This window comes from Marinobacter sp. MDS2, from assembly GCF_030718085.1.
In the GTDB taxonomy this organism is placed as follows: Bacteria; Pseudomonadota; Gammaproteobacteria; order Pseudomonadales; family Oleiphilaceae; genus Marinobacter.
Genome location: NZ_JAVAJF010000001.1, coordinates 1,892,715 through 2,302,689 on the forward strand (window position 1 = coordinate 1,892,715; position 409,975 = coordinate 2,302,689).

At 56.0% G+C, this 409,975-nt stretch carries 377 protein-coding genes, 2 tRNA genes, 2 pseudogenes and 1 riboswitch (1 of these 382 running past the window's edge); of the genes and pseudogenes, 207 read left to right on the forward strand and 174 right to left on the reverse strand.

The window, feature by feature from the left end:
* The 3 genes from rsmB to def all read right to left on the reverse strand — a co-directional run.
* Positions 1 to 975, reverse strand: the 5' portion of a protein-coding gene (gene rsmB, locus Q9245_RS08885; RefSeq protein WP_305896788.1) for a 16S rRNA (cytosine(967)-C(5))-methyltransferase RsmB. It extends 327 nt beyond the left edge of the window; 975 of the gene's 1,302 nt are visible here — the first part of the coding sequence; it begins with the start codon at positions 973 to 975; its stop codon lies beyond the left edge, outside the window.
* Positions 976 to 977: 2 nt separating this feature from the next.
* Entirely contained in the window at positions 978 to 1,913 is a 936-nt protein-coding gene (fmt, locus tag Q9245_RS08890; protein ID WP_305896789.1) for a methionyl-tRNA formyltransferase, read from the reverse strand.
* Between the two features lie 96 nt (positions 1,914 to 2,009).
* On the reverse strand, positions 2,010 to 2,513 hold the full coding sequence (def, locus tag Q9245_RS08895; protein WP_199005523.1) for a peptide deformylase: 504 nt from the start codon (positions 2,511 to 2,513) through the stop codon (positions 2,010 to 2,012).
* 299 nt (positions 2,514 to 2,812) lie between these two features.
* Here def and Q9245_RS08900 point away from each other — a divergent pair, with 299 nt between their 5' ends.
* From Q9245_RS08900 to Q9245_RS08935, 8 genes are all read left to right on the forward strand, one after another.
* Positions 2,813 to 3,826 carry a LysM peptidoglycan-binding domain-containing protein gene (locus Q9245_RS08900; protein WP_305896790.1) on the forward strand — a complete coding sequence of 338 codons (1,014 nt, stop codon included), beginning with the start codon at positions 2,813 to 2,815 and terminating at the stop codon, positions 3,824 to 3,826.
* A 104-nt stretch (positions 3,827 to 3,930) separates the two neighbouring features.
* Positions 3,931 to 5,070: a DNA-processing protein DprA gene (dprA, locus tag Q9245_RS08905; protein WP_305896791.1), complete on the forward strand. Its 1,140-nt coding sequence runs from the start codon at positions 3,931 to 3,933 to the stop codon at positions 5,068 to 5,070.
* Positions 5,071 to 5,116: 46 nt separating this feature from the next.
* Positions 5,117 to 5,689, forward strand: coding sequence for an L-threonylcarbamoyladenylate synthase (locus tag Q9245_RS08910; protein WP_305896792.1), 573 nt, complete (start codon positions 5,117 to 5,119; stop codon positions 5,687 to 5,689).
* Between the two features lie 8 nt (positions 5,690 to 5,697).
* A complete protein-coding gene (gene hemF / locus Q9245_RS08915; protein ID WP_305896793.1) occupies positions 5,698 to 6,627 on the forward strand; it encodes an oxygen-dependent coproporphyrinogen oxidase in 930 nt (309 codons plus the stop codon).
* On the forward strand, positions 6,617 to 7,444 hold the full coding sequence (gene aroE / locus Q9245_RS08920) for a shikimate dehydrogenase (RefSeq protein WP_305896794.1): 828 nt from the start codon (positions 6,617 to 6,619) through the stop codon (positions 7,442 to 7,444). Before hemF ends, aroE begins: the two co-directional genes overlap by 11 nt.
* Positions 7,445 to 7,479: 35 nt before the next feature.
* Positions 7,480 to 8,253, forward strand: a complete 774-nt coding sequence (locus tag Q9245_RS08925) for a motility protein A (protein WP_305896795.1) — start codon at positions 7,480 to 7,482, stop codon at positions 8,251 to 8,253.
* Between the two features lie 3 nt (positions 8,254 to 8,256).
* Entirely contained in the window at positions 8,257 to 9,090 is an 834-nt protein-coding gene (locus Q9245_RS08930) for a flagellar motor protein MotB (protein ID WP_305896796.1), read from the forward strand.
* A gap of 117 nt (positions 9,091 to 9,207) precedes the next feature.
* On the forward strand, positions 9,208 to 9,519 hold the full coding sequence (locus Q9245_RS08935; RefSeq protein ID WP_114335083.1) for a PA4642 family protein: 312 nt from the start codon (positions 9,208 to 9,210) through the stop codon (positions 9,517 to 9,519).
* 13 nt (positions 9,520 to 9,532) lie between these two features.
* Here Q9245_RS08935 and Q9245_RS08940 read toward each other — a convergent pair whose 3' ends face one another.
* Positions 9,533 to 10,072: a gamma carbonic anhydrase family protein gene (locus Q9245_RS08940; protein ID WP_305896797.1), complete on the reverse strand. Its 540-nt coding sequence runs from the start codon at positions 10,070 to 10,072 to the stop codon at positions 9,533 to 9,535.
* A gap of 210 nt (positions 10,073 to 10,282) precedes the next feature.
* Between Q9245_RS08940 and prlC the strand changes: the two genes are divergently transcribed.
* Both prlC and Q9245_RS08950 read left to right on the forward strand, forming a co-directional pair.
* Positions 10,283 to 12,328 carry an oligopeptidase A gene (gene prlC, locus Q9245_RS08945; RefSeq protein WP_305896798.1) on the forward strand — a complete coding sequence of 682 codons (2,046 nt, stop codon included), beginning with the start codon at positions 10,283 to 10,285 and terminating at the stop codon, positions 12,326 to 12,328.
* Positions 12,329 to 12,383: 55 nt separating this feature from the next.
* Entirely contained in the window at positions 12,384 to 12,635 is a 252-nt protein-coding gene (locus Q9245_RS08950) for a YheV family putative zinc ribbon protein (protein ID WP_223134633.1), read from the forward strand.
* Positions 12,636 to 12,978: 343 nt separating this feature from the next.
* On the opposite strand, the gene Q9245_RS08955 is transcribed toward Q9245_RS08950, so the two are convergent.
* Together Q9245_RS08955 and Q9245_RS08960 are read right to left on the reverse strand one after the other, a co-directional pair.
* Complete coding sequence (locus Q9245_RS08955) at positions 12,979 to 14,301, reverse strand: Na+/H+ antiporter family protein (protein WP_305896799.1); 1,323 nt, start codon at positions 14,299 to 14,301, stop codon at positions 12,979 to 12,981.
* A gap of 111 nt (positions 14,302 to 14,412) precedes the next feature.
* Positions 14,413 to 14,646 (reverse strand): DUF1653 domain-containing protein, encoded by a 234-nt coding sequence (locus tag Q9245_RS08960; RefSeq protein ID WP_305896800.1) that lies wholly within the window; start codon positions 14,644 to 14,646, stop codon positions 14,413 to 14,415.
* Positions 14,647 to 14,749: 103 nt separating this feature from the next.
* Between Q9245_RS08960 and Q9245_RS08965 the strand changes: the two genes are divergently transcribed.
* Positions 14,750 to 16,519, forward strand: a complete 1,770-nt coding sequence (locus Q9245_RS08965; protein WP_305896801.1) for a diguanylate cyclase — start codon at positions 14,750 to 14,752, stop codon at positions 16,517 to 16,519.
* Positions 16,520 to 16,522: 3 nt separating this feature from the next.
* On the opposite strand, the gene Q9245_RS08970 is transcribed toward Q9245_RS08965, so the two are convergent.
* The 3 genes from Q9245_RS08970 to Q9245_RS08980 form a co-directional block, all read right to left on the reverse strand.
* Complete coding sequence (locus Q9245_RS08970; protein ID WP_305896802.1) at positions 16,523 to 16,909, reverse strand: DoxX family protein; 387 nt, start codon at positions 16,907 to 16,909, stop codon at positions 16,523 to 16,525.
* 123 nt (positions 16,910 to 17,032) lie between these two features.
* Positions 17,033 to 17,683 carry a hypothetical protein gene (locus tag Q9245_RS08975; RefSeq protein ID WP_305896803.1) on the reverse strand — a complete coding sequence of 217 codons (651 nt, stop codon included), beginning with the start codon at positions 17,681 to 17,683 and terminating at the stop codon, positions 17,033 to 17,035.
* A 195-nt stretch (positions 17,684 to 17,878) separates the two neighbouring features.
* Complete coding sequence (locus Q9245_RS08980) at positions 17,879 to 19,219, reverse strand: MATE family efflux transporter (protein WP_305896804.1); 1,341 nt, start codon at positions 19,217 to 19,219, stop codon at positions 17,879 to 17,881.
* A 191-nt stretch (positions 19,220 to 19,410) separates the two neighbouring features.
* Here Q9245_RS08980 and coxB point away from each other — a divergent pair, with 191 nt between their 5' ends.
* The 4 genes from coxB to Q9245_RS09000 are packed head-to-tail and all read left to right on the forward strand — an operon-like array spanning position 19,411 to position 23,685.
* Positions 19,411 to 20,535 carry a cytochrome c oxidase subunit II gene (coxB, locus tag Q9245_RS08985; RefSeq protein ID WP_305896805.1) on the forward strand — a complete coding sequence of 375 codons (1,125 nt, stop codon included), beginning with the start codon at positions 19,411 to 19,413 and terminating at the stop codon, positions 20,533 to 20,535.
* 57 nt (positions 20,536 to 20,592) lie between these two features.
* Positions 20,593 to 22,176, forward strand: coding sequence for a cytochrome c oxidase subunit I (gene ctaD, locus Q9245_RS08990; RefSeq protein ID WP_305896806.1), 1,584 nt, complete (start codon positions 20,593 to 20,595; stop codon positions 22,174 to 22,176).
* A 14-nt stretch (positions 22,177 to 22,190) separates the two neighbouring features.
* Entirely contained in the window at positions 22,191 to 22,781 is a 591-nt protein-coding gene (locus Q9245_RS08995; RefSeq protein WP_305896807.1) for a cytochrome c oxidase assembly protein, read from the forward strand.
* A gap of 16 nt (positions 22,782 to 22,797) precedes the next feature.
* On the forward strand, positions 22,798 to 23,685 hold the full coding sequence (locus Q9245_RS09000; RefSeq protein ID WP_305896808.1) for a cytochrome c oxidase subunit 3: 888 nt from the start codon (positions 22,798 to 22,800) through the stop codon (positions 23,683 to 23,685).
* Between the two features lie 13 nt (positions 23,686 to 23,698).
* On the opposite strand, the gene Q9245_RS09005 is transcribed toward Q9245_RS09000, so the two are convergent.
* The gene (locus tag Q9245_RS09005; protein WP_305896809.1) at positions 23,699 to 23,902 is read right to left on the reverse strand and encodes a twin transmembrane helix small protein; all 204 of its coding nucleotides are present in this window, start codon (positions 23,900 to 23,902) and stop codon (positions 23,699 to 23,701) included.
* Positions 23,903 to 23,999: 97 nt separating this feature from the next.
* On the opposite strand from Q9245_RS09005, the gene Q9245_RS09010 reads away from it, so the two are divergent.
* The 8 genes from Q9245_RS09010 to Q9245_RS09045 all read left to right on the forward strand — a co-directional run bounded on the left by Q9245_RS09010 (position 24,000) and on the right by Q9245_RS09045 (position 33,433).
* Positions 24,000 to 24,698 carry an SURF1 family protein gene (locus Q9245_RS09010; RefSeq protein ID WP_305896810.1) on the forward strand — a complete coding sequence of 233 codons (699 nt, stop codon included), beginning with the start codon at positions 24,000 to 24,002 and terminating at the stop codon, positions 24,696 to 24,698.
* A 35-nt stretch (positions 24,699 to 24,733) separates the two neighbouring features.
* Entirely contained in the window at positions 24,734 to 25,375 is a 642-nt protein-coding gene (locus Q9245_RS09015) for a hypothetical protein (protein ID WP_305896811.1), read from the forward strand.
* 16 nt (positions 25,376 to 25,391) lie between these two features.
* Entirely contained in the window at positions 25,392 to 26,489 is a 1,098-nt protein-coding gene (locus tag Q9245_RS09020) for a heme A synthase (protein WP_305896812.1), read from the forward strand.
* Positions 26,486 to 27,403 (forward strand): heme o synthase, encoded by a 918-nt coding sequence (gene cyoE, locus Q9245_RS09025; protein ID WP_305896813.1) that lies wholly within the window; start codon positions 26,486 to 26,488, stop codon positions 27,401 to 27,403. Before Q9245_RS09020 ends, cyoE begins: the two co-directional genes overlap by 4 nt.
* Positions 27,404 to 27,439: 36 nt before the next feature.
* Positions 27,440 to 28,105: an SCO family protein gene (locus tag Q9245_RS09030; RefSeq protein ID WP_305896814.1), complete on the forward strand. Its 666-nt coding sequence runs from the start codon at positions 27,440 to 27,442 to the stop codon at positions 28,103 to 28,105.
* A 90-nt stretch (positions 28,106 to 28,195) separates the two neighbouring features.
* Positions 28,196 to 29,395 carry a YbfB/YjiJ family MFS transporter gene (locus Q9245_RS09035; RefSeq protein WP_305896815.1) on the forward strand — a complete coding sequence of 400 codons (1,200 nt, stop codon included), beginning with the start codon at positions 28,196 to 28,198 and terminating at the stop codon, positions 29,393 to 29,395.
* Between the two features lie 197 nt (positions 29,396 to 29,592).
* Complete coding sequence (gene hrpB, locus Q9245_RS09040; RefSeq protein ID WP_305896816.1) at positions 29,593 to 32,067, forward strand: ATP-dependent helicase HrpB; 2,475 nt, start codon at positions 29,593 to 29,595, stop codon at positions 32,065 to 32,067.
* A gap of 190 nt (positions 32,068 to 32,257) precedes the next feature.
* The gene (locus Q9245_RS09045; protein ID WP_305896817.1) at positions 32,258 to 33,433 is read left to right on the forward strand and encodes a type III PLP-dependent enzyme; all 1,176 of its coding nucleotides are present in this window, start codon (positions 32,258 to 32,260) and stop codon (positions 33,431 to 33,433) included.
* A gap of 66 nt (positions 33,434 to 33,499) precedes the next feature.
* On the opposite strand, the gene Q9245_RS09050 is transcribed toward Q9245_RS09045, so the two are convergent.
* Genes Q9245_RS09050 through Q9245_RS09065 form a run of 4 tightly spaced genes read right to left on the reverse strand, consistent with a single transcriptional unit; the run spans position 33,500 to position 37,983 of the window.
* Positions 33,500 to 34,684, reverse strand: a complete 1,185-nt coding sequence (locus tag Q9245_RS09050; protein WP_305896818.1) for a CynX/NimT family MFS transporter — start codon at positions 34,682 to 34,684, stop codon at positions 33,500 to 33,502.
* 10 nt (positions 34,685 to 34,694) lie between these two features.
* The gene (locus Q9245_RS09055) at positions 34,695 to 35,090 is read right to left on the reverse strand and encodes an ectoine synthase (protein ID WP_114335060.1); all 396 of its coding nucleotides are present in this window, start codon (positions 35,088 to 35,090) and stop codon (positions 34,695 to 34,697) included.
* A 50-nt stretch (positions 35,091 to 35,140) separates the two neighbouring features.
* The gene (locus Q9245_RS09060) at positions 35,141 to 36,571 is read right to left on the reverse strand and encodes a DUF3482 domain-containing protein (RefSeq protein ID WP_305896819.1); all 1,431 of its coding nucleotides are present in this window, start codon (positions 36,569 to 36,571) and stop codon (positions 35,141 to 35,143) included.
* Entirely contained in the window at positions 36,568 to 37,983 is a 1,416-nt protein-coding gene (locus Q9245_RS09065) for a DUF2868 domain-containing protein (RefSeq protein ID WP_305896820.1), read from the reverse strand. The genes Q9245_RS09060 and Q9245_RS09065 overlap by 4 nt, the downstream gene beginning before the upstream one ends.
* An 83-nt stretch (positions 37,984 to 38,066) precedes the next feature.
* Between Q9245_RS09065 and Q9245_RS09070 the strand changes: the two genes are divergently transcribed.
* The 8 genes from Q9245_RS09070 to Q9245_RS09105 all read left to right on the forward strand — a co-directional run bounded on the left by Q9245_RS09070 (position 38,067) and on the right by Q9245_RS09105 (position 48,841).
* Positions 38,067 to 38,423 (forward strand): DUF6164 family protein, encoded by a 357-nt coding sequence (locus tag Q9245_RS09070; RefSeq protein ID WP_305896821.1) that lies wholly within the window; start codon positions 38,067 to 38,069, stop codon positions 38,421 to 38,423.
* Between the two features lie 19 nt (positions 38,424 to 38,442).
* Positions 38,443 to 39,861 carry a sigma-54-dependent Fis family transcriptional regulator gene (locus Q9245_RS09075; protein ID WP_305896822.1) on the forward strand — a complete coding sequence of 473 codons (1,419 nt, stop codon included), beginning with the start codon at positions 38,443 to 38,445 and terminating at the stop codon, positions 39,859 to 39,861.
* Positions 39,862 to 40,175: 314 nt separating this feature from the next.
* Entirely contained in the window at positions 40,176 to 41,261 is a 1,086-nt protein-coding gene (locus Q9245_RS09080) for a TRAP transporter substrate-binding protein (RefSeq protein WP_305896823.1), read from the forward strand.
* 80 nt (positions 41,262 to 41,341) lie between these two features.
* Positions 41,342 to 41,959: a TRAP transporter small permease subunit gene (locus Q9245_RS09085; RefSeq protein ID WP_305896824.1), complete on the forward strand. Its 618-nt coding sequence runs from the start codon at positions 41,342 to 41,344 to the stop codon at positions 41,957 to 41,959.
* Between the two features lie 16 nt (positions 41,960 to 41,975).
* Positions 41,976 to 43,346: a TRAP transporter large permease subunit gene (locus Q9245_RS09090; RefSeq protein WP_305896825.1), complete on the forward strand. Its 1,371-nt coding sequence runs from the start codon at positions 41,976 to 41,978 to the stop codon at positions 43,344 to 43,346.
* Between the two features lie 55 nt (positions 43,347 to 43,401).
* Entirely contained in the window at positions 43,402 to 44,184 is a 783-nt protein-coding gene (locus tag Q9245_RS09095; RefSeq protein ID WP_305896826.1) for a 3-hydroxybutyrate dehydrogenase, read from the forward strand.
* Between the two features lie 16 nt (positions 44,185 to 44,200).
* The gene (locus Q9245_RS09100; RefSeq protein ID WP_305896827.1) at positions 44,201 to 46,189 is read left to right on the forward strand and encodes an acetoacetate--CoA ligase; all 1,989 of its coding nucleotides are present in this window, start codon (positions 44,201 to 44,203) and stop codon (positions 46,187 to 46,189) included.
* A 408-nt stretch (positions 46,190 to 46,597) separates the two neighbouring features.
* On the forward strand, positions 46,598 to 48,841 hold the full coding sequence (locus Q9245_RS09105; RefSeq protein WP_305896828.1) for an NADP-dependent isocitrate dehydrogenase: 2,244 nt from the start codon (positions 46,598 to 46,600) through the stop codon (positions 48,839 to 48,841).
* A gap of 41 nt (positions 48,842 to 48,882) precedes the next feature.
* Here the strand turns inward: Q9245_RS09105 and ybaK are convergent, their stop codons facing one another.
* From ybaK to Q9245_RS09125, 4 genes are read right to left on the reverse strand one after another with little or no spacing between them, the layout of a single operon-like run.
* The gene (gene ybaK, locus Q9245_RS09110) at positions 48,883 to 49,353 is read right to left on the reverse strand and encodes a Cys-tRNA(Pro) deacylase (RefSeq protein ID WP_305896829.1); all 471 of its coding nucleotides are present in this window, start codon (positions 49,351 to 49,353) and stop codon (positions 48,883 to 48,885) included.
* A 57-nt stretch (positions 49,354 to 49,410) separates the two neighbouring features.
* Positions 49,411 to 50,715 (reverse strand): DSD1 family PLP-dependent enzyme, encoded by a 1,305-nt coding sequence (locus Q9245_RS09115; RefSeq protein ID WP_305896830.1) that lies wholly within the window; start codon positions 50,713 to 50,715, stop codon positions 49,411 to 49,413.
* Between the two features lie 6 nt (positions 50,716 to 50,721).
* A complete protein-coding gene (locus tag Q9245_RS09120; RefSeq protein WP_305896831.1) occupies positions 50,722 to 52,134 on the reverse strand; it encodes a D-arabinono-1,4-lactone oxidase in 1,413 nt (470 codons plus the stop codon).
* Positions 52,135 to 52,143: 9 nt separating this feature from the next.
* Positions 52,144 to 52,527: a cytochrome c5 family protein gene (locus Q9245_RS09125; RefSeq protein WP_305896832.1), complete on the reverse strand. Its 384-nt coding sequence runs from the start codon at positions 52,525 to 52,527 to the stop codon at positions 52,144 to 52,146.
* A 111-nt stretch (positions 52,528 to 52,638) separates the two neighbouring features.
* On the opposite strand from Q9245_RS09125, the gene Q9245_RS09130 reads away from it, so the two are divergent.
* From Q9245_RS09130 to Q9245_RS09140, 3 genes are all read left to right on the forward strand, one after another.
* Positions 52,639 to 53,886, forward strand: coding sequence for a sensor domain-containing diguanylate cyclase (locus Q9245_RS09130; protein ID WP_305896833.1), 1,248 nt, complete (start codon positions 52,639 to 52,641; stop codon positions 53,884 to 53,886).
* 72 nt (positions 53,887 to 53,958) lie between these two features.
* Positions 53,959 to 55,245: a serine hydrolase gene (locus Q9245_RS09135; RefSeq protein ID WP_305896834.1), complete on the forward strand. Its 1,287-nt coding sequence runs from the start codon at positions 53,959 to 53,961 to the stop codon at positions 55,243 to 55,245.
* 101 nt (positions 55,246 to 55,346) lie between these two features.
* Complete coding sequence (locus tag Q9245_RS09140) at positions 55,347 to 55,574, forward strand: hypothetical protein (protein ID WP_305896835.1); 228 nt, start codon at positions 55,347 to 55,349, stop codon at positions 55,572 to 55,574.
* 3 nt (positions 55,575 to 55,577) lie between these two features.
* On the opposite strand, the gene Q9245_RS09145 is transcribed toward Q9245_RS09140, so the two are convergent.
* Complete coding sequence (locus tag Q9245_RS09145) at positions 55,578 to 56,678, reverse strand: hypothetical protein (protein WP_305896836.1); 1,101 nt, start codon at positions 56,676 to 56,678, stop codon at positions 55,578 to 55,580.
* Between the two features lie 143 nt (positions 56,679 to 56,821).
* Here Q9245_RS09145 and Q9245_RS09150 point away from each other — a divergent pair, with 143 nt between their 5' ends.
* From Q9245_RS09150 to Q9245_RS09160, 3 genes are read left to right on the forward strand one after another with little or no spacing between them, the layout of a single operon-like run.
* Entirely contained in the window at positions 56,822 to 60,316 is a 3,495-nt protein-coding gene (locus Q9245_RS09150; protein WP_305897197.1) for a 7TM diverse intracellular signaling domain-containing protein, read from the forward strand.
* Complete coding sequence (locus Q9245_RS09155; RefSeq protein WP_305896837.1) at positions 60,313 to 60,870, forward strand: hypothetical protein; 558 nt, start codon at positions 60,313 to 60,315, stop codon at positions 60,868 to 60,870. Before Q9245_RS09150 ends, Q9245_RS09155 begins: the two co-directional genes overlap by 4 nt.
* Before the next feature lie 27 nt (positions 60,871 to 60,897).
* Positions 60,898 to 61,311: a response regulator gene (locus tag Q9245_RS09160; protein ID WP_305896838.1), complete on the forward strand. Its 414-nt coding sequence runs from the start codon at positions 60,898 to 60,900 to the stop codon at positions 61,309 to 61,311.
* Positions 61,312 to 61,339: 28 nt separating this feature from the next.
* Here Q9245_RS09160 and Q9245_RS09165 read toward each other — a convergent pair whose 3' ends face one another.
* The gene (locus Q9245_RS09165) at positions 61,340 to 61,612 is read right to left on the reverse strand and encodes a hypothetical protein (RefSeq protein WP_305896839.1); all 273 of its coding nucleotides are present in this window, start codon (positions 61,610 to 61,612) and stop codon (positions 61,340 to 61,342) included.
* A gap of 541 nt (positions 61,613 to 62,153) precedes the next feature.
* Here Q9245_RS09165 and Q9245_RS09170 point away from each other — a divergent pair.
* Positions 62,154 to 62,405: a hypothetical protein gene (locus Q9245_RS09170; protein WP_305896840.1), complete on the forward strand. Its 252-nt coding sequence runs from the start codon at positions 62,154 to 62,156 to the stop codon at positions 62,403 to 62,405.
* On the opposite strand, the gene Q9245_RS09175 is transcribed toward Q9245_RS09170, so the two are convergent.
* Positions 62,374 to 62,916 carry a hypothetical protein gene (locus Q9245_RS09175; RefSeq protein WP_305896841.1) on the reverse strand — a complete coding sequence of 181 codons (543 nt, stop codon included), beginning with the start codon at positions 62,914 to 62,916 and terminating at the stop codon, positions 62,374 to 62,376. The two genes, Q9245_RS09170 and Q9245_RS09175, sit on opposite strands and share 32 nt — an antisense overlap.
* Positions 62,917 to 63,034: 118 nt before the next feature.
* Between Q9245_RS09175 and queC the strand changes: the two genes are divergently transcribed.
* Positions 63,035 to 63,700: a 7-cyano-7-deazaguanine synthase QueC gene (queC, locus tag Q9245_RS09180; RefSeq protein ID WP_305896842.1), complete on the forward strand. Its 666-nt coding sequence runs from the start codon at positions 63,035 to 63,037 to the stop codon at positions 63,698 to 63,700.
* Positions 63,700 to 64,359, forward strand: coding sequence for a 7-carboxy-7-deazaguanine synthase (queE, locus tag Q9245_RS09185; protein ID WP_305896843.1), 660 nt, complete (start codon positions 63,700 to 63,702; stop codon positions 64,357 to 64,359). The genes queC and queE overlap by 1 nt, the downstream gene beginning before the upstream one ends.
* A 10-nt stretch (positions 64,360 to 64,369) precedes the next feature.
* On the opposite strand, the gene Q9245_RS09190 is transcribed toward queE, so the two are convergent.
* The 4 genes from Q9245_RS09190 to Q9245_RS09205 all read right to left on the reverse strand — a co-directional run bounded on the left by Q9245_RS09190 (position 64,370) and on the right by Q9245_RS09205 (position 69,215).
* Positions 64,370 to 65,377: an AraC family transcriptional regulator gene (locus tag Q9245_RS09190; RefSeq protein ID WP_305896844.1), complete on the reverse strand. Its 1,008-nt coding sequence runs from the start codon at positions 65,375 to 65,377 to the stop codon at positions 64,370 to 64,372.
* A gap of 164 nt (positions 65,378 to 65,541) precedes the next feature.
* Positions 65,542 to 66,438: an alpha/beta fold hydrolase gene (locus Q9245_RS09195; protein ID WP_305896845.1), complete on the reverse strand. Its 897-nt coding sequence runs from the start codon at positions 66,436 to 66,438 to the stop codon at positions 65,542 to 65,544.
* A gap of 113 nt (positions 66,439 to 66,551) precedes the next feature.
* Complete coding sequence (locus Q9245_RS09200) at positions 66,552 to 68,303, reverse strand: ExeM/NucH family extracellular endonuclease (RefSeq protein WP_305896846.1); 1,752 nt, start codon at positions 68,301 to 68,303, stop codon at positions 66,552 to 66,554.
* Positions 68,304 to 68,315: 12 nt separating this feature from the next.
* Complete coding sequence (locus Q9245_RS09205; RefSeq protein WP_305896847.1) at positions 68,316 to 69,215, reverse strand: YafY family protein; 900 nt, start codon at positions 69,213 to 69,215, stop codon at positions 68,316 to 68,318.
* Positions 69,216 to 69,457: 242 nt separating this feature from the next.
* On the opposite strand from Q9245_RS09205, the gene Q9245_RS09210 reads away from it, so the two are divergent.
* The 4 genes from Q9245_RS09210 (at position 69,458) to Q9245_RS09225 (ending at position 73,952) form a co-directional block, all read left to right on the forward strand.
* Positions 69,458 to 70,741: an MFS transporter gene (locus tag Q9245_RS09210; RefSeq protein ID WP_305896848.1), complete on the forward strand. Its 1,284-nt coding sequence runs from the start codon at positions 69,458 to 69,460 to the stop codon at positions 70,739 to 70,741.
* Between the two features lie 141 nt (positions 70,742 to 70,882).
* The gene (locus Q9245_RS09215; RefSeq protein ID WP_305896849.1) at positions 70,883 to 71,308 is read left to right on the forward strand and encodes a MarR family transcriptional regulator; all 426 of its coding nucleotides are present in this window, start codon (positions 70,883 to 70,885) and stop codon (positions 71,306 to 71,308) included.
* A gap of 3 nt (positions 71,309 to 71,311) precedes the next feature.
* Positions 71,312 to 72,703, forward strand: coding sequence for a DHA2 family efflux MFS transporter permease subunit (locus Q9245_RS09220; protein WP_305896850.1), 1,392 nt, complete (start codon positions 71,312 to 71,314; stop codon positions 72,701 to 72,703).
* Positions 72,704 to 72,893: 190 nt separating this feature from the next.
* Entirely contained in the window at positions 72,894 to 73,952 is a 1,059-nt protein-coding gene (locus tag Q9245_RS09225) for a L,D-transpeptidase family protein (RefSeq protein ID WP_305896851.1), read from the forward strand.
* 49 nt (positions 73,953 to 74,001) lie between these two features.
* Here the strand turns inward: Q9245_RS09225 and Q9245_RS09230 are convergent, their stop codons facing one another.
* The 4 genes from Q9245_RS09230 to Q9245_RS09245 form a co-directional block, all read right to left on the reverse strand.
* Complete coding sequence (locus Q9245_RS09230; RefSeq protein ID WP_199005464.1) at positions 74,002 to 74,283, reverse strand: Lpp/OprI family alanine-zipper lipoprotein; 282 nt, start codon at positions 74,281 to 74,283, stop codon at positions 74,002 to 74,004.
* Positions 74,284 to 74,497: 214 nt separating this feature from the next.
* Positions 74,498 to 75,046: a murein L,D-transpeptidase family protein gene (locus Q9245_RS09235; protein WP_305896852.1), complete on the reverse strand. Its 549-nt coding sequence runs from the start codon at positions 75,044 to 75,046 to the stop codon at positions 74,498 to 74,500.
* A gap of 123 nt (positions 75,047 to 75,169) precedes the next feature.
* The gene (locus Q9245_RS09240) at positions 75,170 to 76,882 is read right to left on the reverse strand and encodes a potassium/proton antiporter (protein ID WP_305896853.1); all 1,713 of its coding nucleotides are present in this window, start codon (positions 76,880 to 76,882) and stop codon (positions 75,170 to 75,172) included.
* Between the two features lie 106 nt (positions 76,883 to 76,988).
* Complete coding sequence (locus Q9245_RS09245; protein ID WP_305896854.1) at positions 76,989 to 78,299, reverse strand: NAD(P)/FAD-dependent oxidoreductase; 1,311 nt, start codon at positions 78,297 to 78,299, stop codon at positions 76,989 to 76,991.
* A 321-nt stretch (positions 78,300 to 78,620) separates the two neighbouring features.
* Between Q9245_RS09245 and Q9245_RS09250 the strand changes: the two genes are divergently transcribed.
* Together Q9245_RS09250 and Q9245_RS09255 are read left to right on the forward strand one after the other, a co-directional pair.
* Complete coding sequence (locus Q9245_RS09250; RefSeq protein WP_305896855.1) at positions 78,621 to 79,244, forward strand: YbhB/YbcL family Raf kinase inhibitor-like protein; 624 nt, start codon at positions 78,621 to 78,623, stop codon at positions 79,242 to 79,244.
* Between the two features lie 99 nt (positions 79,245 to 79,343).
* Positions 79,344 to 80,195 (forward strand): DUF547 domain-containing protein, encoded by an 852-nt coding sequence (locus Q9245_RS09255; RefSeq protein WP_305896856.1) that lies wholly within the window; start codon positions 79,344 to 79,346, stop codon positions 80,193 to 80,195.
* Here the strand turns inward: Q9245_RS09255 and Q9245_RS09260 are convergent.
* Positions 80,187 to 80,966 (reverse strand): YiiX/YebB-like N1pC/P60 family cysteine hydrolase, encoded by a 780-nt coding sequence (locus Q9245_RS09260; RefSeq protein ID WP_305896857.1) that lies wholly within the window; start codon positions 80,964 to 80,966, stop codon positions 80,187 to 80,189. The genes Q9245_RS09255 and Q9245_RS09260 overlap by 9 nt on opposite strands.
* A 482-nt stretch (positions 80,967 to 81,448) precedes the next feature.
* Between Q9245_RS09260 and Q9245_RS09265 the strand changes: the two genes are divergently transcribed.
* Both Q9245_RS09265 and Q9245_RS09270 read left to right on the forward strand, forming a co-directional pair.
* The gene (locus tag Q9245_RS09265) at positions 81,449 to 81,934 is read left to right on the forward strand and encodes a cytochrome c peroxidase (RefSeq protein WP_305896858.1); all 486 of its coding nucleotides are present in this window, start codon (positions 81,449 to 81,451) and stop codon (positions 81,932 to 81,934) included.
* Positions 81,935 to 82,001: 67 nt separating this feature from the next.
* Positions 82,002 to 82,754, forward strand: a complete 753-nt coding sequence (locus Q9245_RS09270; protein WP_305896859.1) for a hypothetical protein — start codon at positions 82,002 to 82,004, stop codon at positions 82,752 to 82,754.
* Here Q9245_RS09270 and Q9245_RS09275 read toward each other — a convergent pair.
* Both Q9245_RS09275 and Q9245_RS09280 read right to left on the reverse strand, forming a co-directional pair.
* Positions 82,712 to 82,957 carry a zf-HC2 domain-containing protein gene (locus tag Q9245_RS09275; protein ID WP_305896860.1) on the reverse strand — a complete coding sequence of 82 codons (246 nt, stop codon included), beginning with the start codon at positions 82,955 to 82,957 and terminating at the stop codon, positions 82,712 to 82,714. The two genes, Q9245_RS09270 and Q9245_RS09275, sit on opposite strands and share 43 nt — an antisense overlap.
* The gene (locus Q9245_RS09280) at positions 82,951 to 83,571 is read right to left on the reverse strand and encodes an RNA polymerase sigma factor (protein WP_305896861.1); all 621 of its coding nucleotides are present in this window, start codon (positions 83,569 to 83,571) and stop codon (positions 82,951 to 82,953) included. Before Q9245_RS09280 ends, Q9245_RS09275 begins: the two co-directional genes overlap by 7 nt.
* 187 nt (positions 83,572 to 83,758) lie before the next feature.
* Between Q9245_RS09280 and Q9245_RS09285 the strand changes: the two genes are divergently transcribed.
* From Q9245_RS09285 to Q9245_RS09310, 6 genes are all read left to right on the forward strand, one after another.
* Positions 83,759 to 85,915 carry an FAD-dependent oxidoreductase gene (locus Q9245_RS09285; protein ID WP_305896862.1) on the forward strand — a complete coding sequence of 719 codons (2,157 nt, stop codon included), beginning with the start codon at positions 83,759 to 83,761 and terminating at the stop codon, positions 85,913 to 85,915.
* 69 nt (positions 85,916 to 85,984) lie between these two features.
* The gene (locus Q9245_RS09290; protein WP_305896863.1) at positions 85,985 to 86,956 is read left to right on the forward strand and encodes a radical SAM protein; all 972 of its coding nucleotides are present in this window, start codon (positions 85,985 to 85,987) and stop codon (positions 86,954 to 86,956) included.
* Between the two features lie 269 nt (positions 86,957 to 87,225).
* The gene (locus tag Q9245_RS09295; protein ID WP_305896864.1) at positions 87,226 to 88,644 is read left to right on the forward strand and encodes a sodium:solute symporter; all 1,419 of its coding nucleotides are present in this window, start codon (positions 87,226 to 87,228) and stop codon (positions 88,642 to 88,644) included.
* A gap of 319 nt (positions 88,645 to 88,963) precedes the next feature.
* The gene (ectA, locus tag Q9245_RS09300; RefSeq protein ID WP_305896865.1) at positions 88,964 to 89,479 is read left to right on the forward strand and encodes a diaminobutyrate acetyltransferase; all 516 of its coding nucleotides are present in this window, start codon (positions 88,964 to 88,966) and stop codon (positions 89,477 to 89,479) included.
* Between the two features lie 175 nt (positions 89,480 to 89,654).
* Complete coding sequence (gene ectB, locus Q9245_RS09305) at positions 89,655 to 90,923, forward strand: diaminobutyrate--2-oxoglutarate transaminase (protein WP_305896866.1); 1,269 nt, start codon at positions 89,655 to 89,657, stop codon at positions 90,921 to 90,923.
* A gap of 49 nt (positions 90,924 to 90,972) precedes the next feature.
* Positions 90,973 to 92,427 carry an aspartate kinase gene (locus Q9245_RS09310; RefSeq protein ID WP_305896867.1) on the forward strand — a complete coding sequence of 485 codons (1,455 nt, stop codon included), beginning with the start codon at positions 90,973 to 90,975 and terminating at the stop codon, positions 92,425 to 92,427.
* Between the two features lie 152 nt (positions 92,428 to 92,579).
* Here Q9245_RS09310 and Q9245_RS09315 read toward each other — a convergent pair whose 3' ends face one another.
* Genes Q9245_RS09315 through pdxH form a run of 3 tightly spaced genes read right to left on the reverse strand, consistent with a single transcriptional unit; the run spans position 92,580 to position 94,538 of the window.
* A complete protein-coding gene (locus Q9245_RS09315) occupies positions 92,580 to 93,164 on the reverse strand; it encodes a DNA-3-methyladenine glycosylase I (protein WP_305896868.1) in 585 nt (194 codons plus the stop codon).
* Between the two features lie 8 nt (positions 93,165 to 93,172).
* Positions 93,173 to 93,934, reverse strand: coding sequence for a 4'-phosphopantetheinyl transferase superfamily protein (locus Q9245_RS09320; protein WP_305896869.1), 762 nt, complete (start codon positions 93,932 to 93,934; stop codon positions 93,173 to 93,175).
* The gene (gene pdxH / locus Q9245_RS09325; protein WP_305896870.1) at positions 93,903 to 94,538 is read right to left on the reverse strand and encodes a pyridoxamine 5'-phosphate oxidase; all 636 of its coding nucleotides are present in this window, start codon (positions 94,536 to 94,538) and stop codon (positions 93,903 to 93,905) included. Before pdxH ends, Q9245_RS09320 begins: the two co-directional genes overlap by 32 nt.
* Before the next feature lie 152 nt (positions 94,539 to 94,690).
* Between pdxH and Q9245_RS09330 the strand changes: the two genes are divergently transcribed.
* From Q9245_RS09330 to Q9245_RS09370, 9 genes and pseudogenes are all read left to right on the forward strand, one after another.
* Positions 94,691 to 97,501 (forward strand): DUF748 domain-containing protein, encoded by a 2,811-nt coding sequence (locus tag Q9245_RS09330; protein WP_305896871.1) that lies wholly within the window; start codon positions 94,691 to 94,693, stop codon positions 97,499 to 97,501.
* 24 nt (positions 97,502 to 97,525) lie between these two features.
* Positions 97,526 to 97,771, forward strand: a pseudogene (yfbR, locus tag Q9245_RS09335) (5'-deoxynucleotidase); the annotation flags it as partial.
* A gap of 88 nt (positions 97,772 to 97,859) precedes the next feature.
* Positions 97,860 to 98,459 (forward strand): 5'-deoxynucleotidase, encoded by a 600-nt coding sequence (gene yfbR, locus Q9245_RS09340; protein ID WP_305896872.1) that lies wholly within the window; start codon positions 97,860 to 97,862, stop codon positions 98,457 to 98,459.
* A gap of 10 nt (positions 98,460 to 98,469) precedes the next feature.
* Positions 98,470 to 100,302, forward strand: coding sequence for a hypothetical protein (locus Q9245_RS09345; protein ID WP_305896873.1), 1,833 nt, complete (start codon positions 98,470 to 98,472; stop codon positions 100,300 to 100,302).
* Positions 100,299 to 102,254 (forward strand): site-specific integrase, encoded by a 1,956-nt coding sequence (locus Q9245_RS09350; protein ID WP_305896874.1) that lies wholly within the window; start codon positions 100,299 to 100,301, stop codon positions 102,252 to 102,254. Before Q9245_RS09345 ends, Q9245_RS09350 begins: the two co-directional genes overlap by 4 nt.
* Positions 102,244 to 103,323, forward strand: a complete 1,080-nt coding sequence (locus Q9245_RS09355) for a TetR/AcrR family transcriptional regulator (RefSeq protein ID WP_305896875.1) — start codon at positions 102,244 to 102,246, stop codon at positions 103,321 to 103,323. The genes Q9245_RS09350 and Q9245_RS09355 overlap by 11 nt, the downstream gene beginning before the upstream one ends.
* Positions 103,324 to 103,776, forward strand: coding sequence for a VPA1267 family protein (locus Q9245_RS09360; RefSeq protein ID WP_305896876.1), 453 nt, complete (start codon positions 103,324 to 103,326; stop codon positions 103,774 to 103,776).
* Positions 103,773 to 105,971: an AAA family ATPase gene (locus Q9245_RS09365; RefSeq protein WP_305896877.1), complete on the forward strand. Its 2,199-nt coding sequence runs from the start codon at positions 103,773 to 103,775 to the stop codon at positions 105,969 to 105,971. The genes Q9245_RS09360 and Q9245_RS09365 overlap by 4 nt, the downstream gene beginning before the upstream one ends.
* A 2-nt stretch (positions 105,972 to 105,973) precedes the next feature.
* Positions 105,974 to 107,230 carry a hypothetical protein gene (locus Q9245_RS09370; protein WP_305896878.1) on the forward strand — a complete coding sequence of 419 codons (1,257 nt, stop codon included), beginning with the start codon at positions 105,974 to 105,976 and terminating at the stop codon, positions 107,228 to 107,230.
* Between the two features lie 91 nt (positions 107,231 to 107,321).
* On the opposite strand, the gene Q9245_RS09375 is transcribed toward Q9245_RS09370, so the two are convergent.
* From Q9245_RS09375 to Q9245_RS09400, 6 genes and pseudogenes are all read right to left on the reverse strand, one after another.
* The gene (locus Q9245_RS09375; protein WP_305896879.1) at positions 107,322 to 107,468 is read right to left on the reverse strand and encodes a hypothetical protein; all 147 of its coding nucleotides are present in this window, start codon (positions 107,466 to 107,468) and stop codon (positions 107,322 to 107,324) included.
* A gap of 523 nt (positions 107,469 to 107,991) precedes the next feature.
* On the reverse strand, positions 107,992 to 108,948 hold the full coding sequence (locus tag Q9245_RS09380) for a hypothetical protein (protein ID WP_305896880.1): 957 nt from the start codon (positions 108,946 to 108,948) through the stop codon (positions 107,992 to 107,994).
* 69 nt (positions 108,949 to 109,017) lie between these two features.
* Positions 109,018 to 110,556, reverse strand: a complete 1,539-nt coding sequence (locus Q9245_RS09385) for an MBOAT family protein (protein ID WP_305896881.1) — start codon at positions 110,554 to 110,556, stop codon at positions 109,018 to 109,020.
* Positions 110,557 to 110,941: 385 nt separating this feature from the next.
* Positions 110,942 to 111,751, reverse strand: a pseudogene (locus Q9245_RS09390) (IS5 family transposase).
* Between the two features lie 127 nt (positions 111,752 to 111,878).
* Complete coding sequence (locus Q9245_RS09395; protein WP_305896882.1) at positions 111,879 to 112,343, reverse strand: ATP-binding domain-containing protein; 465 nt, start codon at positions 112,341 to 112,343, stop codon at positions 111,879 to 111,881.
* A 364-nt stretch (positions 112,344 to 112,707) separates the two neighbouring features.
* Entirely contained in the window at positions 112,708 to 113,247 is a 540-nt protein-coding gene (locus tag Q9245_RS09400) for a hypothetical protein (RefSeq protein ID WP_305896883.1), read from the reverse strand.
* Positions 113,248 to 113,353: 106 nt separating this feature from the next.
* Here Q9245_RS09400 and Q9245_RS09405 point away from each other — a divergent pair, with 106 nt between their 5' ends.
* Both Q9245_RS09405 and yfbR (Q9245_RS09410) read left to right on the forward strand, forming a co-directional pair.
* The gene (locus Q9245_RS09405; RefSeq protein ID WP_305896884.1) at positions 113,354 to 113,602 is read left to right on the forward strand and encodes a helix-turn-helix domain-containing protein; all 249 of its coding nucleotides are present in this window, start codon (positions 113,354 to 113,356) and stop codon (positions 113,600 to 113,602) included.
* A 160-nt stretch (positions 113,603 to 113,762) separates the two neighbouring features.
* The gene (gene yfbR, locus Q9245_RS09410) at positions 113,763 to 114,254 is read left to right on the forward strand and encodes a 5'-deoxynucleotidase (protein ID WP_305896885.1); all 492 of its coding nucleotides are present in this window, start codon (positions 113,763 to 113,765) and stop codon (positions 114,252 to 114,254) included.
* Positions 114,255 to 114,271: 17 nt separating this feature from the next.
* On the opposite strand, the gene Q9245_RS09415 is transcribed toward yfbR (Q9245_RS09410), so the two are convergent.
* Entirely contained in the window at positions 114,272 to 115,291 is a 1,020-nt protein-coding gene (locus Q9245_RS09415; protein ID WP_305896886.1) for an SPFH domain-containing protein, read from the reverse strand.
* Positions 115,292 to 115,293: 2 nt separating this feature from the next.
* Complete coding sequence (locus Q9245_RS09420; protein WP_305896887.1) at positions 115,294 to 115,755, reverse strand: NfeD family protein; 462 nt, start codon at positions 115,753 to 115,755, stop codon at positions 115,294 to 115,296.
* A 232-nt stretch (positions 115,756 to 115,987) separates the two neighbouring features.
* Here Q9245_RS09420 and Q9245_RS09425 point away from each other — a divergent pair, with 232 nt between their 5' ends.
* From Q9245_RS09425 to Q9245_RS09435, 3 genes are read left to right on the forward strand one after another with little or no spacing between them, the layout of a single operon-like run.
* On the forward strand, positions 115,988 to 117,103 hold the full coding sequence (locus tag Q9245_RS09425) for a diguanylate cyclase (protein ID WP_305896888.1): 1,116 nt from the start codon (positions 115,988 to 115,990) through the stop codon (positions 117,101 to 117,103).
* 51 nt (positions 117,104 to 117,154) lie between these two features.
* Positions 117,155 to 117,931 (forward strand): class II glutamine amidotransferase, encoded by a 777-nt coding sequence (locus Q9245_RS09430; RefSeq protein WP_305896889.1) that lies wholly within the window; start codon positions 117,155 to 117,157, stop codon positions 117,929 to 117,931.
* 58 nt (positions 117,932 to 117,989) lie between these two features.
* Positions 117,990 to 118,397 carry a TM2 domain-containing protein gene (locus Q9245_RS09435; protein WP_305896890.1) on the forward strand — a complete coding sequence of 136 codons (408 nt, stop codon included), beginning with the start codon at positions 117,990 to 117,992 and terminating at the stop codon, positions 118,395 to 118,397.
* A gap of 21 nt (positions 118,398 to 118,418) precedes the next feature.
* Here Q9245_RS09435 and Q9245_RS09440 read toward each other — a convergent pair whose 3' ends face one another.
* From Q9245_RS09440 to Q9245_RS09455, 4 genes are all read right to left on the reverse strand, one after another.
* Positions 118,419 to 120,296, reverse strand: coding sequence for an MFS transporter (locus tag Q9245_RS09440; RefSeq protein WP_305896891.1), 1,878 nt, complete (start codon positions 120,294 to 120,296; stop codon positions 118,419 to 118,421).
* An 84-nt stretch (positions 120,297 to 120,380) separates the two neighbouring features.
* Entirely contained in the window at positions 120,381 to 120,755 is a 375-nt protein-coding gene (gene nirD, locus Q9245_RS09445; RefSeq protein WP_305896892.1) for a nitrite reductase small subunit NirD, read from the reverse strand.
* A gap of 163 nt (positions 120,756 to 120,918) precedes the next feature.
* Positions 120,919 to 123,432: a nitrite reductase large subunit NirB gene (nirB, locus tag Q9245_RS09450; protein WP_305896893.1), complete on the reverse strand. Its 2,514-nt coding sequence runs from the start codon at positions 123,430 to 123,432 to the stop codon at positions 120,919 to 120,921.
* Between the two features lie 26 nt (positions 123,433 to 123,458).
* Entirely contained in the window at positions 123,459 to 124,688 is a 1,230-nt protein-coding gene (locus Q9245_RS09455) for an NAD(P)/FAD-dependent oxidoreductase (protein WP_305896894.1), read from the reverse strand.
* Positions 124,689 to 125,026: 338 nt separating this feature from the next.
* On the opposite strand from Q9245_RS09455, the gene Q9245_RS09460 reads away from it, so the two are divergent.
* Positions 125,027 to 126,238 (forward strand): nitrate regulatory protein, encoded by a 1,212-nt coding sequence (locus Q9245_RS09460; protein ID WP_305896895.1) that lies wholly within the window; start codon positions 125,027 to 125,029, stop codon positions 126,236 to 126,238.
* Between the two features lie 43 nt (positions 126,239 to 126,281).
* On the opposite strand, the gene Q9245_RS09465 is transcribed toward Q9245_RS09460, so the two are convergent.
* The 3 genes from Q9245_RS09465 to Q9245_RS09475 all read right to left on the reverse strand — a co-directional run bounded on the left by Q9245_RS09465 (position 126,282) and on the right by Q9245_RS09475 (position 129,589).
* Complete coding sequence (locus tag Q9245_RS09465; protein WP_305896896.1) at positions 126,282 to 127,142, reverse strand: ABC transporter ATP-binding protein; 861 nt, start codon at positions 127,140 to 127,142, stop codon at positions 126,282 to 126,284.
* A gap of 70 nt (positions 127,143 to 127,212) precedes the next feature.
* Positions 127,213 to 128,211 carry an ABC transporter permease gene (locus Q9245_RS09470; RefSeq protein WP_305896897.1) on the reverse strand — a complete coding sequence of 333 codons (999 nt, stop codon included), beginning with the start codon at positions 128,209 to 128,211 and terminating at the stop codon, positions 127,213 to 127,215.
* A gap of 13 nt (positions 128,212 to 128,224) precedes the next feature.
* A complete protein-coding gene (locus Q9245_RS09475; RefSeq protein ID WP_305896898.1) occupies positions 128,225 to 129,589 on the reverse strand; it encodes a CmpA/NrtA family ABC transporter substrate-binding protein in 1,365 nt (454 codons plus the stop codon).
* 372 nt (positions 129,590 to 129,961) lie between these two features.
* Here Q9245_RS09475 and Q9245_RS09480 point away from each other — a divergent pair, with 372 nt between their 5' ends.
* Positions 129,962 to 132,661, forward strand: coding sequence for a nitrate reductase (locus Q9245_RS09480; RefSeq protein WP_305896899.1), 2,700 nt, complete (start codon positions 129,962 to 129,964; stop codon positions 132,659 to 132,661).
* On the opposite strand, the gene Q9245_RS09485 is transcribed toward Q9245_RS09480, so the two are convergent.
* From Q9245_RS09485 to Q9245_RS09515, 7 genes are all read right to left on the reverse strand, one after another.
* The gene (locus tag Q9245_RS09485; protein ID WP_305896900.1) at positions 132,653 to 133,351 is read right to left on the reverse strand and encodes a hypothetical protein; all 699 of its coding nucleotides are present in this window, start codon (positions 133,349 to 133,351) and stop codon (positions 132,653 to 132,655) included. The genes Q9245_RS09480 and Q9245_RS09485 overlap by 9 nt on opposite strands.
* Before the next feature lie 106 nt (positions 133,352 to 133,457).
* Positions 133,458 to 133,976 carry an Hcp family type VI secretion system effector gene (locus tag Q9245_RS09490; RefSeq protein WP_058342275.1) on the reverse strand — a complete coding sequence of 173 codons (519 nt, stop codon included), beginning with the start codon at positions 133,974 to 133,976 and terminating at the stop codon, positions 133,458 to 133,460.
* Between the two features lie 225 nt (positions 133,977 to 134,201).
* On the reverse strand, positions 134,202 to 134,960 hold the full coding sequence (locus Q9245_RS09495) for an energy transducer TonB (RefSeq protein WP_305896901.1): 759 nt from the start codon (positions 134,958 to 134,960) through the stop codon (positions 134,202 to 134,204).
* Positions 134,957 to 135,367: a biopolymer transporter ExbD gene (locus Q9245_RS09500; RefSeq protein ID WP_305896902.1), complete on the reverse strand. Its 411-nt coding sequence runs from the start codon at positions 135,365 to 135,367 to the stop codon at positions 134,957 to 134,959. Before Q9245_RS09500 ends, Q9245_RS09495 begins: the two co-directional genes overlap by 4 nt.
* Entirely contained in the window at positions 135,364 to 135,717 is a 354-nt protein-coding gene (locus Q9245_RS09505) for a biopolymer transporter ExbD (protein WP_305896903.1), read from the reverse strand. Before Q9245_RS09505 ends, Q9245_RS09500 begins: the two co-directional genes overlap by 4 nt.
* Before the next feature lie 19 nt (positions 135,718 to 135,736).
* Complete coding sequence (locus tag Q9245_RS09510; RefSeq protein WP_305896904.1) at positions 135,737 to 136,537, reverse strand: MotA/TolQ/ExbB proton channel family protein; 801 nt, start codon at positions 136,535 to 136,537, stop codon at positions 135,737 to 135,739.
* A gap of 95 nt (positions 136,538 to 136,632) precedes the next feature.
* Positions 136,633 to 137,385, reverse strand: coding sequence for a sulfite exporter TauE/SafE family protein (locus tag Q9245_RS09515; protein ID WP_305896905.1), 753 nt, complete (start codon positions 137,383 to 137,385; stop codon positions 136,633 to 136,635).
* 96 nt (positions 137,386 to 137,481) lie between these two features.
* Between Q9245_RS09515 and Q9245_RS09520 the strand changes: the two genes are divergently transcribed.
* The 5 genes from Q9245_RS09520 (at position 137,482) to Q9245_RS09540 (ending at position 142,380) form a co-directional block, all read left to right on the forward strand.
* Complete coding sequence (locus tag Q9245_RS09520; RefSeq protein WP_305896906.1) at positions 137,482 to 138,969, forward strand: amidase; 1,488 nt, start codon at positions 137,482 to 137,484, stop codon at positions 138,967 to 138,969.
* Between the two features lie 142 nt (positions 138,970 to 139,111).
* Positions 139,112 to 139,720 carry a hypothetical protein gene (locus tag Q9245_RS09525; RefSeq protein WP_305896907.1) on the forward strand — a complete coding sequence of 203 codons (609 nt, stop codon included), beginning with the start codon at positions 139,112 to 139,114 and terminating at the stop codon, positions 139,718 to 139,720.
* 154 nt (positions 139,721 to 139,874) lie between these two features.
* Positions 139,875 to 140,882 (forward strand): methionine ABC transporter ATP-binding protein, encoded by a 1,008-nt coding sequence (locus Q9245_RS09530; protein WP_305896908.1) that lies wholly within the window; start codon positions 139,875 to 139,877, stop codon positions 140,880 to 140,882.
* Positions 140,882 to 141,559 (forward strand): methionine ABC transporter permease, encoded by a 678-nt coding sequence (locus Q9245_RS09535; protein ID WP_199005419.1) that lies wholly within the window; start codon positions 140,882 to 140,884, stop codon positions 141,557 to 141,559. Before Q9245_RS09530 ends, Q9245_RS09535 begins: the two co-directional genes overlap by 1 nt.
* Positions 141,560 to 141,597: 38 nt before the next feature.
* Positions 141,598 to 142,380: a MetQ/NlpA family ABC transporter substrate-binding protein gene (locus tag Q9245_RS09540; protein WP_305896909.1), complete on the forward strand. Its 783-nt coding sequence runs from the start codon at positions 141,598 to 141,600 to the stop codon at positions 142,378 to 142,380.
* 80 nt (positions 142,381 to 142,460) lie between these two features.
* Here Q9245_RS09540 and Q9245_RS09545 read toward each other — a convergent pair whose 3' ends face one another.
* Together Q9245_RS09545 and Q9245_RS09550 are read right to left on the reverse strand one after the other, a co-directional pair.
* A complete protein-coding gene (locus Q9245_RS09545; protein ID WP_305896910.1) occupies positions 142,461 to 143,114 on the reverse strand; it encodes a peroxiredoxin in 654 nt (217 codons plus the stop codon).
* Between the two features lie 179 nt (positions 143,115 to 143,293).
* Positions 143,294 to 144,655, reverse strand: a complete 1,362-nt coding sequence (locus Q9245_RS09550; protein WP_305896911.1) for a sodium:alanine symporter family protein — start codon at positions 144,653 to 144,655, stop codon at positions 143,294 to 143,296.
* A 197-nt stretch (positions 144,656 to 144,852) separates the two neighbouring features.
* Here Q9245_RS09550 and Q9245_RS09555 point away from each other — a divergent pair, with 197 nt between their 5' ends.
* Entirely contained in the window at positions 144,853 to 145,284 is a 432-nt protein-coding gene (locus tag Q9245_RS09555; RefSeq protein WP_305896912.1) for a CBS domain-containing protein, read from the forward strand.
* 12 nt (positions 145,285 to 145,296) lie between these two features.
* Here the strand turns inward: Q9245_RS09555 and Q9245_RS09560 are convergent, their stop codons facing one another.
* On the reverse strand, positions 145,297 to 146,424 hold the full coding sequence (locus tag Q9245_RS09560; RefSeq protein ID WP_305896913.1) for an HD-GYP domain-containing protein: 1,128 nt from the start codon (positions 146,422 to 146,424) through the stop codon (positions 145,297 to 145,299).
* 213 nt (positions 146,425 to 146,637) lie between these two features.
* On the opposite strand from Q9245_RS09560, the gene Q9245_RS09565 reads away from it, so the two are divergent.
* Entirely contained in the window at positions 146,638 to 147,618 is a 981-nt protein-coding gene (locus Q9245_RS09565; RefSeq protein WP_305896914.1) for a GGDEF domain-containing protein, read from the forward strand.
* Between the two features lie 32 nt (positions 147,619 to 147,650).
* Here Q9245_RS09565 and Q9245_RS09570 read toward each other — a convergent pair whose 3' ends face one another.
* On the reverse strand, positions 147,651 to 149,048 hold the full coding sequence (locus tag Q9245_RS09570; RefSeq protein ID WP_305896915.1) for an MATE family efflux transporter: 1,398 nt from the start codon (positions 149,046 to 149,048) through the stop codon (positions 147,651 to 147,653).
* 170 nt (positions 149,049 to 149,218) lie between these two features.
* Between Q9245_RS09570 and Q9245_RS09575 the strand changes: the two genes are divergently transcribed.
* The 3 genes from Q9245_RS09575 to Q9245_RS09585 all read left to right on the forward strand — a co-directional run bounded on the left by Q9245_RS09575 (position 149,219) and on the right by Q9245_RS09585 (position 153,307).
* A complete protein-coding gene (locus Q9245_RS09575) occupies positions 149,219 to 150,091 on the forward strand; it encodes a carboxylate/amino acid/amine transporter (protein WP_305896916.1) in 873 nt (290 codons plus the stop codon).
* A gap of 87 nt (positions 150,092 to 150,178) precedes the next feature.
* The gene (locus Q9245_RS09580; RefSeq protein ID WP_305896917.1) at positions 150,179 to 151,753 is read left to right on the forward strand and encodes a PAS domain-containing methyl-accepting chemotaxis protein; all 1,575 of its coding nucleotides are present in this window, start codon (positions 150,179 to 150,181) and stop codon (positions 151,751 to 151,753) included.
* A 171-nt stretch (positions 151,754 to 151,924) separates the two neighbouring features.
* Positions 151,925 to 153,307 (forward strand): sodium-dependent transporter, encoded by a 1,383-nt coding sequence (locus tag Q9245_RS09585; RefSeq protein WP_305896918.1) that lies wholly within the window; start codon positions 151,925 to 151,927, stop codon positions 153,305 to 153,307.
* Between the two features lie 98 nt (positions 153,308 to 153,405).
* Here the strand turns inward: Q9245_RS09585 and Q9245_RS09590 are convergent, their stop codons facing one another.
* The 3 genes from Q9245_RS09590 to Q9245_RS09600 all read right to left on the reverse strand — a co-directional run bounded on the left by Q9245_RS09590 (position 153,406) and on the right by Q9245_RS09600 (position 156,637).
* The gene (locus Q9245_RS09590; RefSeq protein WP_305896919.1) at positions 153,406 to 153,984 is read right to left on the reverse strand and encodes a QsdR family transcriptional regulator; all 579 of its coding nucleotides are present in this window, start codon (positions 153,982 to 153,984) and stop codon (positions 153,406 to 153,408) included.
* A 63-nt stretch (positions 153,985 to 154,047) separates the two neighbouring features.
* The gene (locus tag Q9245_RS09595) at positions 154,048 to 154,770 is read right to left on the reverse strand and encodes a 3'-5' exonuclease (protein WP_305896920.1); all 723 of its coding nucleotides are present in this window, start codon (positions 154,768 to 154,770) and stop codon (positions 154,048 to 154,050) included.
* Positions 154,763 to 156,637, reverse strand: coding sequence for a putative nucleotidyltransferase substrate binding domain-containing protein (locus tag Q9245_RS09600; protein ID WP_305896921.1), 1,875 nt, complete (start codon positions 156,635 to 156,637; stop codon positions 154,763 to 154,765). Before Q9245_RS09600 ends, Q9245_RS09595 begins: the two co-directional genes overlap by 8 nt.
* 100 nt (positions 156,638 to 156,737) lie before the next feature.
* Between Q9245_RS09600 and cobU the strand changes: the two genes are divergently transcribed.
* Positions 156,738 to 157,262: a bifunctional adenosylcobinamide kinase/adenosylcobinamide-phosphate guanylyltransferase gene (gene cobU / locus Q9245_RS09605; RefSeq protein ID WP_305896922.1), complete on the forward strand. Its 525-nt coding sequence runs from the start codon at positions 156,738 to 156,740 to the stop codon at positions 157,260 to 157,262.
* On the opposite strand, the gene Q9245_RS09610 is transcribed toward cobU, so the two are convergent.
* Complete coding sequence (locus Q9245_RS09610; protein ID WP_305896923.1) at positions 157,259 to 157,855, reverse strand: histidine phosphatase family protein; 597 nt, start codon at positions 157,853 to 157,855, stop codon at positions 157,259 to 157,261. The two genes, cobU and Q9245_RS09610, sit on opposite strands and share 4 nt — an antisense overlap.
* A 6-nt stretch (positions 157,856 to 157,861) precedes the next feature.
* Complete coding sequence (cobT, locus tag Q9245_RS09615) at positions 157,862 to 158,920, reverse strand: nicotinate-nucleotide--dimethylbenzimidazole phosphoribosyltransferase (RefSeq protein WP_305896924.1); 1,059 nt, start codon at positions 158,918 to 158,920, stop codon at positions 157,862 to 157,864.
* Positions 158,921 to 159,045: 125 nt separating this feature from the next.
* On the opposite strand from cobT, the gene cbiB reads away from it, so the two are divergent.
* From cbiB to Q9245_RS09665, 10 genes are all read left to right on the forward strand, one after another.
* On the forward strand, positions 159,046 to 159,981 hold the full coding sequence (gene cbiB / locus Q9245_RS09620; RefSeq protein ID WP_305896925.1) for an adenosylcobinamide-phosphate synthase CbiB: 936 nt from the start codon (positions 159,046 to 159,048) through the stop codon (positions 159,979 to 159,981).
* Positions 159,978 to 161,024 carry a threonine-phosphate decarboxylase CobD gene (gene cobD / locus Q9245_RS09625; RefSeq protein ID WP_305896926.1) on the forward strand — a complete coding sequence of 349 codons (1,047 nt, stop codon included), beginning with the start codon at positions 159,978 to 159,980 and terminating at the stop codon, positions 161,022 to 161,024. The genes cbiB and cobD overlap by 4 nt, the downstream gene beginning before the upstream one ends.
* Before the next feature lie 47 nt (positions 161,025 to 161,071).
* Positions 161,072 to 161,276: riboswitch (cobalamin riboswitch) on the forward strand.
* A gap of 155 nt (positions 161,277 to 161,431) precedes the next feature.
* Positions 161,432 to 163,240: a TonB-dependent receptor domain-containing protein gene (locus Q9245_RS09630; RefSeq protein WP_305896927.1), complete on the forward strand. Its 1,809-nt coding sequence runs from the start codon at positions 161,432 to 161,434 to the stop codon at positions 163,238 to 163,240.
* A gap of 28 nt (positions 163,241 to 163,268) precedes the next feature.
* On the forward strand, positions 163,269 to 164,153 hold the full coding sequence (locus Q9245_RS09635) for a cobalamin-binding protein (RefSeq protein WP_305896928.1): 885 nt from the start codon (positions 163,269 to 163,271) through the stop codon (positions 164,151 to 164,153).
* Positions 164,154 to 164,192: 39 nt separating this feature from the next.
* The gene (locus Q9245_RS09640; RefSeq protein WP_305896929.1) at positions 164,193 to 165,152 is read left to right on the forward strand and encodes an iron ABC transporter permease; all 960 of its coding nucleotides are present in this window, start codon (positions 164,193 to 164,195) and stop codon (positions 165,150 to 165,152) included.
* Positions 165,152 to 165,916: an ABC transporter ATP-binding protein gene (locus Q9245_RS09645; RefSeq protein WP_305896930.1), complete on the forward strand. Its 765-nt coding sequence runs from the start codon at positions 165,152 to 165,154 to the stop codon at positions 165,914 to 165,916. Before Q9245_RS09640 ends, Q9245_RS09645 begins: the two co-directional genes overlap by 1 nt.
* A 29-nt stretch (positions 165,917 to 165,945) precedes the next feature.
* Positions 165,946 to 166,557 (forward strand): cob(I)yrinic acid a,c-diamide adenosyltransferase, encoded by a 612-nt coding sequence (gene cobO, locus Q9245_RS09650; RefSeq protein WP_305896931.1) that lies wholly within the window; start codon positions 165,946 to 165,948, stop codon positions 166,555 to 166,557.
* On the forward strand, positions 166,558 to 168,027 hold the full coding sequence (locus Q9245_RS09655) for a cobyric acid synthase (RefSeq protein WP_305896932.1): 1,470 nt from the start codon (positions 166,558 to 166,560) through the stop codon (positions 168,025 to 168,027).
* Complete coding sequence (gene bluB, locus Q9245_RS09660; protein ID WP_305896933.1) at positions 168,024 to 168,725, forward strand: 5,6-dimethylbenzimidazole synthase; 702 nt, start codon at positions 168,024 to 168,026, stop codon at positions 168,723 to 168,725. Before Q9245_RS09655 ends, bluB begins: the two co-directional genes overlap by 4 nt.
* Before the next feature lie 17 nt (positions 168,726 to 168,742).
* Entirely contained in the window at positions 168,743 to 169,411 is a 669-nt protein-coding gene (locus tag Q9245_RS09665; protein WP_305896934.1) for a DNA-3-methyladenine glycosylase I, read from the forward strand.
* A gap of 12 nt (positions 169,412 to 169,423) precedes the next feature.
* Here Q9245_RS09665 and cobS read toward each other — a convergent pair whose 3' ends face one another.
* Positions 169,424 to 170,185: an adenosylcobinamide-GDP ribazoletransferase gene (gene cobS / locus Q9245_RS09670; protein ID WP_305896935.1), complete on the reverse strand. Its 762-nt coding sequence runs from the start codon at positions 170,183 to 170,185 to the stop codon at positions 169,424 to 169,426.
* A 187-nt stretch (positions 170,186 to 170,372) separates the two neighbouring features.
* On the opposite strand from cobS, the gene Q9245_RS09675 reads away from it, so the two are divergent.
* Together Q9245_RS09675 and Q9245_RS09680 are read left to right on the forward strand one after the other, a co-directional pair.
* The gene (locus Q9245_RS09675; protein WP_305896936.1) at positions 170,373 to 171,239 is read left to right on the forward strand and encodes an MBL fold metallo-hydrolase; all 867 of its coding nucleotides are present in this window, start codon (positions 170,373 to 170,375) and stop codon (positions 171,237 to 171,239) included.
* A gap of 7 nt (positions 171,240 to 171,246) precedes the next feature.
* Positions 171,247 to 172,977 carry a SulP family inorganic anion transporter gene (locus tag Q9245_RS09680; protein WP_305896937.1) on the forward strand — a complete coding sequence of 577 codons (1,731 nt, stop codon included), beginning with the start codon at positions 171,247 to 171,249 and terminating at the stop codon, positions 172,975 to 172,977.
* A gap of 146 nt (positions 172,978 to 173,123) precedes the next feature.
* Here Q9245_RS09680 and Q9245_RS09685 read toward each other — a convergent pair whose 3' ends face one another.
* The 3 genes from Q9245_RS09685 to Q9245_RS09695 form a co-directional block, all read right to left on the reverse strand.
* On the reverse strand, positions 173,124 to 175,706 hold the full coding sequence (locus Q9245_RS09685; RefSeq protein WP_305896938.1) for a PEP/pyruvate-binding domain-containing protein: 2,583 nt from the start codon (positions 175,704 to 175,706) through the stop codon (positions 173,124 to 173,126).
* A gap of 7 nt (positions 175,707 to 175,713) precedes the next feature.
* A complete protein-coding gene (gene gdhA / locus Q9245_RS09690) occupies positions 175,714 to 177,063 on the reverse strand; it encodes an NADP-specific glutamate dehydrogenase (RefSeq protein ID WP_305896939.1) in 1,350 nt (449 codons plus the stop codon).
* 164 nt (positions 177,064 to 177,227) lie between these two features.
* Positions 177,228 to 177,611, reverse strand: a complete 384-nt coding sequence (locus Q9245_RS09695; RefSeq protein ID WP_305897198.1) for a potassium channel family protein — start codon at positions 177,609 to 177,611, stop codon at positions 177,228 to 177,230.
* Between the two features lie 259 nt (positions 177,612 to 177,870).
* On the opposite strand from Q9245_RS09695, the gene Q9245_RS09700 reads away from it, so the two are divergent.
* Positions 177,871 to 179,046 (forward strand): efflux RND transporter periplasmic adaptor subunit, encoded by a 1,176-nt coding sequence (locus tag Q9245_RS09700; protein ID WP_305896940.1) that lies wholly within the window; start codon positions 177,871 to 177,873, stop codon positions 179,044 to 179,046.
* Entirely contained in the window at positions 179,043 to 182,174 is a 3,132-nt protein-coding gene (locus Q9245_RS09705) for an efflux RND transporter permease subunit (protein ID WP_305896941.1), read from the forward strand. Before Q9245_RS09700 ends, Q9245_RS09705 begins: the two co-directional genes overlap by 4 nt.
* Here Q9245_RS09705 and Q9245_RS09710 read toward each other — a convergent pair.
* From Q9245_RS09710 to Q9245_RS09725, 4 genes are all read right to left on the reverse strand, one after another.
* Entirely contained in the window at positions 182,113 to 183,048 is a 936-nt protein-coding gene (locus Q9245_RS09710; RefSeq protein ID WP_305896942.1) for a MotB family protein, read from the reverse strand. The two genes, Q9245_RS09705 and Q9245_RS09710, sit on opposite strands and share 62 nt — an antisense overlap.
* Before the next feature lie 3 nt (positions 183,049 to 183,051).
* A complete protein-coding gene (locus tag Q9245_RS09715) occupies positions 183,052 to 183,828 on the reverse strand; it encodes a MotA/TolQ/ExbB proton channel family protein (RefSeq protein WP_305896943.1) in 777 nt (258 codons plus the stop codon).
* Positions 183,829 to 183,914: 86 nt separating this feature from the next.
* Positions 183,915 to 184,316, reverse strand: coding sequence for a YkvA family protein (locus Q9245_RS09720; RefSeq protein ID WP_305896944.1), 402 nt, complete (start codon positions 184,314 to 184,316; stop codon positions 183,915 to 183,917).
* Positions 184,317 to 184,335: 19 nt separating this feature from the next.
* Positions 184,336 to 185,979 carry an NAD(P)/FAD-dependent oxidoreductase gene (locus Q9245_RS09725; protein ID WP_305896945.1) on the reverse strand — a complete coding sequence of 548 codons (1,644 nt, stop codon included), beginning with the start codon at positions 185,977 to 185,979 and terminating at the stop codon, positions 184,336 to 184,338.
* A gap of 254 nt (positions 185,980 to 186,233) precedes the next feature.
* On the opposite strand from Q9245_RS09725, the gene Q9245_RS09730 reads away from it, so the two are divergent.
* On the forward strand, positions 186,234 to 186,920 hold the full coding sequence (locus Q9245_RS09730) for a cytochrome b/b6 domain-containing protein (RefSeq protein ID WP_305896946.1): 687 nt from the start codon (positions 186,234 to 186,236) through the stop codon (positions 186,918 to 186,920).
* Between the two features lie 10 nt (positions 186,921 to 186,930).
* Here the strand turns inward: Q9245_RS09730 and Q9245_RS09735 are convergent, their stop codons facing one another.
* Complete coding sequence (locus tag Q9245_RS09735) at positions 186,931 to 187,395, reverse strand: cytochrome c (protein ID WP_305896947.1); 465 nt, start codon at positions 187,393 to 187,395, stop codon at positions 186,931 to 186,933.
* 137 nt (positions 187,396 to 187,532) lie between these two features.
* Here Q9245_RS09735 and Q9245_RS09740 point away from each other — a divergent pair, with 137 nt between their 5' ends.
* A complete protein-coding gene (locus tag Q9245_RS09740) occupies positions 187,533 to 187,958 on the forward strand; it encodes a hotdog fold thioesterase (RefSeq protein ID WP_305896948.1) in 426 nt (141 codons plus the stop codon).
* 12 nt (positions 187,959 to 187,970) lie between these two features.
* Here the strand turns inward: Q9245_RS09740 and Q9245_RS09745 are convergent, their stop codons facing one another.
* Positions 187,971 to 188,927 (reverse strand): GGDEF domain-containing protein, encoded by a 957-nt coding sequence (locus Q9245_RS09745; RefSeq protein ID WP_305896949.1) that lies wholly within the window; start codon positions 188,925 to 188,927, stop codon positions 187,971 to 187,973.
* Positions 188,928 to 189,091: 164 nt separating this feature from the next.
* Between Q9245_RS09745 and Q9245_RS09750 the strand changes: the two genes are divergently transcribed.
* Complete coding sequence (locus Q9245_RS09750; protein ID WP_305896950.1) at positions 189,092 to 189,556, forward strand: YchJ family protein; 465 nt, start codon at positions 189,092 to 189,094, stop codon at positions 189,554 to 189,556.
* A 7-nt stretch (positions 189,557 to 189,563) separates the two neighbouring features.
* Positions 189,564 to 190,451: an EamA family transporter RarD gene (rarD, locus tag Q9245_RS09755; RefSeq protein ID WP_305896951.1), complete on the forward strand. Its 888-nt coding sequence runs from the start codon at positions 189,564 to 189,566 to the stop codon at positions 190,449 to 190,451.
* A 7-nt stretch (positions 190,452 to 190,458) separates the two neighbouring features.
* Here rarD and Q9245_RS09760 read toward each other — a convergent pair whose 3' ends face one another.
* Complete coding sequence (locus tag Q9245_RS09760) at positions 190,459 to 191,340, reverse strand: LysR family transcriptional regulator (RefSeq protein ID WP_305896952.1); 882 nt, start codon at positions 191,338 to 191,340, stop codon at positions 190,459 to 190,461.
* Between the two features lie 93 nt (positions 191,341 to 191,433).
* Between Q9245_RS09760 and Q9245_RS09765 the strand changes: the two genes are divergently transcribed.
* The 11 genes from Q9245_RS09765 to Q9245_RS09815 all read left to right on the forward strand — a co-directional run bounded on the left by Q9245_RS09765 (position 191,434) and on the right by Q9245_RS09815 (position 203,131).
* Positions 191,434 to 192,210, forward strand: a complete 777-nt coding sequence (locus Q9245_RS09765; RefSeq protein ID WP_305896953.1) for a cation diffusion facilitator family transporter — start codon at positions 191,434 to 191,436, stop codon at positions 192,208 to 192,210.
* A gap of 128 nt (positions 192,211 to 192,338) precedes the next feature.
* Entirely contained in the window at positions 192,339 to 194,018 is a 1,680-nt protein-coding gene (locus Q9245_RS09770) for a methyl-accepting chemotaxis protein (protein WP_305896954.1), read from the forward strand.
* Positions 194,019 to 194,131: 113 nt separating this feature from the next.
* Positions 194,132 to 195,202, forward strand: a complete 1,071-nt coding sequence (locus Q9245_RS09775; protein ID WP_305896955.1) for a TRAP transporter substrate-binding protein — start codon at positions 194,132 to 194,134, stop codon at positions 195,200 to 195,202.
* A 109-nt stretch (positions 195,203 to 195,311) separates the two neighbouring features.
* Positions 195,312 to 196,433, forward strand: a complete 1,122-nt coding sequence (gene potA, locus Q9245_RS09780) for a spermidine/putrescine ABC transporter ATP-binding protein PotA (RefSeq protein WP_305896956.1) — start codon at positions 195,312 to 195,314, stop codon at positions 196,431 to 196,433.
* Positions 196,426 to 197,283, forward strand: a complete 858-nt coding sequence (gene potB, locus Q9245_RS09785; protein WP_305896957.1) for a spermidine/putrescine ABC transporter permease PotB — start codon at positions 196,426 to 196,428, stop codon at positions 197,281 to 197,283. Before potA ends, potB begins: the two co-directional genes overlap by 8 nt.
* Positions 197,280 to 198,050: a spermidine/putrescine ABC transporter permease PotC gene (gene potC / locus Q9245_RS09790; RefSeq protein ID WP_305896958.1), complete on the forward strand. Its 771-nt coding sequence runs from the start codon at positions 197,280 to 197,282 to the stop codon at positions 198,048 to 198,050. Before potB ends, potC begins: the two co-directional genes overlap by 4 nt.
* Positions 198,047 to 199,087, forward strand: a complete 1,041-nt coding sequence (locus Q9245_RS09795; RefSeq protein WP_305896959.1) for an extracellular solute-binding protein — start codon at positions 198,047 to 198,049, stop codon at positions 199,085 to 199,087. Before potC ends, Q9245_RS09795 begins: the two co-directional genes overlap by 4 nt.
* A gap of 151 nt (positions 199,088 to 199,238) precedes the next feature.
* Positions 199,239 to 200,315: an extracellular solute-binding protein gene (locus Q9245_RS09800; protein ID WP_305896960.1), complete on the forward strand. Its 1,077-nt coding sequence runs from the start codon at positions 199,239 to 199,241 to the stop codon at positions 200,313 to 200,315.
* A gap of 5 nt (positions 200,316 to 200,320) precedes the next feature.
* Positions 200,321 to 201,415 carry an ABC transporter ATP-binding protein gene (locus Q9245_RS09805; RefSeq protein WP_305896961.1) on the forward strand — a complete coding sequence of 365 codons (1,095 nt, stop codon included), beginning with the start codon at positions 200,321 to 200,323 and terminating at the stop codon, positions 201,413 to 201,415.
* Entirely contained in the window at positions 201,412 to 202,272 is an 861-nt protein-coding gene (locus tag Q9245_RS09810) for an ABC transporter permease (protein WP_305896962.1), read from the forward strand. The genes Q9245_RS09805 and Q9245_RS09810 overlap by 4 nt, the downstream gene beginning before the upstream one ends.
* A 4-nt stretch (positions 202,273 to 202,276) precedes the next feature.
* A complete protein-coding gene (locus Q9245_RS09815) occupies positions 202,277 to 203,131 on the forward strand; it encodes an ABC transporter permease (protein WP_305896963.1) in 855 nt (284 codons plus the stop codon).
* A gap of 61 nt (positions 203,132 to 203,192) precedes the next feature.
* Here the strand turns inward: Q9245_RS09815 and Q9245_RS09820 are convergent, their stop codons facing one another.
* The 7 genes from Q9245_RS09820 to Q9245_RS09850 all read right to left on the reverse strand — a co-directional run bounded on the left by Q9245_RS09820 (position 203,193) and on the right by Q9245_RS09850 (position 209,960).
* Positions 203,193 to 204,605 (reverse strand): sodium:alanine symporter family protein, encoded by a 1,413-nt coding sequence (locus Q9245_RS09820; RefSeq protein WP_305896964.1) that lies wholly within the window; start codon positions 204,603 to 204,605, stop codon positions 203,193 to 203,195.
* 148 nt (positions 204,606 to 204,753) lie between these two features.
* The gene (locus Q9245_RS09825; RefSeq protein WP_305896965.1) at positions 204,754 to 205,197 is read right to left on the reverse strand and encodes a universal stress protein; all 444 of its coding nucleotides are present in this window, start codon (positions 205,195 to 205,197) and stop codon (positions 204,754 to 204,756) included.
* Between the two features lie 32 nt (positions 205,198 to 205,229).
* Entirely contained in the window at positions 205,230 to 206,516 is a 1,287-nt protein-coding gene (locus Q9245_RS09830; RefSeq protein WP_305896966.1) for a TRAP transporter large permease, read from the reverse strand.
* A gap of 38 nt (positions 206,517 to 206,554) precedes the next feature.
* The gene (locus tag Q9245_RS09835) at positions 206,555 to 207,151 is read right to left on the reverse strand and encodes a TRAP transporter small permease (RefSeq protein WP_305896967.1); all 597 of its coding nucleotides are present in this window, start codon (positions 207,149 to 207,151) and stop codon (positions 206,555 to 206,557) included.
* Between the two features lie 112 nt (positions 207,152 to 207,263).
* Positions 207,264 to 208,292 carry a TRAP transporter substrate-binding protein DctP gene (dctP, locus tag Q9245_RS09840; RefSeq protein WP_305896968.1) on the reverse strand — a complete coding sequence of 343 codons (1,029 nt, stop codon included), beginning with the start codon at positions 208,290 to 208,292 and terminating at the stop codon, positions 207,264 to 207,266.
* 140 nt (positions 208,293 to 208,432) lie between these two features.
* Complete coding sequence (locus Q9245_RS09845; protein WP_305896969.1) at positions 208,433 to 208,972, reverse strand: YqiA/YcfP family alpha/beta fold hydrolase; 540 nt, start codon at positions 208,970 to 208,972, stop codon at positions 208,433 to 208,435.
* Positions 208,962 to 209,960, reverse strand: a complete 999-nt coding sequence (locus Q9245_RS09850; RefSeq protein ID WP_305896970.1) for an LLM class flavin-dependent oxidoreductase — start codon at positions 209,958 to 209,960, stop codon at positions 208,962 to 208,964. Before Q9245_RS09850 ends, Q9245_RS09845 begins: the two co-directional genes overlap by 11 nt.
* A gap of 183 nt (positions 209,961 to 210,143) precedes the next feature.
* Between Q9245_RS09850 and Q9245_RS09855 the strand changes: the two genes are divergently transcribed.
* From Q9245_RS09855 to Q9245_RS09870, 4 genes are read left to right on the forward strand one after another with little or no spacing between them, the layout of a single operon-like run.
* Positions 210,144 to 211,316: a mechanosensitive ion channel family protein gene (locus Q9245_RS09855; RefSeq protein WP_305896971.1), complete on the forward strand. Its 1,173-nt coding sequence runs from the start codon at positions 210,144 to 210,146 to the stop codon at positions 211,314 to 211,316.
* Complete coding sequence (locus Q9245_RS09860) at positions 211,313 to 212,140, forward strand: (Fe-S)-binding protein (RefSeq protein WP_305896972.1); 828 nt, start codon at positions 211,313 to 211,315, stop codon at positions 212,138 to 212,140. Before Q9245_RS09855 ends, Q9245_RS09860 begins: the two co-directional genes overlap by 4 nt.
* Positions 212,137 to 213,594, forward strand: coding sequence for a LutB/LldF family L-lactate oxidation iron-sulfur protein (locus Q9245_RS09865; protein ID WP_305896973.1), 1,458 nt, complete (start codon positions 212,137 to 212,139; stop codon positions 213,592 to 213,594). Before Q9245_RS09860 ends, Q9245_RS09865 begins: the two co-directional genes overlap by 4 nt.
* On the forward strand, positions 213,591 to 214,262 hold the full coding sequence (locus Q9245_RS09870; RefSeq protein ID WP_305896974.1) for a lactate utilization protein C: 672 nt from the start codon (positions 213,591 to 213,593) through the stop codon (positions 214,260 to 214,262). Before Q9245_RS09865 ends, Q9245_RS09870 begins: the two co-directional genes overlap by 4 nt.
* 23 nt (positions 214,263 to 214,285) lie before the next feature.
* On the opposite strand, the gene nfsA is transcribed toward Q9245_RS09870, so the two are convergent.
* Positions 214,286 to 215,023: an oxygen-insensitive NADPH nitroreductase gene (nfsA, locus tag Q9245_RS09875; RefSeq protein ID WP_305896975.1), complete on the reverse strand. Its 738-nt coding sequence runs from the start codon at positions 215,021 to 215,023 to the stop codon at positions 214,286 to 214,288.
* A 113-nt stretch (positions 215,024 to 215,136) separates the two neighbouring features.
* On the opposite strand from nfsA, the gene Q9245_RS09880 reads away from it, so the two are divergent.
* Complete coding sequence (locus tag Q9245_RS09880; RefSeq protein ID WP_305896976.1) at positions 215,137 to 215,427, forward strand: YebG family protein; 291 nt, start codon at positions 215,137 to 215,139, stop codon at positions 215,425 to 215,427.
* A 29-nt stretch (positions 215,428 to 215,456) separates the two neighbouring features.
* On the opposite strand, the gene Q9245_RS09885 is transcribed toward Q9245_RS09880, so the two are convergent.
* On the reverse strand, positions 215,457 to 216,185 hold the full coding sequence (locus Q9245_RS09885; protein WP_305896977.1) for an RNA methyltransferase: 729 nt from the start codon (positions 216,183 to 216,185) through the stop codon (positions 215,457 to 215,459).
* A 148-nt stretch (positions 216,186 to 216,333) separates the two neighbouring features.
* Here Q9245_RS09885 and rlmE point away from each other — a divergent pair, with 148 nt between their 5' ends.
* Positions 216,334 to 216,957, forward strand: a complete 624-nt coding sequence (gene rlmE, locus Q9245_RS09890) for a 23S rRNA (uridine(2552)-2'-O)-methyltransferase RlmE (RefSeq protein WP_305896978.1) — start codon at positions 216,334 to 216,336, stop codon at positions 216,955 to 216,957.
* Between the two features lie 28 nt (positions 216,958 to 216,985).
* On the opposite strand, the gene Q9245_RS09895 is transcribed toward rlmE, so the two are convergent.
* On the reverse strand, positions 216,986 to 218,383 hold the full coding sequence (locus Q9245_RS09895) for a cytochrome P450 (RefSeq protein WP_305896979.1): 1,398 nt from the start codon (positions 218,381 to 218,383) through the stop codon (positions 216,986 to 216,988).
* 65 nt (positions 218,384 to 218,448) lie between these two features.
* Positions 218,449 to 218,769 carry a 2Fe-2S iron-sulfur cluster-binding protein gene (locus Q9245_RS09900; RefSeq protein ID WP_305896980.1) on the reverse strand — a complete coding sequence of 107 codons (321 nt, stop codon included), beginning with the start codon at positions 218,767 to 218,769 and terminating at the stop codon, positions 218,449 to 218,451.
* A 177-nt stretch (positions 218,770 to 218,946) separates the two neighbouring features.
* Between Q9245_RS09900 and Q9245_RS09905 the strand changes: the two genes are divergently transcribed.
* Positions 218,947 to 219,996, forward strand: coding sequence for an AraC family transcriptional regulator (locus Q9245_RS09905; protein ID WP_305896981.1), 1,050 nt, complete (start codon positions 218,947 to 218,949; stop codon positions 219,994 to 219,996).
* Here Q9245_RS09905 and Q9245_RS09910 read toward each other — a convergent pair.
* Positions 219,932 to 221,011 carry an AraC family transcriptional regulator gene (locus tag Q9245_RS09910; RefSeq protein ID WP_305896982.1) on the reverse strand — a complete coding sequence of 360 codons (1,080 nt, stop codon included), beginning with the start codon at positions 221,009 to 221,011 and terminating at the stop codon, positions 219,932 to 219,934. The two genes, Q9245_RS09905 and Q9245_RS09910, sit on opposite strands and share 65 nt — an antisense overlap.
* Positions 221,012 to 221,150: 139 nt before the next feature.
* Between Q9245_RS09910 and Q9245_RS09915 the strand changes: the two genes are divergently transcribed.
* Both Q9245_RS09915 and Q9245_RS09920 read left to right on the forward strand, forming a co-directional pair.
* Complete coding sequence (locus Q9245_RS09915) at positions 221,151 to 222,038, forward strand: fatty acid desaturase (RefSeq protein ID WP_305896983.1); 888 nt, start codon at positions 221,151 to 221,153, stop codon at positions 222,036 to 222,038.
* Positions 222,039 to 222,500: 462 nt separating this feature from the next.
* Positions 222,501 to 225,656: a PAS domain S-box protein gene (locus Q9245_RS09920; RefSeq protein WP_305896984.1), complete on the forward strand. Its 3,156-nt coding sequence runs from the start codon at positions 222,501 to 222,503 to the stop codon at positions 225,654 to 225,656.
* A gap of 24 nt (positions 225,657 to 225,680) precedes the next feature.
* On the opposite strand, the gene Q9245_RS09925 is transcribed toward Q9245_RS09920, so the two are convergent.
* Positions 225,681 to 225,757, reverse strand: a tRNA-Arg gene (locus Q9245_RS09925).
* Between the two features lie 91 nt (positions 225,758 to 225,848).
* On the reverse strand, positions 225,849 to 226,394 hold the full coding sequence (locus Q9245_RS09930) for a YaeQ family protein (protein ID WP_305896985.1): 546 nt from the start codon (positions 226,392 to 226,394) through the stop codon (positions 225,849 to 225,851).
* Between the two features lie 71 nt (positions 226,395 to 226,465).
* Between Q9245_RS09930 and Q9245_RS09935 the strand changes: the two genes are divergently transcribed.
* The 15 genes from Q9245_RS09935 (at position 226,466) to Q9245_RS10005 (ending at position 241,014) form a co-directional block, all read left to right on the forward strand.
* Complete coding sequence (locus Q9245_RS09935; RefSeq protein WP_305896986.1) at positions 226,466 to 226,831, forward strand: CidA/LrgA family protein; 366 nt, start codon at positions 226,466 to 226,468, stop codon at positions 226,829 to 226,831.
* A complete protein-coding gene (locus Q9245_RS09940) occupies positions 226,824 to 227,546 on the forward strand; it encodes an LrgB family protein (protein ID WP_305896987.1) in 723 nt (240 codons plus the stop codon). Before Q9245_RS09935 ends, Q9245_RS09940 begins: the two co-directional genes overlap by 8 nt.
* A 110-nt stretch (positions 227,547 to 227,656) precedes the next feature.
* The gene (locus tag Q9245_RS09945; protein WP_305896988.1) at positions 227,657 to 228,943 is read left to right on the forward strand and encodes an ATP-binding protein; all 1,287 of its coding nucleotides are present in this window, start codon (positions 227,657 to 227,659) and stop codon (positions 228,941 to 228,943) included.
* Entirely contained in the window at positions 228,940 to 229,383 is a 444-nt protein-coding gene (locus Q9245_RS09950) for a response regulator (protein ID WP_305896989.1), read from the forward strand. Before Q9245_RS09945 ends, Q9245_RS09950 begins: the two co-directional genes overlap by 4 nt.
* Positions 229,370 to 231,097: a GGDEF domain-containing response regulator gene (locus Q9245_RS09955; RefSeq protein ID WP_305896990.1), complete on the forward strand. Its 1,728-nt coding sequence runs from the start codon at positions 229,370 to 229,372 to the stop codon at positions 231,095 to 231,097. Before Q9245_RS09950 ends, Q9245_RS09955 begins: the two co-directional genes overlap by 14 nt.
* A 29-nt stretch (positions 231,098 to 231,126) precedes the next feature.
* On the forward strand, positions 231,127 to 231,558 hold the full coding sequence (locus tag Q9245_RS09960; RefSeq protein WP_305896991.1) for a hypothetical protein: 432 nt from the start codon (positions 231,127 to 231,129) through the stop codon (positions 231,556 to 231,558).
* 164 nt (positions 231,559 to 231,722) lie between these two features.
* Positions 231,723 to 233,285, forward strand: coding sequence for an ABC transporter substrate-binding protein (locus tag Q9245_RS09965; protein WP_305896992.1), 1,563 nt, complete (start codon positions 231,723 to 231,725; stop codon positions 233,283 to 233,285).
* Positions 233,286 to 233,365: 80 nt separating this feature from the next.
* Positions 233,366 to 234,415, forward strand: a complete 1,050-nt coding sequence (locus Q9245_RS09970; RefSeq protein ID WP_305896993.1) for an ABC transporter permease — start codon at positions 233,366 to 233,368, stop codon at positions 234,413 to 234,415.
* The gene (locus Q9245_RS09975) at positions 234,412 to 235,344 is read left to right on the forward strand and encodes an ABC transporter permease (RefSeq protein ID WP_305896994.1); all 933 of its coding nucleotides are present in this window, start codon (positions 234,412 to 234,414) and stop codon (positions 235,342 to 235,344) included. Before Q9245_RS09970 ends, Q9245_RS09975 begins: the two co-directional genes overlap by 4 nt.
* Positions 235,345 to 235,348: 4 nt before the next feature.
* Positions 235,349 to 236,347 (forward strand): ABC transporter ATP-binding protein, encoded by a 999-nt coding sequence (locus Q9245_RS09980; protein ID WP_305896995.1) that lies wholly within the window; start codon positions 235,349 to 235,351, stop codon positions 236,345 to 236,347.
* A complete protein-coding gene (locus tag Q9245_RS09985; RefSeq protein WP_305896996.1) occupies positions 236,344 to 237,354 on the forward strand; it encodes an ABC transporter ATP-binding protein in 1,011 nt (336 codons plus the stop codon). Before Q9245_RS09980 ends, Q9245_RS09985 begins: the two co-directional genes overlap by 4 nt.
* Before the next feature lie 71 nt (positions 237,355 to 237,425).
* Entirely contained in the window at positions 237,426 to 238,718 is a 1,293-nt protein-coding gene (gene pepQ / locus Q9245_RS09990) for a Xaa-Pro dipeptidase (RefSeq protein ID WP_305896997.1), read from the forward strand.
* Positions 238,719 to 238,817: 99 nt separating this feature from the next.
* Positions 238,818 to 239,024, forward strand: a complete 207-nt coding sequence (locus tag Q9245_RS09995; protein WP_305896998.1) for a bacterioferritin-associated ferredoxin — start codon at positions 238,818 to 238,820, stop codon at positions 239,022 to 239,024.
* A gap of 151 nt (positions 239,025 to 239,175) precedes the next feature.
* On the forward strand, positions 239,176 to 239,652 hold the full coding sequence (gene bfr, locus Q9245_RS10000; RefSeq protein ID WP_114334875.1) for a bacterioferritin: 477 nt from the start codon (positions 239,176 to 239,178) through the stop codon (positions 239,650 to 239,652).
* A 9-nt stretch (positions 239,653 to 239,661) separates the two neighbouring features.
* Positions 239,662 to 241,014, forward strand: a complete 1,353-nt coding sequence (locus Q9245_RS10005) for a phosphomannomutase (protein ID WP_305896999.1) — start codon at positions 239,662 to 239,664, stop codon at positions 241,012 to 241,014.
* A gap of 117 nt (positions 241,015 to 241,131) precedes the next feature.
* Here the strand turns inward: Q9245_RS10005 and Q9245_RS10010 are convergent, their stop codons facing one another.
* Together Q9245_RS10010 and Q9245_RS10015 are read right to left on the reverse strand one after the other, a co-directional pair.
* Positions 241,132 to 242,238, reverse strand: coding sequence for a phospholipase A (locus Q9245_RS10010; protein ID WP_305897000.1), 1,107 nt, complete (start codon positions 242,236 to 242,238; stop codon positions 241,132 to 241,134).
* Positions 242,239 to 242,249: 11 nt separating this feature from the next.
* Entirely contained in the window at positions 242,250 to 242,588 is a 339-nt protein-coding gene (locus tag Q9245_RS10015; RefSeq protein ID WP_305897001.1) for a hypothetical protein, read from the reverse strand.
* A gap of 206 nt (positions 242,589 to 242,794) precedes the next feature.
* Here Q9245_RS10015 and Q9245_RS10020 point away from each other — a divergent pair, with 206 nt between their 5' ends.
* Positions 242,795 to 243,202, forward strand: a complete 408-nt coding sequence (locus Q9245_RS10020; RefSeq protein WP_305897002.1) for a cytochrome c5 family protein — start codon at positions 242,795 to 242,797, stop codon at positions 243,200 to 243,202.
* Positions 243,203 to 243,252: 50 nt separating this feature from the next.
* Here Q9245_RS10020 and rep read toward each other — a convergent pair whose 3' ends face one another.
* A complete protein-coding gene (gene rep / locus Q9245_RS10025; protein WP_305897003.1) occupies positions 243,253 to 245,271 on the reverse strand; it encodes a DNA helicase Rep in 2,019 nt (672 codons plus the stop codon).
* Positions 245,272 to 245,415: 144 nt separating this feature from the next.
* Here rep and Q9245_RS10030 point away from each other — a divergent pair, with 144 nt between their 5' ends.
* The 4 genes from Q9245_RS10030 (at position 245,416) to rmf (ending at position 251,474) form a co-directional block, all read left to right on the forward strand.
* Positions 245,416 to 247,143, forward strand: a complete 1,728-nt coding sequence (locus Q9245_RS10030) for a bifunctional diguanylate cyclase/phosphodiesterase (protein ID WP_305897004.1) — start codon at positions 245,416 to 245,418, stop codon at positions 247,141 to 247,143.
* Positions 247,144 to 247,199: 56 nt separating this feature from the next.
* On the forward strand, positions 247,200 to 249,521 hold the full coding sequence (locus Q9245_RS10035; RefSeq protein ID WP_305897005.1) for a Tex family protein: 2,322 nt from the start codon (positions 247,200 to 247,202) through the stop codon (positions 249,519 to 249,521).
* A 64-nt stretch (positions 249,522 to 249,585) separates the two neighbouring features.
* Entirely contained in the window at positions 249,586 to 251,142 is a 1,557-nt protein-coding gene (gene gshA, locus Q9245_RS10040; RefSeq protein WP_305897006.1) for a glutamate--cysteine ligase, read from the forward strand.
* A 113-nt stretch (positions 251,143 to 251,255) separates the two neighbouring features.
* Entirely contained in the window at positions 251,256 to 251,474 is a 219-nt protein-coding gene (gene rmf / locus Q9245_RS10045; RefSeq protein WP_305897007.1) for a ribosome modulation factor, read from the forward strand.
* Between the two features lie 10 nt (positions 251,475 to 251,484).
* Here the strand turns inward: rmf and fliL are convergent, their stop codons facing one another.
* On the reverse strand, positions 251,485 to 251,946 hold the full coding sequence (fliL, locus tag Q9245_RS10050) for a flagellar basal body-associated protein FliL (protein WP_305897008.1): 462 nt from the start codon (positions 251,944 to 251,946) through the stop codon (positions 251,485 to 251,487).
* Between the two features lie 59 nt (positions 251,947 to 252,005).
* Here fliL and Q9245_RS10055 point away from each other — a divergent pair, with 59 nt between their 5' ends.
* Entirely contained in the window at positions 252,006 to 252,512 is a 507-nt protein-coding gene (locus Q9245_RS10055) for a disulfide bond formation protein B (protein WP_305897009.1), read from the forward strand.
* A gap of 109 nt (positions 252,513 to 252,621) precedes the next feature.
* Positions 252,622 to 253,101: a sigma D regulator gene (gene rsd, locus Q9245_RS10060; RefSeq protein WP_305897010.1), complete on the forward strand. Its 480-nt coding sequence runs from the start codon at positions 252,622 to 252,624 to the stop codon at positions 253,099 to 253,101.
* Positions 253,102 to 253,188: 87 nt separating this feature from the next.
* Here the strand turns inward: rsd and Q9245_RS10065 are convergent, their stop codons facing one another.
* The 3 genes from Q9245_RS10065 to Q9245_RS10075 form a co-directional block, all read right to left on the reverse strand.
* The gene (locus Q9245_RS10065; protein WP_305897011.1) at positions 253,189 to 253,893 is read right to left on the reverse strand and encodes an FKBP-type peptidyl-prolyl cis-trans isomerase; all 705 of its coding nucleotides are present in this window, start codon (positions 253,891 to 253,893) and stop codon (positions 253,189 to 253,191) included.
* A 123-nt stretch (positions 253,894 to 254,016) separates the two neighbouring features.
* Positions 254,017 to 254,403: a DUF4124 domain-containing protein gene (locus Q9245_RS10070; protein WP_305897012.1), complete on the reverse strand. Its 387-nt coding sequence runs from the start codon at positions 254,401 to 254,403 to the stop codon at positions 254,017 to 254,019.
* Positions 254,397 to 254,930: a TIGR02444 family protein gene (locus Q9245_RS10075; protein WP_305897199.1), complete on the reverse strand. Its 534-nt coding sequence runs from the start codon at positions 254,928 to 254,930 to the stop codon at positions 254,397 to 254,399. Before Q9245_RS10075 ends, Q9245_RS10070 begins: the two co-directional genes overlap by 7 nt.
* 51 nt (positions 254,931 to 254,981) lie before the next feature.
* Here Q9245_RS10075 and Q9245_RS10080 point away from each other — a divergent pair, with 51 nt between their 5' ends.
* Positions 254,982 to 256,937 carry an ATP-binding cassette domain-containing protein gene (locus Q9245_RS10080; RefSeq protein ID WP_305897013.1) on the forward strand — a complete coding sequence of 652 codons (1,956 nt, stop codon included), beginning with the start codon at positions 254,982 to 254,984 and terminating at the stop codon, positions 256,935 to 256,937.
* Here Q9245_RS10080 and ppx read toward each other — a convergent pair.
* Positions 256,918 to 258,450: an exopolyphosphatase gene (gene ppx, locus Q9245_RS10085; RefSeq protein WP_305897014.1), complete on the reverse strand. Its 1,533-nt coding sequence runs from the start codon at positions 258,448 to 258,450 to the stop codon at positions 256,918 to 256,920. The genes Q9245_RS10080 and ppx overlap by 20 nt on opposite strands.
* A 272-nt stretch (positions 258,451 to 258,722) precedes the next feature.
* Between ppx and trxA the strand changes: the two genes are divergently transcribed.
* Positions 258,723 to 259,049: a thioredoxin TrxA gene (gene trxA, locus Q9245_RS10090; protein WP_014420340.1), complete on the forward strand. Its 327-nt coding sequence runs from the start codon at positions 258,723 to 258,725 to the stop codon at positions 259,047 to 259,049.
* A gap of 65 nt (positions 259,050 to 259,114) precedes the next feature.
* Here the strand turns inward: trxA and Q9245_RS10095 are convergent, their stop codons facing one another.
* On the reverse strand, positions 259,115 to 259,999 hold the full coding sequence (locus tag Q9245_RS10095; RefSeq protein WP_305897015.1) for a helix-turn-helix transcriptional regulator: 885 nt from the start codon (positions 259,997 to 259,999) through the stop codon (positions 259,115 to 259,117).
* A gap of 115 nt (positions 260,000 to 260,114) precedes the next feature.
* Between Q9245_RS10095 and Q9245_RS10100 the strand changes: the two genes are divergently transcribed.
* The 7 genes from Q9245_RS10100 to Q9245_RS10130 all read left to right on the forward strand — a co-directional run bounded on the left by Q9245_RS10100 (position 260,115) and on the right by Q9245_RS10130 (position 265,672).
* Entirely contained in the window at positions 260,115 to 260,813 is a 699-nt protein-coding gene (locus Q9245_RS10100) for an ABC transporter permease (protein WP_305897016.1), read from the forward strand.
* Positions 260,810 to 261,559: an ATP-binding cassette domain-containing protein gene (locus Q9245_RS10105; RefSeq protein WP_305897017.1), complete on the forward strand. Its 750-nt coding sequence runs from the start codon at positions 260,810 to 260,812 to the stop codon at positions 261,557 to 261,559. Before Q9245_RS10100 ends, Q9245_RS10105 begins: the two co-directional genes overlap by 4 nt.
* 43 nt (positions 261,560 to 261,602) lie before the next feature.
* The gene (locus Q9245_RS10110; RefSeq protein ID WP_305897018.1) at positions 261,603 to 262,409 is read left to right on the forward strand and encodes a substrate-binding domain-containing protein; all 807 of its coding nucleotides are present in this window, start codon (positions 261,603 to 261,605) and stop codon (positions 262,407 to 262,409) included.
* A 65-nt stretch (positions 262,410 to 262,474) separates the two neighbouring features.
* The gene (gene fdhD / locus Q9245_RS10115) at positions 262,475 to 263,344 is read left to right on the forward strand and encodes a formate dehydrogenase accessory sulfurtransferase FdhD (RefSeq protein WP_305897019.1); all 870 of its coding nucleotides are present in this window, start codon (positions 262,475 to 262,477) and stop codon (positions 263,342 to 263,344) included.
* Entirely contained in the window at positions 263,337 to 263,924 is a 588-nt protein-coding gene (gene mobA / locus Q9245_RS10120) for a molybdenum cofactor guanylyltransferase MobA (protein ID WP_305897020.1), read from the forward strand. The genes fdhD and mobA overlap by 8 nt, the downstream gene beginning before the upstream one ends.
* Positions 263,900 to 264,406, forward strand: coding sequence for a molybdopterin-guanine dinucleotide biosynthesis protein B (gene mobB / locus Q9245_RS10125; protein WP_305897021.1), 507 nt, complete (start codon positions 263,900 to 263,902; stop codon positions 264,404 to 264,406). Before mobA ends, mobB begins: the two co-directional genes overlap by 25 nt.
* Before the next feature lie 18 nt (positions 264,407 to 264,424).
* Positions 264,425 to 265,672, forward strand: coding sequence for a molybdopterin-binding protein (locus Q9245_RS10130; RefSeq protein ID WP_305897022.1), 1,248 nt, complete (start codon positions 264,425 to 264,427; stop codon positions 265,670 to 265,672).
* On the opposite strand, the gene Q9245_RS10135 is transcribed toward Q9245_RS10130, so the two are convergent.
* Genes Q9245_RS10135 through Q9245_RS10150 form a run of 4 tightly spaced genes read right to left on the reverse strand, consistent with a single transcriptional unit; the run spans position 265,673 to position 269,691 of the window.
* On the reverse strand, positions 265,673 to 266,149 hold the full coding sequence (locus tag Q9245_RS10135) for a DUF6505 family protein (RefSeq protein WP_305897023.1): 477 nt from the start codon (positions 266,147 to 266,149) through the stop codon (positions 265,673 to 265,675).
* Positions 266,146 to 266,850: a biotin/lipoate--protein ligase family protein gene (locus Q9245_RS10140; RefSeq protein WP_305897024.1), complete on the reverse strand. Its 705-nt coding sequence runs from the start codon at positions 266,848 to 266,850 to the stop codon at positions 266,146 to 266,148. Before Q9245_RS10140 ends, Q9245_RS10135 begins: the two co-directional genes overlap by 4 nt.
* Positions 266,847 to 267,692, reverse strand: a complete 846-nt coding sequence (locus Q9245_RS10145) for an Mrp/NBP35 family ATP-binding protein (RefSeq protein WP_305897025.1) — start codon at positions 267,690 to 267,692, stop codon at positions 266,847 to 266,849. The genes Q9245_RS10140 and Q9245_RS10145 overlap by 4 nt, the downstream gene beginning before the upstream one ends.
* A gap of 19 nt (positions 267,693 to 267,711) precedes the next feature.
* Positions 267,712 to 269,691 carry a 4Fe-4S binding protein gene (locus Q9245_RS10150; RefSeq protein WP_305897026.1) on the reverse strand — a complete coding sequence of 660 codons (1,980 nt, stop codon included), beginning with the start codon at positions 269,689 to 269,691 and terminating at the stop codon, positions 267,712 to 267,714.
* Positions 269,692 to 269,832: 141 nt separating this feature from the next.
* Here Q9245_RS10150 and Q9245_RS10155 point away from each other — a divergent pair, with 141 nt between their 5' ends.
* From Q9245_RS10155 to Q9245_RS10195, 9 genes are all read left to right on the forward strand, one after another.
* Positions 269,833 to 270,411: a DUF3305 domain-containing protein gene (locus tag Q9245_RS10155; protein ID WP_305897027.1), complete on the forward strand. Its 579-nt coding sequence runs from the start codon at positions 269,833 to 269,835 to the stop codon at positions 270,409 to 270,411.
* Positions 270,411 to 271,010: a DUF3306 domain-containing protein gene (locus Q9245_RS10160; RefSeq protein ID WP_305897028.1), complete on the forward strand. Its 600-nt coding sequence runs from the start codon at positions 270,411 to 270,413 to the stop codon at positions 271,008 to 271,010. Before Q9245_RS10155 ends, Q9245_RS10160 begins: the two co-directional genes overlap by 1 nt.
* Positions 271,011 to 271,102: 92 nt before the next feature.
* Positions 271,103 to 271,714, forward strand: coding sequence for a molecular chaperone (locus Q9245_RS10165; RefSeq protein ID WP_305897029.1), 612 nt, complete (start codon positions 271,103 to 271,105; stop codon positions 271,712 to 271,714).
* A 40-nt stretch (positions 271,715 to 271,754) separates the two neighbouring features.
* Positions 271,755 to 271,946: a twin-arginine translocation signal domain-containing protein gene (locus tag Q9245_RS10170; RefSeq protein ID WP_133006670.1), complete on the forward strand. Its 192-nt coding sequence runs from the start codon at positions 271,755 to 271,757 to the stop codon at positions 271,944 to 271,946.
* Positions 271,947 to 272,032: 86 nt separating this feature from the next.
* Positions 272,033 to 274,918 (forward strand): molybdopterin-dependent oxidoreductase, encoded by a 2,886-nt coding sequence (locus tag Q9245_RS10175; RefSeq protein WP_305897030.1) that lies wholly within the window; start codon positions 272,033 to 272,035, stop codon positions 274,916 to 274,918.
* A 15-nt stretch (positions 274,919 to 274,933) separates the two neighbouring features.
* The gene (gene fdh3B / locus Q9245_RS10180) at positions 274,934 to 275,542 is read left to right on the forward strand and encodes a formate dehydrogenase FDH3 subunit beta (protein WP_305897031.1); all 609 of its coding nucleotides are present in this window, start codon (positions 274,934 to 274,936) and stop codon (positions 275,540 to 275,542) included.
* An 85-nt stretch (positions 275,543 to 275,627) separates the two neighbouring features.
* Positions 275,628 to 276,794 carry a formate dehydrogenase subunit gamma gene (locus tag Q9245_RS10185; RefSeq protein ID WP_305897032.1) on the forward strand — a complete coding sequence of 389 codons (1,167 nt, stop codon included), beginning with the start codon at positions 275,628 to 275,630 and terminating at the stop codon, positions 276,792 to 276,794.
* Positions 276,791 to 276,919: a hypothetical protein gene (locus Q9245_RS10190; RefSeq protein WP_305897205.1), complete on the forward strand. Its 129-nt coding sequence runs from the start codon at positions 276,791 to 276,793 to the stop codon at positions 276,917 to 276,919. Before Q9245_RS10185 ends, Q9245_RS10190 begins: the two co-directional genes overlap by 4 nt.
* Positions 276,912 to 277,151 (forward strand): sulfurtransferase TusA family protein, encoded by a 240-nt coding sequence (locus Q9245_RS10195; RefSeq protein ID WP_371824799.1) that lies wholly within the window; start codon positions 276,912 to 276,914, stop codon positions 277,149 to 277,151. The genes Q9245_RS10190 and Q9245_RS10195 overlap by 8 nt, the downstream gene beginning before the upstream one ends.
* Positions 277,152 to 277,165: 14 nt before the next feature.
* Here the strand turns inward: Q9245_RS10195 and Q9245_RS10200 are convergent, their stop codons facing one another.
* The 4 genes from Q9245_RS10200 to moaB are packed head-to-tail and all read right to left on the reverse strand — an operon-like array spanning position 277,166 to position 279,686.
* A complete protein-coding gene (locus Q9245_RS10200) occupies positions 277,166 to 277,615 on the reverse strand; it encodes a molybdenum cofactor biosynthesis protein MoaE (protein ID WP_305897034.1) in 450 nt (149 codons plus the stop codon).
* Position 277,616: 1 nt separating this feature from the next.
* The gene (gene moaD / locus Q9245_RS10205) at positions 277,617 to 277,877 is read right to left on the reverse strand and encodes a molybdopterin converting factor subunit 1 (protein WP_199005234.1); all 261 of its coding nucleotides are present in this window, start codon (positions 277,875 to 277,877) and stop codon (positions 277,617 to 277,619) included.
* 1 nt (position 277,878) lies between these two features.
* Entirely contained in the window at positions 277,879 to 279,090 is a 1,212-nt protein-coding gene (gene glp / locus Q9245_RS10210; protein WP_305897035.1) for a gephyrin-like molybdotransferase Glp, read from the reverse strand.
* A gap of 23 nt (positions 279,091 to 279,113) precedes the next feature.
* Positions 279,114 to 279,686, reverse strand: coding sequence for a molybdenum cofactor biosynthesis protein B (gene moaB, locus Q9245_RS10215; RefSeq protein WP_305897036.1), 573 nt, complete (start codon positions 279,684 to 279,686; stop codon positions 279,114 to 279,116).
* A 367-nt stretch (positions 279,687 to 280,053) separates the two neighbouring features.
* Between moaB and rho the strand changes: the two genes are divergently transcribed.
* The 3 genes from rho to Q9245_RS10230 all read left to right on the forward strand — a co-directional run bounded on the left by rho (position 280,054) and on the right by Q9245_RS10230 (position 284,023).
* Complete coding sequence (gene rho, locus Q9245_RS10220; protein WP_247064004.1) at positions 280,054 to 281,316, forward strand: transcription termination factor Rho; 1,263 nt, start codon at positions 280,054 to 280,056, stop codon at positions 281,314 to 281,316.
* Positions 281,317 to 281,529: 213 nt separating this feature from the next.
* The gene (gene ubiD, locus Q9245_RS10225) at positions 281,530 to 283,017 is read left to right on the forward strand and encodes a 4-hydroxy-3-polyprenylbenzoate decarboxylase (RefSeq protein WP_305897037.1); all 1,488 of its coding nucleotides are present in this window, start codon (positions 281,530 to 281,532) and stop codon (positions 283,015 to 283,017) included.
* 13 nt (positions 283,018 to 283,030) lie between these two features.
* Positions 283,031 to 284,023, forward strand: coding sequence for a 2Fe-2S iron-sulfur cluster-binding protein (locus tag Q9245_RS10230; RefSeq protein WP_305897038.1), 993 nt, complete (start codon positions 283,031 to 283,033; stop codon positions 284,021 to 284,023).
* A 4-nt stretch (positions 284,024 to 284,027) separates the two neighbouring features.
* On the opposite strand, the gene Q9245_RS10235 is transcribed toward Q9245_RS10230, so the two are convergent.
* From Q9245_RS10235 to Q9245_RS10260, 6 genes are all read right to left on the reverse strand, one after another.
* Positions 284,028 to 285,269, reverse strand: a complete 1,242-nt coding sequence (locus Q9245_RS10235) for a heme biosynthesis HemY N-terminal domain-containing protein (protein WP_305897039.1) — start codon at positions 285,267 to 285,269, stop codon at positions 284,028 to 284,030.
* Positions 285,266 to 286,354 carry a uroporphyrinogen-III C-methyltransferase gene (locus Q9245_RS10240; RefSeq protein ID WP_305897040.1) on the reverse strand — a complete coding sequence of 363 codons (1,089 nt, stop codon included), beginning with the start codon at positions 286,352 to 286,354 and terminating at the stop codon, positions 285,266 to 285,268. Before Q9245_RS10240 ends, Q9245_RS10235 begins: the two co-directional genes overlap by 4 nt.
* Positions 286,355 to 286,377: 23 nt before the next feature.
* Positions 286,378 to 287,181, reverse strand: coding sequence for a uroporphyrinogen-III synthase (locus tag Q9245_RS10245; protein WP_305897041.1), 804 nt, complete (start codon positions 287,179 to 287,181; stop codon positions 286,378 to 286,380).
* A complete protein-coding gene (gene hemC / locus Q9245_RS10250) occupies positions 287,162 to 288,103 on the reverse strand; it encodes a hydroxymethylbilane synthase (RefSeq protein WP_305897042.1) in 942 nt (313 codons plus the stop codon). The genes Q9245_RS10245 and hemC overlap by 20 nt, the downstream gene beginning before the upstream one ends.
* 108 nt (positions 288,104 to 288,211) lie before the next feature.
* On the reverse strand, positions 288,212 to 288,967 hold the full coding sequence (locus Q9245_RS10255; protein ID WP_305897043.1) for a LytTR family DNA-binding domain-containing protein: 756 nt from the start codon (positions 288,965 to 288,967) through the stop codon (positions 288,212 to 288,214).
* Positions 288,964 to 289,962 carry a sensor histidine kinase gene (locus tag Q9245_RS10260; RefSeq protein ID WP_305897200.1) on the reverse strand — a complete coding sequence of 333 codons (999 nt, stop codon included), beginning with the start codon at positions 289,960 to 289,962 and terminating at the stop codon, positions 288,964 to 288,966. Before Q9245_RS10260 ends, Q9245_RS10255 begins: the two co-directional genes overlap by 4 nt.
* 181 nt (positions 289,963 to 290,143) lie before the next feature.
* Here Q9245_RS10260 and argH point away from each other — a divergent pair, with 181 nt between their 5' ends.
* A complete protein-coding gene (argH, locus tag Q9245_RS10265) occupies positions 290,144 to 291,550 on the forward strand; it encodes an argininosuccinate lyase (protein WP_305897044.1) in 1,407 nt (468 codons plus the stop codon).
* A 50-nt stretch (positions 291,551 to 291,600) separates the two neighbouring features.
* Here the strand turns inward: argH and Q9245_RS10270 are convergent, their stop codons facing one another.
* On the reverse strand, positions 291,601 to 294,045 hold the full coding sequence (locus Q9245_RS10270; RefSeq protein WP_305897045.1) for an EAL domain-containing protein: 2,445 nt from the start codon (positions 294,043 to 294,045) through the stop codon (positions 291,601 to 291,603).
* A 218-nt stretch (positions 294,046 to 294,263) separates the two neighbouring features.
* On the opposite strand from Q9245_RS10270, the gene Q9245_RS10275 reads away from it, so the two are divergent.
* The 7 genes from Q9245_RS10275 (at position 294,264) to Q9245_RS10305 (ending at position 302,607) form a co-directional block, all read left to right on the forward strand.
* Positions 294,264 to 294,455: a lipoprotein gene (locus Q9245_RS10275; RefSeq protein WP_305897046.1), complete on the forward strand. Its 192-nt coding sequence runs from the start codon at positions 294,264 to 294,266 to the stop codon at positions 294,453 to 294,455.
* A 32-nt stretch (positions 294,456 to 294,487) separates the two neighbouring features.
* Positions 294,488 to 295,738, forward strand: a complete 1,251-nt coding sequence (gene lysA / locus Q9245_RS10280) for a diaminopimelate decarboxylase (RefSeq protein WP_305897047.1) — start codon at positions 294,488 to 294,490, stop codon at positions 295,736 to 295,738.
* 14 nt (positions 295,739 to 295,752) lie between these two features.
* Positions 295,753 to 296,667, forward strand: a complete 915-nt coding sequence (gene dapF, locus Q9245_RS10285; protein ID WP_305897048.1) for a diaminopimelate epimerase — start codon at positions 295,753 to 295,755, stop codon at positions 296,665 to 296,667.
* 17 nt (positions 296,668 to 296,684) lie between these two features.
* Positions 296,685 to 297,440 (forward strand): DUF484 family protein, encoded by a 756-nt coding sequence (locus Q9245_RS10290; RefSeq protein WP_305897049.1) that lies wholly within the window; start codon positions 296,685 to 296,687, stop codon positions 297,438 to 297,440.
* A gap of 23 nt (positions 297,441 to 297,463) precedes the next feature.
* A complete protein-coding gene (gene xerC, locus Q9245_RS10295; protein ID WP_305897201.1) occupies positions 297,464 to 298,405 on the forward strand; it encodes a tyrosine recombinase XerC in 942 nt (313 codons plus the stop codon).
* 14 nt (positions 298,406 to 298,419) lie between these two features.
* On the forward strand, positions 298,420 to 299,817 hold the full coding sequence (locus Q9245_RS10300) for a GGDEF domain-containing protein (RefSeq protein ID WP_305897050.1): 1,398 nt from the start codon (positions 298,420 to 298,422) through the stop codon (positions 299,815 to 299,817).
* A gap of 147 nt (positions 299,818 to 299,964) precedes the next feature.
* Positions 299,965 to 302,607 carry an ATP-binding protein gene (locus tag Q9245_RS10305; protein ID WP_305897051.1) on the forward strand — a complete coding sequence of 881 codons (2,643 nt, stop codon included), beginning with the start codon at positions 299,965 to 299,967 and terminating at the stop codon, positions 302,605 to 302,607.
* Positions 302,608 to 302,612: 5 nt separating this feature from the next.
* On the opposite strand, the gene Q9245_RS10310 is transcribed toward Q9245_RS10305, so the two are convergent.
* On the reverse strand, positions 302,613 to 302,978 hold the full coding sequence (locus Q9245_RS10310) for a hypothetical protein (protein WP_305897052.1): 366 nt from the start codon (positions 302,976 to 302,978) through the stop codon (positions 302,613 to 302,615).
* 242 nt (positions 302,979 to 303,220) lie between these two features.
* Here Q9245_RS10310 and Q9245_RS10315 point away from each other — a divergent pair, with 242 nt between their 5' ends.
* Together Q9245_RS10315 and Q9245_RS10320 are read left to right on the forward strand one after the other, a co-directional pair.
* Positions 303,221 to 303,808, forward strand: a complete 588-nt coding sequence (locus Q9245_RS10315; protein ID WP_305897053.1) for a hypothetical protein — start codon at positions 303,221 to 303,223, stop codon at positions 303,806 to 303,808.
* A 58-nt stretch (positions 303,809 to 303,866) separates the two neighbouring features.
* Positions 303,867 to 306,035, forward strand: coding sequence for a patatin-like phospholipase family protein (locus tag Q9245_RS10320; RefSeq protein WP_305897202.1), 2,169 nt, complete (start codon positions 303,867 to 303,869; stop codon positions 306,033 to 306,035).
* Here Q9245_RS10320 and Q9245_RS10325 read toward each other — a convergent pair.
* The 3 genes from Q9245_RS10325 to Q9245_RS10335 form a co-directional block, all read right to left on the reverse strand.
* Entirely contained in the window at positions 306,029 to 306,688 is a 660-nt protein-coding gene (locus Q9245_RS10325; protein WP_305897054.1) for a GntR family transcriptional regulator, read from the reverse strand. The genes Q9245_RS10320 and Q9245_RS10325 overlap by 7 nt on opposite strands.
* Positions 306,689 to 306,758: 70 nt before the next feature.
* A complete protein-coding gene (gene cls, locus Q9245_RS10330) occupies positions 306,759 to 308,195 on the reverse strand; it encodes a cardiolipin synthase (RefSeq protein WP_305897055.1) in 1,437 nt (478 codons plus the stop codon).
* Entirely contained in the window at positions 308,192 to 309,232 is a 1,041-nt protein-coding gene (locus Q9245_RS10335) for an AraC family transcriptional regulator (protein WP_305897056.1), read from the reverse strand. Before Q9245_RS10335 ends, cls begins: the two co-directional genes overlap by 4 nt.
* A gap of 388 nt (positions 309,233 to 309,620) precedes the next feature.
* On the opposite strand from Q9245_RS10335, the gene Q9245_RS10340 reads away from it, so the two are divergent.
* The 3 genes from Q9245_RS10340 to Q9245_RS10350 all read left to right on the forward strand — a co-directional run bounded on the left by Q9245_RS10340 (position 309,621) and on the right by Q9245_RS10350 (position 312,681).
* Entirely contained in the window at positions 309,621 to 310,412 is a 792-nt protein-coding gene (locus Q9245_RS10340; protein ID WP_305897057.1) for an alpha/beta fold hydrolase, read from the forward strand.
* Positions 310,413 to 310,519: 107 nt separating this feature from the next.
* Positions 310,520 to 311,608 carry an SMP-30/gluconolactonase/LRE family protein gene (locus Q9245_RS10345; protein ID WP_305897058.1) on the forward strand — a complete coding sequence of 363 codons (1,089 nt, stop codon included), beginning with the start codon at positions 310,520 to 310,522 and terminating at the stop codon, positions 311,606 to 311,608.
* 92 nt (positions 311,609 to 311,700) lie between these two features.
* Entirely contained in the window at positions 311,701 to 312,681 is a 981-nt protein-coding gene (locus Q9245_RS10350) for an NADP-dependent oxidoreductase (RefSeq protein WP_305897059.1), read from the forward strand.
* Between the two features lie 18 nt (positions 312,682 to 312,699).
* Here Q9245_RS10350 and Q9245_RS10355 read toward each other — a convergent pair whose 3' ends face one another.
* The 3 genes from Q9245_RS10355 to Q9245_RS10365 form a co-directional block, all read right to left on the reverse strand.
* A complete protein-coding gene (locus tag Q9245_RS10355) occupies positions 312,700 to 314,547 on the reverse strand; it encodes a sodium:proton antiporter (protein WP_305897060.1) in 1,848 nt (615 codons plus the stop codon).
* A gap of 21 nt (positions 314,548 to 314,568) precedes the next feature.
* The gene (gene tcdA, locus Q9245_RS10360) at positions 314,569 to 315,375 is read right to left on the reverse strand and encodes a tRNA cyclic N6-threonylcarbamoyladenosine(37) synthase TcdA (RefSeq protein WP_305897061.1); all 807 of its coding nucleotides are present in this window, start codon (positions 315,373 to 315,375) and stop codon (positions 314,569 to 314,571) included.
* Between the two features lie 152 nt (positions 315,376 to 315,527).
* Positions 315,528 to 317,522 carry a hypothetical protein gene (locus tag Q9245_RS10365; RefSeq protein ID WP_305897062.1) on the reverse strand — a complete coding sequence of 665 codons (1,995 nt, stop codon included), beginning with the start codon at positions 317,520 to 317,522 and terminating at the stop codon, positions 315,528 to 315,530.
* A 220-nt stretch (positions 317,523 to 317,742) separates the two neighbouring features.
* On the opposite strand from Q9245_RS10365, the gene Q9245_RS10370 reads away from it, so the two are divergent.
* Complete coding sequence (locus tag Q9245_RS10370; RefSeq protein ID WP_199005204.1) at positions 317,743 to 318,444, forward strand: LuxR C-terminal-related transcriptional regulator; 702 nt, start codon at positions 317,743 to 317,745, stop codon at positions 318,442 to 318,444.
* Between the two features lie 193 nt (positions 318,445 to 318,637).
* Here Q9245_RS10370 and Q9245_RS10375 read toward each other — a convergent pair whose 3' ends face one another.
* Positions 318,638 to 320,413 (reverse strand): acyl-CoA dehydrogenase C-terminal domain-containing protein, encoded by a 1,776-nt coding sequence (locus tag Q9245_RS10375; protein WP_305897063.1) that lies wholly within the window; start codon positions 320,411 to 320,413, stop codon positions 318,638 to 318,640.
* Positions 320,414 to 320,610: 197 nt separating this feature from the next.
* Here Q9245_RS10375 and Q9245_RS10380 point away from each other — a divergent pair, with 197 nt between their 5' ends.
* The gene (locus Q9245_RS10380; RefSeq protein WP_305897064.1) at positions 320,611 to 321,348 is read left to right on the forward strand and encodes an SDR family NAD(P)-dependent oxidoreductase; all 738 of its coding nucleotides are present in this window, start codon (positions 320,611 to 320,613) and stop codon (positions 321,346 to 321,348) included.
* A gap of 41 nt (positions 321,349 to 321,389) precedes the next feature.
* On the opposite strand, the gene Q9245_RS10385 is transcribed toward Q9245_RS10380, so the two are convergent.
* Together Q9245_RS10385 and Q9245_RS10390 are read right to left on the reverse strand one after the other, a co-directional pair.
* Entirely contained in the window at positions 321,390 to 322,028 is a 639-nt protein-coding gene (locus Q9245_RS10385) for a ChrR family anti-sigma-E factor (RefSeq protein ID WP_305897065.1), read from the reverse strand.
* Complete coding sequence (locus Q9245_RS10390) at positions 322,025 to 322,624, reverse strand: sigma-70 family RNA polymerase sigma factor (protein ID WP_305897066.1); 600 nt, start codon at positions 322,622 to 322,624, stop codon at positions 322,025 to 322,027. Before Q9245_RS10390 ends, Q9245_RS10385 begins: the two co-directional genes overlap by 4 nt.
* 253 nt (positions 322,625 to 322,877) lie before the next feature.
* On the opposite strand from Q9245_RS10390, the gene Q9245_RS10395 reads away from it, so the two are divergent.
* The gene (locus tag Q9245_RS10395) at positions 322,878 to 323,924 is read left to right on the forward strand and encodes an AraC family transcriptional regulator (RefSeq protein WP_305897067.1); all 1,047 of its coding nucleotides are present in this window, start codon (positions 322,878 to 322,880) and stop codon (positions 323,922 to 323,924) included.
* A 2-nt stretch (positions 323,925 to 323,926) separates the two neighbouring features.
* On the opposite strand, the gene speA is transcribed toward Q9245_RS10395, so the two are convergent.
* On the reverse strand, positions 323,927 to 325,837 hold the full coding sequence (speA, locus tag Q9245_RS10400) for a biosynthetic arginine decarboxylase (protein WP_305897068.1): 1,911 nt from the start codon (positions 325,835 to 325,837) through the stop codon (positions 323,927 to 323,929).
* A gap of 138 nt (positions 325,838 to 325,975) precedes the next feature.
* Here speA and speE point away from each other — a divergent pair, with 138 nt between their 5' ends.
* Positions 325,976 to 326,857 (forward strand): polyamine aminopropyltransferase, encoded by an 882-nt coding sequence (gene speE, locus Q9245_RS10405; protein ID WP_305897069.1) that lies wholly within the window; start codon positions 325,976 to 325,978, stop codon positions 326,855 to 326,857.
* Positions 326,858 to 326,930: 73 nt separating this feature from the next.
* Here the strand turns inward: speE and Q9245_RS10410 are convergent, their stop codons facing one another.
* Both Q9245_RS10410 and glnK read right to left on the reverse strand, forming a co-directional pair.
* Complete coding sequence (locus Q9245_RS10410; protein WP_305897070.1) at positions 326,931 to 328,202, reverse strand: ammonium transporter; 1,272 nt, start codon at positions 328,200 to 328,202, stop codon at positions 326,931 to 326,933.
* A 74-nt stretch (positions 328,203 to 328,276) separates the two neighbouring features.
* Positions 328,277 to 328,615, reverse strand: a complete 339-nt coding sequence (glnK, locus tag Q9245_RS10415) for a P-II family nitrogen regulator (protein WP_091997389.1) — start codon at positions 328,613 to 328,615, stop codon at positions 328,277 to 328,279.
* A gap of 369 nt (positions 328,616 to 328,984) precedes the next feature.
* Between glnK and Q9245_RS10420 the strand changes: the two genes are divergently transcribed.
* The 3 genes from Q9245_RS10420 (at position 328,985) to trmB (ending at position 331,630) form a co-directional block, all read left to right on the forward strand.
* Entirely contained in the window at positions 328,985 to 329,236 is a 252-nt protein-coding gene (locus Q9245_RS10420) for an accessory factor UbiK family protein (RefSeq protein WP_305897071.1), read from the forward strand.
* A 58-nt stretch (positions 329,237 to 329,294) separates the two neighbouring features.
* Positions 329,295 to 330,833, forward strand: a complete 1,539-nt coding sequence (locus Q9245_RS10425) for a YifB family Mg chelatase-like AAA ATPase (RefSeq protein ID WP_305897072.1) — start codon at positions 329,295 to 329,297, stop codon at positions 330,831 to 330,833.
* A 71-nt stretch (positions 330,834 to 330,904) separates the two neighbouring features.
* Complete coding sequence (gene trmB, locus Q9245_RS10430) at positions 330,905 to 331,630, forward strand: tRNA (guanosine(46)-N7)-methyltransferase TrmB (protein ID WP_305897073.1); 726 nt, start codon at positions 330,905 to 330,907, stop codon at positions 331,628 to 331,630.
* 21 nt (positions 331,631 to 331,651) lie between these two features.
* Here trmB and Q9245_RS10435 read toward each other — a convergent pair whose 3' ends face one another.
* The 10 genes from Q9245_RS10435 to Q9245_RS10480 all read right to left on the reverse strand — a co-directional run bounded on the left by Q9245_RS10435 (position 331,652) and on the right by Q9245_RS10480 (position 340,689).
* The gene (locus Q9245_RS10435; protein ID WP_305897074.1) at positions 331,652 to 332,194 is read right to left on the reverse strand and encodes a hypothetical protein; all 543 of its coding nucleotides are present in this window, start codon (positions 332,192 to 332,194) and stop codon (positions 331,652 to 331,654) included.
* Positions 332,194 to 333,342, reverse strand: coding sequence for a radical SAM family heme chaperone HemW (gene hemW, locus Q9245_RS10440; protein WP_305897075.1), 1,149 nt, complete (start codon positions 333,340 to 333,342; stop codon positions 332,194 to 332,196). Before hemW ends, Q9245_RS10435 begins: the two co-directional genes overlap by 1 nt.
* Before the next feature lie 2 nt (positions 333,343 to 333,344).
* Positions 333,345 to 333,944 (reverse strand): RdgB/HAM1 family non-canonical purine NTP pyrophosphatase, encoded by a 600-nt coding sequence (rdgB, locus tag Q9245_RS10445; protein ID WP_305897076.1) that lies wholly within the window; start codon positions 333,942 to 333,944, stop codon positions 333,345 to 333,347.
* 3 nt (positions 333,945 to 333,947) lie between these two features.
* Positions 333,948 to 334,397 (reverse strand): DUF4426 domain-containing protein, encoded by a 450-nt coding sequence (locus Q9245_RS10450; RefSeq protein ID WP_305897077.1) that lies wholly within the window; start codon positions 334,395 to 334,397, stop codon positions 333,948 to 333,950.
* Positions 334,397 to 334,999, reverse strand: coding sequence for a methionine biosynthesis protein MetW (gene metW, locus Q9245_RS10455; protein ID WP_305897078.1), 603 nt, complete (start codon positions 334,997 to 334,999; stop codon positions 334,397 to 334,399). Before metW ends, Q9245_RS10450 begins: the two co-directional genes overlap by 1 nt.
* On the reverse strand, positions 334,996 to 336,144 hold the full coding sequence (locus Q9245_RS10460) for a homoserine O-acetyltransferase (RefSeq protein WP_305897079.1): 1,149 nt from the start codon (positions 336,142 to 336,144) through the stop codon (positions 334,996 to 334,998). The genes metW and Q9245_RS10460 overlap by 4 nt, the downstream gene beginning before the upstream one ends.
* Before the next feature lie 139 nt (positions 336,145 to 336,283).
* Positions 336,284 to 338,248, reverse strand: coding sequence for a dynamin family protein (locus Q9245_RS10465; RefSeq protein WP_305897080.1), 1,965 nt, complete (start codon positions 338,246 to 338,248; stop codon positions 336,284 to 336,286).
* Positions 338,249 to 338,472: 224 nt separating this feature from the next.
* Positions 338,473 to 339,057, reverse strand: coding sequence for a YggT family protein (locus tag Q9245_RS10470; protein ID WP_305897081.1), 585 nt, complete (start codon positions 339,055 to 339,057; stop codon positions 338,473 to 338,475).
* A 21-nt stretch (positions 339,058 to 339,078) separates the two neighbouring features.
* Positions 339,079 to 339,912 carry a pyrroline-5-carboxylate reductase gene (gene proC / locus Q9245_RS10475; RefSeq protein ID WP_305897082.1) on the reverse strand — a complete coding sequence of 278 codons (834 nt, stop codon included), beginning with the start codon at positions 339,910 to 339,912 and terminating at the stop codon, positions 339,079 to 339,081.
* A 75-nt stretch (positions 339,913 to 339,987) separates the two neighbouring features.
* Entirely contained in the window at positions 339,988 to 340,689 is a 702-nt protein-coding gene (locus tag Q9245_RS10480) for a YggS family pyridoxal phosphate-dependent enzyme (protein WP_305897083.1), read from the reverse strand.
* Between the two features lie 52 nt (positions 340,690 to 340,741).
* Between Q9245_RS10480 and Q9245_RS10485 the strand changes: the two genes are divergently transcribed.
* The 3 genes from Q9245_RS10485 to Q9245_RS10495 all read left to right on the forward strand — a co-directional run bounded on the left by Q9245_RS10485 (position 340,742) and on the right by Q9245_RS10495 (position 344,506).
* Positions 340,742 to 341,776, forward strand: a complete 1,035-nt coding sequence (locus tag Q9245_RS10485) for a type IV pilus twitching motility protein PilT (protein ID WP_199005185.1) — start codon at positions 340,742 to 340,744, stop codon at positions 341,774 to 341,776.
* 37 nt (positions 341,777 to 341,813) lie between these two features.
* A complete protein-coding gene (locus Q9245_RS10490) occupies positions 341,814 to 342,935 on the forward strand; it encodes a PilT/PilU family type 4a pilus ATPase (protein ID WP_305897084.1) in 1,122 nt (373 codons plus the stop codon).
* Between the two features lie 146 nt (positions 342,936 to 343,081).
* On the forward strand, positions 343,082 to 344,506 hold the full coding sequence (locus Q9245_RS10495) for an OmpP1/FadL family transporter (RefSeq protein WP_305897085.1): 1,425 nt from the start codon (positions 343,082 to 343,084) through the stop codon (positions 344,504 to 344,506).
* Positions 344,507 to 344,570: 64 nt separating this feature from the next.
* Here the strand turns inward: Q9245_RS10495 and polA are convergent, their stop codons facing one another.
* Entirely contained in the window at positions 344,571 to 347,297 is a 2,727-nt protein-coding gene (gene polA / locus Q9245_RS10500) for a DNA polymerase I (RefSeq protein WP_305897086.1), read from the reverse strand.
* A 104-nt stretch (positions 347,298 to 347,401) separates the two neighbouring features.
* Between polA and Q9245_RS10505 the strand changes: the two genes are divergently transcribed.
* Positions 347,402 to 347,740 carry a DUF2782 domain-containing protein gene (locus tag Q9245_RS10505; RefSeq protein WP_305897203.1) on the forward strand — a complete coding sequence of 113 codons (339 nt, stop codon included), beginning with the start codon at positions 347,402 to 347,404 and terminating at the stop codon, positions 347,738 to 347,740.
* Positions 347,741 to 347,764: 24 nt separating this feature from the next.
* On the opposite strand, the gene Q9245_RS10510 is transcribed toward Q9245_RS10505, so the two are convergent.
* A complete protein-coding gene (locus Q9245_RS10510) occupies positions 347,765 to 348,223 on the reverse strand; it encodes a fibronectin type III domain-containing protein (protein WP_305897087.1) in 459 nt (152 codons plus the stop codon).
* 268 nt (positions 348,224 to 348,491) lie between these two features.
* Between Q9245_RS10510 and Q9245_RS10515 the strand changes: the two genes are divergently transcribed.
* Positions 348,492 to 348,893 (forward strand): hypothetical protein, encoded by a 402-nt coding sequence (locus Q9245_RS10515; RefSeq protein WP_305897088.1) that lies wholly within the window; start codon positions 348,492 to 348,494, stop codon positions 348,891 to 348,893.
* Positions 348,894 to 348,976: 83 nt separating this feature from the next.
* Here the strand turns inward: Q9245_RS10515 and Q9245_RS10520 are convergent, their stop codons facing one another.
* Positions 348,977 to 349,636 (reverse strand): DUF4124 domain-containing protein, encoded by a 660-nt coding sequence (locus tag Q9245_RS10520; RefSeq protein WP_305897089.1) that lies wholly within the window; start codon positions 349,634 to 349,636, stop codon positions 348,977 to 348,979.
* Between the two features lie 3 nt (positions 349,637 to 349,639).
* A complete protein-coding gene (gene pyrE / locus Q9245_RS10525; RefSeq protein ID WP_305897090.1) occupies positions 349,640 to 350,278 on the reverse strand; it encodes an orotate phosphoribosyltransferase in 639 nt (212 codons plus the stop codon).
* Between the two features lie 80 nt (positions 350,279 to 350,358).
* Here pyrE and Q9245_RS10530 point away from each other — a divergent pair, with 80 nt between their 5' ends.
* On the forward strand, positions 350,359 to 351,165 hold the full coding sequence (locus Q9245_RS10530) for an exodeoxyribonuclease III (RefSeq protein ID WP_305897091.1): 807 nt from the start codon (positions 350,359 to 350,361) through the stop codon (positions 351,163 to 351,165).
* A 147-nt stretch (positions 351,166 to 351,312) separates the two neighbouring features.
* Here the strand turns inward: Q9245_RS10530 and rph are convergent, their stop codons facing one another.
* Positions 351,313 to 352,029, reverse strand: a complete 717-nt coding sequence (gene rph, locus Q9245_RS10535; protein ID WP_247064565.1) for a ribonuclease PH — start codon at positions 352,027 to 352,029, stop codon at positions 351,313 to 351,315.
* A gap of 182 nt (positions 352,030 to 352,211) precedes the next feature.
* Between rph and Q9245_RS10540 the strand changes: the two genes are divergently transcribed.
* The 5 genes from Q9245_RS10540 to Q9245_RS10560 all read left to right on the forward strand — a co-directional run bounded on the left by Q9245_RS10540 (position 352,212) and on the right by Q9245_RS10560 (position 356,916).
* Positions 352,212 to 353,078, forward strand: coding sequence for a YicC/YloC family endoribonuclease (locus Q9245_RS10540; protein WP_305897092.1), 867 nt, complete (start codon positions 352,212 to 352,214; stop codon positions 353,076 to 353,078).
* Between the two features lie 101 nt (positions 353,079 to 353,179).
* Entirely contained in the window at positions 353,180 to 353,815 is a 636-nt protein-coding gene (gmk, locus tag Q9245_RS10545; RefSeq protein ID WP_305897093.1) for a guanylate kinase, read from the forward strand.
* Positions 353,816 to 353,921: 106 nt separating this feature from the next.
* On the forward strand, positions 353,922 to 354,134 hold the full coding sequence (rpoZ, locus tag Q9245_RS10550) for a DNA-directed RNA polymerase subunit omega (RefSeq protein ID WP_114334795.1): 213 nt from the start codon (positions 353,922 to 353,924) through the stop codon (positions 354,132 to 354,134).
* A gap of 174 nt (positions 354,135 to 354,308) precedes the next feature.
* Complete coding sequence (locus tag Q9245_RS10555; RefSeq protein ID WP_305897094.1) at positions 354,309 to 356,450, forward strand: bifunctional (p)ppGpp synthetase/guanosine-3',5'-bis(diphosphate) 3'-pyrophosphohydrolase; 2,142 nt, start codon at positions 354,309 to 354,311, stop codon at positions 356,448 to 356,450.
* 79 nt (positions 356,451 to 356,529) lie between these two features.
* Positions 356,530 to 356,916, forward strand: coding sequence for a RidA family protein (locus Q9245_RS10560; protein ID WP_305897095.1), 387 nt, complete (start codon positions 356,530 to 356,532; stop codon positions 356,914 to 356,916).
* Here the strand turns inward: Q9245_RS10560 and Q9245_RS10565 are convergent.
* Positions 356,909 to 357,781: an SDR family oxidoreductase gene (locus Q9245_RS10565; RefSeq protein ID WP_305897096.1), complete on the reverse strand. Its 873-nt coding sequence runs from the start codon at positions 357,779 to 357,781 to the stop codon at positions 356,909 to 356,911. The two genes, Q9245_RS10560 and Q9245_RS10565, sit on opposite strands and share 8 nt — an antisense overlap.
* 76 nt (positions 357,782 to 357,857) lie before the next feature.
* Here Q9245_RS10565 and Q9245_RS10570 point away from each other — a divergent pair, with 76 nt between their 5' ends.
* From Q9245_RS10570 to Q9245_RS10580, 3 genes are all read left to right on the forward strand, one after another.
* Positions 357,858 to 358,817: a hydrogen peroxide-inducible genes activator gene (locus tag Q9245_RS10570; protein WP_305897097.1), complete on the forward strand. Its 960-nt coding sequence runs from the start codon at positions 357,858 to 357,860 to the stop codon at positions 358,815 to 358,817.
* 8 nt (positions 358,818 to 358,825) lie between these two features.
* Positions 358,826 to 360,901, forward strand: a complete 2,076-nt coding sequence (gene recG / locus Q9245_RS10575) for an ATP-dependent DNA helicase RecG (protein WP_305897098.1) — start codon at positions 358,826 to 358,828, stop codon at positions 360,899 to 360,901.
* Between the two features lie 112 nt (positions 360,902 to 361,013).
* On the forward strand, positions 361,014 to 362,381 hold the full coding sequence (locus tag Q9245_RS10580) for an HDOD domain-containing protein (RefSeq protein ID WP_305897099.1): 1,368 nt from the start codon (positions 361,014 to 361,016) through the stop codon (positions 362,379 to 362,381).
* A 281-nt stretch (positions 362,382 to 362,662) separates the two neighbouring features.
* On the opposite strand, the gene Q9245_RS10585 is transcribed toward Q9245_RS10580, so the two are convergent.
* From Q9245_RS10585 to rpsU, 9 genes are all read right to left on the reverse strand, one after another.
* Positions 362,663 to 363,121 carry a DUF2489 domain-containing protein gene (locus Q9245_RS10585; RefSeq protein WP_305897100.1) on the reverse strand — a complete coding sequence of 153 codons (459 nt, stop codon included), beginning with the start codon at positions 363,119 to 363,121 and terminating at the stop codon, positions 362,663 to 362,665.
* A 163-nt stretch (positions 363,122 to 363,284) separates the two neighbouring features.
* Positions 363,285 to 366,635: an Ig-like domain-containing protein gene (locus Q9245_RS10590; protein WP_305897101.1), complete on the reverse strand. Its 3,351-nt coding sequence runs from the start codon at positions 366,633 to 366,635 to the stop codon at positions 363,285 to 363,287.
* A gap of 13 nt (positions 366,636 to 366,648) precedes the next feature.
* Positions 366,649 to 367,986, reverse strand: a complete 1,338-nt coding sequence (gene aupA / locus Q9245_RS10595; RefSeq protein ID WP_305897102.1) for an alkane uptake protein AupA — start codon at positions 367,984 to 367,986, stop codon at positions 366,649 to 366,651.
* Between the two features lie 272 nt (positions 367,987 to 368,258).
* The gene (locus Q9245_RS10600; protein ID WP_305897103.1) at positions 368,259 to 370,022 is read right to left on the reverse strand and encodes a hypothetical protein; all 1,764 of its coding nucleotides are present in this window, start codon (positions 370,020 to 370,022) and stop codon (positions 368,259 to 368,261) included.
* A 171-nt stretch (positions 370,023 to 370,193) separates the two neighbouring features.
* Positions 370,194 to 371,336: a helix-turn-helix transcriptional regulator gene (locus Q9245_RS10605; RefSeq protein WP_305897104.1), complete on the reverse strand. Its 1,143-nt coding sequence runs from the start codon at positions 371,334 to 371,336 to the stop codon at positions 370,194 to 370,196.
* 237 nt (positions 371,337 to 371,573) lie between these two features.
* Positions 371,574 to 371,650, reverse strand: a tRNA-Ile gene (locus Q9245_RS10610).
* A gap of 62 nt (positions 371,651 to 371,712) precedes the next feature.
* Positions 371,713 to 373,554, reverse strand: coding sequence for an RNA polymerase sigma factor RpoD (rpoD, locus tag Q9245_RS10615; protein WP_305897105.1), 1,842 nt, complete (start codon positions 373,552 to 373,554; stop codon positions 371,713 to 371,715).
* A gap of 118 nt (positions 373,555 to 373,672) precedes the next feature.
* On the reverse strand, positions 373,673 to 375,427 hold the full coding sequence (gene dnaG / locus Q9245_RS10620) for a DNA primase (RefSeq protein ID WP_305897106.1): 1,755 nt from the start codon (positions 375,425 to 375,427) through the stop codon (positions 373,673 to 373,675).
* A gap of 152 nt (positions 375,428 to 375,579) precedes the next feature.
* The gene (gene rpsU / locus Q9245_RS10625) at positions 375,580 to 375,795 is read right to left on the reverse strand and encodes a 30S ribosomal protein S21 (RefSeq protein WP_096278179.1); all 216 of its coding nucleotides are present in this window, start codon (positions 375,793 to 375,795) and stop codon (positions 375,580 to 375,582) included.
* Between the two features lie 234 nt (positions 375,796 to 376,029).
* Between rpsU and tsaD the strand changes: the two genes are divergently transcribed.
* The gene (gene tsaD / locus Q9245_RS10630) at positions 376,030 to 377,085 is read left to right on the forward strand and encodes a tRNA (adenosine(37)-N6)-threonylcarbamoyltransferase complex transferase subunit TsaD (RefSeq protein WP_305897107.1); all 1,056 of its coding nucleotides are present in this window, start codon (positions 376,030 to 376,032) and stop codon (positions 377,083 to 377,085) included.
* 5 nt (positions 377,086 to 377,090) lie between these two features.
* Here the strand turns inward: tsaD and plsY are convergent, their stop codons facing one another.
* A complete protein-coding gene (gene plsY, locus Q9245_RS10635) occupies positions 377,091 to 377,684 on the reverse strand; it encodes a glycerol-3-phosphate 1-O-acyltransferase PlsY (protein WP_305897108.1) in 594 nt (197 codons plus the stop codon).
* A gap of 145 nt (positions 377,685 to 377,829) precedes the next feature.
* Between plsY and folB the strand changes: the two genes are divergently transcribed.
* Together folB and folK (Q9245_RS10645) are read left to right on the forward strand one after the other, a co-directional pair.
* Positions 377,830 to 378,186, forward strand: coding sequence for a dihydroneopterin aldolase (gene folB / locus Q9245_RS10640; RefSeq protein ID WP_305897109.1), 357 nt, complete (start codon positions 377,830 to 377,832; stop codon positions 378,184 to 378,186).
* A complete protein-coding gene (gene folK / locus Q9245_RS10645) occupies positions 378,186 to 378,701 on the forward strand; it encodes a 2-amino-4-hydroxy-6-hydroxymethyldihydropteridine diphosphokinase (RefSeq protein WP_305897110.1) in 516 nt (171 codons plus the stop codon). Before folB ends, folK (Q9245_RS10645) begins: the two co-directional genes overlap by 1 nt.
* On the opposite strand, the gene pgi is transcribed toward folK (Q9245_RS10645), so the two are convergent.
* The 10 genes from pgi to dksA all read right to left on the reverse strand — a co-directional run bounded on the left by pgi (position 378,684) and on the right by dksA (position 390,704).
* Positions 378,684 to 380,345, reverse strand: a complete 1,662-nt coding sequence (gene pgi / locus Q9245_RS10650) for a glucose-6-phosphate isomerase (RefSeq protein WP_305897111.1) — start codon at positions 380,343 to 380,345, stop codon at positions 378,684 to 378,686. The two genes, folK (Q9245_RS10645) and pgi, sit on opposite strands and share 18 nt — an antisense overlap.
* A 54-nt stretch (positions 380,346 to 380,399) precedes the next feature.
* Positions 380,400 to 381,248 carry a pantoate--beta-alanine ligase gene (gene panC, locus Q9245_RS10655; RefSeq protein ID WP_305897112.1) on the reverse strand — a complete coding sequence of 283 codons (849 nt, stop codon included), beginning with the start codon at positions 381,246 to 381,248 and terminating at the stop codon, positions 380,400 to 380,402.
* On the reverse strand, positions 381,245 to 382,039 hold the full coding sequence (panB, locus tag Q9245_RS10660; RefSeq protein WP_305897113.1) for a 3-methyl-2-oxobutanoate hydroxymethyltransferase: 795 nt from the start codon (positions 382,037 to 382,039) through the stop codon (positions 381,245 to 381,247). Before panB ends, panC begins: the two co-directional genes overlap by 4 nt.
* Positions 382,040 to 382,163: 124 nt before the next feature.
* Positions 382,164 to 382,664: a 2-amino-4-hydroxy-6-hydroxymethyldihydropteridine diphosphokinase gene (gene folK / locus Q9245_RS10665; RefSeq protein ID WP_305897114.1), complete on the reverse strand. Its 501-nt coding sequence runs from the start codon at positions 382,662 to 382,664 to the stop codon at positions 382,164 to 382,166.
* Entirely contained in the window at positions 382,661 to 384,031 is a 1,371-nt protein-coding gene (gene pcnB / locus Q9245_RS10670; protein WP_305897115.1) for a polynucleotide adenylyltransferase PcnB, read from the reverse strand. Before pcnB ends, folK (Q9245_RS10665) begins: the two co-directional genes overlap by 4 nt.
* Positions 384,032 to 384,757: 726 nt before the next feature.
* Positions 384,758 to 386,152 carry a sigma-54 dependent transcriptional regulator gene (locus Q9245_RS10675; protein ID WP_305897116.1) on the reverse strand — a complete coding sequence of 465 codons (1,395 nt, stop codon included), beginning with the start codon at positions 386,150 to 386,152 and terminating at the stop codon, positions 384,758 to 384,760.
* Between the two features lie 7 nt (positions 386,153 to 386,159).
* The gene (locus tag Q9245_RS10680) at positions 386,160 to 389,120 is read right to left on the reverse strand and encodes an ATP-binding protein (protein ID WP_305897117.1); all 2,961 of its coding nucleotides are present in this window, start codon (positions 389,118 to 389,120) and stop codon (positions 386,160 to 386,162) included.
* Entirely contained in the window at positions 389,110 to 389,286 is a 177-nt protein-coding gene (locus Q9245_RS10685; protein ID WP_305897118.1) for a hypothetical protein, read from the reverse strand. Before Q9245_RS10685 ends, Q9245_RS10680 begins: the two co-directional genes overlap by 11 nt.
* Positions 389,287 to 389,290: 4 nt before the next feature.
* Positions 389,291 to 390,208: a tRNA glutamyl-Q(34) synthetase GluQRS gene (gene gluQRS / locus Q9245_RS10690; RefSeq protein ID WP_305897119.1), complete on the reverse strand. Its 918-nt coding sequence runs from the start codon at positions 390,206 to 390,208 to the stop codon at positions 389,291 to 389,293.
* A 52-nt stretch (positions 390,209 to 390,260) separates the two neighbouring features.
* A complete protein-coding gene (gene dksA, locus Q9245_RS10695; RefSeq protein WP_199005148.1) occupies positions 390,261 to 390,704 on the reverse strand; it encodes an RNA polymerase-binding protein DksA in 444 nt (147 codons plus the stop codon).
* A 166-nt stretch (positions 390,705 to 390,870) separates the two neighbouring features.
* Between dksA and sfsA the strand changes: the two genes are divergently transcribed.
* Positions 390,871 to 391,602: a DNA/RNA nuclease SfsA gene (gene sfsA / locus Q9245_RS10700; protein WP_305897120.1), complete on the forward strand. Its 732-nt coding sequence runs from the start codon at positions 390,871 to 390,873 to the stop codon at positions 391,600 to 391,602.
* Here the strand turns inward: sfsA and Q9245_RS10705 are convergent.
* Together Q9245_RS10705 and Q9245_RS10710 are read right to left on the reverse strand one after the other, a co-directional pair.
* Positions 391,586 to 391,957 carry a Rieske 2Fe-2S domain-containing protein gene (locus Q9245_RS10705; protein WP_305897121.1) on the reverse strand — a complete coding sequence of 124 codons (372 nt, stop codon included), beginning with the start codon at positions 391,955 to 391,957 and terminating at the stop codon, positions 391,586 to 391,588. The genes sfsA and Q9245_RS10705 overlap by 17 nt on opposite strands.
* A complete protein-coding gene (locus tag Q9245_RS10710) occupies positions 391,957 to 393,543 on the reverse strand; it encodes a bifunctional aminoglycoside phosphotransferase/ATP-binding protein (protein ID WP_305897122.1) in 1,587 nt (528 codons plus the stop codon). Before Q9245_RS10710 ends, Q9245_RS10705 begins: the two co-directional genes overlap by 1 nt.
* A 120-nt stretch (positions 393,544 to 393,663) precedes the next feature.
* Here Q9245_RS10710 and mrcB point away from each other — a divergent pair, with 120 nt between their 5' ends.
* Positions 393,664 to 395,973: a penicillin-binding protein 1B gene (mrcB, locus tag Q9245_RS10715; protein ID WP_305897123.1), complete on the forward strand. Its 2,310-nt coding sequence runs from the start codon at positions 393,664 to 393,666 to the stop codon at positions 395,971 to 395,973.
* Positions 395,970 to 396,554 (forward strand): tetratricopeptide repeat protein, encoded by a 585-nt coding sequence (locus Q9245_RS10720; RefSeq protein WP_305897124.1) that lies wholly within the window; start codon positions 395,970 to 395,972, stop codon positions 396,552 to 396,554. The genes mrcB and Q9245_RS10720 overlap by 4 nt, the downstream gene beginning before the upstream one ends.
* Before the next feature lie 53 nt (positions 396,555 to 396,607).
* Here the strand turns inward: Q9245_RS10720 and Q9245_RS10725 are convergent, their stop codons facing one another.
* The 6 genes from Q9245_RS10725 to Q9245_RS10750 form a co-directional block, all read right to left on the reverse strand.
* Positions 396,608 to 397,525 carry a DUF4382 domain-containing protein gene (locus Q9245_RS10725; RefSeq protein WP_305897125.1) on the reverse strand — a complete coding sequence of 306 codons (918 nt, stop codon included), beginning with the start codon at positions 397,523 to 397,525 and terminating at the stop codon, positions 396,608 to 396,610.
* A 220-nt stretch (positions 397,526 to 397,745) separates the two neighbouring features.
* On the reverse strand, positions 397,746 to 399,026 hold the full coding sequence (gene hemL, locus Q9245_RS10730) for a glutamate-1-semialdehyde 2,1-aminomutase (RefSeq protein WP_305897126.1): 1,281 nt from the start codon (positions 399,024 to 399,026) through the stop codon (positions 397,746 to 397,748).
* A gap of 12 nt (positions 399,027 to 399,038) precedes the next feature.
* On the reverse strand, positions 399,039 to 399,707 hold the full coding sequence (gene thiE / locus Q9245_RS10735) for a thiamine phosphate synthase (protein WP_305897127.1): 669 nt from the start codon (positions 399,705 to 399,707) through the stop codon (positions 399,039 to 399,041).
* On the reverse strand, positions 399,695 to 400,456 hold the full coding sequence (locus Q9245_RS10740) for a hydroxymethylpyrimidine/phosphomethylpyrimidine kinase (protein WP_305897128.1): 762 nt from the start codon (positions 400,454 to 400,456) through the stop codon (positions 399,695 to 399,697). Before Q9245_RS10740 ends, thiE begins: the two co-directional genes overlap by 13 nt.
* Positions 400,457 to 400,497: 41 nt before the next feature.
* On the reverse strand, positions 400,498 to 400,920 hold the full coding sequence (hemJ, locus tag Q9245_RS10745; RefSeq protein ID WP_305897129.1) for a protoporphyrinogen oxidase HemJ: 423 nt from the start codon (positions 400,918 to 400,920) through the stop codon (positions 400,498 to 400,500).
* A gap of 3 nt (positions 400,921 to 400,923) precedes the next feature.
* Complete coding sequence (locus Q9245_RS10750) at positions 400,924 to 402,699, reverse strand: chloride channel protein (protein WP_305897130.1); 1,776 nt, start codon at positions 402,697 to 402,699, stop codon at positions 400,924 to 400,926.
* Between the two features lie 143 nt (positions 402,700 to 402,842).
* Here Q9245_RS10750 and argC point away from each other — a divergent pair, with 143 nt between their 5' ends.
* From argC to erpA, 4 genes are all read left to right on the forward strand, one after another.
* Positions 402,843 to 403,880 carry an N-acetyl-gamma-glutamyl-phosphate reductase gene (gene argC / locus Q9245_RS10755; RefSeq protein WP_305897131.1) on the forward strand — a complete coding sequence of 346 codons (1,038 nt, stop codon included), beginning with the start codon at positions 402,843 to 402,845 and terminating at the stop codon, positions 403,878 to 403,880.
* A gap of 9 nt (positions 403,881 to 403,889) precedes the next feature.
* Positions 403,890 to 404,630 carry a DUF6776 family protein gene (locus tag Q9245_RS10760; RefSeq protein ID WP_305897132.1) on the forward strand — a complete coding sequence of 247 codons (741 nt, stop codon included), beginning with the start codon at positions 403,890 to 403,892 and terminating at the stop codon, positions 404,628 to 404,630.
* 1 nt (position 404,631) lies between these two features.
* Complete coding sequence (locus Q9245_RS10765) at positions 404,632 to 405,075, forward strand: polymer-forming cytoskeletal protein (RefSeq protein WP_305897133.1); 444 nt, start codon at positions 404,632 to 404,634, stop codon at positions 405,073 to 405,075.
* An 83-nt stretch (positions 405,076 to 405,158) separates the two neighbouring features.
* Positions 405,159 to 405,491 carry an iron-sulfur cluster insertion protein ErpA gene (gene erpA / locus Q9245_RS10770; protein ID WP_305897204.1) on the forward strand — a complete coding sequence of 111 codons (333 nt, stop codon included), beginning with the start codon at positions 405,159 to 405,161 and terminating at the stop codon, positions 405,489 to 405,491.
* Positions 405,492 to 405,494: 3 nt separating this feature from the next.
* Here the strand turns inward: erpA and Q9245_RS10775 are convergent, their stop codons facing one another.
* Both Q9245_RS10775 and Q9245_RS10780 read right to left on the reverse strand, forming a co-directional pair.
* Positions 405,495 to 406,595 carry an anhydro-N-acetylmuramic acid kinase gene (locus tag Q9245_RS10775; RefSeq protein ID WP_305897134.1) on the reverse strand — a complete coding sequence of 367 codons (1,101 nt, stop codon included), beginning with the start codon at positions 406,593 to 406,595 and terminating at the stop codon, positions 405,495 to 405,497.
* 2 nt (positions 406,596 to 406,597) lie between these two features.
* Positions 406,598 to 408,004, reverse strand: coding sequence for a peptidoglycan DD-metalloendopeptidase family protein (locus Q9245_RS10780; protein ID WP_305897135.1), 1,407 nt, complete (start codon positions 408,002 to 408,004; stop codon positions 406,598 to 406,600).
* A 311-nt stretch (positions 408,005 to 408,315) separates the two neighbouring features.
* Between Q9245_RS10780 and tyrS the strand changes: the two genes are divergently transcribed.
* A complete protein-coding gene (gene tyrS / locus Q9245_RS10785) occupies positions 408,316 to 409,518 on the forward strand; it encodes a tyrosine--tRNA ligase (protein WP_305897136.1) in 1,203 nt (400 codons plus the stop codon).
* Positions 409,519 to 409,975: the final 457 nt, after the last annotated feature.

A 409,975-nucleotide genomic window follows, 5' to 3' on the forward strand; every position in this document is an offset into this window, starting at 1 on the left:
GGCGCTGCAGGGCACGTCCAGCAGGATGCGGTCGAAGGCCTGGCCGTCCCACCACTGTTCGATGTCTGCGGCGTCGGCTTGTAACAGGCTGGCGGACAGATCCAGCCGGTCGAGGTTTTCCTGTACCCGTGGCAGGCGGTCGGCTGATTCGTCGATGGCGACTACTTCAGACAGCTCGGCGCAGTTTTCCAGAATGGCGCAGGTTTTGCCGCCGGGGGCGGCGCAGGCATCCAGTACACGTTGGCCGGGCTGCAGATCCATCAGGGTGGTGCACAGCTGGGCGGCTTCATCCTGAACACTCACCGCGCCGTCTTCAAACCAGGGCAAGTTATCCACAGGAACAGGGCGCTCCAGCTGAATACCAAGCGGGGCGAAGCGGGTGGCTTTGGCGCCAATGCCGGCATCGGTCAGTAACTTCAGGTACTCGTCGCGGCTAAAACGCAGGGCGTTAACGCGCAGGGTCATCGGTGCCTGGGTGTTGTTGGCATCGAGGATGGCTTGCCAGTGGTCGGGCCAGTTGTGGCGCAGTTTCTCCACCATCCAGACAGGGTGGCTGTAGCGGCTGCTGTCGTCGCCCGGCTCTGGCGCCCCTTCCCGCTCGGCCGCTCTTAATACGCCGTTGACCAGTCCGGTCAGGTGGGGCCGGTCCAATGCGCGGCAGGCTTCCACGGTTTCATTGAGCACCGCGTAGGTGGCCTGCTCACTGAAGCGAAGCTGGAACAGAGCAACCAACATCAGATGGTGAATCACCCGATCGGATTTGCGAATGGGTTTTTTCAGGCGTTGATTGAGTTCACCGTCCAGCCGGTGAAACCAGCGGCAGGTACCGTAGCAAATGGCCTGCAGCTGCGGCCGCTGCTCGGGAGGCAGTTGGCTCAGAGCGTAGGGCAAGCATTGCGACAGCGATTGGCCGTTTTCGACCGAAAGCAGCACGTCGGCGGCGACGGCGCGGAACGGCAAGGCGTCATATAACATGATCAGTTCAGCTCCTGTGCAGGCATCAGCACGGGTTTACCGCCGTTTATCAAATCGTTCACGCTCAGGGCACGGGTGCCGGGCAGTTGCACTTTGGTCACTCGCAGACTGCCGGTGCCGCAGGCAATGTCGATGCCTTCGCGCTCTCGGCGAAGCACCGTGCCAGGCGCCTTGTCGCTGCCCTGTTCCAGTGCCTGTGCCTGATGCAGGCGGATGCGCTGATCGCCCAGATCGGTGAAGGTGCCAGGCCAGGGGTTGAATGCGCGGATCAGTCGTTCGATGTCCGTGGCGCTGTTGTGCCAGTCAATGTGGCCTTCTTCTTTGGAAAGCTTGTGGGCGTAGCAGGCTTCGTTGTCGTTCTGGGGCTCGCCGCTCAGCGTGCCTTGACTCAGTTTTGCCAACGCCTCCACGACCGCTTCGCCGCCCATATCCGCTAGCCGGTCGTGCAGGCTGCCGCCGGTATCGTCCGGGTGAATCGGGGTGGCGGTTTTCAGCAGCATGTCGCCGGTATCCAGACCCACATCCATCTGCATGATGGTGATGCCGGTTTCGGCGTCACCGGCGGCAATGGCCCGTTGAATCGGGGCGGCACCGCGCCAACGAGGCAGCAGCGAAGCATGGATGTTCAGGCAGCCGTGGCTCGGTATTTCCAGAACCGTTTTTGGCAGAATCAGGCCGTAGGCCGCGACAATCATCACGTCCGGTTTCAGGGCGGCCAGCTCTTGTTGCGCCGTTTCGGGCTTCAGGCTCTCAGGCTGGAACACAGGGATGTTGGCATCCAGTGCCACTTGTTTTACCGGGCTCGGCATCAGTTTTCGGCCCCGGCCCGCGGGCCGGTCAGGTTGACTGTAAACGCCTACAACAGTGTGCCCCGCCGCAAGGATGGCTTTCAGGGCGATGGCAGCGAAATCCGGAGTTCCGGCAAAAACAATGCGCACGTTGGTGTTATCTCTGTGTCGTTGAATACGAAAAAACCGGGTCGTAACCCGGTCCTGAATTCGGTATGCAGTTGAGCGGCATGATCCGGCTCGGAATCAGGCGCTCTGCTTGTGGAGTTTTTCCAGCTTCTTGCGAATACGGTTGCGCTTGAGAGAGCTGAGGTAATCCACAAACAACTTGCCGTTCAGGTGATCCATCTCGTGCTGGATGCAAACCGCGAGAAGGCCGGTGGCTTCCAGTTCAAAGTCTTCACCGTTCCGGTCTTTAGCCGTAATCCGGACATGTTCGATGCGTTTTACATCTTCGTAAAAACCGGGCACCGACAAGCAGCCTTCCTGCATGGCTTCCAGATCGCCATCCAGTACTTCCACTTTCGGGTTGATGAACACCCGCGGCTCGCTCTTGTCTTCGGACAAATCCATAACGATGATCTGCTTGTGCACGTTCACCTGTGTCGCGGCCAGGCCAATGCCGGGCGCATCGTACATGGTCTCGAACATGTCGTCGATCAACGTTCGGATCTCGTCGGTTACCTCGTCTACCGGCTTGGCAATGGTGCGAAGGCGCGGATCGGGGTACTCAAGAATATCTAGAATCATAGTGCTCTGGCTTCTCTGAAATGCGACAGCGTACTGCGCAAATTTTCTTCACAAATCTATTATGAAGCATGTGTGATGAGGGTATTATCCGATAAATTACCGATTGAGTACAAACTGATCAGTTAATAGTAGGATTCTATCGATTATTCTGCAGAATTTACTGGAAGAACAAAAGATAACATCACAAATCCCTATACATCTTCTATAGTAACGGGAATAACAGTGTAACAAGCTGCGGGTGATCTGTGGTGACGTTACCGAACGCTAAGATTCAAGGCACGCGATCAAGGATACAGACGATGAGGAAATTGTTGTACGCTCTGGCGGCTACCATGCTGCTATTTACCTCTTGGGCCCAGGCACAACCCGAGTTCAAAGCTGATCATCCTGAGCGTTACACCGTCGTCAAAGGGGATACCCTTTGGGACATTTCAGGGCGTTTTTTGAACAACCCTTGGTACTGGCCGGAAATCTGGCACGTTAACCCACAGGTAGCCAACCCTCACCTGATATACCCGGGCGATCGTCTGGCGCTGGTTTACATTGATGGTAAGCCGCGCATCACCAAGGTTGCGTCCGGCGATGTGAAACTGTCTCCCCAGATCCGTTCCGAAGCCATTGATACGCCGATTCCCGCGATTCCACTGGATGCGATTGCCAGCTTCCTGACCGACACCCGCATCGTCAGCCCTGAAGAAATCAACGGTGCGCCTTATGTGCTGGAAGGCGAAGACGGCCGGATCATCACCGGTGCGGGTGACAAGATCTATGCCCGTGGTGAAAAGCCTGCAGATCGGGTGGGCGTGTTCCGCCGCAGCCAGGAATTTGTTGATCCGGATACCGGGGAGTTTCTGGGGCTGGAAGCGCGCAGCATCGCTCGAGGTAACGTGGCGGCCGAGAACGGCGACGTGTTGACCGTTAACCTGACCCGCTCCAGCGAAGAAGTGCGCATTGGCGACCGCTTGTTGGTGAGCGAAGATCGCCGTTTGACCACCAACTTTATGCCCAGCTCGCCTGATGAGGAGATCGAAGGCAAGATGATCTCGGTCGATGGCGGTGTGAACCAGATTGGTCAGTACAATGTGGTGGCCATTAACCGCGGCGCCCGTGAAGGCATGAAAGCCGGTAACGTGCTGGCGGTGATGAAAGCTGGCAACCGTGTTCGTGACCCGATCACCGGTGAGACCATTGAGCTGCCTTCCGAGCGGGCCGGTTTGCTGATGGTATTCCAGGTGTATGAAAAGATGAGCTACGGGTTGGTTCTTAAAGCAACCCGTTCGTTGTCGGTGGGTGACAAGGTCGTTAACCCCTGACACTTCCCTGCCCGCGTCGCCAAAGCAGGCGGCGCGTGGTGGTAGCAGTACCATTGAATGGCTGGGCTGGAGCGCCCGGCCATTATTGTTTTCAAGGATGAAAAATGTCGGAACAGGAATTTCTGCAGTCTGAGGCTGGCCGTTGGCTGGTGCTTTCGCTTCTTCCCCGGTTTGGTGTGCGCGCTCGTGAACGGGTGCAGTCTAACACCGACAGTCTGGTTGATACGCTTGATCTGAACGCCGCGACCCTCAAAGCGTTAGGCCTCGGAACAGAAGCCATTGAACTGGTTCATGCCTGGCAAGCGGGGGATGTCCATCACCCCAAAATCCAGCACGCGCTCTGGATTCATCAGGCGTGCCGGCAACATGGCATCGCGATGATTGGCCAGAGTCACCCCGATTTCCCGGAGGCGCTGCGGCAGATACACAGTGCGCCGCTGGTGCTTTACCTGTTAGGCGATAGTCGGTTGTTGTTGCAAGATCAGATTGGCGTAGTGGGCAGCCGCAACGCTACCCGGCAAGGCTTGGACCACGCCCGTCAATTCGCCGCGGAGCTGAGCAAGCGCGGTTTGCTGATCACCAGCGGCCTGGCGCTGGGGATCGACGGCGCGGCCCACGCCGGTGCGCTGGATGCGGGCCATCCGACCATTGCCGTGGTGGGGTGCGGGCTGGATCGGCTGTACCCCGCGCAGCATCGAAAACTGGCGCACCGTATTGTGGATAACGGTCTGATTGTGTCGGAATACCCGCCGGGTACTCAGGCCCGGGCCGCCTATTTCCCCCAGCGAAATCGCATCATCAGTGGCTTAAGCCGGGGTGTACTGGTGGTGGAGGCAAGTTTAAAAAGTGGGTCACTCATTACGGCGAGAACCGCTCTTGAACAGGGCCGCGAGGTATTCGCCATTCCCGGTTCAATCCACAGTTCGGTGGCCAAAGGTTGCCATCAGCTGATCAAGCAAGGCGCTCGACTGGTGGAAACCGCCGATGATGTGCTGGAAGAACTGGGCACCTGGTGGTCGATGCAAGAAGCAACCGCACCGGTGTCTGTCCCTACCGTTGCGAAACCCGATCTGGACAGTCGGGAAATCGCGGTATTCGAGGCTTTGGGGTATGATCCACAGTCTACCGATGCACTGAGTCTTGCTACCGGACTGCCGGCCGATCAGTTGATGCAGTCGCTCCTGCTTCTTGAGTTGGAGGGGTTGGCGTGTTCTGCCCCGGGCGGGTACTTGCGGCGAGGCTGACCGGTGCATTTCCATTGTTTGACCTAGCAGGTTGTACGATTTCGTTATGTCGCCAACGTCGTCCTTGAATGCCTGGCAACTGCACTGTGCCCGTCGCACCGTGTTGTCTGGCGGAGTAATTGCTTACCCCACCGAAGCGGTCTGGGGCTTGGGGTGTGATCCCTGGAATCTTCAGGCTGTTGAGCGCATCCTGGAGCTGAAACAGCGGCCGATGGAGAAAGGCATGATTCTGGTGGCATCGTCCATCGATCAGGTGCGATTTCTTCTGGACCCACTGCCCCGTGTGTTGCAATGGGAAGCCGAACAGCACTGGCCGGGGCCCATCACCTGCTTGATTCCGGATGTTCTTGAGCAAGTGCCGGAATGGGTGCGAGGCCAGCACAGCACCATCGCGGTGCGAGTGTCGGACCACCCCTTGGTACAGGATTTGTGTGAAGCGACCGGGATGCCATTGGTTTCAACCTCGTGCAACCCGGCCGGGCGCGCGCCTGCGCGCAACATCTGGCAAGTGCGACGTTATTTCGGAAAGGAACTCGATCGCGTGATACCGGGCGCACTCGGGGGCAACCGCAATCCCAGCCGTATTATCGATATCCTCACCGGAAAACAGTTTCGTTAGGAGCAAGCATGTCACAACAGCCGGATTCTCAGGTCGTCAAAGCGTATTTACTGGGCCTTCAGGATCGCATTTGCCAGCGATTGGAAGCGTTGGATGGTCAGGCTTCCTTCATCGAAGACAGTTGGGATCGGCCGGAAGGTGGCGGCGGAATCAGCCGGGTTATCTCGGACGGCAAGGTGTTCGAAAAAGGCGGGGTGAATTTTTCGCACGTGATGGGCGACACGATGCCGCCCTCGGCCACGGCCCACCGCCCCCATCTGGCTGGTGCACCCTGGCAAGCAATGGGTGTGTCTCTGGTGATGCACCCTGAAAACCCTTATGTACCGACTTCCCACGCCAACGTTCGATTTTTCATTGCGACCCCCAAAGACGGTGCGCCAGTGTACTGGTTCGGCGGTGGCTACGACCTGACTCCCTACTACGGTTTTGACGAAGACTGCGTGCACTGGCATCGCACCGCTCGCACTGCTTGTGAGCCGTTCGGTGAGAACGTTTACGACCGATTCAAGCATTGGTGCGACGAGTATTTCTACCTCAAGCACCGGGACGAACCTCGTGGTGTCGGCGGTCTGTTTTTCGACGACCACAACACCGGCGATTTCGAGCGGGACTTTGCCTTCATGCAATCTGTGGGCGACAGTTACATTGAGGCCTATGAGCCGATCGTGAAGCGCCGAATCGATCATCCCTGGGGGGAACGCGAGCGCGATTTCCAGCTCTATCGCCGCGGGCGCTATGTGGAATTCAACCTGGTGTATGACCGTGGCACGTTATTTGGCTTGCAGTCGGGTGGCCGGACAGAATCGATTCTGATGTCGCTGCCGCCGATGGTGCGCTGGGATTACAGCCGCCAACCGGAGCCTGGCAGCGAAGAGGCCCGGCTGACGGATTACTTCCTCACGGACCGAAACTGGTTGGAGGGTGTTGATGAACAATGAACTCTACGCGGTGGTCGGAAACCCGATCAACCACAGCAAGTCGCCGCGAATTCACAGCTTGTTTGCCCGGCAAACCGGTGAGCCGGTGGAGTACACCGCCATTCAGGCGCCGTTGGACGATTTCGCCGGAACCGTAAAACACTTCTTTGAAGGCGGTGGTAAGGGGCTAAACGTTACTGTGCCGTTTAAAGAGCAGGCATGGACCCTCGCCGAGCACCGAACTCCCCGAGCGGAGAAGGCTGGAGCAGCCAACACACTGTATCTGGATCAAGAAAATGACCTTGTGGCCGATAACACAGATGGTGTCGGCATTGTTCGCGATCTGCGTGACAACCAGAAGGTGGAACTCAAAGGTGCGCGAATTCTTGTGTTGGGTGCTGGTGGTGCGGTACGCGGCGTGCTTGGCCCGATATTGGCGGAACAGCCGGCGGCACTGACCCTCGCTAACCGAACCGTTGCCAAGGCAGAGGCGTTGGTCCGCTTGTTTTCCGATGAGGCGGCCGCTGTCGAGTTGTCTGCCTGTGGTTTCGAGCAGCCGACACAGCCGTTTGATGTCATTATCAACGGCACCAGCGCCAGTTTGCAGGGGGATTTGCCGCCGGTTTCTGGGCATGTGATCGGGTCCGATACGGTGGTGTACGACATGATGTACTCTCTGCAAACCACCACGTTCAATCAGTGGGCGCTGGATAACGGAGCCCGCCGGGTTTACGACGGGCTGGGCATGTTAATCGAGCAAGCGGCCGAAGCGTTTCAGGTGTGGCGGGGTATCCGCCCGGAAACCGCTCCGGTTGTGGACGAACTTAGAAACGACTGAGCCGGGTTGGATAATCCCGGCCATAAGGGAAGGTCATGGATATTCTGACGCTGGTCGGGCTGTTCGCCGGAGTTGTGATTGTGCTGCTTGCCATGTTGGCAAACGCATCGATCACAACCTTCCTGAACCTGCCCGGCCTGGCCATTGTGTTGGGCGGCACCTTCGCGGTTACGTTGATCAAATTCCGTTTGCCCACCGTTGCCAGTGCGTTCCGGCTGGCGGCGAAAACAGTATTCACTGATCGTCTCCCCCGCCCTTCCTCGTTAATTCTGGAAGTGGGGGAGCTGGGCCGTAAGGTACGAAAAGAGGGTATTCTGGGGCTCGAAGAGCACGAAGCCAGCGATGACTTCCTGAAAAAAGCCATCTCCCTGTGTGTTGATGGTCATCCACCGGATCTGGTGGAAGAAGCATTACTGCAGGAAAACCAGCAAATTGCCGAGCGCTATGAAGTGGCCGAGCGGGTATTCCGGGGGATTGGCGAATCCGCCCCGGCCATCGGCATGCTGGGTACCCTGATCGGTTTGGTGCAGATGCTGAATACTCTTGATGACCCTTCCACCATCGGGCCCGCCATGGCCATCGCTCTTCTGACCACTCTGTACGGGGCTTTTCTTGCCCAGTTGATTGCCCTGCCCCTGGCGGAAAAGTTGCAGCTGAAAGCCGAAGACGACGCCCGCAACCAATTGCTGATCATCACCTCCATCAAGAGCATTATGCGCGGTGAAAACCCAAGGGTGATGACCGAGTTTCTGTCTTCCTACCTGCCCCCCGAGCATCGGACCGGTCTTGCGCCTGAAAAGGAGGCATAAGGATTGTTGCTGCCCCGGCCTCGCAAACGGCAAAAAGCCAAAAACGGTGCGCCAGACTGGATCGTCACCTTTGCCGATCTGGCGACCCTGCTCCTGACCTTTTTTATTCTGCTGCTGTCGTTTGCCGAAATGGATGTGGAAAAGTATCGGGCCATGGCAAATTCCATGTCGGTGGCGTTTGGTTCCCAAAACGTTATTGGTGAAGGCATCGGGGGCTCGCCAATCACTTTGCTGGAGTCTGAAACGGTATCGCTGCCGGAACCATCGGAGACCTTGCAAGACCAGCCCGAATTCATTGACGAGCGAGCCGAGGAGCCGGAAATCCGCCAGATCCCGGGCGGGGTTCTGGATCTGACCTCAAGACTGGTGCGAGAGCTGGAACCGGAAGCCGCGGCCGGTAGTTTGCAAGTCAATTACGACGAAGATCAGGTGGTTATCCGCTTTGCCGAGGAAGCCACGTTTCGGTCTGGAGACGCGGCCATCAAGCCTGACATGATTCCCATTATTGAACGAGTTGTGACGGTATTAGCCGGCTGCGAGGGCGATGTGGTGGTGTCCGGACACTCGGATGACCGCCCTATTTCCAGCAGTAAATACCGTTCCAACTGGGATCTTTCTGCGGCCCGGGCGGTGTCGGTGGTGCATGAGCTGGTGATGAACCGGCAAATTCCAGCGGACCGGGTGATGGCCGCCGGGCGTGCTGAAACCCGCCCGTTGGCGGCCAACGACAGCCCGGAGAATCGAGCTTTGAACCGCCGTGTGGAGATCTCCATTCGGAATCCCGAATGCTATGCGCAGGAATCGACTGGAGACGTTTCTGTCGAAATACTACCCTGACCCGCATTGCCTTATGCTTGCAGCGTAGATCCTCATAGTACTTTCATATAACTGACACAGTTTCAAAACCTTATACTGTGCGGCCTAAACATTTTGAATCCAGTAGGAGTGATACCAATGAGCGGACCGGATAAACCGAAAGTCCTTGACGAAGTGTGGAGTGACGAGCGGGTAAAAAGCTTCCTGGACCTGGAGCCCTATGACAAGACGGTGCAAGCGGACCACTTTGTCCTGTTGCGTGCCTATGAAGCCATGCGCGCCGAGGATTTCGAGCGCTTTGTCGGATTCTTTGTCGCCGCTGGTCGTAACCTGGATGCCACCGACGAGCACGGCGAGACCATGCTGGACCGAATCTCCAAGCATGGCCGCAGCGGCGATTACGCCCGCGCACTGGAAAACGCAGGCGCCAAAGCGCCAGCCGGAAACTGAGTTCCGGCGGACGTTATTCTGAAGCTTCGAGGTATTCGTTCTTCAGCTTCACGTAGTTGGCAGCGGTGTACTTGAAGAAGGTTTTTTCTTTGTCGCTCAACGCTCGCGCTTGTTTACAGGGTGAGCCGACATAGAGATAACCGGATTCAAGCCGCTTGCCCGGCGGCACCAGTGTGCCGGCCCCGATGATCACTTCGTCTTCAACGACGGCTCCGTCCATGACGGTACAGCCCATGCCCACCAGCACCCGGCTACCAATGGTGCAGCCGTGTAGCAGCGCCTTGTGGCCCACAGTCACATCGTCACCGAGAATCAGCGGCCAGCCACCCGGATTAAAATCACTGGCGTGGGTGATGTGCAAAACCGACCCGTCCTGAATGCTGCAGCGGTCGCCAATGCGGATTTTGTGCATGTCACCGCGGATCACGGTCATCGGCCAAACGGAGCAATCTTCCCCCATTTCGACGTCGCCGATTACCACGGCACTCTCGTCTACCCAGGTACTTTCACCAAATTTTGGTGTGCTACCCTTGTGAGTTCGTACATTCGCCATTACATATACCTCTATAACGTTTCCCGGAGGTTGGGGGCGCGTGTGGGATAGGTCTTTCCAAAACTGTGCGGAGCCATGGATGGCGGAGCTCAAGCGTCACATGGACGTGCCGAAGGAGCGTGTTTTGGAAAGACCTATCCCACACGTGCCGTGCACCAAAGTGTGATATCGGGAAGCTACCCTAAACATGAACCGCTGAGAAGGGGACCTATGAATAACCCGCTACTGACTGACGATCTGCTGCCGAAGTTCGAGCACATTCGCACCGAGCACATGGAAACGGCGATTGACCAGATTCTCAGCAAGAATCGGATGAAGATCCAATCGCTGGCCGAACAGGAAGACCCGACTTGGGATACCCTGATGCAGCCCATGCAGTCGATGGAAAACGACTTGACCAATGCCTGGTCCGTGATCTCCCACCTGAACGGCGTGATGAACAACGACGACCTGCGTACGGTGTACAAGAACTGTCTGGAAAAGCTGACCGAATACAGCACCGAAATCAGCCAGAATGAAGCCCTATGCAATGCTTACAAGAAGCTGGCGGCACGGGACGATTTTAAAGATCTCAGTGAAGCCCAGCGCAAGTCCATCGAGAATACCCTGCGCGACTTCCATCTGGGCGGTGTCGATCTGCCGGAGGACAAGAAAAAACGTTACGCGGACTTGTCCCGGGAATTGGCTGAGCTGTCGAACAAATTCAGTGACAACGTATTGGACGCCACCCAGAATTGGTTCAAGCAGATTACCGATGTCAGCGAACTATCGGGTGTGCCGGAAACCGCCATCGACGGTGCCAAGCAGGCGGCCCGACAGAAAGAGCTGGATGGTTACGTGATCACGCTGGATTTCCCCAGTTTCTACCCGATCATGACATACTGTGATAACCGTGAACTGCGCCGGGAAGTATACGAAGCCTTTGTCACCCGCGCCTCGGACCAAGGCCCGGATGCGGGCACCTGGGACAACACCCCGGTGATGGCTGAAATTCTCAAGCGCCGTCATGCCTTGGCGCAGTTGCTGGGCTTTAACAACTACGCCGAGCGTTCATTGGCCACCAAAATGGCTCGCAGCGTAGACGAGGTGCTGGAATTCCTGAACCAGCTGGCGGAGAAGTCCAAGCCGCAAGCCGAGAAGGAATTTGCCGAGCTGAAGGCGTTTGCCAAAGACGAGCACGGTGTCGATGATCTGCAAGCCTGGGACGTCGGTTATTACAGCGAAAAGCTGCGCCAGAAACGTTACGACATTTCTCCTGAAACCCTGCGCCCCTGGTTCCCTGTGGATAAAGTGGTACCCGGTTTGTTCCGAGTGGCTGAGAAGCTGTTCGGTGTTCAGATTGAAGAAAAACCGGACGTTGAAACCTGGCACGAAGACGCCACGGCTTATTGCATCAGCCGTAACGGTGAGCCTATTGCCTGGTTCTATCTGGACCTGTTCGCCCGCCAAGGCAAACGCGGTGGCGCCTGGATGGCCGATTGCCGGGTACGCTGGCGCAACATGCGCGGCCAGCTGCAATTGCCGGTTGCCTTCCTGACCTGTAACTTCACCCCGCCAGTAGATGGCAAACCGTCTCTGCTGACCCATGATGAAGTGACCACCCTGTTCCACGAGTTCGGTCACGGCTTGCATCACATGCTGACGCAAGTTGAAGTTATGGATGTCTCCGGCATCAACGGCGTGGCTTGGGACGCGGTCGAACTGCCGTCCCAGTTCCTGGAAAACTGGTGCTGGAATCCGGAATCTCTAGCTCTGATTGCCAGCCACCACGAAACCGGAGAACCGCTGCCGGAAGATCTGTTGCAAAAGCTGCTGGCAGCGAAAAACTTCCAATCCGGCATGGGCATGGTGCGCCAGTTGGAGTTCTCGTTGTTCGATTTCCGCCTGCACGCGGAGTTCACCGACGAAGCTCCCACCAACCCGCTCGACATGCATCGGAAGGTACGTGAAGACATTGCCGTGGTTCAGGCGCCGGAGTTCAATCGTTTCCCGAACGGTTTCTCTCACATCTTCGCGGGTGGCTACGCAGCGGGCTACTACAGCTACAAATGGGCCGAGGTCTTGGCAGCGGATGCCTTCTCATTGTTCGAGGAAAAAGGCATCTTCGATCCGGAAACTGGCAAGGCGTTCTTGCAGAACATTCTGGAAAAAGGCGGCTCGCAGGAGCCCATGGAGTTGTTCAAAGCCTTCCGCGGCCGTGAGCCTCAGGTGGATGCGTTGTTGGAGCAATCTGGCATTACCGGCGAAGTAGCCTGATACAATGAAAGCTGGCCGTGCTGATGCGGCCAGCTGGTTAATCTGGAGTTGAGTTATGCCGAGTCCAAAACGTTTTATCGCCGGTGCGATTTGTCCGCGCTGTGCGGAGATGGACAAGATCACGATGTTCACGGACGACAAAGGCGATCAGGTGCGTGAGTGCGTGGCCTGTGGGTATACCGATGCCCTGTCTGAGGTTGAGCAGCCAGCGGCTCCTGAAATTGAAACCCGCGTGAACACTCGGGGCAATGAGGACGACCATACGGTTAAACAGGTGGTGTTTTTTAAGGCTGGTTCTGAGGACTGATTTGCTTGGGCGACTGGCTTTGTAGCCTGGTTGTTTGGGAGATGGTCGGGGTTCGGGAGAGGGGGCCAAAACGGAAAACGTGGTTTTCCTGATAGTTTTGGTCCCCTCTCCCGAACCCCTTTTTTGTGGCCTTTTTAAAATCGCTTGGGTGCTTGAAGCGTTTTCAGGAAAGCATCAAAAAGAGCTTTTTCGTTCTCTTTAGTCTTTACCCCAGAGATTTCTCCAAAGATTAACGTTCGGGGTTGGTGGGGGGTGTCAAAACTATCAGGGAAACCACGTTTTCCGTTTTGACACCCCCCACCAACCCCGAACCACCCCGCAGAAAAGCAGGCTACTTACAAAGTTAGAGAACCATAGCCGCCAACCAGCCAAAGCCAAGCAATGGCAGGTTGTAGTGCAGGAAGGTCGGAACAACCGTATCCCAAATGTGGTTGTGTTGACCGTCTACGTTCAGACCAGCCGTTGGCCCAAGGGTAGAATCGGAAGCCGGGGAACCGGCATCACCCAGAGCACCGGCGGTGCCTACCAAGGCAACGATGGCCAACGGGCTGAAGCCCATTTGCAGGGCCAGCGGAACATACAAAGCCGCAATAATGGGAATGGTGGAGAACGACGAGCCAATACCCATGGTAATCAGCAGGCCCACCACCAGCATCAGCAGGGCCGCGAGCGGTTTGTTCTCGCCAATGGCGGCAACCGAGCCTTCGACCAGATTGGCGATGTCACCGGTTTCGCGCATCACTTCCGCGAAACCGTTGGCGGCGATCATGATGAAACCGATCATCGCCAGCATCTTCATGCCTTCGGTGAACAAGTCATCCGCTTCCTGCCATTTAACAACACCCGACAGGTTGAACAGCACGAAACCTGCCAGCGCGCCCAGAATCATAGAGCCCAGCCACAGCTGCACCACGAAAGCCACTACGATGGCGATCAGTGCCATAACCAGGGTTTTCGGGCTGTATTTTACGTCCACCCGCTCGGTTTGGCTGATCAGTTTGAGGTCGTAGCCACGACCGCCGCGATAACTGAAGAACACTGCGATCAAAAGGCCCACCAGCATGCCCAGCGCAGGTAGCGCCATGGCGGACATGACATTCAATTCACTGGCATCGACACCGTTGTCTGCAACGTTAGCGAGCAGGATTTCATTCAGGTAAATGCCGCCGAAGCCCACAGGCAGGAACATATACGGCGTGATCAAACCGAAGGTCAGTGCACAGGCCACCAGGCGGCGGTCCATGTGGAGTTTGGCCATCACGTACAGCAACGGCGGGACAACCAGCGGGATAAAGGCGATGTGGATCGGCAGGATGTTCTGGGAAGACATCGCAACGGCAACCAGCAGGCCGATAATCATGAAGCGAATGCCGGTGGCTGCGCCCCCTTCGTCTTGTTTGCCCACCAGAGCGAGAGCTTTGTCGGCCAAGGCGTGGGCCAGACCGGATTTACCGATAGCGACAGCGAAGGCGCCCAAGGTGGCGTAGGACAAAGCGACAGTTGCCCCGCCGCCCAAACCGGCATTAAAGGCATCAATGGTGGACTCGAGGGACATCCCTGCGACAAGGCCACCAGATATGGCGCCGACAATCAGGGCAACAACAACGTGGATGCGGCACAAGCTCAGTACGAGCATGATCAGTACCGCGGCAACAACGGCATTCATGGCAAACTCCGGCTGAAAACTGAAGGTTAGCTGGCACCTTCAGGGCACCAGCGGTACGAAAAGTGGGCTAATGTGCAGGAAATGGCCGTGCCAGTCAAAGTGGTTATGTAATTAATCTTTCGCCTCTACCCGGGCAAACCGGGGTACTTCTTCTCCGGCCACCTGGACGGTTTCGCGGAACATGCTGAGCGGACGTACCCATAAACTGTGGTCTCCGTACAGGCAGCGGTAGACCACGAGCGACTCTTCGGTTTCGCTGTGCTTGGCTACGCCGATGACTTCGTAATCGCGCCCCTTATAGTGGCGGTATCGGCCTGGTGAAATTGTCTGCGAGGATCGGTTCATCAATGTTGCCCCGTGCGTAGTGAGCTATGCTCAAAGTGGTGCATAAAATTCAGCCAGTAGAACCCTAGTATCCAGTTGGCCGATGAGCAATGGTAGACGTGTTGTGAGAGCGATTCTATTTATTTTACTAGGCCTGATCAGCCCGGCGGTTTTTTCAGCGCCTGTAGCTTTTCAATGGCTAGAAGTGCCGTATGGCGAGCTGTCTCTCGACGATGTTCGATCCGCTCCTGCAAGTCAGTGGCAATCCGTATCGGAGGGCGAGACGTTGAACCGGGGCTTCAGCGACAACGACTTTTGGTTAAGAGTCTCTTTGCCTGTGGATAAGCGCAATCGACTGTTAACTATTGGCTATCCGTTACTGGATGAGGTGTCTGTTTACTGGATGGTTGGTGAGCAAGTCATCGAAACCCACCACACCGGCGATAAGCTTCCGTTCAATAGTCGCCCGATCAGCCATCGTAATTTTGTCTTTTTAGCCCCTACCTCTACTGATCCCTTAACCGCTTGGGTGCGTGTGCACACGGATGGTTCGGCTCAGATACCGGTCTCAGTAATGCCCTCTGGCGAGTTTTTGGCCAAGGAACAGGCGTCGTTTGGCTGGCAGGCCATGTTTGTCGGGGTCGTTTTGGCGCTGGCCCTGTACAACTTCTTTCTATTTACGATGGTGCGTGACACAACCTACCTGTGGTACGTGATGACCGTGCTTTCCACAAGTCTGGTTCAGCTGAACTTCAACGGGCTGTTGTTTCAGTGGCTGTGGCCAACCCTGCCGTGGCTGAACGAATTCGTAACCGCTCCGTTAGTGGGCGCCGCTTTAATTTTCGCGCTGACGTTCACGATCAAGTTTTTGTCTATAAAACAGTTCAGCCTGGCCAGCTATCGTCTGCTTTGGGTGCTTAGATTACTGTCGTTTTTAATACTTGGGTACAGCATTTTCGTGTCCTACCACTCCGGGATTGTTCTGGTGAGTGCGCTGGCCGCTATCGGTACACCGATGGTTTGGCTGATGGCGCTGAGGCTTTGGAGTAAAGGTCAGGCATTGGCAGGCTATTACGTGTTGGCCTGGACGCCTCTTCTGGTGGGGCATCTTGCGTTAGCCACCAGTAAATTGGGGTTGATGCCTCGAAGCTTGTTTACCGAGATGGCCCCGCAAGCCGGGGTGGCGATTGAGGCTGTGTTGTTGTCACTGGCTTTGGCTTACCGGATCAATAGAGAGCGTAAGAAACGCCAGGAAGCGCAGGATCATGCGTTGGTGGTTCAGCGCGAGGCCAACCTGACGTTGGAAACCCGGGTTCAGGAACGGACCGAAGAACTGCAAAATGCGAATCAATTGCTTAAGGCAGCGAGTTTGACGGATGGCCTGACCGGCGTCGCCAATCGCCGACGATTTGATGAAAAGCTGGGTGAGGAATGGCAGCGTGCCGTTCGGCACAAACAGGAACTTAGTTTGATCATGGTGGATATTGATCACTTCAAAAAGGTCAACGACACCTTGGGGCACTTGATTGGCGATGATTGTCTGGTGGCGGTGGCGAGTGTCATCGACAACGAAGTGCAGCGTTCAATTGATTTGCTTGCCCGCTTTGGTGGCGAGGAGTTTGTGGTGCTTCTGCCGACAACCGGTAGCGAAGGAGCCGGGGTGGTTGCCGAGCGTTTGAGGACAGCGGTTGAAGGCTCCCCGGTGAAGGTGAGTGATGGGGGTGCGCCGGTGAACCTGACCATCAGTCTGGGGGTTGCCACCCTTCTGGCCACACAAGGCGCTGATCCTCAAGAGCTGATACGGCGCGCGGATGAGGCGCTGTATCGGGCCAAAACCGGTGGCCGCAACCGGGTGGTTGTCTGGTGTGATAGCCAGCCAACCACCGTTAGTTGATCGTCAATTCTTGAGCTTGTAACGGCCCGGGCCGAGAAAGATAACCGCTAACGCAGAGAACAAGAAGAAACCTTGCAGCTCCAGTGACCAACCGCCGTTACTGCTGAGCGAGAGCAGCTGATGGCTGTGTACCAATGCAATGGCCACAACCATGTTGAAGACAACGATGAGCGCACCGATGCGGGTCTGGTAGCCCAGAATGATCATCAGGGGCGCAAGAATTTCGCCGATGTAAACGCCATAGGCAAGAATGGTTGGCAAATTGTGGCTGGCTAACTGGCCTTCGATAAAGCCGACGCCGTTGAGCAACTTAGACACCCCGTGGAACAGCAGAAGGCCGCCAAGCGTGAGTCGAATAATCAGTTTTCCCAGGTCTGCATTGTCCAACACGAGCGTGTATCTCCTTAATTATTTCAACCAGTAAGGTGCGTTTCGGCGTTCAGTTTAGCGGGTTGTCGGATAGCCGGAAAGGAACCGGGTGAATCTGGATTGGCTGGTGCATTGCCTGAACGGCTAAAGCAGTCCCGGCCGGAGTGAAAACTGAATGTGATTGCGATCCAGAAGATGCTCCCAAAACTGGCGCATCCAGTCCCAGGCCCGGTTGTTGACCTGATTTACGAAAGGTTCGAGATCAAGGCTGTAATAATCGGGCGTACCAGCGATCTGCAGTACCGTGATGGTAATGGCGTCATCCAGCTCATTGGCAAAGGGTTCGCCAATCAATTCATGAACCAGCAAGTTGGCTCGCGTGGCTTCCAGATCAATGAGTTCGCTGGCGCGGATGGAGCGGTTGTTGTCGTGCATCTCCTCCATCAGGCGGTGGCACATGTAGGCGCGGATGAGCAACCCGTCCAATCCGTCGTATTGAACCAGTAATACCGAAGGCTGGGTGAAGTATTGCGTAGCGCCGTCGATGAACGGTTTGAACAGTTCCCTGATCCCGGCTTCCTGAGCGCATGCGTCTACGCACTCGATCAGGCGCGGGGCCATTTCGATGTACTCGATGGCGAACTGGAACAGGCTGGTAGCAGGATTCGAACCTCCGACCACAATAGAAGCTGGCAAGCGGTTTACCGTTTCTTTCATCTGGCGCAGAAACGTGCCGGAGCGAGCCTCCTTACGTCGAGCATGATCAATAATCTCGAGAACTGCCTGTGGTGTCATTGCAGGAGATGCCGCTTTGTGTACGAGTTGAGGTCGCAAGGCCCCTCCTTGGTTCTACCAAGAGCAACCGGGAGCAGGTAACCGGGTGGTTTAGCCCCGATATGCCTGCCGTTTCTCGTTATTGTAGCCAAAATTCACGAGAGTGCTGCCGTCGAATGCTAAATAACGTTATCACCGGAGCTGCGTGAATTGGCCCTAGTGGGGCTGAAACCAGCGGTCGTGGCGCGTGTAGTGCCAGCATAGCCAACCCATACTGACGGCCCGCGCCAGCATCAGACTGATCAGGGACAACCACAGCCCGTGGTTGCCCAAGCCGGTTGTCAGCCACCACACCGGAAGAAACACTCCGATGGCCGAAAACAGCATGGTGTTTTGCATCTCCCGGGCGCGGGTAGCGCCGATGAAGACACCGTCCAGCAAGAACCCCCAGACCGCCGCGAAAGGCAGTAACCAGAGCCAGGGTAAATACTGCCAGGCGGTGAATTGCACCCCCTCGATGTCGGTCAGCAAGCTGATCAACCAGCGGCCGCCAAGCACGAAGGCGATGGTAAGCAGCAGGGCACCCCAGATGGACCAACGCAGGGCGCTACTGAATACGGTTTTGAACCGCGCCTTGTTGCCTTTGCCGATGGCTTCGCCGATCAATGCTTCGGCGGCATTGGCAAAACCATCCAGAGCGTTGGAGATCACCAGCAGAAAGGTGATCAAGACCGCATTTGCAGCAAGAATAATGTCCCCTTGCCGGGCTCCCTGAGCGGTAAAAAAGGCGAGCACCAGCAGCAGTGCGATGGTGCGCACCATGATGAAACGATTGACCTGAAGAATGCGCAGGTAATCGGACAGTTGCCCGAACAGCTCTTTGGTCAGCGTTTGCCCGTCGGGCATGCGTTTGAGCACGATGGCGAAGCCGATGGCGGTAGCGCCGTACTCGGCCAGAACGGTGGCCATGGCAACACCACGGCTGTTCCAGCCCAGCACGGTCACAAAGAAGATATCCAGAATAATATTGATGCCGTTGGCAATGATGAGCATCACCATCGGGCCACGGGGATACTGGGTGCCAATCAGCCAGCCCACCAACGTGTATTGGCAAAGAACAGCGGGCGCACTCCAGATTCGAATCGAGGCGTACTCAGCCGCCAGCTCGGCCACCGATGGGCTCGGGTTCATCAAATGCAAACCGAGCGCAATCAAAGGCTGATGAAACAGAATCAGCAGCAGGCCAATGCCCACCGCAAGCATCAGCGAGCGCAGCAACAGCGCGACCTGGGCAAAGGAATCCCGTTGCCCCCAAGCTTGGGCGGCCAGTCCGGTGGTGCCCATGCGCATAAAACCGAAGGTCCAGTACAAAATACTGAACAGGTTCGCCCCGACAGCAACCGCACCCAGATACTCGGGGTTATCCAAATGACCAAGCACCGCGGTATCCACCAGGCCCAAAAGCGGCACCGTGAGGTTCGTCAGCATCAACGGCCAGGCAAGCAGCCAGAGGCGCTGGTCTGTGGCGCTGAAAATCTTGTTATGCAATTTGCTCATTAAAACGGGCCGTTTATCTCATTTAGGTTTAACTGGATTTTTAGTGTTTTGCTAATCAGTGTCTACACTGAGCAGTGATGTATCCATAAGCAGGCTTTCACTCGCGGACGTTTTGGTGTTGCGAGCACCGGAACCGACCGCCGAGGGATGACGCAAAATCCGACAAGAATAACACTCTGTGGAGACACAGTATGCGCGTGCATGCCAAGCGGGCACTTGCCCTAGTCACTGGTCTGTTGCTACCGGGTATGGTCATGGCGGACTGGACCATGAACATGACGCCGGGTGTAACCGGTACCAGCAATCAGATATTCAGCCTTCACATGACCATCCTATGGATCTGCGTAGCCATCGGCGTGGTGGTGTTCGGGGTTATGTTCTGGTCTATCTTTGCCCACCGCAAATCCCAAGGCTATAAAGCGGCCAACTTCCATGAACACACATGGGTGGAAATACTTTGGACAGCCATTCCGTTTGCGATTCTGGTCGCCATGGCGGTGCCGGCCACGGCAACGCTCATCGAAATGTACGACACCACCGAATCCGAGGTCGATATCAAGATCACCGGGTATCAGTGGCGTTGGCAGTACGAGTATATCAATGATGACTTCGGTTATTTCTCCAGCTTGTCGACCCCTCGTGATCAGATCGAAAACCGTCAGACGAAGGGGGAGAACTATCTGCTGGAGGTGGACAAGCCGCTGGTGATACCGGTCGGTAAGAAGGTTCGTTTCCTGTTAACGGCGAACGACGTGATCCACTCCTGGTGGGTGCCGGCGTTTGGTGTGAAGAAAGATGCTATTCCGGGCTTTATCAATGAAACCTGGACCCGTGTGGACGAACCCGGAATTTACCGCGGGCAGTGCACCGAGCTGTGCGGCAAAGATCATGGCTTCATGCCCGTGGTCGTTGAAGCTGTACCCGAAGAGGAGTATGTGGCCTGGGTTGAGGAGCAAAAACAAGCTGCGGAAGCTGAACGGCAGCTTACTCAAAAAGACTGGACGCTGGATGAATTGATGGCTCGTGGCGAAAAAGCCTATGCCAGTGCCTGTGCAGCTTGCCACCAGCCGAACGGCGCAGGTATGCCGCCAGCGTTCCCCGCACTGAAAGGCAGCCCGGTCGTCACCAGCGACATGGCGGCACACATCGATATTGTGGTGAACGGGGTATCCGGCACCGCGATGCAGGCCTTTGGCGGGCAGTTGAGCGAAGTAGACCTGGCGGCGGTCATTACCTACGAGCGTAACGCGTGGGGTAACAACACCGGAGAGATGGTCACGCCGAAAGAGATCTTCGACTTCAAGAATAAAGAGTAGTTGACGCCAGATAACAACAATCACCAGCCATAAAAAACGGCGGTAACGGGGGTTTTCATGAGTGCGGTTGCAGATACCCACAACCAGGAACATCACCACGGCCCGGCCAAAGGCATCAGCCGTTGGTTGTTGACCACCAACCATAAAGATATCGGGTCTATGTACCTGATCTTCAGCTTCGCTATGTTCCTGCTCGGCGGCAGCATGGCGATGGTCATACGAGCGGAATTGTTCCAGCCGGGATTGCAGATTGTTCAGCCCGAGTTTTTTAACCAGATGACCACCATGCACGGGCTGATCATGGTGTTCGGCGCGGTTATGCCGGCGTTCGTCGGTTTGGCCAACTGGATGTTGCCACTGATGATCGGTGCGCCCGACATGGCGTTGCCACGGATGAATAACTGGAGTTTCTGGCTGCTGCCCTGTGCCTTCCTGATTCTGGTGTCCACACTGTTTATGGAAGGCGGCGCACCCAATTTCGGCTGGACCTTCTATGCGCCTTTGTCCACCACCTACGGCCCCCCGAGCACTACCTTCTTCATTTTTGCCATTCACATTATGGGTGTGTCATCCATCATGGGGGCCATCAACGTGATCGCCACCATCCTGAACTTGCGCGCGCCGGGCATGACTCTGATGAAAATGCCCTTGTTCGTCTGGACCTGGCTGATCACGGCATTTCTGTTGATTGCCGTAATGCCGGTACTGGCCGGTGCGGTCACCATGATGCTGATGGACATTAACTTCGGCACCAGCTTCTTCGATGCCTCCGGCGGCGGCGATCCGGTGTTGTTCCAGCACGTGTTCTGGTTCTTCGGGCATCCCGAGGTGTACATCATGATCTTGCCGGCGTTCGGAGCCGTTTCCCATATTGTGCCGGCTTTCTCTCGTAAACCACTATTTGGATATGCCTCCATGGTGTATGCCGTGGGTGCCATTGCAGTGCTCTCGTTTCTGGTTTGGGCCCACCACATGTTTACCGTTGGCATCCCGCTGGCGGGGCAACTGTTCTTTATGTACGCAACCTTGTTGATTGCGGTGCCCACCGGGGTGAAGGTGTTCAACTGGGTGACCACCATGTTCCGCGGTTCGTTAAGCTTTGAAGCCCCCATGCTGTTTGCAGTGGCTTTTATTATCCTGTTTACCATCGGCGGTTTTTCCGGCTTGATGCTGGCGATTGCACCGGCTGACTTCCAGTACCACGACACCTATTTCGTGGTGGCTCACTTCCACTATGTGCTGGTACCGGGCGCTATCTTCGGTATCTTCGCTTCCGCCTATTTCTGGTTGCCCAAATGGACCGGCAACATGTACGACGAAACGCTCGCCAAAACCCACTTCTGGCTGTCGTTTGTCGGCATGAATCTGGCGTTCTTCCCGATGCACTTCCTGGGTTTGGCGGGCATGCCACGGCGGATTCCGGATTACGCGCTGCAGTTCGCGGATTTCAATATGGTGTCCAGCGTCGGGGCCTTTATGTTCGGCGTGACGCAACTGTTGTTCCTGTTCATCGTGGTGAAGTGTGCCCGTGGCGGTGAGAAAGCACCGGCCAAACCGTGGGACGGTGCCGAAGGTTTGGAGTGGACTGTGCCCTCGCCTGCGCCTTATCACACGTTCACAACACCCCCTGAAGTGAAGTAACCGGGAGTTTTGTCATGGCTGATCAGCAGCAAGGCAAGCGCAGTAACAGCCGGGTCATTGCCTGGTGCATGGCCGGTGTGGTGGGCATGTTCGCGTTTGGGTTTGCCCTGGTTCCCTTGTACGACGTGTTCTGTGACATCACCGGAATAAACGGCAAAACCAGTGGCCGCTACGAAGCAGGCAGTAGTGAACAGGTGGATCAGAATCGGACAGTCACCGTTCAGTTTCTGGCCAGTAACGGCCCTGGTATGAGTTGGGAATTCCGGCCGGTGGTGCGCAGTGTGAAGGTGCATCCCGGAGAGCCGATGACGGTGAATTTCTTCGCGGCCAACCCTACCGAACGTGACATGGTCGGGCAGGCAGTGCCCAGCCTGTCGCCCTCGGAAGGCACCTTGTATTTCCACAAAACGGAGTGCTTCTGTTTTAACCAGCAGCCACTGCAAGCGGGGGAAAGCGTGGAGATGCCGCTGGTTTTCATCGTGGACCCGGAGCTGCCGGAACACATTACCAAACTGACGTTGTCTTACACCCTGTACGATCAGGGTAAGCCTGTGGAAGTTTCTGGCCCGGCAGCGGCAGACACAATAACCAACAATAACGGCTAAGCCATCGGAGAGAACTATGGCGGATCACCAGACCTACTACGTTCCCGAACAGAGTAAGTGGCCCATTGTCGCCACCGTTGGCCTTGGGGTTACCCTCTACGGTGCCGCATCCATCATGGTCAATGGCAATCAGGGTGAAAGCACCACCGGTTCTTGGGTGATGTTCTGGATTGGCGCACTGATTATGGCCTACATGCTGTTCGGTTGGTTCGGCAGTGTGATTCGGGAAAGCCGGGCCGGCTTGTACAGCGAACAGATGGACCGTTCGTTCCGCTGGGGCATGAGTTGGTTCATTTTTTCCGAGGTGATGTTCTTTGCCGCCTTTTTCGGGGCACTGTTCTACGTGCGGGTGTTTGTGGTGCCCTGGTTGGGCGGCGAGGGTGACAAAGGCAGTACCAACATGCTGTGGGAAGGTTTTCAGGCCAGTTGGCCACTGGTCAATAACCCCGATCCTCAGGCGTACCAAGGCCCCAAAGAGGTCGTTGGCCCTTGGGGCTTGCCACTGCTGAATACTATCTTGTTGGTGGCATCCTCCTTCACCGTCACCATTGCCCATCATGCGTTGAAAGCCAGCAATCGCGCCAAGGTGAAATTGTGGCTGGGGCTGACGCTGGTGCTGGCGGTCGTATTTTTGTTCGTTCAGGGTTATGAGTACGCCCACGCCTACAGCGACCTGGACCTGACTCTGCAGTCGGGCATCTACGGCAGCACCTTCTTCATGCTGACCGGGTTCCACGGCGCCCATGTGTTGCTGGGTACCATCATGCTGACCATTATGCTGATTCGGATTGCCAAAGGGCATTTCACCGCCGACAACCATTTTGGTTTTGAGGCGGCCGCCTGGTATTGGCATTTTGTGGATGTGGTTTGGTTAGGGTTGTTCGTATTTGTTTACGTACTTTGAGCGCCGGAGTTGATTACGGTGTCGGGTTGAGGGTAATCGATCCGGACCAGAGCGCGATCACCAGCAGGACGAGCAACATCACACTCAAGGCAACCCGAACCGCCAGGGAATTCACCACCCGCCGGGTTTTGCCGCCGTCGTGGATCAGGAAAAACAGACCGCTGAACAAGCTCACGATGACGGCGAACAGCAGTACGACGATGGCAATTTTAAGCATGGGGCATCCCGTTGTTATTGATTGTCTTGGCAGTGGCCGAAGTGATTCCGCTTCTTGCCTTCTCTTCACTATAGCAAAGCATGGGTAGGCCGTTTTGATGGATCGCCGATGGCATTTTGATTGGCGTCTGCTGATTTTTAGCGGCTTACTTTTGCCACTTCTTTTGAGCTTGGGCGTCTGGCAACTGGACCGCGCTGGTGAAAAGCAAACCCTGCTGCAAGCTTGGCAACAGCGAGCCAACGACACGCCTTGGGCAAGCGTGGTTACAGGCGATCTGCAGCCGGGGTTGCCGGTCTACCTCACGGGGTTTTACGACAAGCAAAGCTGGTTGTTGGATAACCGTACCCGGGATGGCGTACCCGGTTACGAGGTGCTGACTCTGTTCCGGCCCCTTGAAGGCCCCCCGGTAGTGGTTAATCGAGGTTGGATACAGGGCACTCGAACCCGGGATACCTTGCCGGCGATTGAAACCCCGAATGAACTCCTGACCTTGGAAGGCCGCTTGGCTGAGTATCCGGAACCGCCGGTTCTGGCCGAGGTAAAATCATCCGGGACCGGCTGGCCGCGACGAGTGCAAGCGTTGCCGAAAACCGATGTTGCCGAATTCGTGCGTGAGCCGGCGCCGATGACCGTTATGCTTTCGGACCCCAAACAGCCCGGAGCCTACCGGGCCGACCGGGTTCCGGATGTGATGGGGCCACAAACTCATTATGGATATGCCGTGCAATGGTTTGCGCTTGCGGCAGTGCTGACTATATTGACTGTAGTAGCGAGTTATAGGCGTAGCGAGACATAAAACAACAAAGAAAGACTGAAAGGCAGGAGCCGACAATGACAACGACAACGGCTGACTCCATGAGTGGTCGCGAAACCGCGAGCCCGGAACAGATTCGGCGTGGCCGGCGCACGGCGATCCTTCTGTTTGCCGTGGGCTTTGGGCCTATGGTGCTGGCGACCATCATGTTCTACACCGGTTGGCTGAACCCGGCAGGACACACCAATAATGGTGAACTTTTGCAGCCGGTTGTGCCGGTAAAGGCTTTGAATCTCGAAACCCGCACCGGTGAGCCGCTGGTTGATCGCTTCGGTGCGGATCAGGTCGATCCCCAATGGCTGATGCTGGTTGCAGCGGGCAATTGCACCGAAGAATGCGAGCAATTGTTGTACTTGGCGCGACAGGTCAATATCGCCCTCGGCAAAGAGGCTCCGCGAGTCAGCCGTGCTGCCTGGTTGGGTACAACGCCCGCAGCGTTGGATGTGCGCTGGGCTCAGGATTATCAGCGCATGGAACGGCTAACGTTAATGCCAGGCACAACACCGGCCTGGCCGGATGGCGTTAATCCTGACGCAGAGCCTCGTATCCTGCTGGTTGATCCGTTTGGCAATGTCATGATGCATTACGGCACCGAGCACACCGGCAAACAGATGCTCAAAGACATCAAGCAACTGCTGAAGCTATCGCAGATTGGCTAACCGGGAGGGCGATGCGGTGAACCAGACTTCAACAGACGTCTTGGCCCGAAAGCTGGCGATTTGGTCAACATTTGCCTGTGTATTGGCGGTAGTGGTTATCATGCTGGGTGCCTGGACGCGATTGGTTCATGCCGGCCTTGGCTGCCCGGATTGGCCCGGTTGTTATGGTTTTTTAACCGTGCCCCAAGGCGAAACCAACATCGCGATCGCGAATGCCCGCTTCCCTGATACCCCGGTAGATGTCGCTAAAGGTTGGCCAGAAATGATCCATCGATACGCCGCCGGTACCCTGGGGCTGGTGGTTTTCGGGTTGGCCATTGCTGCCATTCGCCATCGTCGTGAACACATACCATTGCGCTTGCCGTTGTTCATTGCGGGCTTCATCGTGTTGCAAGGCGCTTTTGGCATGTGGACGGTCACGCTGAAGCTATGGCCACAAGTGGTGGCCCTGCATCTGTTGGGTGGCTTTACCACGCTCAGCCTGCTGCTCCTGCTGACGTTAAGGCTACGCAAGTGTGCCGGTATTCAGACATTATCGGCAGGGCGGGTGGCGTCAAGCCTCAGCAAGATGCGCCCTTGGCTCTATGGCGGTTTGATATTGGTTGTCCTGCAAATCGGGCTTGGTGCCTGGACAGCCGCCAATTACGCGGCGGTCGCCTGTACGGATTTGCCAACTTGTCAGGGCCAGTGGTGGCCGGACGGGATGGATTTTCAGCACGGATTCGATATTGCGCAGCAGGTCGGGCCGAATTACCTGGGCGGGCAACTGACGGATGACGGTCGTGTTGCCATCCATGTTACCCATCGTCTGGGCGCTGTGGTTGTGCTGTTCTACCTCGGTCTGATGCTGCTACGGCTCTGGCGACAACGGAGTGGCAGTGGGCTGGACCACAGCATCTTGCTAGTGGCGTGCGTACTGGCGATGCAGTTCAGTCTGGGCCTGGCCAACGTCTGGTTTCATATTCCGCTCGGCATTGCCGTGGCTCATAACGCCATGGGCGCCGGGTTACTGCTGTCGATGATCAATCTGATTTGGCGGCATTCTCAACTACCGCACTCGAAAACAGCGACAGCATCCCACACAACAACCATAACTCGGGAGGTAACGGCATGAGCGAAAACGTGAAAGCACTGCCGGTGCAAGAATCGACAGGCTCAACAACACATATCTCATGGCGGGATTATCTGGAACTCACCAAGCCACGGGTGGTGGCGTTGATGATTCTGACCTCTTTGATCGGTATGTTGCTGGCAGCACCGGGGGTGCCGGGCTGGGGCGTACTGTTGTTCGGCAACCTCGGCATCGCTTTTCTGGCCGGTGCCGCGGCCGTGGTCAATCACGTAGTGGATCAGAAAATCGATACCGTAATGGCCCGAACCCGAAAGCGCCCGGTCGCGACCGGCCGCATAGCGCCCTTCGATGCCCTTCTGTTTGCCGTGGTGCTGGCCGCCGTCGGGATGATTGTGTTGATGTGGCAAGTGAATGAGCTTACGGCCTGGCTCACACTGGCGTCGTTGGTCGGCTATGCAGGCATTTATACCCTGTTCCTGAAGCGCGCAACGCCGCAGAACATAACCATCGGCGGCCTTGCCGGGGCGATGCCACCCCTGCTCGGTTGGACCGCGGTCACCGGTCAGGTGGAAGGCCATGCGCTGCTTTTGGTACTGATTATATTTGCCTGGACTCCACCCCACTTCTGGGCTCTGGCCATTCACCGTAAAGAAGAATATGCGAAAGCGGGCATCCCGATGTTGCCAGTCACCCATGGCAACAAATACACCGAACTGCACATCGTGCTGTATACCGTCATGCTGTTGGTGGTCAGCCTGCTGCCTTTTGCCACCGGCATGTCCGGAGGCATATATCTGGCGGGGGCTCTGGCCTTAGGTTTGCGGTTCCTGCAATATGCCATTCGCTTGCTGAAAGGCGATGACCGCCGGGTTGCCATGGATACCTTTAAATACTCCATCGTGTATCTGATGGCGCTGTTTGTGGTGCTGCTGGTGGATCACTTCGTTTTTTTCTGAACAGTGGGCATGACACTCATTTGACAGGGAGGCCCTATGGGGCGTTCGCTACGGATTACGCTGATTGCGTTGTTTTTGATCGTTGCACTGATTTTTGGCCTGACCTTGGGGCGGCAGGTGTTTCTGGCGAACAGTGAGCCCACGCCGGCGCCAGACCTGAGTGAATACAACACCTACGTTTACGAGCAACCCCGTGAGCTGGTGGAATTTACCCTGACGGATGAACAGGGGAATACCGTGACCCGGGAAGACTTGAAAGGCCGGTGGAGCTTTGTGTTTGTCGGTTACACCAACTGCCCGGATATCTGCCCTGCGGCCATGGCGAACCTGCGGCAAACCGACAAATTGTTGCCTGCGGAGCTGCCGCAGCCGGATTACCTGCTGGTGACCGCAGATCCGGAACACGACACCCCGGAAAAACTGAAAGCCTATACCGGCTTCTTTGGTGAACATTTTCACGGCCTGACCGGTGAACTGGATACGCTCAGGGCGCTGGCGAAAAGCCTGAGTGCGGTCTTCGTACACCGTGAAGTGGACGGTCAGCTGCTGGTGGACCACAGCGGTCATTTTGCGTTGTTAAATCCGGATGGCAAGCTTCAGGCTCTGATTCAGCCCCCGCACAACCCGCAAGAACTAGCGGAAGCGTTTGAACGAATCTACAGCTGGGCCAAGGAAAATCACCCCAGAGCAGCGGGCGCCTGATCCCGTGTGTCCAAGGTCTGACTGACAAACCCCATCGTCTGCCATACACTGCCCGGCTGTAACTTTTTAATGCTTAGCCGGGTAGTATCCATGACATCCTCAAGTGTTTCTCCCAAACAGCTGTTCACTGTCCTGTTGGCTGGTGGGCTCGTGTTGTTGGTGGTGCATACCTTGGGCCGGTTTATTTATACCCCGTTAATGCCCTACCTGGTGGCGGACGATCAGATAAACGCCTCCCAAGGTGCTGCCATCGCGACATGGAATTATCTGGGTTACCTGATGGGAGCCATGTTGGCGATACGCTGGCACCGGATCGACCAGATCCGCTTCCTGTTACCTTTGTTCATGCTGGTGCATGTCATCACGACCCTGATCATGACCCAAACCGATGATCTCACGCTGATGTCGGTGGTTCGCTGGCTCAATGGGGTGGCCAACGGCGTGATCTTCGTACAGGCCCCGGCCCTGATTCTGGAATGGTTGGTTCTACGAAACCGCGCGTCTCTGAGCGGGCTGGTGTATATCGGTGTGGGTACAGGGCTGCTGGTATCCAGCGGGTTGGTGACCGGCCCCGCCGATTTTCTTGACGGTGCGCAGCGCTGGTGGCCTGCCCTGTTGGTATCTATCCCGTTGGGCTGGTGGGGCGTTGTGCAACTGCGAAAGCTTGATGTGCCCGTTCGCGACCAAGACGATTCCGGCAAAGCCATCACCACCACGCCGTTGCTGGATCGCGCCAGTGTGCCGCTGTTCCTGAGTTACGCCGGCGCCGGTCTGGGATACATCCTGCCCATGACCTTTTTGCCGCTGCTGGCGAACCTTGAATTGCCGGCCGACCATTTCCTGCAAGACGGCACCTGGATGCTGGTGGCCATCGTGACCATTCCTTCGCCGTGGCTCTGGAACAAACTCGGTGCCGTTATGGGTGATCTCCGAGCGTTAAGACTGAATTTTATCATCCAGTTGGCGGGCGTACTGGCCGCAGTCGTATGGCCGGGCGCCGTTGGTTTGGTGTTGTGCGCGGTGCTGGTGGGTAGCACCTTTGTTGGGACGGTTCTGCTCACTCAAAGAACCGGCCGAGCGTTGCACCCGCACCAAGGGCCAAGGCTGTCGGCTGCGATGGTGGCGCTCTATGGTTTTACCCAAATGGTCGGCCCCTGGTTAACCAAGCAGTGGCTGGATGCCGGTGGCACGCTGTTGTCGGCATTCGGTATTGGTGTGGCGGCGCTGGCCTTTGGCTTGGTGTTCGCGTTCTTTGTGCCTCGTCCGGAGGTTTGGCATTCTCGGTCTTGAGTCTGGCGTAGCCAACTCAACCGTTGTTCAACCATGGTAATCTTTAAACATATCTCATCGTTCTGCAGGGTGTGGGAGGGGTTTTGAATTTTGGGTCGAACAAAGGTGTCTGAGCGAAGCGAGTTCTTTTTCGGCCCAAAATTCAAAACCCCTCCCGCACCACCCCCAAACAAAAAGGCTAAACCCAACAACGCCCCATGCTCCCAATAGAAACCATACTCCCAGAGCTAACCCAGTCCCTGACCCAAAGCACCACAGCGTTGCTACAAGCCCCCCCAGGAGCCGGTAAAACCACCCGAGTGCCCTTGGCTCTGTTGGATGCACCATGGCGGGATGACCGGAAAATCCTGATGCTGGAACCCCGGCGGTTGGCGGCCAGATCGGCGGCACGGTATATGGCGAAACAGTTGGGAGAAGCCCCGGGGCAAACGGTCGGCTACCGGACCCGGCTGGATACCAAGGTTTCTGCGAACACCAAGATTGAAGTGGTCACCGAAGGCATTCTGACGCGCCTGATTCAGAACGACCCCATGCTGGAAGACTACGCCGCTGTGTTGTTTGATGAATTTCATGAGCGTTCCCTGCAAGCCGATCTGGGCTTGGCATTGGTGCGGGAAACCCAGCAGGCGTTGCGGGAAGATCTGCGGATACTGGTGATGTCGGCGACTCTGGATACCGCGCCAATCGCCAAAGTGCTGGGCGATGTGCCGGTGATCAGCAGCGAAGGCCGGGCGTTTCCGGTGGAGGTGATGTACCGACCTCTGCCTCGCAATGGCCGGGTGGTGGATCAGGTGGTTGAAGTGGTGCAGGAAACCATGGCCGAGCAGACCGGTTCGGTGCTGGTGTTTTTGCCGGGGGCCGGGGAAATTCGGCGGGCTGCACAGCAATTGCAGGGGCAGTTACCCGCCAATGTTCTGCTTGCTCCGCTCTACGGCAATTTGAAATCCGAGGAACAGGACCGCGCCATATCGCCTGCCCCCGAGGGCTCGCGCAAGATTGTGTTGGCCACCGCCATTGCCGAAACCAGTCTGACCATTGAAGGCGTGCGGGTGGTGATCGATGCTGGCCAGCAGCGCCGGGCGGTTTTTAACCCGAACAGCGGTATGACGCGCTTAGTGACTGGCCGGGTCTCGAAAGCGTCAGCGGAACAACGTAAAGGCCGGGCCGGTCGTATCGAGCCCGGTGTGTGCTACCGGCTGTGGAGCGAATCCGAACAGTTCGGGCTGGCGGATTTTACCCCGCCAGAGATTCAAGAAGCCGATCTGGCCCCTTTGGTGTTGGAGTTGGCCCAATGGGGTGCCCGTTCGCCCGAGCAGGTGGCGTGGATCGACGCACCACCCGTCGCTCACTGGCAGCAGGCTGTGACTTTGTTGCAGTGGCTGGAATTGCTGGATGCCGATGGTGCCATTACGGACCACGGCAAGGCCGCGCGAGCGTTGGGTATGCACCCACGGTTGGCGCACATGGTGCTCAGGGGGCGCGATCTCGGGCTCGGGCAATTGGCGGCTGAATTGGCCGCGCTGCTGGAAGAGCGGGATTTGTTGGGCCCCGGTTCAGGGGCAGACCTGCATGAACGCATTCGGGTATTACACGGCGAAAGCGGTCATCGCGGGCTAGATGTGGCGCGGTTAAACGCGATCAAACAAGCCGTAAAACGCCTTTGTCGAGGAGAAAACACAACCGGATTGCCATCCGAAACTGATGTTGGCCGGGTGTTGGCTCAGGCCTACCCGGATCGCATTGCCCGCCGCCGGCCGGGCAGCACGCCCCGTTACCAGCTGAGCAACGGCAAAGGTGCGATATTACGGGAAGACGACGCCTTGGCGCGGCAAGAATGGCTGGTCGCTGCCGATCTGGACGGCAAAGCCCGGGAAGCCACCATATACCTGGCGGCACCGGTCGATCTTGCTGACCTGGAGCAGGATCTCGCGGCTCACATCGAGGATCGGGAAGAAGCCCTGTGGGATGATAAACGGGGCACCGTCGTGGCGCGACACGTGCGTAAACTGGGTTCTCTGGTGTTGGCTGAGAAGTCGCTGGCTCAGGTCGCGCCGGAGATGCTTCAGCAAGGGTTGTTGGACGCGGTGCGTCGTAAAGGCTTGGATAGCCTGCCCTGGACTCCGGCAGCGCGGCAATGGTGTGCGCGAGTGCGGTTGTTGGCAGAGGAGTATCCCGGTGAATGGCCAGAGGTCAGCGATGCTGCGTTGCTGGACACCGTGGAAATCTGGCTGGCCCCTTATCTATCAGGCATGAAACGCTGGTCCGATTTGTCCGGCCTCAATCTGGTTCAGGCGCTGAATACCCTGCTGGATTATCCGCAACAGCAGCGGTTGGAAGAACTTGCTCCGCGCGCACTGACCATTCCCACCGGCCAGAACGTGACCCTGGATTACAGCGCTGACAACGGTCCCGTGCTGGCGGCCAAACTGCAGGCGTTATTTGGCTGGACGGAAACCCCGAAAGTCGCCGGGGGGCGGGTGCCGGTGGTTATTCATCTGCTATCACCCGCCCAGAGGCCCTTGGCCGTTACCGCAGATCTGGCGAGTTTCTGGCGTAACGCCTACCCCGAGGTACGTAAGGATACTCGTGGGCGATACCCCAAGCATCCCTGGCCGGAAGACCCGCTGACCGCACAAGCGCAGCAAGGCACCAAGAAGCGCCCTGTCAGGTAAAACCTGGCCGCTTGCTTCGGTCAGGAAGCGCGTGCCGGAGTGTTGCTACGGGCAGGCAGAATGATCGGTATATCTGCGCATTTGTAGTGCTTCAGGAAAAGCCTGATGATCGCGACATCAAGGGGGTGCTGCAGCCGTGCTGCGGTGCCTTTTTTTATGTCTGCTTTCCCTATGGAGGGATGCACCACTGATGATCGACGCAGCCAACGCAACTATTGCGGATTACTACGACACCGACACCTTTCAGCGTATCAAAGCATTTTCAGACACCAAGGAAACGCCATTTGTGGTGATTGATACTGCCACTATTGATCGTCAGTACGACGAATTGGTGGAAGGTTTTCCTTATGCAAAGGTCTACTACGCCGTAAAAGCGAACCCGGCCCCGCAGATTTTGACGCTGTTGAAGGACAAGGGTGCCAACTTCGATATCGCATCGGTGTACGAGTTGGAAAAAGTCATGGCGTTGGGTGTCACCGGCGATCGCATCAGTTTTGGCAACACCATCAAGAAAGCCCGTGACGTGCGGACCTTCTATGAAAAAGGTGTGCGCATGTTTGCCACGGATTCCGAGGCGGATTTGCGCAACATCGCCAAAGCGGCGCCGGGCTCGAAGGTGTACGTGCGCATTCTGACGGAAGGCACGCTCACCGCAGACTGGCCGTTATCGCGCAAGTTTGGTTGCCAAACCGACATGGCCATGGATTTGTTGATCCTGGCTCGTGATCTGGGGTTGGTGCCTTACGGTGTGTCGTTCCATGTGGGCTCGCAACAGCGTGAAATCGGTGCCTGGGATGCCGCGTTGAGCAAAGTGAAAGTCATCTTTGAGCGCCTGAAGGAAGAAGACGGCATTGAGTTGAAGATGATCAACATGGGCGGTGGGTTTCCGGCCAACTACATCAGCCGGACCAACGAGCTGAGTGTCTATGCCCGGGAGATTGCCCGCTTCCTTGAGGAAGACTTCGGAGCGGAGCTGCCAGAAATCATCATTGAACCCGGCCGATCCCTGATCTCCAATGCCGGAGTGTTGGTGAGTGAAGTGGTGCTGATCTCCCGTAAATCACGTACCGCGTTGCACCGCTGGGTGTTTACCGATGTGGGTAAGTTTTCGGGTTTGATCGAAACGCTGGATGAAGCCATCAAGTTCCCGATCTGGACAGAGAAAGAGGGTGAGGGAGAAGACTGCGTGATCGCGGGGCCAACCTGTGACAGTGCCGACATCATGTACGAGCACCACAAGTACCCGTTGCCGTTAAACCTGGCCATCGGCGACCGGATGTATTGGTTGTCTACCGGCGCCTATACCACCACCTACAGTGCGGTAGAGTTCAACGGCTTCCCTCCGTTGAAAGATTACTACATCTAAACGGCGTGGATGTCTGGCCGGGGTTGGCTGTCAGAGCTGCCCCAGTCAAGCCAGGTTCGCCTGAGGTCAGGTGCGGTTCAGTTGTAACCGGAAGGCGATGGGCAATACCAATACGCCGTAGCCGAGAATCACCCACACCGCATGGCGGATATCGCCGGTCCAGTCTGCCAGTACCCCGCCCAGCATCGGCACGGAAAACGCCAGCGTGTAGCCGACCAGAAACGTGCCGGCAGAGAGCCGCCCGGTTTCTTCCGAGGACACCAGCAGGGGTGGTAAGGCCACCAGAAGAATCAGCAAGATACCCGCAAAAAAGCTCATGAAAGTGGCGCTGATGATCGACGCCCAGCCGGAAAGCAGAAGTGCACCGAGGGTGCCGCTGATGCTCAGAATGCCCATGATGATAATCAAGCTACGGAGCCCAACCCATCGTCGCGCCATCTTCAGCATCACCAGAGAGGCGAACACTTGTGCGAAGTTGTACCAGAACAGGGCATCCGGGAGCAGGTCGAAGTTGCCTTGCTGTTCCAGCAGGTTGCCCATATAAGCGTTCAGCCCGAAGAAAGACGAGCCGGACAGCCCTAGCAACAAACCCAAACGAAGCGTCAGCGGGTTTTTCCAATCCGGAAGCCAGGCAGTTTTGCGGACCGGTCGCGCCAGATCCCGCTTGGGAAGAAACAGCGCCGCGGCGACCAATAGCGCGGGTAGCGACCAGGCCAACAGTGTTGCGCGCCAGCTGTTTTCCAGCAAAGGCATCAGTACCGGCAGGGTAATACCGGCCCCGATAAACTCGCCCATCAGCATGCCATTCATATAAATAGCGGAACCGATGGCCAGATGATGCGGTTCAAGCCAACGGGGCAGCAGTGCCGGTAAGGCGGGCTGCATCATGGCGACGCCCAGTCCCATGATGGCACTGGCGATCATCAGCGTCAGGGTATCGGGCACTAAGCCCCGGCCCGCCGAGCCAATCACCATGATCAACATGGCCAGCGCCAGAGTGTTGCGCGGGCCTATGCGAGAAATGGCAAGCGACCCGGGCATAGCGCCAATGGCGAGCATCAGAATAGGTAGAGTCGTCAGTGCGCCGGTGAGCGCTTGAGTCAGGCCCAGTTCGTCACTGATGAACGGTGCCAGTGGCGGTGCCACCAACACAGGTATTCTTAGATAAACACCGGCTAACCAAAGCAACACCGCCACCGGCAGCAGCTTGGCTGGCGATGGCGATGTGTTCGCGGCGAAATTGCTTGCCACGGCGTGCGAATCAGTCTTCGCTGGTGTCGGGCAGGTAGGCACCGTCTTCGTCGTGAACTTCCTGACCGGTCACAGGCGGGTTGAAGGCGCAAATCAAGCGCATATCTTCAGTGCCGCCGCGCAGGGTGTGCTGGTCGTGCTGGTCGAGTGCGTACAAGGTGCCGTCGGTGATTTCGTGGGTTTCACCGGTGGCCTTGTCAGTAATGGTGCCATTACCGGCTACGCAGTAAACCGCTTCCAGGTGATGCTTGTACCACAGGTTCAATTCGGCACCGGCCGGAATGATGGTTTCGTGAAAAGAGAAACCCATGCCGTCTTTTTTCAGAAGCATGCGGCGGCTGGTCCAGCCCGGACCGGTTACTTCGCGCTCGGTACCAATAATGTCTTGCACTCGTACGATTTTCATTCACATTCCTCATTGTGTGATGGAATAGCCTTACAGTATAAACATGCCGGTCAGCCGCGATTCAACCGCCAGTTGTCATAGGCGGCCATGGCCTGACCAATCGCCTGAGCCAGATTTTGCTGTTGGCTGGGACTTAGCGGCCGCTGTTTTCGGCACCGGTCGAGTGCCCGTTGAATCTCGCGTTGGCTGGCTTTGTCGAGCTGTTCCAGCCAATGCTGATCGGCCGGCTCCAGTGCCAGCAAATCGCGCCCTGCGTGGTTTCGGTGGCTGATGTGCCACCAGTGATCGACGGCCCGGCCGAGAATGACGTAACCAAACTGGCTGTCCTGAACCGGGCCGAAGGTGGCGGATTGCAGCCCGTTTTGCAGAGGGCCGATATTAAGTGCCGGCAGCAGCAAGCGGTCGCCGTAGAAATAACTGCCCGCTGCGCCGATCAGCCCGCCCAAGAGCGCACCCGTGCCCAGTGACGAGCCAAAGGTCACCGCATCTATGCCCGCACCGCCCATCGCGCCGGCTCCGAATCCGGCCGTGGCCAGATATTTTTTGCTGACTGCCCAGTGTCGGCGGGTATCTTCCGAAAACAGGTCGTGCTGATTGGCCCATTCCAGTTCCGCTTCCTGACGGGTGATGCGCTGATGCTGATACAAATGCTCTATGTCGATGCGCAGCGACTGCTCGCGCCGGCGTTGGCGTTTGTACCAGCGCTCTCTCAGGGTGTCTGCGAGCGTGGCTTCGCTGGTGCTGGCCAGCTGGTCCAGCGTCAGAGTGCGTTTCTCCTGATAGCCCATCAAATCTTCCAGTGCCCGGGCGATCAGGCTCGCGGCCTGTTGCTGGCGTTGGCTGCGTTGCTCGGCCAGTCGCTGGGTGGCTTCCTCCAGAGGTTGTTCCCAGTCGGGCTCCAGTTGGCCGAAGGTTCGTAAAAGGCTGAGATGTTGCTCGAACGGGGCGCGAACCGCGTCGAACTTGCGTACAACCTGAAAGAATTGTCCAAGCGCTGCCTGCCATACATCGCTGTAGTCATCGGGGCCAATACTGTTGATCAAAGCCAGGCTCGGGCGACCGGTCCAGCGCAGGATGGTCATTTCAGCTTCGTGTTCGGCACTGTAAGGCACCGAACCATCAACCACGTAGATAATGCCGGCGCCTTCGATGATGGGGGTCAGCAACTCGCATTCATCCACGTAGCGTTCGTCGCCTTTATGTTGAAGCACAAAGGCACGTACGGTGTCAGGGTGGTCCGAGGCTGACAAGCTGTGGGCTTGCAGCCATTGCAGAACGCGCCTCGGGCGCTGGAAACCGGGGGTGTCGGTCAGGGTATAGAGCTGCCGGCCATCGACGGTGAGCGGGTAGCGCTGGCTGGCCCGGGTAGTGCCGGGTTCGAGTGCGATGGCGATGGCGTCGTTCTGGGACAGGGTCGCGACGACGCTGGATTTGCCTTTGTTTGGATGGCCAACAACCGCGAAGACGGGAGGGTGGGTCATAACGCTGAGGCTCCCGTGATCTGGTAGGGCGTATCCGGCGAGGGTGGCAACAGGGCAACGCTGGCAAAACTTTCGGGCAGTCTTTCGGTAAAGCGCAACCATGGCTGAATGAGTGCCTGCTTCGGCGACTGGTTGGCATCATTCGCCAAGGGCAGGATCATAACCCGGGTGCCGGTAGGCCACTGCTCGAACGCCTGCTCCAGAAAATCGTGTAACTCCCCGGTTGGCGGCTCCCAGCTGCGGGTAACCAGAATCACCGCCGGTGAGGTTTCTTGGTTGAGGTTCTTGGCCAAAGTTGCCAGTACCTGATCGTCTTCGGCCAGAGTGGCACGGCCGCCGGCTTTCAGTATCTGGCTGTCCTGCATGGTTAGCTGCTGGGGCAGCTCCGGCTCGCCGGCGCCGGCCCAGCATATCAGATAACGGGTGTCACACAGTTCGTTGGTGCTGGCTTGAGTGCGGACATCCGGCAGGTCGTCAGCGTCGTTGTGCTGGTTGCCGGTGTCGAGGGTCGGGGTTTCCATCCGGTACAGCAGCGCCTGCATACCCGGGTGGCTTTGCAGCAGCCGGCTCGCTTTTCGGGCCGTCAGCCAGTGACTGAGCGCCAAAAATACCATTCTTGGAAGCATTACCCAGGTCACCCAGAGCATGACCACAAACGGCCACCACTGGCCCCATTGCCCGGGTGCAGTGGTCTGGTTCATCGGGGCCGCCCGGAAGAAACGGGTTGCTTCAACAAGCTCGTGGGACGGTACCGCGGCTGGCCACAACAGCGCCCACGGCGCGGCAATGGACTGAATCAAACGGTGGTAGCCCCCGGCGGCGGCATTGAGGGTGGTGCTCCAGCCAAACGCCAAATCCTGAATAACGAGCAAAATCAGCAACGTGAGCAAACCAGTGAGTGCAAAAAAAACACCTCCGGTGTGCCCTGCACGAGCCATCAGCATCGGTTGCAGGGGCGTCAGTGCGCTTCCCGGAGGTGGCAGGTTGAGACGCTTGGACAGCCTGCGCCAGGGCTGCCAGCCCATGAGTGATTGCGCGGTGGTGGCCAGTGCAAACAATAATTGTAAGAGAACGAATGCCAGCAACACCGTGATATTAATGCGCTGGCCACCGTCGTAGAACAGCAAACCGGCCATGGTGAGCACGCCGAACAACGCACCGGCGGCGGCAAACCCGCTGTTGATGCGTCGCCACTGTCGCAATACTTTGTGCCCGGCTTGATCGTCGCTGCCGGGGCCACTGAGCCGCCGCATGTGCTCAAGCCAGCGCGCGGGGGTCGGGCTGACTCCCTGCTGTTCGCAATCGAGCGCAAAGCGGCGATCCCGGCGATGAAGAAACGCCGGGGATTGGTCCCTGTCCCGCTGGAAGCGGCTATCAACGTCCAGCAACAGACGGAGGGGGTTCTGGCTCATGCAGCGTCCTGATAAATTCGATCGGATTTGCTTTCCTGCTAGGATATAGCCAACGACGCTAACGAAGCCAGCCGGGAAACTGTATGCCCCACCACTTGATGAACCTTCGCAACGTACCGGATGACGAAGCTGACGAAATCCGTGCCTTGTTTGAAGAGCACGAAGTTCGCTACTACGAAACACCCCCGAGCCGATGGGGCATCAGTATGGGCGGCTTCTGGGTGCACGATGACGACGAAGCCGCTCGGGCAAGAGTTCTTCTGGATGACTACCAGGCCCGGCGCCTTGCCCGGCAGCGACAGGAATACCATGCCCGGTGTGAACGGGGGGAAACCGGCCTTTGGCATCAGTTCCGCTCCCGACCGGTCACTTTTCTTGCTGCCATCGTCGCGATTGCAGCCATCTTGAGTTTGACGTTGCTACCGTACATTCGTCTGTAGCAACGATGGCGAGCCCACCATGAAGCAGATCTTTCCTGATAAAAATAAAACCGGGTTGACCCGTGAGCTAATCGACGCAATGGCACCGATGTTCGAGCAGGCCAGCGCCGGTGCTATTGCCATTGACGTGGACAGCCGGATTACCTGGATTAACCAGTGTTATTCCGACTTGCTGCAGTTACCGTCCCCCTCCTCGGTCATCGGCAAGGAAATCTGGCGGGTGATTCCGCATACCCGGATGCCGGAAGTGGTTGCCACCGGGAAGCCGATGCTGCTCGACATCATGGAGCACAATGAACAGCAGCTGGTGGTTTCTCGCTTACCGTTTTATGACGACAACGGCAAAGTGGTTGGGGCGGTAGCGTTCGTGCTCTACGACGATGTTCAGCCGCTGACCCCGCTGGTTTCCAAGTTTCGGCGCTTGCATCAGGATTTGGCCGCTGCCCGGAAAGCACTGGCGAAAAAGACCCGGGGCACTCGTTACAGCTTGACCGATTTTGTCGGTGCCAGCCCGCAGGCATTGGAAGTTAAACGCCGCGCCCGACTGGCGTCCGGACGCGATGTGCCTGTCTTGCTGCTGGGAGAAACCGGCACTGGTAAAGAGGTGCTGGCACAGGCCATCCATGCTGCTTCGGAGCGCGCGGATAAGCCGTTTGTCGGGGTCAATCTGGCGGCGGTGCCGGAGAATCTGCTGGAGGCGGAATTCTTTGGTGTTGCCCCGGGGGCATACACCGGCGCCGATAAGCGTACGCGGGATGGAAAATTCCAGCTGGCCAATGGCGGCACCCTGTTTTTGGATGAAGTCGGTGACATGCCCTTGCCACTGCAAGCCAAGCTGTTACGCGTGTTGCAGGAAGGGGAAATCGAGCCGTTGGGGTCGAACAAGCTCAGCCCGGTGGATGTTCGGGTGATTGCGGCCACCAGCCGGAATCTTGACGAGATGATGGCCGAAGGCAGCTTCCGGTCCGATTTGTACTACCGGTTGAACGTGCTGGAAATCTGGATACCTCCTTTGCGGGAGCGGTTGGTGGATTTAGGCATCCTGTCCGAGGTGCTATTGGGTGAGATCTGCGAAAGCCAGGGCTTGCGCGGCGAAATCACCGATGCCGGTATCGCGGCGCTGAGCGCCTATCACTGGCCCGGTAACATTCGGGAGCTGCGGAATGTGCTTGAGCGGGCTTTGACCATGAGCGAAGAAGGTGAGCTTCTGGATGCAGATGCTATTCTGAAAGTGTTGCCTGGTGGCGACGCCGAGGCGGCACCCAGAACACCGTTTCGTCCGGTGCGGCCGTTGGCCCGGGTCTTAGCGGTGGCAGAAGCTCAAGCCATCGAAGAGGCGTTGGCGGCTTGCCGGGGTAATCGCACCCGGGCGGCCAAGTTGCTGGGCATTTCGCGCTCAGTATTGTACGAGAAAATGGCAAAACTGTCCGGAAACTAGGACACTTGTTCGGTTTTCCGGACGCATGTTTAAGACCTTTGGTCATTGTTGTCCGGATGTCCGGACATTGTGGGTGAGGGTTTTGTGGTTGATTTATTTATTTTTTCAATAATATCAGTCGGTTAATACGTTTGGCATAAGCGTTGCTGAGCTCTGAATGTAGTACGTCAGAACAACGCTCGAATAAAAACTGACGCAACACTGTTGGACCACATCACCGCGCCAGTTGGATTTCCAGCGTTGTCTGATTCTATAAAAAGCCTACCGGCGGAACGACCGGATGGCTGACGACAACAACAAGAAGGATCCAATACATGTCGATCAAGCAAAAGCTCTCTCGTCTTACCTATGGCATCACTGCCGCGGCAGTGATCAGTGGCGGCCTCGCCAGCAGTGATGTGCTCGCAGCCGAGAAAGTGCGCTGGCAAGTACCTCTGGCCTTCCCCTCGCATCTGATTGGCCTGACGACGCCGGTGAAGCATTTGAGTGAAAATCTCAAAGCGATTTCCGGAGGCGACATTCAGTTGCGTTACTACGAACCCGGGGAGCTGGTTCCACCGTTTGAAATCATGGATGCCGTGGGCAGTGGCAAATACCCGGCCGGTTACACCTGGGTCGGATACGATCAAGGCACCATTCCCTCTTTGCCGCTTTATTCCGGTGCCCCCTTCAATATGGAGCCACCTGCCTATCTGGCCTGGTATTACGAAGGTGATGGCCGTGAATTGCTGGAAGAAATCTACGCCGAGCGCAACATTCACCCCATGCTGTGTTCCATCATCGGCCCTGAGGGTGCGGGTTGGTTCGCGGAACCCATCAAAGGCGTGGAAGATTACGACGGTCTGAAAATTCGCTTTGCCGGCATCGGCGGCAAGGTACTGGAGAAACTCGGGGCCTCGGTGACCATGGTGCCGGGTGGCGAGATTTATCAGGCGCTTGAGCGCAAGACCATTGACGCTACCGAGTTCTCGCAGCCCGCGATCGACAAAATGCTGGGTCTTGATCAGATTATCAAGAACTACATCATGCCGGGTTGGCACCAGACATTGACCACGTCGCATTTGTTGGTGAACAAAGACACTTGGGAAGATCTGGAGCCGGAATCGCGCGCGTTGATTGAAATGGGCTGTGAGGCGGCCACGTTGAAAGGCTTTGCTCAAAGTGAGTGGGCGCAGCCTACCGCCTTGCGTGATTATGAAAACGAAGGCGTAACTGCTCAAACCCTGCCTGAGCCAGTGCTGCGTGAGCTGCAAAAGGTCACCAACGAAGTGCTGGACGAAATCGCGGCGAAAGACCCGATGTTCAAGCGGGTTCTGACCAGCCAGCGCAACTTCATGGAACACCACTCCATCTGGCATTCCAAGGGCTACCTGCCCCGGGATTTCTACCAGTACGACTGATCACTGGATGATGATCATGACAGGCGGCGGATTCACGCTGCCTGTCGCTCTCTCCTGCATCCGAAAGAATCGAGGTGAACGTGACTGATTCCAAGACACCGGTGGGAAGCCCAACCCTGTCCCACGAGAAAGGTGTACTGCCCGATAACGCTCTGTCATCCCGGCTCGACTGCCTGGTTGTCGCTGTGGGCCGCCTGAGTTCCTGGTTATGGATAGGCGTGCTTCTGGTGGTGCTGACCAATGTGTTCTCGCGCTATGTACTGGAGCAAGGATCCATCGCTCTGGAAGAGCTGTCCTGGCACCTGTTCGGGATCGCCACCATGCTCACGCTGGGCTACGCAGTGGTCCGGGATGATCATGTCCGGGTCGATGTATTGAAAGAAAAGTTTCCTTTGAAGGCTCAGGCCTGGATTGAACTGGTCGGCATCGTGCTTCTGGCCCTGCCGATTATTTATCTGATGATTGATGCGTTGGTGCCCTATGCCTGGAAGGCATGGATCTATCAGGAGCGCTCGCAGGCGCCCAGTGGTCTGCCGTACCGGTTTATTTTCAAGAGCATGCTGCCGTTTGGGTTGGTTCTGGTCATGCTGGCTTTGTTCTCCCGAGCGACCCGGTGCACCACCTTACTGTTTGGTTTTCCGCGAGCCGTAGCACCCACCCACGATGATCGCCGCTCAACCGGCCATCCGAATCCTTGAGAACGAGACAGACGCTATGGGTGTAGAAGCAATTCTAGTAATCGCCATGTTCGCCAGCTTCATGTTTTTGCTGTTGCTGGGTTTCCCGGTGGCCTGGTCGCTGGCCGGTGTTGGTTTGGTGTTCGGCATCGTCGGGCACGTGCTGGTGGAGTATTTTGACTCCCCGATCTGGTTTACCTGGCAAGGCACCATCGGTGTGCTGGACGCCAGAATCTACGGCATTGTCGCCAATGAGCTGATGGTGGCGCTGCCGATGTTTATCTTCATGGGCATTATGCTGGACCGCTCCGGCATCGCCGAGAAACTGATGCACAGCCTGGTGCGGGTATTAGGGCCCTTGCGCGGTGGCTATGCCGTCACGGTGGTTATCGTTGGTGTGTTGCTGGCGGCCTCCACCGGCATCGTCGGTGCATCGGTGGTGCTGCTGGGCATGTTGTCGCTGGGGCCGATGATGCAGGCCAAGTACAACAAATCGCTGGCCGTGGGCACCGCCTGCTCGGTGGGCACGCTTGGGATTCTGGTACCGCCCAGCATCATGCTGGTGCTGATGGCCGATCGGCTCGGCACGTCGGATGCGTCTGTCGGCAAGCTGTTCATGGGCGCACTGATTCCCGGCGTGATGCTTGGTGCCATGTACATTTTGTACATTCTGATTGCCTCCTTCATTAAAAAAGATCTGGCGCCTGCGCCGGAGAATCGTGAGCCGATGGATGCCAGGGCCATTCTTGGTGTGGTTCAGGCGGTATTGCCACCGATGGTGCTGATCATCGCGGTGCTCGGGTCCATTTTCTTTGGCATCGCGACCACCACCGAAGCCTCCGCCGTGGGTGCCGGGGGCGCGTTGTTGATGGCTTTTGTCAGCAAGCGCCTGAACATGGAAACCTTGAAAGAGTCGTTGTACCAGACCAGCCGCACGTCGGCGTTCATCTTCGGCATCTTCATTGGTGCCACGGTGTTCGCGTCGGTGCTGCGGGGCCTGGGTGGCGATGAGGTCATCGAAGGGGCCATTACCGGCCTGCCGTTTGGCACCATGGGTGTGTTGTTGACGGTGCTGCTGATCACCTTCCTGCTGGGCTTCTTCCTGGATTGGGTCGAGATCACCCTGATCGTGCTGCCGCTGGTGGCGCCGGTGCTGTTCAAGATGGGCGTTGAGCCGGTTTGGTTTGCGATCATGTTCGCCATCTGCCTGCAAACCTCGTTCCTGACCCCACCGGTTGGATTCTCGCTGTTTTACATCAAAGGCGTGTGTCCGCCCGAAATCACCACCCGAGACATCTATCTGGGCGTCTTGCCGTTTATCGCATTGCAAATACTGGCGTTGGCGCTGGTGTTCTGGTTTGAGCCGTTGGCGACCTGGTTGCCCAATGAAGTTTACGGCGGCTCTTGAGCCCACTTGCAAAGTTAACGACAGATCATAACGAAACAACAATAAGGGGACTGTGATGAAACGTCTTCAACAGCAAACAGCATTAGTAACCGGGGCTGGCCGTGGTATAGGCCGGGCCATTGCTGAACATTTCGCCCGAGAGGGCGCCTTCGTGGCCGTTGCCGATCTCACGCTGGAAAGTGTGGCAGATACCGTTGCCGCGATTGAAAAGGCGGGCGGTACGGCGATGGCCTTGGCCATGGACGTGACTGACGAGCAAGCGGTAGACCGGGGCGTCGCAGCGATTGTGGAAAAGTGGGGGCGGCTGGATATCGCCCTCGCCAATGCCGGCATTCAGCACATCGATCCGGTGCATAAACTGGCCTATGCCGATTGGAGTAAGGTGATGCATGTGCATCTGGACGGAGCCTTCCTGGTTACCCGGGCTGCACTCAAGCAGATGTATGATCAGAACAGTGGCACTATGCTGTATATGGGGTCGGTGCATTCGTTGGAAGCTTCCCCCTTAAAAGCACCTTACGTTGCGGCGAAGCACGGCATGCTCGGTTTATGCCGGGCCGTGGCGAAGGAAGGGGCGGAACACGGGGTACGCAGTAACATCATTTGCCCGGGTTTTGTGCGCACGCCGCTGGTGGATAAACAGATTCCCGAACAAGCCAAAGAGCTGGGTATCTCGGAACAAGATGTCATCAGCAAGGTCATGTTGAAGAACACCGTGGATGGCGAGTTCACAACGGTAGACGACGTATCGGAACTGGCGGTGCACCTGGCCGCCTTCCCTTCCAATGCTCTGACCGGACAGTCTATGGTGGTCAGCCACGGCTGGCACATGCAGTAATTATCTGGAGAGAAGGATGAGTACAACAGAACAATCAACGGTGGTATGGGCTCCGACAGAAACCACCCTGGCGCAATCCCGGATGGGCCAGTTTAAAAGCTGGCTTGAGCTAGACGGATTCGGCCCTTTCGCGGATTACCACGCCTTGCATCAGTGGTCGATCGACGAACTCGAAACCTTCTGGCAGAAGGTCTGGGACTACTGCGGGTTGGTCTGTGATACCCCGGCGACTCAAGTGCTGGGTAGCCGTAAGATGCCGGGTGCCGAATGGTTCCCGGGCATGAAACTGAACTTCGCCGCCAATTTGCTGCGCTGGGCGGAGAATGATCACGCAGACAAAGAAGCGGTGGTCGCCTACTGTGAAACCCGGCCGGTATTGCGTAAAAGCTACCGTGAACTGAAAACCGATACGGGTGCACTGGAAGCCTTCCTGCGCAGTAAAGGCATCCAAAAAGGAGATCGGGTTGCCGGAGTTGTGACCAATGGCTACGAAGCCCTGGTAGGCATGCTGGCAGCCACAAGCATGGGAGCGATCTGGAGTTCTGCATCACCGGATTTCGGCATCGGTGCTATCAACGATCGTTTCGGCCAGATCGAACCGGCCGCTCTGATCGTGGTCAATGGCTACGGCTATGGCGGCAAAACCTTCGCGCGCCAGCAAGACTTCTCCGACCTCATTGCCGGCTTGCCCTCGTTGAAAACGGTGCTCAGTGTTCAGCAGCTGCCTGATGAAGCGCCCGTTGAGGGCGACCGGGTCACTACCTGGGAGCAGGCTCTTGAAGCTGGTGCCGGGCAGGCACCATCGTACACCCCGGTGGATCCGGATCATCCTGTGTACATCCTGTATTCCTCCGGCACCACCGGAAAACCCAAGTGCATCGTGCACGGAACCGCTGGCCTGCTGATCAACCACGCCAAAGAACTGATGCTTCACGGCGACGTTGGTCCGGAAGATCGCTTCCTCTACTTCACCACTTGTGGCTGGATGATGTGGAACTGGCAGGCCTCGGCCCTCATGACCGGTGCTGCCGTGATCACCGTAGACGGCTCACCCGGCTACCCCAGCCTCGAATTCCTTTGGGAAACCGTGGCCAAAGAAAGCGTTACCCACTACGGCACCAGCGCGCGCTTCATCGCTGGCTGCCGAAAAGCCGAACTCCAACCCGCCAAAACCCACGATCAAAGCGCGCTCCGAGTGGTCTTCTCCACCGGCTCGCCTCTGCTTCCGGAAGACTACGACTGGATCTACAGCGACGGTGCGCCCAACGTCTTGCTCGGCTCCATCGCGGGCGGCACCGACATCTGCGGCTGCTTCGTCGGTGCAACGCCGCTGCTGCCGGTACGCCGTGGCGAAATCCAGTGCCGCTTCCTCGGTGTAGATGCCGTCGCCTATGACGACGAAGGCCAGCCGGTCAGCGACGGCCGCGGCGAACTCGTCTGCCGCCAACCACTGCCGTCCATGCCCGTCAGCTTCTGGCAAGACCCGAACAACGAACGCTACCAGGACGCCTACTTCAACACCTTCCCCGGCGTCTGGGCCCACGGCGACTTCATCGAATTCACCGAACACGGTGGCGCCATCATCTACGGCCGCTCCGATGCCACCCTCAACCCAGGCGGCGTACGAATCGGCACCGCCGAAATTTACCGCCAGGTTGAAACCGTTGCAGAAGTCAAAGACAGCCTGGTGGTTGGCCGCCAGATCGAAGGCGACGTAGAAGTCGTCCTGTTCGTCGTCCCGGCCGACGGACAGAGCGTCACCACCGACCTGATGAAAACCCTGAAAACCAAAATTCGCGAAGGCGCCAGCCCAAGACACGTGCCCAAACACATCGTGGAAGTACCCGACATCCCTTACACCCGTAGCGGAAAAAAAGTAGAACTTGCAGTGGCCCGTTTGATCAACGGTTCAAAGAAAGCCGATAACCGGGATGCTTTGGGTAACCCCGAGGCGTTGGATCAAATGCGTGAACGCCTGCTGGAAGTCGGCTTGCTGCCTGAATAAACGAAAATAAAGGTCGGTTATTTGAGCGGAAAACAGCTCGGAGTTTGATCAGCGGTGTGGGGTAAGGCTGCCCAAAACTGTGCGGAGCCAAGGATGGCGGAGCCCAAGCGTCACATGGACGTGCCGAAGGAGCGTGTTTTGGGCAGCCTTACCCCACACTGCGACCACTCCAATTCCAAGAAATGTTAGAAAGTTTCGTAAATTCCCGCCGTTTCATCATGTTGTAGTGAAAGATCAGGCATTGTTCGTACGTTCTTATACTAAGATCGTAATCCATCAGCCGCAAAAAATGCTATCTTAGTAGGTCTATCAAAAGTTCCGAATCAGTCATTGCCCCGGCCAGACGTTCACAAGACGACCGGCCTCGCCATGACCGTCCTGAACCCACCCTTTAGCCAGAGGACGAAAATGACCACATCCAAGTCCAAGATCATCTACACCCTGACCGACGAAGCCCCCGCGCTAGCCACCCGGTCACTGCTCCCCATACTGGAATCCTTCGCCAAGCCGGCGGGTATCGAATTTGAAACCAGCGACATTTCCCTGGCGGCGCGTATCCTGGCAGGCTTCCCAGACTACCTCGAAGAAAACCAGCGCGTCACCGATGACCTGGCCGAATTGGGCGAATACACCAAAGACCCCGACGCCAACATCATCAAGCTGCCGAACATCTCTGCCTCGATCCCGCAGTTGCGTGCAGCCATCAAAGAGCTGAACGAAAAAGGCTACAACGTCCCTGAGTACAAAGAGCACCCAGAGACCGACGAAGAAAAAGACATCCACGCCCGTTACTCCAAAGTACTGGGCAGCGCCGTAAACCCGGTTCTGCGTGAAGGTAACTCCGACCGTCGCGCCCCGGCCGCGGTTAAAGCCTTCGCACGTAAATACCCGCACACCATGGGCGAGTGGAGCCCGGCTTCGCGCACTCACGTAGCGCACATGCGTGGCGGCGATTTCTACTCCAGCGAGCAGTCCGTCACGCTGGATAAGGCGACCAACGCCCGCATCGTGTTCGAAAACAAAAAAGGCGAACAAACCGTACTGAAAGCTGACCTGCCGCTGCAGGAAGGCGAAGTTGTTGACGGCATGTTCATGAGCAAGAAAGCGCTCTGCCAATTTTTCGAAGATGCGATTGCCGATTGCGAAAAGACCGGCGTGATGTTCTCCCTGCACGTCAAAGCAACCATGATGAAAATCTCTCACCCGATCGTATTCGGTCACGCGGTGAAGATTTACTACAAAGAGTTGTTTGACCAGTACGGCGACCTGTTTAAAGAAATCGGTGTGAACCCGAACAACGGTCTGTCTTCCGTACTCGACAAGATCAAGCAGCTGCCAGAGTCCAAGCAGGAAGAAATCCAGGAAGCCCTGCACAAGACCTACGAGCACCGCCCGGAAATCGCCATGGTCGATTCGGTGAAAGGCATCACCAACCTGCACGTGCCCAGTGACGTGATCGTTGATGCTTCCATGCCGGCCATGATCCGTAACTCCGGTAAAATGTGGGCTCGTGACGGCAAGCTCAAGGACACCAAGGCAGTTATGCCGGAGTCCACGTACGCGACGATTTATCAGGAAACCATTAACTTCTGTAAAACTCACGGTGCCTTCGATCCCACCACCATGGGTACAGTACCGAACGTTGGCCTGATGGCGCAGAAAGCCGAAGAATACGGCTCGCACGACAAAACGTTTGAAATTGAAGAAGAGGGTATCGTTCGCATCGTTGCCGAAGACGGCACCGTACTGACCGAACACAACGTGGAAGAAGGCGATATCTGGCGTGCTTGCCAGACCAAAGACCTGCCGATTCGCGATTGGGTCAAGCTGGCCGTTAACCGTGCCCGCGCCACCGGTATGCCGGCGGTATTCTGGCTGGACGATGAACGTGCCCACGACGCCGAACTGATCAAGAAGGTCAACACCTACCTGAAAGATCACGACACCGAAGGTCTGCACATCCGTATCGAATCGCCTGTGCGCGCCATTCGCTGGACCATGGAGCGTCTGATTCGTGGTCTGGACACCATTTCTGTCACCGGTAACGTTCTGCGTGACTATCTGACCGACCTGTTCCCGATCCTGGAGCTGGGCACCAGTGCCAAGATGCTGTCCATCGTACCTCTGCTGAACGGTGGTGGTCTGTACGAAACCGGTGCGGGCGGTTCTGCGCCCAAGCACGTACAGCAGCTGGTACAGGAAAACCACCTGCGCTGGGACTCACTGGGTGAATTCCTGGCCACAGCCGTGTCTCTGGACGAGCTGGGCGAGAAGCACGACAACGCCCGCGCCCGACTGTTGGGTCAGACCATGGACAAAGCAACCGAACGCCTGCTGGAGAACAACCAGTCTCCGTCCCGCGTGACCGGCGAGCTGGACAACCGTGGTTCCCACTTCCATCTGGCCCGTTACTGGGCCGAGGAATTGTCCAAGCAGGACGACGACAAGGAGCTGAAAGAGTTCTTTGCCAAGTTGTCTGAGCAGCTGGAAGCCAACAAGGACAAGATTCTGGAAGAAATGACAGTCGTACAGGGTCATCCGGCCGACATCGGCGGATACTACTACGCACCGGCTGAAAAAGTGTCTGAAGTGATGCGCCCAAGCGCGACCTTCAACAAGATCCTGGAGGAAGCCGCTGCTTCCGTGAACTAAGGCTCGAACACAGGCCGGGGATAAAACCCCGGCCTGTTTTTTTAGTCTTGCTGCAAATCTGCGAAATCCGCACCGGTCAGCTTAGCCAAATCGGCCGGAGCCAACTCAATTTCCAAGCCCCGTTTACCCGCACTGACGAAGATGGTGTCGAACTGCTCGGCAGTGGCATCAATGAACGTCTTCAAACGTTTTTTCTGCCCTAGTGGGCTCACTCCACCCAGTACATAGCCTGTACTTCGTTGCACGAGCTGTTTATCCGCCATACCGGCTTTTTTCGCCTTCGCGGCTTTAGCGATCAGCTTTAGGCTAAGCATGCTGGTGACCGGCACTAAGCCAACCGCTAACTCTTTGCTGTCCAGCGCCACCACCAGTGTTTTAAAAACGCGGCTTGGGTCTACGCCCATTTTGTCCGCGGCTTCGTTGCCGTAGCTTTCGGCCGACGGATCGTGTGCATATTCGTGTACGGTGTAGCTGATTTTCGCTTTTTTAGCGGCGAGAATTCCGGGAGTCATGAGCAGTCCTGTTGCCTGAACGGTTTGCCGGAATTAAAGCACGGACCGTTGCCGAGTTCACCCCCGCTCAAACACCGGCCAGCTCTCGGTGATCTCGCCTTTGACCGGGTCGAAAATCGCCAGATTGCCGAATTCCAGCAACACAGCCTCGCTTTGGTGTGGCCGAAGGAATACCCGGTCACCCACCTCGAGCGGAACGCCTTCGGCTAGGTTCAGCATTTCCTGATTGGTCGAGCGGCCATAGAGACGGTTATTCACCAATCCCGGTGGAGATACCGGACTTGCCTTCCAGTAGCCGCCATAGATAAACGCGGTGCGGGCTTTGTTAGGGTTCCAGAGCGCTTGCAGCCGTGCCAGTCCCGGGGCTCCGGGGATGCGAGTGCGCTCCAAAAGCTTCAGTACCGGGGTCGCAATGAATGCGGCGCCTTGGTGGTCGGCCAGTGTTGGCACATCAAAATCGGTGGGCATTACCAGCGCCGAACCGGCTGCCAACTCATTGGCGGGGACCTGCCCGGCCCTGCCTTGATACAACGGATAGGTTGTGGAGCCACCGGTGTTCAGGGTCAGGTCTGAAACGCTGCGGCCCAGGGTGTGCTCGGCGGTGTCGACAAACTGCTGATAACGGGCCATGGCCTGGTCGAGCAGCCAGTCGGTTGGGCCCGGCGCTTTGACAATGTGGGGCTCGTACCCCATAAAACCGCTGAAGCTGAGCGAAGGGGACTGTTCGATGGTGGTGAGTGCCCGAGCCAGTGATTCCTGAGTGGTAAAACCGCCCCGGTGCAGACCGATATCGATTTCAAGATTCACCCGCATCGGCTGTTTCAGCTGTATCGCCAGTTGTTGGTACTCAGCCAGCCGCGCCTCTGAATCCACCAACCACTGCAGTTGCTGATCGGGCTTGAACCCGCTTTGGGTCGTTTCGAACTGTTTAAAGAAGCGCTCAGCACAGGCCACCGGAAGCGGTTTGCCCAACAGGACATCAGAATCGGGCAGAGTGCGCGCAACCTGATTGAGGCTTGGTTGATGAAACAACATCAGCTTACGGGTGCCGGCTGCCGCCATGATGTGCTGGAGCAAAGGTACGGATGGCAGGGACTTGGCGACGATCCGATAACTGAAATCCTCGCCAATGCGACGGTTCAAAACGGCGATGTTGTGATTCAAACGCTGGCGGTCGATCACCAGCGTCGGCGTTGCCAGGCCTTTTTCGCGCAGGGCCTTTTGCAGGGTTAGAAAGTAACGGGAGTGCCCGGTGGTTTGCGCTTCAGGCTTCAGTAAGCCGGCAACGCCCACCCCCGCCACCGCAACACCGGCCAGCAGCAGTTTGCGGCGTTGTTTGCGAAACGCTTCGCTGTGAGCCATGTTTGCCTACCCCGTACTCGTTGGTTGGTTGAACAGCCGAGCCAGGTAAGGGTTCAGGAAACGGCCGTTCGGGTCGAGTGCTTCCCTCACTTCGCTAAACGCCTGCCATTTCGGATAAAGGGCTTCGAAATCGGCCCCGGTGAGCGTGTTCAGCTTGCCCCAGTGGGGCCGGCCACCGTACCGCTTCAGAATCGGTTCCACGGCTTCAAACAACGGTGTGTGGCCTTCTTCGAAGAAACGATGAACTGCGATGGAAACCGAATCCCTCTGATAGAAAGGGCTGAGCCAGACATCGTCTGCTTTTACGAACCTTACCTCAATTGGGAAAAACACCTCGGGGAACAGGGTTTCGATGGTATCGATCACCTCACGCAGCGCCGCCTTCCAATTGTCTCTCGACAGGTGGTATTCCATTTCATTGAAACGCACATTGCGGGGGCTGGTGTAGTTCTGCCAGGACGGGGCCACCTTCACCTCGGTGCTGAGAGTGCGCATGTAACCGCCCAGAATCAGCCGGCGCAGACGGGGCGACCAAGACAGATAATCGCGGGCTTGTTGGAGGTCCCGGGCACCGTCGTTCTGATCGATGGCGTCGGTTTCAGAGACTGGCTCATCGGTGATGTCGTGGGTGCTGGTGAAGCCCATGCCCGAGAAAGGTATATAGAAAAATTCGTAGTTGCGGTGCGCTTTGACGCGAGCGTCGGCGTTATTGAGTATGTCTTCGAGCGGTAGCCATTCGGTGGTTTTCTTCAGTCGGTAGGGGCGCCGGTTTTGCAGCGTGACATCGGTTACGAAGCCCAAACTGCCCAGCCCGACACGCGCCGCCTGGAAAATGTCGGGGTTCTGGTCCCGGCTGCACTCCAGCACATCACCCTGCGCGGTGACCAGCGTCAGGCCTTCGATATAGCCCGACAAGCTCATCAGTTCGGCCCCGGTGCCATGGGTGGCTGTTGCCAGTAAGCCGCCGAGGGATTGCTGGTCAATGTCCGGCATGTTGAACAGCGCTTGGTTGATGGCTTCCAGCGGCTGGCCAAGTTGACCGAGCAGCGTGCCGGTGGCAATGCGGGCACGGCACTGCTCATCGTCGTGATCGAGGACTCCGTTCAATCGCGCCAGCGAGACCAACACATCGTTGGTCGGCACCAGCGGCGAGAACGAATGACCGGAGCCGACGGGGCGAATACTGGCATGTTGGTGTGCAGGGTCGGTCAGGATGTCCAGCAGTTCGTTAACGGAACGCGGGGCCAACCGGTACCTGGGGTTCGAACTTTGCGAGCCAGACCAGTTACGCCACGTCATTGGGCCTGCGGTGGTGGCCTGTTGCCCGGAAGACGTTTGGGCATGGCCGATCCCGGGCCATCCCGCCTGGCTGGCAATGGCGCTGCCTACCAGCAAAGTTAAAAAGTGCCGTCGCTGCATTGGGTACTCCTAGAGCTTTGCTGGTGTTGCCATGAAGGTGATCAACGCCTGAAATTCGGCGGCGTTGCAATCCATGCACAAGCCATAAGGAGGCATGCCGCCCATGCCGGAGACGACGTTATTCAGCAGTGTGTCCATGCCTTTTTCCATGCGGGTCTGCCAAGCGGTGTGGTCCCCGGTCAGTGGTGCATCGGAAGTACCGCTGCTATGACACGCCATGCAGGAACGCTGGTAGATCTCGGCGGTTTCGGGGTTGTTGGGGGTCGCTGAGCGGGCGTACTCGATGACCTCTTCCGAGGGGCCGGAAGCATTGGTGCATGCGGATGACAGGGTGATCGCCAGCAGTGCAAATAGGGCGTAGGGAACGGATTTCAGAGAAAAGTTAAAGTGCATGATGTTGGCTAAACGTAATTGAGTGTCACGTTTATTTTTGACTAAGTCGACTTTAAAAGCAAGCCACGCTCGACTCAGCCGTGCTCAGTGTCTATTTTTGAAGAAAAGGATATGAGTGTCAGACAAGGTGCTTCCATGAACCAGGGTACACCAAAGGGCGGCATTTTAAAGCTGCTGCAGGCAGACCGCGGCCCGCTGCGTCGTGCCCTATGGGCTGCCGGTGTGTATCTGGTGGTCGGCTTGGTCTGGATCGAATTCTCGGACCAGTTGGCGGAGGCTTGGTTTCGGGATGCCCGTGCTCTGTCCGAGGCCCAAACCTGGAAAGGGTTTCTATTCGTTGGTGTGACCGGCCTTACCTTGTTCATCGTGATGTTCCGTCAACTCCGCAAAGACCGGCTGCTGCTCTTGCTGCAGATGCGCCAGCGCAAGGTTATGCGCCAGCACGAGCGGCAGTTAACGGTGTTATTGAACAACCTGCCCGGTATGGCCTTTCGCTTCAGAAACGATTATCCCGGCAGTTTTATCTTTATCTCCGATGGCTGCGAAGAGTTGACCGGTTACAGTGCGGAAGAGCTGATGAAGAAAGGCTCCCTAAGCGAATCAGGCCTGATGGACGAAGGTCGTCGCCTGGCTGTCGCGCAAGAGGCCGAAGCTTCGATTCGGCAGCAAGGATTCTTTTCAGTCGAATTTCCGATCACCTGTAAAGATGGCCGGGAGATCTGGGTGTGGGCCAGAGGGTCGGGACTGACAGAAGATGACGGTTCTGAATTGTTTGAAGGGATTGTGCTGGACGTTTCCAAGCGGAAGGCGTTGGAGCAAGAGCTAGAGGAACTGGCTACGAAGGACTCGCTCACGGGGTTGCTGAATCGGCGGCAATTAAGCCGCGTTCTGGCTGAGGAGTTAGAGCGTGCGCAGCGTTACCATCGGTCTTTGGCGGTATTGTGGATCGATTTCGATCATTTCAAAAAGGTGAATGACAGTTATGGCCATGCCGCCGGTGATCTGGTGTTATCCACAGCCGGTTGGGTGCTGGGTAGCAGTGTTCGTGCGGTAGATTCCGTAGGGCGCTTCGGCGGCGAGGAGTTTGTGGTGGTGTTGCCGGAAATGGGGCAACCCGAAGCCTTGGAAACGGCTGAGCGATTACGGCAAGCAGTGCGCCACAAGCCGGTTATCCTGGCGACTGGTGAAAGCGTGTCTGTAACGGTGAGCATTGGCGTTGCGGTCTATCCGGTGCACGGTACCAGTGTCGATAAATTGTCCGCAGAGGCCGATAAGGCGATGTATCGGGCCAAAATGCAGGGTCGTGACTGTGTGGCCATAGCGCAGCCGGCGCAGCCTGTACATAATGAAGCGACATAAGATCGTACTTCAGGGGTAACCAGCTCCCGGAGGAAGCGAAAACCCGACACTCTGATAATTAAGGCGCTTGTTATGCATTCACTCGCTCGCCGTGCCCTGCACACCTGTGAGGTTCCCCAAGACCTCTCCCCGATTACCTTTCGCGACAGTGCGGGTGAGCACCCAGAGCGTGTGAATTTATCTCAAGGTGCGGTGGAGTCGATTTGGCAGAGTGTCGAGTCACTGTACCGTACCGGGGTGCATCCGGGTGTGCAGCTGTCATTGAGGTACCGTGGCGAGCAGGTGCTGCATCGATCGATCGGTCATGTTCACGGCAACGGGCCGAGTGATCACTCGAGCACGCCGAAAATTCCGATGACGACGGAAACTCCGATTTGCTATTTTTCAGCGTCCAAAGCCGTGACGGCGTTGTTAATCCACATGCTGGCCGAGCAAGGTCTGGTCAATCTTATGGACCCGGTGTCGTACTATTGCCCGGAGTTTGCCAAGAACGGAAAGCGCACGATCACCGTGCATCAGATCTTGTCTCACCGTGGCGGCATTCCTGCGATCGCCAAAGAGACCCCCATCGACGTGCTCTGGGATCGCGATGAGGTGTGGCGCTTGCTGTGTGAGGCTAAGCCGGTCGAGGTGGATGGCGCGAAAGTGGCTTATCATGCGATTACCGGTGGCTTTGTGCTGCAGCGTGTGCTGGAGAAGGTGACCGGCGACACCATCGAAAATTATCTGGACAAGTATCTGCGCAAGCCCATGGGGATGAAATGGTTCACCTATGGTGTCGCACCGGAGCATCTGCATGAGCTGGCGTCGAACTATGCCACGGGACCAACGCCTCGATTCCCTGTGTCGTGGGTGGTGAATCGGGCCCTTGGCGGTGATATTAAAACCGTCGAAGGGGTCACCAATGATCCGCGTTTCCAGGAGGCGGTTATCCCGGCGGGTAACCTGTGCGGTACTGCCGAGGAAATGAACCGGTTTTTCCAGATGATGCTGGATGGCGGGATCTGGCAAGGCAAGCGTATTTGTAGCGAGCAGACCGTTCGCCGAGCTATCCAGCAGTTCGGTTCCCTTCAGCTGGACCGGACCATGTTGGTACCGATGCGATTCAGCGCGGGCATGATGTTGGGGGGCAACCCGGTTGGCCTTTGGGGGCCGCAAAGCCGCCATGCATTTGGTCATATCGGGCTGATCAACAAAATGTGCTGGGCGGATTCGGCACGAGACATTTCGGTCAGCCTTCTCAACACCGGGTTCCCTATCGTGGGCCATCACATCCCGGCACTCGTCCGGTTTGTGTATACGGTAACCCAGCAATTCCCGATACTGCCGGAGAAGGAAAGAAGACTGACACCCGCATAAAGTGAAGCGTTTATCATTTTATTGTGCTTTGTCCGACAGTTTGGCAAAATGGCAATCAAGTTTAGGATCGCCAATAATCTCAATGGATGAGGTGCCGCTGTATGAACCGATCAAACATACCTGTTCCCGATGCCTCTCGCGTTGAGTTGGGGCATTACGACAGTGTCCGTTCGCATGTGCGTCAGCAAGTGTGCGATGAGGTCCGCAAGCTGGAACGCCGGATCCAAGCTCTGAGGCTGACGCAAGCCCCGCACGCCGAGATTATGATTTCAGCCTATGAACGAATGATCGAGCGCAAGCGAGGCTTTTTGCAGAACTGGGACATGTAATGTCTACTGCCGGTTAGCGGTAGGCACCGTATTCCAAACGACTTTTGCCCGATCTTCACTCTGGTTAACGCAGTAGTCCGGGTTGGCAACGGTTGGCACATCCTCTGAATGTTCATAGTCATCCGGATTCGCTTCCGGGTCTTTTATTCTGGCGGGCTCGTCATTCGAGGTGTAAATCTGCACCTGGCTTCTGGCGTAATTCAACTCGACTCGCTGGCAATCCGGGTTGTCGTTGTCCAGCATGACCCCGTGGCCGCTGTAATCGATGACTGGCTGCGGACTGTTTTTAATGAACAGCGTGTCTTTCTCTTCTTCTCCGATGAATTCCTGACGTAACTCGATACCACCGTGATTGCGACTGACGAAATCGGCGGTGGCCAGTTCCGGCTGGTTGTAACCGGTGGCCCTGAACTCCGGTGCGCCAAAGCGCGCTCCGGCAAGCAGGCTAAGCAATTCCGGCTGTTGATCTTGCTGAGCAGCATCGACGCTGCGAGCGATGTATTGGATGGTGCGGTAGACCTTTTCATCCAGGCTGCTTTCAGTTTCCGTTTTCGGCACATAGCGCCAGTCCAGCGTTTGGTAGCGCCACTCGCGGTGGTTGAGCGCGCGCTGGGCTTTGGTGGCCGCCTGGTCAGTGAAACGGATGCTGGCACCGGCGCTGCGTGAGTTGTAAGTGCCTGCGGTGCTTTGACCGATGCGCTCGCTGATGTACTGGCGCCCGTCGTCGAAGTTGCGCACGTTGCCCACACTGATGATCTGGTTCATCAAATCCAGGGGATTGCGTACCTTGGTGTAACTTGCACCATCCTCGGCGGGCGTGGCGCCAATGAAGATATCGATGTGGCGCCGGATGTTGTTGGCCGTTTCGCGATTTTGCTCGGTGCCGTCGGCTCCGGTGGGCTCTATACCCGGATAGTAATCGCTGAACAGCGTGTGCTTGAGGGTATCCGGTGCCAGAGGTGTGCCGGCCAGATCAAACGTTGAAAAGGTGAGATCGACATTGCTGGCGGGGTTCAGCGCCGACGAGCCTGAGTTGCCTGACTCGCAGCCCGAAAGCGTGGTGACCGCTATGGATAGCGTGGCATAGAGAAAAGCAGATCTCATTTCAGGTGACCTCAGGGTGCGAAAACCAATGCGAACAGCTAAAGTGATGACTGCTGACAATAAACCATAAAGCAGACAGCTGCCCGCTCGGAGATCACATTTTGCAGCAACGGTTTGGCGATACCCGGGTTCGGGTCTTCCTGATGTTTCTGTTTTTGGCTGTTTTTGCCTTTCCTTCCCTGTCTTTTGCGCAGGCAGGCTGCCGTAATGGCGTTCTGTCACTGGGTGATGGCACGGAAGCTATCCGCGATCTTAATGGCTGCCTGGCTTACCTTGAGGACCCGGAGCAAAGCCTGACATTTGATCAGGTGCTTGCTTTGCCCCCCGGACAATTCAACCGTCATGACGAAGGTGTATTGAATTTCGGCTACACCGAGTCCGCGTATTGGTTGAAGATGGAGATAAACACGCGGGATCTGTCAGGCCCCGTGGACTGGATTCTGGAATTGGCTTTGCCGCTGGTCGATGACGTACGCCTGTATTTTGTGCAGAAGGGGCGCGTTGTGCAGACCCGGCGTGCGGGCTATTACGATAACTGGGAAGAGCGGGATCTGGCGGTTCCGAACCCAACGTTCCGCCTGGTGTTTCAGCCTGACATTCCCACCACCCTTTTTTTGCGAGTAACCAATACCAATACCTTCCGGTTGCCGATCACGCTTTCACCTCGTGACAGTTATATCGCCAAGCTGTCGGTGGATGAAGCTGTTCGCGGAATCCTGTTGGGCGGCATTCTCGCGATCCTTGCATACAACCTGTTTGTTGCGGTCTCCGTGCGCGAACGCAGCAACATCTACTACCTGTTCTATCTGGTCTCGGCGGTGCTCTTTTCCACCACGGAGCAGGTTCACGGAATGCAGATATTTGACCGCAGACCGGCGCTGCTGAGTAAAGAGTATCTTCCTTTTCATGTGATACTCACCTGGTTTTTCGGGCTGTTGTTTGCCCGGTCGTTGCTGGAAACCCGGGAAAGGTCGCCCGGTCTGGACAGAGTGTTGGTGGTCGCTCTTTACGGCGTTGTGGCGACGTTTGTCATGGCGATGTTCATGCCCTATTCCGTGACCATGGAATGGATCGTAGTGGGCACCATTCTGGTGATCTGCACAGTGGTTGGGGTGAGTTTTCTGTCGTGGCGTTACTTTAACCCGGCTGCGCGAGCGCATTTTTTTGCTTGGGCGGCGGCTTCGGCAGGGTTTGGGCTTTATGGTCTGACGTTGATTGGTTTCTTCCCGCTGAACACGTTTACCAGCTTTTCACCTCAGATCGGACTGACCGCACAGGTTATCTTGTTATCGTTTGCGTTGGCTGATCGCATAAAACTGGTGCAAGGCGAAGCGTTGTCCTGGAGTCAGAAAGCGCTGGCCAATCTCCGGCGGTATCAATCTTTATTCGATAACGTCAATGAAGGCGTGTTCCAGATGTCCCCGAACCGCCGTTTCATTACCGCCAATCCTGCTATGGCGGAGCTATTGGGTTACCGCAGTAACCAAGAGCTGCTGCAGGCCAATCCGGACGTGCTGGAGGCGTGTATCGGCGATGAACAGCTGCGTCACCTGGTTGTGCAGCAACTGGAAAGCAAGGGCACCATCAAAGGCGTGGGCGCACGTTACGTGACTCGGACGGGCGAGGAACGGTGGGCAACCATCTCGTTGCACACTGTCTACGACGATGAAGGTGTACCGATGCATCTGGAGGGCACCTGTATTGACGCAACAGAGAGTCAGCAGCGGCTTCAGATCGAGCGAGAGAGAGAGCATGAGCGGCTCGAGAAAGAGTTGGCCCGTAATTCTGCACAGGCGAAAAGCCAGTTCCTGGCCAATATGAGCCATGAAATCCGAACGCCGCTCGCCGCTATTATCGGGTACGGGGAGACGCTGCTGGATGCCGATTTGAGTGACCGGCAAAAACGCAGCAGTGCTGAAACCGTGGTGCGAAGTGGCCGACATTTGCTCGAGTTGGTGAATGACATTCTGGACCACTCGAAAATTGATGCCAATAAGCTCGATGTTGATGTGGTACCGGTTAACCTACCCGAAATGCTTGAGGAAATACGGGCCTTTTTCGACTCGAAAGCGGTCGAGAAGGGCCTGGATTTCAATATCGTTTGCGAATACCCACTACCAGAAATCATCCATACCGACCCCACTCGCTTTCGACAAATAATTATAAATTTGTGCGGAAATGCCCTCAAATTCACCGAAAAAGGTTCGATTTCCCTGAGTGTCCGATGTGATCCCGGGCGCGAGATCCTGCTGGCCCGGGTGCTCGACACCGGTATCGGTATGAAGCCGGAGCAAATTGACCGGTTGTTCGATCCGTTCGCACAGGGCAGCAGCGCCATTTCTCGGCAGTATGGTGGTACCGGGCTGGGCCTGAGCATTTCACGCCGTTTGGCCGAGTTGCTGGGCGGCAGTATTCGGGCAACGAGTCGTTACGGAGAAGGCAGTGAGTTTGAGGTGACAATCAGTACCGGGTCGCTCGACAATGTGCGGTTTTTGGGAGATGCGTCGGAATTTATCGAGCGACGCAGATCCATGCCGATGGTGGAGGCGCCATCGCTGACCGGTCGTATCTTGTGTGCGGAAGACAACGAACTGAACCGGGGGTTGGTGTCTTTGCTGGTGGGCCGAACCGGGGCTGATCTGGTGCATGTAACGAATGGTGCCGAAGCGCTCGAGAAAGTCACCAAAGAAACGTTCGACCTGATACTGATGGACATTCAGATGCCAGTGATGAATGGCCGTGATGCGACTCTTGCGCTGCGTGAGGCGGGTATCAACACCCCCGTTATCGCGTTGACAGCGAATGTGATGACCGAGGATCTAGCCGAGTATCGCGCGGCCGGCTGCAACGGCCATTTGGCCAAACCGATCGACAAACAGCAATTTTACCAAACCCTTGCGCATTATCTGCAGCGCGGCCCGGCCTCGAACGACACTGCGGTAACCGAGTACCGGGGACGCGTGCTGGTCGCGGAAGAAAATGATAATAACCGCCGTATGGTCGAGAGAGCGCTGCGGCGCAGCGGTGTGGAGCCCGTGCTGGTTGACACCGCCGAGGAAGCCGTGCGCACCGCGCTTGCGGATTCCGTACACTTGGTGCTGATGGACGAGCACGTGGCGGGCATGGGCGGTATTGAGGCTACCCGGCTCCTGCGCCAAACCGGTTTCCGGCGACCGATCATTGCTTTTACCGATGGCACGCAATCGGAAAACGATGCGCTGGTGCACGCAGGTTGTGATGGGGTTCTGAACAAGCCCGTTGACGATATGCACCTGCAGACGTTGCTGGATCGGTACTTGGCCTTGGAATCGCCGGCTTCGGAGGATGAAGGCCTAGAGCATTTAGCGTCGCGCTTTCTGGCAGGTCTCGCAGAGCGGCGGCAGAGCATGAACGAGGCGCTGGTTGATAAGGACCTTGATCGCCTGCAATCCGAAAGCCACCAACTGAAAGGCACTGCGGGCGCCATGGGCTATCCGTTGTTGACAGAACAGGCCGCGGTATTGGAACAGCTCGCCAAAAGCGATGCGCCCGATTGGCAGCGCATTCGCGCGGGTCTCGAAAAACTTAATGACATGATAGCCCGGGCTTTGTCAGGCTCCACTCACGGCAACCGTAATGACACAGGAATGAACTCATGACCGATAACCGACACCGTCAGGAACAGCATTCGTTAAGTATGATGTATGGCACCTACGCCGATATTCTGTTCGTTCTGTTTCCGTTTCTGGTGATCGCCATGCAACGGCTTTGGGACGGAAATCTCTACGAAACCCTGATGCAGCCTGACCTGAGCATCGCCGCCGCTATTCTGGCCGGGCTGGCAATTGGGAAATTTGTCCTCGGGCTTGTCACGAATCAGGACCTGGGACGCTATAAAGAGCGTATAGTGTTCTTTATCGCTTTGACTTTGTTTTCGGTTATGGGGCCAGCGATCATATTATTGCTGAGCATGACAGCCAGTGCAGATGTACCGCGCTTTGTCGCTTTTGTGCAGCCGGTTCTCCTGATAGTAGCGATATCGCTCTACTCTACTGCCGTTAGCATCGCGAATGTCCTGGTTCATATGGGGCAGGCTGAGCCAATAGCAGACGATGCAGAGCGTCGTTATGCGGATGCCAATACTCAGCAGCGGGAAAGCTCGAGACAGCCGCCGCTGGACTTGCCGCGACGAACCGAGAGCGATGGCTATTGAGTGCGGAATAATGCAGGAGATGTTTGAATGAACGATCTTAGGGTTTTGGTGGTTGAAGACGACTCGCTAATGCGGGAGCGACTGGTCACCATGCTGCATAAAGCGGGTGCTACCGAGGTGATAGAGTGTGCCAATGCGGCCTCGGCCCGAGCAGCGTTTGATGCCAGCCAGTTTCACATTGTGTTGTTGGATCTGGGCTTACCGGATGGCAACGGCCATGAATTGATGACGGCGTTCAAAGCGGAGAGAAAGGAGCAGCACATTGTGTTGGTGACTGCAGACGACTCAATTGAGAGTATTCAGCGGGCCATCAGTGCGGGCGCAAACGGTTACGTTGTCAAACCGTACTCGCAGGAAAAGATACACGATGTGGTCAACAATTTTGCCATGGTGCATGGTGGCGATATGGCCGTTATTGAAGGGCTGAACCGGCGCCATTGACCGGTTCAGCCAATTGTTTGGCTTTGAATTACGCCACCTGGCGGGCAATCCACGAATTGTAGCGGGTTGCCAGTGCTCTGACGTAACGAGCCTCGGCGCCGTCGAGGTTGCTCAACACTCCGTTAAAAATCCAGCCTCGTTCGTACACACCCAGCACGCGCTGTTCATCGTCGAGATTGACGCGCTGATTCAGCTTTTTACAAATGGCATCGAGTAGCGGCAGCTTCTCTGGTCTTTTGACCGGGGCATTGCGGTTGCTGATTGGCTGGTTAGCGGCCCACCTCACTGATTGTCTTTTCATTGTCTTCTCCTTGCCTTTTGCTGCTGCAACAACAGAAAACCCCGGAGCCTGAAGCAACCGGGGTCTGGCAGAGAAGCTGCCCCGGTCGCTGCATTGGCTCCCGGGACTTGACCGAAAGCCGTTAGATGTCTTTCACCATGACACGCTGAGCCTGCCCTACCGGGCAACCTGCGACTGTGGAAATACTGTGTTGGAAACGCATGATGGTCATATCAGCTCTTTAAATTCGGTTCGGTTCTCAGTGTATAGCCAATTACAGCGTTTGCAATAGGCTGTGCTATTCGGCAAACGCGTACAGACAGGTATAGGTCACAGCCTTATTATTCGCAGCGTCACGTGTTTTTACGTTGTGTAATCCGCGACACCTGCCCAGGTGTCGATTGGATCTCTCCTTTCTGGCGCAGTCTTTATGGCTGCGCTTTTTTTTGCCTGAAAAACGTCATCTCGGTTAGTTCGTAGCCACTAGTTCGTACAGCTTAAATGTTCCAAATTGGCGATAATTTGCACACTAAAGATCGTCTAACTGTAACGAACGAAGAGGTTGAAACCTAAAAAAATGCCCGAAGACCGCGCACGCGCCGTTAAGAAATTTGTGTCTGATTTTATCGTGGAAATTGCATTGGTTGTTGCTGTTGCCGTTTACTTATTGATGGCTCAGGGGCAATCGGTTGGCGAAAACCTGACCTTTACCATGGTTGGCGCAGGCTTGATGGCCATCGCGACATTCTGGACTCTGCACACTGCGCGCAAAGGTCTGGAAGTTATCGCGCTTCGACTTCACTTGAGCAAATAATTCGCTGCCAAGTCCGGTGAAGGATCAAGGCATCGTTGGAAGCCCGGTGAACCGGTAAGCCCAGCTCCTCGATTACTTGCTGGCGCATGGCCGGCCATTGCTGGACTTGTTCGGGGTTAAGCAGCATGGAAACGGATTCCAGCTGGAAGGCGGGCGAAATGCCCGCCGCCCGAAATAGCCGATGCAGCCAGAAACTGTCGAAAGTCCAGGCATCGCAGAAAACCTGCTCCGGCAGTATCGCGTTGAGCCGTTCCGCGATGTGCAAGACGGGCTCGCCATGTTGTTCCAGCTCCTGTCGGCTGATGCCGTGAATCGCCTCGGCCCGGGACGACCAGTCGTGCCAGGATTTATGCGGATCTATCAGCCAGCTGTGCTGCGAGCCATCCGCCAGGCACACACCCACCTCGATTGGATAACCCGCGATCAGGTCCAGACTGGAGGCTTCGAAATCGATAAATGCCGGTTTCGTGGTAACGGTCATGAATAGGCGCTGATTGTTGTCGATTTTCATCTCAGTTTACTCCTGATCTTTCTCCCGTGCGAACCCAAGAGGCGCCAGCGCTGTTACAATGTATCCGCGCTATGTATAACCTCGATGACAATTCCTCATTTATCCCGGTGATCGCTCCATGACTGACACAGTTGTTGTTATTTATTCCGGAGGCATGGACTCCTTTACCCTGCTTCATCTTGCGCGCGCTCAAGGGCACAAGGTGCACGCCGTGTCGTTCAATTATGGTCAACGCCATGTGCGTGAGTTGGACGCTGCGCGGGCCGTGTGCGAAGCCGAGGGCATTTCCCATAAGGTGATCGACATTCGGGCCATGAGCGAGGTGATGTCAGGTTCGGCCTTGACCTCGGATGCAGAGGTGCCGGAAGGTCATTACGAAGAAGACAACATGAAAGCCACCGTCGTCCCCAATCGAAATATGATTCTGCTGTCGCTGGCGACCGGTTATGCGGTGACGGTGAATGCGCAAGCAGTTTGGTATGGCGCTCACGGAGGCGATCATGCCATCTATCCCGATTGCCGTCCCGAGTTTGTCGAGAAAATGGACGCCGTATGCCGGGTAGCCAACTACGAACCGGTTTCGGTAAAAGCGCCGTTTATGACGCTGGACAAAGGCGAGATTCTGGCCGAAGGCCTGAAACTGGGGCTTGACTACAGCCAGACCTGGACCTGTTATAACGGCCGCGAGAAGGCCTGCGGCCGCTGCGGTTCCTGTGTTGAACGGCTCGAAGCGTTCGCCGCCCACGGCATCGAAGATCCTATAGCTTATGAAGGTAGGACTTGATGTACCGGGTTAAAGAAGCGTTCTACACCTTGCAGGGCGAGGGGGCTCAGGCGGGGCGTGCCGCGGTGTTTTGCCGGTTCAGCAAGTGCAACTTGTGGAATGGCCGTGAGCGCGATCGTGCCAATGCGGTGTGTAATTTTTGCGATACGGATTTTGTCGGGACCGACGGCCAGAACGGTGGCGTGTTTAAAACGGCAGAAGCGCTGGCGGGCCATATTCAGTCTCTTTGGCCCGAAGGGTTGGGCAGACCTTACGTGGTGTGCACCGGCGGGGAGCCGTTATTGCAACTGGATGCCGCGTTGATTGCGGCCTTCCATGCCGCAGGGTTTGAAGTGGGCGTCGAAACCAACGGCACCCTTCCTGCCCCCGCAGGCATTGACTGGTTGTGTGTTAGCCCCAAGGCCGATGCCGAGGTGGTGATTACCGAGTGCAATGAACTGAAGCTGGTGTACCCACAACCGCTGGCCATGCCAGAGCGGTTTGTGGAGGCTATCCGGGCGGACCATTACTTTTTGTCGCCAATGGCTTCGCCTTCGATTCCCGAGCAGGCCGAGGATGCGGTCAAACAGAGCAATACCCGTAAAGCCACGGATTATTGCCTGGCCAATCCCCAGTGGCGTTTGACCTTGCAGATGCACAAGATCATCGGCATCGATTGATTGGCGTGGATCAGGCCTGCTTCGCCAGATTCGAGTTTGCGATTCGGTATTGGCTCGGGCTGTTACCGGTCCAACGTTTGAAGGCGCGGGTAAAATTCGCCGCATCAGCATAACCCAGAGCATCGGCAATCTGGGTCAGGTTCATGGTGGTGTTCTCCAGCAAGTCCTGCGCGCGTTCCAGGCGAACTTCATCCACCAGGTTCTGAAAGCTCGCCCCTTCTTCTTGAAGGCGCCGTTTCAGTGTGCGTTCCGAGACGAAAAGCGTGCTGGCGGCACGTGCCAGTTTAGGCGGGAACGGGTGGCTGGCTTCGATAACCCGGCGCACTTTGCTGGCCACTCCGGCAACTTCTTCGAGTTCCTGCAGAGCTTGCTCGCATTCCTCTCGTGACGTCTCAGCCAGATGCTGATTGCTGAACCGGGTTGGGTGGCCGAGATGGCTGGCGGGCACCACCAGCGCGTCTTCGGTCGCACCGAATTCAACGGGCACGCCGATCATGCGCCGAAACCTGTGGAAATGACTCGGTTCAGGGCCTCGTCGCACAATTCGCAGGCCCGGTAATGTGGTACCCAGAAGCTGTGCTCCCATTGAGACGCAACCGAACAAAACGGCATCCAGAATAAAACCGAGAATTGAGCCGAGCTGGGTTTCGCAATTGACCGCATACCAGACGCTGGACCCAGTCGTGTGCTTTTTAACTTTCAGGTGGGGTACCCGAAGCGTCAGATAACGCGTCATTAACTCAAGGGCTTCTTCAAGGGTGCGGCTGCTCATGATCGCGGTACCTAACGCGCCATGCAACGGCAACTCAAGCTCTCGCGCTAGCAATATGCCCAACCCTGGCTCGCCACTTTCAACGATGGCTCGAGTGACGAATTCTGCAGCCTGAGACTCGCTGACTCTGAGGTCGGTGGATTTCAGTCGCGTTGGGTCCAGCCCGACGCGCTGAATCAAGTCCCTTTCATCCACTCCAATAGTGTGGAGCAGCTCGGCCAGAGTGTGGAGATAGATGGCCGGCATGCCCAGATCCTGTGTGTTAGAAACTGAGACGCCCATGAGTTTCCTCGATAGTGGCAGTTATTGTTATGTGAGTGGCTGGGATTATGGCGCTTTAGTTGCCTTAGTCACATGACTTGGATGACGGGTCAATTAGCTGAAGAGGCCAATTCGGGACAATAACGGAACTAGTCGACCTGATTGTGGTGGCGTTCTACGAAGCCGGTCAGCACCGCTGCGGAGCGCTTCGGATTCTCGATCATGGGCAGATGTCCGACACCGCGAAACACGTGTATGTCGGCGTCAGGAGTAGTTTTTTTGAACCAGTCAACGCAGCGGGTCGGGGTGATCGTATCTCTATCGCCCCACTGTACCTGCAGAGGTAAGGCCTGCTTGCCAAGATATCGGGTGGGTGCCATCGGATCTGCAACCATGTCGTTAAAAATATGCTGCAATGAATGTCGCCGCTTCATCAGGTCGGGGCCTAACAAGCCGGTCATGGCGAGGCCGGGGATGCTGGGTTTGCCATTACCTACGCTGTTGAACATTCGATACACGCCGGTCCAGTCGCTCGGGATCAGCACTGAATCTGTGGTGGGGCGTACCGGCGCAAGGTGCTCCATTCCGGGAGACTCCGGAATGCCCGCGCTGTTGAGCAGAGTGACCGTTCGGGGCGGTGCTGCCAGTTGATGTGCCAGCAGTGCGGCAATCGCGCCACCCATGGAGCTCCCTGCAATGTGCAAATTGTTGCTGCTGTAGTCGGCCAGCCACTGACCAAGACGCTCGGCCTGGCTCTCGTAGCCGTAATTGGCCTCGGGGCGGTATTCGCTTTCGCCGAGGCCCGGTAGATCCGGGACCAACAAATGCCAGTGCGCAGGCAAAAGCTGCATCCAGAAGGCCCAGTTTTCTTTCATAGAGGCAAAGCCATGAAGCAGCACCAGTGTCGGTGTGCCCGGCCCGGCCTTGCCGCGCTCCAGATACACCATCCGATGACCGTCCACCGAGGTTTCCCGGCGTTTCGCTCGCAGCAGCCAACGCTGGCCGGTGCGTGCCAAAGGCCAAATGTCGGGAGTTGGAAGTTTCATGGCAAGCTCACCTGATCAAGATGTATTGAACGTCAGTTTAACGATTGGAGTGGTGGGGGCTATTGCTGCGACGCCTGGCGATGCGGGCGTCACAGCCACCCGGTAAACGAGCATCAGAGCCGAAAATCGGTGATCACCGGGTTGTGGTCGGAAGCCCGCCACGGGCCTTCACGGTCGGGCGCGCTCTGGTAGTCCAGCGCTCGGGGTTCATCTGCATTGATGTTCCAGATGTAGGCAGACACGACGTGGGCCATCAGGGCTTGATTGGCTAATGCATAGTCGAGCGAGCCCTTCTCGCCCCGATAGCGATAGCTGTGGTACCGGCAGTCGCCGGGCCGGCAAGGGTGTGCGTGATGCACCAGGCTGGTGAAGCCCGCTCTGCGAAAAGTATCGACCGGCGTTTCCTGGGCATAGCTGTTGAGATCGCCGGTGATGAGGGTTCCAGCCAGATTTTCGGTAGTGGATAAGTCGGCAAGCCAACGGGTGATGGCCTGTGCCTCATGGGTGCGGTAGGCGCTGAAGCAGCCTTGGCCGTCGCGCTGATCGGAATCCGGTCCGTGTGCGTTGCGGCAGGACTTGGATTTCAGGTGAGGCACCACCACCCGGAAGGATTTACCGCCCGCCATGGGGGTGAAGGTTTGTGCCAGCGGGGGGCGGCCACGATGTTGGTAAATGTCTTTGTTCAGGCGCAGCGCCCGACCTTCAGGCCGGACCCGATCGTTGCGGAACAGCAAAGCGGTGCGAATGGCATCGGTGCCGTCCCGGTCGGGCGTTTTGATGAAGCGCCAGGCCGGACCGAGCGCACGAGTGAGCTGGACCAAAGAGCTTTGTGGGCCATAGCCGTCGTTTTCCAGTTCCGTGACGGCCACAATATCGGGGGTGGCCAGTGAGATAGCTGTGGTCAGGCGGCGCAGTTGGTGGTTATGGGCGTTCGGGTTTTTGGCGCCTCTGGGGGTTGGAAAACCGCCATTCTCACCGTCGCCATTGAAGTAGTTTTGCAGATTCAGAGCCATGATCCGTACAACATCTACAGCCGTTTTCTGCGGAGCGTCGGGCCGAGGTGCAGGCCTGGAAAGTCCCGGCTTGCGGTCGGGTTGAACGCGCCACTGGCCAAAGCGGTAATCCAAGATGCCTATGAGCCCTGCGACCTGATCGCCGGCCCGTACGGTGTTGTTCTCGCCCAGCTCAAGCCATGGCACCGGAGTTGGGTTGAGGGTGCTCTTTCCGTCGTCCAGAAGAACGCGATGCTCAAGGTTCCGGAGCTTTTGCTGCACGGCATGAACGCCGGGTGTCAGATATTCGGTCGGCATGATCTGGTCTTCGCTGGCCAGCGTCAGTTCCCCATACCGTGCCAGATTGTGATGCTCGATGACGGTTAACGGAGTACCGAACGACACGCGCATGTTCTCGAGGCTTTCCGGAGGTTGTGGCCACGGCAGTGTAATATCAATGGGCTTGGGAACTGGCTCTCGGCCGCAAACCGTGAGCTGGCTGACGTTGACCAGTTCGGTCAGGTCATGGAATTCCTTGACGACGCCGGTCAGTCGAAGGCGCTGGCCGGGGCTGGTTTTGCGGCGGGTATAAACGAACAACGCTTCCGATGTGGTCGGATCGTTATCGGTTTCGGTATCCGCTTGCTGAAGGTAGAAACCGTTAAAACCGTCTCGGTGGCCCGAGGTGTAGGTTACGATACCTTCGATCGAGACGGTTTGACCGGCGAGCGGGGAATGGGAGCCGGACCCCTGGATCTGATGGATAGCCGTGGCGGGCGATCCGCACTTTTGTGCTGCGGGCGCTGTCGGGCTGGCCGTCCAAAAAAACAGCCCGACGACAGCGATGAAAACCGCGAGAAAAGGTCTGATCACAAGGCCCGACGGTTAAAGACCGGCCACCGCTTTAAGAGCCTGTTCCCGTTTGCTTCCAAAGCCGAGCTGGTCAGGGTTGATCAGCTCCAGTTGTTGCACCAGAGGATCCGGGTGGTCGCGGTCGAAGGTAATGCCGAGCTGAGACAGCACGTAGGGCGCCAGTGCGGCGCGGGTCTCGACCTTCAAGCTGCCATTTTTCATGCCGTAGTCTCGCGCTACGATTTGTTGCTGAGCGTCGGTCAGACGTTGATCGGGTGCGATATCGAGGGTGACCTGGCGCTGCCAGTCTTCATCCTGCAGGGCGGTAAAGCGGGCTTTCTGACGCAGTGCTTCCGGGGTGTCCTGAAAGCGGCTTAGTGCGAAGTCGCGGAACTCCCGATTGGAACTGCACCAGGCGCGAACATGCCAGTTGCTGCCCGCGCACACCAACGAGTGGGGCTCGAGTATGCTTTCAACGGCTTCGGGGCGGCTGAGAGAAACGTAGCTGGCCTTTAACTGGCGTTTGTAGCGGGTGGCGGCGACCACTGCGCGCATGGTTTTCGGCGCAACGTAACGGCCCGGCCCGGCAATCACCGTATTGCCCGGCATACCCAGTTCAAGTTCGGCCAGCGAATCATTGAGGTTTTGCTGCTGGCCAAGCAGATCCTGATATTCTGAGACTTTGCCATGGGTGACCACGGGTTTGAATTTGTCGGATGGCACGTAGCCTTTGAGATGACGATCGTAAACCAGGTTGCCCGGTGCCACCTCTCTCAGGTAGGTATTGATGTCCTTCGAAGCCTGTTGGCGACCAATGCCGAAACTGTGGCAGATATGGTTGGTGGTCAGGCGTCCTTCCCACAGTGCAACGGTTTCGATGAGTCGATAGCGAAGCAAGAGATCCCAACGAATGGGCCAATCCGTTTTCTTCATAACCAGGCGCTCACAATTTCAGTAAATAGCTTCTTATTTATCTTACCCGTTAAGGGTTTAGGGGTCTGTTACGGCCCATTAATGTAAAACAATGTCAAATCAGGCCCAGTGTAATACAAGTCTCGGCTTCTCCCTAGTTTCTGCCATCCCATAGCCTGATTAAATGCCGCTCAATCGCCCCGGAATAATACTGCTATTCTACTCCTGAGCATGCCCACCTTTTCGATGATGCGGAGTCTGTCATGACCCGAATGGTAGCTTCTCTGTCCGCATTGCTGTTGAGCATTGTGTTTCTGATCAGTGGCAACGCGTTTTTAATGACGCTGTTGGGTATACGTCTGAGTATCGAAGAGGTTTCGCCGGATGTCATCGGCTGGGTGCTGGTGTGCTATTCCGTGGGCTTTGTCGTGGGCACCCTGTACGTGCACAAGATTATTGGCCGTGTGGGTCATATCCGGGCCTTTGCGGTGTTCGCTGCCTTGGCGGCGGTTGCGGCATTGATGTATCCCATGGTGGTGTCTGCATTTTTCTGGGCGGCACTGCGTGTGCTTTCGGGCTTCAGTGTTGCCGGTGTGCTGGTGGTCATTGAAAGCTGGTTTTCCAGCCGGGCCACCAATACCAATCGCGGTTCGTTGTTTGCGGTATATCAGATCATTTTCTATCTGTCCGCCGCCGGCGGCCAGTTGGTGGTGAACGTGGGCAATCCGACCGATTTTCTGCCATTTACGCTGGCTGCAATTCTGCTCACCCTGGCGGTCATTCCATTGTCGATGACCCGAATGGAAGCGCCCACCATAGAGCACACCAACCGGATGTCGGTGTTCAAGCTAGCCCGGGAGTCGTTTTCGGGTGTCGCGGGGGCCTTGGTGAGCGGGGTGCTGATCGGCGGCTTTTACGCGTTGGGGCCGGTGTACGCGACATTGGTGGGGCTGGATGTCGGAAAGACCTCCACGTTTATGGCCTCGGCGATCGTCGCGGCCATGTTGTTGGCCTGGCCCATGGGGCGCATCTGCGATTTGTTCGATCGCCGGCGGGTTATGTTTTGGGTTTCGTTGCTGGCCGGTTCCGCAGCGATTGCTGTTGCGGTCACCGGCGCAGAGCGCTTATGGCTGCTGACCGTTCTGGTGGGCCTGTTTACCGGCTTGTCGGCCACTCTGTACCCCATTGCCGTAGCGATTACCAACGACCGGATGGACAGCAACCGTATCGTCGCGGCCAGCGCAACTCTCTTGCTCAGCTATGGTATTGGCAGCGTGGTGGGGCCGATTGTCATGGCCGAACTGGTTCACCTGTTGGGCCCTTCCGGGTTGTTTTACGGTAACGCGGGATTTTTACTCGTTCTGGCGGTAATCACCCGTTACCGGATCACGCAGACCGATGACGTTCCGGTGGCGGAGCAGGAGCACTTTGTACCCGCCATGCCGGAAGCTTCCGCGGTACTTTCGGAAATCGACCCGCGCAACGAGGAGTTCTGCGAGTCTCCGGAAGCCGAGGCGATGCAGGAAGAGATGCGCCGGGCCCATTAGGGTTTTGGTGCATTTTGGGTTTGATTTCGCATTTCAATCTTTCCTCGTCTCAACCAGTAGCTTACTATTGGTAGAATTAATGTACCGTTAGCGTCTTGTCCTATCTGTTGGCAGGCGCAAAGTCACTGAGGAGTTAACGTTGTGAGAGATCAATTCCCGTTTGCGGTTGCCCGTGTTACTCGCCGCTGGCGCAAAATGCTGGACGAACGACTGAAAGATCTGGGCGTGACACAGGCCCGCTGGAGCACCATGGTGTACCTTCAGCAAGGCGGCGAAGGCCTGACCCAGCGCGAATTAGCCAGTCTGATGGCGATTGAAAACCCGACTCTGGTTCGGCTGCTGGACAGTTTGGAACAGCAGGGCCTGATCGAGCGCCGTGCCTGCCCGAAAGATCGTCGCGCCCGCAGGTTGCACCTCACGGAAGACGGTTTGAACTTCATGGACGAGTTGTCCGGACGGGCAACAGAACTGCGTGAAGAAATGCTCGAAGGAATTTCCGATAAGGAAATCGAGAGCGCACTGGCCGTTTTCCATAAAATTATGGAAAACGCTGAAAAGCAGAAATAAGACTTGGCTGATAATACGGTTGCGGGGCTGGAAGCCCGCTACGGTGAGCGTTGGCGTTGGTTGGCTGTTGCCACCGTTGTGCTTGGCACGATGGCGACCGTGCTCAGCGCGACTGTTGTCAACGTCGCGCTGCACGACATTATGCTGGAGTTTGGGCTGCGCCAAGGCACCGTCCACTGGCTAGCGACCGGTTTCATTGCGGCAATGACCACCACCATGCTGGCGTCTGCCTGGTTGCTTGACCGTTTCGGCGTTCGTAAAACCCTTGCCACTGCCATGGCCCTGTTTGCGGTGATTTCCATTGCCGGTGGCTTTGCCCAAACGCCGGCCCAGTTGATTTCTGCGCGGGTGGGTCAGGGTGCCATGGCTGGGCTGATGCAGCCAATGGGCATGTACCTTGTCTTCAGAATATTTCCTGTTGATCGGCGTGGCCAGGCCATGGGGGTCTACGGCATGGGCGTCATTCTGGCGCCTGCCCTGGGGCCGGTACTTGGCGGTTTTCTTGTGGATCAGTTCAACTGGCGTTATGTCATGTACGCCCCTGCCCCGGTTACCTTGATTGGTGTCTTGATGGCCTGGCGGTTTCTGCCGGTTCCGGTGTCACGCCCTGCCCGCTACACCTTTGATTGGCCGGGTTTGGTGATGCTGGGTGCGATCGTCGGTTTGAGCCTGGATACCCTGACACGGTTGCAGGCGCTCGACGGCCATGAACTCCAGCTGATTTTGCAGGCTCTGCTGATCTCGCTGCTGCTGACAACCTTCATCAGGCGAGAGCGAACGATCAAACACCCGTTGGTGAATCTTGCGCTGTTACGCCAACCGGTGTTCCTGTACGCCACTATTGGCGCTATGGCCCTGGGGCTCGCGCTCTTTGGCTCTACTTACCTGATTCCCCTTTTTGTGCAGACCACGCTCGGGTTTTCGGCCACTGAAGCGGGGTTGCTGATGCTGCCGGCCGGTGTCGTTCTCGGCCTGATCTTCCCGCTCTCCGGCCGGCTGGCGGATAAGCAGAGTGCACGCAGTCTGGTGCTGTTTGGCATTGGAATGTTTGCGCTTTCGGCGGTGTTGTTTGCCTCGACAGGGCAGTTTGCCGGCTTTGGCTGGTTGGCGTTTTGGGCGGTACTTGGCCGAGTCGGAATAGGCTTTATGTTGCCGGCGCTCTCCATGGGTGCCTTGAATCCGTTGCCGCCGGAGCTTATGGGGGCAGGTTCCAGTAGCATCAACTTCGCCCGTCAGCTTGGCGGCGCGTTGGGGGTTAACGTGGTGGCCCTGACCATCGAGTTTGGTGATCACCAGAACGGCGTGCCTACGCTGCAGGCATTCGAATCTGCCTGGTGGCTGGTCGCGGTATTCGTCGCTCTGGCGGCCATACCGATATGGAAAATGCGCGTTTAGTCCGCGTTTCAGCGTTACGAAAAGGCAAGATACCCGCGATTGTTCACGGCCCCTTGGTGTTGGCGGCCAGCGATGCCGATATAATGGGTTGCTCTTGGAACACGAGAACGCGGCCCGGCGATCCAGAATGAACTCTGAAGCCGAGTGCCGGTCAGTCTTACCAACCGGCTTTGAACCGATGTGGAGTGTTATGCAGTTGAAATTTCTTTTTTCCCTGTTGCTGAGCCTGGCTCTGTGGGCACCCGCAGCGTATGCGGCTGAAGCGGGCGCGGCATCGCCTGCGGGCGCCAACAAAGTCGCCAGTGATGCCAAGCCCGATCGTTCACCCCGAGTACCGACCTTTTCCGTGAATGGCGATCTGGCCGGTGACCTTCAGGTGTTCACCACGGCTTACGAAGACACTTTTGCCGGTATCGGCAATGAGCTGGCTCTGGGGTATCTTGAGCTGGTGAAAGCGAATCCGGGCGTCGATCCATGGTTACCGGGTGAAGGTACCCAGATCACTTTGCCGAGAATGTATGTGCTGCCGGATTCCAATCGTAAGGGCATCGTAATCAATCTGGCGGAATACCGTCTCTACTACTTCACCGAGAACGGTGTGCAGGTGTATCCGGTGGGTGTGGGTACGGAGGATAATCCGTCTCCACTGACCAACGCCAAGGTTACCATGCCGCTGGAGTCGCCAGCCTGGTATCCCCCGGCAAGTATCCGGGCGGAGTATGAGGCGTCGGGAGATTACCTGCCGCGGATGATTCCACCGGGACCGGACAATCCCTTGGGCACACATGCCCTGATGCTCAGCGAAAAAGGTTACCTGATTCACGGCACCAACAAGCAGTTTGGTGTTGGAATGGCGGTCAGCCACGGCTGTTTCCGCATGTACAACGAAGACATTTCACGTTTCGCCTATCAGGTATCCAAGGGCACGCCCGTGCAGGTGATTCGTGAACCGGTGAAGGTTGGCGTCTCGGCGGGGGAAGTCTGGCTGGAAGTGCATCGTCCTCGTGAAGATTACACGGCGGAGGATCGTGAAGCGCTATGGCGGGAAACCATGGCCAAAGTTGAGGCATTCCAGAAACAGCATCCGGATACTCAGGTCAAACGAATGGCTATCGAGGTTGCGGTTGATCAGGCGGATGGCATTCCTCGAATGATCGGTGAGAAGCTGACGCAAGTGGCTGCCGATGAGAACTCGGAGAAAACGAAGCCCGAAGAGAAATCGGCATCCGGGCAAACCCTGTATTTCTGACACAAAAAAAGGCCGGTTTAACCGGCCTTTTTCATGCTAAACGTTAGCCTTACTTCTGGCTAGCACGCTGCAGCATGCGCTTGGCGCGCTCGTTCGCTTCGTTAGCGGACTTCTGAGCAGCACGGGCAGCAGCCAGAGCTTCTTCAGCAGTCTGCTGAGCGGTGCGAGCAGACTTGGAAGCGCTGTTCGCGGTGTTCAGAGCGTTGTTAGCAGTTTGCTCGGCGGAGCTTGCAGTTGCATTGGCTTCGTCGATAGCAGCTTGATCAGTTGTGGCACAACCTGCAGTCAGAGCAGTGGCCATTGCAAACCCAGCGATCGTCAGTTTACGCATGGTAAATCCCCTTATTGGTCGTTTTATTTCCTGAGACCCGGAAGTCAGTCGGACGACTTCCTGTCAGTCAAGCCAGTAGGCAATGACTACCGGAGTCGTTAAACAGTGTAAAACACTCTGGAAGAAAATGTTAACTGCGTATAGGGAAATTTCCATAGCTCATGACAACAACGTAATGCACTGATGTCATGGCGTTAATCATCGATTGCGGTGTTTAAGGCAAAATCCGGATCGGGGTGCCGTCGTCAACCAGCTCCCAGATTTCGTCAATTTCTTCATTGGTGACGGCAATGCAGCCGTTGGTCCAGTCCAGGCCGGTAAAGGCGAATGCCAGGTCGCCAGCGTCGTTGGGTAAGCCATGAATCATGATGCTCCCTCCAGGCTTCAGGCCCCAGGCTTCAGCCGCTTCCCGATCTTCCGGACTGGGATATGAGATGTGAATCGATTTGTAGAAATCGCTGTTGGCGTTGCGCCAATCAAGGAGATAGCTGCCTTCGGGGGTGCGTTCGTCGCCTTCGTAAAGCTTGTGGCCAACGGGGTTGTCACCCAGGGAGATCCGGTAACTCTTAACCTTTTCGGAACCGCTCAGCAGGAACAGGCGGCGCTCGCTTTTCTTGACCAGCACCTCGGTAATGTCGAACGAATGGGTGGCTTGGGGTTCCGGCATGATCATTCGTTCATCGGCCCGGGCCAGTAACTCGGTGGCTGCTACCAAGCCTGGCAGGAAAAGGAACAGAGCTGTCAGGAGGAATCGAAAAATCATAAAGCCGCACTATCGCCAGAACGTTAAATTTTGTACATGGAGTTTATAGCATAGGGTGCGGGGGTAGCGGTAAGAGGGTTTTGTTACATTTGTTGGCTTTACGTACCCCGGCACAGTTTCCGGTCAGGATTCCATTTTCAGGCCGACTTTGGTCACGCGATCGGCTTCAATCGCCCGCGCAACCAGCGACACCGGGCCAATGGTCACAATATCCCCGACCACAGGGTGCCCTTTGGTGCGAAGGGCAAAGCATTTGGCCAGCGTAAGCTCGGACGGCATTTCTTTGAGCTCGATACCATACACTTGTTCCACGTCGCCGAGTAAGGCGTCCCCGTTAAGCACGAAGTCTCCGAAGAAGGTTCGTTCTGCCAGGTGTTTGGGTGCTTCCCGGGTGCTTAACACTTTGCTGAGTTCGGTCACGCCAATGGGCGTGGCAAACAGAGCGAGCACATCACCGGCGCTGACTTCCAGGTCCGGACGAGGCTGCAGGCATTCCCTATCCCTGAAAATGCCGGCAACCGCGGTGTGTTCTGGTAGCCTCAAGAGGCTGATCTTCTTAGGTTTTTCCCAGCTTTTCCCGCGCAAAGGAAAGAGCATCAGTTCATGATCGCCGGTGGCGGGAACATCCAGCGGAAAACGACGGAATGGCGCTTCACTGGCCGGAACCTCAAGCTTCAATTTTCGGGCCAGCGGCGCCATGGTAGTGCCTTGTACCAACAGTGACACCAGCACAATGAAGAACGCGGCATGGAACACCAATTTGGCATCGGGCAAGTCGGCCAAGACCGGAAACAAGGCCAATACGATGGGCACCGCGCCGCGCAAACCGACCCAACTGATAAACCCGATCTCTCTGCGGTTGAAGCCAAACGGCCAAAGGGTGGCGACGACGGTAACCGGCCGGATCACGAAGATCAGAGCGAAGGCCAGAATCAAGCCGCTGCCCACCAGCGGCACCAGTTCGGAAGGTGTGACCAGCAGGCCGAGAATCAGGAACAGGCACAGTTGCGCAAGCCAGGCCAAGCCGTCATGAACCTGCAGGATCAATGGCATCATCTTGACCTGCTGGTTACCGAGCACGACGCCACAGAGGTAAATCGCCAAGAAGCCACTGCCACCCACAGCATTGGTGGCTGCGAACACTGCGAGCCCCGCCGCCGCCACCAGCAACGGATAAAGGGCCGGGGTCAGGTGAATCCGGTTTACCAAAGCGACGATGAGATACCCGCCCAGCAAGCCTGCCGGCGCGCCGATGCCGAATTGTTGCAGCAGCATCAGCAGCCCGGAAGCAAGGGCGCCGTCTTGATGTTCGCTGATCAGGGTGACCAGCATCAGGGTCAGGAAAATCGCCATCGGGTCGTTGCTGCCGGATTCGATCTCCAGAGTTGCACTGACCCGCTCGTTCAGGTGAAGGCCACGGCCTTGCAACAACGAAAAGACCGCGGCGGCGTCGGTTGAGGAGATGATCGCGCCAATCAGTAACGCCATCAACCAATGCAGGTCGAACACCCACCAGGCAACCACGGCTGCGCCCACTGCGGTCATGGCGACGCCCACCGTGGCCAGCAACAGCGCGGGTTTCAGTCCGACCCGGAAGGTTTCGGCCCGGGTGCGCATGCCGCCATCGAGCAGTATGACCGCCAGAGCCAGGCTGGCGATAATCACCGCAAGCTCCACATCGTCGAACTCAATACCGCCGGGGCCGTCCTCGCCCATCAGCATGCCGACACCCAGGAATACCAGCAGAACCGGCATGCCGACCCGGCTGGAAAGAGGGCTGAGAACGATGCTGAAAACCAGCATCAGGGCGCCGATGAGCGTGAACGTGGGATCCATGAGACTCCAGATCAGAAGATGTGCTCGAGCCTAGGCCCAAACAACGGATTGCTTAGACTCACATTATGCAGGCGGACTCAGCGCAATGGTAGCGCCCCCTCTGCACTCAGTGGAGCTTCAGCCTCGGGTGCATAGCGCGGCTGATTTTATCCATCAGCCAGATTACGCCGGTGCGCAGAAATCCGTGCAAAGCGACTTGATGCATCCGGTACAGGGAGACGTAGAACAGCCGTGCCACTTTGCCCTCGATGTACATGCTGCGACCAGACAGATTGCCCATCAGGTTGCCTACGGTGGTGTAGTGGCTGAAATTGATTAGTGAGCCATGATCTTTATAGACAAAAGGTACCGGGGCTTTGCCTTCCAGGCGGTTACATAAGGTTTTTGCGAGCGTATCGGCTTGTTGGTGAGCCGCCTGGGCTCTCGGGGGCACCGGCCGCTCAGAGTCGGGCTGGGGGCAGGCGGCACAGTCGCCGAACGCATAGATGTGGTCATCGTTGGTGGTTCTCAGGGTTTGCTCCACCACCAGCTGGTTGCCCCGGTTGGTTTCCAGGCCTCCCAGCTCGGCAAGAAACGCCGGGGCTTTGATGCCGGCAGCCCAGATGGTCATGTCGGACGGGATTTCCGAGCCGTCTTTCATCACCAGACTGTCGCTTCGTACTTCACTCACCGGTTGGCCGGTTAAAACCGTCACTTCCTGGCGCTCCAGCTCCTGCGTGGCCGCAGCGGACAAGCGGCCGGGCAAGGCTGGCAAAATCCGGTCGGCGGCTTCAATGACGCTAACCGAGACATCCGAGGCCTTGAGGTGGTTCATGCCGTACACCGGTAGCTCGCGGGATGCCAAGCGCAGTTCGGCGGCCAGCTCCACTCCGGTGGCACCGGCACCGATTATGCTAATGTTCAGGGCGTGAGGATTGCCCTGCAGCGCTTCGTGGTTCTTGCGAAGAAACGCATTCAATAGCAGGTTGTGGAAGCGTTGAGCCTGATGGAGACTGTCCAGGAACAAGCAGTGGTCTTGCGCGCCGGGTGTGCCGAAATCATTGGCGGTGCTGCCGACTGCGATCACCAGTGTGTCGTACTTGAGGCGCCGTTCAGGCACCACTTCGTTGCCTTCACCATCGTGAAAGGCAGCAATAACGATTTCTTTGTTGATGCGGTCAAGGCCGTTCATCCGGCCGAGTTGGAATTCGTAGTGGTGTTTGCGAGCGTGTGCCCGGTAATTGACTTCGTTAGTGCTGGCGTCCAGCGAACCAGAGGCGACTTCGTGCAGCAGGGGTTTCCAGACGTGTGTCAGGCCGTCATCAACCAGAGAAATGCGCGCTTTTTGCTTTTTACCGAGTTTGTTGCCCAGGCTGGTGACAAGTTCCAGACCCCCGGCGCCGCCGCCAACGACGACAATATGGTGCAGACTTTCCATAACAGTGAAACCTTAGAGAAGTGAAAGCCAAACACTCTTGGGCAGATCAAAAACGCTTGGCTATCGCCTCTGGTCCCGACCGGGCGGGCGTGTGTGCGGGCATCAATAGTAGCCGCAAAGTCACACCAAGGCAATTGGCTGTCCGTTCGCATTACATCTAAAGTATATATTTATCAGTGAGTTGTATTTGCCGGATTTAGTGACGATGTTTGTTAACCTGAGACGGCACACTGGGTACACAGGGAACAGCTGTGAACCCGTCCAGCTTGGGTATAAGCTAATCTAAGACAATGAAAGGAACGACTGACAGGAGATAAGACCGTGAAATTAGAGGTTGGTGGTGTTGAAGAAGGGCGCCCGGTACCAGAGAAGTTCGCGTTTGGTGTGTTCAATCCCGATAACCACATGAGTTTCGGGCCCAACCGCAATCCGGAAATGAGTTGGGAAGACGTGCCTGAAGGTACCCGAAGTTTTGTGGTGATGATGTTTGATCCCGACGTGCCCAGCGTTGCCGATGACGTGAATCAGGAAGGCAAGACCATACCCGCAGATCTGCCTCGCGTGGATTTCTTTCATTGGTTGCTGGTGGATGTACCGGCGACGACTCGTCGGATTCCGGAAGGAGAAGACAGCGACGGCGTCAGTCCGAAAGGTAAGCCGTTTGGTCCCGGCCCGGTCGGCGTGCGGGGTATCAACAACTATACCCAGTTTTTGGCAGGCAACCCTGACATGGCTGGCACCTACGCCGGATACGATGGCCCCTGCCCGCCCTGGAACGATGAAATCCTCCACCATTACCACTTTGAAGTGCATGCGCTCGATGTTGAAAGCCTGAATCTGTCCGGCGAATTTGACGGCACCGCGGTGCGTGAAGCCATGGCCGGTCATGTTTTGGCCAGCGCCCGGGTAACCGGCACCTACACCCTCAACCCCGAGCTGCGTTAAGCTCCGCCGCACCCTCTGTCGGGCGGAATGTCGGCAGAGGGTGTAACAATCTGGCCGGGTGCGCGTCTGATATCTGTGGCTACTATCCGGAGATGCTTTATGCCCGCAAAGAGTCCGTGTTCATCGTGGTTTGTCGCATTGCTGCTGTTCGCGGTGATGCCGGTGCAGGCCGCTGTGTCTGAAACCGTGTATGCCCCCTTCCAGGCCTTGCTCAACCAATACCTTATCGAACAAACGTTGCCCGGCAACGGCCTGGTGTCGGCTTTCGATTATTCCAGTGCGGCGGGGGATGCTCGCACTGATGATTTGCTGCGCAAACAGCGGCAGGCGTTGGCCGGCTTTGATCCGGCCCAGCTCAAAGACCGAGAGGAGTCCGTTGCCTTTTGGATCAACGCCTATAACTTTTTCATGATCGATAAACTCTTGTCTGACCGGCCTGCTGGTCAATTGGTGTCGTCGGTGTGGGATTACGGAGGGCGAATTAATCCTTTTGTCGATTCGGTGTTCGAGCGCGAAATGTTTAACGTGGGTGGCCGAAGCTTGAGTCTGGATGGTATCGAGAAAGGGATTTTGCTCAGTGATGATTACAAAGCCAAAGGCTGGAAGGACGCCCGGGTTCACTTCGCGGTGAATTGCGCATCCACCGGTTGCCCGCCGCTGCGCAAACAGGTTTACACGGCGCCCAACCTGGACTCTCTGTTGGCCGACAATACCCGCAGAGCGTTGAATACCCCGCGCCATCTGACGGTGAACTCCGGTGAGCTGTTCGTAACCGAGTTGTTCAACTGGTACGAAGACGATTTTGTGGAAGCGGAGGGCTCTATTCGAGCTTTTATTCTCAAATGGGCAGCACCTGCGCGAGCGCAAACAATCAGAGACGCTCGCGGCCTCAGGTTCAGCGACTATGAATGGCTACTCAACCGGCCGAAAAATTTTCCCGAACTACAATAAACCCGGCTCTGATTCGTCTTCGTCCCAGTCCAGAGTCCGGTAATCAAAGTCGGCCATCTCGATCGAGGGTTTGACGATGCGAAAGTACGGCGAGGCATCAAAGTCTCTCGGTGTGAACAGTGAGTGATGCTTGATCCGATAGCGTTCCCGGATGCAGGTGATGCAATCGGGGTCATCGGCGGGCAGTAATTCCACGATGGGCAGGATCGGGTATTTCAGGCGTTGGAACGCTTCCGCCAGAAATGTCGAGCAGATCGCCCGTGTCGGGTCGCCGCTGCCAAACGCCAGTAGTTTGTGCCGGTGGCGGCTGGGTACCGGAGGCGTAGGAAGCAGGTAACGGGCCAGATCGAACACGTTTCTCATGTCGTACTGATGGCCTATGCGGCTTCGGGCGTAGTCTGTCAGAGTGTGAATGTCGCTGTCAGAGAGCCCCACCGGGCGGCAAATGCGGGTGTGAGCGTGACGGTAGAACGACAGTGGCAACGGTCGGATGCCTTGTTCCAGATCGGCCTCGATCAGCGTGTTGGCCTGCCCGTCCTCAGAAGTGCCGAGCCCGGCATGGGGCCCGAGATACAGCGCCGCGTGGGACCAAGTGGATTGTGTCAGGTACTTGATGGCGACACTGATCCGGGTGTTGCCTTCCACCAACAACACGTCACCGGGCTGCAAAGTGCTTTTCAGGGCTTCCCAGGTTGAGGTCCGCACCGAGTGCTGAGAAACCGCTTTGGATAAATACGCTGCCAGGCGCCGCGTTAACCACGTCAGTAGCATAGAACCTCCCGATCACCGTACTTTGTTTATTAGTAGCACAGACATCGATGTAAAGCCTGTGTCACGGCCTTCAGCTCCATAGCGAGGTTAATCAAAACGTTTGTAACAACCGGGTGGTGTGGGTGTCTAAGCGTTGACCGCTTCTGTGAGCGGTGGCGGACTTTGAGGGTCCGCAAGATAACTCCTGAACGGAGATAAACGTCATGACAACAACACACGTTCCAACACACGCCATTCGCCACACCAGCCTGAATCGACGCACTGCCTGGTGGTCTGCAGCTTTAATGACGGCCATGCTGAGCTCCGGTGGCGGGCTCGCATTTGCGGCTTGCGGTCCTTGCTCCCCATGCAAAGGCAAATGCAAGGCAGGGCAGCATTGCAAGGCAGGCTGCAAAGCGGGGTGTAAACCCTGTGAAGCAAAGAACCCCTGCGCGGGTAAAAACCCGTGCGCCATGAAGCATCCTTGCGGCACGAAAAAGGGCATGAACGATCCCTGTGCCGGCAAAAACCCCTGCGCGATGAAAAACCCTTGTTCGATGAAGAAGAACTGCGCACCGAAAGGCTGCAACCCGTGCGCAGCCGCCGGAAAGTGCGGTGCCAAGCCGAACCCCTGTGCGGCCAAAAAGGTGACCCGGCCGGAAAACTATCAAGCCTACGAGGGTAATCCCAGTACCTTGGTGGCCTTGGGTGAGAAGTTGTTCAAGGATGCCTCGCTCAGCAGCAATGGACTGGCCTGCGCCAGCTGTCACAATGATGGTGCCGGCTACAACGCCACCTTCAGCGACGAATACCCGCATCCGGTTGCCATGGCGAAAAACATCTTCGGCATGGATCGGGTGCATTTGGACGAAATGGTACAGATCTGCATGGTGCAGCCAATGGCCGCAGAACCTTTGCCCTGGGATAGCCAGGAGCTGGCAGCGCTGACGGCTTATATGAGCAAGGTCCAGGCCGATCGGGCTAAATAGTTCACGAGGAAACGAGCGCTGTTGTCACTTGACTAAGGATGGGGGCAGCGCCTCGAGGAGGCAGCGGATGACCGAAGGTATCCGGATTCCTGAGCTGAGAACCCTGAGCGGCGGCCAGTTGCGCTCGAGTCTTGCTGCAGTCGATGAAATTCGCGAATGCTACCGCGTACTGAAAAAAGGCGGTTTGAACATTGTGGGTGAGGTGCTCCGCGATCAAGGCCCGTTCTATGAAATGGATCACTACCCGAAAGACGATGTATATGACCGAGAAACGGCCTCCCAGTACTACTACCATGCCCATCGGGAAGAGCATTCAGAGCATGGTCATTTCCACCTGTTTCTGCGTAACGGGGCACTACCGGACAGTGTGGAGCCTGTGTGCGGGCCTACGGGGGAGAACCGGGTAGCGCACCTGGTCGCTATTTCGATGGATGCCTGGGGTTACCCGACCGATGTGTTCGCGGTAAACCGCTGGGTTACCGATGAAAGCTGGCTGCCGGCAGAAGCGGTGATCGCCGCTCTGGATCAGTTCGCTATGGATCACGCTCACCCCAGCTGGCCAGTAAACCGGTGGCTCACAGCGATGGTGCGCTGTTTCAGACCGCAGATCGCGGCCTTGCTGAATCATCGTGATGCACTGGTTGCGGATAGGCCGGGGCAGTCACTGGAGCAGGTGCTGGAGGATCGTACTTTGGAAATTACGGGCAGTATCGCCATCGATGTCGAGAGTTGGGCCGCCCGACTGAAAGAAGAGCAATCAAGAAGGTCGGGAAACGATCAGCCTTTTTTGCGAGCTTTAAGTGCTTTAGCGACTCGTTGATCGATTTTGCGCATCAGGGCCTCATCCGGTACGGATGAAGAGTGGGCTTGCATGAGATCTGTGCTGACACGCAGGTTGCCGATAAAGGATCGGCAATGCCGACACATCATCAGGTGCATTTTTATGGCCAGGTTCTGCGGCGTGGCCAGCTCACCATCAATGTAATCGCTGGCGATTTCCGCCAGATCTTTGCACATCAGCATTCGCCGGACTCCTGAAAGGTTTCCACCATCAGAAAGATTTTCTGTCTTGCTCGGTGTAACAGTACTCGCAGGTTAGATGCACTGACGTCCAGAATGTTACAGACATCCTCAGACTTATGCTGGTGGGCTTCGTACAGCATCAAGGCCGAACGCTGGGTTTCCGGCAAGGCCGACAGGTGCTTGTCGAGGCAATCGCTCAGCGCACCGTTTTCCAGCAAGGTATCCGCGGATTCATCAAAACGCAGGCGAGGCGGTTGTTCCCATCGGCGTGAAGCATTGAATCGGTCGGCCAGTTCCGGGTCCAGCGCCTCCGTGAAGTCCGTGGTCACTTCCCGCTTGTTGGAGCGGAGCTTGTTTTTGCAGCGATTAGCCACGATTCGGTGCAGCCAGGTTTTTAAGCCGGACCGCCCTTCAAATTTGTGGATAGCGTCGATCACCGTGACCCAGCAGTCCTGAACAACTTCTTCTGCGCTTGAGGGGTCCAGATAGAAACGGGCAACGGCGAGCATGCCTGAAGAATAGTCGCGCACAGCTTTCTCATAGGCGGTGCAGTCGCCTTGTTGGAGGGCTTCAATTAAGGCGTGTTCGGAGTCTTTGTGCACCGCTGTGTCCATGAGATTGCGTCCCGGGGGATGTTCGGCCAGTTTACGGGTCTACTTAATAGTGTTTCGGAACGCAAAAAAGTTCCTGTAATGTGGAACGGCCGAAAAAAGAATAGGGTAGAAAGGGTGTAACATCCAGCGGTTGCGCGTGTCAGGTTGGGTAAAGCGCCATCCCCATACACCGTAAACAGGCATACTTATGAATCGACGTAAGCTTTTCCTCCTTTTGGTCATCGCCGCCATTGTGATGATTTTTATCAGCTTTGACCTGCACCGCTTGCTGACCCTGGAAAACCTGCAACAACACCGGGAGGCGATAGCCGGCTGGATTGACCAAAACCTGGTTGTGGCGGTCGTGGGCTATGCCGGTGTTTATGTGTTGGTGACGGCTTTGTCCTTACCCGGGGCGGCAATCATGACCCTCGCCGGCGGTGCGTTTTTTGGCAACCTCTACGGGTTGGCGGCCGTGTCGGTTGCATCAACGGTGGGTGCATCACTGGCGTTTTTGATCGCTCGCTTCCTGCTCCGGGATACTTTGCGCGGTCGCTATCGGCAGACTGTCGAGAAAATCGATCGAGGCATCGAAAAAGACGGAGCCTTTTATCTGGCCACTTTGCGTCTGGTGCCGGTGTTCCCGTTCTTTTTGATCAATCTGGCGATGGGTTTAACCGCCATGAAGCTGCGAACCTATGCGTGGGTGAGCTGGCTGGCGATGCTGCCGGGTACCTTTGTGTATGTGAATGCGGGAACCCAGGTCGGGCAGATCCAATCCACCAGCGATATCCTATCCGGCGAGCTGTTGCTGTCGTTTGCCCTGCTCGCCCTCTTCCCTTTGTTAGCCAAGTGCCTGGTAGCGTTCCTGCGCAGCCGTAAGGTCTATGCCGGGTGGCAAAAACCGGCACATTTCGACTACAACCTGCTGGTGATTGGCGGCGGCGCCGGAGGGCTGGTTTCGGCCTACATCGGTGCGGCGGTCAAGGCCAAAGTCGCGCTGATCGAAAAGCACAAGATGGGGGGCGATTGCCTGAATACCGGCTGCGTTCCCTCCAAAGCGTTGATTCGCAGCGCCAAAGCGGCCGATACGCTGCGCCATGCTGACCGTTATGGCTTGGAATCGGTGCCGGTACAGGCATCGTTTAAACGCATCATGAGCCGGGTTAAAAACATCATTGCGCAAGTTGAACCGCACGATTCGCCAGAGCGCTACCAGCAGCTCGGCGTGGACTGCATTGCCGGCGAAGCGAGTTTCGTGTCGCCGTGGGAGCTGGAAGTACGCCACAACGATGGTCGTACCGAGCGCCTGACCGCCCGCAGCATTATCGTCGCCACTGGCGGTAAACCTGCCTTGCCGCCAATCCCAGGGCTGGATGCCATGGCCCCGCTGACCTCGGACAACCTTTGGGACTTGCAGGAACAACCGCAACGATTGTTGGTGCTGGGCGGTGGCCCGATCGGTTCGGAGCTGGCCCATGCCTTTGCCCGGCTGGGCAGCCAAGTTGTGCAAGTCGAGCGCGGGGATCGTTTGCTGGCGCGAGAAGACGGCGATGTCTCTGCGGTGGTCAAGGCCCAGTTTGAAGCCGACGGCATCGATGTGCGCCTGCAACACGCGGCCGCCGAGTTTTGCGTCGAAGACGGAGAAAAGGTCGCCTACTGTGATCACAATGGCGAACGGGTGCGTATACCGTTCGATCAAGTGTTGGTGGCGCTGGGCCGCGCAGCCAACACGAGCGGCCTGAATCTGGAACGGATCGGAGTGGAAACCCTGCCCAATGGCACGGTACCGGTAGACGACGACATGAGCGTGCGCTTCCCCAATATCTATGCCTGCGGTGATGTGGCCGGCCCCTACCAGTTTACTCATGCCGCCGCCCACCAAGCGTGGTATGCCGCGGTGAACGGATTGTTCGGCCAGTTCAAGCGCTTCCGGGTGGATTATCGGGTGATGCCGTGGGTCACTTTTACTTCGCCGGAAGTGGCAAGAGTGGGGCTGAGCGAAGCCGAGGCCAAGGCCCAAGGTATCGATTATGAGGTCACTCGCTATGGCTTGGACGATCTGGACCGGGCTATTGCTGAAAGTGAAGCCCAAGGCTTTATCAAAGTGCTGACGGTGCCCGGAAAAGACAAGATTCTGGGGACGGTCGTGGTTGGCTCCCACGGCGCAGAGATTCTGGCGGAGTTCACGCTTGCCATGAAACACGGGTTGGGGCTGAACAAAATTCTGGGCACCATTCACCCCTACCCGACCTGGAACGAATCCGCCAAATACGCAGCCGGTGAGTGGAAGCGGGCCCATGCGCCAGACAGGGTTTTGGCGATGTTGTCTAGACTGCATGCATGGCGTTTGGGAAAACGTTGATGGTGCGTGTAACAAATCACGGCCGGCTGGGTCTGTGTTCAAGATAATTTATAAAAACGAGGAGCAACCATGCCCCTGACGGAACCTCAGGCACCTAAAGGTGAACGCATTCCTGCGGTGGAGGTGCTGGCGCCCAGAGCCAGAGACAGCTGGACCCATACCCGCAACGGCGACCCCCGCGGCTACATCGATGCCGACCGGCTGAAGGAGCTGTGGATTCATACCGGCACCGCGTGCAACCTGGCTTGCCCGTTCTGTCTGGAAGGTTCCCACCCGGGTGACGGGCGTATTCCGGGCATGAAGCTCAGTGATGTAAAACCGTTCATTCACGAGGCCATCGAGATGGGTGTGGAGCAGTTTTCGTTCACCGGCGGTGAGCCCTTCGTGATTCGGGACTTCGTCAACACCCTGAACTACGCCAGCCAGCATCGCCCCTGCTTCGTCCTGACCAACGCCACGGAGCCGCTGTTGAAGCGCAGGCATCAAGTGCTGCCTTTGCTAGATAACCCCTATCCGATTCATTTCCGCGTCAGTCTGGATTTCCCCGACCGCGCTCGGCACGACAAAGACCGCGGCGACGGCAGTTTCGAGCTGGCGTTGGAAGGCATTCGCTGGCTCATCGAGCAGGGTTTTAAAGTGTCCGTTGCTCGCCAGACCGATCCGGGCGAAGTGTCGGCAGAGGTGGAGTCGGCGTTCCGTGCCATCTTCCGAGAGCACGATATTCCGGAAGATCTCGCGTTTACCGCTTTTCCCGATTTAGGTGCCCCGGGCTCGGAAGACGGCAGCCCGGAAATCACCGAAGGTTGCATGGAGAAGTACCCGACGCAGGAATCCCGCGCCCACTTCATGTGCACCTACACTCGGATGCTAGTGAAAAAAGGCGATCAGGTGCGGGTGTATGCCTGCACTTTGGTGGATGACGATCCGCAATACGATCTGGGTGGCACGCTGGCAGAGAGCATGGACGAGCGCATCATGTTGCGGCACCACCGGTGTTTTTCCTGTTATCGGTTTGGGGCTAGTTGTTCGGCGCCTGTTTGAGTTTAGTTTGGGAGTGGTCGGCCTTTCGGGCTGGGGTGGCCCTCCAAAACGAAAATCGTGGATTTTCTAATAGTTTTTGAGGGCCACCCCAGCCCGAAAGGCCTATTGGACTTCCATATAGGTTCCTTGCAGACCGTGCCGAAGTACGGGGCATCAGTCGGGGGTAGGAGGTCAAAACCATCAGAAAATCCACGATTTTCGTTTTGCCCTCCTACCCCCGACTGATGCCCTTCTCCAAAACCAACAAGCCAAAAAGGGCGAACCAAACAATGAACGCGACTGAAGGCACCCTGTTCTGGGGATTTCTCGTGGTTTACGGCGTGGTGATGTATGCGCTGTCGCCAAAAAGCAAAAACGCCAATTCGTTCTACAAAGGCGCAGATGATCAGGGCAATCCCGTTGGTCAGTGGTCACTAACCGCCAGTATCTTCATCAGTTGGATCTTTGCAAAATCGGTAACCAACGCAGCCAATCTCGGTGCAAGTTATGGCGTGGTCGGTGGTCTGGCCTATGCCAGCTATTGGCTGTCGATCCCGGTGGCCGGTTATGTGATCTACCTGATTCGCACCCAAACCGGCGCACGCAGCCTGCAAGAGTTCCTGACCTCACGATTTGGCCGCTTGGCGAGTCTCGCCTTTGCTGCCGCCATTCTGATTCGGCTTTATAACGAAATCTGGAGTAATACCGCGGTTGTCGGAGGTTATTTCGGCTTGCCGGGTGACTGGGAGTATTACGCCGCAGCGATGCTTTTCACGTTCTTTACTCTGGCCTACAGCCTCAAAGGCGGGCTGCGCTCTTCGATTTTCACCGATGTGATTCAAACCTTTGTTTTTGTGTTTTTCGTCGGTGCTGTGTTGTTTTTGGTGCTACCAGAAAACAACACTCGGTCGTTGCTGACCAATGGCGAATTTCGGTTAGAAGCCGGTGTGGATTTATTGCTGGTGGCGTTGCTGCAAATGTTCAGCTACCCGTTCCACGATCCGGTGCTGACCGATAGAGGCTTCGTCAACAAAGAGAAAACGATGCTTAAAAGCTTTGTGGTGGCGGGCCTGCTCGGCTTCGTGGCGGTGTTTATCTTCAGCCTGGTGGGGGTTCATGCCCGGTTGCACGGAATTGATTCCATGGGCAACGCGCCTGCCGCGGTTGGTCAGTCTTTGGGGCTGGCGGCATTGTTCTTCATGAGTGTGATCATGATGACTTCGGCCGGTTCGACGTTGGATTCTACCTTCACATCCCTGGCGAAATCCCTTGCGGTTGATTTACCCCGCTTGATCAAACGGGCCGGTAACAAGCTGCCCAGCATCCGCGTTGGCGCTGTGGTAATGGTGGTCTTTGCGTTGCTGGGTAACGTGCCCATGTTTGCAGGCACGGACATTCTGAAAGCCACCACCATCTCCGGAACCATGGTGATGGGGCTGGCGCCTGTCTTTCTATTCTATGGCTTTACCCGCTGGTCGCCGTGGAGTTTCCATTTGAGTTTCTGGACCGGGCTTGGTTTGGGCGTGCTGTTGACCCTCGGCTTGATTCCCCAGAGTTGGGCGATTGGTGAAGGTAAATACGCTCTGTTGTTGGGCGTCAATGCGTGGGGCATTTTGATTTGCAGCGCAGGGTTCTTTTTGCCGCTTGTCGTGCGCCGGCTGGCCGGTTTTTGGCTGGCTGGGCGCAAGGACGGTTCTGGTGCCTGGTAGTAACAAGGGGGCCCATCAGAAGGCGTTCTGGCAATGATGTTTGGAGCCCTAAAGGTTTTGTTGGTGATTATTTTTTATTGGCGCGATTTTAGTGCTTGGTCTATGTTTGGTGTTAGAGGGGCGAAATTCGGCTGATTGCCTGCGCTGCAGTGCTTTTGGCGGTGTTTGGTTCGGGTTTTGACCCTTGTGATCGCACGGTAGGGCGCGATTAAAAACAGGATTTCAAGAGACAGCCTGTGGGTAAATTGGGGCTTTCTCTTGAAATATATTTCGTGCTCTATATAATTTATGCCTAAATTTTGACGTGAAACGACAAAACATGACCTCAGAAGGATCGAATACCACCGCCATTACCTTGCGTACACCGACCAAGGATGATGGCTTCAGGCTCCACCAGTTGGTGGCGGAATGTCCTCCGCTGGACCCCAACTCGATTTACTGCAACCTCCTGCAGTGCAGCCATTTTGCCGAAACCGGCGTGGCCGCGGAGAAAGACGGCGATTTGGTCGGCTTTATCTCCGGATACATCCCTCCCCAACAGCCCGAAACAGTATTTGTCTGGCAGGTGGCCGTGCACGAGAAAGGTCGTGGACAAGGCTTGGCCAAGCGGATGCTGAAAGAAATCGTGGGCCGTGACGCGTGTAAGGGCGTTACTCATATGGAAACCACGATTACGGAAGACAACGACGCTTCCTGGGCTTTGTTCCGCTCGTTCGCCCGTGACCTAGGTGCAGAGCTCACCTACCACGAGCACTTCGAGAAAGGCACCCATTTTGGTGGCAAGCACGATTCTGAGTTCTTGCTGCGCATCGGACCCTTTACGAAGCCTGTCTGAGAGCTCTGATTCACAGCTAGTGAATTATTGACCGCGATTTTATACAGCCCGGGCCGCCCGAGGTGGGCCTGTTATGTGGCTGAAATAAACGCCCGGTAGGTTTGTTGCGACCGACACGTTTTACCAGCAAACCGCCGAGCACAACCTCGAACCTACTATGCTAAGAGGCAAGACAATGGAAATTTTTAAGTCTACTGAATCCGAAGTACGTGTTTATTCCCGCGCCTTTCCGGTGGTTTTTAACCGCGCCAAGAACGCGCATTTGTACACCGAAGACGGCAAGCAGTACTTGGACTTTCTGGCCGGTGCCGGTTCACTGAACTATGGCCACAACAACGATACCCTCAAGAAAGCGCTGCTCGAGTACATCGAAGCAGACGGCGTGAGCCAGGGCCTGGACCTGTTCACCACTGCCAAGCAGGACTTCATGGAGTCCTACAAGAAGAACATCCTTCAGCCCCGTGGCTTGAACTACAAAATGCAGTTTACTGGCCCGACCGGTACCAACTGTGTAGAAGCTGCCATGAAGCTGGCGCGTAAGGTGAAAGGTCGTACCAACATTATCTCTTTCACCAACGGTTTCCACGGTGTGACCACCGGCGCTGTAGCGGCTACCGGTAACAAGCATCACCGTGGTGGTGTGGGCATGCCGCTGGGCAATGTTGATTTCATGTTCTATGACGGCTATCTGGGTGAAAATGTGGATTCCCTGGCTATCATGGACAAGGTGCTGTCAGACAGCTCTTCGGGCATCGAAACTCCGGCTGCGGTAATCGTGGAAGCGGTTCAGGGTGAAGGTGGTTTGAACGCCGCCCGTGCTGAGTGGTTGAAAGGTTTGTCAGAGCTGTGCGAGAAGCACGACATTCTGTTGATTCTGGACGATATCCAGGCAGGTAATGGCCGTACTGGCGAGTTCTTCAGCTTTGAATTTGCCGGCATCAAGCCGGACATCGTCACCGTTTCCAAGTCCCTGAGTGGCTACGGCCTGCCGATGGCGTTGGTACTGTTCAAGCCAGAGTTGGATATCTGGGAATCCGGTGAGCACAACGGTACCTTCCGTGGTAACAACATGGCCTTCGTTACCGCCCGCGCCGCCATTGATACTTACTGGAAAGACGATGCCTTTGCCGACTCGGTGAAAGCCAAGGCGAAAGTGCTGGGTGATGAGCTTCAGGCTATCTGTGACCGTTATCCCGGTGAGTTCAAGGTGAAAGGTCGCGGTCTGATGCGTGGTATTGAAGCTGCGAATGCCGATGTCACTGGCCCGATCACCCAGCTGGCGTTCGAGAAAGGTCTGATCATCGAAACCAGTGGTCCGAACGACGAAGTGATCAAGTGCCTGATGCCGCTGACCACCAGTGAAGACGATCTGCGCCGTGGTGCCCAGCTGCTGGGTGAAAGTGTCGATGAAATCATGCAGAAGGGAATCAGCGAGGCGTCTTAAGGCGCCCGCATCGAATTTCTCCTATTCTGTAGATGGCAGAGGCAAAATTATGACTACGGCACAGCATACCGTCGAGAAAATCGGCGGTACCTCCATGAGCAATTACGAGGCCGTGCGCGACAATATCATTATTGGTAATCGCGATGAGGCGGACCTCTACCAGCGGATCTTCGTGGTTTCAGCCTACGGTGGCGTCACTAACGAACTGCTGGAACACAAGAAAACCGGCGAGCCGGGCGTTTACGCCCTGTTTGCCGATGCAGAATCCGATTGGGCGTGGGGCGACGACCTGACCACCCTGATCAAGCTGCTGACCGACATCAACGGCGACCTGTTTGCCGACCCGATGCTGAAACAGCAGGCCGACCAGTTTATTACCGACCGCATTGAGGGGGTTCGGGGTTGCCTGATCGATCTTCAGCGGCTGTGTTCCTACGGTCAATTCCAACTGGAAGAACACCTGCTGACGGTACGGGAAATGCTGGCGGGTATCGGCGAGGCCCACAGTGCCTTCAACACCGCGTTGAAACTTCAACAAGAAGGCATCAACGCCCGCTTTGTGGATCTGACCGGCTGGCGTGACAGCGAGCTGCTTCCGCTCGATGAAAAGCTGCAACAGGCGTTCGATAATGTAGACCTGAGCCGCGAACTGCCGATCGTGACCGGTTACGCCCAGTGCAAAGAAGGCCTGATGCGTACCTTCGATCGTGGCTACAGCGAGATGACGTTCAGCCGCATTGCCGTCATGACCAACGCGTGCGAAGCGATCATCCACAAGGAGTACCACCTGAGCTCTGCGGACCCGAATATCGTCGGCGAAGACAAAGTGGTTCCGCTGGGTCGCACCAACTACGACGTAGCCGACCAGCTGGCGAACCTGGGTATGGAAGCGATCCACCCTCGTGCCGGTAAGGGCTTGCGCCAAAACGAGATCCCGCTGCGGGTGATGAACACGTTTGAGCCAGAGCACACCGGTACGCTGATCACCGGCGATTACGTCAGTGAAAAGCCGCAGGTTGAAATCATTGCCGGTGCCAAGGGTGTTTTTGCCATCGAAGTGTTCGATCAGGACATGCAAGGTGAGCCGGGCTCTGACCGTGCTTTGCTGGATATCCTGTCCCGCTACAAGGTGCGCTTTATCTCCAAAGACACCAACGCCAATACCATTACCCACTACGTGGATACCACGCTTAAGCATGTGAAGCGGGTGGTGAAAGCGATGGAAGAAGCCTTCCCGAATGCTGAGCTGAGCACCCGAAAGGTGGCTTTGGTTTCCGCCATTGGCAGTGATATGAAAGTGCCGGGAATTCTGGCGCGTTCAGTCAAGTCGCTGGCAGATAAAGGCATCAGCGTACTGGCGATTCACCAGTGCATGCGTCAGGTGGACATCCAGTTCGTGATCGACGAAGACCACTATGACTCTGCAATCTCGGCGTTGCACGGTGCGCTTATCGAGCCCCACAACCACGAGTACGCGATTGTTGCGGCGTCTGAGACGCCCTGAAAATTACCCGCAGACGAACACGGTCGCTTCGTCTGCGGGTAATGGAGGTTGTCTTGCCTCCCGATCGGACACCCGGTCGGCCGTTTAATAGATGGCCGGGTGTGTCCGATCACCTCTTCCCGAGGTTCCTTCTCTGTTTTTCTCTCCGAAACTTAAAGCCATAAGGCTTTGCATTCTTGATGCGCTTTGCAGCTAACCAGATGGTCATTGACCATGCCGGTGGCCTGCATGAAGGCGTAGACGATGGTCGGGCCTACAAAATTGAAACCGGCTTTTTTCAAGGCTTTTGACATAGCTTCCGATTCGGGCGTGGTAACCGGGACTTCTTCAATCGAGCGCCAGTGGTTTTGTATCGGGCGATGATTCACGAATTTCCAAAGGAATTTTGAAAACTCTACGCCCTGCTCTTGCAGTGCCAGGTAGGCGCGTGCGTTTCGAATGATGGATTGCACCTTCAGGCGGTTGCGGACGATACCAGGGTCATTCAGCAGTCGGGCTTGATCCTGTTCGGTGAACTGGGCGATCGTTTCCGGATCAAAGTTGGCGTAAGCCGCCCGGTAGGAGTCGTGTTTTCGTAAAATGGTTAACCAGCTGAGCCCGGCTTGCTGGCCGTCCAAGCATAACTTCTCAAACAAGGCCTGATCGTCATGCTCGGGTCTGCCCCAGACCGTATCGTGGTAATGCACGTAGAGCGGGTCTGTGCCGCACCATGGGCATCGCTGCTGAGTGTCCGGCATGGTTGCTCCTAGCGTTTGGCTCGAATCGTCCGATGGTAGAGTGGGTCCCAAATGGTGTCCAGAGGCTCTGCCGGTGCCAGGTTATAATCCTCCGGTGGTGGCTCCAGCAAGGTAACGGCCGGCCAGTTTGCTTCCCGGTCGGGGTCGTTGGTCTGATACACCAGTGTGGAAAGAAACCCTTCGACGTAACAGCAGCAGCTTTGCCATTGTCGATCGGGTTGGTCGCCATACAGCTCAAAGTCTTTTCGGACTTCCAGTGTTTGCAGGTTGCCGGCAATACCCCGGCGTGTGGCCTTTAGCCAAGCTTCTTTCAGCGTCCAGACCTTCAGGAAACTGTAGGGGTCGTTTGCCCGCAGCAACCACTCTTGCTCAACGGGCGAAAACCAACGTTTGGCAACGCCCTGCCAATTCGGCTTGCGCTGGCTGGGTTCCACATCGATGCCCAAAGGCGTTGAACCGATCGCAACGGCGTTGAGGCCCTGGCTGTGGCTGAGTGACAGGTGCCAGCCAGCCGGAAACCGTGAGGCTATGGGGCGGCCATTGACCGGTTGGCACTGGTCCGCGGGCTTGTTGCTGATTTTGCTCAAGCCTTGGCGAATCAACCAGCGGCTGGACAAATATTCACCGCGGCGTGGGCCATCCAGTGTTGCCAGGGTATTTCGCTCATACACCGTCAGCCAGTCTGGCAAAGCATCCGGTACGCGGGATATTTGATGGCACAGCCAGATTTGTGGTGTGTCAGGGTTGCAAGCGTTGGATTGTCCAGGCATCCGCTTCTCTTACGTATTCAAATCGGTCGTGAAGTCGGCTGGGTCGTCCTTGCCAGAATTCGATTCGCTCCGGAACCACTCGGTATCCACCCCAGAAATCAGGAAGAGGAATTTCGCCAGAGCTGAATTTGCGTTTCATTTCCGCCACTTTTTGCTCGAGCAAACCTCGTGAGGTAATCGCCTTGCTTTGTTCGGAAACCCAGGCGCCGATCTGGCTGCCCCGGGGTCTTGAGGTGAAGTACCTCAGTGATTCCGATTTGCTGACTTTCTCAACCGTGCCTTGAATCCGAACCTGACGGTTCAGGCCAATCCACGGGAACAGCAGCGCGGCGCGCGGGTTATCTTCGAGTTCCCGGGCTTTACGGCTGCTGTAATTGGTGTAAAAAACGAAGCCGCGTTCGTCGAAATACTTCAGAAGCACGGTTCGTATATCCGGCATCTGGTCGGCGCCGCTGGTGGCCAGGGACATGGCGTTAGGTTCCAGAATGCCAGCCCTGCGGCTGTCTTCAAACCAATTCTGGAATTGAACGATGGGGTCGTCATGCAGGTGTTCCAGGTCCAGGCCTTCACTTTCAAAGTCCCGACGCATATCGCCGATATCCATACAGCTTTCTCCGTTGGCGGTCACAGGAGTCGTAAGGTGTTGAGGATATCCGGTTCGGCGGCGGCTGTCAGGTTTGGCTGACAAGGCCGGGGTGTGAGCGCTATGCTTGGGAGACAATCATCGTGTGACCAGATCGGGTAAGGGAGTAATTTGTGGGCCAATCGTCGGCAGGAAGTCATAAGGTCAGAAACCTGTTGGTCGGGGTGTCTGTTTTGCTGGTGCTGTATGCGCTGGCAGGTTTCCTGATGCTGCCCTGGTGGCTTGAAAAAGAGCTTCCGAACCAATTGCAAGAGAGAATGGGGTGGCAGGCCCAGGTTTCGGATATCCGCTTCAACCCGTTTTTATTCAGCCTGGAGGCGGATGCGTTTTCGGCGCTGGATAACGACGACAGGCCGGTTGCCGCATTTGAGCAGTTGCGGGTCAATCTGGATGTGTTGCAGCTTGCCAGAGGGGTGGTCGGATTCGATGAAATACGCCTGACCAAACCCGATGTGCGATTGGATCTTCTGGAGGACTATTCCGTCAATTTTGCCCGGGACTGGAAGCGTGCGAATCCTGAGCTGGCAGAGGATACATCTGAGCCTGATGCGGCAGAAACCGACCCGCCAAAGCTCTACTTCGGGCACTTGGCCATTGAAGAAGGCCGCTTGTTGTTCCGGGATTTTACTCAGAACGACACCGTCGAATTGCAGATTGAACCGTTAGATCTCTCCGTTGACGATCTGGCTACCTGGTCGCGGGGTGAAGACGATAGCCGCTACTCCATTATTGCTGCCATTGGCGATCAAATCCTCGAATGGGAGGGCGAACTGAGCCTCAACCCGCTGTATTCCGAGGGGCATGTCCGGTTTTCCGACATCAATTATCAAACTTTGGCCAAGTATCTTACACCGCACCTGCCCTGGGCGTTAAAGGCGGGGCGGGTCACGGTTGAATCGGACTATTGGCTGTCGAACGAAGGTGGTTTTCAACTGGAAACCTCGAACGGCAAGTTAGAGCTCAAACAGCTGGCGTTGGCTCTGGCCGAGGATATTGAGGAGCCTGCGCTGAGCCTCGAAGCCTTGTCGGTAGACGGCATAGGCTTTGATCTGGCCGCGCAACGGGCGCGGGTCGGCATGGTGACGATCGAGCAGCCGTTCGTTTCAGCAACCCGGCGAGCTGATGGCCGTCTTGACTGGCAAGCCTCGTTGTCGTCCGACGAAGCAAAGTCGGAGGCGGATGGAACGCAAAACGCCGGGCAAGGGTTCCGATGGGAGGTGCAAGGCGTTGAGTTAACGAAAGGCCGTTTGTTTTGGCGAGACGAGGCTGCGGCACAGCCCGCGGAGCTGGAGTTGCTGGATCTCGCCGTCACCTTGGGCGAGCTTTCCCACAGAACAGATGAGCCCGCGGCCTACGAGCTATCCACCCGACTGGCCAGTGGTGGCCAAATTACCGCTAAGGGCCAACTTACTCCCACTCCGTTCAATTTTGAAGCGGCTTTGGCGGGGTCGGGTATTGCTTTGGTGGCCGTTGAGCCCTATATCCAGCTCGGAGCCAATGTTGCGGTATCCGATGGCCTGTTGAGCTTTGACGGCAATCTGGATCTGGATGGTCAGGACGCGCCGGTAACCGGTACCTTCAGCGGTTCGGCGCAGGTGACAGACTTTGACCTGCGCCTGCCCGATCAGGAGGGCGAGTTGGTAGCCTGGCAACTGCTGCGACTGGCGCCGGTGGAGTTCAACGTTAACCCGGCGCGGTTGGAGATAGGCACGGTGACGCTTGAGCAGCCGTCGCTTAATGTGGTTCGTGAGAAAGGTGGTGCCCACAATGTCGAGCGTATTGTTAAATCGGCCCCGGATGCGCAGACCCCCGAGCCTTCAGGCGATGGCGCAACCAGTGGTCAAGCCGGTGGCGAGCCCGAGTTTATTTTCCGGATTGGCGAGCTGCTCGTTGAGGGCGGGTCGGTGGGTTACACCGACCGAACGCTCAATCCCGTGTTTACCACCCGTTTCGAGGCGTTGTCCGGTTCTGTCAGCGGTATCAGCAATGTGCCGCCACAGCAGGGACTGGTGAATCTGAGGGGCGAGCTGGCGGGTGGTGCTCCGGTGACATTCAGAGGCACATTGGGGGCTCTCGGTACGGACGAAACCAGCGATTTAAAGCTCACCATGGACGGCTTGGCGTTGCCGGTGCTTTCACCCTATCTTGGCCGTTACCTGGGTTACACCGTGGATGCAGGAAAGCTGGACCTTGAACTGGATTACCAGATCACCGGCACGAACTTGAAAGCCTCGAACCATCTGGTTCTTGACCAGATGCGGCTGGGCCAATCGGTTGCCAGCAAAGAGGCCGTCAATGCGCCGGTAAAGCTGGGGCTGGCTTTACTGACGGATCAACAGGGCATTATCAAAGTGGATTTGCCCGTTGAGGGCGATATGACGAATCCGGATTTCCGCATTGGCCAGGTGGTGATGCGAACCTTTGTGAATCTGTTGGTCAAGGCGGCAGCGTCACCGTTCAGCATGTTGGGCTCGCTGGCGGATTTTGCCGGTTTCAGCAGTGAGGAGTTGGGCCGGGTCAGTTTTGTACCCGGAAAAATTGCGCTGGCAGATGGCGAAGCAGAAAAAATCGCCGCCTTGGCCAAGGCGCTGAACGACCGGCCGGATTTACTGCTCAGTATTCGCGGAGCGGCAACCCCGAAGGCAGACGGGCTGGAGTTGTTAAAAGAGCGTATGAGGGCAGCGGGTGAGGTCAGCGAACAAGCCTGGGCCCAAGCACAACGGGAATACCAGGCGGGTGAACGCCAACTGGCACCGGAAGCCTTGAGTCAACTGGCGGCCAAGCGGGGGCAAGCGATTCACCGGCTGTTGATAGAGACGCACGGGGTGTCCGGTGATCAGCTTTTTTCACTGGATACTCTGCAACAAACGGAGCTGGACGAGCAAGGCAACGTGATCGTGCCCTTCACGCTGGATGTGCGCTGATTGCGACCTGACAGGAAACCTGGAATGAGTCTGAACAAAACGGCGGTGAGCCATTTTTTTGCCTATGTGTCCCGGCTGCGCTGGATCAAACGCTGGGGCTTGATGCGTAATGCCATTGAAGAAAATGTGGCGACCCACTCGTGGGAAGTGGCCACCATTGCCCATGCGTTGGCGCTGATCCGAAACAGCAAATTTGATGGTCAGGTAAACGCTGATCGCGTTGCGACCGCCGCGCTCTATCACGATGCCACTGAAGTGATTACCGGTGATTAGATCTAAAAAAAATTTGTGTAACACTTGTATTTATTTCTAAATAGATCTATAGTGTAATAACTGTCGGATTCAAAGAGTTATGAACATGGTCAGACAAAGCGCCTTTCTTGCCTGGATTTTCAGAATGCCTCTGATCAAGCGCTGGGGCTTGATGCACTGCGTAAGGCCCGAGAACGTCGCAGAGCATAGTCATCAAGTTGCAGTCATCGCGCATTTGCTGTGCGTGATTAGAAACGAGCGATACGGCGGTAACCTAAATCCAGACAAGGCTGCAACTGTCGCGATCTTTCACGAGGTGTCTGAAACGAAGCTTCAGGATCAGAATCATGTTGTGAAGTACCACAATGCTGAATTCACGGAGCAGTATAAGAAGCTGGAATTGCTGGCTGAGCAGGAATGTATTGACTCGCTTCCTGCTGACTTACAAAAGCACTACAAGCAGCTCGTAATACAAGAAGAGGTTGATTCGGACTATAAGCAAATCGTAAAAGCTGCGGACATCATTTCGGCTTATTTAAAAGTGCTTGATGAGCAAAAGTTCGGGAACGTAGCGGAATTTGAGGGAGTCCGGAAGAGCACAGAAGCTCGGATTGATGCGATCAAGAAAAATTGTCCGGAAGTTCAAGATGTCTTGGATGTTTTTGTGAAGAGCTGCCTCCTTCCAGTTGACGATATATCAAACTAATGGAGGCATTATGAACTATTCGGAGTTCGCTACAGAGTTACGAGCAATCGCAAGGATCAAGCCAGACCGACACGCAGCGACAGCGCTCTTGGAGTTTTGTCAGGCAAAGTTTGGAGATGATCAAATCCCTGCCCAGCTCGGTCTGTGGGAATTTTCCGAATTTGTGGAGATGCTCAGTGCGTCAAAGACAGAAATGCAGGCATACAGTTTTAGTACGGCTTCGCGACGATTCTGTCGAATTATCGAAAGTGACGGAGTTAGGTTCAAGACATCTCCTCAAAACTGGAAGACTCCGCCAAAGCCTGATCGAGACAGCTTTGATTCACTCTCTCGCGAAGACTATGAGAAGCTCTGTGATTATCTCAGCATAGTCATTGATCGAATGAGAGACCGTATTCGACTCGTTACAGAGGCAGAGTCACATACTTTCAAGGGTGAGTTGACTGGAGAAGCTTTTGCGCGGCGTGAAAGGCCTTTTTCGAAGTATCAAGTTACCTTGGTTGATGCTGTATCAGTGCTGTTGGAAGCTTTTCCTGACTTTCCCATCGAGTGCGAAATGGAGGATCTGCTTGAACATGGAAAATACGGCATAAATAGCTCAAAAGTAGATTATGCTGGCATGAATAATGCTGTCAAAGTGTTGCGAAAGCGTTTCACAATGCAGCGAATGAAGTACTTTTTACCCGCCTTGTCTGATGGCCCTGATTTATCCTTTCAGGACGTCGCTGACATTTTGCTGCCATCTGAAGAAGAGGCAGCTGCGATTCGTAAAGCAATTTGCCTGGAAACCGGCTGGTCACCAGATCTCGTTGCCAATATCGATCCTCATGATTTTGCGTTTCAAGAGATTGATCCGACTAGTGACATCGTTTGCATAAAAACATTCAAAGAAAAAGGTACACAGCGTGGCGAGGCTTATACAGAAGCTAAGGTGATGGTCGCCTTGTCAAGCAAATCGAAGCCTGATAGTGCTTATAATTTGATCAAGCTCTGGTTGCAGCGAACCAAGATGCTTAGGAAGACTCAGCTCTTTCGGAAGCTGGTTGATGATCACGGCTTCGAACCCTTTTTCGTTGTCGCCTCGCAGATTACGAACTTGACAAAAAACAACGCTGGTCGTCTTCGGTTTTTGCACCCTAAAGCTGAAAAGGGCCGCAACAATACGGCTCTCAACCGGATCTATAAAAAAACTCTTGGCATAACGCTTGATGAAAGGCAGCTTCGCCCGACCCACTTGTATTTTCGCCTGAAAGATCACGGTGTCCCTTTCGCGCTCATGGTTACACTCTTTGGCCACTCCTACAGCTCCATTACAGATGAAGTCTATCGATCAGGTAAAGCATTTGAGCAGGATCGAAAAGATCGTTTGTCAGCTGCCCTTAACGAAATTGAGGAGTCAATTTCCGATGGAAGCTTTGCTGGTCAATTGATACCGCTAAGAGAACAAAAAACGATGGAGGACAAAGTCTTTACCGTATTCTCCGATCATTCGAATGAAAACCCCATAGCTGTTTGTTCAGACCCCTTCAATCCCTCTTGGCCAGGCCATGATCGTCGCGTTAGTTCCGGAAAACGTTGTAAAGCTTTCAGCAAATGTTTGCTCTGCTCGAAGAGCCGGGTTTTTAGCAACAACCTTCCGTTCGTCGTCGACCGGTATTTGTATCTCGAAAAACTGAGTCGGTCTCTGCGGGAAGATCAGTTTTCCATACATAATGACGAGTACCGTGCGGCTAAACATGTTGTCGAAATGTGGCCCTATCAAGAAGACGTTGAAGATGCAAAGGAACGAACTTTTCTAGAGGGACACATTCTGCCGCCAGTGTTGATGGGAGACGCCCTATGATCATCAAGAATCTCAATGAGGTACAGTCTCTCTATGAAACTGAAGTCGCACCTGGCGTGCGTTTTGGTGAACCCACTTGGCGCATCAATATTGGTCATTCAGAGCACGTTACTTTCAATTTTAGCTCTGTGCTGGACGCTCAGCATGCGCGTAGTTGTGACTATCCTGATCTTATCGATTTTATAAAAATTCTTACGGCTTATACTTTCCCTTCATCCCCGACGAATGAGATGCGGAGTTGGCGTTCATCGTTAGGAATGTTCGCTACGATCCGTCGTTTCGCACAAGATTTTCTGTTCGAAAAATTCTTCGTCGCAAAAAATACCATCAGCCTTATTGATCCCAGTCAGATACGTCAGTTTTTGAATCGGTCTGCTCAGCTCTATGAGCATTCGACGAAGCACCAAGCAATCATACTGTGTGTTCCAAGACTTCTTCGTATCTGGTGTTTCGCGTCTGAACTTGATGCTATGCCCGACTGGTGTCGTGCAAATTTCGTTCTATCCGAGGTTGTGTCCAAAGACGTGGAGGCGGCACAGAGAGCCTTGTGGGAGCGTCAGGAGGATGGTGAAGGCGGTTGGATGCCCCTTACAGCCCATCAGATAAAAATGTCTTACGACGCAGCCCATGACTATCTGTATATTTTTTCTGATGCCATATGTGAAGCGTCTCGATTGATCCTGACCCGACCGCGTTTTGAAGGTGGCCAGCTCATGCCAGTCAGAAAAGATGGCAAAACCAAAAAGCTGTTTAAACAACTTGAGGAATTTGAGGCACCGTTCTTCCCAAATACAGATAACCGTATCTTCGAGTTTATACCGAAGACAAAGTCCGTGAAGTCAAAAGGGTATACGTCCGGTTACCAAGACCGAACCACAATTGATATCGACTCGGTCCGTCCGGAAGTGATCAATCTCAAAAGGGCGTGCATCTTTGTCATTGGGTTGCTCACCGGAATGCGCCGAGCCGAAATAGCTCACTTGAAAACGGGTGCTTTATTCGTTCGTGATGGTGTCTATTACCTTACGATCACTCGTTTCAAGACCGCGTCTGACCCGAAAAAGGGTAAGCGAGACACTATTCCTGTTCCTCCGATTGTTGTCAAAGCAGTTGAGGTACTCGAAAAGCTCTTCGCTCATCAACGTCAAGCAATTGGATCTGATTTCCTACTTTTGTCCGACATCGTTACAAGTAAGCAGTTCGAGAAAATAAAGATATCAACGATCGGCAAAGACGTTCACGCATTTATACTTGAGTCATCGGGCGAGCCGGGACACGCACATCAACTGCGGAAGTCCATCGCTTGGCTGCTGATCTCGAAAGGCGAAGAAAACCTGGATTTAATACGCCAGTTGTTTGGGCATAAAAGCTACGGCATGACGCTGCGTTACGTTATGCGAAATGAACTTCTGAGTGGTTCAGTTATGGAGCTACTAGAAGAGAACTACACCGAAGACCTACAGAAAGCACTGACAAAAATTGCCAACGGAGAAGCTGTTGGTGAACTGGCTGACGCGCTTCGTAGGCGTTCTGCACAGCTATATCCGGGACAGATTCTTGTTTCAGAAGTCGAAGCTTTTGTGCGTGCAAACTTGGAAGCTGGTGTTCCGCTTTTTATCAGCCGAATCCCAATCGGAGGTTTTTGTATCAGTCAGTCAGATTTGAAGGAAAAAAAACCACCTTGCATTGAAGGCACGGACGATGAAAAGCCGAACCCGGAATTTTGCGACTATATAAATTGCCCACATGTGCTTCATACCGATGAGTCAACGAAGAATGTAGAGCGCCAGATCGTTTATTATGAAACGAAGAGATCTTATCTTCCGGAAGACGGCGATGATCGGATAGAACACTATTACGAGTCCAGGATTGAAGAGAATAAATTGCTTCTGGATCGTTTGAGGAAAGATAAACAACGCATTATCGCAAGGGAGGCGGCGAATGCGGATTGATCAAAAAGCCTTTGATAAAGCTGTCAGAGAGCTTGAGAAGAAAGGGGAGATAACAGTTTCTGACTTAGCGGCCAAACTTGGTGTCTCGCGTGGTTGGCTATATGACAATTTCCCCACCGTACGTGAATTGAATCAGCGCTTGACAGACGATGAAGTGATCGAAGTAATTGAGACTCTGCGCGCAGAGAAGCCTTCTGAGCAAATTACAATTGGAGAAATCTCAGCGCGGCTCGGAATCGTTCGTCAGACGTTTAGTCGACGATTTTCTCATCTTAAAAAGTACCTATCGCCAGATGCTGAAGTATTTTCTCCCTCCTCAGCGGAAGAGAGGTTGCTGGTTCAAGTTAAAGGGCTTGAAGAGAAAGTGAAGGCGTTGCAAGAAGAACATGCAGCTGCGTTGTCTAGAAAAGAGGATGAAATATTTTCCCTCTTTATGCGTCGAGATGCTGAAGATTTCGAGACGATGTCGATGCAATCAACAATCAAAAAGTTTCAAAATCAAGTCGAAGAACATGCTGAAGATGCGAAGAAAAAAACTAGAGAAGTCATAGATCTTCGATTGCAATTAGCAAAAGTTAAGAGTCAACAGCCGCAAGGCGGTTGTGAAATAATTAGTCACCTTAAACCGGATTACTCCGCCATTTCAGAAATAGAGAAGCCGTCACTCAAAGATATAAATAAATTTTTCAAAGCTGCTGAGAAAGAAAATTTTGAGCAAGCAGAAGAGATAATTGCTGATCTACGGCCTGACTATGTAGTTCTTTTTCAGCCGTTTTTTTCGTGTGACTATACTTCTATACCTGCACTTCCGAAAAGAGGAAAAGTAGTTCTCGTCGAGTCCAATGTGCCGCTTGCGGACGAACGACAACAGTTCTTATCAAATATTCGCTCAGAAAAAATCATTGGAGTATGTGCACAAACATCTTTAGCCAAGACAAAACTATTTGTTCGCGGTCTTAAAGTCCCGTTCGGCGACGAATTCGTTTCACGGTTGCATGCGAATTCCTTGGTGCCAGTTTTGAAAGATGGTTTTAGTGCAGTAATTGTGTTTGATCCTGGGGTGCTTTAGGTGTCGGAAAAGAAGAAAAATGGCCAGCAAATAGCGAAAGAGACGGTCGCCAGGTTTGATGCTTGGGTAAATCGAATGTCTAACGAAGACTTTTTGGCAATCGAATATCGGGGGAAAATAAAGCGCACAGAAATCATGAGAAACTGTGATTGTGGCCGCCCTGCCCTCACTCAAAACACGAAACTTGAAGCAAGAATTGAAAAAGTAGAAGAGCGTCTTAGGCGAGAGGGGGTCTATCCTCCGAAGCTACCAAGAAAATCTGAGAGTCACAAAGAAAAAAGCTCTGAATTCGGTCGGGATGCTTATAAAGAGATGGATCAAAAAGATCACTTGTCACAGTTGGAGCATGAAAATCTAAGTTTGAAAGCCAAAGTAGAATTTTTGGAAAGAGAGCTTTCTCGATATGAGGAATTGTCAGACTCGCTCTACGAGCTTGGAAATCTGACACGATGATTACGCCGCTCGAAGTTACAGTAAGAATCACGTCGGTCGGATTTCAGACTCGATATAAGTCATCAATGATTGGAGTAGAGGTTGATGACGACGGCTTGAGAAAAGGTGCTAAAAAGCACTTTCTTATTTCAGTTAATCGAAAGCTGCTTCCGTGCGAGCCAGCACAGGGGCAAGTTTGGAAAGTTCGGGGCCGTTCCAGTTCGAGAAAAGTCAACAAGCATGGTCGGGAAATTTTTGAGTCCAGGGTCTCTGCTGATTCAATGGAATTTGTCCTTCCATATGGAGGTGAAGCGTTTATTCGGTTTGTCGCAGACCAACGTGAATTTTCCGGGATTGGCGAAAGAAAAGCTCGAAAACTCTGGAACGAGTTTGGGCCGAAAATTTTCGGTGACATAAAAGACGGCAAACGGGAACGATTCAGAGGAATCCTCAGTGAAGCCTCAATTACCGCGCTTTTCAAAGGATTTGAGAGGTTTAAAGCGCTTGAGTACTCCGAATTTTTTGCAAGGCATGGTATTCCGCAAGGCGTCATGCAACGAATTTTCAGAAAACATGGGGGCAGTATTAAACAGCGAATCGAAGAGGATCCGTTTCGACTGCTGTCCTTCGGTCTGACGTGGTCTGCTGTAGACAATATTGCAAGGAAGAGTTTTGGCGTATCTGAGGACTCTAGTATCCGCTTGTCCGCCGCAATTGAAGCGTCTTTGTTAGAGGAGTCAGGGCGAACAGGTAACACAGTCATTTCACTTGGCGGTTTGCGGAAAGTCTTGAAGAAAAAGCTCAAAACGAACTCGCTGGTGACTCAAGCATTAGGCCAGACTCACTTCACGGGCTCCTTTGCGGTTTCTGACAAAGGTTATCATCCGGCTGGCAGCTTGATCATGGAAAGTGTCATTGCCAAAAGGCTCACCAAGAGGCTTTATGATACGCCAGCAGAGCCAGGTGAAAACCTTATTGCGACTGAGGCCTTCGAGAGTGCGTGCGAAGAGATGGGGATGGGAGTTGATTCAGGGAGAAGCGCCACGGAGCAGCAAGTTAACGCAGTAATTAGTTCTGATCTGTATTACGTGATGGCCATCTCGGGTGGGGCTGGTACTGGTAAAACAACAACGCTGGGACTGATCACAAGAACACTGGGTGCATCAGGTGTTGAAGTGCACTGCATTGCGCTCTCTGGCCGAGCTGCAAAGCGCATGGGTGAAGTCGCGGGTATCAAAGCAAAGACAATAGCTAAGTTTTTGAGATCGCCGCCGTTGCGACCGGAGAAGCGCTCCATCTTGGTCATCGATGAGGCGAGCATGCTCGATACGCCGACGATGTATAAGATCGTGACTCATGTCTCGTCAGATGTACGTCTTCTCTTTGTTGGCGACGTCGACCAACTGCCACCCATCGGCCCGGGTCATGTGTTGCGCGATATAATAGACAGTGGTGTCATCGAAACCATCCAGTTGGATGTCGTAAAGCGACAGAAGGGTGATTCCGCTATACCGAGTTACAGTCGTTCGATCCGCGATGGTGTTGTTCCCCAGGATCTTTCAATCGGTCAAGTTTTTTTCCACCCAGTTGATGATGCGGATCTCAACTCGACGTGCATCGAGTTGATGAGAGCAGACCCGGAATCAAGCATGATTGTTGGCGCGACATACGCCTCTGTCCATGGTGGTATTGATGGGCTGAATCTTCTCGCCCAAGAGACTTTAAATCCTGGTGCAAAAAAATGGGAGTTTGAAGTAGATGGAGTGCGTAAGCATCTGAAAATCTATGCTAATGATCCGGTGATTTTCACACGTAATGACAACGACTCGGACGTGCAGAATGGAACCCTCGGTCGACTTGTGTCTATCGAGCAGCAACCTGGAAGCTATGGTGTCGTTCAAATTGATGGGGGGGAGAGGTTATCAGTCACGCAGGCTCTCTTGGAGTGTGTTGAGCCTGCGTACGCAATCTCCGTGCACAAGGCCCAAGGTTCGCAGTTTAAGCGCGTTATTGTGCCGTTGTCTCCATCGAAGCTTGTTGACCGGAACTGGCTGTATACAGCAGTTACGAGGTCCGAGCAGGAATTGCACATCGTCGGGGCAGAGTCGCGATTTAGTCGAGCTGTAGAGTTTGACAGTGCCTCAAGCAAACGCCAGACCTATCTTAGAGAGCTTCTGATTAAAGAGGGAAAGCTAGATTTGGCCGGGGTGTCCTGAACATGAGTGTTGTCGAGAAACGAGTCGTCAATTATCGCTTCGATGAGCGCGAGTACACGCACTATGTGCTTTACCTTCAGCATAATGATAAAAAGATTCTGCTCTCTCCGATCAATCTTTATCTCAAGCACCATTCCTCGGGAAGTTTAAAAACCTCTGAAAAATACGCGGGAACGCTTGTTCGATTTTTAAACTTTCTTTTTGAGCGTCACAAAGATGATGGAGAAAATTTTTGGCGTTCAGTCACGGAGAAAGATCTACGGGAATGGCAGCAAGAGCAAGTAAGAGAGCGAGATAAAGCGAAAAAAAAGCGCCCCGGGGACAAAACCATTTCTGATAACGCCAACTTCATACACACTGTTTATGCTTGGCTAAAGCAAAAAAACTTTCCCATTTCGATGAAGTTCCAATCGAAAGACTGGAAGTTTGCATTCAAAGACGAAAGTCTCTTGAGGCACTTGCGTCCTCAGGTTTTGTCTAGGAGCACTGATCACGGGAGTATTTCTACTGGAGATCGACGCACTCAGGACGGTAACAAACACGACTTAGTGATTATGTCCCAAAGTGATCAAATTAGGTTAATGTCTGCTTACTCAGATCCCGTCTATGCGGTTTGCTTCCTGCTCTCTCTAGGAACAGGGCTCAGGGAAGAGGGAGTTTCCAAGATGCCTTATGCCGGTATTGGGGATAATATTCACATACGACCTTACCCAGAACTACTTTCTGAAATGAAAGGCAGCAAAACATTCAAGTATACCGTTGTTGAAAAAGGAAAAGAGCGGACACTGGAAGTGCAAATCGACGTTTGGAGAGCGGTCTGCGAAATCTATCTGCCCCTGTATTTTGAACGCAGAAAGCTGCTTAAAAAAAAGCATCCAGAAATTAACCCAGACAGCGTCTTTTTTATAAACCGGCTTGGCAACCCAGTCACACCGAAAAAGATCTCTACGATGACAAATGTCGCCAAAAGGAAGCTCGATAATTTTCCATGGACGTTTCATCATGCCCGCTCCTGGTACGCCACAAAGTACATGATCTCCCACTTAAGCAAAAATAAGATAGATAAGTCATTTTATGACGCATCAGTTGAGGACGGGCTCAGAAAGCAGATCGGTCATAAAGATATCCGGACAACTTATATGTATTACATACGAATGGCGTCACTCGTCCTAGCTAGCGCCAACCACAGAATCGGCCAACATACCTTTCGGGAGCTTCAAGATATATCTGAGTCTGCGATTCAGAGATTTGGTGGTTAAGCGGCTTACTCTATCACTCAGTCACTCATAAGATAAACTAAATTAATGTTTTTCGACTGTTGAGTGACTGACTGATCGCGTGAATGGCGGGTTATTGCTGGGGAGACGATTTGCCGCAAGGCTCGGATGCCGTGCAGAGAATCTCGATGGTAGTAGCCTGGGCGCTGGCCATGCCAAGCGAGCCGGTCGCAGGCATACCGGCAAGCAATAGTGTTTTGGTTATCGTTGAACGGTACATGTGACACTCCTTTGTTGCGGTTGCAACCTGATCCTTTCCGTTGAAGAGTCAGCAGGATGTGTGCCAGATTCCTCGTCACTTGTTTTTTGTGTGTTTTCGGAAGACCTGAAAGCAATGTGTAAAGTTTTTTTGACGGTGTGGTTGCGGCGGCTTCGAAAAGCAGCGGGAGAATAGAAAGAAATGGTGGGCCCAGCTGGACTCGAACCCTTATGTGGTATAAAAAAGGAAGAGATCGGCAACTGTCCGTCCGGTTTTTCTGAGGATAAATGAGCCTAAACAAGGGCTCAGAGGGCGCTTTACCTGATTCTATTAAGATTTTTTCAAATACTGCACCGATGTTGTATTTGAAGTGGTGTTAGGGTTGGCGGTAAACAACCCCTCCTCGCCGGGATGCGGTTTTCAGTTCCACTGAAACCCACGTTGCAGGCTATCTCGTACAGCATGGCATCAAGGAGGTTAAAGGGCTGTAGATCATACGAATCCTTTGCCCTCTGAGTAGTGATTACGACAAACTTTCTGAAGTTTATTTAGATTTACCAGAATCAATATATTCATATATTGCCTTGGACATGTGCTGGTAGCCAGAAACGCTGAGATGAGTATCATTGGGCAGATACAGATCAGTCAACTCTTCTGAGAGAGCCTCGAAAGCCAATTTCAAATTAATGGTTGGAGCTTTCGATTCTTCCATCTTTTTCCAGAAATTATTTTTTGGAAGCACGTCCGGTCTTAATAAAAAACGGCTATACACTGTCGATTTGTCTGGGGTAATTAAGAGAATTGGGGTGAGGCCAATATCTGAAACCTGTTCAGCGTAAAATTCAAAGGATTCAAACGCTAGGTCAATAGCAGTGTCCGTCCATGAAGACTTGTTGGCAATATCATCTTTATAGAATATTAGGTGATCGGACCTCTCACTGGAAAAGTGGGTTGCCCTGTCCAGCTTGGCAACATGCACATCGCCCTGACTCCAGAAGTCTCTACTTGTTATACTTTTTAACTGTTCATAAATGAACACTTTTCCTAGAAAAGAAAAGTCCGAGATATAGCCTTCGCTTGCTCTCTGTGGAGAAGTTTTCCCTTCCATAACTTTTCTCGGTGTGAGCGTGCGAGGATTCTGGCAGTCGTCTTCGCCTAGAGGGCGCAGTGCCTTCATTCTTGCCACTGCGTGCCGCTCCACGGATTGGATGATGATGGTGTTCAGCATTGGATACTCTGCAATGGCGGCTTTAATCGAACAATATGGGGACCTTAAGAAATTGTTCCAAGGTATAGTTACGCTGCCAAGTCCTGAAAGCTCTTTCAGGCTCGATTGCCAAACATTGCCCATGGAAAAGGAGTCACCAATAACCAATATTTCCGGATCAGTCATCGGGGTTTGAAAAACCTTTTGTACGGGTTGTGGGTCATTCCAGCCATAATAGTTCTCTGCGAGATAACCTAGTCGGGTTAGGTCACCACTCAGTGGCTGGTAATACATCGTTAGAGAACCAAAAAGTAAAAGTAGAGCCGTAGACGTTGAAAAAAAGTACTTGAGATAGGCCATAAGTTAGAAATTAAAGTAGAGGAAAGGGCTGACTGACGAGAGCTGGCCAATCGACCAGACAAAGATAACTGCCAACAATATTGCCATTGCACGTGATTGTCGCCATGCGAAACCCGTCGGTGTGAGACTTTTCAGATCGGAGCTAACAACTGGCCGAGTCCGATTCATAAACTGCGGAACATTGGGCAAAGCAAGCGCGATGAAGGACAAGATAGCGATCCACGTTATTCCAGCAATAGGCGATCCAAAAACATTATTCCTCCACATTCCAGCAGAAATTATGCCTTTTTCTGCAATGCCAGGCGCAATGGCCGTTATTCGAGAAAGTAGGGTATCAGGCAAAGCGATGCCATTTAACCCAAACATAGATTTGAGTATTCGGCCTGCGCTCCCAATGCTTTCAGCACGGAATGGTACCCAAGCAACGACTACTGCAAGCATCGTAAGAGCCCATGCTAGCACGTGTGTTAATGGTGAATACCTCCGAGCCGGAAAAGCCTTCCTGAAAAGGTGGTTAGCAATCAAATAAACCCCATGCAAACCACCCCATAAAAGAAATGTCCATCCTGCGCCGTGCCAAAGCCCTCCTAACAGCATAGTAATCATAAGGTTAGTTAGACGGCGAGACTCCCCTTTCCGATTTCCACCGAGAGGTATATACAGGTAATCACGCAAAAACGTCGACAAGGTGATGTGCCAACGCCGCCAGAAATCAATAATATTCGTGGACTTGTATGGTGAATTAAAATTTAGAGGGAGCCTGACGCCGAACATCCGCGCCAGTCCGATTGCCATGTCCGAATAGCCTGAGAAGTCAAAATAAAGCTGAAGCGTATAGGCGAGAGAGCCTCCCCAAGCTTCGAAGATAGTAAGCTCAACCCCTCTTTCTGCTGCACTAAAGACTGGCGTAGCATAGATAGCTACGCCATCAGCAAGGACCACCTTTTTGAATAAGCCGAGTGTGAAAATCGTGATGCCCACAGCCAAATGGCTAGCCCGGAGCCGGTATAAAGAATCATGGGAGAACTGCGGAAGCATCTGTTTGTGATGAACGATGGGGCCAGCAATCAACTGAGGGAAAAAGGTGACAAAGAGGGCATAGTGAAGAAATCGATATTCTTGGGTCTCACCGCGGTACGCATCTACAAGGTAGGCAATCTGTTGGAAGGTAAAAAACGATATAGCGAGTGGCAGAATAATTGATTCCAGAACAAAGTCCGTTCCAACAAGATTGTTGAGATTATCTACAAAAAAGTTGGCGTACTTAAAGTAGGCTAGCAGCCCAAGGTTGACTGCAATTCCCAGAGTAAGCGTAACCTTTTTAGGTCGAGAGTTAAGCGCGATTCCGACTCCATAGTTGAACAGCATCGAGCCCAAAATTAACCCAAGGTAGGCGGGGTTCCACCAGCCATAGAAGAACAGTGATGCACCTACAAGCCACGCGAGCGCGACGCGGTGCCTGCCACGCGATCCTATAAAATGAAACCCCAGTAGTGTTACCGGAAGAAATAAAAAGATGAAGATAAAACTATTGAAGAGCATTCTTTTTTTTCAGCCTTTGGATCCATTGCTAGCGTACTGCTACGGCTTTTCCGAAGCGGGCTAGTATACTAACTATATGGGTGGGCTGAAACTAACGTTTTGGGCCGCGTAACCCAATAAAATAGGCAACATGGTGAGCAGCAGCTTGGGTTGTAGAGCTGAGGCTCTCAATTTACTTCGTTCGCGGACGGTAAATCATAGCACATAGTAGACCATTTGAAGCAATATGCTTCGCTCTAGGGAAGATCTGAATAACCGCTGATTTTTGCTGATCTTGGTTTTAGCCGGCAAAAAACCGAAGATTCAGACGCTATTCTCCCGTTATTTGTGTGTTTTTTGTCTATTTTCCGCCATTTTGTCGGAAAGCAGAACAGGCGCACTAACCCTACGCCAGCAGGTATTTTTCACCAGTCAGCAGGTTGCTGAACGCGGCCCGAAAATGGAGCCAGTTGTTGTTCTTGGCAAGACCGCGATAGCGGACCTTGCTATAGCCGAACACCTGCTTGATGTACCGGAAAGGATGATCGACCTTGGCTCGAATGCTGGCTTTGATTTTATCGGCATCCTGTTTCTTCCGGGTGCCAGGGCGTTTGGCAATGAACCAGGAGGCGTCTTCGAGGTGCTTATGCTCATCCCGCTTTTGAATGCCCAGGTAACCGGCGTCGCCGAAGGCTCGTTGCTCTTCACCGTGCAGCAGCTTGTCGGTGAGTACGATGTCGTGAACGTTGGCAGCGGTGGTATCAATGCCATGAATCAGGCCCAGCGTGTCGTCGACACCAATGTGCCTCTTCATGCCGAATTGCCACTCGTTGCCTTTCCTGGTCTGGTGCATCTCCGGATCGCGCTTGCCAGCCTGGTTCTTTGTAGAGCTGGGAGCAGAGATAATGGTCGCATCTAGGATGCTGCCTTCGCGCAGCATCAGACCAGCGAAGTGCCGCATGGACTCGATCTCGTACAGAGCGTCTTCCATGGCCGGGTCGCTCAGGTTATAGAACAGCTGCATACAATGAACCCGCAGCATGGCAGGCAGCGGATAGGGAGGCCGTCCGTTCTGGCCCTTGGGGTGATAACGGGCCACCTTCTTTTCCAACTACTTCCAGGGAATCAGCTTGTCCATCCGTTCCAGAAAAATCTCGCGGCGGGTCTTACGCCTCTTGGTCTGGTACTCGGCTTCGGAGAAGGTGATTTGATCCATGGTGGCAACGAATCCTATGCGGTTGTCGATGGCCGTATTATCGCTGATTTTGAGACTTATTCAGAGTCTCCCTCGTCAGGCTTGTCTATGAAAGTACAACCAAAAGACCTACAAACACGCGATAGACTCACAGATTGAAGCCGACACAGAGAGTTTCACTTCGGTTGGGTTTGGCGACAGCCGCTCTAGCTATATCTTGATCCCCGACTATTAAACACAGCTTCTTAGACTTGGTGAGAGCTGTATAAATCATACTCCGTTCAATGAATTTACTTTGCACAATAGAGCAGATGATAGTCTCATTGTATTCGCTACCCTGCGATTTATGGACAGTGATGGCATAAGCTAGCTGAATTCCTAGTGTCCAAAGATCGGAGCAGTTGAATTCGTAAAGCCTTTCAGCAAAAGAAAATTTTGCTACTAGCTGGCCCTCCTCTTCTACCAAATCTTCCATGATGCCAGTGTTCCCGTTGTATAAATCATGCTCATAGCTGTTCTGAGTAACGATTACCGGATCTCCAACCTTTATCCAGTAAGCGCCCATTTTTATGCCCTGCCGATGAAAAGCTTCTTCGAAATCTTCTCCCTGCATATTCCGGCCCATCGTGACCGCTCATTCCGTTTTATCGTGACCGATTTCGGGCGTTTTTCCGGAATCGCCGGTCACGTTCCTCCGGAATCACTGCCAACACGCTGGAATTCTTTAACTTTATCCGGCATACCCGTTTCTTTTTCATCACGAGGACCTTCGTGACCTAATACAAGGGAAAGTAGATAAGATTTTAGAGCGATCACAGGCCTAGATCGCCACATTTAACGATGGACAATTAGAAAATGGTGATCGTGCGGCTCAGGCCAGTGTAAACATCCCTGTTTCAGTTGCACCGCTGATTAGAGTTTCCTTTATAACTGCTCTACGTTTGTCACCGAGCTGCAACAAACTGCAAAACAAACCATCATGCATCAACAAGTTCGTCCAGTAACGATCTGATTGCACCGATACGTCCAGATAGCTCCAAATATTTTGCATTGAGTGAAGCGGTTTTTTTCTCAAGAGCTGCGGCCAAAGGCGGCATTTCATCTGCTAGATCCTGAGTTTCCTTGATCGATCCCATAAGCATTTGAGTCGTTCGGCGATATACCTCAATTTTATACTTTAAGTCGTCGATTCGTTTCGTTTCCAAAGGTTCTTGTAGGGGGCGATGAAAAGGCTCTGGTACGATGCTGACTGGGCATTCTCCAAAGTGCTGGCTAATCTCATAAACCTTTCCCTCACAGCTATCTGAGCGCTCTAAGGTTCTCACCAATCCATAGCTTCGTAACTTTTCCATCTCCGTATATACGTACCACCAAAGGTCTTTTTTCGGGGGTCTTACATTTTCTGAAATGCTATTAGTGTATTGATTTCGAATCCGGATCAACTCGAATCGATTGCCAGCCGCTTCTGAGAGGATTTCGTGGAGGATCCTATCCATAGTTGGGGCGTTCTCGGACATATTCTTCCTCACCACTGACAATTTCGACATTGCTCAAATGGGTATTATATGCCGTGGTCTATTTAACTCAAGAGATTGATAGTTTGGGCCTCAGTCAGAGGCACCTATGGATACAGTTCGACTAGAGTTTGGTAAAAACCTCAGGAAAATCAGAAAGCTCAGAGGGTTTTCGCAGGAGCAACTCGCTTACACCGCTGGTATTGACCGAAGTTACATTGGGAAGGTCGAACGCGGACAGGTCAATCTCACCATCGAAAAGCTGTATATTTTGGCTGGCACTCTTGACTGCTCACCGAAAGATTTGGTTCCGGACTTGAGCAGGATGGGAACTGATGGCTCAAAACCAAGAACCTAGAGTGATCGTCTCCAAGCCCGACGTGTGTTACTAGGAATCTGCTCGTTGAGGTTGCTTTGGTAATATCTACTTCTCGGATTCAGATCTTGCTAGGGTGGCCCTCGACACTTGTAACGCGTATTTCTATATACGTTGTTGACAGGTGTAACATGGACGCTTTATGCGAACATTTCTGACAAATGTTCCAGTGTTTCGGTTAAAAGCATTCGAATCTCGGTCGGAGGCCTACTGTGGGGGGGGTTCGACAGATTGTTACTCAGTCACTCACTCAGGCAGTATTAGATATAAGGGCGATATGCCGACCCCGGTGAAGTACCACTCGAAAGTGATGCGGGAGGTGTTCGGCGACATTGAACACAAAGCCGAAGCCGAGTTATTGGCGTTGTTGCCCGGTGAGTTGCAGGATGCCTTTGCGCCCTACCTGCGCGAGTCCCAGTGGACTGAAGAAGAGCAAGAGTTGATCAAATCCGCCGACCGGTTGTCGGCGCTGTTGAAGTGTCGGGCTGAAATCCAGACCGGTAACAAAGAGTTCGAGCCGGCAGCCGAGCAGATACTCCGCCGCCTGCAAGAAGACGCGTCACCCGAGGTGAAGTACTTCCTTGAGGTATTCGCGCCCAGTTACGAGCGCCCGCTGGACCACCTGTTGGGTTAGCGAGCGCCGGGTTACGTTCAGTTGGTGCCGGCTGAGGCAACCATGCCGCTGCGCAAGCTATCACGCACGGCATCTTCGGGGCTGCCGGCCAACTCGCGGAACATGCCCATAGAGCCCAACAGTGCGGTCGATTCATAAGGCACGAATACGCGCTCGCCGTCTTGGGCCATGGTTGGCAAGGCTTTGATGTAGCTTTGGCCGAGCAGGTAGCCCACTACCGTGCGTTTGTTTTCCTCGTTCTCGCCGATGGCATTCAGCACCAAACGGATGGATTCCTGCTCACCTTGTGCGCGCAGGATGGCGGATTCCTTGTCACCTTGGGCGTTCAGGATCGCGGATTCACGCTGGCCCTGAGCCATGGCAATGGCTGCGGCTTTTTCGCCCTCGGCTTCCGTCACTGTGGCCCGACGCTTGCGTTCAGCGGCCATCTGCAGACGCATGGCCTCTTCTACTTCTTCCGGCATGCTGATGTCTTGCACTTCCACACGCGTGAGTTTCACGCCCCACTTCGATGCAGCTTCTTCCATTTCCGCCTGAATGGCGCTGTTCACTTCGCTGCGGGACTCAAACAGCTTATCCAGCTCCATTTTGCCGACCACGGAACGCAGCGTGGTTTTGGCCAGCACTTCCACCGCCTGGCTCATGTTGGCGACCTCGTATACGGCGCGGCGAGGATCGATGATCTGGTAGTAGAGCGCGCCGTTGATTTTCACGGTCACGTTGTCGGTGGTGACCACCGGCTGGCCGGGGAAATCCATTACGGTTTCGCGGCGGTCGATGCGAATTTCATCGCTGGTCACCGGATGGTATTCCTCGCCCATGCGCATGTAACGAATCATGCTGATCGGGCGGGGCTTTTCGATAAACGGGATGATGATGTTGATGCCGCTCTCGAGCACGCGGTTAAACGAGCCCAGCCGCTCGATCACCATGACTTCGGATTGGCGAATGATCACCAGACCCTTGGCTATAATAAAAATGCCAACAGCGACAATAATTAAGCTGATAACCAGCCCCGGAGTGATGAATGCTTCCATGTTTAACCTTCCTGTTTGGGTTGAGCCAGGTGCACGATGGCGGTGGTGCCATCAAATTTGTCGAAAACTACTACAGTGCCTTCCGGCAAGTCGGGGCTGTTTCCATCCGCGAACTTCAGACGGTAGAAGTCGCCGTTGATCTTGATACCGGTGGCGCCATCGAAATCGCGCAGCAGCGTTTGATAGGTTTTGCCGTGTTCTACACCGGTTCCGGTGGTGCCGTAGGCCACGCCTTTGGGCGAGAAGCGAGGGCGTATCCAGCGGATCGCCACAGGCACCAGAATGCCGGACATGACACCCATGGTGACCAGTTGCCACTCAAACGGTGCGCCCAGAAAAGACACCAGTGCCGTCAGCGCGGCCGCAATGCCCAGAGCCAACAGCAGCAGCACGCCGGAGGTGAGCTCGGCAAGGCAGAGAACCAAAGCCAGAATCAGCCATAAGTGGGTGAGACTCCATTCCATAATCAATTCCAAGCGAAGAGCATGAATTCAGAAGAGCCTTGATTGTAACCAAAGGATTTCCTGACGTCTCTGACAGCTTGCACACATTGAAGTTAGGTCGTTTAGCTAAAGTGACCTGCGCCGGTTCATACAAGTGAGCGGTTGCGAAACTGTTAGGGAAAACGGGGCGCCGTGTTTTATAGTCAAGTCATGGGCGATAATAATTAAAAGCCTGATTTAGGCCAGCATTAGTATGGATATGTTAAACCACCCCGATTTGGGCAAGGCGCTGACGCACAGTCGCTCAGGGCTGAGGGATGACCACCGCCGATCACTCGCCAGGTTTCTGTTCTGGGTGACCGGGTTGTCACTCATGGTATTTGCCACTCTCCAGCTGTTCAGTGGCTACCCATGGGTGTCGGCTGTCGAAGTTGTTTTTGGCACCTTGGCGTTTGTCGGTGTCGCCCGAATCAACCACACACCGCACTTTGAGCGCTGGGTTTACGGCTACCTGCTCACCCTGTTCTCGTTTTTCATTGTCATCATGTTATTGCCGGATGCCTCGATGGCGGCGTTCGTGTGGGTATTGATGATGCCCGTGCTTGCGTACCTGTTGCTGGGCAGGCGCGAAGGCATGATTTTGAGCGTGCCGTTCATGCTCCTGGGCTGCATCGTGTACTTCATTTTCCTCGGTGGCGTACCGGGGCTTAGCACCGCCGATTTCGTGATTGATTTTCTGAACATGGTGCTTTGTGGCAGCCTGATGCAGGTGTTCATGCACATGTATGAAATCCGGCGCGAGGAAGCCGAACAGCGTTTGATAGAGGTGGCTCAGACCGATGCCCTGACCGGGCTGGCGAATCGCGGTAATTTCCAGTCCACCCTGATCCGAACCATCGCCGAAAGCGAGCGCAGCAACGCGGCCTTTGCGCTCGTGATGATGGATATTGATCACTTTAAAGTCATCAACGACAGCCATGGCCATGAAGCCGGCGATTATGTGTTGCAGGAAATCGGTCAGTGCTTGCAGGAAAGGTTACGTGCTACCGACTTCGTGGGTCGCTTGGGGGGTGAAGAGTTCGGCCTGATCCTGAGGGATGTGCAGCCGGTAGCCGCTTATGAGCTGATTGAAGAACTCCGCCAGCGTATTGCCGCTCGAAAAATGCACCTCGGTGGTTCTGATTTTTCAGTCACCGCTACGTTTGGCATGGCGCAATGGCCAGAAGATGGCCGGCAAGCCGACATCCTGTTCTCGGTGGCCGATCAGCACCTCTATCGGGGAAAACGGGCGGGTCGGAATCAAGTTGCCACGTCCTTTGACCCATTGACCTCGCAATCGAACGACGCAGCGGCTGGAGGTGAGGGCTGAATACGGTATGCTTACGCCGACCGTTTATATTGCTCGAGGAATTACCGAACCATGTGTGAACTGCTGGCCATGAGCGCCAACACCCCGACAGACCTGTGTTTCAGTTTTACCGGTCTTACTCGGCGGGGGGGTGAAACCGGGCCTCACAAAGACGGTTGGGGCGTGGCCTTTTACGAAGGCAAAGGCATCCGCTGCTTCCACGACTCCGACGCCAGTGCCAGTTCGCGTCTTGCCGAAGTGGTACAAACTCATCCCATCAAGAGTGAAGTGGCCCTTTGCCACATTCGGCAAGCCAATGTGGGCGAGATTTGCCTCGCCAATACCCATCCGTTTATCCGCGAACTCTGGGGCCGTTACTGGGTATGCGCACACAATGGCCAGCTCACCGGTTTTCGTGCGCCGGAGGGCTTTTACGAGCCGGTCGGCAGCACCGACAGCGAAGCGCTGTTTTGCGACATGCTTAACCACCTGCGCAGCCACTGCCACCGGGATGACAGTCTGGAACAGATGGTTGAGCAGCTGGTCATATTGTCTTCACAATACGCCAGCCAAGGCGTGTTTAATCTGTTGCTGAGCAACGGCGACTGGCTGTTCACCTATTGCACCACTAAAATGGCCAGCATTACTCGCCGGGCGCCGTTCGGCCCCGCACGCCTGAAAGACACCGATGTAACCATCGACTTTGAAGCGGAAACCACCCCGAACGACGTGGTCAGCGTGATCGTCACCGAGCCGTTAACCACCGATGAAAAGTGGGACATCTACCAGCCCGGGGAGTGGCGTTTGTGGCGTCAGGGTGAGGTGGTCATGAGAGGTGGAGCAGACTAATTAGGGGTTGTTTGAGAGAACTCATCTGAAGCACATATCCGGGAGGATGCAGACAAACATGATAGAAACCGGCAATACCCACAGTAAGATTATTGGTTACCTGCTCTGGATATTCGGCTTTTTGGGTTCACACCGGTTTTATTACGGTAAGCCCATTACCGGCACTATCTGGTTTTTCACGCTGGGTTTGTTTTTTATTGGCTGGATTATCGATTTGTTCCTGATCCCTGCAATGGACCGGGAGGCCGACAGTCGATTCCAGCAAGGTCAAACCGATTACAACATTTGCTGGATACTGCTCACCTTTCTGGGCGTATTTGGCGTGCACCGCATGTACATGGGCAAGTGGATAACCGGCATTATCTACCTGTTTACCGGCGGGCTGTTCTTCATTGGTGTGCTGTACGATTTCTGGACTTTGAACAGCCAGATTTCCGAGCGCAACAGCGAAGTCCGTTTCGGTTAAAAACGCATTGAAGGCCGCGCCCTAGGGGTGCGGTCCCCGCAAGGATTTCACTCTATCTTCCAGAGCTTGAGCGTTGGCATCTTCCGGTTGCACGGGCTGGCCAGCAAGAAGATGAATGCGTGACCAGAAGCGTTTGGGTAAGTGCGTCAGTGCCGGCCCGCCGCAATGACTGAAAAAGCTGCCCCACAGCCCCCGAAGCGCAAGCGGCACCACCGGCACCGGCCGGCGCTGCAAGATCAGCTCAACGCCGGATTTGAACGCCGCGACTTCGCCGTCCGAGGTCAGCCGACCTTCTGGGAAAATACACACCACGTTACCGGCCGCCAGTTCCTCATCGATCCGTTCAAACGCCGCTTCGTAGATCTCTGGTACTTTCGCTTTCGGGCCGATGGGGATGGTTTTGGCCATCCGGAAGAAAGTGCCCAGCACCGGTGTCGAAAAAATGTGGTGATCCATCACGAAGCGAATCGGCCGTTTGACCGCCCCGGCGATTACCGGTGCGTCCATGTAGGACACGTGATTACACACCAACAGCACGGGCCCTTCTTCGGGAATGCGGTCCAGATCGTGATGTTTCACCCGGTAGATCGTGTGCGACATCATCCAGATCACGAAACGCAGCGCAAACTCCGGCACCTGTTGGTACACGAAGGCCGCGACAATAAGGTTCATGATCGACAGCACCAAGAAGAATTCCGGAATACTGAGCCCGATCACACCGAGCACCAGCATGCCTAACAGTGCGCTGGCCACCATAAACAAGGCGTTGAACACATTGAGCGCGGCAATCACTCGGGCCCGGGTTTCCGGTGGGGTTTCCTGCTGCACAAAGGCATACAGCGGCACGATAAACAGGCCGCCCGAGACACCGATACCCAGCAAATCCAGCGCGACCCGGCGGTAACTGCTGTCGGTAAAGATCATCCACCAGTCCGAAGGGACGGGCTGCGCCGGCATATTCAGGTAAAGGTCAATACCGAAGACGCTCAGCCCCAATGAGCCGATGGGGACAATGCCCAGCTCCACCTTGTGGCCGGACATGCGCTCACAAACCATGGAGCCCACCGCAATCCCGACCGTAAAAATGGCCAACAAGACCGTGACCACGGTTTCATCACCCAGCAGCTCATCCTTCGCAAAGCCGGGGAACTGAGTCAGGTAGGCCGCGCCTAGAAACCAGAACCAGGAAATCGCCACCACGCTCAACAGCACGTTGTGGTTCTCTTTGGCGATGGCCATCAGCTTCCAGGTTTCTTTCAATGGGCTGAAATTGATCTTCAGGTCTGGCGCAGCCGCTTCGGCCTTGGGAATTTTCAAGGCGGAAAACAGCCCCAAACCCGCCACCACCAACACCGCGATGGCGATCATCGGCCCCGGCAAGGGGGCTTTCATCATCACCCCGGCCACCAACGTGCCGAGCAGAATCGCGACGAACGTGCCCATCTCCACCAGCGCGTTACCACCGACCAATTCGGAGTTATCCAAAGCCTGCGGAAGAATCGCGTATTTAACCGGGCCAAAAAACGCCGACTGAACCCCCATCAGGAACAACAGCAGCAACAACATTTCATGCCAGCCGAACCACAGCCCGACCGCGGCCACCGCCATGATGGCAACCTCTGCGAACTTGACCCAGCGAATAATGCCCGACTTCTCGTAACGGTCGGCAATCTGGCCTGCGACGGCGGAGAACAGGAAAAAAGGCAGGATAAACAGCATGGCCGCCAGATTGACCACCACGCTGGAAGAAAGACCAAACAGGCCGCCGGCGTTGTAGGTCACCAGTAGCAAAAGCGCGTTCTTGAACAGATTGTCGTTAAACGCACCGGCAAACTGGGTAACAAAAAACGGTGCAAACCGCCGTTCCGACAACAAACGAAACTGGCTGTGATCTTCCATAACCTGGGGCACTCCGAATCCGCGGGGGTTTGCCGCAGACTATACGCGGCACCCCACCCGGTCAAGCGCCTTGAAATGCCCGCATCAGGCCGCCTGGAACTCTGCGCGACCGGCCGAAACAGGAAGCTCCAACAGAATTCGATCACCGTCCAGCAACACCGGGTAAGTCGTTAACTGCACGCTGTCGTCCTCGAGACAAACCCCGGTGCGCAAACTGAAATGCTGCTTATACAGCGGCGAAGCCACCACCGGCTCACCGTCCACATCTCCGGTAATCCCCCGCGCTAGCACGTTTGATCCACTGAACGGATCGGTATGGCAAACCGCAAACAGCGCGGGTAACCGATGCGGCAGATAAAACACCGCGACTGGCCCGGCCTGCGTCCAAACCGCAATGCCGGAATCCGGCACCAGGTCTTCCACCGTACAAACTACATCCCAACGGGTTTGAGCTTTCATAGATGTTCTCCAATTATGCTTTCTAGTATTTCACCAAGGCCTATGAGCCAGGTGGTGTGGGGATGCTTTTCTGCAGGAAAAAAGATGTCTGAGCGAAGCGAGTTATTTTTTCCGAAAGAAAAGTATCCCCATGCCGCCGGGCTCCGCCCCCCAAGCCAGAAGGCTACAAAGAGGCCAACTCCAAAACCGGCCGACGCTGCCCCCGCTCCGAAGTCCACTGCTGCACCGGATCCTTCCGCTCCGGCGCATTCACAAACTCCCGGAAACGCTTGCGCTTTTCCGGATCCTCAACCGCCGTCTTCCACTCACACTGATAGGTATCGACAATCTCTGCCATGTGCTGCTCCAGCTCCGCACCAATACCCAAACTGTCCTCCAGCACCACCTGCTTCAAATACTCCAAACCGCCCTCAAGGTTCTCCAGCCAGACACTGGTCCGTTGCAACCGATCCGCCGTGCGCACGTAAAACATCACAATCCGGTCAATAGCCTGAATCAGCGCCTCATCGGACAAGTCCGTTGCGAACAAATCCGCGTGCCGTGGCCGCATACCGCCATTGCCACACACGTAAAGGTTCCAGCCCTTCTCCGTGGCGATTACCCCGAAGTCTTTGCTTTGCGCCTCGGCACACTCCCGGGTACAGCCCGACACGCCCATCTTCACCTTGTGCGGGGCTCTCAGGCCCTTGTAGCGGCTCTCCAGCAGGATCGCCATGCCGACACTGTCCTGCACACCATAACGGCACCAGGTGCTGCCGACGCACGACTTCACCGTACGCAGCGACTTGCCATAGGCGTGGCCCGTCTCGAAGCCGGCCGCGATCAGCTTTTCCCAGATCTCCGGCAGCTCGCTCAGGGTGGCTCCGAACAGATCGACCCGCTGGCCACCGGTGATCTTGGTGTACAGGTTGTACTCTTTCGCCACTTCGCCCAGCACAATCAGCTTGTCTGGCGTGATCTCGCCTCCCGGAATGCGCGGCACGATCGAGTAAGTGCCGTTCTTCTGCATATTGGCCATGAAGGTATCGTTGGTGTCCTGCAATGGCACATGATCCGTGGCCAGAATGTGATCGTTCCAGCAACTGGCGAGAATAGAGCCCACCGTAGGCTTGCAGATGTCACAGCCCTGACCTTTGCCGTACTGATTCAGCAGGCCGCGGAAGGTGCGAATGCCGTTTACCTTTACCAGATGGAACAGCTCCTGACGGGTGTAAGGGAAGTGCTCGCACAAATCGGTGCAAACCTCCACGCCCCGCTTCTCGAGCTCGCTGTCCACCACCTTCTTCAGCAGCGCGGTACAGCCACCGCAGCCGGTGCTGGCTTTGGTCTCAGCTTTTACGCCACCCAGATCGGTACAGCCGGCATCCAGGGCGCCACAGATGTCGCCTTTGGTAACGTTATGGCAGGAACAGATTGAGGCGGTGTCAGGTAGCGCATCGGCACCCAGGGTGGGTGCGCCGCCTTCGCTTTCGGGCAGAATCAGCACTTCCGGGTTACTGGGAAGGTCCAGACCGTTGAGGGCGTATTGCAGCAAGGTGTCGTAGTGGCTGTTGTCGCCGACCAGAATGGCCCCCAAGAGCTTCTGGCCGTCGGAGCTGACCACCATGCGCCGGTAATGGCCGGTCTGCTCGTCGTGGAAGCGAATGTTGCGCGCTCCCGCGGTCTGGCCGTGAGCATCGCCAATGGAGCCGACATCGACACCCAGCAGTTTCAGTTTGGTGCTCATGTCGGCGCCGGTGAAGGCGGCCTCGGCGTCGTTGTTGAGGGCCGCAGCGAGGGTTCGGGCCATGGTATAGCCCGGCGCTACCAAACCAAAGATTCGGTTATTCCACAGCGCGCATTCGCCGATGGCGTGGATGTGGGCATCGGACGTGGTGCACTGGTTGTTGATGATAATGCCCCCGCGTTCGCCCACGTCCAAACCGCAGTCTCGGGCCAGGGTATCCTGAGGCCGGATACCAGCGGAGAATACGATCAGGTCGGTCTCGAGATGGCTGTCGTCAGAGAAATTCATGCGCAAGCGTGATTCTGTGCCGGGCACAATGGCGGTGGTGGCTTTTTCGGTATGTACCTGAACGCCCAGCTCTTCGATCTTATGCCGCAGCAAAGCGCCGCCTTGGTCATCCAATTGCACCGGCATCAGGCGCGGCGCAAATTCCACCACGCTGGCCTGCAATCCCAGACTTTTGAGGGCATTCGCAGCTTCCAGCCCGAGTAGACCACCGCCCACCACTACGCCAGTTTTGGCGGTGTTGGCGCTGGCGCGAATGGCGTCCAGGTCGTCCAGTGTCCGGTAAACAAAACAGCCGTTGTGATCATTGCCGGCAATCGGGGGGACAAAAGGATAGGAGCCGGTGGCGAGTACCAGCTGGTCATACTGATAGACGCCTTTTGGCGTGCTCACCACCTGATTGTAACGGTCAATGGCGATGACCTGCTCGTTCAGGTGCAGATCAATACCGTTAGCGTCGTACCAGTCCGCTGTACCCATGGCCAGGTCTGCGTGGCTGGAGCCTGCGAAGTATTCGGACAAGTGCACGCGGTCGTAAGCCAGTTGTTTTTCTTCGCCGAACACCAGGATCTGGTACGAATCAGCCGCAGGGGTCTGCACAAACTGCTCGAGAAAGTGATGGCCGACCATGCCATTGCCAATCACGATCAGGGTTTGTTTACTCATGGTGTCTTCCTCTCTCAAGGCAGCGCTCACGCTGCTGCTTCACAATAGGGTTTGCCGAAAGCGATGGTGTTCCGGTAGTCGGTAATGTCCTGCGCGCTGCGAATCAGGTCGGTGTACCAGGCGCCGTTGGCGGTGTCGCCGAGCAACATCGCGCCCACCAGACGATTGTGTTGAATCAACAACCGGCCATAGCGGTGCTTGGGCCTGTCGCGCCATTGAATGGTTTGGGTGTGCGGGCCGGGCTCTACCTGGCCACAGGAATAAATCGGAATGCCGCTGATCTTCAGGCGTGTGGGTATTTGCACCGGGGCAAAGCCCTGGACATCTGCCTGCCGGCACAGGTGTTCGGCGAGAGCTTGGGCCTGATGAAAGCCCGGCTCCACTAACCCGAAGGTTTCGTTGCCGAATTGGCTGCACTCGCCGAGCGCGTAGATGGATGGCTTGGATGTGCGCATCTGGTTGTCTATGCAGATGCCTCTGTCGCAGCGCAAGCCAGCTTCTGCGGCCAGTTGAGTATTCGGAGTAATGCCGGTGGCGATGACAACCAGGTCGGTGGCGAGCACGGTATCGTCGTGCAGTTGCACGGCCCGGATCTGGTTTTTTCCCAACAAGGCTTTGGGGGCGTAGCCCGTCAACACATTGAGGCCACGCTGTTCCAACAGGGCCTTGAGCATCTCGCCGGAGGTTGCGTCGAGTTGCCGGTTCAAAAGTCGGTTGCTGCGGTGCAGAACGGTGACAGCCATGCCTCGTGCACGCAGGCCTTCCGCCGCTTCCAGGCCCAGAAACCCCCCGCCGATCACGACGGCCCGTTGGTCGCTCCCGGCTTTGTCGATCATGGCCCGGGTATCGGCCAGGCTGCGAAACATCCGTACACCGTCCAGTTCTTCACCGGGGAGGCGAAGGCTGGACGGCGTTGAACCGGTAGCCAGTATCAGCTTGCTGTAGGTCTGAACTCGACCCCGGACGGTTACCACACGGTTGTGTTCAACATCGATACGGCTGACCGGTTCGTGGTTGTACACGTCAATCTGGTTTTGCGAGTACCAATCGTCCGGTTTGAGCGCAAGATCGGTCTCGGTGATCTCGTTAGCCAGCAGAGACGAGAGCTGAATGCGGTTGTAAGCAGATACTGGCTCGCCGTTAAAGACGACGATCTTGCTGAAGGGGTGTCCATTGGCGACCAGGTTCTCGATCAGGCGCTGGGCCACCATGCCGTGCCCGCAGATCACCAAAGGGGCGTTCGGGATTGCCGTCATAATGAACTCCTTTCCTGAGACCAAAAAAAACCGGGGCACCGAGCCCTCCTGAGAGAGCGCGGTGAACCGGCGCCAATGCCAACAACAATGATCTTATGGTTCAGCCGTCCGTGGCCGAATCGTCGTCCGTGATGTAATTCACCAATGCGATCTCTGTGCCAGTTTTCAAAAACTATAAATTTCAATGATTTGCCTGAATCGGTTCGGAGTTTCGTGGCTATGACTGCACTTTGATGGGGCGCTGTGCCCGAAGATGAAGCCAATGGGGCTGGCCTGTTAATTGCTCGGTTTGATTGTTGGGTGTGTAAATAAGCCAGGGCGATAACAGGAGTGATAACGTGAGCAAGACATCAGGTTCGGCCAGCCCACAAGCGGCCACCGCCGCTGACTTTCTGATTGCTTCGCGGCAATGCGAAGTTCGAAGTCTCGAGTACTTTTTGTTGATGGGACGGCTGGTCCAGAGCAGCGGGCACCTGATCCACGAGTTGCAGCGAGAACGCGGTGTCACCAGCCTTTTCCTCGGCTCGGAAGGTCGGCACTTCAGGGACGAGCGGGCGAATATCATGGTGCAGACGAATGAACGGGCAAGCCTGTTTGATCAGGCATTACAGGATATTCAACACGAACTGATCAGCCATCCGGTCAGCAGTCCGTTGCTCGGTCATATTGCCAGTGCGCTACATGGTTTGGGGCAGCTTGAGGGCATTCGCGATCGAGTCGAGGAACAGACGATTGCGGTGAACGACGCGGTGGATTGGTTCTGCGATACCATTCATCAGCTGATTACCGTGGTGTGCGAGGCCGCAGATACGGTTGTAGAACCCTCGATTGCCGGTCTGTTGGTTGCCTTGGTGCAAGTGATGACTGGAAAAGAGTATTGCGGGCAGGAGCGGGCGGCGGGCTCAACCGGATTTGCCCGCGGACGCTTTGATCGCGCACTGTCGCGGCGCATGATGCACCTTGTTGAGGCGCAGGATCGGTGCTTTGACGTGTTCGTTGCCCATGCCCCCGCGGACAGCCTCGCACTTTGGCAGCAGCTTCGCGGACACTCTCGGGAACCCGAAATAGAACGGATGCGCCAGATTGCTGTATCCATCGGCCCCTATAAACCGCTGGAACCGCAGTTGGCGAAGCAATGGTTTGCGCTCATGACGGAACGAATGGACGCTCTGAAACAAATCGAGGATTGTGTTGAAAGCGCCTTCCACCAGCGTTGCGTGGAGCGGTATAGCGAAGCCCGGCGTTCGTTAGCAGATCAGGCATCGTTATTGGCATCGCTGGAGCAAGGTGTGCAGACAAACCGGTCGATCCTGGAGTTGATTCAGGAACAGAACCGGAGATTGCAGCAGATGTCCGAAGAGCTGCAGAGCGCGAAAGAAGCACTGGAAGAAAGGCGGGTCCAGGAAAAAGCGGTGCTGATATTAATGCAGCACCGCAAGATTGGAGACGATGAAGCGCACCGGGTGTTGCGCAAGCTGGCGATGGATCAGGGCAAACGTCTGCCCGAGGTGGCTCGTGCGCTGATTGCCATGGCAGGCGTGCTGAATTGAGGGCAGCTGCCCGGGCTCTGCGGCTGCAAAACCCGGGAGAGGGTCATGCAGTGGCTTTCGCCGGAGTTGAATCGGCTGCCGCCGTCTGCTGGTTGTTCCGGCGGCTACTGATGGTTTCGAACTTCCGCTGTTTTTCGTATAGGAATGACAGCACTTCCTGACGGTAGTGAACATATTGTGGGTTATCCGCCAGAGCGACCCGGTCGCGAGGCCGTGGTAATTCGATGCGCAGATCCTCACCGACGGTAGCCGACGGCCCATTGGTCATCATGATGATCCGGTCCGACAGCAGCACCGCCTCGTCGACATCGTGGGTGATCATGATCACGGTGTTGTTTAGCTCCTGCTGAATGTCCATCAGCGAGTCCTGAAGGTGCGCTCGAGTCAGCGCATCCAGTGCCCCGAAAGGTTCGTCCATCAGCAGCACACTAGGCTTCATCGCCAGCGCCCGCGCAATGCCCACCCGCTGAGCCATGCCTCCGGAGATTTCGCCGGGGCGCTTGCCCGCCGCGTGGGCCATATTGACCAGCTCCAGATTATGCAGGATCCACTCTTTGCGTTCCTGTCGGCTCATCGCCTTTTTGAACACTTGCCGGACCGCCAGTTCGACATTTTCGTAAACGGTCAGCCACGGCATCAGAGCGTGGTTCTGGAACACCACGGCGCGCTCCGGGCCGGGGGAATTGACTTCATGCCCGTCCAGTACACAGCCACCTTTCGAGGCTTGCAGCAATCCGGCAACGATGTTCAGGACCGTGGATTTACCACAACCGGAATGCCCGATCAGGGACACGAACTCGCCCTTTTTTATTTTCAGGTTCACGTTATCCAGTGCGATGAACGGTCCTTTTGCGGTATCAAACGCCATTTCAACGCCGGTCAATTCAAGATGTAATTTAGCCATGGAGATCACCTATTTCGCTTACCGGGTGCCCTATCCGGCACCCTTCAGTGTCAGAGTCACAGTGTTGTGTTCAGCGCCCTTCGTTCCAGGCCACCTTTTGTTGAATCAATTGCATTATTCGATCGAGGATGAACCCGATAAACCCGATGGCAAGCACCGCCACCATAATCCGGCTGAGTGACTGGCTACTGCCATTCTGGAACTCGTCCCAGACAAACTTGCCGAGCCCGGGGCTCTGGGCCAGCATTTCGGCGGCGATCAGCACCATCCAGGCAATCCCGAGGGACACTCGAAGGCCGGTAAAAATCATCGGTATGGATGACGGCAGCACCACTTTGCGTACATGGCTCCAGAAGGACAGGTTGAGCACTCTGGATACGTTGAGCAGATCCGGGTTCACCGCCGCAACGCCGACACTGGTGTTGATCAGCGTGGGCCACAAACTGCACAGGGTGACGGTAATCATCGACGTCAGAAACGATTTCTCGAACATTGGGTCGTCGCTGACATAGGTAGCGGAAACCACCATGGTAACCAGTGGCAACCACGCAAGCGGCGACACCGGTTTGAAGACTTGAATCAGCGGGTTCACCGCCGCCTGAAAGTGCTGGTTCAGACCGAATAGAATACCTAACGGGACCGCAATCAGTGCGGCAACCACGAACCCGGACAGCACGGTGATCAGGCTGGTGCCGATCTGGTCCAGAAAGGTTGGCGCGCCCGGGTAGTCGCGAATGCGTACCTCGGCTTCCGGGTTGTCAGCCAGAATCCGCGCGTTGCGCTGTTCTTGCATGGTGACGAATCGGTCCGCTTTTGCTCTCTGGTCCGCGTGCTCTTGCCATAATTGACCGGCTTGCTCCCAGACCTGTACCGGCCCGGGGAAAGCACCCAGCGATGTGTTTACCTGAGGCGCGGCCAAATGCCAGAATCCCACGAACACCAGAATGCCGATGAAAGGAAGCAGCATTTTCCGGCCCGAAGCCGCCAGATTGGCGGGCGCCAGGTTTTCAACCAGCTGTTTGAGACTGAAGCCCATGGACTGACCGAGTTTTCCAGTTATCGAACTCATCTTGGTTCCCCCTTTAAGGCGTCTGGTCAGCTTTCAGACCGATCTCGAAACGATCGATGTAAGCGTTGGGTGTTTTCGGAGTGAATGGCACACCGTCAATTAACGTGCCCTGGAACGGACGCTCGAAGTTCTCGGTGGAAAAGTCCGGGAAGTCGCTGGCGGCCAACAGACCGTCGTCGATCAGTGACTGGGCGGCCTGTGCGTAGATGTCGCCCCGGTAGACTTGTGCGGCGGTTTCCATGTACCAGCTATCGGACTTGGGTTCGGGAATCTGGCCCCATCGACGCATTTGCGACAGGTACCAGATGGCATCGGACGGGTACGGGTAAGTGGCGTGATAGCGGAAGAATACATTGAAATCAGGCACCTCCCGGACATCCCCTTTCTCGTATTCAAAGGTTCCGGTCATGGAGTTGGCGATGACCTCCGGATCGGCACCGACGTAGCTTGATTGGGCAAGAATCTTGACCGCCTCGGCCCGGTTCGCGTTGTTGTTCTCGTCGAGCCAATGGGCAGCCCGGATCAAGGCGCGCAGCAAGCGGAGGTGCGTGTTCGGGTATTTTTGGGCCCACTCTTCGGTGACCCCGAACACCTTTTCCGGGTTGTTCGGCCAGATTTCGTAGTCGGTTATGACCGGCACGCCAATATCCTTGAACACGGCCTGCTGGTTCCAGGGCTCACCCACGCAATAGCCCTGAATAGTGCCGGCTTCCATGGTTGCGGGCATTTGTGGCGGGGGCGTTACCGACAGATGCACATCGGCCTGCAGGGTGCCGCTTGTATCCCCTCTCTGGGGTGCGTAATAGCCGGGGTTTAACCCGCCGGCGGCCAGCCAGTAGCGCAGTTCATAATTGTGGGTCGATACCGGGAAAACCATGCCCATCTTGAAACGCTCGCCTCGATCCCGGTACTGGTCGATGACGGGCTTGAGGGTTGCGGCACTGATGGGATGGGCCGGCTTGTCACCGTCTTTGGCAAGCTGAGGTTTAATGGTTTCCCAGACGTCTTTGGAGACGGTGATGCCATTGCCGTTCAGATCCATACTGAAAGCGGTAATGATGTTGGCCTGGGTGCCATAGCCGATGGACGCACCGAGAGGCTGGCCGGCGAGCATATGGGCGCCATCCAGCTCGGATGTAATCACCCGGTCCAGCAGGACTTTCCAGTTGGCCTGAGCCTCCAGTTCAACGAACAGCCCTTCATCAAGGAAATAGCCCTGCTCCCAGGCGATCGCCAGGGGCGCCATGTCGGTAAGTTTAATAAAGCCGAGTTTGAGGTCTGGCTTTTCTGCAGGGCCGATGTCGCCGTGCGCCAATGAAGCCAATCCCAGCAGCAGTGCCGTTATGCCTGACCGAAAGTGTTCAAGGGTTCTTGCCATGATGTAACTCGCTCTGATCTTCAGCAGTCTCTATAAGCGCAAAGGCGCCTACCCTCCGTCGCCGGAAAGCAGGCGCCTTTGCCTGAGAGAAATGCTGTCGTGTTTTGATGGTTCACAGAGTCTTCAGCATAAGCTGTGCCAGCTCCGGAAAACCCTTGGGATAACTGTGGTTGGGCGGGTGGGCAGAGGAATCAGCGGGCCCCGATGGTCACCTTGGCTTGGCGTGTTCTGGTGCACGAATGCACCTCGTGCACCAGTGTGACTCTTTTCCCGGGGCGGAAATGTGGATTGGTGCGGCCTATCGAGGCTGGCCCTTAAATTGCTTCATTTAGAACAAATGAACAGCTAATGAAGCGACAAAGAGGGTACTCCGTGAGTCGTCATCCGAATACGTCAATCCCCACTGCTACCACTTGCCCATACTGCGGCGTAGGCTGTGGCGTGCTGGCTCGAGCTGATGGTGTTGAAGGTGATCGCCAGCATCCGGCGAATCAAGGTCGTTTGTGTGTGAAAGGTTCGGCACTGCACGAAACGCTGGTGCCCAGTGGCGAGCGCACCTTTAGCCCCAGAGTGGACGGCAGGGACGCCAGTTGGGAGCAAGCTATTGGCCGCGTGGCATCAGCCATCACCGACGCGGTCAGGGAGCACGGCCCGGGATCTGTCGCTTTGTACTTGTCCGGTCAGCTCCTGACCGAGGACTACTATGTGGCCAATAAACTGGCGAAGGGGTTCATCGGCACGCCTCATGTGGATACCAATTCCCGGCTGTGCATGTCGTCTGCGGTGGCAGCCCACAAACGCGCCTTTGGCGAAGATTGCGTGCCGGGCTGTTATGAAGACCTGGAGCTGGCGGATTTGTTGGTATTAGCCGGCAGCAATGCCGCGTGGGCGCACCCGGTGCTGTATCAGCGCATGAAAGCTGCGCAGCGGGACGGCCGAATGGTGGTGGTCATCGACCCTCGGGAAACGGCAACCAGTGAACTCGCAGATTTGCACCTGAAGCTCCGGCCCGGCACCGACACCCTGTTGTTCAACGGCCTTCTGGTGTGGCTGCATGACCGTAAGGCGCTGGATGCCCACTATTTAAAACAGCACTGCACAGGGTTGGAGAGCGCCCTGAAAGCAGCAAGATTGTCAGCGCCCGACACCAAGGCGGTTGCTCACGGCTGTGATCTCGCCGTGGAGGATGTGGAAACCTTTTATCGATGGTTCGCGAAAACCGGGCGAACCGTGACGGCATTTTCGCAGGGCATTAACCAGTCGGTTGCCGGAACGGATAAAGGCAATGCCATCATCAACTGTCATCTGGCCACCGGCCGTGTTGGCAAACCCGGTGCCAGCCCTTTCTCGTTAACCGGCCAGCCTAACGCGATGGGAGGGCGCGAGGTGGGAGGACTGGCGAACACGTTGGCTGCACACATGGAATACGACACGCCAGGAGCGCGACAGCTCATGGCGGAGTTTTGGCAAACCGAACAGCTGGCGGGAGGGCCGGGACACAAAGCCGTGGATTTGTTCGAGGCGGTGCATCGGGGCGAAATCAAAGTGCTCTGGGTGATGGGCACCAATCCGGCCGTGAGCCTGCCTGACAACGCGCGTGTTCGTGAAGCCCTGGCTCGGTGCGACACCGTGATTGTGTCGGACTGCGTCAGTTCAACCGATACCACCGCCTTTGCCGACATCCTTTTGCCTGCTGCGGGCTGGGGCGAGAAAGATGGCACGGTGACCAACTCCGAGCGGCGCATCTCGCGGCAGCGGCGGTTTCTCCCCTTGCCTGCCGGCGTGAAGCCAGACTGGCAGATTATCAGTGAGGTCGGGCAGGCGCTCGGCCACACAGGGGCGTTTGCATACCGCAAACCCGCAGACATCTTCCGGGAGCATGCGGCCTTGTCGGGTTATGGCAACACCGGCACGCGGGTGTTCAATATCGCCGCGCTGGCACAGCTAACGGACGCGGATTATGAACAGATGAAACCGGTGCAGTGGCCGCTGACAATTGGCGAGTCTGGTGCTGTGCGGCAAACACACCGCTTGTTCAGTGCGGGCGGCTTCCCGACCCCGGACGGTCGCGCCCGGCTGATACCCGTAACCATGCAGGCTGCCGGTCAGCAACCCGGGCAACGTTATCCGTTGGTGGTGAATTCCGGTCGTATCCGCGATCAATGGCACACCATGACCCGTACCGGCTTGGCCTCGAAGCTGTTTGCCCATCGGGATGAGCCGTTTATCGAAGTCCATCCTGCGGACATGACGGATGCCAGACTGGTGGAAGGAGGGCTGGCCATGCTGACCGGGCCTTCGGGCCGGTTCGTCGGCCGGGTTCGGGGCACCACCAACCAACGCCAGGGCGAAGTCTTTGTTCCGATCCATTGGAACCGCCAGTTTGCTTCGTCGGCTTTGGCCTCAGACCTCATCGCTTCGACGGTGGATCCGATATCGGGGCAGCCTGAAAGTAAGCACGGGATAGCGGCCGTCACACCCCTGAAGGCGGAGTGGCAGGCGCGGCTCTTGTTACCGCAGCAACAGACTGTCTTACCCACGCCGATGGCCTCAAATTTTGATTACTGGAGTCGCCAGGTGTTGCCGAACAGCACCGGGTGGTGGCTGGCGGGCAGGCACCGGGCAGATTGGTCTGAATTGGGCTGGCAGTGCTTTGGCCGCGAGCCGGAGCTGCTCATGGAAGATGACGCAAGTGGAAGATTCCGAGCGGTTTGGCTCAAGGACGATCGGTTGGAAGCCGTGCTCATGGTGGAGTCGGAAGCCGGCTCGATGCCGGGCGTGGAATGGCTGGATCAATGCTTTGCCCAGACAGGGCCGGCGCTCGAACATCGGTGGTCGTTGCTCGCTGCGGGCAGTGCTGACATTGAACCGGCCGGTGCTCTGGTGTGCAGCTGTTTCCAGGTGGGTGAGAACGCCATAATGCGCGCCATCGAAGCCGGTTGTCACAGTGTCGAAGCGCTGGGTAAGACTTTGAAATGTGGTAGTAACTGTGGCTCTTGCCTGCCCGAAGTGCAGGCTCTGCTCGCTTCAGCGACCGAGCCGGAAGGGTTGCCAACAGACTTGTCAGCCTAGCGGGCTCAGGAGCGAGAAGGGTACACGGTACAGCAGGTTGTGAGGCTGATGGGCGACCTCAACCGTGCAGGTTTTTCGGTTGACCCGGAGTACTTTGCCCTGCTTTTGCTGGTGGCCAGTGCCGAAACAAACCTGATCCCCTGCTTGCCACCGATCAACCTGCAGCGGCTGACTGATCGTCTCAAACGCGGCGCGAGACAGCGTTAGTTCCGCCTCGGTCGCCCGCTCATCCAAATAGTGACGCGTCGCCTCGGCGGCACCGCTGGCGTGCAGCTGGTCCAACACTGCATAAAAGTGCCGGTTGTGAACCGAGCCATAGCGACGTTGCCCGGCGCTGTATTGCAGCAGGTGGGCAAATTCATGGCAACAGGTATGCGCCAGCAAGTTTAACTCACTGACCTTCCCGCCGAAATAACCACGTTCGCGAATTTCCCGGGACGACAGCCAGCCATGGGCGGTTTCCGGCTGGCGCTTGGCTGCAATCATGCGCACACCGTAATTGATCAGGTGCTGTTTGGTGCGTGGATCGTAGCGGTGATAAGTGGCCTGCCCCGAACCAACGCGGAGCACCAGCGCCGCCCGACTGTTGCTCTCACGCACCCAAGCCTGCGCCGGCTGCCAGAGGATGGTCCGGGTGGCCTGGCACATGAGGGTGCCGATATTTTGGCTTGTATGAAGAGAGCTGGACATGAAATCCCCAAGTGTCTGGGGGCATGTTAGACATGAAAACGTGAAGGCTCAATCAAAAACGGCCAGACCGAAGGCCAGCCGTTTTAATTTCATCGAACCTGAGGGATCAGGCTTCGATCGGCGAACGCCAGTCGTCAGCACCGGAAGTACCGGCAACAGCGTGTTCCCAGGTAACCTTGCGGTAGGACAGAGACACGGTGACCAGCTGCGTGAAGTCTGCGTTGGCCGCGTCCTGGCAGTGAGGCATGTTGCAGTCGATATCAATGATGGTGGCATCTTCGAGGATGGTGGAGAAGAAGTGCTCCTGCTTACCTTCCACGGAAGTGCGGTACCACTTCAGTTCAACCTTCGGCAGCATTTCGCCGGAGGCCAGAGCGTTGTACATCAGCGGAGTGGACTTGTTCAGAGCGGAGGTGAACTTGAACGGCTTGTGTACGCGCTGACCAGAAGGCTGACCAGACTGAGGATCCGTCGGAACGGTCACAACGTGGCTGAATTCCTGAACCAGCACTTCGTCTTCGTGACCTTCCACGTAGATGTTACCTACGGAGTCGGAAGTGAACGCACCCGCGGTGATGTTGCCCTGGGTTTTACCTTCAATACTGATATAACAAGGAGTTGGCATTGTCTGCTCCATGACGTGTGAATGAATAATGGTCCGATGGGTGATCCCTGGACGCGGTTATTCATAACAAGGACTGTGCCAGTTTTATAAATGTGTTTTAAAACAAGTAGTTGTTGTAAATCCGGGTAGTATTAAGTGTGGCGTGAGCAAACGATTGCTTGGCCATCGAGCGAGGTCTTGCTGGTCGGGCAAAAGATTGCCCGGCTGTGTTGGCGGCGCCTGGCGTTACCGGAGTTGGAATCGCACTGGTAGTGCGTACGTGAACGTTTCGCCGCGCATCTTTGCAGGAACTTCAGGCAAGGGAGCGGCCTCGGACAGCATTTGTAGTGCGGCGTCGTCGAGCAAGGTATGGCCGGAACTGTCGCGGAGGGAGTGATCAATGAGCGAGCCATCCCGGCGGAATTCGAACACCACAACCGGAGCGCCCTGCTGGCCGAGGCGGCGAGCCCTTCGGGGATAGTTGTAATAGCGGGCCAGGTGCCGGCTGAGTGTGTTCAGATAACTCTGGATTTCAGACGCACTGCCTGCGGTTTGAAGTGGCACGGAGGCTTGTTGCTGTTCGGCCTGGCCTTCTTCGCCGGAAGTTACCGAAGCCTCTGGGGTTGGTGCTTTCGCGGTTTCAGGTACAGAGGGTTCAATCGGGGCTGGCGCAGGCTCCGGGTCCGGCTCAACAATGGGCTCTGGCTCTGGCTCTGGCTCTGGCTCTGGCTCTGGCTCTGGCTCTGGCTCTGGCTCTGGCTCGGGTGTGGGATCTGGTTTAGTGACCGGCTCGGGGGCCGGAGACGATTCAGGCTGCGCAGCAGGCTCCGGAGTGTCGCGACCCGCCAGACTGATTTTAATGGCCGGTGCAGAATTGACCGCGCTGTCGCCGAGTGTAGGCAGTTTCAATGGCTTGCTGGGCGCTGCCAGCACCCAGGCGATCGCTGTGGTGCAGACGGCAATCACTAAAAACAGAAGCTTGATGCCTTTTGGCGTCGGGTTCATGCCCCTGGCTCCGTCAACAGCAACACCTCGGTGTAACCGCCGTCTTCCAGCCGCTGCAGCAGGTGCTCCAGATCGGCCATCGTGAGGCTCTGATCCGCGGCGAGTTTAAGGGGTTCCGAGGGGTTTGGTTCGGGCAGTGCCGACAACAACGATTGTTCCGTCACTGTGGTGCCGCGGACCTGCCATTGGCCATCGGCTTTCACAATCAGATCCGCCTCCGGGGCTTGCTCTTGCTCTGACTGAGCGCCTCCGGGCAATTCCGGAAGAGGTTGTTCGCTTAGTTGCCCTGCCACGATGAAGAACATCAGCAGCAGGAACACCAGATTGATCAGCGGTAACAGCGCGTCTTCAACCCGATCCAACAGCCCCTTGCCGGACGTGGACGGTGGTGGCACCAGCTCAGTCATGGCGTTTCACGCTTCCAGTGGGCGGTAATGTCCGCGCTGTCCAGGGCGCTCAGAGTGCGGGTGAAATCGGCCAGCGCGGAATCTGGCGTCGTGCTCAGGTTGGCTTCGCGGATGCCTGCCGCCTGCAATGCTGGCAGTAGTTCCGACAGTGAATACTGGCTTTCCTGCCACTGTACGGAACCACCGGCGGAGATTTGAAGCTCCGGCAAGGGCTTGCCTGCAACGTTCTGGCGGTCTTTGGTGCTGTTGGCCAATTCAAGATGATCCAGTGGCATCAGCCGGGTGGTCAGCATGAAGAACACCAGCAGAATAAACACCACATCAATCAGTGGCGTAATCCGGATTGGCATTGGGCGGCTAGGCCGTGGCTCAACCAGCTGCATGGGCAAGGCGCGGATTGCTGTCGAAATCGGTGGACGCGTGAGCCTGCTCTTTAAACGGTGCTTCGGTGGTTTTCGGCTCGGCCTTAGCCGGCTCAGGTGCTGTCGTGACCTCCTCAGCCGGTATGACGTTGAAAACACTCACCAGTGCACTGTTGATGGTTTTGTGAATTCGGCGCAGGCGAAACTCGATCCACGCCGCCAGGGCGGCGAACGGAATCGCAACCACCAGCCCGGCCGCCGTGGTGGCCAAGGCTTCGTAAATTCCGCCGCTCAGCTGGCTGGCGTTGGCCCGACCCTCGGTGGCGGCCATGGCGCTGAAGGCTTCCATCATTCCCATCACGGTGCCGAGCAGCCCCAATAAGGGCGCAAGGGCGGCGATCACTTCGATAATTTTGAGGGGGGCTTCAAAGGGCTCGAGCGCATTCTGAGCATCTCGCACTGCGGTTTCTCGCACGGCCGCGAGGTTGTTGCCGGACTGGCAGGCCGACATGGTGCCAACCAGAAGGTGCATCAGGGGGTTGGTGCGACCGAACAGGCCGGCATTGGATCGGGCGGCCTGAACCGGGGTGTCGGAGGGCGATTGTTGCCACTGTGCGATGAGTCGCTGTAAGGATTTATTCAAGCGGGGCGTATAGAAAGCGCCGTACAGCATGAGGTACAGGAAGGTTGCTGCACCAATAAAAGCAATAGCGATCAAAACGACCATCACCGGGCCGCCCATGCTGATTAAATCGGCGAGAGGGCCGTTCTCGGTAAGGGCAGAAATTGTGCCTTGGGATGAAAACATACTGGATGCCCGATCATTGGATAATAGATCGTAATGGTAATGATTATCAGTTGAATTGCAAGTTACGATTCAGTGCTGGGCGGAACCTTGTTTGATTATCCCGTAGCCGCCTGCCACAAGAGCCGCAGGGCCAGTAGCGTGAGCACCACGTTGAAGGCAGTGCTGAACCAGCGGTTGCTCATGGTCTTGAGAATGTGAAGGCCAATCCAGGTGCCTGCAAACCCGCATGCAATCATGGCCAGAATAAACAGCAGCCAGTCGGAAAACACAAAGCCCGCGACGCCGAAAATCAAAGCTTTCGGGGCGTGTTGCAGGGTCATGGCGGTGGCGAAAGTCGAGACGGTTTTGAAACGGTCCTCATGAATCTGCTTGATGAACGCTGCCACCAGCGGGCCGGTGGCGCCGACAAACAGGCTGATGAAGCTGGTTATGCCGGAAGCAATGAAAATACCGGCAGGCCCGAACGAGGTTTTCGGAAGCTTGGGTCCCCAGCACAGATACAACACAAACACGGCAATGGAGAGTTGCCAAAGCTGTGCGGGCATGTCGATCAGCAGCCAGGCACCAAGCACAGCACCCACCAGCACGCCCGGTGTGAATGCGGCGATCACGCGCCAGTCTATGTGGCGCCAGGTCAGTATTGCCCGGCCAGAGTTAGAGCCGAGTTGAATCATGCCGTGAACGGGAATAATGGCGAGTGCGGGCATCCACGACGCCATCAACACCAGCAGCAATACCCCGCCCCCGGCACCCAACATGGCCGTGAGCATCGAGGTCACAACAGAGGCTGATAAAAGGAACAGGGCAGCGCCAAGGCTGAGGGCTTCGGGAAGTAGGGGTAGGTCCATGGTACTCGCTCAGGTAATCACGTAAGCTCCGGAGTTTCCGGTTTATAAGACAAATGTCTATAGGTCTTTAGGTAGATAACAAAAACAGGGCAACCGATGAAACAGTCTGAATATCTGAGATATGACGCCACTGCGTTGGCGGATTTGATGCGCCGGGGCGAAGTGACATCGCAAGAAGTCGTGGAGGCGGCGATCGAGCGCGCCAACACAGTAAACGGAGAGCTGAACGCGATCTGCCAACCTCAGTTCAGTGAAGCCAAGATGCAATCCATCCCGGCTGACGGTCTGTTTTCAGGTGTCCCTTTGCTACTGAAAGATCTGGCTCAGGAACAGGCGGGTTACCCCTGTACCTACGGCAGCCGGGCGTATCGCGACCACGTACCGGCCCGTGATTCGGAATTTGTTCGCCGTGCCCGGAAGGCAGGCTTGTTGTTTCTTGGTCGCACGGCCACGCCTGAGTTTGGTCTGAAAGCCGTGACGGAATCGGAACTGTGGGGCCCCACTCGAAACCCGTGGGACCTCAGCCGAACGCCGGGCGGTTCCAGTGGCGGTTCAGGTGCAGCGGTGGCTGCCGGTATCGTGCCGATGGCAGGTGCTAACGACGGTGGTGGCTCGATTCGTATCCCGGCCGCGTACAACGGTTTGTTCGGTCTGAAGCCGTCGCGGGGACGAATTTCACCGGGGCCTAACGTGGGTGAGGCCTGGACAGGCGCCTCTGCCGATCATGTAGTGACCCGCACGGTGCGAGACAGTGCAGCCATGCTGGACGTGCTGGCGGGGCCGGCCAGCGGCGATCCGTTCAGAATTCCCGAACCGGAAACATCGTGGTTGGAGGCCATGCAGCAATCGCCGGGCAAACTGAAAATTGGCGTGTTTACGTCATCTCCTTACGAAACCGAGGTTGCTCCGGAATGTGTGGCGGCGGTCGAGGAAACCGCCCGAATGCTCGAGAACATGGGCCACGAGGTGGAATACGCTCGCCCCGAATTTGATGGCCTGGCACTCGCCCGCTGTTATCTCTCGTTGTACTTTGGCGAGGTGTCGGTAATGGCTCAACGAGCCAAAGAACAGTATGGCGCGACCGACAAAGACCTGGAGCTGGATACTCGCCTGCTGGCGATGCTGGGTAACACCATGCCCTTGCCTGACTATGTTGCGCGTCGTCAGCAGTGGAACGACTTTGCCCGTGCGCTGGGGGCGTATTTCGACCGTTTTGATTTGTATCTGTGCCCCACAGCGGGACAACTTCCGGCCAGAATAGGTGAGCTCGACACGCCGGCGCATCTGAAAGTCGCGGCCAAACTGATGTTGGCGCTGAAGGCCGGTAAGCTGGTGCACCGCAGCGGGCAGGTCGATCAGATTGCCATGGAGAGCCTGGCTCGCACCCCGTTCACCCAGTTGGCCAACCTCACTGGCACGCCGGCTATGTCAGTACCCATGCATTGGACCCAAAGTGGCCTGCCCGTCGGTGTCCAGTTTGGTGCCGCGCATGGTGGTGAGGCCCGATTGTTGCAACTCGCGGCCCAGTTAGAAGAAGTTAATCCGTGGTTTGAGAACTATGAGCGCCTGAACGACGTATTCTGAATAACCCTGCAGGATTTGGGCGCAGGGTTGAGATCTGCGCCCAAGCCCCCACGTTTATCTTTTCTACAGTGAACACGCTATGCTGTAAGTCAGGGGTCAGGTCCCCTGACCACTCTGATGGCATCGAGGAGGCAAGCATCTTATGAACCAATCGATGGCAATCGACGATCTGGTATCCGTAGCACAGGCGGAAGCCATGGGGGAGTTAGATGCCCCGATGATGGCGATCGTTCTGTCCAGTGACCAAAGCTATGACCTACCCATCCAATCTCTGGAGACCGATGCCGACAAGGCCCGTTGGGGTTTGATTCTGCGGGCTGCTCGTGAGCACGTCGAAGCGGATGCCGTGGCCGTTCTGTATCCCGCGTGGACTACCGTGCGACGCAAGCCGACCGCTGATCAAGCGCAGGAAGACGTCGCTGACGATGATGAGAACCCGGAAGACGATGCCGGCCCAATCGATACCCTGTTTGTGCAGCTGCACACCCGGGAGAGAATCTATTGGCGGGGCTTTGAGCAAATTCGTGATCCGAGACACCAGCGTATTATCGGTTTTCGACGGATCAAAGCGCTGTCCTCTGATTATGACCGGGACAGCGCTCCCAACATCGCAGCATGGTTGAACACCCTGTTTGAGCCCTTGCCCGACGAAGGTGAAGAAACCGATATTGATCGGGAGTTGGCAGACCTGCTGGAAGAGCCGGAAGTCAGTGCCGCCCTTTACCCAAGGCAGTTGCGCTCCTTGCACTGATCAGAGCGGGGTGCTTCCTGCTCTGCGTACGGGCAACTACCCACAAACGGCCCTTGGACAGTGGTTCGGGTTTGGCTGCCGAATACGTTATAATCGGCGGCTTTCACTCTGCCCCACGACGCTTTGACGAAAGCGCTTATCCAAGGCACTGACCATGATTGTATTTGACGAGGTAAGAAAGTCGTACCAGGTAGGTGGCCGGGACATTCCCGCGTTGCGCCCGACCAGTATGACCATCGAAACCGGTGAAGTTTTTGGCATTGTTGGCCATTCCGGCGCAGGCAAGTCCACACTGATTCGGTTGATTAACAAGCTCGAGCCGGTTTCCGGTGGCCGGATTCTGATCGAAGGCGAAGACATCACCGGCTATTCCTCAGCGGAGCTTCGCGCTTTTCGCCGCAAAGTGGGGATGATTTTTCAGCACTTTAACTTGCTGTCATCAAAGACGGTTGCCGATAACATCGCGTTTCCGATGAAGCTGGCGGGCATCTACAGCAAAACCGAGATCCGGGAGCGGGTGGAAGAGCTATTGGCCCGGGTGAGCCTGAGCGATCATGCCGATAAATACCCCTCGCAGTTGTCTGGCGGGCAGAAGCAGCGTGTAGGCATTGCCCGGGCGTTGGCCTGCCGACCGACGGTCTTGTTGTGTGACGAGGCTACCAGCGCTTTGGACCCCCAAACGACGCAGTCGGTTCTGAAGTTGCTGGCAGACATCAACAAAGAGCTGGGCCTGACCATTGTGCTGATTACCCACGAGATGGACGTGGTGCGCCGGGTTTGCGATCGCGTTGCGGTGATGGATGCGGGGCGCGTGGTGGAAATGGGGCCGGTCAGCGAAGTCTTCCTGCACCCTCAGCACCCCACCACCCGGGACTTCGTGCTGGAAAGCGAGAGCATCGACGGCGATGAGCTGCAGGAAAACCTGCAGAAGGCGGAAGGCCGGATTTTGCGCCTGACCTTCAAGGGCGAGTCTACCTACAAGCCTTTGTTGGGCAACGTGGCCAGACAGTCCGGTGTTGATTTCAGCATCTTGTCCGGTCGTATCGACCATATTAAAGACACGCCCTATGGCCAGCTGACCCTCTCACTGATCGGCGGCGATGTCGAGGTGGCACTGAAAGCCCTCGAAGCCGCAGATGTACATGTGGAGGTGGTGCGCTGATGGAAGCTTTAATGGAAAGCCTGATGGGCAACGTGGATTGGGCCGAGATTGGTATCGCCAGCTGGGACACGCTGGTAATGGTGGGTATGTCGCTGCTGTTCAGCGTGTTGATCGGGTTACCGATTGGTGTGCTGTTGTTCCTGTTCGGCAAGCGCCAGTTGCTGGAACAGCCGGTGGCCTATGCTGTGCTGTCGTTTGTGGTCAACGTACTGCGGTCGGTGCCGTTTATCATTCTATTGATCGTGATGATTCCGTTCACGGTGATGCTGATCGGCACCTCTCTGGGTGTGGCCGGTGCAATTCCACCGCTGGTGGCGGGTGGTGCGCCGTTCTTTGCCCGCTTGGTTGAAACGTCACTTCGGGAAGTAGACCGGGGCATTATCGAAGCCACACAGGCGATGGGCGCGAACATCCGACAGATCGTATTCGGCGCCTTGCTGCCGGAAGCACTTCCGGGCATCATCGCGGGTATTACCGTTACGGCGATCACATTGGTTTCTTATGCCGCTATGTCCGGTGTTATCGGCGGTGGCGGCTTGGGCGATCTGGCCATTCGATTCGGTTACCAGCGTTTCCAAACCGATGTGATGGTTATTACCGTCGCTCTGCTGGTGATTTTCGTGCAGTTGCTGCAAATGGCGGGTGATCGTCTGGTGCTGTATTTCAGTCGTAAGTAATCAAGAATAATGAGCTTTTAAAGCAGGAGTATGTGTAGATGAATCTGAAGAAAACACTGGTGGCTTTGGCCGCCGCTGCGACTTTTTCAACCGCGGTATCCGCAGAGTCACTGTCTGTAGCCGCCACTCCGGTACCTCACGCCGAGCTGCTGGAATTTGTGAAGCCAGCACTGGCGGAACAAGGCGTAGAGCTGGACGTGAAAGTGTTCACCGACTACGTTCAACCAAACATCCAGGTTGACCAAAAGCGGATGGATGCGAACTTTTTCCAGCACCAGCCGTACCTGGATGAATTCAATGATGGCCGTGGCACCAGCCTGGTCACCGTAACGGGCGTGCACGTTGAGCCGTTCGGTGCCTATTCCACCAAGATCGAGTCTCTGGACGATCTGGAAGAAGGTGCGGTTGTGGCTATTCCGAACGATCCCACCAACGGTGGCCGTGCCTTGTTGCTGCTTCAGAAAGCCGGTCTGATCACTCTGAAAGATGAAAGCAAGATCACTGCAACGCCGCGTGATATTGCCGACAACCCGAAAGATCTGGACTTCAAAGAGCTGGAAGCCGCCACTCTGCCGCGTATCCTGAATCAAGTTGACGTTGCCCTGATCAACACCAACTACGCGCTGGAAGCAGGTCTGAATCCGTCTGAAGACGCCCTGATTATTGAGGGTTCCGAGTCTCCGTACGTCAACATTCTGGTTGCGCGTCCGGACAACAAAGACAGCGAAGCCATGCAGAAGCTGGCCAACGCATTGAAATCCGATGCGGTTAAAGACTTCATCAAGGAAAAATACGAGGGCGCGGTTGTTCCGGCTTTCTAAGCACCGGCGATTGCTAACTTGTTGATACCAAAAAGGGCAGGTGCTTCACCTGCCCTTTTTGCGTTTATAACCGGTCGTGATTAATCACCACCCCAGTTGGTTTTGGGGTCTGGCGTCATCCGCAGGTAAGACTTAACAGCCTTATAGCCTTTCGGGAAACGCTCTTTGATTTCGTCTTCATCCTGAAGCGAGGGCACAATCACCACATCACCACCCTGCTCCCAGTTGCCCGGTGTCGCCACTTTGTGGTCGTCGGTCAGCTGCAGGGAATCGATCACTCGCAGAACTTCGTTGAAGTTGCGGCCGGTGGAGGCCGGGTAAGTGATGATCAGGCGAACTTTCTTGTTCGGGTCGATCACGAACAGGGAGCGAACCGTCAGGCTGCTGTCTGCGTTCGGGTGGATCATGTCGTACAGCTCGGAAACCTTGCGGTCCTGGTCTGCAATGATCGGGAAGTTCACCGTGCAGCCCTGGGTTTCGTTGATGTCTTTGATCCACTCATGGTGAGAGTCGACAGGGTCAACGCTCAGCGCGATGGCCTTCACGTTGCGCTCGGCGAACTTGTCTTTCAGCTTCGCGGTCAAACCCAGTTCGGTTGTGCACACCGGGGTGAAATCGGCAGGGTGCGAAAACAAAACGCCCCAGCTGTCTCCTAACCATTCGTGGAAGCGGATAGTGCCTTCACTGGATTCCTGTTCGAAATCCGGTGCGGTATCTCCTAGGCGTAAACTCATGCTCGTTCTCCTTTCACGCATTGTCGTCGATCTGTGGTTTTTGCCTGCGCGTTGGCGCAGCCAACTGGATAGTCCAGTGTATACAAGTAAACATGGAGCCGCAGGAAGCAAATGCAAGGGCGGCTTGATCTAACTCATTTGCAGCGCCCACTTCCGTGTGGGCGGGTGATTGGGTTGAATCAGTTAACGCCGGGGCTCATCTGCTTATCAAAATAGTCTTTGGTCAGCCGGAATACCACCGGGCTGAGCAGCAGCAGGGCAATCAGGTTGGGCAGGGCCATCATGGCGTTCAGCGTATCGGCCAGCAGCCAGATGAAGCCCAGGTTGACGGTTGCGCCCACCGGAATCGCAATGATCCAGACAATCCGGTAAGGCACAATCGCCTTCACACCGAACAGGAACTCGATGCTGCGCTCGCCATAGAAGGACCAGCCCAGAATGGTGGTAAAGGCAAAGATCGCCAATGCAATGGCCACCATGTAATTGCCCAGCCCCGGGAGGCCGGTTTCAAACGCCAGAGAGGTCAGGGCTGCGCCGGTTTCGCCGGATGTCCACACGCCGGACGTGATAATCACCAGGCCGGTAATGCTGCACACGATGATGGTATCGATGAAGGTGCCGAGCATGGCAACCATGCCTTGGCGAACCGGGTCTTTGGTTTGCGCAGCGGCGTGCGCGATGGGGGCCGACCCCAGGCCCGCTTCGTTGGAGAAAATACCGCGTGCAACACCAAAGCGGATAGCGGCCCATACGGCCGCACCGGCAAAGCCACCTTCTGCAGCCGCCGGGCTGAAGGCATAGCTGAATATCAGATTGAACGCTTCCGGGATTTCATGGGCGTTGATGGCGAGAACCACCAGGCCGATCATCACATAAGATACCGCCATAAACGGCACCAGGGCGCTGGCGACCTGACCGATACGTTTGATGCCGCCAATCAGAACCATACCCACCAGCACCATCAGCACCAAACCCGTGGCCCAGTGCGGGATGCTGAAGTTGGCTTCGAGAACATCCGCGACGGAATTGGCCTGCACGGTGTTGCCGATACCGAATGCGGCTATCGAGGCAAAAATGGCGAACAACACGCCCAGCCAGGCCCACTTCTTACCTAAACCGTTGCGGATGTAGTACATCGGACCACCCACGTGGGCGCCGCGCTCATCCACTTCACGGAACCGGACCGCAAGCACCGCCTCGGAATATTTGGTGGCCATGCCGACCAGTGCCGTCAACCACATCCAGAACAACGCGCCGGGGCCACCTAAAAACACCGCGGTGGCCACGCCAGCGATGTTGCCTGTGCCAACCGTTGCCGACAGCGCGGTCATCAGCGCCTGAAACGGTGGAATATCCCCTTCGTCGTCACCGCCCCGAGCCCGGCCATTCCACATCAACCGGAATCCGGCGCCGAGTTTCATGATGGGCATGAGTTTGAGGCCGAGGCTCAGGAACAAGCCGACACCCAAAATCATGACCAACATGGGCGGCCCCCAAACCAACCCGTTGATTTCACTGACAAATTTTGAAATTGCTTCCATGAGGACTCCCGGTGTTTGCAATGGTTTGTGAGGCGGTTTTGGTGCGTAAAGAGATAACTCTTTGAGTTTAGTTGATAATTTCCGCCTATGAAACGCTTGCCTGTGACAGTTTCCTATTTCGGCAAGGATTGCCTATGGTTAAAGAGAGGCCTGCCGGCCTGATACGAGGTTAATAACCACAATCAAGGGGGTTGCCGATGCATTCATTGAAGGTTTCTGAGGTTATGTGGAACCACATAGAACCGATTCGGTGCGGGGAACCGCTGACCCATGTGGTCAAAACTCTGCTGGACAATCACGTCACCGGGTTGCCGGTGGTGGATGCGCAGCGACGAGTGCTTGGGTTTGTGTCTGAGCAGGATTGTATCCATGCGCTGCTGGTCAGTAACTATCACAGCGAAGGTGAGCCCAACGTAGACGACGTGATGTTCCGCAATCCCGTGACGGTCAATCCGGATATGTCTGTGGTGGATCTGGCGCAGAATCTCGGCGCTGGCAAACCAAAAGTCTATCCGGTGGTCGAAGACGGCAAATTGGTCGGAGTGGTCACCCGCTCAGCCATATTGTCGCAACTGGCGAAAGCCGGGCAAACCATGGAGCGATCACGGTTTGTGAGCGCTGACGACTAGCGCCCCGCTGAGTTACAGATTTCGGAATCCCCAGATCAGGCTGAAATCCATGGAGGGCATTGCTTCTGCATCTTCGAGTCGGGTGATGGCGTATTCCGGTTCGTTTGTATTCCGCTCGAACGTTCCGGTGTAGCGGGTTCCTCTTGGGCTGATAATGGTACTGACTATGGCTCCCCGTTGGCCTTCGGGCCGCTTTTTTACCACCCCGATCTCATCGTTCGCCAAGCGAACCACCACGCCTGGGGGGTAGTCACCGAGAATTTCGAGCAAGGCTTTCGGGATGGCGGGTCGAAGCTGATCGTTTCCGAGAGTGCGCAACAGTTTTCGGGCCCCAACAATGTCCATCCTATCTCGGTAGGCTCGCTTTGTGATCATGGCGACGTATCGTTCTGCCAACGCCAAGATCTCCGCTTCCGGCAATATGTCTGAACCACTCAGGCCGAAAGGGTATCCCGAGCCATCGGCTTTTTCGTGATGCTGCATGATGCATTGCAGCATGCGAGAGTTTGATATGCCCGCAGCCTGGAGTGCCTCTACAGCCCGTTCAGGATGTTTGCGAATAACGGCGCGTTGCTCGGCGGTTAGCACATGTTTCGAGGCATTTAATTGGTCGATGACGGGAATAAGGGCGAGATTAGCGGTCAGCGCGGAGAGAACGAGCGATGTGGTGCGCTTGTGTTCCAGGTTAAATTGCCGGGCGATGAAATGGCTAAGAATGCCGTAGAACAAGGTTTGTTCGTAAATAGTAGGGTTGATGGAGTATAAGTGAACCAGCGCGAGAGTAGCATCAGGCGCCTGTTTGCAAACCCGCTCTAGCATGCGGGCCGATCCCAGTAAGCGCTTCTTTGCGCTAGGTGCTTGTGAGGTTATGGCAGACAGAGTTGCCTCAAGCGTGGCCAGCAGGTCGCCGTATTCGGCAAAGGGGTTACTAGCGTGCTGATCCGCAAGTTGCCCAAATTTGCGGGGCCGTGAAACAACGGGTTTGATCTGGCCGCGCTCATACACACGCTCGAGTTGGGCATCCGAGGGAATGATGTAGCCTTGGCGTAACAGTACAGCGCCACTCGTATCGAACACATCCCATGGCAGTGGTTTGCCAATCACCAGTGCGCCCGGCGCAATGCGTATAAAATCAGCCAAAACAACGCCCCTGATTATGCCGTCAAGCGATACATACCGGTATTATGATCGTATATACGTTGCTAATACAATGTAGTCAGGTTTGCCGGGTGCTTTCCCGCTAAATTGTGTCTTTCAATGCATATTTGTTAAGAATCGTAGCCGCTTGGCGACCGTCGCCCGAGCGTGCGCTAGGCTGAGGATTCTTCTCAATTTTTCTGGGCTCTCTGCGGCATGCTCTATCGCCTGAAGAATGATTTTCGGTTGTCCATCGTGACTCTGCTGTCTGGCAGCGCGATTCTTGGCATTACGCCGTTTGCGATCATGCGGTTTATTGATGGCAACCTGCTGGCAGGTTTCATTGACCTCGGCATTCTGGCGGCTCTTGCCGGCAGTCTGGTGTATGCCTGGGTTACCCAGGACACCTACCGTTCTGGCATTTTCCTGGCTATCTCCTGCTGCACCGGTGCAGTGGTGGTGAGCATGATGGTGGGCGAAGTCGGTGTTTTCTGGCTCTACCCCTGTTTGGTGACAACGTTCTTTCTGGCCCCCAGCCGAATTGCCGCTGCCCTGAACCTGGTATCGGTGCTTGTGATGGTGTCGGTGGAGAACGCGTTTACTTCTTCGGTGCAGATGTGGACCTTCATCGCCAGCACCTCCATCGTGAGCGCCTGTTCTTATGTGTTTGCCATGCGCAATAAAGAACAGAGGGACCGTCTTGAGCAATTGGCGACAATTGACCCGTTAACCGGCGTGAAAAACCGCCGTTCAATGGACCAGGAATTGGATTTGGCAGCGGCGAATGCAGAACGTACCGGGCTGCCCTATGCACTGGTGATCCTGGACATTGACCACTTCAAGGCAATCAACGATGAGTACGGCCACGGTGTCGGTGATAATGTTCTGTGCGATTTGGTCGGTCTGATTGCAGAAAACACCCGCCGAACCGACCAGCTGTTCCGGTATGGTGGGGAGGAGTTTGTGGTGCTGTTCCCGGGGGTGGATGGAACAAACCTGAAGACCGTGGTTGCCAACCTGCAGCAAGGCTTGCGAAAGTCGCTTAAAGGGCCGGGCGGTCCGGTGACTTCGTCTTTTGGTGTGGCCATGCTGCGTCACGGCGAGAGCGTGGCAAGCTGGTTAGCGAGAGCCGATCACGCGCTCTATCGGGCCAAGGAGTCCGGCCGCGACAGAGTCGTGTACGGCGATGACTTCTGAAGAAGCTGCAGCGCGTGACGTTGGCTTGTCGATTAGTCAGCGGGTTCCATTTTGGGTTGATAGCGGAACAAGCGCCAACCCAGGAATACGCTGGCGGATGTTAGACCAGCGGTAAGCCCCACCCAGAAGCCAGCTGCGCCAAGCGCAGGTGCGATCCAGTCGGTAAATGTCAGCACGTAGCCCAGTGGCAACCCCACCCCCCAAAACGAAAACAGCATGATGAGCATGGGCACCCGGGTGTCTTTGTAACCTCTCAGGGCGCTGATACAGGTCACCTGGATAACATCGGCGATCTGGAACATGGCGGCAAACGAGAGTAGCCGGATGGTAACCGCCTGTACCTCTGAGTCGTTGGTGTACAGCGCTGCAATGGCATCGGAGAAAACGAAAAGCAATGTCGCAAACACCAGAGCAACGGCGGAGGCCAGTAACAGAGAGCTGCGTGAGATCAGCCGGGCGCTGTCAGGTGCTCTGGCGCCAATCAGGAAACTCACCCTCAAAGTGAGGGCCATACCGATGCTCAGGGGCAGCATGAACAGCAAAGACACCACGTTCAGGGCGATTTGGTGGCCCGCAACGATTACCGGCCCCAACGCGGCCAAAAACAACGCGATCACGGAAAACATGCTGGCTTCGACGAAGATGGTAAAGCCGATTGGCACGCCAAGTTTTAGTATGTAGCAGATGCCCGCCATATTGGGCTTAACCCGCTCTGCGAGCAGGTGAAACTGCTTGAAGGTTTGGCTGCGATTCAGGTAGATCAGAAGTGCGATGGCCGCGATGCCGTTTGATAAGGATGTAGCCCAGCCACAACCCACCCCGCCCATCGCGGGTAGTCCAAGCTTGCCGTAGATGAAAATGTAATTAAGTGGAAGGTTGATCAGGGTGCTGAGCACCGAGAACATCATGATCACCCGGGTGTGGCCCAAACCGTCTGTGAGCCCGCGCAGCGCATTCATCAGCAGCATGGCTGGAATACCCCAGGCAAACGCATTCAAATAGCCTTGAGTGATGGCTGCGGTATTGGTGTCCATCTTGAGCAGGGCAAGTACCGGGTGCACGTTGGTGAGCAACAGCGCCATGATCACGGTGCCGCCCAGCGCAATGTAAATGCCCTGCCAGGTTGCCGGCATGATTTTACGGGTGGTGCGGGCGCCGTTGTAGCCGGAAATGATCGGCTGAAGGGCTCCAAGCAGGCCCATGAAAAACAGGAACAACGGCATCCAGAGGCTGCTCCCTATGCCAACGGCCGCCAAGTCTTCGGCACTGGCATGGCCTGCCATAACGGTGTCGATAACGCCGTTTGCCATTTGCGCCACTTGCGCGATCAGTATGGGCCCACCGAGCAGCGCCAGGGTTTTCCATTCGGCAAGCGTGCGGCTCACCAACGGCTGTCGGATTTCGGGTAACGGCTGGTGTGTCTCGTCCATGGTGCTTCGGGCTTGGCTTCAGGTGTGTGAGAACATGAGGTTTCAGTAGAAACAAACATCTTACTGCATTCCGCGAGGCGGCACTTATAGGGATTTGCACCGCTGGGGACGCTGCAGGACAGGGTTAAAACGAGTAAAGTACTGACCCGGAGCTGCTAAGGTATATCGATATGGTATTTTTGATTCTGGTGACGGTCCTGTGGGCTTTTTCCTTTAGTTTGATCGGCGAGTTTCTTGCCGGGCAAGTGGATAGCGATTTCGCGGTATTGAGCCGGGTATTGCTCGCCTCTTTGGTGTTTCTGCCGTTTACTCGTTGGCGGGGCGTGCCTGCTGGTATGAAATTGAGCATCATGGCTACTGGCATGCTGCAGTTCGGTATTACCTACGTGTGTCTTTACCGTTCTTTCGCCTACCTGTCGGTGCCTGAAGTCCTGCTGTTTACCATTTTCACGCCGTTGTACGTCACGCTGCTGGACGATGCGTTGTTCCGTCGATTCTCCCCCGTGGCGTTGTTGGCTGCCGTGGTTGCAACGTTGGGCGCCGGTATCATCCGTTACGATGGGTTGAGTGAAGACTTCCTTACCGGCTTCTTGTTGTTACAGATCGCCAACATGGCATTTGCGGCCGGCCAGGTTGGCTATAAACATGTGATGCGAAAATACCCGTTGAGTCTTCCCGGCTATCGCACCTTCGGTTACTTCTTCTTCGGCGCACTGGTGATTGCTTTGCCGTCGTTCCTGATTTTTGGCAACCCCGACAAATTGCCGGCGACGACCCTGCAATGGGGTATTCTCGCCTGGTTAGGACTGGCGGCATCCGGCCTTGGTTTGTATCTCTGGAATCGCGGCGCCTGTGACGTTGACGCGGGTACGCTGGCGGTGATGAATAACGCGCTGGTACCCGCCGGCCTACTGGTCAATTTGTTGATCTGGAACCGGGATGCAGACCTGGCCCGGTTAGCACTCGGTGGCGCCGTGATTGCGTTCTCGCTCTGGGTGAATGCACGGTTTCATCCGCGCGCACGAATGCAGTTGGCAAGCTAAGTTACGAAGAAGGAAGGCGTGCCATGCCGCAATTCAGCGCATGCTATGCTTTTAAACTATTCAATTCATCTCGGGGTGCCCCGTACTATGCGTAAGAATCTCCCGGTCACCGATAAAGAAATTGAGGTGGCCGCTGGCATGCGGCTGATCAGCGCGACCAATCTCAAGGGTGTCATCACCTACTGCAACGATGATTTTGAAACCATCAGCGGGTTCGCCCGCGATGAGCTGATTGGCCAGCCGCACAATGTAATTCGCCACCCGGATATGCCGGAAGCGACGTTTGCCAACATGTGGAGTTACCTGAAAGCGGGTAAAGCCTGGATGGGCGTGGTAAAGAATCGCACCAAGTGCGGTGGTTACTATTGGGTCAGTGCCTACGTTACCCCGATCTGGGAAGCGGGAGAAAAAGTCGGCTATGAATCGGTCCGAGTTGCGACCACTCGTGATCAGGTCGAGCGGACGAAAAAGCTGTATGCGCGGCTGTCAGTGGGCCAGGTACCATCGGCACGTATCAGCCGGATACTGTCTACTCTGCGCTCAGGTGCGCCGTTTATTGTATCGCTGGTGCTTACCTTGCTGGCGTTGCAACTGACCTCGCCGGTTTGGGCCGTCGTTGTGGCTACTCTGGGGCACGGCTTTGCTGCCTGGTTGATGTACGGATCGTTGACCAAACGCCTGAAAAATATTCTTGGGCTTCGGGACGATGCTTTTCAGGACCCCTTAATTGCTCAAACCTATTCGGATGAAAAAGGGTTGTTCTCAAAGCTGGCGCTGGTCATGGTGAGCGAAGAAGCGCGTTTGCGGACGGCGCTGGCCAGAATTGATGATCAGGCTGAGTATCTGAATGATCAGGCTCAGGCTACCCACTCCTTTATTACCGACGGTGCCGAAGCCATTGCCCGCCAACGCGCTGAAACCGATCAGACCGCATCCGCGATCAATGAAATGACGGCGTCCATTCAGGAAGTGGCGGCAGCCGTCACGGAGAATGCGCGGGAAGCCGAACAGGCACACCGTTTGGCCCACGACGGCAGTGCGCGCAGCACCGAAGCTTTGGCCGCCATCGAGCAGTTGGTGGACCGGGTCGGCAGCATTGGGGCGTCTGTGAGTCGCCTGGGCGAGTCCACCCATACCATCGGGGAAGCCGCGAATCTGATTTCCGACATTGCCGATCAAACCAATCTGTTGGCGCTGAATGCGGCCATTGAAGCGGCGCGAGCCGGAGAGCAAGGGCGTGGCTTTGCCGTGGTTGCGGATGAAGTGCGCTCTTTGGCCCAGCGCACGCGGGAGTCTACGGTGAAGATTCAGGAGGTCATCGAAAGCTTTCGGGCTCAGGTTGAAGAAACCAATGAAGCGGTTCGGGCCGGTGAGGCCATCGCAGGTGACGGCCTGAGTAAGGTTCAAGGGGCGGTTGGCGCGCTGAACGCAATCGTCAGTTCGGTTGACGCAATTTCAGACAGCTTCATCACCATGTCGGCGGCGTTCGAAGAGCAGAGTCAGGTTTCGGAAGAGATCAATCAGCAGATTGTCAACATTGCCGCGCTGGCGGATCAGAGTGACGAGCAAGCTGAAGCGGCCCGCAGCAGCAGTGACAAGCTCAGCACCATGGCCCATGGATTGAAAGACCTGGTTTCGCGTTTTATCCATAAAAACCGTTAAACATCTGGAGGTTGGAAGCAATATGCCCGAGCCTTCGGGGGTGCGCTGAAAAGACCGGCACTGGCATCATGTCGTCAGTGCTGGCAGAATCCTGCACCAACTGCGTCTGAGCGATACGCCGGCGCGCATAAATTGTAGTTTCCTCAGCCAAAAGCACAGGAAGAAAAACACATGACACAGTCTAACTCCGCAGCTGGTTCGCGCGGACTTTGGTCGTCAAGACTCGCGTTTATTCTGGCGGCGACCGGGTCAGCCGTCGGCCTGGGTAACGTTTGGAAGTTCCCGTATGTAACCGGTGAGAACGGTGGCGGTGCCTTTGTACTGGTATACCTGCTTTGTATTTTCATCATCGGTATCCCGATCATGATGGCGGAAGTGTTTATCGGTCGAAACGGCCGTCATAACCCGATCGCCAGCTTCCGTTTGGTCGCCGAGCGTAACCTGGCCTCTCCAGCCTGGCGCGTATCGGCGATTGTCGGCATGTTGGCCGCTTTTATCATCCTGTCGTTCTATTCGGTGATCGGCGGTTGGGCCGCATCTTATATTGGCCACTCGGCCATGGGCGATTTCACCGGCGGTACCGCGGATACCGTGGGTAAACTGTTCGGCGACCTGCTGGCCAGCCCGATTCAGCTGCTGGCCTGGCATACCCTGTTTATGGCTCTGGTGGTACTGGTGGTATCCCGTGGCTTGAAAGGTGGTCTGGAGCGTGCGGTCACCATTCTGATGCCGGCCTTGTTTGTCCTGCTGTTGGTGGTGGTTGGTTATGCGACCACAACCGGGCATTTCGGTGAGGCGGCCAGCTTCCTGTTTACACCGAATTTTGAGGCGCTGACGGTCAAAGGCGTACTGGTGGCACTGGGTCATGCCTTCTTCACGTTGAGTTTGGGTATGGCCATCATGATGGCTTATGGCTCGTATCTGAGCCGGGACGTGCCCATTGGTCGCACCGCCGTGAGTGTTGCGCTGATGGATACGGTTGTTGCCCTGCTGGCCGGCTTGGCCATCTTCCCGGTGGTATTTGCCAACGGCCTGGAAGCGGGTGCGGGCCCTGGCCTGATTTTCCAGACGTTGCCTTTGGCGTTCGGTAACATGCCGATGGGTAGCCTGTTTGGCACTCTGTTCTTTGTATTGCTGTTGTTTGCGGCCTGGACCTCCGGTATTTCCCTGCTGGAGCCCGTGGTCGAGTGGGTTGAGGAAAAGACCGAGATGGGCCGCACCGGTAGCGCGATTCTGGCCGGCGGCGCGTGTTGGGCGCTGGGCATTGTGTCGATTTTGTCCTTGAACGTTTGGTCAGATGTTACGCCGCTGGGCATGTTTGCCGCGTTCGAAGGCAAAACCATGTTTGACCTGCTGGACTACTTCACAGCGAACATCATGCTGCCGTTGTCTGGTTTGCTGACTGCCCTGTTTGTGGGCTGGTTTGTCGCCAAGGAAACCTTGCAGTCTGATTTGGTCATGGAAGGCGGTGCCTTTACGCTTTGGCACGTGCTGATTCGCTACGTCACCCCGGTGGCTGTTGTGATTGTGTTTGTATACAACCTGATTGGTTGATAAGCACAAGTCAGATAAAAGAAACCCCGGCGCTGTTCTCAGCGTCGGGTTTTTTTGTGTCTGCTCAGAAGAGGTTGTCGCTTCGAGCGTGCTGCGGACTAGACTTTCCCTCCGAGTAAAATCCGCACAGCCGTGCAGGCATCCTCGAGCTCATCTTCTCGGGGCTCCCGGCCACCGATGAGATCACTGTACAGGCAGGATTCCGCAATACGAACCATGAAGTAAGACAAGCTTTGAATATTCATGGGCGGGCTCAGGTGCCCGGCACGGATTTCATCTTTTAGTAAGCGGGTATTCACTTCGACGGTTCGGGCATGCAGCGTCGAGTGCGAAGAGGTGAGCATCTTCAGCGCGTATTCCGGGTCTTGATGCAGAAACTTTCGCAGCGGTGAAAAGTGCAAAATAGTGATGTTGATATGGCGGAACACACCAACCACGTAGTCCACACCGTGCCCCGGGGTTATTTCGCGGGCTTCTTTGTACAAGGGTTCGTAAAGCGACCATAAAATTTCACCGATCAGCAAATCGCGATTACCCACCCAGCGGAACAGGGTCGCCCGACCGATGCCCAAGTCGTCGGCAAGGGCGGCAAGGCTGATCTTTTCCCCTTTCAACCACATTCGGCGAGCCCGTTTGAAGGCATCGATGGGGGTTGTCTTGATGATTGATTCGGTCACTTTTAGCTCTTTGGTAAGTTTGACCTCATTCTAGCGGTTGCGGAGGGCTTGGGCTACGGTGGCCTATACCCATAGGTCGCCAATGGGTGTGTCCGGGCTGAAATGATGCGCAATTTGCGCTTGCAACAATTCGGCTGTTGCAATGGCATCGATCAGGGCATTGTGACCGGCGTAGTGGGGTAAGCCATACCGGGTTCGACTGTCAGGCAGCCGTATCGATGTCGGTTTCTTGCCCATGAGTTGCTGCCAGCGCGAGGGGCGTCGCCTCGGGTGTAAGTAGGCTTCGATGGCCATCGTATCGATGACTGGAAAGCGAAGCTGTTCGTTCAAGCGCCACTGCAGAGCCATGTTGAGAAAAGGGCGTTCGATGTTGCGGTAATGCACCACAGGAATGCGCCCGTTCAGATGCGCGAACAGGGGGCCAAGCACCTCTTCCAAATCGGGAGCGTCCTTGATTTCAGCATGGGTGATGCCGTGAATGGTGACTGATTCCTGATGCAGTGGCAGTTTGGGGCGCACGATCTGATGCCAGGCCTTACCGAGCTGAATGCCGGACAAGGTGAATGGCACCAAACCGATACTCACGATTGAGTGCTGAGTAACGTCTAATCCGGTGGTCTCGAAATCCAGCGCCAACAGCGGAACATCTTTAATTGGTGTTTCCGGACTGGGGCAACCGGCTTGGTAAAACGCACGGATCCGCGGATCGACGGCCTTGGCCGCTTGTGTACGATAGTTTTCCGGCCAGTTCTGTTTGCTGTTCCGGCTTTTGATGTTGCTAGGCATTCCTGACCGTCCCTGCGTTGTAGCGGAATCTCAGGAATCGCTGAGCGTTGCTGACAATCTGGAAGGCGTCTTTCAGGTGGCTGCGCTCAAACGGCGACAAGTCCTCGGGGCGCACGTTGTTGTCCGGCTCGCGGCCCTCCTCAATCGCAAGTGCCTGGTGGCGAACCCTGACAATGGATATAAACTCCAGAGCATCGCGCAGGTTACCCGCGTCGTCATCAACCAGCAGTTTGGTTTTGGCGATGTCTTTCAAACGTTCAAAGGAGTTTTGTGAACGGGAGCCACAGGCCAGTGCGTGCACGCGGATCAGATCGGACAAGGGGGCGGTGCCACGACGTTTCAGGTTGAAGGTTTTTTGGTGCTTGCCGTCTTCTTCCAGCACAAAGGTGCGGAAGAAGCCCAAGGGCGGTGTACGGTTCAACGCGTTGCGAGCCATCAGGGTCAGAAACCGCTGGCTGCTGGACGCTTTCTCGGCAACCAGGGTTTTCAGCTGTTCAGCAAAGTCTGTTTCTCCGTGGATGCCGTCCAGATCGAAGAAAATGTTGCTGTTGAGCAGGGTCTGGCCGTTGGGGTTTTCAATCCAGTCGGTGAAATATTTCTTCCAAATGTGCAGTGGCTGACGCCATTTGGGGTTGGTGGCCATGATGTCGCCGGTGCAATAGGCGTAGCCGCAATCAGCGAGCCCGTCTGAAACAAACTTGGCCATCGCCAGAAAGTACTCGTCGTGTTCTTCCGGGATGAAGCTGTCGTCCAGAATCAGAGCGTTATCCTGGTCGGTGACCACCAGCTGCTCGTCCCGGGCCATAGAGCCCAGTGCCATGAAACAGTAGGGAACGGGTGGTGGGCCGAGCTTTTCTTCCGCCAGTTCCAGCAGGCGCTGGCTGAAGCTCCGGCCAATGCCGGCCATGGCGCTGCCCACCATGTGTGAATTGGCGTCTTCATTGACCATGCGTACGAAACTGTCGCGCACGTCCACACTGATTTTTTTCAGGCCTTTAACATCCTGCTTGTGGAAGATGTTGCTGACCAGATAGATGCTGCTCTGGCTCTCGTATTTGATGATGTCCGACAGCGCGATGACCCCGCGCACTTCATTGCCGTCCATCACCGGAAGGTGATGCACGTTGTTGTGCAGCATCGTCAGCATGGCCTCGAAAATAAAGGCCCGGCTGCTGATGGTGATCAGACCTTCGGTCATGATTTCACTGACCGGGGTTTCAGAGGCCAGGGCATGGTTCACCGCCCGGGTGCGCAGATCGCGGTCGGTAATAATGCCCACCAGTTTTGGCGTGTCGCCGCTTTCATCCATTAGCGGCAGCGATGAGACACCGTTTTCGGTCATGATCCGGGCCGCTTCCTGCAAACGTACCGTCGTGGGCGCGCAAACCAGTGCCCGGGAAATCAGGCGGGTCACTCGGGCAGTCATTAACTGGTTCGATTTTTCCCTGCGCGAAACGGCTGAACGCAGGCGGCTGCGGTCTTCAATTTCAACGAAATCGGCGAAGTTGTCGTCATGCTCCCAAAGGTAATGAAAAACATGATCGGGGATTTTGTAGATCAGGCTGTCTTCAATGGCCTTGACCGGGAAGCGAACCTTTTTATTCATCATCAGGCCGAATTGGCCGAATATCTCGCCTTCACCCACCCGACTGTACAGTTCGCCCGAACGCCGATAGATCTCAACGGCGCCACTGCGAACGTAATGCAGGCTATCGGCCTGATGACCAAGCTCGACGATCTGGGTGCCGGCCCGAACGTAAACCACCTCGATGTTGGTGACGATTTTGTCCAGCAGTTCGTCGGACATTTCGTCAAAGGGCGCGTATTGGGTAATGTGATTTTGAATGTCCAGCAGTTCGGCCTGCATGCTTTCTCCAGCAAATACGAGTTCTGGCCAAACTATAGCAGTTGTGGTTTTTTTTGGTGTACCTTTGGGCCCTTTCTCACGGGCCTTCGGGAGGCTTGGTATGGCGATAAAGTTGTTGGTAACCGGCGGCATTCGCTCCGGCAAAACCGCGATGGCAGAACAACGCGCGCAGGCGGCGGAAGAGCCGGTGGTGTATGTGGCGACCGCCACGGCGGGCGATGAAGAAATGGCGCAGCGTATTCGCCGGCACCAACAGCAGCGCCCGGCTGACTGGGGCTTGAAGGAAGAGCCGTTGCGGTTGGCCAGCGTACTTGATGATTGGCAGGCCGAAACGGCTAACCCACCCCTGTTGCTCATCGATTGTATGAGCCTGTGGCTGAGCAATTTATTGTTTGCCGGTGACGAGGTGTTCGATCAGGAACGGGAGGCGTTTCTTCGTGCTATCGAGCGCTATCCCGGTTCGGTGGTGGTGGTCACCAACGAGGTGGGGTTGGGAACCATTGGCATGGACCCGCTCACCCGGCGCTTTGCGGATGAGCTGGGTTGGCTGAATCAGGCGCTCGCCCAGCGCTGTGATGAGGTGGTGATGTCGGTTGCGGGGTTGCCGCTGACCCTCAAAGGCTAAGGCTGATGGCTGATTACGCTGCGAAACACGCCAAACTCGGATTGATCAATCTGAATACGGCTGCGGCAGGCGTAAGGCACGGCAAAGCCGGTGAAGGATTTGTCCAGTGGTATGCCCAATACATCGGCCAGCACCATTCGGATAACACCGCCATGGCAAACCACCAGCACTTTTTGCCCCGCGAGCGTTTCTTGCCAGCGATTGATGCTGTGGATAACACGGTGGTAAAAGTCCGGGACCGGTTCGCCACCGGGTGGTATGCAGTTGATCGGGTCTTGCCAGAAGCGGCTCAGATGATCACCGTAATCTTGCTCGACCTGCTCTGCGGTCATTCCTTCCCATGCACCAAACCCGATTTCCCGAAGCTCATGCTCAATATGCAGTGGAAGATTTTTTTGATCGGACAGGGTTTCGGCGAACCGTTGGCAGCGCGCCATAGGGGAACTGACAATCGCGTCCCAGTGGTCGGTGCTGGCGATGGCGTCTCGCATTTGCTGCCAGCCCTGCTCGCTTAACGGGTCATCTTTGCTGCCCCGGAACATCGGGCCGCCTTCGGGTTCGCCGTGGCGGATCAGGTCGATTGTGGTGGTCATGGTGTTTTACTCTTCTGACTTTCCGCTGATATTGGCATCGGCAAAGCTTGCCATGTGATTGTGCAACGCGCAGGCGGAACGAAGCAGGGGTACCGCAACAGCCGCTCCGCTACCTTCGCCCAAACGCATGCCAAGATCCAGCAAGGGGGAAGCGCCCAAGGCTTCCAACACGGCGTTGTGCCCGGGTTCGGCGGAGCGGTGGGCGAACAACAGCCAGGCGCGCACGCCCGGTTGCTGATGAACCGCGATCAGCGCGGCGGCCGAGACGATGAACCCATCCACCAGCACCGGAATGCCTCGGGCTGCGCTGCCCATAATTGCACCGACCAAGCCCGCAAGTTCGAAGCCGCCTAACGATGCCAGCACCGTGAGTGGGTCTTTGCTGTCACCGTGGCGCGCCAAAGCGCGTTCAACCACGGCCTCTTTGCGGGACACCCCTTCGCTGTTTAAGCCGGTTCCCGGACCGACCAACTGCTGAGGATGGTGTCCCAGAAGAGCACAGGCGATAGCCGAAGCGCTGGTGGTGTTACCAATGCCCATATCGCCACCGATAAACAATCGACAGCCAGCTGTTTTTGCTCGTTCCGCGGCGTTGTCGCCGCTGGTGAGAGCCGCATCGACCTGCTCAAGTGTCATGGCGAAGGTCTGAGCCATATTCGCCGTGGCGGGAGCGATGATTTCGTTAATCACCCCAGGCAACGCCGGCACATCTGCAACGGTCCCCAGATTCACCACTTCAAGACTGGCGCCCAATTCTTTCGCCATGACGCTGATGGCAGCTCCGCCATGGGCGAAATTGGCAATCATTTGCGCGGTAACCGCCTGTGGAAAAGCGGACACCCCTTCGGCGCACACGCCGTGATCACCGGCAAAAATCACCATACGAACCGGGTCAACGGACGGCGTTGCGCTACCCGCAAGACCGGCGAGGGTAATGGCGACCTGTTCCAGCTTACCCAGCGACCCGGGCGGTTTAGTGAGTACTTGCTGACGAGCTTCGGCAAGCTCTAAATGCGCACTGGAGGGTGTGTGGGGCGGCTGAAGCCAGCTATTGGGCAGAGGCATGGAGTGTTCCTTGTGAACAGAAAGTGAGGATGGTCTATCTGTGGCCGAATGGTGTCAAGGTAAGGCTCGAGTCGGGTAGACTTGCCGGCATTCTTCATGAGGGTATGGTCTTGGATGCGTTATCTATGTCGGTAGCCGCGTGCTGTATGGCGGTCCTGCTGGATGTTTTGATTGGAGAACCGCGCCGTTGGCACCCGTTGGTGGGCTTTGGCCGAGTGGTTGTCTGGGTTGAGCGGTGCTTTAATCGTCGGCCGCAACAATCGAGCCGCAGTGTGATGATCGGTGGCATTGCCGCCGTATTGTTAATGATGCCCCTGATCGCCGTGGCAATGGTTTTACAGGAATTGTTGAGGGGCTGGGCGGCGTTATTGGTGCAGGCGGTTGTGCTGTGGCTGGCCATTGCGCTGCGGGGCCTGGCCGAGCATGGCAAGGCGGTATCGGACGCCTTGCTGCAAGGGCATGGTGAACAAGCGCGGGCCGCGGTGGGACGCATCGTGAGCCGTGATGCGGAATCGCTTTCTGACAGCGGGGTGGCCGCGGCCGCCGCCGAGTCCATGTTAGAAAACGGCGCGGATGCTGTGTTTGCCAGCTTGTTTTGGTTCCTGGTGGCGGGCTTGCCGGGTGTGGTTTTGCACCGGCTGGTGAACACGCTGGATGCCATGTGGGGCTATCGTAACGAGCGCTATCTTTATTTCGGGCGCTTTGCCGCCCGGCTGGATGACCTTATGAACTGGGTGCCTGCGCGGCTGACCGCGCTGACCTACGCGCTGGTGGGCAACACGCGGCTGGCGATGACGTGCTGGTTTCGTCAGGCCAAAACATGGGACAGCCCTAATGCCGGCCCGGTGATGGCGGCCGGAGCCGGAGCGCTGGGGGTTTCCCTCGGCGGCCCGGCACCTTATGCCAGTGGCGTTAAACAACGCCCCCGCCTGGGCAGCGGCCCTGAGGCAACCGCCCGGACAGTTGAAGGGGCGATCGGGCTGGTCCAGAGAGGTGTGGGGCTCTGGTTGAGTGTGCTCGCGCTGTTTGCCTTTGGTTTTTGGGCCGGAGGTGCTGTGTGATTCCGTTTCATTCACCGGAGAGCCCCGAGCACGGCGGCAGGCTGGAAGCCGCGGTGCGCAAATGGGGCATACCCCGAGACCAGTGGCTGGATCTTTCTACCGGTATAAACCCTGTTCCTTATCCGATTCCTGAAATTCCCATGGAGGTTTGGCAGCGCCTGCCCGAGCCGGATGATGGTCTGGAAGACATCATCCGTCATTGGGCCGGTGCACCGGCCGAGGCGGCCTGTCTGCCTGTGGCGGGTAGCCAGCAAGCCATCATGGCATTACCGGCCGTTCGCAAGCGCTTGCACGGGCTTGGCCGGGTGGCGGTGCCCATGCCGGGTTACCGGGAGCATGGCCATGCCTGGCAGCGGGCGGGTTTTGATGTGGTGGGTATTTCAGCGCAACAAGCGCTGGCGGATGATCTGAGCTGGCTGGATTCGGTGGATGTGGTGGTTTGGATTAACCCGAACAATCCGACCGGGCAGGTGTTATCGCCCGAGCGATTATTGGCATGGCGGCAACGGCTAGCGCGGCGCGGTGGCTGGTTGGTGGTGGATGAGGCGTTCATCGAAGGGCTTCCCGACCATACGCTCGACCCATGGGCGGGCGCAGCCAATCTCATCATACTGAGGTCGTTAGGCAAGTTTTTCGGTTTGGCCGGAATTCGCGCCGGCGCGGCGCTGTTAGAGCGTGAGCTGGCAAAACACGTCAACCACGAACTCGGGCCTTGGCCTATAAGCGGCCCTGCGCGATATCTGATGAAGCGGGTTTTGCAAGACGAGAACTGGCAAGCTGAAGCATTGATCAAGCAAAAAGAAGCATCTGTCAGATTGTTCGCTTTGCTTGAACAACACGGTCTGGGCCACCCTTCCGGTGCGTTGTTGTTTCAGACGGTAAGACACCCGCAGGCAGCGGGAATCGCAGACCGGCTCGCCCAGTGCGGAATTCTGGTGCGGTGCTTCGATACTCCCGAGGCTTTGCGCTTTGGTTTGCCCGCCGATGAGGCCAGCTGGCGGCGCCTGGCTGACGCTCTGTCGGGAATTCATATATGTCATTGACCACCCTCACCCCGGTTGGTAGTCTTGCCCGCGATTTCAGGTGCTCTGCATTTTCATTTCAGACTGGCGATAGTCGGATGAATCCATAGAGTGAAACGGGAAGCTGGTGAGAGTCCAGTACTGCCCCCGCAACGGTAATCAGGTTAATAGCAATCCGTTACGCCACTGTGTCATAGGCATGGGAAGGTGATTGCTCCGGAGCACAGTCTCCACCTGAAAGTCCGGAGACCGGCCTGAAAGACGGAGTTCCACAACTCCGTACACCAGACGTTGCGGAGGGCGACGGCGGTGGGTGATCCGGCTCATCAGAACTCCACGCCCTCCACCCCCGTCCGATCACCTTAATTGTCCTTCGCAGTAACCAAGACCGACCGCGCGGGTGCGTGCGGTGAACTGTGAGTGATGATATGACCCCTTCGAAGGCCATTCCGGCGTTACTTTTGTTGCCCCTGGCGTTTCCGGCCACTGCGGCTGACCGACAAACTGATAGCTCCACTCTTGAGCCGATCGTAGTCACAGCGACCCTCGGTCCGCTGACAGCGGGCGAAAGCCTGTCGTCAGTCACCGTGATCGATCAAGACGCTATTCGCCAGCAAAATCCGTCCGATTTTGCTGAACTTCTGCGTGGTCAGCCGGGCATTAACGTGACAGGCAATGGATCGTTCGGGAAAACCACGAGCGTGTACACACGTGGCACCGCGAATGATTCAACCCTGTTTTTAGTGGATGGCGTGCGTCTGCGTTCAGCCACCTCTGGCGGTCCCTCCTGGCAGTATTTCCCTGCCGAACTCGTTGAGCGTGTCGAAATTGTTCGTGGGGCAAAGAGTTCGCTTTACGGCTCCGACGCCGTAGGTGGCGTGATTCAGGCGTTTACGCTTGATCCGGAGGAGACACCGGCTGGATGGGTAGAGCTCGGTGCAGGCAACTTCAATACGCAAAAAGGAAGCGCCGGTGTGGCCGCTAGCGCAGGAAACACACGCTTTAGCTTAAGTGGCCTTCATAAGGAAACCGATGGTACGGCGGTGATCACGGATGGTGAAGATCGAGGTTTCCGAAACACCGCGGGAGTTGGGCGAATTGTCCACGAATTAGAATCTGGCGGCGAAGCCAGTCTGGTTGTAGTTCAGAGCGAAGGTAATACTGAGTACGAAGGTGGCAACATCGATTATATGCTCCGAACCATTGGCTTTGGGCTGGAAACTCCGGTGAGTGACCACTGGCGTCAGTCGTTGCAGTTTTCCGAGTCTCGTGACGAAACCGATAATGTGACACCTACCTTCAGCAGCACTTTTGACACACGATCCCGTGCAGCTCGCTGGGACAACACGTTTACTTGGAATGTTCACGAGTTGGTTGTTGGTACTGAATTGATGAATGATGAAGTGGGCGGCACGACAGATTATGCCGAGACTAGCCGATCTAATTTGGCACTTTATACGCAGCTGCGTTTGAATTTCGGGCCAACCGATCTGATGCTGAGCTTGCGAGGGGATGATAACGAGGCTTACGGCAAGAACGAGACCGGCAGTGTTGCCTTGGGGCACGCCTTCGATCGTTCTCACCGTGTCCGGGTGAGCTACGGTACCGCTTTCCGCGCCCCGACATTCAATGATTTGTATTTTCCGGGTGCCAACCCGGATCTTAAGGCAGAAGAATCAGCGACTTTCGAAGTTGGTTTCAGTGGACACTACCAGTATTGGTTCTGGGATACCGCATTGTTCCAGCTTGATGTAGACAATCTGATTGCATGGGCACCTACGCCCAGTGGTATGTGGACACCGATGAACGTCAACGAAGCCCGGATTCGTGGTGTGGAATTTGGTGCAGGCTTTGAGCGCGACGGATGGCGCGGTGATGCCGCTTTGACTTTGCTTGATCCTGAAAACCGGGAAACTGGCAACCGTCTTCAGCGTCGCAGTGGCAAAACCTTGCGACTCGACTTGAGCAAGGACATCGGAACCTGGAACTTTGGCGGAACGGTGGTTGCGGAAGGTTATCGGTACGACGATGCCAGTAATGATGATCGGTTGTCGGGTTTTGTCACGCTGGACTTGCGAGCCGGCTGGCGTTTTGCCAAGGACTGGTCAACGCGCCTAACAGTGGCTAACGTTCTGGATAAAGAATACAGCACTGCTCGATATTCCAGCTCACAAGATTTGGATTATATTGCTGCAGGCCGCACAGCCATGCTGACCGTCCGTTATGACATTCGATAAATAATCTGACAACGCCGGGGATATGCCAGTGATAAAGCTGAAAGCGATAGCCGTGATGTTGGGCTGGATGCTGCTGGCACTTCCGGGATTGGCTGCCCCAGTTTGCGTAACGGATGACCTGGGTGCAGAAGTTTGCCTGGATCAACCAGCAAAACGCATCGCCACCTTGTCACCCGGTGCCACCGAGTTGGTATTTGCTGCTGGAGCGGGCGATAAGGTGGTCGCTGTGGTGAACTACAGCGATTACCCCGAAGCAGCCCGCAAGTTACCCTTGGTAGGTAATCACACCCGAATAGATCTGGAAGCGTTGTTGGCGCATAAGCCTGATTTGGTGATTACGTGGCGCACCGGTAATCCCCCGGCGCAAATGGAGATGCTGAGAGCACTCGGTTTGCCCATGTTTGCCATTGAACCACGTACCTTTGAGGGCGTTTCGAAAGCCATTGAACAGCTTTCGATACTGGCGGGCACGGAACAGGAAGGCTTTGCGGAAGCAGAACGTTTCCGCAAAGGAATCGCCAAGATTGCTGATCAGTACAAGGACGCAGAGCCCATGCCGGTCTTCTATCAAGTCTGGCAGACGCCGCTGATGACCATCAACGATGATCATTTGATTGGAAAAGTGGTTCAGCTTTGCGGCGGGGTGAATGTATTCGGCGACATGCCGCGGCTGGTGCCTAGAATAAGCGCAGAAGTGGTGCTGGAGGCCGACCCCCATGCAATTATTACCGCAAGTGTTGAGGGTATCGAAGATAACCAACTCGATCACTGGAAGAGCTATTCTGGAATGAACGCCGTGGCAAAACACAATCTGTTCTTTGTGCCAGCATCTCCGATATCAAGGCCGACCCCGCGGCTTCTTGAAGCGAGTCGTGATATTTGCCAAAGACTGGATGTTGCCCGTGGACGCTAGTGACGCCGGTAAACACCCGAGTAAAGAGGTGCCGACCCCATGACCCGTTCCCTGCTGGTGCTCAGTACGATTGCGTTGACTGCCTTTATGTTGGCGCTGGCGGTAGGCAGCGTAACCATTGCACCGTCAGAGCTCTGGGCTGTCATTCAGGGCGGGGGCAGCAAGTTGCACCAGACTTTGCTGTTGGAGTTGCGCCTGCCGCGAACCCTTGCCGCATTTGCGACCGGTGGTCTACTGGCGGTTGCCGGAGCATTGATGCAGGTGTTGTTACGCAACCCGTTGGCTGACCCGTATGTGCTGGGGTTGTCCGGCGGTGCCGCGGTTGGCGCGTTGTTGGCGATGCTGACCGGAATGGGGGCTTTGCTGATCTCGGGCTCTGCCTTTGCCGGCGCCATGCTGGCAATGGTGTTGGTGTTCGGTCTTGCCCACGGCACCGGCAGTTGGACCGCCTCGCGCCTGCTGCTGACCGGTGTTGTAGTGGCCGCTGGTTGGGGAGCTGTGATCACCCTCATGCTGGCGATCACACCCTCTTATAAACTGCCAGGCATGCTGTACTGGCTGATGGGCGATGTTTCCTATGCTCGTACCCCTTGGCCTGCGTTAGTGGTTCTTGTGCTGGCGATTCTGGTGATTCTGCCGCTTGCCAGAAATCTGAACGTGTTGGCGCGTGGCCCGATGCAGGCAGCGGCATTAGGGGTATCGGTGCGTCCGCTTGAGTGGACTATCTATGTGCTCGCCAGCCTGCTGACCGCGACGGCGGTAACAACCGCAGGCAGTATCGGGTTTGTAGGCCTGATCGTACCGCATATGCTACGGCTGGTGTTGGGCAACGACCAGCGCATCATTTTGCCTGCCAGTGCCTTGGCGGGCGGCACTCTCCTTGTCTTGGCGGATACCCTCGCCCGCACCGTGATCGCGCCTGAGCAACTTCCTGTGGGCGTTATTACTGCGTTACTGGGCGTACCGACCTTCCTCTATCTACTGCACCGGAGCCGTTAATGAGCACGTTGCATACTCGCGATCTGATCATCAATGTGCCCGGTAGAGCAGACGGTTTTCCCCTTAATCTGAGTGTGGAACCCGGTCAGACGTGGGGGGTGTTGGGCCCTAACGGGGCCGGAAAAACCACTCTGCTGCATACCCTAGCGGGCCTATTGCCAGCACGCAGTGGCCGAGTTGTGTTGAACGACTCGCTGCTGATAGAGCTAAAACGCCGTGATATTGCTCGGCAGCTGGGACTGGTCTTTCAGGAGCGGCAAGACAGTTTCCCCGCAACGGTCATGGAAACTGCCTTGATTGGGCGTCACCCATGGTTGTCGCCTTGGGAGAGTGAACAAGCCGATGATCAGGCAAGAGCTCAACAGGCGCTGGCGGCGCTGGATGTCGATCAATTGTCGGATCGATTGCTCAGTACCTTGTCGGGCGGCGAGCGTCAGCGGGTTGCCATCGCAACACTGATGACCCAGAACCCGGATATCTGGTTGCTGGATGAGCCGACGAATCATCTTGACCTGCACCATCAGGTCAAGGTCATGAGTCTGCTCAGAGATCAGGCCGAGTTGGGTAAAGCCGTTTTCATGTGCCTGCACGACCTGAACCTGGCCGCGCGTTGGTGCAGTCATGTTCTGCTGCTGTACGCCAATGGTGACGCCTGTTGGGGCCCTGCGGAACAGATGTTGATACCAGAAGCGCTGGAGCGTTTGTACAACCAGCGCCTTGTTGCTCTGAAAGAAAATGGGCTGTCGGTATTTGTTCCAGCTTAATAAATTGACGTTGATGCGAGATGCCAATCATGAAAGAACGCGCTAAAGACCCCGAACGCCACGCCAAACGCATGGCCGCCAAACAAAAAATCATGCAGGAACGGATCGCCCGGGCTCAGAAAGAGCAAGGTGTGCTACTGGTGCTGACCGGCCCCGGTAAGGGCAAAAGCAGCTCCGGTTTCGGCATGGTGGCCCGTGCTCTGGGGCATGGCATGAAGGTGGGCATTGTCCAGTTCATCAAAGGCGCCTTCAGCACCGGAGAAGAAGCCTTCTTCCGGGACCTGCCAAATGTCACCTACCATGTGATGGGCCAAGGTTACACGTGGGATACCCAGAACCGGGAGCAGGATGTTAAGAGCGCCAACGAGGCTTGGGACATCACCGCGGCCATGCTGAAAGACGACAGCTACGACTTGATCTTGCTGGACGAGCTGAACATTGCTCTCAAATACGAATATATTGACCTCGACCGGGTACTGGACGACCTGCAGGCTCGCCCTGAAATGCAGCATGTGGTTGTAACCGGCCGCAGTGCGCCGCAAGAGCTGATTGATCTGGCCGATACCGTCACAGAAATGGGCGTGGTGAAGCACGCCTTCAAAGACCAGGGCATCAAAGCCCAGAAGGGTGTGGAACTGTAAATGCCCACGTTGATGGTTCAGGGCACCACGTCGGATGCGGGGAAGACCACCGTTGTGGCGGCCCTATGCCGATGGCTGGCCCGCCAGGGTGTGTCGGTTGCGCCGTTCAAACCCCAAAACATGGCCCTGAACAGTGCGGTGACGGTGGATGGCGGCGAGATTGGCCGCTCCACAGCTCTGCAGGCCTTAGCGTGCGGCCTTGAGCCTCACAGCGATATGAACCCGGTTCTGCTGAAGCCTCAAAGCGACTGCGGCGCCCAGGTGATCTTGAGAGGCCAAGTCCACGGTAATATGGATGCCTTGGACTATCACGCCTACAAGGCTGAGGCGATGGCATCGGTGATGGCCAGCTGGCGCGCGCTGAGCGAGCGCTACGACGTGATCATTGCCGAAGGTGCCGGCAGCCCGGCCGAGATCAACCTGCGAGCCAACGACATCGCCAATATGGGCTTTGCCGAAGCAGCGGATTGCCCCGTACTGTTGGTGGGCGATATCGACAAAGGCGGTGTCTTCGCGCAATTGGTCGGTACTTTGGAATTATTGTCTGAAACCGAGCGGGCGCGAACGGCGGGCTACATCATCAATCGCTTTCGGGGCGATATTGCGTTATTGGAGCCGGGGCTCGACTGGCTTGAAGCTCGCACGAGCAAACCAGTGTTTGGCGTACTGCCGTACCTTCACGGGCTGGTGGTGGATTCCGAAGACAGTGTCAGTATCGAAGGAAGTAGCGAAGCCGGCGCGTTGAACGTGGTGGTGCCGGTACTGCCCCGCATCAGCAACCACAACGACTTTGACCCCTTGCGGCTGCATCCAGGGGTAAACCTCACCTTTGTTGGTCCGGACCAACCCGTACCGCCTTTCGATCTGATCATCCTGCCGGGCAGCAAAAGCACCCGTCACGATTTGCAGTGGCTGAAACAGCAAGGCTGGCCTGAAGCTCTGCGCAAGCACCTGCGTTATGGCGGCAAGGTGTTGGGGATTTGTGGCGGCTTTCAGATGCTGGGGAAATGGGTTGAAGATCCGGGCGGCCTTGAAGGCGAAGTCGGCCGCACCGAAGGCTTGGGCCTGCTGGAAATGAACACGCGGATGGTAGCCGGTAAGCAGCTGAAGCAAGTCTCTGGCGCGCTGGCGCCCAGCGTGGCGGGCGCGGCTACAAATTTAACGATGCAGGGCTATGAAATGCACAACGGCGTAACTGAGGGCCCGGCCCTGACTCGCCCTTTTGCAGAGTTGAACGGTCAGCCCGATGGCGCGGTCAGTGATGATGGCCAAATCGCGGGTACATACGTGCATGGTTTGTTCGACGCGCCCGAAGCCTGCGATGCTATTCTGACGTGGGCGGGTTTGAATCAGGCTGCGGCACAAGCGGTGGATTACCAAAGCCACCGAATACAGCAGTTGGACCGCTTGGCGGATCACGTAGAAACCTGTTTGGATACCGATCGGCTAAGGAGCCTGTTGCAGCTATGAGCAATCACAACGACCCGTTCACTGAAGCCCAGCGAGAAGGGCTGTACCGGGCTATTTTTGAACGCCGCGACGTGCGCTCGCAGTTTCTTCCCGAGCCTATTCCGGACGATGTTTTAGCCCGAATCCTGAAAGCCGCCCATCACGCGCCGTCCGTAGGTTTTATGCAGCCGTGGGACTTCATCGTGATTGACAGTTTGCCGGTACGGGAGCAGGTGCTGGCCAGCTTCGATGAAGAGAACGCCAAGGCCGCTGATAACTACACCGGCGAGCGCAAGGAATCCTATCGCAGCTTGAAGCTTCAAGGCATTATCGAAAGCCCGATCAACCTGTGCATCACCTGCGACCGTTCCCGGGGTGGCCCGCATGTGTTGGGCCGAAACTCGATCATGGAAATGGACTTGTTCAGCACCTGTCTGGCGGTGCAAAACCTTTGGCTGTCAGCCCGGGCTGAAGGCATTGGTGTCGGTTGGGTCAGTATTTTGGATCAGGACCGGTTGTCGGATATTCTGCAGTTGCCCGATCAGGTTTACCCGTTGGCATACCTTTGTTTGGGTTATGTCAGCGAGTTTCTGGATCAACCAGAATTGCAGGCGAAAGGCTGGCGCTCTCGCCTGCCTCTGGAAGAGCTGGTGCACGGAAATGGTTGGGGGCAGCCGTTAGATCAGATTGGCCTGGCTGAGCAATTGAAAAAGAGTTGAGGTTTTTCGAGGTGGGCATGACATTTTCGGTTTTCTATGAGCAGGCCGCCGCTCGAAAAGGTGGCGAGGCTGCAATGAAGGCACTGCTGCCGCCGAAGCCAGAGCGTGAGCGGCTGAGAGAAATAGGCGACGACCGTTACCTTTCCGAAATCACCCGGTGCATTTTCAAGGCCGGGTTTGTCTGGCGCGTGATCGAGAACAAATGGCCGGATTTCGAGGCGGCCTTTGAAGGTTTCGTTCCGGCTTATTGGCAACAGGTGCCGGTAGAAGTGTTGGAGCAGCTGGCGGGTGATACGCGAGTTGTCCGAAACCTGCAGAAAATCCGCACGGTGCCCGAAAACGCCCGAATGATTATGGAGGTTGCTCAGGATCACGGAAGCTTTGGCCGCTTTCTGGCGGAATGGCCCAGTGAGGATCAGGTCGGCTTGTTGATGTACCTGAAGCGCAACGGCGCTCGACTGGGCGGCAATACCGCCCAGTATTTTCTGCGTCGGGTAGGCTGGGATGGATTCATCATGTCCCGTGACGTGGTGACCGCATTGACTCGGGCCGAAATTTTGGACGCGTCACCGAGCAGTAAGAAGGGGCTGACTCAGGCTCAAGAGGCGTTCAACGAATGGCATCAGGAAACGGGCCTGCCCATCAGTCATCTATCCCGTATTGTCTCGTTTACTGTGGATAACTAAGCCGGCCTTACCTCACAAAAACATCAATAACACCAGTTCGCTGAATACTACGCTTGCCCCCAGAGCATCGCCGGTATAGCCGCCTAGCTGGCCGCGCAGGTAGGCACCCCAGCAAAGGGCCACCAGCAGCACCGCCGGCAAGATGCCGATGATCAAAAGCGGGTGCCAGAATGACAGCGCAGCGCTGAGAATCAGCACAAAGGCCGCCGCGATGGCCAGTCGTGTATGAGAGAAACCATCCGCGACCGGTTTGGATTTGCTTTTATCCGGATCGGTGACATACGGCAGTGTCGCCATCAGCAACAAGGGCGTCAGTCGCGAAACGGCGGGCGCGACCAGCAGCGCGAGCCAGATATAACGCGCTTCTGCCAGCAAAGCCACCTTCAGCAGCAACGCCATGACCAACGCCACCGTGCCGTAGGTGCCAATCCGGCTGTCTTTCATGATCTCCAGTCGCTTCTTAACGGTATAGCCGCCGCCTAAAGCATCGACACTGTCGGCCAGACCGTCTTCGTGAAACGCCCCGGTGATAAATAAATGCCCGATGATCACCAGAATGATAGCCACCACCGGGCTGGTAACAAGGGAAAACAGCGAGAACGCAACCGCGTAGCTGGCGCCTAGCAGCAAACCGACGAGCGGAAAGTACAGGCTGCTCTGGTTCATCAAGCGCTGGGAATAGTCGATCTTGGCCAGCATCGGAATGCGGGTCAGAAAGCCAACAGCCAGCCAGAAGGCCTGCCATTCGTTGTTCGGGGAGGGTTTGGTCGCCATGATAACTCCGCTAAGTCGTAAGCCGGGCATTGTACCTTCTGGTGGGAGTGGATTCGCGCCGGATGCGTTTCGGCGGCGAGTTAATGTCCAATTGCTATGTTGGGTATTGATAAACACTACTTCACCGATTATGCCTTAATGGTATATGCTTATTCTAAATTTAATAATGAAGCCAGAGGGTCGTACTATGAGTCAGCCCATCGTCCAACACTTTTTCGATGAACCCACCAACACGTTCAGCTATGTGGTGCGGGATCCGGACAGTCAGGCCTGTGCCATCCTCGATTCGGTTCTGGACTTTGATTATGCCGCCGGGCGGACCGATGTTCGGTCAGCCGACGCCATTATTCAGTATGTACGCGATAACGATCTAACGGTTGAATGGGTGCTGGAAACCCACGTTCACGCCGATCATTTATCCGCCGCACCGTATCTGCACGAACAGCTGGGTGGAAAAACCGGCATTGGCGCCCGCATCACCGATGTGCAGGAAATCTTTGGTAAAGCCTTCAATGCAGGCACCGAATTCGCCCGGGACGGTAGCCAGTTTGATCGTCTATTCAAAGAAGGCGATACCTTCAGCATAGGCGGTTTGGAAGGTCGTGTACTCCACACGCCGGGGCACACACCAGCCTGCCTCACCTACGTTATTGGGGATGCAGCGTTCGTGGGCGACACCCTGTTCATGCCGGATTACGGTACAGCCCGCTGTGACTTCCCCGGCGGCGATGCCCGCACCTTGTTCCGGTCGATCCAGAAGGTGTTGGCGTTACCGGAGCAGACACGGATTTTCCTGTGCCACGATTACAAAGCACCGGGCCGGGAAGAGTTTCATTGTATGACCACCGTGGCGGAACAGCGTGCAGCCAACGTGCATGTGCACGAAGGCGTATCTGAAGACGAGTTTGTGAAGATGCGCACCGAGCGCGATGCCACCTTGGGGATGCCGCGTCTGATCTTGCCTTCGGTTCAGGTGAACATGCGGGCCGGTGAGATGCCTCCAGCGGAGGATAATGGGCAGGTCTATCTGAAAGTTCCGCTGAACCTGTTCTGAGTCGGGTATGAACCTCAAACGTTATTTGCCAATCCTGCAATGGGCTCCAGTGTACGGCCGTGGTGAGGCCACCAGCGACTTAATTGCGGCAGCGATTGTCACGGTGATGCTCATTCCCCAGTCGCTGGCCTATGCGCTGCTGGCGGGGCTGCCTGCGCAGGTTGGCTTATCCGCCAGCATTTTGCCGTTGGTGGCTTATGCGATCTTCGGCACCAGTCGCACCCTCTCGGTCGGGCCGGTGGCGGTGGTTTCGTTGATGACCGCTGCGGCTTTGGCGCCCTTGGCGGCACTGGGCTCTGCGGAATACATTGCCGGTGCCGTGTTGATTGCCATTATGTCTGGCCTGATGCTCACCGTGATGGGTGCTCTAAAACTAGGTTTTTTGGCGAATTTCCTGAGTCATCCTGTGATCTCCGGGTTTATTTCTGCCTCCGGTTTGGTGATTGCGGCCAGTCAGCTGAAACATATACTGGGTGTTCAGGCTTCGGGCCATAACCTGCTGGATATTGGCCGATCTCTGCTCAGTGCGTTCGGTGATATCAATGCGCCAACCCTGTTGGTGGGTGCCGGAACGCTGCTTTTCTTGTGCTGGGCGCGCCATGGCCTGAAGCCGCTGCTGGAAAAGCTGGGCCTGACATCACGCCTTGCTGACATTCTGACGAAAACGGCCCCTATCCTGGCCGTTCTGGTGACCACGTGGCTGGCCTGGCTGTTAAGACTGGACCAGCAAGGCGTGCGCTTGGTTGGCGATATTCCGTCTGGCCTGCCGTCGTTTACTCTGCCGAGCCTGGATCCTGCGCTCTGGTCCCAGCTGGCCGTCAGCGCCTTGTTGATCAGCGTTGTCGGGTTTGTTGAATCGGTTTCGGTGGGCCAGACGTTGGCGGCTAAGCGGCGCCAGCGAATCGATCCGGATCAGGAGTTGATCGGTTTAGGTGCGGCTAATCTCAGTGCCGGGTTTTCCGGAGGGATGCCAGTTACCGGTGGTTTTTCCCGCTCGGTGGTGAATTTCGATGCGGGGGCCGAAACGCCGGCGGCAGGAGCGTATGCGGCCGTGGGGATCGGGCTGGCGGCATTGTTTCTGACCCCCGCGATTGCCTGGCTGCCGCAGGCAACATTGGCAGCAACGATCATAGTGGCTGTGGTGACCTTGGTTGATTTGCCCGCCCTGCGCCGCACCTTCCGGTACTCGCGTACCGACTTTGGTGCCATGCTGGCGACCATCGTGCTGACCTTGGTGCACAGTGTTGAAGCCGGGATCATCGCGGGTGTGGGCTTGTCGATTGGTTTGTTCCTGTATAGAACCAGTCGCCCTCATTGCGCGGTGTTGGGCCGGGTACCGGGCACGGAACATTTCCGCAATGTGCTGCGGCACGATGTGGAAGTGTGCCCGAAAGTCACCTTTTTACGGGTAGACGAGAGCTTGTATTTCGCTAACGCCCGCTTTCTGGAAGAAACGGTGATCGAACTTGTGGCCCGGGAGCTGGAACTGAAAGATCTGGTGCTGGTATGCCCCGCGATTAACCTGATCGATGCGTCGGCGCTGGAGAGTCTGGAGGCCATGAACGAGCGTCTTTCAGATGCCGGCGTTCGGTTGCATCTGTCGGAAGTGAAGGGGCCGGTGATGGACCGCCTGAAAGGCACAGAACTGCTGGAACGGTTGGGGGGAAAGGTTTACCTGAGCACCTACGAAGCGTGGACAACGTTGACGGGGCATCGGGGGGACGCGCTGCCGGCCTGAGGTGGAATCAGCGCCAGCCGCATGCTCAGCAAATAGCGAGCCGCCTGACGAAAACCGGTTTGAGAGTGAGTGAACGATTCCATGGCCGCATTCTAGCAGCAAGCGATACCCGCGCCTCAGGGTAAGGTGCGACTTATTGTCTCGGATCAATCCGTGAAATAGCACACCAGCTGTTGGCTGAGGACATCTCCGGTCAGTTGCAGATGACCGGATGTCAGGGAGTGCACGTGAACGGCCGCCGCAACTGGATTATCGGGTTCAAGAGCGCTGTCAGCCTGATCGGGTGGCAAGCGGTCGGGGTGGTATTGGCAGTGCGGCATATCCGGGAACAAAGCGCCGTAGGCTATGCCGCTTTCAACCAGATCCTGAAAGAAATGAGAGCCGTAGGACAAATCGGGCACCATGTCGCCGGCGTTCTCCGATACTTCGATCAGTGCTGCGACGCCAGCTATATCCGAAAAACGCACCGGCACACCGAGTTCCGGGCTGCTGGTGCCCCAGCGACCGGGGCCGATCAGCATGGTCGGCTCAGAGGACAAACGCATGACCCGTCCAATCAGTCGGGCCACTTCATAGCGCTCGCTGGTGTTTAAATTTGCATAAACCGGCGCGTCTACACGGATGATTCGTGTGATGCCAAGGTTGATGTTGCCTCCCATAAAGTGGCCCCGAGTTTGGAACAGAAGCCGGGCTCGAGGCAAGGGATCAGGAATATGTACCGGCCCGGTTTCACCGATGGTGGCGAGTGGCCGACATTGCACCAGATTGAAAGACGTTTCGCCCTGATCATTCAGGTGCAGAGTGAACTCCACGTCTACCGGGTGACGGTATCCCGCTTCAAGGGTGGCCAACAGGCTCGACAGTTGGCGGATAAATTCGCTGCCTTTTACCAGCGGCCGGAACGTCAGGCGCCAGACCGGCCCTTTGAGGCCGATTTGTTCCGCTCGGATGGTGGCCGCCCGGTCCAGCTCGGCCAGATGCGACATGGGCAGTGTCTGAGTCGTACCGAGAAGCTGGCTCAACGGGCGGGTTTCAAGATTGCCGGTTTCCAGATCCAGTAAATCGACCAGGTGCTGCGAGTACCGGAAGCTTTCATCCTGGTCGCGAAAGGGTTGTCGCGTTGGGTAGTCCAGCGCCATGACGCAAGCATGGTCACCTTCGATACGGTCAACCGCCCGGGTGCCCAGCCCCATTACCAGCCGCACCATGCCGGCTTTCGGGTCCATCTTGCTGTCCCAGGCAAAGGTGTTGCGCGATACCCCTACTCCGGCGGCATCTGGCAGGTAATAGCGGTTATGGAACCGGCCGTTCACACGCTGGATCAGCAATGCCATGGGCTCTTCGCGTTGATCCAGCCCCCGCTGTTTCCGATACACCAGGGCGTCCTCGCTCATCGACGAGGCATAGACTTCCCGGATGGCGTTTTCCAGAGCGGCCAGGCGCTGCTCGGGCGAGCCTTGGTTCACCAGAAAAACACTGTCGTATTTGCCCGCAAAGGCGTTGCCGAAACCATCTTCCTGCAGGCTGGAGGAGCGCACCAGGATCGGGTATTGCCCGTAGTGGTCCAGCAAGCGTTCCAGCTCGACCCGGATCTCATCCGGAAACTGGCCGTTGAGGATACCTTGTTGCAAGGCCGGTGCTTCACTCAGGTAACCGCGCTCTGACCGTTGCCGCATAATAGTGGGCCACAGGCCGTTATGAACCAGAAACGCGTAGTAGGCATCGGTGCCCAGATAGCTGGAGTCGTGCGGTTCCAGCTGATCTTGCCATTGCTCAGGGTCGTCGTGCAGCAGGATGTTGCGGGCAATCAGCATGCCCGTGGCCTTGCCGCCAATATAGCCGCTGCCAATCAGCCGGCTGCGGATGCTGAGCAGGTCTTCCAATGACAGATAGCGCCGAGCCAGTTCCAGTATTTGCGGGTCCCGGCTCACCAGCACCTGAAGCACCTGTTCCTGCAAAGCGGCGATGGTATCCGGATCCTGTTCGGCCACGGCTCGGCTGGCGTCCTGAAACAGGCGGTCCCAGTAGTCCAGCAGCGGTTGATTGTGCAGGCTTTCCTGCTCAAGCGAAGCCTGAACCCGCGTTGCATCACTGCTGTAGGTAATGGGCTGGAACTGGCCGTTGTGCTCGCGATGCGGCAGAAACATGGTGGGCGATTGCCGCCGCCAGGCTTTGATCGGTTGCACCTGAACATCATCGCCATGGCGGTGTACGTCGAGCAGCACCTGGGTTGTCTTGCGGATGCGGTCCAGTGTCATGCGCGAGTGGCGGTCTGGATGCAGGGCAAACCAGGCGACGGTATCCAGTTCGAACAGGAACGGACAAATCACCCGGAAAAAATTGCCCACCATGGCATCGGTGGCCCAGGCATTAAGCAATTCGCTGAGGCTGTCACAGATGTAGAACGCGCCTCGGCCATGTTGTTCAATCAGCCGCCAAACCCGGCTGGTAAAGCTTTCAAAGCCGCCCAGAGCGTCTATTTCGATGGTGCGTACAGCGGGGTGGTTTTCGATGATCGGCGAGTGATTGCCGAAGCGCAGGTAGAGTATCTGTCGGCCTGTATCTGCAGCCGCGTCTACAAAGGGAAGGACGAAACGGCGATAGTCCTCGAGGTGGGAAACCCGCCAGACGACGTTATCGCCGATTCGAAGGTGATCCAGAACCTCGTCGAGCCCTGCCAGACCGGTGGATACCCGGTCCGGGGACTGACGAGACTCTTCGCCGTTCATAACAGGATCAGATAACGCCCATGGCGTCCATGGCCTTGGCTACACGCAGGAAGCCGTTGATGTTGGCGCCCATCACGTAGTTACCTTCGGAGCCGAACTCGGCTGCGGTCTCGTAACAGTTCTTGTGGATATCGATCATGATTTCCTCAAGACGTTTCTGGGTGTAGTTGAAGGTCCAGGAATCGCGGCTGGCGTTCTGCTGCATTTCCAGTGCCGAGGTTGCAACACCGCCGGCGTTGGCAGCTTTACCCGGGCCGTAAGCGATCTTGGCCTCTTGGAACAGCAGGATGCCTTCCGGTGTGGTTGGCATGTTGGCGCCTTCAGCCACAGCGATACAACCGTTTTCGACCAGAGTCTTGGCATCGTTACCGTTCAGCTCGTTCTGTGTGGCACAAGGCAGGGCCACGTCACAAGGTACGGTCCACAGGTTGCCATCTTCAACGTACTTGGCGTGCTTGTGGATTTCAGTGTAGGCGCTGATACGACGGCGCTCAACTTCCTTGATCTGCTTGAGTGCCTTCAGGTCAATGCCGTTTTCATCAACGATGATGCCCTGAGAGTCAGAGCAGGCGATGACCTTCGCGCCCAGTTCGTGGCATTTCTCGATGGCGTAGGTAGCTACGTTCCCCGAGCCGGAAACGACAACTGTTTTGCCGTCGAGCGAATCACCACGGGCTTTCAGCATTTCCTGAGTGAAGAAGACAGTGCCGTAACCGGTTGCTTCAGTACGGGCGCGGCTGCCGCCCCAGTCCAGACCTTTGCCGGTAAACACGCCAGACTCATAGCGGTTGGTGATGCGCTTGTACTGACCAAACATGTAACCGATTTCGCGACCACCTACGCCGATGTCGCCTGCGGGCACGTCGGTGTACTCGCCCAGATGGCGGTACAGCTCGGTCATCAGGCTCTGACAGAAACGCATGATTTCGTTGTCAGAACGGCCCTTTGGATCGAAGTCGCTGCCGCCTTTACCGCCGCCGATGGGCAGGCCAGTCAGAGCGTTTTTGAAAATCTGCTCGAAGCCCAGGAATTTGATGATGCCCAAGTAAACAGACGGGTGGAAACGCAAGCCGCCTTTATAGGGGCCCAGTGCGCTGTTGAACTCCACGCGGAAGGCGCGGTTGATGTGGATCTCACCTTGATCGTCCTGCCAGGGCACGCGGAAAATAATCTGGCGCTCAGGCTCGCAGATACGCTGGATAATCTTTTTGTCTGCAAACTCCGGGTACTTCACCAGAACCGGGCCGAGAGTTTCCAAAACCTCGTGGACCGCTTGGTGGAACTCCTTCTCGCCCGGGTTGCGATGAAGGACGTCCTGGTAGATCGGTACCAGCTTTTCGTCGAGTTTTGCTGTCATAGGAATAGCCCTCGGGATACGCGTATTGAAACCCGAAAGAAAATCGGGTGCCCAAAAAAAGGGCAGTGATTGCACCACAATCGTGCACCCTTTGGCAAGTCAGTCGGTCAATTATTGAAGTTTTCCTTATTAATAGGTGCCTAAGTGAGAGCGGCAGGCACGCGTCAGCCAGATGAACCGCCTTCCCAATAACGCTGCATCTTCATAAACAGGAACGAAGCGCTCCAGGTAATCAGCACCAACCCTGTGAGCCCTTCGATGCCGGTCAAAAAGCGCAGGGCGCCAACGGGCTCTATGTCGCCGTAACCAACCGTGGTGAAGGTGCTGAACGAAAAGTAGATGCAGTCCAGAAAACTGCCGTTAAAATTGCCTTGCAGTGAGCCCCAGGATTCGGCGTGGTGCATAAAGAAGTAAGCGGTAGCGAACACCCATACCTGGGCGGTGTGGGCGATCAGTATGCCCAGAACCGCGGTCACCAGACGCAAATTGTGGCGCGAGTGCATGATTTTCAGCAACGCGCTCAGGCGAACAAGCGCCTCGCGGTGCATCAGGACAACCAGCACTACAATGAAGGCATTAATAACGGTGGCGCTGGGAAGATTGGCATAATTTGCTGAGAACAAACGTATAGTACTCCTGACGGTGCTTTTTATAGCAATCCGGAGCAGCCGCTCAGAGGTATATAGTCATTCATTGCCCTGTTACGGCAGAACCTAATTCACCCGAGCCGGCTAAATCGCTATGTCCAAAAGAATTATACCTGTAATTATATTACTCGCCGGAGTTTTAGGGTTTCTCTATCTGAAAATGACTCGGCCGGAACCTGCCCCGGTTACGGCCGTTGAACGCAGCTGGCGGGTGCAGGTTCAAGTGGTTGAACCGGACGTGCATACACCCATGCTGCCGCTTTACGGCGAGGTGGTTGCGCCCGAGCAGGTGTCCGTGGTTGCTGCTATGGCCGGTCGGATTGCAGCGCGGCCTGTAGCCGAAGGGCAGAGAGTTGAGTCGGGAGCTTTGTTGGTGGCACTGGAAGATCGGGATGTTCAGCCGATACTGGTGCAAGCACGTGCTCAAGTAGCTGATCTTGAAGCGCAAATTCGATCAGAACAGGTGCGCCACCAAACTGATTTGGCGGCGCTCAAAAGCGAGAAAGCGATTTTGGCCAATGCCCGCCGGCAGAGGGAGCGAACACGGGCGCTGGTTGAACGCAAACTGGCCTCTCGGGAAAACCTGGAAGCAGCTACCGACTCCGCTGTGCGGGCCGAGCTGACCGTCAGTGTGCGCCAACGGGCCGTAGACGAACACCCGGCGCGCCTGCAAAGCCTGGAAGCCAAATTGGCCCAGGCGCAAGCAAATCTTGTGACCACTCAGCGGGATGCCGAGCGTGCCCGGGTTGTTGCCCCCTTTGACGGTGTGGTTACCGATGTGCAAGTTGCTGTGGGTGATCAGATATCCCGAAATCAGAAGCTGCTTTCGATATACGACGTTAACGGCCTGGAGCTTCGGGCCAGAGTACCGGACAGCTATCGGGCTGAATTGCTGTCCGCTTTGGCCGAAGGTAACGAGCTTTTTGCCTACAGCGAGCAACGGGATATTCGTTTCCGGCTCGAGCGCTTTGCCGGTACCAGCGACCCGGCCGGCACCGAGGCCATTCTCAAACTATCTGGAAGCTCGGCGGGCCTGCGACCCGGGGCGCTTCTGTCCGTTAGCCTGGAACGACCAGAGCGCAACCGAACGGTGGCGATACCGTTCAGCGCTCTGTATGGCGCTGACAGCGTCTATCTGATGACCGATGATAGCCGCATGAAACGGGTTGAGGTCGAGCGAATCGGCGAAGCCGTCAGCGCGAACGGTGAACGCCGGTTACTGGTGTCCGGTGATCAGCTGACCCGTGGCGCACAGCTGATCACCACGCATCTTCCCAATGCAGTGACCGGGCTCAAGGTTGAAGTGGCGGATGCCGCGGGAGCACCCACCCAGTGAAACGTAACAAAGGCGTGATTGGTTTTTTCGTCCACCACCGGGTGGCTGGCAACCTGGTGATGCTGGTGATGATTTTGGGGGGTGTACTGGCCCTGAGCCGTATGAACCTTCAGTTTTTCCCGACCTTCGCCTTGGATTACGTCAGTGTTCGCGTGGTTTGGAGTGGTGCCTCTGCTGAAGATGTAGAACGTGGAATAACAGACCCGTTGGAGCAAAGGCTGCGCAGCGTGGATGGTTTGAAGAGCATGACATCCACCTCGGCCCAAAGCATATCGTCGATCACCCTGGAATTTCACGAAGGCACCGATCCGATTCAGGCGGTGGATGATGTGCGCCAGCAGGTGGACGAGTTTAATAATCTGCCCGGTGATGCTGAGGAACCACGTATTACCCGCATCGAGCGCTATGAGCCGGTAGCCAGAGTGCTGATATATGGCGACGTGGACCGGAGTGAGCTGCGCCAGCTGGCCTACCGGTTCGAAGATGAACTGCTGACCCGAGGCATTGATCGGATCAGTATTCGCGGCTTACCCGAGCAACAGGTCAGTATCGAGGTGCCGGTAGAACGGTTGGAAACCATCGGGCTGACGCTGGAGCAAATAGCGAATCGGGTCGCCGCGCTGTCCCGGGATCTTCCCGCGGGCATGATGGCGCAGCAAGACGCCACCCGGGAATTGCGCTCGGTGGAACAACGCCGGAGCCCCCAGGATTTCGAGACCCTGCCAGTGCTGAGTAGTGACCGGGTGCGTCTGCAGCTGGGTGATATCGCCATTATTCGACAGGAAAATCGTGATAGCCAGAGGCTGATGGAGAACAAGGGCCAGCCTGCGGTAGAGCTGCAATTGCAGAGAGTGGAAAATGGTGACTCTTTGGCCGCGGCCGCAGCTCTGGAAGACTGGCTGACCGATACTCGCCCGGCGCTACCGCCCACGATTCAGCTGGAAGTCTACGACGAAACCTGGCAACTGCTGGAAGACCGGATTTCTCTGCTGGTGACCAACGCGCTAAGTGGTCTGATTGTGGTGATCACTCTGCTGTATCTGTTCTTGCCCGGCCGAGTGGCCGCCTGGGTGGCCATCGGCATCCCGACGGCTTTTCTGGCGGCGATGGCGGTGCTTTGGTTACTGGGTGGTTCGATTAACATGATCTCGCTGTTTGCCTTGATTATGGCTTTGGGTGTGATTGTCGATGACGCCATCGTGGTGGGCGAAGATGCCGATGCCCATGCCCGCATGGGGGAAGAATCTCTATACGCCGCCGAAGGCGCCGCCAAACGGATGGTCTGGCCCGTACTGGCGTCGTCGCTAACCACAGTGGCAGCGTTTATGCCGCTATTGGTCGTGGGTGGGATCATTGGCAACATTCTGGGGGATATCCCGCTGGTGATGATCTGCGTATTGGTGGCGTCGCTGCTGGAATGTTTTATTGTCCTGCCGTCTCACTTACGAAATGCTTTCAAGGTGAAGACGAAGCGCTCACGAACCGGCGGAATACAGTCGCCCAAGCGCAATCCGATCAGCCGTTTTCGAGATGGCTTTGAACAGAGATTCGATCGTTTTCGGGAGGGCCCATTCCGCCGACTGTCCCACCGCAGTTTGCGCTACCGGGGCGTCACGGTGACCGCGGCCTTGGCTCTGGCACTTGTAACGGTAGGTTTATTGGCTGGTGGGCGCTTGGGTTTCAATTTCTTTCCAACGCCCGAACCTTCAGTATTCTATGCGAATGCCAGCTTTGTAGCAGGGACCGACCAGCGCACGGTACAGGCGTTTATGCGAGAGATGCAGGAAACCCTCGCGGAAACTGAGGACGCTCTGGGTGGCGGCCTGATTCAGCACGCGGTCACCACCTACGGTGCCACGCTGGGTGCGGAAGGCAGTTCCCGCAGCGGCGACGAACTGGGCTCCATGCTGGTTGAGTTGGTGCCTTCTGATCGCCGATCGGTGCGTAACCCGGAGTTTATCCGGGAATGGCGCAGCCGAATGATTTTGCCGGCCGGTCTGGATGCGCTGAACATCAGTGAGCGTCAGGCTGGCCCGCCGGGTCGAGATGTGAATATTCGATTGACGGGCAATAATGCTAACGACCTTAAAAAGGCTGCCGATGAACTGGCTCAGGCACTCTCAACCTTGCCGGGTGTACTGGATGTCGAAGACGACATGCCGTGGGGACGCGAGCAGCTGATCTATCAGGTGAGCCCCTACGGCGAAGCGTTGGGCTTGACGACCGTTGATCTGGGGCGCCAGCTGCGTGCTGCGTTTGACGGACGGGTGGCCCAGATCTATCAGCAAGGGCGTGATGAAGTGGAAGTTCGGGTGCAGTTGCCGCGCGAGCAGCGCGAGCAATACGCCACCCTGGAGCGGATGACTGTTCGGATACCCGATGGCCGGTTTGTGCCGTTAGTGCAGGTGATGAATCTCGATCACCGGCAAGGGTTCCAGGCATTGCGGCACGCCGAGGGTAAACTGGCGGTGGAGGTTGCGTCGGCACTCAATACCCGGGTTGCAACCACGGATCAGGTCCTCGAAAGTCTGGAAGCGGAGGTTCTGCCCGAGATCGTCAGCCGCTATGGTGTGCGTTACAGTTTCGAGGGCCGATCGGCCGACCAGCGTGAAACCATGGACGATATGAAGACCGGCTTGGCGATCGGCCTGGGTTTGATGTACGTGGTGCTGGCGTGGGTGTTTGCGTCCTGGATGTTGCCTCTGATCGTGATGGCGATCATTCCGTTTGCCCTCATTGGCGGGTTGTTGGGGCACTGGCTGATGGGCTTGCAGCTCACAATCTTGTCGTTGTTCGGCCTGTTTGGCCTGTCCGGTATCGTGGTGAACAACGCAATTATTCTGGTGGCGTTTTACAACCAGCAGAGGCAGAAAGGGCTGGCCATTACCGACGCATTGAACGAAGCCGTTGTGCAGCGGGTCCGGGCGGTCTTGCTCACATCGCTCACCACCATCGGCGGGTTGACGCCCCTGTTGTTTGAAACGTCACTGCAGGCCCAGTTCCTGATTCCAATGGCCACGTCCATAGCCTTTGGCTTGGCCTTGTCTACGGTGCTGGTGTTGCTGGTTATTCCGGCCCTGTTGTCGTGGGTGGAACACTTCCGGGCGTGGCGGAGCGAACATCAATAACCGTTTCGCTTTGCTGAGCACTGCGTTCAAGCAATTCTCTCAGGCGCATACGCTCTTCTTCCTGCGGGGTGAGCATATCGACGATGATCTCGACCCGGCGGTTCTTGGCCCGGTTTTCTGAAGTATCGTTCTCAACCCGCGGTTCGGTGTCCGCGAGCCCTTTGACTGCCAACCGAGTGGGTTCAACAGCTCCGGTTGCCAGCAGTGCGTTGGCAACGGCTGCGGCGCGGGCCGCTGACAAATCCCAGTTGCTGTAAAAGCGTGAATTCCGAATCGGGATGTCGTCGGTGTGGCCCTCGACGGTAAGCTCGCCCGGGATATCCGCCAGTACCTCGGCCATTTCCAGCAACAGGGTTTCAAATTCCCAGGTCAGTTCTGCCGAACCCGAAGGGAAGGAGCCTTTCTCTTCTACCCGGATAACAATCCGGTGTTGGTCAAGGTCGGCTTCAATCGTAATTCGCCCGTCTTCAAGCGCTTCTGCCAGAACTTCCCGAATGCGCGCGGCGTCAGCTTCAAGCGCTTCTTTGGCCGCTTCCTCGCGGGCTTGTTCCGTCGGGCTCTTGAGTGTCTCCAGTTCGGGCTTTTGATCGGTGGTGGTTTGGCGGACTTCGTCTAATACCGTAGGTTCGGGGGGCGCTGGGGAAAACTTGTCGAAGATCGGGCTTGTGCCCTGGGGTATTTCCAGAACGGGCACTTCGCGCTGCACCCCGAACGCTTTCGAAAGCTCACCGGCAATCTGTTTGAACTTCATGGCGTCGATCTCGGAGAACGACAACAGAAGCACAAAGAAGCACATCAGCAGCGACATCAGGTCGGCGAAGGTGACCACCCACGCGGGGATGCCCGGTTTTTCCTCTTCTGGCAGCTCATCCATTGTTTAAATTCCGCTCGCCTCTGCCTCGGGCGCTTTGTCACGCTGATTCGGGGGCAGGTAGCTCGACAGCATCTGTTCGATAACGCGGGGGTTGGTGCCTTGTTGTATGGCCACCAGAGCGTCGGTATAGAGCATTTGCATGCGAGCCTCTTCGGTCATCCGCAGCGAGAGCTTGTCGGCAATGGGCGAGGCAATCATGGTGGCGATCATGGCACCGTAAAGCGTGGTTAGCAGTGCTACCGCCATGGCCGGCCCGATGGATTTCGGGTCTTCCATGTTGGACAGCATCTGTACCAGGCCGATTAGCGTTCCGATCATGCCCATCGCCGGGGCCACGTCGGCCAAAGCGGTGAAGACTTTGGAACCGGAGCGGTTGTAATCCAGGGTCATCAAACGCTCTTTGTCCAGCAGCTGTTTGATGGTTTCGTCGTTCTGACCATCGACCAGCATCTGGATGCCACTGGCGAGAAACGGGGAACTGACCTCTCGGCCCTCCAGGCCCAGCGGCCCCTCTTTACGGGCAATGCTGGCAATCTCGACCAGTTCTTCGATGCTGTCCTGAGTTTCCGGAAGTTTGAACTTGAATGCCCTAGCTGCGGCCTTGAATGCGCCGAGAAACTGGGGAATGCTGAATTTGGCCAATACCACCAGCAGACTGCCGCCCACCACAATCAGCAGAGACGCTGAATTGACAAAAACGTCTGGAGAAACGCCGAGAATCACGGCAGAAGCGATGAGTAAGATGGCGCCGACAAGGCCGATCAGAGTAGCGAAATCCACAAGCGCTCCGGAGGGTTTATTGGTTGCGAAAAGGACGAGGAGTGAGATTACCTTTAGTTAACAATTCGATCAATTTGCTTCGGTCTTTATTCTGGTTTTTCCGACAATTCTTTCCACGCTGCGTATTTGTGAAGATCGGATTCCACCAGCTTCAGGCAGAGAGCCACTACTCCCGCATCATCGAGCAACCCGAATCCGAAAATAAGATCCGGGATCAGATCCAGCGGATTCAACACATACAGCAAAGCACCTGCGACTGCGGCAATGGTTTTCCATGGCACGGTGCGATAGTGACCGTTCCAATAATCCCGAATCAGGGAAAACATCAGTTTGATGTCAGTGCCGAAGCGCTGGAGGCGACCGCTGTTTTTCACTTTCGCCTCGATCGCTTCCTGCCGTTGAAGCAGTGTTTCCAGATCGTCTTTGCGGACTTTACCCGCTTCTTCGTTCAGTTGTTTTTCTGCGGTTCTCGTGGAAAACACTGCCATGACTGCATGCCTTTAAGATTTAGCCTACAAATATGCGTTTTGCCAATCCGGCGCCTTTCAGGCCCTGAATGGAAAGTGTGGTAATTAACCCGCCAATCATCGCGCCCACAAGGCCGCAGGTCAAAATGTCCTGCCCGGTCAGGTACAGGCCGGGAATGTCGGTTTTGGGCCTCAGCCAGCGTTGTTCAAACCGTTCGGGGGTATGATCCAGGCCGTAAAGCTCGCCTTCTTCATAGCGGCAGAACCAGGCAGTTGATAGCGGGGTGGAGGTTTCCACGTAATCGATCTTGCCGCGTAGCTGGGGGAGCTTGTCGTAGACTTCTTCCAGCAGCCGGTCGGTAATCTCGGCTTTTAGCGCTTCGTATTCCTCCCCGCGTTTGCCCCAGGTAGTGCCCTGCCAGGATTCGAACATCTCCCAAGAGGTGGGTGCCACCACTTCGAGTGTTGAAGTGCCCGGCCAGCGATTTTGGTAATCCGGGTCTTTCGCCGCGGGAAACGACAGGTACACCACCGGAAAAGGCGCGTTGTGTGGGTCTTTCAGGAAATTATCCACACTGGCATCGTGGTCTGGCCCCGGATAAATCCAAAAGTTGGTACGAGGCAAACCGAGTTCTTCGGGTGTTCCTTTCAAACCAATGTACAGGCCGATGTGGGCCATGGACGGTTTAATGTTTTTGCGATCTTGTGGATAACCGACCTTTTCCGAGACTTCTTTCGGCAGCAGCCGCTCATAGGTGTTGATAACCCCGGCACCACTGATGATTTTCGGGGCGCGGATTTCTTCGCCATCGGCCATACGCACGCCTACCGCTTTGCCCTTCTCGATCAGAATGTCGGTGACATCGGCGTAGGTAAAGACTTCGCCGCCCGCGGCCTGAATGCCCGGAATGATGGTTTTGGCGATTTCGGAGGCACCGCCGACCGGGTAGTAGCCACCATGCAGGTAATGTTTGGCGATGATGGCGTGAATCATGAAGCTGGACTGCTTCGGGGTAACGCCACAGTCGCCCCATTGCCCGGTGATGGCAGCAATGAGCTCTTCGTTATCGGTCAAATCGCGCAGCACATCGTAGGTGTTGCGGTTGAAACAGTCTGGCAGAACCTTGTTCAGTCCTTTCGAAACCAGAGGACTGACCAGCGAGGGAGAGAGTTTGGACAGGGTGTACCACTGCATGCCACTGGTGACCTGATCGAGCAGCGCCACGTAACGGTCGATGGCTTCGCCCTCTTCCGGAAACGCGCTCAACAGGGAGTGGCGCAGGCCTTCTTTGCCGGCGCGCAGATTCACTACCTTGTCGCCGAGGAAAAAACGGTCGTAGTTTTCATCCATCGGGGCCCACTTGAGTTTGCTGTCGGTGATGTAGTCGAACAGGCGGCGGGCCAGTGTGGTACTGACCCCCATGTCTCCAATGTAATGCACTCCCACATCCCACTCATAGCCGTTACGGGCGTAGCTGTGAGTGTAACCGCCGGCGGTATAGTGTTGCTCCAGTACCAGCACTTTTTTACCCGCTCGGGACAGGCAGGCTGCGGCGGTGAGGCCGCCAATGCCGGAGCCAATGACGATGGCATCGTAGGGGCCTTTCAGGCGGTTGGCGCGGTATCGGGTGCCGATTCTGATGGTACTGGGTTTGAGTTTTTTCGGAGTTACTGCCTCTGCCACTGCGGTGTCCTCATGATCATGCGTCGGTGCGGTCTGCTGACGCGATGTCAGGCCAGCCGTTCCGGTATTGTTTTTAGAATGATCTTCAGCATCCTATGGTTCAATTGGCTTGTCCAGACCCGCAAGACCAACCTTTGAATATTAATTCAGTTTTGTTAACTGACGTTATCGGCCTTGAAGCATGAAGGTTTCGTACTCCGGAACTTACAACGCCCGATGCGGTCTTGTGGGAATCGTTAGGAAGAGAGACAGATATGACAACTATTCGGTTATGGGATTTGCCGACGCGACTGTTTCACTGGCTGCTGTTGCTGGCCGTAACGGGAGCGGTTATCACCATCAAAACCGGGATGCCTGAGTGGCATGGCCGCTTTGGTTTATTTGTGGTCGGTTTGTTGAGCTGGCGGATCGTTTGGGGATTTTTGGGCTCTACCTACGCGCGTTTCCGTTCGTTTGTGCGTGGGCCGTCGGTGGTTTTAAGTTACCTTCGGGGCCAATGGCAGGGGGTGGGCCACAATCCGCTGGGGGCCTTGTCGGTGCTGGCGTTGCTGGGTCTGTTCGGATTTCAGGTGGTAACGGGATTGTTTGCCAACGACGAGATTTCATTTCAGGGCCCTTTGTATCCGCTGGTTTCGTCAGCCTGGAGCGATACCCTGAGCAGCTGGCACCGGCAGAGCGAATGGTATCTTTACGGGTTGGTTGGTCTGCACGTTTTGGCGGTGATGTGGCATTCGAAAGTGAAGAAAGACAACCTGGTGCAGCCGATGATTACCGGTAAAAAACGGGTGGCACCGGGTGTCGCAAGCGATGCAAAAGGTGGCGGCGCCGTGGCTTTTGTGGTGTCTTTGGTGTTCGCTGGGACTGTTGTTCTAGGGGCCAGCGGCCGTTTGGTGTCACCGCCGCCGGCTCCCGAGCCTCCACCCCAGAATCTGGGGTGGTAAGGCATACCGTTTACTTGGCGCGGAAGTTGTCGTGGCAGGCTTTGCACGTCTTGCCGACGGCAGCAAACTGGCGTGCCAGCGCGGCCTTATCGCCCTCGGCGGCAACTGCTTGAAGCTTGTTGGCTTCACGGCCAAAGTTTATTCCCACTTCGCGGGCTTTTTCGGGCTGTTCGAAAAATTCGGGCTTCAGGCGGGTGTCGTCCGCTTTGTCCAGGGATGAACCCGGGCTAAACAACGCGCCCATGCCAGAGTTGGCAACCGCAGCAATGGCGTTCGCGGCGGCTTTCATCTGGTCGGCGTTATAGGCAACGTCGCCGTCGATAGCTTGTGCTTTGATTTTGCCCATGTTCCAGGCCATGAACTGGTAAGCGCCCTGGCGCGCGGTGATCTGGTCCTCGATGCTCATTTGGGCGGCCGCAGGCAGGGTGATCGACAGTGCCAAAGCAGCGGTGGCGATTAGGCGTATTTTTTTCATTCCAGGTCCCTCTCTTTCTTGATCTGGTGGTAAATGGTAAAAGCATTTATAAAGGCGTGGTTCTAAGCATGCTACCTGTATAGACTCACCCCATGACATGCGTATGCGTTTAAAGTTCAACCCGGAGACGTTTCACAATGGCAATTTGGACAGTAACCCCCAGTATTGAACAGATGACAGAAGCCAGCAAGAACACAGCGGTCGGTCATATGGGTATTGAATACCTCGAAATCGGTGACGATTATGTGAAAGGCCGCATGCCGGTGGATGAGCGCACCATCCAGCCATTTGGCATTTTGCACGGCGGCTCTTCGGTAGTGCTGGCGGAAACCCTCGGCAGTATGGCAGCCAACTGTGCGCTTAAAGACAAAGGGACTGTGGCGGTAGGGCTGGAGATCAACGCGAATCACATTCGCCCGGTCAGCAGTGGATGGATATACGGAACAGCCCGGGCCCAGCACATTGGCAGCGCGACCCAGGTTTGGGAAATCCGGCTGGAGAATGAACAGGGTAAGCTGACCTGTATTTCACGCTTGACCATGGCAATTACCAAGCGCCGGTAAACGGCGCCGAGGTCAATCAACGTAGAGCGAGATTCGGCCCCGGCCCTGTTCTTTTGATTGATAAAGAGCTTGGTCAGCCCGCTGCAGAAGCACTTCAAGGTTGGGGTCGTCGGGTCGGATGCTGGTGACGCCGAAGCTGGCGCTGAGCTTGATGGTATCGCCTTCATGCGGCACGCCCAAGGCACGGATGAGCGTTAGCAGTTGCTGCGCGATTTCACGGGCCTTGTCAGTGGATGTTTCGGGTAGTAACAGTACGAATTCTTCTCCACCCATCCGGGCAATAAGATCCGATTCGCGAAGCCGCGCTTGCATGACCTCCGATACGCGAACAAGCACCTCGTCGCCGGCTTGATGGCCGTAGGTGTCGTTAATGTTTTTGAAGAAATCCAGATCCACCATCACCATCGACAGCGTTGAGTGGTTGCGCAAAGCTTGATGCAGCATGTGATTGCCAAGCTGAAAGAAGGCCCGGCGGTTCGGCAGCCCGGTCAGTTCATCTTCCAGAGCGGCTGTCTGCGCTCGTTCGTGGGCTTTGTGTAAGGCCAGTTCGATTTTTTTCCGGTCGGTGATGTCGGTGGCGATTTCCAGTCGCACAAGTTTGCCGTTGGTCCAGGGAATGGCTTGGTCCCGGCATTGATACCAGCGTTGGTCAACTTGGTTCTGAAACTCCCAAACATGGGGAGGCCTGGCGGAACCGTCGGGCGACCGTAACAAATGATTCGTGCAGAAATCGCAAGGGCCTTCGCTGTCTTGCAGTACCTGCCAACATTTTCGGCCGGAGGTTTCGCCCCAGATCCGGCGGCCGTAGGCGTTCATGTAGAGCAGTTCGTAGGTTTCAAAGTCTGAGACGTAAACCAGGGCGTCGAGGTTATCCAGCACGGCTTGAAGGCCGCCTGCGGATATCATTGCGGCCGGGGAATCCGTGCTCGGCTCATCCGAGAGCTCGATAGACGGTATCTTGGAGGTCATGGTTAAAGGCGTCTTCGTTAAGTTCAGGTCCATTGATCGTTAAAGTATGACCTAATCAGCCGTCTTTTCCAGTATGTCGTGTTCAGATGCGGTCTGGCTGGAGCGCGCTTTTAATTAGAACATGGCCGGCCAGTCGGATCTCAAGCATACAGGAGTGTTTTTTTATGGATGCAACAAATTCATCTGTGCTTTGTCCCTGCGGCAGTGCCTTAGGCTACGCACGTTGCTGCCAGCCGTGGCATCTCGGCCAGCCCGCCTCAGCGCCGGAAGCGTTGATGCGTTCTCGCTATTCGGCGTTTGTCATGAAAAACGCCGAATACTTGCTGGCGACCTGGCACGCTGATACCCGTCCTTCGAAGCTGGATTTGGAAGATTCACCGGAATGGACCTCGCTTCAGGTTATTTCGGCCAGTGAAGAGGGACTGGCCGGAAAGGTGCACTTTCGCGCGTTCTATCGTGCAGGCGAGGGCTGGGGCTACTTAGAGGAGCACTCGGATTTTATCAAAGAGGGTGGCCGTTGGTACTACCTGAGCGGTGATACGAGTGAAGGCCAGCTCAAACCCGGCCGAAACGATGCCTGCCCTTGCGGCAGTGGCCGTAAATACAAAGTGTGTTGTCTGCGCAAGTGAGTGATTCATGAACAAGGCAGTTTCGGAAACCAGCAAAGGTGTGGCATACGGGTTAGCGGCTTACACCCTGTGGGGCAGTTTTCCCCTGTATTTTGCGCTCTTTGAGGGCATTCCCGCCTGGGAGGTGCTGATTCACCGGGTGGTTTGGTCCTGCGTATTTCTTGCGGTGGTTATTTCGCTGCTGAAACGTTGGTCCCCGGTTAAAACTGCATTGAAACGCCCAAAACGGCTGGGCTTTGTACTGGCGTGCGCTATTTTCATTGCCCTGAACTGGGGAATCTATATCTACGCGGTGGAAACGCGGCAAGTGATGCAGGCCAGTCTGGGATACTTCCTGACGCCGTTGGTCAATGTGGCGATGGGGCTGCTGGTGCTAGGCGAGCGCATCTCCCGGTTGCAAGTGGTCGCGGTGGTGTTGGCGGCGGTGGCTATTTTTTACCAGATTGTTTTGCTGGGTGTGTTGCCGTGGATCACTTTGGCATTGGCGTTCAGCTTTGGCACCTACGGGCTGATGCGTAAAAAGGTCGATCTGGATGGTTTGTCGGGCCTGTTTGTTGAAACGCTCCTGCTGTTGCCGCTCGGCCTGCTGGCGTTGGCGTGGTTGTCGGCTCAGGATTTGTCGCATCTGACGGAAAGTACCAGCAGTGCGTTGCTGCTGATGTCCAGCGGAATAGTAACGGCGATTCCGTTGTTGGCCTTTGCCGGTGCCGCCCGCCGGTTGCGGCTGTCTACGGTCGGGTTTCTCATGTACATCAACCCTACCCTGCAGTTTCTGATTGCCATGTATGTGTTCCACGAGCCTTTGGGTACCGAGAAGCTGATCAGTTTCGTGATGATCTGGGTGGCGTTGGCAATCTACTCCTGGTCTGCCTGGAGCGGCAGGGTCCGAGCATGACGCAGCCTTAAACCATGGTTTCCAGATAGGCCTCCAGTTCGTTTGCAAGCCAACCGACGACGGCACCCCCTTGGGCTTGCTCTGTTTCCAGTGCACTGAAAACCTTCCACCATCGCGCGCTCCGGTGGTTGATGGTTTTCAACTGTTCCTTTCTCAGTGCCTCTGCAATCAGCGGTAAGGGCAAATCCGCCCAGCCCGCGCCCTCGATCACCGCATCCCGAATCAGTTCGTATTGTGTAAAAGCGAGATAATTGGCGGTTTCGGGAGACTCCGCCACCAGCTGTGCGTCTTCCATGTAAGCCATGGTCACTTCCGTGTGGGCCACCAGCTGATCCTGGGTCACCCGTTTCAGCTGGCACAGCGGATGGCCCGGCGCGGCTACGGTGAGCATGCGCACGTCAGCCAGCTCTCGAAACCATTGATAGCCTTCGCTCAACAGTTCGGGCATCAACCCGTAGGCGACATCGACGGATTGGTTGCGAACCAGACGAGTGAGCTCACGGGGCGGTGCCAAGTACACCGACAAACTGGTTTGCGGAAACTTCTGCTTCAGGCGTTTGAGAAGATCCCGCCAGATCACTTCCGGAATCGCATCGTCGCGGGCGATTCGCAGCACCGACTCCGCACCGCTTAAATGGTGTTGGCAGCGTGACCGAATCTGGCCGGCTACCTGATCGAAGCGCCGACAATCGGTCACGATGGACTGCCCGATGGCCGTCAGGTGTAACTGGTTGCCGCTGCGTTCATACAGCTCAACCCCCAGCTCATCTTCCAGCGCTGCCAAAACCGTACTGACCGTAGTGCGGCTGCGATTCAGGTGTCGTGCGGCAGCCGCAATGCTGCCGTGATCGACCACCGACAGAAACGTTTTGATTTGTGATGCTTTCACGATGCCTTACTTCCGACGGTTTTTCCGTCGCTCAGTGACTCACGCCGACGAATAGATCCCACTAATATGGCCACTTATTCACAGGAGGTCAAAATGTTCACTTCTCTAGCGCGGGAAAATGTGGCGCTGAAATTGTCTGCGATCGGGGCCGGTTTGTTTGCGGTTGCCGGTATCGTGTGGGGCCTTTGGGTCGATTCTCTGGTTATTCTTTTCGATGGCGCCTATTCGTTGGTTAGCTTGGCGTTGTCGCTATTGTCCTTGTACGCCGCTCGTTTGATTCGCCGGCCGGCAACGAAAGACTATCCGTTCGGCATGGGTGCCGTAGAGCCTCTGGTGATTGCCGTTAAGGGCTTGGTGATTGGCTTGGTGTGTGTGATTTCGTTTGCCTCGGCGGTGGTTTCGGTGTTGCAGGGTGGCCGGCCGGTGGAAGCGGGTATGGCGCTGGTATTTGGTGCCATCAGTGTCGCCGGCTGTTTGGCGGTCTGGGCCTATCTGCGCTGGACCAGTCATCGTAACGGCTCGGGCCTTGTGTTGGCCGAACAAGATCAGTGGCTGATGGATACTGTATTGAGTGCGGCCGTGATGCTTGGTTTTGCTATTGCGTGGCTGATTGAGCGCAGTCAGTGGTCTGCGCTGTCGGTGTATGCGGATCCGGTGATGATGATGTTGATTTCGGGTTATTTCATGACGGTCCCGGTGAAAATGGTTCTGGGCGCCGTTCGGGAGTTGCTGTTAGCTGCCCCCGCGGCCGAAAGCATGGAGGAAATTCATGACACCCTGAAAGACCTAGGCGTGAATCCGGAGGCCGTGAAGGTGGCGAAGCTCGGGCCGACTCTGTTGTTAGAGGCGAAGTTGGTGCGTATGGGCTGAGCCGTGCGCTCCGGGGTGAAAAAATGGTGAGACCGCGCTTAAGTTGTGGTCGCGCTGGCCGATACCATTGACTATAAAAGTTGCTTTTAGGCCATCGCCAACACCAATAATAAACCGGAGTCACCCATATGCCCCTGATAAGCGCCCTGCGAATACGAACTCGACTGTTGATTGGTGTACTGGTACCGGTGCTTCTGACGGCGGGGGCTATTGCCTGGATTTCGGTCGCTGAAATCAAAGCCATTGGCCAGACAGAGCTGGATCGGCTTGAAGCAGAGTTGTTCGCAGCAAAGAAACAGGGGCTTCGGGATTTGGTCGAGGCCGTCAACGATGTTGTTGAAGAGGCGAAGAACAACCCTGACTTGTCGCCGGAAGAAGCCAAAAACGAGGCACGAAAGCGCATTCGAGCCATCTCTTTTGGTGATTCGAACTACGTGTTCGCGTATACCCGAGATGTTTTCAATCTGGCTTATGCACCGAACCCCGACAAAGAAGGCCCCACTAGCAACCCGAAGGTCCGGGGTCTGGTCGGTGACCTGTTCCAGGCGGCGACCAACGATGGCTTTCACCAGTATGAATGGCCGAATCCAGCGTCAAATGGTGCGATTGAGCCAAAACTGTCTTACACCACTTTGGTGCCCGGCTGGGACTGGATGATCGGGGCGGGTGTTTACACTGCGGATATTGAGAAAGTGCTGGCGGCGGCCAAACAAGATGTCGACGATACATTATCAGAGGACATGTTGTTTACATTGGTTGCGACCATCGTTGTGGTCATCGTCTCTCTGATTGTGGGTTTGTTGATTGGCCGCACCGTGACCGTGCCTTTGAAAAGGGTCAGCGACACGATGCAGGACATCGCCAATGGAGACGGTGATTTGCGCCAACGTCTGCCGGAAAATGGCACGGATGAGCTCGCGGAATTGGGGCAGCGCTTCAACCAGTTCGTGATGAAAATGCAAAACACGATCCGTGAAGTGGGCATCACCACCGATCAAGTGGCCTCCGCGGCAGAAGAGCTCAGCCGGGTGGCGAATGAAACCAGTCAGTCGGTGCAGGAGCAGGGTTCTGAAACCGATCAGATTGCCTCGGCGATTAATGAAATGGCTGCGACCATCCAGCAAATATCCGGCAACACCAACGAAGTTGAAAGTGCTGCGTCGGATGCGGACAGAATGGCCCGTGAAGGGGGTGAGACGATCGCCAGTGCTCAGGGCGCGGTTACCCAGCTGTCTGGTGAAATCGAAAGCACCGCTGCCAGCATTAATGCGCTGGCCGAGAAGTCTGGCGACATTCAGCAGGTGCTGGATGTGATTCATGCGGTAACAGAGCAGACCAACTTGTTGGCACTGAACGCTGCAATCGAAGCCGCCCGAGCGGGCGAGCACGGTCGTGGCTTCTCGGTGGTTGCCGATGAAGTGCGCCAGTTGGCGCGCCGGTCGGCGGAATCTGCCGATCAAATTGGCGAAATGATTGGTGGCTTCGTGGCGGAAACCAAAGCTTCGGTTGAACGGATGAATCATTCGCGGCGAAGCTCCGAAGAAACGGTTGAGCGGATTAACCACGCCACATCCGCCCTGAACACGATTGTCGGTTCGATCGCCCAGATTCATGATCAGGTGACCCAGATTGCCACTGCAGCAGAGCAGCAAAGCCAGGTTGCGGAAGAAGTGAATCAGAACGTGGTGCGCATTGTTGATGCGGCACAGCGAAGCGATACCGGCGTGACTCAGACCAACGAAGCCAGTCACGAATTGGCGCGCCTGGGTGAGAGCCTGCGCGAGCTGGTAGCCCAGTTTAAAGTGTAATGCCGGCAGCGGTCTTGCCCCTGGCAGCTGAAAGGGCGAGACTGTCCGTTTATTGTGGTTTAATAACAGGTTACTGCATGTGACCCAAAGCGATAATAACGGAACCCTTGACTATGTTTATGCGCAATACCTTTCTGGCAGCCCTCGCTGCGGTTGCTGTTCTCGCCAGCCCTTTTGCGGCAGCCGATAAAACTTACACCATTCGTCTGGCGGAAACCTGGGGGCCAAACTCCGGCTTGCTTGGCGATACGCCTCGTAATATGGCCGCCATGGCCGAGAAAATGTCCAATGGCCGACTGAAGTTTCGCATCGATTCTTCGAACAAGCACAAAGCGCCTTTTGGTATCTTCGATATGGTGCGTAACGGCCAGTACGATATGGGGCATACCGCCTCGTATTACTACAAAGGCACCATTCCGAACGCCATGTATTTCACCACCACACCGTTCGGCATGATTGCGCCGGAAATGTACGCCTGGTTTTACCATGACGACGGTATGGAACTGATGCAGAAGGTGTACGAGCCGTTCGGCTTGCTGTCCTTCCCGGGCGGCAACACCAGTAACCAGATGGGCGGCTGGTTTCGGAAAGAAATCAACTCACTGGACGACCTGAAAGGTCTGAAAATCCGGACGCCCGGGTTTGCCGGCGAGGTGATGTCCGAGCTGGGTGTCGCGGTTACCAACTTGCCTCCGGGAGAGCTGTATACCTCCCTTGAGCGCGGCACCATTGATGCGGTGGAATGGGTTGGCCCGGCACTGGACCTGAGAATGGGCTTCCACCAGATTGCCGACTACTACTACTCCGGCTGGCAGGAGCCGAATGCCGAAGTTCAGTTCCTGATCAATAAGAAAACCTGGAACAAACTGCCGGAAGACCTGCAGGAAGTATTGCGAGTGGCCATGCGTACCGCGGCCTACGACATGTATATTCAAAGCACCCATGAAAGTGGTGCTGCGTGGGCTAGCATGAAAGAAGAATACCCGAACGTGACCCATAAGGTGTTTCCGCCGGAGGTGATCGAGGCGCTTCGCGAGACCACCAACCGTTTGTTGAACGAGTTTGCAGCAAAAGACGAACTGGCAAACGAAATCATTACGTCCCAGCGCGAATACCTGAAGCAGGTTCGTCCCTGGACAAACATTTCGGACAAGGCGTATTTGAACAGCGTAGCTGACCAGTAAAACCGTCCTGAAAGGCGCAAGGGGCGCGGGGTTGTGGAATACCCTGACGCCCCTTTTTGTTGGCCGGGGTTTCTGGAAAAATACGCCGCTAACTTTTAGGCGGCGGCCGATGAAACAGACACTGCTTTCTTTGAGTAAGCTTTCCAAGCAATTTGATGACCGCAAGGTCTTGGATTCGCTGGATCTTGAGATCTTTGATGGTGAGTTCATTACCTTGCTTGGCCCTTCCGGCTGTGGCAAAACCACGCTTCTGCGCATGATGGCCGGGTTTGAGCACCCGGATGAAGGCACCATCACGCTCGGTGGTCAGGACCTGACCCATACCCCTCCAGAAGCCCGTCCTCTGAATACCGTGTTCCAGAATTACGCGCTGTTTCCACACATGTCGGTGTTCGACAATGTGGCGTACGGCCTGAAAATGGAAAAACGTCCGAAGCCGGAAATCCAGCAACGGGTAGAAGAAGCCTTGGCCATGGTGCAGCTGGAGGAGTTTGCCAAGCGCAAACCGCACCAGCTTTCCGGTGGCCAGCAGCAGCGGGTTGCGATTGCCCGAGCGGTGGTCAAGCGTCCGAAAATGTTGTTGTTGGACGAACCTTTGTCCGCGCTGGATTACAAGCTGCGCCGCACCATGCAGGTGGAGCTGAAACGTTTGCAACGCGAGCTGGGCATTACGTTCGTATTCGTGACCCACGATCAGGAAGAAGCCTTGTCGATGTCTGACCGCATTGTGGTGCTGAAAGACGGTCTGATTCAGCAGTTGGGCACCCCGCGTGAAGTTTACGAACGCCCGGCAAATCTGTTTACGGCGCGTTTTGTGGGTGAAACCAACTTCTTCCCGGGCCGGGTGGATGCCCTCAACGAAGACGGCACCGTGATTGTGGATGTGTTCGGATTGAAACGACGATTCCGGAAGCCGGATTTTGCCGTGACCGAAGACCAGCCCTTGCATGTACTGCTGCGCCCGGAAGATATTCGCGTGCTGGCACCCGACGATCAGGATGGTGTGGCAGGCAAGGTTGTGGAACGTAACTACAAAGGCAGCACACTGGATTCAGTGATCCATCTGGCCGACGGCACCGAGGTGCTGGCATCGGAATTCTTCGACGAAGACGACCCGACGTTCGACTACCGTTTGGGCGAGCCGGTCCGGGTCAGCTGGGTGGACGGCTGGGAGTGGTTGCTGCCAGAGGAACCGGCGCTTGTCACCGAGGAAGACACCGTTGATGGCTAACACATTGCAGCAACCATTCAGAACCGCCGTGCTGGTGCTGGTATGGGGTTGGTTGCTGTTCCTGGTGTTCACCCCCAATTTGTTGGTGGTTGGGGCCAGCGTAATGACTCGGGATCCGGGTAATTTTATTGCCTTCCCGATCAACCTGGACGCTTACCGCCAATTGTTGAACCCGCTGTATCTGGATGTGTTTTTGCACTCCCTGTACATGGCGGCCATGACCACATTGATCTGTTTGCTGATTGGCTACCCGTTCGCCTGGTCGTTGTCCAAGGTGGCCCGCAAGCATCGGTTACTGCTGATATTTCTATTGATTGTTCCGTTCTGGACCAACTCTTTGGTGCGTACCTACGCCCTGAAGTTGATTCTGGCGACCAACGGATTGCTGAATAACGGTCTGATGGTGATGGGTATTATCGATGAGCCCATGCAGATGTTGTACACCGAGGGCGCAGTCATCATTGGCTTGGTGTACTTGTTGTTGCCGTTCATGATTTTGCCGTTATACACGGTGTTTGAGGATCTGCGCGAAGACTTCCTGCGGGCTTCTCACGACTTGGGTGCGGGCCGTTGGTCGACGTTCATCCATGTCATTGTACCTTTGACTCTGCCGGGCGTTTTGGCCGGCGTCATGTTGGTGTTGCTGCCGGCTATGGGCTTGTTCTTCGTGCCAGACGTGTTGGGTGGCTCGCGCAACTTGCTGGTGGGCAACGTGATCAAAAACCAGTTTCTGGATGCCCGAAACTGGCCCTTTGGTGCCGCGGCTAGCATTATGTTGACCTTAGCCATGGCATTTTTAATGTTTGCCCACCGGTTAAGTAAACGGCGAATCGGGGAGGACGGTGTATGAGCCGCTGGCTGCCCCGGACTTACCTGACCCTGATCTATGTGCTGCTGTATGTACCCATCGCCGTGCTGGTGGTGTTTTCGTTCAACGATTCCCGCACCGGCTACGAATGGGGAGGCCTCAGCTTTCGCTGGTATGAAGCGTTGTTCAACAACCGGGCCATGGTTCAAGCCATGTGGAATTCCCTGTGGCTGGCGCTGTCGGCGGCGACGGTTTCGACCTTGATCGGCGCGCTTACTGCACTGGCCTTGCACCGCTATCGGTTTCGGGGCAAGCAGGTGCTGAACGGCATGTTGTTTATCGTGATGATGTCGCCGGAAATCGTGCTGGCGATCTCGCTGTTGGGGTTGTTCCTGATGGTGGGGCTGCAGTTGGGTTACGTGTCCTTGCTGCTGGCCCACGTTACCTTTTGTCTGCCGTTTGTGGTCATTACCGTGATGGCGCGTTTGAGTGGTTTCGACGAGCGCCTGCCCGAGGCAGCTCGGGACTTAGGCGCCAGTGACTTTACCATGACTCGCACGGTGCTGATTCCGGTGATCATGCCGGCGCTGCTGGCGGGCTGGCTGCTCGGCTTTACCTTATCGCTGGACGATGTGGTGGTGAGCACCTTTGTCAGTGGCCCGAGTTATGAAATTTTGCCGTTGCGCATCTACTCTATGGTGCGAGTGGGCCTGAAACCGGAAGTAAATGCCCTCGGTACCTTGTTGCTGGTGTTTTCACTGGTGATGCTGATGTTATCCCAATGGATCCTGTTAAGGAGTAAACGATGAAGAAACTGGCACTGGCCACGATGCTGGCGGTTGGTTTGACCGGCTGCAGCAGTTCTGAAGAAACCCAAGTGTTGAATCTGTACAACTGGTCGGAATACATGCCGCAGGAAGTGCTGGATCGTTTCACCGAGGAAACCGGCATTCAGGTGGTGTACACCACCTATGACAGCAATGAAGCCATGTACGCGCGCCTGAAACTCCTCGACGACAGCGCCGCCTATGACTTGGCGGTGCCATCGACTTACTACGTCAGCAAAATGCGCCAGGAAGACCTTTTGATGCCTATCGATCGTAGCAAGATCGAAGGGTTCGATAATCTGTCTCCGGAATTGGTCAATCTGGATATCGATCCGGAAAACGAATACAGCGTACCGTTTTTGTGGGGCACCACCGGCCTTGGCGTAGACACCGCAGACGTTGAAGGCGAAGTGACCGCCTGGGCGGATCTGTGGGATGAGCGCTTCGAAGGCCGCATTGTGCTGACCAACGACATGCGTGAAGTGTTCCATGTTGCCTTGCGAGTGCTGGGCTATCCCGGCAACAGCACAGACCCTGAACAGATCGAGGAAGCCTACGAGAAGCTGACCGAGCTGATGCCGTCGGTTCGTACCTTCAACTCCGACGCCCCGCGCATGCCGTTTCTGGAAGGCGAAACCGACATCGGGATGATCTGGAACGGCGAAGCCGTCATGGGGCGTGACGCCTTGCCAAGCCTGGAATACGTGTATCCGGCCGAGGGCATCATCGCCTGGTTGGACAGTTTCGTGATTCCCAAGAACGCCAAGAATCCGGAAGCGGCGCACAAGTTCATCAGCTTTGTGCTGACGCCGGAAATCTCCGCGCTGATCAGTGAAGACATCGGTTATGCCACCCCGAATCTGGCGGCCCGTGATTTGCTGGATGAGTCGGTTGCCAACGATCGCGCCAGCTATCCGACCGCTGAAGACATGATCAACGCCGAGTTCCAGACCGATATCGGCGACGAAGCGTTGCAGGTTTATGCGAAGTACTGGGAAAAGCTGAAGTCTGGTCTTTAAGGCGATTTAGCGTACCGGATTGAAAAAGGGAGGCCTCGGCCTCCCTTTTTCTTGGGCAGCTTTCACATAACCGCAATATATGGTCTATAACTTCCTGATAACAAGAAGTTAGCGACGTGTCTCGCTACTAAAATTAGAGGAAGGGATGATCATGAACGCACACAAAACACGGAACGCGGCACTGCTGTGTACCTCGCTGTTGGCCGCATCGGCATCCAGCTCGTTGTTAGCGGAAGAGCTTCGGCTGATCACTTGGGGTGGCTACGCTCCAGACGAGGTTGTGGCGCAGTTTGAAGAAGAAACCGGCATCGATGTAAAGATTACCTTGTCGAACAACGAAGACATGATTTCCAAGCTACGAGCCACCGGCGGGGCCGGTTTTGATCTGGCTCAGCCAAGCCAAGACCGGATCGTGGGCGTTCAGCGTCAGTTCAATGTCTACAAACCCATCGATTACAGCCGGATCAATACCGACCAACTGCAGCCGTCCATGATCAAGGCCACTCAGGAAGCCACCGCGTTGAATGGCAAGTCCTACGGTGTGCCGGCCGTGTGGGGCACCAGCGGTTTGATTGTGCACAGCTCTGTGGCCGATACCGTCAAGGATTACACCGACCTGTGTGATCCCGCTGTGGCGGGCAAGGTGAGCTACCGGCTCAAGCGCCCAACCCTGATGGGCTTCGCCTTTGCTATGGGGATGGACCCGTTTGCGGCCTACAACGACCGTGACGAATACGCGTCGATTATGGCAAAAGTGGAAGACAAACTGATCGATTGCAAAGCCAACGTGAAGACCTACTGGACCGGCGGTGATCAGTTGTTGTCGTTGCTGCGCACGGAGGAAGTCATTGCCGCTATGGCCTGGGATGCCGGGGGCTGGAAACTGAATGCCGAGAACCCGGAGATTCAATTCGTTGCGCCGGAGTCTGGTGCTTTGGGCTGGATAGATACCTTTGCGATTCCACGTCGCAGCGAAAATGAAGAGGCGGCCTACAAGTGGATCAACTTCGTGATGCAGCCGGACATTGCCGCGAAGATTACCAACGCTTCGGGCAACTTCACGGCCTCTAAGGGCGCAGACGAATTTGTGAAGGCAGATCTGCGCGATGCTTATCGAGCCAGTTTTGATGAGCAGGCCATCACCAACATCAAATGGTACCCACCGGTGCCGCCAGGGCTGGAAGCCACCGAAGGGCAGGTGCTGGACCGTGTGCAAGCGGCGAACTGATCAGTATGGCAACACAATCCGATCTTTCCTGCGACGGGCTGGTGCGGCGCTTCGGCGCCCATGCCGCGGTCAATGACATTTCACTGGACGTGCCGGCGGGCACGTTCTTCTCCATTCTAGGGCCGTCCGGTTGTGGCAAGACGACGCTGTTGCGCCTGCTGGCGGGCTTCGATAAGCCGAACGAGGGTGATATCTATATCCGTGGGGAGCGGATGAACGATGTACCGCCCAATCGCCGGCCGGTGAATATGGTGTTTCAGCATTTGGCGTTGTTTCCCACCATGTCGGTGGGCGACAACATCGGCTACGGTTTGAAGCGGCGCAAGGTGGCCGCGGCCGAACGCCGGAAGCTCACGGCTGAGGTGCTGGAGCAGGTTGGGCTGCCCGGGCTGGAAAACCGCAATCCGATGGAGTTGTCCGGTGGCCAGCGCCAGCGGGTCGCGCTGGCTCGATGTTTGGTACTGAAGCCTACCCTGCTATTGCTGGATGAGCCGCTAGGCGCGCTCGATCTTAAGCTGCGCGAGCAAATGAAGCTGGAGCTCAAGCATCTGCAGAAACAGTTTGGCACAACCTTTGTGTACATCACCCACGATCAGTCGGAAGCCATGGTAATGTCCGATCAGGTGGCAGTGATGAGAGAGGGCCGCTTTGATCAGGTCGCGCCGCCGGAAGAGCTCTATCGGGAACCGGCAACCCCGTTCGTTGCTGGGTTTGTGGGCGATAACAATCGGCTGGCGGGAGAAGTCGTCTCAATGGCTGACAATCTGGCGAACATCCGGCTGGATAGTGGTGAAATTGTGCGTGGCCGCCTGGCCTCGAGCAAGTTGCAGCCAGGTTCACGGGCGGAGCTGTACGTGCGCCCCGAGTCTTTGGTGTTTGCCGGATCTGAACCGAATAACGATTATTCGGTGATGCAAGCCAGCGTGCAAACAACCTTGTTCGACGGCGCGAACAGTCGGGTCGAAGCTGTAAACGGCAGTAGCCCGATATACGCCCGCTTGCCCCAGGACGGTTCCGCGCCGGCCTTGACCTCAGGCAGTTCGATCAAACTGGCCTGGAATCCAGAATTGGCCCGGGTGTTCGGGGCAGATCGGTCATGAAATCGTCAGCGAGTCGCCTCTCACTCTGGTTGCTGTTAACCCCCTTCCTGTTGTGGATTGTGTTGTTGGTGTTGGTGCCGCACATACAGATGCTTCGCGTGTCGTTTCAGGTGCGCGAAAGCTGGGATACGCTGGCGTGGGGGCTGGAGCAGTACCAGAATTTCTTCACGGAATCCTATTATTGGCGAACCTTCGTTCGCACCGGTGTAATGTCGCTGTTCACCACGTTTCTAACGCTGCTGGTGGCTTTCCCCATCGCTTGGTACATCGCCAAAATGGCTCGCGGCCGTAGCAAACGCCTACTGTTTCTGGCTTGCCTGATTCCCTTCTGGGCCAGTGAGTTAGTACGTACTTACGGCTGGATGATTCTGCTGCGTGAAAGTGGTTTGTTCAGCTCGTGGCTGCAAGCGCTAGGTTGGGCCGATGGCCCGGTGGAAATGCTCTATAACGATGTCGCGGTGATTGTCGGACTGGTCTACAACGGTTTGCTGTTTATGGTGGTGCCTCTGGTGACCACCTTGGACGGTATGGACGAGAATCTGGTGGAAGCTGGCTATGATCTAGGCGGCGGCCACGCCACGGTACTACGGGAGGTTGTGGTGCCTTGGGCTATGCCCGGAATTGTTTCAGGGTGCACCGTGGTGTTCATGTTAACCCTTGGCAGCTATCTGACTCCGGTTTTGATGGGCGGTAAAGACAGTGCCTGGTTCACCGAACAGATCTTCACCCAGTTTATTACCCGCTTTAATTGGGAGCAGGGAGCCGCCCTTGGCGTTCTGTTGCTGGTGTTGTCATCGGTGATGGTATGGCTGGGGCTGAAGCTGTCTGGCCAGTCTCTGCGCAAGGTGATGGGGTGACTTTATGATTCGTTCGGTACCTCGTTCCCGCGTGTTTAATGGATTGTATCTGGCCTATCTGGTGGCTTTTTTCGTGTATTTGGCGTTGCCGTTGCTCGTAACGGCTGCCTTTGCGTTCAACGATTCCTCGTTTCCCTCCTTGCCTTGGCAAGGGTTTACGCTGGATTGGTATCTGGCGGATGGCAGCGAAGGGCGAACCGGCCTGTTCCATGATGATGGCTTGCTGAATGCATTGTGGGTCAGTACCAAAATCGCTTTCTGGGTCACGCTGGGCAGTGTTGCGTTGGGCTGCGTGAATGCCGTGTTGTTTGAGCGCTTGCAGTTTCGTGGCAAGGAATTTTTGTATTTACTGATGCTGTTGCCGCTGGTGATTCCCGGGGTGATTCTCGGGGTGTCCATCCTGGTGTTCTACAGCGGTACCGCGAACGAAGTGTCCCGGTTGTGGGGTATCGAACTGGATATCTTTCGGCCGGGCATGACGCTGGTGGTGATGGGGCAAGTGACCTTTATCACGACTTTGGCCACATTGGTGATTGGCGCACGGCTGCGAAAATTTGATCCCCAACTGGAAGAAGCTGCGCTGAACCTTGGGGCAACGCCATTGGTGGCGTGGTTCACCGTGACGCTACCTTGGCTACTACCCTCGATATTCGGAGCTGCGGCCATGGCGTTTCTGATGTCGTTCGAGAACTTCAATACCACGGTGATGCTGACCGGTAGTGACACGCCGCTTACCGTCGCGCTGTTTAACCGGCTGCGAGAGGGATCTACCCCCGTGCTTAACGCCGTCGCATTGTTCTTGATGGCGGTATCGGGCTTGTTAGCGATGCTGACGTTGCGGCAAAACCGCGAAGACTAATCCTTGCGGCATATAATGAAAACCCCGCAGCTCTCAACGGATAACTGCGGGGTTTTTCAGATCAGTGCCAGATATTGCTGTCGATCTTCTCGTGCAGCTCTGGGTAATCTTTGGATCTGAACTGCGGTACCAGGCCTTCTTTGCGCTGTGCCAGATAGTCTTTGGTCAGTTTAATCACGGTACCCGACAACAGCACAATGGCGATCAGGTTGATCACTGCCATCAGCCCCATCGAGGCATCGGCTGCGTTGAAAACTGTAACGACCGCTTCGTAGCCACCCCAAATCACCATGCCCAAAGCGGCCAGACGCAGAATGGTCAGGCCCAGCGTGTTACCGCCTTTCAGGTACACCAGCGCGTTTTCGGCGTAGGTGTAGTTGGCAACGATGGAGGTAAAGGCAAAGAACAGAATGGCCACGGCAATGAAGTAGCTGCCGAATTCACCAAGATGCACTTCCATTGCCTGCTGGGTCAGCTGAGTGCCGGTTACGCCTGAGCCAGGCTCCAGAACACCTGCCAGCAGAATCATGACTGCCGTTGCGGTGCAGACAATGATGGTATCAACGAACACGCCGAATGCCTGTACCAAGCCTTGCGACGACGGATGGTGCGGTGCAGGTGTGGCTGTGGCCGCGATGTTGGGCGCCGAGCCCATGCCGGCTTCGTTGGAGAACAAGCCGCGCTTGATGCCGTTCAGCATGGCCGCGGTGACGGAGCCAACCGCACCACCGGCTGCTTCTTCAAGGCCAAACGCACTTTTTACGATCAGCGCCAGAATGCCCGGTACTTCCGTGATGTTCATGGCCATAACCCCCAGTGCCAGTAGCACATAGGCGCCAGCCATAAACGGCACCACGAATTCAGCAAAACGAACGATTTTGCGCAGGCCACCAAAAATCACCACGCCTGCACAGGCCGCAATCACCACACCCACGCCGAGCTTGGGGGCGCCGAAGGCACCTTGCATGGCATCGGCAATGGAGTTGGCTTGAACTGCGTTGAATACCAAACCGAAGGAAATAATCAGGCAAACCGCGAAAATGGCTGCTGCCCATGGTGCTTTCAGGCCTTTGGCGATGTATACCGCCGGGCCGCCGCGGTATTGGCCCTTGCCGTCACGGACTTTGTAAAGCTGGGCCAGTGTGCTTTCCGCATAGCCGGTGGCCATACCCACCAGAGCAACCATCCACATCCAGAAAATGGCCCCAGCGCCGCCCAGATAAAGAGCGACCGCTACACCGGCAAGGTTACCGGTGCCAACGCGTGAGGCGAGGCTGGTGCACAGAGCTTGGAACGGGGAAATACCGTGAACGTCACTTTCCCGGGAACCGCGGATGGCTCGTACCATCTCTCCGAAATGACGGAACTGAAGAAAGCCGAGGCGAACGGTGAAGAAAATACCTACGGCAAGCAAACCGTAAACGAGGACGTAGCCCCAAATAATAGAGTTGAGAAAATCGACAATTGCGGTCATCGACAAGCGCCTTGTGATTTGTGAATGAAAGTTAACCTAGAGGCGCGGCAGTTTAGCACGGTGAAATTTCACGCAGCTTGCGGATATCCGTGATACCCCGACAGCAAAAAATCTGCTGCCGGGGGTGTTCAGAGCGGCGAGAAAATCGTCACACAACCAACACAGGGCATTTGGCCTGGGAGGCCACCCGATGAGAAACACTGCCCAAAAACATGCCGTCTTTGTCGCTGTTCGTGCCTTTGGTGCCAACCACAACGAGATCGGCTTCTTTGTCTTTGGCAAATTTTACAATCACCTTGGAGGGCCGCCCCGCCTTTACAAAGCCGCGAACTTTCGTGGCACCGTGCTCTTTCGCAAACTCCTTCGCGTGGTTAACCACCTCTTTGGCGTAGTCTGACAACACCTTATCCGGGATGTCCATATCATCGGGCCGACCGATGGATAGAGACGCCTCGAACAAGCTGTGATGCTTGTATACACAGAGGATGAAAATCTCAACCTCTGGCAACAGCCGTTGCAGTTCGATCGCCTTGTCCAGGGCCCGAAGCGATGTCTTGGACCCATCCACGGCCGCCAGAATTCGATTAAACATAGCAGTCTCCTGTTATTGGCCGGGTATCCGGCTTACTGCGGGTAAGCCAGATCCCTCAGGAACAACGCAATTTGCGGGAAGGCGATGATCAAGCCAGCGGCGGCCACCAGCATGAAGATAAACGGAGGGGTGCCGCGGATAACTTCAAGATAAGGCCGTTTGAAAATCGCGATCGCGGTGAAGATATCGCAACCGAAGGGCGGCGTGGCAGAGCCGATCGCCACCTGCAAGGTGATCAGAACACCCACCAGCACCGGATCAAGGCCGGTAGACTGGATCGCGGGCGCGAAAATCGGGGTGAGCACCAGAATCACCACGATCGGGTCTACAAACATACAGGCGATGAAAAACGCGACACAAATGGCGATCAGAACCCCTACCGGGCCGGCCTCGTTGACGCCAACGGATTCCAGGATGGCTTGCGGAATCTGAGCAAAGGAAATGATCCATGAAAAACCGTTTCCGACTGCAACCAGAATGAAGACCACCGCGGTGATCAGACCGGTGGATTTGGCAATACGGTAGACATCGTTAAGTTTGAGCGAGCGGAAGATCACGAATTCCAGCAGGAAAGCGTAAAGCACACACACGGCCGCCGCTTCGGTTGGGCTGAAAATACCGCCGTAAATACCACCAACAATGATGACCGGGAACATCAACGGCCAGGACGCATCCCGTACCGACAAGGCGCGCTGTTTCCAACTGGCCTTTTCTTCCGTGGGCACATTGTTCTTGTAGGCGTAAATCAGGCAGTACATCGAAAACATCAACAGAATCAGCAAACCCGGGCCAATACCGGCAATGAACAGTTCGGCAATGGAGGTTTCCGAGATAACCCCGTAGATAATCATCCCGATGCTGGGCGGGATCAGAAACGCGATGTCACTGGCGTTAACAATCAGGGCCAGAGTGAAGGAGTCGGAGTAGCCGGCTTTCAGCATCTTGGGGCGAAGGGGGGAGCCCACCGCAACCACGGTTGCCTGAGTGGAGCCGGAGACCGCGCCGAACAGGGTGCAGGAGGTGGCGGTACTGATCGCCAACCCGCCTTTTACGTGGCCAATAAACGACATGACCATGTTAATCAGCCGGTCGGCAGACTGGCCGCGAGTCATGATGTCGGCGGCCAGAATGAACATAGGTACTGCGATCAACGACGCCGGCCGGATGCCGCCCATCATCTGCTGGATGAAGGTGCCCATCTGGCCGAAGCCGTCAAACATCATTACAAAACCAACCACCGCAGCGGTGATCAGCGGAATCATCATCGGGAAGCCCAGAAGCAGCAGCCCGATCATGATGAGCATCATAATAGTTGCCATAGTATGCGTGTCCTCAACCTTCCAGGTTTATGCTGCGTTTAAACTTCCGATTCTGTGTCGGCATAACCGTCAACCACCCCTGTTGAAAGGTAAACATCCTTGCTGGTGAAGTTTTTGATGGCGGTGAGGAGGTACTGAATGCCGGTAATTGCGAAACCGATTGGTGCCCAGATATAAATCCACCAAATAGGCAAACCCAGGGCAGGTAGGATACGACCGCGGCTGTACAGAGTTTCGATGTAGCCGTAGGAGTAGTAACACAGGAAAAACATCACAGCGGAGGTGAACAGCGCGATGATGATCATCAGTACTTTCCGGCCACTGGCGGGGAACGCATCGTAGACCGCAGACATGCGAATATGGCGACCGTGCCGGGCGGCATAACCGATGCCGGCAAAGGTGATCAGAATAATGAGGATTCGGTTGATCTCGCCGGAGAAAAACAGGCCTTCTCCGAAAACAAAACGGCCAATAACGTTAATGCAGGTGTTGATGGCCATCAGGATAACGCCAGCAGCCAGCATGACTGCTTCGGTTTTGGCTATCCATTCGTCGATGGTGCCAAGTATGCCGGGTAAACCGGATTCGTAGGTGCCGGTATCGTCTTCAACAGCCTCTTGAGGATGCTCAGACATGGGTGGTGCTCCACAACTGATTGCTCCCGGCGGGCAAAGACTCCGGCGGGGCGGGTTTAAACCTTAGCCGGACAACAAAGGGTGGCCAGAGCCACCCTTTGAATCCTGCCGTTTATTCGCCTTTTACGGCTTCGAGGTCGGCTTTGAATTGTTCCAGAAGTTTCTTGCCACGTTCACCGGTCATCTCGATAAACTTCTCTTCAACCTGCGGCGCACGGGCACGGAAGGTTTCGATCTGTTCGTCGTTCAGACGAGTAACGGTGACTTCGTCACTCTTCGAGGTGATCTTTTCCAGAGCTTCGTCGGCCAGACCATCGATATGCTCGATGATTTCTTCGAAGGCATAGTCGGCGGCATCCTGAACCAGTTTCTTATCGGCATCAGACAGGCCGTTGTAGAAGTTCTGGTTCGCCATCATGGCGGTGGTGAACCAGCCGTGACCGGTGAACACCAGATTTGGTGACACCTCATACAAACCGCCGGACTCGATCCAGAAAATCGGGTTTTCCTGACCCTGGATCATGTTGGTTTGCAGTGCGCCGTAAACTTCACCCCAAGGCAGCGGGGTCGGAGTGGCGCCGAACGCAGAATAGGTTTCTGACAACAGCGGGTTGGTCATGACCCGAATTTTTTTGTTGTTCAGCTCTTCCGGAGACGTGACGGGCTCGTCAACGGTGACGACCATTTCCCCTTCAGGGTACATTTGCAGCAGTTCCAGACCCTGCTCGGAATACAGCTTGGGGAAATCCTCGTTGATCGCTTTGGATTCACGGAAGAATTCGATCACCGTATCCATGTCGGTCGGCATCAGGTAGGGGATAAAGAAAATCTGTGCTTCAGGAATCAGCGCACCGGTGAAACCCGGAGACTGGTTCACGAAGTTCAGGATGCCCGCCTGGGTCTGTTCCATGATGTCATCAGACTCACCCAGCTCGCCAAAGCGGAAGATTTGCAGCGTGTGGTCTGAGTTTTCTTCGATATATTCTTTGAATTTGTAGGCGTAGACGTCTTGAACATCACCCTCGTATTCTTCGTGGGCGTAACGCCAGTTGGCCGCATTTACTGCGTTTGCAGCAGTTAGCCCGGCAAAGGCCAATGCAGAAATACCGACCAATTTCCGGAATTTGTTCGTGCTGTTCATTGCGTGATCTCCGCTCGCTTTTTTAGTTAGTTCCTTGTTAACTTTATAAAGACTGGCAAAACAAAGCGGTTTTCGCAAGGAAATGGCCGAAATTAGAAAACATGCGAAAGCGAACGAGCGGGATCTGCAAAGCTATGATTTTAGTCTGGATTCTGCTCGGCTAAACACGTTGCCATGAAGTGGCGGAACTCGCGCGAGACCCTTTCCACACTGTTCTCAAGCCGATGGCCATCGGGCAGAACCAATGTTTCCAATTGCTGTCTGCGAGCCAGTTCGAGAACCGGCATAACCGGCACCACATCGTCGTTCCAACCGTGAATGATTTTTACGTGTTCGGCCTGGATAGTCGGGCTTGATTGTGGGTACTTCGCCAAAGCGAGCGCCGGAGCCAGCAGAAAACAACCCAGAACCGGTGAATTGGCACTGGTTTGGGCACACACCCAGCCGCCCATGCTGGAACCGGCCAGAATGGTGCGTTCCGGAGTGGCGCCGGCGGCGGCCATGGCATCCCGCATTTGTTGCAGGCGAGTTTCCGGATCTTTGGTGCTGGTGTGGTCGATCGCCTCAGCGATAACACCGGGGAATTCTTCAGCGACGGCTTTCATGGCCTGAACTTTTGTGCCTTTCGGGCCGCTTTCGAGTCCGTGTGATAGAAAAACGAAGAAACGGTTATCCGTCATTGGACAAACTCTCTGCCAGAATATTGAGTGCGTGCCGGCGCCTCTCCGGCTCGTAAATATCGATGGTAAACATCAGTTCCTCGACTTCGATATCGGACAGCAAGGCATCAAGCTGCTGGGTGATGTCGGCTGAGTTGCCGAGTACCTGTAAGCCCAGGAAGTCTTTGACACCGGCTTCTTCGGCGGCGTTCCACAAACCGTCCATAGAATCCACCGGTGGTTTCATCCACAACGGTTGTCCGCGGAACAGTGCAAGAATGCGCTGATAACTGGTGGTGGTCAGGTGTTTCGCTTCGTCCATGGAGTCCGCCGGTACGGCCGGGATCGCCAGCATGGCATAAGGTTGCTGCAACTGCTCCGAGGGCTGAAAGTTGTCGCGGTATACTCGCAGAGCTTCCCGGTACAAACGCGGGGCAAAGTGGCCAGCAAAGGCATAGGGCAGCCCTTGCATGGCGGCAAGCTGCGCACTGTACAGGCTGGAGCCCAACAGCCAGATCGGCACGTTGGTCCCGGCGCCCGGAATGGCCTTGACTCGTTGCCCGGGCTGCAATGGGCCAAGTAAGTGTTGCAGCTGCGAGACGTCTTCCGGGAACTGCTCGGCGCCAATGCCTTCCCGGCGCAGTGCTCGGGCGGTTATCTGGTCTGTGCCCGGCGCTCGGCCAAGCCCAAGATCAATGCGGCCCGGATAGAGGCATTCCAGCGTGCCGAACTGCTCGGCAATGACCAAAGGCGGATGATTGGGCAGCATAACGCCGCCAGAGCCGACTCGAATACTCTCGGTTTTGCCGGCGATGTGGCCCACCAGCACCGAGGTTGCGGAGCTGGTGATGCCTTCCATATTGTGATGTTCGGCGAGCCAGAAGCGTTTGAAACCCAGATCTTCCGCGTGTTGGGCGTAGGCAACGCTGTTCGCCAATGTGGTGGAAACGGAATCACCTTCGCGCACGGAGGCCAGCTCAAGCAGCGAATAGTCGAGTTTTTTGAACATGTTGCTCCCGGATCATGTGAAAGGTGTGACGTTGCTTTCTAACATGGCGTCGATGGGGCCGCTCTTCAAGGGCTCCACTGGAAATGGCTGGTCGAGAATCCGCTACTATATATGTATTGCGCAAGCACTTGCCCCAACGATAGTTTGAAGGTGTTCCGCGCTCATTTGTAAAGGACAGGATTGATGGTCGAGTTCACGGCAGTCGTGGTTGAGCAATTAAAGAAAAACCTTGGGGATACGCTGAGCGCCTTTGGCGGCCACGAGTATGAATGGCGTGAGGTGGGAGCGTACGTTCTCAGTCAGATGCTGATTTCGATTCTGTATTTGGCTTTGTTTCTCGGGGCCTACTTGGTGTTGATTGGGCTTATTCGGCTGGTGGTCGGTAAGCGCAATGTTGATAGCTCCGCCTTTAAACACGGGAGAAGCGGGCTAAGGTATTTGACCGGGCTGGGTGCGTTGTTGGTGATACTGGCGCAATTCGGAGCGGGCGTTGAGTTTTTGAAAGCGGTCGCGAGGGCGGGGTTGCTGGCGCTGGGCTTCTACGTGGCCTGGTTGGTTATTCGTCGCCTGACGGCCGAAACGCTGCGCCGAAACCGGTTGGATGCATCTATTCAGCAGTTGGCGGGCAATGTGTTGTCAGTGGTGATGGCGACCTTTGCGGTGGTCACTATTCTCGCGCAGTTCGGGTTTGACCTGTTGTCAATTGTCGCGGGCCTGGGGATTGTCGGTATTGCTGTGGGGTTTGCAGCCCAGTCGACGCTTTCCAACTTTATCGCCGGTATCACTTTGTTGATTGAGCGGCCGTTTCGTATTGGAGATTGGGTCACCATTAATGGCCAGGATGGCAAGGTGGTGAAGATTGCGCTGCGCACCACGTGGCTGCGGACTCGGGACAATATTTTCACCATGATTCCCAATGACAGCGTCGCTTCTTCAGAAATTGTTAACTACAGTGCCGAAGGCGCGACAAGGCTGAATATCTCGGTAGGTATTGCTTACAAAGAATCGGCCAAGGCCGCAAGAGACATCATTATGCCCGTGCTTTTAGCGCACCCGGAAGTGCTGCAATCACCGGGCATGGAACCACGGGTTGTGCTTAAAAATCTGGGCGATTCGTCGGTGGATCTGGAAGTAAAAATCTGGATTACACCGGATAACCTGGATGTGCAGCCAACCATCATGGCGGACGTGTTGGAACAGATTAAAGAAACACTGGATGAGGCTGGCATTGAAATACCCTTCCCGCATCTTCAGCTTTTTGTGGATGACGCTAAAGGCTTGAAACCCATACTTGAGCCGCTTTATCCCAATAACCGAGTGGATCGTACCGCAGAGTCCGGAGGTGATAGCGCGTGAATGAGCTGTTCTACGATGCCGCACCCAATGCTACGCGGGTTGCGCCCGCAAGGCCGGCCCCAAGAGAGTATCCCGAGAAACCCGCCGAGGTGACGCTGTTCGGAACCTGTGTGGTGGATTTGTTTTTTCCGGAAGCCGGGCTGGATGCCATCCGTTTGTTGGAACGCGAAGGTATTCGGGTGCATTTTCCACAGGCGCAATCCTGTTGCGGCCAGCCAGCCTGGACATCCGGTTATGTTAAGGAAGCGAGGGACGTTGCCCGATCTCAACTGAACGTGCTGGATAACGGCCTGCCGGTGGTGGTGCCTTCCGGGTCCTGCGCTGGCATGTTTCGCCAGCATTATCGGGACGTGTTCGCGGAGGAACCGGCAACGCTGAAGCGGGTTGATGATCTGGCTGCGCGAACGTTTGAACTGACCGAGTTTCTGCTGCATGTGTGTAAGGTTGAGTGGCGCGATTTGGGCCAGCCAACGCAGATTGCGCTGCACACGTCTTGCTCTGCACGCCGGGAAATGAACACCCATCTGCACGCGCGGGAACTGCTCGCGAAGCTGGATAAAGTCGAGCGGCTGGATCACGACCACGAAAGTGAATGCTGTGGTTTTGGTGGCACCTTTTCAGTGCGGATGCCGGAAGTGTCGGGCGCAATGGTGCTGGATAAAACCCGCGCCCTTCGGGAGTCCGGCGCGGTGGAGATGGTCACGGCCGATGGCGGTTGTCTGCTGAATATCAATGGCTCATTGGAAAAGCAGAAACAGGCGTTTCGGGGTCGGCATCTGGCCAGTTTTCTGTGGCAGCGAATCAGTGGCGAGGGCGAGCCATGAACCAGCGCATTCCCGTGACCGAACTCACCAGCAGCTTCCGGGGCCGCGCCACCGAAGCTTTGGCTGATGGCCAGTTAAGAAACAATTTCCGGGTGGCCATGGATTCGCTGATGCAAAAGCGAGCCGACGCCTTTCCCGATGAACAGGAGCGGGAAGGCCTGCGGGAGCTGGGCAATCACATCAAAGCGCGGGCTTTGTCCCGATTGCCGGATTTGCTGGAACAGCTGGAAGCCAAACTGACGGAAAACGGCGTTCACGTCCATTGGGCCGAAACCACGGAGGAGGCCAATCGAATCGTGCACGCCATCATCGAGTCGAAACAGGGCTCGCAGGTGGTGAAAGGCAAGTCCATGGTCAGCGAAGAGATGGAGATGAACGACTATCTGGCCGACCGAGACATCGAGTGCCTGGAATCCGATATGGGCGAGTACATTGTCCAGCTCGACGGCGAAAAACCGTCTCACATCATCATGCCGGCGATCCACAAGAACCGCCGACAGGTGTCTCAGCTTTTCCATAGCAAACTGGGCGTCGAAGCAACCGAAGACGTAAACGAGCTGATTCAGATTGGCCGGCGCACCCTGCGCAAAAAGTTCCTGGAAGCCGATGTGGGCGTATCGGGCGTGAATTTCGCCATCGCGGAAACCGGCACCCTGCTGCTGGTGGAAAACGAAGGCAACGGCCGCATGAGCACCACGGTTCCGCCGGTGCATGTAGCGGTGACGGGTATCGAAAAAGTAGTGGGAAACCTTCGGGATGTGGTGCCTTTGCTGTCGCTATTGACGCGCTCGGCACTGGGTCAGCCGATCACTACCTACGTCAACATGATCTCCGGCCCACGCAAAGCGGATGAGCTGGACGGCCCGGAAGAAGTGCATCTGGTGTTGCTGGATAACGGCCGAAGCGGCGCTTTTGCGGACGCCCAATTGCGCCAGACTTTGAACTGTATCCGCTGCGGTGCCTGTATGAACCATTGTCCGGTGTATACCCGAGTGGGTGGCCACACCTACGGCGAAGTGTACCCGGGGCCGATTGGCAAAATTGTCACCCCGCACATGGTGGGTTTGGATCACGTACCCGATCACCCCAGCGCGTCGTCGTTGTGCGGTGCTTGCGGCGAGGTCTGCCCGGTGAAGATCCCGATTCCGGAACTGCTTCAGCGGCTACGACAGGAGAACGTAAAAAGTCCGGACGAGCCAGCGGTTGTGCAAGGCGGTGGCGCGAAGTATTCATGGAAAGAGCGCGCCTTATGGCGAATGTGGATGGCACTGAACACTCGTCCGACTTTGTATAAGTGCTTCCTGTGGGCCGCCACCCGGCTTGGCAAGCTGACACCGAAGAACCTTGGCCCCTGGACGGAGAACCACACCGCACCGGTACCGGCACCACGGTCTTTGCACGATTTAGCAAAAGCCCATTTGAACGCCGGGCAGAATCGGGGAGAGCAACCATGAGCGCCCGCGACAACATCTTGAGCAAGCTCCGGGCTGGTCTGGAAGGCACTACACCAAGGCCTGACCAGTTCGACGAAGAGCTGGTGACTCAGCCCTGGCAGTACGCACCGGAAGACCGAATTGAACGCCTTCGCAGCCTGATGGAAGCCGTCCATACCGAGGTGCACACGCTGGCGGCGGCAAACTGGCCGGCGAAGGTGCAGGAACTATTGGAGAACCGAAGACTCGCCAACCTGTTGTACGCACCGGGTACCGGGCATGGGCAGCAGCTGGCGGAGTTTTGGGCGGAAGCCGATGCCGAGCAAAACCTGCTGGCCTACGACCGCCCGATTGAGGAATGGAAAGAAGAACTGTTCTGGCAAGTGGATGCCAGTATCACCGGCACCGCAGGCGCAATTGCGGCAACCGGCTCTTTGGTGTTGTGGCCAGACCGGCATGAGCCGCGGCTGATGAGCCTGTTACCACCGCTGCATATCGCCCTGCTAAAGGCCAGCGAGATCGAAGACAACCTGTACACCATGATGGAAAAACAGAACTGGTCGGCCGGCTTACCCACCAATCTTCTGCTGGTATCGGGGCCTTCGAAAACCGCGGATATCGAGCAGGTGTTGGCTTACGGTGCCCATGGCCCTAAAGAGTTGGTTGTCCTCATCCTTGAGGACGCCTGAGTTCACAGGCGCATCGTTAGTGCTTACTTAATGCCAAACCCGCGTTTATTCAGAAACTCTTTCATGTGTGCGCGCAGTTTGCTGGTGAACAAGGGCTTCAACTGTTCGGACCAATTGGTGCTCTTGTTGCCACCTGTGCGCTCCCGGTAATAACGAGCCATGGTGTCGTCAAATTCCGCAACCAATGCTTCATCGCTCGAGTCGTCGTAAACATCCTGTTTCAGAATGCTGGCCAGTGGCAGGCGAGGTTTCACTTCCGGGTTTTGGTCCGGATAGCCCAGGCATAAGCCGAAGACGGGATAGACATGCTCGGGCAGTTTCAACAGGTCGCTGACTTCCTGCGGGTTGTTGCGAATGCCGCCGATGTAACAAATGCCCAAGCCTACTGACTCCGCGGCAACCACCATATTTTGCGCCATCAAGGCCACATCGACACTGGCAACCAGTAGTTGCTCCGTCATACCGCGAGTGACGTCCGCACCGGATCGTTCGGCAGCTTCGGTCGACCGTTTCATATCGGCGCAGAACACCAGAAAATCGGAGGCGCTTTCGACATAGGGTTGGCCGCCCGCCAGTTCTGCCAGCCGTGCGCGGCTTTCTGGATTAACCACGTGAATCAGAGTGTACGCCTGTACGTGACTGGAGGTGGCCGCACTCTGGCCTGCGCGGATTAGGTCTTCAAACAGCTCTCTGGGAATCTGCTGATCTTTGAACTTGCGGATGGAGCGGTGTGACTTCAGAAGTTCGATTGTTGGATTCATAGCCCCTCATCGGTTGTGAATAAAATCGTAAGCAAGGCTCCTATCCTCGGTTAATTCCGTGTACTATGCCACTGTATAAATATACATGCATTTAACGACTGCGAGGACGCCTCATGGCAGTGCAATCATTATACTTTTCGGATCGGGACGGACTGGAAATGGCGCTAAGCAACCCAGACACCATGCTCTTTCAAAGTAAGGCTGAAGCCGATGCACGGGATAAGGTGCTGGAGTTGGCGGAGAACGTAGCGTTCTGGCTGGAGAAAAACGTAGAAGGGCTTTCCGAAGATTTGGCAGAGCAGTGCGCGATGAGCATTGCCGAAAACAAAGACCTGTTCGCGAAAGCCATGAAAAAGCCGGAATTGCTGGCCGAGGCTGCTGAGCCCGCACCTGCAGAAAGCTGAGAGGCCGGTTTAGCTCCAGCCGACGCAAACTAGTCGCGGTTCAGTTCGTAAGCCGCCATATTTACAGCTGAGGCAAGGTTCAGGGACTCAATCGCCGCCGCGCCAGGGATGGTGTATCGATGGGCATTGAGTTTGGTTAAGGCCGCGGCAGGTACGCCGCGGGCTTCATTGCCGAACAGGTAACAATCGTGGCTTTGAAAACCGGGCTCTGTAAGGCTGTCGCCGCCGATGTCCAAACAGGCAACACTCGGGTAACGCTGGCCCAGGGCATCTAAACCGATGTCGGTTTCCAGTGGCACATGAAAAATAGCCCCCATGCTGGAGCGAACGACCTTCGGGTTGTATGGGTCAACACTGCCGGGGCTGAGCAGGCAGCGCATGCCACCGAACCAGGCCAGCGTGCGCAAAATGGTGCCAAGGTTGCCGGGGTCCTGCACTTCGTGCAGGTAAACGGCTTTGCCCTCGTTGGCTGAATCGGTGCTGGCGGGGGGAGGCAAAGGAACCACCGCGAGAATGCCTTGTGGGGTTTTGGTGTCTGCCAATTGGGCCATTTGCCGGTCGCTGATCACTTGCTTGGGCCACGGGCTGCGCCAGTCTTCGTAGGCGCTGGTGACAAACAGTTGCGCCCGCTTCCAGTGCGGATTGCTGGCCGCCGCCTTCTCCAGTTCGAGCACCAGGTGCTCGCCTTCCACCAAGAAGTGCCCCAAGGATTGGCGGTATTTCTTTTGATGCAGTTTCTTGATGTCGTCCAGCTTCACGGCAGGTTTCCAGTGTTAAGCGGTGCGTGGCGGTGTGGCGCCATTGTACTGGTGCGTCGGATGCTTGTCAGGCGCTTGGCGGCTTTTGCGGTCGTGTAGGCAGCGGCGTACAATGGCGCTTTCCCGCAGTAAACAGAAGACTATTCCGATGGCCCGTTCAAAAAGCAGTAACCGCTGGCTCGAAGAGCACGTCAACGACCCCTTTGTAAAACAGGCTCAGTTGGACGGCTATCGTTCCCGCGCCAGTTATAAGTTGCTGGAAATCAACGACAAAGATCGTCTGATTCAGCCCAACGGTCTGGTGGTCGATCTTGGTTCGGCGCCGGGCGGATGGTCGCAGGTGGCGGCTAAGCTGGTGGGCCATAAAGGCCGGGTGTTGGCATCGGACATTCTTCCGATGGATAACATCGCTGGTGTTGAGTTTATTCAGGGCGATTTCACCGAAGAGTCGGTGTTTGACGAACTGATGGGTGCATTGGATGGCGCCAAAGCCGATGTGGTGATTTCTGACATGGCACCCAACATCAGCGGCGTGAATGCGGCTGACCAGGCGGCATCTATGTATCTGGTGGAGCTGGCGTTGGACATGGCCTGTCAGGTGTTGAAACCGAAAGGCAGCTTTGTTGCCAAGGTGTTCCACGGCGAAGGCTACGATGAGTACGTTAAATCGGTGCGCGCCGCTTTTGACAAGGTGTCGGTGCGTAAGCCGGATTCCTCAAGAGCTCGGTCCCGTGAGGTTTATTTGGTGGCGAAGGGATTCAAGGGCGCCTGAGCCATTGAATCCCCCAAGCTTAGGGCAATCAGATTTTCGCCCTAAGCTTCACCATCATCTTGCTATAGCCGCGCACAAAGTTCGACTGCACGTACTCCGGCTCGCCCAGCACCTCGATATCATCGAAGCGCTTCAGAATCTCTTCCCAAAGAATCCGCAGCTGCATTTCTGCTAGGCGGTTGCCCATGCAGCGGTGTACGCCAAAGCCAAAGGACAGGTGTTTGCGCACGTTCTTGCGGTCGATGATGAACAGATCCGGGTCTTGCTCGAACGCCCGCTCATCGCGGTTGCCGGAGGCGTACCACATCACCACTTTATCGCCTTTCTTGATCGTTTTATTGGACAGTTCAATGTCCTGTTTGGCAACCCGCCGCATGTAGGCCAGCGGGGTTTGCCAGCGAATGATTTCAGACACCATGTTGGGAATCAGGTCGGGGTTTTGTTTGAGCTTGGCGAACTCCTCGGGGAATTGATTCAGCGCCAGTACCCCGCCGGTCATGGAGTTACGGGTGGTGTCGTTGCCGCCCACGATCAGCAGCACCATGTTGCCAAGGAATTCCATTGGGCGGTTGATCATGGTGCGGGTGCTCTCGTTGGCCAACAGTAAACTGATGAGATCGAACCCAGGTTCTTCTCCTGCCGCCTTTCTCGCTTCTTTCTCACGCCACAGCAGAGACATTTGCCTGGCCATGTCGGCTGAAGCCGCGAAGGATTCATCGATGTCTGCGGTCCCGCCAGTCGATTCGGGCGGTGCAGCCGCCATGTCTGACCAATAGGCCAGTTTGTGGCGTTGTTCATAGGGGAAATCGAACAGCGTGGCCAGCATGCGTGAGGTCAGATCAATAGACACTGTCTGCACCCAGTCGAAAGGCTCATCGACAGGCAAGTGGTCCAGCACATCCGCTGTCCGGCTGCGAATCAGGCTTTCCATTTGCGCCAGATTTTTCGGTGCCACCACGCCCTGAACTGCTTGGCGCTGAACATCGTGCTTGGGTGGGTCCATGGCGATGAAGGTTTCGATCTCCAGACCGGGTGGTGGTGGGCCGAGGGAAATGATGGGCTCGGCGGAAAACAGATCGTGGTGGGTATCCACGAACATGATGTCTTCGTAGCGGGTTACCGACCAGAAAGGGCCAAAAGGACTGTTCTTCTGATAGTGCACCGGGCACTCGTCTCTCAATCGTTTGAAGTAGGAGTGCCATAGGCCTTGCCGGTACAGGAACGGGTTGCTGACATCGATGTCTTCCAATGCCAGCGACGACACGTCGGGTAGGGGAACCTCTTTGAAAACGGGCGGCTGTTCACGCTTTCCTACGCGTTTCTTGAGATTTTGAAACGTGTGCATGCCTTTGATTTGCCAGTGGATAGGTACCGCGGCAGCGGCTTTGTTCGCGACCGGCTCAAGGAAAGGGCTTAATAAACTCATGCAAACCTCCGGGGTCAGCTTTCTTATAAGGGTGTCATCGTCGATCTGAAATCGGGTGCGCCGGTTTACATCTGGAATTCGGGTAACCGTACGACCAGCCCATCGAGGGACTCCGAGAGCGTGATCTGACAGGCCAAACGGGAGGTCTCGGATTGCTCAGGGGTGAGCTGTAGCATCCCCAGTTCGTCTGCGTTGATGTTTCCGGTGGCCTGTATCCACCCGTTATCGACTATGACGTGGCACGTGCCGCAGGCGCAGGCTCCGCCGCAGTCTGCGTCGATTCCGGGTACCCCGTTTTCGACCGCCGCTTGCATCAGAGATTGGCCCTCCTCGATCTCGACCACGTGTGCTGTGCCCGTGTGTTCAATAAATGTGATCTGCCCCATAGTCACCCCGCCGGTGTTGTTTCAAGGAATGGTTGTTCCAGGTTCAGACTACGTTTTGCTGAGAGCTTCAGGCAGGTCATTACTTGACAGGCGGGGGTCATTAAAAGACTCTTGGTTAATGTGTGACCTGTATGGTGCCTGAATACTTAACGCCGACTAACCGATACAAGAATAATTATGAGCGTTGTTAACCTGGATGTGCCCAGCATTCCTTCCAGCTATAGCCGTTTAGCCGCCAGACAATTAGGCCTGCAGTCCCGTGATGTGTCGGAACTGTTGGCAGGCACTCGGCTGTCGGTGGATCAATTTCTCGAAGAGAGCACCTTGCTAAGTGCCCACCAACAACTGCGGATTCTGAAAAACTGTCTGCGGATCGCGAATGACGAGCTGTTTGGTTTGCAGCTGGGGCAAAGGCTGACGTCACCAACTCACGGCGCCCTGGGTTTTCTGGTCAACAGCAGCCCGGATTTGCTCGCTGCTCTGAAAGCGTTCCAGGCCTTTTTGCCAACACGCATGAATCTGGCCCAGCTTGAGATAGTGGTTGAGGGAGAGTGGCTGGCGCTGAGCTGCAAATTCGATATGGAGCTTGAAGAAGCGCTTCTGCGCCTTCTCAGTGAAATTTTCACGGTGAGTTTCTTCGATACGGCCGAATTTATCGTCGGGCGGCCGTTGAGCGAGGCAAGCATCTGTTTTATGCATGAGCAACCCGATTACGCTGCGCACTATGAAGCCTTTATTCCAGCAACGATTGAGTTTGGAGCCGACGCCTACGTGCTGAAAGTCCCGCTGGCGGTTTGCAAGATTCAGAATGCCTCCGCGAATCATGAAAGCTATATGATGGCGCTGAAGCATTGCGAAGCCATGTTGGAACAATTGAATTCGAATACGAGCAGTTGCCAATATCAGCTTCAGAAGATGATGTTGTCGCATCCGCCCGGTGTGCTGAGCGAAGAAGAAGCGGCCGCGGCCATGTTTATCTGTAAGCGCACCCTCGCTCGCAGGCTGAAACAGGAAGGCACCAGCTTCAGGCAGGTGAGGGATGAAATTCTGTCGCAACAGGCGAAGGGGTATTTGCTGGACAGCCAGTTGCCGGTCGAGGCGATCGCCGAGCTATTGAATTACCACGACAGTGCCAATTTCCGGCGAGCGTTCAAGCGCTGGTTCAATTTGACGCCGGATCAGTATCGCCGTCAGCACGGGGCGCCTGAGGGCGGCTGGAGGACCTGACCTGCGGGTTTTGCCGCCTATATTCGCCCGGTGATTGCCCAATCCATCGCCGAAAGGCTCGGGTGAAGCTGGCGGTGTCGGTATAGCCGAGGTGAATGGCCAGCTCATCCAGTTTCATGTCGCTGCCCGAGAGTATCTGTGTGGCCGCCTGGCGGCGCTCTTCTTCGACGATGGCCCGGAAGCTCGCCCCTTCCTGCTCCAGTTTCCGGCGCAGGGTGCGTGGTGACAGGGCCAGATGGCTGGCGACTTCATCCAGTGTGGCCACCAGTCCGAGCGAACCAAGCACCTGTTGCCTTACCTGACCGGCAAGACCACTGGTTTGTCGCTGCTCCAGCTGGAACCGACATTGATCATCCAGCATGCGAACGAGACGGGAACTAAAGGTCGGTAGAGGCTGGTCAGCAGCGTCGGCGGAAACCAGAATCGCGTTGCGGTCACTGTTAAATCGGGGGGTTACCCCCATGGTGTCGGCGATCAGTTTTGCGTAATCGGGGGCAGGCCCCTGAAATTCGGCTGCACAGATACTCAGGCCCGACAAGCTGAGCTCTTTCAGCAAGTTAACGCCGGTGGCCAGATCACGTTCCAATAAAAACTGGCGTAAATGTGGGGGGATGGGTTCTGGATCCAGTCCGATTCCGAAACAGCCGTTTTCCTCAAAGGTGAACATTCGGCAGTAGGCTGTGCTTAGTGGTAAATAGCGCAGAGCGGTGTTGGCCGCATCCCGTAAGCTTCGGCTTGTGCGCAACGCAAACCCCCAGACTCCGAACGTCGCGACGTTGTATTGCAGGCCGAGCTTGAACCCCAGGGCCGGCGTGTCGGGGAGCGCCTGAATCAAATTCTCGATCAGGCGCATTTCCTGTTCCCGGGCAATCAATGCTTCCCCGTCGAAAAGGGTGCCTGGCGTGATTGCGGTTCCATGCAGACAAGTATCGGCCCCCACGCCTAGGCTGGCAGCGAAGTTGATCATGACCTGACTGATGGCAATTGGGTGAAGCGTGGATTCTTGTTTTAGCATGGGCAAAGTGTATCGGTTTCGGTGAGTGCATGGTACTTGGCCTAAAGAGTCCCGCGATTGGCCAAAGATGCCCTTGGGCAATGTGTCGCGGGTGACTAGATTGAAGGGGTGTTCGAATCCTTCCCATGAGACCGGAGCTATGTCGCACGATACAAAGAATCCAAACCGCGAGGCGGTGGAATTTGCCAAACGTTATATGGGCGAGATGGCGTGGCCAACGATGGTACTGGTTGTTCTGGTGCTAACGGGCTACGTGACCGGGCTGTGGTTGTTTGCGATTGGCTGGCTGAACCCGGTGCCGGCGGTGCTGGTGCTGGCGGCGTTAACGTACATGTCTTATACCCCGGTGCACGAGGCTGTGCACGGCAATATTCACGGCAAACACGAGAATTTGCGCTGGCTAAACGACGCTTGTGGCTATCTGATGGCCCCGCTGATTGCTATTCCGTATGCATCCCATCGCCTCGAGCACATGACTCACCACCGGTACACCAATCAGCCGGACAAAGATCCCGATTATATGATCAGCGGAATGGGTAGGGGGTTGATGGGTGCTGTGGTGACTGTTTTCCGCTTTCTCTGGCTACAAAACACGTTCTTTTTTCGCACACACTGGCGCAAAGCGACCCTCAAAGAACGGTGGATCTATGGCACCGAAATTTTGATTTCACTGGGCTGGCGCGTGGCTTTTGTCGTGATGACGGATGTGGCCTATGCCGGTTGGGTGCTGTTTGTGAGTTATTTTATGGGCGGCTTTTTTACCGCCTACTGGTTTGCCTATCGGCCGCACATTCCCTATCAGGATCCGGCCCGTTACCGAAACACCAACAGCTTGATCATGCCGGTCTGGATGAAACCGTTGGGCTGGTTCTGGTTAGGGCAAAATTTGCACTCCATTCATCACCTGTTTCCGCGGGTACCATTTTATCGTTACCAGGCACTGCATAATGACATAGAGCCGATTTTGCGAGAGCAGGGCACCCCGATTGTGGGGATATTCAGCAGAAAGCCAGTGCCCGAACGGTAGGCATGGGCTACCGCCGGGCTACAGCTGCTGTTTAATCCGGTAATAAAACACGATAAAGCTTGCTGAGTAACGCGCCATCAAGCAGCGTGAATAATGGAGTGTCCAGTGTGGTCACCCCTGACCACTGTTGGTTCCAGCTGCGGGAACATCGCCAGGTGATCAATAGGCCGTTGCTTCGGTCGTAGTCGAGGCACTTACCGTTCGCCTTGTTACGCAGTTGCAGCAATTCTTCTTATAGGCCCAGCGCTGGTCGGCCCTGTCATCGCGACAAATAGACAACCCGACGCGATTGCCCGTTGGCGTTAAGCACTGCCAAGGAGCCGGGCATCGTCTGGTTGGACGGTACACGTCACTCCGCAGGGAATTTCTCGGGTAATGATGGAAATGAGAGTGGTAACTGGCTAAATTCGGTTGAGTAGTTAGCGTTTTTAATAAGAGCCAAGACATCATTTGAGAGTATCAATGGCCGATAACGTTTTTTGCACCGCCAAGCTGACTGACGACGAGCCCCGTCGTCTTCGTGAACTGAACAAGCTCAGGGTGCTCGACTCGCCTCCGGAACGTCATTTTGATGACCTGGTTGAGCTGGCTTCTCAGATCTGTGCAAAGCCCATTGCGCTGGTGTCTTTGGTAGATCGGGAGCGGCAGTGGTTCAAGGCGGCCAAGGGCCTTACGTTTCAGCAGACAGGGCGGGATGAGTCGTTTTGTGCTCATGCCATTCAAGAGACCGGCATCCTGGAAGTGCTCGATACCCTGGTTGATGAGCGTTTCGCCAAGAATCCGTTGGTGATTGGTGAACCGCATATTCGGTACTATGCCGGAGCGCCGCTGGTTGGTCGCGCCGGTTTGGCCTACGGCACCTTGTGTGTGCTCGATACTTCGCCGAATTGCCCTCTTACGGAAGAGCAGCGGGCTGGCCTGGAACGGCTTGCATTACTAACGGTTGACCGCCTTGAGGATTGGAACGAGCAGCAACAGGCGGATGTTAGCTCGAGAATATTATCGACTTTGCTCGATTCAATGCCAGACGCCGTGGTTTCCTGTGACAGCGACGGTAATCTCGCCGAATTTAACCTGGCCGCCAGGCAGTGGCATGGCGTAGACCCGAGGGCGCTGCCGCCAGAGCAATGGGCGGAGCACTTTGACCTGTACGAGCCTGATGGCAAGGCGTTGCTGGCTACGGAAAACATACCGCTTCTGCGTGCATGGCGGGGCGAACAGGTTCGCAACGCGGAGCTGATGATTCGGGCAAAGGGACAACCGCCGCGAGTGGTGCTTTGCAACGGACAGCGCCTCGAGGATGCGTTCGGCCGGCCACTCGGTGCGGTAGTGACCATGAGCGATATCAGTGAACTCCGGGATGCCTACAGTGACCTGCAGCAAACCCGTGCCTATCTCCAGTCGGTTATTGATGCGTCGGTGAGCGTCGCCATCATTGCAACCGATACCCGTGGTTGTATTTCTCTGTTTAACCCAGGAGCAGAGAAACTGCTGGGTTATAGCGCCGAAGAAGTGGTCGGTGTCCATACGCCGGCGTTATTTCATCTCGAATCGGAAGTGTCTGCACGGGGTGCAGAGCTGTCCAAACAGTTCGGCAGGCGAATAGAAGGTTTTGATGTTTTTGTCGCGTCGGCACGGGAAGGCATTCCCGAAACCTCAACATGGACCTACGCTCGAAAAGACGGTGAACACCGCACTGTGCAGTTGTCGGTAAGCGCTCTTAAAGATGAGGAGAGCGTGACAACCGGCTATCTGGGCATGGCGGTTGATGTGACCGAGCAGCGGCGGGCGGAACAAGCGGCGCGGCTTGCCAACGAACGGTTTGGTGAAGCGTTCAACTCGGCGGCCCAGGGTATGGCCCTGGTATCACTGGAGGGGCGCTGGATGGATGTGAATGAAGCCATAACCAAGCTGTTTGGCTATTCGCGTGAGGAATTATTGGCGACCAATTTTCAGACACTGACCCACCCGGAAGATCTCGAATCAGATTTAGCCTTGCTGCACGATTTGCTGGCCGGTCGAATCGATCAATATCAGATGAAAAAACGCTATTACCGGCGCGATGGCTCGGTCATGTATGCCTTGCTCTCGGTAGGCTTGGTCCGTGATGAGAACCGACTACCGCTGCATTACGTGTCACAGATTCAGGACATCTCTGTCGAGCACCAGGCCCTAGAGGAACTGGAGGAAAACGGTGCGTTTCTGCTGCAGCTATTCGATTCTCTGGCCGATGCGGTACTGGTAATCGATAGTGACACGCGGATTGTTGGGCATAACCTGGCGGCTGTGACGCTTTTCGAGCTACCCACCGATGCCACCGGCTCGCCTTTGAGTGCGCGTTTGCCGGAGCTGACCGAGCGATTGGACGGCTCAAACAGCCCTGGCTCAGCAGGATTACTTGCGCGCTGGAATACGACCCTGACCATCGTGGGCAAGCAGCCCCTGCCCTTGGAACTCAGTCTGACGCAGATACTGAGTTCCGGCGAAACGGATCCAAGATGGGTGTTGGTCGCCCGGGATCTGTCTGAAAGCCAGCGGAACGAATTGCTTAAAAATCAGTTTGTTTCGACGGTTAGCCATGAGCTTCGCACACCGCTGACGTCCATTTCCGGGTCATTGGGCCTGATTGCCGGAGGAGCATTGGGGGAAATCCCTGATCGGATTGGTGGGATGCTGCGCATTGCTCAACAGAATACGCAGCGATTGGTCCAGTTGGTAAACGATCTGCTGGATCTGAACAAGCTGTCGGCCGATGAGATGAATCTCAATATACAGCGTGTTGAGGTTTCTACCATTCTGGGGCAGGCCATGGAGCAGATGAAGGGTTACGCCATACCTTACGGCGTGGAGCTTAGAATTACCGGCGATCCATCCGGGCATATCAAAGCCGACCCAGACCGCCTCTTGCAGATTTTGTTCAACCTTGTGTCTAACGCCTGCAAGTTTTCACCGCGCGGCGCAACGGTAGACATTCATTGTGAGCCCCATGCGGAGGATGGCGCCTTGATCAGCGTTGTGGATCGTGGGCCAGGTATTCCGCAAGCCTTCCGGAGCCGCATATTCGAGCGCTTTGCGCAGGCAGATTCCGCAGAAAATCGGGTCAAAGGCGGTACCGGTCTGGGGCTGGCAGTGACACGAGAATTGGTTGAGCGAATGGGTGGCGTGATCGGATTCGAATCGCAGGAAGGTGATGGCGCGCGCTTCTGGTTCCGGTTCCCGCGGGCAGAGGTTCGTCTGCCGAGGGAGTCAGCCGCTGCCCGTGTGCTGCACGTGGAAGATGATGACGACCTGGCTGCGGTTGTTAGAGGGCAACTGGGTGCCGTTGCGCGGGTTGATCGGGCGGAAACGCTGCGGGAAGCGCACGAGCGGCTCAGGCAAACGTCGTACGATCTGATTCTTCTTGATCTCAAGCTAGAAGATGGTGACGGGCTGTCCCTCTGGGAAGCGGTACATCGATCTCAGCCCGATGTGCCGGTCGTCATTTTGTCAGGATATGAAGTGCCACGGGCGATTGCGACGAAGGTTGCGGCAGTGGTTCAGAAAGCATCGGTCACGCCGGACGAACTCGAAACCCGGGTGATTGGTTTGCTCAAGGATAGACGTGCTCAGGTAAACTGAAGAGGGAAAAGCAGGCCATTAAAATGGCGCGCCCGAGAGGATTCGAACCTCTGACCTCTGCCTCCGGAGGGCAGCGCTCTATCCAGCTGAGCTACGGGCGCATTCGAAATCGGCGATTGCTCATCAATTTCGAGTGCGCAATCTTACGTGCGCGGGCGGTTTCTGTCTAGCCCTTGGGGGCAAGTCACTGCATCATTGTTGCGGCAGCCGCTGCTCGGGCGTGATGCTGACCAGGCTTGAGTCGTTGCTGAAGGTCACTTCGCCGTCCTGGATTGACACCTGAAGCGTCATCGAGCGCTCGGCAAGGCTCGCCAGTTCGGTGATCGCTTCCGCCGGAAGATCTACAATGGTCAGATTGCCAAATCTGGCGAGCTTGTTATGGTGTTTTTCCCACCACACCGGCACCGCTCGGCCTCCGTAGGTGTAAAGTATGACCTGTTTCGAGCGGTTGCAGGCTTTGCGGATGCGGTCCTCGTCTGGCAGGCCCAGTTCTATCCAGAGTTCGATTTCGTCCGACAGGGACTTCTGCCAAAGCTCCGGCTCGTCGTCACTGCTGAGCCCTTTGGTAAACTCCAAGGTGTCGTTGGCATTCAGGGCGAAGGCTAAGAGCCGGATCATCATGCGTTCGTCGGTTTCTGACGGATGACGCGCGACGGTCAGGTGGTGGTCGCCGTAATAATGCTTGTCCATGTCCGCAATATGGAGCGTGGCTTTGAATATAGTGGCCTTCAGTGCCATTGAGAAATCCTGTCTGTGAAGTCGGGCAGGGCGTAGTGTAATGCAAATTAGACGAGGCAGTGCATAGCAGTATGGTGATGTTGCGCGGTTTTCTGGTTTTGGTGGTGTTCTTCCTGCTTGGGGAAGCGCTGCGGTTTTTGGCCGGGCTGCCGGTTAGTGGCGGCGTGCTCGGCATGATCATGGTGACCTTCACGTTAATGCTACGGGGTAAGGTCAGCGACGAACTTGCCGAAGCCAGTCGGGGCCTGATCTCGGTGTTGGTGCTGCTGATCACCCCGGGAGTGGTGGGTGTGTTTTTTATCGTGGATCAGTTTACCGGTTACTGGACGACGGTCGTGGCGGCCCTGGTTGTGGGGACGCTGCTCAGTGTGTTGACCACGTTGTTGTTAATGAAGAAAGCGGCAGGTTTAACAAAAGAGATCGGTGATCATGACTGAGTCCTCATTGCCAACGAATACATTGACGGTTTTGACCGCCGGGCCGATGCTCTCGATTGCGTTGACGCTAGGCGCCTTCCTTGCAGCTCAATGGCTGTTTGTCCGGTTTCGAAAACCCTTGTGGATGCCGCCGGTTCTGATCGCAGCGCTTCTGTTGGCGGTGGTGGTGGCCGTCTCCGGGCTGGGGTTTGAGCGATATTACACGGGGGCCGCCTGGCTGACCGTCCTGCTGGGGCCCACCACCGTGGCCTTGGGCGTACCTCTGTACCAGCAAATGCACCACATTCGCGCGCTCTGGAAGCCCATCGTGATGACCTTGCCTGTTGCGGCTACGCTGGCGGCGGTGTATGCACTCGGCATTGCCTGGCTGATGGGCGCAACACCATTGGTGCTGGCCTCTCTGGCGCCCAAATCCGTGACCGCTCCGATCGCCATGGGGATTGCGGAACAGGTCGGCGGCTCCGTTTCACTCACGCTGGGCGCATTGCTGATTACCGGTGTGCTGGCGTCGTTGTTCGTTGACTGGATGGCCAAATGGCTGAACATCAAAGACGACCGGATTATCGGTTTTGCGCTGGGCTTGAATGGCCACGCGATTGGCACTGCCAGAGCGTTTGAAATCAGCCCAATGGCCGGTGCGTTCGCGTCGTTGGGAATGGGGCTGACCGGGGTATTTACGGCGCTGATGCTGCCGTTGATATGGAGTTTGAATTAACACATAGACTTCCGGGTGGCCGCTCCTTGGTTCATTGACTATTGTTAAAGCAACAATCAAACGATCGATCTCGTGCATGTTGCTAGAGGTCAATGTCAACGGGGAAGGCCATGGCTGATACCGGATCCCTCCTGCCGGAATGGCTGGATATGACGTTCATGGGGCATGGCCATTGCTACCTCTGGCGTTCCGACCTCTTGGCCCTCCATGCTATTTCCGACACGCTCATCGCCGCCGCCTACTTCACCATCCCTCTGGCGCTATACGTGCTGCTGCACAAACGCAAAGACATCGAGTTTGAGTGGATGTTTTTGCTGTTCGCGCTGTTTATATTTTGTTGTGGCGTGACCCACTTGATGGCGGTCTACAACATCTGGAACGGTGCCTATTACCTGTCGGGGTTTCTCAAGGCGCTAACCGCCGCGGTTTCCTTGATAACCGCAGCTCTTGTCTGGCCGCTGATCCCGAGGGCGCTGGCTTTGCCTCGGCCGGCCCAGTTGCAAGCGGCCAACCTGGAACTGCAGTCGGAAATTGTTCACCGTAATGAGATAGAGCAAAACCTTGAAAAGGCACGATTTGATCTGGAAGGGCAGATCGCCGAACTGACCCGCACGAAGCAAAGACTGGAGGAAGAAATTGAGCAGCGCAGTCGGCTGGAGAAACAGCAGCAGCATCAAACGCGTGCGCTTGAGCGCTCTAACGAAGATCTTGAACAGTTTGCCTTCATAGCGTCCCACGACCTTCGGGAACCGCTGCGTAAACTGATGGCGTTTACCCAAATGCTGATGACCGGAAAGTACGGAGAATTCAACGAAAAAGGCGAACAGTTTGTACGCTACATTCGGGAGGCGGCCGAGCGGATGGACGCCTTGCTTAACAGCTTGCTCAGTTACAGTCGCATCAGCTCCAGCGACGAGGGCCACGAAGAGCTGAGCTTGCAGCGGATCGTCGAAGACGCGTGCCGGGATTTGCAGCTGCGTATCGAAGAGAGCGGTGCCACCATTCAGGTAGGTGACTTGTGTCGGGTTCGCGGCGATGCGGCGCAGCTGCGGCAGCTGATGCAGAACCTGATCGGCAATTCGCTGAAATATTGCCCGCCCGAGACCCCACCGGTGATCGAGATCGCCGCACACCCGAGTAGTTTGCCCGGCCGCTGCGAAGTGACCGTCACCGACAATGGGATAGGGTTCGACGCCGCTTATAAAGATCAGATCTTCGATGTGTTTAAGCGGCTACATGGTCGGGGCGAATACGAGGGGACCGGAATGGGCCTTGCCATTTGCCGCAAAATTGTTGAGCGGCACGGTGGCTCCATCAATGCTGAGAGCGAGGAAGGTAAAGGTGCCCGCTTTCGGTTTGACTTGCCGCTGGCTACTGGCTCGGGAGACAGTTTTTGAAGCCCGTACCGATTCTGATGGCTGATGACGATCCGCTCGATCAACTGCTGACGAAAGAAGCCTTTGAAGAGGCAAAGGCGGTGAATCCACTCTACTTCGTCGAAAATGGCGTTGCGTTGATGCGCTACCTGAGGCGCGAGCCGCCCTACAGCAACGAGGTTGAGTATCCCATGCCGGGGCTGATCCTGCTGGATTTGAATATGCCGAAAATGGATGGGCGAGAATGTCTTGCTGAAATCCGGCAAGACCCGAGTCTCCGGTTTCTGCCGGTCATCGTGATGACCACCTCCAATCGAGAAGAGGAGGTGCTCAACAGTTATCAACTGGGAGCCAATTCGTACATTGCCAAACCAGTGGATTTCGAAAAACTGGTGGCCCAGGTAAAAGCATTTAACGCTTATTGGTGTTCAGTAGTGGAGTTGCCTAGTGGTAAGCAATAAGAAAACGATTCGGGTTCATATCATTGACGATGACCCCGCTGATTTCCTTATTCTGGACGAGTTGCTCCTGGGCTCGACACGGTATCGGTTTCAGTTGTGTCATTTCGGCTCGCTGGACGAAGCGCGCCAGGAATTGTTGGCGCCGGAATGCGATGTGTTTCTGGTGGATTATTTTCTGGGTCGGGAAACGGCCTGTGACATCCTGCAGGAAGCCCGAAGAATCCATTGCGAAGTCCCGATTGTGGTTTTGACCGGGGCCGATTCGCAGAAAATAGACGACGAGGTACTCGAGCTGGGCGCCGCCGACTTTTTGCCCAAGGATGAAATCAGTTTGTCGCTACTGGAACGCACGATTCGCCATGCGATCCGGCACAAAGAGGCTGAGTTGGAACTTCAGAGCTTGGTGAAGCGAGACCCGTTAACAGGGTTGGGCAATCGCCTTCTGTTTGAAGAGATTCTTGAAAGCTCGCTGGCACGATGCAAGCGCTCAGGCGGTAAACTGGCCGTGCTTTTCCTTGATCTCGACCGCTTCAAGGAGATCAATGATTCGCTCGGCCACCCCACCGGTGACTTGTTGTTGTTACTGATATCGGATCGCCTGAAAGCGGTCGTTCGGGAGTCTGATTTCATCGCGCGGATTGGCGGTGATGAATTCACTGTTCTCATCGATGATCTGCACAGTGTCGGTGATGCCTTGGCCGTCGCGCATAAAATCGTACTTGCCTTATCCCGCCCGTCACCGGTGGGCCCTCACGAGTTGAATATTACCGCCAGTGTCGGGGTCGCGTTGTATCCGGAAAACGGCGATACGCCGATCAAGCTGATGCAAAAAGCGGACATTGCGCTTTATGAGGCGAAGCGAAATGGGGTTAGCAAGATTCAGTGTTTTACCGCCAACTTGCAAACCCAGCTGGAGAGACATCTCTATATTGAGAAAGGATTGCGGAACGCGTTGGAGCACGACCGGTTTGAGTTGTATCTGCAGCCGCAGTGGACGCTGGAGGATCAGCGTTTAACGGGGTTTGAAGCTTTATTGCGCTGGCATGCGGGTGCCGACGAGATGATATCTCCGTTCGAGTTCATCCCGGTTGCCGAGAAGACCGGCCTGATTGTTCCCATTGGCGAGTGGGTGGTATCGAAAGTCTGCGAGTACCTGCGAGAGTGGCAACAACAGGGTGTATCGGATTGCCGGATCGCCCTCAATGTATCGCCACTGCAGCTGAAGTCCGGCAGGTTTGTGGATGCGGTAGAAGCGTTGGCATCAACACATGGAGTGACGCTGGACCGGCTTGAGATTGAAGTCACCGAGGAAAGTTTGCTGGACGGCGTGGAAGAGCACGGCCGGGTAGCAAACGAGTTGGTTCGGTTGCGCGCATTGGGTGTCAAAATAGCCATCGATGATTTCGGGACCGGTTACTCCTCGCTGCGTTATTTGCGGCAATTTCCCGCAGACATCGTGAAAATCGACAAAAGTTTTGTATCGGAAGGCTCGGTTGAATTGAAGGAACCGGAGATCTGTACCGCAATTGTGACCATGGCAAAGTCCTTAGGTATGGAGGTTATAGCCGAGGGCATCGAAACATCCCGGCAGTTGGCCTCGCTTCGTGAAATAGGATGTGCGCTGGGGCAGGGATACCTCGTGTCCGAGCCCCAGAATTTTAAAGAAGCCAGCCAACGGGCTTTGCGGGGGCGGGCCGACGGCAAAGCACAGTGACAATCAAGGTAGAAGGTTAGGGAGAGACGATGTTGTATCCACGGAAAGTCGATTTGAACGTGTGGTTGATTGCCGCAAGCAAAGAAGGTGACGACCTCGAAGAAGCTTTGCGCATGAACGCCTTGGGTCACAACCTGACGGTGATGGCTAGCGAGGGGGAGTTCAATGAGCGTGTCGCAGGTCTTGCAGAGGATTTCGATGCGTTGCCGCATTTGTTGATGTATCTGATCAGGGAAGAGACGACCGGTGTCGATGACTGGATCCTGAAAGTGAAAGCTTCGGAGCGATTCAGTCATGTGCCCGTCATCATTTTTTACTCGGAACAGGCGACATTCGATCTCGCTAGGTTGTATTCGTGCGGCGCAGCGTCAGTGATCCGGGTTCCCGTCCGCTTTCAGGGGTTGGTTGAGGTTATGCGGGTGATCGAGGCCTATTGGTTCAAGGTGGCGTTAACCGCTTAAATGGCACACGCACAGAACCTGCGCTCGCCATTTCCTACGCCAGCCCCCTGACTAATAATTTCTATTGATGTACTGTACTTTGCCAGCTAGTTTTGAGCTTAGACGTCGAATGCATATAGAGCATCGATGCACCCAAAATTCTTATAATGACGATGGGATACGCGATGAAAAAATTATTAGCAGCTTTTGTTGGTTCAATGGCGCTGGCGACCGCGCCTTTGGCCATGTCTGCAGAAGCAACGAAAGAACTGAAGGTGGCGTACGACTCTGATCCGGTGACTCTGGATATCCATGAACAGCTGTCGGGCGGTATTCTGCAGTTGTCACACATGACGTTTGATCCGCTCGTGCGCTGGACAAAAGATCTGGGCTTCGAGCCGCGCCTTGCCGAAAGCTGGGAGCGTGTAGACGAAAACACCATGCGCTTTACACTGCGCAAAGGCGTGAAGTTCCACTCCGGTAACGAGCTGACCACTGCCGATGTTCAATTCACCTTCGATCGTTTGAAGCAAAGCCAGGACTTTAAGGCGATCTTCAAGCCCTTCAGTGGCATCAAGGTGATCGATGATTACACCTTCGAGCTGATGACCTCCGAGCCCTACCCGCTGCTGCTCAATACCGCCACCTACATCTTCCCGCTGGACAGCCAGTTCTATAGCGGTGAAACCGAAGACGGCAAAGACAAAGGTGCCATTCTCAAACACGGCAACTCTTTCGCTTCCGAAAATCTATCGGGTACCGGGCCTTTCACGGTCGCGGATCGTCGCCAGGGCGTGCGCGTGGAGTTTGAGCGTTTCGAAGACTATTGGGATACCGAGTCGCCGGGCAACGTAGGCAAAATTGTTCTGACACCGATCAAAGAAAACGCGACCCGCGTGTCAGCGCTGCTGTCTGGTGGTGTGGATTTCATTGCGCCGGTGCCACCCAATGATCTGGACCGCATCAAGCGCGATCGCAACAGCGAACTGGTCACCATGAGCGGTACTCGTATCATCCTGTTCCACATGAATCAGGAGCGGGTTGAAGCGTTCAAGAACCCGAAGGTGCGCCAAGCCATCGCCTATGCCATCAACCAGGAAGGCATTGCGGCCAAAATCATGAAGGGCTTTGCCACGCCAGCGGCTCAAATGTCGCCAGCCGGTTATCAGGGCCACAACGAAAACCTGAAGCCGCGGTTTGATGTGGCCAAAGCCAAGCAGTTGATGAAAGAAGCGGGCTATGAGGATGGCTTCACCATCACTATGATGGCGCCGAACAACCGCTACGTGAACGATGACAAAATCGCCCAGGCGGCTGCCGCGATGTTGGCTCGGATCAACATCAAGGTGGATCTGAAAACCTTGCCGAAAGCCCAGTACTGGCCGGAGTACGATAACCGTGCAGCAGACATGATGCTGATTGGCTGGCATGCCGATACCGAAGACTCTGCGAACTTCTTCGAGTTCCTGACCTTCTGTCCGGAAGCCGACTCGGGCGCGGGCCAATACAACGCCGGCAACTACTGCAACCCGGAAATCGACGCGCTGGTCCAGAAAGCCAACGTTGAAACCGACCTCGACAAGCGTGCTGCCATGTTGCAAGAAGTTGAGCAGCGCTTGTACGATGACGCCGCTTTCGTACCTTTGCATTGGCAGGATCTGGCATGGGCAGCCAAAAAAGGCGTCAGCATTGCACCTGTACTCAACGTGATGAACTTCCCGTATCTGGGTGATCTGGTCGTTGAATAACAGGCACTAGTTCCTGTCCTCAAACCCCTCTCCCGCAATGGGGGAGGGGTAAACTAGTACTCACCAACGGTAAAACCCTCATGCTAGCTTTTTTAGTTCAGCGGATATCCCAGGCGTTGCTGGTTATGTTTGTAATCAGTGTGATCGCCTTTGCCATACAGGATGGCCTCGGGGACCCGCTTCAGGAAATGGTGGGCATGTCCGTTTCTGAAGAAGAGCGGGAAGCCATTCGAGAAGAGTTGGGGTTGAACGATCCCTTTCTGGTCCAGTATTTCCGGTTTGCCGGAAAAGCCATTCAAGGCGACCTTGGCAACTCTTATTTTTACAGCAAGCCAGCGCTCGAGGTGATTGCAGAGCACTTGCCAGCAACCCTTGAGTTGGTCATTGGCGCCAGTTTGATCATCATATTTTTATCGGTTCCGATCGGCGTTTATTCGGCTATCCGGCCACAGGCATGGCTGTCCAAATTCTTTATGGGCGTGAGCACGGTGGGTATCTCGATACCGGTGTTCCTCACGGCTATTGTATTGATTCAGTTGTTCTCCATTGGTGTCACCGTGAACTGGTTTCCGAGCGACACCGGCTGGGGGCAATGGCTGAATGAGCTTCTGACTACCGAAGGCGGTTTGCCGTCCTACGGTCGTGGCGATGATCTTGTTCACCTGTTCGGCACTTGGGAGTCCGGGTTGTTTACGCGCGAAGGCTTGGCGCATCTGTTGCTGCCGTGTATCTCGCTGGCCTCGATCATGTTGCCGTTGTTTATCCGCCTGATCCGCGCGGAAATGATGGAAGTGCTGCAGAGCGACTACATCCGTTTTGCCCGAGCCAAAGGCTTGAGTGCCGGCCGAATTAACTTCCTTCATGCCTTGAAGAACACCATGCTGCCAGTGATCACCGTTGGCGGGGTTCAGATTGGCATTATGGTGGCCTACACGATTCTGACCGAGACAGTGTTCCAGTGGCCCGGATTAGGATTGATGTTCCTGGAAGCCATCACCCGCAGTGACATCCCGTTGATTGTGGCTTACCTGATGGTGGTAGGCCTGATCTTTGTGATTACCAACACACTGGTGGATTTGATCTACGGATTGGTCAACCCCACCGTCAAACTGGCAGGTAAGAAAGCATGACAACGGCAACGGTTTCCCGCTGGGACCGCTTCCGCGAGTCCTTTTTCTGGTACAGCTTCAAGCGCGATAAAGTGGCGATTCTCAGCTTTGTTGTCTTGTTGCTGATGGTGTTGGCGGCGGTGTTTGCGCCTATGCTGGCGCCCGCTGATCCCTACGATCTGGCGCAGATCGACATCATGAATTCCGAGTTGCCCCCGGCCGGGCTGGATGGCGCTGATCCGGCTTTCCCGCTCGGTACCGATGCTCAGGGGCGCGATCTGCTCTCCACCATTTTATACGGTACCCGGGTGTCGTTGATGATTGGTTTCGGCGCTGTCTTGCTGCAGTCGATTCTGGGTGTGCTGTTCGGCCTGATGGCCGGCTACCTGGGCGGCAAAGTCGATGCCGTGCTGATGCGCATTGCGGATGTGCAGCTGTCGTTTTCTACTCTGATGGTTGCCATCATTGTGGGGGCCGTTTTCAAAGCCAGTTTCGGCAACCTGATGTTCGGGGAAATTGCCATTTACATGCTGATCTTCATCATCGGTGTGGCCGAATGGCCACAGATCGCCCGTACCGTGCGCGCCTCGGTGCTGGCGGAGAAGAAGAAAGAATATGTGGATGCCGCCAAGGTCATGGGCTTTGGCACGCCGCGCATTATGTTCCGCCATATTTTGCCTAATACGCTGTCGCCGATTTTCGTCATTGGCACCGTGCAGATCGCCAACGCCATCATTTCAGAAGCGGCGTTGTCGTTTCTGGGCTTGGGGATGCCGGAAACCCAGCCGTCGTTGGGCTCTTTGATTAAATCCGGCTTTGATTACATTCAGAGCGGCTCCTGGTGGATCACCTTGATCCCGGGTCTGGTGCTGGTGGTGCTCGTGCTGGTCATCAACCTGTTGGGTGACTGGTTGCGGGATGTGATGAACCCACGGCTGTATAAGGGGTAACGCCATGGCACTGTTGGAAGTAAAAAATCTGGATGTACGTTTTGCGGTGCGTGGCGGCGATTTAACAGCTTTGCGCGGCATCAGTTTCAGCCTGGATAAAGGTGAGCGGCTAGGTTTGGTGGGGGAGTCTGGCGCTGGTAAATCAGTGGCGGCTTTCTCCATCCTGAACCTCATCGCCAAGCCGGGTTACATCGCCGGTGGTCAAATCCTGTTTGAAGGCAAAGACCTGGCCGCCATGAGCGAACGCGAGTTGCGCAAGATTCGGGGCAACCGCATCGCGATGATTTTTCAGGACCCGATGATGACCCTGAACCCGGTGCTCACCATTGGCACGCAAATGGTTGAGGCCATTCTGGCACACCGGAAAATCAGCAAAAAAGAAGCTCGTGCGATTGCCCTGGACCGGCTTCAAAAAGTGCAGATTCCTTCGCCCGAGAAGCGGTTGGATCAGTACCCCCATGAGTTGTCTGGCGGCATGCGCCAGCGGGTGATCATTGCCATCGCCCTGTTGCTGGATCCGGAAGTCATTATCGCGGATGAGCCAACTACGGCGCTGGATGTCACCATTCAGGCCGAAATCATGGATTTGCTGCTTAACCTGTGTGAGCAGGAAAATGTTGCGCTGATGCTGATTACCCACGATCTGGGTGTGGTGTCTCAGGTAACTCAGCGGATGCTGGTGATGTACTCCGGCCGTATTATTGAACAGGGTCCGACTCGAGCAATTATCGACAACGCCCAGCACCCATACACGGTTGGCCTGATCAACGCCTTGCCGCAGATGGGTGAGCCGGGCGCCAGACTGTTCCAGATTCCCGGCTCTATGCCGTCTCTGAAAAACGTTCCCACCGGTTGCCCGTTCCACCCCCGCTGTGAATATGCAACGGACGAGTGTCGTCAAGCCATGCCGGACTATGTGCATGCCGGGCAAGTAGATGTGGCGTGTTTTGAAGTCAGCAAACGGATTGAACAGGAGAAGCACATGCAGGAGGAGCGCCCATGACCTCCCCCTTGGTTGACATTCGTGGCTTGGAAAAAGAGTTCGATCTGTCCGGCAGTTTGCTGGAGCAAATCACCTTCAAAGACGGTCGCTTCCAGCGCAAACAGGAAGCCGTTCACGCCATCAACGGCGTCGATCTGCAGGTACAGAAAGGTGAAGCCCTGTGCGTGGTGGGTGAATCCGGTTGCGGCAAATCGACGGTGGCCCGCACCGTGATGGGGCTGTTGTCGCCCTCCGCTGGCGAGATCCACTACGATGGCCAGCGCATTGATAACCTGAAAGGGCGAGATGCGCTGCCCTATCGGCGAAAAATGCAGATGATCTTCCAGAACCCTTATGCGTCGTTGAACCCGCGCATGACCATTCAGCAAACGCTGGAAGAGCCAGTGCGCTTTCACCAGCCGGATTTGTCCCAGAGTGAAGTGCGCGCGAAGGTGCAAGATGTGATGCAATCGGTCGGGATTGACCCCGATTGGGGCGCGCGCTTCGGTCATGAATTCTCCGGCGGTCAGCGCCAGCGCATCGCCATTGCTCGAGCGCTTGCGGTAGACCCAGAGTTTATCGTGGCCGATGAGCCGATCTCCGCGCTGGATGTGTCCATTCAGGCGCAGGTACTGAACCTGATGATGGAAGCGCAGGAAACCCGCAACCTGACCTATCTGTTCATCACCCACGACTTGGCGGTGGTCGAGCACTTCGGTACCCGGGTGGCGGTGATGTATCTGGGGCGGGTGTGTGAGCTGGCGGACACGAAGTCCTTGTTCGCTACCCCTCGGCATCCGTACACGCAGGCATTGCTGTCAGCGATTCCTCGTCTGGAAGATGAACGGCCCAATTACATTCGACTGCAAGGTGAAGTGCCAACGCCGGTTAATTTGCCGTCAGGGTGTGTTTTCCACGGCCGCTGCCCCCACGCCAACGAACGCTGCCGCACCGAGGTGCCGAAGTTGATCGCCACCGATGCCAATGTGCAGGTGGCTTGCCACGGGGTGGAAGAAGGGCGGCTGTAACAAGCCAAGGCAAACCAGGAAGACAGCAGGGAGGCTTTTCTTCAACGACACCAACTGAACAGGAACCCGAGATGCCGGACACCGATTTGCTGATGCTTCAGCGCGATCACATCAAAACGCTTCAGACTCGATACCAGACCGCCATGGCGGATCAAGGGTATGACGGGTTGTTGATCAGCTCCGGTGCGTCGCCCCTGCAATACGGTGACGATCAGGGTTGGGCGTTTCAGGGCTATGGCCCGTTCCTGCACTGGACGGGGTTGGCGGGGTTTGAACACGCCTGGCTACTGATTCGGCCCGGGCGCAAGCCGCTGTTGTCGTTGTATCAGCCGGTGGACTTCTGGCATGCAACACTGGAGCTGACTCCGGAGCCCTGGCACGCAGAGGTCGAACTGACATACAGCGACCGCCGCGCAGCACCCGACCTGGAGGGCGTGAACGCATTAGCGGTTATCGGTGACCCCAACCTGCTGGCCGGGCTGCCCGGCAGTCACAACCCGGATGCGTTGTGCGCCGCGCTGGATGAAACCCGAATCCATAAAACCCCCTACGAAATAGCCTGTTTGGCAAAGGCCAACGTGTTAGCCGTGGCAGGCCATCGCGCGGCTCGGGATGCGTTTCTGGCGGGCGCCAGCGAATTTGATGTCAGTCTGGCCTATCAGCAGGCCACACGGCAGCGGGAAGCTGAAGCGCCGTATCACAGCATTATCGGTATCAACGAGCACGCGGGCACTTTGCACTATCAATACTACGACACCGCAACGCCGGTGAAATCCCGCAGCCTGTTGATCGATGCCGGTGTGCGTTACCGGGGCTATTGTTCTGATATAACCCGCACAACGCCCGGTTTGGAGGAAGGGCGCTTTGCCGCTTTGGTGCACGGGCTTGAGCAGCTGCAGTTCCGGCTGTGTGACATGGTGGCCCCGGGCGTGGACTATGTGGATATCCATCGCCGGACCCACCAGGGCATTGCCGCGCTTCTGAATGCTGCGGGTCTGGTGACCGGGTTGAGCGACGAAGATATGGTGGCCGAAGGCATCACCCGAGCCTTCTTCCCCCACGGTATTGGGCACTTCCTCGGTGCTCAGGTGCACGATGTGGGCGGCAAACCGGTCCCGCCACCGGAGGATGCTCCGTTCCTGCGCATGACTCGAACGTTGGAGCCGGGCATGGTGGTGACCATCGAGCCCGGGTTGTATTTCATCCCGTCGCTACTGGAGCCGATATTGGCCGGCCCTCTCGGAGAGCACCTGAATCGCGAGCGGATAGAAGAATTGCAGGGCTGCGGTGGCATCCGCATTGAAGACAATGTGGTGGTGACGGAGACGGGGAATCGTAACCTGACCCGCGAGGCCGAATCGTAGTTTTGTTTGTTGCGCAAAAATAACGCAGCCGGGGTTGCAATCGGGGATGTGAATGACAATAATTATCACTAACATTGTTATCGTTAGTGAGATCCTCGTATGTACGTATGCCTTTGCCACGGTGTAACAGACAGAGACATCCGTGAAGCCGCAGAAAATGGTGCTTCTTCCGTTCGCCAGTTAGGCAAAGAACTGGGTGTCGGCACCCAGTGCGGCCGTTGCGCCAGCATGGCCCGCAGTATATTGAAAGAGGCCCGCTCTTCAGACTATCTGGCGATGGCCAACCTGCTGGCGACCCCCGCCTGACGGGTTTTTTCCCTCTCCGATTTAGAAAACTGCGCTAACACGCTATCCTTGTCTGGTGAAATGCGAATTCGGCAAGAATTCGCTGAACCCGAACCAGCCGCTGGTCATCGTTTACAGCTTGAAACGGCCGCGGAGATCAAGGAGCGCTGCAATGAAAGGTGATAAGAAAGTCATCCAGTACCTGAACAAGGTACTCGCCAACGAACTGACGGCCATCAACCAGTATTTCCTGCATTCACGCATGTACAAAGACTGGGGCATCACCAAACTCGCCGCCAAAGAATACGAAGAATCCATCGATGAAATGAAGCACGCCGATCAGCTGATCGAGCGCATTTTGTTCCTCGAAGGCCTGCCCAACCTGCAAGACCTGAACAAGCTTCTTATTGGTGAGCATGTGCAGGAAATGATCGAATGCGATCTGAAAATCGAACACATGGCCCACGTGGATCTGAAAGAAGCCATCGCCTACTGCGAACAGGTGAACGATTACACCACCCGTCAGCTGTTCCGCAGCATTCTGGACAGCGAAGAAGAACACATCGACTGGCTGGAAACCCAGCTGGAAATGATCAAACAGATGGGCATCCAGAACTACATTCAGCTACAGTCATCCGCAGCGGAGTAATTACTTACAATGGATCTGTCTTGCTTTAAGGCCTATGACCTGCGCGGCAGTGTGCCGGACCAACTGAACCCGACCCTGGCCGAGAAAATCGGCCGGGCGTATGTGGAAATTACCGGCGCGAAAAAGGTCATCGTCGGATACGACATCCGTTTGTCCAGCCCGGAAATTGCCGAAGCTCTGAGCTCCGGCCTGATGGCTGCCGGTGCCGACGTGCTCGACATCGGCTTGTGCGGCACCGAGTACGTGTACTTCGCGACCAGCCATTACCGCGCAGACGGCGGCATCATGGTCACCGCGAGCCACAACCCCAAGCACCACAACGGCATGAAAATGGTGGGGCCGGAATCCCGCCCGATCAGTTCGGACAACGGGCTGAACGAGATCCGTGATCGGGTAAAAGAGCCGTTCGCGGATGCCCCGGTGCAAGGCAAATACGAAACACTGGAAGTCACCAGCGCCTACATCGACCACCTGCTGGGTTACATCGACGCGGCGGCCCTGAAGCCGATGAAAATCGTCGTCAACGCCGGTAACGGCGGCGCCGGTCTGGTGATCGACGAACTCGAAAAACACCTGCCGTTCGAGTTCATCAAAGTGCACCACCAGCCTGACGGAAACTTCCCGAACGGCGTGCCCAACCCCATCCTCGAAGAAAACCGGGCCGCCACCGCCGAAGCCGTCAAAGAACACGGCGCCGCCATGGGCATCGCCTGGGACGGCGACTACGACCGCTGCTTCTTCTTCGACGAAAACGGCCGCTTCATCGAGGGCTACTACATCGTCGGCCTGCTGGCGGATCAGTTCCTCAGAAAAACCGGCCCCGGCAGCGTCATCCACGACCCAAGACTGGTCTGGAACACCCAGGATCTGGTTGAAGCCGCCGGTGGCAAAGCCATCGAAAGTAAAACCGGCCACGCCTTCATCAAACAACGCATGCGCGACGAAGACGCTGTGTACGGCGGCGAAATGAGCGCCCACCACTACTTCCGCGACTTCGCCTACTGCGACAGCGGCATGATCCCGTGGCTGCTGATCGCCGAACGCCTGTGCCAGTCCGGCCAAACCCTGTCGTCCCTCATCGACGCCAGAATCGAAGCCTACCCGGCCAGCGGCGAAATCAACCGCACCATCAACGACCCGGCAAAAGTGATCGCCGCCATCGAAGAGAAGTACTCCTTCGGTGCGAAAAGCATCAGCTTTGTTGACGGTTTGAGTATCGAATTCGACAACTGGCGCTTCAACCTGCGCATGTCGAACACCGAACCGGTGGTTCGCCTGAACGTAGAATCCCGAGCGGATATCGCCCTGATGGAAGAGAAAACCAAAGAACTGCTAGAAGGAATGGAAAGGCTGAACGCATAACAAAAGGCGTTTAGCACTAAGATCGGGAACAAGGTGCGGGGCACCCCTCTGAAACTATCAGGAAAACCACGTTTTCCGTTTCAGAGGGGTGCCCCGCACCTTGTTTTACTCTAGTGCTTAGAGCCAGTCGTTCAACATAACCCCAATACCAAATCGCTCAATCCGCACGTTATAGTCAATCAAGCTCTCCCCATACCCGTTGTAATACTGGAAGAACCCCTTCAACGAATCGCCCATTGGGAAGCTATACCCAAACTCCACCGACGTCCGGTTATCCGACCGCAAATTATTCATCAGCTTCAAAGAAAACGTACGATCCTCCGTAAGCTTATACACCGCGTGATAACTGGCGTGCCCCAAAAACCGCTCAATATCGGCATTGTCATCATCGCTGCTGCGCTCCGGAAGCCGCAACCAAGGCTTCACCATAAACAGCCACCGGTTATAACTGTAGGCCGCCGAGCCCACAATCCGGTTCCAACTCCGCGAACGCGGGTCCGCCTGCCCGTTGGACTGATGGTTGAGCCCCACCGACACCGTGTTTAACGTACCCGGCCCGATGTTCCAGTTCAGTTGATGGCGAAAAAACAACTCCGGTTCATAATTGGTTTCCCGGAATGGTGCCGACTCATCCTGGTTATACACCTGCCAGAGCGACTTCTGGGTATAACCAAACCAGAACGTGGTTTTCTCATCGAAAATGCCGGTCAGCAGTGGAATCTTGAAACTGAGCTGATACTTCGCTTCCTCCCGGGTGAGATCGTAATCGTAAAAGGTATGGCCCAACCGGGGGCTGTACGGCGTGTAATTCGGGTTTTTCACCCAGGTCAAAGGCAAAATGTAATTGGGCTTGTGGGAAACAAAGCTGCCGGTGAAGTAAAACAGGCTCTTTTCCGCCTCCAGATAACTGCTGACCAGCGAATCCATAACACCCGAATCCGGATCATCCTCCAGGGCATTGCCCACAATCTCCTCGCGCTTCTCCTTGTCCACCGCCAACGTATCGGCACGTTGGTTCGCCTGTTCCAGAGCTTCTTCTTTTGCCTCTTCCCGGGCCGCTTTCGGATTGTGTTGAGCATCGTAACAAGCAAGCCGGCGTAAGCCGTCCAGAATGAGCGCGCAGTCCACGTTATCGGCGTTTTTTTCACTCTCCGCCCAGGCCGGTAACGCAAGAGCCAGAGTCGCGGCGCACAACGGTATGGCAAGGCAAAATCGTAGGGTCATATCGGCTCCTGTTAGCGGGCGTTGAGGCTAATCCATGTGTTGCCGATGCCGTATACCCAAACACCCAGCAGCGTGATGGCGAGTAATGCAAAGATCACTCTGTGGCGGCTGCGGCGTTCATCGGTGGCCGAAGCAACCCAGCGTAGATACATCAAACCGATAAAGCTCAGAAAAACCCCGAGGCTGGCAACGGCCGGAACCAGCAACCAAGCCGGGCTGATCGGGTTATCGGCGCTGGACTGAGTGCTGAACCAGCCCATCGAAAGCAAGAGAATCGCAAGGCAACCAAATTCCAGAATCAGCAGTGGCCTGCGCCGTTTATCCGGTTGGTTAGCGGGTATTTGACTCATATTAAAACTCACAGATCGTGAAGGGTGATACAGTAGCGCCTATGGTAACCGGAAATGCTTACTGTTGGGTTGCTGCCTACAAAACTGTCATTAAATGGGTTGAAATCAAATTCTGATTCTGCTGTTTGGTTTTTTTGCGGGGGCTCAATCGCTATAATGCTGCGACCGAAATATTATAACGCTCAAATGCGAGGTGCATTGTGAAGATGAAGAGAGTCCTGGCTGTTGGTTTGCTTGGCTTTAGCCTGGCTGCCGGTACTGCACTGGCAAGTGTTGAAGATGAGATCCGTGAGCGCATCAAACCAGTGGGTGAGCTTTGCCTGCAGGGTGACGAGTGTGGACAGGCGGTTGCTGCGACAGCTAGCTCAGGACCGCGTTCTGGCAGCGAAGTTTACGATTCCACTTGCATGGCGTGCCACGCAACGGGTGCTGCTGGTGCGCCGGTTGTCGGTGATGCCGGTGCCTGGGCGCCTCGCATCGATAAAGGCATCGACACGCTGATTGAGCACGCACTCAACGGTTTCAACGCCATGCCCGCGAAAGGTGGCTGTGCGTCATGCTCGGATGAAGAAATCACCGCAGCCGTTGAGCACATGGTCGAGTCCAGCCAGTAAGTGTGGCTTGCAATACAACAAAGTCCCGCATTGTGCGGGGCTTTGTTGGTTTAGAGCCCGAGATCTCCGATCAGCGCGCTCAGAGTGGCTTTACCCTTTTTCTGGTTGGCCTCTTTATCCTGATCGCCCAAGCCCTCCCACTTCACATCTTCTTCGGGTAGCTCATCCAGAAAGCGGCTGGGGATGGTTTCAAGTTTTTCCCCGTATTGTTTCCGTGAGGCAGCATAAGTCAGCGACAGGGTTTCCCGCGCGCGGGTGATGCCCACGTACATCAGCCGGCGTTCTTCCTCGATATTGCCTTCTTCAATGCTGCTCCGGTGCGGCAGGATTTCTTCTTCAAGGCCCATAATGAACACGTGCGGAAACTCCAGACCCTTGGAGGCATGGAGTGTCAGCAGTTGTACTTTGTCGCTGTCGTCTTCCTCTTGCCGCTGCTCCATCATGTCGCGCAGAATCAGCTTGGCGATGGCATCTTCGATGCCGAGCTCGTCTGCGGTGCCTTTGCCGTCGTCCAGCATTCGTTGGATGGATTCCACCAGATACCAGATGTTTTCCATCCGGCGCTCCGCTTGTTTCGGGCTGCCGGAGTGCTGATGCAGCCATTCTTCGTATTCAATGTCGGTAAACAGCTGCTTGATCACCGGAATCGGGTCTTCGGAAAACAGTCGTTCGCAGGTTTTGTCCACCCAGTGGGCGAAACGTCGGAGGCGGTCCAGCCCCTTCTCCGTGACGTGAGTCTCGGCACCCATATCGCTCAACGCCTTGAACAGGCTGACGTTGCGAGAGCGGGCATAGTGGCTCAATTGCTCGAGCGTGCGCGGGCCGATCTCCCGACGAGGTACGTTCACCACGCGCAAAAAGGCCGCATTATCATCGGGGTTGATCAGCAATCGAAGGTACGACATGGCATCTTTGATTTCGCTCTTGGAAAAGAACGATTGACCGCCGGAGAGGCGATACGGAATCTGATAGGCCTGTAGCTTCATTTCCAACAGACGGGCCTGATGGTTGCCTCGGTAAAGCACTGCGAAATCCTGAAAGTTCAGGCCATTCTTGAGCTTTTGATCCAGTATTTCGGTCGCGACCCGCTCCGTTTCCGCATCTTCGCTGCGGCACCGAATAATCCGGATTTCCTCACCGATGGTGTGGTCACTCCACAGGGCTTTCTCGAACACGTGGGGGTTGTTGGCGATAACGGTGTTGGCGCTGCGCAGAATCCGGCCGGTGGAGCGGTAGTTCTGCTCCAGCTTGACGATTTTCAGGCTCGGGAAGTCCTCTTTGAGCTGGACCAGGTTTTCCGGTCGGGCCCCTCGCCAGGCGTAAATCGACTGGTCGTCGTCGCCGACCACGGTAAACGCGGCGCGCTCCGCCACCAGTTGTTTGACCAGTTCGTACTGGCAGACGTTGGTGTCCTGATACTCATCCACCAGCAGGTAGCGAATCTTCTTGCGCCACTTCGCCAGCACATCCGGAAAATCCCGGAACAGCTGTACCGGCAACAGAATCAGGTCATCAAAATCAACGGCGTTATACGCTTTCAGGTATTCGTTGTAGTGTTTGTAGATAATGGCAATGCGCTGCTCCCGTTCGTCCGAGGCTTTGCTGTAGGCCTCGGCAGGGCTGCGCAGAGCGTTTTTCCACGATGAAATGGTCATCTGCACGTCGTTGACTTCATCGCCTGCCTCGGCGCTGCCGCCGCGCATCATCAGGTCTTGCAGCAAGGCTTTGGCATCTTCCGCATCAAAAATCGAAAATCCGGGGTGGTAACCCATGTGGGGGTGCTCGTCCCGAATGATGTTCAGCCCCAGGTTGTGGAAGGTCGATACAATCAAACCCCGGGCCTTTCCCCGGTCAACGATCTTGCCGACCCGTTCTTTCATTTCCCGAGCGGCTTTGTTGGTAAACGTCAGCGCCGCAATATGGCGGCCGGGAATGCCCAGCTCTTCAATCAGGTGAGCAATCTTTCGGGTAATCACACTGGTTTTGCCGCTGCCCGCACCGGCCAGCACCAATAGGGGGCCGTCTGCGTAACGAACCGCTTCTCGTTGTCTGGGATTGAGCTTGTTCACAGTATTGAGGCCAAATAAAAGAAACGTGCAGGAGGTGTCTCTGTTTTTCTATTCTACACCAGCGCGTCAGTATGTACCTTCGGGATCTATACGCTATGCTAGAAACTACGGACGCTAAGTTTAACGATACATGGATCCCGTGCGATGACCTTGCCACCTGACAGCAGGCGCGACCGCCTGCGTCTTCTCGTTTTGACTCCCGAGTACACGGACTTTTTGTGGTATCAGTCCATGCTGTCGGATGATGCGGAACTGCTCCCCGATGCAACCTGGTGCCCCGACCTTATCGAATGTGATGACCTGATCTACAACGCCAGTTTTGATGTGATTGTTTGGGATTGTGTGTTTCACGCCGGGTGTGAATCGTCCTTTCTCCAGTATTTGACGGTCTCCAGTGGCGATATACCCGTTCTTGCGATCAGCGCGGAGGCCAGTGAACAAAAGGGGCCGGAGATGCAAGCCAGTGGCGCGGCAGACTATCTGTGCCGCCACGGCCTGGAAGCCTGGGGATTTCGGCGCGCGGTTAAATGTCTGTGGTATCGGGCACAGCTTGCCGGGTTTTCCCACGATCAATTGGGCCGGGAAGTGGCGTCCGGGTTTATCAATCGGGATCTGTTTTTTGATCGCTTGCAGCAAGCGCTTCTGCGAGCTGAGCGCACCAAGAGCCGGCTGGCCTTGATGCACTTGAACGTGGACAGTTTTCGCAGCATTAACGAATCCTTCGGGTACCAGAAAAGTGATCAGCTGATTGTCCAGCTAGCCGAACGGCTTGGCAAAACCTTGCGGCGGGTGGACTCTCTGGTCCGGATCGGCGGTGACGAGCTGGCGATTATTATTGAAAAAGTTGAAGATTCTCTGGACCTCAGCCAGGTCATTCGGAAACTGGTCATGACCGTGCCCGAACCGGTCGTCATTGATGGCCAAAGCCTTGTGGTCAGTGCCAGTTTGGGGGTGGCGACCTATCCCGAGGCGGGCGACAGCCCGGAAGAATTGATGCGCCGGGCGAATCGCGCCATGTTCGAGGCCAAGCAGGATACCGGCACCAGCTATCGTTTTTATAACAGGGAGCTGCACATTTCGACCGGGCACCAGTTGCGACTGGAAACGGACCTGCGCCACGCAATCCGTGCGCAGGAGCTGGAACTGTATTACCAGCCGCGGATTGATCTGGCGACGGGCGAAGTGCGCGGCATGGAATGCTTGCTGCGCTGGAATCATCCGAAACGCGGTATGATCGGGCCCGATGAATTCATCCCGGTGGCAGAGCGCAGTGGCTTGATCGTGCCCATTGGTTACTGGGTGATTGAGCAGGCGTGTCAGCGCCTGCAGGAAAGCGCGGAACTGGGGTTCCCGGGTTTGGTGTTGGCGGTAAACTTATCGTTCCGTCAGTTCCACGATCCGAAAATGACAGAAACCATCTTCCGCATTATTTTCAATGCCAATGTGGATACCAGTTTGCTGGAACTGGAACTCACCGAAAGCGCCATGATGCATAACCCCGAGTATGCCCAGCGTTGCCTTCGCGAACTCAATCAGTTGGGGGTGAGCTTTGCCCTGGATGATTTCGGTACCGGGTATTCGTCGTTGAGTAACCTGCAGCACCTGCCGATTTCGCTGGTTAAGATTGATAAGTCGTTTATTCAGGACTTGGGAAAGTCAGCGGATGCGGAACACATTATTCGGGCCATTATTACGCTGGCTCACAGCCTGCACATGAGCGTGGTGGCGGAAGGTGTCGAGACCAAAGAGCAGCTGGAGTTTCTGCAACAGCAGCATTGTGACGAGATTCAGGGCTTTTACTTCGCCCGGCCCATGCCGTGGGAGGAGCTTGTTCAATTTTTGACCCATCAGAACCGGTCCGCTTGCCTGTAAGAGTAAGCCGCTGTACCTTTGCGCTTTAATTTCGCAAGCGATATCACAGAGGTTGCATGAACAGTATCTCCCAGCGCATTGCTGAAGAACTTGGAGTACGCGAGCAACAGGTTAACGCCACGGTTGCTATGCTGGACGAAGGGGCCTCGGTTCCGTTTATTGCCCGCTACCGGAAAGAAGTGACCGGCTCGCTGGACGACAGTCAGTTGCGAACTCTGGAAGAGCGCTTGCGTTACCTGCGCGAACTCGAAGACCGTCGCGGCGCGATTCTCAAAAGCATCGACGAGCAAGGCAAGCTGACCGACGAACTGCGAGCCAGCATCAGTGCTGCGGATACCAAAAATCGCCTTGAAGATTTATACCTGCCCTACAAGCCCAAGCGTCGCACCAAAGCCCAGATCGCTCGTGAAGCCGGGCTGGAGCCACTGGCTGATGCGTTGTATGACAATCCCGCACTGGACCCCGAAAGCACCGCTTCCGGCTATCTGAATCCCGAAGCCAATGTTGAAGACACCAAAGCCGCGTTGGACGGAGCCCGTTATATCCTGATGGAACGGTTTGCCGAAGACGCGGAACTGTTGGGAGCATTGCGAAACTTTGTTTGGCAAGAAGGGCAGCTGAAAGTCACGGTGGTCGCTGGCAAGGAAACCGAAGGCGCCAAGTTCCGCGACTATTTCGACCATATTGAACCGCTCAAAAAAGTCCCTTCACACCGAGCGCTGGCCATTCTGCGCGGCCGTAACGAAGGCGTGCTGACGTTTTCCATTGTCATGGGCGATGCGGAAGACGATCGTGCCCAGCCGCACCCGGCCGAACAGCGCATTGCTGCGCACTGGAACATTCGTGACAACGGCCGTGCTGCCGACAAGTGGCTGAGCGACGTGGTGCGTTGGACCTGGCGCGTGAAACTGTCCACCCAGATCGAAACCGACTTGATGGCCCAGGTGCGCGAAGCCGCTGAAGCGGAAGCGATCAACGTGTTTGCCGCCAACCTGAAAGATTTGCTGCTGCTGGCGCCGGCCGGACCTCGGCCAACCCTGGGCTTGGATCCCGGCCTGCGTACCGGTGTCAAGGTGGCGGTTATCGATGGCACTGGCGAGGTACTTGATCACGGTGCGATATACCCTCATGCACCAAAGAATCAGTGGGATCGTTCGATCGCCCAGCTGGCGGCTTGGTGTCAGAAATTCAAGATTGAACTGGTGGCTATCGGTAACGGCACGGCTTCCCGTGAAACCGAGAAACTGGTGGCCGACCTGACCAAGCGTCACCCGGAATTGAAACTCGCCCGAATTGTGGTGAACGAATCCGGCGCCTCGATTTACTCCGCCTCGGAATTTGCCTCCCGGGAATTGCCAGATTTGGATGTAACCATCCGTGGCGCAGTATCCATCGCCCGCCGTTTGCAAGATCCATTGGCGGAACTGGTAAAGATCGAGCCGAAATCCATCGGGGTGGGGCAGTACCAGCACGACGTCTCGCAAGTGCAGTTATCCCGTAGTCTGGATGCGGTGGTTGAAGATTGCGTAAACGGCGTCGGTGTGGACTTGAACACGGCATCCGTTCCGCTGCTGGCAAGAGTGTCTGGATTAAGTCAGACCATCGCGCAGAATATTGTCGATTTCCGGAGCCAGAATGGTGTATTCAAGACCCGTAAGCAGCTGATGAAGGTTGCCCGCTTGGGTGAGCGTACATTTGAGCAAGCCGCGGGCTTCTTGCGCATCGCCAGCGCGGAAAACCCGCTGGACGGCTCTTCCGTGCACCCGGAAGCCTATGGTGTGGCCGAAGCTATCGCCAAGCGCAACAACCGGAAGGTGGAAGACATCATGGGAGATGCCAGCTTCCTCCGCAGTCTGAACCCGCAGGACTATGTCACCGAACAGTTTGGCTTGCCGACGGTGAAAGACATCATCGCGGAACTGGAAAAGCCGGGCCGGGACCCGCGCCCTGAATTCCGCTTCGCCAGTTTCGAAGAGGGTGTCGAAACCCTGAGCGATCTGAAGCCGGGTATGGTGCTTGAGGGCTCGGTGACCAACGTGACCAATTTCGGCGCGTTCGTTGATATCGGTGTGCATCAGGACGGTTTGGTCCATATCTCTGCGTTGTCTAATACTTTCGTCAAAGATCCCCGCGAAGTAGTAAAAGCGGGTGATATTGTGAAGGTTAAGGTCATGGAAGTGGACATCCCCCGTAAACGGATTGCACTGTCTATGCGCATGGACGACCAACCGGGTGCCGAGAGTGCGGCCAAGCCTGCCAGAGGCGGCGAACGAACTGGCAAACGCACCGGCAGCAAGCCGCAGGGCAACCAGGGCCAAGGTGCCATGGCTGGTGCGCTGGCTCAGGCTTTGGCCTCGGCGCGAAAAGACGGTCGCTGACCCCTATTCATGATTCAGTGGCGGCAAGCGCAATGAAACGCGCGCCGCCTTACAGGAGCATACGATGGCCGATTCCCGCCACTCCCTGTTTTACCAGTTCTCCGCGTCCGACTGGGGCGGCTTTCTCAAAGGTGTCGAAAAAGAAGGTTTGCGGGCAGATGCCAATGGCTTTATCGCCCAAACACCGCACCCCTCTGCTCTGGGGGCTGCATTGACGCATCCTCAGATCACCACAGATTACTCTGAAGCTTTGCTGGAACTGATCACTCCGGTGTTTAGCAACACTGAGGATATGCTCGCTTCGCTGCGGGATACCCATCAGTTCGTGCAGCAGAATCTTGAGGATGAAGTCTTTTGGGCGGCCAGCATGCCGTGCGAGATTAACGGCAACGAGAGTATTCGGGTCGCCGAATTCGGGACCTCCAATATCGGCCAGCTCAAGCACGTTTACCGCCAGGGGCTGGCCGTGCGTTATGGCCGCATCATGCAGAGCATTGCGGGTGCGCACTACAATCTGTCGCTGCCAGACAGCTTCTGGCGCAAGTGGCAGGAAGTGACGGGCAATACCAGCGCTCTGAAAGACTTCAAATCCGAGCAGTACTTCTGGTTGATTCGCAACTTTCGTCGCCGGAGCTGGTTGTTGATGCTGCTGTTTGGTGCCTCGCCCGCACTGGATGCCAGTTTTGTCGCCGGTGTGAAGCATGATCTCAAGCGCTTCGATGATCGGACCTGGGCCGGGCAGCATGCGACGTCACTGAGGATGGGTGATCTGGGCTATCACAACAACGCTCAGGCGTCGTTGAACATCTGTTTCAACGAACTCACCACCTACACCCAGACGCTGGATCAGGCCATTCATACCGACTGGCCCGACTACGAGGCCATCGGCACGCGCCGCAACGGTAAGTTCATTCAGCTGAACACCAGCATTCTGCAGATTGAAAACGAGTACTACAGTGCGGTTCGGCCCAAACGCACCACCGAGCGCGGCGAAAAACCGATTCAGGCACTGGATGCCCGGGGCGTGGAATATATCGAAGTTCGGTGTCTGGACCTCGATCCGTTCTCGCCAATCGGCATCAATCGCGAGCAAGTGGATTTTCTGGATCTGTTTTTGCTGGACTGTCTGCTCTCCGAATCCCCGGTTATCGGCAAAGACGAATGTGATCGACTGGATGACGGCTACAAAGACGTGGTTGCCCAAGGCCGCTGGCAGGACCTGACCCTGTGCCAGGGCGGGCAGCGGGTGCCGGTAGGCTCCGCTGCGAACGAATTGCTGGCACGTTTGCGGCCTTTAGCCGAGTTGCTGGACAGCTGGCAGGGTGGAGATACTTATCAGTCGGCGCTGTCGGCTCAGCAAAGCAAACTCGAGGGCGATGACTGGTCCGTGCCGTCGGCGCGCGTGATGGAGGCCATGAGTGCTTCCGGGCTCGGGCACCGGGATTGGGTGCTGTCAATGTCGCAGCAACACAAACAGACCCTGACCGAAGAGCCGATGTCGGCACAAACTCTGGAGCGCTTTGAAGCCATGAGCCGTGACTCCAAGGCCGAGCAGGCCGCCATGGAAGCGTCCGATACCCAGCCCTTCTCGGAGTTCCTCGACGACTATCTGAAATCCTGAGCCAATCTGTGCGTCACACCCGAAAAGGGACGTGACGCACAGATTGCTGATCTGTATTTGCGGCTTCAGTTACCTGCTGTTACGTTGTGTAATACGAAGTAGGGAGGCAGGTTATGGCAAAGGACAGTGGGCTCGGTTGGGATGTAGAAGCACTCAATAAAGCGTATCGCCAAGGTGCGTTGGCAGGGTCAATGGGGATGGAAAAATCCCGATGTCCCTATCGCGGCGAGGTGGTCATTGCCGCGTGGGAAGCCGGCTGGGATGACGCGCAAGAGGCTGCCGAAGCTCAGAAACAGCAACAGAACGACAGCCTGTTTGCACGCATTGCCTGAGGTATGGGCCTTAGCGCTGTACCACAAACTCGGTAAATAGCACGCCGGTTATTTGCTCTCCGGTTTGTTGCTCTTCAAGTACGCTGTTAATTCTTCGGGCTGCTTCTTCTCGCAAAGCCTGTTGCCCCTCCATTGATGACAGCGTATCCAGATCCGTTTGTTCCCCGAATAGCATCACCAGCTCATGTCGGAGTCTTGGATTGTGGGCTTCCACCACAGGTCGTACTGACTCGCGGGACGCGCGCAGGGTAACGGCTGCTTTCAGGTAGTTTACCTTGTTGCCGGGCTTGCCTACGTGGGTAACGAAAGCAGGCTTCATCTCGATGTAATCAGTGACACCTTTCTCTTCGGGAGCGTCTTCGTCGGCCTCCTCGGCCGTCGCTGCGCTCTGCCACAAGCTCATCGTACAAATCACCAACAGCAGGCGTAAGAAAAATAGACCGTTTATGGTCATGTGCTTAGCGTTGTTCATAGGTTACGATTGGGTCCATCAATTAGTTGTATCTGACATCATGATTCCGAGGTGACGTTTTGACAAGCAGATGGGTGTTTGGCTTGGTGTTTTTAATGTGTGCGGCGCTGTTAGGTGTGGCGTTTTATATGGAGCACGTCATGGGTATGAAGCCTTGCCCGCTGTGCTGGTTGCAGCGTTTCGGTTTTATGGGAGCGGGCTTGGTCAGTTTGATTGCCTTCGTGCACGGCCCCGCCGAGGTTGGTCGCCGGGTGTATGGATTCTTGTTGGTGGTTACCGCAGGAGCGGGCTTGGGCATTGCGGGGCGTCAGTTGTGGTTGCAGAGCCTGCCGGCAGATCAGGTGCCAGCGTGCGGCCCTTCGGTGGATTACCTGCTGCAGGTTTTACCCTGGTTTGACGTACTTAAAACCGCGCTCCGTGGCACCGGAGACTGCGCCGAAGTCGTGTGGCGTTTTCTCGGCTTGAGTATTCCGGGTTGGACAGCCGTATTCTTTGCAGGATTGGTGCTTTTGGGCTTGGCCATGCTGTTTCGCCCGGGTGGTTTCGACAACAAGTTGCAGAACTGAAATAGTTGCGACTCACCTTGGCCTTGGGGTAACTTGATTAAACGAAAGCGAAGTCACTCGAATAATAAAGCCAGTGAACTGGTTGCTTGATCGAAGGGAGACAGGCGTCATGTTGGAGAATTGTCGGAATGCCAAGGAACGCTGGGGCGGCGTCAGTGATTTGATTGACCGTTGGTTGAAAGAGCGACAGCAACTACTGGTTCATTACTGCGAGTTGTCCGGTGAAAGTGATCGCAGCCCATCAGAAGCCCTGAGTAAAAAGTTCATCCGGTTGTGTGAAGTGCTGGTGGATTACGTATCGGCAGGGCATTTTGAAGTCTATGAACAACTGATTCAGGAAGCTCGGGATTTTGATGACGGCGGTGTGGAACTGGCCGCCAAAGTGTACCCGGAGATCGAGAAAACGACCGAAGTGGCACTGGCGTTCAACGATCAGGTAGATAGTCGCATCCTGACAGAAGACGATGTTGCCACGCTGTTTAAAGAGCTGTCCCGGTTGGGTGAAGTGCTGGAAAGCCGGTTTGAGATGGAAGATTTTCTGATCGAGCATTTACACAATGCGCATGCGGAAAAGGTAGCGTCGGTGTAACGCCAGCATTGCGCTAAGCGTTAATCGAACACAAAAAAGCCGGTCCGGGGGTGTGCCCCGGACCGGCTTTTTAATTGCCGACCGGAATTACTCGGCTTCTGGGTTGATCTTCAGAAGCTCTACGTCAAAAATCAGCGTTTCGTTCGGCGCAATGGCTTGGTTACCGGCGGCACCGTAGGCCAGCTCAGCCGGGATATACAGCTTGTAGCGAGCGCCTTCGCTCATCAGCTGCAGGCCTTCAATCCAACCGGGGATTACCTGGCCAACGCCAAAGGTTGTCGGCTTGCCACGCTCCCGTGAGCTGTCGAATACTTCACCGTTGATCAGCTCGCCTGTGTAGTGCACTTGAACGCGGTCTGAAGCCGTTGGCTTCTCACCTTCGCCTTCTTCAATCACTTCGTATTGAAGCCCGGACTCTGTGGTTTGTACTTCATCACGCTCGGCGTTTTCGGCCAGGAAAGCTTCACCGGCTTCTTTGTTCTTCTGGGCCAGCTCTTCGTACTGTTCTTTCTGCTGGCTTTGCAGCTCTTCCTGATAGGCCATAAGCGCAGTCTGGATTTCTTCGCGAGTCAGACGCTTGGCATCTTCGTCACCAGATTGGCCGTGCTCAAAGCCTTGGATGAACTGTTCCAGCTGCAGGTCGGGCAGATCATTGCTCATGCGCTCGCCCATCACCAAGCCCATGCCGTAGCTGACTTTTTCCGGGGTGGTGTCCAGCGACGGATCTGGCTCGGTGGTTGAACAACCGGCAACAACACCGGCCATGGCTACGGCTAAGAGTGTTTTCTTCATGAATCGTTCCTTTGCACATGGTTCAGGGCTCTTCGGCCCTGTTGGAAATTTAGGGTCAACAACTTAACGGGTTCTGTAAGCGGATGCTACTGAACAAGTGTTAAGGCTGCGGCATGATGATCGTCATGATTCTCTTTTGTAGGCAGGGCTGTTCAACGAGAAAGGTGCGCTGTAGGGCGTCTGCCAATCATCACCAGCGCCGGCAGAAGGGGGTTTCTTGGAGGCAGACTCACTGCGCTCGATCGCCAGCGCGTTCCATTGGCCTTGAGCGGGCGGCTGATCGGCGTAATGCCAGTGGCCGTCAGTGTCTTTCCACTTGAACACAATGTCCGGGCCATTGGTGGGGGCCGGAGACGGAACCAGCCCTTCGAAAGGCGGCAAGGTTTCCGGGGTTTCTGCGTTGCGCACAGGCTCGGCTACTTTTTCAGGATCGCCCAAGCCGAAAAAGATCAGGAGTAACAGCAGCCCAAGGGCAGGGAATGCCAACCGAATCAGCCACTTCATCAGCATGGCTCGGTGCTCCGTCGAGAGTGCTCAGCCAGTAAATCGGCAAGCTGGGTGATTTGGGTCATAGACTGCAATTCCCGTGTCGTGTGTGGAGCTGCGGAAAGTAAGTTCTGCACAATAATAGAGGTGCAGTTTTGCATGCTCGCAACTTCCGGGTTGCGTTCATAAAGCGTTTGCCATGCCAGCGCCAATTCTGTTTGTTCAGCCTGCAACTCCGCTTCTGCGAGGGCGCGCCGAAGTTCATGGGTCGGGGCATGGTGCCGCGGGATCGATTTTCGGGCTGAGCGAATGCCACCGGTTACATGCTCGCGCCACTCTGTTACCTTAGCGTCCTCGATGCCAGTGAACGCACGCCCGTTCACGCCTAGCCAGCCCGCACACAGAATTCGGGTGACGCTCCAGCCTTGCTCCTGAAGCGCGAGGCAAGCTTCGGCTAAGTCCGGCTTCTGCCAGCAGGCCAGTGCATAACGCCATAGGGGGTTGTCCGGTTCCATTGAGGCCGGCAGAGTCAGCGATTCTGTCTGCGTCATGGTCACGGTAGCCCTCTTCCTTGGCTGACATCCATGGATTAAAGTTGCTCTATGTTAACGATAACCGATCTCAGTTTACAACGGGGCGGCGTCTGGTTGCTAGAAAACGTCAGTCTGACGGTTCAGCCAGGCCAGCGTGTTGCCATTGTGGGCGCCAATGGTGCCGGTAAATCCAGCTTGTTTCAGCTCTTATTGGGCCATTTAAGCCCGGAGCAAGGCAGCGTTTCTTTGCCGGGTGGGTGCCGGATTGCGCACATGGCGCAGGAGGTAGCCTCGTCGTCCCGGTCAGCACGGGATTTCGTGCTCGACGGCGACTTGGAATTGCGGCGGCTGGAAGCCGAGTTGGCAGCCGCCGAAGCCCGGGGCGATGATGACGCCATGGCTCATATTCACGGTGAGCTGGACATCCATGAGGCCTGGTCGGCAACCCGCCGGGCAGAGGCTCTGATCCGCGGGCTGGGATTCGCCGATAGTGATGCCGATCGTCCGGTATCTGCCTTTTCGGGTGGTTGGCGGATACGTCTCAATCTGGCCCAAGCGCTGATGCGCCCGTCGGATTTGCTCCTGCTCGACGAACCGACCAACCACCTGGATCTGGACGCCTGTCTGTGGCTCGAAAACTGGCTGCGTAAGTATCAGGGCACCCTGTTGTTCATCTCCCACGACCGGGATTTCATGGACCGGGTTTCTACCCATCTGGTGCACTTCGATCAGAAAAAGCTGGAACTCTATACCGGTAACTATTCGTCGTTTGAAACTCAGCGCAGTGAACGGCTGGCCCAGCAGCAGGCCAGTTTCGAACGGCAGCAGGCGCGAATCGCCGAAATTCAGCGTTTTATCGATCGATTCAAAGCGAAAGCCACGAAAGCCAAGCAAGCGCAAAGCCGGGTCAAGTCACTGGAACGTATGGAGCGGATCGCGCCGGCTCACGTGGATTCACCGTTCAGCTTCGAATTTCCGGTTGCCGACAAGGTATCGAGCCCGTTGTTGTCGATTCGTCACGGGTCGGCGGGTCATGGCGATACGACGATTCTAAAAGACATCAACCTATCGTTGTTGCCGGGTTCCCGCATTGGTCTGTTAGGCCCTAACGGCGCCGGCAAATCGACCTTTATGGATGCGCTTCGTGGTGAAGGCACGCTGATGTCGGGTGAACGCTCGGCGGGTGAGAACCTGGCCATCGGCTATTTCGCCCAGCATCAACTTGAGTCTCTGGATCTGGATGCCAGTCCGTTTCTGCACTTGCAGCGTCTTGATCCGCGGGCATCTGAACAGAAAGTGAGAAACTTCCTCGGTGGCTTTGATTTTCACGGCGACGAGGCATTGAGCCCGATCCGTTCGTTCTCGGGCGGTGAAAAAGCGCGAGTCGCGTTGGCGGTCATTGCCTGGCAGAAACCCAATCTGTTGCTGTTGGACGAGCCCACGAACCACCTGGATCTGGAAATGCGCCAGGCACTGACCATGGCGTTGCAGAACTTCGACGGTGCCATTGTGGTGGTGTCTCACGATCGACACCTGCTGCGCAATACTGTGGACGAGTTCTGGCTGGTATCCGATGGCGCAGTGAAAGAATACGATGGTGATCTGGAAGATTATGAGCGCTGGCTGGCGGAACGCCGAAAAGACGACGAAGAGCCGCCGCAACGGCAGGTCGTTGGAGAAACGGTTGGCAACAAAGCCAGCGCGGCCACGTTGAGTGCCGATGAGCGAAAAGCCCGCAAGCGGCAGGAAGCCGAAATACGGAAAAAGATCAGTCCATGGCGCAAGAAACAGGGCACGCTTGAAGCGCGGATGGAGACACTGCAGGAAAAGCTGTCATCCGTTGAGGCGTCGTTGTCTGACCCTTCGATCTATGATGACAGCAATAAAGTGCGCCTGAAGGAGCTGCTGGCGGAACAAGCAGTATTCAAGCGCCAACTGGAAGACACGGAAGCGGAATGGCTGGACGTGAGTGAAACGGTCGAAAACCTCGAAGAGGAATTGACCCTCAGTTCAGCCGCGTCTTGATGTCCAGGGTGAAGTTCTGGCGGGCAAGGTAGTCTTGCTCGTCCTGCAGGTCGGCCAGCGTCAACGGGCGGTCGTCCAGCCAGCCCTGAGGAAACTCGACGGTGAGCCTGTCTTCCTCGGCATACAGTGAAAAATCCGGTGCCGGCTCCAGATTGCGGGAGTGCTGGATCACCACGGCAAGCCGAAGCAAGATACACAGGTACCGAAGCCGGGGTTTGTCTTCAGGTTCCACGTACTCGAAGACTGCGGGCACAAGTTTGCGGCGGTGGCCACGAACCAGGGTGGCCAGCGCTCTCTGGAATTGCAGGGTGAAGCCCGGCAGATCCGAGTAGTGCAGCAAATACGCACCGTGTTTGTGGTATTGCGAGTGGGAAATGGTCAGGCCGATTTCATGCAACCGGCAAGCCCAGCGCAAAGCGTCTTCGTCCGCCGGCGTGCGCAACTCCCAGGCATCCGCGACTTGCTCCCAGGCAGCAAGCGCTGTGTGCTCTACCGCGGTGCCATGCGCCTGATCAACATGGTAGCGTTCCTGCAGTGCGGTAATGGTTCGCTCGCGCACGTCCTCGTGCTGAATTCGCCCCAGCAGATCGTACAACAGGCCTTCCCGAAGCGCGCCGTCGGCAAATTCCATTTCTTGAATGTCCAGCGCGCGAAACGCGGCCAGAAGTATGGCAAACCCGGCCGGGAAAATGCTTTGGCGGTCTTCGCGAACGCCAAGGTCGGCGAGTTTGTTGACGTTACCCATGTCCACCAAACGCGTGCGAAGCTCGTCCATCGCCGTGCGGGTGATGGTGCCATCGGTCAGTTTCAGGGTTGCCAGAACGTTGGCTATCGCCTTGATCGAGCCGGATGAGCCCACCGCACTTTGCCAGCCGATGGCTCGGTAGCGCCGCCAAATGCTCTGCAGTTCCTGCTCGGCATGAATGATGGCTTTGTCCATTTGCTTTCGGGTGATCTTGCCATCCGGGAAATACAGGTTCCGGAAAGACACGCAGCCCATGTGCATGCTCGCCAGTTCTTGCGGCTCGAAACGCTCGCCGATAATAAATTCGGTACTGCCGCCACCGATATCGATCACCAGCCTACGGCCTTCGTCGTCCGAAAGCGTGTGCGAAACGCCCAGGTAAATCAGCCGGGCTTCTTCCCGGCCGGCGATGACCTCCACCGGATAGCCAAGAACTTCTTCCGCTTTGTCGATAAACTCTTGCGAATTGCGGGCAACACGCAGTGCATTGGTACCGACAATCTGCACGCCCTCGGGTGGCGTGCCCTGTAGCCGCTGTGCAAACCGGCGAAGACATTCGATACCGCGCTGCTGAGCCTCTTCGCTCAGGTTGTTGTGCTCGTCCAGCCCGGCACCAAGTTGAACTTTTTCACCCATTTTCTCTACGGTACGGATCTCTCCGTGCACCAGACGGGCGACCACCATGTGAAAACTGTTGGACCCCATATCGATGGAAGCCAGCAGTTCCGGGGTAGGGGTGTCGTACTCGGCAATAGATTCGGCCGTCACGGTGATAGGCGTCCTGTGTAGAGTGAACTTGGCTGTACTATAAGGGAAATATCAGCAAAGTGTCAGTAGCCGGATGTGGACAATACTGACACCGATCGAACACGGGGTGGATACAACTTACTTCACATCCACGGCGCCAATCGCGTAAAGTATTGCCTATCGACTTTCGGGTAGACGGCTTCCATGAACAGAAGATTAACCGTCTGCTATAGCCAACAGCGACTCCTTTGCTGATACAAAAACAGCTGGAGCGCCTGAATCAGGAATAGGTAATGAGCGGAAATATCGTTAATGTCACCGACGCTTCCTTCGAACAGGACGTACTGAAATCCGACGTTCCGGTACTGGTAGATTACTGGGCTGAGTGGTGTGGTCCCTGCAAAATGATCGCGCCGGTTCTGGAAGAAATCGCCGACGAATACGAAGGCAAGCTCAAAGTCTGCAAACTGAACATCGACGAAAACGAGCAGACCCCACCCAAGTTCAACATTCGTGGTATCCCGACCCTCATGCTGTTCAAGAACGGCAATGTGGACGCGACCAAAGTCGGGGCGCTGTCCAAGTCGCAGTTGGCCGCTTTCCTGGACAGCAATCTCTGATTGCATCCTGATAGGCCGAAAGCCGCCCCGGAGCCATGCTCTCGGGCGGTTTTTTATTGTCCGGTTCAAGCGTTATAGACCACCTTCCCGAGCTCACGGATGTCGTAGCCGCCAAGTGCTTCGGCCCGCTGAATGAAACGATCGCTTCTGGCAAATGCCAACAAACGCTGCAGCGCGGGATCAAAGTAGTGACGCCTGCGCATCGCCAAGTCGAAGTGTTCCTCCTGCAAAGGGATAAACGCCAGTCTTTGGCGCCGAGCGGCCGCTTCAATTCCCACGCCGATATCCGCTTCGCCCTGGCGGATAACCAACGCGAGATCGTCCTCGCTGAGCGACGGGTGTTCGGCCCATGCCAGCGTGCTGGCGTCGATATGGTGGCGAGCGAGCAAACTCTGCAGCAAATGGCTGACACCGGCATCGGGTTGGCGATGGGCAATGCGTATGCCGGGGCGGGTGATATCTTCTAACCGCGTTATTTGATGAGGGTTCTCGGGCGTTAACAGAAGCCCTTGCTGACGCTTAGCCCAACGGATCAGCACCAGATCGCGCATGCCGCTCAGCCCCAGGGTGGCGGGCTCATTGTAACGCCGGGTTCCCGCGTGCCAGATGTGCATGCCGGCCAGCATCGCGCGCCCATCAACCAGTCTTTGCACGCCGTCGCCGCTGCCCTGACACAGCAAGGCCAGCTCCGCACCGCTTTCTTTCACCGCCCACTCCAGAAGCGGATCCTGGCTGCCGGCCAAAACCGGCGGTGTCGGAGCGCTGACCGCATCGTCGCCCTCCAGGTGGTTCATCAGCCAGAGATCGATACGCTGGCGAGGAAACAGAAGCTTTCCCGTTACCCGCACACAGGGAATAACGCCTTGACTGACCAGGTCGTAAATTTTGCGCTCCTTCAGGCGCAGATATTCGGCGGCTTCGGTCGTGGTGAGGTACGTGGGAAGGGGCATCGTTTCTCCTGCGTCCCGTTAAGCATAGGACTGTTTTTTGTTGCATATTTTTCAGAAGGCTGTGCAAAGCGTAGTTATAAACGCCACGATGCTCAAATAACAAGGAGACGCAGCTTTGGAAGATAATGCGTTCTATGTGGCTCTCTCGCTTCTGGTCAGTCTCGACGCCTCGTTATTCCAGATCGTGGTGCTTTCTCTGAAGGTATCCCTCATGGCGGTTTTGATAGCGGCCGTGCTGGGTTTTCCTTTAGGGGCTGCCGTCGCGTTGTGGCGCTTTCCCGGTCGCGGGGGGGTGATTGTGGCGCTCAATGCTCTGATGGGGTTGCCGCCGGTGGTGGCGGGGCTTGTGGTGTATTTGCTCCTCTCGCGCGCCGGCCCACTGGGAGAACTCGGTTTTCTGTTTACACCGGGCGCCATGGTGATCGCTCAGGTGGTGCTGGTGTTGCCGATCCTGGCCGCGTTGTCGCGCCAGAAAATCGAGGAAATGCTCGGAGAATACCGTGAGCAGTTCGTTTCCCTTGGCATGTCACGGGCGCGAATGATGCCCACCTTGTTGTGGGATGCCCGCTTTGCGTTACTGACCGTTCTGCTCGCCGGCTTCGGCCGGGCCAGTGCTGAAGTGGGCGCCGTGATGATGGTCGGTGGCAATATTGACGGGGTTACCCGGGTTATGACCACCGCCATTGTGCTGGAAACGGGTAAAGGCAACTTGCCGTTGGCTCTCGGGCTGGGACTTGTTCTGCTGACGCTGGTGATGCTGATCAATGCCGGCGCCTATCTGGTGGGTGAAGTAACCAAGAGGCGACTGGGATGACTTCGCTGAACGCCTCGTACTTGCGCTCATCCTCCGGGCTTCTGGCGCCGCCCGCCTTGTGTTTTGACGAGGTCGCTTTCAGCCACGAGGGGAAACACTTGCTGGGCCCTTGTTCTTTCACCCTGGACGGCATCGGCCCAACCATGGTGATGGGCCCGAACGGGTCGGGCAAGAGCCTTCTGCTGCGTCTGGCCCATGGTTTACTGTCGCCGACGCGCGGGCAAATCTGTTGGTCAGGTCAGAATGCCTGCCCCCGACAAGCGATGGTGTTCCAGCAACCGGTGCTTCTGCGCCGCTCGGCGATCGCCAATCTAGTGCACGCTCTGGCGGTGAATCATGTTCCGCGCAGGGAACGCATGAAGCTTGCCATGGATGCACTTGATCGATTTGGTCTGGCCGCCTGCGCCAAAGTGCCCGCCAGGGTGCTTTCCGGTGGGCAACAGCAGCGCCTGACGTTGGCGCGCGCCTGGCTGCTGTCACCTCAGGTGCTGTTCCTCGATGAACCAACCTCCGCACTGGATCCGGCAGCGATTAAAGCCGTCGAGGCGGCAGTGCTCGAATTTCACCGGCAGGGAACGCGTATTGTGATGACCACCCACGATATCCATCAGGCCCGGCGCCTGGCCGGGGATGTGCTGTTCCTCTCCGGCGGAATACTTTGTGAACACACCAGCGCCGACACCTTTTTTAACCAGCCGGTTTCTTTGAAAGCACAGGCGTTTGTGGCCGGAGAGCTGGTCGAATAGAAGTCCCCAACAAAGCTGTTATCCGTCAAAAGGAGAAGACAGGATGCCTAAGACCTTGAAGTTAATGCTCGCCGGTGCAGCTGCCATGGGCCTCACGCTCAGCGCCTACGCAGCAGACTACATTACCCTGGCCTCGACAACCTCCACCGAGAACTCCGGATTGTTCGATTCCATCCTGCCAAAATTTGAAGACGCCACCGGCATTGAAGTGCGCGTGGTGGCGGTGGGTACCGGGCAGGCGTTTGAAATTGCGCGCCGAGGTGATGCGGACAGCCTTCTGGTGCACGATACTGCAGGCGAGCAGCGCTTTGTCGAGAACGGCTACGCCAGTGAGCGAGCCGATGTAATGTATAACGACTTCGTGTTGATTGGTCCCGCAGGGGATCCCGCGGCTATAGGTAAGGCAAAGAGCGCGGCTGAAGCCTTCTCGGCGATTGCCAGTGCAGAAGCGCCCTTCACGTCCCGCGGGGATGACAGCGGCACCAATCGGGCCGAATTACGCCGCTGGCAAAGCGCTGGTGTCGAGCCCGAGGGCGACTGGTACCGGGAACTCGGCAGCGGCATGGGGCCAACGCTTAACACCGCAGCGGCCATGGATGCCTATGTGATGTCCGATCGTGCCACTTGGGTAGCTTTTGGAAACCGTCAGAACCTGACCCTGCTCTTTGAGGGCGACAAAGTGCTGTTCAACCAGTACGGCAGTTTGTTGCTTTCCGAGGAGAAACACCCCCATCTGAAGCATGACCTGGCCCGGCAGTGGCATAATTGGCTGCTCTCTGAAGAAGGGCAGCAAGCGATTGCCGACTTTAAGGTTGATGGGCAGCAGTTGTTTTTCCCGAATGCCAAATAGGTAAATCTCTGGCATGATCGTTACATATTCCATTCTGTGGCGATCATGAAACGGCTATAACAAAAATGACGATTGAGCCCCTACTTCCCGACCCGAAAGACCCTCGCCTGTCCCGTGGCGTTGAGGGCGTTGATGAAAACGGCGAAGGCAAATCCATCAGCGTGATTGAAGAGCGCCCGCTGACCATCTACCTGAACAGTCAGGAGATCGTCACCGCCATGACCATCGGCGATCATCCGGAGTACCTGGCTCTTGGTTTTTTGCTGAATCAAGGCATGCTGAAAGCCAGCGACCAGATCACCGGGATCGACTTCGACGAAGAGCTTGAAGTTGTTGTGGTACGCACAGCGGGCGTCACCGATGTTGAAAGCAAACTGGAAAAGAAAACCCGCACCTCGGGCTGCGCTGTAGGCACGGTGTTTGGCGATATGATGGCCGGGCTTGAAGGGTTATCCTTACCGGATACACCGGTCCACACCAGCACTTTTTACGATCTCTCCTACCAGATTAACCACACCCCCAGTCTGTACATGGAAACCGGCGCCATCCATGGCACCGCCCTGTGCCATGGTCGCGAGATCCTTGCTTACATGGAGGATGTCGGACGTCACAATGCTGTTGATAAAATCGCCGGCTGGATGCACCTCAATGGCGTGCCAGCGGAGGACAAGGTGCTCTACACAACCGGCCGATTAACCTCGGAAATGGTCATCAAGACGGCTTTGATGGGTATCCCAACGCTGATCAGTCGGTCGGGCTTCACAGCTTGGGGCGTTGATATTGCCCGGCAAGTGGGCCTGACACTGATCGGACGCATGCGCGGCAAGAAGTTCACCTGTCTCAGTGGCCAGCATCGTCTGGTGTTCGATCAGGATCTATCGCAGGTGCCGGATGAAGACAAAAAGCTGCGCCGAAAAGGAGCAGGGCATGACTGAGTGCGCGGTGATTCTGGCCGGAGGCCAAGCCAGTCGCATGGGCGGTGGAGACAAAGGGCGGTTGATGCTTGGGGACCGGTCATTAATTGACCGTGTGATCGAGCGCATCACCCCGCAGGTTGATGCGGTTGTGCTGAATGCCAATGGCGACCTGAGCCGTTTTGATGATTTGAACTTACCCGTGGTGGCGGATTCTATCGAGGATTTCCCCGGGCCATTGGCCGGCGTGCTGGCGGGTATGGATTGGGCCGCTGAGCAGGGGTATGACTGGCTGATCAGCGTTGCTGCCGATACGCCCTCTTTCCCGCGGGATCTGGTGCAGCGGCTGGGTGAATACGATACTCCGGTGGTGCTGGCTGCCACCCCAGACCCCGAGCGAGGTAGATTGCCCCAACCGACCTTTGGCCGCTGGCAGGTTGCCCTGCGGCATGATCTGCGAGCCGCCCTGAACGACGGTGTGCGCAAGATTCGCCAGTGGACCCAAGCGCAGGGGGAGACTCTGGTGGTTTTTGGCGAAGGCGATTTTTTCAATATCAACACGCCGGATGATCTGGCATGGGCGGAGAAACACCTTACGTGAATGTGATCGGTATCGTGGGCTGGAAAGATTCCGGGAAAACAACTCTGGCCAGTGCGTTGATCAGCGAGCTTGCTGGCAGAGGGCTGACCGTCAGTTCGATCAAGCATGCTCACCACAAGGTGGATATCGATCAGCCGGGCACCGACAGTTACAGGCACCGGAGTGCGGGCGCTCAGGAAGTGATTCTGGCAGGTGGTCAACGATTCGCGATCATGCATGAACTACGGGGTGCCACAGAGCCGACACTGGATGAATTACTGGCTCGTTTGGGGCCTTGTGACTGGGTTGTGGTGGAAGGTTTCAAAACTCACTCGCATCGAAAAATCGAGGTGCACCGGCAAGACGGTTCGCGAATGCCCCTGTATTTGGACGATTCCAGTATTGTCGCGGTGGCTGCGGATTACGCTGCCGAGTTCTCGGGTCCCGTTTTTGATCTGAACGATGTCTCTGGTATTGCTGACTTTGTGCTGGGCTGTGAATAATTAAACATCGGGAGAGTCATGAAACCGCTCCGTAATGACTGTTTTGCCTTGCCCCCCGGGGTGAACTGGACACCGGTAGACGAAGCGCTGAAGCGCCTGCACACGCGATTGCACCCGGTGGTGGACGTGGAACACTCGGTGCCACTGGCGCGGGTGAATGGCCGGATTTTGGCAAGCGATGTTTATGCGCCCCGATCCCACCCTCCCAGCAGCAACTCGGCGGTGGATGGTTATGCGCTCGCAGGCCCCTTGACCGAGGTTCCTTGCGCGTTGCCGCTTGTTGATGGCCGAAGCGCGGCCGGAGAGCCCTACTGGGAGCATGTACCTGAAGGCTATGCCATACGAATTCTGACCGGTGCGGTGATACCGGTGGGAACCGATACGGTGGTGCTGGAAGAAGATTGCGAGGTCATTGATGGCCAGCTGCATTTGCAAGGCACGTTAAAAGCGGGTGCTAACGTGCGACAGGCCGGAGAGGATATTCATGTACAGGACAAAATTCTCACGGCCGGTACCCGCCTGACACCGACGCAAATTTCGGTCCTTGCCAGCGTGGGTGTCGAGTCGGTGGATGTTTATCAGCGGCTCCGAGTTGGCGTTTTGTCCACCGGCGATGAAGTGAAACCGGTCGGTTCCGATGTTACCGATTGGCAAATCTACGATGCCAACCTTCCAATGCTGAGCGCGCTGGTAGAACAGCTTGGTTATCAGCTGGTAAACCTTGGCCATGTGCTTGACCGGGCTGAGGATGTTAAAGCGGCTTTGGAACGCGGGGCACAACAGTGTGATCTGATCCTGACCAGTGGTGGCATATCCGCAGGCGACGAGGATCACGTGTCAAAAACACTGAAAGCCCACGGTGATATCAGCAACTGGCGGATTGCCATAAAACCGGGCCGCCCCCTTGCGCTGGCCATGTACCAAGGTACGCCAGTGGTGGGGTTGCCGGGCAATCCGGTGGCTGCGTGGGTCTGCGCGCTACGCTTCGGTGCACCGGCAATGGCACTGCTTGCCGGGAGAGGGTGGTTCGAACCCCAGGCCTATGTCATGCCGGCCAACTTCCATAAGAACAAGAAACCGGGGCGTAGCGAGATGTTGCGTGCCCGGGTGCGGGATGGCCAGGTCGAAGTTTTCGGTTCTGAAGGCTCGGGCCGAGTGACCGGTCTGGCCTGGTCCGAGGGGTTGGTCGAACTGGATGAAAGCGCTCAGCAAATAGAACCGGGAACCCCGGTTCGGTTCATGCCTTACGCCAGCTTCGGGCTGTAATTACTCAACACTGCCGTGCACCGCAAAGGCCTCTAACGATGCCTCTTGCGGGGCTCGGGAGCGATACGTTTCCTCCACTCCCAATTCGGTCAGCCGGCGGCTGACCATGAGCAAGGTGTTCTCCTCGAAGTCCTCACACATTGCACACATCTGGTCGATTTCTTCGCTGGCGACAGGGTAGGCCGCATCAAGGTTTGGTGCGCCATAATGCTCGACAAAGGTGTGCGCCAGCGTTTTCTTTAGCTGTTCTAATTCGCTGTCGGTGATTTTGCACACGCCAACAAAGCTGGCACGGCCGCCAGATTCGACGCTATACCAACCGTTGCTGAACGCTTGTCGGGCTTTGCCGGTCAGGTTCGCCTCTGTCCAGTTGGAAAACTCGAATCCTCCCGAAATGGCCCATTCACCGCTGGGAGCCGGCGATTCAAAGACGTTCTCATCGGATATATCCAGACGCAAGGTTCGGGCGAGTTTCATACGTGCTCCGCGAAGGTAATCAAACTCAAGGTCTCTGTCATGGCGCCCTGTCGCAGCAACATTCGGCCTTTATCGTCCAGCCCGACAAAGGTGCCGGGTTTCGGGTAATCGATTACTTTGCCCAAGGTGTCGCAGCGTGGTCGCCAATCGTTGTGCACGCGCTCAAAACCGCTGTCCAGGAAGTAGGTCAGCCACAAAAGCGTGTGTTTGGACCAGCTTTCCAGTAGTGCCATAGGAGTGATATCAACGCAGCCTTCTTCGATAAGACAGGTCTGGTTGGGCTTCTCGCCTGGCTCGTTCGGAACTTGTTGGAACGGCACATCAATACCAATCACCAGCCAGCTGGGGTGAGCCTTGGGGTCTGATGCATCGGTCGCAAAACGAACCTCGCCACAGAGTGCGCCATTGACCTTGATTCGGTCAGGCCATTGGAAGTGCACAGGAACTTCCGGTGGTGCCAGTGCACCCAAGCTTTCAGCGAGGCCTATTTGCGCGACATAAACGGCTAGGATGGCTTCCTCCAGCGTGGTTTCCGGTGCCAAAACCAGTGCTGCGCGCAGGTTCTCGCTGGTGTCCGAATAAAAAATGGTGCCGGAGTCGATACCGGCAATGGCGCGGCTGACCGCCTTGTTGAACGGATCTGTGTGTGGGGGGACGACTTCGCCCGTCAGGAGTGGGGGAAACAGGGGAGATTCGATCATAGGATGGCCCGGGCGTAGACGTCAGAAGCGATGACCTCGTCGGCGATGCGCTGGAAGGCTTTCGCTTGCGGGCTTTCCGGTTTGGATACCACGATAGGCACGCCACCGTCCGAGCCGATGCGGATGTCCAGATCGAGCGGAATCTCGCCTAAAAACGCAGCGCCGATCTTTGCTGCCTCGGCCCGGGCGCCGCCGGATCCGAACGGGTGGTGTTCTTTGCCGCAGCCGTCACAGACAAACGAGGCCATGTTTTCAATGACGCCGAACAGCGGCACATCCATGCGGTTGAACATATCGATGCCTTTGCGCGCATCCATCAGAGCAATGTCCTGTGGGGTCGAGACGACAATGGCGCCGGCCACAAAAAACTTTTGGCTGAGCGTCATTTGCACGTCCCCCGTGCCCGGTGGAAGGTCCACCAGCAATACATCCAGCCTGCCCCAGTCCACTTGATTCATCATCTGTTCCAGGGCGCCCATCAGCATAGGTCCTCGCCAGACGATGGCTTCCTCTTCGGACGCCATCAGGCCCAGCGACATCAGGGTTACGCCGTGGTTGCGCAAGGGCAGGATGGTGTGTCCATCGGGGCTGGATGGGCGGCCCGAAATGCCCAGCATGCGGGGCTGGCTGGGCCCGTAAACATCCGCATCCAAGAGACCAACTTTCAGACCCTTCGACGCCAGCGCCACCGCGAGGTTGGAGGCCACGGTTGATTTGCCCACACCGCCTTTGCCCGATGAAATGGCGATGATCCGGCTAATGCCCCTGGGGTTTTTGTCTTGTGGCCTGGGTGCATCCGTGCCAATCAGGTTGGGTTTTCCGACTTCAGTGTATTCGACCATGCTGAACCCTGTTTGATTATTAGCTGTCTAGGTAGTCATCGCTGGTGCGAACCCGGGGGCGTTCACCCCCTGCCATAGGTGCCTGATCGCTATGGAACTGGGCCTTGACGCGGCAGTTGTCACACATTCTGATGAGCTGAACGTTGTCAGAGTTTTTGTACATCCAATGCTGGTTTTCCAGCTTTTCAATAATTCGGTTGATGGTGCTGGCGACCCCAAACGGAGTGCCGCAACTGATGCATTCGTAAGGCTCCTCACCATGAAGTGGCCGGGCGCTGAGGGCATCCTTGGACAGATCCAGCTGGGGAACCAGTGTGATGGCTGTCTCCGGGCAGGTGCTGTCGCAGACCCCGCATTGCACACACGCGTTTTCGGTGAACTGAACTTCAGGCCTGTCCGGGTGGTCGCCAAGAGCGCCGGTCGGGCACAGCGACACACAAGCCAGGCAAAGCGTGCATTTATCGGAGTCAATGTTGATCGCTCCGTAGGGTGCGCCTGCGGACAGCGGGATAGGCGCTTCGATCTTGTCGGCCATCGCGGCAACCGCTACGCGCGTGATGTCCCGGCGTCCGCCGACCAGCAGAACGGGCTCACTCACTCTGCCAGCGTTGTCACCCGGGTTGCAGAGCTCGATCGGTTCGATAACCCGAACCCGGCTCGGTGAATTGTGGGTGCCTTTAAGCATCGCCTGGGCCAGTTCAACTTCGGCCGCCACCGCCCGGCGATCCCTCTCGTTATCCGCCAGAATCAACACTTCGGCATAGCCTGCTCCGAAAGCAGCCATGATTTCCGCGTGACCAATCCGGTCGGTATGGTCCAGCCCCAAGGAGATTAAATCATCGGCCAGACCATTATCGTACCGAGCCAGATAGGCAATGGCCTCGGTACCGGCGCCGAGGGTGTGAAACAGCAAGCGTGGGGATTCGTGGGTGTGCTCGCGATACACCTTGGCCATGACCTCCAGAGCCTTGGTCAATGCCTCGAACGGGGATTCCGTCATACTGATGGCAGAGGTCGGGCACACGGCCGCACAAGAGCCGCAGCCGGCGCAGATATCGGAATCGATCTGAACGTGATCGCCAGCTGAGAAAATCGCTTCGGTGGGGCACACATCCAAACATCGCGTGCAGCCGGGCTTGTTGGCTCGGGAGTGCGCACACAAGGATTCTTCCAATCTGAAATACACGGTTTTTTCAAACTCGCCGACACGCTCCCGGGCGGTCAGGGCTATGCGTTCCAGCTCTCCTGCCTTGTTCGGATCGGCCCAGAAATAACCGTTGCGTTTCTGATGGCTGGGAAATGCAGGGGCACCTCCGCGCAGGTCGATAAGCACGTCGCACTCGCTTCGGGCGCTGGCTTTCACGTCGCTGTAATTCGGGGCACCGCGACCTGCCGGGTTCAGGGTTTGCAGCTGGGTAAATTCCAGCTTGAAGTTGCCCAGCGCGCCATAAGCCGACGCGAGCTGGCCTTTCGCCACATCGTACGCTGCGGAAGGTAACTGTACGGGGCCAGCATCATTAACGATGCACGTGACTCCCAACTCGTCTTTGACCAGTTCAGCCATCCTGAGCGCCTGCTCGGTCGGGCCGATAATGCAACATACACCGCTGGACTGAATGCTTTTCGCAGGGGCGATTGGGGGCGCTAGCTGGGCGGCGGCAACCAGAGCCGCCTGTTTCGCAGCCAGCCGCTCGGGCTTGGCATCGGGCGAACTCCAGCCCGCCCGGTCCCTGATGTCAATGGTGTTGAGTGGTGCCGCGTGTTGAGTCTCGGCGTAAATGTCCTCAGCGAGGCGCTCAAACAAAGCAGCCTGCTGACCGCAGGCGATGAGCACTTCGTTGTTCGCTGCCAGGTGTTCCGCGGCAATGCCCAACTCGTTGCCACACAGTTGATTCACCTCGACCACCTGTTCGGCACCCGCGGCCGTTTGCAGCAGCTTCGGGTCGAACCGCTGCGTTTTGTCGCAGGAGCATAACACTAGGGTTTTATGTGCCGTCATCAGGAATCCAGCCCGTTTCGTTGTTGTTATCTGTATGCGAATTGGCTTTACTTCATGAGCATGCCACAGCCATTTAGTTTTGGACAATTGGTTAAGTGTCGGATCCCTACTAAAGTCAGTCGATAACAAAAGAGAAGGGTCATGAGCAGTCGAACAGAGCAGTGGAGACGCGAGTTGCAAGTTGGCGCCGTGGTTCGCCGCTCGCCCGGCGTGACGCGTTGGGTGCGTGAGATCTGGAAGCCGGTCGCCATCATCCCGGGAGCGCCGCAAGCTTTCTGGAAAGAGCTGGTTCACGAAGGCGAGGTGATTGATTACCACGCGGGCACGGTGACCATGGAACTGTATCGTGCGGATGTCGAGGGGTATCTGGTGTCGCTCAACATGGAGGTGCCCTCCGTTTGGGTCATCATGGATAAAGACCCAACCAGCCAGTCTCCATCGGGATGGGTTGTCAGCTCGGTAACCGCCAGCGCCCATGAGGCACTGGATTCTCTGGACAGTGGCGAGAGCATGGTTGAAGCGGTGCCGGTTCCGGAGTCTCTGGCGGCGTGGATCAAAGAGTTTATCGACATGCACTACATCGAAGAGCCTTTCAAGAAGCGCCGCCGCGACGAGGTCCGGGTGGATGGCGTCGAAGATGCGAAAGGCGATCCGCGTATTCGCCAGGAAAGCGACGTTTATCGTGCGCCCGCCAACATGAAAAAACCGAGGTTGCAGTGATGGCAGAGTCACGTTTACAGCGTTGGTCACGCTTAAAAACGCAAACCGACCGGGATTCCGGGCTGCCAACGGCCCAAGTGCCCTCTCCGGCGGCGGAAATTGCTCCGGAGGAACAAGAGCTGGCCCGTAACGAGGCTTTGTCCGAACAGGAAATCCTCGAAAAATACGGTTTGCCCGACCCAGATAACATAGAGCTGGGCACCGATGTGACCGGGTTTATGCGCAAAGAAATCCCGGATCTTCTGCGCCGAAAAGCACTGCGATCGCTTTGGAGATCCAATCCCGTGCTGGCGGTACTGGATGGGCTTAACGACTATGACGAGGATTTCACGGCTGCAGGCCCCACCGTCAAAGGTGCACAGACGTTGTATAAGGTAGGGCAGGGGCTGATTGATAGATCGAAAAAACTGAATGAACAAGCAGAGACACCCGCACCGACTCCGGATGTGGTTCAGCCTGAGACCAAGACAGAACCGTCAGAGCTCAGGGCTGAAACGGAAGCTGTCCCCGCCCCTGACAAACCGAGCGCGGAACCCGAAGCCGCGAGGCCTGAGCCAGACGTCGTGCAACAGTATCGCCCAAGGATGCGTTTTGAGTAAGCGCCCGAGGGGCTGAGTTGCGTTGGTGCTGGATCAGGGCTATACAGAGTAAGTAGTACATAATTCAAACAATAAGCGCTAAGGACAGACTCTTGGTTAATACAGCTGAGGTTCCATGCCCTCGCTCGATCAGTGATGAAGATCGAGCGAGGGCGCAAATCTATCAGTTGCTGGGTACCTTGCTCGGCAACCCGCCTTCAGCCGAGTTGCTTGAAGGGCTAGCCTCGTTGCAAGGCGACGACACCCCTCTAGGTTCAGCATCCAGACAGCTGGCCGCGCTCGCCGAACGCACCTCTCCTTTCGATGCCACACGCGAGTACAACAACTTGTTCGTTGGGCTTGGCCGTGGAGAACTGTTGCCCTACGCCAGTTATTACCTGACCGGTTTTTTGAACGAGAAACCCCTTGCCGAACTGCGAACCGACCTAATGGCCCGAGGCATCAGAGCCCGTAGCGATATCAAAGAACCTGAAGATCACATCGGCACGCTTTGCGAAATCATGGCAGGCATTATTACCGGTGATTTTCCGTGCGACAGTGATCTCTCTTCGCAAAAGTCCTTTTTCGACGGGCACCTGGCAAAGTGGGCCGGATTGTTTTTTACCGATTTGGAAGAAGCGCAAGGCGCCATCTTCTACGCGCCTGTGGGTTCGCTTGGGCGAGCCTTTATGGCCGTTGAAGCGGATGCCTTTGCTATTCAGTAACCGGAGCCAACACGGTTCCTTAACCCATGGGGAGGGTCCTATGGATAGCCCGAAACGTGAAAACAGTCGTCGCCGTTTCCTGCAACTGGCCGCCACTGCAGCTCCGGCAGCCGTGGCGATGGCCGTTGCACCAAACGCCGCAGCTGAGGTCGTCAAGAACGACGCGCCCAAAAGCCGCGGCCTGCGCGACACGGAGCACACTCGCAAGTATTTCGAATCGGCTCGCTTTTAAGGATGTGTGATTCATTCAAGATTGCGTGATGCTCTTGGGTGATAACGCCTCCGGATAAAGAGAATAATAAGAGAGAGGTAAGAGACATGTTGCGGAAGAAGACCAACGGGGTTGCGAAAGGCCCCCGTGCAGGATCTTTACTTTCATCTCTCGCTGCCAAAACGTTGGACCGCCGCCAGTTTCTGGCGGCTTCTGGCGTTGCAGTGGGGGGCATGGCGGCTTTATCGCTGACATCGGGGCGGGTTGAAGCTGCGGATCCTTCGACCGAAGGCGGGCAAATCGTTCGCAGAAAATCCGTGTGTACTCACTGCTCGGTGGGATGCACCGTCGAGGCTGAAGTCCAGAATGGCACCTGGGTCGGGCAGGAGCCGGGCTGGGACAGCCCTTTCAATATGGGCGCCCACTGTGCCAAAGGCGCTTCGGTGCGCGAGCATGCGCACGGCGAGCGTCGCCTCAAATCCCCCATGAAAATGGTTGATGGCCAATGGCAGAAGATCTCCTGGGATCAGGCGATCAACGAAATTGGCGACAAGATGCTGCAAATCCGCGACGAGAGCGGGCCGGACTCGGTCTATTGGCTGGGCAGTGCAAAGTTCAATAACGAACAGGCGTATTTATACCGTAAATTCGCTGCCTACTGGGGCACGAACAACGTTGATCATCAGGCCCGGATCTGTCACTCAACCACCGTAGCCGGCGTAGCCAACACCTGGGGCTACGGGGCTATGACCAACTCTTACAACGATATTCACAACTCCAAAGCGATTTTCCTGATCGGGGGCAACCCTGCCGAAGCCCATCCGGTCTCGCTTCTGCACATTCTGAAAGCCAAGGAAGAAAACAACGCGCCGCTCATTGTGTGTGATCCACGCTTCACGCGCACAGCGGCTCACGCGGATGAGTTTGTCCGTTTCCGGCCGGGCTCAGATGTTGCCCTGGTGTGGGGCATTCTCTGGCACATCTTTGAAAACAAATGGGAAGACAAAGAGTTCATCCGCACCCGGGTTTGGGGCATGGATGAAATTCGGGAAGAGGTGAAACGCTGGAATCCGGAAGAAGTCGAGCGTGTCACTGGTGCGCCGGGAGCGCAGCTTGAACGTGTCGCCCGAACTCTGGCCAATAACCGCCCGGGCACAGTGATCTGGTGTATGGGCGGTACTCAACACACCAACGGCAACAACAACACCCGGGCCTACTGCATCTTGCAGTTGGCGCTGGGGAACATGGGGACGCCAGGCGGCGGAACTAACATCTTCCGTGGTCACGATAACGTTCAGGGAGCGACCGACCTCGGCGTTCTGGCCGACACTCTGCCTGGGTACTACGGCCTGAGCGCGGGTGCCTGGGCACATTGGGCGCGGGTCTGGGAGGAAGAACCGGACTGGCTGAAGGGCCGGTTTGCCGTCTGGGACAAAAACGGCAAATCCAAAGCCATGATGAACGAGAAGGGGATTCCGGTGTCCCGCTGGATTGACGGGGTTCTGGAGGCCAAGGAAAACCTCGACCAGCCTGATAACACCCGGGCGATGGTGCTGTGGGGCCACGCGCCCAACTCCCAGACTCGTATGCTTGAAATGAAGGAAGCGATGGAGAAACTGGATCTGCTGGTAGTGGTGGACCCGTTTCCGACCGTTTCCGCTGTGTTGCATGATCGTAAAGATGGGGCTTATCTGCTGCCAACGACCACTCAGTTCGAAACCAGTGGTTCGGTAACCGCATCGAACCGGTCGCTGCAGTGGCGTGAAAAAGTGGTTGAGCCACTGTTTGACTCAAAGGTTGACCACGAAATCATGAAGCTGTTTGCCGACAAGTTCGGTTTTACCGACCGCATGTTCCGCAATATCGCGATCGAAGGTGACGAGCCGGTGATTGAAGACATAACCCGGGAATTCAACCGCGGTATGTGGACCATTGGCTACACCGGCCAATCGCCGGAGCGCCTGAAAAAGCACATGAAGTATCAGCATCACTTCGACAAAACCACTCTTCGTGCGAAGGGTGGCCCTTGCGACGGGGATATCTATGGCATGCCCTGGCCTTGTTGGGGTACGGCGGAAATGAATCACCCGGGTACACCGAATCTGTACGATATGTCGTTGCCCGTGTCCAAGGGTGGCCTGACCTTCCGAGCCCGATTCGGTGTTGAGCGCAACGGTGAAAACCTGTTGGCCGAGGGCGTTTACTCGAAAAACTCGGACATCAAGGACGGTTATCCCGAGTTCACCATGCAAATGTTGATGGATCTGGGCTGGGACGGGGATCTTACGGCCGAGGAACGTGCCTCGATAGACGCCGTGGCCGGCCCCCAGACCAACTGGAAGACAGACCTGTCCGGCGGCATACAGCGTGTGGCGATCAAGCACGAGTGTGCGCCCTTCGGTAATGCCAAAGCGCGGACCGTGGTCTGGAACTTCCCCGATCCCGTGCCGCGTCATCGCGAACCGCTTTATACAACGCGGCGCGATCTGGTTAAAGACTACCCGACCTACGAAGACAAAACGTTCTGGCGTGTGCCGACTTTGTATGAGTCCATTCAGAAGAAGGACTTCAGCAAGGACTTCCCCATCATTTTGACCTCAGGCCGTCTGGTCGAATACGAAGGAGGCGGAGACGAGACTCGTTCGAACCCATGGTTGGCCGAGTTGCAGCAAGACATGTTCATCGAGGTGAATACGCGAGATGCGAACAACCTGAATATTCGTGATGGCAAGGATGTCTGGGTAACCGGTCCGGAAGGCGGGCGAATTAAAGTCAAAGCGTTGGTGACCGAACGGGTTGGCGAGGGAGTAGCCTTTATGCCGTTCCACTTCGGTGGGCACCTGGAGGGCAAGTCTTTGAGGGATAAGTACCCGAAAGGCTCGGATCCCTATGTTCTGGGTGAATCGACAAACGTTGTTCAAACATACGGGTACGACTCGGTCACGCAGATGCAAGAGACCAAGGCCACCCTGTGTTCGATCATGCCGGCATAACAGGAGGTGTAGATCATGGCACTTGAAGGACAAGCACGTGCAAAATTCCTTTGCGACGCCGAACGCTGCATCGAATGTAATGCCTGCGTCACGGCCTGTAAAAACGAGCATGAAGTCCCATGGGGTATCAACCGTCGGCGCGTGGTGACCATCGATGATGGTAAGCCGGGCGAGCGTTCGATTTCGGTAGCCTGCATGCACTGTTCAGATGCGCCTTGTATGGCTGTTTGTCCGGTGGATTGCTTCTACCAGACTGAAGACGGCATCGTGTTGCACTCCAAGGATCTGTGCATTGGTTGTGGGTATTGCTTCTACGCTTGCCCCTTCGGCGCGCCTCAGTTCCCGCAAGCGGGCAACTTTGGTAGCCGGGGCAAGATGGACAAATGCACGTTCTGTGCAGGTGGCCCGGAAGAAGATCACTCCGCGGCCGAGTACTCCAAATACGGGCGTAACCGGATCGCAGAGGGAAAACTGCCTCTGTGTGCGGAAATGTGTTCGACCAAAGCTTTGTTGGCCGGTGATGGCAACGAGGTGGCCGACATCTATCGCCAGCGCGTGGTGAGCCGGGGCTTCGGTTCGGGCGCCTGGGGATGGGGCACAGCCTACGAGAGGAAGGGTGCATAAGTTTGCCTGAGCTTTCCGGGGCCTTTGGGCCCCGGAATCCATTGAGGTAACGAATGCTTCTTGTTTATTCCGTTGGAGCGCTCTCATGAATGCAAAACTATTGGCTGTCGCTCTCTTTATGCTGGCAGTCCTGTCATTCAACTCTGCGTGGGCAGAACCTGCGGTGGACCGGACAGCGACCGGGGGCGCGCAAACCCTGGAAGACATCATGGCTCGCCAGCAGCAGCTGAAAGTTGATCCGTCTTTTCGGTCTGAAAATCTGGGCGACCCAGCCAATGCGGCGCCTACCACCGAGCAATTAGGCACTCGGGGCGGGGTTTCACTGTCTGACACCTACCGGTCCATTCGCTATAACGAATTCGATGCCAACACACAGGTGCGGGGGCCTGCAGCTGATGTCCTGATCCAAGACGGAGGCATGCCGTGGCTTAAACTGCGCGAGGGGCCGATCATTACCTATGGCGGCGGCGCACTCCTGGGTTTCATCCTTCTGCTGGTGGTGTTTTACCTCATTCGCGGAAAAATCAGGATTGAAGGTGGCCCGTCTGGCGTGACGATCCAGCGCTTTAAAGCCATCGAACGGTTTGGCCATTGGTTGTTGGCAGGCTCGTTCATTGTGCTGGGTCTAACCGGGCTCATTACACTGATGGGCAGAAGCTTTCTGATTCCCGTTTTCGGGGCCGATGCCTTCGCGACTCTAGCCGCCGGCTCCAAGTGGATACACAACAACATCTCCTGGGCCTTTATGATCGGTTTGATCATGACCTTTTTTATGTGGGTGGCGCATAACATTCCCAATAAGCTGGATTGGCAGTGGCTCAAGGCGGGGGGCGGAATTTTCAGTGATTCACACCCTTCAGCCAAGAAATTTAACGCCGGTCAAAAGATCGTTTTCTGGACGGTTATGGTGTTAGGCGTTTCGGTGTCACTATCCGGTTTGTCGCTGCTGTTCCCGTTCCAGATGCCGATGTTTTCCGATACATTCGGCGTCATAAACAGCGTCTTTGGAACAGATCTCAATACGGCCCTGACACCGCATGAAGAGATGCAGTATGCCAACATCTGGCACTCGATCGTGGCGTTCGTCATGATGCTGGCCATTATCGCTCACATCTACATCGGTACGGTGGGTATGGAAGGCGCCTATGATGCGATGGGTAATGGCCAGGTGGATGTGGAATGGGCGCGTCAGCACCACGATCTGTGGGTGGCCGAGGTGGAGGCTAAACAAGGCAAAGGAGACGTTCCGTGAAAGTGATGATTGCGGCATTTGCTGCGGCCTTGCTGATCGCTTTCGCTGCTCCGTTATTGCTGGGCCAGTTCGGATGGTCGTCAGCGGAGCAGGAAAGCAGCGCAACGAGTGTGCGCCTTGACTGAGCAAGCTGAAGCCTATCGAATCGATGCGATCGGTTTGCTGTGCCCGCTCCCCATTTTGCGCTTTAAAAAGCGCATTCAGGGGTTGCCCAGCGGCACGTTAGTTGAGTTCCTGGCTGATGATCCAACCAGTCGCCGGGATTTGCAGGCACTGTGCGATATGGCCGGCCACAGGTTGGAGTGGGTTCGGGAAGAGGGCGACGGGGTTCTGCGTTACGGTGTTTATCTGGCGTAATCAGATCCCTGGAGCTATTTGCGCCAGGCCTCCCCTCGGGCAACATCCGACGCCTTCTGCTCTACCCAATGTTCTCCCGATTCAGACAGCTCCTTTTTCCAAAACGGTGCAGACGTTTTAAGCGCGTCCATAATAAACTCGCAAGCGGCAAATGCATCGGCCCGGTGTGCACTGCACACGCCTACAAATACAATCTGGTCTTGCAGCTCAAGCTTGCCAACCCGGTGAATAACCCGAGCCTGACGCACGTCCCACCGTCGTGAAGCCTCGTCGATCAACTCCGCAATGACTTGCTCCGTCATTCCCGGATAGTGCTCCAGAAACAGGCCGGAAACGCCCTGAGTGTCGCCAGAGTCTCGAACCAGTCCCGTAAAGGTCGCAATCGCCCCGGTACCGGTTCCGCTTTCCCGAAGCGCCGCATATTCGGTGCCGGCATCAAAATCGTCCGTCTGAATGCTGATCATATTAACCCCCGGTTACCGGTGGAAAGAAAGCAACCTCATCGCCTGCCTTCACCGTGGCATTGGACTTTGCCATCGCCTGATTGATGGCAATCATTACGGGTTGGTCGCCTTGTAATTGCGCCCAGGGGCCGCCTTGGCTAGCCAGCTCTGCCAACAAATCCCCGGCGGTCTGATATTTGTTTGCCGGTAGGGTGAGTTGCTCCGTACCCAGTTCCTCACGGAGGCGCGCAAAAAAACGGACGGTAATGGTCTGGTCAGTCATATCAGCTCAGTAACTCAGTGAATGGGAAGTAGGTGATCAGGCTGCCTTCGGCAACGGTGCCCTGTTCCGGTATGACTGCCAAGCCGTCGGCCCAGCAGGCCGAGCTCAATACACCAGAGCTCTGGTTCGGGTACGCGCTGATCTGAGTCTGGCCGTTCACCGATTCCAGGCGCGCGCGAACAAACTCACGGCGCACGGAAGACGAGGTGATGTTAAACGCCGCCGGCAGTTTCTGACCGGCTGGGTGAATACGCGAACGCCCCTGGCAGGTGCGAATGTAGGGCATGGCGACCATTAGAAAAGTCACCAGTACCGAGGCCGGATTGCCAGGCAGACCGAACACTGGTGTTCCTTTGATGGAACCAAATGCCAGAGGCTTGCCGGGTTTGATCGCCAAGCGCCACAGCGACAGCTCGCCGGATGCCTCCAGTACCGCCCGAACGTGGTCCTCCTCCCCCACGGAAACGCCTCCGCTGGTGATGATCAGGTCGGCCTGTGTCGCGGCGCGCTCAAGTGTTTCCCGGGTCTCGGTGCGGGTGTCGCGCAGCGTGTCACACAGCACGACATCGCAGCCGGCCTCCGCCAACAGAGCGAGCAGCGTGAAACGGTTGGTGTTATAGATCTGGCCTGGCCCCAGTGGCTTGCCCGGATCAACCAGCTCATCGCCGGTGGACAGAATGGCGACCCGCAACTTTTTTACCAGCGTCACTTCCGCTAGACCTAAAGATGCCAACAGACCCATTTCTTGAGCCCGGATTTTCGTGCCTTTGCCCAGTGCCAGGCTACCTTTGGCGAGATCCTGGCCGCGCCGACGGATATTTCGATCGGCTTTTACATCGCCATCTATCAGTATGCCGTTGTCGGTTACCTCAACTCGCTCCTGCATGATGACCGTATCCGCCCCTGCGGGAATTTCCGAGCCGGTAAAAATGCGGGCAGCGGTTCCGGGTTCCAGCGGCTTTGGAGCCGAGCCTGCGGGAATCCTGTCGGAGACAAAGAGTGCCTGGCCAGGAACGTAGTCCTCGGCCCGCAAGGCATAGCCATCTACCGAGCTGTTGTCGGCCGGAGGAACATCCGCCAGAGCCAGGTAATCCTGCGCCAGTATCCGGCCAAAGCTTTCTGTGAGCGGCAGGCGCTCGGTTTCGGTAATCACCGGCGCCATGCTCAGCAGGTGGGCAAGGGCTTCTTCGAGCGGCGTGAGCTGGGCTGTCATTGTGCGAGTCTCCGAGGCCAGAACTAACGTGTTGCGCGATTTCCAATCACTTCTTGAAGGCGTTCCACTGCCCTTTGCGGCTTGCGCTGAACCAGAGCCGAGAAGTTGCAGGGGGCGTGGCGGCTGTCTAATTGTGTGTTCAGAATGCCATTCCACCCGGTGCGACATGCGCCGGTGGAGCCGGGTAGACAGAAAATGACCGTATGGTTGGCGAGACCGGCAAAGGCTCGGGACTGAATGGTGGAGCTGCCAATTTCCGAAGCCGACAGACGCCGGAACTCTTCGCCAAACCCTTCAATCGACTTGTCTAAAAGCGGAATAACCGCTTCTGGTGTGCTGTCCCGTTCGCTGAAGCCGGTACCACCTGTGATGATAATGGCATGGATATCCGGATCGGCAATCCAGGAGGACATCGCGGCACGTATCAGATAAACATCGTCAGGCAGGATGCGCCGTGAAATCAGTTGATGGCCGGCCGCCACCGCGCTGTCTTCAAGAAACTGACCGGAAGCATCTTCATCAAAGCCGCGAGTATCGGAAACGGTAAGAATCGCGATGTTGAGGGGGGTGAGTTCGTTCGTGGGCTCAGTACTCATGAAAAGCGCTCCGAAAATCACAGAGGAAATAGTGACTCTCAGTATCTCTTTCAATCGCGGGCAATGGAAGGGAGTGACCAGACAGAGAGGGCTTTCCGAGCTTGTGCGCTGGGATTTTTGGCGAAAGTTGGCGTTAATTTGTCCAGTGCACTTGACAGATCCGGTCAAGGTGGTCGATTATGCTGACTGCCCGGCGAACAGTTGTTCCCACTCTACTGGCACAAGCAATTATATCCGGCTTCCCTCTGCACCGGATGCTCCATCTGCCAGCACCTTGTTTCAATATATATTTATGATCAACGCGTTCAGGGGCATCCCTGCAATTTCAACCGTCGTTTACTTCCATTCCTGAAAAATCCTACAAATTATGAATCTTACTGAACTCAAGCAGAAATCTGTGCCCGAATTGCTCGAAATCGCGCAAGAAATGGGCCTCGACAACCTCGCCCGTTCGCGCAAACAAGACGTCATCTTCAGCATTCTGAAGAAGCACGCCAAGAGCGGCGAAGACATTTACGGTGATGGTGTACTGGAGATTCTGCAGGATGGCTTCGGCTTTCTACGTTCTGCCGACGCGTCCTACCTGGCTGGCCCCGACGATATCTACGTGTCGCCGAGCCAGATCCGCCGTTTCAACCTGCGCACGGGTGATACCGTCGCGGGCAAGATCCGCCCACCGAAAGACGGCGAGCGTTACTTTGCTCTGCTGAAAGTGAGCGAGATCAACTTCGACAAGCCGGACAACGCCCGTAACAAGATTCTGTTTGAAAACCTGACGCCGCTGTTCCCGGACGAGCGTTTGGTATTGGAAGTAGGTAACGGCAGTACCGAAGATCTTTCTTCCCGGGTACTCGACCTGGTCTCGCCAATCGGGAAAGGTCAGCGTGGTCTGATCGTATCGCCACCCAAGGCGGGTAAGACACTGTTGATGCAGGGTATCGCCCAGTCCATCGTTCGTAACAATCCCGAATGTCACCTGATGGTGCTGCTGATTGACGAGCGTCCGGAAGAAGTCACAGAAATGCAGCGCACGGTGCGCGGGGAAGTGATTGCCTCCACCTTTGACGAGCCGCCGGCCCGTCACGTTCAGGTTGCCGAAATGGTGATCGAAAAAGCCAAGCGTCTGGTTGAGCACAAAAAAGACGTGGTTATTCTGCTGGATTCCATGACCCGTCTGGCTCGTGCCTACAACACCGTGATCCCGTCCTCCGGTAAAGTACTGACTGGTGGTGTGGACGCGCACGCTTTGGAAAAGCCGAAGCGTTTCTTCGGTGCGGCCCGTAATGTTGAAGAGGGTGGCAGCTTGACCATCCTATCGACCGCGCTGGTAGACACCGGCTCCAAAATGGATGAAGTCATCTACGAGGAGTTTAAAGGTACCGGTAATATGGAAGTCCATCTGGACCGTAAGATTGCCGAGAAGCGCGTTTACCCAGCCATCAACGTACGTCGTTCCGGCACACGCCGTGAAGACCTGTTGATGTCGGAATCGGAAATCCAGCGCATCTGGATTCTGCGCAAGTTGCTGCACTCCATGGATGACGACACCGCATCTTTGGAGTTCCTGCTGGACAAACTGCGGGACACCAAAACCAACGACGAATTCTTCCAGTCCATGAAGCGTCGTTGAGTTTGAACTTCGGAGTAGGGCGAATTCCGCCAAAGCGCGGAACCCAAGCCTGACACTGGAAGAACCAAGCCGGGCGAGGGGGCCAAAACATTCAGGAAAACCACGTTTTCCGTTTTGGCCCCCTCGCCCGGCTTGGTTCCAACTCCCCAGTCCAAACACTGACTTTAGCCCTCCGAACGCTCAAAGCATGGAAGGCTGAATGCGGAGCATAAGATGAAATACAACGACCTGAGAGACTTCATAGCCCAGCTGGAAAAACTGGGAGAGCTAAAGCGCATCAGCGTAGAAGTTGACCCCCATCTGGAAATGACCGAAATCTGCGACCGCACCCTGCGGGCAGGTGGGCCAGCGTTGTTGTTTGAAAACCCCAAAGGCTATGACATGCCCGTGTTGGCCAACTTGTTCGGTACGCCGAAACGGGTTGCGCTGGGTATGGGGCAGGACGATGTCACCGCATTGCGAGAAGTCGGTAAACTGCTGGCATTTCTGAAAGAGCCGGATCCCCCCAAAGGCTTCAAAGACGCGCTGGAAAAACTGCCCATCTTCAAGCAAGTCATGCGCATGAGCCCGAAAGTGCTCCGTTCTGCACCTTGCCAAGAGGTGGTGATCGAAAAAGACCAGGTCGATTTGTACCAGATTCCGGTTCAGCATTGTTGGCCCGGGGATGCCGGTCCGCTGGTGACCTGGCCTTTGGTTATTACCCGTGGCCCCAATAAAGAGCGCCAGAATCTGGGTATCTACCGGCAACAGGTTATCGGCCGTAATCGGCTGATCATGCGCTGGCTCAGCCATCGAGGCGGTGCTTTGGATTATCAGGAATTCCGCAAAGCGAACCCGGATAAACCTTACCCGGTTGCGGTGGCGCTCGGTGCCGACCCAGCCACCATACTTGGTGCCGTAACACCGGTACCAGATAGCCTGTCTGAATACGCTTTTGCCGGCTTGCTGCGCGGCTCACGTACCGAACTGGTGAATGCCGGGCTCAGCGATCTGCAGGTGCCGGCCAGTGCGGAGATCGTGCTGGAGGGCTTTATCTATCCCGAAGACACGGCGCCAGAAGGGCCGTTTGGTGACCACACCGGTTATTACAACGAAGTGGATGAGTTCCCGGTGTTTACCGTTGAGCGCATCACGCATCGTAAAGATCCGATCTACCACAGTACCTACACCGGCCGTCCGCCGGATGAGCCGGCCGTGTTGGGTGTGGCGCTGAACGAAGTGTTTATTCCGATACTGCAGAAGCAGTTTCCGGAAATCGTGGATTTCTATCTGCCGCCAGAAGGTTGTTCGTATCGGCTGGCGATTGTCACCATGAAAAAGCAGTACCCCGGCCATGCCAAACGCGTGATGATGGGCGTATGGTCGTTCTTGCGCCAGTTCATGTACACCAAGTTCGTGATTGTGACGGACGACGATGTGAATGCCCGAAACTGGGAAGACGTTATCTGGGCCATGACCACCCGGATGGACCCGACCCGGGACACCACGCTGGTGGACAACACCCCGATCGATTATCTGGACTTTGCCTCGCCAGTCTCTGGCCTTGGCTCCAAGATGGGGCTGGATGCGACCAATAAATGGCCGGGTGAAACCGATCGTGAATGGGGCGAAGCCATCACCATGACCGATGAGGTCAAGCAGCGGGTGGACGACATCTGGGACAGCCTGGGGATTGAAATTCCGGAAAACTCCCCAAAATGAAGGGGTAGCAAGCTTGCACCGTATTCGTTTGCGCCCTGCAGACCTGAGCTATCCGGTAAGCGACACCAACGATCTGCTGTCGGCGGCTGCAGAAGCGGGTATTCAGGCGCCGGCGGCATGCCGCAATGGCGTTTGTGAAATTTGTGAAGCCCGGCTGCTTGGCGGGCAAGCGCTGAACACCCGCAACCAGCAACTCATTTTAACCGGAGGGCGCCTGATGATGTGTCGGACTCAGGCGCTATCCGATATCGAATTGGAGATACCCGCCGTTATGGCAACAGGAAATCATCAGCCCCGTATCTATCAAGCCAAGGTGGTGGACGTGAGCTCCATCAACCACGACGTATACCGGGTAGAGTTGAAGTTGCCTCGGCGCCGGGACGTGAGCTTCCATGCCGGTCAGTATTTATCGGTCAACCTGCCCGATGCGGATCCCTGTTATTTCTCCATTGCCAGCAGCCCTTCGGAAGAGAACATTACCCTGCACATCCAGGCCACGCCGGAATGGGTTTCCGCGCAGAGGGTAATTGATGCGTTGACTTCCGGCGAGGATGTTTCAGTGCAATTGCCGCATGGTAAGGCTTGCCTGGCCGCAGCGCCGGATAAGCCGCTGGTCCTGGTCGCTGCGGGTACCGGCTTTGCGCAGATGAAAAGCTTGGTGGAGTATCTCAAGGGAACCAATTTCAGCCACAGCATCAAGCTGTTCTGGGGGGTGCGTAAACACGAAGATATGTACCTTCGCTCGCTGGCCCAGCGCTGGCACGACGAGTCGAATGCCTTCACTTTTATGCCGGTGGTTGGTGACAACGAAGACAACGATTGGGCTGGCCATCACGACCAGCTGGTACGTGCGGTGCTTGCAACGGGTATCGACTGGTGCACCGTCGAAGTACACGCCAGCGGCTCACCAACCATGGTGTACACGCTGATGGATGCGTTGGTCGAGGCAGGACTTCCCGCGCAGGATTTTTATTCGGATGTGCTGGAGTATGCCCCAAGGGCCTGACAGATCAGGCCTTGGGCATAGGTAACTCGGGCAGGGCGTTGTCCGATTCAAGCTCTTGCATGATCAGTTTTACGCTGCTTTCTTCCTCGCCCATATGGGCATTCAGCCGGCTTAGCTCAGCCAGGGTTTCGCGGTCCCGCTTTAATTTCAGGCTGGCGGTAAAGTATTCTCGGGCTTTGCCCCACAGCTGATTTCGTAGGCTTAAACGCCCTAATGCCAGCAGTAGTTGTGGGTTATTGGGCCGATCTTTGTACCATTGCTCTGCAGTGAGCAGCTGCACTTCGGGGTCGCTGCCTTCCAGCCGCCCGTAGAGATTGATCAACTCATCGCTCCAGTGGTTTCGAAGCACCTTGCGCAGCAGGGTTTCGGCTTGTTCTTCGTCGCCCAGACGGGCGAGCAACCGGGCATAGTCCCGAATGGTGTGTTCGTCCCGGCGCACGAATCTGGGAAGCTCGTCCCACAGGCGGGTCAGGGGTTCTAACGATGCTTCCGGATCGCTTTCACGCTTGCGTTCGCAATCTTCAGCGGCCCGCTCCAGCAGGTTTTTCCAGACCTCACGTTCCAGATCGTCCAGCTCTTTTTCGGTCAGCACACTGCGCTTGCGCAGTTCAGGCACGAGTTTCGAGAGCTCTTTCCAGTCTTCCAATCGAAGATACGTGGTCTTCAGAAGCTTCAGCACGAAAGGGTGGTGCGGGGCCTCTTTGCGCAGGCGTAACAGAGTCGCCAGCGCTTGTTCCAACCGATTGCCGGCAAGCTGCAACTGAGCCTGGGTGATACCCACCGCCAGGCTGGAGCCCGGTGTGCTTTCGAAGGCCAGGCGCAACAGTTCATCGGCGCCTTCATGGTCACCGGTTTCAGAGGCTGCCTGGGCAGCCGCCAAATAGTTGATCAGCGGTGTATCGGCGTGGTTGGCGGCACTGGCTAACAGCTTTCGGGCCCGGGGCCAGTTGCCTTCGGCCAAGGCCAACAATCCCTTGGTGGTGCGGCGCCTGGCCCGGCGTTCGTGGCCTCGGCTAACCCAGGTGGCCATCAGGCTGGTGCCTTTACGGAATCGTTTGATGGTGTTAATGACGAAAAGGCTCAGAAGCACCAGCACAACAATCAGTGCAAGCCCGACCCAGAAATTGGTTTCGATCAGATAATTGCCCAGACTGATGCGGATATAGCCCAGATCGTATGCCAGCCCCATGGACAGACCGGTTCCAATCAACAGCGCGCCCAGAATAATCAGCAAAAGGAGAATCATGAACCTTTACCCTCGCTGTCGGTTGCCAGCCGGCCCGCCAGGCGTTCTTTGAGCAAGCCGAGTGATTGACTGACATCGGGGAGGGTCGGATCGACGTGTTTGTCGGCCAGTTCGGCGAGGGCTGCGGACAAACCTTGGATGGCCGGATTGCTGGAGTCGTACCATTCGCTGACGGTCCGGCGAGCTTTGTCGAGGGCGCGTTCATACAGCGCCTGATTGCCCCGGAGCACGGCCATTTCAGCTTCTTCCAGCATGAGTTGCAGGTTCAGACGGGCCCACGCGCTTTGATCCGGAGACATCAGGGGCTTGACTGTCTCATCCAGCCGGCGCACCACGACCACGTCTTTCAGCGTGCTCAGGAAGCGATTCCAGCCTCGGGTAAACATGTTGCTGCCATCTTCCGGAGCGTTGGTGTCTTCGCTCATATTGAAGCCCGGTGCCTGATCGTGAATCAGTGCCTGGGTGGTTAGCTCGTTCACGCTGGCAATGGCGGCTTCTAGCTTCAGGTACAATCCGGTGCGATCCACACCCTGAATACTCTTGAGCGCCAGAATCTCTTTGGCAAGCTGTTCGCGAACCGGATAAACACCGATGTCATCGGATTCTGCTAGTACCTCATCGGCGGATTCCAGTGCTGAGAGTGCACCGCGAATGTCTTTTTCAATCATCAGGCGCTGATTGCCCACGCGCAGCAGGTATTCCGCTTCCGCGAGCAGCCAGTCTGTGCGCGTGCGATTACCGGCTTCGAGCAGTTCACGAGCGTTGTGATCGATCTGGCGCTGTTGAGTGGCGATCAATTCACGTTGTTCGGCCAGTTTGTTTTCCAACGTTTGAATGCGTTGGCTTTGTTCGCTCCCGCGACTGCCGTAGAGGTTTTCCAGTTGCTCGGTGTCTTGCTTCAGGTCTTGAAGCGCCTGCAGGCTGTTGTTTTGCCGGTTCCATTGCTGCCAGTTCCACAGTGCAAGCAGGATCACCAGAATCAGGGCAACGATGGCGATGATCCAGACAGGCCAAAGGCGCGGTTTTTGGGTGTCGGTTTCTTCAACCGGGGCGGGCAATTGGTTCGTTGTCTCAGTCACGGGCATCCTTACTCGGTTATCCGTTGTTGTTAGCTTTTTGCTGCAAGCTTTGATGCAACACTGGTTATCAGGCTTTGATCGTCCAGACCAGCGGGTATGATCAGGTTCGTGAAACCCGCTTCCTCAGCCTTCCGGGCTACTCGTTCAGCCGGCACTACGACGAGGGTACGATGCAATCCCAGCTGGTAACCAGTCGCAAGGTCATTGAGATTGTTCAGGGTTTCTCCGGAAAGCGCAATGACCACTTCAGGCCGGAAATTGCCAAAAATCTCGTCTACCTGTTCTGGAGGATAGTACGGCTGAGCCCGTCGGTACAGTGGCATGACCGAGACTTTCGCACCGCGCTGCTCCAGGGTTTCACGAATCAGCTCCCGGCCTTGCTCGCCCCGAGCCAATAACACTTTGTCTCCGGCAAGATTTTGCAGCGACGGAAGTTCAAGCAGTGCTTCGCTGGTCCAGCCCTGCCGAGGCTGACGAGCTTTCAGGCCGTGACCGGCAAACACTGAAGACGTGCCTGAGCCTACGCCGTACCATTGGATGCCCAGGGGAATCTGGGGCCACCAGTGGTCGATGTGATCGAGCAACAAACCGGCGGCAAAGGGGCTCACCGCAATCACGTGGCTGAAGTTGTCCAGTTCTTGCAGCTGTGTGCGCTGTTCAGGCGTCTCGGGCAGTGGCTCCCTGACCAGCAACGGCATGGTTCGGCATTCCGCGCCGGCGGCACGGAATGCCTCGGCAAGGCGCGAGGCTTCCGGTTCCGGCCGGCAAATCAGAATACGGCGAGTCGCCAGCTCAGGGAGGCGTTGCTGACGATCAGGTTGGGGTGTGGCCATACACTTCAGCCAACACTTTATCCGCACCCATGCCCAACAGTTGTTCAGCCAGCTCACGGCCCAGGCGTTCGCCTTCAGCTCTGGGCGCGCGGCCTTCAACCCGAAGAATTTGTGTGCCGTCTACCGAGCCGACCAAACCGCGCAGCCACAGCGTGTCATCGTCTTCCAGCAGCGCGTAAGCCGCAATGGGCACCTGACAACCGCCTTCCAGGCGGCGGTTCATGGCGCGTTCCGCTTTTACGCGGTCTGCAGAATCGGCGTGGTTAAGTGGCTCAAGCATTTCCCGTAATTCGTTGTCGCTCAGACGGCATTCAATGCCCAACGCGCCCTGACCAACTGCGGGTAAGCAAAAGGTATCCGGCAGGCAATAACGGATGCGATCGCCGAAACCAAGACGCTTCAAACCGGAACTGGCCAGAATAATGGCGTCGTAGTCGCCGGCATCCAGCTTTGCCAAACGGGTGTTGACGTTGCCGCGAAGCATTTTGATTTCGAGATCCGGGCGATTGGCGCGAATCTGCGCTTCCCGTCGCAGGCTCGAGGTTCCGACCACTGCGCCAGCAGGCAATTCGTCAATATTGGCGTAGTGGTTGCTGATGAATGCATCGGTGGGATCTTCACGCTCGCAAATGGCGACCAGGCCAAGACCTTCGGGAAACTCCATCGGTACGTCTTTCATCGAGTGCACGGCCAGGTCGGCGCGGCCATCCAGCATGGCTTCTTCCAGTTCTTTGACAAACAGGCCTTTACCACCAACTTTCGCCAAAGGCACATCAAGGATTATGTCGCCTTGAGTCTTGATTTTGATCAGTTCGACGGTGATATGGCTGTGAAGCCTTTCCAGTTCGGACTTGATGAATTCTGCCTGCCACAATGCCAGGGCACTGCTGCGGGTTGCGATGCGAAGAATACGTTTGGACATTGCACTCACTGTCGTTGAGAAAAATGTACCGACAAGGTTACCTTGAGAGATAAGAAAAGTCCCGCAAGGTACCCCGATGTACCCCATTGGGGGGCGTTTAACCTCGGGTCACGGAGAGGGCTGATGCTCCTGAAGCCATTGGCGGACCGAGCTGGCGTGTCGGCGGCTGACGGTCAGGCGATGGGTGACACCCCTGAGTTCCAGTTCGTTGTAGCCTTCTTGGTTACGTCGAAGCGCCTGAATGAATCGGGCACCCACCAGCGTGTGTCGGTGGATCCGCAGCAATTGCTCAGGGTAGGCTTGTTCCAGTTCTTTCAGCGTGTAGTCACACACCGTTTCGCCGCGACTGTGATGAAGCGTGACGTATTTCTGGTCGGCCTCGCAGTAGTGAATGTCGGCCAGATCAATCAATTCAGTGCCACGATGAGTGCGAACAGCAATCTGCTCGTTGGATGTCTCCGGCTCGCGATTTAGAGCCTGAAGCTGCACGCGGTTGATCTTCCCGGCCCGGGCCAGGGCGTCGGCCAAGGCTTCTCGGCGCACCGGTTTCAGTAGGTAGGCTACGGCCTGCACCTCAAAGGCCTGAATGGCGTAGTGATCGTAGGCGGTGCAGAAAATGACGGCTGGCGGGTTGTTTATCTGGCTCAGTTTTTCGGCCGCCTGCATGCCATCCAGTCCCGGCATGCGAATGTCTAGCAACACGATGTCGGGCTCAAGTTCGGCCACTTTGTGCAGAGTGTCGTTGCCATCGGCGGCTTCACCGCACACCTGATAGCCATCGTGGTGCTCCAGCAAACGCTGCAAGCGTTGGCGGGCAAGCGGTTCGTCGTCAGCGATGAGGATGCGCTGTGGTGCTGTACTCATGATGACTTTGTTTTTTCTCTTTGGCTTTGTTGATTGGCGGTCCGGCGCGGCAAACGCAGGGTGACGGTGTACGTATCGTTCTGCTGGCTCTGCTTGAGTATGGCAGGTTCCCCAAACAGCGCTTGCAGGCGTGCTCGGGTATTAGCAAGCGCGACCCGATTGCCCTGGTGCTGTCGTTGTTCGGACTCGGGCTTGGGGTTTTGCACCATCAGGTAAACAAAATTCCGCTTTGCATAGGCTTCAATGCGAACCGTGCCGCCTGTCGCCCGCGGTTGAACGCCGTGGTAAATGGCGTTTTCTACCAAGGGCTGCAGGGTAAGTGGGGGGATGGCCTGTTGGTCGAGGCCGGGCTGTATTTGCCACTCGAGATTGAGGCGCTCCCCCAGTCGCAATGCTTCAATGGCCAGATAACGTTTGCACAGCTCCAGTTCACGTTGCAAGGGCACCAATTGATCGTCGGTGCGAAGGCTGGCGCGAAATAGCTCGGATAAATCCAGTACCGCCTCTTCGGCCCGGTCCGGGTTGCTGGCGATCAGGCTGGCGATGGTGTTCATGCTGTTGAACAGGAAGTGGGGTTGAATTCTGGCCTGTAGCGAAGTGAGACGCGCCTGCATCTCTGCCTCGGTTTGCTGCTGCCATTGGTATTGCAGATAAAAATACCGAAGCACCACAAGCGAGATCAGCAGCGCCAGCAGCAGTTTCTTGGCAATGCCTTGCCAGGGCGCGAGCGATTGCTCCGGGTGCAGCACACGGTCAGCAAACAGGCTGAATAACAGCACGTCGAGCAACACGATGATGACGATGATAAACGTAGCGTGGGCAACGCTCCGACCGGACAGCCAGGGCCTGAGCATGCAGATGAGTGCCGCACTGGTGAGCGTGGTCCATTGCACGAACAGCGACAGCAAGCCGAAATAGTTCCAGTCGATCCAGCTGCGCTCGGCTTGCACAATCGCCAGCACCAGCACCAGAAGCTCGCTGGTTACCAGCAGCATGAACACCGCGCGGACCCGGCATAAATCGGGCACGAAAAAGTTTGCGGTGCTGGATGCTCGTAAGGAGTTGCTCGGTTTCAGGGAAGTCTCCTTAACCCGGGTCGGAATGTTATACTGCCCAAAATTTCATTTACCCACGGCCGGCCTGATGATGCCGGGCTATCAGCAGGAAAGATAGACCATGACGGATCAGAAAAAACCTGACCAGACCACATCCTCCGAAAAACCTTGGGGCGGCCGCTTCAGTGAGCCGACCGATGCCTTCGTCGAGCGCTTCACCGCGTCGGTGGGTTTTGATCAGCGCCTTTATCACCATGATATTACCGGCTCCATTGCCCACGCCACCATGTTGGCCAAAGTGGGTGTGCTGACTGACGCCGAGCGTGACCAGATCATCGAAGGCTTGAAGGGCGTCAAAGAAGACATTGAGGCAGGCCGGTTTGAATGGTCGGTAAGCTTGGAAGATGTGCACATGAACATCGAAGCCAAGCTGACCGAGCGCATCGGTATTACCGGTAAAAAATTGCACACAGGCCGCAGCCGGAACGACCAGGTGGCCACGGATATCCGCCTGTACCTGCGCGATGAAATCGACGTGATTGCCGAAGAACTGACGCGTCTCAGATCCGGCCTGCTGGATCTGGCCGAGCGTGAAGCGGCCACCATCATGCCGGGCTTTACTCACCTGCAAACCGCCCAGCCGGTGACTTTCGGCCACCACCTGCTGGCGTGGTACGAAATGCTGGTGAGGGATGCCGAGCGTCTGCAAGACTGCCGCAAACGTGTGAACGTCATGCCGCTGGGCGCGGCGGCTCTGGCGGGCACCACTTACCCGATCGACCGCAATATGACGGCAGAACTGCTGGGCTTTGATCGCGCCTCGGAAAACTCGCTGGATTCCGTCAGCGACCGGGATTTCGCCATCGAATTCTGCAGCTTTGCGTCCTTGCTGATGACCCACCTGTCCCGCTTCAGCGAAGAATTGGTGCTGTGGACATCGGCCCAGTTTGATTTCATCGATCTTCCGGATCGTTTCTGCACCGGTTCTTCGATCATGCCGCAGAAGAAGAACCCCGACGTGCCGGAACTGGTACGTGGTAAGACCGGCCGGGTGAACGGCCATCTGATCAGTTTGCTGACCTTGATGAAAAGCCAGCCGCTGGCTTACAACAAGGATAACCAGGAAGACAAAGAGCCGTTGTTTGATACCGTGGACACGGTCAAAGGCTGCCTGAAGGCCTACGCCGATATGATCCCGGCGATCAAGGCGAAAGCGGATAACATGCGGGTGGCCGCCAAGCGCGGTTTCTCGACCGCGACGGATTTGGCGGATTATCTGGTCAAGAAAGGGGTGCCGTTCCGCGATGCCCACGAAATTGTCGGCAAGTCGGTGGCGTTTGGTGTTGCAGAAAACCGGGATCTGTCGGATATGACTCTGGAAGAACTGCAGCAGTTCTCTGACGTAATCGGCGAAGACGTATTCGAGGTGCTGACGCTGGACGGCTCGGTTCAGGCCCGTGACCACTTGGGTGGTACCGCGCCCAATCAGGTGCTGGCCGCCGTTGCCCGTGCAAGGGCCGCACTTTAAGCCGTAAGTGCGTGCAGGAATACCGGTGCCATAGGAGGGCCGGTATTCCGTTACCCGCCAATTCGCCCGGTGCTTAAATCCACCACCGCCGGCGTGAGATCCTCCAGCGGCTGAGGCCGTGCCAGCCGGTAACCCTGTCCGAAATGAATGCCGAGCGAACGCACTTTGCGAAGCGTTGCGTCGTTCTCGATAAAGGTGGCAACGGTTTCTTTACCGGTTGTTTCGGCAATTCGATGCAGGGCATCCACCATGATTTGTTGCACCGGATCGTTTTCCAGCTGGTGCATCACCCGTTTGTCGAGTTTGATGATATCGACCGGCAGATTAGCCGCCAGACTGTAGCTTTCCACTGAGGCGCCCGCACCTTCCAACGCCACCCGGCAACCAATCTGGTGCAGTGAATCACAGAGCACCGCCACTTCGTCGGGGTACCGTGTTGCGTGGGACTCGCGAATTTCCAGGCAGAAGCAGCTGGCAGCAAAGGGCGTCAGGGCCACTGCCTGTTCCAGAAAGTCGGTAAAGGTGTCATCCAAAACCGAAGCCAGAGACAGGTTGAACCCGCAATATTTCAGGCGTGGCACCAGCAAGCGATGCTGGCTGAGCCAGGCCAGAGTTTGCCGGATAACCTGCCGATCCAGCATTTTAGCCAGATCGTAGCGTTCGGCCACCGGCAGAAAATGCTCGGGTTTGAGCAAGTCGTTATCCGGGCCGGCCGGAATGCGGCACAATATTTCAACGTGATCGCCCCAAGTTACACTGGCAACCGGTTTCAGTGCCTGAAATTCCAGCACCAAAGTTTCATCCTCCAGCGCCTGACGCAGCTGTTGCAAGCGCCGCTCGCTTCCGGTGTCGCTCTCCTTTTCCGTCGGTAAAGCGTGCGCGGTGTGAATTCGGTCCCGGCCAGAGGTTTTTGCGGTGTGGCACAAATCAGCGGCCTGGCTTAGCAGGATATCAGGCTGCTCAGGGGCGTCTTTGTCGATGATCAGCAGGCCGCCGCTGACCGTGGTCTGGAGCAGGGTTCCCTGCCACTCAAATTGAAACCGGGCAATTTGCTCGCGCACTTCATCGGCGATCGTTCGGGCTCGGGATTCCGGACAATTTTCGATAAACAGGGCAAAGGTATCACCGCCCAGACGGGCGAGTGCGTCACGCTTTCGCACACGCAGGTTCAGTGTGCTGGCAAGCTCTCGCAGGTAGCGGTCACAGGTGCCTGTGTCCGCGATCTTGTTGAAACCGTCAAAGTCGTCAATGTCGAGAAACAACAGGCTGTCGACTAACTGACGTTTGTGCCGATGACTGATGGCCCGCTCAAGGTGGACGCTGAAAGCACGGCGGTTCATCAGGCCGGTGATCGGGTCATGACGCATGCGATGATCGCCGCCGCTGTTATGCATAACCCGATCGCTTATGTCTTTGCCAATGCGAACGGCACCGGCCACTTCGCCGTTGTCGTTGTGAATGCGCTGAAAGTGAAGCTCGAACAATGAGGACGACGCGCCGTCACCGAACAGCGGCATCTCGGCCACGAAACGGTCTCGTTCAAACGCTTTCTGCCACAAGCTTTCCATCAATCGACGCTCATTGGGGAAGTCGTTAAGCAGCGATTTCAGGTTATCCCCCGGCTGAGGTTCCAGGTTGAAGGCGGTCCTGAAGTGTTGTTCCCAAACCTCATTGAAGTAGAGCAGGTTAAAGCTCGTGTCGATCGCCAGTACCAGGTCGGGGGTAGCGCTTGCTGTGGCTTCGAGCAGGCGCTGAGCTTGTTGTTTTTGCTCATCGTGGCGCATGGCGGAACTGTGATTGACGAGTACGCCGCCGAGCCTGTGAATCTGCCCGCCACTTTTAAGAGCTTGGCCGGTAAGTGTGGCCCGCATCAGGCGTTGGCTGCTGGTGATGATCGGCAGCTCAATGCTGAAGGGTTGGCCCGAGCGCATACACCGGCGAATCAATGCGCGGACCCGGTTCTGATGTGACTGGCAGTAGAACAGCGCTTGCTCGGGGGAGAGATCGGTGCCCACCCGTAGCTCCAGCAGCCGGAACATGGCGTCAGACCAGAACACGTCGTTGGAGGCTACGTCGAGTTCCCAATAGCCGAAGCTTGCGCTGCGCTCTGCCAACCCGAAGAGACGCCCGTCCATTTGCTGACTGTCTTTGAGGGTGATGGACGCGAGGGTTTCAGAGGGGCTTTTGAGCGTTTCGAGTCTCAAGCCAAGTGAAGCGGTGAAGAAGAAGCCTTCTTTGTGTTTGAACGTCACCAGCACGGTCTGCCCGTTGGCTAATCGGTGCCGGTGGGCGGGCGCGAACGGATCATCCTGACGAGAGGCCAGAATGTGTTGTACGGTCAGGTGCGTGAGTTCGCTGGCATGGTACCCGAACATGGCTTCCGCATACCTGTCCGCGAGTGTAATGCGGCCGTCAACGTCCACCCGCAGCAGCGTTGGGTGGATGGCAGGTCCGGAAGGGTCCGGGCGATAGCGTTGGATCAGGAACTCTTTCAAAACGCAGATGCCTCATGATGATCTGCCGATACCGGAATCCGACCGGGACCGGGTGTTCTTGTGGTTGTTTGGCTGAGTGACTACGAACTGCTCATCATACTGGCTATCCGGATGAAAAAAACCTCTTGCTCAAGGTGTTGCCCGGATAAGGCGCTGACCTCGCGGTACGGGAGGGGACTCGGGTATACTTCGTCTATTATTCACGCAAGGGTAAACGTATGCAGACGAAGAAAGCGCTCCGGTCAGGCTCTGTGACTTTGTGCCTGCTGGCCATGTTGGTTGTGAGTGGCTGCGGGCAGAAAGGGCCGCTGTACCGGGAAGCGCCGGTGGCAGTGGGCGTTTCCGAGGCCGCGTCGGGCCGGGCTGAAGCAGGCTCTGACGGGCGCGATAGCGATCACGCGGCGCGCTGACGTTTACCTTACCTAACGAGTTCAGGAAAAGAATGGATCATTTCAATTACCGCGATGGCGAGCTTTACGCCGAAAATCTTCCGGTTGCCCAGATTGCCGAACAGTTCGGTACCCCGGCTTATGTGTATTCACGAGCGACGCTGGAGCGACACTACCGGGCATATGACGATGCGCTGAGCAATCGCCCGCACCTCGTGTGTTATGCCGTAAAAGCCAACAGCAACCTGGCCGTACTGAATGTGTTGGCCCGGCTCGGCGCCGGTTTTGATATCGTTTCGGCCGGCGAGCTGGAGCGGGTGCTTCGGGCTGGAGGCGATGCCCGCAAAGTTGTGTTCTCCGGGGTCGGTAAACAGGAGTGGGAAATGAAGCGCGCGCTGGAAGCCGGTGTGCGGTGCTTCAATGTGGAGTCCGATACCGAGCTTGATCGCTTGAACGCGGTGGCCGGTGAACTGGGTGTGAAAGCGCCGGTTTCCTTGCGGGTAAACCCGGATGTGGATGCCGGTACGCATCCTTACATTTCCACCGGGCTGAAAGAAAACAAGTTTGGTATAGATATCGCTGAAGCGCCTCAGGTCTACGCTCGTGCGGCCACCCTGCCGAACCTGGATATCAAAGGTGTGGATTGCCACATTGGTTCCCAGTTGACCACTGTTTCCCCCTTTCTGGACGCGCTGGATCGGGTGTTGGCGCTGGTTGACGCTCTGGCCGAGCAGGGCATTAACATTCGTCACCTCGACATGGGTGGCGGGCTGGGTGTGACTTACGATCAGGAAACCCCTCCGGAGCCTTCCGAATACGTGAAAGCCTTGTCCGAGCGCATGGGTGACCGCGAACTGGAGCTCATTCTGGAACCCGGCCGCTCGATTGCCGCCAACGCCGGCATTTTGCTGACCAAGGTCGAATTTCTGAAGTGCACCGAGCACCGCAATTTCGCCATTATCGATGCCGCCATGAACGATCTGATTCGCCCGGCACTGTACAGCGCCTGGCAGGCAATCGTGCCGGTCAAGCCGCATAACGACGGTGAAGAGAAGATCTGGGATCTGGTGGGGCCGGTTTGCGAAACCGGTGATTTTCTCGGTAAAGATCGGGCGCTGACTCTCAAAGCGAACGACTTGCTGGCGGTTCGTTCCGCAGGCGCCTACGGTTTTGTTATGGCATCCAACTACAACACGCGCAACCGGCCGCCGGAGCTGATGGTTGATGGCGATCAGGTGCATGTCGTTCGCCGCCGGGAGACGCTGGATGAACAGCTGGCCCCGGAAAGTTGCTTGCCGGAATGAGCGGGGAGCCAGACATGACGCAGCAAAGGCGGGGACAAGGCCCGTTGCTTCGGTTCACCAAAATGCACGGGTTAGGCAACGATTTCATGGTGGTGGACGCCATCAGCCAGCAGTTTCGTCTGCGCCCGGAAATGATTCGCGATCTGGCTGACCGGAATTTCGGCATTGGCTTCGACCAGTTGTTGGTGGTTGAGCCGCCGGGTTTGCCGGACGTTGATTTTCGGTACCGGATTTTCAACGCGGACGGCTCGGAAGTGGAGCAGTGTGGCAATGGAGCGCGTTGCTTCGCCCGGTTTGTCCGGGACCAGCGCTTGACCAACAAGCGCGTGATTCGGGTGCAGACCGCGAAAGGCATCATCGAGTTGAGAGTCAGTAAAGACGGACAGGTGATGGTGAATATGGGCGTGCCGGAGTTGAATCCACCGGCGATTCCGTTTGCCGCCAATTGCCAGAAAACCGTGTATACCGTGGATGTTGAGGACCAGACGGTGGAGCTTTCAGCCGTGTCGATGGGCAATCCCCACGGTGTTCTCGTCGTCGAGGATGTCGATTCCGCACCGGTGCCTATCTTAGGGCCGTTGCTGGAAAAACATCCGCGTTTCCCGGCCCGGGCCAATATTGGCTTTTTGCAGATCGTTGACCGAAGCCATGCCCGTTTGAGGGTGTTTGAACGAGGCTCGGGTGAAACCCTGGCCTGTGGCAGCGGCGCCTGTGCCGCTGTGGTGGCGGGACGTTTGCGCGGTTTGCTGGATGAGCGGGTAAAAGTAGACCTGAGAGGCGGCCCTCTGGTGATCGAATGGCAGGGTGAAGGGACCCCTGTTATGATGGAAGGGCCCGCCACAACGGTCTTTGACGGCCAGTTGCGGCTGCCGGGAGACACACCGCCGCGCCGACGGAAAAGCTCAAGAACGCATAAAAACAGGGCCTGACGGTTCAGGAGAACGTGATGACAGAACAAACGGCCCGCCAGAAGGCCGGCGAACTTACCCCGGAGCAGGTTGCGGATTATCTTCGCGCCAACCCCGATTTTTTTCTTGACCAAGACGAGCTGCTGCGCAGTTTAACCCTGCCGCACGCCAGTGGCCGCGCAATTTCGTTGGTTGAGCGTCAGGTCCATTTGTTCCGTGAGCAACGGGACACCTTGCGCAGCGAGATGATGGAGCTGGTTTCGATTGCTCGTCATAACGACCGGCTGTTCGAGAAGAGCAAACGACTGTTGATGCAGGTGATTGAAGCCAAGAATCTGCAGGACATGGCATCGGCCATCGATGACAGCATTCGCGGAGACTTCGGTCTGGACGCCGCCACCATTCTGCTGTTTGGTGATGCCAACAAGTTGGGCCAGTCCCACGGTGCCTTGCACATTGTGGGCAAGTCTCAGGCCGAGCAGCGACTCGGTGCCTTGTTGGACGGTGATCGGGCCGTGTGTGGCCAGTTCCGGGAAAGCGAACGCGCCTTTTTGTTCCCGGATCGCGACGAACCAATCGCCTCGGTGGCACTGGTCCCGCTCCGTTATGAGGGGTTGGTGGGTGTTTTTGCGGTGGGTAGCTGCGAGCCGGGGTATTTCGACCAGAGCATGGGGTCGCTGTTTTTAAGCTATATCAGCGACACGCTCAGCCGCTTGCTGCCTCCGGTATTGAAACGTCATGGTACAGATGCCGCAAAAGTCGCCGAACTAAGTGTGGAGAGTGGTCAAGGGTGACCACCACCTGCTCCGACGGCCAGATGCCAGAGGCACTTTCAGTGCCTCTGGCAGGTTTTGTTAATCACCTATCCTCTGAAAAACGCCATTCCCCCCGTACCTGCGAACATTATCTCCGCGATTTACAACGCTTGTCTGCCTGGCTTACCAGTGTTGGCATCGAGCAGTGGGCACAGGTGACAAGTCATGATGTGCGCCGGTACGTCGCCAATCTGAGTAAAGCCGGGCTTGGTGGACGAAGCATTGCCCGACACCTTTCGTCTATTCGTCGGTTTTACCAATTCCTGCTGCGGGAAGGGCTCGCAAAAGACAATCCAGCTCTGGATATTCGCGCACCCAAAAGTGGTCGGCGCCTGCCAAAAGTGGCCGATGTCGATCAGTTGAATCAGTTGCTGGACGTTAACCCGGATGATCCGTTGGACGTGCGCGACTTGGCTATGTTTGAGTTGATGTACTCTTCCGGTCTTCGGCTATCAGAATTGGCCGGACTCAATCTGGAGGCTCTGGATTTGGCCGGCGGAGAGGTTCGGGTTTTGGGTAAAGGCAGTAAAGAGCGGGTGTTGCCCGTGGGTGCGAAAGCCGCCAGCGCGATTCGTCGGTGGCTAAAATGCCGCGCGCAGTTTGTAGCTGACAGTGAATCCGCTATGTTTGTTAGTCAACGGGGCGGCCGCTTGAGCCGGCGCAGCATTCAGGCGCGTTTGGCGCGCTGGGGTACGGTGCAAGGCGCGGACCAGCGACTGCACCCTCATATGCTTCGACATTCGTTTGCCAGTCATATGCTGGAATCAAGCGGCGATTTACGGGCGGTGCAAGAACTGCTGGGGCATGCGGACATTGCAACGACTCAGGTCTATACTCACTTGGACTTTCAACATCTTGCGCGGGTTTATGATCAAAGCCACCCCCGGGCTCGTCGGCGAGCGGCTGCTCAAGCACTCGACTCTGACACGGAATCAGCCGGCTAATAACGGAGCATTGCATGGCATCGGAGCAATCCTGGAAGAAAAAGTACCAGCAGTTATTAAAAGAAGCTGAGCAACAGGAGCGTCAATGTCGCGAGCAGCGAGAGCTGCTTGAACGAATGCTGATACGAACCACTGTGGCTTCAGAGGGCCAGCGCCCCGAGCTTGATCACTTGCTGAGTCGGTTGCGGGCGGAGCTGCGGCGAAAAAAACTGGACGCCGAAGCCTGGTGTCGCTTGCAGGAACAAATTGACCGTCAGATCGCGTTACTGGATGGATGGCCAAAGCAAGCGCCGAATGAAGCCTCTGAGCGTAAACCGAATGGGGCGGTGGCTGACGATGACGGTATTGATATCTCTGATCGGGATCACCGTTTGCTCATTGCCCGGCGGGTAGGGCAGTTGCTCAATCAGGTTTTGGAGCAGGTGACACTCGAACCCGATGCTGAGGCTAAAGCCAAAGAGCTTCAGCAAACACTGCTGAGCAGCATTGATTGGAGTACGTTACGGACAAGTCTGGAGTCTGTATCTGAGCTTTTAATCAAAGCGATCACCCGCAATCAGCGTGAACTCGAGGCTTTTTTGAGCCGGCTCAACAACCGCTTGGAAACCTTGCGTGAGCATTTTGCCCAGCAATCCGAATCCAATTCGTCACGGAAGGACGATCGGGCCACCCTTGATCAGGAAATTCGTCAGGAAATCGAATTGGTCAGCGAAGATATTCAGGGCAGCCAGGATTTGGACACGTTGAAACAATCGGTGGGCCAGCGCCTTGACCAGATTGCGAATGCCTTGAGCCGGTTTAAAGACAAAGAAAATAAACGCGAACGCCTGCTGGCGGAGCAGCTCGAATCCATGCAGCAAAAAATGGCCGCGATGGAAGCAAGTTCCGAGCAAATGCAGGTACAGATTCGTCGAGAGCGCGCCCGTGCTATGACCGATATGCTGACCCAGCTTCCCAATCGCGAAGCCTGGCAAGAACGGCTGCATTTCGAGTTCAGCCGCTGGCAACGCTATGAGCATCCGCTCACGGTCGCTGTGCTGGACATTGATTTGTTCAAGCGGATTAACGATACCTACGGCCACAAAGCCGGTGACCGCGTGCTGCAGTTGGTTGCACGAGAGTTGCAGGGTCGATTACGTACAACCGATTTCATCGCTCGAATTGGTGGGGAAGAGTTCGGGTTGCTGCTGCCGGAGACCCGTATGGACGAAGCGGTTTCGGTCATGAACAAGCTCAGGGGCTATGTCGAGAAATTACCATTTCATTTTGGCGGAAATCCGGTCAGCATTACGTTTTCTTCCGGCCTGGCGCAGTTTGTCGCAGGCGACAATCAGGACAAGGCGTTTGAGCGAGCAGACAGGGCTCTTTATCGGGCCAAGGCAACGGGCCGTAACCGGGTTGTTGCTCATTGATGTTTCACATTCGTCGCACCGAGAGGGCATGTAGTGACGCTTTTTTTTCAGCTCGTGTTGTTTCTGTTGGTAAGCTTTTCGACCACAGCGGCGCAAGCTGACCCGCCACAAGAATCCCCCTCCCCCGTGCTTGGCCTCGAGGATCTGATGTGGCTCGAGGAGCTCGATGCCATCAGAGTCGGCGTTCGGCAAACCCAGATGCCCCTGATTTTCGACAGCGGTAATGGCCAACTGGTGGGCCTGTTGGCGGACTATCTGGGTTTACTGTCCAAAAAACTCGACCTGCCGGTTGAACCCTTCATGCTGGATGAGCAGGAGCAGCCTGCTGATCTGGTGCTCACTACGCGTGTACCGGGCGCGCCGGTGATTCCGGGCCTGCGCCATACCACGCCGATCATGAGTCTCACCTACGGTGTTTTCGTGAATGCCGGAGATGCCGGTTTCCGCACATTGACCGATCTGGAGTCGGCCAATGTTGCCATTATCGGCGACGATCCCAACCAGTTTCCTTTGCTCGACCCGGTGAATAACTTTACCCCTGTGCCGGTGGAAAATCTGGGCGAAGCCATCAGTCAGGTGCTGGCCGGTAACGCCGATGCGTTTTTGGCTCCGGTACCGGTGGTATCCGACTATCTGGAATCGACGCTGGTTAACGGAATCGGGTTGGCGGTGCTGTTGGATAACCGGCCGGTGGATGTCGTGCTGCAAGTGCCAACCAAGGAGCATCAACTATTCCGAGTGGCGGATCGCGCGGTCATATCGATTAGCCATAACGAACATCGGGAAATCCGGCAGGCCTGGTTGCAAGGTGATGTGCCGATGCTGGAAGGTCGCGGTGTAGCTTTGACTGCGGCGGAAAAGTCCTGGCTTGATAAAAATCAGGGTCTCAAAGTCGGCTTGCGCAGGGATTGGCCACCGTTTGAATTCCAGCAGGACGGCCGGCCGGCGGGTTTGGTTGCCGATTTGGTCGGCCGGCTGGAAGAAAATTTGGGGATCCGGTTCAGCAAGAAGATGATGGACACCCGTGCTTCCGCCGAAAATGAGTTGAAGGAGGGTACCGTCGATATTCTGCCCGGATTGTCCCGAACGCCCCGCACGGAGCAGGAATACCTGTTTACCCGGGCCTACGTAACCGTGCCCATCGCTTTGGCGATACGTGACAGCGGCCGGTTTATCGGCGATTTGCGGGAGCTGCGTGACGAGAAAATTGGCGTAGTTAACCGTCAGGCCAGCCACGACTACTTGCTGATTAACCACCCGGATCTTGATCTCTACCCGCAGGACACCGTCGCTGATGGTTTGCTTGCGTTGTCGAACGGTGATCTTGACGTGATGGTGACCCATATCCCGGCGGTTAGTTACACGGTTGCACGGTTGGGATTGTCCAATCTCAGAATCACCAGTATCACACCTTATCAATACGATTTGCGTTTAGCGGTGCGCAAGAGCAACCCGGAGCTGCACCGGATTCTGAACAAGGCTTTGGGCAGTCTGCCTGAATCCGAGGGCGAGGCCGTTTACAACCGCTGGATTCACCTGGACATCGAACAAGAAACGGATTACACGGTGGTACGGCGGATCATTCTGATCGCGATTGTCGTTGTGCTCATCTTCCTGTATTGGAACCGCAAACTATCGCTGGAAGTCGATGAACGCATCCGCTCTGAAAATGCGCTGCGGCGGAGTGAGGATGAGCTGCGAGCCGCCAAGCTGGAAGCTGAGCGATTAGCCCGGGAAGCCGAGCTGGCCAACCGCGCGAAAAGCGAGTTCCTGGCTAATATGTCCCATGAAATCCGAACGCCAATGAATGCGGTAATTGGCTACAGCGACTTGCTCTATAACTCGGTAACTGACCCGCAGCAGCGAAATTATCTGAATGCCATCCGTGCCGGCAGCCGCAGCCTTCTGATGTTAATCAATGACATTCTGGACCTGTCCAGAATTGAAGCGGGCAAAATGCGCTTGGATTTTGCTCCAGTCTCGGTGCGTCGCTTGTTAAGCGACGTTCGCCACATCTTTGATCTTCGGGCGACGGAGCAGGGCATTGCGCTGGAAGTCAGTGTGGGTGCGGGGTTGCCGTCTGCGATGATGCTCGATGAAACCCGGCTACGGCAGGTATTGTTTAATCTGGTGGGCAACGCCATCAAATTTACTCACCAAGGTGAGGTAACCGTTCGTGTGGTCGCCGAACTCCTGGATGAGCCGGACGACCGAGACGGAGATGCTCGATACTACCGAATGGTGGTGACCGTAACGGACACCGGCATCGGTATTGCTCCGGACCAGCAAAGCCGCATTTTTGATGCTTTCGAGCAGCACGAAGGGCAGAGTTCGAGACGCTACGGTGGTACGGGTCTGGGACTCGCCATCAGTCGCAAGCTGGTGGAAATGATGGGAGGCGAACTGACACTCGAAAGTGAGGCGGGAGTCGGATCGACATTTACCATTGTGTTGCCCCGGGTTGAAGCCACCGGGGAAGAGGCCGATGACGAGGGCGCACCGGAGGAGTCGGAACGATTGCTGGCTCAGACCATGAGCATGCAGGAGCGCGGTTGGCTCCGGGAAAGCCTGGCAAGAGACTTCGGTAATGAATGGCAAGACGTTCGGGAGAGCGGCGACCCGGAGCAAATGAAAGAATTTGCGTTGAGAATTATCGAGTGGGGGCAGCGCCATCGTTCACTGTCGGTTACCCGTTACGGTGAAAAGCTGTTGGCAGATGTGGAGGCGTTCAATCTGGATGCGGTGAATACGGCACTGGAGGCGTTCCCCCGCATACTGGGGCAAAACTGAGGCGATTACAGGCAATCGAACTGGGATTGCCGATCAAAGGCCACAGACACCATATCGTAGCCGGAATCTGAAAGTGACTGCATCAGCTGCTGGTCACCAAACAGGGTCATGCAAACCTTGTGCACCTTCGCTTGCAGTTGCTGTGCCGATGGCATGGCGCCTTTAAAGCGAAAATCCACAACCAGGTATTTGCGGTCAACATCGGCACTTGCGGGGATGTCCTCGCGCTCAACGCTTTCATAGCCTATATAGGCCGCTTCGGTGTTTGGAAACACCTGTTGCATGAGAACGTCCAGATTTCCTGCTTGCACATGGGGACTTGCCGCGCCAGTCAGTAGCGCCCAGCTCAGAGCAAAGGTTCGAATTCGCATAGGCTTTTCTCGTCAGGCAATAAAAGCGATACCGTAACCAAGTGTAAGTTTTGGTTACAATTGATTATTGCAGAGAGTGTCGGTTTTTGCCGTATAAAGCTTTGGAATTTTTCAATTGTTTGCATTGCTGACACAATCAGGGCGTGCCTTGCCGCGCGCGTTGTACTGAGCCTCTCTCCAGCTGGAGTGTTTTCAGCTATGATAAAACCGAGCATTCTGAAAAGAACAAATGAGGTAACGTCATGTTCCAGCTCGTATTCAAGGGCGAATGTACGTCAGGCACGGATCTGCATACCGCCCGCGCTAACGCCCAGGCGTTGTTCAAGGCCAGTGTTGAACAACTGGACCGCATGTTCAGTGGTCAGGCGGTGGTGATCCGTAACAAGCTGGACCAGGAACAAGCCGAGAAATACCAAGCGGTACTCAAGAAACATGGCATGGTGGTGTATGTGCAGCCGATGGCCGTTGCTGGTGCACAACCTGCAGCATCGCCCAGAAAGGCTGTGGCCGAATCGAAGCCTTCATCGCCGGAAGAGGCGAGGGTTTCCCGGGCAGCGTCCGGCAACGGGCCGAAAGTGGAGCCTGGTGACCGTTTGCCCGTCGCGGGTGAAAAAGTGGATGAGATTCTGGCCGGCTCCGATTTGAGTCTGGATCCGGTCGGGGTCACGCTGGCGGAGCATCAGGAGGTCGAAGCCCCGATGTTTGAACATCTGGATGAGTGGAGCGTCGCACCCCCGGGGTCTGACCTGGGAGTGGAGCGGGAAATACCACCTTCCATCGTGCCGGATACCTCTCATATATCGTTGGTTGACGATGACAAATCCAGCTAATGCGCACTGAGCTATTTTGAACCATTCATACAGACTTCTCGTCCTGCTTGCCGTCGTGATGGCGTTTTCTGCGTTGCCAGCTTTGGGGGCTGCCTCGGAACCTCGCCCGAAAGTGGGTTTGGTGCTGAGCGGTGGCGGAGCCAAAGGCATGGCACATGTGGGGGTGCTAAGGGTTCTGGAAGAAATGAAGGTGCCGGTGGACATGGTGGTCGGTACCAGCGCAGGCTCCGCGGTGGCTGCGTTATACGCTTCCGGCATGTCGGTTGATGAAATTGAACAGCGTTTTATTGATCTGGACTGGCTGTCCAGTTTCAGAGATGACCCGGGCCGTGCCTACAAGCCAGTGCGACGTAAACAGTCCGATTGGCGATTGCCTATCACGCCGGGAATCGGTGTTGATGTCGAGGGTGTCCGGGTTGGTGGGGGCTTGGTCACGGGCCAGAACCTGGGCCTGATTCTGAACGAGCTCACCCGCAATGCTGCACTGGTAGACGACTTTGACCAACTCCCCATCCCGTTTCGCGCGGTCGCGACGGATCTGGAAACCGGCGTCGAGGTGGTCATTGATAGCGGCAATCTGGCGGAGGCCATTCGCGCCAGTATGAGCATTCCCGGTGTCTACGCGCCGGTTGAACGTGGAGGCCGTTTACTGGTCGATGGCGGGGTGGCGAACAACTTGCCCGTCAGTGTGGCCCGGGATATGGGGGCCGACATCATCATAGCGGTAGACATCACAGACCCATTGCTGAAGACCGATGAGATCAAGGAAGCGTTTTCGGTAGTGGGTCAGCTAACCACCCTCCTGACCCGGCGAAATACGGAAGACCAGCTCGCCTTGATCACTGATAACGACGTACTTATTCGGCCCAAATTGGAAGGTTATGGCTCAGCAGATTTCTATGACGGTCCGGTGCTGTTTGAATTGGGGGCTACCGCCACTCGTGAGCACGCGGTAGAACTTAATCGTCTGGCAGTGCCGGCGGAAGAGTGGCAGGCTTTCCGAGCGGGTTTGGAACAGCGCGCAGAGACTGCCGGCAAAGTCGCGCGAATTGAGTTCAAGGCCGGGCGCCGATTATCCACAGACTTTTTGAAAGAGCGGATACGCCAGAAAGCAGGCGAGCCTCTGGATATTGAACAACTTGAGTCTGACCTGAAACGAATCTACGGGTTGGGGTATTACGAAACCGTGTCCTGGTCGTTGAGGCCCTCGAGGCAGGGGCCAATTCTGGATATTCAAGCGCGAGAGAAACGCTGGGGTCCTAACTACTTGTCTTTTGGTCTGAACTACGAAGATAACTTTGATGGGGCCACCCGCTTTAATCTGGCGTCCGGGCTCCGGATGACGGAACTCAACAGTCTGGGGGCAGAGTGGCATACGGGTGTGCAGTTAGGCACAGAGCCGTGGGTGCGCACCCAGTGGTATCAGCCGCTGGATTTTGGTTACGAGCGATTCGCGGTGATCGGCCTGGAACACCAGCGGGATGAATACAGTGTATACGAGGACGGCACCCGAGTTTCCCAGATCGATGTCACCCTGAGCAAAGCGGATATCGCCATTGGTATGGAATTGGGTGGCGATGGCGAAATTCGAATTGGTTATGTTCGGGGTTCTGCAAAGGTGGACGACCAGGTTGGCGCGCAGGTTGCGCCGTCGGGCCGTATTAATCAGGGCTATGTGAACGTGCAGCTGGTGCACGATTCGCTCAGCGATGCCTTTTACCCCAAATCGGGGGGCTTTGCGGGCATACGGGCGCGTTTTGAGCGTAATGACTTCGGGTCCGACCGAAACTTCGATTCCATCACGGGCATGTTGCTGGGAACCACCAGTTGGCAACGGTTCAACGTCACCGGCCTGTTGTTCACGGAACAGGTGATCAGCGGCGAGTCAGGGATCGAGAACGCCGCGCGTCTCGGTGGATTCAGACGGCTGTCGGCCTATGCGGCCGGAGAGCTAAGTGGCAACGACGCCGCCCTGGCTGCAGCCTATGCCCGAAGGGAGTTCGGTGGCCCGTTCATGCCTTGGTTTGCAGGTGTCGGCTTTGAAACAGGTAACACCTGGGACCAGATCGATGATGCGCGTTGGAATAATCTGGTTCGTTCGTGGAGTGTGTTTGCCGGTGTGGATACGTTCGTCGGCCCGGTTCAGTTTTCTGTTGCATACAACAACGAAGACGACTGGACGGCTTACATGAACATCGGCTTTTCGTTTACCCAGCTGTTCTACTGAGCTAAAGCAGTCAATACTTGCTGGCATTGTTGCAGGGCATAGCGATGCAGAATATTCGTCAGAGCTTGCTCATCTCGGGCTTTGATGGCTTGGATGGACTGCTCCATATGGGCAAGATTGTCTTCAATCACCTGTTTCCCACCGTGGCGAAAGGCCACAAAGGCACACCGTTTTGCCGACGGCCACAAATCGTCGATTGCAGACACAATGAAGTAGTTGTCAGCGTAAGCCAGCGATGCCTGGGTGTACTCGATGCCCAGCTCCAGAAACGCTAACAAGTCGTTTTCTTCGTAACACCGCTGCATCTTGTCGCGCAGCGACTCCAGCCGCTCCATATCCTCTGGTTGCCACTGCCTGACCAGTTTCCGGCCCGTGTGGGTCAGGTACAGCTCCAGCGTTTCATACAAGCTGTGCACGAAATGGTCATCCAGTGTGGTCACGAACGCGCCTTTGCGCGGTACGTTTTTCACCAGATGCCGTTTTTCAAGCAAGAGCAGGCCTTCGCGCACAGAGCCTAGGCTGACATTCAGCTCTTTGGCCATGGCGCTTTCGTAAATCCGTTCGCCCGAGCGCAGTTGCCCGAAAGCAATCAGGTTCTCGACGTGGCGGGCGACTTGTTCGGTCAGGGTTTGTTTCGGCTTGAATGCGTTCATGTACGTGCTGTGGTTACTTCAAATGTGGTCAGGGGAGTCATATTCGCATAAGCCCTAACTGAGAACCAGTTCAAAGCAACGGCGCCAGCAGGCGAACGGTTCGGCACCATAAGCGGAACAGCAGGGATCGGTCTTCATAATCACTTTCGGTCATGAGTCGGCAGTGCTTCAGGTCGTCTTCCAGCATGGCTTCCACTTCTTGAATAAACGCGGGGCTGGTATTGATCGCCATGATTTCAAAGTTCAGGCGCATCGAGCGGTTATCGAGATTGGCGGTACCAATAGACGCATAGCGTTCGTCCACCAACACCACTTTTTGATGCATGAAGCCGGGTTGGTAGCGATAGATTCCGATGCCGGCCTGGCGGGCCTGAATCAGGTAAGAGTACGCGGCCACTCGGATGAGAAGACTGTCAGACTTTTCGGGGATCAGAATCCGAACATCCACCCCGCGTAACGCCGCCAATTGAAGCGCATTGATGATTTGAACGTCGGGCACGAAATAAGGCGAGGCAATCCAGATGCGGGTTCGGGCATTGTTGATGCTGTTCAGGAAAAATAACGCACAGGTCTCCCAGGTATCTGCCGGCCCGGTCGGCAGTACCAGCACTTTGTCGTCGCCCGGGGCGTTAAAACTCGGGCACCAATCGAGCTCGGGTTTGGTGTCGCTAGCCCAGTTCCAGTCTTCCAGCCATGCCAGTTGCAAGCCGGTCACGGCCGGGCCTTCGATTCGGCAATGGGTGTCGCGCCACGGTTCCTGATCCATGGCGGTTCCGAGGTACTCGTCACCGAGATTGATGCCACCCACGAAACCCGTGACGCCGTCACACACCAACAACTTCCGGTGATTTCGGAAGTTGATCTGGAAACGGCGGCGGCGAATGTTGCCTTTGCCAAAGGACGCCACTCTGGCGCCGGCATCCGCCAACTCTTTGAGCCACCGGCGCGACAGCGAAAGGCTGCCGATATCGTCGTACAGCAGCCACACTTCCACGCCTTCGGCCAGCTTGCGTTCCAGAATCGTTTTAATGCGCTGGCCAACACGGTCGGAGCGAACGATGTAAAACTCCAGCAAAATATAGTGTTCGGCGTCTTCCATGGCCTGGAAGAGGGCGTCGAAAGTGGCTTCGCCATCCTTCAGCAACGTGACCTTGTTGTCGCTGGTAAACGGCTGACGGCTTAGCTTGCTCAGCACTTGCAGCTCGTCGGCGAAGTGCTGTTGATTCGGGTCTGGTATCGAGGTGGTCTGGCGTTCGAACTCTTCGAGCAGGCCGCTCAGCGCTTTGTTGCCCGAGCGCCGCGCTTTCATATAACCGCCAAACCGATAACGGCCGAACAGCACGAACAGTGGCACGGTTACGTAGGGCAAGGCAATCAGCGTGGTGATCCAGGCGATGGCGCCTTGAGTTGTGCGGTACGTCAGCAGAATGCGGTAGATACAGGCCAGGGCAGCCAGATAAAGCAGCCCGAGCGGGATCGCCAGTAAGGTGAAGGAGTCCTCGGTCATGGGGGGCTGTCCTTGTGTTCGGATCGAAATTGGGCGGGTGCAACGCCGGTCCAGCGTTTAAATGCACGACTAAAGGCACTAAGTTCCGAAAAACCAAGCAGAAAAGCAATCTCTCCCAAAGCGTATTGATCGTTGGCTACGTATCGGAGCGCTTTATCCCGGCGGACTTGCTCCACCAGATCCTGAAAGCTTAATCCCTCTTTCTTTAATCGGCGATAGAGGGTTTGTCGGCTCATGTGGCATTGGCGGGCCAAGGTGTCGGCATCAATCTTGTCGGTTGCCATCTGTCGGGAGATCAATCTTCGCACTTTGCGGCTGAAGGAACGGCGGGTCTGCAGTCTGGCCAAGACCGCATTGACCTGTTTCAACACCGCGGAATACACATAGGGGTTGCGGTGAGGGATGGGGTGGTCCAGATGCTCGCACGAGAAGGCGAGCCGGGTGACGCCGCAGCCGAAGACAACCGGGCCGCCGAACAATTTTTGATATTCCTTGGCATAAGAGGGCTCTGGATGAGCGATTTCAGTCCAATCGGCCCTGAGGCCCTTGTGGATAAAGTGGCGGGTTCGACAAATAGCAGCGGCCAGTGTGCGATCCATGTCGAGGCGAGAATAATAAGCCGGATTGTCGGGCTGCCAGGTCAGAATCGCCTGATTCGGTGTTTGCTCGAAACTCAGCGTGACCGATTCGTTAATCAGCCGGTACAGGCGAACATACTGGATCACGGCTTCGCCCAGGGTGTCACAGTTAAAAAATACGTGCCCCACCAACCCCATGCGTTCGGGGTCGATAACCTGACCCGCATGCAGGCCCACGCCGGGATCACCGGTCAGCCGTTCCGCGAGCTCCCAAAGGCGGTAATGAGTGGTGGCGGGAATGCGCAGATCGGGATCTTTTAGTGTGTTGAGTTGAAGGCCGGTTTCACGCGCTATCTCTGCTGGATTCAGAAGTCCTCTGGTTTCCAGATAATGCACCAGCGCGAGTGTGCTGGAAGCCGCAACCTGCGGGATATCGTCGTTGTCTGGATGGTTGGTCATACCAGGGCCTGAATTCAGTCGTGTTTGTGAAAAGTGTTACGAAATGTCAAGTGAATGGCACGGCGCGTCAACGGCCGAACACTGTTATGACGATAGCATGTGTGACATCAGGTTGAAGTAACCGAAAGGTCATAGTGGAGGGATTGTATGCAACAGGAAATTTTTGTACCCCATAGCCAAAGTGAACGTGAAAACGTTATGGCTCTGGCAGAGTATCTTGGCGGTATTTACTACTGCTAAGCATTCAGGCGTACGGACGACATGGTTATAGCCGGGCTACATGCCCGGCTTTTTTGTGGCTGACCACCTGAAACAATTTGTTCTTGCCCCGATATCTGGCGATGGTAGTGTAGTTGGCTACATTCTATGAGCCGGAGACTGCCCCACAATGAGTGTTGAACTGAATCACCGGATATCCGGGCAAGGTGAACCCTTGATCCTGCTGCACGGACTGTTTGGTTCGCTGGAAAATCTGGGTGGCGTGGCCCGCCGCCTGCAAGACGACTGGCAAATCCATAGCCTGGATCAGCGCAACCATGGCAGCTCTCCCCACACGGATGAGATGAATTATCCGTTGATGGCTTCGGATGTGGTGGCCTATATGGATGCCACCGGCATCGAAAAGGCCCACCTGTTGGGCCACTCCATGGGGGGGAAGGTCGCCATGCAAGTGGCATTGCAGTACCCCGAGCGGGTGCAGACAACCATCGTTGCGGACATTGCTCCGGTCACCTATCCGCCCCGGCACGATGCCATTCTGGAAGGCCTGAAAAACCTCGATTTGCGGGGCGTGAAATCCCGGAGTGAGGCAGACAGCCGCTTGGCCGAGTATGTTGAGATACCGGGCGTGCGCCAGTTTCTGCTGAAAAATCTGGAGCGCATTCCCAAAGAAGAAAACACCGACGACGAACGCCTGTTCCGCTGGCGTTTGAATCTCCCGGTCATTGACGCCAGTTACAGCAACCTTGCTGCCGCCCCGGAAGGCAATGGTCCGCATGATGGCAAGGTTCTGTTTATCAAAGGGGCGGATTCCGCCTACATTCAGACCAAACATCAAGACACCATCCAGCGTCTGTTCCCTAATGCCGAGCTCAAGATTATCGAGGGAACCGGGCATTGGTTGCATGCAGAGAAAGCGGATACCTTCGCCAACTTGTGTCGGGAGTTTCTGGCTCAGTGACCGCTGGTCGTCCTGATTGGCCTGCGATGATTGCTCAGGTTGTGTAATCTATCTGCTCTCCGAGACGTTAGAGGAAAAACAATGATAAAAGCGTGTGGTTCTCTGTCATGAGATGGTTGTTGATTGGCTCGTTGGTGTTGTTTCTGTTGTGTGGTGGCTTTTTGTTGACGCCGTCCCCTGTGGATAGCAAAGCCTGGGTGGCGCCCAAACCACCAGCGATGACCGGTGCCTATGCCCCGAATGAGATTTTGCGCCAGGCCGAATTGCTGGCGCTGGGGCAGGTGTATGGTCCGGAAGATACGACGGTGGGTGTCGATGGGGTGCTCTATGCGGGTACCCAGGATGGCAAAATCATTCGGGTTTACCCGGACGGCACGGTGGATACCTGGCTGGAAACCGGTGGCCGGCCATTAGGTATGGTGATGGATGAGCAGGGAAACCTGCTGGTGGCGGATTCTGGAAAGGGATTGCTGTCGATCTCACCGGAGGGTGATATTACGGTCCTCAGCCGGGAAGCCGCTGGCACGCCGTTCCGTTTTACGGACGATGTGATCATTGCCCCGGATGGTCGCATTTATTTTACCGACGCCAGCTCTCGTTTCGGCCAGCCGGACTATCTCTTGGATTTGCTGGAAATGCGCCCTCATGGCCGTCTGCTACGGTACAACCCGAAAACTCGCAGAACCGAAGTGCTGGTGGCGAATTTGCATTTCCCCAATGGTGTTGCGGTTTCGCCTGAGGGTGATTATGTGCTGGTCAACGAAACCTGGAAGTACCGCATTCTGAAGCACTGGATAGCGGGCCCCAAGGTGGGCCGGACGGAGGTGTTCGCGGACAATCTGCCAGGGTTTCCGGACAACCTCGCGGTCGATTCTGCAGGGCGTTACTGGGTGGCCTTCCCATCACTCAGAAACCCTCAGATCGACGCGATGCACACCAGACCCTGGCTCAAGAATCTGGTGGCGAAACTGCCGGACAGCGTCAAACCGAAACCTGAAGAGTATGGCTTGGTGGTAGCGTTCGATGCTACGGGTGAGGCACTTGTGAGTCTGCACGACACCACGGGCAAGCATTTGCAGGAAATTACGTCGGTCAACCCTCACCAAGGGAATTTGTATTTTGGCTCACTGCACAACGATCGCATCGGAAAGCTGTCGTTGCAGGCGATCCCGGAGATTGGGAAGCGCACTGAATGATTTGAAAACGCGCCGAATCGAAATTCTGCTAGGCTGAACGTGAGCACGATCGCCATTATTGGCACCTGATACAAACCTGTCTGGAGAGACCCATGGCCCCCACTGAATTTCCGGAAGTCGAGACGATGCGCCAAGTGGTCTACGACCGATTTGGCGACAGCGATGTGTTGCAGGTGGTTGATGCGCCGATTCCGGAGCCCGGCGAGGGCGAGGTGCTGATTCGCGTTCACGGTGCCGGGCTCAATCCAATCGATTGGAAAACCCGTCTGGGCATGGGCTTTGTCGCCACCCAGATCGAAAATGATCTGCCGTGGGGGCCGGGCTACGATGCCGCCGGAGAAGTCGTGGCCGTCGCCGACGATGTCACCACCCTGGCTAAGGGCGACCGGGTGATGGGCATGATTGGTTTCCCGGTGGCGGGCGGGGCCTGTGCTCAGTTTGCCGTTGCTCGCGCCGATGAGTTGGCGATCGTTCCGGAAGAACTGGATCTGGTCACCGCCGCAGGCGTGCCTTTGGCAGCGCTTACGGCTTGGCAGGGGTTGTTTGAAATTGCCCGGTTAGAACCCAATCAAAAGGTGCTCATTCATGCGGGTGCCGGCGGGGTTGGCCACTTTGCAGTGCAGTTCGCGTTAGCGCGGGATGCCCACGTTATTGCCACGGCATCGGCCGGTAATCGCGACTTCCTGGCGGAATTTGGTGTTCACGAGGTCATTGATTACAGAACGATGGACGTTGCCGACGAATGCTTTGGGCTGGACGTGGTACTGGATCTGGTCGGGGGCGAAGCGGGCAAGCGCTCCCTGCATACGCTGGGGTCAGCCGGTGTTTTGGTCACCATACCGACCGTGACCGCGGATGAGGTTGTCAGTGCGGCTGAAGAGATGGGGGTTCGGGCCCACGGAATGCGTGTGCGCCCTGATGTGTTTCATCTGGAAGAAATTGCCGAGCTGATTGAAGACGGAGACGTGCGTGTGCACATCGACAAAGTGTTCGCCATGGAACAAGTGCGTGAAGCCCATGACCTTCTGGCGGAAGGTCATGTTCGTGGCAAGCTGGTATTGGATTGTCGCTAATCTGTTACAGGCTGGGGATCAATCCTCAGCCTTGTCCTCTGAGCCCTGGTTGCCGTTGGCGTCCCGGTCTTTTTGAGGCTGCGGCGGCACAAGGCTGATCAGAACCCAATCGTCTTCGGGTTCCAGTGACTCCATGTCTTTCACCGGATAAATGTGTTCTTTACTGTCAATGGTGAACAGCACCAGGGCTTGTTGCTGGTATTGCTCCAGGAACTGCTGGTAGCTGAATTCTTCGCTCAGCTGGGTGGTTTTGACGTTATACCCCTGACTGACCAGGCTGGCCAGCTTCGCATAGCTTACCCCGTCAAAAATCCCTCGGGTTCGTTGCACTTTGCCCGCTGTCTGCAGGCGAGCTTTCTGATCCTGGTCACCCTCGGTCAAGCCAAACACGGAGGTGTCGCCGAACCAGTCCATGAAATGGTAGGTGGCTAGACTGTTCATCTGTTTGTAGGGCGACAGAATCAGTAAATTACCGATGCCCGTCAGATCCATGTGAGTGGCCGCGTGTTCCGACGCCGGGTTGCCGAAGTAGACCGGCAGATTTTCCATTCTCGATTGCCGAACGTTCTCCCAGTTGGTGTCTGAGAGCATGATGGGCACTTCGTGTTTTTTCAGGGCCTGTCCAATCAGCCGGGCAATGGGGTTCGCACCCAGAATCAGGAAGCCGTGGGCGGGTGGCTCTTTCACGCCAAGCAGCTTGGCAATCGGACGGGCGGTCAGGCTTTGCAGGGTGACGGTGGTGATGATCAGCATGAACACCAGCGGCACCAGAGTTTCCGCGCCGTCATACCCGAGCCGTTCAAGCTGGAAGGCGAACAGGGCAGACACGGCGGCCGCAACAATGCCCCGGGGCGCAATCCAGCTCAGATAGAGCTTTTCGCGAAGATTCAGGGAGGTGCCGATGGAGGAAAGGAAAATGCTGATCGGGCGGGCAATAAACATCAGGCAGGCCAGAACGGCGACCAGTCCCCAACCCAGATCCAGAATGGCGGAAAACTCGACACGGGCCGCCAGAATGATAAACAGCGCGGAGATCAGCAGCACGCTCAACGACTCTTTGAATTCCAGAATACTGTCGATCGGCACCCGCTTCATGTTCGCCATCCAGATACCCATCACGGTCACCGTCAGCAGGCCGGATTCGTGAGCCATTTCATTGGAAATGGCGTAAACACCCAGCATGAAGGTGAGTGTGCCGGCATTGTGCAGGTACTGCGGCAGCCAGTGCTTTCTCAAGGCCTGACCGTTTAAATAGCCCGCGATGGCACCGATGATAAAGCCGACCACCAGCGTTTTGCCGAAGATATAGAGTGAGTGGCCAAACACATTGCCCTGACCCCAGGACAGAATGCCCTCGAACACCAGAACCGCTAGCAGTGCGCCCACGGGGTCAATGATGATGCCTTCCCAGCGCAGAATATTAGACAGTTTTGCGGTGGGCCGGACGGCCCGCAACAGTGGCGCTATGACCGTCGGGCCGGTGACTACCGAAATGGCACCGAACAGGAGTGCAACTTCCCACGACACCTCCAGAATCCACCTTGCTGCCAGAGTTCCGATGGCGCAGGTAACGATGGAGCCCACAGGCACGAGGTTTCGTACCATCTTGCCGTGGCCTTTGATCTCGTCGTAGCGAAGCGTCAAGCTGCCTTCAAACAGAATGATGGCGACCGCCAGGGAAATCACAGGGAACAGCAGATCACCAAAGACTTCTGCGGGCTGGAGGAACCCCAATACCGGCCCGGCAATAATGCCTCCCGCCAGCAGAAAGAGAATGGCAGGCATGCGCACGCGCCACGCAAACCATTGGCAAAGCAGAGAGCTGATACCGATACCGGCAAGAATCAGAGCAGTACTAGCGGCCATAAGGGCGTCCGGTTAATAAGTTTATAAGTTAGCTCGACGAGCGATTCGGTTTAGCAGCCGGGAAGCAGCAAAAAAACCGAAACTTGCGGTTACAGGGCTGGCAGCGCCAAAGCCCGAAGCGCAATCGAGTCGAACAGGGCCTTCCGTTGCGGGTTTCTGGTGGCATACCTCGCCATCTGGGGCCGGGTAGGTCAGCTGTTCTAATGAGTATACGGCTTCGATGCCGAAACGGCGCTTCGGATTTCGAGAAAAATTATATTCACGTCGCAGCAGATTGCGAACTTTTGCCAGCAAAGGGTCCTGGGTGGTTTTGCTGAGATCAGCCACCTGGATTTGGGTAGGATCCATCTGGCCGCCGGCACCACCGGCAACGACCACGGGTATCTTCCGCCGGTGGCAATGAGCAATCAGACTGGCCTTGGATTTCACACTGTCGATGGCGTCCACCACGCCGGTGACTTCTTCAGTGATCAGTTCCTGCACGTTTTTGGTGGTCAGAAAACCGAAATGCACCCGAATATCCGCATGCGGGTTAATCGCGCGCAAACGCTGCGCCATGGCGTCGGTTTTGGTCTGGCCGTACTGACCTTGCAAGGCATGAAGCTGGCGGTTGGTATTGGACACACAAATGTCATCCATATCGATCAGGGTAAGGGTGCCAATACCGCTGCGAGCCAAAGATTCGGCAGCCCAGGAGCCTACGCCGCCCAGACCAACCACAACGATGTGAGCTTGCCTGAAAGCATTTAGCGCTTTTCGGCCATACAGGCGTTCAATGCCGCCAAAGCGAAAGCTGTAGTCGTCAGGCTGCGGAGAGTCAGAAGTCATTCAGGGCTCGTGGTGTCAGGTTGAACGTATCGTTTTGCAAAGAGGGGCAGATTGTAACGCAGGGGTTGTGGCAGGGGCTATTCGGTGTGAAAAACGAAAACGGCGAACCTAAACAAGATTCGCCGTTTTGTTTGCTTGCAGTGAGGAGATGGCTATTTTTGGGTTACATCCACCAACACTGCCAATCCAAGTTCGTTGTAGTCTACGGCATCCTTTTCAAGATAGCCGGTTGTGAAGACTCCGAAACTGGCGTCGGCGTTGAAGAAACCTTCGAATTTGGTTGCGCCACCGTCAGTGTCGGGAACGGATATGGTTGTGCCTCCATTGCTGTCAATCTCGATGTTGAAAGCAAGATCGGACTCTTGGTGAACCGTTGCTTCAATGTTGTCGCCAAGGCCCTGTTCTTTGCGGATCTCAGAGAAGTTGCCGCTTACTTTACCGGCGCTATTGCTGTCCATTGTGAGGAATGTGTTGAACTGGCTGGCAAACAATGCGATGGATGATGTCGCTCCGCCCTCGAGATGAGCGCTCGCCATCAGCAGTCGATATTTCTTTCCGCTGACGCTGGGGGTCGAGTCACCTAACTTAACGAGCATGGTTTTGTCGAATTCGGCGAAACCAGCCGTATTGTCTCCGGCACTTTCCGAGAAATCGACATACCCGGCATCTTCGCTGACAAAGCCTATTGCGCCACCTTCAGGGCCATCCGTGATTGTGCCATCAGCCGCCACCGTTAACGTGAAGGATTCTGAGGGCGTGGGCTGGTCGCCGTAGGAGGCGGCGCCGCTGCTGTTCACGATGATTTCACGCTCCGTGCCTGCGCTAACGGTGCCGTTGAAGCCAGTTGAAAACGTAACCGTATTGTTGGCGCTGAATAGTTCGATGCTCCCGGAACTGAGCCTGGAGCCAAAGTAGACCCGCCCGTAGTCGCCCGTCATCGCTGTGTCCGAAAGATTGGCGGGTTTTCGAGCAAATACTTCAAGTGTGCGGAATACCTCATCGCCGTGCTTGTCGTCAGGGTCGATAGCGTCGTAAGTGCCATCGTTATCAGAATCGATGGTGCCGTAGCGAACGCCGGCTTCGTGGGTGAGGCCGAAGAACAGGCCTGTATCAGCGACTTGCTGGAAAACATAGGTCATGGCAGGAAAGCGCCAGCCGTAAGGCTCGTCCCCTTCAATATCTTCTTCAAATTCACCTTGTACGGCCAGAATCCCTAGAGTATTGAATGACCCATCAAATGTTTCCTGGCTATTGCCGTCGTCGAGCTCGGTGTCATAGTCAATCGAGCTGTTTTCTATAGCGGTTCCTGAAAGGTTGGCCCAGGCGCTGTCCTCCGACAAATAGGTCATGTTGACGGTGCCTGTGCCGCCGTTAGCGAACGTAAAATCACCCAGCCACATATCATGGGCAAAGGTACCGTTGCTCCCATCGTCATTGTCATGCAGTGCGAAAGCAAAGGCCGCATTGTTGTAGTCACCAACGATGTTGCTGACATCGGCACCGTTAGCGGAAACCGAGGCGACTTCGGTTTCAACGAACGCACCGACTTCTTGTTCAAGCACATCAAACATTTGTTCCAGGTTTGCGCCAGCCGTGAGGTCGAACTCCTCAACTTTGCCGTTTAATTTGACTACGTCAGTAACAACGAGTTGATCCAAGTCTGCCCCGGATTCGATGAATTTGCGCAGAACGAATTCGGAAACCGGCGAAATATCGACATTCTTCTCGACGACTTGGGCCCTGAGTTGATGATTCGCACCGGTTATGCGAACGACCAGGTTGCCGGCCAAACTGACTCCGGTAGGCAAAGTCAGTGTGTAATCTCCTGTTATAGAGGTGCTGGTTTTGGCGAGTACATCGCCGACTTGGTTGCCGTCATCATCAACGCGAATGAGCTCGACGTCAGCGCCCTTGATAGGTTCAAGCCCGGTAATAGCTGCAGCAGCTTCCGGAACAATAAATGAGAAAGCGATCTCTAGTGCGCCGGGTTGGTTGAGCTTGGCGACTGTTCCGCTAGGTGCAGATGCTTTGCCTGATACAGTTTCCCCACTAGCGCTGTCGCCACTGCTGCCGCTATTACTACAGCCAGTGACTGCGAACACGCTGGCGATGGCTGAGGCTAGTGCCAGTTTTTTAACGTTGTGCATAAAGATCTCTCCAAGAAATAGGCATCCGTACGGGTGATATCGGCCGGAGCAGCATCACTATCCGACCTATCATTTATAGGCAACGTTCTTGGTATAGACGCACCCCACATGGGTAGGGAAAGACGATAGATTGTATGTGAAGTGTAATGATGGGTTTTTTGTATAAATACAAAGTGTGGGCTAGCTTATGTCGCAAGGGATGACGTAAGTTGAGGGCCGGATGGACAGGGAGCAGTGCGGTTCAGAGAAAGACTTAATTGAGCTGATTGGCTTGATTTACGACGCAATCTCAAACGATGTCGGCTTTTACCCGTTTCTGGCGTCATTAGGCCAGTCTATGGGGCTCGGTGGTGGGTTTATCGTGATAAAAAGCCGAGTGAACACGGTGCCAACCACATCTTGGGTTTTCAATCTTTCGGCGTCTGTCGCGGCTTACTACAGCGATTTTCTGACCCGAGACAATAGCTCAGGGAGCCGCTGGCAGACCAGTCCGGGGGTGAGTGAAATTGTTGTCGCTGTGTCGGCGATAGAGCTTGATACTGTCTGTTTTTTTGGTGTGCAGTGCAAGAAAGGACAGGAGTATTTGTTCGAGCATGAGCTTCGTATGTTGGAAACCATGCTCCCTCATATTGAACGGGCTATCGCGATTTATTGCAGGCTAAATGGATACCGCGCACCGGCTGAGATCAGTTCAGATCGGCTGGGAGAAACGTTTCGATTCACTCCGGCTGAAACACAGATTGCTGAGCAGCTTGTAGCCGGAAAAGGCCTTGCGGAGATTGCGAAAAACTCTGGTCGGTCGCGCGAAACCGTGAAATATCATCTTCGCAACTTGTTCAGAAAAACCCGTACAAATAGGCAGTTAGAGTTGGTGTCGTTGCTCGTCCGTTATGATTCCATTACGTCCCGTGATGGCGAGTAACACGCAAAAAAAAACCACGCAAAAGCGTGGTTAAAAGAAGATACCTAACTCGTGTGAAGTCAGGCTGGACTAGTTCAGAGACACTAATCAACGTAGCCAGTATTATCCTTCTGGCCTGCGTGTAGAAGGTCACAAGCAGTCAATGGTCGGTCATTTTCGGACGCCGATGTTGGTTTGATCGGCATATTGCCGTTTAAGCCAACCAATGATGATCGTCGAACGCCATCATGCTCTCCTTGCCGGACTCGATGTCTTTGAGCAGCCAATCGATTTCCGGCATCAATTTCTCAAAATAATAACGGGCCGATACCTGTTTGCTTTCCAGCAGCGCGCGATTGCCTTCGCCCGCCTCCAGTTGACGGCCGGCAACGTCGGCCATGCGTGACCAGAGGTAGCCGATGACCGTCAGGGCCATAACCCGCAGGTAAGGTGTGGCAGCGGCGCCTGCTTGCTCAGGGTCGCTCGGGGCGTTCTGCGCCAGCCAGACTGTCGCGCGCTCCAGGTGTTTGATAGCGGACTTGAGCTCATCCCGGTACGGGGCTTCCTGGTTATCCTTGAGGTAGTCCGATAACAGCGCAAACAGAGTCCGAACCAGCTGACCACCTTTTAAGGACAGTTTTCGACCCACCAGATCCATTGCCTGGATACCGTTGGTGCCTTCGTATATCCGGGCGATGCGGCCATCGCGCACCAGTTGTTCAAGTGGCCAGTCCTGGGTAAACCCGGAACCACCGAGCACTTGCTGGCCCCAGTTCGCGTTGGTGTAGCCTTCGTCGGTCAGGAACGCTTTCACCACGGGAGTCAGCAGCTGTACAAGGTCATCGGCCTTTTCTCGGGTTTCGGCATCGTCGTGAGCGACGGACAGATCCAGCTGGTGGCCGGTAAACAAGGCTAAGGCGCGCATGCCTTCGTTCAGAACCTTCTGGCGCATCAGCATGCGGCGCACGTCAGGGTGCACGATGATCGGGTCTGCCGCGCCGTCCGGGTTCTTAGCGCCACTCAAAGACCGGCTTTGCAGGCGTTCTTTGGCGAAGGCGAGGCTTTCCTGGTAGGCCATCTCAGCCAGACCCAGGCCCTGCATACCTACCATCAGGCGGGCTTCGTTCATCATGGTGAACATGGCGCTCATGCCTTTGTTGGGCTCACCCACCAGCCAGCCTTTTGCGCCTTCAAAGTTCATGACACAGGTGGCAGAACCTTTGATGCCCATTTTGTGCTCGAGCCCGCCGCAGAATGCCGGGTTGCGCTCGCCAGATTCGGGCAGCACTTTCGGCACTAAGAACAAAGAAATGCCTTTGGTGGTGTCGGGTGCACCGGGCAGTTTGGCCAGCACCAGATGCACAATGTTATCAACCAGATCGTGCTCACCGCCGGTGATCCAGATTTTTGTGCCTTCGATGGCGTAGCTGCCGTCTTCGTTGGGCGTGGCTTTGGTGCGAATCAGGCCCAGGTCGGTGCCACACTGGGGTTCGGTCAGACACATGGTGCCTGTCCATTCACCGCTAATCAGCTTTTCCAGATAGGTGTTTTTCAACGCGTCGGAGCCGTGGGCATACAGCGCACTGATGGCACCATGAGTCAGCCCGGGATACATGCCAAGGGACAGATTTGTAGAACACATCATTTCGTCAACGACGAACTTCAGCGTGTGCGGCAAACCCTGGCCGCCGAATTCGATGGGGGCATCCAGTGCCGTCCAGCCGCCTTCCACGAATGTCTGGTAGGCCTGTTTGAAACCGTCTGGCGTTTTGACCGTTTTAGCTTCCGGGTCGTAGCTGCAGCCTTGGCGGTCGCCGATCTGATTGGTTGGCTGTATGACTTCGGACGCCAGTTTGCCGGCCTCTTCAATGACGGCGGATATTAGGTCGGGTGTTGCATCCGCGTACTTTTCCAGTTCGTGCAGTTTGTCAGCTCCCAAAACATCGAACAGTAAGAAGCGAAGGTCATTCGCGGGCGCCTGGTATTGCATGGACACTCTCCTGTAAAAATGAAATCGGCACGGATTGCGGTGGCTATTGCGCCGCTCAACGGTCCGCAAGCGCAAATAATCCGTGTCCAAAGTCATACGTGCGTTTGAAAACATTGGCTCACCGTCAATCAACCTGATGTGAACTTGCGTGCGTATTACTCTGGGACAGACCCAATATTCATTCAGGAGATAACGCTATGACGGTCATCATTGCCGGGGTTTCCGGTGCCATTGGCAGTGCGCTCGCAGAACGGTTTCTGGCTGAGCGGCCGGGCGAGCCGTTGATCGGATTGGCCAGACAACTTGATGGCGTGAGTGAACGGCTCCGGGAGCATCCGGCTGTGTACTTGATGGGTTGGCAGGCAGAGCACCCGCTGGACCTGGCCTCACACCCTGAAGTTCGGGATCTCTTGGCGTCAGCGCAAGGCGGCGTAACGCTGATCTACGCCGCAGGCTGGCTGCACAATGACAAAGCCACGCCGGAAAAACGGGTAGAGGATATCCACCTAGCCAATATGCTTCAGGCGTATCAGGTGAATTGTGTCGGATTTGCCTTGCTGGTTCAGGCGCTTTCGCCCTGGTTTCGAGGCAAGCGATTAAGCCGTGTGGCCGCTGTGTCCGCCAAGGTCGGTTCAATACAGGACAACCGGCTTGGGGGGTGGTATGCCTACCGATGCTCGAAAGCGGCCTTGAACATGCTGGTAAAGAACCTGTCGGTCGAATTGCCCCGCAAATACGCCCCCGTGGCGTGCGTCGCGTTGCATCCCGGCACGACGCGTTCGGCATTGAGTGATCCTTTTAGCCAATCTCTGGCAAAACTCACCGTGCATGAGCCGGACGCAACAGCGGATCATCTGTTCAACGTTCTTTCGACTTTATCAGAAGAAGACAGCGGGCGGTTTATCAACTGGGATGGGCGCGACTTGCCTTGGTAAAAGGCCCTGCAGGTGCGAGGGCACCTGCAGGGTAAGGGGCATCAGCTAATGAAAGGATTGAGCAAGCGCCCGAAGGGGCCGGTGAGTTTCAATGGCGCGCTGAGAATGGACAGCGTGATGCAGTCTTCATGGCCAAGGGCAACGGGTTTGTGCACGTCTTGATCGGTCAGCACGACAAAGTCCCACTGATTGAAAACGCCCTTGACGTCAGAGAACGCACCTTGCAGCACGATCGTGGTTTCGGTGCCGCGATGGGTGTGGGCCGGAGCTTTGCCGCCGGCGGCCAGTTTCTGAAGTATCACGCGCTCCTCCTGGCCAGGGAACCTGTCGCTGATATCGACAACGCTGACGTTTGGCAGTTGCCGCTTCCAGGGCAGATCGTTGAAGTCGTCACCGAGCAATTTCTGAAGCGCGCTCAGTCGATGTGCGTCGTTCTGTGAAGGGGCAGGGGCCGGCGTCTCGTCGATGCGCGCCAGAAGTTGCTCGAAGCTGGTTTCCGACACGGTCACGTCAGGTTGCTGCTCCATCATTACGGCGCCGAGGCTATTCAACGTGTCAACCCGACTCCGACAATGGACGCACTTCTCCAGATGCAGGCGGATACACAACGCGTGGGGCTCACTCAGGTTGCCAGCGCTGTAATCCATCAGGCTCAGACTGTCTGGATGATGTCGTGTCATAGGTTTTCGTCCTGCAAAATCACTTTCAGTTTGTTCAGCGCCAGGCGAACCCGGCTTTTTACGGTACCCAGGGGGAGGTCAAGTTCATTGGCGACCATTTGATGGGATTTGTGCTCCATGTAGACTTTGGCGATCACCGTTACCTGGTCTTGAGGCAACAAGCTCAGCGACTCGCGAATGCGCCGCTCGGATGTCAGCCGATGCAGCGACGAAACCGGCTCGTCATCGTGTTCGCCCGGGATTTGCCAGAGGTCTTCCGTTTCAATGGCCATCTCTGCACTTCTCCGCTGAACCTTTCTCAGCATGTCGATACGCTGGTTTCGAGCAATGGTGAAGATCCAGGTGGATGCCGCGGCCTTGCGCCAATCGTAAAGACTGGAGCGCCTCCAGATCGCAATGAAAACCTCCTGTACCAACTCTTCGGCATGGCTGGCGATGCCATTGGAGATCGCGTAGTACTTGATTCGTGGTGCGAAGTGCTCGAATAACGCGTGGTAGGCCGCTTTATCCTGGTTTTTTCCTACTCGTTCCAGCAAAGCACCCCATGGGTCCTTTCGGCCCTCGCCTTGCGCAGGTGGCTGTTCCAGTGTTGGCACTGGATGCTCCTTGGTAGTGTCGTGATTGTATTTGGCTACTGTCATGATTCTATGCACTCACCACTTTTTTGTCAGTGTCTGTTTTACGCAGGCTGTCGGGGATCAGATTGCCGGATTGAATAATTTTTCCGGGCGGGCTGGCCGGGCAGTCGGGTTTGTCCGTCATTGCGGTAATTGTTGGCTCTTCAGCTTGAGGCTAATCTTGAAGAACGAGCTCGAAATGGGCGTCACAATAACAACAGATATACAAACCATGAGCCTCACATCCAACCAGGGCACTCTGCCTGTCATGCGTGCCCATTACGTTGATATTTTGTGCCAGCTGGCGGAGGAGAAGGGCGTTCGCCGCGCGGACTTGCTCTCAGCGGCTGATATTCGTAACAGCCAATTGAGTCATCCGGACAACCTGATTACCGGCGACCAGTTTGCGGAACTGTGTCGGGCGGCGTTGAAACGGACGGGCGATCCGGAGCTGGGACTCGAGTTCGGCTTGAGGCTCAAAATAACGACCCATGGCGCGCTGTCTCAAGCGTCGATCAGCTGCGACACCCTGGAACAGGCTATTCGTGTTCTGGCGAAGTACCTGCCAATCCGGTTTCCCTATCTGATCATGGACCTGTCGCTGGAGGGTGATGAGGCCGTGATTCAAATGGACGTACTTCATGATATGCATGACCTGTATCGCTTCAATATCGAAGTGTTTCTGGGCGCGCTGATGGACGTCAGTGCCTTGCTACTGGGAGCTGGCATACTCAAGGGTGGGCGTTGCCTGGTGAATTTCCCCCGCCCGGCAGGCGTTGACCGCTACACCGTTTTATTCGGGGAAATGATTTGCTTCGATGCGGGGGTGAATCAGTTGCGGTTCAATAAGCAGTTTCTTGCGCTGCCCATGCTGCTCGCAAATCCGGTAGCACGGCGGGTTGCCGAGGCCCAGTGCGAGGAAGAAGCACGCAAGCTGCAAGCCTCAACGTCGATCACCAGTCAGGTGGTGCGCATGCTGGAATCGGTTCGCGATGGCCGCGTGCCGGGGCTGGAAGAGGTGGCTGCGCAACTGCACGTATCGTCACGGACGCTGCGCCGCCAGTTGGCGGCCGAGGGAACCCGGTTTCAGCAGTTACAAGACACTGTTCGCCATCATCGGGCACTGGATTTGTTGCGCCGGAGTCTTCAGATGAGCATTGATGAAATCGCCGAACACCTGGGGTACAGCGACCCGTCTAATTTTAGCCGGGCCTTTCGCAAGTGGGAGGGGATTTCTCCTTCGGCGTGGCGCAGTTTGCAAACTGATCATCCGGTCTGAGGCTATTCTTCCAGGTAGGTATACCCTTCAAGGCCGGCGGCCAGTTCAGCCAGCAACTGTTGCTGAAGCTCTGGCTCAAGGTTGCTCGCCTTAAACTTGCGTTGATACGCCTCGACAATACTGGCCGGCTCGAAGTTTACATAGCGTAAGACCTTGGCAACGCTGTCACCGGTGATTGGTTCACCGATCAGGTACTCGCCGTGTTCGTTCAGGCGAACATCGACTGAATGGGTGTCACCGAACAGGTTGTGCATATCGCCCAAAATTTCCTGGTAGGCGCCGGTCATGAAGAAACCGATTAGCAAGGGTTCTTCCGGGTTGTGCTCGGGCAAGGGGAGTGTGGTTTCAATGCCCTGACCGTCTACGTAGTGGTCAATCCGGCCATCCGAATCACAAGTAATATCCTGTACCACGGCGCGGCGGTTCAACGGCCGGTTCAAGCCGTTTATCGGCATGACCGGGAAAATCTGATCAATACCCCAAACATCCGGTAGTGATTGAAACAGGGAAAAATTCACGAACAGTTTTTCAGCCAGCTTTTCGTTCAGTTCGTCGATGATTTCCCGATGCGCGCGGTTGGCACTATCCAGCTGGCCCCGAATCAACCGGCAGCTACGAGTGTATAAAGTCTCAGCCTGAGCGCGTTCGCTCAACGACATCAATCCGTGCGCGAACTGGGCGTGCGCGTCGGTCATGGCGTGCAGCACGTCGTGGTAAATTTCCGCCAGCGAGCGTGGGCTCTGGTCATCCTGCAAACTGCGCAGGTCTCGCCACAGATCCTGCAGCGGGGCCGGAGAAGAGGCTGAAGGCTCGGAAGCTTCGCGATGAAGGGGCACTTCGCGGTCGATCACGTTGGTGATCAGCACGGAATGGTGCGCCGTCAGAGCCCGTCCGGATTCGCTGATCAGGTCCGGGTGTGGCAGGCCCAGACGGTCGCACTCGGCTTGCAGCACGTGCACGACGTTGTAGGCGTATTCGAAAACGGTGTAGTTCATTGAGCAACTGCTACGAGAGCGGGTGCCTTCGTAATCCACACCCAGCCCGCCGCCAATGTCGACGGTGCCGATGGGCGCCCCGAGATGGCGCAACTCACTGTAGAACCGCGCGCATTCTTTCAGCCCGGTCTGAATGTCGCGGATGTTGGCAATTTGTGACCCCAGATGGAAATGCAGCAGTTGCAGGGTATTCAGTGCGCCGGCCTGTTTCAGCGTTTCGACAACTTCCAGTATCTGGCTGGCAGACAACCCGAATTTCGATTTTTCGCCGCCGGTATTTTGCCAGTTGCCTTTGCCAATGGTGGCCAGTCGTGCCCGCACACCAATCAAAGGGGAGACGCCGAGCTTCTTGGCTTCTTCCAGAATCAGCGGCAGTTCGGACTGTTTCTCAACAACGATAAACACCTGGTGGCCCAGTTTTTGGCCGATGAGAGCCAGCCGGATGTACTCGCGGTCTTTGTAGCCGTTACACACGATCACCGAACCGGGTTTGCGGGCGAGGGACAGCACAGCCAGCAGTTCCGGTTTGCTGCCGGCTTCCAGACCAATTTGGTTGTTTGAGGCTGCGGGCTCGGCGGCCACCAGCTCTTCGACCACCCGCCGCTGTTGGTTCACCTTGATCGGGTAAACCGCCGTGTAGCGACCTTGGTAAGCCTGTTCGTGGGTGACTTTATTGAACGCACCGCACAGTTTGTTCACCCGGTCGTGCAGGATGTCGGTGAATCGGACCAGCACCGGCAGAGCCAGACCGGCGTCGGTCAGTGACCGGGTTAGTCTGGGCAGATTAATATGAGCCGCGCTCCGGCCCCGGTCCGGACAGATCTCCACTTCGCCCTCGGTATTGACGGAAATATAGCCGTCACTCCAATGAGCAATGTTGTAAACCTTGTGTGCAGGTGATGCGGTAGATTCTGCCATTGTTGCTATCCTGTCAGGAAACCCGAGTCGGCGGGAAAACCGTTGAAGGCTGCATTGTAGGAGCTGACTGCTGCCCCTACAATACGCCTCTTTCGAGATGTCCGGGCGTGGTGCAGCGGCATACAGTTGGAGAGTGATATGACAGCATTGAATGAAGGCTGGTTTACCGAAGTATTCCAGGATCAGGGCACGGCCTTTTCCTTGCAGGTAAAAGCCAAACTGCATGAGGAACAGACGCCGTTCCAGAAGCTCGAGATCTACGAAACCGAGACCTTCGGCAATCTGATGGTGCTGGATGGCTGTGTGATGCTGACCACCCGCGATAACTTTCTGTACCACGAGATGATGACGCACCCGGCGTTGTTCACCCACAAAGATCCGAAAAAGGTGGTGATTGTCGGTGGCGGTGATTGCGGCACGCTGAAAGAGGTGTTGAAGCACCCGGGTGTGGAAGAAGCCTGGCAGGTGGAAATCGACGAGCGGGTGACCCGCATGTCTGAAAAATATTTCCCGGAACTGTGTGAAGCCAATAGCGATCCTCGAGCCAACTTTTTCTTTGGTGATGGCGTGAAGTGGATGCGCGAGGTGGAGCCAAACAGCATCGACCTGCTGATTATCGACAGCACTGACCCGGTGGGGCCGGCGGAAGGTCTGTTTGCTCTCGATTTCTACCGCGATGCGATGCTTGCGCTGAAGGAGGGAGGCCTCGTGGTGCAGCAAAGTGAGTCACCTTTGCTGCATACCGAATCGATCATCAAGGATATTCACACCGATATGCGAAAAGCCGGCTTCGGCCATGTGCAAACGTTGCCGTTTCCGCAACCGGTATACCCGACGGGCTGGTGGAGTTGCACAATGGGCAGCAAGGACAACCCGCTCAAGTATTTCCGTGAAGAAGACGTGAATGACCGGCCGTTCGTCACCCGGTATTACAACGCGGGTATCCACCACGGAGCCTTGGCCATGCCGCAATTCATGATTGATGCGCTGGAAGATCAGGTACGGCCGGAAGAGGGCTGACGACGCCCGGGCGAGCGGCCAATACAACAAAAAGGGCGCCCGAGGGCGCCCTTTTGGGTTTCTCTGGCAGCGGTTATTGCTTGCTGCTGCCGAACTCGGGGTAGGCTTCCAAGCCACATTCTGCAATGTCGACGCCTTCATATTCTTCTTCGGCGCTGACTCGAATACCCATCACGGCTTTCAGAATGCTCCAGACGATCAGGCTTGCGACGAACACCCATACAAAGATGGTCAGGGCACCAATCAACTGGCCGCTGAAGGTCACGTCACCGTTGGTGACTGGCACCAGCATCAGGCCAAGGAAACCACACACACCGTGAGCAGAGATGGCACCAACCGGGTCATCAATGCGCAGTTTATCGAGTGCAACGATGCTCAGCACCACCAGGCCACCGCCCAGAGCGCCCCAGAGGGTGGCGGTCAATGCACTTGGAGTTGACGGTTCGGCGGTAATGACCACCAGGCCGGCAATGGCACCGTTCAACAGCATGGTCAGGTCAGCTTTGCCAAACATCAGGCGGGCAACAGCCAAGGCGGTGATCGCACCACCGGCTGCGGCGGCGTTGGTGTTCAGAAACACCATGGCGACGGAATTTGCGCTGGCGATGTCGCCAAGCTTCAGTACAGAGCCGCCGTTAAAGCCGAACCAGCCCATCCACAGAATCAAGGTGCCCAACGCCGCCAGCGGCATGTTGGCGCCCGGAATCGCGCGGATTTCGCCGTTCGGGCCGTATTTGCCTTTACGGGCACCCAGCAACAACACGCCAGCCAGAGCCGCGGCTGCACCGGCCATGTGTACGATGCCTGAGCCGGCAAAGTCACTGAAGCCAAGATCGCCCAGGTTATACAGGCCGAACACGTCTTTGCCGCCCCACGTCCAGGCACCTTCCAGCGGATAGATGACACCGGTCATCACCACTGCGAAGGCCAGAAAGGCCCAAAGCTTCATACGCTCGGCAACGGCGCCGGATACGATCGACATGGCGGTGGCAACAAAAACCACCTGGAAGAAGAAGTCGGACGCACCAGAGTAGATGGAGCCACCTTCGAATCCGTCTTCACGGGCGGCGAAATCACCCAGCACGGCGTCTACATCGACATCGGCGATGCCGGAGAGGAACAAATTGCCGCCATACATGATGGCGTAGCCGCAGACCATGTACATGGTGCTGGCGATCGCAAACAAGGCAACGTTCTTGGTGAGAATTTCAGTGGTGTTTTTGGAGCGCACCAGACCGGCTTCGAGCATGGCAAAGCCGGCGGCCATCCACATGACTAATGCGCCGCAAATGACAAAATAAAAAGTATCTATAGCATACTGCAGGTGAAAGACATTGCTTTCCATAGGAAGCCCTCCGCACAAGGCTCGTCAGATATTTGATTTTTTTGCGTTGGCTGGATCCGGGGATCAGGCCGGTATCAAACCGCCTCTTCGCCGGTCTCGCCGGTCCGGATTCGGATCGCTTGCTGCAGTTCGGTCACGAAAATCTTGCCGTCGCCGATCTTGCCGGTATTGGCTGCCTTGGTGATGGACTCGATCACCTGATCCAGCAGGTTGTCGCCAATGGCGATTTCAACTTTTACCTTGGGCAGGAAGTCCACCACGTATTCCGCGCCGCGGTAGAGTTCGGTGTGGCCTTTCTGGCGACCGAAGCCTTTTACTTCCGTTACGGTTACGCCTTGAACGCCAATTTCGGATAGTGCCTCACGGACATCATCCAATTTGAAAGGCTTAATGATCGCTGTCACAAGTTTCATTGCTTTCTCCTTGGTAAAGCCATCTCAACTTTGTAAGTGGTTGAGTTCGGGATGCTGCCACCTCGCACATCAATTGTGCGGATCGTGTACAAGGTTTAGCATCAGGTATGCCAACGCAAAAAATTATAATAAAAACATTGAGTTGCTTTTTATGTGTTCCCAAATGATGCAGATGGCCGCACCAAATTGGGGCGCCGCGCCCCAATCTGACTCAGGGTTGAACCGTCAGCGGGCAAGGCCTGGAACCTATTATACGGCCCAGCGGGTACAGTATGGCAGGGGCAGCGGTGTGATACACTCTCGTCTATAGCAGTATTGGATGGGCGATTGTCCTGAACGAACGAAAAGATCGACGCCACGAGGTAAAACATGAAAGGCCCCCAAGATTTCTTTGCCCAGCTACAAGGCCAGTTTGGCCAGTTTGTTCCGGATATGGCGCGGGCCGCCCGGGAAGATTTTGAAACTCAGGCCAGAGCAACCGTGATGTCTGTGCTGTCCAAACTGGAGTTGGTCACCCGTGAAGAGTTTGAAGGCCAGCAAGTGGTGTTGATGAAAACCCGAGAGAAAGTCGAAGCCCTGGAAAAGCGGGTTGCCGAACTGGAGCAAAAAGCCCAGTCGTAATTTTTTGAGATGCGGGCGCAGGACGCGCCCGTTAAATGCCAGCCCACCATGGAAGGTGATGATGTTAGCGATTGTCAATTCGCGCGCCAGCATTGGCGTGTCTGCCCCTGAAGTAACCGTCGAAGTGCACTTGTCGGGCGGTTTGCCGGCGCTCTCTATCGTAGGCTTGCCGGAAACCGGTGTCCGCGAAAGCAAAGACCGTGTTCGTAGCGCGCTGCTCAACGCCGGCTTCGAATTCCCTGCCCGACGCATCACCATCAATCTTGCCCCTGCCGACTTGCCGAAAGAGGGCGGTCGCTTCGACCTTCCCATCGCTTTGGGCATTTTGGCCGCTTCGGGGCAGATTCCACCGGATAGCCTCAAGCCACTGGAGTTTATGGGAGAGTTGTCACTGGATGGCGCCTTGCGGCCTTTGAAGGGCGTTTTGCCCGCGGTGCTGGCGGCCCGGGAAGCAGGGCGCTCCCTTCTGATCCCGCAAGCCAACGCGGACGAAGCGGCGCTCGCAAGCCAGGGGGATGTGCTGGCGGCAAGCCACATCCTGACGGTGTGTGAGCATCTGACCGGCCGTGCGAAGCTGGTGCCGATACCCAGGCCAGAAACCGATGTGGCCCAGGCTAATGGTACGGAGAAGGGGGCCGATCTTGCCGATGTGCGGGGCCAACAGGTGCCTCGAAGGGCGTTAGAGGTGGCCGCAGCGGGTGGCCACAACCTGCTGTTTTTTGGCCCTCCGGGCACGGGTAAAAGCATGTTGGCCAGTCGTCTGCCGGGAATTCTACCGGCCCTGGACGACGCCTCGGCGATGGAAGTGGCCAGTGTGCACTCAGTGGCCGGGCACCCGCTGCAACCAGGGGGTTGGCGCCAGCCGCCGTTTCGGTCGCCCCATCACACGGCGTCAGCAGTGGCATTGGTCGGTGGCGGGAGCAGCCCGCGGCCGGGCGAAATTTCTCTGGCGCACCGTGGCGTGCTTTTCCTCGATGAGCTGCCCGAGTTCGAACGGCGTGTGCTGGAAGTGCTCCGTGAACCCATGGAAACCGGAGAAATCGCCATCAGTCGGGCCGCACGCCAAGTCACCTTTCCGGCCAGGTTTCAGGTGGTCGCGGCGATGAACCCTTGCCCATGCGGCTACAGCGGCCACCCGAATATTGAATGTCAGTGCACGCCCAGTCAGGTGATGCGGTATCGGTCCAAGATATCCGGGCCCTTGCTAGATCGGTTTGATCTGCATGTTGAAGTGCCGGTACAGGCGGGGGAAGTGCTGCTTCGCCAAGGCGAAGCCGGTGAGAGCAGTGCCCGTGTCAGGGCGCGGGTGCTGAAAGCCAGAAACTTTCAGCGCGATCGCGGCAGCTTGAATGCGTCACTTGCCGGCAAGGCTCTGGATCAGGCATGCCGATTAGATGCCGGTAGTGAAAAACTGTTGGCCCATGCCATGGAGCGGCTGGGATTATCGGCCCGGGCCCTGCACCGGATTTTGCGTGTAGCGCGCACCTTGGCGGATTTGGAGGGGCAGGAATCCCTGTCTAAATCCCACTTGATAGAAGCGCTGGGTTATCGGCAACTGGATCGACAACACGATCAGGGCTCTTTGGTTTCCGCTTGATGGCTCGGACTCTGTTAAACTGTCGGGTAAATTTCAGCAATCAGATCCGCAGTGGCGGTTGAGGACAACAAATGGCCGACCAGAACGACTCGCAAGATTCCAAAGGTGAAAATCCGATTACCACTCGCCGGGGTATCCGCAGCTTTGTGTTACGCCAGGGCCGGATGACTGAAGGCCAGAAAAAAGCCTTCGAGCGCAATTGGCCGAAGTACGGCCTGACCCGGGAAGATGGCGTGATCGATCCCCGGGAAGTGTTTGGTCGTGACAGCATGCTGAATCTGGAAATTGGTTTCGGCATGGGCCGGTCACTGGCTGACATGGCAGAGGCTGCGCCTGAGCAGGATTTCATCGGTGTGGAAGTGCATTTGCCCGGTGTCGGTGCTTTGCTCAAAGAAGTTGATGACCGCGGGCTGGAAAACGTGCGGGTGTATAACATCGATGCCAACGACGTCATCGATTTGTGCCTGCCGGATGCCTCTCTGGACCGGGTGATGGTGTTCTTCCCTGATCCCTGGCACAAAAAGAGGCACCACAAACGCCGCTTGGTCCAGCAGGAGTTTGTGCAGCGAATTCGCCATAAATTGCGCGTGGGCGGTGTTCTGCATCTGGCCACGGACTGGGAGAACTACGCCGAGCACATGTTGGAAGTCATGGACGCTTCGCAAGGTTTTGCCAACGCCCAGGAGCAAGGCGGTTATTCACCGCGCCCGGACGACCGACCGATTACCAAGTTTGAGCAACGTGGCGAGAAATTGGGGCACGGAGTTTGGGATTTGCTATACCACCGCACCAACTAAACCGCGGAACGAACCCCGGCGTTACGAGGCCGGGGTTAACGGTTGCCGGCGGGCCGCTCGAATGATGATAAGCCCCGCCAAGCCGAGTAATAACCCGGTGAATTTGAGCAGCGAGAAGATGCTGGCAGCCATGCTCAGGCTGTTGTCGGGGGGATTGAAGTTGTTGAGCAGGGCAATGTTCTCGATAACATCACTGGTACCGGCCACGATAAACAGCATGCGCACCCACTTGGCGATGATTCGTTCCCGAACGCCGGGGCGGTCCCGCGACAACCGGCGGGTCAGCTGCAGCAGCAGGGTCAGGTACGCGGCGATGAAGGCAAAGTCTAGCCAGAGTGAAGCCCGGGCCAGCGACACATTTTCTGGCTGCCAGCTGGCGAGAATGGCTTGGGCGTGCTGAGCGGTGCCCGCCAGTTGGAAGCTGATGATCCCTTGCGGTGCACTGGTCGTTTTCAGTGGCTGATTCATCACCAGCAGTGCAATGAATAGCGCTGCACTGAGTGCCAGCGAAACCGCCAAGGCCAATCCGAGGGGCCGCTTTGGGTGATGCCGGGTTTGGTCCATCAGAGAAACTGCTCCAACAAGCTGTTGAGATAGCGCTGGCCTTGCTCGGTGGTTTGTATCCGATCTCGAACCAGCAGATTTTGCTTCCGCAACTGCTCAAGTTGTACCTCAACCGGACTCAAGGGTAAACCTGTACGTTCGGTGAACAGTTTTTCTTCGACACCTTGTTTGAGTCGTAACACGTTCATCATGAACTCCAGCGGCCGTTCCTTCACTTCAATCTCTTCGCTGCCGGCCGTGCGGGAGCCAATCCGGTTCAAGTAAGCCTCCGGCTGGCGGGTTTTCCAGTATCGAAGAATCCGGCCATCGGCGAGGCTGACTTTGCCATGCCCGCCGGCCCCTATCGCCAGATAATCCCCGAACTGCCAATAGTTCAGGTTGTGACGGCTTTCGCGATTCGGAAGGCTCCAGGCCGACACTTCATAATCGTTGAAGTTGTGGGCGCGAAGATACTCCGAACCCTGCCGGTAAATTTCCCAAAGCCGATCATCATCTGGCAAATCCGGTGGTCGGGAGAAAAACTCGGTATTGGGCTCGATGGTCAGCTGATACCAAGACAAGTGCGTGGGTTGGTGATCCAGTGCCTGGCGCAGATCATCCAAGGCCTGTTCCGGTGTCTGGTCCGGCAGACCGTGCATTAAATCAACATTGAAGTTCGAGAAACCCGCCGATTTCGCGGCCTCAATCGCACGGTGAGCGGCGTTGGCATCGTGGATGCGCCCAAGGGTTTTCAGGTGTGCCTGATGGAAGCTTTGCACACCGATTGATAGCCGGTTAATGCCCGCTTGGCGGAAACCTTCGTAACGACCTTCTTCTAAAGTACCGGGATTCGCTTCGAGAGTGATTTCGGCATCGGGCGCGAAGGTCAGGCGCTGTCGAAGCCCTTCAAACAGGCGTTGATAGAAATCGCTGGTCATGAGCGATGGCGTGCCACCGCCGATGAATACGCTCTCAATCGGCCGACCACGGACAACGCTCAGATCGTGCTCTAAATCTTCCAGCAAGGCGGCAAGGTAGGCCGCCTCCGGAATGTCGCCGCGAATAGCATGTGAGTTGAAGTCGCAATAGGGGCACTTGCGCACGCACCAGGGCACGTGGATATACAGCGATAGCGGCGGACAGACCGAAACAGCAGGGGAGGAGGGCACGTTTAATCGGTGCCCTTGAGTTGGTCTAGCAGACTGGCCAGAGCGCGCCCGCGATGGCTGATTCGGCCTTTTTGTTCACGGGTCAGCTCAGCGGCACTGCAATGGTGTTCAGGTGCGTAGAAAACCGGATCATAGCCAAAGCCGCCTTCCCCCTTTGGTTCCTCAAGAATGCGGCCCGGCCAGCGGCCGTGGCAAACAATCGGAGTGGGATCATCCGCATGGCGCAGATAAACCAGAACGCAATGGAACTGGGCGCTGCGTTGCTGTTCGGGTACGTCTTTCAGCGCCTCTAACAGTGCTGCAACATTGTCTGGGTCCGTTGCTTCGGCGCCGGCATAGCGTGCAGAGCGCACCCCGGGCTGGCCGCCAAGGGCATCGACGGCCAAACCACTGTCGTCAGCCAGAGCCGGCAACCCGGTTTCGCGAGCGGCGTGCCGGGCTTTCAAAATGGCATTCTCAACAAAGGTAACGGCCGGTTCTTCAGCTTCACCGACGCCCAGTTCGCCCTGAGCCACAGGGGTTAAGCCCAAGGGGCTGAGCAGGTCATTCAGTTCGGCAATTTTGCCTTTGTTGTTACTGGCAATAACGAGTTTTTGAGACATGATTCAGTCGTTAAACAAAGAGTGGGCGAAGCGCACTTTCAGGTCCTGGCGGTGGCCTGTGGGTCGTGCGGTGATGTTGAAGGTCATCAGTTCGGCCGGGCGATATTGATACTGGGCGATGAAGTAAACCGCATCGCCTTCCTGAATCCGGCGAAAGGCCAGAAACTTGACCTGCTGGATGTCGTTGGCAACCTGGCCTTCTACCTGACCGCCTACCGGTTGAGGCTGGCTGTGCTCGTTATCGGTCATGATAGAGATGTTCACCACGCCGATGCTTTTGCTGCGCTGAAGGTTATTCGCTTTAGCGACTTCCGGGGTCAGCATGGTGCTGGGAAAAACGCTCCAGTGGATCTGGTAATCGCCGAAGTTTTTTTCGCCGCCATGGCTTTGGCCCGCCATTAACAGCAGGCCAAAGGTCAAAGCTATAACGCGAGTGACAGAACGAATGTTCATCAGGTGCTCTCCCGTGTGATTCGGTAAATCGCAATCTCGCCCAGCAGGTTTGGCCATGCACGGGCCAGCCAGCTGTTTTGATGTTGGCCGTCGACAACGCGCCGGCTTTTGATCTTTATACCTTTCTGCCGGCACAAAGCTTCAAAATCTTTGAAGGTGCACAGGCGAATGTTGGGGGTGTTGTACCATTTATACGGCAACGCGTCGGATTCGGGCATGCGGCCGCTCAGCGCCAAGCCCCAGCGCAGGCGCCAGTGCGCAAAGTTGGGGAAGGTGACAATACCTTCGCGGCCAAGCCGCAACATCTCGTCGATCACTTTGTCGGGCCTGCGCACAGCTTGCAGAGCCTGAGTCATCAGTACGATATCGAACATGCCGTCACCGAAGTTGTCGAGGCCCTGAGTGTCCAGGTTCTGTTCGATCACCGACACGCCTTTGCCCATGCAGGTGGTGATGTGGTCCGGGTTGATCTCCAGGCCGAAGCCGGTGGCGTTGCGTTCTTGCTGCAAGTAATGCAACAGCGTGCCGTCGCCGCACCCGAGGTCGAGCACGTGGTGGCCGGGCTCAACCCACTGTTGGATAATTTCCAGATCGGCTCTCATGCGCCCACCTCCCGAGCTACCCGGTCCATGTAGGCGGTGAACGCGTTGGTGTATCGGGGGGTTGGGATCAGGAACGCATCGTGGCCCCAGGGCGCATCGATTTCGGCGTAACTGACTTTTTTGCGAGCGGACATCATGGCATTCACCATTTCTTCAGAACGGGCAGGGGAGAAACGCCAGTCGGTGCTGAAGGAAAGAACCAGGTATTCGCACTGGGCAGGTGCCAGTGCTTTGGACAGGTCGCCGCCAAACTCGTAGGCCGGATCGAAATAGTCCAGCGCGCGGGTCATTAGCAGGTAAGTGTTCGCGTCGAAGGTTTCGGAGAAGCGTTCGCCCTGATAGCGCAGATAGCTTTCAACCTGAAACTCGGCGTCGTATCCGAATTTGAACGCTTCCTCCCGCAGTTCACGGCCAAATTTTTCGCCCATGGCGGCATCCGAAAGATAGGTAATGTGGCCCACCATGCGAGCCAGCATCAGGCCGCGCCGGGGCAAGGTGCTGGCTTCGTCATATCGGCCCTCATGAAATTCGGTGTCTGAGGTGATGGCCTGGCGCGCAACTTCGTTAAAAGCGATGTTCTGTGCCGTTAACCGGGGCGTAGAGGCGATGATCACTGAGTGCCGAAGGCGATCGGGATAATCCAGACTCCACTGCAGCGCCTGCATCCCGCCCAGCGAACCGCCAACTACCGCGGCCCACTGCTGAATGCCGAGACGGTCGGCGAGACGGGCCTGGCTCTTTACCCAGTCGGCAACGGTGATGACCGGGAAATCCGGCCCGTAAAGCTTGCCCGTGCCGGGGTTGATCGAGTTGGGGCCACTGCTGCCGTGGCAACCGCCGAGGTTGTTCAGGCAAACCACAAAAAAACGGTTGGTATCGATGGGTTTACCCGGACCGATACAGCTGTCCCACCACCCGGGTTTTTTATCGTCGTAGGAATGATAACCGGCGGCGTGGTGATGGCCACTAAGAGCATGGCAAATAAGAACCGCGTTGCTGGCTTCGGCATTTAAGGTGCCGTAGGTTTCCACAACCAGATCATAACTGTCCAAAGATTGGCCGCAGGCCAATTCGATGGGCGTGTCGAAATGAAGGGTTTGAGGGCTAACGAGGCCCACGGAATCCGTAGGCAGGGAGTCGGGCATGAGCGTGTTGATATCCTGATCCAGTCCACATGAGTCAGGCCATAGCCTGAGGTGGCGCAGAAGCTGGCGCCGATAGGGCAGTTTAAAGGCGGGGGGTGGTTGCTGCAACCGGCACGTAGCGGTGGCAGCAACCCGGAGGTCAGGCGGAGCCGAAAATATTGACGACTTTTTGCTGGATCATGGTCGGGGCAGGCTTGCGAATATGGCGCACCATGTTGTCGGCCAGCTCCAGTTGCTTGCGGAGGTCGGCGATTGAATGCTGCAGGCGCTCTCGCTCGGCGCGGCTGTCGCGGTCGTTGCGCACCAAATCCCGGAGTCGGCTGATTTGATGCTCCAGCAGCTGCTTTTGTTCCATCGAGTACTGGATGATTGGCAACAGCGCTTCGTGGGGCCAACGCTCAACGTCGGACCTTGCCCTGCCATGCAGTGTGCGGGCTTCGCTGACCATCACATTGAAGAAGCGGCGAATCAGCAACGACTGCTCGGACATCAGGTTCTTGGGGCTGATACGGAAACGGCGGGCTTTTTTGCGCAGCTCCCGGATGGCGATCACATGGCGCCCCGCTCTTAGCGGAATAGGTTCCAGGTGCCTGGTCCGCGAATCTTCGTTGTATCGTCGATAGATGGAGGCAACCATCTTCTCGGCCAATTGACCTTCCGCCAGCAAGTTGCTCAAGTCAATTTCCAGCAGCTCGAAGAAGTGGTCCATCGCGCGGACCATACCGGCGGTAGACCAGCTTTTCACCATAATCTGACGCACTTTGTCGGCGTGCGCTTCAAATCGTTTTTCGCTGACCAGGTTGTTCAGGATCTCGCCCTGTGAGTCCATCAGACGCCGTGATGAGCGCAACGTGATCAGTTTCTTGTAGTAGAAGTCGTAGTCTTGCTGAGCCCGCTCTGCGAGCCGGGCGAGAGCCGGCTTGTCCAGTGCTGAACCGGTGCAGGCCGCGTGCTCTTCTTCCAGCGACGAAAGCCGGTACTGCATAGCAGCCTGACTGTTTTGCAGCATGCCCAGCAGGTCGCTGATGAGGTGCTGGGTAATCAACTGCTCTTTGTGGGTCAGGATGCGCTGGACAATCAGCTTTTCCAGCAACCCGAGGTTTGAGCGTTCGAATAATTCAGTATCGTTGCGCACCCGTGCCAACAAACCTTGCTTGGCCGAAAGGGGGACGACATCGTGTTGTGTCATGCCAAGGTGTTCGGCGGTGTAGGTGCGTACACGTTCGATGGAATCATCGGTATGGCTGTCGCCTTGAATGTCGTCCCACAGTACATCGATTTTGTTCAATACGGCAAAGCGGCCGGCGCGGTGGTCGGCGTGGTCCGTGTTGATGTGCTCTTTCCAGATGGCCATGTCGCTGGCGGTAACGCCGGTGTCGGCGCCCAGCACGAAAAGCACGGCATGCGCTCGTGGGAGCATGCTCATGGTCAGTTCGGGTTCAGACCCCAGGGCGTTCAGGCCAGGGGTGTCGAGAATGCGCAGGCCACGTTCGAACAGAGGATGCCGAATACTGATCTGGGCATTTCGCCAGGCGGGTACCAGTACATTGCCCGGAGCGCGGGGGTCGGCTTCCAGCATGTCTTCATCAAACCCGAGTTTACGGGCATCGCCGACCGAGACACTTTTGACCCGGGCAACTTCGGATAGCACTTCGCGCATCACCGTTGGATTGTCTTCGGCCAGTTCGTGCCGAACCCAGTTTTCAGGCCGTTTACGCTGTTGCTGCAGAGAAAGCTCGCCGGTGCGTGTTTCGATCGGGAGCAGCATGAGATAGCTCTCGTTGCTGGTTCGGTCGAAGAACAGTTCTGTGGGGCACATAGTGGTGCGCCCGGCTTCGGAAGGCAGCATCCGCTGGCCGTAACTGGCAAAAAACAGCGCGTTAATCAGTTCGGTTTTGCCACGGGAATACTCACCGACGAATGCGATGGTCAGCTCATCTTCAATCAGAAGCTCCAGACCGTTCCGAATACGGGTGCTGATGTCTTCTGAGAACAGGTTGTTGTCCTGAAGCCACAGCCGGTATCGGCCAATCTGGCGAATCAGATCTTTCTTCCAGTCGTGGTAGGCTTCCACCTGCTGCGACAGTGTTCCCTGCTGGCTCATGAAGTAATCCTTTAGCGCGACGCTTGGGAGTTAGATAATCCCAAATTAAATGTCGGCAATCATAGCTCGATTATCCATTCTTAATATGGCCACGTTTAACCGATTGTGGCAGTTGGCGCGAAATGACAAAAGAAAAAGGCCGGCGTATCAATGGGTTGATGGGCCGGCCTTGAGATGTTTAATGTTTTGGTATTATGTAACGATATGTATATTTGTGAGGCGGGTTACATTCCGGCGCCGAGAAACCCCATTCCCGCTGCAATCTTCATGTGATTAAGCACCACATCCAGCACGTTCAGAATCAGAAACACGATAATCGGCGATAAATCGAGGCCGCCCATGGATGGCATGATGTTCCGAACGGGGCGCATCACCGGTTCGGTGATCTGAGCCACCAGTTGGATGGCCGGGTGCCCACTTTGGGGCGCAATCCAACTCACCACCACCACGGCGATGACCGACCAGAAGTAAATCTTCACGATCAGGCTGAGAACATTCAACGTGCCCCATACCAACAGGGTGAGCGGGTTGAATGCGGGCACGCCGGCGTTGTAAATCAGCAACATCAAAAAGAAGGTAATGGCTTGAATCAAGACTGCCAGCACCAGTGCGGCACCATCAATCCCGCCCCAACCCGGGATGATTCTGCGCAGGGGCCGTAACGGCGGGTTGGTTGCTTTTACGACGAACTGGGAAATCGGGTTGTAGAAGTCGGCCCGCGCCAGTTGCAGAAGAAATCTAAGCAGCACCACCGACATATAAAAGGTGGATGCAATCATCAGAATTGTGATCAGAATGTCTGCCAGCATGAAGCTGTGTCTCCGTAACGGTTACTGTTTGTCTGCCAGTTCTTTGGACATTTCTTCAGAGCGGGTGAATGCGGCGTCGTAAGCTTTCTTCACCAGTTCACGCATGCCACCGTCTTCGAACGTATTGATTGCCCGTTCGGTGGTGCCGCCCGGGGACATCACATTGCGTTTAAGTTGTGCGGGGTCGTGCTCGCTACGCGCTGCCATTTCGGCGGCCCCCGCCATGGTTTGGATGGCCAGCTTTCTGGCGGTGGCCGGTTCAATTCCGGCATCCGTCGCGGCACTTTCCAGCGCTTCGAGCATCAGGAAAAAATAGGCCGGACCGCTGCCCGAAAGCGCGGTTACGCCGTGAATCAGATTCTCGTCCTCTACCCAGAGCGCGGTGCCGATGCTTTCGAACACCGTTTGTACCATGGTTTTTTGTTCGTCCGATACCTTGTCGTTAGCAAACAAGCCGGCCGCGCCTTTGCCCACCAGCGAGGGTGTATTCGGCATCACACGAACCAGCGGCAGTCCGCCGCCTAGCCATTGGTCGATGGTGTCGGCGGTCAGGCCGGCGGCAATGGAGACAATTAGCGGCCGGGTGTTTTGGACAACCGGAGCAATGTCCCGGCATACGTCGGCCATAACCTGGGGCTTCACCGCGAGGACAACGATGTCGGCTTGTTCCACGCAGTAGCGATTGTTTGTGCTGACGCTCACGCCAAACTGGCTTCGAACAGCTTGCAAGTGGCTGTCATCGGGTGCGCTAACCCACATATTGTCGGCTTCGAAGCGGTTATCCAGCATGCCTCCGATAATAGCGCTGGCCATATTGCCGGCGCCGATGAACGAGATGACGGGTGATTTGCTCAAGGTTCGCTCCAAGTGCTTGCTCAGTAAATGATATGCCCCTGATGATAACAGGAACTTATGGCTTCAGCTTAGGCTCTATTTGGCCGCCCGAGCGCCGAACAGGGCCGACCCTACCCGAACCCAGGTTGCTCCTTCTTCGATGGCCGGTTCCAGATCGCTCGACATGCCCATCGACAACGTGTCGAGTTGCTGGGCGCCGGGTAAGGTATGGTCGAGTTGGGCCAGCGCGCTGGCCAGTTTCCGGAAACTGTTTTTCAGATCGGCCTCGCTTTGGTTCGGGTCCGGGATGGCCATCAGCCCTCTCAGGGTCAGGTTGGGCAGTCCGCTGACGGCTGTGGCCAGTTCAGGTAGTTCGCTCAACGAGCAGCCGGATTTGCTCTCTTCATCGTTCACATTCACTTGCAGGCAGATGTTCAGTGGGCCGAGGGCACCCGGACGTTGTTCGCTGAGCCGGCGGGCTATTTTCAGGCGATCCACGCTGTGAACCCACGCGAAAGACTCAGCAATCTGCCGGGTTTTGTTGGACTGAATCGGGCCAATGAAATGCCATTCCAGAGCGTCCAGATCTTTAAGCGCTTCGATCTTGTCCAGCGCTTCCTGCAGATAGTTTTCGCCGAATGCCGTTTGGCCAACCTCGGCAGCGGCACGAATGTCTTCCGGTGGCCGAGTCTTGCTAACTGCCAACAACCGCACACTGTCGGGCTTACGGCCGGCCTGCTGTGTTGCTTTTTGTATGCGTCGGGTTACGCTTCTGATGTTGTCTGCTATGCTGCTCATAGTGTGAGTTTGCCGCGTCTGTATTAAAAGAAAAAGCCTTCCGAGGATCCCTATGGATATTACTGAACTGCTTGCCTTTTCGGCCAAACAAGGTGCGTCGGATTTGCACCTGTCAGCAGGCCTTCCTCCCATGATTCGTGTCGACGGCGATGTGCGCCGGATCAACCTGCCTCCGATGGAGCACAAAGAGGTGCACGGGTTGATTTACGACATCATGAACGACAAGCAGCGCAAGGACTACGAAGAATTTCTGGAAACCGACTTCTCGTTCGAAGTTCCGGGGGTTGCTCGTTTTCGTGTGAACGCTTTTAACCAGAACCGTGGTGCCGGTGCCGTGTTCCGGACCATCCCCTCGAAAGTACTGACCATGGAAGATTTGGGCATGGGTCAGGTTTTCAAGGACATCGCTTCCGTGCCTCGTGGCCTGGTGTTGGTAACCGGGCCAACCGGTTCCGGTAAATCGACCACGTTGGCAGCGATGATGGACTACATCAACGATACCCGCTACGAGCACGTTCTGACCATTGAAGATCCGATCGAATTTGTTCACGAGTCGAAAAAGTGCCTCGTGAACCAGCGGGAAGTTCACAGGGATACACTTGGCTTTAACGAAGCCCTTCGCTCTGCCTTGCGGGAAGACCCTGACATCATTCTGGTGGGCGAGCTTCGAGACCTTGAAACCATTCGCCTGGCACTGACTGCGGCAGAAACCGGCCACCTGGTGTTCGGCACCCTGCACACCACTTCGGCTGCCAAAACCATCGACCGGGTGGTAGACGTATTCCCGGCCGAAGAGAAATCCATGGTTCGGTCGATGTTGTCCGAGTCGTTGCAGGCGGTTATCTCCCAGACCCTGATGAAGAAAATGGGCGGTGGCCGAATTGCGGCACACGAAATCATGATCGGTACCCCGGCCATTCGGAACCTGATTCGTGAGGACAAGATTGCGCAGATGTACTCGTCGATTCAGACCGGTGGCTCGATCGGCATGCAAACGCTGGATCAGTGTCTGGAAGGCTTGCTCAGGAAGGGGCTGATTTCCCGTGAAGATGCCCGGATGAAGGCGAAGATTCCGGATAATTTTTAAGTGTTGGCAATGATGTTGAAACCAATAGGTACGAAAAATGGAATTTGAAAAGCTGTTGCGGCTCATGGTGGAAAAAGGCGGTTCGGATCTTTTTATCACCGCGGGGGTTCCACCGAGCATGAAAGTGAACGGTAAGGTGTTACCGGTCACAAAAAATGCGTTGACGCCGGAACAGACCCGGGAGCTTGTCTATGGCGCAATGAATGACAAGCAACGCGCCGAGTTTGACGAAAGCCATGAGTGTAACTTTGCCATCAGTGCCCGGGGCATCGGCCGGTTCCGTGTCAGTGCGTTTTTTCAGCGCAATTTGTGCGGCATGGTATTGCGGCGCATTGAGGTGAAGATTCCGCAAATTGATGAGCTTTCATTGCCGGAAGTGATTAAGGACCTGGCTATGACCAAGCGAGGCCTGATCATGTTTGTGGGTGCGACCGGCACCGGTAAGTCCACCTCGTTGGCCGCCATGCTGGGGCATCGCAACCGGAACAGTCGGGGCCACATCATCTCTATTGAAGACCCGATCGAGTTTATTCATCAACACCAGGGCTGCATCGTCACCCAGCGTGAGGTGGGCATTGATACCGAGAGCTTTGAAGTGGCGTTGAAAAATACGCTGCGACAAGCACCCGATGTCATTCTGATTGGTGAGGTGCGCACCCGCCAGACAATGGAGTACTCGGTTCAGTTCGCGGAAACCGGTCACCTCTGTTTGGCAACTCTGCACGCGAACAACGCGAACCAGGCGCTGGACCGGATTATCCAGTTCTTCCCGCCGGAACAGCATAACCAGATCTGGATGGATCTGTCGCTCAACCTGAAAGCCATCGTGGCTCAGCAATTGGTGCCAACGCCAGACGGACAGGGTCGGAAAGCGGTGATTGAGGTGTTGATCAACACGCCTCTGGTGGCCGACATGATTCGCAAGGGCGAAGTGCACAAGCTGAAAGAGTTGATGTCGAAATCGAACGAAAGCGGCATGCAAACGTTCGATCAGGCGCTGTACAAGCTTTATTCGGAAGGCTCGATCACTTATGAAGATGCTTTGGCCCACGCAGATTCGGCCAACGATCTGCGCTTGATGATCAAGCTGGGCAGTGACGCCAAAGGCGCTGACAGCTTATCTTCATCGGTTGATAAGCTGACTATTCAGGACGACTAAATTTCTCTGGCAAAAAGCCCCCAATTGGGGGCTTTTTGTGTTTTGGGCGCAGCAGAAAGAAATTAGCTTTGCAAATAGGTAGTTATGGCATTTGAGGCCATAACCCACTGCTGCGTATACTCCGCGCAAACTAATAAGGAGACACCATGCACAAGAATACCAACGTACTCGTGAAGGCCATTCGTTTTGCCTCTTTGGCCGCTGTTGCTGCCCCTGCAACCGTTATGGCCGGTGGTTTTTCATTGAACGAACAAAGCGCCAGCCAGATGGGCGTAGCCAACGCCGGCGCCGCCGCCAACCCGGAAAACGCCACCACTGTTTTCTTCAACCCGGCCGGCATGAGCCAGCTGTCTGGCACCAATATTTCTTTTGGTGCGGCAATTCTGGATATTGATGCTGAGGCGAAAAGCTCCAGTGCCAGAAATACCTTGGGCGGTCCGGTTGAAGGAAGTAATGGCGGTGACATCGCAGATCCTGCTGTGCTGCCGAATTTTTATCTGACCCATGAAGTCAGTGATTCCATTGACGTAGGTTTTGGAATTCACGCTCCTTATGGTTTGGCTGCAGACTATGAGAATGACTTTAAAGGACGTTTCTTTGCGGATAAAACAGAGTTAACGGCTATCGCGTTTACCCCATCAGTCGCTGTGAATAACGGCAAAGGTTTGTCGATGGGTATTGGTATGAACATCATGTACGCGGAAGGGCGTTTGACAAAGTATCAGGACATTCGTGGGGCGCTGGCCCAGCAAGTTGGTGCGGCCGCTGCCGGCCCGTTGGCTGATGCTTACGAGGCGCAGTTCGGAGCTCCTTACGCCGATATTGAAGGTGACGATGTTGCCGTTAATTTCCGTGTTGGTTTTTTGTATGAAATGTCTGACCGTACACAGTTTGGTTTAACAGCTCAGACTGGTACCGAATTTGAACTGGACGGTGATGCTGAAATTAGCAATTTTCCCGTGCAAAGTGCTCAGTCGCCAATTGGCTTGGCACCGACAACACTAAATGAGCAAGTGCGTGTACCTTTGGCTATCCCGGAAAGCATCACTGCAGGCGCCAGACATCAGTTGAGTGACACGGTAACACTGCTTGCCGGTGCCACATATGCCCGCTGGGGGCGCTTTGAAGAGCTTGATATTTATAGCCGTGAAGGTGGGAGTGGAGAGATTTCCGGTATGACTGGTGATCCCATCACCCACATCACCGAAGAGTGGAAAAACACTTGGCAGTTCAATGTAGGTGGTATCTGGCAAGCCACGCCAGAGTGGGCCTTCAAAGCGGGTTACGCGTTTGATGAGTCCCCTGTGGACCAGTATCTGACGGCACGTATTCCGTCTGAAGACCGTCACTGGCTGACGCTGGGTGCTCAGTGGAACGACGTGGCCAGTGGCTGGACCGTTGATGCAGCGGTTGGAACGCTGATTTTTGCGGACGATGTCAAAGTAAATGAGTTCCAATACCTGCACGCTGCACCGTCAAAGAAAGATCCGAGCGCAGGTGCGTCTAACTACACTGGCGAATACGAACTCAGCGCCTGGAGTGCTGCGATCGAGGTCAGCAAAGCGTTCTAAGAAAGCGCTTGGCTAACCGCAATAAAAAAACGCCCGGTTGAGGAAACTCACCGGGCGTTTTGCGTTAGTGGGCTTGGTCCCAGTTATCACCAACGCCCGCTTCCACCAGCAGTGGTACGTCCAGCTTGGCGGCCGCAGACATGCGCTGCACCAAACCGTCACGAACTTTATCCACAGCCTCTTCGCGAACTTCGATGATCAGTTCGTCGTGTACCTGCATGGTCATCACGGCATCGTCAGCGTGGTTCTCATACAGCCACTGGTCCACATCGATCATCGCGCGCTTGATGATGTCGGCGGCGGTGCCTTGCATCGGTGCGTTGATGGCGGTGCGCTCGGCCGCCTGTTGTAGCTGTTTGTTCCGGGCGTTGATCTCTGGCAGGTACAGGCGGCGGCCGTACAGGGTTTCCACATAGCCGTCTTCGTGAGCTTGTTTGCGGATGTTGTCCATGTAACGCAGTACGCCGGGATAGCGCTCGAAATAACGGTCGATGTATTCCTGAGCCACTTTCCGCTCTACCCCCAGCTGGCGGGCCAACCCAAAGGCGGACATGCCGTAGATCAGGCCGAAGTTGATGGCCTTGGCGCTGCGACGCTGGTCGGAAGACACTTCAATCAGGCTTACACCGAACACTTCCGCGGCGGTCGCCTTGTGGATATCTTCGCCGTGCTCGAACGCCTTCAGCAGGCCTTTGTCGCCAGACAGGTGCGCCATGATGCGCAGTTCAATCTGGGAGTAGTCCGCAGCCAATAATTTATAGCCTTCCGGCGCGATGAACGCCTGACGAATCCGGCGGCCTTCCTGGGTTCGAATGGGGATATTCTGCAGGTTCGGTTCTGAGGATGATAGCCGCCCTGTAGCCGTCACCGCCTGATGGTACGAGGTATGCACCCGGCCAGTTCGGTGATGGATCAGCTCGGGCAAGGTGTCGGTGTAAGTAGACTTGAGCTTGCTCAGACTGCGGTGTTCTACAATCAGCCGGGGCAGTTCATGCTCATGGGCAAGTTCCTGTAGCACGGGCTCTGCGGTGGAAGGCGCGCCTTTTGGTGTTTTCTTGACGACTCGGAGCCCCAGTTTGTCATACAGAATCGCTTGCAGCTGTTTGGGGGAACCCAGATTGAAGGCTTCGCCAGCAACCTCGTGAGCTTCTTTCTCAAGCTCGGCCATGCGCTCGGCCAACTCCTGGCTGTGCTGGCGTAACGTGCTGGCGCTGATGAGCGTGCCGCGTTGTTCCATGCGCGATAACACGGGTACCAGCGGCAGGTCGATGTCCCGGTAGACGGATTCGAGTTTGCCGGTTTCTTTCAATCTGGGGCTTAACGCATGGTGCAGGCGCAAAGTGATATCGGCGTCTTCGGCGGCGTAAGGGCCAGCTTTTTCCAGATCGATCTGGTTGAAGGTCAGCTGCTTGGCGCCTTTGCCCGCGATGGATTCGAAACTGACGGTTTCCTCGTCCAGATAGGCTTTGGCGAGGCTGTCCATGTCGTGGCGGGTAGCCACCGAGTTAAGCACGTATGACTCCACCATGGTGTCGTCGCTGATGCCGTCCAAATGGATGCCGTGGTTGGCCAGAACGTTCTTGTCGTACTTCAGATTCTGGCCGATCTTCGCTTGCTTAGGGTTCTCAAGAAGCGGTTTAAGCTGGGCCAGCACGTTATCCCGGTCCAGCTGTTCAGGCGCTCCCATGTAGTCGTGGCCAACGGGCACATACGCCGCTTCACCGGGTTCGATGGCGAATGATACGCCGACTATTTCGGCATCCATGTAGCGTAAGCTGGTGGTTTCGGTGTCGAAGGCAAACTGATTCGCGGCTTCCAGGCGTTGGAGCCAGGTATCGAACTCACCTTGCTCGGTGATCACCGTGTACGTCCTTTCGATGGCTTGCTTGGGCTCTTTAGCCGCCGCGCCTGTGTCGGGTTGTTCAGAATCGCGGTTCTCCAGCTCGGAAATCCAGCCCCGGAACTCGTACTCTCTGAACAGTTCCAGCAGGGCATCGTTGTTCTGTTCGCGGTCTTTCAAATCTTCCAGACCAAATTCCAGCTCCACATCCAGACGAATGGTGGCCAGATCACGGCTCAGGGGAAGGGTGTCGATGGCGTCCCGCAGGTATTCGCCAATCTTGCCTTTGATCTCGCTGGCGTGCTCAATCAGGTTGTCCAGGTCGTTGTATGCCTGCAGCCATTTGACCGCGGTTTTCGGGCCGCACTTGTTTACACCCGGAATGTTGTCCACCTTGTCGCCGACCAGCGCCAGATAATCGATGATCTGCTCCGGCGTCACGCCGAATTTCTCGATTACGCCGTCGCGGTCCATGGCGGTTTCGGTCATGGTGTTGATCAGGGTGACGTGGTCACTCACCAGTTGCGCCATGTCTTTATCGCCGGTGGATACCACCACATCAATACCTTTGTGGGTGGCTTCATTGGCCAGCGTGCCGATAACATCATCGGCCTCGACACCGGGCACAATGAGCAGCGGAAGGCCCATCGCTTTAACAATCTCGTGGATCGGTTCAATCTGGATGGCCAGGTCTTCCGGCATCGGCGGGCGGTTGGCTTTGTATTCTTCGTACATCTCGTGACGGAAGGTTTTGCCCTTGGCGTCAAACACCACCACGACCTTGGATTCGGGGAAGTCCTGATCCAATCGACGCAGCATGCTGACGACGCCTTTGATAGCGCCGGTCGGGTGGTTCTTGCTGGTGGTCAGTGGCGGGAGCGCGTGGTAGGCACGGAACAAATAGGACGAACCGTCTACCAGAACCACGGGGGGAATCTTTTTCTCAGTCATGTCGATGCAAATCCGGATTCTGATTGAAGCGTGGGTTGGCTTGTGCAACTCTTATGGAGAGTGCAATTCAAAGCCTGAATGATGAGTCAGAGGGTACCATGAAAATGAAGCGAATCGCCTGTTCCGCCCTGTTGTTGGGCTGTTTCTCTGTGCCGTTGCTGGCCCAGGAAGAGGGGGCTTTGGATGCCACGCCGGTGGAAACGCCGAAAGAGCCGTTGGTGATCACTGACTACCAGCCGCCAGCGGGTGGTACCGAGATTGTGATTCGCCCGGGTGATGGCGAAGTGTTCTATGAATACCGCGTGAACGGGCAGCTAATGGAGATCAAAGTGGTGCCCGAAGTCGGGCCGGAGTATTACCTGGTGCCTGCCGATGGCGGTGGTTGGGTGCAGGATACCGATTCGGACCTCCTTGTCCCCAGCTGGGTACTGTTTCGCTGGTAACGATTCCTTTCTTGGGAGTGCCGCCTAGATCAGGTTGACGTCGACCGACTCCGAGCGGCGGCTCTCCAATCCGTCAACATCGACGGTCGTGATGGCAAACTCGTAGGCGCCGGGGGGCATGGTCCCTAACGGGTATTTCGTGGCGCTGGTGTCTTTGACAGAAATCACTTCGAAGCGATCTTTGTGCTTCAGGCGGTAGTAGATTTTGTATTCTGCAATTTGCCCCAGAGCCAGCGAGGAGCCGTCTTCGCGGGTCAGTGGCGCACTCCAGACCAGCGTCTTAGGCTGCGATGTGTTTTCTGTGCCTTGGTTTTCGAATGGCTGCTTTACCCCAGAATCTGTAGCCTGGTATGCAGTTTCGGTCTTTGAATCGGAATTTCCGCCGCCGTCCTGGCAGCCCGTCAGAATCAAAGCAGCTAGCATTAATGTCAGTGCGGAGGTAGCACGCAAAGGCGCGCGCAGCGTGGTTGGCAATAATTTCATGATTCACTCGCATACGGGGTCTGTTAGAGATGCCCCTTTGATCAGTTTGTATGGAGCCTGAATACAACAGGGAGACGGGCCAGAAAAAGCAGTTGAGGATTATGCCTGTGGTGAAGAAGTGATCAAGTGACAATTTAGTAAAGCCTGGGTAATCACTTTTAGTATGAACATTCTAATTTTTATCCGTACCTTGTGAGATGAAATCTACTCAAGGCCACCGGGGTTTCCGGTTTCCGGGCCGAAAGAGACCAACTCAAGGAGAGTTATTATGGGTAAACTTAAATCTTACCAAGAGCAGCTTCAGGACATCGTTGAAAAGGGCATCACTGCCGCTGAAGAGCAGCAGAAGAAGCTGGCAGCCAAGCCTTTCGACTACGCTGAAAAGCTGGAAGCCGAAGTTCGCGAATACACCGTTCAGACTCTGCGCGAGCGTTACAACGGTTACTCCGACACTTTGTTCAACCAGCTGCGCAGCCTGAACACCCGTTTCGGCGATTTCGCTGCCGAGCTGGTTGCCAAGCTTGAGAAAGAAGCCGCTGAAGGCGCCGACGCTGTAGCTGAAGCTGCTGAAGACGTTGCTGAAGCCGCTGAAGAAGCGAAGAAGTCTGTTGCCAGCAAGAAGCCGGCAAAGAAGACTGCCGCTAAGAAGAAAGCGGCTGCTTCTGCCTAATGATTTAGGTTGTTGCAGTAACGAAGAAGGCGCTCCGTGTTGAGCGCCTTTTTTGTGTCTGTTGCCCGGCCAAAGAGAGGGGGCTACTGCGAATGGCTTGCGTCTGAATCATCCAGCGGCAAGGTGCGTTCCGAACCGGTGATGTCTTCCAGCCGTTCAATGTCGGATATAAAGCGTTTGGCGACGGCATCGATTTCCTGGCGCTGTGCGGCAATTTCCCGTTCAATGTCGAGTACTTGCCCTTCCAGACGATAGATTTTTTTCAACGTGGCCTCAGGAATGCTTCGGCCGGCCCGCTCCATCTCGGCCGCTCGGTGTTGTTCGTTGTCGAGCTGGCTGGTGAGCACTGAAATGTTTCCTCGCTTCAGAGCAATGAGGCCTTCCAGTTCCTGAATTTTGCGATGCATTGCTCGAACGGCTTGGTCGGGATGACTGAATCGCTTGAGGAGCAGGCGGTCTTGCTCCATCTGGGCAGCTTGCTGTTTCCTGCGCTCTTCGGCGGCTGCACGGGCTGCGAGTTCTTCAGCCGTAGGGGCGGGGGCGATGGTTTCGATCACGCGGCCGCTGTCGCTGATGATCTCGTAGCCGCGCTTGGTGGCTGCCTGCGGAATGGTGTTGCTGATGACCAGTCGGCCATTTTCATCGGTATAACGATACATGCCCGCTTGCACGGCGGCGGAGGTTAACAGTCCCATTGCAATGAGGACGGCAAAAACCGGGGCTTTAGTGAAGCGGTGCTGCATGTATCAGACTCCGTAACGATCCCGATAGCTGGCTACGCTTTCTGCGTGGCCGGAAAATTCGGGGTTAGACTTTAAGTAGTCTAGTACTTGTTCCAGGCGAATGATGCTAACCACCGGGATGCCGAACTCTTGCTCGACTTCCTGAATGGCGGAGAGCTCGCCGTTGCCTTTTTCCTGGCGGTCCAGAGCAATTAATACTCCGGCAGGTTCTGCGCCGGCGGCACGGATGATGTCGATGGCTTCCCGAATGGCGGTGCCCGCGGTGATCACGTCATCAACAATCAGTACTTTACCTTGTAGTGGTGCGCCTACAATATTGCCACCTTCACCGTGATCTTTCTTTTCTTTGCGGTTAAAGGCAAAAGGTTTGCTGTTACCGTCTGTAGCAAGGGCCATAGCGGTAACCGTGGCCAACGGAATGCCCTTATAGGCGGGTCCGAAAATGATGTCATAATCCAATTCACTCCGCTCAATTGCAGCGGCGTAGGCCTTGCTCAGTTGCAGCAGGTCGTTTCCGGTGTTGAACAGTCCGGCATTAAAAAAGTAAGGACTGGTGCGCCCGGATTTGAGAGTGAATTCTCCAAAACGCAGAACATTTCGCTGAATGGCAAACTCGATAAAATTTTTCTGATAGTCGTGCATGGCAAGGCTTCTGGCGGGGTTTGACTTTAAATAAGGCGTAAAACCGGTATCATACACAGAAACCGAATCAGGGAACACGTATGCGCGTAGTATCCATTAGCGTCAACGGTCTGGAGCAGGCTGTTGAGAAAGGCTTTTTTGACTGGCTGGCAGAGCAGGACGCCGATGTGGTGTGTGTTCAGGACCACCGCATGCGTGCCTATGAAGTCGAAGATAAAAATCTGATCCCGGAAGGCTATGAGGCTTACTTTATTGATGGTGAGCTGAATGAGCACGGCGGGGTTGGTATCTATACCCGACATTTCCCGAAGGCGATTATGTACGGCTTTGCCAATGAGCAGGCGGACCGTGAAGGTCGGTTTATTCAGGCAGATTTCGATAAGGTTTCTGTCGCTTGTGTGCTGGCGCCGTGTGCGTTGGGGCGCGAGGAAGAGCTGACCGGCGATGATGATCTGACGGTTCTGGATCACAAGGACGAGTTTCTGGATGCGTTCGGTGTGCATATGCAGAAGACGCTGCGAAAGCGTCGCCAGTTTATTTTCTGTGCGAACTTGCAGTCTGCTCATCACGTAACCGATGCCAGCCCGCTTTATCACAAGACGGATTTTTCCGGCTTTTTACCTCATGAGCGTGCCTGGTTGGACCGTTTGTTCGATGAGATGGGCTGTATTGATGCGTTTCGTGAGATCAATAAGCAGAGTAATCAGTTTACCTGGTGGCCGGAGCAGACCGAGGGTTCTCGTAAGAAGGCGGGGATTCGGGTGGATTATCAGTTGCTGACACCGGGTATTCGCAAGACCATCAGTGATGGTTGGATTGACGGCAGTACGCGTTTTTCGGACCACGCTCCGGTGGTGATGGATTACGATATTGAGATTGGTTTCTAAGTTCAGCCCTGAACTTTAGGGGAAGCGTTGGCAGGGATGTCGCTTCCCAGAACCGCTACGAGCACATCCATGTGCGCTTCTCTCCGGCCATCCATGGCCTCCGACATTCTGTGAAGCGACATCCCCGCCAACGCCCAAGCTTTGGCGTTAGGCGTTCAAAGCTTCTTTCTGAATTTCAAACAACTGGTTGATAGCTGTGCGTGCCAAGCCAAGCATGCTGTCCAGTTCTGTCTGTTCGAAAGGCGCGCCTTCGGCTGTGCCCTGAATCTCGATGAAGCCGCCTTTGTCGGTCATGATGACGTTCATGTCGGTTTCGGCTTCTGAGTCTTCCGGGTAGTCCAGGTCAGCAACCGGGGTGCCTTTGTAAACACCCACAGAGATAGCCGCGATCATCTGCTTCAGCGGGGATTTCTTCAGGCGCTTGGTTTCTACCAGGTGGTTCAGGGCGTCTACCAGTGCCACGCAGCCGCCGGTGATGGCCGCGGTGCGGGTGCCGCCGTCGGCTTGGATAACGTCGCAGTCGATGGTGATGGTGTGCTCACCCAGAGCTTCCATATCTACCGCTGCGCGCAGGCTGCGGCCGATCAGGCGCTGGATTTCTACGGTGCGGCCACCTTGTTTGCCACGGGCAGCTTCACGGCCCATGCGGCTGCCGGTGGAGCGGGGCAGCATGCCGTATTCGGCGGTGATCCAGCCTTTGCCTTCGCCGCGCAGGAAGGGCGGTACTTTGTTTTCCACAGAGGCGGTGCAGATCACTTTGGTGTCTCCGAATTCAACCAGCACAGAGCCTTCGGCGTGGCGGGTGTAGTTGCGGGTGATCCGGACGTCTCTGGGTTGCTCGGGCGTTCTGCCACTTGGTCGCATAGTGTGTCCTGTTGTTTCAAGATGAATGTCCGGCGCTTGGCCGGTCGGTGTTTTGAAAGGGCGGCGAGTATAGCACGGAGGGGCGCGGGATCGGGTGCGTGGTGTCCGCTATTGGTATGGGTCGCCGCTTGCGGCGGTTGCCTGTTAAACTCGAGTGATCATCGATTGGTATTGGAGCCTTTATGATTCGCAGCATGACTGCTTTTGCCCGTAAGGATGCCCGGGGTGACTGGGGCACGCTCACTTGCGAGATTCGCACGGTGAATCATCGCTACCTGGAGCCGTCTTTCCGTTTGCCGGAAGCCTTCCGGGAGCTGGAGAACCGGTTTCGGGAAGAGCTGCGAAAGGGGTTGAAGCGGGGCAAAGTGGATATTTCCATGCGCCTGCAATCCGCCGAGAACGAGGTGCAGAGTTTCGAAATTAACGATGAGATCGCCAATGCGGTGAATGAGGCGGTAAATCATGTTAATCGCATGCTGGATAACCCGGCTCATATCAGCGCGCTGGATATTATGCGCTGGCCCGGGGTGATGTCGGTGCCGGAACAGGATTACACCGCGGCGCAAACCGCGGCGGCTGAGCTGTTTGCGGAAACGGTTGCTGAATTGGTAAGCGTTCGGGAGCGCGAAGGCGAGCGGTTGCGGCCGTTATTTGAAGATCGCCTGGCAACCATGAGCAATCTGGTGGCTGAGGTGCGTGAGCGGATGCCCGAGCTGCTGGCGGCTCAGGAGCAAACGCTGCGTGATCGGTTTGAGAAGGCCAAAGTCGAACTGGAGCCCGAACGGGTCGCTCAGGAAATGGTGATGCTGGCCCAGAAGAGCGATGTGGCGGAGGAGCTGGACCGTCTGGATGCGCACGTCAGTGAAGTGCGGGAAACCTTGCAAGGTGATCAAGCCATAGGTCGCCGCCTGGATTTTCTGATGCAGGAGCTGAACCGTGAGGCTAATACGCTCAGTAGCAAGAGCATTGATGCTGCAGTCACACGTGCCGCCGTTGACTTGAAAGTGTTGATTGAGCAAATGCGCGAGCAGGTGCAGAACCTGGAATAGCTGCCATCTGGTGGGGTGCGGCGGTACGTTAAAATCCGTATAATTGCGCGCTTTCTGGCCGTTTCACAGGCCGCCAATTGATGTGCAGGAGAGGTTGAACCATGAGTCAGGCCGGTGGGCAGGGGACCCTGTTTGTGATTTCGGCGCCCTCGGGTGCGGGTAAAACCAGTCTGGTGGCGGAAATGCTCCGTGCAGATTCGCTGTTGGGTGTCTCTGTGTCGCACACCACTCGCCCAATGCGTGAGGGCGAGCAAGATGGCGTGAACTATCACTTTGTCAGCCGTGAACAGTTCGAGGCGATGATCGGTCGCGGTGATTTTCTCGAACATGCCGATGTATTCGGGAATTATTACGGCACGTCTCAGGTGTGGGTGCGGGAAACGCTCGCACAAGGCCGGGATGTCATCCTGGAAATTGATCAGCAAGGCGCGGAGCAGGTTCGGAGATTGGTCCCGGAATGCGTCAGCATATTTATCGTCCCGCCTTCCGCGGAAATCCTGCGCCAGCGTTTGGTTGGCCGGGGCACCGATGCACCGGAAGTGATCGAGCGCCGGTTGGCTGAAGCAGAAGCTGAGTGCAGCCACGCGGTTGAGTTCGATTATTTGGTGGTGAACGACGATTTCGATGTGGCCTTGGCGGATTTACTGGCGATCACCCGTAGTTGCCGTTTGAAAATGTCAGTTCAGCAGGAGCGCTTTGCCGATTTGCTGAAAGGCCTTACCGGGGCCGCTAAATAACGGTTGAAAAGGTGCGCAGATAACGGTTTGCCGCTGTATACAAATTGAACCGGCAGCAGTAAACTACGCGGTCTAGTTAAAGTACTTGTTATTTTCGGGGAACATAATGGCACGAGTTACCGTTGAAGATTGTCTGGAACATGTAGATAACCGCTTCCAGCTGGTTATGCTGGCTAGCAAGCGCGCCCGCCAGATCGCCACCAAGGGTTCTGAGCCAATGGTGCCGGAAGAAAACGACAAGCCAACGGTTATCGCCTTGCGCGAAATTGCCGAAGGAAAAGTTTCTCGCAGTCTGCTTACCGAAACGGAAGAAGACTAAGCTTTAAAACGGCAGGTATACGAAGAATTACCTGCTGGAGAGCGAGAAGCATTGAAATCTGTCTCTGCAGTTTTATAGTGTAACTATAGAAGCCAGCGGGAAAGACAAGGAAGAGCCCGGATGTTCGCATTCGGGCTTTTTTGTCCCTGGCATAAAGAACTCAGTGGAGGCGCGGTGTCGGTAGAGGCAACGGTTGAAGAACTGGCGACAGAGCTCAGTTCATATTTAGATACCAGTCGCATTAATCAGGTGCGAAGGGCCTACTATTACGCTGAACAAGCCCACGAAGGGCAGATGCGCAAAAGCGGTGACCGGTACATTACCCACCCCTTGGCGGTTGCCCATATCCTTGCCGAGTTGCGGCTGGACCATCAAAGCCTGATGGCGGCAATGCTGCACGATGTTATCGAAGACACCGGTATTCCCAAAGATGCCCTGGCTGATCAGTTTGGTGATGATGTCGCCGAGTTGGTCGATGGCGTGTCCAAGCTGACCCAAATCGAGTTTCGTTCCCGGGCCGAGGCGCAAGCCGAGAATTTCCAGAAGATGACGCTGGCGATGGCCAAGGATATTCGTGTCATTCTGGTCAAACTGGCTGACCGCCTGCACAACATGCGCACGCTCGGCCCCATGCCCTTTGAAAAGCGCCAGCGCATTGCCACCGAAACGCTCGATATCTACGCGCCAATTGCCAATCGCCTGGGTATGCACTCGATCTCCACCGAACTGGAAGATCTGGGCTTTTCTTCGCTGTATCCCATGCGCTCCAAGTACATTTCCAAGGCCATCCAAAAGCTGCGTGGCAATCACCGGGAAATCATTGAGGATATCCGCGGCAAATTGCAGGAAAAGCTGGAGGAGCGCGGTCTTCCAGGGCGCATTATGGGCCGGGAAAAGCATTTGAACTCCATCTACAGCAAGATGAAGCTCAAGCAGAAGTCGTTTCACGAGATTATGGACGTGTATGCGTTCCGTATCATCACCGACAACGAAGATGACTGTTATCGCATTCTCGGTGCCGTACACAGCCTCTACAAGCCGCTGCCGGGCCGTTTCAAAGATTACATCGCCATGCCCAAAGCCAACGGCTATCAGTCGTTGCACACCACGCTGTTCGGCATGCACGTGAACATCGAGATCCAGATCCGCACCGAAGAAATGGAGCACATCGCCAACAACGGCATTGCGGCCCATTGGATGTACAAAACCGAAGAGCCGGGCGTGGGCAAGGTCAATCAGACCCGCGTTGATCGCTGGGTGAAAGGCTTGATGGAGATGCGGGAGCGCGCCGATGACTCCATGGAGTTCATCGAAAACGTGAAGGTGGATCTGTTCCCGGATGAGATCTACGTGTTTACGCCCAAAGGGCGGATAATGGAATTGCCGCAAGGGGCCACGCCAGTGGACTTCGCATACGCCATCCATACCGATATTGGCAACGCCACCGTTGCTTGCCGCGTAAACCGCAATTTGGCATCACTCAGCCAGCCCCTTCAAAGCGGCCAGACGCTGGAAATAATCACCGCGCCCGGCGCTCGGCCGAACCCGGCGTGGCTTAGCTTTGTGACCACCGGTAAAGCGCGCAGCAGCATTCGCCACGCCTTGAAAACCCGCAAGCGGGCAGAGTCTATGGCGCTCGGCCGAGCGCTCCTGAAAAAGTCGCTGAATGGCTTTGATACCAAGTTGTCTGACATCACGGATGCCCAAAAGCAGGCCGTTGTTAATCATAATCAGGTGAACAGTTTTGACGATCTGATCAGTGATATTGGTTTAGGCAATCGGATGGCTTATCTGGTGGCGCGTCAGTTAGTTGCGGGCAATGAAACGCCGGAAGAGCAGCACAGTGTCGAAACGAAACAGATCGAGGCAACGGGCCCGGTGATGATTCGCGGTGCGGAAGGGATTTTGCTGAAATTTGCGCCTTGCTGTAAGCCGATCCCGGGTGACCCCGTGGTGGGCATAATGGATTCCGGCAATGGCATGATTATTCATACCGATACCTGTTCAAAGTTGCCGGAAGACGACGAGGGCCGAGCGCGACTTACCCATCTGAAATGGGCGAAAGACATTACCGATGAGTTCTCGGTTGAGTTGCGGGTAGAGCTGGAACGTCAGCGCGGTGTGATAGCCGAGATTGCCAATGCCGTCGCCATGGCAGACGGCAACATCGAGCGCATTAACGTTGAAGACCAAAATGCCCGGTTCGGCATTGTCAGTTTGGTTGTCCATGTAAACGGTCGCCGCCATCTGGCACGGGTGATGCGCAGGGTGCGTAACATTCGCGCGGTTACGCACATCAGCCGGGTGCGCCACTGATCAAGACCTTTGGCGCAGTTGACAGGCGCTACGCAGAAGGGTGACGATGGACGTTTTTCTTCAGAGGAAACAGCAGGTCATGACGAACAAATCTGTCATTCAGACCGAGAACGCTCCGCAAGCGATCGGTACCTATTCTCAGGCGGTGAAAGCGGGCGATACCGTATATCTATCCGGCCAGATTCCGCTCGACCCGAAAACTATGGAAGTGGTGGCGGGTGATTTCGCTGCTCAGACCCGTCAGGTGTTCGAAAACCTCAAAGCCGTGTGCGAAGCTGCCGGTGGCGAGTTAAAAGACATCGTTAAGCTGAACATCTACATGACCGACCTCGCCAACTTCGCGACCGTTAACGAAGTGATGGCCACCTACTTCCAGCAGCCGTATCCGGCTCGCGCCGCCGTGGGTGTGGCAGCGCTGCCGAAAGGCGTGCCTGTAGAAATGGAAGCCGTGATGGTGCTCAGCTAAGGCTGTTGATCATCTCCCGGTACCCTGCCCGAAAATCGGGGTACCGGAATTCAAACCCGCTGGCCAGTAACCGCTGGTTGCTGCATCGCTTGCTTCCTGCCCTGCCGCCTTTGCGTGCGTCTTCCACCGGTGCCTTGCACGATACCTGTTGCTGAACCCATTCTACGACTTCATCTAATCTGACCGGTTCGCAATCGGTGACGATGTAAACGTCTTCCAACTTTTTGCCTGATAGCGCCAATTCGATCATATGCGTTACCGCTCGCACGGCATCGCGTTCGTGAATCCGGTTGCTGTAGGGCGCGGGCGGTTGGGGGTTCATGCGGCCTTCGAGCACTTCTTCCAAAAAACGCTGGCGCGTTGGTCCGTAGATGCCGCTGAAGCGGATAACGGTGGCCGGATGAATGCTGCTCAAGGCGGCTTGTTCACCTCGAAGAATGTGTTTGCCGGTATAACGGCTGGGTTCTGTGGTGCTGGTTTCATCGACCCAGCTATCATCGTCCTGCGCATAAACACTGGTGCTGCTGACAAAAAACAGTCGGGTCAGGGGCTGGTCACCCATGGCATTCAACAGGTTCGTCAAACCGGTAACGTAAGCATCCTGGTAACCCTGCTCGTCGTAGGATGACGGTGTCAGGCAATAAATAACGATGTCCAGATCTTCAGGAAGCTTGCCTTCAAGAGTCTCGGGCTTGGTCAGATCCGCGCCGATGCCGGTGATGCCAGCGGGCACGTTCTCGGGGCTTCGGCGAAGCCCGAAGACCTGCGCGTCGTTATCAGCCAGTGCCAGGGCCATGTCTCCGCCGAGCTTGCCGCAGCCCGCCACCAGAATTCGTGATAATTGCTGATGATTCGTCATTGCCATAGACAATTTCAATCCTTATCCTTTGGTTGATAAAGTAAGTGCAACTTCGACCTGAACAATCCGACCGGAGCCGATGATGACCCTCACCGAGTTACGATACGTTGTTACGCTTGCCCGGGAAAGGCATTTTGGCCGCGCCGCAGAGCGTTGTCACGTAAGCCAACCCACCTTGAGCGTGGCCGTGAAGAAGCTGGAAGAAGAGCTCGGTATCTCGTTATTCGAACGCAGCAAAAGCAGCATTCGGGTGACTGAAGTCGGGCAGCGGATTATTGATCAGGCGCAAACGGTTCTGGACCAGGTGGGCGTAATCAAGGATCTGGCCCAAGACGGTAAGAATCAGCTGAACTCGCCTTTGAAAGTGGGCGCTATCTACACCATCGGCCCCTATCTGTTCCCGCATCTGTTGCCGGAGCTGCGCCGGGCGGCGCCAGAGATGCCGCTGTTTATTGAAGAAAACTACACCGCCAATCTGCGCCAGAAGCTCAGGCACTCCGAACTGGATGCGATTATCATCGCGCTGCCGTTTGACGAGCCAGAGGTGGTGACCCTGCCGCTGTATGATGAGCCCTTCGTGGTATTGCTGCCAGCCGATCATCCGCTGACCGAGAAAGACGAGATCACCGCTGAAGAAATGGCCGAAGAACAACTGCTGTTGCTTGGGCCGGGCCACTGTTTTCGGGATCAGGTGCTGGAATCCTGCCCGCCGTTGGTTGATGCCATTACCCGCCGGGCGGGCGAGAGTCAGCCGGGTCTGGTGACTGAAGGCAGTTCTCTGGAAACCATTCGCCACATGGTGGCATCTGGATTGGGTATTACGGTATTGCCGTTGTCTGCCGCTACTGCGATCAAGTACCAGGAAGATATTCTGGCGGTTCGCCCGTTCGCAGCGCCGGTCCCTTTCCGGACCGTGGCGCTGGCCTGGCGTGTAACCTTCCCGCGCCCCAAAGCCATCGACATGCTCTCGCTGGCGGCCAGCCAGTGCCGGGTAATTGAGCGGGCCAAGGAGGCAACCCCTGCAGCCGCAGCCAAAAACTGAGGTGAGCCATGGCGTCACTGGATGACATCTCCGTTACCGAGATCAAGGGCGTAGGAAACGCCCTGGCCGAGAAATTGGCCAAGCTGGGCATCCAGTCCATGCAAGACCTTCTATTTCACCTGCCGCATCGCTACGAAGACCGCACGCGGGTTATCCCGATGGGCAGTCTTCGAGTGGGCGATGTGGCGGTGGTGGAAGGCGAGGTGATGAAAGCCGACCTGGTGATGGGGCGCCGCCGCAGCCTGCAGGTGACGTTGAAAGACGACAGCGGCTTTCTGGTACTGCGCTTCTTCCACTTCAACGCTGCCCAGAAAAACCAGCTCAGTGAAGGCACCCGAGTGCGATGCTTCGGTGAAGTTCGTCCCGGCCGAGCCGGTTACGAGTTTTACCACCCCGAATACCAGACCAACCCGCCACCTATGCCAGCCGCCAGTGACGCCACACTCACGCCGGTTTATCCGTTAACCGAAGGCATCCAGCAGCCTCGCGTTCGAAGCTTGTGCCAGCAAGCACTGAAATACCTTGAGCGCTACCCGATCAAAGACTGGTTGCCACCGGAGTTGCTGGCGGATTATCAGCTACCGTGCATCACCGAGGCGGTAAAACTGGTGCATTCGCCCCCCGCTGGTGCTCCTGTGCATCTGTTGGTTGAGGGGCGTCACCCCGCTCAGCAACGGTTGGTAATGGAAGAGTTGCTGGCGCACCAGCTGAGCCTGCTGCAGGTAAGAGAACAGATACAAGCGCGAGAGGCGTTACCGTTGTTACCGACAGGTGATCTGACCGAACGCTTTGTGGAAGAGCTGCCGTTCCAGCTCACCGGTGCCCAACGTCAAGTCATGAGCGAAATCCGCCAAGACCTAAGCCAGCCGGTTCCGATGCTTCGGTTGGTGCAAGGGGATGTTGGCTCTGGTAAAACCGCTGTGGCGGCCCTAGCGGCCTTGCAGGCGCTCGGCGCGGGGGCTCAGGTTGCCTTGATGGCCCCCACCGAAATTCTCGCGGAACAGCACTACACAAATTTCAAAAGCTGGCTGGAGCCGTTAGGCATTCCCATTGCGTGGTTATCCGGCAAAGTAAAAGGCAAAGCCCGCCAGCAGGCCTTGGAAGCGGTCGCGAGTGGCGAAGCTCAGGTCGCGATTGGAACCCATGCTCTGTTTCAGGATGACGTTTTGTTCCACCGGCTGGCGTTGGTGATTGTCGATGAACAGCATCGTTTTGGTGTGCACCAGCGCCTCGCGCTGAGAGAGAAAGGCGTGGGCGGCTCGCTGGCGCCGCACCAGTTGATCATGACCGCAACCCCGATACCACGAACGCTGGCCATGAGCGCCTACGCCGACTTGGATACTTCGGTCATTGATGAACTGCCGCCCGGGCGAAAACCGATAGAAACCATTGTGCTGCCAGACAGCCGGCGTGACGATATTATCGAACGAGTGCGCAGTGCCTGCCGTGAGGGGCGGCAAGCCTATTGGGTGTGCACTTTGATTGAAGAATCTGAAGCCTTGCAGTGCCAGGCGGCAGAGGTAACCGCTCAGGAACTGACAGAGCGTTTATCTGATCTCAAGGTGGGCCTTGTGCACGGCCGTTTGAAGGCTCAAGAAAAGGCCGATGTGATGGCCCGCTTTAAAGACGGTGAGCTGGATCTCTTGGTGGCGACCACGGTGATTGAGGTTGGGGTGGATGTGCCCAATGCTTCGTTAATCATCATCGAAAACCCCGAGCGCCTGGGCCTGGCTCAGCTGCACCAGCTCCGTGGCCGTGTGGGGCGCGGTGAGCAGGCCAGCTTTTGTGTATTGATGTATCACCCACCACTGTCGATGAATGGTAAAGCACGCCTACAGGCGCTCAGAGATAGCCAAGACGGCTTTGTCATCGCCGAGAAAGACCTTGAGATACGTGGCCCCGGTGAAGTGCTGGGCACTCGTCAAACGGGCTTGATGCAGTTCCGCTTGGCCAATTTCGAACGAGACAAAGGCTGGATCGAGCCCATCAAGGAAATGGCGCCTGCGCTTATGAAGCAGCCAAGAGTGGTCGATGCGCTGATTCGTCGATGGCTGGGCGAGAAAATTCGGTATGGCGATGTGTGAATCAGATTGGATATTGGCCGTTGATACTGTTCACAATAAAGACCTGTTAATAAAAAACCATTAGTTGCAGAATGAACGCATACGGATTTCTAGAGTTTACAAGGAGGCATAGATGGAGCTCCCCGGAGTAGTTCAGCAGGCGCTAGGTGAGAGTGCGTTGGATGTATCCCTACGCAGTGTCGGGCAAATCAAGCCAAGGCACATGCTGCGGATGGTTCTCCTAAGCGACAGTGAAGGAAACCTTCAAGCAATACTCCGCCGGGATGACCTGTTCGATCTGGAAACCCTGAACAAAATTTTGGGTCGCGACTTGAAGCTGATGCAACGCACTGAACAAGTGCGGGTTCGCCAGCGAGCCGGCCTGCAGGAGTTGCCCGCACTACCTTCGCTGACCGGCTGGCCGACCGTCATCGATCGAAGGGTTGATGAACTGGAATCCATCGCGCTTGAGTTAGTGGAACAGAACCTCGCGGTCACCATGCCTTTGGACGACTTCCGGAAACTCACGGCCAAAGCAGACCGCAACGGTTTCGCCATCGATGCGCAATCGGTCGCTGTTAATCGTAATAACGGACAGAATGACCGGGATGAGCTGCACAACGCGCTGAAGAAATTCACGGGCCGCCGTATTCAGCAGCGGCTTGAAGATACCCTGGAACTCCCGCCTCTCCCGGAAACCGCTCAGCGCATCATTCATTTGCGGGTGAACCCCAACGCCGTGATGGGCGATTTGGTGGATATCGTGGAAAGCGATCCCAGCCTTGCGGCGCAAGTGGTGAGTTGGGCTTCATCGTCATTCTATGCGGCCGCAGGGCAGGTGCGCTCGGTACACGATGCCGTCTCACGCGTATTGGGCTTCGATTTGGTGATGAACCTTGCCATGGGCTTGTCGCTCGGGCGCGCGCTTAATGAACCGCAAGATCACCCCGATGGCTACGTAGATTATTGGCAGCAGGCCATCTGGCAGGCACAGTCGGCGGGTATTTTGGCCAGTATGATGCCTCGAGGCCAACGCCCGTTGTTCGGCTTGGCCTATCTCTCTGGTTTGCTGCACAACTTTGGCCACCTGGTGTTGGCCCAGGTATTTCCCCCGCATTTCAAGCTGGTGTGCCGATCGCTGGAAGTAAACCCGAATATTGATTCCAGCGTGATTGAGCACCACCTGCTGGGCATTACCCGCGAACAGATTGCGGCAACCCTGATGGAAAACTGGGGCATGCCGGAAGAGGTGGTAAAAGCCCTTCGCTACCAGAAGAATCCGGATTACGAAGGCGATCATCGTGTTTATGCTCGCTTGCTCTGGCTGGGGCGCCAGCTTTTGACGGCTCGAGGTGTTGCTCTGGGTGCTGGCGAGCCATTAGGCAATGAAGTGTTTGAAGAACTGGGCTTGGATCGTGAAAAGGTTGAAAGCCGCTTTGATGAGCTGGTCGAGAATAAAGACAGCGTGATGGCAATGGCCGGAATGATGTCGCCTAGCTGAATAAAAAAGCCGGCCCGCAGGGGCCGGCAATGATGTCCGCAAATTGCAGAGTCCGTCTCACTAATCAGGAGAAAACAAGGACAGGGCTTCGAGCGAAGTGACAAATTCCGTAGCCCTGCTTTAAATCTAGCTAATGCTCGGTAAAAGGAAAGGCGCCGCCGCAGAAAGCGGAATGTGACACAGCTCTCATTTTCTTGATCTGGCCGAAGGCACTGAATTGTTTCATTAAAGCCTTTGCACCTTCGGTTTTGTTGTTACAAATCATTACACATGGGTGTGGCTTACTCGAAACGCTCATGTCGGAGGGCGCTCGCGGCCTGACGAATACGCTCCGCATATTCTTTCTCAACGGCAAACCGTTCAACATCCATCTGTTGCACCATTTCCGTATCTGCCGCCTTCCGCGCTCGGTGTGTGGGCATGTGTTCCAGTTTCTCATGCACCACTTGGAACACGTTATACGGCTCTTGCGACAGGAGTTCTGGCGCGACGTAATCCAGTAGCCCCTTGAGGCGCAGGCAAGCTTCGGAATGCTCCACCTGCTCCTCTTCCACGGCAATGGCGATAATCCGGATGCTCTCCACCATTTTTTCCTTGCGCTTAGCCTGAAACTCCTCGGCTTTTTTCTGCCGCAACCGTTCTTCATTGAGCAAGCGTGACTGCCGCCAGATATAAAACAACAACAGCCCGATAACCACCAGACCGATTGCAATAAACGCCAATTGAAGCCCTCTGGGCATTTCAAATCTCCCTCAATCATAGGATGTTGCCTGAACTGATCAGGCCTATTCGCAATAGAGCCTAGTTTGCCAGAGATTGGGGTAGGGTGCTTGTGAGGGGTTTTCAGCAGAAAAAAAAGGCCAGCCCGAGGGGCTGGCCTGACTTGTAAAAGAACCTTTCGGCTTACTGAGGAGCGGTTTGTTGCTCGTATTGCGCAGGCAGGTCTTTTACTGGGTTGGTGATGAAGTTGAGGTACGTGCCCCCTACAGGGATCTCCAGAGGTAAACGTATCGTTGCTAGACCGGCATTTGGAATTCCAAGCGCGTCTGCTGTAACGAGTAGCTCTCCCTCCGTGCCCACACGATTGGTGTTGATTTGCTCAATTTGCATTCGGCCATCGTCAAAAAAGGTAATGTCTCCTTCTAGCTCCAAGGTAAATGCACGACCGTAGAGGTCGTGTGTGCCACCCATCGGAATTTCCATGTCCGGTGCATCGATTAACAGTTCTGCCTGAGTGATAAATACAGGTTGTCCTTTATCACCTTTTGCGATTACGCCAGGAATCAGAGATTTACGACTACAGTCTGTTTCACACGACGGATCGTCCTTCGCATAGCGCATGCGCAAAACCTGGGTATTCGTGATGGACTCCTCTTGTAGTAGCAAGCCCAAAACTTCAAGTTGCGTGAAAACGCTAATGGAACTGGTGGTAAGCAGCGTTGGGTACAGGTCAACCCGGATCCCCTCGATTTCATCGCCACTATTTGGCTGCTCCGGGGTTGGGTCGTAAGTACCCGGCCCAAGGACCTCGGTGTTCAGCGCGTAAGTCTGGTAGATGAACTTTTTGCGAGGACAGTCAGGATGGGCGTCCCCGCGATTGAGAATGGTGCTGCCAGTGGTACCGGCAGGGCATCCTACCCGAGCATCAGGATCCGTGAGCGGTATGCCCGTTGACCCGGTATCAAACATTTTAGCTGTAGCCTTTCCTCCAATAACGGCAAGCTTTGTGGCGTTTGCTGACGGTCCCCAGCCATCTACGTCGTTACCTAAGCCTTCGTGTGCCGCTTCAAAGGGCTCAAGGCAGCTAGCGTCATAGTTGTCGGCACAATCTATGATGAAGTTTGAGTTAGTGTCACGAACAGGGAAGTTGCGAAGAGCCGTGAAGACTGTATCCTGCTTTTCGGCGCCCTCAAAATAGATGGTCAAACCATCTCGCCCGGGTGCATTGAGCCCTTCCAGAATATTTGATTTCAATTCAAGCTGGTTTACTTCACTTGCTACCGAACGCATTGTGTAACGGTAGAATTTGCCTGGCTCCCAAGGCTGGTCAGGGAAGAAACGAAGACGTTGCTCGTTGAGCTCAAGCCGGCCAGAAACAATCTCTCCTGAGCCTATTTCACTCTCATTTGGTTTACCGCTTTCGTTGACGGTAACTTTTTCAACAATGAACGTACCATCTTTTCCGAGGCTGATGGTCTTAGCGTCCATCGTTTGAGAGAAAACAACAGTAATCGGGCGGTCAGACGGCATGGTGTCGACAGGCAAGAGATCGACCTCAATTTTAGCGTTTCCTTTCTCGTGACCGGCTTGCCTTATGGAGAAACATTCGCCGAGGTCACCCGCAACCAGGTTCATGTTTGTGAAGTCTGTTTCACAAGGGAAACCCGGGTAGGTAGTGAGTGCCAGCGGCGGTCGTTGAGTGACCGGGGACTCCGAGGAGTCGATAGGGTCCAATTCAAACGTCAAAGAAGGAACTGAAGCAATATTACCTGCTAGGTCTGAAAGCCCATCCGCCTCCACTCTGTACTCTACACCATGTTCGAGCCCGCCTTTGGGGTTCAGTACAAGTGCTGTTCCGTCCAGCTTAGAGCGCAGGGTTTCTACCGGACTATTGTCCGCAAACAGAGTCACACCGCCTGCGATAGATGCAGGGTCGAGAGGTTCGTCAAAAAACAGGATCACCGGATCCCCGGGGCGTTGCATAGACTGGCGGGTGCTAGGATTAGCATTATCGGCACCAGGCATCCAGCTCAGCAACTGAGGAGCTGTGTTGTCAGACTCACGTAACACTTCAGCGTCGAGCACCGAGTCTACGTCTGTTGCAGCCTGCAGATGGAACGCAATGGTGGAGTCAGTGACTTCCTGCCCCAGAAGGTTTGGTTCAACCATGCCAATGGCATCGATTGTCAGAACACCGTCCTGTACAAGGGCAATACCGCGCAACTCTACGCCCATCAGATCTTGGGATAAGCCAGCGTTCGGCATGGCTTCAGCGGTGTTCATGGATACATCCATAAACAAAGTGATATGACGGGGTGCGTTGATGTCGTCGGTATAAGCATTCGGGCTCATGTAACCGGAGGCATCAGATAACATAGTCACCTTAATGGTGCCGGTTTCCTGGTTGCTTCCGTCATCAATGTTCAGTACCTGGACCTTGCCGCCAACCTTGATGTTGAGGCTGGTGCTTTCCAGAACGCTACCTTTCGGAATCCTTAAAGGTAGCGCTTCATCGGCTTCGAACGACGGTGCGTAAGCCAATTCAGCAAACAATGAACCGGTCTGCTGGGAGGAGTCGGTAACGCCCTGCAACACGGAGTTCAGTACAACACCATTAATGGGTTGACCGTTCAATATTGAGGTAATGTTGCCGCCATTAGAGGTGACAGCTTCTTGCTCCAGAAGCACCGTTGGGCCAGTGGCTCGCGGAGTGAAGTTGAACGACTTGCTCAAACGCGCCCCATCCGGGCCATTGGTCAGGCTGGCGAGGTTGTTCAGCTTCAGTGTGTATTCTTGGCCGGCATTCAGAATGTCGTCTTTGCTGCCGCATTCTTTCGGGTCTTCGGTGACGCACGGGTCAACGGTGACGCGGTTGCCTTTTACTAACACGGTGGCTGGAACAGCTGCACCGTTTTTATCGAGAAGCTCAATCGAGCCACCGTGCTTTTGCCATTCCGGGTGAACCGGGTGGGTCAAAGCGAGACGGAAGGTAGAGAAGTTCGCGGCTTCGAACGCAGTGCCGTTTGCCGGTACCTGCCAGGCTACGGCAAAGTCATCGGAGGTTTGCGCCAACTCAGCAACGCCGCTGAATTCGCCGCGAGTATCGAACTGGATACCCGGCTCGCCTACCGCATTGGGTGTGTTGATTTCACGACCGCTTTCGGTCAGCAGAGGCTCGTTGAAGGTGATGGAGTAGGTTTCGCGGCTGGCGAGCGTTTGCCCTTCAGCAATCTCCAGCTTGAGACTTTTTCCGCCATCAATCTTGGTAACGGTAAAGGCCGGGCTGCCTGCGCTCGAATCGACCTGAATCTTCTGAGCAAGCGTCGTGTCATCGTCGGCAATGGCATGGGAAAAGCGAAGTACGATATCCGCTTTCGGGCTGACATCCGCCTGGCCGTCCATGGGATAGGAGTAAACCAGCGACACAGACTGATTGCTATCTTTGACGCTCTGCTTGATTTCTTGCTCGTCACTGCCGCCGCATGCTGCAAGCAGCATGGCGGGGATCAGTGCTAATGTTTTAAATTGTTTCATGGCCTGCTTCTCCTCAGAACTTCAGGGTGATGGAGCCGCTGATTACATGGATATCACCGTCGGCAGTAACGTTGGTTTCGTTACCGTCAAAGTCGACCAAGGTGAAGTCCCGCTCTTGTAGTTGTTGGTACTGGTAGCCAAGGTCCAAACGAACAGGGAAGGCCAGCAGTCGTGTGCGGTTATAAGTGGCGCTCACGCCCAGGCCGACGATGATCTTGTCGGTATCCAGGTAGTTGAGTTCCGGGTTCTTAGTGGTTTTCAGTGGAGATTCTTCATAGGCGATACCACCGCGAACGGCAAAGTTTTCGTTCAGCTGGTACTCAGCGCCCACTCGTGGAACGAGGATGTCGTCAAAGCCGATACGGTTGCCGGCGGATACGGACTCCTGGTCCTTGATACTGTCTTTGGCGAACTCGTCTTCCAGTTCCGACCAGTTCTGTTGCTCGATACTGCCGCCAACGCGCCAACCGTCACCGGCGTACTGAGTGCCTAGAACGATGGTTTCCGGCTGGAACGAATCAATGGTTGCAACCGTCAGGCTAAGACCTGGGTCCGGGATGGTTTGGGTTACAACGATGTTTGAGCCCACGGAGGTTTTGGCCGAGGACTTGGTGCGGTAGGTCAGTGCCGCTTCCCAACCATCGAGGAAGCAGTCGTCTTTTCCGCAGAAAGTGCTGCCAAAGTCGATGTTGGTGCCCAGAATGGTTTTCAGGGTTGGTTCGGCGTTGACCGCCAACTTCTCGCGGCTGGTTTCGCCGCCCAGCGTGGACACTGCATCCAGCTGTGCAGCCGCTTCCAGTGTAATTCGTACCGAGGCGCCGGCAGAAATACCGCGCCAGATCGGAGTTGCACCACCAACGTTCAGGAACAGAGGCTCTTTGCCGTTTTGCAGATACTGGCCGGTTTCTGAAGTTTCAGATTTGAACGCCAGCATTTCCTTCCCGTATTTCTCAACACCGGCAATGAAACCAAGATAGATCGGGTGCTTGAATCGGGTCAGCGAGCCCAGGTTGGTCTTCATGCCGATCAGTACGTGCTGACTGGGTGAGCTTGATACAACGTCGCCATCCGCATTGGGGTTGGCAGAACGAAGCTCTTGCTCGGCGTGCAGAATACCGGAGGTGAGTTCACCGCGGGTATCGCGAGTCAAGGATGCCGGGTTGTAGTAAGTTGCTGAAACCTGGTCGTTAAACATGGACAGCGATTGAGCGGTAGCAACGTCAATCGGCATCACACCGTAGGTGGTGCCGAGGTTGCCCATGCTGGCATTCGCTGACATGGAAAGGGTGGCGGATACAGCTGCAACAGCAAGGGTCGTTGCCCGTACAGAAAATCGGGAAGGAAGAACCATTAATACACTCCGTTCGCTCTTTGTTGTTGTGTACAGCCCCGGCGAGTGCGCAAGGATACTGGTACGGTTGGTCAGGCTGCAGTGTAGGACACTTGTCACTTTAGGACGTTGGCATATTTGACACTATGTTATGTCTGTAATACCACGTACGCACAGTATGCTAGGTAACCGCATGGTCTGTGTAGATGAGAAGGGCGAAAGTGTGTGGTGGTTTTGTTGCGGAATGTATCAGGGCGGGCTTTCGGGGCTAGCAATTGCTAGCCCCGGATTTGCTATAGACCGACTGCTTTATCAAGTTCTGTTAGTTTGGCCGGACTAATGAGATACAACGAAGCCACTTCAACGGAACCATCATCCAAAGCGGTTAGCGGCGCCAGTGAAACCGAGCTGCTGGTAAGCTCAGTTGGGAATCCTTCTGGGCCTTCAACATCGACAGACCATAACACTTCAAATGTTTCAGGATCACGCCGCTGCAGTGCACTCGCGGTCACGACCAGCAATCTGCCCTGTGTATCCAGTGCTAGGTCGAAAATGTCAGAGCGTACGTCCCGGCCATAACGCCAGCGCTGATCAATAAGAGCGGTGACATTTCCGCTGTTGGTGTCTACGCGATAAACGCTATAACGGGTGATGGAATCTGCGCCAGTGACGATATTGTCGTGGATACTGAAGTAAAGCTGGTTGCCAAGCTTACGGAAAAAACTCGACGCAACGATCTCATTGCCATCACGCAGAACGTCTGAGGGTAGCTCAGTAGCCCACTCAATGTTGCATTCTGAGTCTATTTTGCTCACCAGACCTTCGTTGCCACTGAACGTGAAGGAATAGATATAGCCATCGTCCCCAACAATAACCGTTCCCTCTTCTTTAGCCGAGGCGATACGCGCCCACCAGCTTGAACCTGCTCCACTGTAATTAAGTGCCATGTACCGGTTTGAGTTAGCCGGACCCATGGGTGCGGAGCAACCATTGGGCCCCTGAAGCGTCAGACTCCCAGCGGTCGCGGTGAAGATCATATCCTCTGCTAGAAAGCTGGATTTCTTTCGGTCGAAGTTTCGGGAGTCTGCTTTTTGGAATCTGGACGAGTCTGCGGTGTACATCGCGACCGTTCCGTTGCTTCGAAAGCCAAGCCCGCCGCCACTCAGCGTATATTTTCCACTCACTTGGTCATGGCGGATTCGTTGCATTCCCTCCACTGCGCTGTACGGTTTTTGTGCCGAACTGCTCCAGAGGTTCTTGGCATCAGCGTTATTTAACCCGGTCGATTGAAGGTCCGCATTGTCGATCTTCACTTGGTCGATAATCTCACCGGCAGAATTGACCCGGCCTAAATAAATGCCGTCTTCCCCGTTTGCCGCGCCTGTTGCGCTGAACATGTAGAATTTCGGGTTTCCGGGTTGGGTGTCATAAAACCAATCAATGCTGGTATTGCTTGCGAACTGATTATTAAGAATCTGATCTTTATCCAGCTTGTCCGGGAATGCTGCAATTTTTGGATCAGATCCCGGCGTAATCATTGGGCCGTCACTCAGCGGCATGCCGATTATTTTGTAAGTGCCGGAGTTTCCTCCGCCGGAGCTCGTCGTGGCCGCATAAGTGCCTGAGTCGGCTGTGCGAGCTGTAAGTAAGAAAGTGTCTGTTACACCAGTGGCGTAATTAAGTGTAATCTCATACTGCGAGCTGCCCTTAGGCTTCCAGCTGTAGCTGTCAAAGTCGGAACCGCTGAACCTTTGACGGTCACGGGTATTAAATCCGGCGGGGCCGTAGCCTGAGGCTTCAGTGGATGACGGCGCCATAAACAGAACCATTTTGCCTACATTCGTTCCGCTGCTGGTGGAAGACTTAACCGTCATCTCAATTTGCAGGTTTTTGGGGTCATCTGGCCAATTATAGCCGTTGGCTCCTGTGCCTGAACTCCCTGCGGAAGAGTCTCCATTTCCACCTCCGCCCCCACCACCGCAAGCGGCTAGAGTTAAAGCTAGAAACAGCAAGGCCAAGAGTGAGTGCGCCTTATACAAGCGGGTCAGTGTCGTCATTGATTACAGCTCCAGGTGGAAATCCGTTAATCCAAAGGTCGGGCAATCAATAGCTTACGCAAGGTGTCCTGAAGCAAAACACCCTCATATGAGGGTAATTAAAGGTGACTCTAATGAGTTTTCGGGCGGGGCTATATAGGTTTGATAAGACGCGAAAGGGTGTTCTGTTGATCAACGCAAGGTTGATAAAAGTATCGCGCTAATCAATTGACCTTGACGGTTGAATCCTGTTTTTTGAAAGACCTGTTTCAAATAGCTTCGGACGGTTGCTTCACTTTTGTGATGGTGTTCGGCTATTTTTTTCAGGCTCAACCCTGCCACTAGGCCTTCACAAAGCTTCCCCTCTGCTGCCGAAAGCGGGAAGTATTTCACTATTTCGTCGGCGGTCGGGAGTGTCCGTGCTTTGAGGTCAACGATGGTGACCAGAACGCCACCGGAGAGTATTTCGTTGTGTTCGAGAGGGCGGATGGTCATGACCAATGGTGAAAGAGAGTGTCGCTTGACGATCAGAGTTTCCGGCAAAGCTGAGTCTTCACTGCATACCGTTGCTGCTGCCCGGGCCATTGCTTTAAAAAAGGATTTCCGTAGCTGATCGGTTCCAAAGTACAAACGCCCATGCCGAAGGTTGATGCACGATTCCTGGTCCAGAAGCTGTTCACCGCGCTGATTGGCAGTGACCATTGTTCCCCGGTTGTTCAGGATGAACGCAGGGTCAGTAATGAGTTCAGCGATGCCGCTGAGGGTTTGGGCGGCCTCTGGGTGTTGGTGAATCTTTTTAGCCAAAACGACCGTTTGTTTAATGAACGGCACCAAGCGATTCATGGCCGCTATTTCTTCTGGCTGATAGGCGCCCTGTGCATACGTACGCTGAACAGTCAGCAAGGTAATATGAGAATCGTTGGCTTCGACAACCAGCCAGGCGGAATCAAGCATGTCTTGGTCAGATTCCCAACGGCCGTAGTCATCACCGGGCGGGCCATCGTGTAGAAGAGGTAAAGCCGAGTTGAAAAGACCTGCTTCCTGAGTGACTGCGTAATTGGTGACGGCATCGTGCTCGATCATATTGTTATCGAGATACCAGGTTAAGAATTCATCTGGTAAACCGGCATGCCAGATATGCTCAATAGCTCTTGGGGTTCTGCGGATAAAAGAGAGCTGTGCTGCACATCCATTGACAGCATCAACGAGCATGGAAAGGAATCCGTGAAAACCCGCTTGGTGTTCTAATGAATCATAAAGGCATTGAATTAAATCGGTCTCGTTGCGAAGAAACGAACCAGAGCTATCACTAGGGTGATTTCCCTTCGATGTCATCAAGTTATCCTTTGGGGGAGCGCAACTTCTTTGAGGCGCTAGGGAAACTATAGAAGAACATCATTTAGTTTATAAGAGGTAATGGCAATATGGCCTGTTTTTACACAGTTGCGTCGGGTGTAAGGCAGGCTGTGAGAGATTCGAGTCTAATCGTTGGGCGGTGTCCCAAGAGTATCCCTTGCCGTGGCCCAAAAACAACAAAACCCGCAACGTGGCGGGTTAAGTTATTGAATCTTATGGTGGGCCCACCTGGACTCGAACCAGGGACCAAAGGATTATGAGTCCTCTGCTCTAACCAACTGAGCTATAGGCCCGATAACAAAAGCGGGCGCCATTATACCCGTGAGGGTTGGCGCCCGCTACTGTGTTTTCGGTTTTATGCGTTGCCTTGGTCGTCGATAAAGCCGCGCAGGTGATCGGAGCGGGAAGGATGGCGCAGCTTGCGCAGAGCCTTGGCTTCGATCTGACGGATACGCTCACGGGTAACATCGAACTGTTTGCCCACTTCCTCCAGGGTGTGGTCGGTGTTCATTTCGATACCGAAGCGCATGCGCAGGACTTTCGATTCACGTGCGGTCAAGCCGGATAGCACAGAACGGGTGGCTTCACGCAGGCCTTCCGCGGTGGCGGAATCTACCGGCGATAGCGCCTGAATGTCTTCGATGAAATCGCCCAGATGGCTGTCTTCATCATCCCCGATCGGTGTTTCCATGGAGATCGGCTCTTTGGCGATCTTCAAGACCTTGCGGATCTTCTCTTCCGGCATTTCCATGCGCTCACCCAACTCTTCGGGCGTAGGCTCGCGGCCCATTTCCTGCAGCATCTGGCGTGAAATGCGGTTCAGTTTGTTGATCGTTTCGATCATATGCACCGGAATACGGATGGTGCGTGCCTGATCCGCAATAGAGCGGGTGATGGCCTGGCGGATCCACCAGGTCGCATAGGTCGAGAACTTGTAGCCACGACGGTATTCAAACTTATCGACCGCTTTCATCAGGCCGATGTTGCCTTCCTGGATCAGGTCGAGGAACTGCAAGCCACGGTTGGTGTACTTCTTGGCGATGGAGATAACCAGACGCAAGTTCGCTTCCACCATTTCTTTCTTGGCGCGGCGGGCTTTGGCTTCGCCGATTGAAACGCGGCGGTTGATCTCTTTGATGTCTACGACGTCCAAATCCACTTCGGTTTGAACGTTCTGAATACGCTTCTGCAGGCGGACGATTTCATCCAGACGCTCAGCAATAGCCGCTGCGTAGGGCTTTTTGCTCTTGGCAATCTTCGGAGCCCAGTCCAGGTTTACTTCGTTGCCCGGGAACTCTTTGATGAAATCCTTGCGTGGCATTTTGCATTCGCGGATGCAGATTTGCATGATGGTCCGTTCGTTCTCGCGCACCATGTCGTTGGTGGAGCGAACAACGTTGACCAGCTCATCAAATGCTTTGTTGCCCAGTTTGAACGGCGCGAACACAGCGCCCAGTTCGTTCAGGGCTTCCTGGGTTTTCTTGTGGCCACGGCCATGCTTGGCCAGTGCTTCGTTCGCCGCTTCCAGTTTTTCTTTCAGCAGTTCAAAGCGCAGGCGAGTTTCTTCGGGATCCGGACCGCTTTCCTTTTCCTCTTCTTCCTCGTCCTCTGCGTCTTCAGCCTCGTTGGTGTCTACTTTGGCTTCTTCGACGGGCTCTTCGCCCATGAACGGCTCGGCATCGTCCGGGTCAAGGAAGCCGGTAACGATGTCGCTGATGCGGCCTTCGTTCTCGATAATGCGGTCGTAAGCTTGAATAACGGTGCCGGCGGTGCCCGGGAAATGCGCCACCGCGGCCATAACATCGCGGATGCCTTCTTCGATCCGCTTGGCGATAACAATTTCGCCTTCGCGGGTCAGCAGCTCTACGGTACCCATTTCGCGCATGTACATGCGCACCGGGTCGGTGGTGCGGCCCGCGTCGGTTTCTACGGCAGCCAGCGCGGCAGCAGCTTCGGCAGCAGCGGCTTCGTCGGCTGTGGAGTCACCTTCGGTCATCAACAAGGTATCGGCGTCAGGTGTTTCTTCGCACACCTGAATGCCCATGTCGTTGATCATCCGGATAATGTCTTCAACCTGATCCGGGTCTGCAATGTCTTCCGGCAGGTGATCGTTTACCTCGGCGTAAGTCAGGTAACCTTGTTCCTTGCCTCGAGCGATGAGGTCTTTTAAACGTGATTTCTGCGAATTGCCTGACATAGACACCCTGTGAACTCGCTTTTAAAGAGGAAAAAAGTTAAACAGCCATTATAGCTGTCGCTTATCTGGTCTGCCAATGAACGGTTAGATGGTGATCAATGGCATTAGTTTCAAGTGCTCAATGCTCGGCTTTCGGGTTTAACGTACCCGCGCTGAGCGTTCGTAGCTCCTCCCGTTGTTCCGGGGTGAGCTTGGCCAGGTTCCGGAGCAGTGTTGCCAGTCTTTGCTGGCGCGCGGCTTCTTCGTTCGGGCTTAGTAGCTCTCTGGCTGCTGCCAGTGTGCTCTCCCGTGCCGGGATATGCTCCAGTCCGTCGAACAGGTTGTAGAACCGGTCGCGGGCCTGTTTGTCTGTTGCCAACTCCGCAATCAGTGCTTTGCGGGTTTGAATATCTTTATCCAGGAGCCAGCGGGCAAATCGCCCGGCTTGATCCAGTTGCCGGGTGCTATCCGCCTGGGCCTTGATTTCAGTGGCCAGCTCCGGCGCTTCCAGCAAAGCAAGGCACAATGTGCTGTCTTTGCTGAGTTTTACATCCACCCGTTCTTCGGTCGGGCGGGGCTGTCGTTCTCCGCGCCAGCCTTTGGCTTTGAAGTTTTTGCCGCTCTGCTGGCGGCCCTGCCACTGGTTACGGCCGCCGCATAAGCGCAACATTTCGTGCCACATGGCATCCCGCAGTGTGCAGCGGGGCATTTTGTTCAGCAGCTGTTCGGCTCTGGCCCTGAGTTCGCCCCGGTGTTCCGGAAGCTCAAGATCCAGGCCTTCGCTCTGGCGATCAAACAAAAAACGCGAGAGCGGTGTGGCGCCTTCAATTCGTTTTTGGAAAGCTTCTGGGCCTTCCTTTCGGACCAGCGTGTCCGGGTCTTCGCCTTCGGGTAGCATCAGGAACTGTAAATGCAGGCCGTCGGCGATCAGTTCCAGTGCGTTTTCCATGGCGCGATCAGCGGCTCGGAAGCCTGCTTGGTCGCCGTCAAAGCAAAAGACAATATGCCGGACTTGCCGGAGCAGGGCGGTCAAACTGTCTTGATTGGTCGCGGTGCCCAGTGTTGCAACGGCATAATCGATGCCGTGCTGGGCCAGTGCGATGACATCCATGTAGCCTTCTACTACCAGCAGTTTGTCCAGCTGGCGCGTGGCTTGCCGGGCTTCGTGCAGGCCGTAAATCTCGCGGCTTTTATGGAATACGTCCGATTCCGGCGAGTTGATGTACTTGGCTTTGTCGTCGCCCAGTGTGCGGCCACCAAATGCGATGGTTTTGCCGCGGGTGTTCCGGATCGGGAACATCACCCGGTTGCGGAACAGGTCTCTTGGTTTGCCGTACTTGTCGGAAACGGTTTTGGTTTCCAGTAAGGGCTTTTTCAGATCTCTCGGTGCCGCGTCATACAGGGCGGTGCCGCTACCCGGTGCAAAGCCGATCTGGTAACGTGCGATGATGTCGTCGTCCAGACCGCGTTGTTTCAGGTAATCCCGTGCGTACGCGCCTTGTTGGCTGGTTAGCGACGAGTGATAAAACTTGCTAGCGAAATCCAGCGCGTCGGTCAGAGTCCGGGCTTGCTGCATTTCCTGTTTGGCGACTTTGTCGTACGGCACTTCCATGCCGGCACGTTTCGCCAGTTCTTCTACCGCTTCGGTAAAGCCAAGGCCTTCGAATTCGCGGATAAAGCTGATGGCATCGCCATGAGCGCCGCAGCCAAAGCAGTGGTAGAAGCCTTTGTCGGGCCGAACGTTGAACGAGGGCGTTTTCTCGTCATGAAATGGGCAGCAGGCTTTGTAATTACCGCCGGCTTTTTTGAGAGTGATGCGTGATCCAATCAGTTCTCCCAGATCAATTCGATCCAGAAGGTCTTCAACAAAGCGTTGAGGGATCAGTCCGCTCATGGTGGCTCCACTTCATCCGGGGCGCCGGATACAAACGTTATTCACCATAGCCAAAAATGCCGCCGAAGCCAGGCCTCGGCGGCATTTTCAGTTTGCCGGATAAGGCGAAACGCCGTTCCGGCAATCAGTCTTGCTGTCGAAGCGGTCTGAACTCAGTACAGACGCTCGAACTTACGCTGTTCACGCTGAAGCTTCTTGAGATGACGCTTAACGGCAGCAGCAGCTTTGCGCTTACGAACAGCCGTCGGCTTTTCGTAGTGCTCACGACGACGTACTTCAGAAAGTACACCGGCTTTTTCGCATGAACGCTTGAAGCGACGCAGTGCTACGTCAAACGGTTCGTTCTCTTTCAGTTTAACAGCTGGCATTCGACAATCACCTACCTGATAGATTCGGTTTCAAATTGTTCCGCTGGAATAGATTCTCGCGGCTCGATCCCTGGTCAGATTGGTTATAACTCGACCAGTGCATAATTAAGGGCGGCAATGATAACGGCTCGGACACTTCAGGTCAATCATTGTTCAACGAAAGTGACGGGAGCCACCGGCTTTCTGATAAAATCATGGCCGATCGATCCAACCCCGCAGACACGGCCCTGATTTATGCTGATTCTTGGTATTGAAACTTCTTGTGATGAGACTGGCGTTGCCTTGCTGGATGATGAGCGGGGCCTGCTGGCCCATGCGCTGTTTAGCCAGGTGGAGGTACACGCAGACTATGGCGGTGTGGTGCCGGAACTGGCGTCTCGTGACCACGTGCGCAAATTGCTGCCATTGTGTGACCAGGTGTTGGCGGACGCCGGCAAGTCCCGAACTGACATAGAGGGAATTGCTTACACGGCGGGGCCTGGTCTTGTCGGTGCCTTGATGGTGGGTGGCTCGGTGGCTCATGCGCTGGGATACGCGTTGGATATTCCGGTACTGGGGGTGCATCACATGGAGGGGCATTTGTTGGCCCCGATGCTGGAAGACAATCCTCCGGCTTTTCCTTTTGTGGCTCTGCTGGTATCCGGTGGTCACACCCAATTGGTTCGGGTAGATGCCATTGGTGAGTATGAAATGCTGGGCGAGTCAGTGGACGACGCCGCTGGCGAAGCCTTCGATAAAGCCGCGAAAATGTTGGGTCTGGATTACCCCGGTGGCCCCCGAGTGGCTGCGCTGGCGGAACACGGCCGGGAAGGACGTTACCGCTTCCCCCGGCCGATGACCGATCGCCCCGGACTGGATTTCAGTTTCAGCGGCTTGAAGACGTTCACTCTGAATACCGTGAATGGCGCCAAGGATGCGGGTGAATTTGACGAACAGGTGAAAGCAGACATCGCGTTGGCTTTTGAGGCCGCGGTGGTTGATACCCTGACCATCAAATGTCGCAGAGCACTGGAGCAGACCGGGTGTAAGCGCCTGGTGATTGCCGGTGGAGTCAGTGCGAATAAGCGGTTGCGCGCCGGGCTTGAGAAAATGACGGCAAAACTGGGCGGTTCGGTGTTCTATGCCCGCCCGGAATTCTGTACCGATAACGGCGCCATGATCGCGTATGCCGGCGCTCAGCGTTTGAGAAAAGGGCAAAAAGACGGTGAACGCATTGTCTCGGTGCCGCGCTGGCCTATGGATACCTTGCCGTCAGTGAGCGAGCCCCGCGCTAACGGTCTGGTGGACTGAAAGCGCTAAAGCCCCGTTTCCCGGCCCTGGGCCAGCCGGATCAGGTTGTTGCGGTGGCGAACCACGATAAGCAATGTCAGCAGGCCGAACAGCGGTAAGGTTTCCGGTTCCAGAATCGCGCTGATGATCGGGCCAGAGCCGATGGCTATGATCGACGCCAATGCGCTGATCCGCGAACGCCAAATCACCAAAAGCCAAACAGCGGCCATCAGCAGGGTGGTGAGCGGCGCGAGCGCCAATCCGGCACCGAGCGCGGTGGCGACACCTTTCCCGCCTTTGAATCGGAAAAAAACCGGAATCATGTGCCCGGTCACGGCGCTCAAAGCGACGATGGCCTGCACCATAATCGACATGCCGGCCTGATTAGCCAGCCAAACCGGTAGCCAGCCTTTCAGGGCATCGAGGGCGAGGGTGGTGAGCGCCGGTTGCCATCCTCCCGCGCGAAACACATTCGTGGCCCCCGGATTGCTGGAGCCCTGAGCGCGTGGGTCTGGAAGTCGCCATGCACGGCAAACCGGGATGGCAAACAGCACCGATCCGGCGAGATAGGCCCCAAAACAGAGCAAAACAATGAAGATCGGTTGGCTAGCAGTTTCCATAGGTGTTTCACATGGCGCGCAGACGGCATCGGGTATTCTGTGAGAAAATAGCTGCCCCAAATTCAGGCGAGCAGGCGAAGGGCCACAGTATCGCTTGTCTGTTTAATATTCAATCAGCCAAGAGTGTAAGCCTAGGGAGTCTGGTTTGGCAGATGTGGTGTTAGTGGAAGGTTTGGCGGTCGAAACGGTTATCGGAGTATACGACTGGGAGAGGGAAATTACCCAGCGTCTGCTGGTGGATCTGGAAATGGCCTGGGACAACCGGGTGCCGGCCGCAAGCGATGATGTTGCCGATGCCCTCGATTACGCAGCCGTGAGTGAAAGGGTCGGCCAGTGCATTCAGGCACTGCAGCCCCAATTGCTCGAGACGGCCGCGGAAGCGGTTGCCACCATGCTGCAGCAGGACTTTGGTGTGAGCTGGTTGCGGCTGACCATCAATAAACCCGGTGCCGTCCCGGCGGCCAGCTCTGTGGGTGTTCGGATCGAGCGAGGTCAGCGCTGATGGTGAGGGTGCTTCTGGGGATCGGCAGCAATGTTGAACGCTACCGGCATGTGGGGCTCGCGCTGGACGCCTTGCAGGAAATGTTTGGCGAGTTGTCGGTGTCGCCGGTGTATGAGAGTGAACCGGTGGGATTTTCAGGCTCCAATTTTCTGAATCTGGCGGTGGGGTTTCATACGGAGTTACCCGTGCCCGAGTTGTCGCAGCGGTTAAAGCAGATGGAGCTGGATTTTGGCCGCCGCCCGGATGCTCCCCGGTTCAGCCCGCGCACCTTGGATTTGGATATCCTTACCTACGGCGACGAAATCGGTGTTGTTGCCGGCGTGGAATTGCCCCGGGGGGAAATCCTGAAAAATGCCTTTGTATTGAAACCGTTGGCGGATATCGTGCCGAACGAGACGCACCCTGTAAACGGGCGGTGTTACCGCGATCTGTGGCAAGACTATAGCACCGACCAGAGGCTCTGGCCGGTGGATTTTAGCTGGCAGGGCCGGCAGATTTCAGCGGCGGTTAGCTGAACGGAACAACGTGACCAAGTTGTCGGTTGCGCTATCTCCGGCGCTACCGGCCTCGCCATCCTTGATCAGGCGCGGCAGAATTTCGTTGCCCATTTGCTTGCCAAGCTCGACCCCCCACTGGTCAAAGCAATCAATATCCCAGATCACACTCTGCACGAAGGTTCGGTGTTCATAGAGCGCCACGAGTGCGCCAAGGGTTGCTGGCGTCACCTTCTCCATCATCAGAATGTTACTGGGTTTATTGCCTGGAATCGCTTTATGCGGCGCCAGAGTCTTTGCGGCGTTAAGATCCAGCCCGCCGTTTGTTAGTTCCTCCACGGCTTCCGCTTCTGTTTTGCCAGCCATCATGGCTCGCGCCTGACTCAGGCAGTTAGCAAACAGCGTGGCGTGATGATGGCCCACCGGATTGTGAGAGGTCAGCGGAATCACAAAGTCGGCAGGCACCAGACGGGTGCCTTGATGGATCAGTTGGTGGTAAGCGTGCTGGCCATTCGCACCGACACCGCCCCAGAGAATCGGGCCGGTCTCGCAGCCGACCGGATTGCCGTCTTGGGTGACCTTTTTGCCGTTACTTTCCATATCCAGCTGCTGCAGGTGCTCGGGCAGGTGCTTAAGATACTCATCGTAAGGCAGCACCGCGTGGCTTTGAGCGCCCCAGAAGTTGTTATACCAGACACTCAGTAGTGCCATCACCACCGGCAGATTCTGCTCGGTTGGTGCTTCATTGAAATGGCAGTCCATTGCATGGGCGCCGGCCAACAGAGCACGGAAGTTCTGCATGCCGATCATCAGCGCGATGGGCAGACCAATGGCCGACCAGAGCGAGTAGCGGCCGCCCACCCAATCCCACATCGGGAAGATGTTGTCTGAATGGATGCCAAAGCGAGTCGCCTCCTCGGAGTTGGCGGTCACGGCCATAAAATGATCGGCCACGGCATCCTGATTGCCGCCGTTAGTGAGGAACCACTCTCGGGCAATCAGGCTGTTATCGAGGGTTTCCTGAGTGCGAAACGATTTCGATTGCACCAGGAACAAAGTGGTTTCGGGGTTGAGCGACCTCAGCGTTTCAGCGATATCCGTGCCATCGATATTGGCAACGAAATGGCATTTGAGATTACCCTGCCAATAGGGCTTGAGCGCTTCCACGGCGAGTTTGGGGCCAAGGAAGGAGCCTCCAATGCCGATGCTGACAATATCGGTAAAGGCACGACCGGTATGGCCGGTTTGGGTGCCGTTCCGAATTGCCCGGTCGAGCTGTTCCATGCGCGCCTGAGTGGCGTGAATCTCAGGCATGATGTCGGTGCCATCAACCCACACCGACGCACCGTGCGGTTGGCGCAATGCGGTGTGCAGTGCGGGCCGGTTTTCGGTGCGATTGACCCTCGCCCCTGTGAACAGGTCTGCAATACGCTGTGGCAAGCCACAGGCATGGGCCAGGTTGGCGAGGGCAGACAGTGTCTCATCGGTCAGGCAATTGCGGGAGAAATCCAGCGTTAACCCCGCACCTTTTATCAGGTATCGGTCAGCGCGTTGCGGGTCCGATTGAAACAGGTCGCGCATCAGTACCTGTTCCAGCTGTTGTTTGTGCTGGAGAAGTGCGTGCCATTCGGATTTTTGGGTCAGCGGTGCCGAAGCGGGTGGCATCAGAGTGTCCTTTCTGTTCGCTGCCCCGCAAAAACGAGGCAGCGAGTCCGGGGGTTAGCGAGTTACAGAGATATTGTCGATCAGCCGGGTGGTTCCCAGGAAAGCGGCCACCAGTATGGTCAACTCTTTGTCGGTATCTGCCGCCGGCTTTAGCGTCAGGCTGTTCACAATGTTGAAATAATCGGGGCGCAGGCCCGCTTCGGACAGGGTGTCGCGAGCTTCCTGTTCCAGCCCGGCAAAGTCATTGCTGCCCGCTTCGAGTTGCCGGGCGGCATGGGTCAGAGTTTTGTATACGACAGGCGCAATGGCTCTCTCTTCTTCTGACAGGTAGCCGTTGCGGGAGCTCTTGGCCAAACCGTCGTCTTCCCGGACGGTGGGCGCGCCGATGATTTCGATGGGCATCATCAGGTCCCGGGTCATCTTGCGAATCACCGCGAGCTGCTGGAAGTCTTTTTCGCCAAAAAACGCGATATCCGGCTGGATCATGTTGAACAGCATGGTGACTACCGTCGCCACGCCTTCGAAATGACCGGGGCGGCTCGCGCCACAATGCCCTTCACTGACTTCCGGCACCACCACTTTGGTTTGATTGGCGAGGCCTTCCGGATAAATCTCGGAAACCGGCGGTGCGAAGATCAGCGTGTTACCGGCCGGAGCCAGCTTGTCCTGATCCTCTGCAAGGGTGCGCGGGTAAGAGTCCAGATCTTCGTTGGCACCAAACTGCATGGGGTTGACGAAGATGCTGGTAACGACGATGTCTGCCGCTTCCGAGGCTTTGCGAACCAGGGAAATATGGCCTTCGTGAAGATTGCCCATAGTGGGCACCAACGCGATGGTTTTTTCCTGTTGGCGATAAGCTCTCAGGATGCTACGCAGTTCTTTGAGTGAATGTACGGTTCTCATGCCTTGAACGTATGCTCCTCGGCGGGGAAAGTGCGTTCTTTAACAGCCTTGGCGTAGGCTTCGATGGCTTCCGGAATGGACGACGCTTCGGCCAGGAAGTTTTTTACGAACCGGGGCTTGCGGCCCGGTGTCACGCCCAGCATGTCGTGCAACACCAGTACCTGGCCGTCGGTGTCGGAGCCGGCGCCGATGCCGATAACCGGTGCTTTAACGGCTTGTGTGATGCGGGCGGCGAGAGGCGCAGGAACGCATTCCAGCAAGATGATGTCAGCGCCAGCCGCTTCCAGCTCGCACGCGTGCTCGATCATGGCCTCCGCGGCTTTGTCGTCGCGGCCCTGAACTTTATAACCACCGAATTTATTCACGAACTGGGGGGTCAGGCCCAAATGAGCACACACAGGCACGCCCCGTTCGCTCAAGGCTTCGATGGTGTCTCTCATCCAATCGGTGCCTTCCAGTTTCACCATATGGGCACCCGCGCGCATCAATTCAGCGGCGTTGTCCAGAGCATCTGCGACGGTGCCATACGACATAAACGGCATGTCGGCCATGATCAACGAGCCTGTGTTGCCCTTCGCCACGCAGCTGGTGTGGTAGATCATGTGTTCCATGGTTACGGGCAGCGTGCTGTCGTTACCTTGTAGCACCATGCCAAGAGAGTCACCAATCAGGATTACATCCACGCCTGCTTCGCTGACCACCTGTGCAAAGGTGGAGTCGTAGGAGGTTAATGCCGAGAAGGCTTCGCCTTTCTGCTTGAGTTCCCGCAGGGTATTAATGGTAACTGCCATAAGATCCTTGCCTTTTGGGTGGATGGGCCAGTAGTGATCCGGGGTCTTCCGGTGTTCAGAGAAGTATAAGATTAATGCCGAGGTGTGTCAGCCACAAGGGTAGCATGGAGTTCCTGCCCTTGGGTTAGTCTGATCCGGCCATTGGCGGTAGCTTGCGTAGCTGATTGTCCGGGCATTGCGCGCGCAGCTGTTCGACGCGGCGGCCGTCGGGTAATGTCAGTTCCGGGTTCAGGTCCAGCAACGGCTGAAGCGCAAAATCCCGGTTTGCCAGCTCGGCATGGGGAACGGTGAGGCGTTCGCCGTTGATGACTTCGGCGCCAAAAAGTAGCACGTCCAGGTCCAGTGTGCGTGGCCCCCAGTGTCGGAGCCGTTCCCGCCCATGGGCCTGCTCGATGGCCTGCAGATGATCCAGTAATTGATGGGGCGATAAGTGTGTCGCCAGCGCCACTGCGCCATTCACGAAGTCGGGCTGATCTTGTGGCCCGACCGGCCGGCTGGCGTAGAAGGGCGACTGCGCCAACAAGGTGGTCTGGGGCAGGCGTGACAGCTCCATAACGGCTCGGGCCAGCTGAGCAGCCGGGTCTTTCAGATTACTCCCCAGCCCGACATAAGCAACCGTGCTCATGACTGCGGCGGCTTTTTGTTGGGGCTGCGTTTGCGGCCGCGTTTGCGAGGCCCCGCTGCAGAGCCGAGCTGAGACAGCATTTTTTCCTGCCCGCGCTCATCCGCTTTTTGAAAATCGGTCCACCAGGCACCAAGGCCGGGTTCCAGCTCCCCGGCTGATTCACGTACCAACAAGAAATCGTACGCGGCCCGGAAGCGCGGATGACTGAGGGTGGCGAAAGCGCGCTTGCCCTGGCGCCGCGGGAGACGGATCTGGAGTTCCCAGATTTCTTTCATCGGGCCAGAGAAGCGCTTGGGTATTGACGTGGCTTGCACCTGACGGCCGATCACTTTTCCGATTGCGCCGTGTAACGCTGGTTGAACCGGGTCGCCGTTGTCTTGGCGCAGGCGCCATTCGGCTTGCAGCGCCGGCCACAGCATGGCGGCAAACAGGAAGTACGGCGTTACCGACTTGCCTTGGGCAATACGTGCATCGGTATTGCGCAGGGCCTGACGGATGAGTTCGTCGGATTCGCCGCTATTAAGAGCGCGTACGGTTTCCGGGAACAGCATCTCCAGCAAGCCGTAGTCTTTCAGGAGCTCGTAGGTGGCTTCGCCGTAACCGGCCGAGAACAGTTTAAGTACTTCATCAAACAGGCGAGCCGGGGGGATGTGGCCCAGCAAGGGGGCAAGTTCCCGAATGGGGGCTTCGGTGTCCGGCTCGATATCGAAACCCAGCTTCGCGGCGAAGCGGATCGCACGCAGCATGCGAACCGGGTCTTCGCGGTAGCGGGTTGCCGGGTCGCCAATCAGTCGGATCTGACGGTTTTCAAGATCCTGCATGCCGTTGGCGAAATCGATGATGGTGAAATCACGAATGCAGTAATAAAGCGCATTGATGGTGAAGTCGCGGCGCAGAGCATCGTCTTCCAGGTTCCCGTAAACGTTGTCCCTCAACAGCAAACCGTGCTCGCTGGTTTTGTGTTCGTGGTCAGAGTGATCCTCGTTAGAGGCTTCGGCGTTGCCGCGGAAGGTGGTCACCTCGATGATCTCGCGGCCAAAGACTACGTGCACGATGCGGAACCGACGGCCGATCAGCCGCGAGTTTCGAAACAGGTCGTGTACTTCTTCCGGCGTGGCGTTGGTGGCGATGTCAAAATCTTTGGGCCTGCCGCCCAGAACAATGTCGCGCACGCCGCCGCCCACCAAGTAGGCTTCGTAGCCGGACTTGTTCAGTCGGTTCAGCACTTTTTTGGCGGGTTCGCTGATCATCGAGCGAGACACATTGTGCTGGTCTCTCGGAATCTCTTGGCGCTGGTAATGTTTGGCTTTCTTTTTCCCGGTGCCGGGCATGAAAGAACGCAGCTTTTCTACAAGTCTTTTAGGCATGGAAGTCCGTGTTTGCGCAGAGCAAAAACGTGGATTTTAACGGTTTGCGCAGGAATTGCACATGTTTGGCTGATATTAGGATGGAAATGAGGGTTTATTGCCTGAATTGGAGGAGGGGAGTTGTTGGGTGGAGGCCCATAATCAAAAGGCGGATCCGTTTTCACGAATCCGCCCTGAAAGCTTCGACGATCTGCAATTATTTTTGTTTTGAGTCGGGATTCTTTTTAATGTTTTGCCCCACTGCGTGCCCAACCTTCGGGCATCAAGATTATGCAAGCGGAAAGCTTTGAATACATGGTGCGATCAATAGCATGGAGCGGGTTATCAAGGCAGGTGTAGCGTCGTCTGGAAGACGATTCTTATCCACATCTACAACTCGCGCATGCTTAGGGATCACAAAAAAACCTAGCACCCAAAACACTCAGTTCGCTTACGTCCTATTTTGTTTTTGTTTTTGTTGCCGGACGTTTTCTTGCAGCTTTTTATTTTTGTTGTTGGCGCTGCGTTGTCACTTTTGTTTTTGTTGTTGTGCGCTCTTAATAGTGCAGAGGCCGTGCCAGAAATTGAAAGTGCTTTGTTAACAGTGGGTTACGGATTTGCCAGAAATAAGTGTTACCCCGTATTCTGGAAAAGTGTTACCTGCATCACATAAATGGGAGGGGGAGTGTTACCGAGGGGAACGTCCGGTAACAAATGATTCCGGGTTCATTTGTTACCGGAACGGATTTAACTGCCGCTGGTTTTTTTGCGAGGAATGCCTAAACGTTGTCTGCGCTCCCAGAGTGATTTGCGGCTAATGCCCAGTTTCTGTGCCAGCTCGGTTTCGCTCATGCGGTCCTGGTTTTCGATCACGAAATGCTGGAAGTAGTCTTCCAGAGACAAATCGTTGGCAGAGTCGGAATCCCGGGTGGGGGTGCTTTCGTTGTTGCCTTCCACCAGGGTTTCAGGGATGTACTCGTCTCCTGAGTCGCTGTCGAGGTCCAGGACGGCCGGCGTGATGGTGTCGCCGTCCGCAAGGATAGACGCGCGTTCTATGGCGTTTTCCAGCTCCCGAACATTGCCCGGCCAGCGGTAGCGCTGCAAAGCTTGCATGGCGTCGGGGCTCAGGTGCAGGTCGGGCCGGTCGAGCCTTTGTGCTTGTTGTTTCAGGAATCGCCCAGCCAGCCCGAGGATGTCTGCGCGACGCTCTCGCAAGGGAGGTAGTCGGATCTGCATCACGTTCAGCCGGTAATAGAGATCTTCCCGAAACTCGCCGGTCCGGGTCATGGCTTTTAGGTTTCGGTGTGTCGCGGCAATCATGCGCACATCCACCTTTCGGCTTTGGGTTGCGCCTACTTTTCGAATCTCACTTTCTTGCAGGACCCGAAGCAATCGGGCCTGTGCTTCTGCAGGGAGCTCCCCGATCTCGTCGAGAAACAGACTGCCGCCGTCAGCGGCTTCGATCAGGCCGGTTCGTGCGGATACCGCTCCGGTAAACGACCCCTTCTCGTGACCGAACAGCTCTGATTCAATCAGGCTCTCCGGGATGGCCGCGCAGTTGACCGAAATCAGAGGCTTGGAGGCACGGGGGCTCAGAAGATGCAGTGCGCGGGCGGCCAGTTCTTTACCGGTACCCGATTCACCGTTGATCAGAACTGTGGTTTGAGTCGGTGCCACTTTTCGAATAAGCGTGAACACCTTTTCCATCGGTTCGCACTGACCAAACATGATGTTGGATGGATCCGGTGCTTCGGCTCCGGATTCGGCCGCTTCTTCGCTGCTGGCGGGCCGTGCGTCTTTGCGGGCAAGGATGCCCTCTACTGCGGCCAGCATTTCATCGTGATCGAACGGTTTCGCGATGTAATCCACAGCGCCCATTTTCATCGAATCTACGGCAGAGCGCAGGCTGGCGTAGCTGGTCATGATCAGCACCGGCGTATCGGGGGCCCGGTTGATCATTTCGGTGCCGGCGGCACCGGGCAGCCGGAGGTCGGTAATGACCAGATCGAAGGTATCGGGTTCCAGTTCTTCGGCTGCTTCTACGGAGATGGCATCGGCCACCTCGTAGCCAGCATGCTGGAGCAGTTTACGGACTGCAGACCGGATAATATCTTCGTCTTCAACTATCAGAATGCGGGGCATAGTACGTTCACGACCTTTCGTTCGGGCGACTGTCAGCATCAGTGTCGGGTTCGTAAGCTGGCAGGCGAAGCCTCATGCAAGTTCCTTTGCCGCTCGTCGGATGGGCGGGGCTTTCTACCTGGATATTGCCATAGTGTTCTTCAACAATGCTGTACACAAGGGAGAGGCCTAGCCCTGTGCCTTTGTTGGATGCCTTAGTCGTAAAAAAAGGCTCAAAAACATGATCTTGTTGGTCCGACGGTATTCCTGTGCCTTCGTCAATAACCTCGATGATAGCGGAGTAACTATCGCGCTTGCCAGTCACCTGAATTCGGCCATTCTCGGGAGAGGCGTCTCGTGCGTTCGCGAGCAGGTTAACAAATACCTGCACCAGGCGCTGTTCGTCGCCGAGTATTTGCAGGTCCTGCGGGCAAACGTTTTCGTATTGGATGCCCTTGCTGTTATCGCCCAGTGAGAGCAGGTTGATTGATTCCTCGACACACCGGTGAAGATCAACCGGCTCATAGCGTGTGGCATGGGCATGGTTGCCCGTGCGTGAGAAATTCATCAGCGATTGCAAAATGGTCGAGATGCGCCGGGTTTGTTGCTGGATCTGGTTCGCCGTGTCCAGAATCTCGGGGTTGTCCGTTTCCAGTTTGAGGTTCTGTGCCAGTGACGAAATGCCCGTGACCGGGTTGCCGATTTCGTGGGCGACGCCGGCGGCGAGACGGCCCACCGAGGCCAAGCGCTCGCTGTGCATCAATTCATCTTCAAGCAGCCGGGTTTCAGTCTGGTCCTCTACCAGAATAATAGAGCCGCCTTCCGGGTGCTCCGGGCCATTCAACGCCGCTTTGTGCAAATTCAGCCAGTGCGGTTTGCCGCGCAGATCCAGCCGGTGTTTGTATCGGTGAGGATCGTTGCCTTTGTTAAAGTCATCCAGTAGCGCGTGCCAGTGCTCTGGTAGCGCAAGGAGTTTTGCGCCAACCACTTCATCGGCAGAGATGCCGGTCAGCGCTTCCATGGTGTGATTCCACATCAGTATTTCGCCGTCGTCACCAATAGAGCAGGCAGGAATTGGCAGGTTCTGCAGGGTTTGCCGGTAATGGCGGCGCAGGTTGTCCAGCTCGCCGGCCAGCCCCGTGAGCTGGTTCTGGTAGTCACCGAGGGCTCTTTCCACGTAGCGGATGTCTTGCCCGGTGCCGCCGTGGGCCATGGGTTTGAAACCCAGATGTCTTTTTACCATGTCTCTGGCGATAGAGGGGCCCAGAAGTCCGGACAGGTTCGCTTCAATCTGGTCCCTTAGCCGCCGTAGTTGGTAGGGGCGGAATTCCGAGGGCGGCAGGTTCAGTTGTGCGAGCGCTTGCTGTACTTCCCGACGGGCAACGTTTATGCCCAGTGGTTCGGCCAGATGATGGATGAAGTCAGCGGATGAAGAGGCGAATAGCTCGCGCCTTTGAGGGCGCGAAAGCGCCCCCATAGAGCAAGCCTGAGCTGCACTGGCTTCTTCCGGTGTGGCCGGGCTTAGAATAGAAACCACCGAAAACATGGCAACGTTGGCAGCCAGGCTGGTGAAAGTGACCACGTGCCAGTTGTCGTAGCCTGCGGTTACCGGCATGCCTATCAGCGACAGCAGGTCAAAGGTGTAGGAAAAAGGCAGCACGAGAGTGAGGGCCCAGATTGACAGCCCGGTCACCAGACCCGCGATCAAACCACGGCGATTGCCTTCGGGCCAGTAAATGACCCCAAGCACACCGGGCAGCAGTTGCAGGGTGCCGGTCAGCGAAATGGCGCCGAGAATGGAGAGGTCGAGACGTTGGCCAACAATCTCATGAAACAGCAGGGCGGTAATCAGAATGGCGGCGATCAACAGGCGCTTGACCCATTGCAGCCAATGGTAAATATCGCCCTGATCTTTCGGGGTTTTAAGGGGGAGGACAACGTGGTTGAGAACCATGCCGGCGAGCGCCAGCGTACTGACAATCATGAGTCCGCTGGCCGCCGACAGGCCGGCGATATACATCATCAGCGTCAGCATTGGACTGTCCAGCGCCTGAGCGATGCCGATGCTGAAGAAGGCCGGGGGGGCTGCCACCTCGAGCGCTTGGCCGCCCCACACGATCAGTGGCACCGGTAGGCCGAGCAGAAACAAATAAAGCGGAAGCCCCCAGCTGGCTTTGCCGAGCGCTCTTGGAGAGGGGTTTTCGCTGAACGTCATATGATACATGTGCGGCAAAACCAGTGCGGCGGCAAATGACATCAATAGCAGCGCCCGCCAAGTGCCGTCGTTTACGTTCATGGCCATCGGGGATTCTGGGCGTGATGTGTCGGCCAGCCAGTTTTCCAGCCCGGCATTCCCTTTAAATACGCCAAACAGGATGACGCCACCCAATACCAGCAAGGCCGCCAGCTTAACCAGTGAGTCGAACGCAATGGCCAGAACCAAACCCTGGTGGTGTCCTGACGCCTGGTGTCGGCGAGCGCCGAACAGCACGGCAAACAGCACGACAATCAGACAGAAGAGCGTGCTGATAAACGTGGGCGAGGTGTCGGGTGCAAGTATGCTGGCTGAGGCCGAAACCGCCTGAATCTGCATGCTGAGCAAGGCCATGATCGCTGTGGCAGAGCAGAGCGTGACCAGCGTGCCCGCCCATTGGCTTCGGTATCGGTAAGCGAACAAGTCGGCCAGCGATGTGAGCTGATAAGCCCGGCTAATCCGCAGAATCGGATTCAGTAGCACGGGGGCTAGCAGGAAGGCGCCGCTGATTCCGACGTAGTAAGCCAGGTAGCCAAAGCCCGATTTGGCGGCGAATCCGATGGCGCCGTAAACCGCCCAGATGCCCGCATACACACCGAGGCTGAGTGTGTATGTCAGTGGATGGCGTACCCATCGGCGAAGCAGCGTGCCGCGCTCGGTTGCCCAGGCAATGCCAAACAGAAGGCTCAGATAAAGCAGGCTGGCCAGAAGCAGCCCCGGGGCGCTAAAACTCATTGGGATCTCGTCGCCATTCTAACCAGAAACCGATCGCGATCAGGCTGCCCCAAAAAATAAACGGGCTGTACCAGGCATTACCCGGGCCGGTCCACCAACTGAGAATGTTTGGTGAAAAGATATAAATGGCCAGCACCAGTAGAAAAACCAGGCGGTAGATATACATCAGGTTAGTGGTCCGAGTGCGATTGTGTACTTGGGGTTATACCACGGGCTTGTCGGGATGTCAGGGGAATGGCTGCTCGCTGCCAGTGCGCCCGGGCCCACGCCAGTACGTCGCTTACCGAGGCTTGGGCCAGTTTGGCGGGCGGCTGCTGACCGAGTGCGACGAGTGCATGCACCAGATTCGTTGCCGGTTTTGTGTCATCGAGCGCTGGCGCGTGATTCTGCTTGCTCAGCTTCTGGCCTTGGTCGTTGAGGATAACGGGTATGTGCAACCATTGCGGTGCCGGAGCACCTAAAGCCTGAAATATTTGCTGCTGTTGAGCAGTCATGTCCAGCAGGTCGGAGCCTCGGACCGCATGGCTGATGCCTTGATCAATGTCGTCCACGGCAACGGCCAGCTGATAGGCGTAAAAGCCTTCTTTTCGTTGAAGAACCGGGTCGTCTAGTTCCGCTCGAACGGTCTGGTGTTGCGGGCCTAGCAACAAGTCCTGCCAATGGCTGTTGTCATCAGAGAGGGCAAAACGAATGGCATGAGGCGCCTCGTCAGGTAGTGAAGCACGCGTTCTGCACTGGGCAGGGTGGCGCCCGCCATGGGCTTGGAGCTGTTTGCGCGAGCAGCTACACCGGTAAGCTTTTCCGTTTTTCAGTAGATGGTCGATGGCTTCTTGGTAGGCCGTGTGCCGCCGAGATTGGAAGCGTATAGGCTCGTCTGAGTGTAAGCCGTGGGCGTCGAGAGAATGCAGGATTTGATCGGTGGCTTCCGGGGGTTCCCTGAGCGGGTCAAGGTCTTCAATGCGAACCAGCCAATCACCGTCAGCCGCTCGGGCTTCCAGCCATGTGGCTACAGCGGTGACGAGGGAGCCAAAGTGCAATGGGCCTGTAGGGGAAGGCGCAAAGCGCCCGCGGTATCGGGTGTGCTCCATAAGATCTCTGCAAGCTGGCGGTCAGACCACCAGCTTGCCGGTAGAGGACAGATCAGATGCCGGTCTGGCGTTCGCGAATTTCGGCCAACGTTTTGCAATCAATGCAAAGCGTTGCAGTGGGGCGAGCTTCCAGACGACGGATGCCGATTTCTACGCCGCACTGATCACAGAAGCCATAATCGTCTTTGTCGATACGATCGATGGTCTTGTCGATCTTCTTGATCAGCTTGCGTTCACGATCCCGCGTTCGCAATTCCAGGCTGAACTCTTCTTCCTGGGTTGCACGGTCGCTGGGATCCGCGTAGTTTGCAGCGTCTTCCTGCATGTGGTGCATGGTGCGGTCGACTTCTTCCATCAGTTCCTGCTTCCAATCCAATAGCAGGTCCTTGAAGTGCTGCAGCATGTCTGCACTCATGTAGTCTTCACCCTTTTTAATTTCGTAAGGGGTGAAGCCGGTAAAGGTTTCGCTTGGTGCTTGTGCAGTCTTCTTTGCCATTGAGCCCTGGCCTCTTGTTTGTACTTCTACTCGGGCGCTTTGTTATCCGTACCAGCACCGGTGCCGCACGGTTTTACCCAAACGCCCTGTCGTGGGAATTTGCGGAAAATAGCAGATAAGTCTCAGGGGTGCCAGCTCTGTGACCTCGGCTTATAGTGGAGAGCATATGAAGTTTTCAGAACCATTGATAGAGGGGCGCTTGATTCGGCGCTATAAACGCTTCCTGGCCGACGTGCGCTTGCCGAATGGCGAAGAGGTGGTTGCTCACTGTCCGAACACCGGTTCCATGCGTAATTGTCAGCCGGAAAACGCGCGGGTGTGGTTGAGTGAAAGCGACAATCCCAAGCGTAAGCTGCGGTATACCTGGGAGCTGGTGGAAACCAATCCGGGTGCGATCGCGTGCGTGAATACCGGTCGCCCGAATGCTCAGGCCAAGCATGCGATCGAAGCGGACGTGATCCCGGAGTTGAGCGGCTATCGCCAGTGCCGAAGCGAAGTGCGGTATGGGTCAGAAAAAAGCCGCATTGATCTGTTGCTCAGCGGCCATGACCGTGAACCAGACGCATGGGTCGAGGTGAAAAACGTAACGCTCGCGGAGGGCGCGCACGGCTATTTTCCCGATGCTGTTACCGAGCGCGGGCAAAAACACCTGCGCGAGTTGATGGCGCAAGTGGTCAATGGCGACCGCGCTGTGTTGTTGTTTGTGGTGAATCACACGGCAATTGAAGAAGTGCGGCCGGCGGATCATATTGACCCGCGTTACGGCCAGTTACTGCGGCAAGCTGTTGAAGCGGGGGTCGAGGTCTTGGCTTACCGGGCAGCCTTGATGGGCGTGGATGGAAACCCGAGTGCGCGGCTTGAGTTGATCGATCCGGTTCCGGTTAATTGCGAACCCTGACTTCGATCAGGCCGTCGCGCTCGCGCACGTCCAGTTCTGTTAGAACATCGCCTTGGCACGGCCCGGCAATGCACTCACCGGTGCCGGGTTTGAACAGCGCGCCGTGGGTTGAACATTGAATGAACAGGTTGTCGGCATCCATAAAGCGGCCGGGCATCCAGTTCAGCTCAATGCCCAGATGCGGGCACAAGTTCAGGTAAGCCCGGGGCGTGCTGTGGTCCAGAAACACGAAACCGGTGAGCGGCATGCCTTCCGGTTCAGCGGCTTTTTCTTTCAGGCGAAACTCTATGAACTTGCCCGGCACAAGGTCTTGTGCCGGGCAAGCGGTTTGCCATTGCGGGTGAGCCTTCTGCATCAGTTGCCGGATCGAGGGCTGAGGCCAAGGTGCTGGCGGATCCGGTCGGCCACCGCTTCGGCCACATGCTCCTGATCGGTATGCAGGTGAATGGTGTAGGTCTTTTCATCGGTTGTCAGAGGTTCGAACCACGTTTGCTGGGCATCCAGCATTTCTTCGGTGGCCTCTGAGGCATCGCCTTTGCGTTTGCGCACCCAGTCCCGGCGCAGGTCTTCTGGCGCTTCGGTGTGCAGCAGGGCGAAGGGTACACCCTGGTTCTCGGCGACCTGAGCAAACAATGAACGCTCGCTTTCCTTCAGGCTGGCAGCATCGACAATCACCGACAGCCCCGAAGACAACAGCTGGCCCGCTAATGTAGCGAGATGTTTGTAGGTTTTCTCAGTGGCTTCCGGGCTGTACAGATCCGTCCCTAAACCGGATTTGCTGTCATCCAAGGGCGCGAGCCCATGCAATCGTTTGCGTTCAACGTCGGAGCGCAATCGAACTAGCCCCAATTCCGCCGACATGGCGGCACTGACGCAGGTTTTGCCAGAGGCAGACAGCCCGGTGGTCGCCAGCAGGTAATGGTTCGGGATGGCGCCGTAATCTTCGGTAAGCTGCGCGTAACTACGGTAGTTCTGCATCAAGCCTTCGCGTTCACTGTCACTTAGGCTCGGGTTGCCCAGGGTGAACAGCGCGATCTTGGCCCGTACCATGGCGCGGTAGGCTTTATACAGCGGCAGCAAGGCTAAAGCTTCAAAGTCGCCACGGTATTCCAGATACGTGTTCAGAGCCAAGTTCGCGAGTGCGGATTCCTGGCGGGATTCCAGATCCATCAGCAGGAAGGCGAGATCGTTGATCACATCGATCCAGCGGAAGGGGTCATTGAATTCAATGCAGTCGAACACAGTGACCTGTTCGTTGAACACGGTAATGTTGGCGAGATGGAGGTCGCCGTGACACTCGCGCACCAGACCGTTATTTCGGCGCTCGGCAATCAAATCACGGTTACGTTCGAATGTGGTTCGGGTCCATTCCTCCAGCGCGTCCAGCTGTGTGAGTAAGGCTTTGTCATCCAGCAGCGGACGAATCTGGTCAAAGTTTTCCTGCATGGCTGCATAAACGGCTTCCGGGGTGCCCAGAGGTTTATCATCCGGGACCGGCGGCAGACTGTCGTGGAACAGGGCCGTTTGACGCGCAACGCTGGTGAGCAGCTCTGGCGTCAGGTCGCCACGTTCCTGGCGCTTGTCGAACAGTTCGCTTTGGTCGAACTGGCGCATACGAATGGCGTATTCGAACGGCTCGCCTTCGCCACCGAGGACAGGCTGTTCGGGGCTACCGGTAATGGGAAGAACGTCAAGGTAGAGTTCAGAGGCCAAACGACGGTTCAGGCGAAGCTCTTCTTCACAGAAATGCTTGCGGCGCTCCAGAGTCGAGAAATTAAGAAAGCCGAAATCCATGGGTTTTTTGATTTTGTAGGCGTAGTCGCCGGTTAGAAGAACCTGAGAGATATGAGTTTCGATCACCTGAAAATCGCTAACGGGGTGGTCGTATAACTCTGGGTTCTGCAGTGCTTTAACCAGTGTGTCGGGGGCGCGTTCGCTCACATTTTGCTCCTGGGTTCCCTGAACTCGTTGATTTTGTTTGTCCAATGATAGACGGCAGATTACAGAAATAACACATAACAGGCCTGCCAGTCGCCTCCTTGGCTTCGTTATAATCGCCGTATGAGTAAATCTACGAAATCCCGTAAAAAATCGCCTAAAAGACAGCCAAAGAACCGCCGGTCGGGGCTTTGGCGTTTACTGTTCCGATTCGCCTTGCTGGGCCTGGTGGTGCTCGCCGGCTGGATGGTGTACCTCGACGCAGTGGTAACCTCCCGGTTTGAAGGTCGGCGCTTTGAGGTGCCTTCCCGGGTGTATGCCCGTCCGCTGGAACTGTATGACGGAGCCAGTGTCAGCGCATCCGGGTTGGCCCGAGAGCTTGAATTGGCGGGTTATCGGGCGGGTGATGGTGTGAAACTCGGAACCTATCGTCGCAACGGCGGCCGGTTTGTCATCAGCGCCCGGGGCTTTGTATTTCCGGATGGTGAGGAGCCCCGCCGCCGTATCTCGCTGGTGGTGAGTGGCGACAAGGTCCGGTCGTTCTCGGTGGTCGTAGGGCCTACGTCGCCCATCGTTCGGCTTGAGCCTGCGCAGATTGGCGGTATTTACCCGGCCCACCGTGAGGACCGGGTTTTGGTGCAGCTTGAAGAGGTGCCCGAGTTATTGCCCAGCACCTTGATGGCGGTGGAAGATCGGGAATTTTACAGCCACTTTGGTTTGGCTCCGCTGTCGATCGCCCGGGCTATGTTGGCGAATATCAAAGCGGGCAGGGTCGTGCAGGGCGGCAGTACGTTGACCCAACAGCTGGTAAAAAACTTCTTCCTGACCCGCGAGCAAACCCTGTTGCGGAAAGGCAACGAGGCCTTGATGTCGATCCTGCTCGAACTGCATTACGAGAAAGATGACATTCTGGAAACCTATCTAAACGAGGTCTATCTCGGACAAGCCGGCGTGCGCAGCATTCACGGCTTTGGCCTGGCAAGTCAGTTTTACTTTGGCGAGCGCCTGAAAGATTTGGCACCGCATCAAATGGCATTGTTGGTAGGAATGGTGAAAGGCCCCAGCTACTACAACCCGAGACGCCACCCGAAACGGGCGATCGCGCGTCGTAATCTGGTGTTGGATGAAATGGCAGAAGCCGGGCTGCTGACCGAGCAAGAGGCGAAGACGGCAAAGGCCAAGCCTTTGGGCGTCAGCGGCAAACCTTCGTTTACCGACAACCGTTACCCGGCCTACATCGATCTGGTTCGCCGGCACCTGGCACGGGATTACCAGGAAGAAGATTTGCAAAGTGAAGGCTTGCGCATCTTCACAACACTGGATCCGGCGGTTCAGCACGCATCTGAGGTTGCGGTCAGTAAAACCTTGCCCAAGTTGCCAGGCTCGGAGGCTCTGGAAGCGGCCCTGGTGGTCACCGCGAAAGACACCGGTGAAGTGCTGGCGTTGGTCGGCGGTAAAGATCCGAGTTTTGCCGGCTTCAACCGGGCCGTGGATGCCAAGCGACCGATGGGGTCCCTGATCAAGCCGTTTGTGTATCTGGCTGCGCTTGAGCAGGCTGAACGGTATACGTTGATCACTCCGGTTAAAGACCAGGCGTTCACGCTGGAATTCGATGACGGCAAACTGTGGCAGCCGAAAAACTTCGACAAGCAGGAGCGGGGCGAAGTGCCTTTGCACCGGGCACTGTCGAAATCCTATAACCTGCCGGCGGTTCGAGTGGGCCTGGATGTGGGAATTCCTCAGGTGCAGGAAAAGCTCAGAGCATTCGGCATCACCAGCCCGATATCGGATTACCCGTCCATGTTGCTGGGTTCCGTGAATCTGGCGCCGGTGGATGTGGCGCAGTTGTACCAAGGGTTGGCCACCTCCGGTTTCAATACGCCCTTGCGCACCATTCGCGAGGTAACGGATGCCGACAACGAGCCCTTGTCACGCTATAACCTGAAAGTGGACCAAGTGGCCGACCCGGCTGCAGTGCATCTGGTGCAATACGCCATGCAGGAAACCATGCAAGAAGGCACCGGCCGATCGGCTTACTATACCCTGCCGGACCAGTTAACGCTGGCGGGCAAAACCGGCACCACCGACGATGGCCGGGACGCGTGGTTTGCCGGCTTTAGTGGTGATTTGCTGGCGGTGGCCTGGGTAGGTCGGGATGACAACGGCCCAACCGCGCTCACCGGGGCGTCGGGGGCGTTGCCCATTTGGTCCACCATGATGGCGCAGATTCCCCAGCACGGGTTCTCACCGGTCATGCCGGATGGCGTGCAGTATCATTGGGTAGATACTGAAGCTAATGCCTTGACGGGGGAAGGGTGCCAGAATGCGCGCCTGATACCCTTTGTGGCCGGCAGTGAGCCTGATACTCACACCGGTTGTAACGGCGACCTTGGTGGGCAAATACGCAGTTGGTTTGAAGGATTGTTCCGATGAGAAAAGTAACGATAATGCACGCGGCCAGCTTTGCACTGATACTTGGTTTGACCGGGTGTTCGGCGCCAGGCGGAGGCTCGATTTATGTGCCGATGGGCGGTGGTGATCAGTCTAGAGCGCCGGAACCGCCCAGAACGTCTGGGCAGGAAAGGTCTGAGCCCCAAGTGTGGCGTAAGAGTGAGCAGCCCGAAGTTAGCGAGCCTGCCCCCGCGCCTGAGCAACCTACCCGTTCGCCCAGTTACCGCGAGTCCGGTGATGAATTGCCCGCGGCAGCCGTCGCTCTGATTCGCGATGCTGATCAGCGGCTACAGCAAGGTGACTCGGCAGTCGCGATTGCACGCTTGGAAAGAGCCCAGCGGGTAGCGCCACGTTCGGCTGAGGTGTACTTCAAGTTGGCGGAAGCCTATGTTGCCGGGAACAACCTGGGAGCGGCTGAACAGTTTACGTTGAAGGGGTTGTCGCTGGCGGGTAATGATTCCCGCATGCAGCGGTCTGGCTGGTTGCTGCTGGCGGACATTCGCCGGGCGAGAGGAAATGTGGCGGGGGCTTCTCAGGCGGAGGATCGTGCGAGATCTCTGTAGTGTGTAGAGGCCATCCTTGGCCTCTGAATATTTCCCGTAACGGGGTATCAGGATTACTGGGAGATCACGGTTGCCTCGGTGGTCTCGCCTGCTTTCACTTCTACGGTTTGGGTGCCATAGAAGGTGATGTCATCGTCCGTTTCATTATCGTCCAGTTGGCAGCTATAACTGACGGTGTACGTGCCTTCAGTGAGGAAGGCTGCAGTCCACTCATGGAGGCCGTTAGTATCTTCGTCTTTAACTGGAACGAGCATTAACGGGTTAGTGCCTTCACGGTCCACGTTCAGGTCAATTGGGTTAACCCCCGGGCCTTCAAAGACGTAAACCGAACCTTCGTAATTGGCGCTGCAGTTGGCTTCGGCAGACTGGTTTATCGTGGTGTAGTCCACCTCACCGGTTATCTTGCCAACTTCAAGGTTGTTTACCACGCGTAGCACTGGCTTGAGCATGAAGTCGCCCTGCGCGTTGCCTTGGGGGTCAACAATGGATTTCCGCACGTCAAAATCGATTGTGAAATCGGTACTGGCGTCTGCCGCTACTATGAAATTGCCTTTTAGTTTCAGTCCGCTCTGCTCACCAGAAGGTACCCCAAGGGTATACTGTTTCGTTCCTTCAGATGTTTTGGTCACCCATGAATTGTCGGTATCGACAATCAGGCGAATTTCTTTGTATTCACCAGCAGGCACTTCTTCGTCTGTGAACAGAGGCTCGGTTACGCCCCCCTGCAGGGTTAACAGGTCGACCGTGCCGGTTTCTTCAAGGCTGTATTCCAACCACTCTCCATCGGCGTGCTTAAGACGGATGGAGTTAAACGCTATGTGAACGCTGCTTAGGTCGGTCGCTGGCGCATCGGTCAGGCCCACAGATAACGAACCGGTCTGTCCTGACGAGGAGCTACCACCGCTACCACCACAAGCAGCCAGTGCGCCGGCGAGGGCGGAAATTGCGAATAATTTGGTTGTGGGCTTCATAAAACCTCCTGATAGAAATCTTGCTGGTTCGAATACGAGGCATATCTTCTTCACCGGCAAGGCCAGTGAAGCGTTCTTGTCAATACGTTAGCAAAGGCATCTAAAAAAGGGTAATACAGAATGGTAAGAGAATTGGCCAAATAGGCGGGGTATGAGAACGTGTTTGGCCGGTGAGAGAACGCGGTGACTCAGTGGAACCTGAGTCACCGCGTAGTTTTACTTAAAGAGTGGTCATCACCTTGCGGGCTGCGGCCAAGGTGAATTCTATGTCATCTTCTGATAACGCCGCACACACGAAACTGGCTTCGAAGGCAGATGGGGCCAGGTAGACACCTTCGGCCAACATGCCCTGGAAGAATTTCTTGAAGCGTTCGGCGTCGCATTCCATTACTTGAGCAAAGCTGGTGACCGACGATTCGTTGGTAAAGAAGAAGCCAAACATGGCACCGGCGGATTGCACGGCCAGCGGGATGCCCGCTTCGTCGGCCGCTGCTTTGATGCCGTCACGCACTCTGTTGGTTTTCTCGATCAAGCGATCGTGGAAGCCGGATTCAGAGATGGCGTTCAGAGTGGTCAGGCCCGCGGCCATCGCCAGCGGATTACCACTCAAGGTGCCCGCCTGGTAAACCGGGCCCAGCGGTGAAATGTGCTCCATGATTTCGCGCTTGCCACCAAACGCACCGACTGGCAAACCGCCACCGATAACCTTACCCAGAGCAGTCAGATCCGGGGTCACGCCGAATAAGCCTTGGGCGCCTCCCAAGGAGACCCGGAAACCGGTCATCACTTCATCAAAGATCAGCACAGTGCCGTGCTCGTCGCACACTTCGCGCAGACCTTCGAGGAAGCCCGGTACCGGCGGAATGCAGTTCATGTTGCCGGCTACCGGCTCCACGATGATTGCGGCAATCTGGTCGCCCATTTCTGCGAAGGTTTTGCGCACGCCGTCGATGTCGTTGAAATCGAGGGTGAGAGTGTGTTCGGCCAAGCTGGCGGGAATACCCGGCGAGTTAGGTTCGCCCAGGGTCAGTGCGCCGGAGCCAGCTTTCACCAGCAGCGAGTCCACGTGGCCGTGGTAGCAGCCTTCAAACTTAACAATCTTGTCCCGGCCGGTGTAACCGCGTGCCAGGCGAATGGCGCTCATGGTGGCTTCGGTACCGGAGTTGACCATGCGCACCATGTCGATAGAGGGCACCAGTTCGCACACCTTCTTCGCCATGTCGGTTTCGATGGCGGTCGGAGCGCCGTAGCCTACACCCAGATCGACCTGTGCGTGCAGAGCCTCTTTGATGCGCGGGTCGGAATGGCCCAGAATCATCGGGCCCCAGGAGCCGATGAAGTCGATGTAGCGCTTGTCGTCTTCATCGTATAAATAAGCGCCTTCGGCATGTTTGAAAAACACCGGGGTGCCGCCCACGCCGCGAAATGCCCGAACCGGAGAGTTAACACCACCGGGGATGTACTTTTGTGCCTGTTCGAACAGTTCTTCAGAGTGACTCATGGATTACTCCTGTTAGTTGGAATGTGTCGATAATGGATGATGCAAAGCCACCAGTTGCCTGAACTGTCTGGCTTTGGCTTCAATGTCTGCGGGGCTACCCCCGAACAATCCGCCCACTACCGCAATAAGGTCGGCGCCGGCCCGAATCAGTGGTTCTGCATTCTCGGTCGTGATGCCGCCAATGGCTGTCACAGGAAGCGCCAGACGACGTGCCTCGCTCAGCACGTTAACGTCCGCACGGGGTGCGCCGGGCTTTGTGCCGGATTGATAAAAACGTCCAAAGGCTAAATAGTCTGCACCTCCGGCTTTGGCAATTTCGGCCAGCTCCATATGCTGGTGGCAGGTAATGCCAATAATGGCAGTTTGCCCCAGCAGCTTTCGGGCATCGGCCAAAGCCCAGTCGTCTTGCCCCAAGTGAACGCCTTGCGCACCCACGCGGTGCGCCAGTTCCGGGTCATCGTTGATGAGAAGCGGTACTCCGGCGTTCTGGCAAAGACTGACCAGATCCGTCGCCTGGCTCAGGCGTTCGGTGGTCGTTGAAAGCTTGTCCCGATATTGAACCAACACAGCGCCGCCGGCTAGCGCGGCTTCTACGGACTGCAGCAAACGATCCGGGGGCGTAAGGCGGTTGTCGGTGATGGCGTACAAACCGGGGCGCAGGTGTGGCTTTAACGTTCCCACGGGATACCCCGGTTTGGTACTCGCTGCCCTTGGCCGATGGTCAAGGCACTCAGGAGCGTGCGGCTGACGTAGTTCTGCGCTTGGGATATGGCCGCCCGGGCGGACAGTCCGCTGGCGATACCGGCCGATATGGCGGCGGCCAACGTACACCCGGTGCCGTGGTATTCGTTGGCACCAATCCGCTCTAACTGCCAGTTCATGGGGTCCTGCCCGGTGCTATATAGGGTATTGATAATGTGTGGCCCGGTGCCGTGACCGCCGGTCGCGAGGACCGATTTGCAGCCCGCTGAGAGCAACTTGTCGGCGGCTTGGCTTTCGCTGTCACAATCGCCCAGTTGCAGGAGCTCTACCCCGTTCGGTGTGATCATTTCGGCTCGGGCAAACAGTGAGCCTTTCATCGCCTTGACCAGTTCGTCATCGGCCAGGTCTCCGCCGCCAGCTGCTTTGATCACAGGGTCCACGATCAGCGGTAACTCCGGGTGGCTATCGAGAAACTCCATGAGCACGTTGACCACTGCGGCGTTGCCCATGGCGCCGGTTTTAACCGCGTGTATGGGGATGTCTTTGTCCAGACACTCAAGTTGCTGCCTGATGATTGCAGGATCAATGGCTTCGGCGCCATACACATTTTTGGTGTCTTGTACGGTCAGGCAGGTCAGCACGGGCAACGGGTGCCCGCCCAGCGATGTAATGGCCTGTATGTCTGCCTGAATGCCTGCGCCGCCGGAAGGGTCGAGCCCGGACAGCACCAGAACGTGGGGGCGGGAGTAACTGTTAATAGTGAACCTCCTTAAAAAGGCTTAACAACAGCAAGAATGACAACCGCGAGCAGTATGAAGACCGGCAGTTCGTTGAACCAGCGGTAGAACACGTGGCTGCGGGTATTGTTGTCGTCACGGAATACTTTTACCAAGTGGCCGCAGTAGAAGTGGTACACGATCAACAGGACCACCAGCAACAGTTTGGCGTGCAGCCAACCCTGGCTGAAGTAACCAGACACGTTGTAGCTGAGCAACCACACACCAAATATGACGGTCGCAATCATCGAAGGGGTGGTAATGCCCCGGTACAGCTTGCGTTCCATGATCTTGAAACGCTCCTGCCCCGGTTTGTCTTCGCACGCCGCGTGGTAAACAAAGAGGCGGGGTAAGTAGAAGATGCCGGCAAACCAGCACACCAGTGAAATGATATGAAACGCTTTAACCCATAACATGTGTTAGCTCCGGCGGTATTGGTAGTAACTTTCGATATCGGATGGCAGCACAACGCCATAAATCCGTTGGATCATGGGGGCGACATGGCGCTGCACGTAGAGCGCTTCTGCCTTGGTTTGGTCAAATTCATTAAGCGCTTGCTCCAGCGTGGCCTGATACTGGACAGGCGCAACGTCCCGCCGGTTGGCTGGTATTTGCATCAAATCCAGACTCTCGGGCAGCTCAGAGGCCTCTTCCGCGTTTTGCTCGTTAAACTCTTCAAGGTAGCGCGCCAAGTCAACGGCGGGCAGCAATGACGTGGGGCCGTTGTTGCCATCCACCAACAGCCACTTTGGTTCTGATGAAAGCGCTTTGCGCGCCTCCTCGAGGGTGAGTTGACGTTCGATACGAAGGATATTCCGGTCCATAATGGCGCCAACGGATACTCGCCTTAACGCCTGGGTAACCGGCGAGTTCTGGTAACTTAGCCCTTGGCTCTTCAGCACTGTGATGAACAACGACTTCTTGCCGAACGCTTCGCTGGTGACTAGGCTCGCTGTGGTAATAATCAGCATGCCGGGCAGGATGATGTTGGGGTTATGGGTGAGTTCCAGCAGTGCCATGAGTGCTGCCAGAGGCGCGTGCAACACGGCTCCCATCATGGCACCCATGCCGAGCATGGCGTAAAAGCCGACAGACGACGCCACTTCCGGGGCAAAAGCCGCGCCGATCAGCCCCATAGCGCCGCCCAAGGTTGCGCCGATGAAAAGCGTGGGGCCGATCACCCCGCTTGGCATGCCGAGCCCGATCGAGGTTCCGGTAATCAGCAATTTGGCCACGCCTGCGCCCAACAGCAGCCAGAAGCCGAGCTGGCCGTTTATGGTGTCGCCCACGGTGTCGTAGCCAATGCCCATGGTTTCAGGCACAAAGATCGCAAATGGCACCATCAGCAGGCCGGCCAGGAAAATGCGCAATAAAACTGGGCGGTGGTGGTAGCGCCCGAGGCTATCCACCAATTGAATAAAAGCGGCGGCTGCAATGCCGATCAACACCGCGATGGCGAGTATCCAGGGGATCTCAAGCAGAGAGTTCATGGTCAGCGCCGGGACACTAAACGCGGGCTCTGTGCCATAGACCAGTTGGGTAACGATGGCGGCGCTCACCGCAGATAAAATGATCGGGGTAAAGCCGGCGATGGTGTATTCCATCATGACCACTTCCATGGCGAAGATAACGCCGGAGATCGGGGTGTTGAATGATGCTGAAATAGCCGCTGCGCAGCCACAGGCAACCAACGTTCGGATGCTGTTGTTAGGCAGCCGCATCCATTGTCCGAGAATACTGGAGAAAGCCGCGCCGAGATGTACCGCCGGTCCCTCTCGGCCAGCCGATTGGCCGCTGACAACCGTGGTAACGCCTGCGATAAATTGAACGATGGCACTTTTGAGGGAGATATAGCCCTGATGGTAGTTTAAGCGTTCCATGACATGGGCTATCCCTACTTTGCGGTCATGAATGCTCAGTTTGTGTAAAAACAACCCGAGCGCCACTGCGCCGGCAAGAGGTAAAATGCCTCGGGTAAGAATGTCCAGATCTTCAAAGTTTTCCGAACCGTTGCCTGGGAAAAAGTAGTCCAGAGGCCATTCAATGGCGAAGCGGAACAAAAGGATCACAGCACCGGTTACAATGCCGGAAAGCAAACCAAGGACGGCCAGCTGAGGAAGGGCATCCACACCGGCGAGCCTTCCTCGGAAAACGTGTATCAGGTTTTCCGTAACCTGTTGCCTGATGTTGCGCATGCGGACTGAGTTCCGGTTGTTCGAACAAGTCGTTCAGAAAGATTGGACCCCATTGTAGCTTTGGGTGTGCAGGCTGCAATAAGTCATTGGTTTATCATGTTAGACTAACGCCAAATTCTGACCAGAGTACGTTGGAGAAGAGAGTGATTAAAGTAGGCATCGTTGGTGGTACCGGGTACACAGGTGTAGAGCTGTTGAGGATTCTCGCGGTTCATCCTGAGGTTGAAGTGCAGTGCATCACTTCGCGTTCCGAGGCAGGTATGCCCGTAGCGGATATGTACCCTAACTTGCGAGGTCACTTTGATTTGGCCTTCTCCGAGCCTGATCCCGCGCAGCTGGCGGAGTGTGACCTGGTGTTTTTTGCAACGCCTCACGGTGTAGCGGCTCGAATGGTGCCTGAGTTGATGAAAGCTGGCACCCGGGTGGTCGATCTTTCCGCGGACTTCCGCCTGAAAGATCTGGATGTCTGGGAGAAGTGGTACGGGATGCCCCATGCAAGCCCGGAGTGGGCTGAGAAAGCCGTTTATGGCCTGCCCGAAGTGGCACGTGAAGAAATCCGCAAGGCGCAACTGGTGGCGAATCCCGGGTGTTACCCCACCGCCGTTCAGTTGGGTTTTCTGCCGCTGCTTGAAAACGGCCTGGTGGATCCATCATGGTTGATTGCGGACGCCAAGTCGGGCGCCAGTGGTGCAGGGCGTCAGGCCAATGCGGGCATGCTGCACGGTGAGATTGGTGAAAGCTTCAAAACTTACGGTGCTTCGGGTCACCGCCACCTGCCTGAGATTCGCCAAGGCTTGGGCGAAGCCGCCGGGGCAAATGTGGGGGTAACCTTTGTTCCCCACCTGCTGCCGATGATCCGGGGTATTGAGGCGACGCTCTATGCCGAGCTGAAAGAGACGGCCGATTTTGATCGATTGCAGGCTTTGTTTGAAGAGCGTTATCAGAACGAGCCATTTGTCGATGTCATGCCGTTTGGCAGTCATCCGGAAACCCGCAGTGTGCGGGGCGCAAACCATTGCCGCATGGCACTGCACCGTCAGGAACAAAGCAACGTAGTGATCGTTACTTCTGTGATCGATAATTTGGTGAAAGGAGCGGCCGGGCAAGCCGTGCAGAATATGAATATCATGTTTGGGCTGGATGAGCGGCTGGGACTGAATGCGCCAGCCATGCTGCCCTGAGGCTGATTTGTGAGCGAGACGCCAAAGCCCTCAGAAGAATACGTTGTTATCCGGCACCGGCGCGGCTACCGTCTGCGCCGGACATTGATTTTGCTCGGATTTACGGTTGTAGCGGCCATTTTCGGGTACATGGCCGGGATGGCGCAGGGAGGATTCCGTTTTTCATCGGCGGAAGAAACCACGGGCATGCTGGTTCACGAAATGGATGGCCTGCGCGAGCAGTACCATTCAGCGCGCCAGAGGCTGGTTAACCTGGAGCGAGGCCGTGCTATTGATGAGCAGGCCCTGCGTGATGCGAGGAATGCGATTGTCGAGTTGGAAACGAAGATTTCCGAACTGAATGCCGATTTGACCTTCTACCGCAACATTATGGCGCCGACGGAAGTCAGCAAGGGGTTGCAGGTGGATAGCTTTACGCTATCGCCGGCTCGAGGTGATGGGCGCTATAGCTTTAAAATGGTGCTGACCCAAGTGGGTAATAATAACCGCTATGTGTCCGGGCTGGTGGCGGTAAACGTTATCGGGATGGTCGACGGCGAGCGGCAGGTTATTGCACTGCGAGATTTGTCGGAAGACATTGACGACCTAGGGGTCAAGTTCAAGTTCCGTTATTTTCAGGATATTGAAGGCAGCTTAAACTTACCGGAAGAGTTTGAGCCCTTGGAAATTCAGGTTGTTGCCCAGGCAGGAGGCCGGAAAGCGGCGCAGGCAGAAAGTACATTCGACTGGGAACAATTAACAGGAAACTGAAATGTTTAATAAGAAAAAACAGGTGCGGCATCGTTCTTCTAACCGTTTCGATACCTTGATTTCGGCGCGCACGACCATTGAGGGCGATGTTCGCTTTTCAGGCGGGTTGCACGTCGATGGCAAAATCAAAGGTCGCGTGATTGCCGAAGAAGGCAGTGACGCGGTGATCCGTTTATCCGAGGCAGGGCAAATTACCGGGGATGTGGTTGCGCCGCACATCATTATAAATGGTACCGTTCATGGCGATGTGCACTCGTCCAGTCATCTGGAGCTGGCTGAAAAATCCAGTGTCAATGGAAGTGTCTATTACCAGTTGATCGAAATGGCCATGGGGGCCGCCGTGAACGGCAACCTGATTCGGCAGACAGAGACGACTGGGCTCCTTGCTCACGAACGGGCAGAAACGGCCGAGCCAGAGTTTGAGAGTGAGGGAAAATTCGAATAGTTGACTGTTTTAGTCAGGAATACCATAATCGTGCAAATATCTATTAGTGCCGGAGGCAACCCTTGAGTGTAGTTCAGCAACAAATGGCCACACCGCTGTTTTTCAGTGACAGTGCCGTTGCCAAGGTGCGCGAATTGATCGAAGAAGAGGAAAATCCGGAGCTCAAGCTGCGGGTTTTCGTCACCGGTGGCGGCTGCTCAGGCTTCCAGTACGGTTTTTCTTTTGATGAGAGTCAGGAGGAAGACGATACGGTCATTGAGCGTGACGGCATCAAATTGCTGGTAGATTCCATGAGCTACCAATATTTGGTGGGCGCAACCGTGGTCTATGAAGAGGGGCTGCAAGGTTCGCAGTTTGTGGTCCAGAACCCGAACGCCAGCTCAACGTGTGGCTGTGGTAGTTCCTTCTCTATCTGAAGATCACGCGGGGTAGATTGCCCCGAGCACTCTCTCCCCCGAAGCGCCGGTCACTTCCGGTACGTTGCCCGGCAGGCCTTTCAAGGTCTGCCGCGCAAGCCAGGCGAACGCTACCGGTTCCACCCATTGTGAATCCAGCCCAAGCTCCGCGGTTGTCCCGAGAGCTACGGAACCGAGTCCCATCCGCAATTCGTTCATCAGCACCGTGTTAAACGTTCCGCCGCCACAGGCGTAAATCGCCATGTTTGCCGTTTGCTGTGGTAGTTGTTGCAGAATGGTTGTTACTGTCAATTGCAGCAGGGTGCGTTGAACGTCTTCCGGGGCCAGGTCTGGAAACCGCTGAACGTGGGTGCGAACCCAGTCGAGGTTAAAGCGTTCTTTTCCGGTACTCTTGGGAGCTGGTTTGCTGAAGTAGGCATCCGACAGCATGCTGGCCAAAAGTTCCTGGTGCGTAGTCCCTTCGCTGGCCAGATGCCCGTCCTCATCGTAATGGCGGCCTGTTTGATGCAGGCACCAGGCGTCGAGGAGTGCGTTTGCGGGGCCTGTATCAAATCCGATAATGGGGTTTTGGTGTCCGGCTGGTAACCAGGTGATATTGGCAATGCCGCCCAGATTCAGGATGCAGCGATCCTGCTCTTTCGATTCGAACAGCCATTTGTGAAACGCCGGCACCAGCGGTGCTCCTTGCCCGCCGGCCGCAAGGTCTCGGCTACGAAAATCGGATACCGTTGTCACGCCAGTCGCTTCGGCGATTAGAGCGGCGCAGCCAATTTGCATGGAGAAGGGGGCGGACCCAGAGGGTTGGTGACGGACCGTCTGTCCGTGGCTGCCAATTCCGGAGATCTCGTGGGCGGCAATGCCAGCCTGAGCGATCAGCTCCGACGCAGTTCGCGCGAAGTGTTGCCCAACCAGAGTATCTAATTCGCCGAGTTCGTCAGGGGTGCCGTGATCCCGGGTTACCGAGATAAGCCTCTGACGAAGGTTGTCCGGATAGGTGAGTGAATGAGTGGCGTGAACAGTCAGGCTTTGGGGGCCGAAAGACACCAGCACGGCATCTACTGAGTCCATGCTGGTGCCCGACATAAGGCCAAGCCAATAGCTCATTGTCAGTTGTCCGTAGCAAGAGCAAGCTGGTTTTGGCTCTCAAGAAACACGTTGAGTTGAGCCAGGCTTTGGCTGGTCACCTGCTTGAACCGAGCCATTTCAGATTTCGGAATAGGTTGTGCGTCCGGCAGTTTGACGGTGCGTGAATTCTTCGCAACACCATTCACCCGAAATTCGTAGTGTAGGTGAGGGCCGGTGACCATGCCGGACGAACCTACGTGACCGATGGTCTGTCCTTGTTTGACGCGTGTACCGTTTTTGATACCTTTGCCCAGGCGGCTCATGTGTGCGTAAAGCGTGGTTATATTGTCGCCGTGTTTGAGGACCACCGTTCGGCCGTATCCACCTTTCCAGCCGGCAAACTTAACCCGGCCATTACCCGCGGCTTTGATCGGCGTGCCTGGAGGGGCAGCGTAGTCAGTCCCTTCATGTGGGCGCACGATATCCAATACCGGATGACGGCGCTGTAGGTTAAAGGGTGACGAGAGTCGGGCGTTGATGGGCACGCGTAAGAATGCCTTGCGCATGCTTTTCCCTTCGGGCGTGTAGTAGTCGCTCTCACCGTTGGAGTCGGTATACAGCAGGGCAATGTTCTCTTCGCCGCGATTAGTGAACTTCGCGGAGAGAATGCGGCCGGTACTGAATTCTTCGCCGTCGATGTACAGTTGCTCGTAAACCACTTCAAACTGGTCCCCTTTGCGTACATCGTAAACAAAGTCGATGTCCCAGCCGAAAATCCCGGCCAATTCCATGGTCAGACGGTCGTCCATGCCCGCTTCCCGAGCGGAGAGATAAAGAGAACCATCGATAACGCCTGCGGCAAAGGCCGGACGAATTTCAGGTTCGCGAACTTCGGTTTCGCCGGCGTAGCCGTTTTCGGTCTTTTCGATTTTGAGCGACTCAAGGCGGCTGCGCTGCAGTTCAACGGCAACCAGGTCGCCTTCATCGTCAAGGCCAAAGCGGATGTCTTCACCGGCATATAGGCGTTGGAGTTTGTCGGCCTCGCCGTCACCGTGAATGACTGACAGCATGATGCCGTCGTTGAAGCCTGCTTTCTTAAACAGAGACGACAGGGTATCGCCGGATTTAATACGAAACTCTTTCCACTGAATTTCCGGTGCTTCCGGAGCCGCGATGGCGGCGGGTGGCGCTTTCGTGGCGGCAATAGCCTGTGCAACGGAATTGCCAGGGGTTGAGGTTTCTATGGTCTGTTCTTCGTTGTTTTTGGCTGTTGAAGCGTCAATGACAGGGGCGCCAGACCCGGAAACCGTGCCTTGGTTAAGGTCAACCGGGTAGGACATGCGCTTGGCTTCAACGTCTGAGCTTGGGCTCATAAGTACCGCCGCCGTCACAGCAATTGATGCAGCGGCGGCGAGCGTTAAATGTGATTTGGGGAAGGTTTTAAGCACGGTGCTCACCCATTATGATCGAAATTCCGGGTAGTTGTGTCGGCTAATTAAAGCGCCTGATCAAGTATAGACCACCAGATTACCGCATATAAAAGCATCGGGACAGTGGCGAACATTACGGTTGCTGCCGAGCGCGGGCGTACAAAATGCGCTGCCACTGATATAATGCTGCCCCTGTTATACAGGGGTTGGTCAAAAACTGATCATGCACACTTTACCAAGTAGCGTCTGTAAATCGCAGCATTCTTTTGTAGAGCTGTGTAACTGGCCGCTATTACCGTTTTGCAGTCAAAGCTGGGGAAACTAGGTTCATGGCATCACTAGATGAAGCATTAGCCATCATTAAGCGCGGAATAGATGAGCTGATTCCAGAAGAAGATCTGATCGCAAAGTTAAAAGAAGGTCGTCCTTTAAGGGTGAAGGCGGGCTTTGATCCCACGGCTCCGGATTTGCATTTGGGTCATACTGTTCTTATCAATAAGCTGCGACAGTTTCAGGATCTCGGTCACGAGGTCATCTTTCTGATCGGCGATTTTACCGGAATGATCGGCGACCCTAGTGGAAAGAGTGCAACCCGGCCGCCGCTGAGCGAAGAGCAGGTGATGCAAAATGCCATCACCTATAAAGAGCAGGTGTTCAAGATTCTGGATCCCGCTAAAACTCGCGTAGTGTTCAATTCTGAATGGATGGGCAAGCTGAGTGCTTCGGAAATGATCAAACTTGCCGGGCAGTACACCGTTGCCCGGATGCTTGAGCGCGATGACTTTACCAAGCGTTTCCGTGCCGAGCAGTCCATCGCTATTCATGAGTTCTTGTATCCCTTGATACAGGGTTACGATTCAGTGGCGCTGGAAGCCGATGTTGAGTTGGGTGGCACGGATCAGAAGTTCAACCTGCTGATGGGGCGTGTGCTGCAGAAACATTATGGCCAGAAGCCGCAGGCGGTGATAACGGTTCCGATTCTTGAAGGTCTGGACGGTGTTCAGAAGATGTCCAAGTCGTTGGGCAACTATGTGGGTGTGAGCGACTCGCCAGGAGAAATGTACACCAAGCTGTTGTCCGTGCCCGATGAATTGTTGTGGCGCTATTTTGAATTGCTCAGTTTCCGTCCTATGGCAGAGGTAGAGGAATACCGTGCTGCAGTGCAGGCGGGTGCGAACCCCCAAGACTATAAAAAGGTACTGGCTGAGGAGCTGATTACCCGCTTCCATAATGAGGAGGCAGCAAAGTCCGCTCATAAGTCGGCAGGAAACCGCGTTGCCTTGGGTGAAATTCCGGAAAACGTACCAACAGTAGAGGTGTCTCTGGAAGGCCAGGCTGAAATGCCGATGGCTTCAGTGCTTCGGTTGGCTGGTCTGGTGAAGAATGGTGCGGCGGCTCGTGATGTGCTGGGGCGCGGCGCGGTCTATCTGGATGGCCAGAAGTTTGAAGGTGATCGCATGTTTGTTGAGGGTGATGACTGCGTTATACAGGCAGGTAAGAAGAAGATCGCCCGGGTGGTGGTGACCGCGTAATCTGCTTCCGGACGACCAATTTGAACTTTTTTCAAATTGGTCGTTGACACCCCCAGTGATGTCTGTAGAATGCGCATCTCGCTTGAGGGGCTAGCCACTAAGAACGGCCAGTACCGAAGCGGTAACTGCTTGAAAGTTCTGAAGAAAACGTTTTAAAGATTCTTCAAAAAGCAGTTGACAAGGTGGCGGTTCAGTGTAGAATGCGCCCCACGATTTAGCAGTAACGCCGGTGAGTTTTTCGGCCGTTTTCGAAGGTGAAAACAGCGGTTAAAATTAACGGTTGACAAGGTGGCGAGACGATGTATAATTCGCGGCCTTGATTGAGCAGCAGCTCAAACGCTCTTTAAAAAGTTGACCAAGTAATTCGTGTGGGCGCTGGCCGAGGTATTTCAGATACGAAATATCAGGACAGTGACTCGTCGAAATTGAGTTTTGTCTTGAGCAAGAATTAAGAATC

Coding starts and splice junctions, on each gene's coding strand:
- Q9245_RS10600 (WP_305897103.1), bottom strand. CDS start 370,022: ATGACGACACTGACCCGCTTGTATAAGGCGCACTCACTCTTGGCCTTG.
- Q9245_RS10410 (WP_305897070.1), bottom strand. CDS start 328,202: ATGGAAAGCAATGTCTTTCACCTGCAGTATGCTATAGATACTTTTTAT.
- Q9245_RS10200 (WP_305897034.1), bottom strand. CDS start 277,615: ATGATCAGCATTCAGACGGACGATTTTGATGCCGGCACCGAATATGCG.
- Q9245_RS10175 (WP_305897030.1), top strand. CDS start 272,033: ATGTTGCGGAAGAAGACCAACGGGGTTGCGAAAGGCCCCCGTGCAGGA.
- dnaG (WP_305897106.1), bottom strand. CDS start 375,427: ATGAGCGGACTGATCCCTCAACGCTTTGTTGAAGACCTTCTGGATCGA.
- Q9245_RS09545 (WP_305896910.1), bottom strand. CDS start 143,114: ATGAGTTTACGCCTAGGAGATACCGCACCGGATTTCGAACAGGAATCC.
- Q9245_RS09720 (WP_305896944.1), bottom strand. CDS start 184,316: ATGGCAGTGTTTTCCACGAGAACCGCAGAAAAACAACTGAACGAAGAA.
- ubiD (WP_305897037.1), top strand. CDS start 281,530: ATGAAATACAACGACCTGAGAGACTTCATAGCCCAGCTGGAAAAACTG.
- Q9245_RS09515 (WP_305896905.1), bottom strand. CDS start 137,385: ATGGACCTACCCCTACTTCCCGAAGCCCTCAGCCTTGGCGCTGCCCTG.
- rlmE (WP_305896978.1), top strand. CDS start 216,334: ATGGCCCGTTCAAAAAGCAGTAACCGCTGGCTCGAAGAGCACGTCAAC.
- pgi (WP_305897111.1), bottom strand. CDS start 380,345: ATGCCACCCGCTTCGGCACCGCTGACCCAAAAATCCGAATGGCACGCA.
- Q9245_RS10150 (WP_305897026.1), bottom strand. CDS start 269,691: ATGACGGCACATAAAACCCTAGTGTTATGCTCCTGCGACAAAACGCAG.
- Q9245_RS09290 (WP_305896863.1), top strand. CDS start 85,985: ATGCCCCTGACGGAACCTCAGGCACCTAAAGGTGAACGCATTCCTGCG.
- Q9245_RS08910 (WP_305896792.1), top strand. CDS start 5,117: ATGTCGCCAACGTCGTCCTTGAATGCCTGGCAACTGCACTGTGCCCGT.
- Q9245_RS10460 (WP_305897079.1), bottom strand. CDS start 336,144: ATGCCCGACTCCCTGCCTACGGATTCCGTGGGCCTCGTTAGCCCTCAA.
- Q9245_RS10145 (WP_305897025.1), bottom strand. CDS start 267,692: ATGGTCGAATACACTGAAGTCGGAAAACCCAACCTGATTGGCACGGAT.
- Q9245_RS09420 (WP_305896887.1), bottom strand. CDS start 115,755: ATGGAATGGAGTCTCACCCACTTATGGCTGATTCTGGCTTTGGTTCTC.
- Q9245_RS10020 (WP_305897002.1), top strand. CDS start 242,795: ATGAAGAGAGTCCTGGCTGTTGGTTTGCTTGGCTTTAGCCTGGCTGCC.
- hemC (WP_305897042.1), bottom strand. CDS start 288,103: ATGTCCAAACGTATTCTTCGCATCGCAACCCGCAGCAGTGCCCTGGCA.
- Q9245_RS08980 (WP_305896804.1), bottom strand. CDS start 19,219: ATGAGCAAATTGCATAACAAGATTTTCAGCGCCACAGACCAGCGCCTC.
- Q9245_RS10345 (WP_305897058.1), top strand. CDS start 310,520: ATGAGATGGTTGTTGATTGGCTCGTTGGTGTTGTTTCTGTTGTGTGGT.
- Q9245_RS10520 (WP_305897089.1), bottom strand. CDS start 349,636: ATGCAGCACCGCTTCACTAAAGCCCCGGTTTTTGCCGTCCTCATTGCA.
- Q9245_RS10495 (WP_305897085.1), top strand. CDS start 343,082: ATGCACAAGAATACCAACGTACTCGTGAAGGCCATTCGTTTTGCCTCT.
- Q9245_RS09430 (WP_305896889.1), top strand. CDS start 117,155: ATGTGTGAACTGCTGGCCATGAGCGCCAACACCCCGACAGACCTGTGT.
- Q9245_RS10315 (WP_305897053.1), top strand. CDS start 303,221: ATGTTCCAGCTCGTATTCAAGGGCGAATGTACGTCAGGCACGGATCTG.
- Q9245_RS09730 (WP_305896946.1), top strand. CDS start 186,234: ATGACAACTATTCGGTTATGGGATTTGCCGACGCGACTGTTTCACTGG.
- Q9245_RS09195 (WP_305896845.1), bottom strand. CDS start 66,438: ATGAAACTTCCAACTCCCGACATTTGGCCTTTGGCACGCACCGGCCAG.
- Q9245_RS09145 (WP_305896836.1), bottom strand. CDS start 56,678: ATGAGATCTGCTTTTCTCTATGCCACGCTATCCATAGCGGTCACCACG.
- ctaD (WP_305896806.1), top strand. CDS start 20,593: ATGAGTGCGGTTGCAGATACCCACAACCAGGAACATCACCACGGCCCG.
- Q9245_RS10720 (WP_305897124.1), top strand. CDS start 395,970: ATGAGAAAAGTAACGATAATGCACGCGGCCAGCTTTGCACTGATACTT.
- Q9245_RS10185 (WP_305897032.1), top strand. CDS start 275,628: ATGAATGCAAAACTATTGGCTGTCGCTCTCTTTATGCTGGCAGTCCTG.
- Q9245_RS10260 (WP_305897200.1), bottom strand. CDS start 289,962: ATGCTGCTGGTAACCAGCGAGCTTCTGGTGCTGGTGCTGGCGATTGTG.
- Q9245_RS09585 (WP_305896918.1), top strand. CDS start 151,925: ATGACACAGTCTAACTCCGCAGCTGGTTCGCGCGGACTTTGGTCGTCA.
- Q9245_RS10490 (WP_305897084.1), top strand. CDS start 341,814: ATGGAATTTGAAAAGCTGTTGCGGCTCATGGTGGAAAAAGGCGGTTCG.
- cyoE (WP_305896813.1), top strand. CDS start 26,486: ATGAGCGAAAACGTGAAAGCACTGCCGGTGCAAGAATCGACAGGCTCA.
- sfsA (WP_305897120.1), top strand. CDS start 390,871: ATGAAGTTTTCAGAACCATTGATAGAGGGGCGCTTGATTCGGCGCTAT.
- Q9245_RS08925 (WP_305896795.1), top strand. CDS start 7,480: ATGGATATTCTGACGCTGGTCGGGCTGTTCGCCGGAGTTGTGATTGTG.
- Q9245_RS09310 (WP_305896867.1), top strand. CDS start 90,973: ATGACTACGGCACAGCATACCGTCGAGAAAATCGGCGGTACCTCCATG.
- dctP (WP_305896968.1), bottom strand. CDS start 208,292: ATGAACAGCACGAACAAATTCCGGAAATTGGTCGGTATTTCTGCATTG.
- Q9245_RS09930 (WP_305896985.1), bottom strand. CDS start 226,394: ATGGCACTGAAGGCCACTATATTCAAAGCCACGCTCCATATTGCGGAC.
- fdhD (WP_305897019.1), top strand. CDS start 262,475: ATGACGATTGAGCCCCTACTTCCCGACCCGAAAGACCCTCGCCTGTCC.
- Q9245_RS08995 (WP_305896807.1), top strand. CDS start 22,191: ATGGCTGATCAGCAGCAAGGCAAGCGCAGTAACAGCCGGGTCATTGCC.
- gmk (WP_305897093.1), top strand. CDS start 353,180: ATGAGTCAGGCCGGTGGGCAGGGGACCCTGTTTGTGATTTCGGCGCCC.
- Q9245_RS08955 (WP_305896799.1), bottom strand. CDS start 14,301: ATGAATGCCGTTGTTGCCGCGGTACTGATCATGCTCGTACTGAGCTTG.
- Q9245_RS09915 (WP_305896983.1), top strand. CDS start 221,151: ATGTCGCACGATACAAAGAATCCAAACCGCGAGGCGGTGGAATTTGCC.
- Q9245_RS10580 (WP_305897099.1), top strand. CDS start 361,014: ATGGAGCTCCCCGGAGTAGTTCAGCAGGCGCTAGGTGAGAGTGCGTTG.
- gluQRS (WP_305897119.1), bottom strand. CDS start 390,208: ATGGAGCACACCCGATACCGCGGGCGCTTTGCGCCTTCCCCTACAGGC.
- Q9245_RS09610 (WP_305896923.1), bottom strand. CDS start 157,855: ATGACCACCACAATCGACCTGATCCGCCACGGCGAACCCGAAGGCGGC.
- lysA (WP_305897047.1), top strand. CDS start 294,488: ATGGATCATTTCAATTACCGCGATGGCGAGCTTTACGCCGAAAATCTT.
- trxA (WP_014420340.1), top strand. CDS start 258,723: ATGAGCGGAAATATCGTTAATGTCACCGACGCTTCCTTCGAACAGGAC.
- Q9245_RS09135 (WP_305896834.1), top strand. CDS start 53,959: ATGCATTCACTCGCTCGCCGTGCCCTGCACACCTGTGAGGTTCCCCAA.
- Q9245_RS09525 (WP_305896907.1), top strand. CDS start 139,112: ATGAACCAATCGATGGCAATCGACGATCTGGTATCCGTAGCACAGGCG.
- mobB (WP_305897021.1), top strand. CDS start 263,900: ATGGGCGGAGAAACACCTTACGTGAATGTGATCGGTATCGTGGGCTGG.
- hemL (WP_305897126.1), bottom strand. CDS start 399,026: ATGAGTCACTCTGAAGAACTGTTCGAACAGGCACAAAAGTACATCCCC.
- Q9245_RS10155 (WP_305897027.1), top strand. CDS start 269,833: ATGAGCAGTCGAACAGAGCAGTGGAGACGCGAGTTGCAAGTTGGCGCC.
- Q9245_RS09365 (WP_305896877.1), top strand. CDS start 103,773: ATGATTACGCCGCTCGAAGTTACAGTAAGAATCACGTCGGTCGGATTT.
- aroE (WP_305896794.1), top strand. CDS start 6,617: ATGAACAATGAACTCTACGCGGTGGTCGGAAACCCGATCAACCACAGC.
- panC (WP_305897112.1), bottom strand. CDS start 381,248: ATGAGAACCGTACATTCACTCAAAGAACTGCGTAGCATCCTGAGAGCT.
- Q9245_RS09350 (WP_305896874.1), top strand. CDS start 100,299: ATGATCATCAAGAATCTCAATGAGGTACAGTCTCTCTATGAAACTGAA.
- Q9245_RS09140 (WP_305896835.1), top strand. CDS start 55,347: ATGAACCGATCAAACATACCTGTTCCCGATGCCTCTCGCGTTGAGTTG.
- argH (WP_305897044.1), top strand. CDS start 290,144: ATGACGGATCAGAAAAAACCTGACCAGACCACATCCTCCGAAAAACCT.
- folK (WP_305897110.1), top strand. CDS start 378,186: ATGGTGAGGGTGCTTCTGGGGATCGGCAGCAATGTTGAACGCTACCGG.
- dapF (WP_305897048.1), top strand. CDS start 295,753: ATGACGCAGCAAAGGCGGGGACAAGGCCCGTTGCTTCGGTTCACCAAA.
- Q9245_RS10480 (WP_305897083.1), bottom strand. CDS start 340,689: ATGAGCAGCATAGCAGACAACATCAGAAGCGTAACCCGACGCATACAA.
- Q9245_RS10365 (WP_305897062.1), bottom strand. CDS start 317,522: ATGCACAACGTTAAAAAACTGGCACTAGCCTCAGCCATCGCCAGCGTG.
- Q9245_RS10075 (WP_305897199.1), bottom strand. CDS start 254,930: ATGACGCAGACAGAATCGCTGACTCTGCCGGCCTCAATGGAACCGGAC.
- Q9245_RS09595 (WP_305896920.1), bottom strand. CDS start 154,770: ATGCCTAGCAACATCAAAAGCCGGAACAGCAAACAGAACTGGCCGGAA.
- Q9245_RS08960 (WP_305896800.1), bottom strand. CDS start 14,646: ATGAACCGATCCTCGCAGACAATTTCACCAGGCCGATACCGCCACTAT.
- Q9245_RS09855 (WP_305896971.1), top strand. CDS start 210,144: ATGGTCGAGTTCACGGCAGTCGTGGTTGAGCAATTAAAGAAAAACCTT.
- Q9245_RS09465 (WP_305896896.1), bottom strand. CDS start 127,142: ATGGCTAAATTACATCTTGAATTGACCGGCGTTGAAATGGCGTTTGAT.
- Q9245_RS10765 (WP_305897133.1), top strand. CDS start 404,632: ATGTTTAATAAGAAAAAACAGGTGCGGCATCGTTCTTCTAACCGTTTC.
- Q9245_RS09575 (WP_305896916.1), top strand. CDS start 149,219: ATGGTATTTTTGATTCTGGTGACGGTCCTGTGGGCTTTTTCCTTTAGT.
- Q9245_RS09090 (WP_305896825.1), top strand. CDS start 41,976: ATGGGTGTAGAAGCAATTCTAGTAATCGCCATGTTCGCCAGCTTCATG.
- Q9245_RS10585 (WP_305897100.1), bottom strand. CDS start 363,121: ATGCCCAGAGGGCTTCAATTGGCGTTTATTGCAATCGGTCTGGTGGTT.
- potB (WP_305896957.1), top strand. CDS start 196,426: ATGGCTAACACATTGCAGCAACCATTCAGAACCGCCGTGCTGGTGCTG.
- Q9245_RS08950 (WP_223134633.1), top strand. CDS start 12,384: ATGCCGAGTCCAAAACGTTTTATCGCCGGTGCGATTTGTCCGCGCTGT.
- Q9245_RS10240 (WP_305897040.1), bottom strand. CDS start 286,354: ATGCCCGTGACTGAGACAACGAACCAATTGCCCGCCCCGGTTGAAGAA.
- Q9245_RS09675 (WP_305896936.1), top strand. CDS start 170,373: ATGAGTCAGCCCATCGTCCAACACTTTTTCGATGAACCCACCAACACG.
- Q9245_RS09370 (WP_305896878.1), top strand. CDS start 105,974: ATGAGTGTTGTCGAGAAACGAGTCGTCAATTATCGCTTCGATGAGCGC.
- aupA (WP_305897102.1), bottom strand. CDS start 367,986: ATGGTTCTTCCTTCCCGATTTTCTGTACGGGCAACGACCCTTGCTGTT.
- Q9245_RS09490 (WP_058342275.1), bottom strand. CDS start 133,976: ATGCCAACTCCTTGTTATATCAGTATTGAAGGTAAAACCCAGGGCAAC.
- cbiB (WP_305896925.1), top strand. CDS start 159,046: ATGTCGGTAGCCGCGTGCTGTATGGCGGTCCTGCTGGATGTTTTGATT.
- Q9245_RS09880 (WP_305896976.1), top strand. CDS start 215,137: ATGGCAGTGCAATCATTATACTTTTCGGATCGGGACGGACTGGAAATG.
- Q9245_RS10605 (WP_305897104.1), bottom strand. CDS start 371,336: ATGACATCGAAGGGAAATCACCCTAGTGATAGCTCTGGTTCGTTTCTT.
- Q9245_RS09795 (WP_305896959.1), top strand. CDS start 198,047: ATGAAGAAACTGGCACTGGCCACGATGCTGGCGGTTGGTTTGACCGGC.
- pyrE (WP_305897090.1), bottom strand. CDS start 350,278: ATGCACGACTATCAGAAAAATTTTATCGAGTTTGCCATTCAGCGAAAT.
- Q9245_RS09920 (WP_305896984.1), top strand. CDS start 222,501: ATGGCCGATAACGTTTTTTGCACCGCCAAGCTGACTGACGACGAGCCC.
- Q9245_RS10420 (WP_305897071.1), top strand. CDS start 328,985: ATGAAAGGCCCCCAAGATTTCTTTGCCCAGCTACAAGGCCAGTTTGGC.
- Q9245_RS10530 (WP_305897091.1), top strand. CDS start 350,359: ATGCGCGTAGTATCCATTAGCGTCAACGGTCTGGAGCAGGCTGTTGAG.
- Q9245_RS10385 (WP_305897065.1), bottom strand. CDS start 322,028: ATGACACGACATCATCCAGACAGTCTGAGCCTGATGGATTACAGCGCT.
- Q9245_RS10705 (WP_305897121.1), bottom strand. CDS start 391,957: ATGCAGAAGGCTCACCCGCAATGGCAAACCGCTTGCCCGGCACAAGAC.
- recG (WP_305897098.1), top strand. CDS start 358,826: ATGGCGTCACTGGATGACATCTCCGTTACCGAGATCAAGGGCGTAGGA.
- Q9245_RS09850 (WP_305896970.1), bottom strand. CDS start 209,960: ATGTTCAAAAAACTCGACTATTCGCTGCTTGAGCTGGCCTCCGTGCGC.
- rho (WP_247064004.1), top strand. CDS start 280,054: ATGAATCTTACTGAACTCAAGCAGAAATCTGTGCCCGAATTGCTCGAA.
- Q9245_RS09150 (WP_305897197.1), top strand. CDS start 56,822: ATGTTTCTGTTTTTGGCTGTTTTTGCCTTTCCTTCCCTGTCTTTTGCG.
- mrcB (WP_305897123.1), top strand. CDS start 393,664: ATGAGTAAATCTACGAAATCCCGTAAAAAATCGCCTAAAAGACAGCCA.
- Q9245_RS09685 (WP_305896938.1), bottom strand. CDS start 175,706: ATGAACGGCGAAGAGTCTCGTCAGTCCCCGGACCGGGTATCCACCGGT.
- Q9245_RS09845 (WP_305896969.1), bottom strand. CDS start 208,972: ATGACGGATAACCGTTTCTTCGTTTTTCTATCACACGGACTCGAAAGC.
- Q9245_RS09130 (WP_305896833.1), top strand. CDS start 52,639: ATGAGTGTCAGACAAGGTGCTTCCATGAACCAGGGTACACCAAAGGGC.
- speA (WP_305897068.1), bottom strand. CDS start 325,837: ATGGCAGAATCTACCGCATCACCTGCACACAAGGTTTACAACATTGCT.
- mobA (WP_305897020.1), top strand. CDS start 263,337: ATGACTGAGTGCGCGGTGATTCTGGCCGGAGGCCAAGCCAGTCGCATG.
- erpA (WP_305897204.1), top strand. CDS start 405,159: ATGGCCACACCGCTGTTTTTCAGTGACAGTGCCGTTGCCAAGGTGCGC.
- pcnB (WP_305897115.1), bottom strand. CDS start 384,031: ATGCCTAAAAGACTTGTAGAAAAGCTGCGTTCTTTCATGCCCGGCACC.
- Q9245_RS09385 (WP_305896881.1), bottom strand. CDS start 110,556: ATGCTCTTCAATAGTTTTATCTTCATCTTTTTATTTCTTCCGGTAACA.
- Q9245_RS09735 (WP_305896947.1), bottom strand. CDS start 187,395: ATGAAAAAAATACGCCTAATCGCCACCGCTGCTTTGGCACTGTCGATC.
- Q9245_RS10065 (WP_305897011.1), bottom strand. CDS start 253,893: ATGAAGAAAACACTCTTAGCCGTAGCCATGGCCGGTGTTGTTGCCGGT.
- Q9245_RS10320 (WP_305897202.1), top strand. CDS start 303,867: ATGGCGTTTTCTGCGTTGCCAGCTTTGGGGGCTGCCTCGGAACCTCGC.
- Q9245_RS09295 (WP_305896864.1), top strand. CDS start 87,226: ATGAACGCGACTGAAGGCACCCTGTTCTGGGGATTTCTCGTGGTTTAC.
- Q9245_RS09700 (WP_305896940.1), top strand. CDS start 177,871: ATGACTCGGCCGGAACCTGCCCCGGTTACGGCCGTTGAACGCAGCTGG.
- Q9245_RS09980 (WP_305896995.1), top strand. CDS start 235,349: ATGGCACTGTTGGAAGTAAAAAATCTGGATGTACGTTTTGCGGTGCGT.
- queE (WP_305896843.1), top strand. CDS start 63,700: ATGTACCGGGTTAAAGAAGCGTTCTACACCTTGCAGGGCGAGGGGGCT.
- Q9245_RS09190 (WP_305896844.1), bottom strand. CDS start 65,377: ATGCCGGCCATCTATCTCCACACTCTGGCCGAGCTGCTCCACACTATT.
- ectB (WP_305896866.1), top strand. CDS start 89,655: ATGGAAATTTTTAAGTCTACTGAATCCGAAGTACGTGTTTATTCCCGC.
- Q9245_RS10510 (WP_305897087.1), bottom strand. CDS start 348,223: ATGAAATTATTGCCAACCACGCTGCGCGCGCCTTTGCGTGCTACCTCC.
- Q9245_RS10110 (WP_305897018.1), top strand. CDS start 261,603: ATGCCTAAGACCTTGAAGTTAATGCTCGCCGGTGCAGCTGCCATGGGC.
- Q9245_RS09835 (WP_305896967.1), bottom strand. CDS start 207,151: ATGTCTGAGCATCCTCAAGAGGCTGTTGAAGACGATACCGGCACCTAC.
- Q9245_RS09775 (WP_305896955.1), top strand. CDS start 194,132: ATGTTTATGCGCAATACCTTTCTGGCAGCCCTCGCTGCGGTTGCTGTT.
- Q9245_RS09230 (WP_199005464.1), bottom strand. CDS start 74,283: ATGCGTAAACTGACGATCGCTGGGTTTGCAATGGCCACTGCTCTGACT.
- Q9245_RS09095 (WP_305896826.1), top strand. CDS start 43,402: ATGAAACGTCTTCAACAGCAAACAGCATTAGTAACCGGGGCTGGCCGT.
- Q9245_RS09280 (WP_305896861.1), bottom strand. CDS start 83,571: ATGGACACAGCGGTGCACAAAGACTCCGAACACGCCTTAATTGAAGCC.
- Q9245_RS10565 (WP_305897096.1), bottom strand. CDS start 357,781: ATGGCAATGACGAATCATCAGCAATTATCACGAATTCTGGTGGCGGGC.
- Q9245_RS09505 (WP_305896903.1), bottom strand. CDS start 135,717: ATGCCAATCCGGATTACGCCACTGATTGATGTGGTGTTTATTCTGCTG.
- Q9245_RS09075 (WP_305896822.1), top strand. CDS start 38,443: ATGAAGCAGATCTTTCCTGATAAAAATAAAACCGGGTTGACCCGTGAG.
- Q9245_RS09060 (WP_305896819.1), bottom strand. CDS start 36,571: ATGACCCACCCTCCCGTCTTCGCGGTTGTTGGCCATCCAAACAAAGGC.
- Q9245_RS09435 (WP_305896890.1), top strand. CDS start 117,990: ATGATAGAAACCGGCAATACCCACAGTAAGATTATTGGTTACCTGCTC.
- Q9245_RS09405 (WP_305896884.1), top strand. CDS start 113,354: ATGGATACAGTTCGACTAGAGTTTGGTAAAAACCTCAGGAAAATCAGA.
- Q9245_RS09165 (WP_305896839.1), bottom strand. CDS start 61,612: ATGAAAAGACAATCAGTGAGGTGGGCCGCTAACCAGCCAATCAGCAAC.
- hemF (WP_305896793.1), top strand. CDS start 5,698: ATGTCACAACAGCCGGATTCTCAGGTCGTCAAAGCGTATTTACTGGGC.
- Q9245_RS09015 (WP_305896811.1), top strand. CDS start 24,734: ATGACAACGACAACGGCTGACTCCATGAGTGGTCGCGAAACCGCGAGC.
- speE (WP_305897069.1), top strand. CDS start 325,976: ATGACAGCATTGAATGAAGGCTGGTTTACCGAAGTATTCCAGGATCAG.
- Q9245_RS09125 (WP_305896832.1), bottom strand. CDS start 52,527: ATGCACTTTAACTTTTCTCTGAAATCCGTTCCCTACGCCCTATTTGCA.
- pdxH (WP_305896870.1), bottom strand. CDS start 94,538: ATGGATATCGGCGATATGCGTCGGGACTTTGAAAGTGAAGGCCTGGAC.
- pepQ (WP_305896997.1), top strand. CDS start 237,426: ATGCCGGACACCGATTTGCTGATGCTTCAGCGCGATCACATCAAAACG.
- Q9245_RS10395 (WP_305897067.1), top strand. CDS start 322,878: ATGAGCCTCACATCCAACCAGGGCACTCTGCCTGTCATGCGTGCCCAT.
- Q9245_RS09035 (WP_305896815.1), top strand. CDS start 28,196: ATGACATCCTCAAGTGTTTCTCCCAAACAGCTGTTCACTGTCCTGTTG.
- Q9245_RS10425 (WP_305897072.1), top strand. CDS start 329,295: ATGATGTTAGCGATTGTCAATTCGCGCGCCAGCATTGGCGTGTCTGCC.
- Q9245_RS09550 (WP_305896911.1), bottom strand. CDS start 144,655: ATGGAAGCAATTTCAAAATTTGTCAGTGAAATCAACGGGTTGGTTTGG.
- Q9245_RS09375 (WP_305896879.1), bottom strand. CDS start 107,468: ATGTACCGTTCAACGATAACCAAAACACTATTGCTTGCCGGTATGCCT.
- Q9245_RS09080 (WP_305896823.1), top strand. CDS start 40,176: ATGTCGATCAAGCAAAAGCTCTCTCGTCTTACCTATGGCATCACTGCC.
- Q9245_RS10675 (WP_305897116.1), bottom strand. CDS start 386,152: ATGCCCCGCATTCTGATAGTTGAAGACGAAGATATTATCCGGTCTGCA.
- Q9245_RS10465 (WP_305897080.1), bottom strand. CDS start 338,248: ATGAGCCAGCAGGGAACACTGTCGCAGCAGGTGGAAGCCTACCACGAC.
- Q9245_RS09765 (WP_305896953.1), top strand. CDS start 191,434: ATGTTCACTTCTCTAGCGCGGGAAAATGTGGCGCTGAAATTGTCTGCG.
- rsd (WP_305897010.1), top strand. CDS start 252,622: ATGTTGGAGAATTGTCGGAATGCCAAGGAACGCTGGGGCGGCGTCAGT.
- Q9245_RS09665 (WP_305896934.1), top strand. CDS start 168,743: ATGACATTTTCGGTTTTCTATGAGCAGGCCGCCGCTCGAAAAGGTGGC.
- Q9245_RS10005 (WP_305896999.1), top strand. CDS start 239,662: ATGGATCTGTCTTGCTTTAAGGCCTATGACCTGCGCGGCAGTGTGCCG.
- Q9245_RS09120 (WP_305896831.1), bottom strand. CDS start 52,134: ATGCAGCGACGGCACTTTTTAACTTTGCTGGTAGGCAGCGCCATTGCC.
- Q9245_RS09055 (WP_114335060.1), bottom strand. CDS start 35,090: ATGAAAATCGTACGAGTGCAAGACATTATTGGTACCGAGCGCGAAGTA.
- Q9245_RS09225 (WP_305896851.1), top strand. CDS start 72,894: ATGCAGTTGAAATTTCTTTTTTCCCTGTTGCTGAGCCTGGCTCTGTGG.
- rdgB (WP_305897076.1), bottom strand. CDS start 333,944: ATGTCTCAAAAACTCGTTATTGCCAGTAACAACAAAGGCAAAATTGCC.
- queC (WP_305896842.1), top strand. CDS start 63,035: ATGACTGACACAGTTGTTGTTATTTATTCCGGAGGCATGGACTCCTTT.
- def (WP_199005523.1), bottom strand. CDS start 2,513: ATGATTCTAGATATTCTTGAGTACCCCGATCCGCGCCTTCGCACCATT.
- rph (WP_247064565.1), bottom strand. CDS start 352,029: ATGCGACCAAGTGGCAGAACGCCCGAGCAACCCAGAGACGTCCGGATC.
- yfbR (WP_305896885.1), top strand. CDS start 113,763: ATGCGAACATTTCTGACAAATGTTCCAGTGTTTCGGTTAAAAGCATTC.
- Q9245_RS10290 (WP_305897049.1), top strand. CDS start 296,685: ATGACAGAACAAACGGCCCGCCAGAAGGCCGGCGAACTTACCCCGGAG.
- Q9245_RS09820 (WP_305896964.1), bottom strand. CDS start 204,605: ATGACCGCAATTGTCGATTTTCTCAACTCTATTATTTGGGGCTACGTC.
- Q9245_RS09260 (WP_305896857.1), bottom strand. CDS start 80,966: ATGCTACTGACGTGGTTAACGCGGCGCCTGGCAGCGTATTTATCCAAA.
- Q9245_RS09745 (WP_305896949.1), bottom strand. CDS start 188,927: ATGACCTCCAAGATACCGTCTATCGAGCTCTCGGATGAGCCGAGCACG.
- Q9245_RS09995 (WP_305896998.1), top strand. CDS start 238,818: ATGTACGTATGCCTTTGCCACGGTGTAACAGACAGAGACATCCGTGAA.
- Q9245_RS10540 (WP_305897092.1), top strand. CDS start 352,212: ATGATTCGCAGCATGACTGCTTTTGCCCGTAAGGATGCCCGGGGTGAC.
- Q9245_RS10485 (WP_199005185.1), top strand. CDS start 340,742: ATGGATATTACTGAACTGCTTGCCTTTTCGGCCAAACAAGGTGCGTCG.
- Q9245_RS09455 (WP_305896894.1), bottom strand. CDS start 124,688: ATGACGGCAATCCCGAACGCCCCTTTGGTGATCTGCGGGCACGGCATG.
- Q9245_RS09680 (WP_305896937.1), top strand. CDS start 171,247: ATGAACCTCAAACGTTATTTGCCAATCCTGCAATGGGCTCCAGTGTAC.
- Q9245_RS10685 (WP_305897118.1), bottom strand. CDS start 389,286: ATGTATATCTACCGCCTGGTTTTTCTACTGGTGCTGGCCATTTATATC.
- nirD (WP_305896892.1), bottom strand. CDS start 120,755: ATGAAAGCTCAAACCCGTTGGGATGTAGTTTGTACGGTGGAAGACCTG.
- Q9245_RS09000 (WP_305896808.1), top strand. CDS start 22,798: ATGGCGGATCACCAGACCTACTACGTTCCCGAACAGAGTAAGTGGCCC.
- Q9245_RS09115 (WP_305896830.1), bottom strand. CDS start 50,715: ATGGCTCACAGCGAAGCGTTTCGCAAACAACGCCGCAAACTGCTGCTG.
- cobU (WP_305896922.1), top strand. CDS start 156,738: ATGGCGATAAAGTTGTTGGTAACCGGCGGCATTCGCTCCGGCAAAACC.
- Q9245_RS10095 (WP_305897015.1), bottom strand. CDS start 259,999: ATGCCCCTTCCCACGTACCTCACCACGACCGAAGCCGCCGAATATCTG.
- Q9245_RS09320 (WP_305896869.1), bottom strand. CDS start 93,934: ATGCCTGGACAATCCAACGCTTGCAACCCTGACACACCACAAATCTGG.
- Q9245_RS09695 (WP_305897198.1), bottom strand. CDS start 177,611: ATGCACCGCGAGGCGCTTGTTCGCCTGAGCGCGTTGCTGAAAATCATG.
- Q9245_RS10015 (WP_305897001.1), bottom strand. CDS start 242,588: ATGAGTCAAATACCCGCTAACCAACCGGATAAACGGCGCAGGCCACTG.
- Q9245_RS09275 (WP_305896860.1), bottom strand. CDS start 82,957: ATGCTGATGTGCAAAGATCTGGCGGAAATCGCCAGCGATTACATTGAT.
- Q9245_RS09270 (WP_305896859.1), top strand. CDS start 82,002: ATGACCGAAGGTATCCGGATTCCTGAGCTGAGAACCCTGAGCGGCGGC.
- Q9245_RS08940 (WP_305896797.1), bottom strand. CDS start 10,072: ATGGCGAATGTACGAACTCACAAGGGTAGCACACCAAAATTTGGTGAA.
- Q9245_RS10380 (WP_305897064.1), top strand. CDS start 320,611: ATGACGGTCATCATTGCCGGGGTTTCCGGTGCCATTGGCAGTGCGCTC.
- moaD (WP_199005234.1), bottom strand. CDS start 277,877: ATGACTGACCAGACCATTACCGTCCGTTTTTTTGCGCGCCTCCGTGAG.
- polA (WP_305897086.1), bottom strand. CDS start 347,297: ATGACTGAGAAAAAGATTCCCCCCGTGGTTCTGGTAGACGGTTCGTCC.
- Q9245_RS09800 (WP_305896960.1), top strand. CDS start 199,239: ATGAACGCACACAAAACACGGAACGCGGCACTGCTGTGTACCTCGCTG.
- Q9245_RS10325 (WP_305897054.1), bottom strand. CDS start 306,688: ATGAACGCATTCAAGCCGAAACAAACCCTGACCGAACAAGTCGCCCGC.
- nfsA (WP_305896975.1), bottom strand. CDS start 215,023: ATGAATCCAACAATCGAACTTCTGAAGTCACACCGCTCCATCCGCAAG.
- gshA (WP_305897006.1), top strand. CDS start 249,586: ATGGCCGATTCCCGCCACTCCCTGTTTTACCAGTTCTCCGCGTCCGAC.
- Q9245_RS08900 (WP_305896790.1), top strand. CDS start 2,813: ATGAGGAAATTGTTGTACGCTCTGGCGGCTACCATGCTGCTATTTACC.
- Q9245_RS08975 (WP_305896803.1), bottom strand. CDS start 17,683: ATGACACCACAGGCAGTTCTCGAGATTATTGATCATGCTCGACGTAAG.
- bluB (WP_305896933.1), top strand. CDS start 168,024: ATGAGCAATCACAACGACCCGTTCACTGAAGCCCAGCGAGAAGGGCTG.
- Q9245_RS09985 (WP_305896996.1), top strand. CDS start 236,344: ATGACCTCCCCCTTGGTTGACATTCGTGGCTTGGAAAAAGAGTTCGAT.
- Q9245_RS09895 (WP_305896979.1), bottom strand. CDS start 218,383: ATGAGTTTATTAAGCCCTTTCCTTGAGCCGGTCGCGAACAAAGCCGCT.
- rpoD (WP_305897105.1), bottom strand. CDS start 373,554: ATGTCAGGCAATTCGCAGAAATCACGTTTAAAAGACCTCATCGCTCGA.
- tyrS (WP_305897136.1), top strand. CDS start 408,316: ATGGCATCACTAGATGAAGCATTAGCCATCATTAAGCGCGGAATAGAT.
- plsY (WP_305897108.1), bottom strand. CDS start 377,684: ATGGAAACTGCTAGCCAACCGATCTTCATTGTTTTGCTCTGTTTTGGG.
- Q9245_RS09415 (WP_305896886.1), bottom strand. CDS start 115,291: ATGGAAGCATTCATCACTCCGGGGCTGGTTATCAGCTTAATTATTGTC.
- panB (WP_305897113.1), bottom strand. CDS start 382,039: ATGGCAGTTACCATTAATACCCTGCGGGAACTCAAGCAGAAAGGCGAA.
- Q9245_RS09530 (WP_305896908.1), top strand. CDS start 139,875: ATGATTGTATTTGACGAGGTAAGAAAGTCGTACCAGGTAGGTGGCCGG.
- Q9245_RS09740 (WP_305896948.1), top strand. CDS start 187,533: ATGGCAATTTGGACAGTAACCCCCAGTATTGAACAGATGACAGAAGCC.
- Q9245_RS09935 (WP_305896986.1), top strand. CDS start 226,466: ATGGTGATGTTGCGCGGTTTTCTGGTTTTGGTGGTGTTCTTCCTGCTT.
- metW (WP_305897078.1), bottom strand. CDS start 334,999: ATGAGAGCCGATCTGGAAATTATCCAACAGTGGGTTGAGCCCGGCCAC.
- Q9245_RS09510 (WP_305896904.1), bottom strand. CDS start 136,537: ATGTTTTCATCCCAAGGCACAATTTCTGCCCTTACCGAGAACGGCCCT.
- cobT (WP_305896924.1), bottom strand. CDS start 158,920: ATGCCTCTGCCCAATAGCTGGCTTCAGCCGCCCCACACACCCTCCAGT.
- Q9245_RS09810 (WP_305896962.1), top strand. CDS start 201,412: ATGAAATCGTCAGCGAGTCGCCTCTCACTCTGGTTGCTGTTAACCCCC.
- moaB (WP_305897036.1), bottom strand. CDS start 279,686: ATGAGTACTGAGCCCACGAACGAACTCACCCCCCTCAACATCGCGATT.
- Q9245_RS10370 (WP_199005204.1), top strand. CDS start 317,743: ATGGACAGGGAGCAGTGCGGTTCAGAGAAAGACTTAATTGAGCTGATT.
- Q9245_RS09580 (WP_305896917.1), top strand. CDS start 150,179: ATGCGTAAGAATCTCCCGGTCACCGATAAAGAAATTGAGGTGGCCGCT.
- Q9245_RS10515 (WP_305897088.1), top strand. CDS start 348,492: ATGGGTAAACTTAAATCTTACCAAGAGCAGCTTCAGGACATCGTTGAA.
- bfr (WP_114334875.1), top strand. CDS start 239,176: ATGAAAGGTGATAAGAAAGTCATCCAGTACCTGAACAAGGTACTCGCC.
- Q9245_RS09245 (WP_305896854.1), bottom strand. CDS start 78,299: ATGGAAAGTCTGCACCATATTGTCGTCGTTGGCGGCGGCGCCGGGGGT.
- rpsU (WP_096278179.1), bottom strand. CDS start 375,795: ATGCCAGCTGTTAAACTGAAAGAGAACGAACCGTTTGACGTAGCACTG.
- Q9245_RS10590 (WP_305897101.1), bottom strand. CDS start 366,635: ATGAAACAATTTAAAACATTAGCACTGATCCCCGCCATGCTGCTTGCA.
- Q9245_RS09105 (WP_305896828.1), top strand. CDS start 46,598: ATGACCACATCCAAGTCCAAGATCATCTACACCCTGACCGACGAAGCC.
- Q9245_RS09970 (WP_305896993.1), top strand. CDS start 233,366: ATGCTAGCTTTTTTAGTTCAGCGGATATCCCAGGCGTTGCTGGTTATG.
- fliL (WP_305897008.1), bottom strand. CDS start 251,946: ATGAACAACGCTAAGCACATGACCATAAACGGTCTATTTTTCTTACGC.
- Q9245_RS09400 (WP_305896883.1), bottom strand. CDS start 113,247: ATGTCCGAGAACGCCCCAACTATGGATAGGATCCTCCACGAAATCCTC.
- Q9245_RS09500 (WP_305896902.1), bottom strand. CDS start 135,367: ATGACTGAGCTGGTGCCACCACCGTCCACGTCCGGCAAGGGGCTGTTG.
- Q9245_RS09380 (WP_305896880.1), bottom strand. CDS start 108,948: ATGTATTACCAGCCACTGAGTGGTGACCTAACCCGACTAGGTTATCTC.
- Q9245_RS09905 (WP_305896981.1), top strand. CDS start 218,947: ATGAGCGTTGTTAACCTGGATGTGCCCAGCATTCCTTCCAGCTATAGC.
- Q9245_RS09030 (WP_305896814.1), top strand. CDS start 27,440: ATGGGGCGTTCGCTACGGATTACGCTGATTGCGTTGTTTTTGATCGTT.
- rarD (WP_305896951.1), top strand. CDS start 189,564: ATGAACAAGGCAGTTTCGGAAACCAGCAAAGGTGTGGCATACGGGTTA.
- cls (WP_305897055.1), bottom strand. CDS start 308,195: ATGACCGAGGACTCCTTCACCTTACTGGCGATCCCGCTCGGGCTGCTT.
- Q9245_RS09535 (WP_199005419.1), top strand. CDS start 140,882: ATGGAAGCTTTAATGGAAAGCCTGATGGGCAACGTGGATTGGGCCGAG.
- Q9245_RS10140 (WP_305897024.1), bottom strand. CDS start 266,850: ATGATCGAATCTCCCCTGTTTCCCCCACTCCTGACGGGCGAAGTCGTC.
- Q9245_RS09655 (WP_305896932.1), top strand. CDS start 166,558: ATGCCCACGTTGATGGTTCAGGGCACCACGTCGGATGCGGGGAAGACC.
- Q9245_RS09100 (WP_305896827.1), top strand. CDS start 44,201: ATGAGTACAACAGAACAATCAACGGTGGTATGGGCTCCGACAGAAACC.
- Q9245_RS09600 (WP_305896921.1), bottom strand. CDS start 156,637: ATGCAGGCCGAACTGCTGGACATTCAAAATCACATTACCCAATACGCG.
- gdhA (WP_305896939.1), bottom strand. CDS start 177,063: ATGACAGCAAAACTCGACGAAAAGCTGGTACCGATCTACCAGGACGTC.
- Q9245_RS09540 (WP_305896909.1), top strand. CDS start 141,598: ATGAATCTGAAGAAAACACTGGTGGCTTTGGCCGCCGCTGCGACTTTT.
- Q9245_RS09345 (WP_305896873.1), top strand. CDS start 98,470: ATGAACTATTCGGAGTTCGCTACAGAGTTACGAGCAATCGCAAGGATC.
- Q9245_RS10775 (WP_305897134.1), bottom strand. CDS start 406,595: ATGAGCTATTGGCTTGGCCTTATGTCGGGCACCAGCATGGACTCAGTA.
- Q9245_RS09265 (WP_305896858.1), top strand. CDS start 81,449: ATGAACGATCCCTGTGCCGGCAAAAACCCCTGCGCGATGAAAAACCCT.
- Q9245_RS10275 (WP_305897046.1), top strand. CDS start 294,264: ATGCAGACGAAGAAAGCGCTCCGGTCAGGCTCTGTGACTTTGTGCCTG.
- Q9245_RS10680 (WP_305897117.1), bottom strand. CDS start 389,120: ATGAGTTTTAGCGCCCCGGGGCTGCTTCTGGCCAGCCTGCTTTATCTG.
- ybaK (WP_305896829.1), bottom strand. CDS start 49,353: ATGACTCCCGGAATTCTCGCCGCTAAAAAAGCGAAAATCAGCTACACC.
- Q9245_RS09960 (WP_305896991.1), top strand. CDS start 231,127: ATGTTGTATCCACGGAAAGTCGATTTGAACGTGTGGTTGATTGCCGCA.
- Q9245_RS09900 (WP_305896980.1), bottom strand. CDS start 218,769: ATGGGGCAGATCACATTTATTGAACACACGGGCACAGCACACGTGGTC.
- Q9245_RS10305 (WP_305897051.1), top strand. CDS start 299,965: ATGTGGCTCGAGGAGCTCGATGCCATCAGAGTCGGCGTTCGGCAAACC.
- Q9245_RS10035 (WP_305897005.1), top strand. CDS start 247,200: ATGAACAGTATCTCCCAGCGCATTGCTGAAGAACTTGGAGTACGCGAG.
- Q9245_RS09285 (WP_305896862.1), top strand. CDS start 83,759: ATGAATCGACGTAAGCTTTTCCTCCTTTTGGTCATCGCCGCCATTGTG.
- Q9245_RS09395 (WP_305896882.1), bottom strand. CDS start 112,343: ATGCAGGGAGAAGATTTCGAAGAAGCTTTTCATCGGCAGGGCATAAAA.
- Q9245_RS10750 (WP_305897130.1), bottom strand. CDS start 402,699: ATGCGCAACATCAGGCAACAGGTTACGGAAAACCTGATACACGTTTTC.
- Q9245_RS09425 (WP_305896888.1), top strand. CDS start 115,988: ATGGATATGTTAAACCACCCCGATTTGGGCAAGGCGCTGACGCACAGT.
- Q9245_RS09045 (WP_305896817.1), top strand. CDS start 32,258: ATGATCGACGCAGCCAACGCAACTATTGCGGATTACTACGACACCGAC.
- Q9245_RS10470 (WP_305897081.1), bottom strand. CDS start 339,057: ATGCTGGCAGACATTCTGATCACAATTCTGATGATTGCATCCACCTTT.
- Q9245_RS09475 (WP_305896898.1), bottom strand. CDS start 129,589: ATGGCAAGAACCCTTGAACACTTTCGGTCAGGCATAACGGCACTGCTG.
- Q9245_RS10030 (WP_305897004.1), top strand. CDS start 245,416: ATGACCTTGCCACCTGACAGCAGGCGCGACCGCCTGCGTCTTCTCGTT.
- Q9245_RS09770 (WP_305896954.1), top strand. CDS start 192,339: ATGCCCCTGATAAGCGCCCTGCGAATACGAACTCGACTGTTGATTGGT.
- Q9245_RS09210 (WP_305896848.1), top strand. CDS start 69,458: ATGACCCGAATGGTAGCTTCTCTGTCCGCATTGCTGTTGAGCATTGTG.
- Q9245_RS10375 (WP_305897063.1), bottom strand. CDS start 320,413: ATGCAATACCAGGCGCCCGCGAATGACCTTCGCTTCTTACTGTTCGAT.
- prlC (WP_305896798.1), top strand. CDS start 10,283: ATGAATAACCCGCTACTGACTGACGATCTGCTGCCGAAGTTCGAGCAC.
- hrpB (WP_305896816.1), top strand. CDS start 29,593: ATGCTCCCAATAGAAACCATACTCCCAGAGCTAACCCAGTCCCTGACC.
- Q9245_RS10170 (WP_133006670.1), top strand. CDS start 271,755: ATGGATAGCCCGAAACGTGAAAACAGTCGTCGCCGTTTCCTGCAACTG.
- Q9245_RS09440 (WP_305896891.1), bottom strand. CDS start 120,296: ATGGAAGATCACAGCCAGTTTCGTTTGTTGTCGGAACGGCGGTTTGCA.
- Q9245_RS10135 (WP_305897023.1), bottom strand. CDS start 266,149: ATGAAACTCGCCCGAACCTTGCGTCTGGATATATCCGATGAGAACGTC.
- Q9245_RS09175 (WP_305896841.1), bottom strand. CDS start 62,916: ATGAAAATCGACAACAATCAGCGCCTATTCATGACCGTTACCACGAAA.
- Q9245_RS09065 (WP_305896820.1), bottom strand. CDS start 37,983: ATGAGCCAGAACCCCCTCCGTCTGTTGCTGGACGTTGATAGCCGCTTC.
- Q9245_RS10010 (WP_305897000.1), bottom strand. CDS start 242,238: ATGACCCTACGATTTTGCCTTGCCATACCGTTGTGCGCCGCGACTCTG.
- Q9245_RS09010 (WP_305896810.1), top strand. CDS start 24,000: ATGGATCGCCGATGGCATTTTGATTGGCGTCTGCTGATTTTTAGCGGC.
- Q9245_RS08935 (WP_114335083.1), top strand. CDS start 9,208: ATGAGCGGACCGGATAAACCGAAAGTCCTTGACGAAGTGTGGAGTGAC.
- Q9245_RS09160 (WP_305896838.1), top strand. CDS start 60,898: ATGAACGATCTTAGGGTTTTGGTGGTTGAAGACGACTCGCTAATGCGG.
- dprA (WP_305896791.1), top strand. CDS start 3,931: ATGTCGGAACAGGAATTTCTGCAGTCTGAGGCTGGCCGTTGGCTGGTG.
- Q9245_RS10245 (WP_305897041.1), bottom strand. CDS start 287,181: ATGGCCACACCCCAACCTGATCGTCAGCAACGCCTCCCTGAGCTGGCG.
- glp (WP_305897035.1), bottom strand. CDS start 279,090: ATGACAGCCCAGCTCACGCCGCTCGAAGAAGCCCTTGCCCACCTGCTG.
- Q9245_RS10310 (WP_305897052.1), bottom strand. CDS start 302,978: ATGCGAATTCGAACCTTTGCTCTGAGCTGGGCGCTACTGACTGGCGCG.
- Q9245_RS09565 (WP_305896914.1), top strand. CDS start 146,638: ATGCTCTATCGCCTGAAGAATGATTTTCGGTTGTCCATCGTGACTCTG.
- Q9245_RS09355 (WP_305896875.1), top strand. CDS start 102,244: ATGCGGATTGATCAAAAAGCCTTTGATAAAGCTGTCAGAGAGCTTGAG.
- Q9245_RS09975 (WP_305896994.1), top strand. CDS start 234,412: ATGACAACGGCAACGGTTTCCCGCTGGGACCGCTTCCGCGAGTCCTTT.
- dksA (WP_199005148.1), bottom strand. CDS start 390,704: ATGGCAAAGAAGACTGCACAAGCACCAAGCGAAACCTTTACCGGCTTC.
- Q9245_RS09630 (WP_305896927.1), top strand. CDS start 161,432: ATGACCCCTTCGAAGGCCATTCCGGCGTTACTTTTGTTGCCCCTGGCG.
- yfbR (WP_305896872.1), top strand. CDS start 97,860: ATGGTCAGACAAAGCGCCTTTCTTGCCTGGATTTTCAGAATGCCTCTG.
- Q9245_RS09830 (WP_305896966.1), bottom strand. CDS start 206,516: ATGGCAACTATTATGATGCTCATCATGATCGGGCTGCTGCTTCTGGGC.
- Q9245_RS10340 (WP_305897057.1), top strand. CDS start 309,621: ATGAGTGTTGAACTGAATCACCGGATATCCGGGCAAGGTGAACCCTTG.
- Q9245_RS09315 (WP_305896868.1), bottom strand. CDS start 93,164: ATGCCGGACACTCAGCAGCGATGCCCATGGTGCGGCACAGACCCGCTC.
- Q9245_RS09825 (WP_305896965.1), bottom strand. CDS start 205,197: ATGTTTAATCGAATTCTGGCGGCCGTGGATGGGTCCAAGACATCGCTT.
- Q9245_RS10080 (WP_305897013.1), top strand. CDS start 254,982: ATGTTAACGATAACCGATCTCAGTTTACAACGGGGCGGCGTCTGGTTG.
- potA (WP_305896956.1), top strand. CDS start 195,312: ATGAAACAGACACTGCTTTCTTTGAGTAAGCTTTCCAAGCAATTTGAT.
- folK (WP_305897114.1), bottom strand. CDS start 382,664: ATGAGCACGGTTGCTTATGTCGGGCTGGGGAGTAATCTGAAAGACCCG.
- Q9245_RS10350 (WP_305897059.1), top strand. CDS start 311,701: ATGGCCCCCACTGAATTTCCGGAAGTCGAGACGATGCGCCAAGTGGTC.
- Q9245_RS09495 (WP_305896901.1), bottom strand. CDS start 134,960: ATGAACCCGACGCCAAAAGGCATCAAGCTTCTGTTTTTAGTGATTGCC.
- Q9245_RS09945 (WP_305896988.1), top strand. CDS start 227,657: ATGGCTGATACCGGATCCCTCCTGCCGGAATGGCTGGATATGACGTTC.
- Q9245_RS10505 (WP_305897203.1), top strand. CDS start 347,402: ATGAAGCGAATCGCCTGTTCCGCCCTGTTGTTGGGCTGTTTCTCTGTG.
- tsaD (WP_305897107.1), top strand. CDS start 376,030: ATGCTGATTCTTGGTATTGAAACTTCTTGTGATGAGACTGGCGTTGCC.
- Q9245_RS09870 (WP_305896974.1), top strand. CDS start 213,591: ATGAGCGCCCGCGACAACATCTTGAGCAAGCTCCGGGCTGGTCTGGAA.
- Q9245_RS10560 (WP_305897095.1), top strand. CDS start 356,530: ATGACGAACAAATCTGTCATTCAGACCGAGAACGCTCCGCAAGCGATC.
- Q9245_RS09815 (WP_305896963.1), top strand. CDS start 202,277: ATGATTCGTTCGGTACCTCGTTCCCGCGTGTTTAATGGATTGTATCTG.
- Q9245_RS10255 (WP_305897043.1), bottom strand. CDS start 288,967: ATGAGTACAGCACCACAGCGCATCCTCATCGCTGACGACGAACCGCTT.
- rpoZ (WP_114334795.1), top strand. CDS start 353,922: ATGGCACGAGTTACCGTTGAAGATTGTCTGGAACATGTAGATAACCGC.
- Q9245_RS10450 (WP_305897077.1), bottom strand. CDS start 334,397: ATGAACATTCGTTCTGTCACTCGCGTTATAGCTTTGACCTTTGGCCTG.
- Q9245_RS09005 (WP_305896809.1), bottom strand. CDS start 23,902: ATGCTTAAAATTGCCATCGTCGTACTGCTGTTCGCCGTCATCGTGAGC.
- Q9245_RS09910 (WP_305896982.1), bottom strand. CDS start 221,011: ATGCTAAAACAAGAATCCACGCTTCACCCAATTGCCATCAGTCAGGTC.
- xerC (WP_305897201.1), top strand. CDS start 297,464: ATGCCAGAGGCACTTTCAGTGCCTCTGGCAGGTTTTGTTAATCACCTA.
- trmB (WP_305897073.1), top strand. CDS start 330,905: ATGGCCGACCAGAACGACTCGCAAGATTCCAAAGGTGAAAATCCGATT.
- Q9245_RS09570 (WP_305896915.1), bottom strand. CDS start 149,048: ATGGACGAGACACACCAGCCGTTACCCGAAATCCGACAGCCGTTGGTG.
- Q9245_RS10070 (WP_305897012.1), bottom strand. CDS start 254,403: ATGCTGATGAAGTGGCTGATTCGGTTGGCATTCCCTGCCCTTGGGCTG.
- Q9245_RS09255 (WP_305896856.1), top strand. CDS start 79,344: ATGCCCGCAAAGAGTCCGTGTTCATCGTGGTTTGTCGCATTGCTGCTG.
- Q9245_RS10570 (WP_305897097.1), top strand. CDS start 357,858: ATGACCCTCACCGAGTTACGATACGTTGTTACGCTTGCCCGGGAAAGG.
- ectA (WP_305896865.1), top strand. CDS start 88,964: ATGACCTCAGAAGGATCGAATACCACCGCCATTACCTTGCGTACACCG.
- Q9245_RS10235 (WP_305897039.1), bottom strand. CDS start 285,269: ATGATTCTCCTTTTGCTGATTATTCTGGGCGCGCTGTTGATTGGAACC.
- fdh3B (WP_305897031.1), top strand. CDS start 274,934: ATGGCACTTGAAGGACAAGCACGTGCAAAATTCCTTTGCGACGCCGAA.
- nirB (WP_305896893.1), bottom strand. CDS start 123,432: ATGAGTAAACAAACCCTGATCGTGATTGGCAATGGCATGGTCGGCCAT.
- Q9245_RS09750 (WP_305896950.1), top strand. CDS start 189,092: ATGGATGCAACAAATTCATCTGTGCTTTGTCCCTGCGGCAGTGCCTTA.
- Q9245_RS09070 (WP_305896821.1), top strand. CDS start 38,067: ATGCCCCACCACTTGATGAACCTTCGCAACGTACCGGATGACGAAGCT.
- glnK (WP_091997389.1), bottom strand. CDS start 328,615: ATGAAACTTGTGACAGCGATCATTAAGCCTTTCAAATTGGATGATGTC.
- Q9245_RS10355 (WP_305897060.1), bottom strand. CDS start 314,547: ATGGCCGCTAGTACTGCTCTGATTCTTGCCGGTATCGGTATCAGCTCT.
- Q9245_RS09235 (WP_305896852.1), bottom strand. CDS start 75,046: ATGATTTTTCGATTCCTCCTGACAGCTCTGTTCCTTTTCCTGCCAGGC.
- cobO (WP_305896931.1), top strand. CDS start 165,946: ATGAAAGAACGCGCTAAAGACCCCGAACGCCACGCCAAACGCATGGCC.
- Q9245_RS10300 (WP_305897050.1), top strand. CDS start 298,420: ATGGCATCGGAGCAATCCTGGAAGAAAAAGTACCAGCAGTTATTAAAA.
- tcdA (WP_305897061.1), bottom strand. CDS start 315,375: ATGACTTCTGACTCTCCGCAGCCTGACGACTACAGCTTTCGCTTTGGC.
- potC (WP_305896958.1), top strand. CDS start 197,280: ATGAGCCGCTGGCTGCCCCGGACTTACCTGACCCTGATCTATGTGCTG.
- Q9245_RS09805 (WP_305896961.1), top strand. CDS start 200,321: ATGGCAACACAATCCGATCTTTCCTGCGACGGGCTGGTGCGGCGCTTC.
- Q9245_RS09520 (WP_305896906.1), top strand. CDS start 137,482: ATGAAACAGTCTGAATATCTGAGATATGACGCCACTGCGTTGGCGGAT.
- Q9245_RS10105 (WP_305897017.1), top strand. CDS start 260,810: ATGACTTCGCTGAACGCCTCGTACTTGCGCTCATCCTCCGGGCTTCTG.
- Q9245_RS09940 (WP_305896987.1), top strand. CDS start 226,824: ATGACTGAGTCCTCATTGCCAACGAATACATTGACGGTTTTGACCGCC.
- coxB (WP_305896805.1), top strand. CDS start 19,411: ATGCGCGTGCATGCCAAGCGGGCACTTGCCCTAGTCACTGGTCTGTTG.
- Q9245_RS10725 (WP_305897125.1), bottom strand. CDS start 397,525: ATGAAGCCCACAACCAAATTATTCGCAATTTCCGCCCTCGCCGGCGCA.
- hemJ (WP_305897129.1), bottom strand. CDS start 400,920: ATGTTATGGGTTAAAGCGTTTCATATCATTTCACTGGTGTGCTGGTTT.
- Q9245_RS09155 (WP_305896837.1), top strand. CDS start 60,313: ATGACCGATAACCGACACCGTCAGGAACAGCATTCGTTAAGTATGATG.
- Q9245_RS09640 (WP_305896929.1), top strand. CDS start 164,193: ATGACCCGTTCCCTGCTGGTGCTCAGTACGATTGCGTTGACTGCCTTT.
- Q9245_RS09965 (WP_305896992.1), top strand. CDS start 231,723: ATGAAAAAATTATTAGCAGCTTTTGTTGGTTCAATGGCGCTGGCGACC.
- Q9245_RS10335 (WP_305897056.1), bottom strand. CDS start 309,232: ATGACCAACCATCCAGACAACGACGATATCCCGCAGGTTGCGGCTTCC.
- Q9245_RS09240 (WP_305896853.1), bottom strand. CDS start 76,882: ATGGATCCCACGTTCACGCTCATCGGCGCCCTGATGCTGGTTTTCAGC.
- Q9245_RS09485 (WP_305896900.1), bottom strand. CDS start 133,351: ATGTCCAGCTCTCTTCATACAAGCCAAAATATCGGCACCCTCATGTGC.
- Q9245_RS10160 (WP_305897028.1), top strand. CDS start 270,411: ATGGCAGAGTCACGTTTACAGCGTTGGTCACGCTTAAAAACGCAAACC.
- rmf (WP_305897007.1), top strand. CDS start 251,256: ATGGCAAAGGACAGTGGGCTCGGTTGGGATGTAGAAGCACTCAATAAA.
- Q9245_RS09645 (WP_305896930.1), top strand. CDS start 165,152: ATGAGCACGTTGCATACTCGCGATCTGATCATCAATGTGCCCGGTAGA.
- Q9245_RS09205 (WP_305896847.1), bottom strand. CDS start 69,215: ATGAAGAAAACGGATTGGCCCATTCGTTGGGATCTCTTGCTTCGCTAT.
- Q9245_RS10435 (WP_305897074.1), bottom strand. CDS start 332,194: ATGGACCAAACCCGGCATCACCCAAAGCGGCCCCTCGGATTGGCCTTG.
- Q9245_RS10130 (WP_305897022.1), top strand. CDS start 264,425: ATGAAACCGCTCCGTAATGACTGTTTTGCCTTGCCCCCCGGGGTGAAC.
- Q9245_RS09555 (WP_305896912.1), top strand. CDS start 144,853: ATGCATTCATTGAAGGTTTCTGAGGTTATGTGGAACCACATAGAACCG.
- Q9245_RS09470 (WP_305896897.1), bottom strand. CDS start 128,211: ATGAGTTCGATAACTGGAAAACTCGGTCAGTCCATGGGCTTCAGTCTC.
- cobS (WP_305896935.1), bottom strand. CDS start 170,185: ATGGCGACCAAACCCTCCCCGAACAACGAATGGCAGGCCTTCTGGCTG.
- Q9245_RS09865 (WP_305896973.1), top strand. CDS start 212,137: ATGAACCAGCGCATTCCCGTGACCGAACTCACCAGCAGCTTCCGGGGC.
- Q9245_RS09710 (WP_305896942.1), bottom strand. CDS start 183,048: ATGGATGAGCTGCCAGAAGAGGAAAAACCGGGCATCCCCGCGTGGGTG.